A 458,508-nucleotide genomic window follows, 5' to 3' on the forward strand; every position below is an offset into this window, starting at 1 on the left:
TTTGAAAATGAATGTTGACTCATTGTTGATGCCCACACCTGAATGCGAACAGCGAACAGCGAACAGCGAACAGCGAACAGCGAACAGCGAACAGCGAACAGCGAACAGCGAAACAGTGCTGGTTTTTAGCTCGCGCATAGGCCATTTGCGATGGCGACACTAACTCACCTTTTCGCCCTTACGGCGAGTCACTTTTTGTCAGACGCGACAAAAAGTAACCAAAAAACGCTGCGCTCCGATCATCCGGCCCCTGCGCTGCGCTCCGGGGTCCCCTCACTCCGGCCTCGCTCCCGGGAGGACCGCGCTGCAGGCCCCATCCTGGGGCCCAGCGCTTGACGGGCATCCATGCCCGTCACCTCCCTTCGCAAGGCCTGCGTTCGGCCTCCTGAAGTCGCGAAGATCAAGATCAAGATCAAGATCAGAAGTATCAGGCCGTCAGGTCACCACTTGGTAGCAAGGTACATACGCCGCGCCGCCGGGCAACTTCATGCGATGCTGGTCAACGAAGGCTTGCAACAGCCGGCCCAGCGGGTCCAGCACGGCGCTGTCGCCGCGGATCTGGTACGGCCCATGCTCTTCGATCAGGCGGATGCCCTTGTCCTTCACGTTACCCGCTACCACGCCAGAAAACGCCCGGCGCAGGTTGGCAGCCAGCTCATGGGGTGGCAGCTCGCGGCGCAGGTCCAGTTCGGCCATTGCCTGGTGGGTCGGGTCGAACGGGCGCTGGAAACTCTCCTCGATCTTCAGCAGCCAGTTGAAGTGGAAGGCATCGTTGCGCTCGCGGCGGAACTGTTTGACCACCTTGAGCCCTTCGACCATGTGCCGGGCAACTTCTGCCGGGTCATCAATGATGATTTCGTACAACCGGTGCGCCGCCTCGCCCAGCGTGGCGCCCACGAAGGCATGCAACTGTTGCAGGTAAGGCTCGGCGCTGCGCGGGCCGGTGAGCACCACCGGGAACGGCACGTCCTGGTTATCGGGGTGCATGAGGATGCCCAGCAGGTACAGGAACTCCTCGGCTGTGCCGGCGCCGCCGGGGAAGATGATGATGCCGTGACCGACACGCACGAAGGCTTCCAGGCGCTTCTCGATGTCCGGCAGAATCACCAGCTCGTTGACGATCGGGTTGGGCGCCTCGGCGGCGATGATGCCCGGCTCGGTCAGGCCAAGGTAGCGGCTGCCATGCATGCGTTGCTTGGCGTGGGCAATGGTGGCGCCCTTCATCGGGCCCTTCATCACGCCCGGGCCGCAACCGGTGCACACGTCCAGCTTGCGCAGGCCCAGTTCGTGGCCGACCTTCTTGGTGTACTGGTACTCCTCGCTGCTGATCGAGTGACCACCCCAGCACACCACCATCTTCGGCTCCACACCCGGGCGCAGGGTGCGCGCGTTGCGCAGCAAATGGAAAACGTAATCAGTGATGCCCTGGGAGCTTTCCAGGTCGATACGCTGGCTGGCCAGCTCGCTTTCGGTGTAAACGATGTCGCGCAGGGCGCTGAACAGCATTTCACGGGTGCTGGCGATCATTTCGCCATCGACGAAGGCATCGGCCGGGGCATTCAGCAGCTCCAGGCGCACACCACGGTCTTGTTGATGGATTTTGACCTCGAAGTCTTTGTAGGCCTCGAGGATTGTCTTGGCATTGTCGACATGGGCGCCAGTGTTGAGGATGGCCAGGGCGCACTGGCGGAAAAGGGTGTAAAGGCTACCAGTACCGACTTCACTCAGTTGCTGAACTTCACGTTGTGACAGCGTTTCCAGGCTGCCTTTGGGGCTGACGGATGCATTGATGACATTGCGTTGAGGCATCTAAGTCTTTCCTGTGCGGGTAAAACATCCTTCTTTGACAACACCATACCGAGAAATGTGGGCGGCAACGAGGGGGCTGGTGAAAAACCTTGAGACCGGGTTGGCTTCTTCGCGGGCAACCCCGCGATGAAGCCAACCCGGTCCCGATTCAGCCCAACAGCTTTTGCACGCCAAGGGTAATCGCCAATCCACCCCCTACCAGCCACAGGTTCAGAATCGCCCCGGTAGCCAGCGCCTTTGGCCCCGCCTGGCGAATCTGGCTGAAGCGGGTTTCCATACCCAGCGCAGTCATGGCCATGGTCAGGGCAAAAGTGTCGAGGCTATTGACCGCTTGCGTCACGCTACCCGGCAGTACCTGCAGAGAATTCACCAATACCAGGGCGAGGAAGCCAAAGGCGAACCAGGGCATCGTAATGCGCCCATTGCCTTGCGCCTGATCAGCCTTGCGCGAGCGGCTGATCCACAGGCCGACTACCAGCAGTACCGGCACCAGCAGCATCACCCGGGTCATCTTGACGATGGTGGCGATATGGGTGGCTTCAGGGCTGACATTACTGGCTGCGCCCACCACCTGGGCGACTTCGTGGATAGTGCCGCCCAGAAACAGCCCCGCTCCCAGGGTGTCCAGGTGCAGCCAGCCGGCGTTGATGGCCAGCGGGTACAGGAACATCGACAAGGTGCCGAACAGCACCACGCTGCCGACGGCCATGGCGCTCTTGTGCGGGGCACTGCGCAGTGCCGACTCGAAGGCCAGCACGGCGGCGGCACCGCAGATGGCGCTGCCAGCGGCGGTCAGCAGGGCGGTATCGCGGTCCAGCTTGAACAGTTTCATGCCGCACCACAGGCCGATCAACAGGGTGCTGGACACCACCAGCAGCGACACGATAAGGCCCGACCAGCCGACTTCGGCAATTTCCTGCAGGCTGACCCGCAGGCCAAAGAAGGCCACGGCGATGCGCAGCAGGCCGCGGGCCGAAAAGTTGATGCCGGCTGCCCAGCTGGCCGGTACACCATCGCGCAAGGCATTGCCGTAGAGGGCGCCGGCGACGATGCCGACAATCAGCGGGCTGATGCCCAGATTGGCGATGGCGGGCAGTGCGGCCAGCTGAGTGACCGCAAGCGCGAACAGCGCGACGAACAGGATGCCATTGAGCCGCCCTCGGGTAGAGAGGGTAGGCGTAAAAGCGGGGTTGGACGGAACCGTGGCCATGTGTGTCCTCCGGAAAGGTGTTTCGACAAGGCCTACGTTAATCGGGTTATAAGCTTATAAAAAATCGTAATTTAAAATGGCAAATATCCGTTTAGCTGATATTTTTAAATCATGACCCCAGAACAACTGATAACGTTTGCCACCGTTGCCGAGCACGGCAACATCAGCCATGCGGCCCAGGCGCTTCATTTGTCGCAACCGGCGGTGTCCGGCCAGCTCAAGCTGTTGCAGGAGGCTTTTGGCGAGCCGCTGTATCAGCGCGCCGGGCGGGGGGTGCGGTTGACGGCAGCCGGCGAACAGCTGTTGGCCCATGCCGAGCGCCTGCGCGAAACCTTCCGCCAGGCCCAGGCACTGCGCGACGCCATGCGTGGCCTGGAGCGCGGTACCTTGCGCATCGGTGCCAGTACCACGCCTGCCAGTTACCTGCTGCCGTACCTGATCGCCGATTTCCATGCCAGTCACCCGGACGTGCTGGTGACTACATCACACGGCAACACGGCGGAGATCGTCGCTGCGCTGGGCAGTGTCGACATCGCCCTGATCGAAGGGCCGCCTGGGCAGGAGCTGCCGTTGGGCACGCAAGTGACAGCCTGGCGTGAGGACGAGATCGTTGCCATCGTGCCCAGCGGTCATCCGCTGGCTGGCAGTGGTCCGCAGACCTTGGGGGCGCTGGGCACTTACCCGTTGGTGTTGCGCGAGAGCGGCTCGGGTGTGCGGCAGGTCGTCGAGCGCGCGTTTGCCCGTGAGGGTGTGGCGATGCGCGTAGCGCTGGAGATTGCCGGGGTGGAAGGGGTGAAGGAGGCGGTGCGTGCAGGGATGGGGGTTGGCTTTGTGTCGGCAATGTCGATCCGGCATGAGGATGGGGCCCTGCACCGACTGCAAGTTGCCCCTGAGCCGTTGGTCAGGCGGTTTTCCATATTGATGCCACATGCGGCAACGCCCTCAAGGGCGGCAGCGCGGTTTCTCGAGTTGTGTGTCGGCTTGCAGGCGGTGGGGTAACGGCCCCGGCCTGTTTGCGGGTGAACCCGCTCCCACAGGTCGAGAGTGCTGGCAGATCATCCCTCACTTTGATGGGTCCAGCTGAGGTAGGCTGCCTTGAGTGATTGCGGAAGGTTGGGCAGGTTGCGTCCTAAATCCGGCACGGCGCCTGGCTGCCGCGCCCACTCCGTTAGCCATGCGATCACCAAAGGCCTGGTTACGGGGCAGGGCGATATTTGGCGTTCAAGCTCGTCTGCGACCTGGCCGAGTATCGCCATGTCCTCATCCAGTTGGGCAATTTTGTCCACCCTGTATTCACCCCTCATCAAGTCGTTTGCTTTGAAAGATAGCGTTTGCTCGATAGCAGTCAGCAACTGGCCAACCGTCCAAGGTTTTGAGAGGAACGTAGCAGACCCGGGTAAGCGGGAGCCGGCATCACGTTGGCCGGCCGACATCACGATCACGGCGGTGCCCGGCCATCGGTCAATGACCAGGTGCGCGAGGTCCACTCCATCGAGCTGGCCTGGCATCTGGATATCGGTCAACACGAGATCCAGGCGGGCCGTGGTTTCCAGCACCGTTATCGCCTCATCGACGCAGCCGCAGCTGCGCACGTCGAGGTCGAGCGATTCCAGCGCTTCGCAGGCGAGCATTCGAATCAACGCGTCATCCTCTACTACCAATACACTGCGAGCCATAACAAAACCCCGATCATGTAGCCATTCGGCGGGCGGCTATGATCTGTGGTTTCATGCAACTGACGGGTGGCGCTTGGGTTGTTGGCAAACCGAGCGATCTATACTTTCCCATTACCGCCGGGCTTAGATGGTTTTCGTCATTGCCATCGATGCTGGATCGTTGGTAAATGAAGCCACGAAAAGTTTTCGATCCCTGCCTGGCACGTCCGCAGGGGCCATGGTGTCGAACGGCGCGCCCGAAAGTAATCTTCCCAATTGCCAGCTGTGGATGAGAACCCATGCATCAACTGCCTCCCGATGAAATGATCAGGCTTGCACTGCAGAAGTCACATGCCCGTTTACACAAGCAGCATCAGTTGGTGGTGGAGTATGGCGTGTCGTCGCTCAGGTCGACGAGTCTCGATACTTTGCTCACGCAGGCTTGTACCGTTGTGGCCAAAGGCATGCACACGCGTTTTGCCAAGGTGTTGATGCCATTGCCTGGCAGCGATGATTTTTTGCTGACCCACGGTGTCGGTTGGGATCCCTCTGATATCGGCCACGCCAAGGTCGGTGGCGATGTGGCCAGTCCGGCGGGTTATGCCCTCTCTACGTACCGCCCGGTGCTCTCCAACCATCTGGGCCAGGAGCAGCGCTTCCGCACGCCGGATCTGTTGAAAAAGTATGGCATCGAACGCGCCATCAACGTGCCCATCCGGGGGGCGCTACAGCCGTTTGGTGTGCTGGAGGCGGACAGCACCGAGGGTGACGATTTCATCGAAAGCGACCTGGTGTTCCTCGAAGGTATCTCCAACGTCATCTCCATGGCCGTGGAACGCCTGGCAAATGGGGCAGATGAGCAGCTACCGGATCGCTATTCGGAAAGCATGCTCAATGCCAGCCCCGATTGCGTAAAGATCCTCACCACGCATGGCGATATCGAATTCATGAATGATGCCGGAATGTACCTCATGCACATAAGCGAGCTGGCAGAGGTGCGCGGCAAACCCTGGACCCAGCTGTGGCCTGACGACTCCAAACCCGTCGTGCGTGATGCCATGGCGCGGTCCGTGGCCGGTGAATCGGCGAGGTTTGAGGCCTATTGCCCCACGGCCGGCGATGAGCCGAGATGGTGGGATGTAACCATTGCGCCCATTCTGAGTGCCGAGGGCAAGGTGGACAGGCTGATCGCAGTGTCGCGGGACATCACCGAGCGGCACCAGCACGAGGCTCAGTTGCTGTCCCTGATTGCTGTGCAAAACACCAAGCTGAGCGACAGCGATCTCTATCTTGAAGAGATTCACCATCGGGTAAAGAACAGCCTGCACCTGGTGAACACTTTGCTCCAGCTTCAGGCCAACCTGTCGGCGGATGAGGCGGTCAAGGTCCAGCTGCAGACGGCAGCGAGCCGCGTGCTGACGATTGCCAGTGTGCATGAGCGCCTCTATCAGACTGCAGAAACCCAGGGCGTCCTGGCATCGGAGTATCTTGGCGCCTTGTTGAGTGACCTGGGGTCGGCGCTGGCTGAACGTAAGATCGTGCTCAACGCCGATGCTTTCATTCTCCCCCCACAGCGGATGGCGCCGTTGGGCCTGGTCATTTCCGAGCTGATCACCAATGCCCTCAAGTATGGCAAGGGCACGATTGGGGTGAGCGTCCAGAACGCAGGCGACCATGCTGTGATTACAGTAAGGGACGAGGGGGAGGGCTTTCCGGAGTCTTATCCCGAACCAAGCGGAACAGGCTTGGGTATGCGGCTGGTGAAAAGCTATTCAGGGTATGGAGCTGATGCAATCACGCTGGATCGGCTAGCCGAAAACAGTACGATTTGCGTGAAGTTCAAGCTGTAGTGCCCACTGCAATTCGCCCTGTGCCGCGCGTCACTCGTCGCCGTAGTTCATGATCGAGAGCAGGCGTATGGGCACCTGCACCAGTTTCTCCGGGCCGTGCGGGGTTTCGCCGTCGAATGTGAGGCTGTCGCCGGCGTGCATGTGATAGAGCTGGTTGCCATGGCGGTACACCAGCTCGCCCTCCAGCAAGTGGAGGAACTCGGTGCCGGGGTGGGCGAAGGTGGGGAACTCTTCGCTGGCGTCATCCATGCTCACCCTATAGGCCTCGAAGTTTTTCTTCGGCCCCCTGGCGTGATTGAGCAAGTGGTAGGTGTGGCCCTTCTCGGTGCCGCGGCGCACCACTTCCAGACCTTCGCCAGCCTTTACCAGCAGAGCATTGCCGTCGGGCTGGTCATATTGGCTGAACAGCTTGGCCATCGGCATGCCCAGTACGTCGCACAGGCGGCTGAGGGTGTCGAGGCTGGTGGACACCTGGGCGTTTTCGATCTTGCTCAGCATGCCCTGGCTAATGCCGGCAATGCGCGCCACATCGGCGAGCTTGAGGGACTGGGCCTGGCGCTGGCGCTTGATCTGCAGGCCCAGGTACTGCTCCAGACGAAGGCGCGGTTCGGTTTCGGTCGACATCGAAAGTCCTGCACGGTTTCAGTTCAAGAATAAAGTTTTCGCACTGGGAAAGTGCGAAATGCAGCTGCGCTGGCCGCTTCTTTCCTCAGGTGAAAACAAGTTTCCCACAAATAGAACAGAAAATCCTGCCTGGGTTTTGTCTTGCCTGTGCCGGCCTCTTCGCGGGCAAGTCCACTCCCAAGCGGCTTTGCGGCGAATCCTGTGGGAGCGGGCTTGCCCGCGAAGAGGCCCGAACAGACACCCAAGGGCGCACCTTGAACAAACTTGGCAAGCGCATTGCATTCCTGTGAGGAAAGTAAGTTTCCTTTGCGGAATCGTCGCCCTTGCCCAGGAGTGTTCAACCCATGTTGCCAGCAGAAACCCAGCGCACCCTCGACCAGCACGGCATCAAGTACGTGCTGGCGCAGTTCGTCGATATCCATGGCTCGGCGAAGACCAAATCGGTGCCGGTATCGGGCCTGAAGATGGTAGCCGAGGAGGGCGCCGGCTTTGCCGGGTTCGCCATCTGCGGCATGGGCATGGAGCCGCACGGCCCGGACTTCATGGCCCGCGGCGATCTGTCCACACTGGTTCCGGTGCCGTGGCAGCCAGGCTATGGCCGGGTGGTGTGCGTGGGCCATGTCAACGGCCAGCCTTGGCCCTATGACAGCCGCTACGTATTGCAGCAGCAGGTGCAGCGCCTGGCCGAGAAGGGCTGGACCCTGAACACCGGCCTTGAGCCCGAGTTCAGCCTGTTCCGCCGCGACGAAGGCGGCAAGCTGCAACTGGTTGACGCCTCCGACAACCTCGACAAGCCCTGCTACGACTACAAGGGCCTGTCGCGCTCGCGGCTGTTCCTCGAACGCCTGACCGAGGCGCTGCAGCCGGTGGGCTTCGACATCTACCAGATTGACCACGAAGACGCCAATGGCCAGTTCGAGATCAACTACACCTACAGCGACGCCATGGAGTCGGCCGACCGCTTCACCTTCTTCCGCATGGCTGCCGGTGAGATCGCCAACGACCTGGGCATGATCTGCTCGTTCATGCCCAAGCCTGACCCCAAGCGCGCCGGCAACGGCATGCACTTTCACCTGTCGCTGGCCAGCAGCACCCACAAGAACCTGTTCCACGACCCGTCCGACAGCAGCGGCATGGGCCTGTCAAAGCTGGCCTATCACTTTGCTGCAGGGCTCATGGCCCACGGCGCGGCGTTGTGTGCCTTTGCGGCGCCGACGGTCAACTCCTACAAGCGTCTGGTGGTTGGCCGTTCATTGTCGGGCTCGACGTGGGCCCCGGCCTTCGTCGCCTGGGGGGCCAATAACCGTTCGGCAATGGTGCGCATTCCTTATGGTCGCCTGGAGTTCCGCCTGCCGGACGCCGGCTGCAACCCGTATCTGGTCACCGCCGCCATTATCGCCGCCGGCCTCGATGGCATCGACCGCCAGCTGGATCCGGGCGAGATGTGCAATGAAAACCTCTACAACCTGAGCCTTGAAGAAATTGCCGCGCGCGGCATCAAGACCTTGCCGCAATCGCTGAAGGAGGCCGTCGACGCGCTCGAAGCCGACCCGTTGTTCCGCGAGGTGCTGGGCGCCGGGATCGTCGACGAGTTCATCAAGCTCAAGCGCATGGAGTGGGTGGAGTACTGCCGCCACGTCTCCGACTGGGAAATCCAGCGTTACACCGAGTTCTTCTGACCGCCCCAATCCCCTGGGCGGCAGACACGAAAGCGCTCGCCCACTGCCTAGTAAGGAGCATCACCATGTGTGGAATCGTAGGTCTGTACCTGAAAAAGCCCGAGCTGGAAGGCCAGCTAGGCAAGCTGTTCGAACCCATGCTCCAAGCCATGACCGACCGTGGGCCGGACAGCGCCGGCTTTGCCATCTACGGCGATGAAGTGGCCGAAGGCTGGGTCAAGCTGACCCTGCAAGCGACTGACACCAACTACCCCTGGACCACCCTGATGGGCCAGCTGGAAGGGCACCTGGGTTGCTCGCTGGACTGGTACCAGAACGCCAGCGCCGCTGTGCTCAAAGTGCACACAGATGAGGCCGCAGCCCGCAGCGCCTTGGCCGAGCTAGCGCCCGATGTGCGCATCATGAGCGCCGGGCAGAGCATCGAAATCCTCAAGGGCATGGGCCTGCCGGCGGAAATATCCAGTCGCTTCGGCCTGGCCGGCATGAAGGGCAGCCACATCATCGGCCACACCCGCATGGCCACCGAAAGCGCCGTGACCATGGAGGGCAGTCACCCGTTCTCCACCGGCGCCGACCTGTGCCTGGTGCACAACGGCTCGCTCTCCAACCACTTCCGCTTGCGCCAGGTACTCAAGCGCGAAGGCATCAGCTTCGAGACCGATAACGACACCGAAGTGGCCGCCGGCTACCTGACCTGGCGGCTACAGCAGGGCGACAGCCTGGCCCAGGCCCTGGATGGCGCGCTGGAAGACCTGGACGGCTTCTTCACGTTTGCCATCGGCACCCGCAACGGCTTTGCCGTGATCCGTGACCCGATTGCCTGCAAGCCGGCGGTGCTGGCCGAGACCGAAGACTACGTGGCCATGGCCTCGGAATACCAGGCACTGGCCGGCCTGCCCGGCATCGAGCACGCCAAGGTCTGGGAACCGGCGCCGGCCACCCTGTACGTCTGGGAGCGCGAAAGCGCCTGACCTGCCACCGAACCCCTGGAGAACCTTATGAAGACGATCGACCTATCCAGCACTTCGGTGCGTGTGCTCAACCAGTCACTGCACGGCGCGGTGCAGGACCTCGAATGGCAAGTGACCCATCCCGGCGGCAAGCACAACCTGGCGGTGGGCATCAACGCCGCCGTGGCGGTGGATATCGAAGGCCATGCCGGCTACTACTGCGCCGGCATGAACCAGCAGGCCAGCGTGACCGTGCACGGCAACGTGGGTGTCGGCGTGGCCGAGAACATGATGTCCGGCCTGGTGAGGGTCAAGGGCAGTGCCTCGCAGGCCGCAGGCGCCACCGCCCATGGCGGGCTGCTGGTGATCGAAGGTGATGCCGGTGCCCGTTGCGGTATTTCCATGAAAGGCGTGGACATTGTGGTCGGCGGCAGCATTGGCCACATGAGCTGCTTCATGGGCCAGGCCGGACGCCTGGTGGTGTGTGGCGATGCCGGCGACGCGCTGGGCGACTCGCTGTATGAGGTGCGCATCTACGTCAAGGGCTCGGTGCAGTCACTGGGCTCGGACTGCATCGAGAAAGAAATGCGCGCCGAACACCTGCAAGAGCTGCAGGAACTGCTGAACAAGGCTGGCCTGGACCATAAGGCCGCCGATTTCAAACGCTACGGCTCGGCCCGCCAGCTGTACAACTTCAAAGTCGACAACGCCAGCGCGTACTGATCCAGGAGCATTCCCATGAGCGAGCAATTCCCCCCGGTACTGCGTGAGTCGGCCACCTTCGATCGCCTGACCATCCAGGAAATCCAGCGTGCCGCCGAAACCGGCATCTACGACATCCGCGGTGGTGGCACCAAGCGCCGTGTGCCGCACTTCGACGACCTGTTGCTGCTCGGCGCCAGCGTGTCGCGCTATCCCCTGGAAGGCTACCGCGAGAAGTGCGGCACCGACGTGGTGCTGGGCAACCGGTTTGCGAAAAAGCCGATCCACCTGAAAATCCCGGTGACCATCGCCGGCATGAGCTTCGGCGCGTTGTCGGCCAACGCCAAGGAAGCGCTGGGCCGTGGTGCGACCATCGCCGGCACCAGCACCACCACCGGTGACGGCGGCATGACCCCGGAAGAACGTGGCCAGTCGCAGCACCTGGTGTACCAGTACCTGCCTTCGCGCTACGGCATGAACCCCGACGACCTGCGCAAGGCCGACGCCATCGAGATCGTCCTCGGCCAGGGCGCCAAGCCGGGCGGTGGCGGCATGCTGCTGGGCATGAAGGTAACCGAGCGGGTAGCCGGCATGCGCACCTTGCCGATCGGCGTCGACCAGCGCAGTGCCTGCCGCCACCCGGACTGGACCGGCCCGGATGACCTGGCGATCAAGATTGCCGAGATCCGCGAGATCACCGACTGGGAAAAACCCATTTACGTGAAGATCGGTGCCAGCCGCCCTTACTACGACGTCAAGCTGGCGGTAAAGGCTAGTGCAGATGTGATCGTGCTAGACGGCATGCAGGGCGGTACCGCAGCCACTCAGGAAGTGTTCATCGAGCACGTTGGCATCCCGATTCTTCCGGCCATCCCGCAGGCGGTGCAGGCGCTTCAGGAAATGGGCATGCACCGCAAGGTGCAGCTGATCGTCTCTGGCGGTATCCGCAACGGTGCCGACGTAGCCAAGGCCATGGCCCTGGGGGCAGACGCAGTGGCCATCGGCACGGCGGCATTGATTGCACTGGGTGACAACCATCCGCGGCTGGACAGCGAGCTGAAGAAGATTGGCTCGGCTGCGGGCTTCTATGACGACTGGCAGAACGGTCGCGATCCGGCTGGCATCACCACCCAGGACCCAGACCTGGCCGGGCGCCTGAACCCGGAAGAAGCGGGTCGCCGGCTGGCGAACTATCTGCGGGTGCTGGTGCTGGAGGCGCAGACCATGGCGCGGGCGTGTGGCAAGTCGCACCTGCACAACCTTGACCCGGAGGACCTGGTGGCGTTGACCGTGGAAGCGGCCGCGATGGCGCGGGTGCCCTTGGCGGGGACGGCCTGGGTGCCGGGGCAGGCGCAGTACTGATCCACCGTTTTTGGGGCTGCAAAGCAGCCCCAAGGCACCCCAATCGCCCATATCAGCGCCATCGCTGGGAGGCTATGTCGAGGGCGTATCGCCCATTGGGCAGGCACTGGTGCAGCTCAAGGGGGTGGCGTTCACCTTCGTGTACTGCTTCGTGGTGAGGCTGGGCGATAGGGCCGTTACAGGTTGAATCAGTGTCCCATGGCCAACTTGGCACTTGTCTGCCGACGACGGTAGGCACTGTCACGGCTGGCCAGCCACCAGTACAGCGGTGAGGTAATTGCCAGCCCTACCAGCCACGACAGGTCAGCCCCGTTGATGTGCTCGGAAATCGGCCCGACATACAGCGGCGTGTTCATGAAGGGGATCTGCACCACGATACCTACCGCATAGGCTATCAACGCCTGTGGGTTGTAACGCCCGTAGATACCGCCATCGACCTGGAAGATCGACTGGATGTCGTAGTCACCTTTGTGGATGGCATAAAAGTCGATCAGGTTGATCGCCGTCCACGGTACCAGCACCACCAGCAGCACCAGCACCATGTCGACGAAGTGGCCGATGAAGTCTGCCGAGGCGAACACCGCCACCACGCAGCAGGCCGACAGCACGATCAGCGACAGCACCGCACGGCTTTTGGCGGTGGGGATCCAGCGATAGGCGAAGGTTTGCACCAGGGTGATGATCGACAGTACAGCGCCATACAGGTTGAGGGCGTTGTGGCTGATGACGCTGAGCAGGAACAGCACCAGCATGATCGGGCCCAGGGTACCGGTGGCCAGCTTGACCGCATCCATGGTGTCCATCCCGGCCGGAATCGCCAGTACCGCCACGGCGCCGAAGATGAACGACAGGCTCGAACCCAGGGCTGAGCCCAGGTACGTTGTCCAGAACGTCGAGCTGACTTTCACATCTGCCGGCAGATAACGCGAGTAGTCCGACACATAGGGCGCAAAGGCGATCTGCCACAGCGCCGCCAGCGACACGGTGGCCAACCAGCCGGCCAGGTTGAAGCCGCCGCGGGTGAGGAAGTCGTCGCTTTGCACGTGGCTGAAGATGTAGCCGAAGCCGACCACGATACCGATGCCCAGTACCCAGGTGCCAATGCGGTTGAGCACGTGGATGAAGCGATAGCCGATGATGCCGATGATGCCTGAACCCAAGGCACCGATGACGATGCCCACCGGCACCGGTACGGCATCGACCACACCGTGCAGCGATTTGCCGGCGAGCACGATGTTGGAGGCGAAGAAGCCGATGTACATGACGCCGGCGATTACCACCACCAGCAGCGCGCCGAGCGTGCCGAACTGGGCGCGGCTCTGGATCATCTGCGGGATACCCATTTGCGGGCCCTGGGCCGAGTGCAGTGCCATCAGCACCCCCCCGACCAGGTGACCGACCAGGATGGCGACGATGCCCCATATCAGGTTCAGGTGGAACAGCTGCACGCCCAGCGCGCCGGTGACGATGGGCAGCGGGGCGATGTTGCCGCCGAACCACAGTGTGAACAGATCCCTTACCTTTCCATGGCGGTCTTGCGGGGGCACGTAGCCGATTGTGTGTTTTTCTATCAGGGGTGCCGAATTGGCTGCACTGGTCATGACTGACTCCAAGGCAAGGTAGGGCATCGGGAGCTGCCCGGGGGCGTGCCGGCGATGGGCAACGCGTTCTTGTTGGAGGGATGATGCGGGGCGCGGGGATAACGAGAAATTAGTAAATATGTACCCATAAACCTTAAAAAACCTAAGGCTGACAAAAGCTTAAGCGGGGGACGGTAGCAAGGACGGTGCCAGTTGGCGGCAGGGCTTGAAGTAGAGGGGTTGAGCCCTGTTTCGGCAGAACGCGGTGGGCTTTGATGGTGCGTCGTGCGCATTTGCAGGGCAGCTGAATGGTTGCCTGTACTGGCCCTTTCGCGGGGCTAGCCCGCGAAAGGGCCAGTACAGGCAATAGAGCTACATCGGCAACAACCGGTCCTGGATCACTTCCTTCATCACCAGGGTTGAGCTCAGGCGTTTCACATTGGGAATGCTGGTCAGGTGCTCGTCATACAGCTTCTGAAACGCCGGCAGGTCCTTGGCCACCACATGCAGCAGGTAATCCGGGTCGCCGAATAACCGCTGTGCTTCGACAATCTGCGGAATCTCCGAAAGTGCCGCTTCAAAATCCGCCACCGGCTGCCGGGTCACCTCGCGCAGGGTCACGAACACCAACGCGGCAAAATTCAGCCCCAGGGCGCTCGGCGCCAGGCGGGCGTGATAGCCCAGAATCGCCCCGGATTCTTCCAGTGCCTTCAAGCGCCGATGGCAGGGCGACAGGCTGAGCCCTACGCGGTCGGCCAGTTCGGTTACCGATAGCCGACCGTCTTTTTGCAGCTCGGCAAGCATTTTTCTATCAGTTCTGTCCATTGAGAAGGATCTTCCAGTCATTGAGCGATTGCAGGGAATATACGAAAGAAAATCCCCGGGCGGAATCCGTAATCTTTCGACATCCCAAGGCAGTAGATAAGGAAGATTCAAGTGGCTATCAGTGTGCTGACGGCGTTTTGGGCCGTGTCGATGCTGTTCGTGATTACCCCGGGCGCAGATTGGGCTTACGCCATTTCGGCAGGCATGCGTGGGCGCTGGGTAATGCCCGCGGTGGCGGGCATGTTGTCGGGGCATTGCCTGGCGACGCTGGTGGTGGCGGCCGGGGTAGGCAGCCTGCTGGCAGGCCACCCATTGGCACTGACCTTGCTCACCCTGGCGGGGTGCAGCTACCTGCTGTGGCTGGGTGGTAACCTGTTGTTGAGCCCGGCATTGCCGGCAGCCGGGCAGGGCGGTGCGGGGGATTCGGGTTCGCGCTGGGCGTTGAAGGGCTTCTGCGTCAGCGGCCTGAACCCGAAGGTTTTCCTGCTGTTCCTGGCTTTGCTGCCGCAGTTCACCGACCCACAGTCGAACTGGCCAGTGCCGTTGCAGATCTTGCTGCTGGGGCTGGTGCACCTGTGCAGCTCGCTGGTGATCTACTCACTGGTCGGCTATGGCGCCAAAGCCGTGTTGAGTACCCGGCCGGGGGCGGCGAAGCTGGTCGGGCGGGTGTCGGGGGTGGCGATGATTACGGTGGCCCTGGGCTTGATTGCCGGGCAAATCAACTGACACCGTGAGGCAAGGGGGCCAGGACGTTCCCGAGCGTCTGGCACAGCTGTTCTGCCGAGTAAGGCTTGGCCAGAAAGGTAAACCCTTGGTGCCCGCCTTCGGCAATTGCATCGCTGTAGCCCGAAGTAAGGATCACCGGAAGCTGCGGGCGCTGACGGCGCAGCTCCAGGGCAAGTGCCAACCCACCCATGCCGGGCATGACCACATCGGAAAACACCGCATCAAAACCGCCCGCCGGGCCAGTCAACTGCGCCAGCGCCTCTTCCGCCGAGCGTGCACAGCTGACCTGATAACCATGGTCCTCAAGGATCTGCGCGCTGAAGCGGGCCAGGTCGGAATTGTCCTCTACCAGCAGTATCCGTCGCCGCTCGCTCTGTGCTTGCAGCAGGCTGCCGGCCGAGGCGTCTTCCGACGGGGCAGCGGGCGGGTCCTCCTGCGGCAGGTAAAGGGTAAACGTTGTGCCTTGGCCGGGGGCACTGGTCACTGCTACATCCCCCCCGGACTGCTTGGCAAAGCCGAACACCTGCGACAGCCCAAGCCCGGTCCCTTCACCTGCAGCTTTGGTTGTGAAAAACGGGTCGAAGATGCGCTCCAGCAAATCGGCGGCAATACCGGTACCACTGTCGCTCACGGATATCGCCGCGAATGGGCCTGGCAGGGACGGCTGGCCGCGCAAGGCCGGCAGGCGCTGATCGGCCTGCAGGCGCAGTTGCAACACACCTTCGCCGGCCATGGCATCCCGGCCGTTGAGCATGAGGTTGATCACTGCGTTCTCCAGCTGGCTGAGGTCGGCGCGGATGTGGCACGGCGCAGGCGGTAACTGCAGCTCGACCTGGATGCGTGCGCCGGTGGCGGTGTCGAGCATGTCAGCCATCGCTTCCAACCGTGGTCCTGCCTCGAACACGTGTGGGCTGAGGGCCTGTCGGCGGGCGAAGGCCAGGAGCTGACCGGTTAGTTTGGCACCACGGTCGACGGTGTCGGATATGGTCTTGAGGTAACGTTCGCGACGCTTCTCGTCGAGGTTGGGGCGTTGCAGGAAGTGCAGCGAGGAACGGATGATGGTCAGCAGGTTGTTGAAGTCGTGGGCAACGCCACCTGTCAGCTGGCCGATGGCTTCCAGCTTTTGTGCCTGGCGCAGCACGGCTTCGGTGTGCAGCAGCTGGGTCGTGCGTTCTTCCACGCGGTGCTCAAGGTTGGCGTTGAGCGCCTCCAGCGCTGCCATCGCCTCACGCACTTCAGCATTGGCCTGAACCCGCTGGATATGCGCCCAGCAACGTTCGGTAACCTCGCTGATCAGCGCTTGCTCGTAGTCGGTCCATTCCCGGGGAAAACGGTCGTGAATCGCCATCAGCGCGGTCAGCCTGCCAGCCTTGATCAGCGGCATGCAGACAGTAGCGGTGATGCCGATGGCCTGAAATGTCGCCGCTTCGTCAGCGGCCAGTTCGCGAAGGTTGTCATTGATCACCAACGCCAGGCCGCTGCGCAGGCGGCTGACCGCCAGGCGGCCGAAATCATGCAGGTGATATTGGCCCACCAGGCGTGGGGAGCCGGGTGCTACGGCATCGCCGCAGATGGTGAAGCCATTCTCGTCCGGCTCCATTACCGCATAGGCGCAGCTGGACAAGCCAAGGTGCTCGACCAGCATGCGCGTGGTGATGGCCATGATCTGGTCGGGGTCGGTGGCGTCGGCCACGGCGCGCCCGAGGCTGTCGAGAAAGTTGAGGCGCAGGTTGGTGACCACACCGGCGGTGGTTTCGGTAACCGTATCGAGCATGCCAAGCACTTCGCCATCCAGGCCGCGAATCGGGCTGTAGCAGAAGGTGAAATAAGCCTGCTCCGGGCCGCCGTTGCGGTCGATCGTCAGTGGGAAGTCTTCGATGTACACCGCTTCGCCGGACAACGCACAGTCGGCCATTTTGCTGATATCGGCCCAGGCCTCATGCCACACGTCGCGGAAGGGGATACCCAAGGCCGAGGGCTTGCGCCCGAGAATCGGGATGAAAGCATCGTTGTGCAGGGTGATGAGGTCAGGGCCCCAGAGCACCGCCTGCGGAAAACGCGAAGCCAGGCACAGGGCCATGGTGGTCTTCAGGGCGTCAGGCCAATGTTCCAATGCCCCCAGGGGGGTGGCGGCCCAGTTGTGGTTGCGGATGCGTTCGGCCATCAGCCCGCCGCCGTCTAGCCATTTCGCCATTTGTTCTGTCGGTCCTTTAACACAAGGCCTTAGGGTGCACCGAGAATAGACGGTTGGCGAGCATTTTGTGGTGGCCTGTGCCGGCCTCTTCGCGGGTTCACGCGCGAAGAGGCCGGCACAGGCTAGCGCATGAAGTGCACCTTGCCAGTGTCGTCATTGCCCATGTAGATCCCGTAGACCCCGGCCTGCCGTTCAAGGATGTAGCGCTCGAGAATCTGCCGGATAGCCGGATAGTAGATGTCGTCCCACGGAATCTCGTCGGGCTCGAAGAACTTGTATGCCAGGGTCTCCGGCCCGTAGTGCCCGGTTTCTTCGGCGACGACGGCGCGGAAGATGATGTACACCTCGCTGATCCTGGGTACGCTGAAGATGGAGTAGGGCGAGACGATGTCGGCACGCACCCCGCTTTCTTCCCAGACCTCGCGCAGTGCAGCCTGCTCGGTGGTCTCGCCAGCTTCCATGAACCCGGCCGGCAAGGTCCAGGTGCCGGGGCGCGGCGGGATGGCGCGCTGGCACAACAGGTACTTGCCATCGCGCTCGATGATGCAGCCGGCGATGATCTTCGGGTTGATGTAATGGATGTAGCCGCAGCCGGTGCAGTGCAGGCGTTCGTGGGTGTCGCCTGTGGGAACGCCCCGGGCCAGTTCCGTGGTGCAGTGCGGGCAGTAGCGGGGGGCGTTGGGCATGATCAGCGGCCTATGCGAGGTTCCTTCAGGGCCAGGGGCTCGACGATGTCGCGCACCTTGGTGTTGTCATCCTGCTTCTGGCGCAGGTAGTCCAGGGCCACCTTGGCGGCAGCGCGGACGTGGTCGACCGAAGCTTGGTGGGCCACCAGCGGGTCACCACCCTTGATGGCTTCGACGATCTTTTCCATTTCGCGGTTGCTGGCGCCGCGGCGGTTTTCTTGCGACACCGAGGTGGCGCGCAGGTAGCTGATGCGCGCCTGCAACTGGCGCAGTTGCTGGGCCGCCACCTGGTTGCCGGAGCCCTCCAGCAGCACGTCGTAGAAACCTTGTACCGAATCCAGCACCTGTTGCAGCTCGCCTTCTTCCAGCGCTTCGCGGTTCACCTCCAGCGCGCGTTCCAGGGCACGGATGTCCTTGGCCTTGGCGTTGAGGGTGAACAGCTGCACGATCAGGCCTTCGAGCACACAGCGCAGCTCGTAGATGTCGCGGGCGTCTTCCAGGGTGATGATGGCGACACGCGGGCCTTTGGCGTCGGCGAATTCCACCAGGCCTTCGGACTCCAGGTGGCGCAGGGCTTCGCGCACCGAGGTACGGCTGACGCCGAGGCGGTCGCAGAGGTCGCGCTCCACCAGGCGGTCGCCGGGCAGCAGATGGAAGTTCATGATTGCGGCGCGCAGCTTGTCTAGCACGATTTCGCGCAGGGTAACGGGGTTGCGGTTGACCTTGAAGCTGTCGTCGAGTGGCTGGCGTTTCATCAGGAGCGCTCTTTATGAGGCTGTTGCGCCAACATCGCGGAACGCCCCGAACCGAGGCTTTCCATGCAGTGGTTCGAACAGCCCGTTGTTAACGGGTTGACTCCGCATCGGCTTCGGCAAACGCTTCACGGGCCAGGCGGAAACTGTCCACCGCCGCGGGTACGCCGCAATAAATGCCGACCTGGAGCAGAATTTCGCGAATCTGTTCACGGCTCAGGCCATTGCGCAATGCGCCGCGGATGTGCAGCTTGAGCTCGTGGGGCCTGTTGAGCGCGGAAATCATGGCCAAGTTTATCATGCTGCGCTCTTTGAGCGACAAGCCTTCGCGGCCCCAGACGTGGCCCCAGCAGTATTCGGTGACCAGTTCCTGCAATGGCTTGGTGAACTCGTCGGCGTTCTGGATCGAGCGGTTGACGTAGTCCTCGCCCAGCACCTGGGTGCGGATGGCCAGGCCTTTGTCGTACTTCTCGTTACTCATGTGCCGTACTCCGGAAGAAAAAAGGGAACGGGGGCCGCTTTGCGGCCCCGGCGGTCTCAAGGTCAGCCCAGGGGCGGCAGGGCGCCCAGTTTGCCTTTGTGGTACACCATCGGCGTCACCGCCTCGGCCGGCAACACCAGGTTCTTCACTGCACCGACGATGATCGCGTGGTCCCCACCGTCATACTCGCGCCACAGTTCGCACTCGATGATCGCGGTCGCCTTGGCCAGCAGCGGGTTGCCCAGCTCGCTCAAATGCCACTCGACGCCCTTGGCCTTGTCCTTGCCCTTGCCGGCGAAGGCGTAAGCTTCAGCGGTCTGCTCGGCGGACAGCAGGTGAATCGCGAACTGCTTGCTGTCACGCAGGATCGGGTAGGTGTCGGAGGCGTAGTTGGGGCAGAACAGTACCAGCGCCGGGTCGATCGACAATGCGCTGAAGGCGCTGGCGGTGATGCCGACGATGGCGCCGTCGGCGTCCAGGGTGGTCACTACCGTGACGCCGGACGGGAAAGAGCCCATCACGTCTTTGTAGATGCCGGGTTCGATCATCTTGTGTTCCTCCTAGCGCATCACGAACGGGTCGGGCATCGGCGCGGTGGACAGGTTGATCCACACGGTCTTCAGCTCGGTATAGGCCAGCACCGAATCGATGCCGCTCTCACGGCCGTAGCCGCTGTTCTTGAAACCACCAATTGGCGCCATGGCCGACACGGCGCGGTAGGTGTTGACCCAGATGATCCCCGAACGCACGTCGCGGGCCAGGCGATGAGCACGGCCCAGGTCACGGGTCCAGATGCCGGCGGCCAGGCCGAACTGCGAGTCGTTGGCGATTTCCAGGGCCTCCTCCTCGGTCTTGAAGCGGATGACCGCGGCGACAGGGCCGAACACTTCTTCCTGCATGATGGTCATCGAGTTGCTGTCGCACTCGAACAGGGTCGGCTCGTAGAACCAGCCGTCACCCTCGACCTCGGCACGCTTGCCGCCCATGTGCAGCTTGGCACCTTCAGCCTTGGCCGCAGCCACCAGGCCTTCGACGACGGCCAACTGCTGCGCGGTGGCCATAGGGCCCATTTCGCTGGCGTCGTCCTGCGGGTTACCGATGCGGATGCGCTTGGCGCGGGTAATCAGGCGCTCTACGAATTCGTCGAAAATCTCGTCCTGCACCAGCAGGCGCGAACCGGCTACGCAGCTTTGCCCGGAGGCGGCATAGATGCCGGCCACGGCACCGTTGATGGCGCTGTCCAGGTCGGCGTCGGCGAAGATGATGTTCGGCGACTTGCCGCCCAGCTCCAGCGACAGCTTGGCAAAGTTCTCGGCACTGCTGCGCACCACATGGCGGGCTGTAGCGGCGCCGCCGGTGAAGGCGATCTTGCGCACCAGCGGGTGGCGGGTCAGTGCCGCGCCGGTGGTCGGGCCGTAGCCGGTGACCACGTTGACCACACCGGCCGGGAAGCCGGCTTCGAGGGCCAGACGGGCCAGCTCGAGGATGGTCGCCGAGGCATGTTCGGACGGTTTGAGCACGATGGTGTTGCCGGCAGCCAGGGCTGGGGCCAGCTTGATCGCGGTGAGGTACAGCGGGCTGTTCCACGGGATGATCCCGGCAACCACGCCGATGGGCTCGTGCACGGTGTAGGCGAACAGGTCGGGCTTGTCCAGCGGCAGGGTGCCGCCTTCAAGCTTGTCGGCCAGCCCTGCGGTGTAGTGGAAGAACTCTGGCAGATAGCCGACCTGGCCGCGGGTTTCGCGGATCAGCTTGCCGTTGTCACGGCTTTCCAGCTGGGCCAGGTGTTCCTTGTTCTCGCTAATCAGGTCACCCAGGCGACGCAGCAGCTTGCCACGCGCGGTGGCGGTGATGCTGCGCCATTCCTTGCTGTCGAAGGCACGCTGGGCGGCCTGCACGGCCAGCTCGACGTCGGTTTCGTCAGCGTCGGGAAGCTGCGCCCAGGCTTGGGCGGTGGCCGGGTTGAGGCTGTCGAAGGTCTTGCCGCTCTGGGCATCGCGCCATTGGCCGTCGATGCACATCTGGAAACGAACGAGGGTCATGCAACAATCCCCTTGGCGGATTCGGTGAGGGTGCGGGCTTGCGCGAGGAAGTCCAGCAGCATCTTGTTGACTTCACGGGGTGCTTCTACCGGCATCATATGCCGTTGCTCGGCGAGGACCACGCTGTGCGCACCCGGAATGCTGGCGGCAAGCTGGCGGGTCATGGCCGGGGTGGAGCCCGAATCGAGTTCGCCCGTGGCGATCAGCGTCGGCACCTGGATGCTGCCCAGGTCGTCAGCGCGGTACATGTCCTGAGTGGCGAACAACGAATACGTGGTGTGGTAGCCCTGCGGGTCGTTGCTCGCCAGCACTTGGCGAATGGCGGCGACCTGCGCCGGGTTGGCAGCCTTGTATTCACGGCTGAACCAACGATCCAGGGCGGCATCGACGTTGGCGTCGGGGCCCAGCTCCGCTGCCTGGGCAGCGCGGGCGATCACGCCGGCACTTTGCTCGGGGGTGCGGTTGAACACGCTGTTGAGCACGACCAGTGCAGTCAGGCGCTGCGGGTAGTGCAGGGCGAATGCACGGGCAACCAGGCCGCCCATGGAGAAGCCGATCACGGTCGCTTGTTGAATTTGCAGGTGGTCGAGCAGCTCGGCGAGCTGGTCGGCGTAGGCTTGCAGCGGCGTGTCGGCAGCCGGCACGCGGCTTTGACCGTGGCCGAGCATGTCGTAGGCGATGACACGGTAGTCGTTGGCCAGGCCAACGATCTGGCCGCCCCACATTTCCTTGTTCAGGCCCACGCCGTGGATCAGTACCACGGGTTGGCCCTGGCCTACGGACAGGTAGCTGGTGCCGGCAGGTGTACGTTCAGCGACAGGCTGAATCATGGAGGGCGCTCCTTGAAGGTCGGGCGCGGCGGGAAAGCACGCCACGCCCCGGCCCGTCTTGGTTGTTGTTATTGAGCGTTGGCTTTTTCGGCAGCCAGTTCTTCCAGGTCGATGTAGCGGTTGCCGATGCGCGGGTGCAGGCGGCCGCCGTCGGCAGCGCCCAGCACCACAACGATTTCATCGGCGCGCGGGGCGTCTTCGATCTGCATTTCCAGAGTGATGTAGTGCGAACGCAGGCCTTCGTCGTCCTTCTGCATCATCGGGATCTGAATCGAGGTGCCGGGGCCGCCGCGCTTGTTGGTGAAGCTCAGGTAGCTCTTGGCCTGCACCGCTTCGCGGTAGTGGTTGCCGAAGCGCAGGGTGTGGATCACAGCCGAGGCGTGCTCGATTTCGCCGTCGGCGCCGACCACGGCCGCTTTACCGTAGGCTTCGATCTTGTCGGCACCGCCAATGGCAGCGGTCAGGCGCTCGACCATCAGTGCACCCAGCTCCGAGCAGTTGGCGCGGATTTCCGGCTTCAGATCTTCAACAAAACCGCGACCGGCCCATGGGTTCTTGATCACGACGGCCAGGCCGACCATGGTCACTGGTTTGTCGGTGGCCTTGCCGCCTTCGATGCGGGTCTCTTCGGAGTAGGTGACGATCTTGCGGATTTTGAAACTCATGGAGGGCTCCTGGTGAGGGTTATCAGCTCTTGTTGTCTGATGGTATACCATAATATTTGTTGTGCAAGAGGTGTCAGGAAATTTCTCTTGTCGGGGGACGAAAGGTGGCCTGATGCCTTGATTTCGCTGCTGTCTGTACTGGCCCTATCGCCGGCAAGCCAGCTCCCACAGGTACCGCGCTGCATTCAGAGCCTGTAGTGGCAATGTGGGAGCTGGCTTGCCGGCGATAGGGCCAGTAAAGGTGTCAAAAAAAAGCCCGCTCACGCAGGCTGAAGGGGCCCACGTGAGCGGGCGCGTCCCGCAATGATTCAGGCAATGGGAATTCAGGCGAACGCCGGCACCACTTCCTTGATGAACAGTTCCAGCGACTTCTTCTTCTCGGCGTGGGGCAGGCTGTTGTCGCACCAGAAGCTGAACTCGTCGACGCCGAGCTCCTGGTAGTACTTGATGCGCGCGATGATTTCTTCCGGCGTGCCGATCATGGTGTTCTTGCGAATGTTCTCCAGCTGGAACGCCGGCACTTCGGCAAACTTCGATTCCGGGCTCGGCTCCAGGAAGCCGTTGACCGGAACGGTCTTGTTACCGAACCAGGCATCGAAGGTGCGATAGAAGCGCGAGATGGCCTGCGCGCCGACTTTCCAGCCTTCCGGCTCGGCCGGGCTGTGCACGTGGGTGTGGCGCAGCACCATCAGTTGTGGGCGCGGCACGTCCGGGTTGTTGTCCAGAGCGGCCTGGAACTTGTTCTTCAGGTCCAGTACTTCTTCGTCACCCTTCATCAGCGGGGTGACCATGACGTTGCAGCCGTTGGCCACGGCGAAGTTGTGCGAATCCGGGTCGCGGGCGGCGATCCACATCGGCGGCGTCGCGTTGAACGGTTTCGGCACGCTGGTGGAGGTGGGGAACTTGTACACTTCGCCGTCATGGGCGTAGTCGCCTTCCCACAGCTTACGTACGACCGGCACCATCTCGCGCAGCGCCTTGCCGCCGTCGGTGGCTGGCATGCCATTGGCCATGCGGTCGAACTCGAACTGGTAGGCGCCACGGGCCAGGCCCACTTCCATGCGGCCGTTGCTGATCACGTCGAGCAGGGCGCATTCGCCGGCGACGCGGATCGGGTTCCAGAACGGCGCAATGATAGTGCCGGCACCCAGGCGAATCTTGTCGGTGCGCGCGGCCAGGTAGGCCAGCAGCGGCATCGGGCTCGGCGAAATGGTGTATTCCATGGCGTGGTGCTCGCCAATCCACACGGTGCTGAAACCGCCGTTTTCGGCCATCAGGGTCAGTTCGGTCAGGTCTTCGAACAACTGGCGGTGGCTGACCTGTTCATCCCAACGTTCCATGTGTACGAACAACGAAAATTTCATGGGGCTTTCCTCAACGCTTGAAAGGGGCTGGCGCCTGGCAGGGGAGGCGCCAGTGGTCTCGATTCAGAACAGGCTTCAGGCAAAGGCCGGCAGGCTGGCCATCTTGCCGCGGCAGTACACCATCGGCCGGGGCGCTTCTTCGGGCACGATCAGGTTATGCACCTTGCCGACCATGATGGCGTGGTCGCCACCTTCATATTCACGCCACAGTTCGCATTCGATGACGGCGGTGGCGCCGGCCAGGATCGGGTTACCCAGTTCGCTCATGGACCACTCGATGCCGCTGGCCTTGTCCTTGCCCTTCTTGGCGAACGCATAGGCTTCGGCTTGCTGTTCACCCGAGAGCAGGTGAATGGCAAAACGCTTCTGTTTCATCAGCACCGGGTAGGAGTCGGAGGTGTAGTTGGGGCAGAACAGCACCAGCGGCGGGTCCATCGACAGGGAGGAGAAGGCGCTGGCGGTCAGGCCGACAACCGAGCCGTCATCGTCCAGGGTGGTGATGACGGTAACGCCGGACGGGAAGGAGCCCAGGACGTTCTTGTAGACGGTTGCGTCGATCATCGGGAATACCTCTAAAAGGCTGCGGTGGTCCGCGGTTTTTATCGTTGATGTGTCTGATGGTATACCGTAATACCTATTTTGCAAGCGGAATTTTAATGCCCGAGGTTTACACGATGAACGGCTAAAGGCCACGTATACCGTGGCTTAGAGCGGTGACGCGGTTTGTTGGATGGGTTTGCAAAGCAGATCAGTGGACGCTTTTTCGTGCGGATCAGTGTTGTCAAAAGTTTGGAATACCATAATATGGTCCGCAGCTGAGAGGCCGCCTAGATGCGGTTTCCTTACAACGATAAAAACGACCTTTCGAGCTGAATCCTATGTCCCAACCGTCATCGCAACACCCGTTTGTCGAGAATCACACGGTCGATTACGTTCCACCTGCCGAGCGCCACGGGAAGGCGCGCGACCTGTTCACCCTCTGGTTCAGTACCAACATTGCGCCACTGCCAATTGTCACCGGCGCCATGGTGGTCCAGGTGTTCCACCTGAACCTGTTGTGGGGGCTGATCGCCATTGTGCTGGGCCATCTGGTCGGGGGCGTGGTCATCGCCCTTGCCTCTGCGCAGGGACCGCAGCTGGGCATTCCACAGATGGTGCAAAGCCGTGGCCAGTTCGGCCGCTACGGCGCCTTGCTGATCGTGTTCTTCACTGCACTGATCTATGTCGGCTTCTTTATTTCCAACATCGTCCTGGCGGGCAAGACCATTCACGGCATCGCCCCGAGCATGCCGATGCCGGGCGCGATCGTGATCGGTGCCCTGAGCGCCACGGCCATTGGCGTGATCGGCTACCGCTTCATCCATGTCTTGAACCGCATCGGTACCTGGGTGATGGGCTCTGCGCTGCTGGCGGGGTTCATCATGATGTTCGCCCAGGAGCTGCCGGCCGACTTCTTCAGCCGTGGTGCATTCAATCTGTCGGGCTTTATCGCCACCGTGTCACTGGGCACCATCTGGCAGATCAGCTTCTCGCCGTACACGTCCGACTATTCGCGTTATCTGCCACGTGAAGTGGGCATTGCCAAGCCGTTCTGGGCCACTTACTTTGGCGCGACCCTGGGCACCATCCTGTGCTTCAGCTTTGGTGCCGTGGCGGTGCTGTGCGTACCGGAAGGTACTGACGCCATGGACGCAGTGAAGCAGGCTACCGGTTGGCTGGGCCCGATCCTGATGGTGCTGTTCCTGCTCAATATCATCAGCCATAACGCCCTTAACCTGTATGGCGCGGTGCTGTCGATCGTCACTGCTATTCAGACGTTCTTTGCCGAATGGACGCCAAGCATCAAGGTGCGGGTAATCCTGGCCTCGGTGATTCTGCTGGGCTGCGGGATGGTCGCGCTGAACGCCTCGGCGGACTTCATCGGCCACTTCATCGGCCTGATCCTGGCGTTGCTGCTGGTGCTGGTGCCGTGGGCTTCGATCAACCTGATCGACTTCTATCTGATCAAGAAGGGCCAGTACGACATTCCTTCGATCTTCAGCGCTGATGGCGGCATCTATGGTCGCTTCAATCACCACGCGATCATTGCCTATGCCTGCGGCATTCTGGTGCAGTTGCCGTTTGCCAACACCGCCCTGTATGTGGGGCCGTATTCGAACATTGTCGAAGGGGCGGACTTGTCCTGGCTGTTCGGGTTGCTGGTGACGGTGCCGTTGTATTACTGCCTGGCGACGCGGGGGCAGGCGGTCAACAGTGCGCGGGTTATCAGCGTCAACGACTGACAGTTGCAATGGGGGCCGCCTTGCGGCCCATTCGCGGGGCAAGCCCGCTCCCACAGATTCAACCAAAGCAATGGAGTGAACCTGTGGGAGCGGGCTTGCCCCGCGAATGGGCTGCAAAGCAGCCCCGGCTATATCCGATCAAACCTTGAACTGCGCCACCATGCCATTCAGGTCCACCGCCAACCGCGACAAGTCCTGTGCCGCCGCGCTGGTCTGGTTGGCCCCCGCTGAGGTCTGCATCGCCAGATCACGAATGTTCACCAAATTGCGGTCCACTTCGCGCGCCACCTGCGCCTGCTCCTCTGAAGCACTGGCAATCACCAGGTTACGCTGGTTGATCGACGCAATCGCCTCGGCAATCACCTCCAGCGCCTGACCGGCGCCCTGGGCCACTTCCAGCGTGCCCGTCGCACGCCCCTGGCTGCTGTGCATCGCCGTCACGGCCCGCTCGGTACCGTTCTGGATGCCGGCAATCATCTGCTCGATCTCTGCGGTCGACTGCTGGGTGCGGTGGGCGAGGGCGCGGACTTCGTCGGCCACCACGGCAAAGCCACGGCCTGCCTCGCCGGCGCGGGCTGCTTCGATAGCGGCGTTCAGTGCCAGCAGGTTGGTCTGCCCGGCAATCGCGCCGATCACATCCAGCACACGGCTGATCTCATTGGCATTGTTGGCCAGCTGTTCGATCTCGACCGAGGTGCCGGTCACATCGGCCACCAGGTGCTGGATGGACGCCAGTGCCTGGTTGACCCGGTCACGGCCATCGCGGGTGGTCTGGTCGGCACCTTTGGAGGCGTCCGCAGTGCTGACTGCATTGTTCGCCACTTCCTCGACTGCTGCGGTCATCTGGTTGACAGCCGTGGCGGCCTGGTCGATTTCGGCGCTTTGCTGATGCAGGCCGCGGCTGGTGTCTTCGGTGACGGTGTGGAGTTCTTCCGAGGCTGAGGCCAACTGGTCGGACGAGGCGGCGATCTTGCGGATGGTGTCGCGCAGGCTGCCTTGCATGCGGCTCAGGGCGCGCAGCAGCAAGGCGGGCTCGTCGCGGCCGGTGACGCGGATTTCCTGGGTGAGGTCGCCCGTGGCCACACGTTCGGCCACGGCCACTGCATCGGCCAGAGGCACCACGATGCTGCGAGTCAGCACGGTAGCCATCGCGGCCAGGGCAAGCATGATCACAAGCAACGAGAAGATGATGGCGTTAAATGCTTCGTCCGCTACATCGCTGCTGCGCTGCGAGGCATCTTCGGCACCCTTGCTGTTGTAGTCGATCAGCGCCGTCAAGGCCTTCATCATGCTGTCGGCTCGTTGGGTGAGCGGGCCGCTGATCTGCTGCTTTGCCTCGTCCATGCGGCCTGCAGCAATGTCCTGCAGCACTTTCAGCTGCAGTTCGAGGTACTGGTGATACCCGTCGTTGAAGGTGTTGAAAAGGGCACGGTCGTCGGCCGCGATGATGGTGTCGGCGTAGTCCTTCAGGCCACCTTTGAGCTCGGCATTGATGGCTTCGAGCATCTGCAGGTTACGTGTGCGCTCGCCGGGGTTATCGTCCAGCGCGGCCCGCAGGGTAACGGCGCGGGCGCGCCCGAGGTTGCTGCTGATGTCACCCAGCGCTACCACAGCGGGTATCCAGGTGACCCGGATCTCGTCGGTGGCCGTGTCCATCTGGCGGGTTTCGTAAAGTGCGATAAGGCCCATGATCAGGACCAGGACGCCCAGCAGGGCAAACACGCTGGCAGCGCGAATGCCGATTTTCAAATTCCTTAACTGCATGGAATGCTCCTTGACGGTGGCGTGCAGGCGTCAGGAGCTGGCTGCAAAGCCAGGACACCGAGGTGGCGCCAGGCTCTTGATGCACTGCGGGTTAGTAGATTTTTCTCACCCTCTTGCATTGTTTTCTTTGAATGATGCCATATGGCCATCATTGTTGAACAGTCATTCAATGTAACGAAATAATTGACAAAACCGACGTTTTTTGACGGTTTTGTCAGGTTTTCTCGCATCAAACGATGGCAATCATCGGGTCGGCAGCTGCCAACGCCAAGGTGCGGTCAGCTGCCGGCGGGTAGATCCACACCGAGTTGATCTGGCGCTTGAGGTGCTTGCCTTCCTGGCCCTGCAGTTTCAATTCTCGTTCCCAGCCTTCGCTGTACGCCGCCCCCCACTCACCCAGGTCGAGGCAGGTGACGTACTTGGGCTGGCGGTACACCACAGGTGCCAGCCCCAGCAGGTCGGCCATGGCGTTGTTGCCACTGTGGCGACCCATCGGGATGGCGTGCTGGCAGGTCATCAGGGCGTGGTTGCCAGCTTCGTCCACAGCAGCCCAGGCAGTATCGCCGGTCGCATAGATGTGGTCCTGGCCAATGACCTTGAGGTGCCCGTCGACCTTGAGCCTGCCGAAGTTGTCACGCTCGCCGGCAACCTGAGCGGTCAGCGGGCTGGCCTTGACACCGACGGTCCAGATCACGGTGTTGCTGGCGATGTACTCGCCGTTGTCCAGGGTGACGCCACCGGCATCGACAGCCACCACCGAGGTGCCAGTCAGCCACTGGACGCCGGCAACCTGCGAGGCGGCAACAATCGACGGCTTGATGCCTGCACCCAATGCCGCGCCGATGCTGGCGCCACGGTCAACCAGCAGCACCTGCACATCGGCGCCTGCGAGGATGGCGCGCAGCCGGGCGGGCATTTCGGTGGCCGTTTCGATGCCGGTGAAACCACCACCGCAGACCACCACGGTATTGCGGGCAGGTGAAGGGGGCAGGGCAGCCAGGCCCGTCAGATGCTGCTCAAGGCGTACGGCCGACTCCATCTTGTCGATGTCGAAGGTGTACTCGGCCAGCCCCGGGACTGCTGGGCGCGCTACCTGACTGCCAGCGGCGAGGATGAGGCGGTCGTAGCTGATCTGGTGGCGCTGGCCTTGGCTGTCGATGTAGCTCACGGTGCGCGCATCGGCGTCGATGGCTTGGGCGTTACCGGTGATGAAATGCACGCCCACCGCAGTGAACAGCTCACCTACGGGGGCCTTCAACGTGTGTGCGTTGGCCTCGTAAAAGCGCGGGCGAATGTGCAGTTCCGCTTGCGGCGCGAGCACGCTGATGCTCAGGTCGTCGCGCTGGGCTTGGTCGAGTAGCCGGGCGGCGCTCAGGGCGCTCCACACACCGGCAAAGCCGGCACCGATGATCAGGATGTTGGATTTCATGCAGGTGCTCCGCAAAGGTCGGGGATGAAAACGGTGGCTTCGATCGCACGATAGGTGCCGCTCGAATAACTACGACTCTATTGGTCGTAGTTTGTCTCTGCAAGTTTTTTTCATCGTTGCGATGAGGCGAGCCCGAGGACGAACGAACGCAAAGGCCGTACTTGGTGCTGTCTTGGCTGCCGGCGGCAGGGCCGCAAACCTTGCTATCCCCACCCCCATCCGTTATAGATAAAAAAGAAACCATAAAGAAAAGAGGCCATTTCAGCCCCCCATGCACGAGATCACACGTATCTTCCGCCCTTCAGGCCCCCATTTCGCGCCTTGCGCAGATGGATACGGGCCCGCCCCCATGACCCTCTCTCCGCTTTCGAATCTGTACCACGTGTTGTCGATTCCGCCGGTCAACATTCTGCTGACCCAGATGCGCAAACGCCCCGTCCCCCCACCTGCACCGTAGCGCCTGAATTTCACCACCCCCGGTCTTTTGCCGTTTGGGGTTGGGGAGCCTTTGCATTTTTTCAGCGTTCAACTGTTCAGGAATCACTATGACTCTTCGTGTCGCTATCATCGGTGCCGGCCCGTCCGGCCTTGCGCAACTGCGTGCCTTCCAATCCGCCCATGCCCAGGGCGCGCCCATGCCCGAAATCGTGTGCTTCGAAAAACAGGCCGATTGGGGCGGTATGTGGAACTACACCTGGCGCACTGGCCTCGACCAGCATGGCGAGCCGGTGCACGGCAGCATGTACCGCTACCTGTGGTCCAACGGCCCCAAGGAATGCCTGGAGTTCGCCGATTACAGCTTTGATGAGCATTTTGGCCGGCCGATTTCCTCGTACCCGCCGCGCGAGGTGCTGTGGGACTACATTCAGGGCCGCGTAAACAAGGCTGGGGTGCGCGACTACATCCGCTTCAACACGGTGGTCAAGCATGTCAGCTTCGATGAAAGCACCCGCGAGTTCACCGTCAGCGCCCACGACTACGGCGCGGGGCTTGGCATCGAGCAGGTGTTCGATTATGTGGTGGTGGCCAGCGGGCACTTTTCTACCCCGCACGTGCCGGAGTTCGAAGGCTTCGAACGTTTCACCGGGCGTATCCTGCACGCTCACGACTTTCGCGAAGCCATGGAATTCCACGGCCAGGACCTGCTCATTGTCGGCAGCAGCTACTCGGCCGAAGACATCGGCTCGCAGTGCTACAAGTACGGTGCGCGCTCGATCACCACGGCCTACCGTACCCAGCCGATGGGCTACAAATGGCCCAAGGGCTGGGAAGAGCGCCCGCAACTGGTCCGCGTCGAAAACGACCTGGCGTTCTTCGCCGATGGCTCGAACAAGCGCGTAGATGCGATCATCCTGTGCACGGGCTACCAGCATCACTTCCCGTTCCTGCCCGATGAACTCACCCTCAAGACCAACAACCGCCTGTGGCCTGCCGGCTTGTACCAAGGCGTGGTGTGGGAGCAAAACCCGCAACTGCTTTACCTGGGCATGCAGGACCTGTGGTACAGCTTCAACCTGTTCGATGCACAGGCGTGGTTTGCTCGTGACTACATGCTGGGGCGCATCAAGCTGCCGGCCAAGGCGGTCATGCAGGCTGACAGTGCGCGCTGGCGCGAGGATGAGGGGCGGCTGGCAACTACTGCTTCGATGTATGAATTCCAGGGCCGATACATCAAGCACCTGATCGAGCAGACGGATTACCCGCGCTTCGACATCGATGCGGTGAACCGCATCTTCCTGCAATGGAAGACCGACAAGAAGCACGACATCATGGGCTACCGTGACAAATCCTACCGCTCGGTGATCACCGGCACCAAAGCAGTGCCTCACCATACCCGCTGGATGCAGGCCATGGACGACTCGATGCAGGAGTACCTGCGCGAAACGGACGGCAAGCAAGCAGAGGTGAAGGTGCTGCGCAGGTAGCCGCCGAGCCTGACCTTGTGATCAGGATGCGCGGCAAGCGGGGAAGTGTTTTGCCGTGCTGGCACTCCCCGCGTATCATTTGCGACAAAGCTGGTCGGAGATTGATATGTCCCTTTACAGTGCTGGCGTCGAATACGGCATCCATTGCCTGCTGTTTCTGGTAGGCGAGGGCGGTGAGAGCCGTGATTCCAGCGTGCGCGACCTGGCCGAGTTGCAGGGCGTACCGCAGGAATACCTGGCCAAGGTTTTCACCAAGCTGGCACGTGCCGGGTTGGTGGCCGCCACCGAAGGCGTGCGCGGTGGCTTCCGCCTGGCGCGGCCGGCGGCTGAGATCACCGTGCTGGATATCGTCAACGCCATCGACGGGCCGAAGAAGATTTTCGATTGCCGCGAGATCCGCGAACGCTGCACGCTGTTCGAGGGCTCGCCGCCCGCTTGGGCGACGGAAGGCACCTGTGCGATTCATGCCGTGATGCTGGGGGCGCAGAAGCGCATGGAAGAGGCGTTGGCGCAGCAAACTGTTCTGGCATTGGCAATGCGCTTCGGGCGCAAGGCCCCGGCCGAGTTCGGGCAGCAGGTCGATGCCTGGATGGCCGAGCGGCGAGAGAGTAAAGGGGCTGGGGATATTGCAGTGGATCAGCTTTGATTTTGATTCCCACATTGGCGCCGGTGTCGAGGCCGGTGATGGCTTATCACGTCCAGGGCACCGCCGCCAATGTGGCGAAAGTTACACAGGCTCTTGCGCTGCTGGCGCAAAAAAAACGCTGTATGCATCATTGCTGGTCATACGTCTCATTATCGCTAAATGGGTCTGACGGTTATCGGAGTATGCATATTAAGCCGTGGCGGAGCGCCGTTAAATTGTCCGTGATAACCTGATGCCGTAATTTGTACGGGCAAGCTTTGACTTCTGACAGTAATAACCCAATTGCCTTGGGCTTCGTTTGGGTATTTTTTATATCGCATGGATATAAAGCCACATGCGTCCTGCGAGGGATGCAAGCTATCAGCTGTTGGCCGGTGCAAGAAGCTGTATTCTGTATGTGGTATGTACGCGACCTGCCCTTTCCCGTGTTCTTTCAGTAAATTGTACTGTTCGTTTTCTTTTTTACTGAAGACGTGATAAACACGATACTGCGTGTCATTTATCTGGTCCACAACAAAACTGCAGCCGCTGAAATTATCTGTGAATAGAGTGGTTGGCTCCGTGCCTGTGGGGTGAATCGGAATGTCATAATACTTGTTCTGAGGCACCCAGTACGCTGAAATGAGTTTGTTGTTGTCACTGGCTCGTTCAGTGCTCGTGGGTGTGACATTAATAAAATCGTGTAACGTATTGCTCCTTGGGGAATCAACCATAAAACGTCGCGTTTCAAACAATAAAATACCTGGCTCTCGGTCATTTCCCATCCACCTCGGATCTGACGGGAGTCTTGCATCAGCACCGATAGCGATCGGCAAGGCACTATTATCGGCCTCTTCAAAAGTTATAGGGAGTTTAAGTCGGATGGCGCCTTGGCCCACATAATTAGGGTCGTAGGATAACTGTGGCTCGGGGTTGTACCCAGAACGGATGTTTTGATAAAGAGGAATGGTCTTTTCGCCTACGCCTCCCCTTAATTTAAGTACGGTCCAGTTTCCATTACTGTCTTTTACAATATCGGTCGGCAAGTTGGTCACGGATGTGCCGTTTTTATCTGCCGGGATGGGTGAGCCATTTTTCCTGAAACCATTAATCCTTACCCATCTGCCATCGACATAGATATAGTCTTTGTTGGTGGTCAAGTTTCTATAATAACCGCCTTGATAGGTAATGCCTCTGAGCTCCAAATCGTCTGCAACAATTCTGGCTTCATGTGAAAAATTACCGTACAGTGGAGTTAATGGTTTGGATGTTATGATGAAGTCGCGAGATCCCCTGCTGTCGATGGTTGTATTTTCTATTAATTTTTTTTCATTAATTAGATTTCCATATTTAGGTGTTGCAAGGTTGGCCAGATCTCCAAAGCCCTTCATGAGACTGCTAATGTCAATAAGGTTGTCGTGTGTGATGGTGCCTGAATCAGTTACTTTGATAACTTCCTGAATCACAGCGCCAGCCATGGTTAATCCTGCAACTACCGGGCCCACAACAGGAACTCGCATAAGCAGGGTTTGTAAGATAAAGCCGATGGAGGAACCGATGTTATAGGCGATGGTAACACTTTCCCTGTTGGAGGTGAAAGGCAGGGTAATGACCGTTGCAAATACTCCCACAGGGTTTTTTAAAGCTTCGGCGGCTACATAAGCGGCTTTCGCCCAATTGAATGAACTGTACAAGGTGCCAATAAAATTCATTTGACAAACGGTGTTTATTTTGTCGTTGATTTTTTGAAAATCAGCTTCTGTATAGACAGCGTGAAGGGGTATCTCAGGCTTTGCTTGTCGCTTGTATCGGCTGACTGTCAAAGTGCCATTTAGACGTGAAGTTGTCAGGGTGTCCGCTAATGGGTGATAGTAAAGATTGTTTCTCAGGTGCAATGGGATATGTCCTCTGACCTCAACCCAAACACCTTCATCGTTTTTAGGCGGCTCGAAAGCGCTGTATCGATATTCGGCAATACGGAAACCTGCTTCGCTATCTTGTTTTGGGTAATATTTGAGCCACAAGCTAACGACTTTGAAGTCGTGGCCCCATGTGCAGACATTGGATTTGCCCTTGTTGTATTTCGCGGCGATTTTGTGATCACCATTTTCCACAGTTAAGGATGCTTTCCACTTACCCTCGCTGTCCGAGGTGGTTAAAGCAGAGAAATATATCGCTTCTCTCTTCCAACCGTTATGGCATAGCCAAATAAGTGTATTTGCTGGGGCGTTTCCTTTAAGGGTTATGTGTCGTCTGTTTATTTCGCGGTTTTTCAATGGGTGATAAATATGAATGTCAATCGCGTATGGCTTGCTGCATCCATATGGAAGTGTCTCGCCGGCGCTTATTTCCTCCTCAGTATCCTCAGCCTCCTCTTCGATGATGTCGACTTCTTCCTGTTCGACGGTGCCCTCATTCGGTTCTGCGGCCTCATCGTTGCCTTCTAGCGGTAAGTCATCCGAATGCATGATGACGCTTTGTAAAATCATTTCTGTTTCAGGGTCAAGCTGTGCATGCTCGCATATGAGCGTGTGCAACGCGTCGTCCGTCGTTGATGTCGTGTCAACTATAACTTTGAGGTCGTTGAGGGTTTTGCAGAGTGTGTTGAATTTGTCGATAAACTTTTTATTTCCAGTCACGATGAGATTTTTGTCAGGCGATATGCCAACATTTAGGACTGAGATTTTTGCCATTGGTTCATTGGGTAGAGAGATGTGCGTACTTAAGATGGATGGTGCAGAGGCTATAAATAGTTCTTCCAAATCGTTTTTTACGAAGTCATCAAAATGAAATGACTTTCCATTAAAGCTGTGCGTTTTTTTCAGGTCTATTGATTTGGTTTTTTTGTTGGTGTCGTTAAATATTTTTATTTTTCCTATCTTCCAATTTATCTCTTTGATGGTGCCCTGTTCCAAGACAGGGTTGATAGTGTTTTCAGCTTTTATCCATAGCCTCACATGGCTATCTTTTGCGAAATCGCTCAAGTTAAGGCTTTCATTCCCACTATGGGAAGGGTCAAACTGCTGATAAAGTTCCATGGGGTATCCTCAGTTTATGCATTTATCCTGGTAGCTGACGGCCGTATCCATAACGGGGCTGCGCCGGAATTATGCAGGCGGGCCATCGGCGAGACTTATACTGCGTAAGCCATTGCTCATGTATGACGATCTTCCGTTAATACCGCTTTGCGCTTGGTACGTTTGTCCTGCTTTTGACCGGGCGACCAGCGCCCGTGTTGATGGACGTTGTTCTATCTTCCAGCGTGGATTTTTTCTGAGGTCTTCAGGCTTGATTATGCAGGCACACTAATCCTATTGAAACTGGTAAAAATGTCAGGTCATAGGGGCAATTCAACTCTCAGTAAACCACTCGTCGTCCCTCGGGTATTTTGGCTTGTGAAGCCTCAGCAACGCTCTAGCTTGCGGCCACGGCTGTCCAGACACACCTCAAACCAATAGAAGCATGCGCCCATACTGCCGAGTTCTGTATTAAATCCCGCAAATCCAATTACTGCCGTTTGAATGTCAACGGGTGTTGTTTTGATTTCTTCTCTATGGCGGGCAAGGTAGGGCGTAGCAGTTACGCCTCAGCATGGCGGAGGGTGTCCTTATCCCGACAACCCAACCTGCCTGCCTTCCAAACGCTGCTCGCTCTAGGCGGTGAATGCACCCCCCTTTTCAGGCAGAGCCTAGCGGCCCTCATGTCGCCGCCGATAAGCCCCCGGCTGCTGGCCCACCGCCTTGGCAAAGGCCCGGGTAAACGCCGCCACCGATTGGTACCCCACCTGCGCGCCCACCTGTTCGACGGTATTGCCCGCCTGCAACAGCTGGCAGGCAAGGCGCATGCGCAATGCCAGGAGCACCTGCCCAGGTGACTGCCCGGCCAGCTCACTGAAACGCTTGAAGAAAGCCGAACGCGAAAGCCCGGTGCAGGCTGCCATGCGCTCCAGCGTCCAGGCCTGGCCCGGCGCTTCGATCAGCTGTGCCAGCAGCCCGGCAAACGCTGGCTGGCGGGCGAGGGCGACCAGGCCGCCCAGTGACTGCCCGGCAATGACCTGCTGGCGCAGCACGTACAGGAACAACAGGTGGGTCAGGCGCTCCAGCAACGTCTGCGACGGGCCAGCGGCCCGCCGGCATTCTTCCAGAATGAGCTCGAACAGCGCCCGCGCCGCACTGCCGGCGGGGTCTTCGGCGCGCAGCAGGATCCAGTCGGCCAAGCCTTCGACAATCAGTGAAGACAGGCCGGACTGGAAATGGAAGAAGCCACAAACCAGCCCGACGCCGTCGCTGGCTTCGCTATCCAGCGCCTGCATGGCCTGGCGCGGTTGGGCACAGGCGTCGACCGGGTCCTGATCGCTGGACAATCGATAGGCAAGGTCGCGCAACAGGAACACGGCATCTCCCTTTTCCAGGCGCACCGGCTGCGGCTGGCCGTCGATGTGCAGCCAGCAATGGCCCTGCACCACCAAGTGGAAGCTGGCGCGGCCCATGCCCTGGGTGCTGGCGTGCCAGCCACCGCAGTAGCGGCCGACATGAAACAGGCTGGCATCGAGCTCCAGGCCCTCTAATAACCAATCGACAAGGTGGCTGGACGAAATCATCTAATACAAAGACTCAGGAACAAGGAAAGGCGACTGATGAATATGGAGGGTAATTCTTATAACCAACAGACTGTAGTGACACCCATCAAAGGAGACCACTCCATGTCCTCGCGTATTACTTTACACACGCTGCAGAGTGCTCCGGAAGCGGCCCGGCCGTTTCTCGAGAATGCCCAGAAGAATTCGGGCTTCATCCCCAACCTGCTGGGCGTGCTGGCCAACGCCCCGGCGGCGCTGGAAACCTACGTGACCGTTTCGGCACTCAATGGCAAGTCCGAGCTGAGCCTGGCCGAGCGTGAAGTGGTGCAGCTGATTGCCGCCACCCGGCATGGCTGCGACTTCTGTGTGGCCGGCCACACCGCCGTGGCGCTGAACAAGGCCAAGCTGCCGCAGGAAGTAGTCGATGCCCTGCGTGCCCGCGGCGAACTGCCCGATGCCCGTTACGAAACCCTGGCCGCCTTCGCCCGTGAAGTGATCGACACTCGCGGCAACGTCGGCGAAGCCACCTATCAGGCCTTCCGTGAAGCTGGCTTCAGCGAAGGCAACGCGCTGGAAGTGATTTTGGGGGTAAGTCTCGCAACCCTCTGCAACTTTGCTAATGTTTTCGCCCAGACGCCGCTCAACGAAGAGCTTGGCAAGTACCGCTGGCAGCCTTCTGCATAGCCCACGTGTGAGCGCGGACCTGACGCGGTCGTTGTAGGAGCGGCCTTGTGCCGCGAATGGGCCGCAAAGCGGCCCTGGCGTTCAAAAAGGAGCAAGACCATGCAAGATTGTGCATTTCGACACTGGCTGGATGCCAATGCCGAGGCCATCGACCGGGGCCTGTGCGAACCGCAGCAGGTGCTGGCGCAGATCGCCGAATCTCAGCTGCTGCGCGTGGGTGTCGACCCGGCGCTGGGCGGCACGGGCGGGCAGGTGACCAACGCGGTCGAGGCGATTGCCGCTATCGCCAGCCGCTCGTTGGCCGCAGCCTTCGTCTGCTGGGGCCAGCGTGCCTTTATCGAATACCTGTTGCACAGCCCCAACCAGCCCCTGCGCGAGCGCCTGCTGCCGCGCTTGCTGACAGGCGAGCTGGCCGGCGCCACCGGGCTGTCCAACGCCATGAAGTTCCTTTCCGGCATTGAAGCGTTGCAGGTGCGTGGCCGGCCGGCAGCCGATGGCTGGCACTTGGAAGGGCGCCTGCACTGGGTGACCAACCTGCGCAAAAGCGGCTTCGTGGTGGCGGCGGCCATCGAAGATGAAGCCGGCGGCGCGCCGTTCGTACTGGCCATTCCTTCTGACGCCCAGGGCCTGGAACGCTCCGACGACTTGCAACTGATGGGCCTGCAGTCAAGCAACACGGCGGCACTGGCCTTCCACCAGGTGCCGTTGGCGCGTGACTGGCTGCTGCACGAGAATGCGCGCGAGTTCCTGCCACGGGTACGCCCGGCATTCCTGGCGCTGCAGTGCGGCATGGCCATCGGCCTGGCGCGACGGGCGCTGGAAGAGGTTCAGGCGCACCTGCACGGTCGCGCCTCGTTCCTCGACGAAGCCCGGCAGGTGCTCAGCGAGCGCCTGGAAAACACCGTCAGCGAGCTCAAGCAGGGCCTGCTCGAAGGCCGCTTCCAGCAACAGCCGGCGGCCTTGTTCAAGCTGCGCATCACCTTGGCTGAATGTGCCGCCGATGCAGTCCAGCTAGAGTTGCAGGCCAGCGGCGGCAAGGCCTACCTCAGCGAGTATGGAGAAGGCTTCGCCCGCCGCTGGCGCGAGTCGGCATTCGTGCCGATCGTGACGCCGAGCCTGGTGCAATTGCGCGCCGAACTGCAACGCCAGGCGGGCGCGGCATGAGTGAAGTGTTGCTCGAAGCCCGCGGCATCAGCCTGGGCTACCCGCGGGAGGGTGGCTGGCAGCAGGTGCTGGCGCAGTTCGACTTGCAGTTGGCGCCGGGCGAAGTGGTGAGCATTCTTGGCCCCAGTGGTGTCGGTAAATCCAGCCTGCTGCGGGTGCTGGCCGGCCTGCAACAACCCGGGGGCGGCAGCGTGAGCCTGCACGGCCAGCCCCTGCAAGGGCCGCACCCGCGCCTGGCGGTGGCCTTTCAGGACCCGAGCCTGCTGCCCTGGCTGAACCTGGAAAAGAACGTCGCCTTCGGCCTGGACTTTGCCCGCCAGCCCAAGCTGGCCGCTGACGAGCGGCGCGCGCGCATCGACCATGCGATTGCCGCCGTGGGCCTGGCCCACGCCCGTGGCCAGTACCCGGCGCAGTTGTCCGGTGGCATGGCCCAGCGCACCGCACTGGCCCGCTGCCTGGCCCGCCAGCCCGAGGTGCTGCTGCTGGACGAGCCGTTCGGCGCCCTGGATGAAGTGACCCGCGCCGACATGCAGCAACTGCTGCTGCAACTGATCGCCACCCACAACACTGCGGCGGTACTGATCACCCACGATATAGACGAAGCCCTGCTGCTGTCCGACCGGGTCCTGCTACTGGGCAACCACCCAGCGCACATCCTCGGCCAGTGGCACATCGACCTGCCGCAACCGCGCGCCCAACGGGTCGAAGAACTGGGCGCGTTGCGCATCGAAATCCTCAAAACCCTTCGGCGGGCAAGCCGCACAGGCGAACCTACCCCAACCCCGTTGCCCTCGGAGGCTGTCCATGTGCATGGATGACTGCTGTTCCACTTCTTCGCGTCGTGATTTTCTAAAGCTTGGGGCCATGCTCACCGCCGCCGGTGCGCTGCCGTTGCTGTCGAGCTTGCAGGCGCGCGCGGCTGCCGAGCCGGATGCGCCGGTGCGCATCGGTTACCTGCCGATCACCGACGCCACGCCGTTGCTGGTGGCCCATAACAACGGCCTGTTCGAGGCCGAAGGCATCAAGGCCGAGCGCCCGGTGCTGCTGCGCAGCTGGGCACAGGTGATCGAGGCGTTCATCTCTGGTCAGGTCAACGTCATCCACCTGCTGTCGCCGATGACTGTATGGGCGCGCTACGGCAGCAAGGTGCCAGCCAAGGTAGTGGCCTGGAACCATGTGGGCGGCTCAGGCCTGACCGTGGCGCCCGACATAAGCGACATGAAACAGCTCGGTGGCAAGACCGTGGCCATCCCGTTCTGGTACTCGATCCACAATGTGGTGCTGCAACAGATGCTCAACGACAACGGCCTGACGCCGGTGTCGAAGCCGGCCAATGCGCAGCTGGCCGCCACCGAGGTCAACCTGCTGGTGCTGCCGCCATCCGACATGCCGCCAGCACTGGCCAGCAAGCGCATTGCCGGCTACATCGTCGCCGAGCCGTTCAACGCCCTGGCCGAGAACCTCAAGGTTGGCCGTGTGCAGCGCTTTACCGGCGATGTATGGCGCAACCACGCCTGCTGCGTGGTGTTCATGCATGAGCATGACCTGAACAACCGCCCGGAGTGGTCGCAGAAGGTGGTCAATGCCATCGTCAAGGCCCAGCACTGGACCCGCGACCACCGCGCCGAAGCCGCTGCGTTGCTGTCCAAGGCCGGCCCCAACAAGTACACCCCGCACGAGCCCGCGGTGCTGGCCAAAGTGCTGGCGCCGGCCGCCGAGGACCGTGCCGGCTACGTTGCCAGTGGCGCCATTCGCCACCAGCAGTGGGACGAAAAGCGCATCGACTTCCAGCCATACCCGTTCCCCAGTTACACCGAAGAGCTGGTCAAGCGCCTGAAAACCACCCTGATCGAGGGCGACAACGCGTTCCTTGCCGGGCTGGACCCGGTGCAGACCGCCCGCGACCTGGTCGACGATCGTTTCGTGCGTAATGCCATTGCTGCGGTTGGTGGCCCGTCGGTGTTCGGTATTGCCGACAACTTCGAGCGTAGCGAGGAGTTCGCCGTCTGATGCGCACGCATGTCGTACACGCCAGCCTTGGGCTGGCTGGGTTGCTGGCTTTGATGCTGCTGTGGTGGGCCGGTGTTGCCGTGTTTGGCCAGGCCGAAGGGCTGTCGGCGCGCTTTTCGCCGGCGGCAACGTTGGCCAGCCTGGTCGAGCTGTTGGGGCAGGGTGAGGTTTACGGGCACATCTGGGTCAGCCTCAAACGTATTCTGGTCGGGCTGCTGCTGGCGCTACTGATTGGCGTGCCGTTGGGCTTGCTGGTGGGCAGCTATCGGCACCTGGAAGCGGCGACCACGCCGGCGTTTCAGTTTCTGCGCATGATCTCGCCCTTGTCGTGGATGCCGGTGGTGGTGATGCTGATGGGCGTGGGTGACCAGCCGATCTACTTCCTGCTGGCGTTTGCCGCCTTGTGGCCGATCTTGCTGAACACGGCGGCAGGGGTGCGGCAACTGGACCCACGCTGGCTGCAACTGAGCCGCAGCCTGAGCGCCACGCGCTGGGAAACCTTGTGCAAGGTGATCGTGCCGGGGGTGATCGGCCACGTGCTGACCGGCGTGCGCCTGGCCATCGGCATTCTTTGGATTGTGCTGGTGCCGTGCGAAATGCTGGGCGTGAGTGCGGGGCTTGGCTACTTCATTCTCGATACCCGCGACCGGCTGGCGTACTCCGAACTGATGGCGATGGTGCTGCTGATTGGCGTGCTGGGGTTTGTGCTGGATGCCTTGGCGCGTGGGTTGCATCGGCGCTGGGTGCATGGCTGACAGGTGTCATTGTGGGGGATTGCTCAGCCCCTTGGGCTGCGCTGTCCGGCAGAGAACACCGGTCATTGTGGGAGCGGGCTTGTCCCGCGAAGGGGACCGCACGGTGCATGGCACCGGCTTTGCCGGTGTTCGCGGGGCAAGCCCGCTCCCACAGAGACACTGCTGATTCAGTAAATCAGCGGTTTTTCCAAAACGGCAGGTTTACCCGCCAATCGGTCCTTGGGTCAATGCACGGTCTTGCGCTGGTGTACGCACTCCAGCGCCTGGGCGGCCAGTTCATCCAGCCGCTCATCGCGCATCTGCTCCGCTTCGATCATTGCATCCTCTCCCTGCTGATTAAGCAGGTAGGTATGAATCTGCAACACTTCAGCTGCCTGATAAATCGGCGCAATGTCCAGGCGCCCGATCAGCGCACCACTGGCCTGGCCGGTACTGCTCATCAGCACCTGCGGCCCATTGGCGGCCACCACTTGCATGCCCATCGTCTCGAACCACGGCACCTGGCTGGCAAAGGCATTCAGTTCCACACAGGCATGACGTGCCTGCAGGTCGCTCAGCAGGGCACGGGCGATGCCCTGGCGGCGATGGCTGGGGCGCACGGCAAGAAATGCCAATGAACACGCCTGTTCATCGTCCTCGGCCGGCAACGACAGGGCAAAGCCCAGCAGCTGGTCCGGCGCCTCGGCATCCAGGGCAAGGGTCAGCGCCACGGCAAGGCCGCGGGTGCCATCCAGCGCTTGCAGGTATTGGTGCACCTCCATGCCTACGCCGTACTGGTACAGCGGGTACAGCGGGTTATCGGCGGTGATGGCGACACTGCTCAGTTCGCCGACATGGTGGATCACCAGCTCGCGGATCTGGTTCTGGAAGGATTCGGGCGGCACGCTGTCGAGGCGGCTCAGGATGAACATCTTGGGGGTGGGCTCCGGCGGGTGGGAATACAGCCCGGGCCAGGTTGGCGCGGGCTGTACAGTTTAACCGGTTTTGCCGTGTCAGCCTTGTTGCTGTATTGCACCGAGCATCAGGTCGAGGTTTTGCACGGCCGCACCGGAGGCGCCTTTGCCCAGGTTGTCGAACACCGCGGTAAGCAGCACCTGGCCATGCTCGGGGTTGGCATACAGCGCCAGGCGCAGGTCGTTGCTGTCGTTCAATGCTTCGGGGTCAAGGTTGGCGGCTGTGCCTTGCTGATGCAGCGGCATAACCTGGACGTGGCGGGCACCCTGGTAGTGCTGTTCCAGGCAGGCCTGCAGCTGTTCGGCGCTGACCTGGCCGGGCAGCAGGCGCAATTGCAGCGGGATACTCAGCACGATGCCCTGGCGGTAGGCACCGTAGCCGGGCATGAACACCGGCCGCGCCGACAGCCCGGCGTGTTGCTGGATTTCGGGTACGTGCTTGTGTGCCAGCTCCAGCCCATACAGTTGCAGGGCCGGGGCATTGCCGGTACTGGTTTCGTGGCGCTCGACCGCCGCGCGGCCACCGCCGGAGTAGCCAGAAATGGCATGTATGCCCAGTGGGTAGTCGGCTGGCAGCAACCCGGCCTTGACCAGGGGGCGGAGCAGGGTGATGGCGCCAGTGGGGTAGCAGCCCGGGTTGCTGACACGCGTGCTTCGGGCGATGCGCTCGGCTTGCTGCTCGTCGAGTTCCGGCAGGCCATAGACCCAGCCGGGGGTGGTGCGGTGCGCGGAGCTGGCGTCGATCACCCGCACCTTGGGGTTGTGGATCGTCGCCACGGCCTCGCGGGCGGCATCGTCGGGCAGGCACAGCAGGGCGATGTCGGCGCTGTTGATTGCCTCGCGGCGGCGCCGCAGGTCTTTGCGCTCAGCCTCGGGCAGGGTGAGCAGGTGCAGGTCGCTGCGGCCTTGCAGGCGAGCATGGATCTGCAGGCCGGTTGTGCCTTGGTCGCCGTCGATGAAGACAACAGGAGTGTGCATGTTCGGGTCCGGTTGGGTAAGGATGGCCTATGCTCGCCTATGGCTTTGATAATGAAAATTTGAATATGATGACGGTTACATTCAGTTTTTCTGAACACGTCACTCAGGCCGGTACTGACCATGCGCGAAATCAGCCTCGACCGCCTCCGCACCCTGGTGGCCATCGCCGACCTGGGATCTTTTGCCGAGGCCGCCCGCCAGCTCAACCTGGCAGCGCCTACCATCAGCCTGCATGTGGCCGAACTGGAAGCACGTATCGGCGCCCCGTTGCTTGGTCGCGCCCGCGGCCAGGTGCGCCCCACGGCCATTGGTGAAACGCTGCTGGCCCGTGCCCGGCGCCTGCTGGCCGACGCCGACCTGGCGCTGGACGAAGTGCGCCGTCAGGTTGAGGGGCTGACTGGCCGGGTACGCCTTGGCGCGTCTACCGGTGCTATCGCCCACCTACTGCCACAGGCGCTGGAGCACCTGCGTGTGGACCACCCGGGGATCGACGTGCAGGTACAAGTGCTGACATCCCAGGCGTCGCTGGGTCGATTGCGTGAGGGGACGCTGGATATCGGCCTGGTGGCCTTGCCGCAGGTGGCCGGCAAGGGGCTGACTGTTACCCCCTGGCGGCGCGACCCGATCCTGGCCTACGTACCGGCCGACTGGCAGCCGCCGGCGAAGGTCACGCCGGCCTGGCTGGCGCAGCGGTCGTTGATTCTCAACGACAGCAGTACCCAGCTGTCACGGGTTACCGGGGAATGGTTCGCGGCAGCGGGGTTTTACCCCGAGCCGCGGATCGAGCTGAATTACAACGATGCGATCAAAAGCCTGGTCGGCGCCGGGTATGGGGCGACGTTGTTGCCGCAGGAAGGCGAGGCAGGCGAGTTGGACCGGCGGATTGCGCACCGGCCCCTGCGACCAGGGTTGTGGCGGCAATTGGGTATTGCCTGTCGGGAGGGGCAGATGGAACGGGCCACGGGGTATGTGTTGCAAGCATTGGAGCGGTTGCGGCAGTAGGTTTACCGCTGGGCTGAAGCGCTGCGCTGCAGGTGATGGCCAACTATGCTTTTTGCTGCGTCGAGCCGAATACACCTCGACGAACCCCACGGTTTTCCAGGAGAACGTTCCATGAAGCCTATGAAATGCATACCTTTACTGGTGATTGCTTCAGTATTGAGTGTTGCCGCCCATGCTGACCCGGCAAGCAACTGTGCAGCCAAGATCAAGGAACTCGAGGACTTCCACAAAGCGAGTGGCCAGGCGATGCATGGCGGCATGGCCCATGATTTCAAAGTCCACCTGCAAAACGCAAAGGAGGCCCAGAGCAAGGGGGACATGGCTCAGTGTCAGGCGTCGGCGGACCAAGCCAAGACCATCTATAACAAGGCACGTAGCAAGTAAGCCCCTATCGGCCTTTTCGCGGATAGGACCGCGAAAAGGCCGGTGCGTCAGAACCAGCGGTCGTTCTTCCTGCGCCCCCGGGTCAGTGCCGGCAAGATCAGCCCCGCCAGCAAGCCCGCGCCGGCAATGCTGCCGCCATACACCATGTAGCGCATCATCACCTGCTTGTTCTCGTCACCCAGGCGCGCCTGGGTATCGCGCAGGGTCGACTGGCTCTCGTCGAGCTGCTCGTTCAGCGCTTTGTTGCGCGCCTCCAGTTCGTCGATCAGCTTTTTCCGTGAGTCGAGGGTTTCCTGCATGCCCTGTACGCGGCTCTTCCAGCTGTCATCGATGGTTTTCAACTGCCCTGTCAGGTCTGCCACCTGGGCATCGAGCTGCGGCAGGCGCTCGTTCTGGCCCGGCACCGCCTGCAAGTCGTTGCTGAGTATCCATACCACATCGCCATTCTGCCCACGCACCTGGCTGTAATTGCCCTGAGTGCCGAGCAGGGTCAGCGGTTGCCCGGACTTCAGGGTACCGACAATGCGGTGGCCGTCGGTGGGGCCGCTGCGCACATAGGTGCTCAGGCTGTCGCTGACCCAGCGTGCGTCGCTGGCGGGCTCTTCGGCGTGCACCGGCGCGGCAAGGGCCACCAGGGCGGCAATCAGGCCGCCGCGCAGGGCAGGGAGGACGAAAGCGGTTGGGCGGGATTCGGGCATGTTGGGTCTTCGCTGAAACAGGACAAAAGTAGGCCCGGTGACTGGGCCGATGAACCGGTCGGTGAGTTGACCGTCAGCCAATGACCCTTTTTTTGTCAGCAGGTTCACTACCTGATGTCGGAAATATCTGCAGGATGTTGCAGAACTCGCCCTCCCAGCGCTTCGCCGCCGATGACGCAATTGTAATGCGCCGATCACCTTGCCGTTATCTGCCGGCCGTCAATCTCGGCCAGCCGACACCACTATAAAGACGACGTACAAGGAGCATCGGATGACCTGCAGATCACCCCTGAAACTGGCTGCGTGCATGGCGCTCTCCGGCGTCGGCAACCTGGCGATGGCGTCGGACGAACCCGCGCAGGGTTTTGCCGAGGGCAGCACGCTCAGCGTGCTCAACCGCAACTTCTACTTCAACCGCGACAACCGCGATGCCGCAGCCCCCACGCGCAACCCCGGCAAACAACCTGATAACGGCTATTCCGAAGCTTGGGCGCATGCTGTCATTGCCCGTTTCGAGTCAGGTTTCACCCAGGGCACCGTAGGCGTTGGCCTGGATGCGTTCGCCATGCTCGGCCTCAAACTGGACACCGGGGGCGGCCGCAATGGCGGGCGCAGTTCGTTCGATGTTTTGCCGGTAGACCACGACGGTCAGGCCCGTGACGAGTACACCAAATTCGGTGGTGCCGCCAAGGTGCGCCTGTACGACACGGTGCTGAAGGTAGGCGATGTGTTCCCTGCTAACCCGGTGGTGGCCGCTGGCGACTCACGGCTGCTGCCGGAAAGCTTCCGGGGCGTGACCCTGGAGAATACCAGCATCAAGGACCTTGTCCTGCAGGCCGGGCGCCTGCATGCCATGAGCCAGCCGGTGTCCAGTGACCTGCGGGAGAACTTCATGACCTTCTACGGCGGCCCGGTCGATTCGCCATGGATCGCCTACGGCGGCGGTGACTACACGCTGAACGATTATGTCAGTGTCAGCCTGTTCAGCAGCCGGCTCAAGGATGTGTGGAATCAGTATTACGCCGGCACCAGCCTGAGCTGGCCCCTGAGTGACGAGCTGGCGTTGATTGGCGGCTTCAACTATTACAAAGCCGTTGATGAAGGGCAGCAGCGCCTGGGCGCCTTCGACAACAACATCTGGAGCGCCAAACTGGGGGTGCGCTTCGGCGCCCACACCCTGGCGCTGACTCACCAGCGCAACAATGGCGACGATGATTTCGACTACCTGCGCCAATCCGACTCGATCTTCCTCGACAACTCCATCCAGTACAGCGATTTCAACTCGCCCAAGGAACGTTCGTGGATGCTGCGCTATGACCTGAACATGGCCGCCTATGGTATTCCCGGGCTGTCGTTCATGACGCGTTATGGCAAAGGCACCGACGCCGACTATTCCAATGCCAACGCCTTCTACATGCGCCGCGATGCCGACGGCAACCCGCTGACCGACCAGAAGCGCTGGGAGCGTGACATCGAGGTCAAGTACGTGGTGCAGACCGGCGCAGCCAAGGACCTGTCGTTGCGCGTACGCCAGGCTACCACCCGGGCCACGGCGTTCGAGTCGGACCTGGACGAGGTGCGGCTGATCGTGGAGTACCCGTTGTCGGTCCTGTGAATTCACCTGGGTAGCCTTGCTGCTCCTTTGGTTTGGGTGGATGTTTTGGCGCTCCGTGCGGGGCGCTTTTTTTTGCGCTCAAGGGTGCGGCTAGACTCAGGGGTTGATACCCTTCATGGAGCAAGGCCATGACTCCCAAGAACACCCTCTGCCTCTGGTACGACAATGATGCCGAGCAGGCTGCCAACTTCTATGCCAGCATTTTCCCGGACAGCAAGTTGATCGCACTGCACAAGGCCCCGGCAGACTACCCCTCGGGCAAGGAGGGCGATGTCATTACCGTCGAATTCACCGTCATGGGCATACCCTGTGTGGGGCTTAATGGCGGCGCTACGTTCAAGCATTCTGAGGCGTTTTCATTCCAGGTCAGTACCGAAGACCAAGCCGAAACCGACCGTTTGTGGGAGGCGATTATCGCAAACGGTGGCGAGGCCAGCGTTTGTGGCTGGTGCAAGGACAAATGGGGGATTTCCTGGCAGATCACCCCCCGTATCCTGATAGAGGCCATCGGCCACCCTGACCGCGCTGCGGCAAAGCGGGCGTTCGAGGCCATGATGCAGATGGGCAAGATCGATGTGGCCAAGATTGCAGCAGCATTGAAGGGGTGATCCCTCATCTGTTTGCTGCCCTTTGGTTATCGGCTTGGTTGGGCGATCTATCGTTGATCGAGGGGGCCGTTTTTTCTGGATCTAAGTGGCGGCCCCCGAATCAAGCGGTGAAGCGCGAGGCTAGCGTGTCAGGTTTCGGACACCTCGCTCGCTGCTGCTGCCACTTTCACCGAAGCCTTCTTCTCCTGTACCACGATGTAGAACTCCTCACCATGTTTCACAGCCCCGTACAACACCGCCTTTTCGATCAGCTCGTTGCCGCGCAGGTGGCGCAGCATCATCGGGTCTTTGCGCAGGTCGCGGTACAACGCCAGGCACAGCAGCACCATCACCACGACAAAGGGCAAGGCCACGACGATGGTCAGGTTCTGCAGCCCGGTCAGCGCCTCGCCAGGGTCGCTCGGGTCGCCGATCGCCAGCATGATCGCTGCCACCGTTCCGGTGAGCGCGCCCCAGAAAATCACCGTGCGCCGCGAGGGTGCGGTGGTGCCGTGTTCCGACAGCGTGCCCATCACCAGTGACGCCGCATCGGCACCGGAGACAAAGAAGATGCCCACCAGGATCATCACCAGTACCGAGGAGGCCGATGCCAGCGGGTAGCTGTCGAGCAACTGGTACAGCGCGTGGTTGCTGTTGACTGCACCGTTGGCCAGCTGGAAGGCGCCTTCGCGCAGGGCATCGATGGAAGCACCGCCAAAAATGGTGAACCACACCAGGCTGACCAGGCTGGGCACCAGCAGCACGCCGGTGACGAACTGGCGGATGGTACGACCGCGGCTGATGCGGGCGATAAACATGCCTACAAACGGTGTCCAGGAAATCCACCAGGCCCAGTAGAACACGGTCCAGCCGGCCAGCCAGCTGTTCATCTGATCGCCGCCACTGGCGTTGGTGCGGGCCATCATTTCGGGCAGCATCTTGATGTAGATACCGATCGAGGTCGGCAGCAGGTTGAGCATGAGCAGGGTAGGGCCGACCATGAACACGAACGCTGCCAGCACCAGTGCCAGCACCATGTTGGTGTTGGACAGCCACTGGATGCCCTTGCCGACACCGGACACCGCCGAGGTGACGAAGGCAATGGTCAGCAGGGTGATGATGGCGATGTAGAACAGCTTGCCGGGGCTTTCGACCCAGCCGTTGTATTCCAGCCCGCCGGCAATCTGCAGCGCACCCAGGCCCAGCGAGGCCGCCGAGCCGAAAAGCGTGGCGAAGATCGCCATCATGTCGATCAGGCGGCCGAGGGGGCCGTTGGCGTGCTTGCCGATCAACGGCCGGAAGGCCGCGGAAATCAGCTGCGAGCGGCCGCGGCGGTAGGTACCGTAGGCAATCACCAGGCCCACGATGGCGTACATGGCCCAGGGGTGCAGCGTCCAGTGGAACAGGGTGGTGGCCATGGCCACCTGCATCGCCTCGCTGGTCTGCCCGGTGGCCGAGCCGGGGGGCGGCGTCACATAGTGCGACAGCGGCTCGGCAACGCCAAAGAACATCAGGCCGATGCCCATGCCGGCACTGAACATCATTGCCACCCAGGACACCGTGCGGAATTCTGGCTGTTCGCCATCACGACCCAGTGGCACCCGGCCATAACGGCTGGCAGCCAGCCACAGCACGAATACCACGAAAAGTGTGGAGGTGAGCACGAAGAACCAGCCGAAGTTGAGAATGACCCAGGACTGCGCGCTGGAGGCGCTGCTGGCGAGGCTGGCCTGGTTGAGGAAGCCCCAGAGGACGAACGCGACAGCCAGGAGGCTGGTAAAACCAAAGACGATCCAGTCGAGCTTGCCCTCGAAATGCCTGTCCTGGCGGGCTTCTGCGGTTTTCGAGGGGTCCGTCACGCCAAGGTCGAGTGTTTCGGTGATGTGTTCCTTTGCCATGAATGTTGAGGCCCTTTGAGGATTACCTGGACGCGCAGGCTTGTTGTTGTGTGGGCTACCGAGTTCGATGACGGCCTCGGCGGGGAAATTGCCGGCCGATTATCCAGTGCCCGAAACCGCTGTGCCTGTCCCGTAAACGTCCTGGGGCGTCCATTGCGCGACCTGCCAAATACTTTTAGTTCTGGGGGCGATGGCCCTTTCTGCCCCGCGTTCTGGTACCCTGTTGGCATTACCCTGGCCTGCACATCCGAGCACCGTAGAAGCGCTGCTGCCCGTGGGCCAGGCCGCACCAGGAAACGGAGATTCGTCAATGGCCACTGACCGTGTGAGCCTGATTCATTTCGATAAATTGAGCATGAGCCCTGCCGCCGCCGACCGGTTCCAGAAAGCCCTCGACGCGCTGGCAGCGCTCAAGCTGCAGGACCGTTACGTGTACCTCATCGCTCCTTATCTGGGTGATATCGCTGACGCCTCCGACGCCGAGCAACTGGACACCGCCAAGGGCCAGTGCATTCGGGTGATCGATGAACTGCTGGATGCCAGGTCGGTCAGCAAGGCCAAGGCTCAAGAGCTGCGCGAGGTGTTTGACAGTGCCGTCGAACGAGCACGGGCAGACATGGCCGGCTGAGTGGTGGCATGGCCAAAGACATCGATAACCCCTGCGTCTCGTTATGCCAGCTCAACAGCGAGCTGTGCGTGAGCTGTGGTCGCACCCGCGACGAAATTCGCAAATGGCGGGGCATGAAACGCCCGGAAAAGATGGCCACGGTGCAGCGCGCGGCGACGCGGATGAAAGCTATCGCCAAGAAGGCAGCCAAGCGGCAGAATGACTGAACCTGCGTGCCCTGCGCACGGCCTACCCTGATCTGCTTGAAGAGCCTGAAAATGGATGCTCACTCGCTGTTTGCGTTTACCCTGGTCGCCGCCATCGCGATTGCCAGCCCCGGTCCTGCCACCCTGATGGCCATCAACAACAGCCTTGCCCACGGCCAGCGCAGTGCGATCTGGTCGTCGCTGGGCAATGGCTCGGGCCTGTTCTGCCTGTCGGCTGCGGCCATGCTTGGGCTGGGCGCCTTGCTGGCCAGCTCCGAAGTACTGTTCAACGCTGTGAAGATCCTGGGGGCAGGTTACCTGTTCTACCTCGGTGCGCGGCAGTTGCTGAAAAAGAACCCGATGCTGGAGCAGGGCGCTGCTGAGGGGGCTGTCAAGGTACGGCCCACACCGCTGAAGTTGTACAAATCGGCTTTCCTCACAGCAGTGACCAACCCCAAGGCGACCATGTTTTTCACCGCGCTGTTCCCGCAGTTCATCGACCAAGGGGCGGCGTTGTTGCCGCAGTTTCTGACCCTGACCGGGATTTTCGTGAGCTTGTCGCTTGCATCTCTGAGCTTGTATGCCGCACTGGCCGCTCGGGCCAAGGGCGTACTGACCCGGCCGTCGATGTCACGCTGGGTGAGCCGCGTGGTGGGTACCACCTTTATCGGCTTTGGCGCGGCGATTCTGGCAATGCGTCGGCAGGGCGCCTGAGGCGTTGCTCGGCCGGTTCGTTGCTGAGCGATAAAAGGCCGCGGCTCCAAGCGTTCCTGGTCCAGACTGTTTAAAGCACGCGCAGACCAATGCTGCGTTCGAGCACAGGGCGTGGCGGCCTTTGGCCGCTTCGCCGGGTCGCCAGAGGTTCCATGTGCCGAGGGTTGTAGATGATCGAGCGTTGCTTGCGCCAAGCCTTGCTGTTGTTGCCTTGCCTGTTGCTGGCTTTTCCGGGCGCAGCGCAAGAGCCCTGCCGACGGCTGACCGCTACCGGTAACCCTGAGTATCCACCTTACCTATGGCGCGATCCGCAGAACCCTCGGCAACTGATCGGTGCCAACGCCGACCTGCTCAAATACCTGGGCAAGCAGCTGGGGCTGGAAATCGAGGTGGTGTACGGTGGGCCTTGGTCGCGTGCCCAAGAAGAAGTCCGCACAGGCCGGATCGACCTGCTGGCCGGGTATTTCATCACCCACGCCCGGCAGCAACAGATGGACTTTGTCGCCCCGCCATTCCTGCACACCCCGAGCGTAGTCTGGGTACGCCAGGACAATGCCTTTGCCTACCATCAATGGGCAGACCTCAAGGGCCGCAAAGGCGGGACCCTGGTCAACAACAGCCATGGCCAGCAGTTCGATGAATATGCCCAGGCAAACCTCACCCTGGAAGCGGTGCCCGGTGCCCGGCAGGCGTTCGAGAAGCTGATGCACAAGCGCAGTGACTACGTGGTGTACGAGCAGTACCCCGGGATGGCGCTGGCCCGCACGTTGGGTATCACTGATACCGTGCAGGTGTTGCAGCCGCCTGTATCCAGTGAAGGGTTGTACCTGGCTATGTCACATGAATCGCCCTGCAACAAGCCACAGCTGCGTGAGGCGCTGGCGCGGGAGATGGCGAAGGTCGTTGGCGGGGCGCTGCCTGAGCAACTGCTGAAGCAGAACCTGGAGCGGTGGCAGTAACAGCCCTGGTACGTACCTGCAGGGACCGCGCTAGACTCTAGAAATTGAGCAAGGCAGTTGCTCCCACAAAGTCACCGCTAAATCAGCAAATCAGTTAGGTTGCGCTGTCGCGTAGAGAACAAGTGCCATTGTGGGAGCGGGCTTGCCCCGCGAAGCAGGCGACGCGATGGATGGCCCCGGCTGCGCCGGGGTTCGCGGGACAAGCCCGCTCCCACAAAGTCACCGCTAAATCAGCAAATCAGTTAGGTTGCGCTGTCGCGTAGGGAACAAGTGCCATTGTGGGAGCGGGCTTGCCCCGCGAAGCAGGCGACACGATGGATGGCCCCGGCTGCGCCGGGGTTCGCGAGGCAAGCCCACTCCCACAAAGTCACCGCTAAATCAGTAAATCAGTTGGGCTGCGCTGTCGCGCAGGGGGCAAGTGCCATTGTGGGAGCGGGCTTGCCCCGCGAAGCAGGCGACGCGATGCATGGCCCCGGCTGCGCCGGGTTTCGCGGGGCAAGCCCACTCCCACAAAGTCATTGCTAAATCAGTAAATCCGTTGGGCTGCGCTGTCGCGCAGGGAGCAAGTGCCATTGTGGGAGCGGGCTTGCCCCGCGAAGCAGGCGACACGATGCATGGCCCCGGCTGCGCCGGGGTTCGCGGGACAAGCCCGCTCCCACAAAGTCACCGTTAAATCAGCAAATCAGTTAGGTTGCGCTGTCGCGTAGGGAACAAGTGCCATTGTGGGAGCGGGCTTGCCCCGCGAAGCAGGCGACGCGATGGATGGCCCCGGCTGCGCAGGGTTTCGCGAGGCAAGCCCACTCCCACAAAGTCACCGCTAAATCAGTAAATCAGTTGGGCTGCGCTGTCGCGCAGGGAGCAAGTGCCATTGTGGGAGCGGGCTTGCCCCGCGAAGCAGGCGACACGATGCATGGCCCGGCTGCGCTGGGTTTCGCGGGGCAAGCCCACTCCCACAAAGTCACCGCTAAATCAAATCAGAGTTTGTCCGATGGGAGCGGGCGCGCTGGCGAAGAGGCCGGTGCAAGAACCACGTCAATTCAGCGCATATGCAAGATGATCGGGCTGCTGCTGGCCGGGTCGGTATGACCACGCAACTTGCCTACCGCCTGCGCATCCACGGCACCACCCTGGTTGCCCCAGGCCGTACGCACAAAACTCAGCACTTCGGCAATCTCCTGGTCACTCAACTGCTGGCGGAAAGCTGGCATGCGATAGGCATCCGGCACCCCGGCAGCCACCACCCGCTGCGAACCATTGAGGGTGATATTGATCGCTGAGGCGTTCTCCCTGGCCAGTGCCGAGGTGGCCCCTGCCAATGGCGGCATCCACTCGGCTTGGCCTTTGCCGTCCAGGCCGTGGCAAGACGCGCAGCGGGTCACATAGGTGTGCGCCCCCGGGCTGTCGAGCCGTGCCGCTGCCGATTCGACCCGGTACTGCCATGGCGCGCCGTCACGCTGTGGATCGCCGGGCAGTGATTTCAGGTAGTGGGCAATGGCGGCCAGGTCATCGTCATGCATGAATTGCGTGGAGTTGTTGAACGCCTCAGTCATCGAGCCGAACACCACGGCATGCCGGTTGCGCCCGGTTTTCAGGAACTGCGCGATTTCTGCCTCGCTCCAGCGCCCCAGCCCGGTGTTAGGGTCGGCGCGCAGGCTCGGTGCGTACCAGCCGTCGAGCAGGGCGCCGGCCAGGAAGGGTTTGCCGCCTTCATCCAGGGCCTTTTCGTTGAACGCCAGGCCGCGTGGGGTGTGGCAGCTGCCGCAGTGACCTGGGCCCTGGACGATGTAGGCCCCCCGGTTCCACTGCGCATCCTGGCCGGGCTTGTCGGCGTATGGCGAGGTGGCGGCGAACAGGCCATTCCATAAGGCAATGGGCCAGCGCAGGTTCAGCGGCCAGGGAATGTCGCTGGGCAGATTGGCCTGCCGGGCGGGTTGCACGTTGTGCATGAAAAACGCATACAACGCCCTGACATCATCATCGCTGAGCTTGGCGTAGGACGGGTAGGGCATGGCCGGGTACAGCCGCCTGCCACCAGGGGCGACACCCTGGCGTACGGCACGGTCGAAATCGGCCAGGCTGTAGCTGCCGATACCGCTGTCGCGGTCGGGGGTGATGTTGGTGGCGTGGATGGCCCCCAGCGGGGTGGCCATTTCCAGTCCACCCGCGAACGGCTTGCCGTCCGGCAGGCTGTGGCAGGCCACGCAGTCGCCGAGGCGGGCGACGTACTCGCCGCGGCTGATCAGGGCCGGGTCAGCGGCAGTGGCCTGTGCGTCGGCAAACGGCGAGGCCGGCTCGCGGGTCACATACCAGGCCAGCAGGCCTGCCGCGACAAGGCACGGCAGCGCCAGCCAGCCAGCGGTTCTTGCGAAACGATGGGTCATCGGGCTTCCCTTGTGCAGTCAGCTGAAGGTATGGCGGCTCAGTGGCAGGCTACGCACGCGCTGGCCGGTAAGCTGCGCGACCGCGTTGGCCACAGCCGGGGCTACAGCGGGTAGCGGTGGCTCGCCGATACCGCCCATCTTCGCCCCGCTTTCGACAATGCGTACATGCACACGTGCCATCCGTGAGGGCGGCAGGATCGGGTACAGGTCGTAGTTGCGTGCGCGCGGCTTGCCATCCACATAGACCGCTTCTTCCACCAGCGTCTGCGACAGGCCAAGGGCAACTGCGCCGTTGACCTGGTGTTCGATGATCGCCGGGTTGACGATGCTACCCGGGTCGATGGCCTGCCAGATGTCGTGCACCTTGACCTGGCCGTTCTCGATCGACACCTCGGCAATGACTGCCGCTTCCGAGCCAAAGGGTGAGGCCATTGCCACGCCGCGTGCCCGTTTGCTGCCATCCTCGGCAGTGAAGGGCCCACGTTTCCAGCCACCGGACAGCTCGGCGACCGCGTTCAGCAGGGTGGTCAGGCGCGGGTTGTCGCGCAGCAGGTGCAGGCGCAGTTCGAACGGGTCCTTGCCGCCTTTGTCTGCCAGTTCATCGAGGAAGGATTCATAGAAGAAGTCGTTCAACGAGTTACCCACCGAGCGCCAGTAGCCGAGCATGGCCGGGCCTTTGACGTAGATCTGGGCAATGCGCTTGTTGGCGATGGCGTACGACTTGCCTGATAGCCCCTCAAGCGCGGTCGGGTCGATCTTTTCCCCTTGCTTGCCAGCAAGAGCCTCGGTTGGGCCTTCGGTGGCGCTGACCGCTTCGAGGGCCACTGGCATGCCATCGGCATCCAGCCCGGCGCGGAATTTCACCACTGCAACCGGGCGCAGCACATCACGCAGGAATTCCTCTTCGCGGCTCCAGATGAGTTTTACCGGCCGGCCAACCGCTTTGGCCAAGGCAATGGCCTGCGGGTAGGGGTTGGCCGAGTCGTACAGGAAGTGGCGGCCAAAGAAACCGCCCAGCAGCGGCGAGTGCAGGTTGATTTGCGCAGGTTCCAGGCCGGTACGCTTGGCAATGTCATCACGGAACATGTCCGGGGCCTGGTTGGGCAGCCAGACGTCCAGGCTGCCGTCCGGGTTGAAGCGGGCGAGGGCGGACGGTGGCTCGAGCTGGGCATGGTTCAGGTACTGGTTGTGGTAGCTGGCCTCGACCTTGGTCTTGGCATTGCTCAGGGCGCCAGCGATATCGCCTTCGTTTTCTTCGTCCCGCGCCGGGCCCTCGACGTTGGCGAGGTGTTCCCGCCATGCGTCGCTGGAGAAGTCGGCCGGCATCGGTCGCACGTTGCTGTCGGCGGCCGGCTCTTTCCAGTCCACCTGAATCGCCTCTACCGCACGCTTTGCGTGCCACCAACGCTCGGCAACCACGGCCACTGCGCCCGGCAGTTGGTGCACGGAGTGCACGCCTTTCATGGCCTTGACCTGATCTTCGTTGCGCACGCTGCCCACGGTCATGCCCAGACGTGGTGCGTGTTGCACGGCGGCGTGCAGCATGCCGTCGACCTTTATGTCGATGCAGTACTGTGCCTTGCCGGTGGACTTGTCGTAGGCATCCAGGCGGCGAACGGGCTTGCCGATCCAGCGGAACTGGCTGGGGTCACGCAGCTTGACGCTGGCCGGGTCGGGTACCGGCAGGTCCATGGCGCGCCCGGCGAGGTCACCGTAGGGTATCGAACGCCCCGTCGTGGTATGTACCACGTTTCCTGGCGTGGTCGAGAGTTCGTCGACCGACACGCCCAGTTGTTCGGCGCCGGCCTGCAGCAGCATGGCCCGGGCAAGGGCACCCAGGCGGCGCATGGTCGGGTAGCTCATGCGCACCGACATGCTGCCACCGGTGATGCGCATGCCGTTTTCCATCACCACGTAAGCTTCGCCCGGTGGTGCGCTATCGACCACGAAATTGACGGGGTCGACATCCAGCTCTTCACCCACAATTTGCGCCATGGCGGTGAAAGGGCCTTGCCCGCCTTCCATAAAGGGGCTGAGCAGGCGTACCGTGCCGTCTGGGCGAATCTCCAGAAAAGCGGGCACCTGGGTACCGCGTTCCGGGGTGGCTGCAACCGCTGCCTGCACACGGCCCGACCCCATTGGCAGGCCGAAACCCAGCACCAGGGCACCGACAGCCGTGCCGGCAAGAAAGCGCCGGCGCGACAAATTGACTGTCTCGCCCAGTTGCAGCCTGAGCAGTTCGGCAGGGGTCTCTACGGGCGTATTCATCAGGCCTGCTCCCCTTGCGCCAGGTCATGCACGGCAGCGTGAATGGCGTTGTAGGTGCCGCAGCGGCACAGGTTGACCATGGCCGCGTCGATTTGCGCGTCGCTTGGCTTGGGGGTGTGCTTTAACAACGCCGTGGCGGCCATTACCTGGCCGGACTGACAATAGCCGCACTGTGCCACCTGGTGCTCGACCCAGGCCGCAACCACCCGTTTGCCAACGGCATCGGCTTCGATGGCCTCTATGGTGGTGACCTCGCGCCCCACCACACCGGCCACCGGGGTGACGCAAGCGCGTACTACATTGCCGTCCACCAGTACCGAACAGGCGCCGCACTGGGCCAGGCCGCAGCCATACTTGGTGCCGGTCAGCCCCAGATCATCGCGGATCACCCACAGCAAGGGCGTGTCGGCGTCCGCCTCGACCTGGTAGGTCTGCTGGTTAATGCGTAGTTCCATGGTTCACCTGCCAGTCATCGGTTGCTGTTGCCATGTTTTTCTATGCGGGGAATACGTTGTTCCCCAGTGCAGAAAAGCTAGCACAGCGGTGTGACCGCTGGTCTGGTGGTTGGGCCAGGTTCAGAGGATCAGGCAAGCAATCCGGCGGAATACGCAAGCCTGTACTGGCGCCATCGCCGGCAAGCCAGCGCCCACAGGTCGGCGTAAGAGTTGAAAGATATGCAGTCCCTGTGGGCGCTGGCTTGCCGGCGAGGGGCCAGGCAGGCAAACAGGACTTCTGGCGTAAAAACCCGGATAATGCCGGCCAATTTCGTTTTACACGCTTAAATCACGGTAATCCCGCATGGAAATCAAGGTCAATTTTCTCGACAATCTCCGTCTCGAAGCCAAGTTCGATGACTTCACGGTGATCGCCGACCAACCGATCCGCTACAAAGGCGATGGTTCGGCCCCAGGCCCGTTCGACTATTTCCTGGCGTCCTCGGCCTTGTGCGCGGCTTACTTCGTCAAGCTGTACTGCCAGGCCCGCGACATCCCAACCGAAAACATTCGCCTGTCGCAGAACAACATCGTCGATCCGGAAAACCGCTACAACCAGATCTTCAAGATCCAGGTCGAGCTGCCCGAGGACATTTCCGACAAGGACCGCCAAGGCATCCTGCGCTCCATCGACCGCTGCACGGTCAAGAAGGTTGTGCAGACTGGCCCTGAGTTCGTGATCGAAGTGGTCGACAACCTTGATGCCGATGCCCAGGGCCTGTTGATGCCGGTGGCAGACACCAGCACCTACATCCCCGGCAAGGACCTGCCGCTGGAGCAGACCATCGCCAACATGTCGGGCATCCTCGCGGGGCTGGGGATGAAGATCGAGATCGCTTCGTGGCGTAACATTGTGCCCAATGTGTGGTCGCTGCACGTGCGCGATGCGCAGTCGCCGATGTGCTTCACCAACGGCAAGGGCGCCACCAAGGAGGCGGCGCTGGCCTCGGCGCTGGGCGAATTCATCGAGCGCCTGAACTGCAACTTCTTCTACAACGACCAGTTCTGGGGCGAAGAGCTGGCCAACGCGCCGTTCGTGCATTACCCGAACGAGCAGTGGTTCAAGCCTGGCCCGCGCGACGCGCTGCCGGCCGAGATCCTCGACGAGCATTGCCTGGAAATCTACAACCCGGACGGTGAGCTGCGTGGTTCGCACCTGTATGACACCAACTCGGGTAACACCGCCCGGGGCATCTGCTCGCTGCCGTTCGTGCGCCAGTCCGACCAGCAGGTGGTGTACTTCCCGTCCAACCTGATCGAGAACCTGTTCCTCAGCAATGGCATGAGCGCCGGCAATACCCTGGCCGAGGCGCAGGTACAGTGCCTGTCGGAAATCTTCGAGCGTGCGGTGAAGCGCGAAATCCTCGAAGGTGAGCTGTGCCTGCCGGATGTGTCGCAGGACGTGCTGGCCAAGTACCCGGCGATCGTCGCCGGCATCCAGGGCCTTGAAGAGCAGGGCTTCCCGGTGCTGGTCAAGGATGCTTCGCTGGGGGGCGAGTTCCCGGTGATGTGCGTGACGTTGATGAACCCGCGCACCGGCGGCGTATTTGCCTCGTTCGGCGCTCACCCGAGCCTGGAGGTGGCGCTGGAGCGCAGCCTCACCGAATTGCTGCAGGGGCGCAGCTTCGAAGGCCTCAACGACCTGCCGCAGCCGACCTTCGAAAGCCATGCGCTGACCGAGCCGAACAACTTTGTCGAGCACTTCATCGACTCCAGCGGCGTGGTGTCGTGGCGCTTCTTCAGCGCCAAGGCCGACTTCGAATTTGTGGAGTGGGACTTCTCCGGCCACGGCGAGGATTCCAACCAGCAGGAAGCCGCTACCCTGTTCGGTATCCTCGAAGCGCTGGGCAAGGAGGTGTACATGGCGGTGTACGACAACCTCGGTGCCACGGCTTGCCGCATCCTCGTGCCGGGCTACTCGGAAATCTACCCGGTCGAGGACCTTATCTGGGACAACACCAACCGCGCCTTGTCGTTCCGTGCCGACATCCTCAACCTGCACAGCCTCGACAGTCGCTCCCTGAAGTTGTTGCTCAAGCGCCTGGACAACTGCGATGTGGATGACTACACCACCATCACCACGCTGATTGGTGTGGAGTTCGACGAGAACACCGTGTGGGGTCAGTTGACCATTCTCGAGCTGAAACTGCTGATTTGCCTGGCGGTGCAGCGTTTCGAGGATGCCAAGGAGCTGGTCGAGGCGTTCCTGCAGTTCAACGACAACACCGTCGAACGCGGCCTGTTCTACCAGGCGCTGAACGTGGTGCTGGAAGTGCAGCTGGATGACGAACTGCAGCTGGATGACTATGAAGCCAACTTCCGCCGCATGTTCGGGAATGCACGCATGGACGCGGTGCTGGGTTCGGTGAACGGCAGCGTGCGTTTCCACGGCCTGACTCCGACCAGCATGAAGCTCGAAGGCCTCGACCGCCACCTGCGCCTGATCGACAGCTACAAGAAGCTGCATGCGGCCCGGGCCAAATTCGCCTGAGAGCTGCGGTCCCACTCGTTATTTTGTGCTGGCTGTACCGCCCTCATCGCCGGCAAGCCAGCTCCCACAGGTACTGCACCGTTCTTGAGCGTTGTGCTGAACTTGATGGGGCTGGCTAGCCGGCGATTGGGTCAGCAGCTCTCATATAGCACTTTGAACCTGGCGCTATCCCCAAAGCGTCTTTCCGCTTCGCTTGAAAGGCGCGTAATTTTTTCTTCCCCCAATATATGGCGCGTTAACCGCCAGAAGGACCTCGGCCGCGCACAACAAGAAGGCGCAGACCATGAGCACCCCTTTGGACACCAACGCCCTTAAAGCCCGTCAGCAGGCCGCCTGGGCCAGCGGTGACTACGCGGTAATCGGCACCACCCTGCAACTGGTTGGCGAACGCCTGGCCGAGGCCTGCGGCTTGCGCTGGGACGAGCAGGTGCTGGACGTTGCTGCCGGCAACGGCAACGCCACCTTGGCCGCTGCCCGCCGCGGCTGTCGCGTCACCTCCACCGACTATGTGCCCGAATTGCTCAAGCGAGGCGAAGAGCGGGCGCGGGCCGAGCACTTGAATGTGTTGTTCCAGGCGGCCGATGCCGAAGCGTTGCCGTTTGCCGACGGTACCTTCGATGCCGTGCTTTCCACCTTCGGCGTGATGTTCGCCCCTGATCAGGCGCAGGCCGCACGCGAGCTGGTCCGGGTGTGCCGGCCCGGTGGCCGCATCGGCCTGGCCAACTGGACCCCGCAAGGCTTTGTCGGGCTGATGTTCAAAATGCTAAGCCGGCATGTGCCGCCACCCCCCGGTGCCTTGCCGCCTTCGCGCTGGGGCGATGAGGAGCAGTTGCGCGTGATGTTCGAAGGGGCGCTCGGCGAACTGAAAGTCAGTCGTCAGCAGTTCAACTTCCGCTATCGCTCGGCGGCGCATTTCATCGAGGTGTTCCGCACCTGGTATGGGCCGGTACACAAGGCGTTTGCCTCATTGGAGCCAGAGGCGGCCAGTGCGCTGGAGCGGGATCTGACCCAATTGCTGGAGGAGAACAACGTCGCGGGGCCTTCATCGTTGGTGGTGCCGAGTGAATACATTGAGGTGGTGGTCATTCGGGGCTAGCAGGCGCTCCTTCCAATGCCTCCGCGGGTGGGGGGGCTGCACGGACATTGAAAAGCTTGCAGACGAAGTACCAAGCGATCGCGACCGTTAGGTTGTAGGGGAACAACACAGCCCAGAACGGCAGTTGCCAGTTTTTCTTGCCCTGCATTTCACCGGGCTCGCCGGTACGCCAGGGGGCATAGTGGCGCCAGGCTTCAGCCGGGGTCAGGCAGATGGCGTAGAGTGGCTTGTGCCACCAATTGGGCTCGCCGGGAGGAGGAAGCTTGTCCGGACCGTGGTTCATGAAATGGCGGAGGTACTCCCACACTTCGGCGACGTGTCTGACCCCGGGCTCGGTGGGTTCGTTGCTGTCGACCCAGAGGCAGTCTTCTTGGTGGAGGCTGCCATCCGCTCGGCGAGGGGCGAAGGCGAGGGCGTAGCTGGTGCTGAAGGATGAACCGCCAAACTCAACACGCTTGAAAATACCCCCGCCCATATTATCCCAATCAAAAACCAATACCCTGTTCAGTCGTTGATAGTAAAACTTTCGTGTTGATCGGTTGAGGTAGATGTTAGATAAGCCCTTTATGAGAAATATTCGGTAGATGAGGAAGGGGAGGAATATGAACGGGGTGAGTGCGAATCCGATAGTAAGTATTGGGTCAAATGTGTGCGGATTCCAGGCGTCACTTGAAAAGAAAGAGGAAGGGTAGATGCCGATCATTACTATCAGAATCGATGCGCAGTACAATTTTCCCATGAAAACAGAATCTGTTACCCACGGGTTTCTTAAGCATAGGTTGTTTTCACATGCTTTTAAAAGTTGACCGCCAATAGCGGCTTTGTGCCCTGAATCTGACGTTGAATTGAATAACCAGATGGTTGTCATGATCAGCGTTCCAAACGAAAAATCGACAGGGTCTCATTGTCTTCGTCCAACCCCTGATTGGCGCTGTAGGCGAGATGCAGTGAGATATGATTTTGGTTGGCTAGCGTGTTCTCGAAATGCAGAACTCAGCCAGCACCTACAGAGATGCGTGCGCTGCAGGCAGGGCCGGAGGTGGCACTGCTGATGGAGGCATCAGTCATGCGCGCTTCCCTTTGGCCGAATGTGCCGGGCGCTCCTCAAACGCTTCAGGCGGTGGTGACGCGACGCGAACATTGAATAGGCGACAGATGCCGTACCAGCAGATGGCGACGGTGAGGTTGTAGGGGAACAGCACCGCCCAGAACGGCAGTTGCCAGTTCTTTTTGCCCTGCATTTCACCGGGCTCGCCGGTTCGCCAGGGCGCATAGTGTTGCCAGGCTTCTGCCGGGGTCAGGCAGATGGCGTGCAGCGGTTTGTGCCACCAGTTGGGTTCGCCGGGCGGGGGGAGTTTGTCCGGGCCGTGATCCATGAAATGGCGAAGGTATTCCCAGACTTCAGCGACGTGTTTGACACCAGGTGCGGAGGGGGCGTTGCTGTCGACCCACAGGCAGTCTTTTTGGTGGAGGCTGCCATCCGCTCGGCGAGGGGCGAAGGCGAGGGCATAGCTCGTGCTGAATGATGATCCGCCGTATTCGGTGCGTTTGAAAATGCCTCCGCCGGTGTTGGCCCATTCAAAGACGAATAGCTTACTCAACCGCTGATAGTAAATCTTCTGAGTTGATCGGTTGAAACATAAGCTTGATAAGCGCTTTATGAAATATATTCGATAAGCTAAGAAGGGTAGGAAAATGAAAGGTCCAAGCACTGTGAGGGTAATGAAAGTATAGCTAAAGGTGTATGGGTTCCAGGCTTCGCTGGATAGTAGGTAGGGGTAGAAAACTATTAATGATGCGATAATCATTGCGCAATAAATTTTTCCCATAAAAACAGAGTCCGTTACCCATGGATTTCGCAGGCATAAAGTGTTCTCGGATACGCTTGCCAGTTGCCCTTCAATTGCAGGTTTGTGCCCAGAATTTGACGTTGAATTGAATATCCAGATGGTTGCCATGGTCAGCATTCCAGACGGAAAGTTGCGAGGATCTAATTGTCTTCGTCCAACCCTTGATTGGCGCTGTAAGCGAGATGCAGTAAGACATGATTTTGGTTGGTTAGCGTGTTCTCGAAATGCAGAACCAAACCTGCACCTACGAGGTGGCCAGTTGGAGCGATTGGGAATACGTCCATTCCTTGATCGTCACGGAGAGTGCTCAAGCGTCCTGACCACTCGCTTACCCCGAGTACAAAGCCAGGCAGCAGCACCGCGAACTCAACGGTTGGTTGAGGTGTGGCTACTTCGTTATGGGTGATGGCAGTCCAGTTGGGCAGAGACCAGTGATCATTCCGATGCCATTTAGTGTCAACTTTAGGTATGCCGAGTGACAGGGCCTGTTCGGCCGATAGTAGTTTTGGTCCGTAATGCTCGCTGTGCCAAGCTTTGATTTCAGTTTGTAGCGAGGCGTGAGCCGGAAGTTTCTGCTCATAGTCCAATGTAATGCCAGGGCGCCCCTCTCCATCATTGATGCGATTACCGAAGATGCTGCGTGCGGCCCACAGCTCAATTGAGTTGTGAAGATGCTCATGTGCCTTGGCGTGCAGGTACAAGCCTCCTGCAATAATGGCTACGCCTACGAGGACAAGGGCAGCCGCGGCCCATCCGGCAAAAGGTACTAATGTTGTCGCGCCCGCAACAGCGAGCCCGGCTTCAAGAACAACCACGGAACCAACGGCCATGGTTAGACCACCAGCCAACGTGTAATCGGCAGCTGCTTGATTACCGTTCGCTTGCTGGCGCTTTGCCTTGAAGAAATCTGAAAAAAGACTGAATGCTATTGCAGGGTATCCGGCCAAACGCGCGAACAAGTTACTGCTTAAGAACTTCATGATCCCATTGCCAAAGGCCATGCCTGGTGCGGTCGGACTCAATTTCAGCATTACAGCCTTCTGCGTTGCCCGCACGCTGACCATCGTCGCCGCCGCTGCACCGATCACCCCAAAAATCGATGAAGCAAAGCCCAAGGTGTATTCCGGTGCATCGTTCTTTTGCAGGCTGTTATAGGCCGTCTTCAGCGATAAGATGTTGAACCACAGCATCCCCGCGTTCAAACCACCCCCACCGCCCGAGGTGAGCAACCCGAGAAAGTTGGGCTTCACTCGCGCAGTGGTGGTCAGTTCTATCGATATTGTCCGGCTACCCGAGATCCGCAGTTGTTTCATTTCCTCAACCTGCGCCATGCCGCTCTTCAAATACTTCTGTGCCTCCTGGCTGAATGGATTTTCCGTGATGGCCTGTTCGGTGATTCGATAGCGCGCTGCCAACAGCCCCAACGCCTTCTCGGCATTCGCCTCCCGCGCCGCCAACAGCACCTGCTGACGCAGGCCATGACTGGCATCCCAGCGGGTTTGCCCGCGCAGGCGCTTGAGCACTACGGTATTGACCGCCTGGGCGGTAAGGTCGGTGATGTCGGCCATGGCCGGGAAGCGACCCACCAATCCTTCGATCACGTTGTCGCTGGCACCGAACAAAGAGCCGGTCGAATCCGCTTTGTCCTTGAACGGATTGAACGGCGCCAAGGCGGTGTAAAGCGGGCTGTCGTGCTGGTCCAACCATTGCTCCAGGCGTTTGAAGCGTCGGTCATGCTCTTCGGTGCCGGGTGTCGGTTGGCCCATCGGGTGAATCAGCAAAGCCAGCGAGATTTCCAGGCCGCGGGCGGAGGTGCGTTCGTCGCGGTCGTAACACGCCAGGGCGGCGGCCAGGCTGTGGGGGTTGTCGATATGTTGCGATTCGGCAGTGGCCAGCCAGGCGTCATGATCATTGCTGGCTTGCAACGCCAGGTTGCGCAGGGCTGCAATACGCCGTTCGACCTCGTCGCGTTCGGCAAGGAAACGCCGGTATTTGGCGATATCGATGCGCTTTGCCAGGCGCGCGCCGTTGGGGGAGTAATCCTCATGGGTGAGGGCCTGGAAATGTGACTCGGCCGCAGACAGCGCAGGGCCACGCCGCTCCGTGCCCAGCCTGAACGCGGCCAGTTCCGGTGAAGGCGCATCGGCCGGGTACATGCTTTCCAGCGTCTTGTTCAGCAGCATGCCCACCAGGTTGCGATGGTGAAAATCGCGGCTGTGCGCGCTCAGTTGCTCGGCATCCAGGCGGTAGCACGCCGGCACGGGCTCCTGCTCGGGAGGTTGCGCGGGTTTTGTGTGTGCCAGTTGTTCGGCGGGCATCAGGTCGCGCATTTGATGCTGGTAGGCCGAGACCGACAGGCTCAGGTCCAGGGCCATGCCTTCGGCGTCGGCGAGTGCTACTACCACCGGTACCTTCGGTTGGGTCCAGGGGTAGTGACGTGCCACGGCGACCAGGTTGCCGATAGGCAAGGTTGCGGTGATCGGGTCGCTGCTCCAGGTCAGCGGCATGCGCCGTTCGGTTGGCTTGAAGTCTTCGACCCAGGTTTGCAGGGCACTGACCGGCAACACATGGGGCTGGGTGGATGGCGCCTGGCTGCTGGCGATCAGTTCGGCCATGTCCAGCTGGCGCATATGCCGTTTGCGCAGGGCTGATGAACCGGTGATGCGGGCGGTCACGGCGTTGGTCCACAGGTGGGGGCTGTAGCCGATCCACACTTGCCTGGCGGTATCGGGGCAGGTATCGGCCCACACCCAGCCCATGCTCCGGCTGGAGAGATAGCGATCACGCAGGTGGTAGTTTTCCAGCCCTTTGTAACTCAGTTCCTTGTAAAGACCCGCGCCAACGTACTCATGGATGACCAGCTTTTCGCCCTTCGGACCTTTCATGAACACGTAGACATAACCCGGGCGCAAAGCGCGCAGGGTGTAGGCAGAGTGTTGCAGCGGGGGGAAGCTTTGTTCCAAATTGAAACCCGCACTGGCATAGCGGCAGGCGGGTGTGTCGCCGGTGCGTGGCACGATGGCATAGCGCACTGGCAGGATGGGGATGCGTGCAGTACAGGCGGGACCGGAAGTGGCGCTGCTAACGGAAGAATTGCTCATGCGAGTTCCTTGCTCAGAGAGCAGTCTTTTCAGACCAAACGCGTAGAACGGCCTGTTCCAGTGCAAATAACGACTGGAAGAGTTGGCTGAGGCTAATGCTGTAGGAAATATCTTCCTTGTTTCAGGAGATGAAAAAACGATCGGCTTGTTAAGGCTCAGGCGACAGACAATGCCTCGATTTCTGCTTCTTGGTCGAGGCTGAAAGTGTAATATTTTATTTGAATGTTTTTGTGTTCCGCGAGTGTGGTTTTATAAGTGGAAAGTTTGACCTTTTCTGTGGGAGTTGTCTTACATATTAGGCGGTCGTTAAACTTTCAGTTCTTGCACTTGGCCATCACTACTTGGCAAGTTCGAGGTGCGCCCCCCGAGCGGCCGGCATAGCGTATGCAATTGTTCATGGATTTTTGCCGCGCAATGCTCAGGGTATTGCCCCAGGCCAGGCCGCCTTCGCCAGTCGTGGGTACGGCTTTGGCGAAGCAGTTGGAGCCTACTGCAGGCGTGGCGTAGCGCGCCTTGCTGCCTTTGCTGGAGCAACCAGCGGTGAGCGCCAGGCTGAGGGCGAGCAGGGTGGTCAGGGCCCAGGATGCGTTTGGTCTGCTCACGTGTTCCCCTTCTGCGCTTGGCAGCAAATGCCTTGCAGGATATTTCATTGTAGCGAAGCGGTGAACTATCGCGTCGCGAAGGGGCTCCTTTGCTAAGCGCACCTTGCGCTCACCTGATGGCGCAAGCCCATCAGCCCCCTGGGTCACTGAATGAAAAGGAGGCACTGTGACCGCTACTGACCAAACCCTCTACCGCTGTACGCCCAGCCCGCTGCACGCCCTGCTGCTGGCAGGCAGTGTGCCGTTGTTCCTTGGCGCACTGCTGAGCGATATCGCCTACTTCAACAGCTACCAGATCCAGTGGAGCAACTTCGCCGCCTGGCTGATTGCCGGTGCCTTGGTGTTCTGCGGGCTGGCACTGTTGTTCGCGCTGGCAAACCTGGTCCGCGCCGAACGCAAGGGCGGGCGCGCCACGCTGTACTTCGTGCTGCTGCTGGTGACCTGGGTGCTCGGCTTGATCAATGCGTTCGAGCACGCCAAGGACGCCTGGGCGGTGATGCCGTCGGGGCTGGTGTTGTCGGTGATCGTGACCGTGCTCTCGGTAGTGGCTGCCTGGACCGGCTTGAGCAACCTGCGCTCGGGAGGTGCAGCATGAAGCCTTTGCATGCATTGAGCCTGTTGAGCATGGCGGTGTTGCTGAGTGCCTGTGGTGGTGACGGCGAGCGTACCCAGGCCCATGGTCCGGACCCCAAGTTGCCCGAGCCGCAGCGCGGCTTGTTGCCGAGCATGAAGATTGCCCAGCCGGTGGCCTGGGGCGAGCAGAAACCGACCGTGCCGGAGGGTTTCAACGTCACAGCCATTGCCACTGACCTGAAGATTCCGCGGCAGAGCCTGGTGCTGCCCAATGGCGACATCCTGGTGGCCGAGGGCAGGGGCGGCAGCGCGGCCAAGCTCAAGCCCAAGGATGTGATCGCCAGCCAGATCAAGGCCAAGGGCAATACGCAGGTCAAAGGTGGCAACCGCCTGACCCTGTTGCGCGATGCCGACGGCGATGGCACCTATGAGGTGCAGACCGTGTTCGCGGAAAACCTCAACGCACCGTATGGCCTGGCCTTTGCCAACGGCAAGCTGTATGTGGCCAACCAGGATGCGCTGGTGCGTTTCGACTACAAGGATGGCCAGACCCAGGCAGACGGCCCGCCATCCAAGGTCACCGACCTGCCGGCCGAGATCAACCATCACTGGACCAAGGCGCTGACGATCAGCCCTGATGGTCGCTACCTGTATGTGGGGATCGGCTCGAACAGCAACATCACCGAGCGCGGCCTGGAGGTGGAGATCGATCGGGCGATGGTCTGGCAGGTCGATGCCGAAACCGGGGCGCACCGGCCTTACGCCACCGGCTTGCGCAACCCGACGGCATTGACCATTCAGCCGCAGACCGGGCAGTTGTGGACGGTGGTTAACGAGCGCGATGAGCTGGGCCCCGACTTGGTACCGGACTACCTCACTTCGGTGCGCGAAGGTGGCTTCTATGGTTGGCCTTACAGCTACTGGGGGCAGAATGTAGATGATCGGGTGCGGCCGCAAAACCCGGCCAAGGTGGCTGCGGCGATCAAGCCGGACTACAGCCTGGGCTCGCATGTGGCTGCATTGGGTGTCGACTTCTCGATCCCGGCCATGGGCAAGGAGTTTGCCGACGGGGTGTTCGTGGGCGAGCACGGCAGCTGGAACCGGCCCGATCCGGTGGGCTACAAGGTGATATTCGTGCCGTTCAGCAATGGCAGGCCGGCAGGGGCGCCCATCGACTTTGCCACGGGCTTCCGCGGCGAGGATGGCAAGACGCGTGGGCGGCCGGTGGGCGTTACTGTGGACCCGCGTGGGGCGTTGATCATTGCCGATGACCTGGCCAATACGGTATGGCGGGTGACGCGTAACCGTTGAGCAGCGGTGTGACCGGATCCACCCCCGTGGGGTGGGTTCACCCAGGAGCCGGTGAGGTAACTGGCGCCGGCAGGGTGGCGGGCACCGTCTATGCTTGTTGGCGCGTGAACAATTCGCGCCCTTTTTTGCTTGATCACATGGAAGCAGGTCTATGAACCCGATTCGCTCTCTCGCTCGTGCTGTTGCCTTGGCCACGCTGGCATCCGCTGCCAGCTTTACGGCGTACGCTGCCGATATTCCGATTGCCAGTGAGGCACTGGAAAGCCATGTCACCACGCAGGTTACAGCTATCGACCAGGCCAACCGCCAGGTCACGGTGAAAGGCCCTGATAACAAAGCGGATGTGACGTTCCAGCTCACGGATCAGGCCAAGGCCCTGCCTAACCTCAAGGTCGGGGACAAGGTCGATATCTTTGTTACCCGCGCCGTGGCCTATGTGCTCAACACCGATGTGGGTGGGGCGCCGAAGGCCACCGAGGAGTCCGGCACCATTCGCGCCACAGCGCAGAACCCCAACCCGGGTGGCGAGGCATTCCGCCAGGTCCGGGTCACCTCGCAGATCAAGAAGATCGACCTCAAGACGCACGAAGTGAGCCTGCTGCCACCTGAGGGCAAGCTGCAGGTGGTCAAGGTCGAAAACCCGGAATTACAGGCGCGCATGAGTAATCTCGAGGTCGGCCAGACGGTCGATGCGATCTTTACCGAAGTGCTGCGCGTCGAAACGTCGCGCTGACTATTTACCGAGACAGGCTACGGGTTGCCCGTAAATGGATCCGTCGTGATGCCTTGCATGACGGCGGATGCTGTACGAACAGCTGAATCACCCAGTCCGGGCGGGTCTTGCTGGCGTCATTGAGCCAGTTGGCGACTGAGTCCTGGGCGTACTTGTCGGCTTCTGCCAGGCGCGGTACCAGCATTGGCTCGGCCGCTTCAGGCGTCTGCTTGAGTGCGGTGATGTGCTCGCACCAGACCCCACGGGGGCGCAGCACCTCGATGCAGAAGCGCCTTACCAGCGGGTCCGCATCGCCGGCATGCTGGCCGAGCAGGGTGAGCGCAGTCCCCAACTCCTGGACCAGGCGCGGACGCAGGGCGATCCAGGCCCACTCGCGCACGCCAAAATGCTCATCGCGGGCAAACCGCAACTGAACCAGTAGCGCTGGCTCCAGCGCCTGCGTGCGCGACAGATGCACTTGGGCAAAGGCGGCCCAGCTGCGCACGGTATCGGAAACATGCGAGCTGCATTGTTCGAATACGTGCTGGCGGATTGGCGAGGAAGCTTGTTCCAACCAATGCCCCAGCTCAAGGCCAATGGCTGCGATTTTCTTGGAAAGGCCCAGCGTCGCTGCTGCTTCAGCACAGGCGAGCAACTGTTCGACCAGTGTGTCGGGTAGCAGGCTGGCCAATGAGCCGACCAGGGTGGCCTGATTTACTGCCAGGCATTCGGCGAGGTTGCGGGTTGGCAACTGCCCGTGATCAATCAGGTTTTTGCGTTCATCAGTCATCGAATGTGTTCCATCACATCAGGTGTTTGTTTTTTCTTGCTGCTGTGACCCGTGCCCGTATGGCCCCTGGGGTTTCGCGACAGCACAGTATCCTAGCTCATGGGCAAAAAACGGACTCGCATATGCGCCTGGCGAATAAGGTGTGTGCAGGGTTTCGATTTCCATAGATGGAGGGAATTTTCGATCATGGCTTCAATATGTTTCAGCAATGAGGACTGCCATGTTCAGTAAAACCCTGTGCCTACTGCTGCTTCCCTTTGCCTTGGCGTTGCTTGCCGGGGCGGTATTGCCGTTTCAGGCCGCAGGTAATGCTGCCGTGGGCCGTGCCCTGGGGCATTGGTTGTGGGGGGCATTCACATCGTTGACCGTGAGTTCGCTAGTGGTAATCGCCGCGCTGTTGATCCTCAGGGTTCCCGTACCAGAGCTGGGCAAGGCCCTGCAGGGGCCGTGGTGGCTATGGATCGGGGGTGTGCTGGGGGCCATGTATGTGGCGGGCGCTGCGGCGCTTACGCCCAAGCTGGGCGCAGCGGGTTTTTTGGTGCTGGTGGTGGCTGGGCAGATCATCACGGCAGTGCTCGCCGACCACTACGGGGTGATGGGGCTGGGTGGCAAGCCGCTGAGCCTGGCCAGGGTGGCAGGTGTAGTGCTGATCCTGTGTGGCGTGCTGTTGGTTCAAGGCACCTGGGCGACGGCGCCAGCGACCAGTGCAATCACCACGGTAAAGCAGCCAGAAGGCTGATCAGCGTCCCGGCTGGCTGCAGGCCCACACGGTTTCGCGCAGCCAGCGGTGCCCGGGGTCGCTGTCCTTGCGGCTGTGCCAGGCCTGCTGGTAGTCGAACGAGGGAATGGTCAGTGGCGGCGTGAACTGGCGCAGCGTCTTGTGCTGGCGCAACGACCCTACCGCGCGGCTGGCCACTGTGAGGATCAGGTCGGTGCCAGCGAGTACCTCTACTGCCGCGCTCCAGTGTGGCAAGGCCAAGGCGATACGGCGGCGCAGGCCTGATGCTGCCAGAGCGCGCTCTATTTCGTCGAAGGCATCCGGGCGCATGGCCATCAGCACATGCGGGCGTGCCAGCCAGTCTGTCAGGGCCAGGCTGCCGCTGGCGGGCAACACCTGGCGATCGGCAACACTGATGAAATGGTCGGCAAACAGGGGCTGGGCGGTGATGTCCTGGGGCAGCTCCGGGAACAGGCCCAGTGCCAGGTCCAGTTCGCCATCGAGCAGTTGGGCCAGCATGGTTTCACGGCTGGCCTGGCTGATGGCCAGGTCCACCCCAGGTGCGATCTGACGCAGGTGGCGCAATAGGGGTGGCAGGATGATGCGTGAGGAGTAGTCGGACAGTGACAGCCGGAAACGGCGCTGGGCTCTGGCTGGGTCGAACTGGGGGGTGGCCAGCAGGCCGTTGAGATGGGTCAACGCATCCTGCAGCGGTTTTACCAGCGACTGGGCACGGGCGGTGAGGGCCATGCCGCCGCCTTGGCGTACCAGCAAGGGGTCGTCGAAGTGTTTGCGCAGCTGCGCCAACGCGTGGCTGACCGCCGGTTGGCTGCGGTGCAGCCGCAGGGCGGCACGGGTCACGTGCTTTTCGCTGAGCAGGGCATGCAGGGCGAGCAGCAGGTTGAGGTCGATCTTGCGCAGTTCATCCATGGGGTAAATGGCCTTGGTGCATTCCAGGGGTCTTTATTAGCTTAACAAGCCTTGCATATCGCCGGTGTCGCGTTGCGGCCCATCGCGACACAAGGCCACTCTTGCAAGGATTGCGTTAACCGTTAGGGTTATACTCCTCGCCCGTTTTACTGTTATCCGAGTACTCCGATGGGTCTTTGCGCAACTGCCACACCTGAACCGCGTCGCCAGGGCGCGCCTATGATCGCCTTGGCCTTACTGTTGGCTGGCGCCTGGTTCCTCAATTTGAATGCCGGCTTCAAGCAGGTATTGCTCCTGCTGGTCGGCGCAGCGCTCGGCCTGACCTTGTATCACGCCGCCTTCGGCTTCACCTCGGCCTGGCGGGTGTTCATCACCGAGCGTCGCGGAGCAGGCCTGCGGGCACAGATGGTCATGCTGGCCCTGGCCGTGCTGCTGTTCTTTCCCGCATTGTCAGCTGGCAGCCTGCTCGGTAACCCGGTCACCGGCCTGGTGGCCCCGGCGGGTGTTTCGGTAGTGTTCGGGGCGTTCATCTTCGGCATCGGCATGCAACTGGGTGGTGGTTGCGCATCGGGCACATTGTTCACCGTGGGCGGTGGTAACGCGCGCATGCTTGTGACCTTGCTGTTCTTCATCATGGGTTCTGTAACCGCCACCCATCATGCCGACTGGTGGTTTGCCTTGCCGTCTTTCCCGGCAACCTCGCTCGTGCAGGTTTGGGGTATGGGGCCGGCGCTGCTGGTGAGCCTGGCAGTGTTCGGGCTGATTGCCTGGGTCACCGTGCTGCTGGAAAAGCGCCGGCACGGCGCGCTGGAAGCGCCAGTTGCCAGCGAGCACCAGGGCCTGCGGCGCTTCCTGCGTGGCCCCTGGCCGCTGCTGTGGGGCGCCATTGCCCTGGCACTGCTCAACTACGCGACCCTGGCGCTGGCGGGGCGGCCGTGGGGCATTACTTCGGCCTTCGCCTTGTGGGGGGCCAAAACCCTCAACGGCCTGGGCGTGGATGTCGGCAGCTGGGTGTTCTGGCAGGCGCCGGCCAATGCCAAGGCGTTGGCCTCACCGTTGTGGCAAGACATCACCACGGTGATGGACCTGGGCATCGTGCTGGGTGCGCTGCTGGCGGCTGGCCTGGCGGGGCGCTTTGCGCCAAGCCTGAAAATCCCGTTGCCGTCGCTGCTTGCCGCAGTCATCGGCGGCCTGCTGTTGGGCTACGGTTCGCGGCTGGCCTATGGCTGTAATATCGGTGCGTATTTCAGTGGCATAGCCTCGGGCAGCGTGCATGGCTGGCTGTGGCTGGTGGCGGCTTACGCCGGTAATCTGATCGGCGTGCGTCTTCGCCCGTTGTTTTTCGCGGGTGAGCGGCGCCCGGCGGTGCTGACGGGCTGCTGAGGCACTGCGTGAATTGCTGCAAGCGGTGCAGAAATCATCTGCACTTCGCCTGAGTATCCAACGTCTGCTGCCCAGTCGTGTGGCTGGGCAGCGTCACACTGGTCGCGATCGAGGTGCTCGAAAACCACTTTATATTTCGTCGATAACCTATTGATAAATAGCAATTTATCTTTTGGCAAGAGCGTGCTGGATACACTGCTCATAGTAAGTCTGCCTGATCGCGGCAGGCTTGAGCCGCGAGCGGCTGTTGTAGGTCTGCTCGGTAATACCGAAGGCGGTCATGCGCATCCAGGGTTTGGGGAATTTGCGTACCTGCAGCTTCTTGCGCGTGGCATACAGGGTCACCCCGGAAAGCTTGGCCTGCTGGGCGTCGGCGGCGATCTGCGCACCCCAGCCGCAGGTGTGGCGATCGTTCTGGCTCAGCGCCCGGGCCTGGGCGCCAAAAGCCAGCGTGGCCAGCAAGCACCCGGCCATGGTTGCTAGAATTACTCGCATGTTGCTGTCCTAAGCATCTGAAGGAGAACGAAGTTTGCCTTCGCTTTGCGATGCAGGGGGCCAGCAATTTGCCGTCAGATCACCGCCATGCGCAGCGGGCTGGCGGCTGGCGTGCGCAGGCTTGCCCAGGCCAAGCTGGCCGCCCAAATCACCGACACACCATAGTTCAGCCGTTGATACAGGCCGAACAGCTGGCCGTTTTGTGCTGCCTGGCCCATCAGTGCGACGGTAATGATCGCCAGCACCACGCAGGCCAGCGAGCACAGCGCCAGGGCCCGCGAGCCTGCAATACGATTGCCCAGCCACGCCCACAGGGCACTGGCCAGGGTCAGCGAGAGGAACATCAGCAAGCCAAACAGGTTATGCAGTTGCTGCGAGATGGACGGCTGCGCCGGTGCGCAACCCTGGTCACAGGGGAACCAGCCGGTGCCCAGGCTGCCAACACCATGCAGCAACACCAAGGCCGCACTCAACAGTGCCAGTTTCGATCCACGCCAGCGCCGCGCCAGGCCCCAGGCAAACAGCGCGAACAGGGCCGCCAGGGGGAAGTTGTTGGCCAGTGGTGACCAGCTGTGGGTGGGCGCGCCTACGGCGCCGAGCTGGCTCATGGCCTGTTGCAAGTGGTCATAGCCGGGGTAAGCCTGGGCGGTGAGCCACACACCTGCCAGCAACCACAGGGGTATCAGCAGGCCGCTGGCGAGCAACAGACGGTCGAGAGGTTTCATGCTGCATTTTCCTTCCATGGATGAGTGAGCGCAAAGGCGCACAGTACAGGCTTGTGCGGGCTCTGGGCCAGCGCTTGTACCGGTTTTTCCATGGGCGAGGGATGCAAGCAGGAGCAATAAATACCGCACCGGGTGTATGTGATCGTACAACTGCTTGCGCTATGATGAGCGCTGTCTTCCAAGGTGAAATACAGGGCAATGACAGAGCAGCAGGTACAGGCAAGGACCCGGCGCAAGCCGCGTAGTCTGGCCCAGGAACTGGTCACAGTGCTGACCGAACGCATTCGCAGTGGCCAGCTCAAGCGTGGCGACAAGCTGCCGACCGAATCGCAGATCATGGTTGAAGAGGGCGTGAGCCGCACCGTGGTGCGTGAGGCGATCTCGCGGCTGCAGGCGGCCGGGCAGGTCGAGACACGCCATGGGATCGGTACGTTCGTGCTGGACGCGCCCGCTTCGGGGGGCTTTCGCATCGACCCGGCGACTGTGGTCACCCTGCGTGAAGTGCTGGCGGTGCTGGAGTTGCGTATTGCGCTGGAGATCGAATCGGCGGGCCTGGCGGCGCAGCGGCGCAGTGATGAAGAGCTGGCGGGCATGCGCGCGGCGCTGGACGAACTCAACGAAGGGGCGGCCCATGCCAATGATGCGGTTTCGGCGGACTTCCAGTTCCACCTGCGCATTGCCCAGGCCAGCGGCAACCACTACTTTGCCGATATCATCAACCACTTGGGTACCAGCATCATCCCGCGTACCCGGGTGAACTCTGCGCGGTTGGCGCATGATGACCAGGCGCACTACATGAGCCGCTTGATGCATGAGCACGAGGCCATTTATGAAGCAATCGCCCGGCGTGACAGTGAGGGGGCAAAAATGGCCATGCGCATGCACCTGAGCAATAGCCGTGAGCGCTTGCGTCAGGTGCATGAAGAGGCTGAGGCGCAGGGGGTCTGAGACCTTTGGTCGCCGGTACTGGCCTCTTCGCGGGCACGGCCGCTCCCACTGGGATCTGCATATCCTTGAGGGTGTAGCAGGGCGCTAAAGCCCAAAGAAAAGCCCCGCCATATGCGGGGCTTTGTTGTTTCAGGCGTTCGGTCAGATCGCCTGGTCACTCCATTGCCCATTCACCAGGCGGCGCAGCCCCAATGGGTTTCCGTCGCGCAAGGCTTCAGGCAGCAGGGCCTGCGGGTAGTTCTGGTAACACACCGGGCGCAGGAAGCGGTCGATGGCCAAGGTACCCACCGAGGTACCGCGGGCATCCGAGGTCGCAGGGTAAGGCCCACCGTGGACCATGGCATCACTTACTTCGACACCAGTCGGGTAGCCATTGATCAGGATGCGTCCGACTTTCTCCTCCAGCAGCGGCACCAGCCAGGCGTAGGCCTCGAAATCTTCCGCTTCGCCGATCAGGGTAGCGGTCAGCTGGCCACGCAGGCCCAGCAGGGCGTTGCGCAGTTGGTCGTTGTCCTGCACTTCTACGGCCACGGTGGTTGGGCCGAACACTTCCTCCTGCAGCAGCGGATCAGACTCGACCAGCAGGCGGGCATCGGCCTTGAACAGCTGGGCGCGGGCCTGGTTGCCTTCTTGCGGCTGGCCGGCCAGGTGCTCGATACCGGCATGGGCCTGCAGGTGCTCAAGCCCTCCCACGTAGCTGCGCAAGCCCCCTGCGTTGAGCATGGTTTGCCCAGCCTGCTGGTCCAGATGCTGGCCAAGGTCGGCCAGTAGCTGGCTGTACTGTGGCGATTGCAGGCCGATCACCAACCCAGGGTTGGTGCAGAACTGGCCGGCACCCATGCACACCGAGCCTGCCAGTTCGCGGGCGATCGCCTCGCCACGTTTGGCCAGGGCGGCTGGCAGGATGATGACCGGGTTGATGCTGGACATCTCGGCAAACACAGGAATCGGCTGTGGGCGCTCGGCGGCCATGCGGCACAAGGCGTCGCCGCCTTTGAGCGAGCCGGTGAAGCCGACGGCCTGGATGGCCGGGTGCTTGACCAGCCACTCGCCTACACCGCCACCGAATACCATGTTGAACACACCCTTGGGCATGCCGGTGCGCTCGGCGGCGCGCACGATGGCGCACCCGACAAGGTCGGCAGTGGCCATATGGCCGCTGTGCGCCTTGAACACCACCGGGCAACCGGCGGCCAGCGCCGCAGCGGTATCGCCGCCGGCGGTAGAGAAGGCTAGCGGGAAGTTACTGGCACCGAACACGGCGACCGGGCCGACGCCAATGCGCATCTGGCGCAGGTCCACGCGCGGTATCGGCTGGCGCTCTGGCAAGGCCAGGTCGATACGTGCACCGAGGAAATCGCCACGGCGCAATACCTGGGCGAACAGGCGCATCTGGCCACTGGTGCGCCCACGCTCGCCTTGAATACGGGCGGCGGGCAGGGCGGTTTCGCGGCAGACGATGGCGACGAAGGCGTCGTCCAGCTCGTCCAGTTCGGCGGCGATGGCGTCGAGGAATTCGGCGCGGCGGGCCGGGGCCAGTTGGCGGAACTCAGCGAAGGCGGCAGCGGCGGCCTTGGCGGCCTGGTCTACTTCAGCTTCGCTGGCTTGAGCGAAGCTGTAGGGCAGGGCTTCGCCAGTGCTGGCGTCCAGGCTCTGCAGGCGCTGAGTGCCAGCGGCGCTGCGCTGGCCGGCGATGAAGTTGTGGCCGAGGATTTCAGGCATTGGGGTGCTCCTGTTGGCTGACGGGGAATTGGACTGTGGGAGCGGGCGTGCCCGCGAAGCAGGCAACCCGGTGTATGGCACCGGCTTTGCCGGTGTTCGCGGGCATGCCCGCTCCCACAGGGAAGGGGTTGGTTCTATGGTCCAGCAACCCCTGGGGCATCAGGTAATCGGTGCCGGGTTGAACAGGGTGATGTCGTTGTGCAGGCGGTGCTGCTCGGCCCAGGTCTGCTTGCGGCCGCTGGCTACGTCCAGGTAGTAATGGAACAGTTCCCAGCCCAGCTCTTCGATGCTCGAACGCCCTGTGGCGATGCGCCCGGCGTCAATATCGATCAGGTCGGGCCAACGCTGGGCCAGTTCGCTGCGCGTGCACACCTTGACCACTGGTGCCATGGCCAGCCCGTAGGGCGTGCCTCGGCCAGTGGTGAACACATGCAGGTTCATGCCGGCGGCCAGTTGCAGGGTGCCGCAGACAAAGTCGCTGGCCGGGGTGGCGCAGAAAATCAGGCCCTTGCGCGTTACCCGCTCGCCTGGGCCGAGCACGCCCTGAATAGCGCCACTGCCGGACTTGACGATCGACCCCAGCGACTTCTCGACGATATTGGACAGGCCACCTTTTTTGTTGCCCGGCGTCGTGTTGGCGCTGCGGTCGGCGGCGCCTTGTTGCAGGTAGCGGTCGTACCAGTCCATTTCGCGGATCAGGGCGCCGGCGACCTCCTGGTTTTCGGCACGTGAGGTCAGCATGTAGATGGCGTCGCGCACCTCGGTCACTTCGGAGAACAGCACGGTGGCGCCGGCGCGTACCAGCAAGTCGGCGGCGTAGCCCAGCGCGGGGTTGGCGGTGATGCCCGAGAAGGCGTCGCTGCCACCGCACTGCATGCCAAGGATCAACTCGCTGGCCGGTACGGTTTCGCGGCGGCGCTGGTCAAGTTTCTTCAGTCGGGTTTCGGCCAGCGCCATGATCTGCTCGATCATTTCCACAAAGCCCAGGCTGGCGTCCTGCAGGCGGTACAGCCACGGGTCGCTGAGGTGTACCGAAGGGTCGTTTTCGTGCATCACCTGGCCGGCCTGCAGCTTTTCGCAGCCCAGGCTGATGACCAGCGCCTCGCCACCCAGGTTGGGGTTGCGCGCCAGGTTGCGCACGGTGCGGATCGGGATGTAGGCATCGCGCGCGTTGATGGCCACCCCGCAGCCGTAGCTGTGGGTGATGGCTACCACGTCATCGACATTGGGGTACTTGGGCAGCAGTTCACTGCGAATACGCTTGACCGCATGCTCGAGCACGCCGGTCACGCACTGCACGGTGGTGGTGATACCGAGGATGTTGCGGGTGCCGACGGTGCCGTCGGCGTTGCGGTAGCCTTCGAATGTGAAGCCTTCGAGCGGCGGCAGCGGGTGTGGGACGGCATCGCAGCGCGGCAGGCTGTCCAGCTCCGGGGCGGACGGCATGGCCAGTTGGCTTTCCTGCACCCAGCTGCCCTGGTGCAGGTCTTCCAGCGCGTAGCCAATGATTTGCCCATAGCGGCGCACCGGCTCACCTTTGGCGATGGCCACGGTGGCCACCTTGTGGCTTTGTGGCACCCCTTCGACCAGAGTCAGGCCGTCGGCAAAGCGGGCACCTTCGCCCAGGCCGCCGTCGTTGACCACCACCACGACGTTATCGTCGTCGTGCAGGCGGACGTAGCGGGGCGAGTCGGAATGTTCGATCAACTGCATGTTTGGGCCCTACTTGTCAGGTTCTCAGGCTTTTTTGTACATCCGCCCGCACCGGTTGCATCGGTGCGGGCGTGTTCACTCAGTGACGCGAGCTGGCCAGTTCGCCGTTGGCGGCAGGCTCAGCCTGTGGCTTTGGGGCATCGTCGCGCAGCTCGATACGCTTGATCGGGCCGACGATCACCAGGTAGCTGAACACCGCTACCAGGGCGTTGGCGCCCACGTACACCAGTGCCCACTTGAACGAGCCGGTGGCGCTGATGATGTAGCCGATCACGATAGGGGTGGTGATCGAGGCGATGTTGCCGAACGTATTGAACAGGCCACCGGACAGCCCGGCGATCTGCTTCGGCGAGGTATCTGCCACCACCGCCCAGCCCAGCGCGCCAATGCCTTTACCGAAGAACGCCAGGGTCATGAAACCAACCACCATCCACTCGGCATCCACATAGTTGCAGAACACCATGGTGGTCGACAGCAGCAGGCCGCACACGATGGGCAGTTTGCGCGAGAAGGTCAGCGAGTTGCCCCGGCGCAGCAGCCAGTCGGAGATCACGCCCCCCAGCACGCCACCAATGAAACCGCAGACCGCCGGCAGGGAGGCGATGAAGCCGGCCTTGAGGATGGTCATGCCACGTTCCTGCACAAGGTACACGGGGAACCAGGTGAGGAAGAAGTAGGTGATGGCGTTGATGCAGTACTGACCCAGGTACACGCCCAGCAGCATGCGGCTGGTCAGCAGTTGCTTGATGTAGCCCCATTTCGGGCCGGCGTTGCCGCGCTTCTGGTCCATGTCCACCAGGCCACCGTTCTGCTCGATGTGTTCGAGCTCGCTTTGGCTGATGCGTGGGTGCTGGCGCGGGTTGTAGATGGTTTTCAGCCACACCATCGAGAAGATGATGCCCAGCACACCCATGACCACGAACACGTGCTCCCAGCCGAAGCTGAACACGATCCAGCCCATGATCGGGGCGAACAGCGCAGTGGCGAAGTACTGCGCCGAGTTGAAAATGGCTGAGGCAGTGCCGCGCTCCTGCGTCGGGAACCAGGCGGCGACGATGCGCGCGTTGCCCGGGAACGACGGGGCTTCGGCGAAACCGACCAGAAAGCGCAGGGTGAAGAGGGTGACGACAGCCCAGGCAACCGGCAGGCCACCGACAAACCCCTGCAGCAGGGTAAACAGCGACCAGGTGAAGATGCTGAAAGCGTAAACGTTTTTGGAACCGAAGCGATCGAGCAGCCAGCCACCAGGAATCTGGCCAGCCACGTAAGCCCATCCAAAGGCGGAAAAGATATAACCGAGGGTTACGGCGTCAATGCCGAGATCTTTCTGCAGGCTGGAACCTGCGATAGCAATGGTAGCGCGGTCGGCATAGTTGATCGTGGTCACCAGAAACAGCATGAACAGGATCAGGTAGCGCACATGCGTCTTCTTAGTCGCTTGCATGCTGGCAATACTCCCACTAGTTATTTTTGTGCGGGCTCACGAATTGTAACCGGAGCGGGGCTGGCCCACTCCGGGCGCGGCATGTGGCAGGCCGCGGGCAACGCTTACTGCGGGCCCATCTTGTCCATCAGCGCGGCGAGCATCTCGTACTCTTCTGCGGTGAGGTCGGTCAGCGGCGTACGCACCGGGCCAGCGTCGTAACCGGCAATTTTGGCACCGGCCTTGACGATGCTTACGGCGTAGCCGGCCTTGCGGTTGCGGATGTCCAGGTACGGCAGGAAGAAATCGTCGATCAGTTTGGCCACGGCAGCGTGGTCGTCACGGGCGATGGCGTTGTAGAAGTCCATGGCGGTCTTCGGCACGAAGTTGAACACGGCGGAGGAGTACACCGGTACGCCCAGGGCCTTGTAGGCGGCAGCATACACTTCGGCGGTCGGCAGGCCGCCCAGATAGCTGAAACGCTCGCCCAGGCGGCGACGGATCGACACCATCAGCTCGATATCACCCAGGCCATCCTTGTAGCCGATCAGGTTCGGGCAGCGCTCGGCCAGTTTTTCCAGCAGGTCGGCATTCAGGCGGCAGACGTTGCGGTTGTACACCACCACGCCGATCTTCACCGATTTGCACACTGCTTCGACGTGGGCGGCGACGCCGTCCTGGCTGGCTTCGGTCAGGTAGTGCGGCAGCAGCAGCAGGCCTTTGGCACCCAGGCGCTCGGCTTCCTGTGCGTATTCGATGGCCTGGCGGGTGGAGCCGCCCACGCCAGCGAGGATAGGGACAGAAGTGGCGCAGGTGTCGACGGCGGTCTTGATCACCTGGCTGTATTCGCTGGCGGCCAGGGAGAAGAACTCACCGGTACCACCCGCGGCGAACAGGGCGCTGGCGCCATACGGGGCCAGCCATTCCAGGCGCTTGATGTAGCCAGCCTGGTGGAAATCGCCCTGGGCGTTGAAGTCGGTGACCGGGAAAGACAGCAGGCCGTGGGAGAGGATGGATTTAAGTTCTTGTGGATTCATTGTTGTAGGCATCCTGTGGCGCTTGGGTGAAGGTGTTGTTCTGTGCTGGAGGTAGGTTATCGTACAACTTGAGCGATGGCTAGTCCCCTTTGCGAGATTTTTTGCAGTGAGGCAAGGAGGAAGGGGGATTACCTGTACTGGCCTCTTCGCGGGTAAACCCGCTCCCACAGGAACGGCGCCCCCTTTGACCCCTGTGCAGATCCCTGTGGGAGCGGGTTTACCCGCGAAGAGGCCAATGCAGGCGAACCATGGCGCAAGGAAAGACACCGATGGCAGACTATCCGCTATCAGTCATCGTATCTCTTTATGGGGAAGGAAAAAAACGATCGCGGAGACAGGCACAAGGCCGCCGCCCGATTCCACGGGAAGTGTTCTGGGACCAGCAGAGGGTGACCGGGGATACGGGGGCGGCCTTGCGCCGCCCCGCGATCAAAGCAGAGGAAACTGAAGGTCAGGCCGCGTGCTGGCGCTTGATTTGCGCCTTGCGTACCTGGGCACGGCAAGCATCGCCGAAGGCCTGGAACATCTTGATCGAATCCGGGTTCTTCGCAGCTTGCCACTCCGGGTGCCACTGCACAGCGAACAGGAAGGGCGAAATGCTCGGGGCGTGAATGGCCTCGACCAGGCCGTCTTCGGCCAGTGCGATGGCTTCGATGCCGGCGCCGAGCGTGCGCAGCCCTTGGCCATGCAGCGAGTTGACGCGAATTTCGTCGGTACCCAGGGTGTCACGCAGCCAGCTGCCCGGCTTGATCTTCACACCATGTACCTGGGCGTACTGCACTTCAACCGGGTCTTCAGGGTTTTCCCGGTGGTCGTTGAAGCCAGGCTCGGCGTACACCTTCTGGTAGATGTCGCCACCCAGGGCCACGTTGATTTCCTGCATGCCACGGCAGATGCCGAAAATCGGCAGGCCACGCTTGATCGCCGCTTTCACCAGCGGGATGTCGAACAGGTCGCGGTTCTGGTCCTGGCCCTTGCCTGGGGTTTCATTCTCCTGGCCGTAAAGGGCCGGGTCGATGTTGCTGCCAGCGCCGGTCAGGTACACGCCGTCGGCCATGTCCAGGTAGGTGTCGAGGTCTTCAGTGCCGCAGCAGGTGGGCACCAGTACCGGGACGCAATCGGAGAATTCGACCAGCGGGGTGATGTATTTGTGGGTCATGACCTGATAGTCATGGCCTTTGCGCTCTTGGCTGCCCATGGTCATCAGGACGACGGGTTTGCGCAGGGAAGGTTGCTTGTTGCCAATGTTGCTGTTGGACATATGTCACCTTGGGACAGGTTCGGCCTGTCGTTGTTGTGCAGGTGCACGGCGCGGGGCCCTGGGTGCAGCCTGAAGCTCCGAGCACTGCCGGCTCGTCAGAGGCGACGATTCCGGTCGGGGCTTGTAGATAGCTTGCCAGAGCCGTTCGATATGTCAAACGACGGAAGCGGGCTTTAGTGCGGGGAATGCACCGGTTTTTGGGGGCTGAAACCGATGCGGGCCTGTGGCGGCGTGGGTTTGGCGGGGGTGTTGGTCAATAATATTTAACGACGCAGTTGGGTCTTTGCAGCGGTGCAATGAAGGGGGCCTGGAGTTTGTGCTACTGGCCCTATCGCCGGCAAGCCAGCTCCCACAGGTACTGCATCGGCCTTGAAAGCTGCAGATATCCTGGGGGAGCTGGCTTGCCGGCGATAGGGTCAGCACAAGCATCAAACATTTTGCTCAGTGCAGTATCTGCGCCAGGAACGCCTTGGCCCGCTCGGTACGCGGCTGGTTGAAGAACACCTGCGGCGGGCTGTCTTCGATGATGTGCCCACCCTCAAGGAACAGCACCCGCTCGGCTACCTGCCGGGCAAAGCCCATTTCATGGGTGACGCAGAGCATGGTCATGCCCGTGCCGGCCAGTTGTACCAGCACATCCAGCACTTCAGCGACCATTTCCGGGTCCAGCGCCGAGGTGGGCTCGTCAAACAGCATGATCCGCGGCTTCATGCACAGTGCCCTGGCAATCGCGACGCGCTGCTGCTGGCCGCCTGATAGCTGGCTGGGGTACTTGTGCGCCTGGCTCTCGATACCCACCTTGCTCAGGTACATGCGCGCCCGCTCTTCGGCGTCCTTGCGCGACAGCCCGCGCACGCTGGTGGGGGCCAGCAGGCAGTTGTCGAGCACGCTCATGTGCGGGAACAGGTTGAAATGCTGGAACACCATGCCGATGTCGCTGCGCACCTGCGCCGCTTCCCGGGTGGTGGCGGCCAGGTCGATGCCATCCACCTGGATGGTGCCCTGCTGGGCCACTTCCAGGCGGTTGATGCAGCGGATGAGGGTCGACTTGCCCGAGCCGGACGGCCCACACAGCACGATGCGTTCGCCTTCGCGCACCTGCAGGTTGATGTTGTGCAGCACGTGGAACGCGCCGTAGTGCTTGTTCAGGCCTTCGATGCGGATCAGCACCGGGCGTGGGTCGGGCTCGGGGGCAAGGCTTGCAAGGCTCAGGGGGGCGGTCATGTTGTTTTTCTCCCGCGTGGGTTCAGTCGAAACGAGTCGCGCTGTAGGGCGCAGGGTCGGTGAAAGGGGGCTCGCCGGTGATCAGCTCGGCCACCAGCCGGCCGCTGACCGGGCCCAGGGTAAGGCCGTGGTGGGCGTGGCCAAAGTTGAACCACAGCCCGGGGTGGCGCGCTGCGGGGCCGATGACCGGGCGCATGTCGGGCAGGCACGGGCGGCGGCCGAGCCAAGGGGTATCGTCCAGGCGCTCACCCAAAGCCGGGAACAGCTTGCGCGCCAGCGCCTCGCAGCGGCCCAGCTGGATCTGGTTCCCTGGTGCGCTGCTGGCGTCGAATTCGATGCCGGTGGTCAGGCGCACGCCGCGCGCCATCGGTGCCAGCACGTAGCCGCCCTGGGTGTCGCAGATTGAATGCTCAAGCGTTGCGCCGTCACGGGTGCTGTAGTGCATGTGATAGCCCCGCTTGATCGCCAGCGGAATCTGGTAGCCCAGGCCGCTGAACAGCTCGGCCGATTGCGGGCCGAGGCAGGCCACCACCTCGTCGGCGGTAATCGGGCCACGGCGGCTCTCTACCCGCCATTGGCCGTCGGCCTGGCGCAGGCTGCGCGCATCACCGTGCAGGAACTGCCCGCCGCGCTGCAGGAACAGCGCCGCGTAGCCGCGTGTGAGGGCGCCGGGGTTGTTCACGGTCTTGGGGTCGAGCCAGTGGATGCCGCCGACCACGGTGGCATCCAGTTGATGCTCGCGAGCCTGCAACTGCCCGCATTCCAGGATTTCGAATTGCAGGCCATAGCGGCTCAGGCCCTTGGCGTCGGCCTTGGCCTGCTCGAACAGGGCAGGGTCACGGAACACTTCGATCCAGCCTTTGGCCTGCACCAGCCCTTCCAGGCCAGCGGCTTCGATCAATGCGTCGTGTTCTTCGACGCAGCGCTGCACCAGCGGCAGCATATCGGCGGCGGCCCCGGCCAGGCGCGCCGGGGCCGACTGGCGCCAGTAGCGCCATAGCCACGGCGCCGCCTTTGGCAGGTGCGCCAGGCTGTAGCGCACGTCGGGCTGGCGGTTCAGGCCGTAGCGCAGCAAGGCACCCACCTGCCGGGGGAAGGCATAGGGGATGACGCTGGAGCGCTCGATCAGCCCGGCGTTGCCGTGGCTGGTACCGCTGCCGGGTTCGTCGCGGTCGATCAGGACTACCTGGCGCCCGCGGGCCTGCAAGTGCAGGGCGGTGCTGACGCCGACGATGCCGGCGCCGAGGACAAGGGTCTGGCAATGCATGGAGCGTATCCTTCGGTCAGTTCAGGTGGCGGCCCAGTCGGCCTTCCAGGTGTTTCAGCAGGCGCCGCACCAGTTCGACGATCACCAGGTAGAGCACGGCGGCCCATAGGTAGATCTGGAAGTCGAAACTGCGCGAGAAGGCCAGTTTGGTCACGCCCATCAGGTCGTAGATGGTCACCAGCGAGGCAATCGCGCTGGCCTTGATCATCAGGATCAGTTCGTTGCCCAGCGGGCCGATGGCCACCAGCAACGACTGCGGCAGAATCACCTTGAAAAAGGTGGTAGAACGCTTCAGGTTCAGCGCCCGCGCCGCTTCATGCTGCCCCGGCGCGACGGCCATCAGGCTGCCGCGGAAGATCTCCGCCTGGTAGGCGGCGGTGTTCAGGGTGAAGGCCAGCAAGGTGCAGAACCACGCCTCGCGGAAAAACCACCACAGGCCGACGTCCTGCCAGAAGCCCTTGAGCGAACCCAGGCCGTAATACAGCAGAAACAGCTGGGCCAGCAGCGGCGAGCCGCGGAAGAAGTACACATAGCCGGCGGCCATGCGTTGCAGCAGCAGGCTGCGCGACATGCGTGCCAGGGCCAGTAACAGCCCGAGGACGGCGCCCAGGCTGAAGGAAATGGCTACCAGTTTGGCGGTGACCAGCAGGCCATCAAGAAAGCGTGGCCCGTAGCGTTCCAGCAGGTCGGGGTCGAGCACCAGTGCCAACAGTTGTTCGAAGCTCATGCCCGTGCTCCTTGCAGGTGGCGGTTACTGCGCCGTTCGATGAAAGCGAAGACGCGCCCGGAAAGCGCTGCGAACAGCAGGTAACCCAGGCAGGCGACGCCATAGAAGAACATTGGCTCCTTGGTCACGCTGACGGCCAGGTTGGTCTGACGCATCAGGTCGACCAGTGAGATGGTCGACACCAGCGAGGTGTCCTTGAGCAGCGACAGCCAGTTGTTCGACAGGCCGGGCAGGGCGATGCGGGTCAGTTGTGGCAGCAACACCTTGAAAAAAGCGGTGCGCTTGCTCAGGCCCAATGCCGAGCAGGCCTCCAGCTGGCCCTTGGGCAGGGTCTTGAAGGCGGCCAGCCAGATCTCGCTGGAAAACGCGGCGAACACCAGGCTGAAGGCGATCATCGCGGCGAGGAAGGTGTTGATCAGGAATTCACCCTGATAGCCCATGGCCGCGAGGATTTTCTGCGCGGCGATCTGGCAGCCGTAATAGATGATCAGCAGTGTCAGCAGTTCGGGCAGGCCGCGGAACACCGTAGAGAAGGTGGTGGCCCAGGCCCGTGGCAGGCGCTTGCGCGAACGCGCCGCCAGCGCTACCAGCAGGCCCAGCGGCAGACCGATGGGCAGGCAGGCCAGTGCCAGAGAAACAGTCACCAGGGCGCCGGCCAGCAACGCCTGGCCCCAGCCTCCGCTGGCGAAGGACAGCAACGACAATTGATCGAGCATGACGAACACCTTGTGTTGACCTCACCGGCCTCATCGCCGCCAAGCCAGCTTTCACAAGAGACTGCACATCTGTCAGGCCTTGTGCGGTCCTGTGGGAGCTGGCTTGCCGGCGATAGGGCCGGATCAGGCGAGACGGGCTCTAGGATCAGTTGTAGATATCGAAAGCAAAGTACTTGCTGGCGATCTTCTGGTATGTGCCGTTGGCCACGATCTGTTGCAGCGCGGTGTTCAGGCGCTGGCGCAGGGCTTCGTCATCCTTGCGCACGGCAATGGCGGCGTCGGCCTTGGTATCGGCCACGTCGCCGAGGATCTTGCAGCAGTCCCCGCCGTTCTTGTTCATCCACTCGTGCAGCGGGAATTTATCGGCAATCACCCCGTCCAGGCGCCCGGCGGCCAGGTCGGCGTTGGCTTCGTCCATGGTCGGGTACAGCTTCACATCGGCCCCGGCCTTGCCATACACGTCTTCGGCGTAGATAGCCTGGGTGGACGACGACTGAGCCCCGACGGTGTAGCCGACAAAGTCGGTCTGTGCGCTGTCGATCTTGCTGTCCTTGGCTACCGCCACGGTCAGCGGGGTGCGGTAGTAGTGGTCGGTGAAAGCAATTTTCTTGCGCCGCTCTTCGGTGTTGATCATCGATGCGACGATGGCGTCGTACTTGCGCGCCATCAGGGCAGGGATGATGCCTTCCCAGTCCTGGGCCACCAGCGTGCACTCGACTTTCATCTGTTCGCACAGGGCATGGGTGATGTCGATATCGAAGCCATGCAGCTTGTTATCGGCGTCTACATAGTTGAAGGGCGGGTAGGCACCCTCGGTGGCGAAGCGCAGGGTTTCGGCACTGGCGGCGCCCGTCAGCAGCAGGGCACACGCTCCCACCAAGGCCATGGTCTTGTTCATCTCGCACCTCATTGCACTCTTGCTATTGTTGTTTTCCCGTCGGCCACGAGGTGTAGCCGACGAACTCGTTATGTAGAGCGGCAGTCGCTTCCAAGCGTTTTTCAACATCAGGCCCGAGCTTCTTGCAGACCTCGTTGACCATCAGGTGCACCCACGACAACATCGTCGAGGTGGATTCCCAGAACAGATTGAACTCGGTGGGGATGCGGAACACCTCGTCGGCGTTGGCATCAGCCCAGTCGCAGAAGGTGTCGGTCACCAGGGTGACCGTAATGCCTGCCTCACGTGCCTTTTGGCACAGCAGCAGGGCGTGACGGGAGTAACGGCGCGCCTCGAACACCACCAAAGCGCTGTCTTCGGCGCGGCCCAGCAGCACGTCACCGAAGTGCCCGGCACTGAGATCGACCAGTTGCACCCCATCGCGCAGGTACTGCAGCAGGTGGCTCATGCACATGGCGATGCCGCGCTCGGTCTGGAAGCCGGCGATGAACACCCGCGGCTTGCTCGCCAGGCGTTGCGCTACGCTGTGCCAGGTCGGGCTCTGGCGGTACTCGTGGACGCGCATCAAGGCCGCGATTTCCAGCTCCAGGCTGCCGGCGTTGTCACCAGCGTCCTGGTTCTGGCGGTAATCCTGCAATCGGTCGCCCACCAGCCATGGGCCATCGCCCAGGTCGTTCTGCAGGTCTTGCTTAAGTGCCTTGAGGTGGGCATAACCCAGTGAGCGGCAGAAGCGCCCGACACTGGATTCGCTTACCTGCAGCTTGGCGGCGATGCTGGCCGAGGTCTGGAAAGGCAGTTCGTGCAGGTTGGCAAGCATGTAGGTGGCGATCTTGCGACCCGAGGCAGCGGCCCCTTCGAGGCTGTTTTCCAGGCGTTGCTTGATCGGTTGGCTCATGCTGCGGCTCCAGGGGGTAAGGCTTGGGAAGAAAATGAATGTTTTCTGTCATCAAGTCAACATTTGACAGATTGCTGTCACATGCAGGAAAGTTTTTGTCGTTGCAACGCTGTAGCCATTCCAATACCAACAAGGAGCTTCAGATGTCCGCACCTTCCACCAGCACCGTCGTGCGCGTGCCTTTTACCGAGCTCCAGAGCCTGTTGCAGGCCATCTTCCAGCGCCATGGGTGCAGCGAGGCCGTGGCCCGGGTGCTGGCCCACAACTGCGCCAGCGCCCAGCGTGATGGCGCCCATAGCCATGGGGTGTTCCGCATCCCCGGCTATGTTTCGACCCTGACCAGTGGTTGGGTCGATGGCAATGCCACCCCAAAGGTCAGCGACGTGGCCGCCGGCTACGTGCGTGTCGATGCTGCTGGCGGTTTTGCCCAGCCGGCACTGGCGGCAGCCCGTGAGCTACTGGTGGCCAAGGCGCGCAACGCTGGCATTGCGGTGCTGGCGATCCACAATTCGCACCACTTTGCCGCGTTGTGGCCGGATGTAGAACCGTTCGCCGAAGAGGGCCTGGTGGCCCTGAGCGTGGTCAACAGCATGACCTGCGTAGTGCCGCATGGCGCGCGCAAGCCACTGTTTGGTACCAACCCCATCGCTTTTGCAGCGCCTTGTGCCGAACACGACCCTATCGTCTTCGACATGGCCACCAGCGCCATGGCCCACGGCGACGTGCAGATTGCCGCGCGTGCCGGCCAGCAACTGCCCGAAGGCATGGGGGTGGATGCCAATGGCGAACCGACCACCGAGCCCAAGGCGATTCTGGAGGGCGGCGCGTTGCTGCCGTTTGGCGGGCACAAGGGCTCGGCGCTGTCGATGATGGTCGAGTTGCTGGCGGCGGCGCTGACCGGGGGGAATTTCTCCTGGGAATTCGACTGGTCGGAGCACCCGGGGGCGAAAACACCCTGGACCGGGCAACTGATCATCGTCATCGACCCTAGCAAGAGCGAGGGCGAGCGCTTTGCCCAGCGCAGTCGCGAACTGGTGGAGCAGATGCAGGCGGTGGGCCTGACGCGCATGCCGGGTGAGCGGCGCTATCGTGAGCGCGAGGTGGCCGAGGAGGAGGGGGTGGCGGTAACCGAGCAGGAGTTGCAGGGCCTGAAGGCGCTGCTTGCCTGACCCGGCCTATCGCCGGCAAGCCAGCGCCCACCGGTACATCACCCAGCTCAAGGCCTGTGGTGTACCGGTGGGAGCTGGCCTGCCGGCGATGAGGGCATCACTGTCAGCGCCAATCTCCTGCCATGCAATGTTGCATAGACAACCTTGCACAATAGTGGATGTTCCTGAGCACACACTCCGGGTATGCTCAGGTCTGCCTTTTCGAACTGTCCTGATTCAAGGAGCTGCACGCTGTGTTCAAACATGTCGATGCCTATGCCGGCGACCCGATCCTCTCGCTGATGGAAACCTTCAAGGCCGACCCGCGCGCCGACAAGGTCAACCTGAGTATCGGCCTGTACTACGATGAGGCCGGCGTGGTGCCGCAACTGGCGGCTGTGGATGCGGTGGAAAAACGCATTGCTGGCCAGGACCATGAAGCGTCCCTTTACTTGCCAATGGAAGGCCTGGCCAGCTACCGCCAGGCTATTCAGGCGCTGTTGTTCGGTGCCGATCACCCGGCCGTGACCGGCGGTCGCGTGGCCACCGTACAGACTGTGGGTGGCTCCGGCGCCCTGAAAGTCGGTGCCGACTTCCTCAAGCGCTACTTCCCGCAGTCCGAAGTCTGGGTCAGCAACCCGACCTGGGACAACCACCGCGCCATCTTCGAAGGCGCCGGCTTCAAGGTGCACACCTACCCGTACTTCGACCAGGCCTCCCGTGGCGTGGACTTCGACGGCATGCTGGCCACCCTGCAGACCCTGCCGGCCAACAGCGTGGTATTGCTGCACCCTTGCTGCCACAACCCCACCGGTGCCGACCTTACGCAAAACCAGTGGCAACACGTGGTCGAAGTGGTCAAGGCACGCCAGCTGATCCCGTTTCTCGACATTGCCTACCAGGGCTTTGCCGAAGGCCTGGTGGAAGACGCCTACGCCATCCGCGAAATGGCCCGCGCCGGCGTGCCGTGCCTGGTCAGCAACTCGTTCTCGAAAATCTTCTCGCTGTACGGCGAGCGGGTAGGTGGCCTGTCGGTGGTCTGCGACGACGACGCCACGGCCCAAAGCGTGCTTGGGCAGCTCAAGGCAACCGTGCGCCGCAACTACTCCAGCCCGCCCAATTTTGGCGCCCAGCTGGTGGCAGGCGTATTGAGCGATGCAGCGCTCAATGCCCAGTGGGCCGATGAAGTCGAAGTGATGCGCAAGCGTATCCTCGACATGCGTCAGGCGCTGGTCGATGCCTTGGCCGTGTTGCTGCCAGGCCAGGACTTCCAGTTCTTCCTGCGCCAGCGTGGCATGTTCAGCTACACCGGCTTCAGCGTCGAGCAAGTGCGTCGCCTGCGTGACGAGTTCGGCGTGTACCTGATCGACAGCGGCCGTGTGTGCATGTCCGGCTTGCGCCCGGCCAACCTGCAACGGGTTGCCGAAGCGTTCGCTGCTGTTCAGAAGTAATCGCTCAAGGGGCCCTGCGCGGCCCTGCCTGTGGGAGCGGCCTTGCCGCTCCCTCAATTATCTTCTTTACCCACCGGTGTAGCCTGCTTGTAAAGACAAGTGCAACCGCCCCTCGGAAAAGGGCTTCGCAAGTGCAACCTTTCGGTGCACAATCGCGCCCCTCTTTTCCGGTTGAGTTGGGCGAAGGCACTGTTTCGCCATTCTCAGCCTGTTACAGTCTTGCGAGTGGAGCTTCACCCGGAATGAATGAGCAGGCCCCAAGCGTTGAACAACGCTTTGTAGAATCGACCCCCGCCACCCTCGGCAGCTGGGCGCGTCACGACACCACCTGGATGCTGGGCCTGTTCGGCACAGCCATTGGCGCCGGAACCCTGTTCCTGCCGATCAACGCCGGCCTTGGCGGTTTCTGGCCGCTGCTGATCCTGGCTGTACTGGCCTTCCCAATGACCTACTTCGCCCACCGCGGGTTGACCCGCTTCGTGCTCTCCGGGCGCAATGGTGGCGACATCACCGAAGTGGTCAAAGAGCACTTCGGCAGCAACGCCGGTGCCGCGATCACCGTGCTGTACTTCTTCGCGATCTTCCCCATCCTGCTTATCTACAGCGTGGCGCTGACCAACACCGTGTCCAGCTTCATGGAGCACCAGCTGCACATGGCGCCGCCACCGCGGGCCATCCTGTCGTTTGTGCTGATCCTCGGCCTGTTGGCCATCGTGCGCTGTGGCGAGCAGGCCACGGTCAAGGTCATGAGCCTGCTGGTGTACCCGTTCATCGTCGCCCTGGCGCTGCTGGGCCTGTACCTGGTGCCGCACTGGACCGGTGGCATCCTCGACAGCGCCACCCAGGTGCCGCCGGCCTCGGCCTTCCTGCACACCCTGTGGCTGGCCATTCCGGTAATGGTGTTCTCGTTCAACCACTCGCCGATCATTTCGGCCTTCGCGGTCGACCAGAAGCGCCGCTACGGCGAGCATGCCGACGAGCGTAGCGGCCAGATCCTGCGCCGTGCCCACCTGCTGATGGTGGTGATGGTGCTGTTCTTCGTGTTCAGTTGCGTGCTCACCCTGAGCAGCGCCCAGCTGGCCGAAGCCAAGGCACAGAACCTGTCGATTCTGTCGTACCTGGCCAACCACTTCAGCAACCCGACCATCGCGTTCGCTGCGCCGCTGATCGCCTTCGTGGCCATCGCCAAGTCGTTCCTGGGCCATTACATCGGTGCCAGCGAGGGCCTGAAGGGCATTATCACCAAGACCGGCGCGCGGCCGGGCGCCAAGGCACTGGACCGCGTAGTGGCCGCGTTGATGCTGGTGGTGTGCTGGATCGTTGCCACCCTCAACCCGAGCATCCTCGGCATGATCGAATCGCTCGGCGGCCCGATCCTCGCGGTCCTGCTGTTCCTGATGCCGATGTACGCCATCCGCCGTGTACCGTCGATGCGCAAATACAGCGGTGCAGCCTCCAACGTGTTCGTTGTAGTGGTCGGCCTGGTTGCGCTGACCTCGGTGGTATACGGCCTGCTGGGCTGATTCGCTGCTTTAGATGAAGAATGCCCAGGTCGCTTGTCGCAACCTGGGCATTTTTTTGTCCACAAAAATTGTCCGGCAATAGAACAATTTCATCTGCCCCCATAGGCACCCGGCCGCCTTCATGCTTAACTCACTGTCCTTTTCAAACCCAGCATAAGGATTTCGTCATGGCTCAAGTGACTCTCAAAGGCGGCCCGGTTCAAGTCAACGGCGAACTGCCGAAAATCGGCGCCCAGGCTCCGGCATTCTCCCTGGTCGGTGAAGGCCTGGCTGACAAGTCGCTGAAGGACTACGCCGGCAAGCGCAAAGTGCTGAACATCTTCCCGAGCGTCGACACCCCAACCTGCGCCACCTCCGTGCGCAAGTTCAACGCTCAGGCCAATGATGTGGCCAACACCGTGGTGCTGTGCATCTCCGCCGACCTGCCGTTCGCCCAGGCGCGTTTCTGCGGTGCCGAAGGCCTGGGAAATGTTAAGAACCTGTCGACCCTGCGTGGCCGCGAGTTCCTCGAGAACTACGGCGTCGCCATTGCCGACGGCCCGCTGGCCGGCCTGGCTGCCCGCGCCGTGGTGGTGCTGGATGAAAACGACAACGTGCTGCACAGTGAACTGGTTGGCGAAATTGCTGACGAGCCGAACTACGATGCAGCGCTGGCAGTACTGAAGTAAGGGTTGCGGGGCAGGGCGGCTGAGTCCTGTGGTGGCCTCTTCGCGGGTGAACCCGCTCCCACAGGTAAAGCACAGCTTTTGAAATCTGTGCGGTACCTGTGGGAGCGGGTTCACCCGCGAAAGGGCCAGCCCAGGCAACCGAAACCTTTCAGCCCGCCACTCCTCCAAGCAACACCCTGTAACGGCTCGGAACGCTTTCCGGGCCGTTTTCATTTAAAGTTCAGCGTCTTGGCAACGTCAGCCAAAGGTAAACCTCTGGTAAAGGCCCTTTGCTAAAACGATACCATTGCTTATCGTTCATCCTCCCCAAGCCGCCATTCCGAACAAGGTTCGTTCAACCCATGCAAGTGTCCAATTCCCGTTCCCCCCGTCGCTGGCTCGTCGGCCTGCTGATCCTGCTGCTGGTGGCTGCACTGGCCTGGTGGCTGTGGCCTGCAGCAACGCCTGCGCATAAAGAAGCCGGCGGCGGCGGGCGCGGTGGCAAGGGCATGGGCATGATGGGTGGCCGCCCAGGGTTCGGCGGCTCCAGCGAAGCGGTGCCGGTACGCGTCGAACCGGTACGCGTAGGCGACTTCCCCCTGTATTACAAAGCCCTGGGCACCGTCACCGCCACCAATACGGTGAATGTGCGCAGCCGCGTGGCTGGCGAACTGGTGAAGATCCACTTCAAGGAAGGCCAGCAGGTCAAGGCCGGCGACCTGCTCGCCGAAATCGACCCGCGCTCGTACCGCATCGCCCTGCAGCAGGCCGAAGGTACGCTGGCGCAAAACCAGGCGCAGCTGAAAAACGCCCAGGTGGATGTAGCCCGCTACAAAGGCCTGTACGCCGAAGACAGTATTGCCAAGCAAACCCTCGACACCGCCGAAGCGCAGGTGGCGCAGTTCCAGGGGCTGGTCAAGACCAACCAGGCACAGGTCAACGACGCTCGCCTGAACCTCGACTTCACCCAGATCCGTGCCCCGATCAACGGCCGCGTGGGCCTGCGCCAGCTCGACCTGGGCAATCTGGTTGCGGCCAACGACACCACTGCATTGGTGGTGATTACCCAGACCGAGCCGATCAATGTCGCCTTCACCCTGCCGGAGACCGAGCTGAGCACCGTGCTGGAACGCTACCGCAGCGGCGCCAGCCTGCCGGTCGAGGCCTGGGACCGCAGTGACAGCAAGTTGCAGTCCACCGGCGTGCTGGGCAGTATCGACAACCAGATCGACACCACCACCGGTACCCTCAAGTTCAAGGGGCGCTTCGAGAACAAGGACCTGGCCCTGTTCCCCAATCAGTTCGTCAACGTGCGCCTGCTGGCCGATACCCTCAAGCAGGTGGTGTTGGCCCCGGCAGCGGCCATCCAGTTTGGCAATGACGGCACGTTTGCCTATGTGGTCAACGCCGAAAACACTGTGAATGTTCGCAAGCTCAAGGTCGGCGCCAGCGATGGAGAGAACAGCGTCATCCTCGAAGGCCTGAAGGCCGGCGACCGTCTGGTGCTGGAAGGCACCGACCGCCTGCGTGAAGGCACCAAAGTGGAAGTGGTCGAAGACAGCTCGCAAGTGCCGACCACCCCGGGCCAGCATCTCCAAGGGCAGGACACCAAGGGCGCGGCGCACACCGGTGAAGCTCAGCCAGGCAAAGCAGCAGGCAAGGCGGGCGCATGAACCTCTCGCGTCTGTTCATCCTGCGGCCGGTCGCCACCACGCTGAGCATGCTGGCCATTGTCCTGGCCGGCCTGATCGCCTACAAGCTGCTGCCGGTCTCCGCTTTGCCGCAGGTGGATTACCCGACCATCCGCGTCATGACCCTGTACCCCGGCGCCAGTCCGCAGGTCATGACCAGCGCCGTCACCGCACCCCTGGAGCGCCAGTTCGGCCAGATGCCCGGCCTGGAGCAAATGGCTTCGACCAGTTCCGGTGGTGCATCGGTGCTTACCCTGCGCTTCAACCTCGACATGAACATGGACGTTGCCGAGCAACAGGTGCAGGCTGCGATCAACGCTGCCAGCAATCTGCTGCCCAGCGACCTGCCTGCGCCGCCGGTGTACAACAAGGTCAACCCGGCTGACACCCCGGTGCTGACCTTGGCCATTTCGTCCAAGACCATGCCGCTGCCCAAACTCAATGACCTGGTCGATACGCGCGTGGCACAAAAGCTTGCACAGATCAGCGGCGTAGGCATGGTCAGCATTGCCGGCGGCCAGCGTCAGGCGGTACGCATCAAGGTCAACGTCGACGCCCTGGCGGCCAACGGCCTGAACCTGGATGACGTGCGCACGCTGATCGGCGCCTCGAACGTGAACCAGCCCAAGGGCAATTTCGATGGCCCCACCCGGGTGTCGATGCTCGATGCCAATGACCAGCTGCGTTCCCCCGAGGAATACGCCAACCTGATCCTGGCTTACAACAACGGTGCCCCACTGCGTCTGAAGGATGTGGCGGAAATTGTCGATGGCGCCGAAAACGAGCGGCTGGCCGCCTGGGCCAACGAAAACCATGCGGTGCTGCTGAACATCCAGCGCCAGCCTGGCGCCAACGTCATTGAAGTGGTCGACCGTATCAAGGAACTGTTGCCGTCGATCACCGACAACCTGCCGGCCGGCCTTGATGTGTCGGTGCTGACTGACCGCACCCAGACCATCCGCGCCGCGGTCAAGGACGTACAGCATGAACTGCTGATTGCCATTGTCCTGGTGGTGATGGTTACCTTCGTCTTCCTGCGCCGTTTCAGCGCTACCCTTATTCCGTCGATTGCCGTGCCACTGTCACTGATCGGCACCTTCGGCGTGATGTACCTGGCCGGTTTCTCGGTGAACAACCTGACGCTGATGGCCCTGACCATTGCCACCGGCTTTGTGGTCGACGACGCCATTGTCATGCTGGAGAACATCTCCCGGCACATCGAGGAGGGCGAGACGCCCATGCAGGCGGCGCTCAAGGGCGCCCGGCAGATCGGCTTTACCCTGATCTCGCTCACCTTCTCACTGATTGCGGTACTGATCCCGCTGCTGTTCATGGCTGACGTGGTCGGCCGCCTGTTCCGCGAGTTCGCCATCACCCTGGCAGTGGCCATCCTGATTTCCCTGGTGGTGTCGCTGACCCTGACGCCCATGATGTGCGCGCGCTTGCTCAAGCGTGAGCCCAAGGAAGAGGAACAAGGCCGCTTCTACCGCGCCAGCGGCGCCTGGATCGACTGGCTGATCAAACACTACGGCAACGCCCTGCAGTGGGTACTCAAGCACCAGCCGCTGACCTTGTTGGTGGCGGTGGCCAGCCTGGTGCTGACCGTGTTCCTGTACATGGTAGTGCCGAAGGGCTTCTTCCCGGTGCAGGACACCGGCGTGATCCAGGGTATCTCCGAAGCACCGCAGTCTACCTCGTTCGCCGCCATGAGCGAGCGTCAGCAGGCCCTGAGCAAGGTGATCCTGCAGGACCCTGCCGTGCAAAGCCTGTCGTCCTACATCGGCGTCGATGGCGACAACGCCACCCTCAACAGCGGCCGCCTGCTGATCAACCTCAAGCCTCACGGCGAGCGCGACGCCACCGCCAGCGAAGTGATCAGCCGCCTGCAGCCGCAACTTGACCGGCTGGTGGGCATCCGCCTGTTCATGCAGCCGGTGCAGGACCTGAGCATCGAGGACCGGGTCAGCCGAACCCAGTACCAGTTCAGCCTGTCATCGCCGGACGCCGACCTGCTGGCGCAATGGAGCGGCAAGCTGGTGCAGGCGCTGCAGCAACGCGCGGAGCTGGCCGACGTCGCCAGTGACCTCCAGGACAAGGGCCTGCAGGTGTACCTGGTGATTGACCGCGATATGGCCAGCCGCTTGGGCATCAGCGTGTCGCAGATCACCAATGCCCTGTACGACGCCTTCGGCCAGCGGCAGATTTCTACCATCTACACCCAAGCCAGCCAGTACCGCGTGGTGCTGCAGTCGAAGGACGCTTCAGTGATCGGCCCGCAGGCGCTAGAGTCGATCCACGTCAAGGCCACCGATGGCGGCCAGGTGCGGCTGTCGGCGCTGGCGCGCATCGAGCAGCGTCAGGCCCAGCTGGCCATTTCCCACATTGGCCAGTTCCCTGCAGTGACCCTGTCGTTCAACCTGGCCCATGGCGCCTCGCTAGGTGAAGCCGTGCAGGTGATCGAGCAGGTGCAGAAGGACATCGGCATGCCGCTGGGGGTGCAAACCCGCTTCCAGGGGGCTGCGGAGGCCTTCCAGGCGTCGCTGTCAAGCACCTTGCTGCTGATTCTGGCGGCGGTGGTGACCATGTACATCGTGCTGGGCGTGCTGTACGAAAGCTACATCCACCCGGTGACCATCCTCTCGACCCTGCCGTCGGCGGCGGTGGGGGCCTTGCTGGCCTTGCTCATCAGCGGCAACGACCTGGGCATGATCGCCATCATCGGCATCATTCTGCTCATCGGCATCGTCAAGAAGAACGCGATCATGATGATCGACTTTGCCCTTGAGGCCGAGCGCCACCAGGGCATGAGCCCGCGCGATGCGATTTACCAGGCGGCGCTGCTGCGCTTCCGGCCGATCCTGATGACCACCCTGGCCGCGCTGTTCGGTGCGGTGCCGCTGATGCTCGCCACCGGTTCCGGCGCCGAGCTGCGCCAGCCGCTGGGCCTGGTCATGGTCGGCGGGTTGCTGGTCAGCCAGGTGCTGACGCTGTTCACCACCCCGGTCATCTACCTGTATTTCGACCGCCTGGCCCGCCGCTGGCGCCCGGGCACAGACGTGAAGCAGGCCGAGGCATGAACCTGTCCGGTCCTTTCATCCGTCGCCCGGTAGCGACCATGCTGCTGAGCCTGGCGATCATGCTGCTGGGCGGGGTCAGCTTCGGCCTGTTGCCTGTGTCACCGCTGCCGCAGATGGACTTCCCGGTAATCGTGGTGTCGGCCAATTTGTCCGGCGCCAGCCCGGAGGTCATGGCCTCCACCGTGGCCACGCCACTGGAGCGCAAGCTGGGCAGCATCGCCGGCGTGACCACCTTGACCAGCAGCTCCAACCAGGGCTCCACGCGGGTCATCATCGGTTTCGAGATGGGCCGCGACATCGACGGCGCGGCGCGCGAGGTGCAGGCAGCGATCAACGCCACCCGCAACCTGTTGCCCAGCGGCATGCGCAGCATGCCCACCTACAAGAAGATCAACCCGTCGCAAGCACCGATCATGGTGCTGTCGCTGACGTCGGACGTGCTGCAGAAAGGCCAGCTGTACGACCTGGCCGACACCATCCTGTCGCAGAGCCTGGCCCAGGTATCGGGGGTAGGGGAGGTGCAGATCGGCGGCAGTTCGCTGCCGGCGGTGCGCATTGCCGTCGAGCCGCAATTGCTCAACCAGTACGGTGTGTCGCTGGACGATGTGCGCACGGCCGTGGCCAACGCCAACCAGCGTCGGCCCATGGGCTTTGTCGAGGATGCCGAGCGCAACTGGCAGGTGAGGGCCAACGACCAGCTGGAAAGCGCCAAGGATTACGAGCCGGTGGTGATCCGCCAGCAGAACGGCACCATCCTGCGCCTGTCCGACGTGGCGAGCATTACCGATGGCGTGGAGAACCGCTACAACAGCGGTTTCTTCAATGACCAGAGTGCGGTGTTGCTGGTGGTCAACCGCCAGAGCGGCGCCAACATCATCGAGACGGTCGACCAGATCAAGGCGCAGTTGCCCGCCCTGCAGTCGTTGCTGCCGGCCAGTGTGCAACTGAACGTGGCGATGGACCGCTCGCCGGTGATCAAGGCCACCCTGAAGGAAGCCGAACACACCCTGCTGATCGCTGTGGTGCTGGTGATCCTGGTGGTGTACCTGTTCCTCGGCAGCTTGCGCGCCTCACTGATACCCAGCCTGGCAGTGCCCGTATCGCTGGTGGGCACTTTCGCGGTCATGTACCTGTGCGGGTTCTCGCTCAACAACCTGTCGCTGATGGCGTTGATCCTCGCCACTGGCCTGGTGGTGGACGACGCCATCGTGGTGCTGGAGAACATCTCGCGGCACATCGAGGACGGCCAGCCGCCGATGAAGGCGGCCTTCCTGGGGGCCAAGGAAGTGGGCTTCACCTTGCTGTCGATGAACGTGTCGCTGGTGGCGGTGTTCGTCTCCATCCTGTTCATGGGCGGCATCGTGCGCAACCTGTTCCAGGAGTTCTCGATCACACTGGCGGCGGCGATCATCGTGTCGCTGGTGGTATCGCTGACCCTCACGCCAATGCTGTGCGCCCGCTGGCTCAAACCACACCAGGCCGAGCAGACCCGCCTGCAGCGCTGGAGCGACAACGTCCACCAGCGCATGGTCAACGCCTACGACCGGAGCCTGGGTTGGGTCTTGCGCCACAAGCGCCTGACCCTGCTCAGCCTGCTGGCGACCATTGGTATCAACATCGCCCTGTACGTGGTAATACCCAAGACCCTGATGCCACAGCAGGACACCGGCCAGCTGATGGGCTTTATCCGCGGTGACGACGGCCTGTCGTTCACCGTGATGCAGCCGAAGATGGAAATCTACCGCCGCGCCTTGCTGGCTGACCCGGCAGTGCAGAGTGTGGCCGGTTTCATCGGTGGCAACAGCGGTACCAACAATGCCATGGTGTTGGTGCGCCTCAAGCCGATCAGCGAGCGCAAGATCGATGCGCAGAAGGTGATCGAGCGGCTGCGCAAGGAAATGCCCAAAGTGCCCGGTGGTCGGCTGTTCCTGATGGCCGACCAGGACCTGCAGCTGGGTGGCGGCGGGCGTGACCAGACCTCGTCACAGTACCTGTATACCCTGCAAAGCGGCGACCTGGCGGCTTTGCGCCAGTGGTTCCCCAAGGTGGTTGCGGCGCTGCGTGCACTGCCGGAGCTGACCGCCATCGACGCGCGTGACGGCTCCGGTACCCAGCAGGTGACGCTGGTGGTCGACCGTGACCAGGCCAAGCGCCTGGGCATCGACATGGACATGGTGACCACGGTACTGAACAACGCCTACAGCCAGCGGCAGATTTCCACCATCTACGACAGCCTCAACCAGTACCAGGTGGTGCTGGAAATCAACCCGAAATACGCCTGGGACCCGAGCACCCTTGAGCAAGTGCAGGTGATTACTGCGGACGGCGCCCGCGTGCCGCTGTCGACCATCGCCCGTTACGAGAACAGCCTGGCCAATGACCGGGTCAGCCACGAAGGCCAGTTCGCCTCGGAAGACATCGCCTTCGACGTCGCCGAGGGCTACAGCCCCGACCAGGCCATGGCGGCGGTGGAGCGTGCAGTGGCCAAGCTCGGCCTGCCCGAAGAGGTGATCGCCAAGCTTGGTGGTACGGCCGATGCCTTTGCCAAGACCCAGCAGGGCCAGCCCTTCATGATCCTTGGCGCACTGCTGCTGGTGTACCTGGTGCTGGGCATTCTTTATGAAAGCTACATCCACCCGCTGACCATTCTGTCGACACTGCCTTCGGCAGGGGTCGGTGCCTTGCTGACGCTGTATGTCACCGGTGGCGAATTCAGCCTGATCTCGCTGCTGGGGCTGTTCCTGCTGATCGGTGTGGTGAAGAAGAACGCCATCTTGATGATCGATCTGGCCTTGCAGCTGGAGCGTCACCAAGGTCTGTCGCCGGAAGAGTCGATCCGTCGGGCCTGCCTGCTGCGCCTGCGACCGATTCTGATGACCACCCTTGCAGCCATCCTTGGCGCCTTGCCGCTGCTGCTGAGCCATGCGGAAGGCGCGGAAATGCGCCAGCCGCTGGGCCTGACCATTATCGGTGGCCTGGTCTTCAGCCAGGTCCTCACCCTTTATACGACGCCGGTGGTCTACTTGTACCTGGACCGCCTGCGCCACCGTTTCAACCGTTGGCGCGGCGTGCGCACCGACGTCGCCCTGGAAACCCCGCTATGACTTTCGCCCAGACCCCACTTCACCGTGCGCTGCAAGCGTTGACCAAAGGGCGAGGCTCGCGCCTGCTAGGCGCCGGGCTGTGCGTGGCCTTGCTCAGTGCCTGTACCTTGAGCCCGGACTACCACCGCCCCGAGCTGATCAGCACGGCGGCGCAGTTCAAACACGCCGAAGGCTGGACCCAGGCCACGCCGTCCGATGCCATCGCCCGCGGCGCCTGGTGGGAAATCTACGGCGATGCAGGGCTCAATGCGCTGGTTGAAGAGCTTAACCGCAGCAACCAGACCGTGGCGCAATCGGAAGCGCAATACCGCCAGGCCCAGGCGCTGGTGCGCAGCAGCCGTGCAGCGTTGTTCCCAAGCCTGGACCTGAGCGCAAGCAAAAACCGCTCCGCCCAAGGTACCGGCAGCTCCAGTTCCAGCCTTTCCAACAACAGCAGTGGTATTCGCAATACCTACAACGCCCAGCTCGGTGTCAGCTGGGAAATCGACCTGTGGGGCAAGCTGCGCGAAACCATGAATGCCAACGAGGCCAGTGCCGAAGCCAGCTTTGCCGACCTCGCCTCGATCCGCTTGAGCCAGCAATCAGAGCTGGTGCAGAACTACCTGCAATTGCGGGTTATCGATGAGCAGAAACGCTTGCTGGAAGCCACCGTGGCAGCCTATGAGCGCTCGCTTCGAATGACCGAAAACCAGTACCGGGCTGGTGTCTCCGGGCCGGATGCCGTGGCCCAGGCCCGCACCCAGCTCAAAAGCACCCAGGCTGACCTGATCGACCTGATCTGGCAGCGTGCGCAGTTCGAGAACGCCATCGCTGTGCTGCTGGGCAAGACCCCGGCCGACTTCGCTCTGGCCGACAGCAAGGCCATTCCGGCATTGCCGCAAATTCCGGTTTCGCTGCCGTCGCAACTGCTGGAGCGTCGCCCGGACATCGCTGCTGCCGAACGCAACGTAATGGCGGCCAACGCCAATATCGGGGTGTCGCGGGCGGCGTACTTCCCGGACCTCAGCCTGAGCATGAGTGGTGGCTATTCCAGCAGCAGTTTCAGCAACTGGATCGAGTTGCCCAACCGGTACTGGTCGGTAGGCCCGCAGCTGGCGCTGACCCTGTTCGACGCCGGCAAGCGCAGCGCCGAGGTGGACCGCACGGTGGCGGTGTATGACCAGACCGTGGCGCAGTATCGTCAGACGGTGCTGGACGGCTTCAAGGAAGTGGAAAACCTGCTGGTGCAGTTGAAGGTGTACGGCGATGAAGCGGGGGTGCGCCAAGAGGCGCTGGATGCCGCACGCGAGTCGCTGCGCCTGACCGAGAACCAGTACCGCGCCGGGTTGATCGGCTACCTGGACGTAGTCAACGTGCAGACCACGGCACTGAGCAACGAGCGCAGCGTGTTGAACCTGCTGCAAGGGCGCCTGGTGGCCAGTGTGCAATTAGTGGCCGCATTGGGTGGCGGCTGGGATGCCGAGCAGGCGTTCGCCGAGCAGGACTGACCGGCACGTACAGGCCCTTGGAGGAGCGGCCTTGTGTCGGGATCGGGCCGCAAGGCGGCCCCGGCGATCTCTGTGTGCGCACCTGGTTTTGCAACCTCTGTGGTAGCGGGCTTGCCCCGCGAACACCGGCACAGCCGGTGCCATGCACCGCGTAAACCCCTTCGCGGGACAAGCCCGCTCCCACAATGGCCAAGGGCCTTATTGGATCCATTCCCATTCGCAAAAACCCCGTGCGTTTCGCTTAAGCTTGAGTACAATCGTCAGCTTTTGCCGGGCCCCCTGTCCCGTCGCTGGAATTCCCAATGCTGACCGGTAGCTACTCCTCTTCACTGGTGTTGATTTCGCTGTGCGTGGCGATTCTGGCGTCCTATACCGCCCTTGACCTGACTGGCCGCATCGCCACCGCCAAGGGCCGGGCTGCCTACCTTTGGATGGGCGGCGGCGGGCTGGCCATGGGCATCGGCGTGTGGTCGATGCACTTCATTGGCATGCTTGCGTTCAGCCTGCCCATCGATCTGGGTTACGACCTTGCCTTGACCGCGTTCTCGCTGTTGATCGCCGTGCTGTCCTCGGGGTTTGCCTTGTGGCTGGTGAGCCAGCCGAGCCTGCCGGGGCTGCAACTGGGGTTCGGCGCACTGATCATGGGGGCCGGTATCGCTTGCATGCACTACACCGGCATGGCGGCGATGCGCATGCTACCGGGCATCGATTACGACCCCACATTGTTCGGCGCCTCGCTGCTGATTGCCATGGGGGCCTCGGCGGCGGCGCTGTGGATCGCCTTCCGTCTGCGCAGGCATACCCCTTATGTGCGGCAGATCCGTGGTCTGGCGGCGGTGGTGATGGGCATTGCGATCGTGGGCATGCATTACACCGGCATGGCGGCGGCGAATTTCCCCGTAGGCAGCTTCTGTGGTGCGCTGGGCGGCGGGCTGCAGGGCGACGGCCTCGTCTATCTGGTGCTGATCACTACCCTGGCGGTGCTGGCGGTGGCCTTGCTGACCTCGGTGCTGGATGCCCGCCTGGAGGCGCGCACAGCCGAGTTGGCCCGTTCGCTGACACTGGCCAACCAGGAACTGACCCAGCTGGCCCTGCACGATACCCTTACAGATCTGCCCAACCGTACCCTGCTGGCCGACCGCATCGAGCAAGCCATCGCCAAGGTGGCGGAGCAGGGCGGCTGTTTTGCCCTGATGTTCATCGACCTGGACGGTTTCAAGCCGGTCAACGATGCCTTTGGCCACCATATAGGTGACCTGCTGCTCAAGGCCGTAGCGGCACGCCTGCGCGGCCACCTGCACAGCCAGGACACCCTGGCGCGCATCGGCGGGGACGAATTCGTGCTGCTGGTAGAGCTGCACGAGCCTGACGATGCCATGGACGTGGCGGTCAAGCAGGTGAATCTGGTGTCGCGGCCATTTCGCGTGGCCGAGCACGACCTGCAACTGTCGGCGAGCCTGGGCATCGTCCTGTACCCCGGCAATGGCCAGGACCAACACGAACTGTTGCGCAATGCCGATGCCGCCATGTACCACGCCAAAAGCGCCGGCAAGAACGGCTACAGCTTCTTTGACGCGTCGATGAACAGCAATGCACGTCAGCAACTTCAACTGCTGCAGGACCTGCGTCAGGCGCTTGAACAACGCCAGTTCCGGTTGCATTACCAGCCCAAGTTCGACGCCCAGGCCTGCCTGCCGATTGGTGCCGAGGCTTTGTTGCGCTGGGAACACCCGCAGCACGGTCTGTTGCTGCCCGACCGCTTCATCGGCTTGGCAGAAAAGACCGGCCTAATCATCCCGATCGGTGAATGGGTGCTTGACGAAGCCTGCCGGCAGATGCGCCATTGGCTGGACCAGGGGCACGCGGGCTGGCGCATGGCGGTGAACCTGTCGGCCATCCAGTTCTGCCATGCAGGGTTGGTCGAGAGTGTGGCCCGGGCCCTGCGGGAGAACGGCCTGCCGGCCAATTGCCTGACCCTGGAAATTACCGAGACCACCGCCATGCACGATGCCGATGCCAGCCTGACCGTGCTGCAACGCCTGTCTGACATGGGTGTGGACCTGTCCATCGATGATTTTGGCACCGGCTACTCCAGCCTGATGTACCTCAAGCGCCTGCCGGCCAACGAGTTGAAGATCGACCGTGGCTTTGTGCGAGACCTGGAGCAGGACAGTGACGATGCAGCGATTGTCTCGGCAATCGTCGCGTTGGGCCAGGCGCTGGGCCTGCGCATCGTTGCCGAAGGGGTGGAAACCGACAGGCAGCAGGACTTCCTGACCCGTCTGGGTTGTGATTCGCTGCAAGGTTATCTGCTAGGGCAGCCGGTACCGGCCGAGCAGTTCATGGCCAAGTTGCAGGCGTTGCACCAGGACAAGAGCGCCGCAGGTTAGCCAGCGCTGCGCAAGGAGAGGGCGGGTATGAACGCGTCCATTTCCGCTTCGACGGCTTCGATGATGCGCTCCACATCGGCTGCGGCCATGATTGCGGCACACGGGATGCCGGCGATGGCCATCAGGGTTTCGCCGGTGGTGCGGTCGAACAGCCGCGCGACCATGCTGCGGGGCGCATCCATGTTGGCTTCGAAGCCCAATGGATGAAAGTGCCAGCGCATCACCTGGCAGGCGTTGGGGAACGTCATCTTGTTCATGCCAGCCTCCTTGTCCGTGCCTGGACGTGGTGAGCAGCCAGCCACACCCATGTGGCTGCCGGGAATGTAAACATAGCAGTTGCTACGGGTGATTCTCGGCTGCAAACATGACAAATGTAGCAATCCATGACTTGGCTCACATCCGTGGGAGCATGCCCATGAGCCAGCTGCGTTCAGGCAAACGTTTACATCGCGCGATAGCAGCGGTTATCCGCGTCAAGCCGTACGTTTTCACGGGGTATCGGCGAAACACTTTTCGGACGAGCGGCAGGCTCACCCCAGCAGCCCGGCCGCGATGTTGATGGTGAACCCTAGGATCGCCGTATTGAACACGAAACCCACCAGCGAATGTGCCAGCACCACCCTGCGCAGTTGCCTGCCGGCAACGCCTACGTCGGAGGTTTGCACGGCCACGCTGATGGTGAACGAGAAGTAGTGAAAGTCCCAATAATCCGGGTTGCGCTCGCCGTCGGCGAAACGTAACGGTGGTTCATGGTTGCGTCCGGTATAGAACAGGCGGGCGTAATGCAGGCTGAAAATACAGCCGATCAGCAGCCAGGAGCCGGCCACGGTCAGGCCGGTGTAGAGGTAGTGCAGGGCCAGTGCCGTGCCCTGCAAGCCTTTGCTGGACACCAGTTGCAGGGTGACCGCGGCGAGGCTGGCGATGGCAGCGATGCACACCGTGAGCAGCACCATGCCTGCGTTTTCGTCTTCGACACGGGCCACCCTGCGGACTTTTTCCGGGCTGGCGCCCCAGGTGAGGTACAGCACCAGCAGCAGGTACAGCCATACGCCGAGGTTCCAGCCGGCGAGGATGTGCTGGACGGTGTCACCGGCGGGGATCAGCCAGGCGCCGACAAGGCCGACTGCGGCGGCGATGCTCAGGCGGGGGTGGGTTCGGGTCAGGCGGTGAAAAGCCATGGGGCCTCATTTACTGGGGGGGTGGCTACTACTCTAGACCGTTTACGCGCTGTCTCTGCTTCACGCGCCTACAAGGGCACGGTGCACATGCTGATTCTTTGATGTCGCCCGTCGCGCGACATTGCAACTCTCAGTACACTGCATGCTCCAACACCAACATCCGTTGAACTCGAGGTTTTTGCATGACGCTCAGTCCTTTGGCAGGCAAGCCGGCTCCGGCAAGTGTGCTGGTCGATATTCCCCGACTGCTCACCGCCTACTATACCGGCCGCCCCGACGCTGCCGTGGCGGCCCAGCGAGTGGCCTTCGGCACCTCAGGGCACCGGGGCACTTCGCTTGAATTGAGTTTCAACGAATACCACGTGCTGGCCATCACCCAGGCCATCTGCCTGTACCGCCAGGAAAAGGGCATCGATGGGCCGCTGTTCATCGGCGCCGACACCCACGCACTGTCGGCGCCGGCCACTGCCAGCGCGCTGGAAGTGCTGGCAGCCAATGGTGTGCAGGTGATGCTGTCCAAGGACGACGAATACACGCCCACCCCGGCCGTATCCCACGCCATTCTTTGCTACAACCGTGGCCGCCAGCAGGGCCTGGCCGACGGCATCGTCATCACCCCGTCGCACAACCCGCCGCAAAGCGGTGGCTTCAAGTACAACCCGCCCAATGGTGGCCCTGCCGACAGCGACGTGACCAAATGGGTCGAGGCCAAGGCCAACGAGTTGCTGGCAGCGAACCTGGCCGGCGTCAAGCGTATGGACCATGCCCAGGCGCTGAAGGCGCCGACTACCCAGCGCCACGACTACGTGAGCAGCTATGTGGCGGACCTGGAAAATGTGATCGACTTCGACGTCATCCGCAGCGCCAAGCTGCGCCTGGGCGTCGACCCGTTGGGCGGGGCAGGGGTGCGCTACTGGTCGGCCATTGCCGAGCATTACAAGCTGGACCTGGAAGTGGTGAACACCGAAGTGGACCCCACCTTCCGCTTCATGACCGTGGACTGGGACGGCCAGATCCGCATGGACCCTTCCTCGCCGTACGCCATGCAGGGCCTGATCGGCCTGCGCGAGCGCTTCGACGTGGCGTTTGCCTGCGATCCGGACCACGACCGCCACGGCATTGTCACCTCGGACGGCCTGCTGCAGCCCAACAACTACCTGGCCGTGGCCATCGACTACCTGTTCCGCCACCGCCCGCAATGGCGCACCGACGCCGCCGTGGGCAAGACCGTGGTGTCCAGCGGCCTGATCGACCGCGTCACCCAGCGCCTGGGCCGTGAGCTGTACGAAGTGCCGGTGGGCTTCAAGTACTTTGCCCAGGGGTTGTTTGACGGCTCGCTTGGCTTTGGCGGCGAAGAGAGTGCCGGTGCGTCGTTCCTGCGCCGTGATGGTTCGGTCTGGGCGACCGACAAGGACGGGCTGATCCCGGCCTTGCTGGCCGCCGAGATGACCGCCCGCACCGGTCGCAACCCGAGCCAGGCCTATGCCGACCTGACTGACGCGCTGGGCAAGCCGTTCGCCACCCGTGTCGAGGCCAAGGCCGATGCGCGGCAGAAGGCGTTGCTGAGCAAGCTGGCGCCGGAGCAGGTGAAATCGACCGAACTGGCCGGTGAGCCAATCGTGCAGATCCTCAGCCACGCACCAGGCAATGGCCAGGCGATTGGCGGGCTGAAGGTGATGACTGCCAACGGCTGGTTCGCCGCGCGGCCGTCGGGCACCGAGGACATCTACAAGATCTACGCCGAAAGCTTCATCGACGAGGCGCACTTGCAGCGCCTGGTACAAGAAGCGCAGGTGTTGGTGGATGCGGCGATTGCCTGACAGGTAACAAACCGCTTGGTGCTGCGGCGTAACGTAAATTAGAATTAATACTGTTTACGCCGCCGCAGGGCCATTCCATGATTGACGTTGCGCCGCCACCGGAGCCTAGCCTGCCTGCCCTGTACCGGGAGCACCGCAGCTGGCTTGAAACCTGGCTACGCCGGCGCCTGGGCAATGCCTGGGATGCCGCCGACCTCAGCCAGGATACCTTCCTGCGGGTGCTGGCCAGTGCACAGCCACTGGCAGACATTCGTGAGCCACGCGCCTACCTGCTCACGGTGGGCAAGCGGCTGCTGAGCAACTTCCACCAGCGGCGCAGCCTGGAGCGGGCCTACCTTGATGCCTTGGCGCATCTGCCCGAGCAGCACGTGCCCTCGCCCGAGCAGCGCTGGCTGTTACTGGAAACCCTGCAAGCCCTGGATGAGCTGCTTGATGGCCTGAAGGCGCCGGTCCGCAAGGCTTTTCTCTGGAGCCAGCTCGAAGGCCTGGGTTATGCCGAGATCGGCACGCGCCTGGGCGTGTGCGAGCGCTCCGTCAAACGCTACATGGCGCAGGCTTACGAACATTGCCTGCTGGCCGAGTTGCAATGACCACCCACTCCCCCGAAACCCGTGAAGCGGTGCGTGCTGCCGCCCGCTGGCTGGCGTTGCTGGATTCTGGCGACGCCAGCGAGACTGATTTGCTGCGCCTGGCACAGTGGCGGGCCAGCAACAGCCTGCACGAACACGCCTGGCAAAAGGCATCACTGCTGCGCGAGCGTTTTTCCGGGTTGCCCGGGGCGTTGGCCATGGCCACCCTCGACCGCCCGGACGCCGGCCGCCGCGCGCTGCTCAAGCAAGCCCTGGGTGTAGCGGCGCTGCTACCGGCCGCCTGGCTGGCAAGCCGGGAGCTGCCGCTGGAGGCCTGGACGGCCGACATGCGCACAGGGGTAGGGGAGCGCCGGCAGGTGCTGCTGAGCGATGGCACCTTTGTACAGCTGAACACCGACAGTGCGGTGGATATCGACCTGCGCGCGCGCCGGCTGGCGCTGTTGCGCGGCGAAGTGGCGCTCAGGGTACCCGATAGCCTGAGCCTGGCCGTGCAGGTGCCTTACGGGCAGGTTGCACTCAGCGCTGGCGACTTCAATGCAGGTGAAGTGTGCTTGCGCCTGGTCGATGAGGCCTGCCGGGTTTCAGTGGTCAAGGGGCTGGCCAGCCTGCAGCCACTGCGTGGCGCGGCCCAGGTGCTGCAGGCCGGGCAGCAGGCCAGTTTGCAGGTGGCTGGCGTCGGCCCGGTTACCGCCCTGGACGAATGGCTGCTGGGCTGGCGCGAAGGCGTGCTGCGCCTGGATGACCGCCCCTTGGGCGAGCTGTTGCATGAACTGCGACGGTACCGCCCCGGTGTGCTGCGCTGGGCCCCGGAACTGGAACAGCTCAGGGTCACCGGCACTTTCCGCCTTGACGATACTGATCGGGTGCTGGCCTTGCTTGCCGCCAGCCTGCCGTTGCAGGTACAGGCACGCACGCGTTTTTGGGTGAGCCTAGTTGGGCGAGAAAATCGTGCATGAGGCTGTCCCCTTTTTTTCACTCGCCGGTCATTACCGGTAGAAGAAACTAAAGGGGAGCCTTGTTCAATGCCTGCAGTAATGTCTTGCCGCTTGCGCCCACTGGTGCGCGCAGTGCGTCCGTTGTTTGCCATGAGCCTGTTGTTGTCTGCACCCACCTGGGCTGATGAGGCGGAGCGACGTGCCTATCAGGTACCGGCCGCCAGCCTGGGCGCCGCGCTTACCCGGTTTGCCGACCAGGCCGGCGTCAGCCTATCGCTGGACCCGGCACTGGTCCAGGGCCGGCAGAGCAATGGCCTGTCGGGTCGCTACAGTGTCGAAGAAGGGTTCTTGCAGCTGCTGAGTGGCAGCGGCCTGCAATTGCTGCCCGTGGGGGAGGGCGCTTTCACTCTGGTACCGGCACCCCAGGCGGGTGGCGCGCTGGAAATTGCCCCTACCAGCATTGTCGGCGGCCTGGCGGCAGCCGGTGAAGCACAGCCATATGCCGGTGGGCAGGTTGCGCGCCAAGGTGCACAGGGCCTGCTTGGCGCACGCGATTTCATGGAAACCCCGTTCAGCATCACCAGTTACACCCACGAGCTGGTGAAGAACCAGCAAGCGCGCACCTTGGGCGAGCTCATCGCCAGCGACCCCTCGGTGCGGGCCACCAACCCGGCGGGTGGGCGTTTCGAGCAGTTCACCATTCGCGGCTTCAGCCTGTTCAACAGTGACGTGGCGTACAACGGCCTGTACGGCATCTTGCCGACCTACTCGATCGACATGGAAATGGCCGACCGGGTCGACATCATCAAAGGCCCCAGCCAGTTGATCAACGGCATTTCGCCGCGTGGCAGCGTGGGCGGCGGTATCAACGTGCAGCCCAAGCGGGCCGGCGACAAGCCGATCACCGAGTTCACCGGCAGCTACGCGTCGGCTGGTCAGGCAGGCGGCGCGGTGGACGTTGGTCGGCGCTTTGGCGAAGGCCAGCAGTTTGGCGTGCGCTTCAACGGTGTGAAGCAGTCGGGTGATACCGAATGGGACCACCAGCGCGTCGAGCGCGAGATGGCGGTGCTGGGCCTGGATTTTCGTGGCGAGCGCCTGCGGTTGTCGGCAGACCTCGGCCACACCCAGCGTGACACCGATGCGCCGCAAGAGCGTGTGCTGGTCGGTGCCAACGCCAGAGTGCCGGATGCCAACGATGTACGGCGCAACTATGCCCAGGCCTGGAGCAAGGCGCGCACCAACGACACCTTTGGCGCACTGCATGCCGAGTACGACGTCAGCGAGTCGCTGCTGGCGTATGGTGCAGTCGGCGCGCGCAAAAGCAACCATGACTTCCTGCGGCACAACGTGTCCATCACCAACGATGCCGGCGACTTCAGCGTGCAGCCTCGGGATTTTACCCGCGATGAAACGGTGCGCACCGCCATGGCGGGTGTGCGCAACTGGTTCCACACCGGGCCTGTCAGCCACGAGCTGAACCTGGCCGCCACCTACTTCTACATGGACTTCACCAACGGCGGCGCCCGCTATGCTTCGGCGCCCAGTAACCTCTACAACCCGATAGCGACGCCGACACCGGGTACGCCGACGCGCATCGATCCAGAGGTCTACACCGAGAACCGCTTCTCCGGCGTGGCGCTGGCCGACACCCTCGGGTTTTTCGATGACCGCCTGCTGCTGACCCTGGGGGCGCGCTGGCAGCGGGTGCAAGTGGATGACTGGAGCGACGGCGTCAAAGGCGACACCGCCTACGATGAAGAAAAGGTCTCGCCTTCTGGGGGCGTGTTGCTCAAAGTCACCGATCAGCTGTCGCTGTACGCCAACTACATGGAAGGCCTGAGCCAAGGCAAGATCGCACCGTCGACCTCGATCAACGAAGACCAGATCTTCCCGCCTTTCACCAGCCGCCAGGTCGAGGTAGGGGCCAAGTACGACCTGGGCCAGGTCGCCTTTACCGCCAGTGCCTTCCGCATCCGCCAGCCGGCGTACGAAACCAACGCCACTTCGCGGGTGTTCGGCCCCAATGGCAAGCGTGACAACCGCGGTATCGAGTTGAGCGTGTTCGGTGAACCCATGCAAGGGGTGCGGGTGCTGGGCGGGGTGATGTACATCGACAGCGAGCTGACCGATACCGTGGGTGGCGCCGTTGATGGCAACCGCGCGCCGGCCACCCCCGAGTACAACGTCAACCTCGGCGCCGAATGGGATGTGCCGGGGGTGCACGGCCTGACCCTGACGGCGCGGGGCATTCACTCCAGCTCGCAATACCTGGACCAGAACAACAGCAAGCAGATCGATGGCTGGGAGCGTTACGACCTGGGGGCGCGTTATGCCTTCAACGTGGACGCTACCGAGGTTACCTTGCGGGCCAGTGTCGAGAACGTGCTGGATGATCGCTACTGGAGCTCGGCCGGGGCCTCGGATGACAGTGAACCGGGGCTGACCCTTTCCACGCCGCGGACCTACCTGCTATCGGCAACCGTAGGTTTCTAGCTCAAACAGCCGGGGCCGCAAAGCGGCCCCAATGGACTGATCAGCCTACATCGCCCGCCCAAGCTTTTGCGCCTGGCCCTGCAACACGCGCATCAGGTGCATCGCGGCATGCGACGGCGGCTCGAAGCGCGAATAGACAAAGCTGATGTCGAAGTGAATTTCGTCCGCCAGCGGCACCACCGCCAGGCCGCTGTCCTGCGCCACGAATTCGTCGATCACGCTGATGCCCATGCCTTGCTTGACCAGCGCCACCGCCTCGTTGGCATTGGTAAACGACAACAGCGACGGCAACTGCACGCCGTGCCGCTCGATGTGCCCGGCCAGCAGTTTGCCAAAGGGCATGTCGGGCCTGAACAGCAGCAGCGCATGGCCTTCCAGTTGCTGCAAGGTCAGCGAGGTATGCCTGGCCAAAGCGTGATCGGGTGGCATCACCACCACCATACGCCCGCGCATGAAGGCCTGCGAATGCAGGTGATCGTGTACCACGGGCAGGGCGGCAATCGACAGGTCGACCTTTTTCGACAGGATCTGGTTGGGCATCTCGCCCATCAGCGAGGTTTGCCACTCGATGTTCAGCGAAGGTGCCTCCCGTTTGAGTTGGGCCAGGGCAATCGGGATCACCACTGTGGACAGCGAAGCGCTGCACGAGATGCGCAGCTTGCGGTGGCCGCCTGCGCCCAGTGACAGGGCGCATTCGTTAACCTCCAGCGCCGCCTGGTACACCCGCTCGACTTCACGGAACAGCACCTGCGCCTCGGCCGTGGGCACCAGGCGGTTGTTGATGCGCTCGAACAGGCGGTAGGTCAAACGCCCCTCTATGTACTGGATCAGCTTGCTGACAGCTGGCTGCGATACGTACAGCAGCTTGGCCGCCGCGCTGATCGAGCCGGTCAGCATCACCGCACGGAACACTTCCATGTGCCGCAGTTTGAACAGCATGGGGCTCGTGTCTGCGCCTTCGTTGCCAAGCAGCATATGTATTACCTTCGGTTATGGTATTGGCCATCTGGGTATGAGCGTCAAACCCGGCCACGCAGTATCTTGAGCCCAGCCAAATCGCCTTGCGGCGCACAATAACAAGATCTGAAGGCCAGTGCAGTGGCGCTTGCCGGGAGTGTTGCGTGAACATCTTTGATGAACCGAAGATCGATTGCCATAACCATTTGTTTGATCCCGCCCGTTTCCCTTACCACCCCGACGCACCCTATGCGCCCTCCGGGCAGGAAGTCGCCACCCAGGAACAGTTCACCCAGGTGATGGATGCCTACGGCGTGCAACATGCCTTGCTGGTAGGCCCCAACAGTGGCTACCACACCGACAACCGCTGCCTGTTGCATGCCTTGGCCACCGGGCAGGGGCGGTTCAAAGGCGTGGCCGTGGTCGAGGCGGGTATCCACCTCGATGCCCTGGCTGCGCTGCAGGCGCAGGGCGTGGTCGGCATCGCCTTCAACCCCGCGCTTTACGGGGTAGCCAGCCTCAAGGACGTTGACGGGCTGTTCGGCAAGCTTGCCGAGCTCGGTCTGTTCGCCCAGGTGCAGGTATGCGATGACCAGCTGCTTGAACTGCGCCGCCTGCTCGAGGGCTCACGTGCACGCTTGCTGATCGACCACTGCGGTCGGCCGGACGTGGCGGCCGGCGTGCAGCAACCGGGCTTTCAGGCGTTGTTGCAACTGGCTGACAGTGGCCGCGCCAGTGTCAAGCTGTCAGGCATGCAGAAGTTCGCTGCAAGTGAGGCGTTGCTGGAGCAAAGCAGCGCCTACGTGCACGCCCTGCTCGAAGCCTTTGGTGCGGATGCCTGCGTATGGGGCTCGGACTGGCCGTTCATCCGCCAACGCTCGCGGGTGGACTACGGCCCGCTGCTGAAACTGGCCGAGCGCCTGATGCCGGATGCCCGGCTGCGCCGCACGGTGATGTGGGACACCCCCCGACGCTTGTTCGGGTTCGCCTAGAACCTGGTTTTTGCCATTCCAATAACAAGAGAGCAACCGTCATGAACACTGAACAGAACGCCAGCCTTGGGGTGTTTGACACCCCGGCACGCGCGCAGCAACGCACCCGCACCCGCTTCATGATTCTGGCGCTGATTTCGGGCGGCACCATGATCAACTACCTCGACCGCAGCGTGATGGGCATTGCCGCGCCCAGCATCAGTGCCGACCTGGGCCTGAACGCGGCAATGATGGGGGTGATCTTTTCTGCCTTCTCGTGGACCTACGCCGCCGCGCAGATCCCGGGTGGCATCCTCATCGACCGGCTGGGCACCAAGCTCACCTATTGGCTGGCGCTGACGCTGTGGTCGCTGTTCACCGGCCTGCAAGGGCTGGCGCAGGGCTTTATGTCGTTGCTGGGCATGCGCTTTCTGGTGGGCATGACCGAAGCACCGTGCTTCCCTACCAACAGCCGGGTGGTGGCTACCTGGTTCCCGCAGAGTGAGCGGGCCCGGGCGACGGGTATCTACACCTTTGCCGAATACACCGGGCTGGCGTTCCTGACGCCGCTGCTGTTCTGGGTGCTGCACGCCTATGGCTGGCGCTTTCTGCTGCTGGCCGTGGGCCTGGTGGGCATCCTCTATGGCCTGGTGTGGTGGCGCAAGTACCATGAACCACACGAGTCGACCACCGCCAACCAGGCCGAACTTGACTACATCGCCGCCGGTGGCGGGGTGGTCGATGGCGGGCAGAAAGCCACCTCGTTCCGCTGGTCGCAGATCCCGGCGCTGCTCAAGCACCGCAACATGCTGGGCATCTGCCTGGGGCAGTTCGCCTGCAACTCCACCAACGTGTTCTTCCTGACCTGGTTCCCCACCTATCTGGTGACCGAGCGGCACATGCCCTGGCTCAAGGTCGGCTGGGTGGCGGTGCTGCCGTTCATTGCCGCTTCGCTGGGCACACTGGTCGGCGGATGGCTGTCGGACGCCTTGCTACGCCGTGGCTACTCGCTGAACGTAGCGCGCAAGCTGCCAGTCATCGCCGGGTTGCTTACCGCCTCGGTGATCGTGCTGGCCAACTACGTCGAGTCCGACGCGCTGGTCATCACCATCCTGTGCATCGCCTATTTCGCCCAGGGCATGTCGGCGCTGGCCTGGATGATCGTGTCCGATATCGCCCCCAAAGGTTTGCTGGGCCTCAGTGGTGGGCTGTTCAACCTGTTTGCCAACGCGGCGGGCATTGTGACACCCCTGACCATCGGCATCATCGTTTCGCTGACCGGCTCGTTCGTGTGGGCCCTGGCGTTCGTGTCGTCGATCACCGTGCTGGGGGCGCTGTGCTACCTGTTCATGGTCAGCGACCTGCGTCGCTTGCCGGAAATTCCTTCTGAAGAAAATGGAGCTAAACAATGAGCCAGTACCTGCAAGGCCAGACCGCAATCGTGACCGGTGGCATGCGTGGCATCGGCCTGGCGATCGCCCAGCGCCTGCATGCCGCCGGCGCGCAGGTGGTGATATGGGACCTCGCGGTCGATGGCTGGGACAGCGTCGAAAACGGCTTTGAGCCGGTGCTGCGCCAGCCGGTCGATGTGTCGTCGCTGGCCTCGGTGGAGGCGGCTTTCGCCGAGACGCTGGCACGCTTGGGGCAAGTGCAGATCCTGGTCAACAATGCCGGCATCAACGGCCCGGTGGTGGCGTCGTGGGAGTACCCGCCAGAGGCCTGGGACAAGGTCATCGCCATCGACCTGAACGGTGTGTTCTATTGCTGCCGCACCGCCATCCCGCACATGCGTGAGCGCGGTTACGGGCGCATCGTCAACATCGCCTCCATGGCCGGCAAGGATGGCGTGCAGTACATCTCGGCCTATTCGGCCGCCAAAGCCGGTGTCATCGCCTTCACCAAGGCAGCGGCCAAGGAACTGGCCCAGGACGGGGTACTGCTCAACTGCGTGGCACCGGCCATGGTCGAGACGCCGCTGATGGCCGAGATGACGGCGGAACACATCGCCGCGAGCAAGGCCAAGATCCCCATGGGGCGCTTCCTCAAGGCCGAGGAGATCGCCAACATGGTCAGCTGGATTGCCGGGCCCGAGTGCAGCTTTACCACCGGTTTTGTATTCGACCTCAGTGGTGGGAGGGCGACCTATTGACTGGCCTGGGCGTGGCGCACCTGACGGCGCTGGAGCTGGCGCCGGCGCGGCTGGTACGCGAGGCGCGCCACGCCGGATTCAGTGCGGTGGGGCTGCGCCTGCACCCGGTAATGGCGGGTGCGTTGACCTACCCGGTTGCCGCCGGTAGCCAGGCAATGCGTGAGCTGCGGGCGGTGCTGGCAGGGGAAGGCGTACGTGTGAGGGACATCGAGTTCGTGTCGTTGACGGCGCAAACCCGGGTTGCCGATTACCAGGCGCTGTTGGCCGCCGGTGCCGAACTGGGCGCGTTGAGCCTGACAGTGTCCGGCGACGACGAGGATGTTGCGCGGCTGACCGGGAACTTTGCAGCGCTGTGTGAAATGGCGCGGGACCATGGCCTGCGTGTGGACCTTGAGTTCATGCGCTGGCGCCCGGTGGCGACTGTGCAGCAGGCGTGTGCGGTGGTGACGGGGGCGGGGCAGGCCAACAGTGGCGTGCTGGTGGATGCGTTGCACCTGTTCCGCTCCGGTGGCCAGGTGGCCGACATCGCCGCAGTCGACCCGCGTTTGCTGCGTGCGGTGCAACTGTGCGATGCACCGATGCTGGCGCCCGCAGAAGCGCTGATCATCCCCGAGGCGCGCGAAGGCCGTTTGCTGCCGGGCCAAGGGCAACTGCCGCTGGCAGCGTTGCTGGCGGCGTTGCCGGGGGACGTGGACATCAGTGTGGAGGTACCGTGCGCCGGCTTGCCCCCCGAGCATCGGCTGCAAGCGGCAGCACAGGTAACCCACGCCTGGCTGCACGGCAGGCGACAACTGTCACCCGCTGTGCAGGTTGCTGGTCACTCCTGATCCGGTACCACGGCAATCACGTCGATCTCCATCAGCCACTCGGCCTGGGCCAACCCGGCAACCACCAGCCCGGTGGAGATCGGGAATACGCTCTTCAGCCACTTGCCCACTTCCTTGTACACCGGCTCGCGGAAACGTGGGTCGGTGATATAGGTGGTGGTCTTGACGATGTGTGACAGGTCGGAGCCTGCTTCTTCAAGCAATTGCTTGACGTTCTTCATGGCTTGCTCGGTCTGTGCCTGAGGGTTACCCAGGCCCACCAGTTTGCCTTCGAAGTCGGTACCGACCTGACCGCGCACGTAGATGGTATTGCCGGCCCGCACGGCCTGGCACAGGTCGTTGTCCAGGGTCTGGTTGGGGTAAGTTTCCTTGGTGTTGAACATGCGGATGCGAGTATGGGTAGGCATCAGTGGGCTCCGAAGGTGCTGACGTTGCTGATCGTGTTGGCTTGCTGCTCATCCGCCTCGCGCTGTTCGCGGTCGCGGTAGGCCAGGTAGGTGCGTTGCGTGGCAATGTGGCCGGCGACGTGCTTGGCGTCGTGCCACACGCCCCAGATGAACGAAGAGCCACGGCGCGACAACCACGGCAGGCCCAGGAAGTACACACCAGGTTCGCGGCCCACGCCGCGCTGATGCTGGGGCTTGCCGTTGGCATCGAAGGTGTCCACCTGCAGCCAGCTGAAGTCCACGCCGTAACCAGTGGCCCAGATGATGCTGGTAACGCCGGCGTTGGCCAGGTCCAGTTCGCGCAGCGGGTTGCTCATGCAGGCTGGGTCGGCCAGGCGTGTGCGGGCTTCGGGTTCTTCAGGCAGGTCCAGGCCGTTGCTTTCGATGTAGGCATCGGCGGCATCCAGCAGGGCCAGGTAGTTTTCATCGCCGCGGTTGATGTTCTCGACCAGGTTGTCCTGGAAGCGCGCCACGCCGTTTTCGAACGACTGGGTAAGGCCGACCAGGGTCATGCCTTGATGGGCGAGGGCGCGGAAGTCCACGGTGTGGCCGCCGCGGGCGCCGCTGACGGCGATGGTCACGTGCTCGCGACCGGGCTTGGCGATTTCTGCGTCCCACTCACCCAGCACACCCAGCCACCAGCAGAAATCGCGGTTGCGGTAGGCCCGTGGCGGGCGGTCGTGGGCACCGACCGACAGGTACACCTGGCGGCCTGCGCGCATCAGTTCTTCGGCAATCTGCACGCCGGAGGAGCCGGCACCGACCACCAGCACAGCGCCCTCAGGCAACTGCTCGGGGTTGAAGTAGGCGGCGGAGTGGATCTGGTGCAGGTTGCTGTCTTTCGGTGCGATGGCCGGGATCACCGGTTTCTGGAACGGACCCGTGGCGGCGACCACACGGTTGGCGCGAATCACCCCTTCATTGGTTTCGATGGTGAAGCCTGGGCGGTCGCTGTTGCGCACCACGCGCTTCACTTCGATGCCGGTGCGCACTGGCAGGTTGTACTTGCGTACGTACTGCTCGAAGTAGTCGGCCACCTGGTCCTTGCCTGCGAAAGCGTCGGCGTCGAGGTTGAATTCCAGGCCCGGGAAGCGGTCGTGCCAGACCGGGCCGTTGGCCACCAGCGAGTCCCAGCGGCCAGTACGCCAGGCCTCGGCGATGCGGTTGCGCTCCAGCACCAGGTGCGGCACGCCAAGCTTGTTCAGGTGTTCGCTCATGGCCACGCCGGCCTGACCGGCGCCGACGACGAGCGTATCGATTTCGAGGTTGTTCAGTGTCATGTCCGAGCCCTTGTTCAGGCGGTTTTTGTAAGGTCGGTTTGGAGGACCGCCGTTGCCTGGAGCCAGACTAGGGATGCTGCACGAATGGCGAAAATAGTATTTAGCTGGTGCTTGCCGATAAAACGGCGAAGGCCTTGGATTTTGTGGCGTGTAGTGTGTGTTGGCCCAGTGCATGTCCTGGTTTATGGGGGGTGCAGGAATCGAGCGCCGCGCGACCTCAGCCACAGCACAGTTTTTTCCTGCCTAACCCCTCGGAAAATGTTGGTTTCGTGGTCTAGAAGGTTGCGCCCAGAATGCCCTGCATCGCACAGGACAACAGGAGCTATACCATGACCTTCTCCATCATCGGCCGCTGCCAGGAAACCGGCCAGGTCGGCATCGCCATCAGTTCGTCGAGCATCGCTGTGGGCGCCCGTTGCCCCTGGGTACGTGCGGGTGTTGGCGCTGTTTCCACCCAGAACATCACCTTGCCGGCGCTGGGCCCGCAGATTCTCGATGCCCTGGAGCAGGGTCAGTTGCCGCCCGGCGCTGCGCTGGACCGGGTACTGAGCGCCAATGGCTGGAGCGAATACCGCCAGGTCACGGTGATCGACAGCCATGGTCAAGTGGCGCTGTTCACCGGGCGTGAGGCTTTGGGCACGCACCATGCCGTGGCCGGTGAGCAATGCGCGGCGGCGGGTAACCTGTTGTCCTCGACCCAGGTGATTGCAGCGATGGTAGTGGCCTTCGAGCAGGCCGGCGGGCACCTGGCCGACCGCTTGCTGGCTGCCATGCATGCGGCGATGGCCGCTGGTGGCGAAGCCGGCCCGGTGCACTCGGCGGCGTTGAAGGTGGCTGGCGAGCTCACCTGGCCATTGGTGGACCTGCGCGTGGACTGGGCCGATACCGACCCGATCGGTGTGCTCGATGGCCTGTGGCAAGCGTACCGCCCGCAGATGCAGGATTACGTTACCCGTGCGTTGAACCCGACAGCCGCACCCTCCTATGGGGTGCCTGGCGATGAGTGATTTTGCCAGCCGCGCGCTGTTGGCCCGGCTGGTCGGCTTTGCCACGGTCAGCCGCGACTCCAACCTTGAGCTGATCGGCTTTATCCGTGATTACCTGGCCGAGCTGGGGGTGGAAAGCGAACTGTTCCATAACCCCGAGGGCACCAAAGCCAACCTGTTTGCCACCATCGGCCCCCTGAATGCTGGCGGCGTGGTGCTGTCAGGGCACACCGATGTGGTGCCGGTTGACGGCCAGGCCTGGACCGTCGAGCCGTTTGTCCTGAGCGAACGTGGCGGGCGCCTGTATGGCCGCGGTACGGCCGACATGAAAGGCTTCATCGCCTCGGTGCTGGCAGCCGTGCCCGCGTTTCTTGCCCAGCCGTTGCACCTGCCGGTACACCTGGCATTTTCCTATGACGAGGAGGTGGGTTGCCTGGGGGTGCGCTCGATGCTGGCCGCGCTTGAGCAGCGCCCGCACAAGCCACGCCTGTGCCTGATTGGCGAGCCTACCGAGCTGAAGCCGGTGCTGGGGCACAAAGGCAAACTGGCGATGCGCTGCCAGGTGCAAGGTGCGGCCTGCCACTCGGCGTATGCCCCGTATGGGGTGAATGCCATCGAGTTTGCAGCGAAGCTGATCGGCAAGTTGGGTGACATCGGTGAGGCGCTGGCATTGCCCGCGCATCACGACGCGCGCTTCGACCCACCCTTCTCCACGGTGCAGACCGGGGTGATCAAAGGGGGCAGGGCGCTGAATATCGTGCCGGCAGAGTGTGAGTTCGATTTCGAAGTGCGCGCGTTACCGGGGTTCGAGGCGCAAGCAGTGGCTGACCAGTTGCAGACCTATGCAGAGGACGAGCTGCTGCCGCGCATGCGCAAGGTCAATGCGGCCAGTGACATTCGCCTGCAACCGTTGAGCGCGTATCCCGGGCTGGCGACCTCGGCTGATAGCGAAGCGGCACGGTTGGTGGCGTTGCTCAGTGGCTCGGAAGATTTCGGTACCGTGGCGTTTGGCACCGAGGGCGGGTTGTTCGACCAGGCGGGTATCCCCACGGTCGTGTGTGGCCCAGGCAGCATGGACCAAGGTCACAAACCGGACGAATTCGTCAGTGTCGAGCAGTTGCGCGGGTGTGATGCCATGCTGCTGAGGCTGGTGGATTACCTTCGGCAGGCTGCCGTCTGACAGGGTAAGAACGTATGCAGGAGCGGCCCATCGCGACGCAAGGCCGCTCCTGCAGGGATCGGTGTCTGCTTCAGGTTAGAAGCTGGCCTTGACCTGCAGGCCAACCACCAACGCGTTGTCGATCTTCTTCCCCGAGAACGCCCCCGGCTCGATGATGTACTGCACATCCGGGCGCAAGTTCAGCCACGGCGTTGCCTGGTAGCCATAGCTCAGTTCGATCAACTGCTCGGCGCTGTCGATGTCGGGGAACTGCTGGCCCGCGTCAAAGGCGGCATCTTCCAGCACATCGCGGCTACGCGGGTTGGGCACGGCACGGCCGTAACCCAGCGCCACGGTATCCTTCGGGCGGCCTTCGAACGGCTTGTACAGCACCACGCCGGCGCCATACCACTTGGTGAACGGCGAGGCGGCCTTGCTGGATGCCGAGTACTGGCCGAAGGCGTGCAGGCTGCGGCCTGGCGAGCGTTGGTCGTTCCACACCGCCTGGTCGATCAACAGGTAGTGGCCGCCACGGCCGGCTACTTCGTCATCGCTGCCGATGCGTTTCACATCGGAGCTGTCGTAGTAGTAGCCCAGCTTGTATTCGCCGGGCAGTTCACCCTGCAGCTTGTACACCAGCTCCACCGGTACTACGGTGCCGGTGGTGTGCTTGGGGCCCAGATGCCAGGCCCGGCTCGAGTTGCCGTTGCTCTCAGGGTCGACGTTGAACGCCGCCACGCGCAGTTGCCAGGCCGGCGACAGGTCGTATTTCACCCGCACGCCCAGGTGTGCGTTGGGGTAGTTGGTCCAGCCACTGCCGCCGGACATGTTCAGCGGGTGGCCGCAGAAGCCGGCGTTCATGAAGTTGCACAGGATGCCGCTGTCCAGGCCGCCCAGGTCGTTACCCATGGCCATGTAGCCCAGCTTGACGTTGAGCGCCGGGGTGAACAGGGTGCGCTCGTAGCTCAGCTCGGTCAGGCGGGTGTACAGGCCACCGAAGTTTTCCTGGATCGGCAGGCGGTTGCCTACCAGGTCTTCCGAGGCACTGTTACCGCGGCGGTCGTTGATGGTCAGCTGGACCTTGCCACCGTTGTCCAGGCCGTACAGTTTCGACAGGTCGAACTGCACGCCCAGCTTCAGGTTCTGCGAATAGCGCGCCGAGCGGTGCAGGCCGCCGTGGGCGTTGTAGGCGGTTTCGCCACTGTAGTCGCCGGTGAACTTGACGCCGTCGTCTTCAAGCTGGTGACGCAGGCCACCCCAGTCACCGGTCAGGGTGCTGCGGGTCATCAGGTCGCCGTCGGCCAGGGCAGTGGTGCTCGCCAAGGCCAGCAGCAGGGTAGGGGTCATGCGAATTGCGGATGGCATTGCTGTGTCTCGGTTGTTATTCAGGGGCCATTCACAGATGAACCCGCTCCCGCGTGGCCAGTGCTGACCTCGTGGGAGCGGGTTCACCGCGAAGGGGGCGACGCGGGTTTACGGCAAGGCGTAAGAAATCACGTAGTCGCCGCGGTCAGTCGACTGGCGCGCACCGCCAGCAGTGATTACCACATACTGCTTGCCGGTTTTCGGCGAAACGTAGGTCATCGGGCCGCCCTGGCTGCCCACTGGCAGGCGAGCCTTCCAGATTTCGTTACCGTTGCTGCTGTCGTAGGCGCGCAGGTAGAAGTCCTGGGTGCCGGCGATGAACACCAGGCCGCCTTGGGTCGACAAGGTACCGCCCAGGGTTGGCAGGCCGATCTTGATCGGCAGGTGCATGCGGATACCGAGCGGGCCGGTGTCTTCAACGGTGCCAACCGGTACTTGCCAGGCCACCTGGCGGGTCTTCATGTCGATGGCGGTCAGGGTGCCGAACGGTGGTGCCTGGCACGGAATGCCGGCTACCGACAGGAAGCGGTTCTTGTTCACCGCATAGGGGGTGCCCTTGAGCGGTACTGCGCCCATGCCGGTGTTCAGCGCTTCGCCACCGGACGCCGCACCGCCTTTGTTCTGCGACGGAATCATCTGGATCCACAGGCCCAGGCGCATGTCGTTGACGAAGATGAAGCCGTGTACCGGGTCGGTAGAAATGCTGCCCCAGTTCATGCCACCCAGCGAACCCGGGAAGCTCAGCGACAGGTCGGTGCCCGGTGCGGTGTACAGGCCGTCGTAGCGCATTTTCTTGAAGTCGATGCGGCACAGCAGCTGGTCATACGGGGTGGCGCCCCACATGTCCGACTCGGTCAGGGTTTGCGCGCCGATTTGCGGCATGCCCACAGACTTCGGCTGGGTTGGGGAGTAAGGTTCGTTCGGGATGTTGCTTGGCTTGACCGGTACTTCGTCGACCTGGGTCAGCGGCTTGCCGGTGGCGCGATCAAGCACGTAGATCTGCCCGGCCTTGGTGCCGATCACCACCGCAGGTACCGACTGGCCGTCGTCCTTGGTGAAGTCGATCAGGCTTGGCTGCATCGGCAGGTCAAAGTCCCACAGGTCGTTGTGCACGGTCTGGAACACCCATTTCTGGTTGCCGGTGGTGGCGTCCAGGGCCAGCACCGAAGCGCCGTAGGTGTGGTCCAGCTTGCTGCGCTCTACACCGTAGATGTCGGTGGACGACGAACCCATTGGCAGGAACACGGTGTTCATCGCCGGGTCGTAGGACATCGGTGCCCAGCTGTTCGGGGTGCTGCGCACGTAGGTACTGTCGCCCTGCGGTGCCTGGCGGTCTTCCGGGTTGCCCGGGTCGAAGGCCCAGCGCATTTCACCGGTGATCACGTCGAAACCACGGATCACGCCGCCTGGCATGTCGGTCTGGACGTTGTCGGCAACACGGCCGCCGACCACCACGGTGGTACCGGCCATCAGCGGTGCGGAGGACAGTTGGTAATAGGAATCCGGCACATTGCCCAGGCCGGTCATCAGATTGACCTGGCCGTTGTTGCCGAAGCCCTGGCAGAACTCGCCGTTGTCGGCGTCGACGGCAATCAGGCGGCCATCGATGGTGTTGGTCAGCAGGCGACGCTGGCAGTTGGCACCGGCCGGCACGCTCCCGCCGGCGACCGGCGAGCTGTTCGGCTGGGTCGGCTGGGCGATGGCGGCAGTGGCGTCGAAGTAGGCCATGCCACGGCAACGCTGCCACACCTTGGACTGGGCGTTGATTTCGTTCTTCCACAGCTCTTTGCCGGTGTCGGCATCAAGGGCGATCAAGTTGTTGTGCGGGGTGCAGATGAACACCTTGTTGCCGATCTGCAACGGGGTCAGCTGGTCTTCGGCACCGTTGCCATCGCTGATGGCTACGTCACCGGTGTGGTAGGTCCAGGCCACCTTCAGCTTGTTCACGTTGTCGCGGTTGATCTGGTCCAGCGCGGCGAAGCGGCTGCCACCTTCGGTGTTGCCGTAGTGGGCCCAGTCCTTCTGCTCTTTGCCAGCTTCGACCGGGGTCATGCCCGGCCCTTTGCCGGTGGGAGCGACGCTTGGGTGGGCAACGAACATGTTGCCGGCGGCAATCACCAGTGCCACGGCCATCACCCCGGCAATGCCGTAGGCACCACGGCCGGCACTGGCGCCGTTGGCTCGGGCCAGCAGCGGGTAGACCAGTGCCACCACCATGCCGATCGCGGCAAACATGAACAGGCGCGAGAACAGTGGCCAGAACACCAGGCCAGTGTCGATCAGCGCCCAGATCGCGGTACCGATCAGGAACGCCGCGTACAGCCAGGCGCCGGTCTTCTTGCGGCAGGCGATAAGGACACCGGCGATGGCCATGGCCAGTCCGCCGATCAGGAAGTACAACGAACCGCCCAGGCCGGCCAGCTTGATGCCGCCAGCAGCCAGGAGGAGGCCGAGCAGGGCGATGATCACGCCCAGGCCGATCAGGATAATGTTTGTGGCGCCAGAAGCGCGCGGAGTTTCGTTCATGCCAGGGATCTCAGCAGGTGGAATGCGCGCAGTCTAAGCCCTTAGCTTGCTAATTAACAAGTTGGTACATAATTTAATGAGGCTGATTGTCGCAGGGCTGAATGTGCGATGATGTCGTTAAAAGTTTAGATCAGGTGACGAAAAAAGCATTAAACGGGTGCATAAAGCTGGCTATGCAATCTTCATTCATACTTTGGTCGAGTACAAAAGTGGCCAGCCATCATGCGTCTTGACCCGCTCGGCTGTTTGTAAGAACTTGCTGAGATTTGGAAAACAGGCAGCAAATGGACAAATTCCTGGCGATGAAGATGTTCGTGGCCACCGTTGATGCACAGGGCTTTTCTGCCGCTGCGCGCAGGCTTGGGCTGGCCACTTCGTCGGTAACGCGGCTGGTCGACGCCCTGGAAACGGCGCTGGGCGCCACGTTGCTCAACCGCTCGACTCGCCAGGTCAGCCTGACCGAAGCTGGCGCCCGCTACTATGAGCGTGCGCGGGGTATTTTCGAAGCCTTGGACGAGGCCGATGCCAGTGTTGCCGACCGTGGCGAGCAGCCTGTCGGCGTATTGCGCCTGTGCCTGCCGGTGGAGTTCGGCAGGCGGGTGATCGCGCCGCACCTGGGGGCGTTTCTGGCGCGACACCCTGCGCTTGAGCTGGACATCGATCTCAGCGACCGCCTGGATGACCTGCTGGACGGGCGTTACGACTTGTCGATTCGCCTGGGCGACCCCTCGCCCAACGACGAACTGGTCTGTCGCCAGCTCGGGCGCTTCGAGCGTTGGTTGGTGGCCAGCCCGGCTTACCTGGCCGGGCGCGACACCCTGCAGCACCCCCGGCAGCTGCTTGAGCATGCCTGCCTGCGCTTTCGTTACGGGCAAAAAGCGCGGCCCTGGCGCCTGGTGAGAGGTCAGGACAGCCTGGAACTGGACGTTACCGGGCCGTTGCGCAGCGCCAACGCCGACATGTTGCGCGAAACCGCACTGGCGGGCAGTGGCATCGCGCTGCTGGCCGACTGGCTGGTGCGCGAGGATGTGCTGGCCGGGCGCCTGCTGCGGCTGTTCCCTGACTGGCGAGCCAGCCCTGGCACGGCCAATGACAACATCAATGCCCTTTACTTGCCCAACCACCGTGGTTCGCGGCGGGTGAAAGCATTCATCGATTTTTGCGAAAGTTTGTCAGGTCAGCATAACTAGCGTTGCGCGGTGCGCAAAAGCGCGTTGCGCTACAACCGGATTCTCGGCACTGGCATGGCTGGTTAAGGTAGCCGGCATATTCCATCCCTTGTCCAGGAACCTCGCATGAATCCCTCCCTTGCCGCCGGGCAGCCCGCAACCACCGGCCTCAGCCGTGCGCTGGTAGTGCTGCTGGCGTTCTGCTGCGGCGCGATCGTCGCCAACATCTACTACGCCCAGCCCATCGTCGGTTTGATCGCTCCGGACCTGGGGCTGTCCACCGAGCATGCCAGCCTGATCGTTTCACTGACCCAGCTGGGTTATGCCTTGGGCCTGCTGTTGCTGGTCCCGCTGGCTGACCTGCTGGAAAACCGCCGCCTGATGGTCGCCACTGCTGTGCTGGCCTGTGTCAGCCTGCTGCTGGCGGGGACCAGCAGCAGCGGCCAGGGCCTGCTGTTTCTGGGCTATGCCTTGTTGATCGGCTTCAGTTCGGTGGCGGTGCAAATGCTCATTCCGCTGGCGGCGCACCTGGCGCCGGAGCAGCAGCGTGGTCGGGTAGTCGGTAACATCATGGGCGGGTTGTTGCTGGGTATCCTGCTGGCGCGGCCGTTGTCCAGCCTGGTGGCCGACCATTTCGGCTGGCGCGCGGTGTTCATTGGCGCAGCCGGGGTGATGCTGGCGATCATTTTGCTGCTGGCCCTGACCCTGCCGCAGCGGCGACCCGAGCACAAAGCCAGCTATGCCGGATTGATGCTGTCGTTGCTCACATTGTTGCGCCGCTATCCGCTGCTGCGTCAGCGCTCGTTGTACCAGGCACTGATGTTCGCGGCATTCAGCCTTTACTGGACCGCGGTGCCAATGGCGCTGGCGGGTGAGCATGGCCTGTCGCAGACCCAGATTGCCGTGTTCGCCCTCGTGGGCGCGGTGGGTGCCGTTGCCGCCCCCTTGGCTGGCCGCCTGGCAGACGCCGGGCATGCGCGGGCCGGCTCGCTGCTTGCGCTGCTGCTGGCGCCGGCGGCGTTGTTGCTCGGGTTGACGGTGCCGGGCTACAGCGTGATCGGCCTGGGCCTGACTGGCGTGCTGCTGGACTTTGCGGTGCAGATGAACATGGTCATCGGCCAGCGCGAAGTGTATGCACTGGACCCGGCGAGCCGCGGGCGGCTGAATGCGGTGTACATGACCAGCATCTTCGTGGGCGGGGCGCTGGGGTCGGCAGTGGCCAGTGCGCTGTTTTCCCAGTTTGGTTGGCAGGGCATCGCGCTGGTGGGGGCGGGATTGCCGGGTGTGGCATTGATCACCTTTCTGGCCAAGGCGCCCCGGGCATGAACGGTGTGCGGTCCTTGTGGGGGGCAGTCCACTTTGTGGGAGCGGGCTTGTCCCGCGAAGGGGGCCCCGCGGTGCATGGCACCGGCTTTGCCGGTGTTCGCGGGGCAAGCCCGCTCCCACAGCGCGCCTGCAAGATCAATGAGTCATGTTCTGCTCTATGAAAGGGCAGCCGCCATTTTCAGGGGCTATCGAGCAAGCGGCAGCGCCACGCCAATCACGGCAAACAGGCTGCCGCAGCAGCGGTTGAAACCTTTACCCCCCTTGGCCAGCCACGGCCGGATGCGAAACGCCAGGCGCGCCAGCAGGTACTCGACCAGAAACTCGACGCTGGCAAAGGTCGCCGCCATCACCACGAACTGCAGCATCAGCCCGCGCTGCGGGTCGATGAACTGCGGCAGGAAGGCGCCATAGAACAGCAGCACCTTGGGGTTGGCCATGGCCGACAACAAGCCTTGGCGGAACAAACCTGCATTGCCAAGGCGTGCACTGCGGTCGGTCAACTCCAGGTGCAAACCAGGGCTACGCCAGAGCTGGATACCCAGCCAGACCAGGTAGGCGCCGCCCACCCATTTGAGCACGCTCAACACGGCGGCCGACGTCTGCAGCAAGGCGCTCAGGCCAAACATGGCCAAGGCGATCAGCGCGCTGAAACCGAACACGCCGCCAACAATGGTAGACAACGTGCGGCGGGCACCATACAGGGCGCCATGGGTCAGGGCCAGCAGGCTGTTCGGGCCGGGTGTCAGTGACAGGCCGATGCTGGCCAGCAGGTAGATGAGCCAGGTGTCGAGTGCCATGATGCTTGTAACCTTGGTGACTGGGAGGCTGGCAGTCTAAGGCGCACAGCCCCATCAGCAAGGGTATGATCTGGACATTGAATAGTCGTTTCTGGACGCAATGCCATGCTGCCTGATATCCGCCTGCTAATCCTGCCGTTACCGGATTTTGCCCTGCTGCCATTCGGTGGTTTTCTCGACAAATTGCGTTTCAGCGCCGACGACGAAGACTATAGCCAGCAGCGCTATTGCAGCTGGAGCGTGGCAGGGCTCACCCTCGACCCGGTGCCGTCGAGCAGCGGTGCGGTGGTGCAGGTCGAGGCGAGGGCCGACCAGCTCGATCTGGCCAGTTTCGACTATCTGGTGGTGTTCGGCGGGCGCAACGCCATGGCAACGGCTGCATTGGCGCCGCACTACCAAGCCTTGCTAAGGCAAGCCGGCAAAGCCGGGGTCAAGTTGGTGGGGGTCGACAATGGCGCCTTCCTGTTGGCTGCGTGCGGTTTGCTCAGGGGGCACAAGGTGGTCGTGCACTGGCGTCACGAAGCCGAGTTCCGAGCAGCGTTCCCACAGGTGCAGGTGCTGCGCGATCAACTGTATTGCATAGATGCAGGCCGTATCACCTGCGCTGGTGGCACGGCGGCCATTGACCTGGCAGTGGCACTGTTGTCACTGTCCTGTGGGCGAACCCGTGCGCTCAAAGGGCTGGCCGACATGCTGGTGGACGAAACCCGCGACAGCCGCCATGCCTTGCGCTCGCTGGAGCCGGGCGTGGGCCAGGGGCGCCAGGTACAGCGGGCACAAGCCCTGATGCGCCACCATTTGGGCAACCCACTGGCGGTGGAGCAACTGGCCGCTGAACTGGGTATCAGCCGGCGCCAGCTGGACCGGCAGTTCCAGGCCAGCCACGGCATGAGCGCCAAGGCCTGGTGGCTGGAAATGCGCCTGCAGCAGGCGCGCTGGCGCTTGCTCAACTCCAGCCACAGCCTGGCGCAGATTGCCGATGAGGTGGGGCTGGGCGATGCCAGTTACCTGGGTAAATGCGTCCGGCGGCGGTTTGGCTGCACGGCCGTGGCGTTGCGGGCAGCCAATCATCCAGGCTGAAACCCGGCGCAGCATTCACTGCGGTGTGCCGAACAAGCCGGTCCAGTAGATCCCGGCATCGCTTTTCGGGTCCACGGCATAGGCGGCACCCAGCTCACGGAATTCCGGGTTCATCAGCGTGGCGCAATGCCCCGGGCTCTCCAGCCAGCCATCAACCACCTTGTGCGCGGTGTCACGCCCGGCTGCGATATTTTCCCCGACTTGCTGGTAAAGGTAGCCTGCCAGCTCGGCCCGGTCACCGGGCGTGCGGCCATCCTTGTCGATGTGGTCGAAGAAGTTCTGGTTGGCCATGGCCCGCGTGTGGTTGGCAGCCACCCCGGCCAGCACTGTGCTCCAGCTCAACGCGGGGGCTGCGGCGAACGGCTGGCCGCCGCATTGGCGCGGTACCTTGCGCGCCGCGTTGATTTCTTGCAATACCTTCTGCCCCTCGGCCTGCCAGTCGCCCAGGCGGCCACTGAGCAGCGGCCGGGCCAGCACGATGCGCCAGTCGCGGCCCTCCTGGCTGACGCCGATATCGACGAACTGCGGGTCGAGCACCACTTGGCAGAAGCTTTCTTCGATGGCACGCATGGCCGCACGTGCATCGCGTGGCCCCGACAGGCTGATGGCCTGGACATTGACCATGGGGTAGGCGGCGCGGGTCATGGCCTGCTGCAGGTCGCGGGTGCCCTCTGGCGACAACGCCAGGCGGGTGTCGCTGTTGAGCGGGGGCAGCTCCAGCGACGCCTCTCCACCGCAGGGCTGGGCCTTGCTGCGGTAGACATTGATCGACTCGATCAGTTGCGCCTCTTCGCCGGTGACAGCCAGTGCCCCGGTCGACATGACCAAGCCCAGCGACAAGGCGGCAACGGATGACAGGACGCGCATGTGGATCTCCCTATGACTGGCAGCGTCGTGGTATGCGCTGCTCATCCTACACAAGCCTGGGGCTTTTGGCCCTAGCGGGTGTAAAGCAATGACGGCGCCGGCAATCGCTGCTGGCGGCATAAGAGGGAGTAGACCAATGGTCGCCGGAAAAGTGCGATGAGTTGCTAATCATTCGTATCGAGCTAGCGCGTTCGGCTGTGTACGCATCACCGGGCCAACGCCTGGTTCGGCCTGTAGAACAGGAAGTGCGTGGTCTGCGCAGTCTTGCGGTAAGCCTTGGCCCAGTCGGGGTGCACCGTGCGGTCGTGGAAGTACAGCGCACCGCCGGTAGGGTCTTTCAATTGCTGGTTGAGCGCCTTGCGTGCAATTTCTTTGGCCACAGCGTAGCGTTGCGCTTCCTCGACCTGGTCAGGGCGCCCGTCGCACCACCAGGAAAACTGGCAGGCCTTGGTTTCCACGCCCTGCTTGACCACGCCGCAGATGGTATCGGGGAAGCCATCATGGCCCAGGCGATTGATCACAACACTGGCCACGGCTGACATGTCTTGCGCATCGGCGCCCTTGGCTTCCCAGTAGATGGTGCGTGCCAGGCAGGTGAGGCTGTCGTCCAGCGGCGCCTGGCCGGCCGGGTCGACTGCCTGGGCTTCGCTTGAGGTCAGTTTTTCCGTTTTTTTCGGAGGTGGTGCATCGTTGGCCACCTTTTCTTCCAGCACTTCGGCCTTGCCTTCGGCCACTGCGGCCTTTGCCGTGTCGGCCGCATGCAAGGGGCCTGCGATCAGGGCCAAGGTCAAGCCAATCACTATCCAGGTAGCGCGCATGGCAGTGCTTCCGAAAGGGGGGCTGATTGCCAGTCTAGCCAAGCGTAAGCATTAATACCAAAGGCAGGGTGGCCGCGGCAGCTACGGTCTGCAGGGCAATGATGGTGGCCATCAGGGGGGCGTTGCCACCCATCTGCCTGGCCATTACATAGGAGGACGAGGCAGTGGGTAGGGCCTGGAACAGCACTGCCACCACCGCGGCCTGGCCACTCAGGCCCAGCACGCGGCACAGCCCCCAGGTGGTCAAGGGCATGACCAGGAATTTGAACGCCGACGCTGCCATCAGCGGGCGCACCTGCTGGCCCAGGCTGGCCCCACCCAGCGCTGCGCCCACACACAACAGCCCCATCGGTAGCGCCGCCTGGCCCAGCGCCTTGACGGTGGGTTCGATGCCTGGCGGCAAGCCCAGGCCCGTCACCCGCAGCAGCAGGCCGCCGGCACAGCCGACGATCAACGGGTTGGCGAAGATTGCCCGTAGCACCGTGGTCGGTGAACTGTGGCGGGCGCTGAAACGGGCGAACACCAGCACGCAGAGCAGGTTGACCAAGGGCACGATGGCGGCATTGGCCACCGCTGCAAGGGCGATGCCGGCGCTGCCGTAGAGGCCGGCGGCCAGGGTGGCACCGATGTAGTTGTTGAAGCGGATACCGCCCTGGAAGACCGAGGTAAAGTCAGCGCCATCGTGGTTGATCGCGCCTTGGTACATCACCAGCAGCACGGCGCCGGCCAAGGTCGAGAGCATCAGCACACCGACCATGCCCATCACCGGTACGCCGTCGAGGTTGGCGGTGGCCAGGCCGTGCAGGAACAGCGAAGGTAGCAGTACGTAGTAGCTCAGGCGCTCGGCACCGGGCCAGAAACTCTCGGCCAGAAAGCCGCGCAGGCGCAGGAAGGTACCCAGGGTAATCAGCAGGATGATGGGTAGCAGGGTGGTCAGCAGCAAGTGGAGCATGGTCGACATTCCGTGGTCGGGTACGGGCACAGACTACGGGTGCGAAATGGTTTGTAAAAACGTTGTTTTCTGCACTGACTGTTGAGAATAAATGCATGTTTCGCAGGGGGGCGCTTTGCAGCCCCTGCATTCTCAAGCTTCAAGCGCAGTCTTCAACACCGCACTCAAATGCCGCCGTTGGCTTTTCTCATGCTCCAGCAACACCACCCGCCGGGTCAGTTGCGGTTCGCCAAATGGCAGGCAGGTGGCCGGCGGCAGGCGTTTCAGGTCGTCGTCTGCCATGGGGATGATCGCCACGCCCAGGCCCATGACGGCCATGCTTGCCAGCGCTTCCTGGCTGTCCAGTTCCATCTGCTCGCTCACCTGCAAATGCTGACGACGGAGCTCCTGCTCGATCTGCCGCCCGGCCCAGGCACGCTTGTCGAAGCGCAGGAACGGTTGACTGGCGAGCAGCTCCGGTACGCTGTACCCGGCCAATTCGTGGCTGGCGATGGCCCAGAAGCGGTCCTCGAACAGTGGTGTGAAATCCAGGCTCTGTGGGTACGGGCTGACGGGCTCAGTGGTGATGGCCGCGTCCAGTTCACCGTCCTCCACCCGACGTGCCAGCTCCGCCGACATGCCCGAGGCCACGCTGATATGCAGCTGCGGGTAGTGGGCCTTGATCCACACCAGCGCCTTGGGCAGGCGCCGCGCCAGTACGGTGTGGATCGCGCCCAGGCGCAGGCGGCCGCGCAGGCTCGGGCCGCTGGCCAGGGCGTCGGCCAGTTCGTCGTAGGCAGCCAGAATGCTCTCGGCGCGGGCGACTGCCAGTTGGCCTGCTTCGGTCAGCACCACCTGCCTGCGGCTGCGGTCGAACAGGGGGACCTTTAACTCGTCTTCAAGGGTTTTGATGTGCAGGCTCACCGCCGAAGGGGTAAGGCTGAGCAAGTCGGCTGCGCGGGCAAAGGTGCCGTGGCGGGCGATGGTTACCAGGGTGCGCAGGGCTTTGAGAGACATGCGGAAGCGGTCCGGTTACAAGCTGACAGGGCAGTATTGTCAGGCCCGGCCCTGTCGCCGGCAAGCCAGGGCCGCGACAGGCAACCTTGTTCAGCGCGCAATACGCCCATACGCTTGGCTGATCCGGTCGATCACCATGGCCAAGGCGACGATCGCCAGGCCGGCCTCCACACCCTGGCCGACGTTCAGGGTCTGGATTCCCGCCAGCACATCCTCACCCAAACCGCGGGCACCGATCATCGATGCCACCACCACCATCGACAAGGCCATCATTACCGACTGGTTGAGCCCAGCCATGATGCTTGGCAGCGCCAGTGGCAGCGCAATGCGCCGTAACCGCTGCCAGCGGCTGGCCCCCAGGCCGTGCGCGGCCTGCAGCAGCGAAGGGTCGATCTGGCTCAGGCCCAGTTCGGTCAGCCGCACCAGTGGCGGCAGGGCGTAGATCAGCGTGGCGAACACGGCAGGGACCTTGCCCAGGCCGAACAGCATCAGCACCGGGATCAGGTAAACGAAGGCCGGCAGCGTCTGCATCACATCCAGCACGGGTAACAGTAGCCGCCTGGCCAGTGGCCGGGACGCGAGCAGTATGCCCAGCGGCACGCCCACCAGCACGCACAAACCGGTGCTCACCAGTACCAAGGCCAAGGTTTGCAGCAGCTTGTCCCACAGCCCGAGCATGCCAATCAGCGCCAGCAGCGCCACCAGTACCGCGCTGCGCAGCAGGCTGCGGCTGGCGTGCCAGGCAAGCAGGCCAACCAGCAGCAACAACAGCCACCAGGGCAGCAGGCGCAGCAGGTTCTCCAGGCCGACCAGCAGTTGCAGCAGCTGGTCTGAAACCGCGCGCAACTGATCGCCGTAATTGAGTACCAGCCAGTCGACCAGCCTGTTTACGCTTTCAGCGAAAGAAAACTGCAGCGCTTGGGGAAAGCCATTGCTCACAGGCTGCCCTCGACCTTGTCGGCGACGTCTGCGGGCAGCCAGGCTTTCCACACATCGCGATTGTCACGCAGGAAGGCGAGTGCGGCCTCGCGCGGTGGCGTGCGCTTTTCACTCATGACGGCCAGCGCCTTGTTGAGCCGATCGATCGGCAGGTCGACCTGCTCGAACACCGTCACCAGGTCCGGGTAGCCATCACGGAAGGCCTTGGATACGCCGATGGACAGTTTCGCCGGCAGTGAGCGGCTGCCCTTTGGGTTAGGGTTGCCGGCATCTGTCAGGGTGGCCCAGGCCTGGGCATCGAACGGTGGTTCTTGCAAGCGGATGAGTTTGTATCGCCCCATCAGCGGGGTCGGGTTCCAGTAGTAGAACAGCACCGGCTGGCCACGGCGGATGGCGGAGGCGATTTCGGCGTCCATCGCCGCACCGGAGCCACTGCGAAAATTCGTGTACAGCTCATCCAGGCCATACGCCTTGAGTTTCTGGCTGTTGACCGTTTCCGATGTCCAGCCGCTGGGGCTGTTCAAAAAACGGCCCTTGTCGGGTGACTCGGGGTCACGAAATACCTGTGGGTAGCGCTTGAGGTCATCGACGCTGCGCAGTTCGGGCGCCAAAGGCTTCAGCTTGCGAACAGCGTCGCCCTCGATCACGTACGCGGGTACCCACCAGCCTTCTTCTGCATTTTTGACCGTATTGCCCAGTGCGAAAACCTGGCCTTCCTGTTCCGCCTTGACCCACGCAGGGCTGCGCCCGGCCCACTCTTCGGCGATCACCTGGAGGTCGTTGCGGGCCAAGGCCACTTCCATGCTGACGGTGCTGCCGGGCAGGGTGTCGGTGGCGTAGCCATAGCCGCGCTCCGCAATCAGCCGCAGAATTTCGGTGGTGAGGGCGCCGCTTTCCCAGCTTATGGCACCAAAGTGGATGGGGGAGGGTTGCTCTGCCGATACAGCACTGTCGGTGCTGGCCAGGCCTACGGCCAGCAACAAGCCGGCCAGCAGCGTTGAAAACTTGTTCATCCAGACCTCGTCGTTTACCGCGCCTTGGGGGTGGGGCAAGTGTAGACGACGAGGTGTTGGCGCAGGGCAGGGCTGCTTGGGGCGGCCCCGTTTACCTCAAACGCGGAACTGGTCCATCAGCGCCTGCTGCTGGTTGGCGAGGCTGTTCAAGGACTGGCTGACACGCGCCGACTCGTTGGCCTGCCCCGACAGCGATTCGGTGACATCGCGGATCGTTGCCACGTTGCTGTTGATCTCTTCGGCCACCGCGCTTTGCTCCTCGGCGGCCGAGGCTATTTGCAGGTTCATGTCGGTAATGACCGTCACCGCCTGGCCGATACGCTGCAACGCAGTCACGGCTTGGCCAACCTGTTCGACCCCACCCTGGGCCTGACGGTGGCTGTTGTCCATGGCACCGACCACTTCGCGGGTGCCGTCCTGCAAGGCCTCGATCACCTGGCGGGTTTCTTCCACCGACTCCTGGGTGCGTCGGGCCAGGTTGCGTACTTCATCGGCAACCACGGCAAAGCCACGGCCGGCTTCACCCGCGCGGGCGGCCTCGATGGCGGCGTTCAGCGCCAGCAGGTTGGTCTGTTCGGCAATCGAGCGGATCACTTCCAGCACCGAACCGATCTTCTCGCTGTTCTGCGCCAGGCCTTCGACTTCGGCCATGGCGTTGCTCATGTCGGCGGCCAGGGCATCGATGCGTTGGGTGGTGCGGTCGATGACTGCCAGGCCTTCGCGGGTGGCCTGGTCGGCATCGCGGGCGGCCTGGGCGGCCTGGGAAGCGCTGCGTGCCACGTCCTGGGCGGTAGCGCTCATTTCGTGCGAGGCCGTGGCCACCTGGTCAACCTGGCGGTATTGCTGCTCCATGCCGGCGCTGGTTTGCGTGGCAATTGCCGAAGACTGGTCGGCGGTGCCACGGGCAGCCTGCACCGAGCGTTTGACCTCGGCGATGGTTGGCTGCAGCTTGTCGAGGAACCGGTTGAACCAGCCGGCCAGTTCGCCCAGTTCGTCCTGCTTCTGATAAGTCAGGCGGCGGGTCAGGTCGCCTTCGCCGCTGGCAATGTCCTTGAGCATTGCGGCTACGCCGAGGATCGGCCGGGTAACGCCGCGGGCCATCAACCACACCATCAGCAGGCCGGCAATGGCTGCCGCCAGCCCCAGGCCCAGCTCCAGCAGGGTACCGCTGGTGTTGAGCGCGTCCAGTTCCTGCTTCAGTTTTTCGGCAGGCCCGGTCAGTGCGTTTTCCGGCACATCCAGCAGCACGCCCCAGGGTTGCGCGTCGGGGATCGGCCGGAACGCGGCCATCACCTTCAGGCGCTGCTGGTCGTGCAGGATGGTCATCTTGCCATCGGCCAGCTTGCGTACCAGCTCGGCGCCCTTGGCCTTGTCTACCTGGTCGAAGCGCTGGGCCAGCTTGCTGGCATCGGCGCTATAGCCTGCCAGCAGGCCGACCGGGCTGAGGATACCGACCGTGGTGCGGCCCTCGTACAGGCTGCGGCTGGCCTCCTGGCTCAGGGCCTGCAGGCTGTTGAGGTTGATGTCGATGGACAGCGTGGCAAGGGTCTTGCCGTTGACCACCAGCGGGAAGACGATGCTGGTCATCAGCACTTGCTGGCCATTGATGTCATAGAAGTAGGGCTCTACCACGCACACCTTGCCAGTGGTACGCGGGCAGACCCACCAGGTGTTGGCGGGCTGGCCGCTGGGGCCGATCTCGGTGTTGGCCATGTCCTGTTCAGGCAGCGCCATGGCGGTCAGCTGGCCGGGGCGCGGCTGCGACCAGTACAGGGCAAAGCGCCCGGTTTCGTTGCTGCCAAGCTCCGCCTTGCCGGCGAACAGGCTGTCTTTGTTGTCCAGCGCGTTGGGCTCGAACACCAGCGACAGGCCGAGCAGGTCGGGGTTGGCCTGCAGGGCGGTGCGCACTTGGCGTGTCATGTCTTCGCGCAGGTCAAAGGCGTCAAGGTAGCGCTTTTCTGCCTGTTCGCGCAGGAACAGCACCTGGCGGGCGAAGCCGGCGCCGTACTGGTAGGCGTCCATGAACTGACGACGGATGTTCAGCGCCTGCACCTCACCCTGTGACTCGATGCGCGATTGCGCCGCTTCGGTCAGCATCTGCATGCTGCTGGCCTTGACCAGGTCCGAGCTGTGGTCCATGCGATATAACGACAGGCCGACGAGCAAGGTGACGATGCCGGCCAGGCAGAGGCCGGCGAGCAGGGTGATCTTCCACTGGATGGAAAGTTGGCGCAAAGGCATGGGGCGGATCCCTTTTCCGGGCTCTAAGGGTTTTGGCTTTGAGGCTGGGTCAGGCACCCCCAGCGCAACACGTTATCGGCCCACCGCGTTTTTTCTTTATTCAAACATTCAATTTAAATCCAGCCCCGCTGCGTAATGTGCCGCAACATGGCGCTTTTGACATCTGCAGCCTACTGCTTCAGAGTGCGCGCTTTTTTCTGTCGTAATGAGGTAAGCCAACCATGAATGCAGTGATCGCCGCGGTCGGCATCATGCTGATACTCAGCCTGTCCCGCGTGCACGTGGTCATCGCCCTGATCATCGGTGCCCTGGTCGGTGGGCTGGTGGGCGGCCTGGGCATCGAGGGCACGTTAAAGGCGTTCAACGGTGGCTTGGGCGGTGGTGCCACGGTTGCCTTGTCCTACGCTCTGCTGGGCGCTTTTGCCGTGGCCATTGCCAAGTCGGGCCTGGCCCATGCCTTGGCTGACCGTGCACTGGCCATGATCGATCGCCAGGGGCACACCAATGGCGGCAAGGTCAAATGGCTGATGATCGGCCTGATGCTGGTGGTGGCGGTGTCGTCGCAGAACATCCTGCCCATCCACATTGCGTTCATTCCGCTGCTGGTGCCGCCGTTGTTGTATGTACTGACCCGCCTGCGCATCGACCGCCGGCTGATCGCCTGCGTGATCACCTTCGGCCTGATTACCCCGTACATGTTCTTGCCAGTGGGCTTCGGCAACATATTCCTCAATGAAATCCTGCTGGCCAACGTCGCGCGCGCCGGTGTCGACGTGAGCGGTGTCAACGTCACCCACGCCATGGCCATCCCCGCTGCTGGCATGCTGGTCGGCCTGCTCCTGGCGGTGTTTATCAGCTACCGCAAGAAGCGTGACTACGATCTGGCGCGCATTGAGCAGGTGGAGCAGGTGAGCGTGCAGTACAACCCGCTGACACTGCTGGTGGCCGGGCTGGCAATCGCCGCCGCGTTCATCGTCCAGTTGCTGCTGGACTCGATGATCATCGGCGCCATGGTCGGTTTTCTGATTTTCTCGCTGTCAGGCATCGTCAAATGGAAGGACACTGACGGCCTGTTTACCGAAGGCATGAAGATGATGGCCATGATCGGCTTCATCATGATTGCCGCCTCGGGTTTTGCTGACGTCATGAAGGCCACCGGTGAGGTGCAGAGCCTGGTGGAAACCTCCGCCCGGTGGATCGACCACAGCAAGGGCATCGGTGCCCTGATGATGTTGCTGGTCGGGCTGCTGGTGACCATGGGCATCGGCTCGTCGTTCTCCACGGTGCCGATCCTGGCCGCGATCTTTGTGCCGCTGTGCGTGCAACTGGGGTTCGACCCGCTGGCCACCGTGTGCATCGTCGGTACTGCTGGCGCTTTGGGGGACGCAGGCTCGCCGGCCTCTGACTCGACTTTGGGGCCGACCTCGGGCCTGAACGTAGATGGTCAGCACCACCATATCTGGGACACCGTGGTACCGACCTTCATCCACTACAACCTGCCATTGCTGGCGTTTGGGTGGTTGGCAGCGATGACGCTGTAAGGGGAGGGTGTCAGCCCTTGTTGGGCGGCGGTGAGATGCGGTTGAGCACGGTGCTGCCGTCCTTGCTGCGGGTCAGGTAAATCGGCAGCACCTTGGGCAGGTTGTTGACCAGGCGGGCGACCTCGCGGGTGTTGTAGATACCGCTGATGCGGATGCGGCCGGTGCTGGCATCGGCCAGCTGCAGCGGCGCGTCGAGGTAGCGGTTGATCACTGGCAGCGCTTGCTCCAGGCTCAGGTTGTCGAGCACCAGCTTGCCACTGCGCCAGGCAAGGCTGTTGCTGTAGTCATTGCTCTGCTCCAGCTGCGGCTCGAAATCGCCCTTGTGGTAGCTGGCCTGCATCCCCGGGCCCAGGCGGTAGCCACCGGCGTTGCCGTCGCTGGATACCAGTACCGAGCCTTCCACCAGGGTGACCTTGACCTGGTCCTGGTACTTCCACACGTTGAACTGGGTGCCAGTGACGCGGGTCTGGCCATTGCCGGCATGCACGATGAACGGGTGGTTGCTGTCGTGCTGCACCTTGAAGAACGCCTCGCCGCGCTTGAGCGTGACCTGGCGCTGGTCCTTGTAGTTGAGGTAGGTAAGCTCGGTGTGGAGGTTGAGCTGTACCGTGCTGCCGTCGCTCAACTCGATGGTCTGCATGCGGTCGCCGGCTTCGAAGTGCTGGTAGTGGTTGGGCAGCCAGCCTTGTTCCCAGCCCACCCAGCCGGCCAGCGGCAGCACGGCCAGGGCGATGGCGGCAGCAGATGCCAGCGGACGCCAATTGCGCGGGCGTGCGGGTAGACGGGTGGCCGGGTTGAAGTCGACGACGGTGGCGTTGCGTGGCAACAGGTCGGCGGTTTGCCAGATTTCCAGCATTGCCTGGTATTCCTCGGCATGCCGCGGGTCCGCCGCCAGCCAGCGGGCAAACGCCTCGCGCTCGCCCGCCGTGCAGTCTTCAGCGTGCAGGCGCATGCACCAGTGCGCGGCGGCGTCGGTGATGGCATCGTCAGGGCTGGTGTTGAGGCGGTCGTGGTTCATTGCGGCTCCGGATTTTGCATATTCTACCCTTGCTAGAGGGCTCCCGAGAACCAACGTAATGGCGAATGACTATCAGTTGTGACGGTTTTTCATCGGATTTGCAACGGTTTTTCAGCGTTTGAGAACCCTTCGCGTGCCGCCAGGGAGGCGGAAATCCATGGGGCTGCCTTGCAGCCCATCGCGACAAAAGGCCGCTCCCACAAGTAATCGCGCACCTCTTGTGGGGCAACTGTGTTGTACGAAATCACAAAGCTTGCGCAATCACTGTGGGAGCGGGCTTGCCCCGCGAACACGGGCGAAGCCCGTGCCATGCACCGCGTGGCCTGCTTCGCGGGCATGCCCGCTCCCACGGGTAATGCGCAGGCTTCAGAACTGCGCCGGCTCCAGCCCATAAAGGCTGCTGCTGCCCGCCCTGATACTGGCTTCCAGCCCCAGACCACGCGGCAGCACGCGCTGGAAGAAGAACGCCGCACACGCAAGCTTGGCACCATGAAACGCGTCATCCTCGTCACGTTTGGCCAAGGCCACCGCCGCCATCCGCGCCCACATATAGGCATACGCCGTCAGCCCGAACAGTTGCAGGTATTCAACCGCTACCGCGCTGACCAGGTTGGCATCATCGCCTGCTCGCGCCTGCAGCCAGGCGCTGGTGGCCTCCAGTCGCGCCAGGCTCGCTTGCAAAGCCTCGCGGTGCAGCGGTGCATCAACACTGAACGCACGTACTTCGGCGGCAAAGCTGGCCAGCGCCTGGCCACCGTCGCCCAGCACCTTGCGCCCCAGCAGGTCGAGTGCCTGGATACCGTTGGTGCCTTCATAGATTTGCGCAATGCGCACATCACGCACCCGTTGCTCCTGCCCCCATTCGCGGATGTAGCCATGGCCACCGTATACCTGCTGGCCGAGCACGCAGCTTTCCAGGCCGTTGTCGGTGAAGAAGGCCTTGGCCACTGGCGTCAACAGCGCCACCAGGCGCTGGGCGTGCTCACGTTCACCGGCGTCTTCGGCGTAACGCGCCAGGTCCAGTTGCTGGCCGACGTAGGCGGCAAACGCCCGGCCACCTTCGGTGAGGGTGCGCATGGTCAGCAGCATGCGCCGTACATCGCCATGGTGGATGATCGGGTCGGCAGCCTTGTCCTGCGCTTTAGGGCCGGTGGCGGCACGGCTTTGCAGGCGTTCGTTGGCATAACGGGCGGCGCTCTGGTAAGACGCTTCGGCGCAACCGAGGCCCTGGATGCCGATGGACAGGCGCTCGTAGTTCATCATGGTGAACATCGCCGCCAGGCCTTTGTGCGGTTCGCCCACCAGGTAACCCTTGGCATCGTCGAAGTTCATCACGCAGGTGGATGAAGCCTTGATGCCCATCTTGTGCTCGATCGAACCGCAGTGTGCGGCGTTGCGCGCGCCCAGGCTGCCATCGGCCTCGATCAGGTATTTCGGTACAAGGAACAGCGAGATGCCTTTGGCGCCGGCGGGCGCATCCGGCAACTTGGCCAGTACCAGGTGGATGATGTTCTCGGTCAGGTCCTGCTCGCCACCGGTGATGAAAATCTTGTTGCCGCTGATGCGATAGCTGCCGTCGGCCAGGGGTTCGGCCCGGCTGCGGATCAGCCCCAGGTCGGTGCCCGCGTGGGGCTCGGTCAGGCACATGGTGCCGGCCCAGCGGCCTTCGTAAAGTGGCGGCAGGTAAATGGCCTTGAGCGTCTCGCTGGCGTGGGCATCGATGGCCAGGCAGCTACCAGCGCTCAACGCCGAATACAGGCTGAAGCTGCAGTCGGCGGCATAGAGCATTTCTTCGAACAGCACCCCTAGCATTTTCGGCATGCCCATGCCGCCAAATGCCGGGTTGCCGCCCAGGCCGACCCAGCCGCCTTCGCGGTAGGTTTGCCAGGCTTGGCGAAAACCGTCTGGCGTGGTGACCTGGCCGGCGGCGAAGCGCACACCTTGCTCGTCGCCGTTACGGCTGAGCGGGGCGATCAGCTGGCCAGTGACTTTGGCGGCTTCTTCCAGGATCGCATCGGCGGTGTCGGCATCGATGCGCTCGGCCAGGGCGGGCAGGCGGGCCCACAGGGCCGGGGCGTTGAACACGTCATGCAGGACGAAGCGCATGTCGCGCAGCGGGGCGGAGTAAGTAGTCATCAGGGGCTCTTGAAGTGAAGACGATATCTGTGAAAATTGCGCCGTACCCGTGCAGGAGCAGCCTTGTGCTGCGAAAGGGCCGGCATGGCTGAAGGTAGTCTTCGCCGGTGAGGGCCTCTTCGCAGCACAAGGCTGCTCCTGCAGGGAAACGTCGAGGCCGTTACGGCTTCAGAGGGCTTTGGCCCGGTCGCGCAGTACGTACTTCTGGATCTTGCCGGTGGAGGTCTTGGGCAACTCGCCAAACACCACGGTCTTCGGCACCTTGAAACCGGCCAGGTGCTCGCGGCACCAGCCGGTGATGTCGGCTTCGCGGGTGTCCTCCCGGCCTGGCTTCAGGGCAATGAACGCGCATGGGGTTTCTCCCCACTTTTCATCCGGGCGCGCCACCACGGCGGCTTCAAGCACCGCCGGGTGTTTGTACAGGGCGTCCTCGACTTCAATGGTGGAGATGTTCTCGCCACCGGAAATGATGATGTCCTTGAGGCGGTCCTTGATCTCGACATAGCCGTCGGCATGCCACACGGCCAGGTCACCGGTGTGGAACCAGCCGCCACGGAAGGCTTCGGCAGTGGCCTCGGGGTTTTTCAGGTAGCCCTTCATCACGGTGTTGCCGCGCATGAAGATCTCGCCCAGCGTGTTGCCATCGCGTGCCACTGGCTCAAGTGTTTGCGGGTCGGCCACCATCAGCCCGTCCAGGGTCGGGTAGCGCACGCCCTGGCGTGACTTGATCCGCGCACGTTCCTCCAGCGAAAGTTCGTCCCATTCGTCATGCCAGGCGCACACGGTGACTGGGCCGTACACTTCGGTCAGGCCGTAGGTATGGGTGACGTGGATGCCCATCTCTTCCACGGCGCCAATGACCTTGGCCGGTGGCGCGGCGCCGGCGACCATGGCTTGCACCGGGTGCTCGATGGCTGCCTTGGCCGCCTCAGGCATGTTGACCAGGGCGTTGAGCACAATCGGGGCGCCGCACAGGTGGGTGACCCGGTGTTCGCGGATCAGGTTCAGGATCTTTTGCGGGTCGACCCGGCGCAGGAACACGTGGGTGCCGGCCAGGGCGGTGATGGTCCAGGGGTAGCACCAGCCGTTGCAGTGGAACATGGGCAAGGTCCACAGGTACACCGGGCGGTGGCCCATGGCCCAGGTCATCTGGTTGCCCAGCGCGTTCAGGTAGGCGCCGCGGTGGTGGTAGACCACGCCCTTGGGGTTGCCGGTGGTGCCGGAGGTGTAGTTGAGCGAAATGGCCTGCCACTCGTCATCCGGCCATTCCCAGGCGAATTGCGGGTCGCCTTCGGCGAGCAGGGCTTCATAGTCCAGCGCGCTGACCGCACGGCCTTCGCCGTACTCCGGGTCATCCACATCCACCACCAGGGGCGGGTGTTCGAGCAACGCCAGGGCGGCTTCGATCACCGCATGGAACTCGCGGTCGGTAATCAGCACCTTGGCTTCACCATGCTGCAGCATGAAGGCGATGGCCTCGGCGTCCAGGCGCACGTTCAGGGTGTTGAGCACGGCGCCGGTCATGGGCACACCGAAGTGCGCTTCGAGCATCGCCGGGGTGTTGGGCAGCATCACCGCCACCGTGTCGCCACGGCCTATGCCACGGCCCGCAAGGGCGCTGGCCAGGCGCCTGCAGCGTTGGTAGGTTTCTTGCCAGTTGCGGCGGATGGCACCGTGGATCACCGCGGGGTAATTGCCGTACACGGCAGCGGTGCGTTCGATGAAACTGAGCGGGGTGAGGGCGACATGGTTGACGGCAGCGGGCATCAGGCCCTGGGCATAGATCGACATGCGGTAATCCTGTAAGGGAGGCAGGCGCTGCTTGTGCGCTTGGCCCCCCGATGGCTGATTGTTAGCTCTGTTCAGGGTGCAGGGAGGCGGACGGTGGGCCGCTCCTTCTGTCGCAGTTTTACGCGAGTCGCTATGGTAATAGGAATATCGACTATAGCAATATAGTAAAACTACTATAACAACGAACCGCCTACCATGGACCAGACTGCTTACCCCTTGCTTGCCAAGGACCCACAACCCAGCCTTTTGCTGGCAGCCGACGCCAAGCCACTGGCACTCAATGCGGCGCTGCAAGCGTGGGTTGACGAAGGCCCGGCGCTGGCCAGTTGGCTGCCGGCCAACTGTGCCGCCCTGGTGCGTGCGTGCTTGCGCCAGCATCGGGCGATTGCCGACGTCGAGGTGCAAGTGGGGGCGCGCACCGTGCTGTGGTCATTCATTCCGGATGACCAGGGCCAGCAGGTGCTCGGGCGCTGTCGCGACGCCAGCGAAGAGCGCCAAGGCGCACGGGAAGCCAGCCGCGCCCGGCGCTTGTACCGGCTGATCATTGAAAACACCACCGACCTGATCTCCCGGCACAGCCCGGATGGCCGTTTTCTGGATGCCTCGCCGGCAGCGTTTCGCCTGCTCGGCCTGTGGCCCGAGCAATTGCGTGGCATCGCCGTGCATACCCTGTTGCACCCGCGTGAGCGCCGCCAGGTGCTGCGCCAGGCGGCCGCTGCCCTGGACCAGGATGGCTATCACACCATGACCTGCCGGGTGCGCCAGGCCTCTGGCGGCTATCGCTGGTTTGAAATTGCCAGCCGGGCCATCCGCGAAACCTACACCGGCTCGGTGGTGGAGGTGGTCAGTGTGTCCCGCGACATCACCTTGCGCATTGAAGCCCAGGAAAGCCTGGCGCACAGTGCACGGTTGGCGACCCTCGGCGAGCTGGCTTCAGGCATTGCCCACGAGATCAATCAGCCACTGGCTGCGGTGGTCAACTATGCCAACGCCAGTCAACGTTACCTGCAAGGCCTGGAGCGTGATCCACAGGCCCGCGAGCGGGTAGGGCAGGGCCTGCAGCGCATCCGCGAGCAGGCCACCCATGCCGCCGAAGTGATTCGCCGCCTGCGCGCCTTCCTGCGCAAAGGACCACGGCGGCTGCAGGCGGTGGACGTGGCAGAAGTGGCTGGGGAAGCCATGCGGCTGTGTGCGTGGGAAGCCGCGCGTGACCAGGTGCTGGTGGAACTGCGCATGAGCGCGCAACTGCCCTCGGTGTATGCCGACCAGGTGTTGCTGGAGCAAGTGCTGCTCAACCTGTTGCGCAATGCCATCGATGCCAACCGCGAACTGCACGGCGAACAGCCGTCACGTATCCTGCTCGGCGCAGTGCGCGACGGCGACGGTGTGCTGGTCGAAGTGTCGGACCAGGGCGCAGGTGTGGCGCCCGAGCGCCTGGATGACATCTTCACGCCGTTCACTACCAGCAAGGCTGACGGTTTGGGCCTGGGTTTGAGCATGAGCCGCAGCCTGATCGAAGGCTTTGGCGGCAGCCTGTGGGCGCGGGCGGGTGACAATGGTGGTCTGGTACTGTGCTGTCGGCTGGCAGTCAGCAGGGGATAAGGGGAGGCGTGATGCAAGCGAAAGTGTATGTGGTCGATGACGACCAGGGAATGCGCGACTCGACCGTCTGGCTGTTGCAGTCGGTGGGCCTGCAAGCCCTGCCGTTCGCCAGTGGGCAAGCGTTTCTCGATGCCTGTGTCGACGATGGGCCCGCCTGTGTGCTGCTGGATGTGCGTATGCCGGGGCTGGGCGGGTTGGCGGTGCAGCAGGCGATGCGCGAGCGCGGCCTGGCGCTGCCGGTGATCTTCGTCAGCGGCCATGCCGATGTGCCGATTGTGGTGCGGGCATTCAAGGCCGGCGCCTGTGATTTCATCGAAAAGCCCTATAACGACCAGCTGCTGCTCGACAGCGTGCAAGCTGCGCTGGAGCACGCCGGGCGGGCGCGGCAGGGCGACCAGGCGCTGGCCATGGTGCAGGCGCGGATCGACGGCCTGACGCCACGTGAGCGTGACGTGTTCGTGCCGTTGGCCCAGGGCTTGAGCAACCGTGAAATTGCCGAGCGGCTGGGGGTTAGCGTGAAGACCGTGGACCTGTACCGCGGGCGGGTGATGAAGCGCTTGCAGGCGGCCAGCCTGGCGGAGCTGGTTGGCATGGCGGTTGCCTGCGGGGCCGTGGAGGCGCTGGGCCTGCGGGCGCGTTAAGCACTTGTGGGAGCGGCCTTGTGCCGCGATGGGGCGCGAAGCGGCCCCCAGTTTTGTGCCAGGGCAGAGATTTTTGGGGCCGCTTTGCGGCCCATCGCGGCACAAGGCCGCTCCTACAGGGGGCAGTGTGACAGCCCGAAAATATGAAATTTTACATAGCTGGCTAATCAAAGCTTTTACATTCACTGCCTAGGCAGTAATATTTCTACACAATTGTCAGAGCAGCCTCGATGGCCCATTTCTCCCCCGAAAATTTCCAGACCTGCGCCATCGGCATGCTGCTGGGCCGCGCGGCAATCCTGAAGGACCGCATTCTCGACTGGCACCTCGAGTCAGAGGGCGTCACTGCCGCGCAGTTCAAGGTGCTGATCATCGTCACCCAGTACCAGGTGGATACCCCGGCCGAGCTGTGCCGCTACCTGGGCCTGGACAGCGGTTCGATGACCCGCATGCTCGACCGGCTCGAGCAGAAGGAGCTGATTGTGCGCAACCGCTGCGCCGAGGACCGCCGGCTGGTGCGCCTGGCGCTCACCACTGATGGCCAGCGCCTGGCGGACCGCTTGCCAGAAATCGGCGCTGCCGCCATGAACGAATTGTGCGGCGCGCTGGCCCCAGAAGAGCTGAAGAACCTGGAAGGCTTGCTGGCCAAGGTCCTGCTCGCTGCTGGCGACCCGTTGACGATCCGCCGTTTCGGCGAACGTTGAACCCTGTAACGAATTCTCCAAGGTACTGTCATGGCCACTCCCGCAGACACCCCGACTTCCCCCGCAGCGCCCGAGCAGTCGCGCAAGCGCAAGGCCTGGCTGCTGGGCCTGCTGCTCTTGCTGATGCTTGCCGGTGCCGGCACCTGGGCTTGGTACAGCCTGGTCGGGCGCTGGCACGAAAGCACCGACGATGCCTACGTCAACGGCAACGTGGTGGAGATCACCCCGCTGGTCACCGGCACCGTCACCAGCATTGGTGCCGATGACGGCGACCTGGTTCATGCCGGCCAGGTATTGCTGCAATTCGACCCCGCCGACAGCGAGGTGGCCCTGCAGTCTGCCGAAGCCAAGTTGGCACGCAGCGTGCGCCAGGTGCGCGGGCTGTACAGCAATGTCGACTCGCTCAAGGCCCAGCTGGAAACCCGCCAGGCCGAACTGCGCAAAGCCCAGCAGGACTTCAACCGGCGCAAGGTGCTGGCCGACAGCGGTGCAATTGCTGCGGAAGAACTGTCCCATGCTCGCGATGACCTGAGTGTGGCCCTGGCCGCTGTAAACAGCGCACGTCAGCAGCTCAGCACCAGCAGCGCGCTGGTCGACGACACGGTGGTGTCCTCGCACCCGGAGGTCATGGCAGCCGCCGCCGATCTGCGCCAGGCCTACCTCGACCACGCCCGTACCACCTTGGTAGCACCTGTCACTGGCTACGTCGCCAAACGTACCGTGCAGCTGGGCCAGCGCCTGCAGCCTGGCACTGCGACCATGGCGGTAATCCCGCTGGACCAGGTGTGGATCGACGCCAATTTCAAGGAAACCCAGCTGCGTGAGATGCGTATTGGCCAGCCGGTGCAGATCACCGCCGACCTGTACGGCAGCGAGGTCAAGTACAGCGGCACGGTCGATAGCCTTGGCGCCGGTACCGGCAGTGCCTTCGCGCTGCTGCCGGCACAGAACGCCACTGGCAACTGGATCAAGATCGTCCAGCGCGTGCCCGTGCGTATTCACCTGAGCCCCGATCAGCTCAAGGACCACCCACTGCGTATTGGCCTGTCCACCGTGGTGGAAGTCGACTTGCATGACCAGAGCGGGCCGGCCCTGGCCCAGCAGCCCCCACAGCAGGCCAGCTACACCACCCAGGTGTATGACCGTCAGCTGGTCGAGGCTGACAACCTGATCGCCCGGTTGATCCACGAAAACAGCGCACCCGGCAAGACGGCCCAGCGATGAGCAACAACGCCGCTGCCCAGTTCACGCCGCCCAGCCTGCTGTTGACCACCATCGGGTTGTCGCTGGCGACGTTCATGCAGGTGCTCGACACCACCATTGCCAACGTGGCGCTGCCGACCATATCCGGCAACCTGGGGGTGAGTTACGAGCAGGGCACCTGGGTGATTACCTCGTTCGCGGTGAGCAACGCCATCGCCTTGCCATTGACGGGCTGGCTCAGCCGACGGTTTGGCGAGGTGAAACTGTTCATCTGGGCCACGCTGTTGTTCGTGCTGGCCTCGTTCCTGTGCGGTATCGCCCAGTCGATGCCGGAGCTGGTCGGTTTCCGGATATTGCAGGGCGTGGTCGCCGGGCCCCTGTACCCGATGACCCAGACCTTGCTGATTGCCGTCTACCCCCCTGCAAAACGGGGCATGGCCCTGGCACTGCTGGCGATGGTCACGGTGGTGGCGCCGATTGCCGGGCCGATCCTGGGGGGCTGGATCACCGACAGTTACAGCTGGCCGTGGATCTTCTTCATCAACGTGCCCATCGGCCTGTTCGCCGCCGCCGTGGTGCGCCAGCAGATGCGCACCAGGCCGGTGGTCACCAGCCGCCAGCCGATGGACTACATCGGCTTGCTGACGCTGATTATCGGTGTCGGGGCTTTGCAGGTGGTACTCGACAAAGGCAACGACCTGGACTGGTTCGAATCGTCGTTCATCATTATCGGCAGCTTGATTTCGGTGGTGTTCCTCGCAGTCTTCGTGATTTGGGAACTGACCGACCGCCACCCGGTAGTCAACCTGCGCCTGTTCGTGCACCGCAACTTCCGTGTCGGCACCATCGTGCTGGTCGGGGGCTATGCAGGGTTCTTCGGTATCAACCTGATCCTGCCGCAATGGTTGCAGACGCAAATGGGTTATACCGCGACGTGGGCGGGCCTGGCGGTGGCACCGATCGGCTTGCTGCCGGTGATCATGTCGCCGTTCGTGGGCAAATATGCGCACCGCTTCGACCTGCGTGTACTGGCAGGGCTGGCGTTCCTGGCGATCGGCACCAGTTGCTACATGCGTGCCGGGTTCACCAGCGAGGTGGACTTCCAGCATGTGGCCTTGGTGCAGCTGTTCATGGGCATTGGTGTGGCGTTGTTCTTCATGCCGACCTTGAGCATCCTGCTGTCCGACCTGCCGCCGCACCAGATTGCCGATGGTTCGGGGCTGGCGACCTTCCTGCGGACTTTGGGCGGGAGCTTTGCCGCGTCGTTGACGACCTGGATCTGGATTCGCCGGGCGGACCAGCATCACGCTTATCTCAGCGAAAACATCAGCCAGTTCGACCCGGCGACGCGGCATACGCTTGAGCAGTTGGGCGGGGCCAGCCCGCAGAGTTATGCGCAGCTGGAGCAGATACTGAATGGGCAGGCTTACATGATGTCGACGGTGGACTACTTCACCTTGATGACCTGGGTGTTTGCCGGGTTGATCCTGCTGGTGTGGTTCGCCAAACCACCCTTCACTGCCAAGGCCGGGCCGGCATCGGCGGGGCATTAAGGCGACGAGGTGAATGGCTCGGGATGTAGGGTGGGGCGGATATCGAGCGCCGCCACGCCCAATCTCTCAAGTCAGGCACTGGGTGGCCCCTCTATTCACATACTGCTCCGTTTCGCCTATTGTCGATCCTCCCTTCCCCAAGCGATTGGCAAAATCATGGAGAACGTCATCGTCATCACCGGCGGCAGCCGCGGTATCGGTGCCGCCACGGCGCTGTTGGCGGCCCGCCAGGGCTACCGCATCTGCATCAACTACCACGCCGACGACCAGGCCGCCGAAACCCTCCTCGGCCAGGTCCGCGCCCTGGGCGCCGAGGCTATCGCCGTGCGGGCCGACGTCAGCGTCGAGGATGAGATCATCCACCTGTTTCAGCGCGTCGACGAAGAGCTCGGCCCGGTCACCGCACTGGTCAACAACGCCGGCACCATCGGCCAGCAGAGCCGCGTCGAGGCCATGTCCGAGTTCCGCCTGCTGAAGATCATGAAAACCAACGTCGTCGGCCCCATGCTCTGCGCCAAGCACGCTTTGCTGCGCATGGCACACCGGCATGGCGGGCAGGGCGGGGCCATTGTCAACGTGTCATCGATGGCTGCGCGCCTGGGCTCGCCCAACGAATATGTCGACTATGCCGCCTCCAAGGGCGCGCTCGACACCTTCACCATCGGCCTGGCCAAAGAAGTGGCAGGCGAGGGCGTGCGGGTCAATGGCGTACGCCCAGGTTACATCCACACAGGGTTCCATGCCTTGTCCGGCGACCCCGACCGGGTCAGCAAGCTTGAGCCGGGTTTGCCCATGGGGCGCGGCGGACGCCCCGAGGAAGTGGCCGAAGCCATCCTCTGGCTGCTCTCGGACAAAGCCTCCTACTCCACCGGCAGTTTCATCGACCTGAGCGGCGGGCGCTGAACGCGCCCGTCAATCCTCCAGCAGCTCGCGTACCCGCTCGGCGAGTACTTCGAGCTCGAACGGCTTGGTCAGCACCAACGTACCGTGCAACAGCTGGCCGTCGCTGAGCGCGGCGCTCTCATCGTAGCCGGTGATGAACAGCACCTTGAGGTCTGGGTAGCGCTCACGGCAGCGTTCGGCCACCTGGCGGCCATTCAGGCCACCCGGCAGTCCGATATCGCTCAGCAGCAGGTCTGGCCGTTCGCCGCTTTGCAGGTGGGCGAGGGCGGTCGGACCATTCTCGAAGGCGTCCACCAGATAGCCCAGCTCTTCCAGCACTTCGCCGACCACCAAGCGCAAGGCGGTCTGGTCTTCAATCAACAGAATGCGCCGTGCAGCCGCGCTGCTTGCTTGCAAAGGCGGGTGCTGCAGTTTTTCGGCTGGCGCCTGGGGCTGCTCGGGGTGTCGGGGTAGCAGCAGCTCGATGCGGGTGCCCTCGCCAAGCACCGACAGCACGCGTAATTGCCCACCCGACTGACGCACGAAGCCGTAGGTCATGGACAGACCCAGGCCGCTGCCCTGGCCCATCGGCTTGGTGGTGAAGAACGGGTCGACTGCGCGCTCCGCCACTTCAGCCGACATGCCTTTACCGTTGTCGACGATGCTCAGCCGCACATACTCGCCGGCTGGCAGTTGCAAAGCCAGGGCCTGCTCGTCGTCAAGCAGCAGGTTGTCGCCTATGATGTCGATCACCCCACCTGCGGGCATGGCATCGCGAGCGTTGATGCAGATGTTGAGCAGGGCGCTTTCCAGTTGGGGCGGATCAATGAAGGTAGGCCACAGCGGGCTGGCGAAGCGGCTGCTCAGGGTAATGGCCGGGCCGATGGTGCGGCGCAGAAGCTCTTCCATACCGGCCACCAACGTGGTCACCTGCGTGGAGCAGGGTTGCAGGGTCTGCTGGCGAGAGAATGCCAGCAGCCGGTGCACCAGTGAAGACGCCCGCTGCGCCGAGCCGCTGGACAGCTTCAGCAAGGGCTCCAGGGCGTCGAAGCGTGACTGGTCCAGGCGTTGGCGCATCAGCTCCTGGGCGCCAAGGATGCTGCCCAGCAAATTGTTGAAGTCATGGGCGATGCCGCCACTGAGCTGGCCTACGGCTTCCATCTTCTGTGCCTGGCGCAGTGCTTCTTCGGCCTTGGCCAGGCGTTCCTGCTCTTGTACCCGGTCACTGATGTCATAAGCGAACAGAAACGCGCCTAGAATCTCGCCTTTTTGGTCGTGCAACGCGTTGAAGCGCAATTCGTAGTGGCGCAGCATGGGGGGCTTGCCGAAGATGCCGATCTCGATGAACTGCTCGCCTGCCAGGGCGCGCTGCCACATTGGCAGGATAGGCGTCTGGCCAGCGCTTCCATCTTCGAACAACCCGGGCAGGTAGTCGCCGATTTCCGGTGTTCTCCCGTACAGCAGGTGGAAGTCATGCCTGGCCTGGCGGTTGACAGCCAGCCAGCGCAGATTCTTGTCCACCACATGCACATTGACCACGCTGTGATCGACCAATTCGGCAAACAAGCGTCGTTCGGCCAGTGCGGCATTCACCCGCTGTTCCAGCTGTTCGTTAAGGCGCTGCAGGGCCTGCTCTGCACGCCGGCGTTCGGTGACATCCTTGAACAACACCGCTACCTGGCGTTTCTCAGCAGGCTCTATGCGGAAAGTAGTCACTGACAGCACATGGCCGGTGGCGACCAGTTCCTGCTCGAAGTGCAGCGGTTCGCCCGTGCGAAGTACAGCGCCATAGCGGGCCACCCAGTCATCGGCCTCATCGGGCACCATCTCGCGCAGTTTCTGCCCGACCACGTCGGGGATGCCGGCGTGCTTGGCGTAGGCCGCGTTGGCCATGACGTGTATATAGTCACTCAGAGGCCCATGCGGGCCATCGAAGAATTCGATGATGCAGAACCCCTCGTCCATCGTGTCGAACAGAAAGCGGTAGACGCTGTGGTCTTGATCCTGCTGTTGCCGAAGCTGTGCTTCCAGCTGCGCGTTATGCTGACGCAAGGCCTCGATTTCCCGGCGCAGGCCGGACAGGTCGCGGTGGTGCATGGCGACATTCCAGAAAAGTATCAGACAGACTGTACTGTGGCTGGCCCTTGAACGTACAGCTGTTCATCGCGGCGGATGCAGGTTTGCCAGCAGGTTTTCGATTTGCTCGCTGAGCAGCGCCAGGCTGAATGGCTTGCACAGCACGCTAGAGTGCTTTGATGGTTTGACATCTGCCTGGTCTTCGCTGTAGCCGGTGATGTAGAGCACTGGCACCTCCTCGGGAAGCGCTGCGGCCAATTGCCGGCCGTCGATGTCGCCTGGCAGCTCGATATCGGTCACCAGCAGGTCAGGCCGCAAGCCCTCTTGGCAGGCAGCCAGTGCGCTGCGTCCATCGACGAACGTGCGCACATCGTGCCCGAGTTCTTGCAGCACTTCTTCGATCACCAGGCGCAGGTTTACCTGGTCCTCCATGAGCATGATCAGGCGAGGTGTGCATTCCGTTTTGGCAGGCGTGGGTTGATGGCGCTCAGGCGGAGTTACTATTACCGCGCTTTTCCTGGGGAGATAAAGGTCAATACGCGTGCCATGCCCAGGCGCACTATTGATCTGCAACTGCCCGCCGGACTGGCGGATGAAGCCGTAGACGATCGACAACCCAAGGCCTGAGCCCTGACCCAATGGTTTGGTAGTGAAGAATGGCTCCAGCGCGCGTTGAGCCGTGTCGGCGGTCATGCCAATGCCATTATCGCTGATACGAATCTGCAAGTAGTCACCCGCAGGGAGGTCCAGTACCCGGGCCTGTGCCTGATTCAATGGGGTGTTCGCGCAACAGATAGCTAATTCGCCACCCAGCGGCATGGCATCGCGGGCGTTGATGCACAGGTTGAGCAAAGCACTTTCCAGTTGCGGCGGGTCGATCGCTATCAGCCATTGGTTGGCCAGTGTCTGGTCAACGAAGTGGATGTCTTCATGCAGCGAGCGCTTGATCAGATCGTGCATACCGGCCACCAGTTGATGCACATCTGTAGTTTGCGGAATCAGGATTTGCTGGCGTGCGAATGCCAGCAGGCGTTGAACCATAGAGGCAGCACGCTTGGAGTCCTGTCGGGCGATGGCAAGTAGCCGTGTAGCTTCCGGGTAGCGCTGTTGTGCCTGGCGTTCGGTGGCCACTTCCAGGGCGGCGAGGATGCTACCCAGCAGATTGTTGAAATCATGCGCTATCCCCCCGGTCAGCTGGCCGATGGCTTCCATCTTCTGGGATTGGCGCAAAGCGTTTTCGATCTCTCGCAGCCGCTCGTGCTCTGCGACGCGTTCTGTGATGTCGTATGCAAACAGGTAACCCCCCTGGATTTGCTGCTGAGCATCACGCAAGGGGTTGTAGCGGATTTCGTAGTGGCGCAATGCTTGTGAGTTCCCAAGGGCGATTGTCTGGACGAATGCCTCGCCCGCCAGTACGCGTGGCCATAAGGGGTCAAGCTGACGCTTGATGTCCTGCTGGCCTGACAGGAATTGCGGAATGTAGTCGCCGACCTTGGGTACGAAACCGCGCAGGCGCTTGAACGTTTCCTGTGCGGTGCGGTTGATCGCCAGCAGCCTGAAGCTGCGGTCCGCAGCAAACACATTGGCCAGGCTGTGGTCGACCAGCTCGCCAAGCAGCTTGCTGTTGGCTTGCTCCTTGTCGACCCTGTTCGACAGTTCCTGGTTAAGTGCTTGCAGGTTATCGAGGGTTACCTGTTCGGCCGGCACCCCGGTAAAGACTACCGCTACTCGTTTCTGGCTGGCGGGCTCCAGGGGATACACCGACAGCTTTAGCCAGCGGTCGGTCACCGCCAGCCGCGCTTCGAACTGCAGGGGCTGCCCTGAGCGCGCCACTTCGGCAAACCGCGGAAGCCAGGTTCCAATTTCGTCCGGGATCGTTTCACGTGCCGTCTGGCCCAACTGCTTGGGGTGGGCGGTGTGCTGCATAGAGGCGTCGTTGGCAAGGATGTAACGGTAGTCGTACAGCTCTCCGTCACTGTTCTCGAGCATTTCGAGCACGCAGAAACCTTGATGCATGTGGCCAGTCATGACCTCATAACAGGCCGCCTTGAGGCGCAGCTCGGCATTCTGCGTCTCCAGTTCGAGTAGTTTTTGTTGTAGTTGCTCTATGCAAGCTGGGGTGTTGTCTTGGGGCATGCTGGCTATCCTGCCTGCGAGTCCGACAACTATAGCTGGCCTTCGACAGCTTTCCTTCAGAACGAGCGAATGATCCGCCCGAGCGTTTCCATGGCCCGTTCGGCACCGTCATGCCAGGGGCTGCCATAGTTAAGACGGATGCAGTTGCCGAAGCGGCGGGTGGGCGAAAAGATCGGCCCCGGGGCGATGCTGATACCTTGTGCCAGGGCCATGTGGAACAGCTTGAGGGCGTCCATCTGCTCGGGCAGTTCCAGCCACAGGAAGTAGCCTCCTGAGGGCTGGCTGACCCGCGTCTGCGCCGGGAAGTGGCGGGAGATGGCCGCCAGCATGTTGGCCTGCTGGCCTTCCAGGGCGTAGCGCAGTTTGCGCAGGTGGCGGTCGTAGCCGCCGTGCTGCAGGTAGTCGGCTATCGCTGCCTGGGCCGGCATCGAGGCGCACAGCGAGGTCATCAGTTTCAGCCGTTCGATCTTCTGCGCGAAGCGACCGGCCGCCACCCAGCCGATGCGGTAACCGGGGGCCAGGCTTTTGGCGAACGAGCCGCAATGCATCACCAGGCCCTGGGTGTCGAAGGCCTTGGCCGGCTTGGGCGCCTGCTGCGAGTAGTACAGCTCGGCGTAGACGTCGTCTTCGATCAACGGCACCTGGTGCCGCGCCAGCAGTTCCACCAGCGCCTGCTTCTTTGCCTCCGGCATGCTCGCGCCTACCGGGTTCTGGAAGTTGGTCATGCACCAGACGGCTTTTACCGGGTGCTTTTCCAGCGTCTGCGCCAGTGCCCCCAGGTCCATGCCTTCGCGCGGGTGCACGGGGATTTCCACAGCCTTGAGTTTGAGCCGCTCCAGCACTTGCAGGCAGGCATAGAAGGCGGGGGCCTCGATGGCCACTAGGTCGCCCGGCTGGGTAACGGCCTGCAGGCACAGGTTCAAGGCTTCCAGTGCACCGTTGGTGATCAGCAGCTCTTCCATTGGCAGCATCAGCCCACCGACCATGTAGCGCAGGGCAATTTGCCGGCGCAGCTGCGGGTTGCCGGGCGACAGGTCGGTCACCACCATGCGCGGGTCCATGCTGCGGCTGGCGCTGGCCAGTGAGCGCGACAGGCGCTGCAGCGGGAACAGTTCGGGGCTGGGGAAGGCTGAGCCGAACGGTATGGTGTTGGGGTCCTTGATCGAGTCGAGTATCGAGAACACCAGTGCGCTGACGTCAACGTCAGTGGACTCGCTGACCGGCTGCAGCGCTTGCGGCTCGCTGAACTGGCGCGGTGCGTGGGCGTTGACGAAATAGCCTGAGCGCGGCCGGGCACGGATCAGCCCGCGCCGCTCCAGCAGGTAATAAGCCTGGAACACCGTGGACGGGCTGACCCCGTGGGTCTGGCTGGCGTAGCGTACCGAAGGCACGCGTTGGCCCGGGCCCAGTACCCCGGAGCGGATCAGTTCGGCAATGTCGTCGGCAAAGCGTTCGTAGCGTTTCATTCTGGCCTTCTGTCGAAGCCTGGCAGGCAAGGTGGCGTCATTGTAAGGGATCAGCGGTTCATCGGTGCGACGAAGCGGCTTTGCGCCACACTGCGGATGGCGGGGTCGTCGCGCTCGCTGATTTCGAAGCTCAATGTTTGCGAGCTGCTGGCCGGGCGCTCGGCCAGCATCGCCACGGATACCGGCAGCTCGCTCATTTCGCCAGCCGGGATCACCAATGTGGTATTGCCCTGCAAGGTGAAACCGTCAGCGTCCAGCAGGCGCAGCGCATAGTGCTGGGTGCGCTCGGTCTTGTTGATGACCTTGAGCAGGTAGATGTTCTCGATCTGGCCCTGGGCATTTTCACGGAACAGGCCACGGTCCTTGATGACGTCCAGCGAAACCATCGGGCGCATCTGCAAGGCCACCACCAGCGCTGCGATCATCACCGCGAGCGCTGCGACGTAGCCCAGCAGGCGCGGGCGCAGCCAGTGGGTGGTGCCGCCCTGCAGACTGTGTTCGGACTTGTAACCGATCAAGCCGCGGGCGTAACCCATCTTGTCCATCACACCGTCGCAGGCGTCTATGCACGCTGCGCATCCGATGCAGGCCATTTGCAAGCCATCGCGAATATCGATGCCGGTGGGGCACACTTGCACGCACAGCGTGCAGTCGACGCAGTCACCCAGGCCTTGGGCGCCTACGTCACTGCCTTTCTTGCGCGGCCCACGGGCTTCACCACGGCGCGGGTCGTAGGCGACCGCCAGGGTGTCCTTGTCGAACATCACGGCCTGGAAGCGCGCATATGGGCACATGTGCAGGCACACCGCTTCGCGCAGCAGGCCTGCGTTGATGTAGGTCGCTGCGGTAAAGAACAGCACCCAGAACAGTGCCACGCCGCCCAGTTGCAAAGTGAACAGTTCTGCGGCCAATGGGCGGATTGGCGTGAAGTAGCCGACGAAGGTCAGCCCGGTGGCTACACCGATAGCCAGCCACAGGCTGTGCTTCAGCGTGCGGCGCGCCAGTTTGTTCAGGCTCCAGGGCGCGGCGGCAAGCTTTATGCGCTGGTTGCGGTCGCCCTCAGTAACCTTTTCGCACCACATGAACAGCCAGGTCCAGGTGCTCTGCGGGCAGCTGTAGCCGCACCACACGCGGCCGGCATACACCGTGATGGCGAACAGGCCGAAGGCGCAGATAATCAGCAGCGCTGACAACAGGATGAAGTCCTGTGGCCAGAATGTGGCGCCAAAAATGTGGAATTTGCTCTCGGCCAAATCCCACAGGACGGCTTGGCGGCCATTCCAGTTCAGCCAGGCCGTCCCGAAAAACAGCACGAACAGTGCGCCGGCAAAGCCGATGCGCAGGGTGCGGTAAAGCCCGGTGAAGCTGCGGGTGTGGATACCCTTGTCGGCGCTTCGCTGTCGTGAGCTGGCTGGGGCGTCGGCGATCTCTGCAAAAGGGATTCTATTGTTCATGGCTCGGTGCTCATCAGGCCTCGATCAGGCATGAACACTATGGCCCTGAGGCTGTTATCAGCACAGGCTCAGATTTTGCGATAAAAACCGTATCAGATTATCCGGTAGGCCCCGCCAGGCCCTAGATCACAGAGCCTGGCACACTGGTCTTCAGATGCCTGCGGCTATCCACCGCACCTGCCACAGTCAGTGCATCGGCTTCGGATTCGGTAATGGGCACGCGTTGGCCTGCGAGCAGGGCCACTGACATGCGCAGATTTTCGTCGGTGAAGATTTCGACATCAGGGCCATCACCCTCGATACGCACGTTTTCGCCGATCAGCGTGCAGCGGCGACTGGTTTCATCGATTTCAACGGGCATGGTGCAGTCCTCCTCGGGTTGTACAGGGTGGACCGCAATGAGGTGCTGGTTGCTGCATCAACAGGCTGAGCGGCACTTTGCCCTGTGGGCTGAGGTCAACCCTTGCATACGGCAGGCCGGCCTTTTCGCGGGCACGCCCGCGAAAAGGCCGGACCTGGCCATACAATGGTCAGCATGGGGACAACTGTGATGGACGTCATCTGGCAAGCAATCCAGGCCGAGTTCGCCGATGTCACCGATGAGCGCGAAGTGACGCGAATCCTCGTGCGGCTGCTTATGGCGGCAGTGCTTGGCGCTGTGCTGGGATTTGAACGTGAACACAAAGGCAAGTCTGCCGGCGTGCGCACCCACATGCTGGTTTCGCTGGGTGCGGCCCTGTTCGTGCTGGCGCCCAGTATGGCCGGGGCTGATGAGCAGGCGCTGAGCAGGGTGATCCAGGGTATCGTCGCCGGTATCGGTTTTCTGGGTGCGGGTACCATTCTCAAAGGAAACGGCCAGGACACCAGCCATGTGAAAGGCCTGACTACTGCCGCAGGGCTATGGATGACTGCAGCCATTGGTACCGCTGCCGGCATGGGGCGCGAAGCCACGGCGTTGATCAGCACGGTACTGGCCCTGCTGGTATTGGGCACGATGCCCATGCTGGTAGAAAAGGTAGAAGGACAGGGGGAGGAAAAGCAAAAGGAGGAGGAGTAGGGTGGGAAGCACTAAGGGGAGCCGAAGCTCCCCCCAAAGCGTTGCTGCTTGCTCTTTTTATTATTGAGGCTGGCTTTTTGTTGTTTTTGTAAGCCTGCCTTGGTGTTGCGTGCGACCCCCATGCGGGGTCAAGAGCAAACGTATTTTTTTGAGCGCTGACCTGCTTTCATCATGGCTGATCCGAACCTGGCTGTAGCTACCTTGAGGTAGTTTTATTGTTCTGTGCCAGACCGCGGGGCGTACCCCTGAAAAGCGTGTCGACTCCAAAAAGATCTGCTTGCTACGCCTCTGCCGTGTTGTTCTTGTTATGTCAGAGCCGTTACCTGTTGTTTTTATTGGGTGTCACATTTTTTTTGTTCTTGTACGAAAGATATAGCAGGGTGCGTGCCAACTTTTTTAAATCCTTTAAAATCAAGCGGTTGGCTATTTTTGGCAAAATCAGTCTGCCTGAAATTTTGTCGATTTGTTTCCCTGTTACCCGATTTTTTGCTGTGAAACGTGGGGGCGGTAACACTTCACCCACACGTATGTGACACCCGTGTGACTCAATGCGCGCTGCGCGCCCGCGCTACCCGCGACCCATTGCCACGGCCAAGCACACTGCTGATGCGCTGACCGGCGGCGATCAACCGGTCCAGGTCGATACCGGTGGCAATGCCCAACCCCTGGAGCAGGTACACCACATCTTCCGTGGCGATGTTGCCGGTAGCGCCTTTGGCGTACGGGCACCCACCCAGCCCGGCCACCGAGCTGTCGAACACGCTGATACCTTCGAGCAGGCTGGCATAGACGTTGGCCAACGCCTGGCCATAGGTATCATGAAAGTGCCCGGCAAGTTGCTCGCGCGGCACCTGGGCGGATACCACCTCGAACAGGCGGCGGGTATCGCCGGCGGTACCGGTGCCAATGGTGTCGCCCAGCGAGACCTCGTAACAGCCCATGTCATGCAGGGCGCGGGCTACCGGGGCCACCTGTTCGGCGCTGACCTTGCCCTCATAGGGGCAACCGAGTACGCACGACACATAGCCGCGCACGCGCACACCGTGGTTGTGCGCGGCCTCCATGATCGGTTCGAAGCGCTTGAGGCTGTCGCCGATCGAGCAATTGATGTTGCGCTGCGAGAACGCCTCGGAGGCGGCTGCGAACACCGCCACTTCCTTCACCCCGGCCGCCAGGGCGTCCTCGAAGCCGCGCAGGTTTGGCGCCAGTGCCGCATAGGTAACGCCGGGGCGTTGCTCAATACCGGCGAACACCTCGGCAGAGCCGGCCATCTGTGGCACCCACCTGGGCGAGACGAAACTGCCCACCTCGATATAGGCCAGGCCCGCCTCGGTGAGGTCGTCCACCAGGCGCACCTTGTCGGCAACGCTGATGGGCTGGGCTTCGTTCTGCAAACCGTCGCGGGGGCCTACTTCGACCAGACGGACTTCTTTGGGCAAGGGCATGGCGGGTTTCCTGTGGTGTTCAGCGGTTGTCTTTGTTGTTCAGGGTGGCGGCCAGGGCTTGCTCACAGCGCTCCTGGGCGGTGTCCAGCTCCAGTTGCATCTGGTGAATGTCGAGCATCTGCTGTTCCAGCTGTGCGCGCCGTTCGGCGATTTTCGCCAGCATGCTGTTGAGCTGCTTGAGGTTGCCGCTGGTGGGGTCGTACAGTTCGATCAGCTCGCGGCACTCGGCCAGCGAAAAGCCGATGCGCTTGCCGCGCAGGATGAGCTTCAGGCTGACCTTGTCGCGGGCCGTGTAGATACGTTCCAGGCCTCGGCGCTCGGGGCTCAGCAGGCCCTGCTCCTCGTAGAAGCGGATGGCGCGGGTGGTGATGTCCAGCTCGCGGGACAGGTCGGAGATGCTGTAGGTCTGGGTGCTCATGCTGGGGCTCGGCGTGGGGTATGCGTTTATCCTGACTGCAGGTTTACGTATACGTCAAGCAAGGGCTGAAAATGTGTGTGGCCTGCACCGGCCGCTTCGCGGGCTTGCCCGCTCCCACAGGGATTGCGTCAGGCTCGCAAGCGGCGCACTTCTGTGGGAGCGGGCAAGCCCGCGAAGAGGCCGCTGCAGGTAACCCCATTTCATTCCGGCTGCACCGACCGACGATATCCATTGGGCGTCTGCCCACTCAAGCGCTTGAACCAGCGGGCAAAGTATGTCGGGTCGGTGAACCCCAGGCTGTCCGACAGCTGCCCGATACTCATCCGCGTGTAAATCAGGTTGCGACGCGCCTCCAGCAACAAACGCTGGTGCAGCACCTGCAGCGCAGTCTGCCCACTCAGCGCCCGGCACAACTGGTTCAGTTGCAGGCTCGGAATATTCAGTCGCGCGGCGAAGTCCTCCATCGACAGGTGCTCGCGGTAATGCGCCTCCACCAGTCGCAAGTACTGCCCCAGCAACTGGCGGTCACGCTCATCCCGATTGCGGGGCGCCTGCCCAGGTTGCGGGCGGCGGCTGATCCACACCATCAACGTGGTTACCAGCGCCTCCAGCAAGGCTGCCCGTGCCGGGGCATTGCCCTGGTACTCCTGCTGCAAGGTGCCGATCAGGCTGCGCAGGTGCACGCGGTCCTGGCCGAGCGGGTAACACCCAGGTTTTGCCAGCACCGTCAGCGGCATGCCCAGGCGTTGTTCCAGGTTTGCCACCAGTGCGGTGCCAAAGGTCAGCACATACCCCTGGATATCGGCACTGAAGCGAAAGCCATGCACGGTCATTGGCGGCACCACCTGGATCGCTGGCTCACCGATGGCGCTGCGCACGCCTTCGATCTCCACCAGGGCCTGACCGCGCTGTACGTACAGCAGCTGGAACAGCTCGGCATGCTGGTGCGGCTTGATCTCCCAGTGGTGCAGGCGGCTACGCGCCGGGATCGACTCGCAGTGCAGCAAGTCGGTGCCGGGCCAGGCCTGGTTTTCGCCATAGAGCTTGAACAAGGGGACGCCGGGGAGGATGGATTTCATGCAGGCTGGCCTGTCCGTTAATCGAACGATTTTTGTAAAAGTGCAGGTTATTCATGGAATAGCACAGTTAGTTGGCAGTTTTTGCCAGTAAAAATGCAAAGGCAAACCCTAACAGCAGATGCCGCCCCACTGCCAGTCCAGGGCCGGCATCGTCCGAAAAGAGACAACAACAATGAAAACTCAGGTTGCAATTATTGGTGCAGGTCCGTCTGGCCTGCTGCTGGGCCAACTGCTGCACAAGGCCGGTATCGATAACGTCATCGTCGAACGCCAGACGCCCGAGTACGTCCTTGGCCGCATCCGCGCCGGTGTGCTGGAGCAAGGCACTGTCGACCTGCTGCGCGAAGCCGGTGTGGCCGAACGCATGGACCGTGAAGGCCTGGTGCACGAAGGGGTCGAGCTATTGGTTGGCGGGCGCCGTCAACGCCTGGACCTCAAGGCCTTGACCGGTGGCAAGACGGTGATGGTGTATGGCCAGACCGAAGTCACCCGTGACCTGATGCAGGCCCGCGAAGCCAGCGGCGCGCCGATCATCTATGCTGCCAGCAATGTCCAGCCGCATGAGTTGAAGGGCGAGAAGCCGTATCTGACCTACGAAAAAGATGGCCGCGTGCACCGGGTGGACTGCGACTATATCGCCGGCTGTGACGGCTTCCATGGTGTCTCCCGGCAAAGCATCCCCGAGGGCGTGCTGAAGCAATACGAACGCGTTTACCCATTTGGCTGGCTGGGCCTGCTGTCGGACACACCGCCGGTCAATCACGAGTTGATCTATGCCCACCATGCGCGTGGCTTCGCGTTGTGCAGCCAACGCTCGCAAACACGCAGCCGCTACTACCTGCAGGTACCTTTGCAGGACCGTGTCGAGGCGTGGTCTGACGAGCGTTTCTGGGACGAACTGAAAGCCCGCCTGCCCGCTGACGTAGCGGCGGATCTGGTGACCGGCCCAGCCCTGGAAAAAAGTATTGCGCCGCTGCGCAGCCTGGTGGTCGAACCCATGCAGTACGGCCACCTGTTCCTGGTGGGAGACGCTGCGCACATCGTCCCACCCACCGGTGCCAAAGGCCTGAACCTGGCAGCTTCGGACGTCAACTACCTCTACCGCATTCTGGTCAAGGTGTACCGCGAAGGGCGTATCGACCTGCTTCAACAGTATTCGCCGCTGGCCTTGCGCCGGGTGTGGAAGGGCGAGCGTTTCAGCTGGTTCATGACCCAGCTGCTGCATGACTTCGGCAACCAAAAGGATGCCTGGGACCAAAAGATGCAGGAGGCTGACCGCGAGTACTTCCTGAACTCCGCGGCGGGCTTGCTGAACATTGCCGAGAACTATGTGGGGCTGCCGTACGAAGAAGTCGTCTGAGTTTCTGTGCTGCCTGTCCTGGCCCCATCGCCGGCAAGCCAGCTCCCACAGGTACTGCACATGACTTGAATACGATGCGGCCAATGTGGGAGCTGGCTTGCCGGCGATCACGGGCGACGCCCGTGCCATGCAAACCTTGCCTACTGGGCCAGCAGCGCCTCCATCTCCCGATACCCTCGCTGGCGCGCATGCTCCAGCGCGGTGACCCCCTCCTGGTCGGCAATCTGCCGGTCCGCACCTGCCGCCAGCAGCCGGCGCACAATCTCCACATGCCGCGGTCCGCCATCCCCCAGAATCACTGCCTCCATGAGCGCGGTCCAGTGCAGCCGGTTCAAGTGGTTCACGTCCACCCCGGCATCGATCAGCATCTGCACTGTTTCTACATGCCCACGCTCGGCCGCCGGTATCAACGCAGTTCCCCCGTATCGGTTGGTGCTCTTGAGGTCGGCACCGTGGCTCAGGGTCAGCCGCAGTATATCGTTCAGGCCCCGGGCGCCAGCATACAGATAAGGGCTGTCAGCAATATTGTCCTCGGCGTTCACATCGGCACCGGCCTGGATCAGCGCTTGCGCCGCCGCCACCTGGTTGGCGTGGGTGGCCACCAGCAGGGCAGTGCGCCCTTGCTCATCACGGCTTTCCAGTTGGGCACCTTGCGCCAGCAACTGTTGCAGGGTGTGCACGTCGTTGTGGCGGGCGGCGGTGTGCAGGCGGTAGTCCATGGTGGTGTTCTCGGCGTGGGCGGCAAGGCTGGTGAACAGGGCAAACAGCATGGCTGCGACGGGTCTACGCATGGGGTGTGCTCCGGATTGGCCTGCCTGCATCCTAGAAAAATCGCACCAAGTCTTGAAGTTAAGTTTGCGCATGACCGACAGTGGTCTGCTGAATAGACAAGGCAGGAAGCAAAACGATGAAGTTCTTCGCACCGGTGATGAGCGCGCTGTGCCTGGCGGTCGCCAGTGGGTGGGCCAGTGCCGATCACGTGTTGCCCGCGCCACCCGAACGGGCCTCCGGCTACCGCACTGGCCTGCAGCCGGTGCACGCCAACCGGCATATGGCCGCCGCCGCCAACCCGCTGGCCAGTGAAGCGGGGCGGGCGATGTTGCGTGCCGGTGGCAGTGCCATTGACGCCGCCATCGCCATGCAGATGGTGCTGACCTTGGTCGAGCCGCAATCCAGTGGCATTGGGGGTGGGGCCTTTATCCTCTACTGGGACGGGAAGCGCGTGCAGGCTTTCGACGGCCGCGAGGCAGCCCCGTCGCAGGTAACGGAAAAGCTGTTCTTGCAAGCCGATGGTTCACCGATGCCCTTCAGGTCGGCACAGATCGGCGGGCGTTCAGTGGGGGTGCCCGGGGTTTTGCGCGCGCTGAAGCTGGCTCACGAGCAGCACGGCAAGCTGCCTTGGCAGCAACTCTTTGCCCCGGCCATTGCGTTGGCACGTAGCGGTTTCCCGGTATCCGAGCGCCTTCACACCCTGGTGGCCGGTGACCCGTATATTGCCCGTTCACCGACCATGGCTCGCTACTTCCTGGATAAAAAAGGCAAGCCGCTGCCAGTGGGTACAACGTTGCGCAACCCCGAACTTGCGCAAACGCTCGAGCAAATTGCCGCGCACGGTCCCCAGGCGTTCTACACCGGTGAAATCGCCGCGGCCATCGTGGCCAAGGTGCGCAGCCATGCCAATGCCGGTTATTTGTCGTTGCAAGACCTCGAGCGGTACGGTGCCAAGGAGCGCGAGCCGGTGTGTGGCCCTTACAAGGCCTGGCGCATCTGCGGCATGCCGCCGCCGTCGTCGGGCGGGGTGACGGTGTTGCAGACGCTGGGCATGCTTGAAGCCGTGCAGCGCACCACGCCACAACGCGATCTGGCGGCGTTGCGGCCGCTGGCGAACGCGTCCCCGGCAGGCCTGGAGGCATCGCCGCTGGCCGTGCACCTGATCGCCGAAGCCGAGCGCCTGGCCTATGCCGACCGCGCTCAGTACCTGGCCGACAGCGATTATGTGCCGGTCCCGGTCAAGGCCCTGACCGACGCCACCTACCTGGCCCGCCGGGCATCACAGATTGGGGCATACAGCATGAAGCGCGCTCGCCCGGGCCAACCGCCAGGCGCCGACCTGGCCCTGGCGCCTGATCGCTCGCCTTTGCGCATTTCCACCTCGCACCTCAGCGCAGTGGATGACAGCGGCCAGGCACTGGCCATGACCACCTCGGTGGAGGCCGCGTTCGGTTCGCACCTGATGGTCAAGGGCTTCCTGCTCAACAACCACCTGACGGACTTCTCGTTCATCCCTCAGGAGCACGGCAAGCCTGTGGCCAACCGGGTGCAGCCGGGCAAGCGGCCGCTGTCGGCGATGGCGCCCACGCTGGTGTTTTCGCGGGCCTCTGGCGAGCTTGTGGCCAGCCTTGGTTCGCCAGGGGGCTCGCAGATCATTGGCTACGTGAACAAGGCGCTGATCGGCTTGCTGGATTGGCAGCTCGACCCGCAGCAGGCGGCCGGCTTGCCCAACTTCGGCAGCCGCAATGCCGGCACCGAAGTGGAAGCGGGGCTCGCCAGCCCATCGCTGATCCGCCAATTGGCAGCCTGGGGCCATGAGGTCACGCCGATGACCATGACCAGTGGCATGCAGATCATCCAGCGCAGCGGCGATGGCTGGTCCGGTGGCGCCGACCCTCGGCGTGAAGGTGTGGCCCTTGGCGACTAGCCGTGATAGAACGCAGTCTTGCCATTCAGCAGTTGAATACCAACATGTCTATCAGCGTGAAATCGAATAGAGCCCTGTTCGACCTCGACCTGCTACGCGCCATCGTGGTGGTGGCCGATTGCGGCAGCTTCACCACGGCGGCGGCGCGCCTGCACTCGACCCAGTCGACCATCAGCCAAAAGGTGCGCCGCCTGGAGGACATGGTCGGCCATCGCCTGTTGGTGCGGGGTAACCGCGATGTGCTACCGACCGACGCCGGGCAGACCTTGCTCGGCTACGCCCGGCACATGCTGGCGCTGAATGACCAGATGCTCGAAGCCCTGGCCGGGGCGATGGTGGGCACCACCGTACGCCTGGGCGTGCCCGAGGACTTCGTTGGCGGGCGCACCACCAATGCGCTGTCGGCGTTCAGCCGGCTGCACCCGCAAGTGAAACTGGAAGTGACCAGCGGCCTGTGCCGCGACCTCAGCCAGGCCTACGACAACGGTGAACTGGACCTGGTGCTGCTCAAGCAGCGGCGCAACACCCGGGAGGGCGTGGCTTGCTGGCCCGAGCGCCTGCAATGGATCGACAGTGCGCGCACCCCCGCCTTTGAGCTGGACCCGATCCCGCTGGTGACCTTCCCGCCGCGCGGCCTGTACCGCGAAGACATGATCAACGCGATCGAAAGCATGGGCCGGCGCTGGCGCATCAGTTTCACCAGTTCCAGCCTCAGCGGTATCCAGGCGGCAGTTGCCGATGGCATGGGCATCAGCCTGCTGCCACCAAGGGCGGCTACGGGCGAGCACCGTGTGCTGGGGGCAGGGCAGGGGCTACCGGAGGTCGACAGCTATGAAATCGTCATCGTCCACCGGCCGACGGCGGATGTGATGGTCAAGGCGTTGGCCGAGGTCATGACACAACTGCTGGCGGGCGGTGGGATCTGAGCCGGCCTGACGAACTGACGCGGTCTTTGTGGGGCGCCCCGGCAGGGCCGCTCCCACAGAAGATCGAGTCGGCCGACGGTTGATGGGTCAGGCGCAGGCCGCAGCGAGGCGTGGCGACAGATGAATGCCGGCGATCATGCAGCGCACTGAGCCGCCGGCCATCTCAATGGTCGGCACGTCCAGCGGCACCAGCCGCGCCGAGCGCTCGATGCGCTGGCGTTGCTCACCGGTCAGGCTGTCGAAGGCCTTGCGTGACAGTGCCAGGATTCGCCCGTCACGCCCGGACAGCTCGATGGCATTGCCGGCAAACTGGCTGATCTGCTGGTTACTCAGGTCAATCACGTCGCGGCCCGATTCGATCAGCCGCATGCGCACTTCCTCGGCCCGCGCCTTGTTGGTGAACGTGCCAAAACCCACCAGTGCAAATTCGGTCGCCACGCACATCAGTACGTTGGTGTGGTAGATCGGCGTGCCTTGCTCGTCGGCCGTGTCGAACACCATCGGCTCGAAGTTGAAGTGCGTGCTGAAGCGCTCGAGGGCGATCGGGTCGGCGCGGTTGGAACGTGCGGTGTAAGCCACCCGCGACAGGTGGTCGAAGACCATGGCGCCGGTCCCTTCAAGAAACAGTTCGTCTTGCTCCAGCCCTGAATAATCGATGACATCTTGCACGCGGTACTCATGTTTGAGCATCTCGATCACATCCGCGCGCCGCTCGCGGCGGCGGTTGCGCGAATACATCGAGTAGATTGCGATGTGTCCACCGGGGTGGGTAGAGAACCAGTTATTGGGGAACACCGAGTCCGGGGTGTTGTGTTCGCCGAAATCATCGAACAGGTGTACCCGCACGCCTTCGGCCTCAAGGCGACCGGCGGCCTGCGTGACTTCTTCGCGGGCAACCTCGGCGAGCGCCTGTGCGGCGAGGCCGGGGCTGCTGCGCTGGAACGAGTTGTCGGCTGCGGTTTCCGGGTTGGGGGTGAACGCATGTGGCCTGACCATGACCACTGCTGCAGGTGCTTGAATCGAACGCGTTGGAAATGCCATGAGAAATACCGGGTTGAGTGCAGGGTTAGGCAACGCGTCGGATACGGCTTTTGGCAGCACGGCCGCGGGTGTGGCTGAACAGGTCTTTCGGGTCATCTTCCACCCATGGCACCAGGTCGATCTTCGTGCCCATGCCGCGCTTTTCGGCCTGCTGTAGTACGTAACGTAGTACGGTGTAATCCTCCAGGGCGAAGCCCACCGAGTCGAATACGGTGACCTGGCGGTCGCTCTGGCGCCCCTCGGTCTCGCCGCGCAGCACACGCCACAGGTCAACCACCGGGAAGTCAGCGGGCAGCTGCTGAATGTCACCTTCGATACGGGTTTGCGGCTCGTACTCGACGAACACCCGGGCGTTGCGCAGCACATCGGCGTGCAGTTCGGTCTTGCCCGGGCAGTCGCCCCCCACGGCATTCAGGTGCATGCCAGGTTCGAGCATGTCGGGGGTGATGATGGTGGCGTAGGCCTTGTCGGCAGTGACCGTGGTGATGATGTCCACGCCTTTTACCGCTTCGGCCACCGAGCCGGCCCGGCGAATGGTGAGGCCGCTGTATTCCTTGAGGTTGGCAATCAGCTTGGCGGTGGCCAGCGGGTCGGTGTCATAGGCGACGATTTCTTCGATGCCCAAGTGCTTGTGGAACGCCAGCGCCTGGAATTCGCTTTGCGCGCCGTTGCCGATCAGCGCCATCTTGCGCGAGTTCGGTCGGGCCAGTGCCTGGGCTGCCATCAGCGAGGTGGCCGCAGTGCGCAGGGCGGTGGCAATGGTCAGTTCGGACAGCAGCACCGGGTAGCCGGTGTCGACATCGGCCAGTACGCCGAAGGCCATCACGGTATGCAGGTCACGTGCAGTGTTGGCCGGGTGCCCGTTGACGTATTTGAAGGCGTAGCGGCTGTTGTCGGCGACCGGCATCAGCTCGATCACACCCACTTCCGAGTGGCTGGCAACCCGTGCGGATTTATCAAACTCCTGCCAGCGTTTGAAGTCTTCACGCATGGCCGCAGCCAGTTCACCTATGAACGGCGCTACGCCGATGTCGTGCACCAAGTCCGACATGGTTGGAACATCAATGAAATACGTCATGCTCTTGCACCTTGTTATTGTGCGCTGCGCCCTGGATATTGCAGGGTGAGCGCTTAGGATTATCGAAGTGTCGCCGGCTCGAACATTTTGATGAAAGGTGGCGTCAACAGGAAGAATGCAGGTTGCCAGTTTCGCCAACTTTCTAGACAATCTGCCACCCCAAAGTAGCAATCTGATTATTTGGCAGGCATATGGACACTATCGATCGGGAACTGATTGCGCTGTTGCGGGACAATGCACGCACTCCCGTGCTGACCTTGGCAAAAAAACTCAAGGTGGCCAGGGCAACGGTGCAAAACCGCATCACCCGGCTCGAAGAGCAGGGCGTGATCATTGGCTACACGGTACGTTTGCGCTCCGATGCGCTGGACCAGGGCGTGCGGGCAATTACCAGCATAGGCATCAGCGGCCACCACGCTGCAGAGGTCAAGCACGCGCTGCGTGGGCACCCCAACGTGGTCGCCATCCACACCACCAATGGCCGTTGGGACCTGATGGCAGAGCTGCGCGCAGACACCCTTGAAGCGTTCGACCGGGCGCTGAATACCATTCGCTCCATTCCGCACATCGAGAATACCGAGACCAGCATCCTGCTCTCCACCTACAAGATGTGACCGCGGGGTCAGGCCTTTTGACAGGCGCATTGCGCAAACTGTCACCCAGGCTTTCCACAGTGCAAAAAATCCCTTTGGCTGTGCGCATTCTGTAGCGTTCCGCTTGGCCCGGGCCACTGGCAGAATGAAACTGTTTTCGTGCAACGGTACAAGGCGCACCAACCAGGGTGCGTTTCAAGCAATAAAAAAGCCCGCAGCTAAGTTGCACCGGGCGTGAGTGTCCGTTTTCGTTATTACCTGCGCTTTTATCATTTTCAATGACAGGGAACCTGCACCTTGGTGCCACTTACATGGTGCGGCGCGGGGCGCTGAAGTTTTACCAAAAAAGAATAAGAGGTCGACTATGCATCAAACGTGCAATGCGCAAAGCGCTGCTCCGCAAGAGGGCCGAGTGCTCAAGCGACGGCTGGAAAACCGACACATACAGCTTATTTCGATCAGTGGTGCCATTGGTACCGGGTTGTTTATGGGCTCGGGCAAGATCATTGCGCTGTCTGGCACTTCGATCATCCTCGTCTACGCCATCATCGGCTTTTTTGTGTTCTGCATCATGCGCGCCATGGGCGAGATGCTGCTGGCCAACCTGCAGATGGAATCGTTCGCTGACCTGGTGCACAACTACCTGGGGCCGCGGGCCGGTTACATTCTCAGCTGGTCGTACTGGCTCAGCTGGGTGGTGGCGGCGGTGGGCGACGTGGTGGTGGTCGCAGGGTTCGTGCAGTACTGGTACCCCGATGTGCCTACCTGGCTACCGGCTTTCGGCACCATGTTCCTGTTGCTGGGCCTGAACATGCTGGCGGTGAAGGCCTTTGGTGAAGTGGAGTTCTGGTTCGGCCTGATCAAGATCGTCGCCATCGTGCTGCTGGTGGTAACCGGCCTGGTGATGGTCGCCACCTCCTATACCTCGCCGGGCGGGGTGACGGCATCGTTCAGCCACCTGGTGGCCCCCGGCGTGGTCATGCCGCATGGCATCCTTGGCTTCCTCGCCGGGTTCCAGATCGCCATTTTCTCCTTCGTCGGCACCGAGCTGATCGGCACCGCAGCGGCAGAGGCCAAAGACCCCGAAAAGACCCTGCCCAAGGCGATCAACACCATCCCCGTGCGTATCCTGCTTTTCTACATCTGTTCGCTGGTGTGCATCATCAGTGTGGTGTCCTGGGCCAATGTGCCAGCCAACCGCAGCCCCTTCGTTGAATTGTTCCTGCTTGGCGGGTTGCCCGCTGCTGCTGGCATCATCAACTTCGTAGTGCTGACCTCCGCGGCATCGTCGGCCAACAGTGGCGTTTACTCGGGCTCGCGCATGCTCTATGGCCTGTCGCATCAACAACAGGCCCCGAAGGCGTTCGGGCGCCTGTCCGGGTCGGGTACGCCAGTGCGGGCGCTGGTATTCTCCGGGGTGTGCATGGCGATTGCGTTGACGCTGCTGTTCGTGATCCCGGAAGTGATGACCGTGTTCACCCTGGTGTCGACCATTTCTGCGGTAATGATCATCGTTACCTGGTCGCTGATCCTGCTGTCCTACTTTGCTTACCGCCGACAGAACCCGCAGGCCCATGAGCAGTCCAGGTTCAAGCTGCCGGGCGGCAAGGTCACCGCCGCGCTGGCGCAGCTATTCCTGATTTTCGTGCTGTGCCTGCTGGTGCTGGAACCGGACACCCGCACGGCGTTGTACGTGATGCCGCTGTGGTATGCGGGCCTGTTGCTGGCCTATCGGCGCAGGACCAAGGCCTCTGCCCAACCGCAGAGCGCTACTGCTGATTCGTTGATTTAGCGGGTGCTCTGTGGGAGCGGGCTGGCCCCGCGAACACCGGCAAAGCCGGTGCCAGGCACCGCAGGGTTGCCTTCGCGGGACAAGCCCGCTCCCACAGCAGTCCAAAAGGGCTGGCGATCTGCTACAGCGGCCAGGACAGGTAGATCCAGCATTCTTCAGGGCTGGCGTTCAGCAACCGCCCGCAACGTACGCAACGTTACCACCGGCGCATCCACCACAAACCGGTTGGCCAGCCAGCCGGGCACATCGCCGGCAGGGTCGGCCTGCAACTGGTAGGTCACCTCCGTCTCGCGCTCGCCCAGGGGTTTCATGCGCCACTCACCGCGCAGATGCTGCACCCGGATCAGGCCGTCAACCTTGGGAATCCTGTCAGGCTCGGCGCTCAGGCGCCGCAGCAGGGTGCCGTCGTCCAGGCGTTCGCTGGTGACTTTCAGCACAATGTCCCGCGGCATCGTCGGCCACGGCAGGTTGGTGGTCAGGTACACCCAGGTATTGGCGCCATCCACTTCCAGCAAACGCATCTGGTCACAGGCGTATAGCCATTTGCAGGCTACCCGCAGGTTCTCTTGCAGGTCGGTGAGGGTGCGCACGCTGGCTTTCATGGTACTTACACCACGAAATTGCTGGTAGGGCGTGTCATGCGCGCTGCTCAGGTACACGCGAATGCCTTCGCGGTCATAGGCCAGGTTCCACTCATCGGCGGCCGGGGCAGGGGTACACAGCAGCAGGGCAGTGAGCAGCAGGCAGCGGTTCATGGCCGGTACCGCGCGGGGGATGGGTGTTTGAGTATGCGCGGCAAACAGAAAGCCCGCCAGGTTGGCGGGCTTGCGGGCATCAGCCTGGGCTTAGCGCTTAGGGTTCAGCGTCAGGTGCACGTGACGGTTAACGTCCTTGTACAGCAGGTAGCTGAAGTTGCCAGGGCCGCCGGCGTAGCAGGCTTGCGGGCAGAAGGCGCGCAGCCACATGAAGTCGCCGGCTTCCACTTCAACCCAGTCCTGGTTCAGGCGGTACACCGCCTTGCCTTCCAGCACGTACAGGCCATGTTCCATCACGTGGGTTTCAGCGAACGGAATAACGCCGCCCGGCTGGAAGGTGACGATGTTCACGTGCATGTCGTGGCGCATGTCGGCCATGTCGACAAAACGGGTGGTTTTCCAGCGGCCTTCGGTGCCCGGCATCTCGATGACGGTGGCGTTGTCGCGGTGGGTGACGAACGATTCCGGTACGTCCAGGCCCTCGACTTTCTGGTAATGCTTGCGCAGCCAGTGGAAGGTGACGTTGGACTTGCTGTTGTTGCGCAGGCTCCACTCGGCGCCTGGCGCCAGGAAGGCATAGCCGCCGGGTACCAGGGTGTGGTGCTTGCCTTCCACGGTGATGTCCAGTTCGCCTTCGACGATGAACACCACGGCTTCGGCGTTAGCGTCCAGCTCGGGGCGCTCGCTGCCGCCTTCCGGGGCCAGCTCGACGATGTACTGCGAGAAGGTTTCGGCAAAACCGGTCAGCGGGCGGGCGATGACCCACATGCGCATCTTGTCCCAGAACGGCAGGTGGCTGGTGACGATGTCACGCATCACGCCCTTGGGGATGACGGCATAGGCTTCGGTGAACATGGCACGGTCAGTCAGCAGCTCGGTTTGAGCCGGGTGCCCACCGTGGGGGGCGAAGTACGAATGGTTCGACATGGACAATCTCGACTTGTTGTTCTCTCCCCATGCCGTGAACCGCACCGGCCGGTGCGGCGCAGGGGATGTGGCCACAGAATAGGGTCGAGCGCGTGCCATCCACAAATTAAATGTTGGAATACCCGGTATTTGATCGCTGAATGTCGACCTGGCGCCCGGCGTGGGCTTCCGGCAGTCGATCGCCTTGACCGAACAATTTTTGGCGCAAGGTCCCTTCGGTGTAACTCGAAGGGTAGCGGCCGCGGCGTTGCAGCTCGGGCACCAGCAACTCGACCACGTTGGCCAGGTCATCCGGCTGCACGGCGTAGGTCAGGTTGAAACCGTCGATGCCGGTCTGGTCCAGCCAGCTTTCCAGCTGGTCGGCCACCTCGCTGGCAGAACCTGCCAGTACCGGGCCGCGACCACCCAGGCCAACGAACTCGGCAGCCTCGCGCACGGTCCAGCGGCGGTTCGGGTCAGCGGCGGTAAACGCGGCCAGGGCAGCGCGGCCGGCGTCATTTTCGACGTATTCGATCGGCGCATCAGGGTCGAGGCCGGCAAAGTCGATGCCGGTCCAGCCCGACAGCAGCGCCAAGGCCGCGTCCAGGTCGACATAGCGACGGTATTCGGCGAACCGCGCCTCGGCTTCTTCCCGGGTAGGGGCGACAATCAGCAATGCCTGGGCATAGATCAGCACTTCATCACGACCTCGACCGGCGGCTTCGCTGGCCTGGCGAATGCCATCGGCGTAGCGGCGCAACACTGTAGGGGTTGGGCCGCTGATGAACACGCATTCGGCGTGGCGCGCGGCAAACTGCTGGCCGCGTGCCGAAGCGCCGGCCTGGAACAGTACCGGCGTGCGTTGCGGTGACGGCTGACACAGGTGCATGCCGGGCACCTGGAAGTGCTCGCCCACGTGGTTGATCGGGTGTACCCGGGTTGGCTCGATGTAGCGCCCGCTGTCGCGCTCCAGCAGCACCGCGTCATCGTCCCAGCTCTTTTCCCACAGCTTGTAGAGCACCTGCAGGTACTCCTCGGCCAGGTCGTAGCGCTGATCGTGGCCCAGCTGGCGCGCCAGGCCGAGGTTGCGTGCAGCGCTGTCGAGGTAGCCGGTGACGATGTTCCAGCCGGCCCGGCCGTTACTCAGGTGGTCAAGTGTGGACATGCGCCGGGCGAACGGGTAGGGGTGCTCGTAGGTGAGCGAGAAGGTCACGCCAAACCCCAGGTGCTCGGTGACCCCGGCCATGGCCGGCACCAGCAGCAGCGGGTCGTTGACCGGCACTTGCACGCCACCGCGCAGGGCGGCCTCAGGGCCGCCTTGGTACACGTCGTAAATACCCAGCACATCGGCAATGAACAGGGCGTCGAACAGGCCGCGCTCCAACAGGCGGGCCAGGTCGGTCCAGTAGCTCAGGCGGTTGAAGGCGACGCTGGTGTTGCGTGGGTGGCGCCACAGGCCGGGGGACTGGTGGCTGGCGGCGTTCATGCTGAACGCATTGAAGCGGATCGGGCGGGGCATGTCAGTTGCGCTCCACTCAAGGCAATACGGAAGCCGGGTAGACCGCGTCGGCCACCTGCAGCTTGTGTGGAATCAGGCCCAGGCCCTGGAAGGTGTCAGCGAGTTTCTGTTGCTCGGCGACGATCTGCGGGGTGATGGCCACGGCGTTGTAGTTACGGCGCTCGCTGGCCACTTCAAGCACGTTGGCGTTGATGCCCAGTTGCGGGGCCAGCAGTGCGGCAACCTCTGCGGGTTTGGCGTTGGCCCACTGGCTGACTTTGCCCAGTTCGGTAAAGAAGGTTTTCAGCAGCGCACGGTGCTGGTCGGCGTAGCTGGCGGTGGACAGGTAGAAGGTGCGGTTGTTGGACAGGCCGCTGCCGTCACGCAGGTTCTTCAGGCCTGGCTGGCTTTCTGCAGCGGCGAGGAACGGGTCCCACAGGGTCACGGCCTGCACGCTTCCCGACTGCAAGGCGGCCACGGCATCGGCGGCATTGTTGACGTAGGCGGGGGTGATGTCCTGGTAACTCAGGCCAGCCTGTTGCAGGGCGACAGCCAGCAGGTACTGGGCATTCCAGCCACGGCCGGTGGCCACGCGTTTGCCTTTCAGGTCCTGCACGCCAGTCAGGTGGTCCTGCTCGCGTACCACCAGGCCGATGCCGCGTGGGTAGGGCTGTTCGGCGGCCAGGTACACCACCGGTTTGCCGGCGGCCTGGGCGAACACCGACGGTGCGTCGGCGGCGTGGCCGAGGTCGATGGCGCCCGTGCTCAGGGCCTCGAGCAGCTGTGGGCCGGCGGCAAACTCGTGCCAGCTCACCTTCACGCCTTGCGGGGCCAGGGCCTTTTCCAGGGCGCCGCTGCCTTTGAGAATGTTGATGCTGTTGAACTTTTGGTAACCGATGCGAAGGGTCTTGGCGTCGTCGGCCAGGGCTTCGGACCACGGCAGCAGGGCACTGGCGACACTGGCCAGCAGGCCGCCAATCAACAGGCGGCGCAGGGGGGAAAAGGCACGGATTGGCATGGGGATGCTCCTTCAGACCGGGTGGTAAACGATGGGCCCAGCCTAAGGAGATGGCGTTTGGCTTTCAATTTTTATATTCCGTTTCGTTAGATTGTTTTGTTATTTTTATATCCTTTTGTTTTGTAACGATTTGCATGCTTTCGACATTTTTTTCACATTCGCTTGCTAGCATCCCCGGCATTCCGAGGAGCCCTACATGCCGCAATTCCTGCGCCAACGCAGCGCCCGCATCGCCCTGACTGCCACTACCGGTTTGCTCGCCGCCACCTTGGGTTTTTTCGCCTGGCAGAGTTTCTACCCGGTCCAGGCTGCCGCTGGTTGGGATGTCCAGGTGCTGCATCGTGATGTGGCCAAGGCCGCATCGTTGTTGCCGCAAGCGGATGGCAGCCTGCTGGTCAGCCGCGAACTGGATGATGGCCGAGGCAGCATCCTCAAGATCACCGCGACAGGCGACCGCGTAGTGGTTATCGACAGCCTGTCGAAGCCCGACGGCATGGTCGCGGCACAAGGCGGTTGGGTGTTCAGCCAGGAAGGCGGTCAGGCGCCGGTGAGCCTGGCCCGCGATGGTCAGGTTACCCACCTGTTCGACGGTGAAAGCGTGCAGGGGCTGTGGAACGACGGCGACCACCTGTATGCCATCGAAGACCGCAAGGGCAATGGCCGCTTGATGCGTTATGACTGGGCCAGCGGCCAGCTTGAAGTGCTGCGTTCCGGCCTGACCGAAACCGAAGGCCTTGCCCGCTGTAACGACGGCCGCTTGCTGTACACCGAAAAAGCCAATGGCAAGGTTCGCGCCCTGTCCGACGATGGCCAGGACCCGGTAGTGGCCGAGGGGTTGCGCAACCCTACCTTCCTGTTCTGTGACCCGCGTGGCCTGTGGGTCAGCGAAGACAACACACACCGCGCACGCTTGTTGCTCATCGACGCTGACGGCGTCCAGCACACCATGCTGACCTTCCTCAAGGCGCCGCAGTCGATCGTGGCGGACGGCAAGGGCGGCTACCTGTTGGCCGAAGGCGGGCGTAACCGCGTGCTGCACCTGACGCCGCCACCGACGCACGACACCGCCCAGCGCGACTGAGCCGGCGCTAGCTGGGCAGGCGCCGCACGCGCCCTGGCAGCAGGCCCAGCACCAGCATGCAACCAAGCAGAATTACCAGGCCTCCCGCTGCCTGCAACAGGCTCAGGGCTTCATTGAGGAACACCGCGCCGACCAGCACTGCCACCAGGGTGACCACGAACTCCACGCTGATGGCGCGGGTGGCACCGATACGTGCCACCAGGCCAAAGTACAGTACGTAGGTGGTCGCGCTCATCACTGCGCCGCTAATCAACAGGTAAAGCCAGTCGCTTGCCTGTGGCACACTGGGCACGGGAACTACCAGCAACAGCGGCAGGGTCATCAACCCGCCAGCCAGGAACGCGCCGCCGGTGACCGTCCACGGGTCCTGGCCGCGCAGGTGCAGGCTGGCGTAATTGCTGCCGTAGGCGGCGCTGATGGCGCCCAGCAGCGACGCTATGCAGCCGTGGATGAAGTCGTCATCAATCGGCCGGGCCGGAAAACCGACCAGGATGGCGATGCCGGCAATGCCCAGCAGCAGCCCGGCCAGGCCTTGCAGGGTGATTTTCTCCAGGCCCCAGACCCGCCCGATCAGCATCGAGAACAGCGGAATGGTGGCGACAAAAATAGCTGCCATCGCGGTGCCGATGCGTGGGGTGGCGTACGACATGCCGATCAGTTGCCCGGCCACCGTGGTCGCCCCCACCACCAGCAAGGGTACCAGCAGCGGGCGCAGGCGCATTGGGCGGCCTAGCAGGGCTGCCAGGAGCGCCAGGGTGCCGCTGGCAATCAGTGCCCGCAGGCTGACCGCACCCACCCAGCCAAAGGCATGCACCACCTTGAGCAACACCAGGAACGAAAAGCCCCAGGCTATGGCCAGGAACAGGTAGGCGGCGAGATCGCGTGGTTGCATGAGGCAGGGTCCATCCATGGCAGGGGCAGGCAGGCTAGCGGGTTGCAGGGCGCAATATCAAGGCCGGCCAGCCCCGATGCATTATGGCTACTCGACCAACAGCGTGCTTCCCTGCATGGCCGCGCTCACGGATAATCCCCGCTATTCCAATAAGTAGCCTGTGAGTGGGTATGAGTGATTCCGTAGTGAGCCTTGGCCAGCCTGAAACCGGGGGGGCGCGCAAAACGCGCAAGAACAACCCCGAGAAAACGCGCGAGGACATCCTCCAGGCGGCCATCAACGAGTTTGTCCAGCAAGGGCTGGCCGGCGCACGCGTCGACGCCATCGCCGAGCGTACCGCTACCTCCAAGCGCATGATCTACTACTACTTCGGCAGCAAGGAGCAGCTGTACTGCGAGTGCCTGGTGAAGCTGTACGGCGATATCCGCAAGACCGAGCAGAGCCTGGACCTGGAGTCGTTGCCGGCTGAGCAGGCGATCCGCCGGCTGGTGGAGTTCACCTTCGATCACCATGACCGCAACGTCGATTTCGTGCGGATCATCTGCACCGAAAACATCCATTACGGCGAGTACGTCAAGCAGTCGCCGGCGATCCGTGAAATGAGCAGCCTGGTGCTCGAGGCCCTGGGCAACACACTGCACCGTGGCGTGCAGGAAGGTGTGTTCCGCACCGGCATCGAGGTTATCGACCTGCACATGCTGATGAGCTCGTTCTGTTTCTACCGGGTGTCCAACCGCCACACCTTTGGCGAGATCTTCCAGATTGACCTGTCTGATGACCAGGTCAAGCTGCGCCACAAAGCCATGATTTGTGACGCAGTATTGCGCTATATCCGCGCCTGAACGCCGTTTACTCGCCCAGCCGTTGCTCGCGCGACGGCGGGTAGCCGAAATATGCCGCATAGCACTTGCTGAAGTGCGACACGGAAACAAACCCGCAGGCCACTGCAACGTCCATCACCGACAGGTCCGAATACTGCAGCAGCCGGCGGCTTTTGGTGATGCGCAACTCCATGTAGTAGCGCCGTGGCGAGGTGCCCAACTGAGCCTGGAACAGGCGGTCGATCTGCCGGCGCGAGCGCCCGCTGTAGGCGGCCAGCTGATCCAGGCTGAGGGTTTCTTCCAGGTTGTTTTCCATCAGCTCGACGATGGTGCGCAGGTGCAGGCTCATGGATTTCTTCGCCCCCGGGCCAACCTGGCGGTAGCGAGCCCCGGAGAACGACAGGATTTCCTCCACGCCTTCGGCCAGCCCGTCACCATACAGCCGGCGCACCAGGCCCAGCATCAGCTCCATGGCGCCATTGGGGCTGGCGGCGCTGAGGCGGTCGCGGTCGAGGGTGAAACTGGCCGGCGTGATGCGTGTTTGCGGGCTGCGCTCCGACAGGCTGGCGCGCTGCTCGGGGTGGATACTGCAGCCATAGTCGTCCAGCACCCCGGCGCGGCCAAGAAACCAGGCGCCGTTCCACAGGCCGCCCAGGGCCATGCCGTGGGCGGCGCAGTCGTCCAGCAGGCGGTCGAGTTCAGGGTACTTCAGAGGCGTGCGCAAGCCGCCACAGATCACCAGCAGGTCCAGCGCCTTCAGCGCCCCGGCGGACAGCTCGGTGGCGACCAGCTCCAACCCCAGGTCGCTGGTTACCCGGTCGCCCTCCATCGACAGTGGGGTGAATTGAAAACTGTCGGCGCGTAGCAGGTTAGCCGTGACCAGCACGTCCATGGCAACGGTGAAGCTGGCCATCGAGAAGTGTTCGAGCAGGACGAAGTCGACCCGGTAAGGCGCCTGGGCATTGGCGCTGCTGGTTTTGAGCCGCAGCATGTTGCTGGTGCTGGTCTTCTTGCTGAACTGTCGTGGCGTGGGCACTCTGGACTCCGCTTCCTGGCTGGTCCCAGAGTGTGGCCGGTGGCCGGGGGAAAGACAATGTCCCGGGTGGGCGTGTCGTATTTCAGGTCGTGTTCAGGCAACCTGTCTGCCTTGGCCCATTGCTGCCATGCTGCCCACTGCCACTGAGGACGCCCTAGATGAAGTACGCCATTGCCCTGTTGTTCAGCCTGCTTCCACTGCTGGCCAATGCCCTGGAGCCGGGCGAGAAGCTGGCCCCATGGACGCTGCTCGACCAGCATGATCAAGCCTACAGCCTCGATAACAGCACGCACATTCTGCTGGTGGCCCGCGACATGGACGGTGCCAAGTTGGTCAAGGCGGCGCTGGCCCAGCAGCCCAAGGGCTACCTCGAGGCGCGCGATGCCGTATTTGTTGCCGATATCCAGCGCATGCCGGCGCTGATCAGCAAGCTGTTCGCCATCCCCGCCATGCGCGATTACACCTACCGGGTGCTGCTCGACCGGGACGGGCGCGTGGCCAGCCGTTATTCCGGGCAGGATGGCCAGGTGCAGTGGTTGCAACTGCAGCAGGGCGTGCTGGTGAGCCAGCAGTCTTTTGCCGATGCCGCAGCGTTGAAGGCGGCGCTGGAGAAGGCTGCGCAGCATTGAGGCCATTCACCTCGTAAATCTATAGGCTATCGTGGTCATTGTGGGACCGCGAAAACGGGCGAAGCCCGTGCCATCCACTGTGCAGCCTGCTTCGCAGGAAGCGCTCGCGCCCACAGAGCCCGTGATCAAATCAATCTGAACCCTCAGCGCGACTAGCAACCCAACGCATTACATGCCAAACGGGAGAGTGGTTATGGAAACAGGAACGATCTGGATCATCATCGCAGCCTTGGTCATCCTGCTGGAAATCTGGGCCATCTGGCACATCATCGGCAGTGATCGGCGCGCCGAGCGCAAGATGCTGTGGGTCGTATTCGTGGTCTACGCACCCTTCCCTGGGTTGTTGTTCTGGGCCTGGCGTGGGCCGCGGGCGGTGAAGGGCAGGGCAGTGCTGCAGGAAAAATGACCGCGCCAGCGTCAGGCGCAGGGCGCGCCCTGCGCCCTTGACCTCAAGTTAACTCAAGGTCCGATACTGCTCCGCTCTTTCAACCGAGTGAGGCCCTGTCATGACCCAAACAACCGCATTCCAGCTTGGCAACCCTGAGGGCCTGTACGACCCCAGTGGCAATGCCTATTCCCATGTCGCCGAAGTGCGCGCTGGCAGCCGCCTGCTGTTCATCGCCGGCCAGGGCGGGGAGGACAGCAACGGCCGGTTATCGCCATTGTTTGCCGAACAGGCCCGTCAGGCGCTGGCGAACGTTGAGCTGGCCTTGGCGTCCAGAGGCGCCAGCCTGGCCCAGGTATTCAACCTGACCCTGCTCATTGTCGAGCACTCCGAAGCGCGCTTGCGCCAATGGGTGGCCGAAGCCGACAGGGCCTGGGGCCCACACATGAAACCGACCTGCACACTGATCCCGGTACCGCGCCTGGCGCTGGATGGCATGTTGGTGGAAATCGAAGCTGTGGCAGCGCTTTAGCGCCGGATGCTGTGGTCAGGACATTGAGGCGCTAGAAGAAACTGCGCTGCGCCTTGAGCGTGACCACGCTGTCGCAATAGGTATTGATGCCCGAATACGCATCGCAACTGCCGCCACTGAGGCTGGAGTTGCTGTAGATCAGGTTAAGGTCGATACCAAGCCAGGGCCGCGACAGCTCAAGCGACCAGTCAGAAAAGCCATTTACCTGGCTGCCGTCGCCAATGGTGAACGGCGTGCCCAGGCGATGATGGGCGAGCTTGACGGTGAGGTCGACATCGAACAGCGGCAGTTGGCCAAAGTCGGCGAACAAGGTCCCGGTGCGGTTGCCGGGGTTGTCGCGCAACGCGCCGCCGAAGCGGTTGCCCAGCACCGAGATGCCGCCGTACAGGGCATAACTGTCGGGGCCTGCGATTGTCGGCTGGCTGTAATGGATCAACCCCACTTCATAACCCAGGCTGCTGTCGAAATGGTGCTTGTAGCCCAGGTAGCTGTCCAGGCGCAGGGTCGAGTTGGGGGTAACACCCATGCTGGGGGCGTACTGGCCCAGGTACCAGCCGCTGGCATGGTTGAAGTCGAGCCCACCGTGGAATGCACCGACGGCACTGGGTGAGATAAGGCCTTGGGCCATGCTGCGCGAGGGTGTGGTGCCGAGGGTGAAGTCGAAGTCGCCCAGTTCGCGTTTTATCTGCTGGGCCAGCAGCACTGGGCTGAATAGCAATGCAGCACTCAGCAACAGAAAGGGCCTGGTCATGGTCTCCGTCCTGGAAGGCTTGCGGTTGAGCGGTAGAGCATACCTGCGCAGGTTCAAGGAGGGAACCGTAGCGTGGCCGACTCAGCCTTTGGTCGAACGGTCTGCATCGGCAACTTCGGTCACCACTGGCAGGTTGCCGGCACGCTGGACCACCCGCCGTTGCTGCTCGTAATCGTCCAGGGACAGACCTCGGCGCTGCAACGCTTCCAGTTGCAGTTGGCGGGTTTCTTCGGCGCTGTACGCGCGCAGCTCAGGGTGGTTGGCACAGCCAGCCAGTACAGCCATGCAGGTTGTGGCCAGGATAGCGAGGAAGAAGCGGGCCTTGGTAGTCATCGAGCAGCTCCGGGATGCAGGGGATTCGCCAGGTTCGAATCGATGGAGCCAGGTTAGTGAGGTGGGCCGCTCAGTAGAAATCGCCTTGTTCGATAGTCATTATTGACGCAAGCATCAGTGCCAAAACCGGGACCCGAGCGTGCAAGCGCTGGGCGCCTTCCCGCCGCTGCTCGCTACCCTGGGCCAGGACCCCGAATCCAGAATGTGGAAGAGGCCTATTGCCCCAGCATCTGGCGTACCAGCCATTGCCCTGCCGGCCCCAGCGCCCGCCGGCTCGACCAGGCTACATCCATGTCCACCCGGCGCGGGTAACCCGCTATCTGCAACTCCACCAGCTCGTTGCCAAACCGTGTCACCAGCGCTCTGGGCAGTTCGGCCCAGCCGAATCCGCGCACGGCAAACTCCAGCAGAGTGAGGTAATCCGGTGCCGACCAGGCCTGGCCGCGGCCTTGGTGCAGGCTGGGGGCATAGGTCTTGATGTACAGCTGCCGTGCGTTTTCAAGGTGTTGCGCTTGCACCGTTTCCAGGCCCGCCAGCGGGTGGCCGCTGGCCACATACACACCGAACTCCGCCTGCTCGGGCAAGCGCGCTACGGCAACGTCGGCGGGGTAGCTGGGCTGCGTCGCAAGGATGCCGACCTGGGCCAGGCCCTGCTGGATCATTTCGATCACATCGGCGTCTTCGGCCGGGCCGCAGCGCAGTTCTGTGTACGGGTAGTGCTGGGCGAAGCGTGCCATCACCGCACCCTGGAAGGTGACGCTATAGCTGTCCGACATCACCACCGAGACCAGCGCCTCGACGTTCTGCGCCAGCCTGACCGCCAGGGCATCAAGCTGGGCGCTGGCGTCCAGGATCGCTTCGACATGGCTCAGCACCTGCCGGCCCGCTTCGTTCAGCGTGGGGTGGCGGCCGCCACGGTCGAACAGGGGGCAGCCTACGTCAGCCTCGAAATTGGCGATGGCGATGCTGACGGTGGATTGGCTTTTGCGCAATTTGCGCGCTGCAGCAGAGAACGAACCCAGCGATGCGGCTTCGACAAAGGCGACCAGAGCTTCGGGCGAGTAGCGCATGGTATTGATAAAACCGATGGTAGCTATGTCGCGAGTATCAGTTATATCAAAGAACATGGGAACCACGAATCACGCAATGGATGGAATTTGCAATGAAAACGGTCTCCTTTACCGAACGCCTGGTGCACGCCGTGGGCTACGAAGCATTCGCGGTGCTGCTGTGTGCACCGCTGTTGTCCTGGGTGATGGGCAAATCGCTGGCGACTGCGGGTGCCTTGGCGGTAACCCTGTCGGTTATCGCCATGCTCTGGAACATGGTCTACAACGCGCTGATCGACCGCTGGGTGCAGACCGAACGCATCAACTGGAAGGCCAGTGGGCGCTTCGTGCACGGCCTGGGCTTCGAGGCTGGGCTGGTGGTGTGGTGCCTGCCGGTGGCGGCATGGATGCTGGATATCTCGCTGCTGCAGGCGTTGATGGTAGAGCTGGGCTTTTTCGTGATTATTCTGCCCTACACCGTGCTGTACAACTGGGCGTTCGATAAAGCCCGGCACCTGCTGATGCAGCGCCGCCTCGCGCGTTCCCTGTAGGAGCGGCTTTTAGCCGCGAACACCGGCATAGCCGGTGCCAACCACCGCGGTGCTTGCTTCGCGGGTAAACCCGCTCCCACAGGGACCGTGAGTCATCCAACAAAAACGGGGCATGCCATTGCTGGCATGCCCCGTTCTTATACAGCTGATACAGCTCAGGCGACCTTGACGATCCAGCCTGCCGGCGCTTCAACATCGCCGCTCTGGATGCCGGTCAGCTCGTTGTAGAGCTTCTGGGTAACCGGGCCGACTTTTTCCAGGTCGTGGAACACGTGCAGCTTGCCGTTGTACTCGATACCGCCGATCGGGGTAATCACCGCAGCGGTACCGCAAGCGCCGGCTTCGATGAAGCGGTCCAGCTTGCTGATTTCGACGTCGCCTTCAATCACGGTCAGGCCCAGACGCGATTGCGCCAGTTCCATCAGCGACAGGCGGGTGATGCCTGGCAGTACCGAGGCCGATTTCGGGGTAACGAACTCGTTGTTGGCGGTAATGCCGAAGAAGTTGGCCGAACCCACTTCCTCGATCTTGGTATGGGTCAACGGATCGAGGTAGATGGCGTCGGCGAAGTTGGCCTTCTTGGCCTCAGCGCCCGGCTGCAGGCTGGCAGCGTAGTTGCCACCGACCTTGGCGGCGCCGGTGCCTTGTGGGGCGGCGCGGTCAAAGCTGGAAATCTGGAAGTTGTGCGGCTTCATGCCGCCCTTGAAGTACGAGCCAACCGGAATGGCGAAGACCGAGAAGATGAACTCGGGGGCGGTGCGCACGCCAATGTTGTCACCGGTGCCGATCACGAACGGGCGCAGGTACAGGGCGCCTTTGCCGTGCGGTGGTACGAACTTTTCGTTGGCCTTGACCACTTGCTTGCACGCTTCGATGAACACATCGGTCGGCACATGGGGCATCAGCAGGCGGGCGCAGCTGCGCTGCATGCGGGCGGCGTTCTGGTCCGGGCGGAACAGGTTGATCGAGCCGTCCTTGCAACGGTAGGCCTTCAGGCCTTCGAAGCATTGCTGGCCGTAGTGCAGGGCCGTGGAGCCTTCACTGATGTGCAGCACGTTGTCGTCGGTCAGGGTGCCTTTGTCCCACTCGCCATTGCGCCATACGGACAGGTAGCGTTTGTCGGTTTTGATGTAGTCGAAACCCAGCTTGTCCCAGTTAATGCTTTCGTTGCTCATGACACCCTCATTGTCTTGCAAGTGCCCGATCGCTCGGGCTGCTGTTATATGCGCACCACGTCACCATAATACATCCGTCGCGGATCGGGAACGGCCAGTCACGAATTGATAGCCTGCGATGCTTTTTTTTCGGTTCCTACAACCGCAGGTACTCATCCAGTACCAGGTTTTCCAGCAAAACCGCATCATGGGACGCCACCATCAGCGCCCCGCGAAACTGCCCGAGCATGCGCTCCAGGGCTGCCAGTGACGGCAAGTCCAGGTGGTTGCCGGGCTCGTCCAGCAACAGCAGGTCGAGTGGCCGCTCGCGGTACAGCACGGCAGCAAGTGCTGCCTTCATCCGCTCGCCGCCGCTGAGCAGGCTGCTGGGCAACTCGACGCGGGCCGCATCCAGGCCCAGTTGTGCCAGGCGGCTGCGCAACTCGCCCTGGGCCAGCACCGGGTTGGCCCTGCGCAGGTGTTCGAGCACGCTGCTGTGGCCTGCCAAGGTACTGCAGTGCTGGTCGAGCAGGGCGGTTTCGCCACGGCGGCGCAAAGTGTGTGGTGATGCCGGTAATTGCCCGTTCAGCAGCCTTAGCAGCGTGGACTTGCCACTGCCGTTGGCGCCGACCAGGCCCATCCGCTGGCCCAGGCACAAGCGCAGGTCAAGCGGTTTGCGGGTGCCATGGGGCAAGCGAAGTGCCTGCAACGCCAACACTTCGCGGCCCGCATGACGCTGGGGCGTGGGAGCATGCAAGGTAATCGCAGTGGCTTGCTCGACCTCGCGGGCGGCGTCATGCACTTTGCCCAGCAATGCTTGCCGCGCGTCGCGATGGTCGCGGTGCTGCTTGCCCGCCGTGGCCTGGCTGCGCTCCTGCTGGCGGTCGACCAGGATCTTGGCCTGGTTGGCATGCCTGGCTTGACGCCCGGCCCGGGCCTGATGGCGTTCCAGGTCTTCGCGCTGGCGCTGCAGTTCACGGGCTTGGCGTTGTTGCTGCTGCTTGAGCCGGGCAAGTTGCTGCTGGGCCTGCGCCACCTGGCTGGCTTTTTGTGCTGCATAGAAGCCGTAGTTGCCGCCATAGGCCTGTAACCCCAGGCTCGACAGTTCGACAATGCGCGCCATGTGCGCCAGCAGGCTGCGGTCGTGGCTGATCACCAGCAAACCTCGGTCCCAGGCCTCGATCATGCTCAGCAATTGGGCACGGGCGTCGCTGTCCAGGTGGTTGCTCGGTTCGTCGAGTATCAGGTAGTCGGCACCGCTGAGCCATGCGCCTGCCAGCGCCACGCGCATAGCCTGGCCGCCGCTCAGGCTGCGTGCGGGCTGGCGCCAGTCAAGGTGACTCAGGCCGTTGCGTTGCAGGTGCATCTGCAGTTGCTCGCGGATATCCCAGCGCTCGCCGACGGTGTCGAAATCCTGGGGGTTGATGCTGCCTTGCTCGATGCGCTCCAACGCCGCTATCACCGACCCCACCTGGGCCAGGTCGGCAAGCGTGGTGCTGCGCTCGATTACCTGCTGATTCAGCAGGTGGACAGGCCCAAGGCGCCGGCACTGGCCGCTGCTCGGTGCACGCTGGCCGGCAAGAACCTGCCCTAGCAGGCTCTTGCCCACGCCATTGCGCCCGACCAGGCCGGTACGCCGTTGGTCGAAGGTTTCGTTGAGATCGGTAAACAGTAGCCGGCCATCAGGCAAGGCCAAAGAGACGCTGTCCAGCGTCAGGATCGACGTGTTCGTCATGCACAACTCCACAAATGCCGCGACATCTCCGGAGCAAACCGGAGGCTGAAGACTGGCCGTCGAATGGACGGCGGCATTAATGGCGCATTGGACGAATACCTCGTACTGGGGGAGTGCGTAGCCTAACGGCCCGTTGGGGGCGGGTAAAGTACCGCCCGCCGTGTATGGGTTTCCTGCACTGGCGATGCGCCGCGCGAGCGGCGCCCGATCTTGTCTGGCCCTGGGCTCAGCGCCCCGTCAAGCGCTTGGCCCAGTCGCCTCCGTGGCTCTGTTTGCAGGCCTCTTCGCTGTCAAACCGTACATGCCAGGCCGGGTGATCCAGTTGTATGCCGGCGTGGTCCAACGCCTGACGGGTCAGCGCCAGCATGCGTGCCTTTGCTTCACCCGCCACTGCAGCGACTTTCTCGGCCTCTTGTTCAAACACCCAAGTAATACGCAGGCTGGCCGGAAAGTTCTCAGGGTCCAGGCGATGGGTGAGCCAGGTGAACCCGACGATTTCTGCCTTGGCGGTTTCACAGGCGTCCGTCAGGCACGCTACCAGCTCCCGCTCCAGGCGGGCCATTTCGCGTTTGCCCAGCGCCTTCACAGGTTGGCCTCGTCATCGATCTGCTGGCAGAAGCGCAGGCGGTTGCCGAACGGGTCGCACACCTGCATCTGCAGGCCCCAGTCCAGGCGCTCGGCTTCGGGCCGGGCGTAACCGTACTGTTTGCCTTGCAGTTCATGCTCCAGCGCCCGCAGGTCGTCGAGGCGGGCAAACACTGTAGAGCCGGGGCAGGCATCGCCATGGTGCTCGGTAAGCTGCAGGATCAGGCCATCGCGGTGAATCTGCATGTACAACGGCAGGTTCGGGCTGAAGCGGTGCTCCCAGTCCAGGCTGAAACCGAGGAAATCCATGTAGAACTCCCTGGCCTTGTCGACCGAGAATATGCGCAGTACCGGGATGGCGGGGGCGAGGAGCATGGGGCGTCCTTGACAGTGGGCAAAGTCGCCACTGTACCGCAGTGCCGCCAAGAGTTGTCGGCAAGCCCCGCAGCAATGGTTGACCACCCGCCAGCCACTGCGTAGCCTTGCCACTTCGAGGTTCTTCGGCCAGGCCGAAGCTAAGACGGGAACGCGGTACAAGCCGCGGCTGCCCCCGCAACTGTAAGCACTGACAACGGATCGACACAGCCACTGCGCCAATGCGCGGGAAGGCGTCATCCCGCCAGCCCGCCGTTCAACTGAACGGGGAGCTGGAACGGTGCAAGCCAGGAGACCTGCCTCGCAACGTTTTCGACTTTCAACCGGGCGGGGTGATCCGGTGGCGAACAAGCCCGGCCGGCCTGGTCCGCGGCTGTCGTCCTGCATGCCCGCGCCATTCTGCCAAGGGCAATGCGACATGAAAACACTGGCCAAACTCCCCGTTACCATCGTCACCGGCTTCCTCGGCTCGGGCAAGACCACCTTGCTGCGCCACATGCTCGACAACGCCCAGGGCCGTCGCATTGCGGTCATCGTCAACGAATTCGGCGAACTGGGTATCGACGGCGAAATCCTCAAGCAGTGCAGCATCGGCTGCACCGAAGAAGAAGCCAGCGGCCGCGTCTATGAACTGGCCAACGGCTGCCTGTGCTGCACCGTGCAGGAAGAGTTCTTCCCGGTCATGCGCGAGCTGGTGGCACGCCGTGGCGACCTGGACCACATCCTGATCGAAACCAGTGGCCTGGCCCTGCCCAAACCGCTGGTGCAAGCCTTTCAGTGGCCGGAAATCCGCAACGCCTGCACCGTCGACGCGGTCATCACCGTGGTCGATAGCCCGGCCGTGGCTGCCGGCACTTTCGCCGCCTACCCGGACCAGGTCGATGCCCAGCGCAAGCTCGACCCTAACCTGGACCACGAATCGCCGCTGCACGAACTGTTCGCCGATCAGCTGGCTAGCGCCGACCTGGTGGTATTGAACAAGGCCGACCTGATCGACGCCGAAGGCCTGGCCAAGGTGCGCGCCGAAGTGGCCGAAGAACTGCCGCCGGCAGTCAAGGTGGTAGAGGCCAGCAGTGGCAAGCTGCCGCTGGAGGTGCTGCTGGGTGTGGGCGCCGAGTCCGAGGCGCACATCGATGGCCGCCGTACCCACCACGATTCGCACCACGATGGCGACGATCATGACGACCACGACCACGACGCCTTCGACTCCATTTCCATCGACCTGCCGGAGGCTGACGAAAGCCTGTTGCTCGACGCCTTGACCCAGCTGGTGGTGGAGTTCGGCATCCTGCGCGCCAAGGGCTTCGCTGCCATCCCGGGCAAACCGATGCGCCTGCTGGTGCAAGGCGTGGGGACCCGTTTCGACAAACACTTCGACCGCGCCTGGCGTGCCGACGAGCCGCGCATCACCCGCCTGGTGTTGATCGGCCAGGAACTCGACGCTGCCCAGCTGGAAGCGCGCCTGCGCCAGGCCTTGGGCGCCTGACCCGTGCACCTGCTGCGGACCCAGCCCGGCGGCTTCGTGCCGGACGACAGTATTGCCGACCTTGGCCAGACACCCGCCGAACTGGTGATTCTCTGCAGCGGCGATTCGCACCTGGCGTTGCTCGCCGATACGGCCGAGCAACTGCCTGAGGATTTCCCCAGCCTGCGCCTGGCCAACCCGATGCAGGTGCAGAACCACGCTTCGGTCGACCTGTATGTCGACCAGGTGCTGCGCCACGCCAAGGTCATCCTGGTGTCGCTGCACGGCGGCGTCGGTTACTGGCGCTATGGCGTCGAGCAACTGGTCGAGCTGGCTGCCCGGGGCGTGCAGCTGATTCTGGTACCAGGCGATGACCGACCGGACCCGGAACTGACCCGCCTTGGCACCGTCAGTGGCGAGCAGGCCGAGCGCCTCTGGTACTACTTGCGCCAAGGCGGCAAGGCCAATGCCATCAACCTGTACAACTGCCTGGCCAACCAGTGGCTGGGCCGCGATTATGCCTGGGACGAGCCGCAACCCTTGCCGCGCACCGCTGTGTATCACCCGGCCAAGGGCAGTGTGGCACTGGAAGACTGGTACCCGCACTGGCACCCGGATTGCCCGGTGGCGCCGCTGCTGTTCTACCGCTCCCATTTGCAGGCGGCCAACACCGCGTTCATCGACGTGTTCTGCCAGCGCCTGCAAGCCGCTGGCTTGAACCCGTTGCCGATTGCCGTGGCCAGCCTAAAGGAAAGCGCCTGCCTGGAGCAGGTCGAAGCCTGGCTGGACGAAGTCGGTGCCGAAGTGCTGGTCAATACCACCGGTTTTGCCCTGTCCAGCCCCGAACGGCCCAACCTGCGCCCGTTCCGCCGTGACATTCCGGTGCTGCAGGCCATCTGCGCGCAGGACAACCAGCCCGGCTGGGAAGCCAGCGAACAGGGGCTGGGTGCGCGCGACCTGGCCATGCACATCGCCTTGCCCGAACTGGACGGGCGCATCATTACCCGCCCGGTCAGTTTCAAGGACATGGCCTGGCGCAGCGAGCGCAGCCAGTCCGACGTGGTGTGCTACCGCGCCCACCCCGAGCGTATGGACTTTGTCGCCGAGCTGGCCCGGCGCTGGGTCGAGCTGGCGCGCCTGCCCAATGCCGAGAAGCGCGTGGCCCTGGTGATGGCCAACTACCCGACCCGGGATGGCCGCATCGGTAACGGCGTCGGCCTGGATACGCCCGCTGCTGCACTCAACATTCTCAAAGCGCTGCAGGCCGAAGGCTATCCGCTGGCCGATTTGCCGGGCAGCGGCACGCAACTGATCCACCAGCTGCTCGGCGGCGTGACCAACGACCTTGACCACCTGGACGAGCGCCCCTGCGCCCAGAGCCTGAGCCTGGCCGACTACCAGGCCGCCTTCGAGCACTTGCCCGAGGCCAATCGCCAGGCAGTGCTGGAGCGCTGGGGGCCGCCCGAGCAGGACCCGATGTACCGCAGCGGCCGGCTGATGGTGGCCGGCTTGCGCTTTGGGCTGACCTTCGTCGGCATCCAGCCCGCCCGGGGCTACCAGGTAGACCCCAGCGCGGTGTATCACGACCCCGACCTGGTGCCGCCGCACGGCTACCTGGCGTTCCACTTCTGGCTGCGCCACGCGTTCGCCGCCGACGCGGTGATCCATGTCGGCAAGCACGGCAACCTCGAATGGCTGCCCGGCAAAGGCGTCGGCTTGTCGGCGCAGTGCTGGCCGGACGCGCTGCTTGGCCCGCTGCCGAACATCTACCCGTTCATTGTCAACGACCCGGGCGAGGGCGCCCAGGCCAAGCGCCGTACCCAGGCGGTGATCATCGACCACTTGATGCCGCCGCTGACCCGTGCCGAAACCTACGGCCCGTTGCGCCACCTGGAGCAACTGGCCGACGAGTTCTACGAAGCGCAGCTACTCGATCCGCGGCGTGCCCGCGAGTTGCAGCGCGACATCCTCGAACTGGTCAAGGTCAACCACATCGACCGCGAGCTGCAGTTGGAAGGGCAGCTGGATGATGCCGCCGTCTGGCTGCCGCGCCTGGACACTTACCTGTGCGACCTGAAGGAATCGCAGATTCGCGATGGCCTGCATGTGTTTGGCCAGTCACCAGAGGGGCGGCTGCGGCTGGATACGCTGCTGGCCCTGCTGCGGGTTGAGCGCGGCGACGGTCGTGGTGGTAATGCCAGCCTGCTGCGCGCCTTGGCCAAGGCCTTGGTGCCAGGCTTTGACCCGCTCGATTGTGAGCTTGGGCTGCCCTGGCAGGGCGAACGCCCTGAGCAGCTTCTGGCCATGAGCAGTGAACCCTGGCGCACCTGTGGCGATACCCGCGAGCGCCTGGAGCTTTTGGCGCAGCAGGTGATCGAGCAAGCGCTGGGCGGCACCCTGCAGTTGCCTGAACCGAGCGAATGGCAGCCGGTGCGTGACGTGGTGCACGCCTTGCGCGAAGCGGTGGCGCCCAGCCTGGATGCCTGCGGCGCCGCTGAAATAAACGGCCTGCTGGCGGCGCTGGCCGGGCGATTCGTGCCTGCCGGCCCCAGCGGTGCGCCCAGCCGTGGCCGCCTCGACGTGCTGCCCACCGGCCGCAACTTCTATACCGTGGACGTGCGCAACCTGCCCACCACCACGGCCTGGCGCCTGGGTTTCGCCTCGGCCAGCCTGATCCTTGAACGCCACCTGCAGGACCACGGCGATCACCTGCGCCAGCTTGGCCTCTCGGTGTGGGGTACGGCCACCATGCGCACTGGCGGCGACGACATCGCCCAGGCCATGGCGCTGATGGGCGTGCGGCCGGTATGGGCCACAGGCAGCCAGCGCGTTGACGATTTTGAAATACTGCCGCTGAGCCTGCTCGACCGCCCGCGGGTGGATGTGACCTTGCGCGTTTCCGGCTTTTTCCGCGACGCCTTCGGCAACCTTATCCGCCTGTTCGATGCCGCCGTGCAGGCGGTGGCCGCGCTGGACGAGCCTGACGACCTCAACCCCTTGGCCGCCCGGGTACGCAGCGAGCGTGCCGCGCTGCTGGCGCAAGGGCTGGACGCCGAGCAGGCCGCGCGGCAGGCGGGCTGGCGGGTGTTCAGCGCCAAACCTGGTGCGTATGGCGCCGGGGTGCAGAACGCCATCGACGGGCGCCTGTGGCACAGCCGCGACGACCTGGCGGAGGTCTACCTCAACCACGGCGGCTACGCCTACGGCGGCAGCGACGACGGCACCCCGGCCCGCGCCCAGTTCGCCCAGCGCCTGGCCAAGGTGCAGGCGGTGCTGCAGAACCAGGACAACCACGAGCACGACCTGCTCGACTCAAACGACTACTACCAGTTCCAGGGCGGCATGCTGGCAGCGTCGGAAACCTTGTCCGGGGCGCCGGTGGCCAGCTACCACGGCGACCACAGCCAGGCAGACCGTCCCCGCATCCGTACCCTGAAGGAAGAGCTGAACCGGGTAATACGCGCCCGCGCGCTCAACCCCAAGTGGATCGACGGGGTCAAGCGCCACGGCTACAAGGGGGCCTTCGAGATGGCGGCGACGGTCGACAACCTGTTCGCCTTCGATGCCACAACGCACCTGATCGACGACCATCATTACCAGGGGCTGGCCGATGCGTACGTGCTCGACCCGGCGACCCGTGATTTTATGCGCGAGCACAACCCCGAGGCCCTGCGCGACCTTACCGAGCGCCTGCTGGAGGCCCAGCAGCGCGGGCTGTGGCAGGCGCCGGGCGAGTACCGCGAGGCCCTTGAGGAACAACTGCTCGACGGCGAGGAACAGGCTTGAAATGAGTGAACCCGTGCAATTTCCGCTGGCCGCCGTGGTCGGTGCCGACGACCTGAAGCTGGCGCTGTGCCTGACCGCCATCGACCCGAAAATCGGCGGCGTGCTGATCGAAGGGCCGCGTGGCATGGCCAAGAGCACGCTGGCCCGTGGCCTGGCCGACCTGCTCGGCGAGGGCCCGTTTGTCACCCTGCCACTGGGCGCCAGTGAAGAACGTCTGGTCGGGACCCTCGACCTGGATGCCGCGCTGGGGCAGGGCCGGGCGCAGTTTTCCCCGGGCGTGCTGGCTCAGGCCGACGGTGGCGTGCTGTATGTCGATGAGGTCAACCTGCTGCCCGACACACTGGTTGACCTGTTGCTCGATGTGGCTGCCAGTGGCACCAACCGTATCGAGCGCGACGGTATCTCGCACCGGCACAGCGCCCGCTTCGTGCTGATCGGTACCATGAACCCGGAAGAGGGCGAGCTACGCCCGCAGTTGCTCGACCGTTTTGGCCTGAACGTGGTACTGGAGGGCCTGCCTGAGCCGGAGGCCCGTCAGCAGATCATTCGGCGGCGCCTGGCTTTCGACAGTGACCCGCAGGCTTTCTGCACGCAATGGGCTGCGGCCCAGGCGCAGTTACGCGAGCGCTGCCAGGCGGCGCGCCATGCCCTGGCCGGTATTGCCCTGGATGACCAGGCGCTGGCCTGGATTACCGAGCGTTGCTACGCCGCCGGCGTCGACGGGTTGCGCGCCGACCTGGTGTGGTTGCGTGCGGCACGCGCCCACTGCGCCTGGCGCGGCGGTGCGGCCATCGAAGCAGTGGATGTCGAAGCGGTGGCCGAGTTCGCCTTGCGCCATCGCCGCCGCGTTACGCCCCAGGCCAACCCGCCGTCGGCGCCGCAGCCGCCTGACCAGCAGCCAGGCCAGCAAAGCGCTGGCAACGCGGGTGAACAGGGCGGGCAGGGCGACTGGGGGGCATTGCCGGCGCAACCTGTGGCCAGCGGCGCACGTCGCGAGGTGCCGAACTGGGCAAAAAAGCCCTGAGCATCCCCCAGTCACCTGCAAAAGGGGCGGATGCCAAAGCGGGCGCAGGCAAGCAGAACGGCGCCAGCCGTGGCCGCCCGCGCAGTGCAGCAAGCGGCCGGGTGGCCTGGCTGCCGACCTTGCTCAAAGGGCGGCCACGGCTACGCCAGGACCTGTGCTGGCAACAACGCCAGGCTAAACCGGCAGAGTTGTGGCTGGTGATCGTCGACGCGTCGGCCTCGACCCGCCGCCATCAGGCGTTGGCACACACCAAAGGGCTGCTGGCGGCACTGTTCGACCAGGCCTACCGCCAGCGCGCCCGCCTGGCCTTGCTGACCGCCAGCGGGCGCACACCGCAGTGGCAGCGCCACGGCCTGAAGGCCTCGGCAGCCTTGCAGCCATGGCTGCAGGCTTTGGGCGCCGGTGGCGGCACGCCGCTGATCGCTGCGCTGGAACAGGCCCGGCATTGGCTACAGGCGCGCCAGCGCGCCCATCCGGATGAAGCAGTACGCTGCCTGGTGTTTACCGATGGCCGCCTTCAGCACTGGAACGCCGTACAACCCATGCCCTGTACAACGTTGGTGGTGGACATGGAGTTGGCGCCGGTGCGTGTTGGGCGTGCGCAACAGCTGGCCGAACAACTGCAGGCCGATTATCAGCACTTGCAACAGTTCAAAGTCGTGGACTGAACAGCAGGGTTGCGACACTGTGTCGCAACTGTGAAAGTTGCCAGAACAGCAACTTTGTATTTGACCAAGTGCGTGGCGCTGCACGCACTTGGTTTGCCGGGCACTATTACTTTGGCATCGACCACGGTTGCAGGTCGTAACCTTTTTCGCACAGTTCGGCGCGCACTTCTTCGATCAGGCTGGCCCACTGGGCAGGGTCGGAGTAGATACGCGACGACACTTGCTTGCTGCCAATGCGGGTGCTGGTCCGGTCGATCACTGCCAGGCTCAGCTCACCAGTACCATTGGGTGCATCCCAGGCTACGCACTGGAAAGGTTCGAAGGCGTGGTCGGCAATCAGCAGTGCTTCGTTGACACGGAGCGGGGCATTCATGGTTCGGTCTCTCTATGGTCCCAAACATCGAAGTGAGTCCGCGTTGCTTCAAGGTCGCCTCAAGGGTTGCGAATTGCAGCGCGGGGTTATGTGTACTGATGCTCGTCCTCTGGGGGCAAGTCACACATTAGGTGTAAAATTTTTTGTCAGGCTTGAATCCGTTATTGCCTGCGCCGCCATGGGATGTCGTTAAAGTGCGAAAATTCCCGTGGGACATTGTAAAAAAATGCGTCAACAGACAGACGGTAGTGGGCACTGTCAACTTCGTTGCTACTGTTAAGCGAGCGCCACAACTTGCTGTTTTACTTCATAAAACCAAAAACTGGCGCCAAGGATCGGTTATGCAACAGCTTGCCGCTCAACGTCGTTTGCTCATCGTCGACCCGTGCGACGACTGCCACCAGCTGTTGCCTGGGCTGCGTAACGCAGGCTGGGATGTGGACAGTTGCATGCTCGCTGCCGCGCTGGACCATCCTTGTGATGTAGGGTTATTGCGATTGCAGGCTTCGCACCTGCGGCACCCGGACGCGGTCAAGGACATGATCAAGCGCAGTAACACCGAGTGGATCGCGGTGCTCAGTGCCGAACAATTACGCATGCCGGCCGTCGGCGATTTTGTTTGCGAATGGTTTTTCGACTTTCATACCTTGCCATTCGATGAGTCCCGGGTTCAGGTCACCCTGGGCAGGGCATTCGGCATGGCGCGGCTACGTGGCAAAGGGGCTGCCAGGGTGGACGAGGCGACCCACGAACTGCTCGGCGAAAGCCGGCCGATCCGCGAGTTGCGCAAGCTGTTGGGCAAGCTGGCGCCCACCGAGTCGCCCGTGCTTATCCGTGGTGAAAGCGGCACGGGCAAGGAACTGGTGGCGCGCACCCTGCATCGGCAGTCGCAGCGCAGCGACCAACCGTTCGTCGCCATCAACTGCGGGGCAATCCCCGAGCACCTCATCCAGTCAGAATTGTTCGGTCATGAGAAGGGCGCTTTCACGGGTGCCCATCAGCGCAAGACCGGGCGCATTGAAGCAGCCCACGGTGGCACGTTGTTCCTGGATGAGATTGGTGACTTGCCGCTGGAGTTGCAGGCCAATCTGCTGCGTTTTCTGCAAGAAAAGCACATCGAGCGGGTGGGCGGCAGCCAGCCGATTCCGGTGGATGCACGGGTCTTGGCCGCCACCCACGTAGACCTTGAAAGAGCCATCGAGCAGGGGCGTTTTCGCGAAGACCTGTATTACCGCTTGAACGTGCTGCAGGTGGTGACGGCGCCGCTGCGTGACCGGCATGGTGACTTGTCGATGCTAGCCAGCCATTTTGCCCATTTCTACAGCCTGGAAACCGGGCGCCGGCCGCGTTCATTCAGCGACCATGCCCTGGCGGCCATGGGCCGGCATGACTGGCCGGGCAATGTACGCGAGTTGGCCAACCGGGTGCGACGCGGCCTGGTCCTGGCCGAAGGCCGGCAGATCGAGGCGCAGGACCTGGGCCTGCAGACGTTGGACCAAGGGCAGCAGCCGCTGGGCACGCTAGAGGAATACAAGCAGCGCGCCGAGCGCCAGGCCTTGTGCGATGTGCTTAACCGGCACAGCGATAACATGAGCGTAGCGGCCAAGGTGCTGGGGATCTCCCGGCCGACCTTTTACCGCCTGCTGCACAAGCATCAGATACGCTGAATGAGCCACGAAACAATGGTCTGCCACACACCGCTGTGGGAGCGGACTTGCCCCGCGAACACCGGCAACGCCGGTGCCATGAACCGCGTCGCTGGCTTCGCGGGACAAGCCCACACTGACCACTGCCTGAAAATCAGTGTGGCGCGCGCACGATGGTCTTCAGCAGGTCTTCCGGGCTGATGTGCCCCACTACCTGAGCCACCGCACTGCCCGGGGTTGGCAGGTCGATGATGTGGCTTTTCATCTTGCCGACCACATGCATTTCGCACGGTTTGCAGTCGAACTTCAGGGTCAGCACTTCGTCACCCTGAATCAGCTGCATCGGCGCTACCTTGGTGCGCACACCGGTCACGCCCTTGGCCTGCTTGGGGCACAGGTTGAAGGAGAAGCGCAGGCAGTGCTTGGTGATCATCACCGGCACTTCACCGTGTTCTTCGTGGGCCTCGTAGGCAGCGTCGATCAGCTGCACGCCGTGGCGGTGGTAGAAGTCGCGCGCCTTCTGGTTGTACACGTTGGCCAGGAACGACAGGTGCGACTCGGGGTACACCGGTGGCGGCGAGGTCTCGGCCTTGCGCCCGCCACGCGGGTGCGCCTTGATACGCGCTTCGGTCAGCGCCTCGATGGCTTCACGGCGCAGGGCCTTGAGCTGCGAGTTGGGGATGAAGTAGGCCTGCGGCGCGTCCAGCTCGATGCTGCTGGCGTGGTACATCGTGGTCCCCAGCTGGCCGAGCAGGTCGTGCAACTGGTCCAGTGCCTGCTGCGGCTTGTTGGCCGTGCCGAACGGCCCGTCCAGGGCCACCTGCACGCTGACGCCTTCCTCGCTGCTGAGGGTGAGCATCAAGCGCTGCTCGCGCAGCACAGCATGCCATTGCACGCTAACCCGGCGCTCGGAAGAGGTGCGTTGCAGGGCCTGCTGCCAGTTGTGGTCAAGGTTGCGCGACAGCGGGTGGTTGGGCCGCAGCTTGTGCAGGCCTTCGGGCATTTCGTTTGGCTCAACGCGGTAGCGGTAGCGCTTTTGGCCGTCTTCCTCGAATTCGCCACGTGGTTCAGCGATGTTGGCGCGGAAACCCACCACTTCACGTTTGACCAGCACGTTCAGGCCGTCGCCGTTGGTCAGTGGCACCTCGGTGACCACTTGCATGTCACGCTTGCCGACCTTTTCCACCACACCCACCGGCAGGCCGGTGAAGGTGGGGGAGTCGAAGGCGCCGATATCCACTTTGCGGTCGGTCACGAAATAGTCGGTGCTGCCGCGGTGGAAGGTCTTGTCCGGGTCGGGCACGAAGAAGTGCTCGGTCCGGCCGCTGGACGCACGGGCATATTCCGGGCGGCCTTCGAGAATGGCGTCGAGCTCTTTGCGGTAGTGGGCGGTGATGTTCTTCACATAGCCCATGTCCTTGTAGCGGCCCTCGATCTTGAACGAGCGCACGCCGGCATCTACCAGGTCGGCCAGGTTGGCGGTCTGGTTGTTGTCCTTCATTGACAGCAGGTGCTTCTCGAACGCAACCACGCGACCCTGGTCATCCTTCAGGGTGTAGGGGAGGCGGCAGGCTTGCGAACAGTCGCCACGGTTGGCGCTTCGGCCAGTCTGCGCGTGGGAGATGTTGCACTGGCCGGAGAATGCCACGCACAGCGCACCGTGGATGAAGAACTCGATGGCAGCGTCGGTTTCGGCGGCGATGGCGCGGATTTGCTGCAGGTTCAGCTCACGGGCCAGTACCAGCTGGGAGAAACCGGCCTGGTCGAGGAACTTGGCCCGTTCCAGGGTGCGGATGTCGGTCTGGGTGCTGGCGTGCAGCTCGATCGGCGGGATGTCCAGCTCCATTACACCCAAGTCCTGCACGATCAGCGCGTCGACGCCGGCGTCGTACAGCTGATGGATCAGCTTGCGCGCAGGTTCCAGCTCGTTGTCGTGGAGGATGGTGTTGATGGTGGTGAACACGCGCGCATGGTAGCGACGGGCGAACTCGACCAGTTCGGCGATCTCGCTGACCTCGTTGCAGGCGTTATGGCGCGCGCCAAAGCTTGGGCCGCCGATGTAGATGGCGTCAGCGCCGTGCAGGATCGCTTCACGGGCGATGGCCACATCACGGGCAGGGCTGAGCAGTTCCAGGTGATTCTTTGGAAGGGACATATCGTTATATTTTCGGGCTGCCACGGTTTAGGCGGGCATTGTAGCGGTGAAACGGGCTGACGGCATCATCGGGGTGCCGGGAGGTGTAGTGCTGTTACCGGCCCCAACGCCGGCAAGCCAGCGCCCACAGGAGTTGCATAGGGCTTGAGGCCGATGCGGTCGAGGTGGGCGCTGGCTTGCCGGCGATAGGGCCCTTGCAGGTAGCTCAGCGCTTGGCAGCCATCGCCGTGACTTCTACGCGCATGCCGTCAAATGCCAGCGACGCCACACCCACGGCCGCACGTACCGGCCATGGCTTGCTGAAGAAGCGCTGGTACACCTCGTTGAACGCGGCACGGTCGGCCATGTCGGTCAGGTAGATGGTCAGGTGCAGCACGCGGTCCATGCCGCTGCCAGCCTTTTCCAGCGCCACTTTCAACGCCTGCAAGGTGCATTCGCTTTGCTCGACGATGCCGCCCAGCTCCAGGCTGCCGTCGGCGTGGGTCGGGATCTGGGTGGTGACCAGTACGCCGTTGAATTCGGCGACGTCGGACGAAATCGACTCGGCGTCCGGGTCCGGGGTGTAGATGATGTCTGCATGTGCCATGGTGTGTTTTGCCTTGCTACGGAAGGAAAACGGCAAGCCTACGCGAGCAGGCGCACCCGGTCGAGGGCACCCCGGTGTTTGAAATGCGCGACGTTCGCCGTCAGAATCGCGCCCATTGCAAAGCCAGGGGCACACTTTGAACGAACAGACTTTGTCCAGGCGCCTGGAGCGCGTGGCCGCACATGTGCCGCAGGGCGCGCGCCTGGCCGATATCGGCTCGGACCACGGTTACCTGCCGGTGGCATTGATGCTGCGCGGCGTACTCGAGGCCGCTGTAGCGGGTGAGGTGGCGCAGACGCCGTTCGCCTCGGCCCAACGCAACGTGCGCAGAAACGGCCTGCAAGACCGGGTCACCGTGCGCCTGGCGGATGGGCTGGCAGCGGTCGAGCCGCAAGACCGCATCTCGGTGGTCAGCATCTGCGGCATGGGCGGCGACACCATGTGCGAGATCCTCGAGGCCGGCAAGCAGCGCCTTGGTGGCATCACGCGGCTGGTACTGCAGCCCAATGGCGGTGAGCGTGAGCTGCGCCAGTGGCTGGCGGATAACGGTTACCACATCGTCAACGAAGAGCTGCTGCGGGAAAACCGCTTCGATTACGAGATCATCGTCGCCGAGCCGGGCAGGGTGGAATATAGCCCTGAGCACCTGTACTTCGGCCCAGTGTTGATGCAGGAGAAAAGCGAGGCGTTTCTGGTCAAGTGGCGGCGCATGCTGCGGCAAAAGCAGCAGACCCTGGCCAATTTCCAGCGGGCTCGCGATGCGGTGCCTCAGGCGAAAATCGACGACTTCAATCAGCAGGTGGGCTGGATCACCCAGGTCCTGGCCTGACTCACTGCTGCGAGCAGTTGCCCATTTCGCGGTAGTCGATTTCGCGCTTCTGGCCCTGGTGGTCGACATACACCATGTGCGCAGTGCCGACCTGGCAGTCGGCGGCGTTACTGGCGGGGGTGATGGAGATGACCTTGGCCACGTCCAGCGGCATGCCGTACTCATACGTGCTGCTGGCTGCCTTTGTACTGCCTGCATCAGCAAGGGCACCAAACGAGGCGAAGGCAGCAGCAACAGCAAGGACAGCGATCGAACGTTTCATGACAGGTTCCTTTTCTTGAATGTATGACTAATGATGTATTCATTGGTCATTCACAATAAATGGGCTGTTCCGTGATAGATTCCTGCCTTTAACGCAAGAATAAGACTGAACAAGGAGCACACTTTCATGGACATGCTGCATGCCATGCGTACCTTCGCCAGGGTGGTGGAATGTGGCAGCTTCGCTGCAGCCGCCAATGCGTTGGATATTTCAGCAGCGCAGGTTTCGCGTATCGTCGCCGAGCTGGAAAACCAGCTGCAGACCCGCCTGTTGCACCGCACCACCCGGCGGCTGCGCATGAGCGAGGCGGGCGAGCGGTTTCTGGAGCGCGCGCGGCAAATCATGCTGCTGACCGAAGAGGCGGTGGGTGAGGCCCGCGGTGCGCACCTCACGCCTCGCGGCCATTTGCGTTTGCATTGCCCGCACGGCCTGGGGCTGCTGCTGATGCCGCTGGTGGCCGGCTACAACGCACTGTGCCCGGAGGTGGTGATCGAGCTGACGCTGTCGCAGCGCAACCCTGACCCGCTGGCCGAAGGGCATGACGTGGTCATCACCGTGGACGGCGCGCTGCCGGACTCACAGCTGATTGCCGTCCCGCTCGGCAATATTTTCAGTATTCCCTGCGCAGCACCCAGCTATCTGGAGCGGCATGGGGTGCCTGAGCGCCCCGAGGACCTGCATGGGCACCGCTGCCTGCGCATGGCGTATCCCATGTATGAAGGTGACTGGGTATTCCCCCAGGGTGTGGACCAGTGTGTGATCACACCGAGTGACAACTTCTCCACCAACGTTGCCGATGCCATGCTGGTGGCCAGTGAATTGGGCATGGGCATTGGCCTGCTACCGTTCTATACGGCCAGCCAGGCGATCGAGCAAGGGCGGTTGTGCAGGCTGCTGGCGCCGTACCGCCTGCGCGAGAGCGCGCTGTATGCGATGTACCCGTCACGGCATTATCTGGATGCCAAGGTGCGGACCTGGATCGATTACCTCAAGGAGCAGTTGCCAGCGTTGTTCGAGGGGCATGCGCAGGTGGTGGATGATTCGCGGTACTGGCGTTGAAACGCAGATCCGCTTACTTGTGGGAGCGGCCTTGTGCCGCGATTGGGCCGCAAGGCCGCTCCCACAGATGGGGACCGCCGTACTACAGGGGGTAGTGCTTCAGCTCGCGTGCAATCAGCATGCGCTGGATCTCGCTCGACCCCTCATAGATCTGGGTAATCCGCGCATCGCGGTAATAGCGTTCCACCGGGTAATCTTCCAGGTAGCCATACCCGCCATGCACCTGGATCGCCATCGAACACACCCGCTCGGCCATTTCCGACGCGAACAGCTTGGCCTGTGATGCCTCCGACAGGCACGGTTTGCCGGCGCTGCGCAGGCGGGCGGCATGCAGGATCAGCAAACGTGCGGCGTTTACCTGTACCTGCATGTCGGCCAGCAGGTTGGCGATGCTTTGGTGTTCGTTGATCGGTTTGCCAAATTGCACCCGGTCGCGCGAGTAGACCAGCGCCGCCTCGAAGGCTGCACGGGCAATGCCTAACGCCTGGGCGGCGATGCCGATACGGCCGCCTTCAAGGTTGGACAGGGCGATGGCCAGGCCCTTGCCACGCTCGCCAAGGATGTTGGCTGCGGGGATGCGGCAATTGTCGAAGGTGACCGCGCAGGTGTCGGAGGCGCGGATGCCCATCTTGTGCTCGCTGCGGTCGACCTTGAAGCCCGGGTTGTCGGTGGGCACCAGGAACGCCGAGAGGCCCTTCTTGCCCAGCTCCGGGTCGGTCACCGCGAAGACGATGGCCAAGCCGGCGCGGCGTGCATTGCTGACGAATTGTTTGGCACCATTGATTACCCACTCGCCATCGACCCGTTCGGCGCGGGTGCGCAGGTTGTGCGCCTCGGAGCCGGCCTGGGGCTCTGTCAGGCAGAAGCAGCCAATCACCTCGCCGCTGGCCAGGCGTGGCAGCCATTGCTGTTGTTGCTCGGCAGTACCGTAGGCCAGCAGAGGGCCGCAGCCTACCGAGTTGTGAATGCTCATCATCGCCCCGGTGGCGCCGCAGCCTGCGGCGATTTCTTCCACGGCCAGGGCGTAGGCGACGTAGTCGGTGTAGCTGCCGCCGAAGTCCTCTGGTACCACCATGCCCAGCAGGCCCAGGTCGCCCATCTTGCGCACCACGCCGTCATCGATCCAGCCGGCCTTTTCCCAGGCCTGGGCGTGTGGGGCGATCTCGCCGCGGGCAAAATCCCGGGCCATGTCGCGGATCATGATCTGTTCTTCGCTCAGTTCAAGGTCTTGCATCTGTGTACTCCCGGGCTCACAGGCCTTCGAAGAATTGGTCCACCCGCTGCTGCTGCAGCGCGGCCAGGGTCGGCGGGTTCCAGCGAGGCTGTTTGTCCTTGTCGATGATCAGGGCGCGCACGCCTTCGATGATGTCGCCATGCTGGAACCACTGGCGGTCCAGGTGCAGCTCCATGGCAAAGCAGTCTTCCAGCCCTAGCTGGCGACCGCGGCGCAACATCTCCAGAGTAACCGCCATGGCCAGCGGTGAGCGGCTTTCCAGCTGGTCGGCGGCGGCCACGGCCCAGGCATGGCTGTCGCCGATGCTGACCGCACGCAGTTGCTCGACGATGGCTTGCAGGGTGGGCAGGGAGAAGAAGTGATCGATGACCGGACGCAGTTTTTCCAGGGGGGCATCACTCAAAACCTGGGTGCCGAGCCTGGCCAGCAGGTTCTGCAGGTCCTTGAGCGGGTTGTCGCCAAAGCTCAGTTGCTCCAGGCCCTGGTCGAGGGCGGCAAGCTGGTCACTGGCCAGGTACCAGTCGGCCAAGCCGCAGTAAAGGGCGTCGGCCGCCTGGATCTGGGTGCCGCTGACGCCCAGGTAAATCCCCAGCTCGCCGGGGATGCGCGACAGGAAGTAGCTGCCGCCGACATCGGGGAAGTAGCCGATGCCCACTTCGGGCATGCCCAGCCGGCTGCGCTCGGTGACCACGCGCAGGTCGCAGCCCTGGGCCAGGCCCATGCCGCCGCCGAGGGTGAAGCCGTCCATCAGTACCAACACGGGCTTGCGGTAGCGGTGGATGAGCAGGTCGAGGGCGTATTCCTCGACAAAGAAGGTTTCATGCAGCGTGTCGCCCGCTTTGAAACTGTCGTGCAGCGAGCGGATGTCACCACCGGCACAGAAGCCTTTGGGCCCCTCGCCGCGCAGCACCACGGCGCGCACGTGCGGGTCTTCGGCCCACTGATCCAGGTGCTGGCGCAGGCTACGAACCATGTCCAGGGTGAGGGCATTCAAGCCGGCGGGGCGGTTCAGGGTCAGGTGGCCAACCTGGTTGCGGACTTCGGCCAGTACAGGCTCGGTTGCCAAGGTTTGAGCGTGCGCAGTCATTGCGTTCTCCCTGCTTTGTTATTGATTTTCCAAGTGAAGTCTGGAGTTCGCTGGAGGATCGCAGGATCCTGTCATGCGAATTTGCCCTGCACAATCGACAATTATGCAGGGGTATCGTGCATTTTTGCCGTGGGTGAGTCCTCTAGCAGGGCAGTTCATTAACCTTACCGTAATGAACACACCGGCAGCTTGATTGATCCGCCGGGCAGCACAGCCCTAAGGTGATGTCCACGACAGCGAACCTGTGGAGTCACCATGACAATAACTCAGAATCCACCGCCGCAATGGTCGCGGCGGCGCGCCGAAAAGCAGCGCCGCCTCGATCGGGTCCGCCACCTTGCCGACGGCGTGGTGCTGCCCACCGAACGTATCGTCGAAGCCCTCGAACTGTTGCTGGCCCCCGGCGACCGGGTGGTGCTGGAAGGCAACAACCAGAAGCAGGCCGACTTCCTGTCGCGCTCGCTGGCCAAAGTCGACCCCGGGCGCCTGCACGACCTGCACATGATCATGCCCAGCGTCAGCCGCGCCGAGCACCTTGACCTGTTCGAACGCGGCATTGCCCGCAAGCTCGACTTTTCCTTCGCCGGCCCGCAGAGCCTGCGCATCGGCCAGTTGCTGGAAGATGGCCTGCTCGAAGTCGGTGCCATCCACACCTATATCGAACTGTACTCGCGGCTGCTGGTCGACCTGATCCCCAATGTCACCCTGGTGGCCGGTTTCATGGCCGACCGTGACGGCAACCTGTACACCGGCCCCAGCACCGAAGATACCCCCGCACTGGTAGAGCCTGCTGCCTTCAGCGACGGCATCGTCATCGCTCAGGTCAACCAGCTGGTGGACCGCGTCGATGACCTGCCACGGGTCGACATACCGGCGTCCTGGGTCGACTTTGTGGTGGTGGCCGACCAGCCTTTCTACATCGAGCCGCTGTTTACCCGAGACCCGCGCCACATCAAGCCGGTGCATGTGCTCATGGCGATGATGGCCATACGCGGCATCTACGAAAAACACCAGGTGCAGTCGCTGAACCACGGCATCGGCTTCAATACCGCCGCCATCGAGCTGATCTTGCCCACCTACGGCGAGTCTCTGGGCCTGAAGGGCAAGATCTGCCGCAACTGGACGCTCAACCCTCACCCGACCCTGATCCCGGCCATCGAGACCGGCTGGGTGCAAAGCGTGCACTGCTTCGGCACCGAGCTGGGCATGGAGGACTACATAGCCCAGCGCCCGGACGTGTTCTTCACCGGCCGCGATGGTTCGCTGCGCTCCAACCGCATGATGTGCCAGCTGGCGGGGCAATACGCTGTCGACCTGTTTATTGGCGCCACTTTGCAAGTGGATGGCGATGGCCATTCCTCGACCGTGACCCGCGGCCGCCTGGCCGGTTTTGGCGGTGCGCCGAATATGGGCCACGACCCGCGTGGCCGGCGCCACGCGACCCCGGCCTGGCTCGACATGACCGTGCCGGAAACCCTGCTGGAGCGCGGCCGCAAGCTGGTGGTGCAAATGGTCGAAACCTACCAGGAAGGTGGCAAGCCCACCTTCGTGGAAACCCTCGATGCCGTGGAAGTCGCCAAGAAGGCCGGCATGCCGTTGGCGCCGGTGATGATCTACGGCGATGACGTCACCCACCTGCTGACCGAGGAGGGCATTGCCTACCTGTACAAGGCCCGCAGCCTGGAAGAACGCCAGCAGATGATCGCCGCGGTGGCAGGGGTTACCGCCATCGGCCTGCGCCACGATCCGAAAGACACCCTGCGCATGCGCCAGCAAGGCCTGATCGCCTTGCCCGAAGACTTGGGCATTCGCCGCACCGACGCCAGCCGCGAGCTGCTGGCCGCACGCAGCATTGCCGAGCTGGTCGAGTGGTCCGGCGGCCTCTACAACCCGCCTGCACGGTTCAGGAGCTGGTGATGAAAGCACTCATTCTCGCACTCCCCCAGGTTCCTGTGGGAGCGGGTTCACCGGCGAAGAGGCCAGCCCAGGCAACCGAAATTCCCCTGGCCGACCACCTCGCCGACCTGGCCGTTGAAGCCCTGATCGACGAAGCCGACCTGTCCCCCAAACCCGGGCTGGTCGACCGCCGCAGCAACGGCGCCCACAAAGACATGACCCTGACCTTGATGCACGCTTCGGCCCTGGCCTTGTGGCCATGCCTGCGCAACATGGCCGAAGCCGCCCAGTCCATCGGCCAGGTTGGTCAACCTCTGCGCGCCGCACTGGGCCAGCTCGGCCGCGAAGGCGAGGCCGCGATGCTTGCCGCCACCCACGGGGTAAACACCCACCGCGGCGCCATCTGGGCACTGGGCCTGCTGGTGGCGTCCACGGCCCTCGATACCCAGGCAGACGCCTGCACGCTGGCCGCCCGTGCCGGGCGCATCGCGCTGTTCGACGACCCGGCCATGCCGCGCCAGGACAGCCACGGCTCGCAGGTACGCCACCGCTACGGCACCGGCGGTGCCCGCGAACAGGCACAGCAAGGCTTCCCCGCCGTGGTCGGGTACGGCCTGCCACAACTGCAACGTAGCCGCGCTGCCGGGGCCAGCGAGTCGCATGCCCGGCTTGATGCGTTACTGGCAATCATGGCCGTGCTCAGCGACACCTGTGTGCTCTGGCGCAGCGGCCCGGCCGGGCTGGCTGCCGTCCAGCAAGGTGCCCGCGCCGTACTTGCCGAGGGCGGCAGCGCCACCTTGGCAGGGCGCCGGCACCTGCGCGGGCTGGACCAGCAACTGCTGCACCTGAACGCCTCACCGGGCGGCGCCGCCGATTTGCTGGCCGCCTGCCTGTTCCTCGACAAAGCCGGGAGCCTGTGAAATGGAAACCCTGAACTTTCAATTCCCCGCCGCCGAACCTGGCCGTGGCCGCACGCTGGTGGGCTGCGTCAGCTCCGGCGACCTCGAGGTGCTGATCGAGCCCGGCACTGCCGGCAGCCTGCACATCCAGGTGATGACCTCGGTCAACGGCAGCGGCGCCCGCTGGGCGCAACTGCTCCAGCGCCTGTTCGAGGGCCGTACCTGGCCGGCCGTGAACATCGACATCCACGATTTCGGCGCCACGCCAGGCGTGGTGCGCTTGCGCCTTGAGCAAGGCTTCGAGGAGATTGCCCATGACTGACACCGAACGTTTGCTGCGCAGCCGCAGCTTTGTCGAACTGGGCGCCCGACAGCGCGCCCGCGCCGTGCTCGACCCGGGCAGCTTCCGTGAACTGCTGGGCCCGTTCGATCGGCTGATGTCGCCGTGGCTGCCGCGACAGGGCATCGTGCCTCAGGCCGATGATGGCGTGGTTATCGCCAAAGGCCGGCTGAACGGGCGCCATGCCGTAGTCGCTGCCATTGAAGGTGGCTTCCAGGGGGGCAGCATGGGCGAGGTGGGTGGTGCAAAAATCGCCGGCGCCTTGGAGCTGGCCATCGAAGACACTCGCAACGGTACTCCCACCTGCGCTGTGTTGCTGCTGGAAACCGGTGGCGTTCGCCTGCAAGAGGCCAACCTGGGCCTGGCGGCGATTGCCGAGATCCAGGCGGCGATTGTCGAGCTGCGGGCCTTGCAGCCGGTGATCGGCCTGATTGCAGGTTCGGTAGGTTGCTTTGGCGGCATGTCCATCGCCGCAGGCCTGTGCAGCCACCTGCTGGTGACCCGCGAAGCGCGCCTGGGCCTCAACGGCCCGCAGGTGATCGAGCAGGAAGCCGGCATCGGCGAATACGATGCCAAGGACCGCCCCTTCATCTGGAGCCTGACGGGTGGCGAGCAACGCTACGCCAGCGGGTTGGTGGACGGCTATGTGGCCGATGATATCGATGCACTGCGCGATCGCTTGTTGCAACTGCTCGACGCACCCTCCAAAGACCGCGTCAGCCAGCACGCCTGGTTCCTCGACCGGCTGGCCCGGCTGGGCGAAAACTGCCCACAATTGGATGCCGCCGCCGTGCGCGCCCTTTATCAAGGAGAAGCCCAATGAACCGTGCCTTGAACTGGCTGCCGGGCCTGGCCGGCGGGCAAGCCTTGCCGGGCTACCCCGCGTCGCTGCGGGTGATCGACGGCGAACTGGACAACCGCCTGGCGCGCTTCATCGCCGTGGTACCCGATGCCGACAACCCATTCCCCCGTGCCCGCTCGGGCGAGGTCGGCCTGCTGGAAGGTTGGGGCCTGGCCAAGGCGGTGAGCGAGGCGGTGGAAGCTGACCGCGATGGCCAGAAGCGGGCCATTGTCGCGGTGGTCGACGTGCCCAGCCAGGCCTACGGCCGCCGCGAGGAGGCGTTGGGCATTCACCAGGCACTGGCCGGTGCCGTGCAGGCCTACGCCCAGGCGCGGTTGGCCGGGCACCCGGTAATCGGTCTGCTGGTCGGCAAGGCCATGTCCGGTGCCTTTCTTGCCCACGGTTACCAGGCCCAGCGCCTGATCGCCCTGGACGATGCCGGGGTCATGGTGCATGCCATGGGCAAGGCGGCTGCGGCGCGGATTACCCTGCGAAGCGTCGAGCAACTTGAGGCTCTGGCCGCCGAAGTGCCCCCCATGGCCTACGACCTGGCCAGCTACGCCTCGCTGGGCCTGCTGTGGCGCCGCCTGACAGTGGACAACGCCGAGGCACCGAGCCGCGCCGACATTGCCCAGGTGCGTGCCTGCCTGGCAGAAGCGGTGCACGATATTGGCAGCTCGACCGACCTGTCGTCACGGCTGGCGGGGGAAAACCGCAGCGCTTCGCGCCTGGTACGCGAACAGCTGCGCCGCCAGTGGCAGGGCGCTTGAGATGAGCGCGCCAAGGCCGCACGACCTGCTGTGGGGGATGCCCGTGTCGGGCTTGCCCGCCGATGCGCCGCAGTGGGCGCAGGACGTGCTGGCAAGCGGCCGGCCGGTGGTAGTGCGCCGCGCCACCTGTGAGGATGGCTGGGTGGCGGTTGGGGTGCGTGGTGTGGGCCGGGCACAGCGGTTGGGTGTGTTGATGCGCCTGGCCGATATCCAGCGTCGGCAAGGCCCCGAAGTGCTGCGTGTGAACGTACAAAGCCCATGGCCTGCGCTACAGGCACTGGCCTCGGTCGCCCCGGTATTGCAGGCCAGCGGCCTGGAATGGGGGCCGACGGGCGGGGTGGGGTATCAGATTGCGACCGGCGTTGAAGTGGTACACGCCGACAGTGACCTGGACCTGCTGCTGCGTACCCCGCAACCACTGGCCCGCGCTCAGGCGCGGGAGCTGCAGGATATCCTCGACTGCGCGCCGTGCCGTATCGATGTGCAACTGGAAACCCCGGCAGGCGCCATTGCCTTGCGCGAATGGGCCGGTTTTGCCCGCCGCGTGCTGCTCAAGTCGCCGCATGGCCCGCGCTTGGTCAGCGAGCCTTGGGCAGTGATGGAGCGTGCCGCATGAGCAGCCTGTTCGCCTTCCCTGGCCAGGGGGCTCAGCAGGTGGGGATGCTGCAGCATCTGCCAGAGGGCGCCGGGCAGCTGCTGGAGGAGGCCAGCGATACCCTGGGCGAAGCTGCGCAGGCGCTGGACAGCCCGCAAGCGCTGCAGTCTACCCGGGCGGTTCAGCTGTGCCTGCTGCTGAGTGGCGTGGCCTGGGCACGTTGGCTGATGCAGCGCAGCCCTGCGCCGGATTATGTGGCGGGCTTGTCGATTGGCGCTTATCCCGCAGCTGTCACGGCGGGCGCCCTGGGTTTTGCCGATGCCGTGCGCCTGGTCGCCCTGCGTGGCCGGTTGATGCAGTGTGCCTATCCGCAAGGCTACGGCATGACTGCACTCTATGGCATGGACTTGGCCACTGTCGAGCGTTTGCTGGTGGATGCCGGCGGTGAGGTGCATGTCGCAAACCTCAACAGTGAAAACCAGATTGTCATCGCCGGTAGCGATTCGGCGATGGCTGCGGTCGCAGCCCGTGCGCGTCGTCTTGGCCAAGGCGTCGCCCGGCGCCTTGCGGTCAGCGTGCCTTCGCATTGCCCGTTGCTTGATGGCCCGGCAGCGGAACTGGCCAGTGCCTTCGCCTCGGTCGAGTTGCACCGCCCACGCATCACCTACCTCAGCGGCAGCAGCGCGCGCCCGGTGTTCGACCCGCAGCGCCTGCGCGATGACCTGGCGGGCAACATGGCAAGGGTGGTCGACTGGCGTGCCACGTTGCGCAACGCCTTTGAGCGTGGCGTGCGACTGCACCTGGAAATACCGCCCGGCAGCGTGCTCAGCGGGCTGGCCCGGGCCGTGTTCGAACAGGGCAGGGTAGTGGCCGTGGAAGGCACCCGTTGGGACACCGTGGATGCGCTGCTGCGCCAGGAGGTGGCTGACCGGCGATGATGGCTGGCTAACGCAATCCCTGTGGGAGCGGCCTTGCGTCGCGATTGGGCCGCAGAGCGGCCCCGGCAATTCTGAAGTGAAGCGAAGATCCTTGGGGGCGCTGCGCACCCCTGTCGCGACACAAGGCCGCTCCCACAAAGACCGCGAACGTCGCATAAGTGTGTGTTTACGAAGAACAACAACAAGCAACTTCGACACAACCTGAGGACAACAACAATGATCATCTATGGTGTGGCTCTGCTGGCGGTCTGCACGCTTGCTGGCGTTATCGTCGGCGACTTCCTGGGCGTGCTGCTGGGCGTCAAATCCAATGTGGGCGGGGTGGGCATCGCCATGATCCTGCTGATCTGCGCACGGCTGTACATGCACCGCAATGGCGGCATGAGCAAGGAATGCGAGTTCGGTGTCGGCTTCTGGGGTGCCATGTACATCCCGGTAGTGGTGGCCATGGCGGCCCAGCAGAACGTGGTCACCGCCCTGCACGGCGGGCCGGTGGCGCTGCTGGCGGCAGTGGGCGCGGTGCTGGTGTGCGGCGCGACTATTGCCCTGATCAGCCGCAGCCACCGCGGTGAGCCTTTGCCCGCGCTCGAGCCCGCCCCTGAAAACCACGCGCGGGTTACTCCTGCAGGAGGTCGTTGAACATGTGGCCGATTATTGAAAATGCCCTGGAACACAACGGCCTGGTCACCGCCTTTGCTGCGGTGGGCGCAATCATGTGGTTGTCGGTTGTGCTGTCGAAATACCTCACCTTCGGCCGGGTGCACGGCTCGGCTATCGCCATCGTCATCGGCCTGGTGCTGGCCTGGGTCGGTGGCACCGTGACGGGCGGGCAAAAAGGCCTGGCCGACATGGCGCTGTTCTCCGGCATCGGCCTGATGGGCGGGGCGATGCTGCGTGACTTCGCCATTGTTGCGACGGCCTTCGAGGTGCAGGCCACCGAAGCGCGCAAAGCCGGGATGATTGGCTTGGTGGCGCTGCTGCTGGGCACGGTGCTGCCATTCATTGTTGGCGCGGCAGTCGCCTACGCCTTCGGCTACCGCGATGCAGTGAGCATGACCACCATCGGCGCAGGTGCCGTGACCTATATCGTCGGCCCGGTGACCGGGGCGGCGCTGGGTGCCAGCTCGGACGTGATGGCTTTGTCGATTGCCACCGGGCTGATCAAGGCGATCCTGGTGATGGTGTTCACCCCGGTGTCGGCGCGCCTGCTGGCGCTCGACAACCCGCGCTCGGCGATGGTGTTCGGCGGGTTGGCCGGAACGGTGTCGGGGGTGACGGCCGGGCTGGCGGCGACGGACCGGCGGCTGGTGCCGTATGGCGCATTGACCGCCACCTTCCATACCGGGTTGGGGTGCCTGATGGGGCCGTCGATTCTGTATTTCTGCGTACGTGGTCTGGTCGGCTGACGTCGTACCCTCCTTTCTGTGGGAGCGGGCGTGCCCGCAAAGCAGGCGACTCGGTGCATGGCACCGGCTTCGCCGGTGTTCGTGGCCACGGCCGCTCCCACAGTGATTGCATCGCCTTCAAGTCATGCAATCCGTTGCCCCCAAATCGGGGAAAACCGCCGGGGGATCCTCCCCAATCTGTTTCGATTGATCGTGCAAACCACTGATAAATAATAAAAATATCCTTCTGGCATACACCTTGCTCCACCCCTCCACAGAGTTCCCGTGCCCCGGAGGTGTAGCATGTCGACGCCACGCAAAGGCCCCCTTCTGTCATCACTCGTTCTGGCCCTGTTAGGCTGGGAAGCGACCAGCGAGGCGGCCGTACAGTGCCAGCGCACCTTGGTCGCCAACGTGGTGGCACTGGACCAGCCACTGATGTTCAACCGCCTTGGCGCACAAAACGCCAACGGCATGATGTTCGCCCTGCGCGAAGATGTGGTGGACGACAAACAGGTCCCCCTCAGCAAGGGTGGCGCCGCAGTGCCGGGCAAGGTCACCCTGCGCCCCGACAAGCGCCCGCGGCCGATTGTGCTGCGGGTAGCAGCCGGTGACTGCCTCACCGTCAACCTGACCAACCTGCTGGCTTACCAGGCCAACCCCAACAAGCACGGCATCGAGGCCGAAGAGCCCGAGGGTGAGGAGGAGGGGCCGGAGGTTGAAAACCAAGGCGGTGAAGGCGTTGTAGCCGACGAACAGGTCGCCGAGCGCATGGTCGGCTTCCAGGTCAACGGCATGCAGGCGGTCAACAGTATCGCCGACATCTCCGCCTATACCGGGCGCAACGGCAATTTCTTCACCAGCCCCGGCAGCACCCGCAGCTATACCTTGTATGCCGAGCGCGAAGGGGCATTTGCCGCCACCAGCAAGGCCGCCACGTTCGGCGGCGAAGGCACGGCAGGCAATGTTGCCAATGGCCTGTTCGGTCAGGTGGTGGTGGTACCCAAGTTGGGCCGCACCTACCGCAACACCCTCACCGAAGAAGAAATGCGCCTGGCCACGACCGGCCGCACTGCCACCGGCCAGCCAGTGATCGACTATGAAGCCCGCTACCCCCAGGCAGAGCCTTGGATCACCGAGGGCAAGGCTGGCAAACCGATCATTGCCATGGTTAATGGCAACGAGATCATCAACAGCGAAACCGATGCCATCGTCATGGGCCCCAACCCTGACGGCAGCTTCCCCAAGTCGACCTACCCACTGGAAAGCATCGGCAAGCGCAACCCGGCGTTGCCCAACCGGCTGGAGGCGTTCCGTGATTTCGCCTCGCAGTTCGCCGACGAGGTCGCCGGTACCCAGGCGTTCCCCGGCTACTGGGCTGACCCGGTAATGGGCCATGTGCTGGAGCCGACACGCGATTCATTCATGATCAACTACGGTTCCGGTGGCATGGGTGCCGAAGTGGTTGCCAACCGCCTGGGGGTAGGCCCGATGCACGACTGCCTGTCGTGCGCTTACGAAGAGTTCTTCCTGAGCGCTCACACCGTCGGTGACATCGGCACCCTGGTGGATGTGCCGGCCAACGTCGGCCTGGAGCACATCCGCCCGGGTGAAGTCCCCCCGGCCAGCGCTGTCGGGGTCAAGGCCAGCATGGCCCTTTATCCCTCAGAGCCGGCCAACGTGCACCATAGCTATATCGGTGACTTCACCAAGTTCCGCAACACCCACAACGGCCACGAACAGCACATCTTCCACTTGCATGGCCACCAGTGGCTATTCAACCCCAATGACGACAATTCCGACTATATCGATGCCCAGGGTATCGGCGCTGGCGTCGGCTACACCTACGAAATCGCCAATGGCGGATCGGGGAACCGCAACCGGGTGGCCGGTGATGCCATCTACCATTGCCACTTCTACCCGCACTTCGCCCAAGGCATGTGGGCCATGTGGCGCGTACACGACGTGTTCGAAGAAGGCACCCGCCTTGAGGTGAGCGGGCAGGGCGAGAACGGCTTCCACAGCACGCCGTTCGCCCTGCGCAGCGGCAAGCCGGCCGTGGGGGCCCGTGCGCTGCCAGACGGCGAGATCATCGCCGGCACGCCGATTCCGGCCATCGTACCGTTGCCCGGCAAGGCCATGGCACCGATGCCCGGCAAGGTCGTGGTCGTGCCGAAGCTCTCTGAAGCGCTGGTTGCCGCCACCGAGGATGACGACACCGAAGAAGAGGGCGATGACGACCACGCCAGCCAGGGGGCTGTACGCAAGGCCGTGGGCTCGCTGGCGCTGGTCGACCGCACCGAGGCCAACCGCAACGCCGACGGCACCCTGAAAAACCCAGGCTACCCGTTCTGGATCGGCGGCATTGAAAGCAGCGTCGGCAACCGCCCGCCGACCCCGCCGCTGGACATGCTCGACCCAGCCCTGGCCCGGCAGTTGAAAGACAGCGGCAAAGCCCTGTGGGCCAACCTGGATGCGAACCAGGTCGATGGCTGGAACGGCGGCCTTGGCCGCCATGCACTGGACGGTGTATCCGCCGGTGGCGAAGCGCAAACCACCACCACCAAGCTGGACTTCACCAAGGTCGTGCACAAGGCCAAAGCCATCTATCTGCCAGAAGAGGGCACCGATGTCGAACAGGCGGCCATGCAATTCCACGCCATGGCCGAGCACCCCAGCTATGCCCTGATCCCTGGTAGCCAGCCGGTGCCCAAGGCGTTTCGCACCAATGGCGCCTTGCCGACTGCCGGCGCGCCGTTCTACGAACCGTGCATGGATGACCGCGGCAAGCGCCTCACTCAATCCTCCGGTGCGGGTGAGTTCGTTAGCGGCGAGAGCCTGACCGGCGTCAACTTCCGTGGCGCTTCCGCCTTTACCGCCGACCGTCCACGTATCTACAAAGGTGCCAACATCCAGTTCGATGCGGTGTACAACAAGGTCGGCTACCACTTCCCGCAGGCTCGCATCATCGCTCTGTGGGAAGACGCCTGGCCAGTGATCACCAAGCAGCGCCCGCCAGAGCCACTGGTGATGCGCATGAACACCTTCGACTGCACCATGTACCAGCACACCAACCTGATCCCGAACATCTACGAGATGGACGACTACCAGGTGCGCACCCCGACCGATGTGATCGGCCAGCACATCCACTTGCCGAAGTGGGACCTGACCGCTGCCGACGGCTCGGCCAATGGCTGGAACTATGAAGACGGCATTCTTTCGCCCGGCAGCGTGGTCGAGCGGGTGCAGGCTATTCGTGCATACAACGGCTGCACCGAGGGCGATAGCCGCGACGATACCGCTGCCTGTCCGAAAGCCAGACAGCATCCGTACTTCGGCCGCTTCGGCCGGGCTGACTGGCTGGGCGCACGCACGGCCATGCAGCGCTGGTTCGCAGACCCGCTGGTGAACGTGCATAACATCGACCGTGGCCTGGGCACCATCTTCACACACGACCACCTTGGCCCATCGACGCACCAGCAACTGGGCCTGTATGCCACCGTGCTGGCCGAACCGGCCGGGTCCACCTGGTATCACGCCGAAACCGGCGAGCAGCTGTACAACCCGGCCACCCGCCAGGACGGAGGCCCGACGTCATGGCAGGCGGTAATCCAGACTGGCGACCACGATGGCGATGGCAAGAACGACAGCTACCGAGAGTTCTTCCTGGAATACAGCGACTTCCAGCATGCCTATGAAGCCGGGGTTTACGTAGGCGCAGGGCCGGACGGCGTGCCCAGTGCCCAGTCGTACCCGGCCACCGCCGACAGCTTCCGCTACGCAATCAACCCGCCAGTGCGCGGCAAGGCATCGAACCTGCTGGAGGCCATTGTCGAGGAACGTGGCGGTATCAACCCTGGCTGCCCAAGCCGGCCATGTCCGCAGGCGATCTCGGTGGATGACCCTGGCATGTTCGTCGTCAACTATCGCAACGAGCCGCTGGCCCTGCGCGTGTTCGACCCGAACAAGGTTGGCCCGGACGGCAAGCGTGGCATGCAGGCCGACGGCCTGGCCGGCGACCTCAGCTATGCCATGCAAACCCGCACCGACCGCGCCATCCCGGCGATGAACCTGTCACCCTCGGCGATAACTTCGGCCGTGGGTCCTACCGGCGGCACCACGCTGTTCCCGCCGCACATCAACAAGGCTGGCGCCGAGCCGGGCGACCCATTCACCCCGCTGCTGCGCACCTACTCCGGTGACAACGTGCGCCTGCGGATGCACGCCGGTGGCCATGAGGAGGAGCACAACGTCACCCTGCATGGCGTGAAGTGGCTGCAGAACGGCACAGGTTTCGGTAATAGCTCAAACTCGGGCTGGAAGTCGTCGCAGATGATTGGTATCTCCGAGCAGATGGGCTTTATGGCACCGGTGTCGATGATCTCCAGTTCCGCCGCCACCAACGGCGACTATCTGTACTCGCTGGACGCCGCCCTGGAAGGCTACTGGAACGGTATCTGGGGCATCATGCGCAACTACACCGCGCAGCGTCCCGACCTGTTCCCGCTGCCCAACAACCCGCAACCGGTGGCCATGCGCAACACCGTGAACTTTGACGGCATCTGCCCGAAAACCACGGCCAACCCCAACGGCATCGGCACCCGCACCACGGTCAAGCGCAACTACGAGATCGTTGCGGCGCTGGCCAATGACATTCTCGAAAACCGTAATGGCGTCAGCATCAATGACGTGGAGGGTATCGGCCAACATGTCGGTGGCGCGCTCAAGGCCAACGGCGGCACCTTGGTGTTCAATAGCCGTAGAACCGCCATCCCGCTGGTGAGTGGTATAGACCCCGAAGATGGGGAGCCCTTCACCATCGGTGGTCACAGTGCACCGCTGCATGACCCGACCGCGATCCTGTACGTGCGCAAGGCTGACCTCGACGCCACCACCGGCAAGCTCAAGGCGGGTGTGCCGGTAGAGCCTCTGGTGCTGCGCGCCAACGCCGGCGACTGCATCAGCATCACCCTGGAGAACCGCCTGCCGCTGGTGATGCCAGACCTGCCGAGCACGGCAGTGATGCACAACGTGGTCAAGCGTGACCGCTTCGACAGCGAAGGTGCCACAGCCTTTGCCAACAACCTGATGCGGCCGTCGAGCCACGTGGGCCTGCATGCGCAGTTGCTGGCTTACGACATCACCAAGTCCGACGGCGCCAACATAGGCCTGAACCCGGTGCAGACCGTACCGCCACGTGCTGGCACCAGTGGCGCCTACCCGACCAAGGTGTACCAGTACTACGCCGGCCACCTGGAGCGTGAAGGCAAACCCGTGTCGCAGCTAGGCCGCACAGTGGACAACATCAACACGACTGCCATCGAGTTCGGCGGCCTCAACCTGACCCCGTCAGACTTCATCAAACAGCCGCAGAAAGGCCTGGTGGGTGCCATGAGCATTCTGCCGCAAACCGCCACCTGGACCGAGGACGCCGCTTCACGTGCCCAGGCCACGGTGAAGGTCAGCGGCCAGCCGGACTACCGCGACTTCGTCACCGTGTGGCAGCGCGCACTGAACATGCGCTGGGCCGATGGTCGTCCGGTAGAAGGCATCAATACCGAAGGCAACGGTGCTGCCGGTGACCCGCAAGACAACGGCAACATGGCGGTCAACTACAAGACCGAACCCTTGTGGCTGCGCTTCGGCATGGCGCCCGATTCGCCGTTCGGCCGTGCCAATGGCCTGGGTTTTGGTGATGTACCCAACGCCCATATGGCCTACGCCAACGCCCTGGTGGGTGGCGACCCGCAGACCCCGGTGCTGTACGCCAAGCCTGGGCAACCGGTGCGCAACCATATCGTGATGCCCAGTGGCGGCAGCCGCGGCATGGTCTACCAGCTGGACGGGCACCTGTGGCCATTGCACAACTACCAGGCCGAGAAAAGTGACCTGGACGGCTACCCGATGAGCCTGCCAGGCATTGGTTCGGTGCGTTTCGGCTACAACCCGATGGCCATGTACATCGGCGCCCAGGAGAGCGTACTGCCGGCGGCGCACTTCAGCTTCATGCTGCCCAGTGCCGGCGGTGCCAACGCGGTGGCGGGTGACTACCTGTTCCGCGACTACGCCGCCTACGGCAACCTGTCCGGGTTGTGGGGGATTTTGCGGGTGACCAACGAAGCGCCGCCGGCAACGGCCCCGGCGCAGTGACAGAAGGGGAGCGCGAGCATGAACAAAAAGACTCGCCCTGCTTACTTGGGGGTATTGCTGGGAGTGGCGCTGATCGGCCTGGGCGTGGCGTATGAAAAGCTCTGGTGCGATCCGCGCGAGCTGTTGCAGGAACCTGCCGACCCGCAGGCCCTGCACCGGCTCAGCCGGGACGGCGTGACCGTGGAGTTCGAGGCCCGGCCGCTGGCCGGGGGCGAGTTGAAGGAAGGCGCCTTCGCCAACATCCGCTTCAAGGTCAGCGACCAGACCAGCGGCCAGCCGCTGTCGGGCATGGCGCCGGGGGCGTGGATCGACCCGGCGCAGTCGGCCCCGACAGGCGACCGCAGCCAAAGCTGCAAGGCGCGGGTCGCGCTGTTTCTCAAGAGCAGCATCGGCGCCCGACCGCTGCTCGACCTGAACAGCTACTTCCTGTTGATGCTGAACAACGACGCCAGCCTGACGGTGATCGATCCGACCGTTTCGGTGGGCGGCGTGACCAGCACCATGGCCCGCATCGACCTGCCCGGGCGGCCAATGGACTGGGTGGCCACTGCCGACGACAAGCAAGTGTTCGTGTCGATCCCCGAGCGCGGCAAGGTGGCGGTCATCGATACCGAAACCTTCACCCGCGTGGCCGACCTGGACGCCGGCGAGCAGCCGCTGCGCGTGGCGTTGCAACCCGACCAGCACCGGCTGTGGGTCGGCAACAACAGCAGTGACCCGGCCAAAGGTGGGGTGACGGTCATCGACGTGCCGGGGCGCACGCCTCTTAAAAGCTTCAACACCGGCACCGGGCATCACGAAATTGCCTTCAGCGCCGACTCGCGCTTTGCCTACGTCAGCAACCGCGACAGCGGTACCCTCAGCGTCATCGATATCCCGCAAATGCGCCTTGCCAAAACCATCAAGGTTGGCCCGCACCCGCTGTCGGTCAGCTACTCGGCGCTGTCCCAGGCCGTTTACGTGGTCGATGGCGAGGAAGGCAGCGTGCGGGTGTTCGATGCGCGCAGCCACCAGCTGCGCCACACGGTCAAGGCCGAGCAGGGCCTGGGGCCGATGCGTTTCAGCAGCGATGGCCGTTACGGTGTGGTGCTCAACACGCTTGAGAACCAGGCCCTGGTGATCGATGCCAGTACCGACAAGCTGATCCATCAGATTCCGGTGGCGGCCGAACCCTACCAACTGACCTTCACCAAGGCCTATGCCTATGTGCGCGGCCTGGCGTCCCCGAAAGTGACCATGATCAACCTGTCCAGCCTGGGCGAAGGGCGCTCGCCGATCGTTCAGGGCTTCGAGGCCGGCCCTGCAGCGCCGCGCCAGGCGGGTGACCTGCCATTGGCCCAGGGGTTGTCGGTGTCACGTGATGACAACTCGGTGTTCGTGGTCAACCCGGTGGACAACACCACCTACTTTTACGCCGAGGGCATGAATGCGCCGATGTCCGGTTACAACAACCGTGGTCATCAGGCCCGCGCCGCCATCGTCATCGACCGCAGCCTGCGCGAGGTGGCACCCGGGGTGTACGGCTCAACGGTAAAACTGCCCGCTGCCGGCAAATTTGACGTGGCTTTTCTGCTCAACCAGCCGCAGATCATCCACTGCTTCAGCGCCGATGTCGCCGAAGCGCCCAATGCCGGCAAGCGCAAGGGCGCGCACGCAGAGTTCATCGGCCTGGACCAACCGCTGCCGCAGCACAGCGCCATTACCGCTCGGGTACGCATCGTCGGTGATGACGGCCAACCGCGGCTGGGCCTCACTGACCTGAGCCTGCGCTACTTCCTGGCGCCGTCGTCCATGCCACGCAACCTGCCGTTGCTGGAGGTGGGGCAGGGTGTCTATCAGGCGGCCCTGACACTGCCCGAAGCCGGCGCCTGGTACCTGCATGTGCAGTCGCCATCGTTGGGACGCAAGTTTGCCGAAGAGAATTACACCAGCCTGCGCGTCCTGCCGGCCGCAGCGACCAACGCTTCCCGGACTGACATGAGGAGTGTGCGATGAACGCCAAGCATTCTTTCCAACTGCTGGCCCTGAGCCTGGCCCTTGCCAGCAACCTGGCCATGGCCCACGCCGGGCACGATCACAAAGGCCACGCCGAGCCGCCACCGGCGGCTCGCCAGGAAAAGACCAGTGTGCGCTTTGCCGACGTTTCCCTGCTGAACCAGGATGGCATGCCGGTACGCCTGGAGCAGGACCTGGTCAGTGACCACCTGGTGGTCATGGGCTTTATCTATACCAGCTGCACCACGGTGTGCCCGGTGGTGTCGTCGATCATGGGCAAGGTCCAGCAACAGCTGGGTGGCCGGGTAGGTGAGGAGATCAGCATGGTCTCGATCAGCGTCGACCCGCAGCGTGACGATGCCAAGCGCCTGCAGGATTACGCCAAGGCCTTCCAGAAGGGGCCGGGCTGGAGCTGGCTGACCGGCACCCCCTACGCCATCACCGAAACCCTCAAGGGCCTGGGCAGCTTCAGCGCCGACCTCAGCCAGCACCCGCCGCTGATCCTGGTGGGTGACGGGCGAAGCGGGCACTGGACGCGCTACTACGGCTTCACCGACCCAACGGTACTGATCGAAGAAATAAACCGTCTCAGCGCCCGTCGGGCGCACGCCAAAAGCACGGCCATTGCCGACCACCATGAGGTGCAACCATGAGCTCTGTAACCTCCCGCGGCGGCATGCGCGGTTTCGACTGGCTGGTGCTGGGCGGCTGCCTGTGGATTCTCGCTTCGGTGGCGTTCGCCCACGAAGGCCACGTGGAGCAGGCCCCCGAGCCGCAACCAGCCCCCCAGGCGATGACCAGTGGCGGCGGCACCCGCGATGCCCAGACCTGGTTCACCGATACCGTATTGAAGGACCAGAACGGCCGCGAGCTGCGTTTCTACAGTGATGTGCTCAAAGACAAGGTGGTGATGCTCAACGTGATCTTCACCCACTGCACCGACGCCTGCCCGTTGATCACCCGCAAGCTGCGCGAAGTGCGCCAGGCCATGGGGCCGCAACTGGCCAGCCAGGTGACCTTCGTGTCGATCAGCAGCGACCCGCTCAACGATACCCCGCAAGCACTCAAGGCGTTTGCCGAGAAACAGGGGGTGGATGGGCCGAACTGGTTGTTCCTGACCGGCGACAAAGCCAATGTCGACCTGGTGCTCGGCCGCATCGGCCAGTTCCTGCCCAGCCCAGAGCAGCATTCCACGCAGCTGATTGCCGGTGATGTGGCGGGCAAACGCTGGAGCAAGATCCGCCCGGATGCACCACCGGCAGCGATTGCCCAGCGCATGCAGTTACTGACCCAGCCTCTGGCAGGGCGGTGATTGCCATGCGCGCCTGGGCTCGCCGTGCCGGCCTCTTCGCGGGGCAAGCCCGCTCCCACAGTTTTTTCATAGACCTCAGGCGTGTACTGATCCTGTGGGAGCGGGCTTGCCCCGCGAAGAGGCCGGCATGAACACTGCAAAATTTATGGTGTTGCTCGTCAGTGTCAGCCTCTGCAGTTCAGCCCTGGCCTTTGATCTCACTGCCAACGAACAAGCCGGCAAACGCCTCTACCGCGAAGGGGTCTCCAGCAGCGATGCACAATTGCAGGCCCGGGTCGGCGCCAGCGACATCAGTGTGCCCGCCAGCGTGCTGCCCTGCGCCAGCTGCCACGGCAACGACGGCCGTGGCCGCGCCGAAGGCGGCGTGCGCCCACCCAACCTGGACTGGCAACGCCTGGCACAAGGCCAGGGCGCACGCGAAGCCAACGGCCGCAGCTACCCGGCTTATACCGACCGCAGCCTGGCCAGGGCCATCCAGCAGGGTGTAGACCCGGCTGGCAACCGCCTGGACCCGGCCATGCCACGCTTCGAACTGACCATGGCCGACCAGCGCAACCTTACCGCCTACCTCAAGCGCCTGGCCGAGGAGCGCGACCCCGGCATAGAGGAGGGCGTACTGCGCCTGGGCACCTTGCTGCCTGCCTCCGGGCCGCTGGCCGAGGTCGGGCTGGTGGTACGCGCGGTGCTGGAAGACGGGCTGGCGCAACTCAATCAGCAAGGCGGCATTCACGGGCGGCGTCTGCAACTGGTCGTGCTGGACCCGGGTGAAGACCCGGCCAGCGCCGAGCAAGCCTTGCAGCAGTTGCTGGAGCGCGAGCGCGTGTTCGCCCTGATTTCTCCCTTGGCACCGATGCTCGACCTGCGTTTGGCCTCCTTGCTGGCACCGCAGAATGTGCCCCTGATCGGCAGCACCCCGCGCAGTGGTGGCAGCGCACAGATATTCGACCCACTGCCTGGCCTGCCTACGCAACTGCTGAGCCTGGCTGGCCACGCCCGAGCAGCCTTGGGCCTGGCACCGGGCGATTTGCGCGTGGTGTACGCCGGCAACGAGCAGGCAGCCGCGGCCGAGCAGGTACGCGAGCGGCTGTTGCAGCAAGGCTGGGCGCCCCCCACCATTGAGGCCTTCGATGGCAAGGCCGTGGAGGGGCAGGGAATTGTATTCCTGGGCCGTGCCCAGGCATTTGCCGAACTGGCGACGGCATTGCAGGCAGCAGGCCGCAAGCCGTACCTGTTCGCCGCGTCCAGCCAAGTGGCCAGCGCCGTGGCGCGCTTGCCCGAACAATGGTCGCAACGGGTGTTTCTGGCCTATCCCTATGTACCCGAAGACTGGACCGAGCAAGGCCTGGCTACCCTCGCCGGGCTACAGCAGCGCCAAGGTCTGGACCCACGCCAGGCGTCGTTGCAGGTCAATACCCTGTGCGCGTTGCGCCTGCTGAGCGAAGCGCTCAAGCAGATCGGCCGTGATGCCAGTCGCGAGCAACTGATTGGCGCACTGGAAGGCCTGCACGATGTGTCTACCGGCCTGACCCCGGCGCTGGGCTTTGGCCCCGGTCGCCGCCAGGGCATGGCCGGTGCCCATGTGGTGGCGGTGGCCCTGCCCGGGCCGCACTTCACCGCAGTCACCCCGTACCGGCCGGTGCCGGACAGCCCTTGAGCGGAGGTTGCCATGCGTAGTGTGCTGCTGTGCCTGTTGCTGGTAATGGCCGGGCCGAGCTGGGCCGATGTACCGGCGGCTCGGGTCAATGGCGTGGAGATCGGGTTGACGCGCCTGGAACGCTATTTCAGTGAGTACCTGGACGCCCAGGGCCGCGCGGTGACAAGCATCCGCAACCCGGGCCTGTACAAGCGCCTGCGCGATCAGGCCCTGGACGAACTGATCGACAAGGAGCTGCTGTGGCAGGAGGCGCGGCGCCAAGGCATCGTCATCAGCGACGAGCAGGTGTCGGCGCATGTCGGCGAGGTAGAAGCCGCGTTCGGCAGCCCGGCCATTTTCGAACGGCGTCTGGCGCAGGCGGGCTTCGATAGGGCACAGTACAGTGAATACACCCGGCGAGACATGGCGGCCCGGCAGGTGTATGCCCAGCTCAGCGCAGTCGAAGCACCGAGCCAGGCTGAAGTGCAGGCGTTCTATGATGCCAACCAGGAAAGACTGCAAGGAGCGCAGAACCAAAATGATAAGCCTTCAGTCATACGTGAACAGGGCCTGGCCTTGGCCAGGGCTGCGCTTGTCGATCAGCGGCAGGCGCAAGCGCGCCAGTCTGTGCGCCAACGTTTGCGTGCTTCGGCTACAGTTGAGATCGCGGACTGAGGCCCCTTATAGCGTTTCCCCCAATGCTGGGGATTTACGGTTTGGCAATGTGCCATCATTTTCCCCGCTTGTGGGGAACTGGGCGGGTGCGGCTACCTGCTGCGTATCAGATGCTGGCCAGCACCCTCAGCGAATCAATGAGTTACAACGGCGCAACATGACTTTTCACGCCTGGCACGAAGCCTGCTCAAGCCTTTACAAGGGCGCACTTCGCAGACCGGGTAACCGGGCAGTTCTTGGGAGTCGACCTTGGTGAACAGAGTATTGGTAGTCGATGACGAACAGACTCTTGCGCAGAACCTGCAAGCGTACCTGCAGGCGCAAGGCCTGGAAGTTCATGTTGCCCACGACGGTGCCAGTGGTATCGAGCAGGCTGAACGCCTGGTCCCACAAGTCATCGTGCTGGATTACCGCTTGCCCGACATGGAAGGTTTTCAGGTTCTGGAGGCTGTACGCAAGAACAGGCAGTGCCACTTCATGCTGATTACCGCCCACCCCACCGTCGAGGTGCGTGAGCGAGCCGCCGAGCTGGGTGTGAGCCATGTCCTGTTCAAGCCGTTTCCACTGGTGGAACTGGCCCGTGCGATCTTCGACCTGATGGGCATCGAGCGCCGGCGCAGGGCCACGGACAACCCGGCTGACGGGTTCGTCGAACGACGCCAGAACAGGAACGAATCGTTCCCCCTGCAGTTGTACGATGGAAGCTGGGTGTTGGCTGAGCGCCGGTGTAATGGCGGCAAGCCCCCGAGGCCCGACGACGATCAACTGCTCACAGGGGAATAGCGGCGCCCGCATCCCTGGCTGAGCCAGCCTGCGACGCGCCCCCTGAGCGGAGTCGCAGGCCATGCCAGAAGCATTCGATGCAACAGTCTCAGCCTACCCCCGCGACCTGCTGGCCCAGGCCCGCCTGCAAGCCAGCGACGAGCGCTTGCTCAGCTGCCTCGAGCGCCTTGCCTGCGACAGCCCCGACACCTTCATCCAGCGCCTGGGCCTGACCCTGCACTACCCGGTACTGGCCAGCCACACCTTGCTGGCCAGCAGCCCGCGCTTTGACAAGGTCAGCCTCGCCGCGTGCCTGAAGCGCGAATTCGTGTTGATCGAGCAGGGCGGCCAGCTGTTGGGCGTTTTCGCCGACCCCTTCGACCCCGCCCGCCTGGCCTGGATCGACGATGTGCTGCAAGGTGCGCCGTTATACTTGGCGCACCCCGCCGAACTGGCCACGTTCCTGGCCCGCCATGAAGAAAGCTTCCACGCCGTGGACGCCCTTGACCATGACGCCGAGGCCAGCAGCGAAGGCGACCCGCTGCAGCGCCTGTCGCTGGCCAGCATCAGCGAAGACCAGAGCCGCGTGGTCAAGCTGGTCAACGCCACCCTGTACGACGCCCTCAAGCTGCACGCCAGCGACATCCACCTGGGCATGACCGGCCAGGGCCTGACCATCAAGTACCGCATCGACGGTGTGCTAAACGGCGCTGGCAAAGCCAGTGGCAGTGCCTTTGCCGACCAGGTCATCTCGCGCATCAAGGTCATGGCCGAACTGGACATCGGCGAAAAACGCGTGCCCCAGGACGGCCGCTTCAAGGTTGCCGTGGGCGACCGGCAGATCGACTTCCGTGTATCGATCATGCCTAGCATCTTTGGTGAAGATGCCGTACTGCGGGTGCTCGACAAGCAGGACTTGTCCGACCGGGTCAGTGGCGTGCAGTTGCAAGCCCTGGGCTTTGCCGACGAAACCCTGCGCGCCCTGCGCCGGCTGGCCGCTGAACCTTACGGCATGATCCTGGTGACCGGCCCCACCGGCAGCGGCAAGACCACCACCCTGTACGCCATGATCAGCGAGATCAACCATGGCGTAGACAAGATCATCACCATCGAAGACCCGGTCGAGTACCAGCTGCCCGGCGTGTTGCAGATCCCGGTCAACGAGAAGAAGGGCCTGACCTTCGCCCGCGGCTTGCGCTCGATCTTGCGTCACGACCCGGACAAGATCCTGGTCGGTGAGATCCGCGACCCGGACACCGCGCAAATTGCTGTGCAGTCGGCGCTGACCGGCCACCTGGTGTTCACTACCATCCACGCCAACAACGTGTTCGACGTGATTGGCCGCTTCAGCCAGATGCAGGTCGACCCCTACAGCTTCGTCTCCGCATTGAACGCAGTGTTGGCCCAGCGCCTGATCCGCCTGGCTTGCCCGCATTGCTCCAGCCCCTGCGAAGTGGATGACGACACCCTGTATGGCTCGGGCCTGAGCCGTGAAGGCGTGGCCGGCTGGAGGTTCGTTCGCGTGCAGGGTTGCGGCCAGTGCCGTGGCAGTGGCTTTCGCGGCCGCAGCGCGATCGCGGAACTGCTGCACCTGGATGACGACTTGCGGCAAATGATTGTCGAGCGCCGCCCCCTGTCGCAAATCAAGACACTCGCCTGCCAGCGCGGCCTGCGCCTGCTGCGGGCCTCGGCCCTGGACCTGGTCCGCGACGGCCGCACCACCCTTGAGGAGATCAACCGTGTCACATTCATCTGATCGTTTCTGCGCTGTTTTGGGCGCCGAGGGTGTCGGCTTGGGTTGCTGGCACAAACACCAACACCAGTGGCTGGGCACCCGCGGGTTCAGTTGCGATGGCGCCCAGCCCGCCTGGGAACCCGCCGTCGACGCGCTGGCCGGTCTGTTGGCCGAGCACGCCGTACGTGGCGCCCAGTTGCGGGTGCTGCTGTCGGCCCGCTACAGCCGCTTCTGCCTGGTGCCATGGAGTGATGCCATCGGCCACCCGCGCGAGCTGGACGCCTACGCCCGGGCCTGCTTCGAAAACCTCTACGGCCAGCCGCTGGACGACTGGCGCATCGTGCTGTCGCCCGAGCCTGCCGGCGCCGCCCGCATCGCTACAGCGCTGCCCGACGCACTGCTGCAACGGTTGCAGGCGCTGGGCCGGGAAAGCCGCCTGAGCCTGCGCTCGGTGCAACCGTACCTGATGGCCGCCTACAACCGCTGCTCGCCACAGCTGCAGCAGGGCGACTTCCTGTTCGTGCTGGCCGAGCCGCGCCGCAGCGTGCTGTTGCTGGCTGCCGGCGGCGCCTGGCAGCAAGTGCTGACGCAAGGTTGCGCCGACAGCGACCAGGCCCTGCAAGCACTGATCGAGCGCACCTGCGAGCTGTATGGCGAGCACCTGCCACGGGTGTACCTGCATGCCCCGGGCCGGGGCGACGTGCCGCAACTGGCGGCGGTGCAGCTGTGCCAGCCGGCCAGCGAAGCCGACCCCCTGTGCGCCATGTGGCGGGCGGTGGCCTGACATGCGCCGCCTTGAACTGGACTTCCAGCCCCGGCGCAGCGGCCCGCTGGCCTGGTCGCTGCTGGCCCTGGGCTGCGCCATGGTCGCCGGCCTGGTGCTGCTGCAACAGCAATTGCAGGCCGAGCAGGCAGACCTTGAGGCCAGCGTGCACAGCCTGGAGCTGCAACTGGGCCGCCGCCCGGCTACCACTGCCCCGCTAAGTACCGCTGCCAGCCGTGAGCAGACCGAGCGATTGGCACAGATGCGCAGTGTGTCGCAACAACTGCAACGCCCATGGCAGCAGCTGTTCGCCATGCTCGAAGCCTTGCCGCAAGACGATGTCGCGCTGCTTGGCCTGACCCCGGACGCGCGTAAAGGCCAGGTTCGCATCGCCGCTGAAGCACGCAACCTCGAGGCGATGCTGCAGTACCACCAGCGGCTGGAAGCCAGCGACGAGCTCAGCGATGTATCGCTGCTGAACCACGAGGTGTTGGCCGCGCAGCCTGAGCACCCGGTGCGCTTCACCCTCACTGCGACCTGGGAGACCGGCCATGCCCGCCCTTGAATCACTGAACAGCCTTATCCTTCAGGAACGCCTCCACCGCATCGGCCCGGTTGGCCTGGCTGCCGCCGCCGTGGGCCTGCTGGTGGTGGGCGTGGTGTGCGCCGGGGTGCTGCCGCAGTGGCAAAGCGTGCGCGAACTGCGCGCCACCGAAGCGGACGCCAGCGTCCAGGTCGAGCGGGTCAAGCGTGGCGAGGTGAAGATCGCCGTCAAGCCCGAGCAGCAAGCCCTCGACAGCCTTCGCCAGCAACTGCCGGGGCAGCCCCAGGCCAGCGAGCTGATCGAGCGCCTGTACCACCTGGCCAGCGCCGAGCACATCAGCCTGGCGCGCGGTGAGTACGCCCTGGGCATTGATCCCAAGACCCAGCTGGCGCGCTACCAGATCGTGCTGCCGGTGCGCGGCAGCTACCCGCAGATTCGCGGCTTTCTCAAAAGCCTGCTGAAGCAGCTGCCGACCGTGGTGCTGGAAGACCTTGAGCTGCAACGCAAACGCATCGGCGACAGCGAGCTGAATGCCCGCCTGCGCATGACCCTTTACCTGTCGAGGTCATGATGAACACACAACGTGCAGTGATCTGGGCCAGCTTTCTTGGCGTGAGCGCAGCCATCGCCTGGGCACCCGGGCACTGGTTCGGCCAGGAAGACAGCGTTGCGACCTTCGCGGGCAAGTCGGATCGCCGCGCCGCCGCTCCCACAGGCGTTGTGGGCAACGCCGAACCTGTGGCAGCGGCTTTAGCCGCGAAAGGGCCGGAACAGGCCTCCAGAGATCTGTTCCCAACCCAGCAATGGAGCAAACCCCAAGCCCTGGCCACCGTCACCGAACAACCCGTGGCTGTCGCGCCCATCGTGGCCGCAGCGCCGACCGCGCCGGCGCTACCGTTCCAGTTCATCGGCCGCATGGGTAACAACGACGATCTGCAGATCTTTCTGCAGAGCGGCGAAAAACTCTACGTCGTGCGCCAGGGCGACGTCATCGAAGACACCTATCGCCTCGATCGGGTATCGGCCAGTGAGCTGAACCTGGTCTACCTGCCTTTGCACCAGTCACAGACCTTGTCTGTCGGGAGCGCACCATGAAGTCGTCAAAGCTGTGCAAGCCTGCTCCGTTCCTGCTTTTGGCGTTGTGCGTGGCCATTGCCGGCTGCGGCTCCAGCGCGGTACGCAATGACAGCGACCAGTTGATGAAGGAGGGCCAGTACGAAGCTGGCATTGCCCGGCTGGAAGAGGCCCTGCGCGATGACCCGCGTGACACCGAGCTGAACATCGCCCTGGCCCACAGCCGCCAGGCCGCCGTGGAGGCACTGCTGACCCAGGCCGATGCCGACCGCATCCGCCATGACTTTGCCAACGCCCGCATGGGCTATGGCCGGGTGCTGACCCTGGAGCCGAACAACCGCCGTGCCCAGGAAGGTACGCGCCAGCTGGAGCTGATCCGAACCCTGGACGAGCGCGTGGCCCTGGGCCAGGCAGCATTGCGCCAGGGCGACCTGTTCGGCGCCGAGCGCTACATGCGCGAAGTGCTGCGCCTGGACCCGCAAAACCAGAAGGGCATTGCCCTGCGCAGCGACATCGAGAACGTCCAGGCGCGCACCGCGCAGCCCTTTCCGCAGCTGCGCAGCAAGCTGGATCGGCCGGTTACCCTGGAATTTCGCGATGCCAACCTGAAGACCATTTTCGAAGTGCTGTCCCAGGTTGCCGGCATCAATTTCATCTTCGACAAAGACCTGCGCCCGGACATGAAGGCCACCATCTTCGTGCGTGAAGTGCGTATCGAGGACGCGGTGGCGCTGCTGCTGGAGCAAAACCAGTTGCGCCAGAAGATCGTCAATGACAACACCCTGATGGTCTACCCCGACTCGCCGCAGAAGACCAAGGACTACCAGGAACTGGTCATGCGCACCTTCTACCTCACCAGCATCGACGCCAACACCGCGCTGAACATGGTCAAGACCATGCTCAAGACCCGCGACGTGTTCGTGGACGAGCGCCTCAACACCCTGACCATGCGCGACACCCCCGATGCCGTGCGCATGGCCGAGAAGCTGCTGCAGTCGCAGGACCAGTCCAACCCCGAGGTGGTACTGGAGGTGGAGGTGATGGAAGTGGCTACCTCGCGCATCCTCGACCTTGGCCTGCAGTGGCCCAACACCTTCGGCGTGCTGACGTCCGACGGCAAGTCGGTGAGCGTGCTCGACCAGCTGCGCGGCATCGATTCCAGCCGCATCAGCATCTCGCCGGCCCCACAGGCCAAGATCAACGCCCAGGACAAGGACATCAATACCCTGGCCAGCCCGGTGATCCGCGTCAGCAACCGTGAGCAGGCACGCATTCACATCGGCCAGCGCGTGCCGATCATCAGCGCCACGTCGGTGCCGTCCACCCAGGGCCCGGTGATTACCGAAAGTGTCACCTACCTGGACGTGGGCCTGAAGCTTGAAGTGCAGCCCACCGTGCACCTGAACAACGAAGTGGCGATCAAGGTGGCCCTGGAAGTCAGCAACGCCACCCCGCTGGAGGCTACCCGCCAGGGCACCATCCCGGTCCAGGTCGATACCCGCAACGCCCAGACCACCCTGCGCCTGCACGATGGCGAAACCCAGGTATTGGCGGGCCTCGTGCGCAACGACCACAACGCCAGCGGCAACAAGATCCCGGGGCTGGGAGATATCCCCGGCCTGGGCCGGCTGTTCGGCAGCAACAAGGACGACATGAGCAAGTCTGAGCTGGTGCTGGCGATCACCCCGCGCATCGTGCGCAACCTGCCGTACCAGAGCCCGTCGGACATGGAGTTTTCCACCGGTACCGAGTCGGCCATGCAGGTGCGCCAGATGGCACCGCTACCGCCGATGGAGGTGCCCGGCAATGCGCCGGCCACCGACGCGCCCGTGGTCGACAGCCAGATGGCGGTCGCCCCGGTCAACGGCAGCCCACGGCCATGAAAGCGCGCCGCCACCTGCAGGGTTTCAGCCTGATCGAAGTGGTGCTGACCCTGGCACTGCTCGGGCTGCTGGCCAGCATGGCCGCGCCGTTGACCGAAACCGTGGTCCGCCGTGGCAAGGAGCAGCAACTGCGCGAGGCGCTGTACCAGATACGCGATGCCATCGATGCCTACAAGCGGGCGTTCGATGCTGGCTACATCGAAAAGCGCCTGGACGCCAGTGGCTATCCGCCGAACCTGCAGGTACTGGTGGACGGTGTGCGCGATGTGCGCAGTGCCAAGGGCGCCAAGTTCTACTTTCTGCGGCGCATCCCGCATGACCCGCTGCTGGCGGCCAAGGATGAAGACCAAGGCGGCTGGGGTCTGCGCGCCTACGACAGCAGCCCCGACAGCCCGCGTGAAGGCGAAGACGTGTTTGACGTGTATTCCAGGGCCCGCGGCAAAGGCCTCAACAACATTCCCTACGGGCAATGGTGACAGCCATGAAACGCAGCAAAGGCTTCACCCTGATCGAACTGCTGGTGGTCATGGCGATCATCGCCACGCTGCTGACCATTGCCATGCCGCGCTACTTCAACAGCCTGGAAAGCTCCCGCGAAGCCACCCTGCGCCAAAGCCTGGCGGTGCTGCGCGAGTCACTTGACCACTACTACGGCGACACCGGCCACTACCCAGACTCGCTGGAGCAGTTGGTGGAGCAACGTTACCTGCGCAACACCCCGGTCGACCCGATCACCGAGCGCAGCGATGCCTGGCAACTGGTGCCACCGCCCGAAGGCGTGGCCGGCGGCGTGGCGGATATCAAGAGCGGTGCCACAGGGAGGGCGCGTGATGGCAGCCTCTTCGCTGAATGGTAAGGCCGATCGCGGCTTCACCTACCTGGGTGTGCTGCTACTGATTGCGGTCAGCAGCGTGGCCCTGGCCGCCACTGGCACGATCTGGGCCAGCGCCGCCCAGCGTGATCGCGAGCGCCAGCTGCTGTGGGTGGGCAGCCAGTACGCCCAGGCCTTGCGCAGCTACTACCGTGCCTCGCCGGGCCTGGCCCAGTACCCGCAGGCGCTGGCCGACCTGCTGCAGGACAACCGCTTTCCGCAGGCCCAGCGGCACATTCGTCGGCTGTACCCCGACCCCATTACCAACAGCGACGAGTGGGGCCTGCTGCGCTCGATCGACGGCCGCATCACCGGGGTGCACAGCCGCTCGGACGCTACCCCGTTCAAGCGCAGTGGCTTCAGCGCCGAATGGAGTGGTTTTGAAGGGCTGGAGCACTACAGCGACTGGCAGTTCGTTGCCGAGCAGGCGTTTACCGACAGTGCAGGCGGCGTGCAGACCCATGCAGGCCCGGGAGATACGCCATGAGCCGCCTGGCTGCGTTATGCCTGAGCCTGCTGCTGATGGCGGGGCTGGCCACCTCGGCCAAGGCGGGTGTTGAAGACGAGATGCAGGGTTTTATCGTCGACAACACCATCTCGCACATCGGCCACGACTTTTACTACTACTTCGCCGACCGCCTGCGTGCCACCAGCCGCCTGGACTTCAACCTGGTGGTACGCGAACGCCCGGATGCCCGCTGGGGCAGCCTGGTCACCGTGGAGTTCGAGCGTGAGGTGATGTACCGCCGCTTTCTGCCACCGAACACCACCGAGCTCAAAGACGAGGCCGTGGCAGCCGCCGACCTGGTCAAGCAGCAAATCATTCAACGCAAGCTGCAACGCCTGCTACAGGACACCACCGACTTGGAGAGGGACGAGCTATGAACCACCGCATTCCACGTTGCATTGCCGCCTGCCTGCTGGCCAGCGCTTGCGCTGCCCAGGCCACCGAGCTGGTGTACACCCCGGTCAACCCGGCCTTTGGCGGCAACCCGTTGAACGGCACCTGGCTGCTGAACAACGCCCAGGCGCAGAACGACTACGACGACCCCGACCTCAAGGACCGTGCCTCGGCCTTTACCGGCACCACGGCCCTGGAGCGCTTCAGCAACCAGCTGGAGTCGCGGATGTTGTCGCAGTTGCTGGACAACATCAGTAACGGCAGCACCGGCAGCATGGCGACCGACGCGTTTCTCATCGACGTCATCGACGATTCCGGGGCCTTGAGCATCAAGGTCACCGATCGTGCCACAGGCGAGATTTCGATCATTGAGGTCAGCGGCCTGAACCCCTGAGAGGGAAGGGCTTTTATGTTGGGGAGAGAACACCATGAAACGTCTGCTGAGCACGCTGCTGATCCTCACCGCCCTGGGCCTGCAAAGTGGTTGCAGCCTGCGCGAACCCATGTCGGCCGAACAGGACTCGGAAACCCCGACCCTGACCCCACGCGCCTCGACTTACTACGACCTGATCAACATGCCACGGCCCAAAGGCCGGCTGATGGCAGTGGTGTATGGCTTCCGTGACCAGACCGGGCAGTACAAACCCACCCCGGCCAGTTCGTTCTCCACCAGTGTCACCCAGGGTGCAGCCAGCATGCTGATGGATGCCCTGAGCGCCAGCGGCTGGTTCGTGGTGCTGGAGCGTGAAGGGCTGCAGAACCTGCTGACCGAGCGCAAGATCATCCGTGCTTCGCAGAAAAAGCCGGATGTAGCGGAAAACATCATGGGCGAACTGCCACCGCTGCAGGCCGCCAACCTGATGCTGGAGGGCGGCATCATCGCCTACGACACCAACGTGCGCAGCGGCGGCGAAGGCGCCCGCTACCTGGGGATAGACATTTCCCGCGAGTACCGGGTGGACCAGGTGACCGTGAACCTGCGCGCGGTGGATGTGCGCACCGGGCAGGTGCTGGCCAACGTGATGACCAGCAAGACCATCTATTCGGTCGGCCGCAGCGCCGGGGTGTTCAAGTTCATCGAGTTCAAGAAGCTGCTGGAAGCTGAGGTGGGCTATACCACCAACGAACCGGCACAGCTGTGCGTGCTGTCGGCGATTGAATCGGCGGTGGGGCACTTGCTGGCGCAAGGGATTGAATGGCGGCTGTGGCAGGTGGCGGGGGATGCGGGGCAGGGCAACGCTACGGTGGACAAGTTTCTGAGCCAGAATCAGCAGCCTTGACTGGCCTGACAGCCCCTGCGGCTCCTGATAGAACTGCCAGTAGGCATCACTTTTTTCCTGTGAGCAAATAGCACCAACGCCTGTGACCTATCTGAATGTGCAGGCTGAGACTATTTGGAAAAGGTGCTTGGTGATGCTGACTCGAATGTGGCTGCTGTTTTTAATCATTGGTAGTTTGGTCGGTTGCGGGGCGCACACGCCCTTTGTGCAGGCTCCCCGCCCAGTCGCACAGACCCAGTTATTGATAAGTGAAACAGCCAAGTCTCAGCAGTTGACCGCGCTGAACAAGCGCGGGGAGCAGGTAATCGCGCAACTCAAGGTTTGGTATGACTCCGTTACCGAAGACTGCGGCGGCCCTGATAAACCGAGTTACCTGTGCAGCGGTATCGAAATGCGTGCCACGGGCTTCAGCCCAGACTTTCTACCTTGGGACCCGAGCCAGAAGCACCTGGACAAAGGCGCCATCGCGTTTTCCTGGGCGCGCCGCGATACAAACTTTGGCAGGGCGGCGGAACGCTTCAATGGTTTTTTGTTTCCGCCACTGCAGGCCATCCCGCACAACAAGATTCGCGATCTTGAGGTGTTGTGCACGTTCCCAATAGATGGCGGAACGGACAACCGCGATACGGCGAACGGGTGCGGACCGCAAGACGGGTTTGAAGCCACCACCGATGCGTGCCAGAAAGTCGGTGTAACGGATGCCGATGCGTGGCTGGCAACGTACAGCGACGATGACATTGTGAAGTCCAGAGTCTGCGGATGGGACCTGCGCGAAGCCCCCGCTAACATGAAGGCGCAGTGGTTCGAGATGCCGATAAAAGTCAGGGCGGGGTTGAGCGCAGACGCATGGATGGGCTACAACGAGATTTTGCTCCCCGTATGGAAAGTTGGCGTGGGCGCAGACTTGCCTTTGTATGCATTTTTCTATGTGGAGGGGCAAACGCAAGCGGGATTGCTGGCGCAATTTGACCAGGCCCGTTATCACGCAGCTTATGGCCAGGCGGTTCCTGTCATCCGAATCAAGCTTCCTACGGCAAAGGACCAGGTCATGCAGTTTACCTACGATGAGGAAGACCAGGCGGTGGGAAGACCCATCGTCACCTCTGACGTTGATTTTGAATCCGAGCAGATCGGTGAGCGAAAAGAATTCAAAGTTGACGGATCGACATTCATATTGCATGGCACGGGGGAAGTCAGCGATGACTCGCACGGGGGCGGTGGAAGCTCGATAAGCGCAAAACATCTCAAGTTTGAAGGTTCAACCGAGATTTTACTGCCTGGTAACGGGCGTCGCCGCGTCAGTTACGACTGGGGCTGCAGTGATGTATGCACAAGAGATCTCTCGTTTACCGACAACCACAGGCTGCTGAATGACCGTGAAGGTATGCATTATGGATCGGATGAACTTACGGTCGACGGCCCTGAAATCCTGCACCTTTATATGAGTGAAGATGGCGAGAACCCGAGAATGGTCATAGACAACCTGAAAGTCACGCAGGCGCAAGCGCGATAACAGCCTTTATGTTGGTCGCACCGTGGGAAAAACCGCGAAGCGGCCGGTGCGGCCAACAGAAGTGTTACTACACATGCCCTAAGCTTGAAACCCTTCCCTGACCCCGGTAGTCTTTGCCCGCTGCTGTCAATCCAGCAGCCGGGTTTGGTAGCCCGCGATCAATCAAGGCGCACAAGCGCCCGCTCTGCGATACAGTTGGCGCTTTTTTGTGCCCGGCTGTTTCGTTTTATGGCGGCTGTGCGTAGGGCGCCTTCGTGCGCGCCGGTTTCCTTGATTCCCGGTCTACCAACCTGCGTACAGCCGTCACCCTTTCGTTTGGTAGCGATTTGTGGCGGCTCCAGTGAATCAAGGAGCGACACAATGACAAAAGGCTTACCTGATCCCCCCGCCCGCGCCACCACGGCGTCTTCCAGCTTCTCAACTTGCGAATGCAGCCATCCGCCGCTGTTTGCCGTGCGTTCTGGGGTGGACTACGAAGATGCGCTAGTGCACCTGTCCACGCTGCTGAAAGGGGCGTTTGCGACAAACCTCAAGGCGTTGGAATTGGCCAAGGGGACCTGTCGTGATCTGCTGTTGAGCAACGACCATGGGCTGGATTCGGCCAAGGCGGTGGTGGAGGCGCTGCTGGATGGGGTAGAGGGGCAACAGTTGACCGTGAAGGGGTTGAGGGCAAGCCCACTTTAAGCGGTAAAGCGCCGATCTTAAGATCACGCGGTCTCTGAGCGGCCTCGTGTCGCGAACGGGCTGCAGAGCAGCCCCGGCGATATGTGCATCATGGCAGACATTCCGGGGCTGCTTTGCAGCCCGATTGCGACACAAGGGCACCCCCCCTCAACCCATCAACCAGATGACGCCCAGCTTTTTCTCCCGCACACTGCGGAAAATTCCCAAGCCCGTACCCCGCCACCTTGCAGGGCACAGCCGGAGAAGAAAATGGCGCGACAACTAATAACAAACGCCCACGACCCGCTGCATGAATCCCGCCAGGCCCGGCTGAAGCTGGCCAGCGAAGGCGAGCTGCCGCTGGGCATGCTGCGCGACGAGATCGACGCGTCGTGGCGCCGCAGCCTGGGCCATGGCCTGGATTGCCTGCAGGGTGAACAGGTCGGCCTGGGCTTGGCGCAGGGCCACGACCTGCGCATGCTGCTGGAGCGCAACCGCTTGCTGGTCGACGCCGTTACCCCGGAACTGGACTACCTGGTCGCGCGTCAGGGCAAGGCCGGTATCGTCATCCTCGGCGACGCCCAGGCCAATGTGCTGGCCATCGAAGGGCAGAAGCATGTGCTGCAACGCGAGGGCCTGCGCGACTTGCACCCGGGCAGTTGCTGGAGCGAGTCGCTGCGCGGCACCAATGCCATCGGCACGGCTGTTGTAGAAGGCCGCCCGACGCTGATCAACTGCGGCGAACACTACCTTGACCGCCTCAGCCCGTTTTCCTGCACCTCGGTCCCCCTGCGTGACCCGCGTGGTGAGGTGATCGGCGTGCTCGACATCACGCGCGAAGGGGTAATGGCGCAACCGCAGGACAGCCTGTCGACACTGATGCTGGCCGCCGGCAATATCGAGAGCCGCCTGTTCGGTTTGTGCCACCCAGAGCAACTGGTGCTGGCCTTCCACAACCGCCCGCAATACCTCAACAGTGCCTGGCATGGCCTGCTGGCACTGAGCCTTGATGGCGAGGTGCTTGCTGCCAACGACAGTGCCTGCCAATTGTTGCAGGTGCCGCGCCCCGAGCTGATTGGCCGGCGCAGTACGGATCTGCTCGGCGAACGCTCACCCGCGTTTATTGCGCGCCTGTGGCAGGGCGGGGTGAGCAGTGTGCAAACGGCCAAGGGCGAGTTCTACTTCCGTGCCCTGCAGTTGCCGCGCCATGGCCGGGTCAATGGCAGCACGCCGGCCAGCAAGCCGACGCTGGGCAAGCAGTCGCCGGCACTCGACGCCCTGGCCGGTGGTGACCCACGGTTGGCGCGCAACCTGCGCATGGCTCGCCAGGGGCTGGGCAATGGCCTGCCGGTGTTGCTGCTGGGCGAGACCGGTACCGGCAAGGAAGTGGTCGCCCGGGCCCTGCACCAGGCCAGCCCGCGCGCTGACAAACCGTTTGTGGCCGTGAATTGCGCCGCCATCCCCGAAGGGTTGATCGAGTCCGAGCTGTTCGGCTACCGCGAGGGCGCCTTCACAGGCTCCCGGCGGGGCGGCATGGTCGGGCGGTTGATGCAGGCTCATGGTGGCACGCTGTTCCTTGACGAAATCGGCGACATGCCGCTGGCCTTGCAGGCGCGCCTGCTGCGGGTATTGCAGGAACGCCGGGTGGCGCCGCTGGGGGCCGGCGACGAGCAGGACATTGATGTGGCGCTGATCTGCGCCACCCACCGCGACCTCAAACGCCTGGTACAGGAGCAGCACTTCCGCGAAGACCTGTACTACCGGGTCAACGGCGTATCACTGCGCTTGCCGGCGCTGCGCGAGCGTGATGACCTGGCGCAGATCATCCAGGGCCTGCTGGACAAGGCCGATGCCCGTGGCGTAACCCTGGACCCGGCACTGGCCGCGTTGCTCGAAGGCTTCGACTGGCCGGGTAACATTCGCCAGCTGGAAATGGTAGTGCGCACGGCGCTGGCCATGCGCGAGGACGGCGAGCAGGTGCTGACCCTGGACCACCTCACCGATTGCCTGCTGGACGAACTGGCCAGCGGCACGGCGCCCTCCGGCAGCCTGAAGGACAACGAACTGGAATTGATTCGCGGCGCCTTGGCGCGCCACCAGGGGAACGTTTCTGCCGCGGCCGAGGCACTGGGGATCAGCCGGGCGACGCTGTACCGCAAGCTCAAACAGTTGCGCGGCTGACCATGGGCCCCTTGTTCGCAAGGCTGGTGGACTCCAGTGACCCTGCACTCATGCGCCAGGCGTTGGCCTGGCTGTATGGTTTCGTGCGCCCGCATCAACGTGCCATCGGCCTGTTGCTCGGCTTGTCGCTGGGCGCCTCGCTGCTGGCGCTGGCGCAGCCCTGGCTGGTCAAGACGCTGATTGACGAGGGGCTGCTGGCCAAGGATTACCAGACCCTCTGGCACATGGCGGCGATCATGATCGGCGCGGGGCTGTTGGGCACGGTGCTGGCCGGGGTCAACCGCTACCTGCACACGCGGCTGTCCGGGCGCATCCTGTTTGCCCTGCGTGATGACCTGTACCGGCACCTGCAGCAGTTGTCGCCGACGTTCTATGGGCGGCGGCGCATGGGCGACATTCTTTCGCGGCTGGATGGCGATGTGGCAGAGATCCAGCGCTTTGCCGTGGATTCGCTGTTCTCGGCTGTATCCGCCGTCATTGGCCTGGTGGGCGCGGTGGCGTTGATGCTGATGCTGTCATGGCAGCTGTCGCTGTTGCTGGCGCTGCTGGTGCCTATCGAGGTGCTGTGGCTGCGCTGGATGCGGCGCAAGGTTGAGCGCGAGGTGCGCAGCCTGCGCGAGCGTTCGGCGGATGTGTCGTCGTTTTTGGTCGAGACCTTGCCGGCGATGAAGTTCATCCAGGCGGCCGGCCAGCAAAGCCGCGAGGCAGGGCGCCTGGACGCACTTGGCCAGGGCTACATGCGTCAGCTGCTGAAAGTGCAGGTGACCGAATTCTTCACCCAGGCCATCCCCGGCACGCTTACCTCCTGGTGCCGCGCTTGCGCGTTTCTGGTTGGCGGCTGGTGGGTGATTCAGGGGACCTGGCAATTGGGCGCGCTGATCGCATTTTCCACCTACATGGGCATGGCAGTCGGCCCGGTGCAGAGCCTGCTTGGCCTGTACGTGGCGGTGCAGCGCATGGCGGTGAGCCTGGGGCGGGTGATGGAGCTCAAGCGCGAGGCCGTGGCCGTGCGCCCGGCCGCCCACCCGCAGCCCATGCCCGACGGGCCTGGCGAATTGCGCCTGGAGGCGCTGAGCTTTGCCCATGAAGGGCGCCAGGGCGCCGTGCTGAGCAATGTGCAGGTGTGCGTGCCGGGCGGGCTCAAGGTGGCCATCAGGGGGGCTTCGGGGGTGGGTAAGTCGACCCTGATCGACCTGCTGCAACGTTTTTATGACCCGGACGCCGGGCGTATCCTGCTGGATGGCATCGACTTGCGCGACCTGGACCTGGCTGCGCTGCGTCGACGCATCGCGGTGGTCAGCCAGGACATCGTGCTGTTCCGTGGCACCCTGGCGCAAAACCTGGCCTACGGTGTGCCCGAAGCCAGCCGTGCAGAACTGGAGCGCGTAGTGCGCCTGGCGCGACTGGATAGCCTGGTCGAAAGCCTGCCGTTGGGCCTGGACGGCCTGTTGGGCGAGCGTGGCCAGCAGTTGTCTGGTGGGCAAAAGCAACGCATTGCCATTGCCCGCGCAGTGCTGCAGGCCCCGGCGATTCTGGTGCTGGACGAGGCCACCTCGGCGGTGGACGAAGCCACCGAGCGCGAGGTGATCGCGGCCATTGACCAATTGTTCGCCGGCCGCACCCGGATCCTGATCAGCCACCGTGCGTCGACACTGGCCGATGCCGACCTGCACTTGCAACTGCATGATGGCCAGCTACAGGCGCTGGCGCAGGAGGCGGTCAAACATGGCCACTGACGTGCGCGTTGGCATCATCGACAGTGGCTGCTCGCCGGAGCAGGCCAGCGGTTTGCTTGGCTCCCGGCGTTTCTGGCTGGAAGACGGCCAGCTGCGTGAAGGCGAGAGGCTGCCCGACCTGCTAGGGCATGGCAGTGCAGTACTTGCAGGCCTGCGACGCGAAGCTGGCCCCGTGCCGTTGCTGGTGGCGCAGGTGTTCAGCGATCAGGCCAGCACCAGTGCCTTGCAGGTGGCGGCCGCACTGCTGTGGCTGGTGGAGTCGGGGGCAACGCTGGTCAACCTCAGCCTCGGCTTGCAGCAGGACCGGCCTGTACTGCACCAGGCTTGCGCTGAGGCCTTGGCTGCGGGTGTGCTGTTGTGTGCATCCAGCCCGGCACAGGGTGGGCCGGTGTACCCGGCCAGCTACCCCGGGGTGCTCCGGGTTACCGGTGATGCCCGTTGCGCGCCCGGCCAGTGGTCCTGGCTTGGCACCCGGCAGGCGGACTTTGGCGGTTACGTCGGGGCTGGTAGCAGGGCAGGCGCGAGTTTGGGCTGTGCAGCCTTGAGCGGCAGGATCGCGGCGCTGATGCGTGAGGAGCCGGGTATGAACTGTCAGCGGGTGCACGACTGGTTGCGCAGCAATGCCGCATTCACCGGCCCGGAGCGACGAGGTGCCAGCCATGACTGAATCGCGCATTGTGGTACTGGGCGCCGGCCCTGCGGGGGCCGCCACGGCCATCGGCTTGCGGCGCCTGGGCTATGCGGTCACTGTGGTGTCGCAGTGGCGCCGGTTCGCCGCGGTCGAAGGTGTTTCTGTGCGGGTATTGGAGGGCTTGCGCCACGCAGGCCTGGGCGGCGCCTTGAGCCAGGCAGCCATGCCGGCCACCCGGCAGGTGCACTGGAACGGCCAGCACCTGCAAATGAACCAGGAATTTTTGCTGGATCGGCAACGGTTTGACCGGGCGCTGCGCGACGACCTTCAGCGTGCCGGTGTAAGCGTGGTTGAGGGGCGGGTGCGCGAGGTCACGCATGAGGGCAATCATCAAGTCCGTCTGGATGATGGGCAAGTCCTGATCGCTGATTTTCTCGTCGAGGCTCGAGGGCGTCAGGCACCGCTGGCTGCGGACCGCCTGCGCGGGCCGGAAACGGTCAGCCTGCTCAACGTCTGGCAGGGTAGCCCTGGGGCGCCTGCGTCGGCAGTGGAAAGCCTGGAGGATGGCTGGGCCTGGATGGCCCGCCTGGAAGATGGCCGCTGCTACTGGCAAGCGACCCTGGACGCCGGTGGGCTGCCGGGCAAGCTCGGATTGGCAGATTACTGCGCGGCGCGGCGTGCCAGCAGCACGCTGGTGGCCGAGCTGTTCGATGAGAGGGCGCGGGTGCCAGTACAGGTGCATGCGCGCAGCAGTACGGCGATTTTGGCGGGCGAATGTGTCGGGCAGGACTGGATACGGGTGGGTGATGCGGCGATGGCGGTTGACCCGCTGTCGGGCAATGGGATCTTCCAGTCGCTGTCTTCGGCATTACAAGCACCGGTGGTAATCAATACGTTGCTGCGCAGGCCTGAACGGGCCGAGTTGGCGTGCCAGTTTCACCAGCAGCGGGTCGAGCAGCTGTTCTTGCGCTTTGCCCGTATCGGGCGGGATTTCTACGGGCAGGAGCAGGAGCGGGCGGGGCACTCGTTCTGGGCCAGGCGCCAAAGCTGGCCGGATGCGCAGCCACTGCATCAGGCGGCTGACCGGCAGGCCGTACGGGTTGAGCGGCGGCCGGTGCTGCGGGACGGTCTGGTGGAGGCGGCCGAGGTGGTGGTAACGCCGGATCAGCCGTTGGGGGTGTGGCATTTGCAGGGCGTGGAGTTGGCGCCTGTACTGCGGGAAATACGTAGTGGCCGGCCTGTTGAGGCCGTGTTGTCGGGGCTTGCGGGTGAACAGCAGAGGATGGTGCGGCGGTGGCTGATGGAGCAGGGCTTGGCTTGAGATTGCCGGGGCTGCAAAGCAGCCCCAGAATCTTGAATCAGAAGAAGGTCCCGACCACCAGTTGCATATAGGTCCCGGTGTCCGTCCCACCCAGCTGCGTACCGCCATTGGCCGCACTGCGCTCAGGCTTGTAGAACCCCACCAGCGGGCTGATCAGCAGATGGTCGTTGACCATCCATTCGACATACAGGTCCAGCTCCCGTCCGCCGAGGTTGCCCTGGTCGGTGTCCAGCGTATCGAAGTCGAAGTACAGCGCGCCGACGGTCAGGTTGTCCCGTGGCTTGCCTTTCAGCGCCACGTGGTGCACCTGGCTGTTCTTGTTGAACGGCCCGGCATAGTTGGCTGCCACCTCACCCTGGAACCAGGTGCCATAGCCCCGGCTCAGGCCGTAGAACAGTGGGTCGAAGCCTTCCGAGAAGCGGCTGTAGCGGTAGGTGGCGGTGGGGGTCCATGGTAGCTCGGAGAAGGTCCAGTTGCCCTCCAGGTACCAGGCATTCTCGCGCCCGCCGGTCTTGTCCTGGGTGACGTATTCGCCCGCCAGCTCCAGGTCTTTCACGCCTAGGTTGCCCCGCCCGCGCAGGCTGGCGGTGTCCATGCCGTCGCGGTGTTGCAGGCCCATGATCTGTGCGTAACGCTGGTCCACGTCCAGGCCGCGGATCCAGCTCAAACCCACCGTGCCGGCATCGGTGACGTGTTCCAGGTTGGCTACCGCAAGGGAGGTGTCGGCCTGGTAATGGTTATCGGACTTCAGCCACATCAGGTCGCCGCGCCAACCCTGTTTGCCGCCCAGGCGCAGCACGGCGGTGCGGTCGAAGGCTTTGCGTGCGGCCAGGTAGTAGGCACCACCGCGGTCGAAGTTGGCGCCCAGGTCGGCCTTGCCCAGGTTCACCGGGTCGCCCTGGATCAGGAAGCCGTCACCCAGCGTCACCACCTGGCGGCCGCCGGAGATGTCTACCCCGTCCTCGCCCAGGGCCGGGAACAGGTTGGCCGAGCGCCAGCCCAGGTACAGGTCTTCGATGGCGGTGCGGCGCTCATCGCCCAAGGTCAGGCCGGCGGCGTCGCCATCGCCCCAGGTGGCGGAACTTAGCAGGTTGAAGGCGCCGTAGAGGGTGCCGCTATCGGCCAAAGCCTGGCTGGCGCTGAGGCCGTACTTGACGTAACCCTCCTGCCAGGCGGTGCTGCCTGGTTGGCGGTTGCCGGCCTGATTGAAGCTTTCGTCGCTGTGGAAGGCGCCGAACAGGGCTTCGAGGTCGGCGTTGAGGGTGGTGCCGTTCTGGTTGTACAGCGCGTGGGCCTGGCTGGCGGGTGCGGCGAGCAGCAGGGCCAACGTGCAGGCGAGTGAGTGCCTCATGGGGTGCTCCATGTTTTTTGTTGTTGTTTTGGGTTGCCTGGGGTGGCCTCTTCGCAGCACAAGGCTGCGCCTACAGGGACCGGGTGCGCTTGTAGGCGCAGCCTTGTGCTGCGAAGAGGCCGGTACAGGTAGAAGATCAGAGCTTGATCAACACCGACTTCAGCTCGGTGTAGTGCTCGATGGCCGCTGCGCCCATCTCACGACCCACGCCAGACATCTTGTAGCCACCAAACGGCAGCGCCGGGTCCAGCGCGCTGTGGCAGTTGACCCACACTGACCCCGACTTGATACGCGGGATCATGCGGTGCACAGCAGCCAGGTCGTTGGACCAGATGCTCGCACCCAGGCCGTAGGGGTTGTCGTTGGCCATGCCGATCACTTGGTCGATATCGTCGAATGGCATCGCTACCAGCACAGGCCCGAAGATTTCTTCCTGCACCAGGCGGTGGCGCTGGTCGACATCGACGATCACTGTTGGTTTGACGAAGTAGCCCGGCCCAAAGCCTTCGCCGCCACAGGCAATGGTCGCACCCAGCTCGCGACCAAGTTCGATATAGCCGGTGACGCGGTCCTGTTGCTTGGCCGAAATCAACGGCCCCATCTGCACGGCCGGGTCCAGCCCGTTGCCCAGCTTCATGCCGTTGGCGATGCCGGCGATGTCGGCCACCACGTTGTCAAAGTGCTTGCGGTGCACGTACAGCCGCGAACCCGCGCAGCACACCTGGCCCTGGTTGAAGAAGATCGCCGTGGCAGCGCCGGCAGCGGCTTCCTGCAGGTTGGCGTCCGGCATCACGATGGTCGGCGACTTGCCGCCCAGCTCCAGGGTGACGCGGGTCATGTTGTCCATGGCCGCCTTGCCGATCAGCTTGCCGACCTCGGTAGAGCCGGTGAAGGTCAGCTTGTCTACGCCGGGATGGCGGCTGAGGGCTGCGCCGGCATTCAGGCCGGTGCCGGTTACCACGTTGAATACGCCTGCCGGGTAGCCGGCTTCGTCTACCAGTTCCGCCAGCTTCAGCACACTCAGTGGGGTTTCGTCTGCGGGTTTTAGCACGAGGGTACAGCCGGTGGCCAGGGCCGGACCAAGCTTCCAGCAGGCCAGCAGCAGCGGGAAGTTCCAGGCGACGATGGCACCGACCACGCCGACCGCCTCACGGCGCACGAAGCCGTGGAACTGGTCGTTAGGCATCAGCGGCATGGAGGCTTCGACGGTGCTACCCTCGATCTTGGTAGCCCAGCCGGCCATGTAGCGCAGAAAGTCGATGGCCAGTTGCACGTCCATCACCTGCGCTACCGCGGCGCTCTTGCCGTTGTTCAGGCATTCCAGTTCGGCCAGCTGGCGAGCGTCGCGCTCCATCAGGTCGGCCAGGCGCCACAGCAGGTTCTGACGCTCGCGTGGGCGCAGGCGGCTCCACGGCGAATCGTCGAAGGCCTGGCGTGCCGCGCGCACGGCGCGGTCGACATCCTCGGCGTCGGCGGCGGGCACTTCACCCAGCACTTCGCCGGTGGCCGGGTTGCGGAACGACAGGGTGCGACCGCTGGCGGCATCCTGCCAGTCGGCGCCAATGCGCATCTTCAGTTTGCGTTCGAGAAAGGCGCGGGTGGCGGGCAGGATGGGCAGTTCACAAAGCATGGGGCTGTGCCTCTTGTCATTGGGTGTGAAGGGCACTGGCGCAATGGGCGTGCCAAGGTGGGCAGATGCCAGCAAGGCATTGAGTTGACTGGGTTTTGCCGTGATGCAAGGTTCGGATTACAGGCGTGCGCTGTTGCACATTGAGACGGTGTGAGACCGTGGTGAAACAATGGTTTCAAGGGCCAATCGCCGGCAAGCCAGCGCCTGCAGGTACAGCGCAGGTCTTCAAGGCAATGGTTAACCTGTGGGAGCGGGCATGCCCGCGAAGGCCTGCATGGCAGGCCCCTGTCTCAGGATGAAACACCCTGTCGCGAAATGGCACGCTGCAATTGGCCATCCTTGCTGCTGGCCAACCCCAGCAAACTGCCTAAGGGGTTGAAAGGTCACGCGTTTACTGCAACTGGCACAGTTCCTGTATCACCTCTGTCACATGCACACCTGCTGTACCAAAGCGTGCGAAAAACGATAAGAACAACAACCGTGGAGGTCTGACCTTGAAGACGACTCGACTCCGGCGGCATGCGGGCAAACTGGCGCTGGTCGCCGCCGCGCTGCTGAGCACCCAGGCCATGGCGGCCGAGCAGGGCCCGAGCCTGTTGCAGAACAAGTGCATGGGGTGCCATATCCCCGAAGGCAACGATACCTACAGCCGTATCAGCCACCAGCGTAAAACGCCAGAAGGCTGGCTGATGAGCATCGCCCGCATGCAGGTGATGCACGGCCTGCAGATCAGCGACGACGACCGTCGCATGCTGGTCAAGTACCTGGCCGACAAGCAGGGCCTGGCGCCCAGCGAAACCGATGGCGTGCGCTACGCCATGGAGCGCCGGCTGAACACGGTCGAGCATTTCGACACCCAGCTCAGCGAAACCTGTGGCCGTTGCCACTCTGGGGCTCGCGTCGCCTTGCAGCGCCGCCCGGCCAAGGAGTGGGAGCACCTGGTCAACTTCCACCTTGGCCAGTGGCCGTCCCTCGAATACCAGGCCCAGGCGCGGGACCGCGACTGGCTGCCGATTGCCCTGCAACAGGTGGTGCCGGAACTTGCCAAGCGCTACCCGCTGGACAACCCGGCCTGGGCTGAATGGCAGCAGGCAAAACCGAAGGCCGACGTGCTGCCGGGGCAGTGGGCGTTCAGCGGCCATATGCTGGCCAAGGGCGATGTGCGCGGTGTGATGAGCGTTTCGGCCGGGGAGGGCGACACCTTCAAGGTCGAGGTCAAAGGCGCCTATGCCGACGGTACACCTTTCAACGGTAGCGGCTCGGCGATCCTGTACAACGGCTATGAATGGCGCGGCAACGTCAAGGTTGGCGACACCCAGCTGCACCAGGTATTCGCGGCGCTGGATGGCGAAATGAAAGGCCGCATGTTCGAGGCCGAACACGACGAGCGTGGCCTGGACTTCACGGCTGCCAAGGAAGGCAAGGCGCGGCTGCTGGCGGTGCAACCGGCCTTCATAAAGGCGGGTGGCGAAAGCGAGATCACCCTGGTGGGCAGCGGCCTGGAGGGCAAGCCTGACCTGGGTGCCGGGGTGGAAGTGACCGAAGTACTGGAGCAGACCCCGACCCTGGTACGGGTCAAGGCCCGCGCCGCAGCCGACGCCAGGCCTGGCCAGCGCGAGGTTGCGGTGGGGGCGCTCAAGGGCGTGAGCCTGGCGGTGTACGACAAGGTCGAGGAAGTGAAAGTCGTGCCGGCGTTCTCCATTGCCCGCATCGGTGAAAACGGCGCTTCGGTGCCCAAGGTGCAGGGCCGCTTCGAGGCCGAAGCCTGGGGCAAGGACGCCAGTGGCCAGCCGCTGCGCATCGGCTATCTGCCGGCCACCTGGAAGGTCGAGCCATTCAATGAACGTGCGGTCGAGGACGAAGACGTCAAGTTCGCCGGGCAGATGCAGGCCGATGGCGTGTTCGTGCCAGGCGGCGCCGGCCCTAACCCAGAGCGCAAGATGATGACCAACAACGCGGGCAACCTGAAGGTCATCGCCACGCTGGCCGACGGTGGCCAGACGGGCGAAGGGCACATGATCGTCACCGTTCAGCGCTGGAACAACCCACCGCTGCCGTAACGGCAGGGTGCAACGGTTTTCCAACGGATCGATTACCGGGAGGTCGCCATGGGCGCACTACTGAACCTGGTCGAACGCAACCTGCATGAAGTGCAGGTAGATGCCGACCGCATGCTGTTCCACATCCCCAGCAGTTCGCTGTTCACCGCCGACGCGGTGACCGGGGGCATCATCGACACCTTGCGCCAGCAAGGCTGTTCGGCCGAGGAGCTGATGCAGCGCCTGGGCCAGCAGTTTGCCGGCAACGATATCCAGGACACCCTGCGCGAGCTGATCGCCCTGGAGCTGGTCAGCGACGGCTCGCCGCTGACCGCGGAAATCGGCGTCAAGCGGGTCGAGCGCACCGCGCTGAATACTGTGGTGCTCAACGTCAACACTGGCTGCAACCTCAGCTGCACCTATTGCTACAAGGAAGACCTGGACAAGCCATCTGCCGGCAAGAAGATGAGCACCGCCACCGCCGAAGCTTCGGTGGAAATGCTGCTCAAGGAATCGCCTGACGAGGAGCGCTACAGCGTGGTGTTCTTCGGTGGCGAGCCCTTGTCCAACCGGCCACTGATCGAACACATGGTGGGCTACTGCGAGCGGCGTTTCGCCGAGGCGGGCAAGCAGGTGGAATTCATCATGACCACCAATGCCACGTTGCTGACCGAAGAGATCGTCGATTGGCTCAATGCCCATCGGTTCGGCCTGTCGATCAGCATCGACGGCCCCAAGACCGTGCACGACCGCAACCGCATCACGGTGGGCGGGCAGGGCACCTATGACGTCGTGCGGCGCAAGGCCGACATGCTGCTGTCGCGTTACAACAGTCGGCCGGTGGGGGCGCGGGTGACCTTGACCCGCGGCATCACCGATATCGAGACGATCTGGAACCATCTGTTCAACGAAATGGGCTTTGCCGAAGTCGGCTTTGCCCCGGTCACTTCCGGCGACATGGCGGACTTCAACCTCACCGGCGAAGAACTGGTTGAGGTCTTCGCCAACATGAAGGCGCTGGGGCGCCGCTACCTGGACGCCGCGCTGGAACACCGCAATATCGGTTTTTCCAACCTGCACCAGCTGATCACCGACATCCACGAGGGCCACAAGAAGGCCCTGCCATGCGGTGCCGGACTGAAAATGCTGGCAGTGGACCATGAAGGCGAGCTGAACCTGTGCCACCGCTTCACCGGTTCCAGCCTGCCGACCTTCGGCAACGTGCACCAGGGCGTCAAGCAAGTGGAGCTGAACGACTTCCTGTCGCAGCGTCTGGACCGCAACAACACCGGCTGCGAAAGCTGCCGCATTCGCAACCTGTGCTCCGGCGGCTGCTACCACGAAAGCTACGCCCGCTACGGCGACCCGCAGCACCCGACTTACCACTACTGCGAACTGATGCGCGACTGGGTCGACTTCGGCATCGAAGTCTACAGCCGCATCATGGCCGCCAACCCGGCCTTCATCGACCGCTACATCACCCCGCGGAAGGCGCACTGACATGAAGCACTTGAAGCCCCTGAACAACAAGGCGCGCATCCTTGAACAGGCCGCTGCCGAAGACCGCATCGAAGAAGTCATGGCCATGAGTGCGGTGGCCGGCTGCACGGCCACCACCGACCCGGGTTGGGAAGTGGATGCCTTTGGTGGCGTGAGCTCGCTGTGCCAGCCGATGGAGGCCGACCTGTATGGTTGCTCCGACCCTTGCTGGTGGCCGGCCCAGGTGCCGGACATGATGAGCACCTACCAGGACTGGAACGCCCAGGCGACCAACTCGGCGGAAGACTGGCGCAACCTCGGCACTGTGTTCCCGAAAGACAAGTGACCGGCCCAACAAGAATGACAAGGGGAAACCGCATGAAAGCTGGACGCTGCGCGCAACTCGCGCTCACCCTCGCCGCCACGGCCTGCGCCGGGCTGGCTCAGGCTGACGACACCGGGCCTGCGCTGAAGGCTGGCCACGAATACATGATCGTGACCAACTACCCGAACAACCTGCATGTGGTCGATGTGGCCAGTGACACGGTGTACAAAAGCTGCCAGATGCCCGACAAGTTCGGCCCTGGCACCGCGATGATGGCGCCGGACAACCGAACCGCCTACGTGCTCAACAACCATTACGGCGACATCTACGGCATCGACCTGGACACCTGCAAGAATACCTTCCGGGCCAACCTGTCCAGCGTGGCGGGAGAAGTGGGCCGGTCGATGTACTCGTTTGCCATCAGCCCCGATGGCAAGGAGGTGTACGCCACGGTCAACCCGACCCAGATGCTGAATGACCACTACGTGGTCAAGCCGCCGCGGCTGGAGGTGTTCAGCACCACTGATGGGCTGCAGGCCAAGCCGGTGCGCACCTTCCCGATGCCGCGCCAGGTGTACCTGATGCGTGCCGCCGATGATGGCAGCCTGTTTGTCGCAGGGCCGGACATCTACAAGATGGATGTGAAAACCGGCAAGTACACGGTGGCCTTGCCGCTGCGCAACTGGAACCGCAAAGGCTACAGCGCCCCGGACGTGCTGTACTTCTGGCCGCACCAGAGCCCGCGTCACGAGTTCACCATGCTGTACACCATTGCCAGGTTCAAGGACGACAAACAGGACCCGGCCACGGCCGAGCCGCTGTATGGCTACCTGAGTGTCGACCTGAAGACCGGCAAGAGCCACACCCAGGAATTTGCCGACCTGACCGAGCTGTACTTCACCGGCCTGCGTTCGCCCAAGGACCCGAACCAGATCTACGGCGTGCTCAACCGCCTGGCCAAGTACGACATCAAGCAGCGCAAGCTGATCAAGGCGGCTAACCTTGAGCACACTTACTACTGCGTCACCTTCGACAAGAAGGGCGACAAGCTGTACCTGGGCGGCACCTTCAATGACCTGGCGGTGTTCAACCCGGATACGCTGGAAAAGGTGAAGAACATCAAATTGCCGGGTGGCGACATGTCCACCACTACGCCACAGGTGTTCATCCGCTAGAGCCAGGGTGGATTTACTGGCCGCTTCGCAGCACAAGGCTGCTCCTACAGGACACCGCGTTCCCGTGTAGGAGCAGCCTTGTGCTGTGAAGAGGCCGGCCCAGCCCCCACAAAAACAACAAGAGAGTGCCCATGCCCCAGCCAAGCTACTCCCAGGGCAATCCAGACAAAGCCCTGCTTACCCAATGCATTGGCGATGCCTTCGACGCCACCGTCGCCCGCTTTCCCGACCGCGAGGCGCTGGTGGTGCGCCACCAGGCCCTGCGCTACACCTGGCAGCAACTGGCCGAGGCCGTCGACCAGCACGCCCGCGCGCTGATGGCACTGGGCGTGCAACCCGGTGACCGGCTGGGTATCTGGGCACCCAACTGCGCCGAGTGGTGCATCACCCAGTTCGCCAGCGCCAAGGTCGGCGCGATCCTGGTCAACATCAACCCGGCCTATCGCTCCAGCGAACTGGACTACGCCCTCGGCCAGGCCGGCTGCCGCTGGGTGATCTGTGCCGACGCGTTCAAGACTTCCGATTACCATGCGATGCTGCAGGGCCTGGTCCCTGGCCTGGCCAGCAGCCAACCGGGCGCGCTGACCTGCGAGCGCTTCCCCGAGTTACGCGGCGTGGTCAGCCTGGCTGCCTCGCCACCACCGGGCTTTCTGGCTTGGCACGCCTTGCAGGCGCGTGCCGAGTCCGTCAGCTGCCAGGCCTTGGTCGAACGCCAGGCGCAGCTGCGCTGCGACGACCCGATCAACATCCAGTACACCTCCGGCACAACCGGTTTTCCCAAGGGCGCCACCCTCAGCCACAGCAATATCCTCAACAACGGCTACATGGTTGGTGAAAGCCTGGGCCTGACCGAGCACGACAGGCTGGTGGTGCCGGTGCCGCTGTATCACTGTTTCGGCATGGTCATGGCCAACCTTGGCTGCATGACCCACGGCAGCACCCTGATCTACCCCAGCGATGCCTTCGACCCGCTGGCCACGCTGCGTGCGGTGGCCGAGGAAAAGGCTACCGCGTTGTATGGCGTGCCGACCATGTTCATTGCCGAGCTGGACCACCCGCAACGCAGGGAGTTCGACCTGTCGAGCCTGCGCACCGGGATCATGGCCGGCGCCACCTGCCCGATCGAGGTGATGCGCCGGGTGATCGGCGAAATGCACATGGCCGAGGTGCAGATTGCTTATGGCATGACCGAGACCAGCCCGGTGTCGCTGCAGACCGGGCCCGACGATGACCTGGAACGCCGGGTGACCAGTGTCGGCCGTACGCAGCCACGGCTGGAGAACAAAGTGCTGGACGCCGACGGCAATACCGTACCGCGTGGGGAGATAGGCGAACTGTGCACCCGCGGCTACAGCGTAATGCTTGGCTACTGGAACAACCCCAAGGCCACGGCCGAGAGCATCGATGAAGACGGCTGGATGCACACCGGCGACCTGGCGGTAATGGATGAACAGGGCTATGTGCGTATCGTGGGGCGCAGCAAGGACATGATCATTCGCGGCGGTGAGAACATCTACCCGCGCGAGCTGGAGGAGTTCTTCTTCACCCACCCGGCGGTGGCGGATGTGCAAGTGATTGGCGTGCCGTGCAGCAAGTACGGCGAAGAGATCGTGGCCTGGGTGCGCCTGCACCCGGGGCATACCGCCAGTGAAGACGCGCTGCGTGAGTGGGCGAGGGCGCGGATTGCGCACTTCAAGGTGCCTCGGTACTTCCGCTTTGTCGACGAGTTCCCGATGACGGTGACCGGCAAGGTGCAGAAGTTCAGGATGCGCGAGATCAGTGTCGCGGAGTTGTCCTCCCGATAACCATCACCCCTCAGCTACGCGGACCTTTGTAGGAGCGGCCTTGTGCCGCGAAAGGGCCGCACAGCGGCCCCAGCAATTTATGCATCACAGCTGAAATCCCGGGGCCGCTTCGCAGCCCTTTCGCGGCACAAGGCCGCTCAATGACCGCGCCATGTGCTTAGCCTTGCAATAGTTCCGGGCTGTTGAAGTTGCTCAACCGGCGATCATCATCGGCACACTCCAACCCCTGCACCGCCTCGCGCAGCAAGGCCTTCTGCAAACTCCGCTCTCCCGTCGCCCAGGCCTGCTCCAGCATTTGCAGTATTCGCCGTGGCAGCACGCTGAACATCGGCTGCCAATACCCGCCCTGGCGCACCATTGCCGCACTGTCACTGGCCACCGCCAGCCTTAGCAGGTCCTCGATCAGTTCGCGGTCAACCCGCGGTGCATCGCAGGCCAGCAGCACCACCCACTCATGCCGAGCCACCTTGAGCCCGGCAATCACCCCTGCCAGCGGCCCAGGGAAGTCGGCTTCTGCATCGCCCACCAACTGGTCTGCATATGCCCGGTAAGCTGGCTGGTTGCGGTTACAGGAAATTACCAGGTCGTCGCTCAGCGGCCGCACCACACGATGAACGTGCGCAATCAGTGGTTCGCCTTGCCAGTAGACCAGGCCCTTGTCACGCCCGCCCATGCGCTGTCCGCGGCCGCCGGCGAGGATCAGGGCTGAACTGGGGGGCAAGGGGTTGGTCATGATTTCAACTCTAGGCAATGGGAGAAAGCAACCCTCCCACGGCCTGCAACAGTTGTCCAGAACGCCTTCGCCCGGGTTGAACCGACCTGACATTTTTGCCAGTTGTGCCGATCAGGATCTCGTCCTTCAATAAGGCTGCAAGCCTGGTATCGCGATGGTGCCGAGAATTTTAATGAGGAGAGACACTTGAACAAATCGCAACTGGTAGCAGACGTGGCGCAACGCGCCGACTTGAACAAGGCAACCGCACAAAAAGTGGTTGACGCGTTTATCGATGCAGTCAAGGTATCACTCAGTGAGGGCAATGAGGTGGCCTTGGTGGGCTTTGGGACCTTTAAAACCGAGCAAACAAAAGCGCGAGCCGGGCGTAATCCGCAAACTGGCAAGCCGATGCAGATTGCTGCAGCGACCAAGGCCAAGTTCGTCCCCGGCAAAAGCTTGAAGGATACCGTCAATTTCAGCGAGTAACCCGATCAGAAGGCCAAGCCGCGCAAGTGAGGGAAAGGGGGCGGGGCCCCCTTGCTCATGGCATTCAATGCCCGCTGGGCAGAGTCTCGCTAGCGGGTTCGGCTTTTCCCCTGCCCGCAAGGCGCATCACCACCACGAAAAACACCGGCACAAACACCACCGCCAACGTGGCGCTGAGCATGCCGCCGATCACCCCGGTGCCGATGGCCTGCTGGCTGGCCGAGCTGGCGCCGCTGGCGATGGCCAGGGGTACCACGCCGAGGATGAACGCCAGCGAGGTCATCACGATCGGCCGCAGGCGCAGGCGGGCGGCCTGCACGGCGGCGTCTGCGGCGTCCATGCCCTGGTCGACCAGGTGCTTGGCGAACTCGATGATCAAGATGGCGTTCTTTGCCGACAGGCCGATCAGGGTAATCAGGCCAACCTTGAAGAACACGTCGTTGGGCATGCCGCGCAGGGTCACGGCCAGCACTGCACCGAGCATGCCGAGCGGTACCACCAGCAGCACGGCAGTCGGGATCGACCAGCTTTCGTACAGCGCTGCCAGGCACAGGAACACGATCAGTAACGACAATGCCATCAGCATCGGTGCCTGGCTGCCGGACAAGCGCTCTTGCAGCGACAGGCCGGTCCACTCCAGGCCGGCGCCGGGCGGCAGCTGAGCCACCAGGCGTTCGATTTCGGCCATGGCTTCGCCCGAACTGTGGCCGGCTGCCGGCTCACCGGAGATCGACACCGCCGGGTAGCCGTTGTAACGGGTCAACTGCACGGGGCCGCTGACCCACCTGGCCTGCACGAATGCGCCCAGTGGCACCATCTTGCCGCTGTTGTTGCGCACGTGGATTTTCAGCAAGTCTTCGACCTGGCTGCGCTGGTCGCCCTCGGCCTGCACCACCACCCGCTGCATGCGGCCTTGGTTGGGGAAGTCGTTGACGTAGCTGGAGCCCACCGCCACGTCCAGCACCGAGCCGATATCGGCAAACGACACCCCCAGGGCATTGGCCTGGCGGCGGTCGATTTCCAGCTGCACTTGCGGGCTTTCGGCCAGCGACGCTTCGCGCACGTTGGTCAGTACCTTGCTGTTGCCCGCATTGGCCAGCAGCGTGTCGCGGGCAGCCATCAGCGCAGCGTGGCCCATACCGCCACGGTCCTGCAGGCGGAACTCGAAGCCGGTCGACTCGCCCAGGCCGTCGATAGGCGGCGGCAGGACCGAAAACGCCACGGCGTCCTTGAGCTGGGAGAAGGCCGCGCTGGCACGGTCGGCAATCGACTGGGCGCTGTCGTCGGCACCGCGCTCGGACCAGTCTTTGAGGGTTGTGAAGGTCAGTGCCGCGTTTTGCCCGCTACCGGAGAAGCTGAAGCCGAGGATCACGGTGGTGTTGCCTACGCCGGGTTCTTCGGCGTTGTGTGCCTCGATTTGCGCAGCCACCTGTTCAGTGCGCATGCGGCTGGCCCCTGGTGGCAGCTGGATGTCGGTGATGGTGTAGCCCTGGTCTTCGGTGGGCAAGAACGCCGTGGGCAACTGGCTGAAGCCATAGCCCAGCACCGCCAGTAGTACCGCGTACAGCAGCAGGTAGCGGCCGCTGCGCTTGAGCGCCTGTACCACCCAGCGCTGATAGCCGTTGCTCAGGTTTTCAAAACGGCGGTTGAACCAGCCGAAGAAGCCCTTGCGTTCATGGTGCTCACCCTTGGCCACCGGTTTAAGCAGCGTGGCGCACAATGCCGGGGTGAGGCTGAGGGCCAGGAATGCCGAGAACAGGATCGATACCGCCATCGACAGCGAGAACTGCTGGTAGATCACCCCCACCGAGCCTTGCATGAAGGCCATTGGCAGGAACACCGCCACCAGCACCAGGGTGATGCCGACGATCGCTCCGCTGATCTGGCCCATGGCCTTGCGGGTGGCTTCTTTGGGCGGCAGGCCTTCCTCGGCCATGATGCGCTCGACGTTTTCCACCACCACGATGGCATCGTCGACCAGAATGCCGATGGCCAGCACCATGCCGAACAGGGTCAGCACGTTGACCGAGAAGCCCATGGCCAGCATGACCGCGAAGGTGCCCATCAGCGCCACCGGCACCACCAGGGTGGGGATCAGGGTGTAGCGCAGGTTCTGCAGGAACAGGAACATCACCGCGAACACCAGCAACATGGCTTCGAACAGGGTGGTAATGACCTGCTCGATCGACACCTTGACGAACGGCGAGGTGTCATAAGGGATGTCGTACTTGACGCCTTCCGGGAAGTAACGCGCCAGGTCCTGCATTTTCGCCCGCACCAGGGTGGCGGTTTCCATGGCGTTGGCACCCGGCGACAGCTGCACGCTGAACGCAGTGGCCGGCTTGCCGTTCAGCCGTGTGCCGTACTGGTATTCCTGAGCGCCGATCTCGACCCGGGCGACATCACCGACGGTGACCGTGGAGCCATCCAAGTTGGCGCGCAGGACAATGGCGGCAAATTCTTCGGGGGTGCTCAGCTGGCCCTTGACCACCACGTTGGCGGTGATTTCCTGGGTGTCGCGGCTGGGCAGGTCGCCGATACTGCCAGGCGCCACCTGGGCGTTCTGCGCCGCGATGGCCTCGGCCACGTCGTTGGGCGTGAGGTTGAAGCCGATCAGCTTGCCGGGGTCGATCCAGATGCGCATGGCGCGCTCCGAGCCGTACAGCTGGGCTTTGCCCACGCCCTTGAGGCGGCGGATTTCGTCCATCACGTTGCGCGCCAGAATATCCGACAGTGCGGTCTCGTCGAGCTTGCCGTCTTCGGAGGTGAGGGTGCCCAGCAGCAGGAAACCGGTGGACACTTTTTCCACCTGCAGGCCCTGTTGGGTGACCGGCCGCGGCAGGCGCGACTCGACCACCTTCAGGCGGTTCTGCACGTCGACCTGGGCCAGGTCCGGGTGGGTACCCGGGGCGAAGGTGGCGGTGATGGTGGCGCTGCCCAGGCTGCTCTGCGATTCGAAGTACAGCAGGTTGTCGGCGCCGTTGAGTTCCTGCTCGATCAGGCTCACCACGCTTTCGTCCATGGTCGCCGCAGAAGCGCCCGGGTACACGGCGTAGATTTCCACCTGCGGCGGCGCCACGTTGGGGTACTGGGCCACGGGCAGCTGCGGAATGGCCAGCGCCCCGGCCAGCAGAATGAACAGCGCGACCACCCAGGCGAATACCGGGCGGTCGATGAAGAATTGCGGCATGAATCAGGCCCTCACTGGCCGGTATGCTGAGCGATGGGTGCTACGCCGGGGGTTGTTTCAACCTGCACGTGGTCACCGGCCTTGACATGCTGCAGGCCCTCGACCACCACCCGCTCGCCAGCGGCCAGGCCCTCGCTGACAATCCAGCGGTCGCCTTGGGCGCTGCCGAGCACTACCTGGCGGTCGCTGACCCGGGCCTGCTGGTCGACCACCAGCACTTTGGGGACACCGGCGCTGTCGCGCAGGATGGCGCGCTGCGGCACGCTCAGGCCCTTGGGTTGCACCGCCTGTTCCAGGCGCACGCGCACGTAGCTGCCGGGCAACAGGTCGAGGTCCGGGTTGGGGAACTCGCTGCGCAGGGTGATCTGGTTGGTCGTGGGATCGACGCTGATGTCGGAGAACAGCAGCTTGCCTGGCAGCGGATAGGCGCTGCCGTCGTCCTGGATCAGCGTGGCGCGGGCCTGGCCGTCGCCCACCTGCTGCAATTCGCCTGCGCGCAAGGCGCGGCGCAGGGCATTGAGCTCGCGGGTAGACTGGGTGACGTCGGCGTGGATCGGGTCCAACTGCTGGATGGTCGCCAGCGGGGTGGTCTCGTTCTGGCCGACCAGTGCGCCTTCCGTGACCTGGGCACGGCCGATGCGGCCAGAAATGGGCGCTGTCACGGTGGCGTAGCCAAGGTCCAGGCGGGCACGCTCCAGAGCCGCCTTGGCGGCGGCCACTTCGGCGTCGGCTTGCAGGAAGCTGGCCTGGGCGTTGTCGTATTCCTGGCGGCTGACGGCCTTGTCGTCGACCAGCTCGCGGTAGCGCTGCTCCTGCAGACGTGCCTGGTACAGGGTGGCCTTGGCCTTGGCCAGGGTGGCGCGGGCGCTGTCATGGTCGGCCTTGAACGGCGCCGGGTCGATCAGGAACAGCACATCGCCCTGCTTGACGTCACTGCCTTCACGATACACCCGCTTGAGTACCACACCCGCGACACGCGCGCGCACTTCGGCGGTGCGCGGCGCCAGGATGCGGCCGCTGAGTTCGCTGCTGATGGCCAGTGGCTGCAGTTGCAGGGTTTCTACCCGCACTTGCGGGGTGGGGGCTTGCTCGTCTTGCTCGGCGCTGTCGCCACAGCCGGCCAGGGACAGGCTCAGAAACGCCATGAGCGCCACAGGGCGCAGGCGTGGGGGGAGGGTAGTAGGCATACGGATCTTCCGATGATGACCGGGGCAATGGTACGGCAGGTGTAGCCCGTGCGGCTGTTAATACCTGTAGGGCGAGTGTGAAAAAGTGTGAAGAACAATCCTTTCGAGCGGTTGGGTTCTATATTCTGCGCATACCTGTACTGGCCTCTTCGCGGGCTTGCCCGCTCCCACAGGTATTGCACAGGTTTCAGACGCTGTGCGGCCCCTGTGGGAGCGGGCAAGCCCGCGAAGAGACCAGTGAGGTCTACCACAACCTAGATCCCAAGCACCTATGCCGAATATTTTCCTGGTCGAAGACGACAGCGCCCTGTCCGAGCTGATCGCCAGCTACCTGCAACGCAACGACTTCCATGTCCAGGTGATCGCCCGGGGCGACCATGTGCTGGACGAATATCGTCGGCAAAAGCCCGACCTGGTCATCCTCGACCTGATGCTGCCGGGTATCGATGGTTTGCAACTGTGCCGCCTGCTGCGCCAGGAGTCGCAGAACCTGCCGATCCTGATGCTCACCGCCCGCGACGACAGCCATGATCAGGTACTGGGCCTGGAAATGGGCGCCGACGACTATGTGACCAAACCCTGCGAGCCGCGCGTGCTGCTGGCCCGCGTGCGCACGCTGCTGCGGCGCAGCAGCGTCAACGAGCCGCGGCTGGATAACGACCTGATCCTGATTGGAGGCCTGCGCATCGACCTGGCCGAGCGCACGGTCAGCTGGCGCGGCGAAGAGGTGGAGTTGTCCAGCGGCGAATACAACCTGCTGGTGGTACTGGCGCGCAATGCCGGAGAAGTGCTGAATCGCGACCGCATCTTGCAGCAGCTGCGCGGTATCGAGTTCAACGGCACTGACCGTTCGGTAGACGTGGCCATTTCCAAGCTGCGGCGCAAGTTTGACGATAACGCCGGCGAAGCGCGCAAGATCAAGACTGTGTGGGGCAAGGGCTACCTGTTCAGCCGCGTCGAGTGGGAGTGCTGACCGGCCATGCTCAAGATCCTGGTGCGGTTGTACCTGGTGATCATTGTCGCCTACGCCGGTGCGCTGCTGCTCATTCCTGACACCATCGTCGGCCTGTTCCAGGAGCGCTTCATGGCCTACAACCTGGACCAGGCCAAAGGCGTGCAATCGTTGATCGTGCGCCAGTTCCACCAGGCCCCGCGCGAGCAGTGGCCGGCCGTGGAGCAGGACTTGGCCCGTGCGTTCGCCCCGCTGGAAGTGAAGCTGCTGCGCATGGACCAGGCCGAACTGAGCGCGGATGAGCAGGCGCGCCTGGAGCATGGCCAGTACGCCGTGCGCATTGCCGAGTGGGGCTACTACGAAACGGTGCTGGCACCGCTGGACAAGCAGTGGCTGGTGCGCCTGCATGCACCGCCAGACCCGCTGGACATCAATGTGTTGTCGTGGGGCGTGACCGTGCTGATCGGTGCGGCCATGCTGGGCTGCCTGCTGTTATGGGTGTGGCCGCACTGGCGCGACCTTGAGCGCCTGAAGGAAACCGCCCGGCGCCTGGGCCAGGGGCAGATGGCCGAGCGCACACACATTTCGCCGCATTCCAACATTGGTGAGTTGGCCGGGGTGTTCGACACCATGGCCAGTGACCTGGAGCGCCATGTCAACCAGCAGCGCGAGTTGCTCAATGCGGTGTCCCATGAGCTGCGCACGCCGCTGACCCGCCTGGACTTCGGCCTGGTGCTGCTGTTCGACGAAGTGCCGCCGGCCAGCCGCAAGCGCCTGCTGGAACTGGTGGGGCATGTGCGTGAGCTGGATGAGCTGGTGCTGGAGCTGCTGTCCTACAGCCGCCTGTATAACGCCGACCAGGCCCGCGAGCGGGTCGAAGTGTCGTTGCTGGAACTGGTCGACAGCGTACTCGGCGGTTTTGCCGAAGAGCTTGATGGCCGAGGTATCCAGTGGGAAGTACGGGCCGAGGGCAATTTGCCCCGGTTTGTGCTGGACCCACGGCTGACGGCGCGGGCGGTGCAGAACCTGGTGCGCAATGCCATGCGCTATTGCGACGAAAGCCTGTTGTTGCGCTTGCGGCTGGAGGACGATGGCGCCTGTTTGCTCACGGTTGAAGATGACGGGATCGGCATACCGGTGGAGGAGCGGGAGCGGATTTTCCAGCCGTTCTACCGGCTGGACCGCAGCCGCGACCGCAACACCGGCGGGTTTGGCCTGGGGCTGGCGATCAGCCGGCGAGCGATCGAAGGCCAGGGCGGCACCTTGACGGTGGCGCAGTCGGCGCTGGGCGGGGCGCAGTTCAGGATTCGCTTGCCTGCGGGGTGATGGGTGGCTGTACCGGCCTCTTCGCGGGTAAACCCGCTCCCACAGGTACGCCACAGCGTTCAAAATCTGTGCGGTCCCTGTGGGAGCCGGTTCACCCGCGAAGAGGCCGGGCCTGCTAGCCCTGTTCCGCCAACTGTGTAGTCCACAGCACGACCCGGTCTTTGCCGCTGTGCTTGGCTTCATACAACGCCTGGTCGGCGCGGACCAGCGCTGTGGTCAGGCTGTCGCTCCGGTCCACCCGGGCCAGGCCTATGCTGATGGTTACCGGATGCTCGCCCCTGTCCTCGCGCACCCGTTGGCACAGCGCCGCCACCTGCTGCTCGGCACCCTGCTGGTCCAGCCCTTGCAGGAAGATCGCGAACTCTTCACCGCCCAGTCGGGCAAATGCATGACCGGCCATGCTCGCCTTGATATGCAGGGCCACGCGCTTGAGTACCTCGTCGCCGACGTCATGACCGAAGAGGTCATTGACCCGCTTGAAGTTGTCGATATCGATCATCGCCAGGTATTGCCCGGACGAGGCCATGCGCAGCTGACGGTCGGCCTGGGCCATGAACGACCGGCGGTTGGGAATGTCGGTCAGGGCGTCTATGTAGGCCTGCTCCAGCAGCACCTTGGACAGGTAGAAGTTGTGCAGCTTGGCTTGGCGGATTTGCAGGTAGCTGTAGCTGACCAGGCCGCTGAGAAACACTGCGTAGCTGATCAACATGGCGCCTTCGACCGCGTCCGGCTCCATGCGGGTGTGGTAGAACGGGCTGAGCATCACCCAGGTGATGGCCATGGCGCAGAAAAATGACCAGCGCCGCACCGGCAGCACCGACATGGCATACAACACGGTGGAGACCCCGAGGATCAGCCACACCGGGCGCAGGGCCACCGGGAGGCCTTCGATCACCAGGCGCATGCCCAGGGTGATGACGGTGATGAACAGCAGGTTAAGTACATCAAAGTGGTGGCTGCGGTGTGTGAAACGCAGCACCACGGTCAGGCTGCCGAGCAAGGCAATGAACACGCATGACAGCCAGGTGAAACCTTGGCCACCGAGGAAGCTGACGATAAGGTCGAAGACCAGCCAGATCAGGAGACTGATGCAGAACACCAACAGGCAGAACGGGCGCATGGACTCGAATTCGTGCTGGCGGAACTCGGCGCGCAGGGCGGCGGGGGCGACCTGTTTGCGTACGTGTTCCTCGATGGTCTTGAGCATGGAGGAGCTCCTGGGGGTACTGCTTTGCCAGGGCTGGCCCTGGCGACTCAATTCTGTGGCAAAACACCCCGGGCCCAGGGCCGGTAGCGCAAGTCAAACACCGCCTCGAGATGGCACCCGCCAACCAGCGTCGGCTCGGCAGGCTCAGCCCTGAATGCCTGACCTGGCACACTCACCTGGCGAAACGCCTCGCGCACTACACCTATTCGGCACGGCAAGGCCTGTTCGTAACCCTGGCGCACCAACGGCGGTAATCGCCCGGTGCCGGCGCCATCCTGCCACCACACAGTCAAGCCCAGGCCTGCCAGTTGATCCAGCCAGGCGCCATTGACCCGGGGCGACAGCTTGCCTGCGCTGAAGGCACTGATGTGCAGAGGCTTGTCCAGTTGGCGGTTGAAGGCCTGTAACTGGCTGTACAGCGCTTCGCGACGCGCGGGGTCGCGAAAATGCTGGTCGTCCAGTTCCATGGGCAGGTACCAGCCCTCCACCGGCAATTGCCAGGCCTGACGCAGTTGCTGGTACTGGCTGAGTGAGCGCCCCAGCTGCGCTTTCCAATAGCTGTTCAGGCCCTCGCCGTCCAGCTCGTCCAGGCGTTTGTAGTAGGCGGGGTCCATGTAGAGGCCCAGCACCAATCGCAAGCCTTGTGCACGGGCGCTGCGCAGGCTGCTGGCCAGCCAGCCTTGGGCGCCGCCGAAGTCGCTGTCGCCATAGGCGCTCCATTGCACGATCAGGGTGTTGCCGCCCTGGGCCACGGTGGCATGCCACAGTTGTTGCCACTGGGCGGGGGTGACAGTGGCATCGCGGTTGAGCGGTTGGTAGAACAGGCGCTGGTCGGCGGTGGCAGGCAGGCACACGGCAAACAGGCAGATGGCGAGGAGCGTACGCATCAGAAGGTCATCTCCGCACCGACCAGCACGCCGTTGGCGCGCTGGTAAAGGTTGCCGCCCAGCGACTGCTGGTACTCGGCACGCACTTTCAGTGAGCCACGGTAGGCGTTATAGCGATCGTCATCAAACCACCATTGCCAGCGCACGCCAACCCCGGCCCGGGCGTCCTGACGCCAGTCGTTGCTCGGATCCTGGCTGGAAAACTCGACAAAGCCATAGGGCATGAGGGTTTGCGGGGAGCTGCCGGGTAGCTTCCAGGCGTGGCCTTGCTGGTAGCGTGACAGCCAGGCGTGGTCCCCGGCGCGGGTCCACCAGGCCGCGTCGAGGTAGAGGAAGCGCTCGTTCCAGTCGTCTTCATCCACACGCCAGTCATTGCGCCAGTTGCCCTGGTCGAGGAACGAGGCGGTGGCGCGTAGCAGAAGGTCGTTGCTCGATTCGGCATTGTGGCGCAGATCGCCCCAGTTGCCGCCGACCTTGGCCGGGCTCAGCAACTGGCCAAGGCTCAGGCCGCGGTAGTGCGCTTCGTCGATCTGCCGCTGGTGGTACAGCTCGGCGTACAGGTTGAGGTTGGCCTGGCCGAGCGGCTTGTAACGCAGGCCGACCCCGGTACCCATGCTTTGCGCATAGTCGGTGCGGCTCTGGCCACCGAACAGTACCCGGCCATACACCGACAGCGTGCTGCCGTTGCGGCTGGGTTCTTCGCCCAGGGCATGGTCCCACATGGCTAACTGCACGTTCTGCGATTGGGCACGGCGTGAGCTGCCGCTGCGCTGGCCGTTGTCGAGAAACTTGTCGTTGGTCGAGGTGCCTGCGGGTGACCAGGTGCTGGCCAGGGTGATGGTGTCACGCCGTGACAGGCTTTCGTGGGCACGGCGCTGGCGGTATTTGCGGGCTTCCAGGCTGCCGTATTCATCGTCACCGGCGACCAGGTTCTGCTCCACATCGAGGATGCGGCGCAGTTCGCGGCGGGCTGAGGCGCTGTCTTCAGCTTCGTCGTAGCGCAAGGCCAGGGTTTCGCCGAGGCGATAATCCTCGGGGAAGTCGTGGGTGGCACGCGTCAGGTAGGGGATCGACTGGCGGCGCTGGGCCTTGTCTGTCGAGCCGGCCAGGCGCATGCCGTAGTCGGCGCGGTAACGCGGCTGATCGGGGGCCAGGCGCACGGCTTCGGCGAGCCAGGCCATGCTCTGGGCGCTGTCGCCGGCCAGTTGCGCGGTGCTGGCCGCGGCGTAGTAGTGGTCGGCTCGTGGGCTGCTTGCCAGTGCCTGGCGCTGAAACCCCAAGGCAGCCTGGTAATCGCCTTGGCGCTGGGCAATGGCTGCGCCCAGTGCCCAGTCATCGGCGCTGTGGTGTGCGGCAGCGTCCCAATAGCGGCGGGCCGCGTCAGCGTCGCCTGCGTCTAGCGCGCCACCGGCGGCCGTGAGGCGGGCGTTGTCGGTCCAGGCGCTGTCCGGCAGGCTGCGCCAGATAGGCAGCGCGGCTTCGGAATCGCCGGCCGCTTCAAGTGCATAGGCCAACGCCAGGCGGTTGCCGGCGTCGCCCAGGCGTTCGGCGGCCTGGTAGTAGACCACCGCTTCACCGGGTTGGTCGGGCATGGCGCAGCGGCCCAGGGCGCGGTACTGGCCGGGCTCGCGGGGGGTGGCCGGCACCGCCTGGCGAACGGCGTCGCACTGGCCGGCCTCGGCCAGACGGCCGAGCAACTGGGCACGGGTACTGGCATCGACCCGGGGGATTAGGCCGAGCATGCGGTGGCTGTCCAGCGGCCCATCGTTGCGGGCAAACAGGTTGCCCAAGCGCTGCAACAGCGATGGGCTGAGGCGGCCCTGACGGCGATCGTAGGCCTGTTCCAGCAGTTGCCGGGCGTGTCCGGCCTGGCCCTGTTCCACCAGCAGAAACGTAGCTTGCTCCAGTGCGGCCAGGTCGCCACTTTGCCGGTAGCGGTTTTCCCATTCGCTGGCTGTGCGCGGTTGTGGGGGTTGCGGCGGGTCGCCATACAGGCGTTGCTTGAGCACGGCGTAGGCGCGTGTGTCGGTGGTGGGTGTGCAGCCTTTGAACTGTTCGCGGGCCAGGTTCGGGTCATGGCGTGACAGCCAGTCGACGGTGTCCAGGCAGGGGCGCTGCAGGTCGTTGCTCAGGCGGCGCACCAGTGCCGCATCATCACCTTCGCGGGCCAGCTCCCACAGCTGTTGACGCTGGTCGGGCTGATTCAGCTGATCGGGCGACAGCGACTGCAACCAGCGCTGGGCTTGCTGGTTGTGACCCACGGCGATAGCGCGGTTGGCCATGGCCAGGCGCGCCTGATCCGCCGCTTGAGGGGAGGGCGCGCTGGCCAGCAGCTGGTTCAGCCCTTTTTCGTTCACCTGCTGGACATAGGCATTGGCCAGGCGTTGCCAGTCTTCGGCGGGCAACTGGCCCTTGTCGGCGAGCGGCTGCAGTTGCTCGATGGTTTCCTGCCAGTTGCGTAGTTGTTCGGCGAAGTTGGCCCGAGCCAGGCGCAATACCTGGCCGTCACCCCTGGGGGGCAACTGGCTGAGCCAGTCCAGCGCCTTGCCCGCACCGCCGAATTTGGCCAGGCTCAGGCTGTAGGCCTGCCACAGGCGCACGCGCTGATTACCCTCACTGGCCGCCAGCCATTGTTCCACCTGGCTGGCGGGCGGTGGGTCCTGTTCGATCCAGGTCAGGCGCAGTTCCAGCAGGGCGTCCGCGTATTCGGGGCTGCCGCCCAGCTGTTCGGCCTGCGCTTGGGCTTCCTTGTAGCGGCGTTGATGGGCCAGGGCCTCTACCAGCAGTGCGCGGGCCTCGTCGTTGTTGGGCACTCGCCCCAGCACGTGGCGGGTCAGGCGCTCCACCTCGGCCCAGTTGTCTTTCCTGGCTTCGCGATAGCTGCGGTCCATGAACGGGAAACTGGTGAACCGCTGGAAGTCGGTCATCGGCGTCGAAGCCGCAACAGGCAGGGCGGCGGCGCACAGCAACAGGCCAGTAAAGGTGAGGGAAACGCGCGGCTTCATGCCACCTCCCGGGTCAGATCAATGGCGGCCTGTTGTTCACTGGCCTGTTCGATCAGGGCCTGTTCCAGCACCTGCTCAGTGATGATGCCGCGGGCAATCAGGTGCTCGCCGAGGCTTTGGTGTTCGGGGTCAAAGTCGATCAAAGCCTGGTTGAACAGGGTCACAGGGACCATGCCGCGCACCTGCAGCAGCGCGCCGAGCATGACCTGGTGATGGCTAACCCGTTCCAGCAGCGCCTCATTGTCCTGGTGGCGTTCAAGCACGGCCAGCATGGCGCGGGTTTCTGGCTTCTGCCAGGGACTGGGGTAGTGATAGCGCAGGCCCAGTGTCACACGGCCCTGAGGCGCCAGGCGTGCTGTGACCGGGCGTTTAAGGTGGCGGCTGATCACCCCCAGCGAGACTTGGCTGACAGGGCTCTCGCTGGCCAGGATCAGCGTGTCACCGTCTTCGTCTACCGGCAGCACCGCATAGTGGGTGGCCAGCTTGCGCGGCAGTTTGGCGATCAATTGCGGGTCGAGCTTGAACGGGTTCAAGGGCGCCCAGGGCAAGTCCAGCTGCTCGGCCAGGGTGGCCACCAGTTGCTCGCTGGTTACCCAGCCACGCAGCAGCAGTTCGCGTCCCAGGCGCCGGCGTACCGGGCTGGTGAGTGCCTGTTGCAGCTGTTCGTCATTGATCAGCCCCTTGGCCACCAGACGCTGGCCCAGCGGCGTGCGGGCAGGGGCGGCGATGGCGGGAAATTCATGGGTGGTCTTGTCCCAGGCCACGCGGCGCGAGTCACCCATTTCCATCACCTGGCGCAGGGCCCGCAGGTTGGCGAAGAAGTTGACGAAGTTGCTCCACATCATCCGCGGTGCCGACAGCAAACCTTCGCCGATGCCGTAGAAACGGGTGACGAACCAGCCCCGCTGGAACAGGCGGTTCAACAGCAGCAGCCCGTTCAGCCACAGCAAGGTGGACAGCAGCCAGCTGTCGCTGAGGATTGACATGAAGCGCCATGCATCCGGCGCAATCACCGTCACCAGCCACATGGCCAGCAACACCAGCAACAACAAGTTGACCAAAAAGCTCAGCAGATAGGCGAACAGCCCACGGCGGTCGCGCCAGAGGAAGTAGTTGAGCGCCCCTGTGCGGCTCCAGCCGAGGTTGCTGGTGCCTTGGAACACGATACCCACGATCCAGCGCGACTTCTGCCGGATGGCATGCTGCCAGTCACGCGGGAAGTGCTCGCGCACGCAGATCACCTGCGAAAACGCCCGGCTCATGCCCGGACGCCATTCCTGCTGCAGGGTCAGTGCCGGGTCGGTGATGGAATAGCGGGCAAAAATGCACTTCATGCCCTTTTGCTTCAGCCGAAAGCCAATGTCGTAGTCTTCAGTAAGGCTCTGGACGTCGAAGGCAATGCCGTCGCCGTCCTCCAGCAGCGCGCCGATGGCCCGGCGGCTGAAGCAGGTGCCGACGCCGGCGCTGGGCACCTGACCGGGGTCAGTGCTTCGCGGACGATGACGTCCTTGCCGTGGTTTTCGGCAAATTCGTCGACATAGTGGCCGGCGGTAAAGCCTTTCCATTCCGGTGCGTAGGGATAGACCGGGATCTGGATCATGTCTTTGTTCGGCAGCAGGTAGTTGAACAGCCGCAGCTCCATGGGCGAGATCACGTCTTCGGCGTCATGCAGGATGAAACCGGCAAACTCGATGCCAGCGTCCTGCTGGAAGCGCAGCAAGGCGTCGATGATGTTGTTCAGGCAGTCAGCCTTGCTGGTGGGGCCAGGGCGAGCGCACACCACTTTGTGCACGTTGGGGTAATGCAGGCACACCGCGTCCACATCGGCCTGGGTTTGTGGGTCGTTGGGGTAGGTGCCGACGAAGATCTGGTAGTTCTCGTAGTCGATGGTCGAGGCTGCCAGGCGAGCCATTTCACCCACTACGCCGACTTCGTTCCAGGCCGGGACCATGATGGCCAAAGGTTTTTCCGGGACTTCGAACAAGCGCTTCTCGTCGGCCCTTTGATGCTTGTCGTAGATGCGAAAACGCCGTATCAACTTGCGCCCCCAGTAGCACAGGTCGATGAACAGGTCGTCCAGGCCGAGCAGGAACATCAACGAGGCAAGCATGATCGCCAGGATCTTCAGACCGAATAGCACATAGGTGAGAAAATCGATGAATGCCAGGCTCATGGGGCAGTCACCGGCACGGCAGAGTGGGCCATCGTCCTTATCCTCGCTCGGTTCCCTCGACGAAGTTGTACAAAATGACGCTATTTGTACGGGGTAAATACAAGCAGCCGAACGCGCTGTTGTCCAAATTTCGGGCTTTTTCTTGTGGGCCACATCTTGTAGTTTTACAGGTCGTTTACCCAGGGAGCTGAACATGCAAGGCAAGGCCCGCAAGATCGTCCAGGCCATTCTTTACGAAGCCATCGCCGTCGCCTGCGTGGCGCCTGCGCTGGAGCTGGCGTTTGGCGCCGGCATGGCGCAGTCGGCGGTACTGTCGGTGCTGATGTCAGGCATCGCGATGAGCTGGAACATGGGCTACAACTGGGTATTCGAACGCTGGGAAGCGCGCCAGCGCCAGCGTGAGCGCACCTTCATGCGGCGCTTGCTGCACGCCTTGGGCTTCGAGGGCGGGTTGGTGGTGATCCTGCTGCCACTGGTGGCGTACTGGCTGGATGTGAGCCTGTGGGCGGCGCTGCTGACCAACCTGGCGCTGTTCGTGTTCTTCTTCGTTTATGCCTTTGCCTTCCAGTGGGGCTTCGACAAGGTGTTCGATGTGCCGCTTTCGGCGCAGCAGGCCAAGTGTTGACTTTGTGCCGCACTACCGGCTAAGTTCCTACCCCATGAATACCTTCCCGCATGTGAACGCCATTATTATTACCGCCATTATCAGCTTGGCGGGCTAGCGCGTACGTGCACCTGACCCGCCCTGGAGGCGGGTTTTTTCTCTCTGACTCCTGGGCAACGTGAAAACAGCCAAGGAGTCATTGATGACCAGTTTCAGCGTCCCTCGTACTACCGTCACCCCCCAGCAACTGCTGTCGGAGCAGGTGCGGCGCATTCTGGCCGCGCCGGTGTACGACCTGGCCATCGAAACGCCCCTGCAAGCGGCGCCTGCGCTATCTGCCAGCCTGGGTAACCAAGTGTTGCTCAAGCGCGAAGACCTGCAGCCTACCTTCTCGTTCAAGATCCGCGGCGCCTATACCCGCCTGTCGCGCCTCAGTGCTGTGCAGCGTGAGCGTGGGGTAATCACCGCCTCGGCGGGCAACCATGCCCAGGGCGTGGCCCTGGCAGCGTCGCACCTTGGCATGAAGGCGACCATCGTCATGCCGACCACCACGCCGTCACTGAAGGTGGAAGGGGTGCGTTCGCGCGGCGGGCATGTGGTGCTGCACGGTGAGAGCTTCCCACACGCTTTGGCCCACGCGCTGAAGCTGGCCGATAGCGAAGGCGCTACTTTTGTGCCGCCCTTCGATGACCCGGACGTGATCGCCGGGCAAGGCACCGTGGCCATGGAAATCCTGCGTCAGCACCCGGGCGCGCTGGACGCCATTTTTGTACCGGTGGGCGGTGGTGGGCTGATCGCTGGTATCGCCGCCTACGTGAAGTACCTGCGCCCAGAGGTGAAGGTGATCGGCGTCGAGCCGGAGGACTCCAACTGCCTGCAGGCCGCCCTGGCCGCCGGGGAACGGGTGATCCTGCCGCAGGTCGGCACCTTTGCCGACGGTGTAGCGGTGGCGCAGATCGGCGCCCACTGCTTCGAGCTGTGCCGGCATTTTGTCGACGAAGTGGTAACCGTCAGCAGTGACGAGCTGTGCGCGGCAATCAAGGACATCTACGACGATACCCGCTCTATCACTGAGCCGTCCGGTGCCCTGGCCGTGGCCGGGATCAAGAAGTACGTGGCACGTGATGGAGTGCAGGGGCAGACACTGGTGGCCATTGACTCCGGGGCGAATGTGAATTTCGACCGCCTGCGCCACGTGGCCGAACGGGCTGAATTGGGCGAGCAGCGCGAGGCGATCATTGCGGTCACCATCCCTGAGCAGCCAGGCAGCTTCCGCGCCTTCTGCCAGGCACTGGGCAAGCGGCAAATCACCGAATTCAACTACCGCTATTACCCCGGCAAGGAAGCGCGGCTGTTCGTCGGGGTACAGACCCACCCTGTGCACGACCCGCGTGACCAGCTGCTGGCCAACCTGCGCGAGCAGGGTTACAGCGTGCTGGACCTGACCGACAACGAGCTGGCCAAACTGCATGTGCGTCATACCGTGGGTGGCCACGCAGCGCCAGGTGCTGATGAGCGGGTGCTGCGCTTCGAGTTTCCCGAGCGGCCAGGGGCGCTGCTGGGCTTTCTGGAACGGCTGGGCAAGCGCTGGAACATCAGCCTGTTCCATTACCGCAACCACGGGGCGGCGGAGGCCCGGGTATTTGCTGCGCTGGAGGTGCCGGGCGATGAGTTGGCGGGCTTGCCGTTGGCGCTGAATGAGATGGGGTATCGGTATTGGGATGAGACTGACAACCCGGCGTACAAGCTGTTCCTGGGCTGACGGCTGACCCACACCACTATCGGGGGCCGCTGGGCGGCCCCATCGGGTTTGCTGATTCACCGTGGGGGAACAATCACCGGGCCAAGGTGGTCTGCTGTGAAGGCTGCAGCGGGACCCGGCGCCATTAAGCCGTTACTGTCCGGGCACTGTGTAGCCGCTCGCAACCGCGACACAGGGACGTGGCGGCCGATTAGGTTCAGTTAGGTAAAGTTGGGTAAATGCGGCCACGGCCTATACACGGACCAGTATTGTGGTTTGTACTGTCCAGTTAAAGATGACATTGATGAACACACTTCCGTCGCAGCCAAGTGCTGAACGCGGGGCGTTCTCCAGTTTTGAGGCGTGTCGCAACTCCCGGCAGGGCCCCGTGGTGATCCTTGCCTCCGGCGCTTCTGCCAAGCATTTTCCGCTGGGCGAATTCGCACATCTGCCCATCATTGCCATGAACGGTTCAGTTTCGATGACCGCCGAGCACGGTATCCGGCCTTTTTTCTATGTATGTACCGACAAAAGCTTCCCCAAGCAACAGCCGGGCTTGTTCGCCACGGCGTTGCGTGACAGCGAGCGCCTGGCGCTCTGGCCCGAGCAGTATGCCGGGGCCGATGTGCCCGCCGACACCGAGTGTTACGCCTTGCGCAAAGCCGACACGCCGGGCCTGCTGGACGGTTTGCGTGGCCATGGTGACAGCTGCGTTTGCAACCGCGCACTGTGGAGCAAACGCAGCCGCTCGATTGCCTTCAGCAAAGACCTGGGCCAGGGTTTTTTCGATGCCCGCACAGTGGCGTATGTGGCGTTGCAGCTGGCTTATCACCTTGGCTTTGAAGAAGTGTTGCTGGTCGGGGTAGATCTCGATCAGCGCGTTGGGCGCTTCTACGAGAACGGCCAGGGGCAGTGTTCGCCGTGCGGGCTCGACCAGCATTGGGAGAGCCGTATCCTGCCGTCGTTGGCGCTGATGGCAAGGGAAGTGCTCAACGAGCATTTCCATGTCTACAACCTGTCGGCGAGGTCGCGCATTCCTGCCGACCTGATCCCCAAGGTCAACCTCAGCCAGGCGCGGCACATTGCCGGCTGTGCAATTACCTGAGCAAGAAAGCGGGTGCATGAGGAACTGTGGATGCGTACAGTAGGTTGATCGCCATCTGCGGAGCCCGCTATGTCCAGCGCTTTCACGTTCATGCAATCGCCCGTCGGCACCCTGACCCTGGTGGCCCGCGGCGAGTGCCTGGCAGCCGTACTGTGGGAAGAGGAACGGGAAAACCGCGTGCGGCTCGGTGCCTTGCACCGTGACGACCAGTGCCCGGTGCTACGGGACACCGCGCGGCAGCTTGGCGAGTATTTTACCGGCAAGCGCCAGCGCTTCGAGCTGGCGCTGGATTTTGCCGGTACCGAGTTTCAGCGCCAGGTGTGGGCCGCGCTGCTGGCAATACCCTTTGGTGAAATCCGCAGCTACGGCGACATCGCCCGGCAGATCGGCAACCCCAGCGCGGTGCGAGCGGTAGGCGCTGCCAACGGCCGCAACCCGATCTCGATCATCGCCCCGTGCCACCGTGTGATCGGTGCCTCGGGCAGCCTGACAGGCTTTGCCGGTGGCCTGGCGGCCAAGCAGTATCTGCTGGCGCTGGAAGGTCGGCAAAGCCTGGCATTGGACTTGTAGGCGTCACCTGAACCAACTGGCGAGCAGGCAAACCAATATCGCAAGCACCGAGCCTGCCATCAGGGTGTACTGCCGATGGGCCCGGCGGGCATGGGCTTTTACCGTACGCAGGTACTCGCCGGGAGTGGGTGCATCGGGCCGATGGCGCAAACCCTCGGCCACGTCGGCAAGCTGGCCCCGGATCAGCAAACCGACCAGATAGTAGGTGCAGGCGTAACTCAGCAACGCCAGAAACAGGTAAATCATGGCGCGTGCAGGTGCAAAGGCAGGGCCATTGCGCTGGCATTGCCAGTGTCCAGCATGATCAGCCCCTCACTGTGATCATCCAGGCTGGCCAGCAAGCGCCCCTGGCTGTCCCACGCTGCCGACCCGCCGGCACCGATGAAGGTATCGGCCGGCCCCACGCAGTTGGCCATCAACACCGGCATTGACAGTTCACGTGCCACCTCGGGGTAATGCGCGTAGCCCTCGCGGATGCCCTTGGCGGTTTTCGCCACACTGACCAGATACAGGTCGGCGCCGTGCTCGCGGGCGGCGGCCGCATGCGCCATGAACATCGATTCGTAGCAGATCGCCGGTGCCACCCGATGGTTGCCTGCCTGCAGCAGCAGTGCCTGATCGCCTGGGGTGAAGTAGGGCAGCTCGTCATCATGCAGGCGCCGTTTGGCATAGGCCTGGCGCGGTGCCCCGGGGCTGAAGATCGGCATGCCGATGCGAATGCCGTCGGGTGTCGGCAACGGCAGGCCTACGGCAACGGTGAGACCCAAGCGGTCACTGGCTGCCTGCAGCGGGCCCAGCCGTTCAGAGCTGACCGGCAAGGCGGCCTGGCGCGCACGGCTTGGCTCATAGCCGGTCAGCGACAGTTCGGGGAAAACCACCAGCTCGGCGCCAAAGGCCGCAGCTTGCTCGATGCAGGCCAGATGACGCTGGAGGTTGCCTGGCAAATCGCCCTTGAGCGACGCCAGTTGCACGGCGCACAGTTTCATGAAAAACCCTTCCCTGGTTCAGGTTGAAGGGTCGAGCATACTATTGGCATCAATGGCTGTGCCAGTGAAGGGTTATTCAGGTTGCCGAGCACGTCGGCGTGCGCGGCTGGCGCGCCGTGTGCCATGCTATCCAGTGAAGCGCCATGGGCCCGGCACACACCGGGGGCAGCCTGCATTTTACGCCCGCCATGGCAGCGCCTGCAGAGGGAGATTGCAATGGGACGGTTTCGGCGGTTACTCGCCAATATCCGGGGACGTGACTTGGCAGTGGGTGATATCCATGGCCACTTCCAGCGCCTGGAGCAGTGCCTGGATGCGGTGGGTTTTGATCCGGCCATAGACCGCCTGTTCAGTGTGGGTGACCTGGTCGACCGTGGGCCGCACAGCGAGGCCGCGCTGGAGTGGCTCGCGCGACCCTGGTTCCATGCGGTGCAAGGTAACCATGAGGCGCTGGCAATTACCCGCGTGCGAGGGGGGCGGCTTGACCTGGAGATGTACCGCGCAGCGGGTGGAAGCTGGTTCCTGGACCTGCCGCGCAAGGCGCAATTGCGTTTCGTGGAACGCTTCGAGCAATTGCCGATTGCCATCGAAGTGGAAAGCGCGGCCGGCCTGGTCGGGCTGCTGCATGCAGACAGCCCGTTTGCAGATTGGGCAGCGCTACGTTCCTGTCTGCAGCTGGATGACGACCCTGAAGTACGCCAGGTATGCCAGTGGTCGCGGCGGCGCCTGAAACAAGGTGATACGCAGCAGGTGCAGGGCCTGCGTGCATTGCTGGTCGGCCACACACCGGTGCTGGAGGCAAAGCTGCTGGGCAATGTCTGGCACCTGGATACAGGGGGGTGGGCTAGCGGCCATTTCACCTTGATGGACATGCGTACCCTGCAACTGGTCAGCCCTGCGCCAGATGCATCAACAGCGCGGCGGCCAGGATCACCAGCATGATCCCTGAGGCCCGCTCAAGCCACGGCAGGCTGCGAGCGAAATGCCGCAGTACTCGTTGGTTGCCGATGGCCACGGCGACCAGCAGGTCCCAGAGCAGGACGATGCTGAACATCCACAGCGCGTAGGCCGATTTCCAGCCGGCGCTGGCGCTGGCGACCATGCTGGCGAGGCTGGCATAGAACAGCGCGTTCTTGGGGTTGAGGATACCGGACAACAAGCCCATGCCCAGATTGCGCCACCAGCCTTGAACCCTCGGGTTGCCTGCGACTGCGCCCAGGCGGGTTTGCCCGGCGTGGCGCAGGAACAGAATGCCGATGTAAAGCAGGTAGCTGGCGCCGGCCAGTTGCAGTGCAGTGAACAGCAGGCTGCCTTCCTGCAGCACAGACAGGCCGGTGAAGGCCATGGCGATGAACGCGCCATTGGCCAGGGCAATGCCCAGGCAGGCGCCGCTGGCGATGCGCCAGCCGCTGTTGATCGAACTGCGTGCGACCAGGAAGAAGTCCGGGCCGGGTGAGAGCAGGGCGAGGAAGTGGGCGAGGGCAATGATCAGGAACGGTTGCATGGGCGGCGCGGCTCTGCGGGAAAAACCGCAGTCTGCTGCCGGGCCTGCCCCAGCGTATTGAACAATATTGCAAACAAAGCGGGGCACTGTCCCTGTGCAGGAGCGCACAGGCCTCTAATCGCCCCGATACTGCCCCGGCGTCACACCCACATGGGCTTTGAATACCCGTTGGAAATGGCTTTGATCGGCAAACCCGAGGCGGTAGGCCACCTCCGCCAACGCCAGCCCTTCGCCCAGCAACTGCCGCCCGCGATTGACCCGGGCATTGAGCAGATAGGCATGCGGCGTCAACCCTGTGGCCGTGCGGAATGCGCGGATCAACTGGTAGCGCCCAAGGCCGGCCTCGCGGGCCAGCACCTCCAGGCTCAGTTGCGCGGGGTCCTGGCCTTCGAGGCGTGCGATCAAACCGCTCAACGCAGTTGCCCCCAAGGCGGGGGCTGCTGCCAGCGGGGCTTGGGCGGAAAAGTCCAGGTCACCCACAAAGGCAATCAGCGCCGCATCCTTCTCACTGTTGCTGGCGCTGGAGAACAGCAACCTGTTCAGCTCGCAGAACTGCCCATACACCGCTGCCACCCGGCAGATACGCGCCGGCTCACCGGGCCCGGCGCCGCCCAGCCCCGACTCCAGCCGCACCTGGGTCAGCCAGTCGGCATCCACATGCAGCATCTGGTAGCTCCAGGCTTGCCCGGGTTTGGGGTTGCAGGCATGTACGCGGTGGGCTGGCACCAATACCAGCGTGCCGGGTGTCAGCCGTTCCTGCCCATGTGCGGCGCCGCTGAAATGGCTGTGGCCAGCATCCACCGCACCGATGGAGAACGTCGGGTGGCTGTGGGCCTTGTAACAGGCGCGGCTATGACAGGCGCGGCGGCTTTCCACATGCGGGAGTGCCGGGTCGCGCCACAGCTCGGCGTGGGAGCGGGGCATCACAAGGTCCTCTATTTCGCCCGCAGCGTAACAGGTGCCGCGTACCCATACAGTTTTTATCGCTGGCTGTAACTTGACCGCAAGGCCCGGCACAACGCCAGCCGCTAGGGCCTGCGCACGGCCTGCGTGGCCGGAGGTGGTCGCATCATCGCCTTCAGCGGCATGATCGCCTTGGCGGCCATGGGCCTGGCCGTGGTGCTGCACACCAGTGAATACCTGTTTCTGGCCATCAAGGTAGTGGGTGCGGCGTACCTGTTCTACATCGCCTGGCAACTGTGGCGCGCACCGGTAGGCGAGGCCGTGGTGGCAGCCGATCACCCGCGTGGCACCTGGCGCCTGACGCGGCAGGAGTTTTGGGTGGCAGCTGGCAAGCCTAATGATGTCCAATATAGACACTAGTGACAGGCACCTGTCGAACCACAGCTGACATAACTTTCGTTGCTAAATCGGGCAACTCACCAGGTCTAAGCCCCTTAGAGCCAACAATCCTTGCGTTCCCACCTTGCCATTGCAACATTCCGCCGTGTTGCCAATCAACGTATGATTTCGCCTACACCGCCGCTTGCGTTCTGTTTGCTGGGCACCGGCGTAGTCTCAATCAGGTTGAACAAAGGGCATTTGGCTGAACACGAAGTACCCTTTGTTTGGGGTATTCAAAGTATCGCTCGAATGTTAATGTCGCGCGCAACCGGCTCATCACCCTACGCATCCTGCGTCTGCATCAAGGAGAGCTACTTGTTCAAATCGCTGCGATTGACCAACTTCAAGGCCTGGAAAGACACAGGGGAAATCAGTCTGGCGCCTGTGACCATGTTGTTGGGCACCAACTCCTCTGGCAAGTCTTCATTGTTGCAAAGCCTGTTGTTGCTCAAGCAAACCGTCCGCTCTCCTGATCGCACCATTCACTTGAATCTGGGCGGCGATGAGGTCAACGATCTTTTCAGCTTCGGTGATTTCGATAGCGTTCTGAGGCAAGGTGTCGACTCACCCAGACAGTTTTCGATTGGCTTCGACTTTAAACGCTTCGATGACTCCCGGGTGAAGGCCGGCTCTCTGGAAACGTTCTATGGAAAGACTTCAACTGGCAGTGTTGCGGTCCAACAGATGAAGCTGAACACCGACGCCCGCGAATTTCGTGCGGTGCGTAGGGACCGTGGTGCTTTCTCGATATTTGTCGATGATGAAGCTCAGCCCCGTTTCAAGGGGCGAAATTATGCGCCTGAACGGTCTATCTCTTTTTCTGCCGATGCCATTGCCGAACTCGATCAGGATGGAGCCTTGGCCGAGGACCTTAGCCTGTCCATTCGCCGCGAACTGGAAGGTATCAGCGATAGCGCCTCGTCAGTAGGCTCTGCTCACAAGGCTGCTGGGAAATTAAGCTAGGCTACCGTAATCCTAATGGTCGGTATAGATTCTGGCGGCCTTACATTTCCCAAAAGGGGATGCGTTGTACCAGGCCGCGTTCGTCATAACAGCAATTCACGCTTCTGATCTCTCTAGAAGATCTGCAATGACACTGTTAGCTATATCAGCGTCCTACACCAACAGACCTCACTATTGATTTATATTTTTCACAACTTATTAGATCTTGATCATATACCCTGCAGCCGCCGCCGCCCACTCCACCAACACTAGAGGGGGAGCCTTTGCTCTTCATCTCGTATTCCGGGTTTGGATCTGCGGGATACGATCCATCCCAAAAAGCCCATTGCATATCAACTATACTTGCTGTCTTGCAATTAAAGCTGGCGTTCTTATTGCACTCTTCAAATACTGCGGTTAATGCCCTTTCTGCAGAGATGGCTCCACATACCATAGCATTTGCTTGTCGCTCAGGATTTTGATTGAAGCTGCCAACAGTCGCTGTCCAGCCGACGTTACACTCCTTGATCACATAGCTAAGGGTGACAATAGAGCCATTGGTGCGGGAGAAATAACCCGGTGTAATGATCAGCGGGTCTTGGCCGTTCTCGTAGTGTAGGAATTGCCGCCCGCAAGCCGCGCCTTGATGGCATATATTAACTATTGAGAGGTGTGAGGCAGGTGCTTTGGTGTTTTTTTTGTGAGATACGGCATTGCCTGCTTCAGAAGAGGCTACCGCAGGCATCTCAAGGCTGATGCTCGGATCGCTGGGCTTCAACCCTCCTTCGAGTGCAGCCTGTAGGACGATCCGGCATTTGGGATTGCTTTTACACTCTTCCAAATTAAGAAGTGAGCGAGTTGGCTTGTTAATTGCCGCGCCGATTGCGTTTAGGCTGACCTCAGGAAATGCCCAACGCCCGTCCTTGTATTCGGCCCACTCGTCAGTGTCGTAATCGCTGCTGCCTCTCGACTTCATTTGCAATCTTCCGACGCCATCTATTTTTCCGTTTTTACACTTTCCTGACCAAGAGGCGCCATCGAAGTCCTCACCTTCATTAAGAACGATGGCACAGCCCTCTTTAGTTTTCAGCAGGGTGTCTGCCTGAGCGAACTGCGTAGCGGTCAGAAACAAAAGAACGAGTGCTATTCTCATCTGTGGCTCCTGTTTTAACACATTCAAAGACAATAGGGCGCTCGACTACCTCAGTGTAGTTGACTGCAATGGATAAGAATTTTTAGTTTCACGTGCGGGGATGAGGCTTGAGCTGGAGGGCTCTGAGGCTCAAGTCGCGGCTAGAGAAGATTTGTCCTACTTGTGCCGGTGTTGACCGGCACAAGTGGAGAAAAACCAAGCAAAGCTCCAAAAGGCCATGCAACTGGCGAGACAGATGCGGCGCTAAGAGGTGTTATGCCCGCCGTGTGGCGAGTAGAACAGAGGCAGCGCCCGACAGTAGTACTGCGCAGATGCGGTTGAAGAGATGCTTCCCTTTGGGGTCATTGAACCAGCGTCGCAAGTGCAGTCCGATCAATGCATAGCCTGCAAGTGCGATCACCTCGAGTACCAGGAACAGAGCACCCAGTATCGCGAACTGCGGCGCGACATCGCGCGCTGGGTCTATGAATTGCGGGAGGAATGCTGTGAATATCAATATTGCTTTTGGGTTTCCTGCTGCAATAAGAAATTCTTGCTTCGCTAGACTCGCAACATTCCTTGGCTTTGCACTGTTGAATTCCTGCTTTTGGGTCTTAGCTGTCCAGAGTTTAAATGCCAAGTAGAATAGGTAAGCGGCGCCAAGAATCTTTATTGCCTGAAATACGAGTTCGGACGTTTCAAGTACCGCCGATAATCCCGCTGCCGCGAGCGCTATCATTGCGGCAAAAGCAATGAGCCTTCCGGCACCTGCAAGGCATGAAGTCCAGAAGCCATAATGTGTGGCGTTATTAACTGAAAGCAGGTTGTTTGGGCCGGGAGCCATGTTAAGTGCAAAGCAAGCCGGTATGAAGATGAGTAGTGTAGAGATGTTCATAGATCTGCTTTATTTTTGTGAGGGTGGATGTAGACATCATTGATGATGTCGTTTGTTTTTTCAATCCCCTGGCGGCTGAGCACTGGCTAGCTGCATCATCACGGTATGATCATGTCTTCGTTGGTATCCCCAAGGCCATCCTGATCTTCACCGCCTTCCTGCCGCAATTCGTCTCGGTCGGCAGCACCACGCCGGTAAGCGAGCAGTTCCTGTGCTGGGGCTGTTGTTCCTGCTGCTGGAATGGGCGGCCATTGCCATCTACGCAGGCCTTGGCGCCTACATGCAGCGCTGGTTCAGCCAGCCCGGCCCGCGCCGTTTGTTCAACCGGGTCAGCGCCTCCCTGCTGGGCTGCGCCGGCCTCGGCTTGCTGGCGGCGCGCCGCTGAACAAGAATGAGGACTGGTACTGAGTTAAATTAAAACATCAACCTTGGGTGTACTCAAGAATTTCTAATGGCATTTCGTGTCTCAGTCATGCTGACACCATCAGGGTAAAAAGTGACAGGCTTAAAGTTCTCGTGGGTGAAGACATTGATGAATCCTTCAAATGACTCTTTCGCACTGCGAGGGATTTTTGTCCTTGCCGCTACCACTTCCCCTCTATAGGATATAGCCGGCTGCCCGGTTAGATTGGCCCACTCTTGCGCAGCAGGTATTTTATTCAAAATGGAGGTGTTAGCTCCTCTGCACGATAAAAGGTGAGTGGGGTGAGTGTTGATTGGTACATTGCTGCGTTTCAATTCTCGGTATAATTTTTCAGCGGAATAGTAAGGGCCATATTTTTTGCCCAATTTCCCGGCGCCGTTTCCATGCGCCACAACAGTAATGATAGAGCCGGTTGGGACTTTGTCCGAATCGACCTTGTAAACCCTCAGTCCTTTAATTAATTGTATCCGGCCTTTAAATACAAGCGGAGGGCTAATCGGCACGCCTGAGCCGCGACCTGATGGATCAGTTCTATTCACAGGATCACCGACGGCAAACATGTAGGAGTTTAAACCCCCAATACCAAAAGGACTTTCTACATCGGAACTTTCGAAACGCCCCAGTCGTGGGCTATAGGATCGGTAGCCGTTGCCAAGAAAATAGCGTCCGTCAATATTTTCAGGGTGCTCACCTTTGAATGCAATCATGGAGTGTTGGCTGTCGGTACAGTAGCCATATGCAGAATATGTGGTCTCTATTAGGTCCCTACTTACCGTTCCATGGTGGTCACCTTTCAGTAGCGAAAAAGATCTCAGGGCATTATGTGTTCTAACGATTGCGAGCGGCTGAGATAAATGTCTAATTGCTTTAATGGCTGAAGTCTCGAACAGGATCATGTCAAGTGAATTGCCTTGATAAAACCGTAAGGTGATTTCTTCTGGGCGATCAGGTGGTTTTTTTATGTTTGGCATAATCGTCTGCTTATATAATGTGTTCAGTGCGGGCAGGATTAGTCATCAGTGGATCTCACTAGAAGCAACGCACTTCTAAAATGCACTGCCCATCAGTGTGAAACGTAATTTCAGAACTGCCAGCGCACCCCTAGGTTGACGCCGCTGGCTTCCTGCTGGCGGCTGTCCAGGTTGGCGGTGTACTGCACGCCGCCATGCAGGCTCAGCGCTTCGCTGACCTGCGCCACCACGCCGCTTTCCAGTTGCACCGAGGTATAGCGGTAGTCGGTCTTGATCTTGTCGACATCATCGAAGGTCAGGGTGTCGCGGCCACCGTCGCCGTGCCACAGGTTGACCTGCGCATAGGGTTGCAACAGGCGCCCGCTGCTCCCCGTGAACGCACCTTCCAGGCGCACACCCAAGCGGCCGGTCAGCTCTACCTGGGCGTCATGGCTGATGCGCGAGACACTATCGCTTGCGCTGTCGAGCGAAACTTTTTGTGCAATCAGCTGGGCTTGTGGCTCCAGCGTCCAGCGTTCGGACAGGGCGATGGGGTAGCCGGATTCGAGCGACGCCGCCCAGGCATGGCCGTCGATGTCCAGCTTATCGCCGCGCTGCGAGCGGGCCCGCCCATCGAGACGGGTGTACTGCAACACTGCATCCAGGTACGCGCCTTGCGGCCCGACCAACGCCCAGTAAGTGCCAACACTGTCGCCATCAAGTTTCAGGTCGCCAACGCTGCGGTCTTGCTCGGCCAGGGCGAAACCTTTGACGTCGGCATCCAGGCGGCTGTGGCTGACGTAAAAGCCGACATGGTGGCGATAACCGCCATCGCCCGTCTTGGCATACAAGTCCTGGCCCACCTTGAAACCGTACAGGTCGCCATCCAGGCTCGGGCTGACCGTACCGCTCCATTGCTGGCGAAGCGTGCCGCCGTAGGCTTGTCCCCAACTGGCAGGCAGGGCGCCTTCGCCTTTGAGCAACTGTTGGTCGCCCTGGCGTTGATGGAAGGTGCCCAAGGCCTGGCGCGCGATGATCGCAGCGCCTCTTGGGGCGGCAGCGTAAACCGGGACTTCCGGGCGATACAGCGGCAGGCTTTCGCCTTGCACGGGGGCGGGCAGGTCGACCTGGCCAGGTGCCGGAGCGGCAACAGGTGGTGTCTGGGCCGGTGCCATTACCGGCGGCTTGCCCGGCTGTGACGGTTGTGTGGGTTGTTCGGGCTCAGGTACCGGTGCTGGAGCGGGTGGCGCGACTAGCGTCGAGCGCAGGTACCAGCTGTTTTCGCTGCCAGCGGTTACACCGCCCTTGAACAACCGGTAGTCATAGGCACCTACCGATAGCGTTTGCGTCTGCACGAATGCAGTGGCAGAGCTGGTGGCGCCGTCACGGGCTTCGACGAGCTGGATGCCGTTTTGTGCGGTTGTTGCACCCGCGCCATTGAGGTTGTTGACGAACAATCGCGTAGAGCCGCTGATGGCGCCGCGGCTGACCACCAGGCGGTCGGAGGCAGCGCCATCGCCTGCCAGTACGCTATTGAGGCGCAGTGTGCCGTTGTTACCGGTGTAATCGCCCTGAACAGTCAGGCGGCCCTGAGCGTCGTTGCCACGACTCAGGTCGAGGGTGCCGGCGTTGACTAACGATACCTTGCTGTCACTCTGGATGCTGACGATGCTGCCCTGGCGGCTGATCAGCGAGCTGCTTGCATCGATCAGAAGGGTGCCTGTCCCAGTGGCGGGGATCACGCGTGGCTGATCGCTGCCGAGGTCTCCCAGCGTGAGGGTGTCGTTGAGGGTGAGCTGGCTGCCTTGCTGGAGGTTGATGGACTCCCAGTTGATGTACGACGCACCTTGGCCCACCTGACTCTGCTCGAACGTCAGTGTGTCCGTGCCGGTACCGCCGTCCAGAATAACGGCAGAGTTACCGAGGTCGAGGGCGCGGACGATGGCGGTGTCATCGTCATTCTCCATAATGACCCGCTTACCGATCTGGCCGCCCGTCCAGGTAAATTCATCCTTGCCGTTGCCAGTGCGTATTTCGCCTTTGAGCGTGCCGCCGCTGATGGTTATCTTGTCAACGCCGCTACTGGTACTGATATCACCGCCGACGGTGCCGCCTGTCATGATGATCGTGTCGTTGCCAAGCCCACTGACAACGTTGCCAACAACAACGGTTTCGACCCCGAGCCCCTGGGAAATTTCGAGGAAGTTGTCAGCGAGCTTGAGATCGATTCGGCCAATGCTGCCGCCTTTGAACCATGCGGTGTCACCGTCTTCAAAAGCGCCCGTGATGATGCCGCCGGTCATGGTGAACGTGTCCATGTCACCGCCCTGGTTCAACGACCCTAGCGTGCCGCCAGACATCGTGAAGGTGTCCTCGCCATTGCCTTGTTGCAATGACTGCACCGTCCCGCCGCTGAGGGTGAACTCATCAGCGGCATCGGTTTGCACGACGGCGCCGAGGGTCTCACCGGGTGTAACCGTCAGGGATTGGGAATGAGCCAGCAATGGCAGTGCCAGCAGGGGTAAGGGCAGCAGCAAGCGGGGGCATCGCATAGGCAGGTCTCCGGGTCCATTGAAGGGTCCACTACCTGAAGCGACGCCAACGGGGTGGCTTCGGCCCTGCCGGAGTTGTATGTAATGTTTGGCGAGGGGACAACTGGCAAAAATGTCAGGTGGCCCGCTGCCATCAATCGCGATAGAACGTTTGCACCAGGTGGTAGCCGAACTTGCTCTTGATCGGCCCGTGCACTACACGCAAAGGCTTCTTGAAAATCACCTGGTCGATGGCGCCGACCATCTGGCCCGGGCGGACTTCGCCCAGGTCGCCGCCGCGCTTGCCAGAAGGGCAGACCGAAAACTTTTTGGCCAGCACGTCGAAAGCCTCGCCGTTGGCGATGCGCTGTTTAAGCTTCTCGGCTTCGTCAGCGGTTTTGACCAGGATGTGGCGGGCTTGGGCTTTCATGGGGTACCTGTGCTTCGGGGCGAAAAAAGGGGCGCATTATGCCTGATAGACTCGCCTTGCAGGAGCGGCACAAGGCCGCTCCTGCAGGGGCCGCGGTAGTTATTCGACTTTAGCCTTTTGCACGTCCTGCGACGCCGACCAGATGCGGTAGCGCACCTCGACATCCTTGGGCACATACACCACCACCGGCAGCTTGCTGTTGTAGCGCAGCAGGAAGCCGTCACCGATCACTGGCACGAAGGCCTCGGTCTTCTTGCCATCCGGGCAGGCCATCAGGGTGCTGGCCGGGCCGCTGACTTTGTCCAGGCGGTAGTAGTTGTAGCCCCAGCCTTCCAGGGTGCGTTCTTCAAGGCTACCCCCCAAGTGCTGGCGATTGCAGTCGACTTGCAACGTTTTGCCGGCGAGGATCTCCAGTTTGTAGGCCGATTCATCGGCCTGTGCCGGCAGGTGGATGACCTGCCGGGTAAAGCCTTTTTCCGCCTCGGGGTAAGGCGCGACGTCCTTCAGGCTTGCCGCCATCGCAGGCGTGGCGGCAGCCAGGGTGAGGGCCAGAATTGCGGTCATCGGGGTAGGGCGCATAGGGCCTCCTTGCAGGTAAACGAATGCGAACCCGCCGCCAGGCCCTGGCCGCCCGTCACTGGGCCAACCAGCCACCGTCGACGTTCCAGGCGGCGCCGCGAACCTGGCTTGCGGCCTCGCTGCACAGGAATAGTACCAGTTCACCCAGGTGCTCGGGGGTGACAAACGCCAGCGACGGTTGCTTTTCGGCCAGCAGATCATGCTGTGCTTGCAGCGGATCGCCACCGTTGGCAGCACGATCGTCGATCTGCTTTTGCACAAGCGGGGTCAGTACCCAGCCGGGGCAGATGGCGTTGCAGGTGACATTGCTGGTGGCGGTTTCCAGGCCCACCACCTTGGTCAAGCCGACCACACCATGCTTGGCTGCCACATAGGCCGCCTTGCCGGTCGAGCCGACCAGGCCATGCACCGAGGCAATGTTGATGATGCGCCCCCAGTTGCGCGTGCGCATGCCCGGCAGGGCCAGGCGCGTGCCATGGAACACAGCTGACAGGTTCAGGGCAATGATCTTGTCCCAGCTTTCCAGCGGAAACTGCTCCACCGGCGCGACATGCTGGATGCCGGCGTTGTTGACCAGGATGTCGACGCCGCTGAATTCGCGCTCGGCCAAGGCGAACAACGCTTCAATCTGGGCCACGTCCGACAGATCGGCCGGATGGTGAACCACCTTCACTCCATGGCGGGCGATTTCGGCTATGGCCGGTGCCGGGTCGCCAAAGCCGTTGAGCACGATATTGGCGCCAGCGCGTGCCAGCACCTGGGCGATACCCAAGCCGATGCCGCTGGTGGAACCGGTAACGAGTGCAGTCTTGCCTGTCAGGGTCATGCAAAGCTCCTTATCAAGTAAAGGCCGGGCGTGAAGACTCATTTTCTGGGGTCGAACGCTTCGCGCAAGGCATCGCCGATAAACACCAGCAACGACAAGATCACCGCCAGCGCAAAAAACGCCGTAAAGCCCAGCCACGGCGCTTCCAGATGTTGCTTGCCCTGGGTCACCAGCTCACCCAGCGAGGCACTCCCGGCCGGCATGCCGAAGCCGAGAAAGTCCAGCGCAGTCAGGGTGGTGATTGCCCCGGTCAGCATGAACGGTACATAGGTCAGCGTGGCGTTCATGGCATTGGGCAAGATATGCCGCAGCATCACCTGGCTGTCCGCCAACCCCAGCGCGCGAGCGGCTTTCACGTACTCCAGGTTGCGCCCACGCAGGAACTCTGCGCGCACCACATCGACCAGGGTCAGCCAGGAAAACAGTGCCATGATCCCCAGCAGCCACCAGAAATCCGGCTCGACAAAGCCGCTGAGGATGATCAGCAGGTAGAGCACAGGCAACCCCGACCACACCTCCAGCAGGCGTTGGCCAATCAGGTCGACCCAACCGCCGTGGTAGCCCTGCACCGCGCCGGCCACTACACCGATGAACACGCTGACCACAGTCAGGGCGAAGGCGAACAGCAGCGATACCCGCGTGCCATACAACACCCGAGCCAGCACGTCGCGGCCCTGGTCGTCGGTGCCTAGCCAGTTGCTCGTGCTGGGCGGGCTGGGGGTGGGTACCAGCAGGTCGTAGTTGGGCGTATCGGCGCTGAACGGGATGGGCGCGAACAGCATCCAGCCGCCCTGGTCTGCGATCAATTGCCGTACATAGGCACTGCGATAGTCGGGCTGAAATGGCAGCTGGCCGCCGAATTCCTGCTCGCTGTAGCGCTTGAGCGCCGGCACATACAGCTCGCCCTTGTAACTTAGAAGCAGCGGCTTGTCGTTGGCCACCAGCTCAGCGCCAAGGCACAGCAGCAGCAGGCCGGCGAACAGCCACAGCGAGACCCAGCCCAGGCGGTTGCGGCGAAAGCGTTGCAGGCGGCGGCGCGAGACGGGGGACAGCATCAGTGCGCCCTCGTGTCGAAGTCGATACGCGGATCGAGCAGGGTGTACGACAGGTCACCGATCAGGCGGATCAACAGGCCTGCCAGGGTGAAGATGAACAGGGTGCCGAACACCACTGGGTAATCTCGCGACACGGCGGCCTCGTAGCTCAGGCGGCCGAGGCCATCGAGGGAGAAGATCACCTCGATCAGTAACGAACCGGCGAAAAACACCGTGATCAGTGCCTGCGGCAACCCGGCCACCACCAGCAGCATGGCATTGCGCAGCACATGGCCGTACAGCACCCGGCGCTCACTCAGGCCCTTGGCCCGGGCGGTGACCACGTATTGGCGGGAAATCTCGTCGAGGAAGGCGTTCTTGGTCAGCAACGTAAGGGTTGCGAAACCGCCGATCACCAAGGCCCCGACCGGCAGCACCAGGTGCCAGAAGTAGTCGGCGACCTTGCCCAGCAGGCTGAGCTCGGCGAAGTTTTCCGAGACCAGCCCGCGTACCGGGAACCAGTTGAGCGAGGTGCCACCGGCGAACAGCACGATCAGCAGCAGCGCGAACAGGAACGAGGGCAGTGCGTAGCCGACCACAATCAGCGCGCTGCTCCAGGCATCGAAGCGGCTGCCGTGGCGTACCGCCTTGCGGATGCCCAGCGGGATCGACACCAGGTAGGTGATCAGCGTGGCCCACAAGCCCAGCGACAGGGTCACCGGTAACTTGTCCAGGATCAGGTCGGTGACTTTGGCCCCGCGGAAGAAGCTGCTGCCAAAGTCCAGCCGGGCATACTGGCCGAGCATCAACCACAGCCGTTCGGGGGCCGACTTGTCAAAGCCGTACTGGCGCTTGATTTCTTCGATCAGTTTCGGGTCCAGGCCGCGGGTGGCACGCGACTCGCCATGTACCACCTCGGCGCGTGCGCCGGGTGCACCGCCGCCCAGGCCTTGCAGACGCGCCACGGCCTGCTCCACCGGGCCACCCGGCGCGGCCTGGACGATGGCGAAGTTGACCAGCAGGATTGCCAGTAGCGTCGGGAGGATCAGCAGCAGACGGCGCAGAATGTAGGCGGTCATGGTGATAGCTTCCGGCGTTCGGCCATTTGCGCGTTGGTCAACGGGGTGGGGCTTACCTCCCACCAGGTGTCCAGGCCTTCGTCATAGGTGGCCTGGACCTTGGGCAGGCCAAAGCGGTTCCACCAGGCGGTGGAGCTGCCCGGCGGGTAGTAGTTGGGGATCCAGTAGTAGTTCCATTGCAGCACACGGTCCAGGGCATGGGCGTGGTGCAGCATGTCGGCCTGTGTGCCGGCGCGCACCAGACCGTCGATCAGGTGGTCCACGGCCGGGTCCTGCAGCACCATCAGGTTGTTCGAGCCGGGGTCGTGCGCGGCTGCCGAGCCAAAGTAGTTGTACAGCTCGGCACCGGGCGACAGGCTGACCGGGTAGCCGGTGACGATCATGTCGTAGTCCCGTGCCATCAGGCGGTTGACGTACTGGGCCGAATCGACATTGCGGATGTTCAGGGTGACGCCGATCTGTGCCAGGTTACGCTTCCATGGCAGCAGCAGGCGCTCCATGCCTGACTGGCCGTTGAGGAAGGTGAATGCCAGCGGTGTGCCCTGGCTGTTCACCAGGCGGTCACCTTCGGGGTGCCAGCCGGCTTGTTCAAGCAGGTCCAGGGCCTGCAACTGCTGCTTGCGGACAATCCCCGAACCATCGGTTACCGGAGCGGTGAACACAGTGGTGAAGACTTCGTCCGGTATTTTGCCGCGCAACGGATCGAGCAGCTTCAGTTCGTCGGCATCCGGCAGCTTGCGAGCCGCCCGCGGTGTGTTGGAGAACACGCTTTGCTGGCGGATGTACAGGTTGCGCATCATCTGCCGGTTGCTCCACTCGTAGTCCCACAGCATGCCCAGCGCCTGGCGCACGCGGCGGTCCTTGAACTGCGGCTGGTCGAGGTTGAATACGAAACCCTGGGCAACCTGCGGTTTGGCCGGGCCCAGGTGCGCGCGTTGCAAGCGGCCATCGTCCAGTTGTGCGCCGTTGTAGCCCAGGGTGTAGGCGGTGGCGGAAAACTCGCGGTTATAGTCGTAGCCACCGCCTTTGAGCACCTGCCGCGCCACCTCGGTGTCACCGAAGTACTCGATGCGCAGCTGGTCAAAATTGTAGCGGCCCCGGCTGGCCGGCCGGTTGCGTGCCCACCAGGTCGGGTCTCGTTCGAAGGTGATGCTGCGGCCGTTGTCGATGCGCCCGATGCGGTATGGCCCGCTGCCAACTGGCTTGTCGAAACCCGCACCATTGGCGAAATCGCGCTGCTGCCAGTCATGTTCGGGTAGCACTGGCAAGCTGGCGAGGTCCAGCGCCAGGGTCCGGCCGTGGTCGGGCTTGAAGTCGAAGCGCACGTGCTGCGGGCCTTCCACGGTTACGCCGGTGACATCGGCGAACTGCGTGCGGTACTTGAGGCTGCCCTTGCTCATCAACAGCTCGAAGGTGAAACGTACGTCCTCGGCGCGCACCGGCTTGCCATCGGCGAAGGTGGCAAGCGGGTCTATCTCGAAACGCAGCCAGGCATCCGCCGGGCCACGCTCCATGCTGCGGGCGATCAGGCCATAGACGGTATAGGGTTCATCGAACGAGCGTACGGCCAGTGGCGCGTACAGCAGGCCGTCGACCTCGCTGACGCCGATGCCTTTGTCGATGTACGGCAAAATATGGTCGAACTGGCCGATCTCGATGGCCGAGCGGCGCAGGATGCCGCCCTTGGGGGCGTCGGGGTTTACGTAGTCGAAATGCTGGAAGTTGGGGGCGTAGCGGGGGGCTTCGTCGTAGACGGTGAGGGCGTGGCTGGGAGCGGCATGGACGGTAAAGCCCATGCACGAAAACACAAGCCCCCACAATACTTGTGGGAGCGGGTTTACCCGCGAATGCGTCGGAGCAGGCAACGAGGTTGTCTGGTCTGGCCTCTTCGCGGGTAAACCCGCTCCCACAGGGGGTCTGATCACCGGGAGGGAGAATCAGTCCTGGCGGCTGGTCACTTCCAGCAGGTGGTAGCCGAACTGGGTCTTCACCGGGCCTTGCACGGTGTTGACCGGGGCGCTGAACACCACGGTGTCGAACTCCTTGACCATCTGGCCTGGGCCGAACGAGCCCAGGTCACCGCCCTGACGGCTGGACGGGCAGGTCGAGTTGGCTTTGGCGATTTCAGCGAAGTCGGCGCCTGCTTCGATCTGGGTTTTCAGTTCGTTGCATTTCTCTTCGCTGCTGACCAGGATGTGGCGGGCGGTTGCACGGGCCATGGGTACTGCTCCTTGGGGTAAAAACGCAAGCCTAGCGCACTTGCTTGGGGTATGTCTCGCCAGGCTCGCAACCTTCGGCTCACAGTTTTAGTGCAGCCTCACGCAACAAGGTTTCGGTCGAGGCCCAGCCCAGGCAGCCGTCGGTGATCGAAACGCCGTACTTCAGTGCACCCTTGCCAAGCGCCTGGCAGCCGTCGAACAGGTGCCCCTCGATCATCACGCCAACGATCGAGCGATCGCCTGCCAGGCGTTGCTCCAGCACATCGTTGAACACCGCCGGCTGACGAGCCGGGTCCTTGCCGCTGTTGGCGTGGCTGCAATCGACCATGATGCGCGCCTGAACGCCAACCTTGGCCAATGCCTGACGGGCCATGGCGATGCTGTTGGCATCGTAGTTGGGGCCTTTGTGGCCACCGCGCAGTACCAAGTGCGTGTCCGGGTTGCCCAGGGTTTCGATGATTGCCGGGTGGCCCTGCGCATCCATGCCGAAGTGGCGGTGCGGGTGGGCTGCGCTGCGCATGGCGTCGGTGGCGATGGAAATGCCGCCGTCGGTGCCGTTCTTGAACCCGACCGGCAGTTCCAGGCCACTGACCATTTCGCGGTGAATTTGCGATTCGGTAGTGCGTGCGCCAATTGCGGCCCAGGCCAGCAGGTCGTCGAAGTAGCCGGCGGCCATCGGTTGCAGCAGCTCGGTGGCCACCGGCAGGCCACGTTCGATCATGCTCAGCATCAGCCCGCGGGACAAGGCAATACCCGAGTGCATGTCGTCGCTGCCATCCAGGTGCGGGTCGTAGGCCAGGCCTTTCCAGCCGACGGTAGTACGCGGTTTTTCGACGTAGGCGCGCATCACCAGCAGCAGCTTGTCACCGACTTCGCGGCTGAGGGCGGCCAGGCGGTCGGCGTATTCCAGCGCCGAGCGTGGGTCGTGGATCGAGCACGGGCCGACGATTACCAGCAGGCGCTCGTCGCGGCCTTCGAGGATGTTGCGGATGGCCTGGCGGTGGGCCTGGACTTGCTGGGCCAGTTCACTGGACAGCGGCATCTGTTGCTTGAGCAGGTGCGGGCTGGGCAGGCGCTTGCTGACCGTGGTGTTGGCTGCTTGCGGCTGAGTCAGGGGCAGGGCGAGGTTGGAAGCTTGCATGGCGTTTTTCCCTGGGCGGACGGCGGGTTCAGGCCCGCGCGGTCGGCCCTATCGAGGTGTTCGACAGATCGTTGAATTCGTATTGGCTGCTGCATTGCCACCTGTTGAGGACCGATCGGAGGCGGCAGGCTGGCCCGAACGGGATTGGCTAAATCGCCAGGCATAGGTGTTTGCGTCGTAATAAGTGGCGTAGTTCATGAATCTGTCCTCAATGTGAATCGGTGTTGTTCAAAGGCCTGAAAAGCAAAACCCCCGGTCGGGGAGCCGACCGGGGGTTTGAGTATTCTCATGTTCGGCGGCCCCTCGAAGGTGGGCGCCGTGTGGGTATCGGCGCCTAGTGGCTAAACCAATACCCGAAGTAATAGCTGGCAGGTGCCACGCAGCCGGCAACGGCCAGCACAGGGCGCAGTTTGCGACCGGTGTGGTTGGCGTGGTTGCGGGTGTGTGTTGGCATGTTGCTCTCCAGTGAATGAGCCCGAGCTTACTTCAGTTGCACCGGGCCATTCAATGGATAAATGCGATGAGCTCGATCATTTGTTTTTGTACTGGATGGTTCAATGGCCGTAGCGCCCGATCAGGCTCTGCGCCCCTAATGCGTGGCCTTGCAGCAACTGCAACAGACCGCTGCGGTCCAGTCCCTCGGGAAGCGTGCCCAAGGGCAGGTCTGTGGCAATGAGCGTCAGTGCGTAATGGTGCGGGTTGTCGCCAGCGGGTGGGCAGGGGCCTCGGTAGCTGAGGGTGCCCCGCGAGTTGCGCCCCACAGTCACGTATTGCCCACTGAGCCCGGCCATGCCTTCCTTGAGCCCATCGTGCTCCGGGTCAATGTTGTACGCGACCCAATGCACCACGCCGATACCCTTGCCGCCGTCCGGGTCGAACATGATCAGCGCGAGCGACTGGGTACCTGCGGGCAGGTTGTTCCAACTCAGTTGCGGGGTGCGCTCCTCGCCTGCGCCGCAGGCCGGGTCCTGCCCGACCTGCTGCAGGGCGATCACGCCACCATCAGTGAATGACGAGGAACTGATCGACAGCGCCCCTTGGTTGCTACTGCTTGCCAAGGCTGTGCAGGGCAGCAGGGCGGCGAGCAGCCAGGGTTTGACGTTCATGGCGAATCCTTGGCAGGGCTTTGGGCGCAGTGTAGCCGAGGCGTGCCTCAGTGGCTGTCCTGGTCCTCGGCGGTGCCGCCGGTGTGCCCGGCGCCAGAGCCTGTCGCCTCGCCCGTGCTGTTCGAACCGCCGCTGGCCCCGTCGGCGGCATCGCTGTTGCTGCCGGTGTCGCTGCTGTCGTTGTCCTGGCCACTGCCGGGGCTGTTGACGCTGCTGTCGTCACCGGCGGTCTTGCCGCCAGACTGGTCGGTTTGCGGACGGCTGTCGGTGTTGGTGTCGGTGGCAGCAAAGGTGGTGCCGGTGAGGCTGGCCAGCGCGAGCGCCAGGCACAGGGAGAGAGAGCGAATGCGGATCATGGAGGGTCTCCTTGGCGGATGATCTGTCATTCGTTTGGCTGCGCGTCAGGGCAGGTGTGCCTTCCGGGCGACGAGTGGTCACTCTGTGGGAGCGGGCTTGCCCGGCGAACACCGGCAAAGCCGGTGCCATACACAGCATTGCCTGCTTCGCGGGACAAGCCCCACACCAGCCACTGTTCTCTGCGTGACAGCACAACCTATAAGGGATGAGTGGCCTCCCACAAGGAGTCGGCAACGGATTCAGACAGGCTCTGAGCGTTGCGCCGGGCTTTCCACGGGATCCAGCGGCGGATGCTCCTGCGCCGCATGCATCAGGTCTTCGGTTACCCGCAGCTCGGCGCCGGTTGGCGAGAAGGTGGTCGAAGCGGTGAACGGTGCCGGGTGCTCTGCGGCCGGGCGCTTGCCGCGTCGCCACATGAAAAAGCACACCATGGCCAGGTTGACCACGGCAAAGGCCCAGAACAACCCGGCCTCGCCAAACTCGGTCATCATGGGCGAAATGGCCACCGGCGCCATGGCCGAACCCAGTGAGTTGATCAACAACAAGCCTTGAATCATCGGTACCAGCGCGTCGGAAGGCGCGCGGTCGGCCGCATGGCTGACCGCCACCGGGTACAGCGTGAACACACCACCACCCAGCAGGAACAGCATGGCCGGCAGCAGGAACGAGTCCGACGGCAGGAATACTGTGACCAGCGACAACACCACGCACAGTGCAGCCAGGGCAATCAGCACATCCTGGCGATCCTTGCGGTCGGACCAGCGGCCCACCGGGTATTGCAGCAGCATGGCGCCGAGGATCACCCAGGCCATCATGTTGCCGACCTCGCCCACGGCCAGGCCGATGCGCTGCAGGTACAGCGGCAGCAGGGCATAAATGCCGGCAATCGCCACCCCCGAACCAAAGCAGCCAACCAGGCCAGACGGTGCCACACCCAACAATTGGCGGGGTTTGAGGGGTTCGACCTGGTCCAGCAGTGGCGATACCCGCGGGAGGATCACGATGGGCAGTACCGACAGGGCAGCCAGTACCCCAGCCAGCATGAAGGGTGCGGTGTCGCCAAGCTGGGTGATTTCGCCAAGGCCTGCCTGGGCAATCACCCCGGCGCCGTAGAAGGCGATCATGTACAGCGCCAGCAGGCGGCCGCGGATTTTTGCATCGCCGGCCAGCAGCAGCCAGCTTTCGATCACCAGGAACACGCCGACTGCCGCCCACCCGTTGATCAGGCGCAGCACCGACCACCAGGTGACGTCGTAGAACAGCCCCTGCAGCAGGATGGTCGCGCCGATCAGCGAAGCGAAGCTTGTGTAGGCGCGGATATGGCCGATGCGCAAGATCAGCCGGTCGTTGAAGATGGCGCCCAGGGTCAGGCCGAGGAAGTAGGTGGACGAGACGACGCCGATGGTGGTGGCCGACTCACCGGCAGCGCCCAGGCGCAGGGTAGTCAGGGAAGACATGAAGCCGTTGCCCAAGGCAATGATGAACAGCCCGAGCAGGGGCGCCAGCGCCATGGCCAGCAAACGCGGAGACATACAAACCTCTAGTTGGATGAGCGGAATGAGCGCCTTCTCGGACGCGCACACCGGCTCGACCCGATAAGGGGCGAGTGGCGACACGGATGCGACCTGGGCAAGACTCAACCGCTGGACCCTTTGGGAATGGGCCGGGCGGGGAGGGTTGAGCCTATTTCACATGTGCGTTCATGTGTTCAGGCACGGACTCTGTCATTGCTGCGGGTTGCCACCGTTCAAGGCGACGGGCGAAAAGGAAGCGGGATTCTACGGGCTTGGAGGCTTTTGCCCAAGGGGCACGGGTATGCGACGAGACGCCGCAGTCCAAGGGCGACATGAACGTGTCTTGGGCAGACATCTTGGCGCCGCTGTGCGGCCCCGGCCATCTCACGGACTGCTGCATAATGCTGAACCCACCCCAAGGAAGGCCCATCATGTTCGCGTCGCTGTTCGCAGTCCTGGCCCCGGTCTTCATCGTCGCCGGCATCGGCTTTGCCTGGGCCCGCAAGGGCCTGGACTACCCCACCGATTTCATCGCCCGGGTCGTGATGACTGTCGGTACCCCGTCGCTGGTGCTGTCCACCCTCAGTCGCACCGAGCTGAACCCTGACGCCTTCACCAGCATGGCCTTGGCTTGCCTGCTGTGCACCCTGGGCATGGCCTTGGTCGCCTTGCTGGTGTGTCGTGCTTCGGGCATGCATTGGCGGGTACTGCTGCCGGCGTTCATGTTTCCTAATACGGGCAATATGGGCCTGCCGATCAGCTTGTATGCCTTCGGTGAGCACGGCCTGGCACTGGCCGTGGCGTTTTTCCTGACCTTGTCGATCGTGCAGTTCACCATCGGCATGGCCATCTCTGGCACAGCGGCTTCGCTCAAGGCGCTGCTGCGCAACCCTATTGTCATCAGCCTGGCCGGCGCCATGCCCATCATCTTTCTCGATTTCGAGCTACCGCGCTGGCTGGCAAACACTGCAGATTTGCTCGGCGGCATGACCATTCCGCTGATGTTGCTGACCCTGGGGGTGTCGCTGGCCAGCATTCGCCTGCGTCACGTGGGCAGCGGCCTGTTGCTGGGCGGCTTGCGCATTGGCCTGGGGGCTGCGATGGGCTGGGCAGTGGGGGCGGCGCTAGGCATGGACAACCTTGAGCACGCGGTACTGGTGGTACAGTCGGCGATGCCGGTTGCTGTGTTCAACTACCTGATGGCGGTGCGGGCCAATCGTGAGCCGGAGCAGGTGGCGAACCTGGTGATGTGTTCGACGGTGCTTTCGTTTGTCTGGTTGCCGGTGGTGCTGGCCTGGTGGATGTAAGCCTGTTCTGGCCTCTTCGCGGGGCAAGCCCGCTCACACAGGTCCAGCGCAGCCTTTGAAAGCTGTGCAGTCTCTGTGGGAGCGGGCTTGCCCCGCGAAGAGGCCGGCCGCGAACACATCAATCCTGGCTACGGGTATCGATACTGACCACTACCGACATCCCCGGCCGCAGGTGCCTGGCTTCCGGCTGGTCGGCATCCACGGTAATGCGCACCGGAATACGCTGGGCAATCTTGACGAAGTTGCCGGTGGCATTGTCCGCTTGCAGCAAGGCGAACTCCGAGCCGGTTGCTGGCGAGATCTGCTGTACATGCCCCTGTAGCTTCAGGTGGTTGAGCGCATCCACGGTGAAGCTCACCGGTTGGCCGATGCGTACATTGGCCATCTGGGTTTCCTTCATGTTGGCAATCACCCACAGGGTGTCGGGTACCAGGGCCATCAACTGCGCGCCGGAATTCACATAAGCCCCCAGGCGCGTGCCGATCTGCCCCAGCTGGCCGTCGCGCGGGGCGGTGACCCGGGTGTTGTCGAGGTCGATGCGCGCCAGCTCCACCGCCGCCTTGGCATTCTCTACCGAAGCTTGTAACGCGGCCCGGTTGACCACCACCGTTTCCCGGTCTTGGCGAGCGATTTCCAGCGCCGCCTTGGCCTGGGCCAGGCTGGCGACGGCAGCGGCTTCGCTGGCACGGGCCAGGTCCAGGTCACGGCGCGACACAGAGCCGTCATTGACCAGCGCCTGGTTGCGGCCAAGGTCGGCTTTGGCCTTGGCTGCCTGGGCCGCCGCATCGCCGATGGCCGCCTGACGCTGGGCGATGGTGGCTTCGGCGCTGTTACGCTGCTGCAGGTTGTTGGCCAGGGCCGCCTGCTGTTGCTGCAGTTGGGCGATGGCCTGGGCCAGGCGCTGCGTGTAGATGCGGTCGTCCAGTTGCACCAGCAAGTCACCGGTCTTGACGAACTGAAAGTCGTGCACCGGCACGTCGACGATGTAACCACTGAGCTGGGGGCCAATGATGGTCACCTGGCCACGCACCAAGGCATTTTCGGTACTTTCGATGGCGCTGCCGAACGGCGGCAGGCGCCAGGCATACAGCACCAGCAGGATGCCGGCCAAGGCCACGCAGGCGAAGCTGATCGTCGACAGGATGCGCACCCGCCGCGAACGCGTCGGGCTGGTGGGCTCGCTGGGCGGTGTGGTGCCTTCCGGGGTTTCGGCGATGGCGTTGGTGGTCGTGGTGCGGGTGTCGTCGGTCATCGGGTGGGCGCGCCGGGGGTGGAGTCGGTGGAAGTGGTCTGGCGCCTTGCGTACCAGAGCCAGGTGCTGCGGATGCAGATCCAGACCATGGTCAGGATAGCGATGCTGCCGATCAGCACGAACACATCGTTATAGGCCATGACATTCGCCTCGCGGGTGGCGGCATTGGCCAGCACACGCATGCCAGCTTCGTTGCGCATGGCCGGGTCGGCGAGCAAGCCGCCGTAGCCGGCGCCACCGCTTTGAACGCGGCTGGTCACCAACGGTTCAAGGTAGCTGAGGCGGTCCATCAGGTGGCTTGAATGAAACTTTTCGCGCCAGGTCTGGAAGGTGCCCAGCAGTGCCGCGCCAATCAGGCCGCCGAGGTTGTTGCAGATGCCAAACAGCACCGAAAAGCTCACCAGATTGCGCGGGTTGGCGCGCACATGGCTGATGCCCAGTGCCATCGAAGGGCCGAGGAAAAAGGTGCTGCCGAACGCCAGCAGGAACTGGCTGAAGTACATTTGTGCCGGGCGGGTGAGGTTGCTGGAGCTGCTGTCCATGAACGCGCCTGTGGCCATGGCCAGTAGCGAGACGAACAGCGGGATCACCAAGTGGTTGGGGTTGATGGTCAGGGCACTGCTGGCCAGGCCAGCCACCGCACCCAGCAGCATGATCCAGTACAGCGTGCGCATCTGCTCGCTGCCCATGTTGAGTACCTGCAGGAAACCGACCGCACCGGTGGACTGTTCGGACGTGACCATGCGGATCAGTACCACACACAGGGCCAGGCGAATGATTGCACCGCTGCCCAGCCAGTGGGTCATCAGCAACGGGTTGCGGCGGTTGTGCTCGATGGCCAGGCCTGTGAAGATCAGCGCGATCGATGCCGCCAGTGCCACGCCGATCCACGGCGCCTCCAGCCACCAGTCTATGCGCCCCAGCGACAGCGCCGCGCAGAGCAGGGCGGTGCCGCTGGCCATCAGTGTAAAGGTGAGAAAATCCAGTGGTTCGAACGTCTTGAAGCGGTCACCGGGCGGCAGCTTGAGCATCAGTACGCACCCCAGCGCAGTCAGTGCCAGGCCCAGTTCGAACAGGTACAGGCCACGCCATTCGGCGATCTGCAGCAAGTCTTCGGAAAAAATCCGCGCCAGCGGCAGCGCCAGCTGCGAGGCGCCCAGGCCCAGTACCATGGCCTTCAGCCGCCATTTGGCGGGGAACGCCTGAATCATGTAGTACAGCCCCAGCGAGCTGAGCGCTGCGCCGACCATGCCGTGGGCCGCACGCACGGCAATGGCCGAGTTGAGATCGTTGACCAGCAGGTGGGCGAAAGTGACCAAGGCATACAGCACCAGGAACACTTCGGTGAACGCGCGCAGGCCGAACTGCTGGCGGAATTTCACCAACAGCAGGTTCATGGACACGTTGGTCATGACGTAGGCGGCCGGTAGCCAGGCCATTTCTGCCGTGGTCGCACCCAGGGCGCCCTGCAGGAACACCAGGTTGGCGGTGACCAGCGCGTTGCCCAGGCCACCGGTAATTGCCACCAGCAGGCCAACCACGCCGTAGGCCAGGCGCTTGGCTGGCGAATGCAGAGGCGTGGAGGGCGAGCCCGGCAGGCTGGGTTTTTCGTGGGGGAGCCACTGGCGAGGGGCGTATTTGTCCATGGGACAGACTGTACTTGAGCGGCGGTTGGTGCTGCTAGGTGCATCCTTTGGTTTTTGTGATGGCGATGCGCAGGTGCTACAAGGCTTTGGCCAAGAACGCCGCTGTGCGGCTGTCGGCACACGCGGCCACAACCTTGGGCGGCCCGCTGATCACTACCTTGCCCCCGGCGTCTCCGGCCCCTGGCCCGATGTCGATCACCCAGTCGCTCTGCGCCACCACGCGCATGTCATGTTCGACCACCACCACGCTGTGCCCGGCTTCGACCAGGCGGTTCAACTGCACCAGCAGCCGGTCGATGTCTTGCGGGTGCAAGCCATTGGTGGGCTCATCCAGCACGTACAGGGTTGCCCCACGGGCCGTGCGCTGCAGTTCGGTGGCCAGCTTGATGCGCTGCGCTTCGCCACCGGACAGTTCGGTGGCCGGTTGGCCCAGGCGCAGGTAGCCCAAGCCGATATCCTGAAGCACTTGCAAGCACCGGCGCGCCGGGGGCTGTTCGGCAAATACCTGCAGGGCCTGGTCGACCGTCAGTTGCAGCACTTGGGCGATGTTCATGCCTTGCCAGCTCACCGCCAGGGTTTCGGGGTTGTAGCGGGCGCCATGACAGGTGGGGCAAGGTGCGTAGACACTGGGCATGAACAGCAGCTCGACGCTGACGAAACCTTCGCCCTCGCAGTTGGCGCAACGGCCCTTGGCAACATTGAAGGAAAAGCGCCCGGCGTCGAAGCCCTTGGCCTTGGCCTGGTCTGTGGCTGCGAACAGCTTGCGCACATGGTCGAACAGGCCCGTGTAGGTAGCCAGGTTGGAGCGTGGCGTGCGGCCGATCGGTTTCTGGTCGACCTGCACCAGGCGCTTGATGCTGCCAAGGCCCGCACTCACATGGCCGCTGCTGGCCCGTTCAGGTGCGTCTTCCAGGCTTTGCTCTTCGGCTTCGCTGCGCTGCTCGGCATGGCCCAGGTGCGCGCCCACCAGTTCCAGCAGGGCCTGGCTGACCAGGCTGGACTTGCCCGAGCCGGAGATACCGGTGACGGCGGTAAAGCAGCCAAGCGGAAATGCCGCGCTGAGGTTATTCAGGTTGTTGCGGGTGATGCCTTCAAGCTTCAGCCAGTCGCTGGCCGGTCGGGGTTCACGCATGGTGTGGGTCGGGGCACTGAACAGGTAGGCGCGCGTGCGTGACGGCTCGATCTCGGCCAGGCCTGCGGGTGGCCCGCTGTAGAGGATGGTGCCGCCATGCTCGCCGGCAGCTGGCCCGACATCCACCAGCCAGTCGGCGCGGCGCATGGTGTCCAGGTCGTGCTCCACCACATACACCGAGTTGCCCGCGTGCTTCAGGCGCTGCAGGGCTTCGAACAGCGCTTCGCTGTCGGCAGGGTGCAAGCCGGCCGAAGGCTCGTCGAGTACGTAGATCACGCCGAACAGCTGCGAATTCAGCTGGGTGGCCAGGCGCAGGCGTTGCAGTTCACCAGAAGACAGGGTCGGGGTGCTGCGCTCCAGGGCCAGGTAGCCGAGGCCAAGGTCGAGCAGGGTATCGATGCGTTCGAGCAACTCGTTTGCGATGCGTTGGGCTGCCAGGCGCTTTTCCAGGGTCAGCTCGTCTTGCTGGTGTGTCAGGTAGCCCGCTGCTGCCACCTTGCGAAATACCTCGGCCAGCGCTTGCAATGACAGGTGCGACAGCTCGGCGATATCCAGCCCGGCAAAGGTCACGCCCAGCGCTTCGCGTTTCAGGCGTTTGCCCTGGCACAGCGGGCAGGGGCTGGGGCGCATGTATTGAGCCACGCGCTTGCGCATCTGTGCGCTTTGCGAGTGCATGAAGGTATGCAGCACGTACCGTCGGGCGCCCATGAACGTGCCCTGGTAGCTGGGCTCCTGTTTGCGCTTTAGCGCTTCACGGGTTTGCGCCGGGGTCAGGCCGGCATAAACGGGGGCGGTGGGCGTGTCCTCGGTGAACAGGATCCAGTCGCGCTGCGCCTGCGGCAGGTCGCGCCAGGGAATGTCAACGTCATAACCCAACGTCACCAGGATGTCGCGCTGGTTCTGGCCTTGCCAGGCCATGGGCCACGCCGCCACCGCACGCTCGCGGATGGTCAGCGACGGGTCGGGCACCATGGTTGCTTCGGTCACCTCGTAGACCCGGCCCAAGCCATGGCACTCTGGGCAGGCGCCCTGGGGCGTATTCGGCGAAAAGTCCTCGGCGTACAGCATCGCTTGCCCGTCCGGGTAGTGGCCGGCGCGCGAGTACAGCATACGGATCGAGCTGGACAAGGTGGTTACGCTGCCCACCGAGGAACGTGCGCTTGGCGTGCCGCGTTGCTGCTGCAGGGCTACCGCCGGCGGCAGGCCGTCGATGGCATCGACGTCGGGCACGCCAACCTGATCGATAAGGCGCCGGGCATAGGGCGCCACCGACTCGAAGTAGCGGCGCTGGGCTTCGGCATAAAGCGTGGAAAAGGCCAGCGAGGACTTGCCCGAGCCGGAGACGCCAGTGAATACCACCAAGGCATCGCGTGGAACATCCACATCGATGTTCTTCAGGTTGTGCTCGCGGGCACCGCGTACGCGGACGAAGCCGCTGGGGGAGGTTGGGCGTGAAGGCATGACGCAGTCCTTGGCTGTGGCTGAGCAGTGAGCCCCAAGGTAACAGCAATTTCGACCCTTTCGGTTCCACGGTGTGAAACCAGATTCGATTGTGCTTCATCCCGCCTCGCGCTTATCTGTCAGCCAAGCACGACCTGCCTTAGCCGTCGTGACCTCAAGGCAAACAACAAGAACGGGAAACCACCCGCGCGAGGAGACTCTACATGTCCCGACATCAGCACATCCTGGCCTGGCTTGACGACGTGGCCAGCGACCTGCACACGATCCGTCACGATATCCACGCCCACCCGGAACTGGGTTTTGAAGAGAGCCGCACCTCGGCGCTGGTCGCCCGTCTGCTGGCGCAGTGGGGCTATGAAGTGCACACCGGCATCGGCAAGACCGGTGTGGTCGGTGTGCTGCGCAATGGCAGCAGCCCACGCCGGCTGGGCTTGCGCGCCGACATGGACGCGCTGCCCATACACGAAGCAACGGGCGCGGCCTACAGCAGCCAGCACCAAGGTTGCATGCACGCCTGTGGCCATGACGGGCACACCACCATGCTGCTGGGGGCGGCGCGCTACCTGGCGGCAACCCGGCAGTTCGACGGCACGCTGACGCTGATCTTCCAGCCGGCCGAGGAGGGCCAGGGCGGTGCCGAGGCGATGCTGGCGGACGGCCTGCTGGAACGCTTCCCCTGCGATGCGCTGTTCGGCATGCACAACATGCCCGGGCTGCCGGCCGGGCATCTTGGTTTTCGCGAGGGGCCGATGATGGCCTCGCAAGACCTGCTCACGGTGACCCTCGACGGGGTGGGCGGCCATGGCTCGATGCCGCACCTGACCGTAGACCCGCTGGTGGCAGCGGCCAGTGTGGTAATGGCGCTGCAAACCGTGGTGGCGCGCAACATCGATGCGCAGGAGGCTGCGGTGGTCACCGTCGGTGCCTTGCAGGCCGGCGAAGCGGCCAACGTGATTCCCCAACAGGCGCTGCTACGCCTTAGCCTGCGTGCGCTGAACGCCGAGGTGCGGGCGCAGACCCTGGAGCGGGTGCGGGCGATCATCGTCAGTCAGGCCGAAAGCTTTGGCTGCCGTGCCAGCATCGAACACCGCCCGGCCTACCCGGTGCTGGTCAACCATGCCGCAGAAAATGCCTTTGCCACGCAGGTGGGGGTGGAGTTGCTCGGTGCCGAGGCGGTGGATGGCAACACCCGCAAGCTCATGGGCAGCGAGGACTTCGCCTGGATGCTGCAGCGCTGCCCAGGTGCCTACCTGTTCATCGGCAATGGTGTATCGCGGCCGATGGTGCACAACCCGGCCTACGACTTCAACGACGAGATCCTGCTGACCGGTGCCGCCTACTGGGGCGCGCTGGCAGAGCGATGGCTCGCGCCCGCCTGACTGCCTTTTGACGACTGCCGCTGGAACCCGGGCGCGATCGCGCCTGGGCGATCACCCAATCATTGTGTGGAGTGTTTCCTATGCAGACTTCGAGCACTGGCGTGTCGCGTACCCGGCAAGTGGTGGCCGCCGTTATCGGCAACGCCCTGGAGTGGTACGACTTTATCGTGTACGGCTTTCTGGCCAGCATCATTGCCCGGCAGTTTTTCCCGTCCGACGACGAGTACGCCTCGCTGCTGATGGCCCTGGCCACCTTTGGCGTGGGCTTTTTCATGCGCCCGGTGGGCGGCGTGTTGCTGGGCATGTATTCCGATCGCAAGGGCCGCAAGGCGGCCATGCAGATGATCATCCGCCTGATGACCGTGTCGATTGCCATGATCGCCTTTGCCCCCGACTACCTGGCCATCGGCATGGCCGCGCCGCTGCTGATCGTGGTGGCGCGCATGCTGCAAGGGTTTGCCACCGGTGGCGAGTACGCCAGTGCCACGGCGTTTCTGGTGGAAAGCGCGCCGGCCCACCGCAAGGGCCTGTATGGCTCGTGGCAATTGGTAGGGCAGTGCCTGGCGGTGTTTTCCGGGGCGGCGATGGTGGCCCTGGTGACGCACTGGTGTTCGCCTGAGGCGCTGGACAGCTGGGGCTGGCGGATCCCGTTCGTGCTCGGCCTGCTGATCGGCCCGGTGGGGCTGTGGATTCGCAAGCATATGGAAGAGCCCGAGGAGTTCGTCGAGGCGCGCCGCCAGGCCAAGGGCCAGTCGCCCAGCCTGTGGCAAGTACTGCGTGAGCATCGGCGCAGCCTGCTGGTATCGATGGGCCTGGCCTGTGGCGCTACGGTGTCGTTCTACGTGGTGCTGGTGAACATGCCGACCTTCGCCCACAAGAACCTCGGGCTGCCACTGGACCAGGTGCTTTTGGTGCAGATGCTGGCCGTGGGGCTGATGACCGTGGTCATTCCGCTGTCCGGCGCGTTGTCTGACCGCCTGGGGCGCCGCCCGGTGCTGATGGTCTTTACCCTGGCGTTCTTCATAATGGTCTACCCGCTGTATGTGTGGGTGGCTGCCGCGCCATCCGTGGAGCGGCTGCTGGTGATGCAGCTGCTGTTGTGCACCGCCATCGGCGGCTTCTTTGGCCCGGCGCCGACCGCCCTGGCCGAGCAGTTCCCGGTCGAGGTGCGCTCCACCGGGGTATCGGTGGCCTATAACGTGGCGGTGATGGTGTTCGGTGGCTTTGCCCCGTTGATCGTCACCTGGCTTACCAAGGTACTCGGTACCCCGGTCGCACCGTCGTTCTACGTGCTGTTCGCCTGCCTGCTGACGCTGTTGGGTACCTATTGCCTGAAAGAAGCACCCCGGGCAGGCAAGCCCGCCACTTTCAACCTTGGAGTAAAACCGTGAAGCCGTTAGCCATCGACCCCATCGTTGCCCTCGATGCCGAAGCCTTGTCCCAGGCCATCCATGCCCGCCAGGTATCGTGCCGGGAGGTGATGCAGGCTTATCTCGCGCACATCGAGCGCTGCAACCCGCAGGTTAACGCACTGGTGTCGCTGCGCCCGGCCGAGGCAGTGTTGGCTGAGGCCGATGAACGTGACCGCGAGCTGAAGCGGGGCCATTCCCGCGGCTGGATGCACGGCATGCCACAAGCGATCAAGGACCTGGCTGCCACTGCCGGGCTGCGCACCACCCTGGGTTCGCCCTTATTCGCCGAACAGATACCTGAGCATGACGCCATCAGTGTGGCGCGGGTGCGGGCGAGCGGGGCGCTGATCGTTGGCAAAAGCAACGTGCCAGAGTTCGGTCTCGGTTCGCAAACCTATAACACCCTGTTCGGTACCACCACCAATGCCTACGACCCGCAGCGGGTGGCCGGCGGCAGCAGTGGCGGGGCGGCAGCGGCGCTGGCCATGCGCCTGCTGCCGGTGGCTGACGGCAGCGACATGATGGGCTCGCTGCGCAACCCGGCGGCGTTCAACAATGTGTTCGGCCTGCGCCCTTCGCAGGGCCGTGTGCCCCATGGTCCGGCACCCGAACTGTTCGTGCAGCAGCTGGCTACCGAAGGGCCGATGGGGCGCAGCGTGGTGGATGTGGCGCGGCTGTTGTCGACCCAGGCAGGCGTTGATGCACGGGTGCCGCTGTCGCTGAGCGAGGGCCGCCGCGATTTCGCTGCAGGGCTGCAGCGCGATTTTCGGGGTGTGCGGGTTGGCTGGCTGGGTGACTACAACGGCTACCTGCCGATGGATGACGGGGTGATGGGCCTGTGTGAAGCAGCCTTGGCCGATTTCGCCGAACTGGGTTGCCGGGTGGAGGCTTGCCAACCGGCATTCGACCCGGCGCGCTTGTGGCAATGCTGGCTCACCCACCGCCACTTCCTGGTGCACGGCAACCTTGGCGCGGCCTATGCCGACCCAGCCAGGCGCGCCTTGCTCAAGCCCGAAGCACAGTGGGAGGTAGAGGGCGCCTTGCAACTGAGCGCGGCCTCGCTGTACCAGGCGTCGCTGGACCGCAGTGACTGGTACCGCGCCTTGGCACACCTGTTCGAACGTTACGACTACCTGCTGTTGCCGTCCGCCCAGGTGTTCCCTTTCGATGCAAAACTGGCGTGGCCGACGGCCGTTGGGGGCCGGGCGATGGACACCTACCATCGCTGGATGGAGGTGGTGATCGGGCCGACCCTGGCCGGTTTACCCAGCATCAGCGTACCGGTCGGTTTCAACAGCGACGGTTTGCCCATGGGCCTGCAAATCATAGGCCCGGCCCAGGCCGACCATGCGGTGTTGCAACTGGCGTACGCCCATGAACAGCTGACCCGGTGGGTTGAGCGGCGCCCGCCACCGTGCCTGCTGGCCTGATGAAAGCACTGGGCAGGCGCGGTTCTTGCTGGCTATGCTGACCATCCAGCTACAGGGAGGTCATACCCATGGGCATTACGGCAGACAGTGGCGGTGTGCGTTCGGTGGAGCGCGCACTGGCCATTGTCGACCTGCTGGGCGAGCATCAGGCACTGGGCCTGGAAGAATTGCATTACCTCACCGGCCTGCCCAAGGCCACGGCCTCGCGCATGCTCGCCACCTTGCAGGAGCAGGGCTGGGTCTACCGTGGCCTCAGCGACCGGCGTTATCGCCTGTGCGCACGGCGGCTGTTCGGTGACCGGCAGATGCGCTTCAAGCGGCGGCTGGTGGAAAGTGCTGCACCGCTGCTGCTGGACCTGAGCGAGCGCACCGGGCTGGTGGTGGACCTGTCGTGTTTCGACGGCGAGCGGCTGGAGGTGATGGAAAGCGCCATCCCTCAGGTATTGCGCAAGCGGTACCCGCATACCTGCCAGATCGTCGGGCACCATGCCAGCCTGTTTCACTCGGCGATGGGGCGGGCGTGCCTGGGTGAGCTGGCGGTCGATGAAGTGCAACGCCTGGCGGCCCATGAGCGGCTGCGCGATGACACGGTGCTGCGCAACATCGAAGAAGACGCGCACAAGGGCTTTGGCCAGCGCACCGAAGGGTACTGGGAGTACCCGGTGCGTTTGCCGTTCCTGATCCGCGCCATTGCGCTGCCGGTGCACGCCGAAGGGCGCCTGGCCGGGAGCATTGCCTTGCACTGGCCGCTGGATCAGGCACCGGTGGAACGAGTAATGAATTTGCACCTGAGCAGCCTGGCGACCACGGTAGACGATGTGCAGCGGGCCTTGGCGGGCTAGTGCTGACCTGTGCTGCGAAGAGGCCAGTGCAGGCCACAGCAAAAGCCGGCAGATGTCACTGGCCCTCCCGAAACCCGCTAGGGCTCACCCCCGCATGCTTGCGAAAGAACCGGCTGAAATACCCTACATCGGCAAACCCCAGCTCATGGGCGATCTCTTTCACGCTCAGGCTTGAATGCCCCAGCATGCGCTTGGCTTCCAGTACCAGCCGGGCATTGATCACGTTCATGGGCGTCATGCCCAGGTGCTCCTGACACAACCGCCCCAGTGTCGCCAAGGTCATGCCGAGCTCGGCAGCGTAGTCCGCCAGTGGCCAGTGCGCGCGGTAGTGCATGTCCACCAATTCACGCAAAGCGGTCAGCTGCTGGCTGCGCCTTGACACTGGGCGCTGGCCACCGTGGGGCACGTGCGGTTCATGGCGCAGTACCTGGATCAGCAGCGTCAGCAGCAGGGCCATGCTGCAGGCCACATGCTCACGGGCGCGGTTGTGGTACTCCTCGCGCAAGGCCATGCACAGCGGCAGCAACGGGTCTTCGTCGGCTGCCCACGAAGGCAGTGCGATCACCTGGGGTTTGCGCACCTGCGCCAGCAGGTTGGGTGCCAGCACCTGGGCAATGCTTTCCAGTGGGTGCTGGGCGGCGGTGATCACCAGGCCCTCGACCTGGCCGGCCCAATGAAAACCATGCACCACTTGCGCCGGTACATACACCACGCAGGGTGCCTGCACCTGGAGCCGGTCACTGTCGAACAGCACCTCACCGCCGCCGCTCTGCAGGTACAGCAGTTGCAGCAAGCCTTCATGACGGTGCGCGGCAATTTCCCAGTTATGTGCGCCAGAGCGTTGGGAGATCTGTTCCACATGCAGGGCTTCGTGCCACACCGGTCGGGCGGTTTCACCATACAGGGCGTAGTTGGGGATCTTGTTCATGTTGTTGTAATTGTTCTGTTCGGTACCTGGTTACTGTGCCACAGCTGCCTGCAGGCTTCAGGCGGCAGGACGAATTTTGTCGGGAATGTGGGGCTGGTTGCAGGTTTTGTCCATTCTGCCGGTGTGCCTGCCGGCCCTAGGCTGTGGCCCAGATGAAGCGACACTCTGGAGAGCAGCATGCACAACAACAAGATCCCCTCTCAATGGCTGGGCCTGGATTCGGCCGTATGCGTGGTAACCGGTGCCGCCGGTGGTATTGGCGCGGCGCTGGCCGGCGCCCTGGTCGCACAGCAGGCCCATGTGGTGCTGCTGGACCGTGACCTGGACAAATGCCGTGAACTGGCCGCCACCTTGGGCGAACACAGTGTCGGAGAGGTCAGCGCCTTGGGCTGCGACATCGCCGACCCGGCCAGCGTGGAGCAGGCCGCAGCCCAGGTCCAGGCGCTGCACGGGCGCTGCGATGTACTGGTCAACAATGCCAGCGTGCTGCGCCCCGGCGCGCTGGACGTGCTGAGCCTGGAGCAATGGAACCAGGTGCTGGCGGTCAACCTCACGGGCTACCTGGTGTGTGCCCAGGCCTTCGGCCGTTCGATGCTGGCCCGTGGCCGAGGCCGTATGGTGCACGTGGCCTCGATCGCCGCGCATTACCCGCAACCCAATAGCGGTGCCTACAGTGCGGCCAAGGCCGGGGTCAGCATGCTGTCGCGCCAGATTGCCGTGGAATGGGGGCCACGAGGTGTGCGCAGCAACGCAGTCTGCCCAGGGTTGATCCGCACTCCCTTGTCTGCCGCGTTTTATGCCGACCCGCAAATCGAACGCCAGCGCAGCGCCATGACGGCCAACCAGCGTATTGGTGAACCACAGGATATCGCTGACGCTGTGCTGTTCATGGCCAGCCAGCGCGCCGACTACATCAATGGTGCAGAGCTGACCGTGGATGGGGGGCTCGAGAGCATGCCCATGGCGCTGATCCCGCGGCCAGGCTTTGAGGGGGTACGCGCATGACCACACGTAACTGCGATGTGCTGGTGGTCGGGGCGGGTGCGGGTGGCCTGGCGACCGCCATTACTGCAAAGAAGCAGGGCCTTGACGTGATCGTCATCGAAAAGGACGACTGCTTTGGCGGTACTACGGCGTTTTCCGGCGGTGTGTTGTGGGTGCCTGGCAACCGGCACGCTGGCAACGACAGCCCCGAGGCGGCCATGACCTACCTGCGCAACGAAACCGGGGCCTGCTTTGACGCGGCCGGGGTCGAGGCGTTCTTGCGCTACGGGCCGCAGATGGTGGACTTTTTCGAGCGGGAAACCGCCGTGAAGTTCGTGCCCACGCTGTACCCCGACTATCACCCACAAGTCGAAGGGGGCGTCGATGTGGGCCGTTCGATACTGGCCGCACCTTACGACATCCGCGGCCTGGGGCCGGACATGGCACGCCTGCGCCCGCCGCTGAAGACCATCACCTTCATCGGCATGATGTTCAACTCGTCGAATGCCGACCTCAAACACTTCTTCAACGTCACCCGCTCGTTGACCTCGTTCGTGTACGTGGCCAGGCGCCTGCTCACCCACCTGAAGGAGCTGGCCCTGTATCGCCGCGGTACTCAGGTGACCAGCGGCAATGCCTTGGCGGCGCGCCTGGTGCGCTCGGCGCTGGACCTTGGCATCCCGATTCTCACCGGCACCCCGGCGCGGCAGCTGCTGCGCGACGGTGGGCGGGTGGTGGGGGTACTGGCCGGGCAAGGCGACAGCGAACTGCGTATTCAGGCACGCCGCGGGGTGGTGCTGGCCTGTGGCGGGTTCTCCCATGACTTGCAGCGGTTGCGCCAGGCCTACCCGCATGTGCGCCGTGGCGGTGAGCATTTTTCCCCGGTGCCAGCGGGTAATACCGGCGATGGTGCCCGCATGGCGGAGGCGTTGGGTGCCAAGGTCGATATACGCCTGCAAGCGCCAGCTGCCTGGATGCCGGTGTCGAAGGTGCCGGTGGGTGGCGGGCGATACATCGCCTTTCCGCATCTGCTGGACCGCTACAAGCCGGGCGTGATCGGTGTATTGCGCTCTGGCCGGCGTTTCACCAACGAGTCCAACTCCTACCACGACGTGGGCGCAGCGCTGATCGAAGCCTGCGCCGGCCAGGCAGAAACCGCCATGTGGCTGGTGTGCGACCGCCGTACGCTGGCCAAGTACGGCCTGGGCTTTGCCAAACCTGCACCAATGCCACTGGGGCCATTGCTGCGTAACGGTTACCTGCTCAAGGGCAAGACCTTGGCCGAGCTGGCAGGCAAGGCCGGCATCGATGCGCAAGGGCTGGAGCGGACCGTGCGCGATTACAACCTAGGCGCAGTGCAGGGCGAGGACCGCCAATACGGCCGCGGCAGTAACAGCTTCAACCGCTACCTGGCCGACCCTCAGCAACAGCCCAATCCGTGCGTGGCGCCGGTGGGCGAGGGGCCTTACTTTGCCGTGAAGGTCATCATGGGCGATCTGGGCACCTTCGACGGGCTGCGCACCAGCGTGGTCGGCGAAGTGCTGGCCGCCGACGGGCAAGCCATCGAAGGGCTGTATGCGGTGGGTAATGACCGCGCCAGCATCATGGGCGGCAACTACCCCGGTGCCGGCATTACCTTGGGGCCGATCATGACCTTTGGCTACATCACCGGGCGCCACCTGGCAGGTGTCGAGCAGGGGCTGGCGGCAGCGAGCAAAGCGCGGGAGGTAGCGTGATGGACAAGGCTGTGGTCGATCACCGCATCTACACCATTCGCCCGCGCTGCATGGCGGCCTTTATCGAAGCCTTCGACCAGTTGGCGATGCCGATCTTGCTGCGCCACCTCGGCGCACCGCTGGCGTTCTACACCAGCAGCATCGGGCCGCTGAACCAGGTGGTGCACCTGTGGGGTTATGACAGCCTCGATGACTTTGAAAAGCGCAGCGCGGCGCGGGATGCCGACCCGGATTTTGCCGCTTATCTGCATGCCACCCGTGACCTGGTAGTGGCGCAGGAAACCCGGATCCTAAGGCCTGTCTCTCTACATAGTCTCGACAGGCAGTGATGTTGGCTGTGCCGGCGATTGGGCCGCAACGCGGCCCCGAAACACCGTCATAAAAACAACAACAGGTGATACCCATGAACAACACACTCGACGTGCGCCAACTGATCGACCAGCAACCCATCGGCCGTTACCAGAAATGGGTGGTGTTCCTCGGCTTTCTGATCATCGCCCTGGACGGCCTGGATGTGGCCATCATCGGCTTCATTGCCCCCCAACTGAAAAGCGACTGGGGCCTGGGCGCGCAAAGCCTGGGCCCGGTTTTGAGCGCAGCGCTGATCGGCCTGGCCCTTGGCGCTTTGATCGCCGGCCCCTTGGCTGACCGCTACGGACGCAAGGCAGTATTGCTGTACAGCGTGCTGCTGTTCGGCATCTGGACCCTGGCCTCGGCTTTTTCCCCGAACCTGGAAACCTTGGTCGTGCTGCGCTTTCTTACTGGCCTGGGCCTGGGGGCTGCAATGCCCAATGCCAGCACCCTGGTCAGCGAGTACGCCCCGGCGCGCAGCCGCTCGCTGCTGATCACACTGGCGTTCTGCGGGTTCTCCCTGGGGGCAGCGATGGGTGGTTTCGTCAGCGCCTGGATGATACCCAACCTGGGTTGGCGCAGTGTGCTGGTGCTGGGCGGGGTGTTGCCGCTGCTGGTCTTGCCGCTGCTGTACTGGCGCCTGCCAGAGTCGGTCACCTTCCTGGTCAGCAAGGGCGCAGATCGCCAGCGCATTCTGGCCATTGTCCGCCGCCTGGCCCCCGACCATGTCAACGCCGACAGTACGTTCGTCATGCCCGCCAAGCGCCAGGGCACTGACGGTGCGATTGGCACCATCCTCTCGCAGCGCTATCGTTTTGGTACCTGCATGCTCTGGGCTGGCTACGTGCTGGCGCTGTTCCTGGTCTACCTGTTCAGCGGCTGGCTGCCGACGCTGGTGAAGGAGGGCGGTGGTTTTTCGGTGTCCGAAGCAGCCATTGTCACGGCCTGCTTCCAGATTGGGGGGCCGGCAGGGGCGATTTCAGTAGGCTGGGCCATGGACCGCTGTAACCCTCAGCGCGTATTGATGCTGACTTTTCTGTTCAGTGGTGCGGTGATTTTCACGATTGGCCAGGTGGTGGGGGATTTCGCCTGGCTGTGCGCCATTGCCTGCGCCGTGGGCTTTGGGCTGAATGGCGCAAGCGTTGGCATGAATGCATTGGCCGCAGCTTTTTACCCCACTGAGGCACGGGCAACCGGGGCCAGCTGGATGAGCGGCATTGGGCGCATTGGTGCCGTGCTCAGCGCCTTCGCCGGAGCTCAGATGCTGGCATTGGGCTGGAGCTTTGCGCAAGTGTTTGCATCATTGCTGATCCCTGCCGGGCTGGCGGCATTGGCGGTATGGCTGCAGGGGCGCAATGCTGCGCTACGGTTTAACGCTCAAGGCTGTACATCCGGCACTCCGCCAGCAGCGCCAGCAGGTTCGGCTCCCGCTCCCTAGCCTTCAGGAACACCACGCCTATATGTTGCTGCAAGCGGTATTGCGGCTTCAAGGCAATCAGCCTGACGCGGTTTTCGTACACCGCCGCAATGCGCCCGGGCAGCAGGGCAAAGCCCACGCCCGAGCTGACCATGCTCAGCAGGGTGAAGATGTCGTTCACCTGCATGGCCACCTTGGGCTCGAAGCCGGCCTGCTGGAACACCCGCGCGCCATCGCGGTGGGTGGCGAAGCCCTGGGTCAGGGTGATGAAGGTGGAGTCGGCGAGGTCGGCCAGGTCCACCTCGGCCTGCCCGGCGAAAGGCGAGTCGGTGGGCACAGCAAGGAAGATATCATCGGAGAACAGCGGCAGTTGCTCGCATGCCGGGTCGCTGATGCTGTCGTCGAGCGACACAAGGATGGCTTCCAGCTCGTGGTTTTTCAGGCGCTGCAGCAGGTCGACGTTGGAGCCCAGGGTAAGGTCGATGTTCAGCTCGCTGCGGCGCAGTTTCAGCCCCATGACCAGTTTGGGCACGGTCTTCACCGTCAGCGAGTAGAGTGCGCCCAGGCGGAAACGCTCGGCGTAGAAGCCGGCGGCTTCACGGGTCTGGCGGACCATCTGCTCGGCGTCCAGGATCAATTGCCGGGCTTTCTTTTCCAGCACGTAGGCGCTTTCCAGCGGGATCAGCTGGCGGCCTTCGTGCTTGAACAACGGGCAGCGCAAGGCGCTTTCCAGTGAGTGGATGGCCCGGTGCACGCTCACGGCGCTGGTGGACAACTCAACCGCCGCGCGGCCGAGGTTGCCCGTGCGCATGAAGGCAAGAAAGGTTTCCAGCTTTTTGAGGGTCAGTTCTTCGTCGATGAGCATGGGGGCCTGGGTGAGTATGGCGATAGAGTTATGGGGTGTTTGAGATCGAGCGCCGCCCGCGCGGCGCATCGCGAGCTGGGCTCGCGCCTACGTTTGTTCCGGGCCAATTAATCCTGTGGGATTTGCGCGCGAACGCGTTGGTGCATGGCTCGATATCGTGTCGTACGAACAGGGCGGTCGCGCGCGTTGGCGCAGGTGTTACTGGCCCGAAACAAACGTAGGCGCGAGCGCAGCTCGCGATGCGCCGCGCGGGCGGCGCTCGATCTCAAACACACCCCACACCTCAAGCCATACGCTCGATCAACGCCCACAACGCCGGGTCATTGAAATCATTCACGATCAGCCTGGCACCCGCCTCCAGCAACCGCTGCGGCGTCTGTGTCGTCGCTACGCCCACGGTAAATATCCCCGCGCCACTGGCGGCCGCAACCCCCGGCAATGAATCCTCGAAGGCCAGCGCCTGGCCGGCCTCGGCGCCCAGTTGCTGCAGGCCGGTGAGGTAGGGCAGCGGGTCTGGCTTGGGCCGCGCCAGCTCCTCGGCTACCAGCACATGCTCGAAATGCTGGCCAAGGCCCATGGCATTCAGCATGTGTTCGGCGTTCAGCCGCGGTGCATTGGTCACCACGCACATGCCGATGTCATGGGCCTTGGCATGCGCAAGCAGGCGCAAAAGGCCTGGCATCGGGTCAAGACATGGCGACAAGTCGCGAAACAGCGCCTCCTTGCGATCGGCCAGTGCCCGGCACTGTTCGACGCTCGCGCCGCTGAACAGCTCGGCGAACAACTCGCCGTTGGCGCGGCCACTGACCTGGGCATCGAACTGCGCCTGGCTCAGTTCGCGGCCGTCATGCTCACGCAGCAGTTGGCGAAAGGCCTGCAGGTGCAGGGTATCGGTGTCGGTGAGGGTTCCGTCGAGGTCGAACAGCAGGGCGGTGAGCATGGGGTATCCAGATCAAGAAAACACAAGCCTTGGGATCATAACCAATGCTGGCGACAAAGGGGGCTGTTCAGCGTGCTCCGAAAAGAGTACAAATGTGCTCCATGGACACTCTTACCCCCAAACGCCGCGCCATTTTCGAATTCATCCGCGAGCGCATTGCCGAGCACAGCCAGCCACCGAGCCTGGCCGATATCGCCACGCGCTTCGGTTTTGCCTCGCGCAGCGTCGCGCGCAAGCACATTACCGCCCTGTGCCAGGCCGGTTACATTGATGTCACGCCCAACCAGGCTCGGGGCATTCGCCTGGCCGAACCGCTGCGCCGGCCGGAAATCCTGGAAGTGCCGGTACTGGGCCAAGTGGCGGCAGGTGCCCCCATTGGCCCGGACCTGGATATCCACGAACAGCTCCTGCTCGACCCCAGCCTGTTCCGTCGCACCCCTGACTACCTGCTTAAAGTGCGTGGCGATTCGATGATCGACGACGGCATCTTCGACGGTGATCTGGTCGGCATCCTTCAACAGGCCGACGCCCGCGATGGCCAGATCGTGGTGGCGCGCCTGGACGGCGAAGTCACCATCAAGCGCCTGCAACGCCTGGGCAGCGGGTACCGGCTGTTGCCACGCAACCCGGCCTATGCACCCATCGATGTGAAACCCGACCAGGCGTTTTTCATCGAAGGCGTGTTCTGCGGCTTGCTGAGGCGTGACTGATGGGCGCGGTGGTCGACCTCGACAGGCTGCTCGACCAGCGCCGTGTCTGGCGCGGGCGGCAGGCCCAGGCACGGCCACTGGGGTTGCAGCCGACCGGTCATGCTGCCCTCGACGCGCGCCTGCCTGAAGGTGGCTGGCCGGCGGCGGCACTCAGCGAGTTGCTGCTGGCCAACCCCGGTTGCGGCGAGTTGCAACTGCTATGGCCCACACTGGCGCGGCTTAGCGCCGAAGGCAGCCGGGTGGTGCTGGTGGCGCCGCCCTTCATTCCTTACGCACCGGCCTGGCAGGCAGCGGGGGTGGACCTGCGCTGGCTGGTGCAGGTGGACGCCGCCCCCGCCGATGCCCTGTGGGCCGCCGAACAGTGCCTGCGCTCGGGCAGTTGCGCGGCGGTGCTGTGCTGGCCTGAACGTGCCGATGACCGTGCCTTGCGGCGTTTGCAGGTGGCCGCAGAAACCGGCCAGGCGCTGGCATTCGCCTGCCGGCCGCATCAGGCAGCACACAACCCCTCGCCAGCAGCACTGCGCGTTGCCGTCGACACCCGTCCGGCACAGTGGCGTGTGCTGAAAAGCCGGGGCGGCATGCCACCGGCGCTGCCCATCGCCTGCCCTGGGCGGGGCTGATGCCCCATGCTTTGGGCCTGCATCCTGCTCCCGCAGCTGGCGCTGGATACCGTCCTGCGGGAGCGTGACGACCCCGACACACCCTTGGTGCTGGTTGGCGGGCCTAGCCAACGTCGGGTATTGCAAGCGGTCAGCCCGGCAGCGGCTGCACTCGGGTTGCGGGCAGGGCAGACCCTTACGGCGGCACGTGCCCTGGCAGAGGGTTTTACTTGCGTCGAAGCCGACCCCAGGCGCATCGAGCAGGTTCAGCAATTGCTGGCAGCCTGGGCCTATCGCTTCAGTGCCCAGGTCAGCCTGCATTACCCGCGGGCTTTGCTCCTGGAAGTGGGGTCCAGCCTGCAACTGTTCGGCCCCTGGCCGTTGTTCGAGGCACGCCTGCGCCAGGAGCTGGCAGATTTGGGGCTGCGTCAACGCATCGTCCTGGCCAGTAACCCGGTAGCGGCGCGCATGCTTGCCAATGGTCATGATGGCTTGGCCTTGAGCGACGCCGACGCCACCCGTGCGGCACTGCTGGGCATGCCCATCACCCGTATCGGCCTGCCGGCAGATGCCGCCGAGGCGTTTGCCCGCATGGGCCTGCGGCAGTTGGGCCAGGTACTGGCCTTGCCGCGCGATACAGTGGCCCGGCGCTTTTCGGCCCAGGTGCAGTTGCACCTCGACCAGTTGCTTGGCCTGCGCAATGCGGGGCTGGACTTCTACCAGCCACCGGACCGCTTCGAAACCCGGCTGGAGCTGAACTTCGACGTTGAGTCGCACCAGGCGTTGTTGTTTCCGCTGCGGCGTATGCTCAACGACCTTGCCGCTTTCCTCGCCGGGCGCGACTGTGGCGTGCAGCGTTTTTGCCTGCACCTGGAACATGCCGAAGGGCCTGATACCCTGCTGCAGGTAGGCCTGCTGGCGGCCGAACGCGATGCCGCCATGCTTTTTGAACTGGCCCGTGGGCGCCTGGAGCCGCTGCGCATTCCCGCCCCTGTACGCAACCTGCGGCTGGTTGCCGAAGACCTGCCGCCCTTTGTACCGCAGCATCAGGCGTTGTTCGACCCACGCGCGCAGCAGGCACAACCCTGGGAACAATTGCGCGAGCGGCTGCGCGCTCGCCTGGGGGATGAGGCCGTCAAGGGGCTGAGCGCGGCAGCCGATCACCGCCCCGAGTGCGCCTGGCAGCTGACCGAGCAAGGCGCCCAAGGCAGTATGACGGTGGCTCCGGGCAGTCGCCCGGGCTGGCTGCTGCCAGCCCCGATGGCGCTGGACGCCAGCAGCTACCAGGTACAGGGCCAGGCCGAACGCATCGAGTCGGGCTGGTGGGATGGCGGCGACGTGCGCCGGGACTACTACCGCATCGAAACCCGTGACGGCCTGCGCGGCTGGGCCTACCGCGACCTCGGCCAGGCCGGCCCGCTGTGGCTGCAGGGCTGGTTCGCATGAGCACGCCGGGTTATGCCGAGTTGCATTGCTTGTCCAACTTCAGCTTCCAGCGCGGGGCGTCGAGCGCTGACGAGCTGTTCAGGCGTGCACGCGAACAAGGCTACCAGGCCCTGGCGGTCACTGACGAGTGCACCCTGGCCGGCATCGTCCGGGCCTGGCAGGCCGCCAAGGCCCATCAGCTGCGGCTGATCGTAGGCAGTGAGGTGCGGCTGCAAGAAGGCCCCAAGCTGGTGCTGCTGGTCGAGAACCTGGCCGGTTACCAGAGCTTGTGCGCGTTGATCACCCGGGCCCGGCGGCGGGCGCAAAAGGGCGAGTACCAGCTGTTTCGCGACGACCTGCAGCAGCACCATCAAGGCTTGCTGGCGCTATGGGTGGCCGATGACTGCGCCGATATGGCCACCGGGGAGTGGTTACGCAGTGTGTTCAGCGAGCGCTTGTGGCTGGCGGTGCACCTGCATCGAGGCAGTGACGATACCCAGCGTCTGCAGCACTTGCGTGGCCTGGCCGCTGAACTGGGTATCCGCGCCGTGGCCTGTGGCGATGTGCACATGCATGTGCGCGGTCGGCGTGCCTTGCAGGATTGCATGACTGCCATCCGCCAGCATTGCCAGGTAGCCGAGGCCGGGCGTTTTCTGTTTGCCAATGGCGAGCGGCACCTGCGCAGCCAGGCACAGCTGGGCGAACTCTATCCTGCCGACCTGCTGGCCGAGACCCTGGCCATTGCCGGGCGCTGCCAGTTTGACCTGAGCCAGCTGCAATACCAGTACCCGCGCGAACTGGTGCCCCAGGGCCATACCCCGGCAGGCTGGTTGCGTGAACTGTGCGAACAGGGGTTGCCGTTACGCTGGCCAGACGGGCCGGGTGACAAGGTACGCGAAGTGCTGGCCACGGAGTTGGCGCTGATCGAGGAACTCGGTTACGAAAGCTACTTTCTGACCGTGCATGACATTGTCGCCTTCGCCCGCAGCCAAGGCATTCTGTGTCAGGGCCGCGGCTCGGCGGCCAATTCGGTGGTGTGTTTCGTGCTGGGCATTACCGAGCTCGATCCCCTGCAGCATCGCCTGCTGTTCGAGCGCTTCCTGTCGCGTGAACGTAACGAGCCGCCGGATATTGACGTGGACTTCGAGCACGATCGGCGCGAAGAAGTGATCCAGTATGTGTTTCGACGCTATGGCCGGCATCGTGCGGCGCTGACGGCGGTGGTCAACACCTACCACGCCGCCGGGGCTGTGCGCGATGTGGCGCGGGTATTGGGTTTGCCGGTGGACCAGGTGGATGCCTTGGCAAAATGCTGTGGTCGCTGGAGCGACCGTATTCCCGATGACCAGCGCTTGGCCGAAGCCGGCTTTGAGGCCAGCAGCCCTTCACTGCGGCGGGTACTGGTGCTGGCGGGCGAGCTGATCGGTTTCCCCCGGCACCTGTCGCAGCACCCGGGCGGCTTTGTCATTTCCCAGCAACCGCTCGACCAGCTGGTGCCGGTGGAGAATGCCGCGATGGCGGAGCGCACGGTCATCCAGTGGGACAAGGACGACCTGGACATGGTCGGCCTGCTCAAGGTCGATGTGCTGGCGCTGGGCATGCTCAGTGCCTTGCGCCGCTGCTTCGACTTGCTGCAGCGCCATCGGGGCCAGCACCTGACCCTTGCCACCATCCCCAGCGAAGACCCAGCCACCTACGCGATGATCAGCCGTGCCGAGACCATGGGGGTGTTCCAGATCGAGTCGCGTGCGCAAATGGCCATGCTGCCTCGGCTGCAGCCCAAGACCTTCTATGACCTGGTCATCGAAGTGGCTATTGTGCGCCCTGGGCCGATCCAGGGTGACATGGTGCACCCGTACCTGCGCCGGCGGCTGAAGCAGGAGCCCGTCACTTATCCCTCACCGCAGCTCAAGGAAGTCTTTGAGCGGACCTTGGGCGTGCCGCTGTTCCAGGAGCAGGTAATGGAGCTGGCCATGGTTGCCGCCGACTACACACCGGGCGAGGCCGACCAGCTTCGGCGCAGCATGGCGGCCTGGAAACGCCACGGGGGCCTGGACCCGCACCGCGAGCGGCTGGTGCGAGGCATGCTGCGCAATGGTTACGAACTGGCGTTTGCCGAACGCATTTTCGAGCAGATCAAGGGGTTTGGCAGCTATGGCTTCCCGGAGTCGCACGCGGCCAGCTTTGCCTTGCTGTGTTATGCCAGCAGTTGGCTGAAGTGCCATGAACCGGCGATCTTCACCTGCGCGCTGGTCAACAGCTGGCCCATGGGCTTCTATAGCCCTGACCAGTTGCTGCAAGAGGCCCGGCGCCAGGGTATCGAGGTGCGGCCGGTAGATGTCTGCCACAGCGAATGGGACTGTACCCTCGAGCCTGATGCTCAAGGCACATTGGCCATTCGCATGGGTTTGCGCCTGGTGCGCGGGTTGGCTGAGGCCGATGCCAGGCGGCTGGAGCAGGCGAGGGCTCAACGGCCATGGCGCGATGTCGAGGACCTGTGCCTGCGTGCCGGGCTCGACGCACGGGCCCGAGCCCGGCTGGCCGATGGCGGGGCGCTGCGAGCCTTGGCCAGCGATCGTCACCAGGCACGCTGGCAGGTGGCGGCGGTGCAGCCGCAGCTGCCGCTGTTCACTGATGTGCAAGCGGTGCCTGAAACGCCAGTGGACTTGCCTGTGCCCACCGTAGGCGAAGACCTGATGGCCGATTACCAGGCGCTGGGCACAACGCTGGGGCCGCATCCGCTGGCACTGTTGCGCTCACGCCTGAGGGCGCTGGGGTGTCGCAGCTCCAGCGAGCTGCAGGGTGTCGAGCATGGCGACAACATTGCCGTGGCCGGGTTGGTGGTGGGGCGGCAACGGCCCCAGACAGCCAGCGGAGTGACCTTCGTCACCCTGGAAGACGAGCACGGGATGGTCAACGTGGTGGTGTGGCGGGACATTGCCGAACGGCAGCGGCGGGCGCTGGTGGGGGCGCAGCTGCTCAAGGTGAGTGGGCGGCTGGAGCAGGAGAACGGCGTGCGGCACCTGATAGCACGGCGGCTGGAGGATGTGACCCCGTTGCTGCAAGGGCTGGATGTGCGCAGCCGGGATTTCCACTAACCCCCGGCCCTACCAAAAGCCGTGATGCTCGCGTATTCCTTGTGGGAGCGGGTTCACCCGCGAACACGGGCGAAGCCCGTGCCATCCACCGTGTTGCCTTCTTCGCGGGTAAACCCGCTCCCACAGGGGCCGCTCACGCTTTCAGATTGGCAAGATAAAGACGATTCACCGCTCGCCAGTTACACCATCGCCAACCGCTGCTTGCGCGTCGGTGCCGGGAACGCCCGGTCGATTGCCCGAAGGTCTTCGCTGTTCAAGGTCAGCGCACCTGCGGCTGCATTCAGCCGCACATGCTCGGGCGCCACGGCCTTGGGGATGGCGATCACTCCGTCATTACGGGTCACCCAGGCCAGGCTGACCTGGGCTGGCGTGGCGCCATGGCGCTCGGCGATTTCTGCCAGCACCGGGTGCTGCAGCAAGCGCCCGGCCTGGGCCAGCGGGCAGTAGGCCATGGTCGGCAACGCGCGCTTTTCGCACCACGGCAGCAAGTCGAACTCGATGCCACGCTGAGCCGGGTTGTACAGCACCTGGTTGGTGGCGCAGTCAGGGTTGTGCAGTTCGCGCAGGTCGTCGAGGTCGAAGTTGGACACGCCCCAGCGCTTGATCTTGCCTTGTTCGCGCAAATGCTCGAAGGCTTCGACGGTTTCTTCCAGCGGGTGCTGGCCACGCCAGTGCAGCAGGTACAGGTCGATGCAGTCGGTACCCAGGCGTGTGAGGCTGCGCTCGCAGGCGGCCGCCATACTGCGTCGGCCGGCATTGTGCGGGTACACCTTGCTGACCAGAAACACTTGGTCGCGGCGCCCGGCAATGGCTTGGCCAACCACGTCTTCCGCCCCACCTTCGGCGTACATCTCAGCGGTGTCGATCAGGCTCAGGCCCAACTCAATGCCCTGTTGCAACGCCGCCACCTCGGCGGCTTTGCGGCCAGGGTCCTCGCCCATGTACCAAGTGCCCTGGCCGATGGCCGGAACGCTCGAACCTGCCAGTTTCACGTAACGCATGTCACCTCCCGGATGCGGGTATTGGAAAGCACAACCTCAAGCAGCGCTTGCGCTGCAGTGGAAAGCTTGTGTTCGCTGAGGGCAATTACGCCGATGCGCCGCTCGACCGTGGGCTCCACCAGGGTGACGCAGCGGGCGCCGAGTTCCTGCATCTGGTTGATGCACAGCGCCGGTACGGCACTGACCCCCAGGCCGCTGGCGACCATCCGGCCGATGGTTGCCAGTTGGTGGCTCTCGAAAGCCACGGCCAGTTTGCCGTGGTGGGCGGCCACATTCTGCTCCATCAGCAGGCGCACCGCCGAAGGGCGTTGCAGCGCCACGAAGTCCTCGGCCATCAGCTGTGCCCAACTGACCTGTGGCAGCAGCGCCAAAGGCGAGTCTGCGGGTACCACCGCGACAAAGCGGTCCAGGTACAACGGGTGGAAGTTCAGCCCGTCGATGTTGTCCGGCTCGAAGCCGATGCCCAATTCGACGCGGCGATGGCGTACCAGTTCCAGCACCTGTTCGTTGATCACGTCATGCACCGTGACATTGACCTTGGGGTAGCACTGGCGAAATACCTTGAGCGAGTGGGGCAGCAGGTTGCCGGCAAAGGCCGGCATGGCCGCCACTGACACACGGCCCAGTTGCAAGGTGAAGCGTTGGCGCAGCATCTCTTCCGTGTCGTCCCAGTCTGCCAGCAGGCGCCGCGCCAGCGGCAGCAACACTTCGCCCTCGGCGGTCAGGCTGACGCTGCGCGTGGTGCGGCTGAGCAGGGCGCCGCCGAGGTTCTCTTCCAGGGCCTTGATGGTCAGGCTCAGGGCGGGTTGCGAGATATGCAGGTGTTCCCCGGCCTGGGCAAAGCTCTGGTACTTGGCCACGGCGACAAAGGCACGCAGTTGCTTGACGTTCATGACAGGCCTATTGTCTGTTTTGTAAAAGTTATCAATCGATGACGAAAACAAAATTAACAAATCAGTCGCGTGCGGTGAAGATGTCTGCACACGCTCACCGACAGCCTCGTCGGTTCTACAACTACAAAAGGCGGATCAGCATGGCCGGACTGGACAAGCGCGTTGCAACCTATGAACAGGCCCTTGAAGGCCTGACCGACAACATGACAGTACTGGCCGGTGGTTTTGGCCTGTGCGGCATCCCGGAAAACCTCATCAGCGAAATCAAGCGACGCGGCGTCAAAGGCTTGACCGTGGTGTCGAACAACTGCGGCGTTGACGGCTTTGGCCTGGGCGTGTTGCTGGAAGATCGGCAGATTCGCAAGATGATTGCCTCCTATGTGGGCGAGAACGCCGAATTCGAACGCCAGCTGCTCAGTGGTGAGCTGGACGTGGAGCTGACCCCGCAGGGCACCCTGGCTGAGAAGATGCGTGCCGGCGGCGCCGGGATCCCGGCGTTCTACACCGCCACCGGCTACGGCACCCCGGTTGCAGAGGGCAAGGAAGTGCGCGAGTTCAAGGGCCGCAAGTACATCCTCGAAGAAGCCATTACCGGTGACTTCGCCATCGTCAAGGGCTGGAAGGCTGACCACTACGGCAATGTGGTGTACCGCAATACTGCGCAAAACTTCAATCCGCTGGCGGCCACCGCCGGCAAGATCACTGTGGTCGAAGTGGAAGAGATCGTCGAACCCGGCGTGCTGTTGCCCAGCGAAATTCACACCCCGGGCATCTATGTGGACCGTGTCATCGTCGGCACCTTCGAAAAACGCATCGAAAAGCGCACCGTCAAGGCCTGAGCGCCATCCACCAGAACAACAAAGAGACCCTGACCATGGCACTGACCCGCGAACAGATGGCGCAACGCGTCGCACGTGAACTGAAGGACGGCTACTACGTCAACCTGGGCATTGGCATTCCTACCCTGGTAGCGAACTACGTACCCGCCGATATGGATGTGATGCTGCAATCAGAAAACGGCCTGCTCGGCATGGGCGAATTCCCGACCGAAAGCACCCTTGATGCCGACATGATCAACGCCGGCAAGCAAACCGTCACCGCCCGCCGCGGCGCCTCGATCTTCGATTCGGCACAGTCGTTCGCCATGATCCGGGGTGGCCACGTCGACCTCACCGTGCTGGGTGCCTTCGAGGTCGACGTGCAAGGCAACATCGCCTCGTGGATGATCCCGGGCAAGCTGGTGAAGGGCATGGGCGGTGCAATGGACCTGGTGGCTGGCGCCGAGAACATCATCGTCACCATGACCCATGCATCCAAGGACGGTGAGTCCAAACTGCTGCCACACTGCAGCCTGCCGCTGACCGGCGCCGGCTGCATCCGCAAGGTGCTGACCGACCTGGCCTACCTGGAAATCGAAGACGGCGCCTTCATCCTGCGCGAAACCGCGCCGGGGGTAAGCGTTGAAGAGATCATCGCGAAAACCGCCGGCAAGTTGATCGTGCCGGATGACGTGAAGGAAATGACCTTCTGATTCAACGGGCTTCATACATTCCCCTGCAGGAGCAGCTTTGGGCTGCGAAGGGGCCAGTGCAGGCATTCATATAATGTTTGTCTGTACTGGCCGCTTCGCAGCACAAGGCTGCTCCTACAGGGGTTTTGTGTTTTGGCTGATTTATCCGATAAAACCAATAAAAGGAATTCAACTGTGGCCGCTGAAATCCAAGACAGCCGTTCTGCGCGCTTTGCCTTGCGCTGCTCCAACTGGGCCGAACGCTGGTTCCCCGATTCCTGGGTGTTCGCCGCCCTGGCGGTGCTGCTGGTGTGTATCGGTGCCCTGGCCATGGGCGCCAAACCGACCGACACTGCCAAGGCCTTTGGTGACGGTTTCTGGAGCCTGATCCCGTTTACCATGCAGATGGCCTTCGTGGTCATTGGCGGTTATGTCGTGGCCAGCTCGCCTCCGGCCGCGCGGCTGATTGATCGCCTGGCGCGTATCCCCGGCAATGGTCGCTCGGCAGTGTGCTGGGTAGCCCTGATTTCGATGCTGGCCTCCTTGCTCAACTGGGGCCTGTCGCTGGTGTTCGGGGGCCTGCTGGTACGCGCCCTGGCGCGGCGCACCGAACTCAAGATGGACTACCGCGCCGCTGGCGCGGCCGCCTACCTGGGCCTGGGTGCAGTGTGGGCGCTGGGCTTGTCATCGTCGGCAGCGCAACTGCAGGCCAACCCGGCCAGCCTGCCTCCGTCCATCCTGTCGATTACCGGGGTAATCCCGTTCACTGAAACCATCTTCCTCTGGCAGTCCGGCGTGATGCTGTTGGCGTTGGTGCTGGTCTCGCTGGTAATCGCCTATGCCACGGCCCCTGGCCCGAACAGCGCGCGCAGTGCCGAAGACTGTGGCGTCGACCCCAGCTTCACAGCGCCACCTGCACCGCAGCGCACGCGCCCGGGTGAGTGGCTGGAGCACAGCCCGATCCTGATCTTGCTGCTGGTGGCCCTGGCCGCTGGTTGGCTCTACCAGGAGTTCGCCACCAAGCCGGCGATTACCGCGATCTCCGGGCTGAACACCTACAACCTGTTGTTCATCATGCTCGGCGCCTTGCTGCACTGGCGCCCACGCAGCTTTCTGGACGCTGTGGCGCGCGCCGTACCGACCACCACGGGTGTGCTGATCCAGTTCCCGTTGTACGGGTCCATCGCTGCCATTCTCACCCAGGTGAAGGGCGTCGATGAACAGACGCTGGCCCACCATATTTCGCTGTTTTTCACCCAGATTGCCACCCACGACACCTATGCCGTGCTGATGGGGGTGTACTCGGCCGTTTTGGGCTTCTTCATCCCTTCGGGCGGTGGCAAGTGGATCATCGAAGCACCGTACGTGATGCTGGTGGCCAACGACCTGCAGTACCACCTGGGCTGGGCGGTGCAGATCTATAACGCTGCCGAAGCCTTGCCGAACCTGATCAACCCGTTCTACATGCTGCCGCTGCTGGGCGTACTGGGGCTCAAGGCGCGCGACCTGATCGGCTTCTCGTTCGTGCAGTTGCTGGTGCATGTGCCGTTGGTGCTGGTGTTGCTGTGGGCGCTGGGTACGACGCTGCAATACGTACCGCCTGTGATGCCATGAAGGCAGGGCCGCTGTGCGGCCCATCGCCGGCAAGCCAGCTCCCACAGGCCCGGCTGACGCTGTATGTGTGGAACCTGGCTTGCCCGCGATGGGCTGCAAAGCAGCCCCAGCATTTCGCCGGCAGTCCACGTATCATGGTCAGGCTGACTCAGCCTGGGAAACCCGCGTCACATGTCTATCCGATTGAAACTGCTGCGTAAGAAACTGGGAATGACCCTGGAAATGCTGGCCGAAAAGACCGGCATGACCAAAAGCTATCTGTCCAAGGTCGAGCGCGGCCTGAATACACCCTCGATTGCTGCCGCGCTAAAGCTGGCCCGGGCGTTGAACGTGAATGTCGAAGAGTTGTTCGCCGAAGAGCAGGCTGGCCCGAGCCGCTACAGCCTGGTGCGCCACGGCGAACGCCAGGCCCTGGTAGGCGACGGGCAAGGGCCTGGCTATGCAGCCCTGACCAGCCAGGTCGGGCAGCGCAGCCTGTTGCCGTTCCTGATCCAGCCGCCGTCCGAGTTCAGCGACCCCACGTTCAAGGAACACCAAGGCGAGGAATTCCTGTTCGTGCACGCCGGCCAGGTGGAGGTGGATTTCATGAACGAACGGGTGCTGCTGGAGCAGGGTGATGCCTTGCATTTCAACGCCCAGACACCGCATCGACTGCGCTCGGTAGGTGCCCAGCCGGCGCAATTGCTGGTCGTGGTTCACCACGCAGACGAATAAAACCACGGGGCAGGGCACGCCCTACCTGTGTTCTCATCCGTGAAACGCAGCCGCCATCGCATCAGCCCGCCTTTGCATCTTTTGCATGTCGGTATTTTGACGAATACCGCCATCGCCCATTGAATTTTATTATGGTGTCGGATCATTGACGTAGTGTCATTGTGCCCATAAGCTCAAGTCAACAGCGAAACAACTCCCGCCATACTGTGCAAATAACTAATTGATTTTCCTCATTTCAGGAGGGGCGTATGCGCACGACTCTGATTATCAAATCGATGTTCTTGCTGGTGTTGCTGAGTGGCGCTGCGCGTGCGGCAGATTCGTATGTAAACCAAAACAGTATCATCCCTGTTTCAACCGCCGGCTGGTTGTTGGCCTTCGCTGTTGTCGGCTTTGTACTGGTCGCCAACAGAAGAAAAATCTGAGCCTGACCCGCTCCCTGTCAAAGCGAGCGCAGGTTGTTGCAAGCCGGGGGCTGGCTTGTGAATTTCCCAACCGTTGCTATATTCCCAGTAGCCCTTCAAAGGCCTTGGTTGCAGGGCACTGCAGCCCACATGTACGGCGTCAAGGTTGGGGCCTCCAGGAAGGTCGAGGCCATCGCGGTGGGTTCAAGCCGCGAAGCGGAGCGAGAGTTGGTGTGCTGTTCTCATTCAGTGCTCTTTTTCGGGCCATTTGGCCGGAGGGACCCTCATGATGCGTTCATTGATAGCCGCATTCTGCGTGCTGGCCGTGTGGTCCAGTGCTGGCAACGCCGATCAGAGTGGTACGGCTTACCTGCTCAGCCCTGGTGATGTGGTAATGGTTTCGGTGTGGCAGGAAGACAGCCTGCGTCAAGAAGCCACCGTACTCCCCGATGGCAGCATCACCTTCCCCTTGGCCGGGCGCATCAATGTTGCCGGCCTGGATGTAACGGCAGTTGAAAAGCAAGTGGCTGCCAAACTCGACAAATTCCTCCCCGACCCAAACGTCAGCGTTGTCGTCAAGAGCATCGCCGGCAACCTGGTCTATGTACAAGGCAAAGTGATCAAGCCGGGCCCCGTGCAAATGGCGGGCCCTACCGCAGTGCTTCAGGCGCTGAGCATGTCGGGCGGGCTGGACAAGTTTGCTGACGAAAGCGATATCAAGGTGGTCCGCGGTACTGGCGCTTCCCAAAAGATCCTGCCCGTGCGATATAAGGACCTGGTGTCTGGGCGGGACATGTCCACCAACATCCAACTTCAGGCTGGCGACACGCTGGTCGTTCCTTGATCTTGCCTTTAATAAGAACACTTAATGCCTCTTCTCAGAACAACAAGCATTGCAACGGCAATCATTGTCTTGCCGTTTACGGACGTGGTACTGGCGGCAAATTGGCAGTCTACGGTGGTGGTACCGACATCCGTTGAATATGACAGCAACCCTTTGTTGCTGACATCGGGGGAAAAGGGTGTAACGCGCACGATCATCGCGCCGGATTACACCCTGATCGGTACCTTCGATCAGGATGAACTGAGGTTGGGGCTGGGCATGCATGTGTTGCGCTCGTCCGACACGGATGTGGTAGATGACCGTGAGGACCCCGATATCAGCCTGGGCTGGCAGCGCACCACCGAGCGTGGGCGTTTCGGGCTGGTGGCACGTTACAACGAAAGCTCGACGCTGTCGGGGACGGTGCTGGATACCGGGGTCATCACCACTGACGGTACGCAAAAGCTCTACACCCTGACCGGCAACTGGAGCCAGGCGGTGACCGAGCGTAGCACCCTGAGCAACGAAACCACGTACAACCGTGCCCGTTATGACATCAGCTCGCTGACGGGCTACGACGAACTGGCAAACGTATTCACCTGGACCTACGCCTGGAGCGAACGGGCCGATGTGTATTCCCGTTTCGGTGCCCGCCGCTATGAGCCCGAGCAGGACCTTACCGCGACCGCCTCCAACAGCTACACCCCGGCAGTCGGTATCAAGTACCAGCTTGCCGAAGGCCTGAGTGCCGATGCCCACATTGGCGTCAACCAGGTGTCTGGCGACGGCGGCGGCCGACGCGGGGAGGGTGGGGTGGCATTGCTGTACACCGGCACGCGCGCCGACGCCAGCCTGACCGCCGAGCGCAGCACGGTGGCCAGTGCCGAAGGCGGTTTCGCCGAGCTGGACCAGGTGCGTGGCGTGTGGAGTTATGCCGTTACCGAACTGGCGCGGGTGGGCGCTGACGCGGCCTGGCAAGACAGCAAAGGGCAGAGCCCTAACACACTGCAGACTTACAGCGTTTGGGCCAGCCGCCAGTTTTCACCGTACTGGGACTTGCGCCTGTCGCTCATGTACAAGGAACGGCAACAGGACCGAGCGCCCGATGCAACCGCGACGATCGTTGGTTTGACGTTGACGTACAGGTACCCCGACATCTGAACTTCAGGCAGGTGGCCCAATGAAGTCTGACTACGAACTCTCCATCAGAGATTACATCGCCATTATCAAGGACAGGGCCCTGGTGTTAGGGGTGAGTGCCGTAGTCATACTTGCCGCGACCGTGGCTGTCGCGTTGATGGTGCCGCCGATTTACCAGTCGACCGGCACCATTCTCGTGGAATCGCAACAGATTTCCCCTGAGCTGGTATCGACCAACACCACCAGCTTTGCCGATGAGCGCATCGAGGTGATTCGCCAGCGGGTGATGACGCGCGAGAACCTGCTGCGCATCATCGACAAGTACAACCTGTTCGCCGACAAGCGCTTGAGCGAGTCCGACAAGATCGACCAGATGCGCAATGCCATCGTGGTCGAAACCCTCACCACGTTCGTGCGCGGGCGGGGCGAGGCGACGGTTGCGTTCAATGTGTCCTTCGAACACAAGCAGGCGCAAGTCGCCAAGGAAGTGGCCGACGAACTGGTCACGCTGTTCCTCAACGAAAACCTCAAGCAGCGCACCGAGCGGGCCAACGAAACCACCGAGTTTCTTACCCAGGAGGCTAACAAGCTGGGCGCGGAACTGGCCAGCCTGGAAAACCAGCTGGCCGACTTCAAGCAGGCCCACGCCAATGCCTTGCCAGAGCACCAGACCCTGCGCATGAACATGCTCTCGCGTTCGGAGCTGGAGTTCCGCGAAGTTGACCGTGACTACAAGGCCGCCCAGGAAGAACTGCGCTACCTGGAGCTGGAACTGTCTGCGGCCAATGCTGGCCTTGCTACCAAGGTTACCGAGGGCAGCAAGCCAGCCAGTGCTGACCAGGCTCAGGACCTGCCGAGCCTTAAAGCCGAGTACGCCCGGTTGCTGACCCGCTACAAGGATGCCCACCCGGATGTGGTGGCGATCAAGCGCAAGATCCAGGCGTTGGAAGCCAGTGGTGGGCGTACGGCCACGACGTCCACGGTCAGCCTCGACGTGGCGCGCGTCCGGGCCAAGATGAGCGCGGCCCAGGAACGTATCAGCTCGCTGGCCGATCAGAAGCGCGAGCTGACCCGAAAGATGGAAGGCTACGAGGCCGAGATCCTCGAGGCGCCGCAAGTCGAGCGTGGCTTGGTGACGTTGATGCGTGACCACGATAACGCGCGCAAGAAATACGAAGAAATCCGCGCCAAGGAAATGGGCGCTAAAATTACCGAAAGCCTGGAGCAGGAGAACAAGGCCGAGCGCTTTGTACTGCTGGAGCCACCGCTGATGCCTGAAAAACCGATCAAGCCTAACCGCAAGAAGATCGCGGCGCTGGGCCTGGTGCTGGCACCGGCAGGCGGTGGTGCCTTGGTGATGCTGCTGGAAATGCTCAACCAGCGCGTGCGCGGTGTCGGTGCGCTGGAAAACCTGCTGGGCAAACGGGTACTGGTGGCAGTGCCCTACATCGATACCAGAGCGGACGTGGCCAGGCGCAAACGCTGGCGGAACTGGCTGATCCTGGCGGCACTGGCGTTGGTAGCTATCATGGTAGTGCTGGTGCACGTCTTCTACATGCCACTGGATGTGCTGTTGTTCAAGGTCATATCTCGGTTTGCATAGGGAAAGCAGTGATGGACAGGACCAAGCCGGCTGTTGGCAACAATATTCACCAGGTTACCCCGGGTACCCCTCAGGCTTTATCACCTCCCCCCGGCACGGCTCTGGCGGAGGTGCCTGGGCAGTTCGACTATGTGAATACCAAAGTCGTGCCGCTGCGGGCTGACCACCTGGAGCGCCACCGCATCGTGGCGTACAACAAGAACTCCAACATGAACGGGCCCATCGACCTGCTGCGTACGCAGGTGCTCAGGGCCATGGAGGAGAATGGCTGGCGGACCCTGGCCATCACCTCGCCAACGCCTGAGGCCGGCAAGACCGTGCTGGCGATCAACTTGGCCATGAGTATCGCTCACCACACCACCAAAACTGCCTTGCTGGTGGATTTCGACCTGCGCCGGCCCAAGGTCGGCAGCTGTCTGGGCCTGCCCATGGAGCAGGCGCTGAACGAGTTCCTGACGGACAAGGCCGAGCTGCAGGAGTGCCTGGTCAACCCGACTTTGCCACGCTTCGTGGTGCTGCCGACGCGGGTGCCGGTGCCGATGTCGACCGAGATGCTGTCGTCGCCCAAGGTGAACAACCTGATCAGCGATTTGCGCAACCGCTACGAGTCGCGCATCTGCATTTTCGATTTGCCGCCGTTGCTCAGCTCTGACGATGCGATCACCGTGATACCCAAGTTTGATTGTGTGCTGCTGGTGGTGGCCAACGGGATGAACAACAAGAAGGAAATCGAGGACTGCCTGCATCACCTGGCCACGGTGAACCTGATCGGGACGGTACTGAACAAGGCTGACGAGCAGCCGCGAACCTATTATTAAAGTTCGAAATTTTGGGGCTGCAAAGCAGCCCCCAAAGATCTCAGCCCTGATGCAGGCTCCAGGGATACTGCAACTCCCACTGCCACGCATGCCGCACAATCTGCTCCAGCGAAGCAAACTCCGGCCGCCAGCCCAGCACCTGCAGCGCCTTGCTTGCATCCGCCACCAGCCGTGGCGGGTCGCCGGCACGGCGCGGCGCGTCAAGGGCATTGATGTGCCGCCCGGTCACCGCCCGGGCTGTATCGATCACCTGCTGCACCGAAAAGCCCAGGCCATTTCCCAGGTTGAAAGCAGTGCGCTCGCCACCCGCCAGTAAATAGTCCACCGCCAACGCATGCGCCGATGCCAGATCGGCCACATGCACGTAGTCGCGGATACAGGTGCCATCCGGGGTATCGTAATCCCGGCCAAATACCGTTACCGCCTCACGCCGGCCAGAGGCGGCCTGCAGGATCAGCGGGATCAGGTGGGTTTCCGGCTCGTGGCGTTCACCCAGCTGGCCATCCGGGTCAGCACCGGCGGCATTGAAGTAACGCAGGCATACCGACTTCAAGCCATACGCCCGGTCGAAGTCCTCGAGAATCTGCTCGACCATCCATTTGCTCAGCCCGTAGGGGTTGATCGGCCCTTTGACGTGCGCTTCATCAATCGGCACGTACTGCGGGTTGCCGTAAACGGCGGCACTGGAAGAAAACACCAGATGCCTGATACCCGCATTCACCATGGCCTGCAGCAAGGCCAGGGTGGCTGCAACGTTGTTCTGGTAGTACTTGCCGGGTGCGCTGACCGACTCGCCCACCTGGATGAACGAGGCGAAGTGGAACACGGCGTCGAAATGACAAACGCCGAACAGCACGTCCAGGGCCGCTTCGTCGGCGATATCGAGCTTGGCCCACTGGATGCCGGGGCCAGGCCAAACCAGGTCCGCCACCACTACCTCATGGCCGGCACCGAGCAGGTGCTTGACCATGTGCGAGCCAATGTAGCCCGCGCCACCCACTACCAGAAATTTCATCCGCACCTCCTGGAATCTGCTGTTTACAGACGCAGTGAACCGTCCCTGAAACGTGCAGGTGGGATGATCAGCTACAGGTGACCTGAGCGTAGATGGCCCTATGCCCTATTTCAAGAACAGCCAGTTGGACATGTAGTTGCTGTCGAAGGTAATGCTGTAATGCCCATCCTTGTACGCCACCGGCAGTGTCTTCAGCTGCGCCTGTGCATCGCGGGCGAACAGTTTGAGGCCGGCAGGTGCCTTGATGATCACGCTGCCTTCAAGCGGTTCGACGTTGAACGGCGTCTTGTCATCGGCCTTGGGCATGGCACGTGTCCCCAGTGACAGCAGCAGCTCACGCGACTGGCCCAAGGGCTTGCCGTCCAGGCTCTGTACCGCGACGCTGGCGTAAGGCGTTTTTGTCTGTAGCTGAACGGCCCCCAGGCTGATCGAGCGGCCACCCAGCCAGCCGGTGGCGGCCTGGGTCAGTGGCGTATCGATAGTGTAGATGCCTTGTTGCCAGTTGCGCTTGAGCTCGCCGGTGTCGGTGACTGATTCAGTGGCATCGGCGGCCAGTAGCGATTGCCCCGGGTCCTGAAGCACTTGCGCGCCAGAGGGGATGGCGGCAGGTTTCAGCCACGGCAGTTCTGGTGTTGGCGGCAGGGCAATCTGCAGTTGGCCCTTTTCCATGGCTGTGCGCAACAGTACCGAACTGCGCGGGGTGATCTCCTGGTTGTAGAGGGTGGCGGGCGTTGGTGCGAATACGTAGCGGGTAGTTGCCGGCTTGACGTCCCCACGGCGGTAGAGCAGGGCGGCAGCGGGCAGGGTGGCGATCATCGCCGGGTCGTTGTACGCGTGCCAGTTGTCCGCCGTGCGCCAGCCCGGGTTGAACCCTTGCTGGCTGTACGCGTACTGCATCATGGCGTCCCAGCCTTGATGGCTGGCGGTGCCGGCTACATACAGCGGCAAAGAATGGCGGTCGGGCAGCGGGAACGGTTCGGCGTTCCACTCGGTGACCGTTAGCGGTTTGCCGACCACCTGGGCGGCGGCGATCCAGTCGATCATGCCGTCGCTGGTCAACGGGTTCTTCTCCAGCTGGCCAATGGCGCCGTAGCTGTGGGCATCGACGACATCGCCTGCGATCAGCGCCGGCAGTGCACTCAGGCCATTGCCGCCCCAGGTGCTGGTGGTGGCGATCGGCACTTTCACGCCCAGGCCGCGCAGGTGGGCGATCATGTCGGCGTTGAAGCGCTGCTCCAGGTCGTTCAGGAACAGCTTCGACGGGCCGTGCTCCCAGGCGCGCCAGGTAAGGTCGGCGGGAAGGTCATGCTGCCTGGCGAACGCTTTGGCTGCGGCCATGTAGCGTTCGCTGTGGCGCGGTACATCCTTGTTCGGCATCAGTGCGTTACCGTAGTGCTGGGTGAGATCGTTTTCGTTGGTGATCAGCACGGCGGCGATGGCGGGGTCGTCTTTGTAAGCCAGGCCGGTGTATTCATTCACATGGGTCAGGTACTGCTCGGCGAACCGCTTCATCGCTTTCTGGATACTGTCGTTCACGTAGGCGTAACCCTTCAGGTCGACGCGACCTTCCTTCTCGGGCAGCTCACCGAAGTCATCAATGTTGTCGTTGGCGGTAAACGCACGTTGCACGTGCATGTCCAGCCAGATGTAGATGCCTTCGTCCTTGAGTGCCTTGATCCACAGGTCGAGCTTGCGCAGCGACTCGGCGCTAAGTTGCTGGGTATCGCGCACCAGGGTGCCGTCGCCAAACACGTTCGGGCTCACCCACGGCGAATCGTGGTGGTGCAGGCGCACCAGGTTGAAGCCTAATGCCGACAGGCGCTTGGCCTGTTGGCGAATTTCGTCGTCGGGGCTCTTGAACAGCGAGTAGGCAGACAGGTTGGTACCCCAGAAGCGCACCGGGGTGTTGTCTTCAAACATCAACTGTTCGCCGACTGCCTTGACGAAGCCGCGCTTGCCGGCGGGCTTTTCTGCCGCATTGAGGAACGACAGGTCCACTGGCGAGGTGCGCCAGTCCAGCTGGTCATCGGGCCAGGTGGCGGGGTCGGCCAGGCCGAAACGCTCGGTGGGCGTAGGACCCAGTTCGATGTCGCCGGTAACGTTGAGCACCGCCTTGAGCTGCTGGCGGCCGGCGCTTATCGGGTCTTTGTAGAGAAACGCACGCAGCTCGGACGGGTTGCCGCGCTCGAAATAGACCTTGGCCAGTGGCGGATCGAAGCGCATCTCCACACGCCGGCCCTGGTCGGCCTTGCCCCACGACCAGCCGCGGTTGTCGGGCAGCAGTTGCGGGGCGCCCATGTCGCCCGCAATCTGCGCCGGGTCGAACTGGAACACCATGCCGCCGCCCATCACCCCGGCCTGGCGGCTGTGGGCGTTGAGGTCGAATGCCCAGCTCAGGGTTTGTGCCTGTTCCTTGCGGATATCCGCCTTCAGGTCAAAGTCCAGCTCCTTGTTCTTGCCCAACAGTGTGTACTGGTAGGGGCCATTGACCTTGAAGTCGGTGTAAAAGCCGGTCCAGCTCCAGTTGGCCGCCCAGAAGTCGAACTTGGCTTTCATCACCGGGCCGCCGCCGCGTGTCACGGTAGGCAAGCCATTTTGCTCATCGACACTGACCTGCCAGTCTGACCCCCAGCCGGTCAACGGCAGCAGGGCCAGGCCGGAAATGGCCGTAAGGCGCACGAAATGACGCAGGGTGAGCACGTTCATTGACATTACCTGGGTTGTAGGTCGGGTTCGGCCAGTTCCATGACCGGGCTGCTGTTCAGCCGGCGGACCATCTGGATGTAGGCCACGCCCAGCCCTGCGATTGACCAGTACACCACCGGGATGAAGGTGATGCTGCTGACGGTGAAGATGATCACCAGAATGCCGATCAGCGTTGCCAGCAGCACCCGCCCCAGCTGTCGTCGTTCGTCATCCTTGTCGGGAAAACTGAGCATGGCCCTGCGGATGCCCCTCAACACCACGGCAAAGAAGGCGACGAACAGACCGAGCCCGACCAGCCCGACCCGCAGCGCCAGGTTGATGTAGGTGTTGACGATGTCGATGATGCCTTCGCCCTGGATCATCGACTGCATTTCCGGGGTGTTGCGGAAGTCGAACGAGCCGAACAGCGGGTTGCGCTGGATGACGATCCAGGAGTTGTCCATCAGCCGCTCGCGGTAAGTGATGTTCTCTTTTTCGATGTTGCCGATGTAAGGCAGCAGGTCCAGCACCTTGTCGCCGCCCGGCACGACGGTCAGCAAGGGCAGCGCCAGCATGCCAGCCGCGCCGAGCAGCGCCAGGCGCCTGACCGCGCCTTTGCCCATGGCAATGAACACCACCACGATGACCACGACTCCGATCCACGGCCCACGTGACAACGGCGCGAACAGCCCGGCGGCCAGCAGCAGGGCGCCCATGGCCTTGTGCAGCGGGCGTTGCACATAACCCTGCACGAACAGGAACAGGCCGATGGCCACGCTCATCACATAACCCAGGGCAATCGCCTGGCCGGTGGTGACGCTGGCCCGCAGCGCGCCGCCGCGGCTGAGGTAACCGGACATGCTCCATGGCACGCCCATGGCGTCGATCAGGGCGCTGTACAGCAGCCAGTGGCGCACATATTCGGCCACGGCGATCAGCGCCATGACGAAAGCGGTTAGCACGAAGGCCAACAGGGTGTCCTTGAAGTCGCTGATCTGGCGCAGCCCACGGCTGGCCACGTAATACGGCAGGAATACGTCGACGTACAGGTACAGCGCCTGGCGCAGGGTGTCGGTGAGGGTGGTTTCGCGAAGGTACAGCACGCTCATCAACACCAGGCCGGCGGCCAGCAGCCTGTCGGCCCAGGTGCGGCCGAACCGCAACGTGTCAGCTTGCCGCCGCAGTTGCAGCGCGGCCGGCAGCAGCACGCAGAGGGTGAGCAGGCGGATATGGTTCAGGTCAACCAGATAGTTGACCACGCCGAACCCGGGCACCTGCACCGATGCCGGCGGAATCAGGAACAGCAGCATGTAGAACAGCGCCATGGGGTTGTGCTCACGGCGCCCGGCGAGCAACAGGATGACCGCGCCCGCCCCCAGATACAGCCAGAAGCTGTGGGAGACAAAGGCCAGCACCGTCAGCACAAACCAAAGATTGCGCCTGCGCTTGTAATCGCTGAGCGCAATGAGGTCGGTGGCAGGCCGCCGCGCCATCAGGAAGACCACGCTCGCCAAAAACAGGATGACGATCAACGCACGAAAATGTTCAGGCATCGGCTATGTACACCTTTCCCTTGGTGGGCAACGGCTAGCATCGTGGCTAATTGAAACTATAGTGACTTTTAGCCAATCAGTCAGAGATTGAAGTCATGCCGTCGATTGATGTGTCAGCCGCTGCGAGCCTGCGCAACCGGGCCCTGAGGGCCGGGTCGTGGAACCTGGTCTCGCAGGTGGCTTCTCAGGTGATGCGCCTGGGCGGCAATCTGATCATGGCCCGCTTGCTGCTGCCGGAAATGTTCGGGGTGATGGTCATCGCCACCACCGTTTCGGTACTCCTGCATCTGCTTTCCGATGTCGGCCTGCGCCAGAACATCATCCAGAGTCACCGTGGTGACGACCCGGATTTTCTCAACACCGCCTGGACCGTGCAGATCATTCGCGGCTTCCTGTTGTTTGCCCTGACCCTGCTGCTGGCCCTGGGCGCCTGGTTGGCCCAACTGGCGGAACTGTGGCCGGCGGACTCTACCTACGCCGCCCCGGTACTGCCGATGGTGCTGGCGGTAACCGGGCTGTCGGCGGCCATCTGGGGTTTCCAGTCCACCAAGATAGATGTGGCTGTAAGAACTTTCCAACAGAAGCGCGTGGTGCTGGTCGACCTGGCCTCGCAGGTGGCCGGCCTGGTGGTGATGCTGGTGCTGGGCTTGCTGACCCATTCGATCTGGGCACTGGTGATCTCCGGCCTGGTGTCGGCCGTAGCCTGGACTGTGCTGGGGCATACCGCCCTGGAGGGGCCGAACAATCACCTGCGCTGGGACCGTACGGCGCTGACTGAGTTGATCGTGTTTGGCCGCTGGATCCTGTTGTCGTCGATGGTCGGCGTGCTGGCCATGTACGGCGACCGCATCTGGTTTGGCGCCAGCATGTCGGCGGCGCAACTGGGGGTGTATTCGATTGCCGTGCTGATCCTTGGCGCGGTGCAGACCGCGCTGATGAAAATTGTCGGGGCGGTGGCGCTGCCCGCTTTCAGTGAAGCAGCCCGGGCCGACGACAAGGAACGCCTGACAGCGCTTTATCACCGCTTTCGCCTGCTGGTCGACCTGCTGGTGCTGTTCATCTGTGGTGGTTTCCTGACCGCCAGCCCGCTGCTGATTGGCTGGATGTACGACGATCGCTACCGTGAAGCTGGCCCTATGCTGGCAATTCTTTCGCTGTCGTTCATCGTAATGCGCTATACATTGGCTCATCAGGTGTGGATTGCCCTTGGCCTGACCAAGTACCAGGCCATGGACAACATCATCCGCCTGGTCTCGCTGTGGGGGCTGCTACCGCTATTGCTGGCGATTGGTGGTGTGGAGTGGGCGATCTGGGGGGTTGCCCTGCATGCCGTGCCGACACTGGTGCTGGTCGTGTATGTGAACTGCAAACTGGGTATGTTCAGCCTCAAGCGTGAGCTGGTGGTGCTGCCGATGCTGCTGGTCGGGGCGCTGTGCGGAGCGTTGCTCACGGCCTTTTTCAACTGGCTTTGAAGCAGCGTGCTGGGTGCAACTTTCATGGGTACGGGTCACGGGATCATGGGGAAGCTCACTTTTTGTACTGCGCAGTTGGGCCGTAGAGGCTTTCTCCAGAGTTGTGTCTTGCTCGGTGTGGGTGGCGCGGTGTTTGGCGTCTCGGCGTCCGTTGCAGGCAAACCTGTCGAGCAGCCTGGGTTCGTGGTGATCAACGGTTGGGTATTGCCTTCCCGTTATTTCCGGAACGAGCCAGCATGATCAAGGACTTTCAGCAGCAGAAGGCGCTGCGCGACGACTACGATTTTTGCATCATCGGTGCCGGCCCGGCGGGTATCACGTTGGGCTTGCGCCTGGCCGCCGCCGGCTGGAACGTATTGCTCGCCGAAGGCGGGGGGCGCGAGTATGCGCCGCACTCGCAAGGGTTGTACGCGTGCGCATCTACGGGCCTGGAGCTGTATGCCGAGGAGACCCGCCTGCGTTATCTGGGGGGCACCTCCAACCACTGGGCTGGCCGTTGCCGGCCATTCACCCCGTCGGACTTTACCGTCGGCCCGCCAGGTGACTTGCCGGGTTGGCCTATTCCTTATTCGGAGATCGAGGGCTACCTGCCGGCAGCCATGGACATCGTCGACCTGCCACCCGGCGCGGATTTTCGTGCGATGAACACCGGCCTGGATGGCGGTGACTTCGAGGCGGACCGCTTTCTGCTCAGCACGCCCACACGCTTTGCGCAAAAGTACGCCACGGCACTGGAGCAGACCAAAGGCCTGGACGTTTTCATCAACTGCAACTGCGTAGACCTGGAATTCGACAAAGGCTCTGGCCATCTGACTGCGGTGGTGCTATCCGACTACGAGCGCAATCGTCAGCGCCTGGTGGCCAGAAACTTCATTCTGGCCACCGGTGCCATCGAAAATGCCCGGCAGTTGCTCAACAGCCACACGCTGGTGGCGGCAGGCGTGGTGAACAAGGAAGGGCTGGTTGGCGGGTGTTTCATGGAGCACCTCAACATCGACCTGGGCACGTTCATCCTGAAGTCCGGGCAGGACCCGGAGCCGCGCCAGTACTACACCACCGATGCCTTTGTCGACGAGTACAAGGCCGGTAAAGGCAATGTCACTGCCGCGTTGCTGGCCGATGTGCAGACGTATGGCCGCACTGCCGAGGTCAAGCATTTTCTGGAGAACCTGGCCTGTGACATGGGGGTTGCCGGCAAGATCGCCTTCGTCGCCAAGTTCAGCTGCCCCGGCGACGGTGTGATCAGCACCATGATCGAGCAGTTCCCCAACCTGCACAGTCGCATCTCGCTGCTTGACGAGCAGGACGCACTGGGGGTGGCCAAGGTCAATGTCAACTGGGCGCTGAGCGCCGATGACCGACACACCATCAAGTGCATTGGCAGCGAACTGGCCAAGCAGTTCGCCGACATGGACCTGGGCTTCGTCAAGCTTAACGACTTTGTCTACGACACTTCGATACCACTGAAGATGGCACCGCACGCCCACCACATGGGCACCACACGCATGGCTGCCTCGCCGCAGTTCGGCGTTGTGGATGCCAATTGCAAGGTGTTCGGTACCGAGAATCTTTATGTCGCCGGCAGCAGTATCTTTGCCAAAGGTGGCGCCTCAAACCCGACCATGCCCCTGTTGCAGTTTGCCGTGCGGCTGGCCGACCACCTCGATACCAAGATGAGAGCGGCCAGCGGCGCCGCTGCGTGAAGCAGGTTGTACACGGGTTGAGTGCGCTGCGGTCAGCACCTAGAAGAACGAGACCGGAACGCCTCAGGACACTCCAGATTGTTCAGATCGCGAGGCCAGGCAGTATGAAGGGATGGATACGCAAGGCAGTGGCGCACTACGCCCATGCAACCGGGCGCGGGGGCAAGTTCTACAGGAGGTTCTGCAACCCTTCTGGTCTTGAATGGGGGGCCTATCTCGCCCGATGGGGTAACTTTCACTCAGTTGGCAGCAATTTCTTCGTCAATACAGGCTGTAAATTCCTTGACCCTTCGCTGGTACGTATCGGTAACAGCGTTGGCCTGTCCGACTGTACGTTGATCGGTCATGACGGGGTGGTTTTGCTGATCGAACATCGCTTTGGCAAGCACCTGGATTCGGTCGGTTTCATTGATATCAAGGACAACTGTTTCATCGGCCATGGTGCGATCATCATGCCCCGCGTGACCATCGGCCCGGAATCGATCGTGGCTGCCGGCGCGGTGGTGACCAAGGACGTGCCGCCAGGCACCGTATTTGGTGGCAACCCGGCCCAGTTCATCTGCACCACCGAGCAGCTGATCAAACGGGTCGAGGCGCGTTGCGAAAGCTACCCGTGGATCGAACTGGTAAAACAGCGCAACGGCGCTTACGACCCGGAAGTTGAACCGCTGTTGATGGCGCAAAGGCGGCAATACTTCTTTGGGGACGGCAACAATGGCTAGCAAACCAGTGGATGTCATGGTGGTCAACTTCAATACCGCCGGGCTGCTGCAGCCGATGTTCGATGCGCTGCGCCGGGCCGACAGCGAGCGGCTGGCCAGTTACCTGGTAGTAGACAACGCATCGCGCGATGACTCGGTGCAGCGCATGGGCCAGGTGTGCCCCGAGGCACTGCTGCTGAGCAACAAGCAGAACGTGGGCTTCGGCCGGGCCAATAACCAGTTGCTGGCGCACCTGAAGGGCAAGTACGCCTTGCTGCTCAATACCGATGCCTTCGTTGCCGCCGACTCCCTGCAAAAAACCCTCGACTACATGGACGCCCACCCGGAGTGCGGCGTGCTAGGGGTGCGCCTGGAAGGCCGTGACGGCGATCTGCAGCCCAGCTGCCGCTACTTCCCTACGCCGCTCAACGTGTTTGTCGGGCGTACCGGGCTGGGGCGGTTCTTCCCGGGGCTGAAGATGGTCGATGAAATGACCTGGGACCACGCCTCGGTGCGCGAGTGTGACTGGTTACCGGGTTGCTTCTATCTGGTGCGCCGCGAAGTGCTGGACAAGGTGGGCCTGTTCGACCCGCGTTATTTTCTTTATTACGAAGAGGTGGACCACTGCAAGCGGGTGAAGGCAGCCGGCTGGAAAGTCGTGTTCTACCCGCATACCACCGTGGTGCACATCGGGGGTGAAAGCTCCAAGTCGGTGGCAGAGCTGGAGGCGGCCAGCCGGCAGATCTCGTCCTACCAGATCGAAAGCGAGCTGTTGTATTTCCGCAAGCATCACGGGGTGGCGGGCCTTGCCCTGCACATGGCGCTGGTCACCCTGGGTGACCTGGTGCTGGCACTCAAGGCGCTGTTGAAGCGACGCGGCTGGGGCGCGATTCACGCCTGCTGGCGTCATTGCCGGGCGACCTGGTCACTGTTGTTCAAGACCCGGTACGCCAGCCAACCGACAAGGTAGGTAAAGCCATGTTCGAGAATATTCGTGCCGACCTGCGCGCCCATGGCGGGGATTGGGGGGCGCAGGGCTTCTGGGTACTGCTGGTGTATCGCTTCGGCCGCTGGCGCTACACCGTGCGCCCGGCACTGCTGCGCAAACTCTTCTCGTTGATCTACAAGGTGCTGTTCAAGTTCGTGCAGATCATCACCGGTGTCGAACTGCCGTGCGAAGTGGTGATTGGCCGCAACTTCGTCATCGACCATTTTGGCGGCATCGTCATCAGTGGTTATGCCCGGTTTGGCGATGACTGCCGTATCCGCAACGGCGTGGTAGTGGGCTTGAAGAATGTCGACGAACCGATTGCCCCGGTGTTTGGCAACAACGTCGATATTGGTACCGGGGCCAAGGTGCTGGGCAGCATTCGTATTGGCAACAACGTGATCATTGGCGCCAATGCCGTGGTGCTGGCCGATGTGCCGGACAATTGCCTGGCGGTAGGGGTGCCGGCCACCATCAAGGCCAGGCAGCCAGTTGCCACGGCGCCCGTCGAGTGACGCCCATGGCGGCTGCAATCGGTGTGGTGGTCATCGGCCGCAACGAGGGCCCGCGCCTGGAGCGCTGCCTGCGCTCGCTGGTAAACGGTGCTGGGAAGGTCATGTATGTCGACTCGGGCTCCACCGACAGTTCGCTGCAGCTGGCCCGCAGCCTGGGTGTGGAGGTATTGGCGCTGGACATGGCCATCCCGTTCACCGCCGCCCGCGCGCGCAATGAAGGTTTCAGCGCCTTGCAGCGGCTGCTGCCGTCGATGCAACTGGTGCAGTTTGTTGATGGCGATTGCGAGGTGGATGCCCACTGGCTGGCCACGGCGCAGCTGTTTCTCGACCAGCATCCCGAGGTGGCGGTGGTGTGCGGTCGCCGGCGGGAGCGCTTCCCGGAACGCTCGGTGTACAACCTGCTGTGCGACCTCGAGTGGGACACCCCCATCGGTGAGGCCAAGGCGTGCGGTGGTGATGCGCTGATGCGGGCAGACGCGTTTGCTGCTGTCGGGGGCTTTCGCGCCGAGCTGATCGCCGGTGAGGAGCCTGAGCTGTGCGTGCGTTTGCGGGCCAAGGGCTGGAAAGTCTGGCGCCTGGCCGCCGAGATGACCTTGCACGACGCCGCCATGACCCGTTTCAGCCAGTGGTGGCGGCGCAGCCTGCGTGCTGGCCATGCCTATGCCGAAGGGGCCTACCTGCATGGTCAGCCGCCCGAGCAACACTGGTTGCGCGAGTCGCGGCGGGCCTGGTTATGGGGCCTGGGCGTACCCTTGGTAATCGTGCTGGCCTGCCTGCTGCTGGGTGGCTGGGGCCTGCTTTTGCTGTTGATCTACCCGCTGCAGGCCGTGCGCCTGGCGCGCCGTGGTAGTAAGTCGGCGCGCGAAAACTGGCTCCAGGCAGTGTTCCTGGTGCTGGGCAAGTTCCCGGAAATGCTCGGACAGGTGAAGTTCTTGCGCCACCGCTTCGCGGCCGGCAAATCGGCTTTGATCGAGTACAAGTGAGAGATGACCATGATGCTCGGCACCCTCGTGAAAAGCGTGTTTACCTTGCAACCGGGCTACTCGTTGCGGGCGTTGAACAACAAGTACAAGTTGATGCTGCAGATTGCCAGGCAATGGCCTGAGCTGCATGGCTTCATGCAGCGCATGACGGCGGCGTTGGGTGAGCAAGGTGTACAGCGCTTGGGCGTGGACTGCATCGGTGTGGTGCAGTGGCCTTACCTCAGCAAATCCTGGGAAGCCCCGCAGCGCCTGGCGGTGATCGCTTCGCACTTTGAAGTAATGGCCGGTCAGTTTCCGACGCTGTTACTGCTGGGGCGGGACGAAAGCCTGACGCTGTGCGAGCTGTCCAGCCATTCGCCAGGCTGCAGCCTGGTGCTGGACCGGCCGATCTGGTTCAAGCGAGAAGGCGAGTTGGTGCTGAACCTGTTTCAGGGCGACCTGCGGGTGGCTTCACTGGCGTTCACCCTGTGCCGCAGCCACGGTGAGCTGTACCTGTTCATCGGGGCCGTGCAGGGTATCCACAAGGGCATCGACAGTGAAACCTCGCTGACCATCTATCGTGACCTGACCAAGGACTTCGAGGGCCTGCGCCCGCGCAGCCTGGTACTCGAAGCGCTGAAGTGCCTGGCCCGGGCGTTGGGTGTCGCGCACCTGTATGCCGTCAGCGATGCCTGCCGGCACCACCGGCACGCTTATTTTGGCAGCGACAAAGGCCAGGACCTTGCGGCCAACTATGACGTCATCTGGCAGGAACACGGCGCCAGCGCCTCGAACCAGGCGGACTTCTTCACCGTACCGCTGGCCCCGGCGCAGCGGGCAGAAAGCGACATTCCAGCAAAGAAGCGGGCGATGTACCGCCGCCGTCAGGCGATGCTCGACGATGTTTTCTCACGCTTGCAGGCAGCATTGCCGAGCAGCAGTCACAACCTTGGACTACAAGGAAAACAGGGGGATGCATTTGCTGTGAGTGCATCGGCAGTGGACAAACCGCCCGTAGTCGACAGCCTGAAGTGAGGGTTGGCAGGGAAGGTAGGTCATCAAGCGGGTTTGGATCTGGATTCGTATGCGCATCGCTTACTTCATCAATCAGTACCCGAAGGTCAGCCACAGTTTCATCCGCCGCGAGATACTGGCGCTGGAGCGCCAGGGCGTAGAGGTACAACGCTTTGCCTTGCGGGGGTGGGATGCCGAATTGCAGGATGCCGAGGACACGGCCGAGCGGGCCAGGACCCGTTATGTGTTGCAAGGCGGCATAAAAGGGTTGCTGACGCCTGCGTTGCAGGTGCTGCGCGCGCAACCGCGGCGCTTTTTCCAGGCCTTGAGGCTGGCCATGCGCCTTGGCCGGCGTGCTGACCGCCCGTGGCCGTACCACCTGGTGTACCTGGCTGAGGCCTGCCAGCTGTTGCAGTGGCTGCAGGCCGATGAGGCCAGGCACGTGCATGCCCATTTTGGCACCAACTCTACCGAGGTGGTCATGCTGGCCCACCTGCTGGGCGGTCCCGCCTACAGCTTTACCGTGCACGGGCCGGAGGAGTTCGACAAGCCGCAGTTCTTGCACATGGGCGAGAAGGTGCGGCGTGCTGCTTTTGTGGCAGCGGTAAGTTCCTACGGGCGCAGCCAGCTGTTTCGCTGGGTGGCGCACGAGCACTGGGCCAAAGTGAAAGTGGTGCATTGTGGCCTGGAGCGAGGTTTCCATGAGGTGGCGCCGGTCAACGTGCCGGCGGTGCCGCAGCTGGTGTGCGTCGGCCGGCTCTGTGAACAGAAAGGCCAGCTGTTGCTGCTTGAGGCGGCGCGTCAGCTTGCGCAGCAGTCGATTGCCTTCGAACTGGTCCTGGCGGGTGACGGCGAGATGCGCGAGCAAATCGAGGCTCTGATTACCCGTCATGGCTTGCAGCAGCACGTGCGCATCACCGGCTGGATCAGCAGCGCACAGGTGCGCGAGGAAATCCTTGCCGCACGTGCGCTGGTATTGCCCAGCTTCGCCGAGGGCCTGCCGGTGGTGATCATGGAGGCCATGGCCTTGCGCCGACCCGTATTGACCACCTATGTGGCGGGTATCCCGGAGCTGGTGCGCCCCGGCGAAAACGGCTGGCTGTTCCCCGCTGGCGCCGTGGAGGAACTGGCCCAGGCCATGGCCGAGTGCCTTGCGCAACCCGCCGAAGCGCTGCAGCGCATGGGCGAGGCGGCTTACCAGCGCGTGCTGCAACGGCATGATATCGACACCGAGGCGGCCAAGCTGGCCGGCTATTTCAAGGCATCCGCATGATGAGTGTATTGAGTTGGTTACTGGGCCTGCTGGCGGTGATCGCCTTTGTGCCTGTGTCTGTGTTTTTCTTGCAGATGCTGCTGGCTTGCCTGCCGCCGCGCACGCGGCCCTTGGGCGTCAGCGTGCGTCCGCGGGTGGCAGTGTTGGTACCGGCCCATGATGAGGCTGCGATCATTCGTGCAACGCTGGCGAGCGTAACCCCGCAGTTGCTGCCAGGCGACCGCTTGCTGGTGGTGGCCGACAACTGCACGGACGACACGGCGCGGCTGGCCCGTGAGGCCGGCGCCGAGGTGGTGGAGCGCTTTGATACGTTGCGACGTGGCAAAGGCTACGCACTGGACTTCGGCGTACGCCACCTGGCCGAACAGCCGCCCGAGGTGGTAATTGTGGTGGACGCCGACTGCCAGGTAGGCGAGGGGGCGATTGACTGCCTGGCGCGTCGTTATCACCAGGCCCAACGCCCGGTGCAGGCGCTTTACCTGATGCGCGCACCCGCCGGTAGCGGGCTGAAGGTACAGGTGGCCGAGTTTGCCTGGCGGGTCAAGAACCTGGTACGGCCGCGTGGCTGGGCCCGGCTGGGGCTACCGTGCCAATTGATGGGGGCAGGCATGGCATTCGGTTGGCACGACCTGGCCCTCATCAACCTGGCCAATGGGCACTTGGTGGAGGATGTAAAGCTGGGCCTGGACCTGTGCCAGCAGGGCAAGCCGCCGGTGTTCTGCCCCGAGGCGTTGGTCACCAGCCAGTTCCCTGCAAGCCAGCAAGGCATGAACAGCCAGCGCACCCGCTGGGAGCATGGCCACCTGGGCTTGATGCTGGCGGATGCGCCCAAGCGTGCGCTGGCCGCCATCCGCCAGCGCAACGGTAGCCTGCTGGCCATGACCCTGGACCTGCTGGTGCCACCGCTGGCGCTACTGGTGCTGGCGTTGCTGGGGCTCAACCTGGTGACCTGGCTGGCCTACCTGCTGTCAGGCCATGCGGCGCCTGCGTGGATCGCACTGGCTGCGCTGGTCATGCTCGGCCTTGCCGTTGTGCTGGCGTGGGCACGCTTCTGCCGTGAGCTGATCCCGTTTTCCGTGCTGCTGTACGCGCCTTTTTACGCCGCAAGGAAAATCCCCCTGTACCTGGGGTTCCTGATCAAGCGCCAGGTCGAATGGGTGCGCTCCAAACGGGATGATGACTGATGGCTCAGTGGCAATGGCAGAAACGCTGGCGGGGTATTATCGACACGCTGGAGGTGGTGCCTGACAGCGCTGCAGCGCAACGCCTGCTCGACAGGCTTGCCACCCCGGACTCTGCAACCGTACTGGGCTTCGTCAATGCCCACGCAATGAACCTGGTGGTGCGCGACGGCGCGTATTGCCAGGCGTTGTCGGCGGCCGATGTGCTGTTGCGCGACGGCTCTGGCATGGCGATCCTTTATCGCCGGTTGGGCCTGGAGCCTGGGCTCAACATGAATGGCACCGACTTCATTCCCAGCCTCATGGAGGCATACCGCGGACGACGGGTAGCATTCTGGGGCACGCAGCAACCGTACCTGAACCAGGCTGTGCAACGCAGCGAAGCTTTGTTTGGCGTGGTGCCGGTATCGGTCCACGATGGCTTTGCCAGCATCGACACCTACCTGCAACTGGCCCGTGAACGCAAACCGGAGCTCATCGTGCTGGGGATGGGCATGCCCAAACAGGAAGCGGTGGCGGCCAGGTTGGCAGCTGTCGGCGGGCCATGCCTGATTGTGTGCGGCGGGGCGATTCTGGATTTCCTGGGTGGCAAGGTCAGCCGGGCACCGCAGTGGCTGCGGCATTTGGGGGGCGAGTGGGCCTACCGGCTGTTACGCGAGCCGAAGCGCCTGTTCATGCGTTATGTGGTGGGTAACCCATTGTTCTTGCTGCGCACCCTGCTGTGCCGCAAGCCAGCCGATTCGGCCAGTGGAACCCTATGAATCGGCCAAAATCCGCGCTGATGGCGGGTGGCTGCTACAGTGAGATCAGTGGCTTGGGGGCTGCACGATCCTGCTTCACTGGCGTTGAATAAGCTGTTTTCAAGGCTTGATGTTTGATGGACGGCACTTGCTACGCTCAAATAGATGAGGTCTGAAATGGTTTTCGAACCCAGAAGCAGTCGTTCCTTACTCCAGAGAAGAAGCAGCGTCAGTAACGCCATTCAGGCGGGGCTTGATGGTATTGCAGTCACCGGTATTGCCTGGTACCTCATCTATGACCAGTTTGGTTACATTACCTCCGATTATGTAATCATGCTGCTGTTGCTGATTGGCGCACTGGCGGTCATCTACGACCATTATGCAATCTACCGTACCAACGTTGGCCTTTCGATCAAGGCGTTCCGCCTGTTCAAGGCGTGGTCGGCGACGTTCTGTTTTCTTGTGGTCATGGCGTTTTTGACCAAACAGAGTGAAACCTACTCCCGGTTGTTGGTCGTGCAGTTGTTTATCATTGGTTATATTGCCCAGTTGTTCTTGCATTTTGCGGTTCGTGAACTGCAAAAACGCTTTACCGCGCATGCGCGCCTGGACAACGCCCTGATTATCGGCAACGGCGATCTGGCCAATTTTCTTTACCAGAAGATCAGCAACAACCCCTGGTTTGGCGAACGGGTGCTGGGGTGTGTGCTGACTGACAAAGCCGGCGAACAGGGGCAGGAAAGTGCCGAGGGCAAGCAACGCCTGCCCGTGCTTGGGCACATTGCAGAGCTGGATGAAATCGTTGCCCGGCATGGCATTCGCACCGTCTACCTGGTTACCCCGCTGGGGGGCTCAGAGGTCATCAACGATGTGTACTTCAAGTTGCTCGACAAATGCATCGCTGTGAACTGGGTACCGGATATCTTTTCGTTGCGCCTTATCAATCACAGCGTGCGGGAAATTGCCGGCATTCCTGTGCTGACCCTTTCTGAAACGCCGTTGACGGGCATGAGCCTGTTCCTGAAAAATATCGAGGACCGCGTGTTGGCGGCATTGATACTGTTGTGTGCATCGCCTGTATTGCTGGGCGTTGCGCTGGCCATCAAACTCACCAGTCGCGGGCCGGTATTCTTCCGCCAGGAACGCACGGGCTGGACGGGCGAGTCGTTCCGTATCTGGAAGTTCAGAAGCATGCACGTTCACCAGCCGGACAATGGCGTGGTTAAACAGGCGCAGAAGAATGACCCGCGGCTGACTAAAATTGGCGCCTTCATCCGCCGTACCAGCCTTGATGAACTGCCACAGTTGTTCAACGTGCTGACCGGGGAAATGTCGCTGGTTGGGCCACGGCCACATGCGTTGCAACATGACACGTTGTATTCCCAGGACATCGTCGATTACTTTGCCCGCCACAACATCAAGCCGGGCATGACCGGCCTGGCGCAAGTGCGCGGTTTCAGGGGGGAGACCAAGGACATTGAGCAGATGATCCAGCGGGTGGACTCGGACATCGAGTACATCAACAACTGGTCGCTGTGGCTGGATTTTGTGATTCTGGTACGCACGTTGAATGCGTTTACCGGTAAGCAGGCATATTAATTAAAGTGCAATCCCGGCAGCAGTGTTGTGGGCGCGGGCTTGTACCGGCAATAGCAGGCACGCGGTGCATGGCACGGGCTTGGCCGGTGTTCGCGGGGCAAGCCCGCTCCCACAGAGCCTCTATTCCTTGTTCAGCGGATGCAACTCCCTGAACCCTCGCGCCTCCTCCACCAGCCAGTCATGCACCGCCCGCGCGCCCGGCTGGTTCAACCCGCCTGGCGGGTAATGCACCACGTAGCGTTTGTGGTTGGCGATCGGCACGCCAAACGGCACGATCAGCGCGCCGCGCTCCAGTTCGTCATTGAGCAGTGTGCGCCGGGCGATCGCTACACCAATACCGGCAATTGCCGCCTCGATGGTGAGGTGGTTGCGGTTGAAGGTATGTCCACGCCGCACATCCAGGCCGGCGGCGCCAATCCCGTCCAGGTAGAACTCCCACTCCGCATACTCCGAGCTGCCCCGCCAGGCGGTAATGTCGTGCAGCAGCGGGTAGTGCACCAGGTCCGCCGGCCCATGCAGGGGGGGGCGCCCGCGCAGCAGGGTGGGTGAGCACACCGGGAAAATCTGTTCGTCCAGCAGCGGTGTCGAGAGCATGCCCGGGTAGCTGCCATCATTCAGGTCGATAGCCAGGTCGAAATCGCCTGGTGTCAATGCCTGGGCGCTGTCTTCGGCCACCAGGCGCAGCTCGATGTCCGGATACCGCTGCTGAAAGCGTGGCAGGCGCGGGGTAAGCCATTTGGCCAGAAATGACGGAATCGAGCGCACGCGCAAGGTGCCGCGTATTTCACCGGCGTCCAGGCGCAGCAGTTCAGCCTCGATACTGCCGTAAGCCTCGGCCACCGTCTGGGCCAGGCGTTGCCCTTCGGCACTCAGTTCCACGCCGCGCGCGCGGCGCAGAAACAGCCGGTAACCCAGGCGTTCTTCCAGCTGGCGCATCTGCTGGCTGACCGCGCCAGGGGTGATGTGCAGCTCTTCGGCGCAGCGGGTAAAGGACAGGTGCCGGGCTGCACAGGCGAATACATGCAGCCAGACAAACACCTGGCCATTGAGTTGTCGTCGCATCGTTTAGCACCACTAAAGGCTTGCTTAGAAAGATTCGTTGGTCATCCGTGAGCCAGCGCGTCAGTATCGCGCAAAATCGCAATACCGCTCAATTTCATTCACTAAACCGTGCTGTGGATTCAAATCAGGGTACGGTCAGGCATTAGCATGGCTATCAGTGTTTTCGACCTTTTCAAAATCGGCATCGGGCCGTCCAGTTCCCACACCGTCGGCCCGATGCGGGCAGCGGCGACGTTTGCCCAGGCCCTGCGTGAGCAGGGGCTGCTGGCACAGGTGTCGCGCGTCGAAGTGCGGTTGTATGGCTCGCTGTCGGCCACCGGGGTTGGCCACGCTACCGATCGCGCCTGCCTGCTTGGGCTGATGGGCCAGTGGCCGGACCGCATAGACCCGGCCACCATCGAGTCGCGCGTTGGTCAGGTGTTGCAGGAGCATTGCCTGATGTTGGATGGCAGCCACCCGGTGGCTTTCGAGTATGGCCGCGACCTGCTGCTGCTCGACGAGAGCCTGCCTTACCACCCCAATGCCATGAGCCTGGAAGCACTGGACGGGGAGAGCAGCCTGCTGCTGCAGACCTACTATTCGGTAGGTGGCGGCTTCATTGTTGAACAGGGCGAACTGGATGCCCCGGCAGGCGAAACCCATACTGTTGTGCTGCCTTATGAGTTCGACAGTGCTGCCCAGTTGCTGGCCTTGTGCAAAGCCCACGGCTTGAGCGTGGCGCAGCTGATGATGGCCAACGAATGTGCCTGGCGCCCGGAGGCGCAAGTACGTGAAGGCCTGCTGCGCATCTGGGCGGCCATGCAAGAGTGCGTTGACAACGGGCTGCGCAACGAAGGCATCCTGCCTGGCGGGCTGCACGTCAAGCGCCGCGCCGCGCGGCTGCACCGCAGCCTGCAGGAACTGGGCAAGCCCAACGTGATTGGTTCGACGCTCAGCGCCATGGAGTGGGTGAACCTGTTCGCCCTGGCGGTGAATGAAGAGAATGCCGCCGGCGGTCGCATGGTCACCGCGCCCACCAACGGCGCGGCCGGTATCATCCCGGCGGTGTTGCACTATTACATGAAATTCAACCCGGTCGCCTGCGATGCGGATGTAGTGGACTTCCTGCTGGCGGCAGCGGCCGTGGGCATACTGTGCAAGAAAAACGCGTCGATTTCCGGTGCCGAGGTCGGCTGCCAGGGTGAGGTGGGCTCGGCGTGTTCGATGGCCGCTGCCGGCCTTGCACAGGTGTTGAGTGCCACGCCGCCGCAGCTGGAAAACGCGGCCGAGATTGCCCTGGAACACAACCTGGGGCTCACGTGCGACCCGGTTGGCGGCCTGGTGCAGGTGCCGTGCATCGAGCGCAATGCGATTGCTGCGGTGAAGGCGATCAACGCGGTGCAGATGGCGTTGCGCGGCGATGGCGAGCACTTTATTTCGCTCGACCGGGTCATCCGCACCATGCGTGATACCGGGGCGGACATGCATGCCAACTACAAGGAGACCTCGCGCGGCGGCCTGGCAGTGGCCTTTGTCGAGTGCTAGGAAAACTCACCGGCCGATGCGGTCTTTTGTGGGAGCGGCCTTGCGTCGCGAAAGGGCCGCAAAGCGGCCCCAGCACTTTGTATATCAGGGCTTGAATCCTGTGGCTGCCTCGCAGCCCTTTCGCGACGCGAGGCCGCTCCCACAAGTATTGTGTGCGGGCGGCCCTTAGCGGGCTTTCTGCCTGGCTTCAATGAAGCTCGCCCGCATGTCCTTGGCCCAGCCATCGAGTACCGGCTTGACGTCATTCAAGGTCAGCTCTGGGTATCGTTTTCCAGTTCCTGACCCGCGCCTTTGCGTACCACCTGGGCCAGCACTTTCTGGCTGGCACCGTCCAGGAACGCCGCCTCCACGCCGACATCCACGTCCTGGTCACGTCCACCCATGGCGGTGTTCACACCTGCCGAAATGAGCGCAATGGGGATCACTTCATAGGGCTTGAGGCCTTCATTGCTGGTGGACACCGCCGTGATTGCCGGGCGCACCACGATCACACCCGGGCCGGGCCCCTTGGCCAAGGGCATCACGCTACCGAGTTCACGGCGCAGCGCTTCATTGAAGTAGCGGGTGATTTCCTGCAGCGTCTGCTGCGAGATAACCGCTGTCGGCTGCGGCTTGGGGTAGAACTGGCTGGGCTCGATGAACACCTGGCTGTACTGGTTGATATTGACCTTGGGGTCGATCCAGCGCATCACCGGGTCACCCGACGGGCTCTTGGCTTCTTGCAACCGGCTGTAGTCCTTGAGGAAGCCGGAATAATCCTTGGGGTCCACGCGATTGCTGGAGCAGGCGGCCACGGCAAGCAGTGCGGCGCACAACAGGGTAATGCGAGGCAGTGATTTCATGATGAAGGCGCATCCATGAGAGGTCGGCCAGAACAACGCTAGCAGGTGCGCGACAGTTGGCCAGTGGGCGAGTTCAATCCCCTGTGGAAAGCGGAAAAAGTGGCGGCGCCCCTTCTCTCGGGCACCGCGTCCTTTGCAGCGCACTCAACCCAGCGCTTCGCGCAACCGGTACCACAGCATGCCCAGTGCCAGTAGCGGCGAGCGCAGCGCCTTGCCGCCAGGGAACGTCAGGTGGGGCACGGCGCTGAACACATCCAGGCCCTGGCTGTGGCCGAGGGCGATGCTTTCGGCCAGCAGTTTTGCCGTCCAGTGCGTCACGTTCAGCCCGTGCCCGGAATAACCCTGGGCGTAATACACGTTAGGGTGCTGGCTCAGGCGCCCGACCTGGGGGAAGCGGTTGGCGGTGATGCCGATCATGCCGCCCCACTGGTAGTCAATGCGCACGTTGGCCAGTTGCGGGAACACCTTCAGCACTTTGGGCCGCATGTAGGCGGCGATGTCTTTGGGGTCGCGGCCGGAGTAGTGGCAGGCCCCGCCGAACAGCAGGCGGCGGTCTGCCGTGAGGCGGTAGTAGTCCAGGCCGACCTTCTGGTCGCACAGCGCCATGTTCTGCGGGATCAGTGTGGTCGCCAGCGGTTCGGGCAACGGTTCGGTGGCCACCACGTAACTGCCGGCTGGCAGCACCTTGCCGCTCAGCCGCGGCTCCAGTTCATCGAGGTGAGCGTTGCAGCCCAGCACCAGGCTGCTTGCCCGCACCTTGCCACGGGCCGTGTGCAAGGTCACGCGCGGGCCGTGCTCGATACGCAGCACGGGGCTTTGCTCGAAAATGCGCACGCCCAGGCTATGGGCGGCACGGGCTTCGCCCTGGACCAGGTCGAGCGGGTGCAGGTGGCCCGAACCCATGTCGACCAGGCCGCCGGCGTACTGGTCGCTGGCGACAATTTCATGCAACTGCCCAGGGCTTACAAGGCGGGTTTCAGGGCGATAGCCAAGCGCTGCCAGGTCATCCTGCTCGTCCTTGAAGGCAGCGAACTGCTCAGGCGTGTTGGCCAGTTCGCAGAAACCCCAGCGCAGGTCGCAGGCAATGCCGTACTGGGCGATGCGGCTGGCCACCAGCGCCACCGAATCGATGCCGGCCTGCTTGAGGTAGCGCACCCCATCCTGACCGACATGCCGGGTGAAACCGCTGACGTCATGGCCGATGCCGCGAATCAGCTGGCCGCCATTGCGCCCGCTGGCGCCCCAGCCAATGCGCCGGCCTTCCAGCAGCACCACCGACAAGCCACGTTCAGCCAGTTCCAGGGCGGTGTTGACGCCGGTCAGCCCGCCGCCGACCACGCACACATCAGCCGTCAGTTCGCCGTCCAGGGTTGGGTAGGGCGCCGCGTTGCGTGCCGTGGCAGCGTAGTACGAAGCAGTGTGTTGGGAATCGAAAGACATGGGCGTTCTCGGCTCAGCGGTTGGACTTGATCTTGCTCCAGGAGCGGGTCATGACGCGCATGATCTTCGGGCTCGGGGTGCTGGAGATGTAGAGCTTGTCCAGCACGTCCTGGGGAGGATAGATCTCAGGGTTGTGCACCAGCGATGCATCCATGTAGGCCTTGGCGTCGGGGTTGGCGTTGGCATAACCGACCGTGGCACTGACGTTGGCGATCACTTTCGGGTCGAGCAGGTAATTGATGAAGGCCAGCGCCTGCTCGGGGTTGCTGGCGTCCTTGGGAATGGCCAGCAGGTCGAACCACAGGTTGCTGCCTTCCTTGGGGATGCTGTAGGCGACTTTTACGCCGTTCTTCGCCTCCACGGCGCGGTTGGCGGCCTGGAACACGTCACCGGAATAGCCGAACGCCACGCAGACATCGCCATTGGCCAGGTCGGACACGTATTTGGATGAATGGAAGTAAGTGATGTAGGGCCGCAGTTCGAGCAAGCGTGCTTCAGCCTTGGCGTAGTCGGCCGGTTTTTCGCTGCGCGGGTCAAGGCCCAGGTAGTTGAGCATCGCCGGGAACAGTTCGTCGGGCGAATCCATGAAGGCCACGCCGCATTGCTTGAGCTTTTTCAGGTTTTCGGGCTCGAACAGCACCGCCCACGAGTCGATATGGTCGATGCCCAAGGCTGCCTTGACCTTGTCGACGTTGTAGCCGATGCCGTTGGTGCCCCACAGGTAGGGCACAGCGTACTGGTTGCCGGGGTCGTTCTGTTCAAGCTGCTTGAGCAGCTTGGGGTCCAGGTGTTGCCAGTTCGGCAGCTTGCTGCGGTCCAGCGGCAGGAAGGCGCCGGCCTGGGCCTGGCGGGCGAGGAAGTGGTTGGACGGCACCACCACGTCGTAACCGGTGCGCCCGGCCAGCAGCTTGCCTTCGAGGGTTTCGTTGGAGTCAAACACGTCATAAACCACCTTGATCCCGCTGCTGGCCTGGAAGTCAGCCAGGGTGGTGTCACCGATGTAGTCGGTCCAGTTGTACACACTGACCGAGGGGGTGGCCTGGGTGGTGGTGGCGAACAGCAGGGCGAACGCAGCGGGGATCAGGGCTTGCAAATGACGCATGGGGACACCTCGTTGGTCTTGTTCTTTGAGTTTGGTGTACTGGGGGCGCACAGCGCCCCGGGTGGGTCAGACGCTCATCATCAGGAACTCACGCTCCCAGGAGCTGATGACCCGCTTGTAGTTCTCATGCTCGGCACGTTTGACCGCCACATAGCCCTGGACGAACTGCTTGCCCAGGTACTGCTGCACGGTTTCGCAGTCTTCCATGTGCTGCAGGGCGTCTTCGATGGTGATCGGCAGGCGCAGGTTGCGCCGTTCGTAGGCGCGGCCCTGCACAGGTGCGCTTGGATCGAGCTGTTCGACCATGCCCAGATAGCCGCACAGCAGGCTTGCAGCGATGGCCAGGTAAGGGTTGGCATCGGCGCCCGGCAGGCGGTTTTCCACGCGCATTGCCTCTGGGCTGGAGGTGGGTACGCGCAGCCCGGCGGTACGGTTTTCTTCACCCCATTCGACGTTGACCGGCGCCGAGGTGTCCGGCAAGAAGCGACGGAACGAGTTGACGTTGGGCGCGAACATCGGCAACAGCTTGGGGATGTACTTTTGCAAACCGCCGATGTGGTGCAGGAACAGCTGGCTCATGCTGCCGTCATCATTGGCAAAGATTGGCTTGCCGGTGGCGATGTCGACCACGCTCTGGTGCAAGTGCATGGCACTGCCAGGCTCGTCCGTGATCGGTTTGGCCATGAAAGTGGCGGCCACGTTGTGCTTGAGCGCCGCTTCGCGCATGGTGCGCTTGAACACGGTGATCTGGTCGGCCAGGTCCAGCGCGTCGCCGTGGCGGAAGTTGATTTCCATCTGCGCCGGGCCGTCTTCGTGGATCAGCGTATCCAGGTCCAGGCCCTGGATCTCGCACCAGTCGTAGACGTCCTCGAACAGCGGGTCGAATTCGTTGGCGGCATCGATCGAGAACGACTGGCGACCGCTTTCGGCACGACCAGAACGCCCCAGCGGCACCTGCAATGGCAAGTCCGGGTCTTCACAGCGCTTGGTGAGGTAGAACTCCATCTCGGGCGCGACGATCGGCTGCCAGCCCTTGTCGGCGTAGAGCTTGAGCACTTTCTTCAGCACGTTGCGCGGCGACAGTTCGATGGGGTTGCCTTGCTTGTCGAAGGTGTCGTGGATCACGATCGCGGTTGGCTCGATCGCCCACGGGATCTGGTACACGGCGCAGGGGTCGGGCCGGCAGACCATGTCGATGTCGGCGGCATCGAGCAGGTTGTAGTAGATGTCATCGTCAACGTAGTCGCCGGTGACCGTCTGCAGCAGCACGCTTTCGGGCAGGCGCATGCCACGCTCGTGGAGGAACTTGGCGGTGGGCGCGATCTTGCCGCGGGCGATGCCGGTCAGGTCGCTGATCACGCATTCGACTTCGGTGATGCGGTGTTCTTTCAGCCAGGTGTACAGCTGATCGAAGGGGGCGTTCATACAGACCTCTTGGTTGGGTTTTAGTGTGGGAGCGACGCTTTTGACGAAAGCCGCAGTATGGCTTTGCAAGGTGTGCACTTCCCAGGTGACGCACTGGAGACTATCTTGGTCGCAGCCCCCGGGGCCGATCTATCCATTTTCTTCGGCAAGCAATGCACCAAAAGAGTGCAACTAGGATCTCGCGTGACAACGCCCAATGTGCTGCAAGTTCAGGCCTTTCATACCACCGATGTCTCTGAGCAAGTGCGCGCGACCCCCGGCTGGCAGCAGCAATACCGGCAGATGTCGCCGGGCAATTTCAGCGGAGAGTTGCGCTGGCTGGGGATGGATGGCGTGGAGGTATACGAGGAGCGTCTGAATACCCGGGTGGAGCAGTTTTTCCGCGCACCGAGCGGTTCACTGGCGTTTTGCTTTGACCGCAGCGAAAACAGCCTGTACGTGCTGAACGAACAAAGCCGCAATATCTGGATAACCCCGGAGAACTATCAGGAAGTGGCAGTGGTGTTCGACCAGGCCTTCCTCGCCCGCCATGGGCTGGACCCGCAACGCCTCGAAGGGTTGTTCATGGTGCCGTTGGGCAGTGGGCAGAACGCGTTGTTTGGCAGTTGGCTAAGCGCCACGCTGACCCGCCTCGGGCAGGCTGACTGCCCAGTGCAGGGGCAGGCACTGGCGGAACAACTGCTGGAGGATTGCCTGTTCATCCTTGATAACGCCAGCCAGCGACTTCAGGGCGTAGCCTTGGGGCGCCGCGACGAAGAGCGGGCGATCATGCGGCGGGTCAGCGAGTGGGCGGCTGACTGCCCCGAGGAGACGTTGAACCTGGTGGAGCTGGCGGATGTTGCAGGGGTATCGCTGCGCCAGCTGCAGCAAGCGTTCAAGGCATTTACCGGCATGCCGCCAGCGCAGTGGCTGCGCTTGCGCCGGCTGAACGGCGCACGGCGCGATTTGTTACGCGATGGCAGGGCGACCGTGGCCGAGGTCGCGATGCGCTGGTCATTCTGGCATTTGGGAAGGTTTTCAGAGAGTTACCGTCAATTGTTCAAGGAGTTTCCGAGCGAGACCTTGCGGCGGGGCAGGGGTTAAGGTGTGACCTTCGAATCAATACTATTTTTTTGTTTGATTTCATTTAGTTACCGAAACTTCATCAAGTAACTTCCTGATCTGGATTCTGGTGCAGCAGGCGACACTGAACTCAGCATCCCACGCCGAAAGTTGCTATCGTGCCGCCCTGATCCAACCCGAGGTGCCGATGTTCTACCTGCCTTTGCCCAGTGACCAGGCCGACCGCCTCGCCAGCGAGCCCAACACCGACTTCTTCACTATTGCCAGCGTCCTGGACGCTGCCGGTGTGCTGTTCGTGCAAAACCTGCCTCGCCAGCCGGCTACCGCCTCGGCCGATGCGCAAGAACGCCGCTTCGCCGAAATCGTGCGCATCGCCAACCAGGTCGAAAGCGCCGCACCGGGGCGCTTCCAAAGCCAGGTAGCGCAACATTTTGATCGCGAAGCCTTTGCGATGGGCCTGGGCATGCTGGGCGAAAATGGCATCGCGCTGCTGTCCGCCGAGGTGAAGTACACCGCAGATGAACTGCTGGATACCGAAGGCCAGTGGAATTTCCAGTTTGCCGACACCTACCGCCAGCGGGCCACACCGCTGCATCCGGTGTACCTGCCGTCCCTGGCCAGCGACCTGATGCTCAGCGACCAGCAGAACCGCCTGTTGCGCGAGTTTCTTGGTGGTATCGATGAGTCAGTGGCGGTGCAGGGCTTCGCTGGCACTGGCAAGACCTTCCTGATTCAACAGTTTGCCCGCCTGCTGGAACCACAGCGCACGTTGCTGCTGGCCTTGACCGAAGGCCAGTTGCGCGCCCTGCAGGCGCGGGTAAAGGACGCCGCCGCCTACACCGCGCTGACCTTCGGCCAGCTGGCAGACGAGCTCCTCAACAGCGACCTCACCAGCAATGGCTGGCGCCTGCGTGACCCTTATCGCACCAAACTGTCATGGCGCCCGCAGGACGCGCAGGTGGTGCGCTGGTTGGCCATCCCTGACATCGGTCCGCTCACCGCGCGCGATGTGGTTGCCTTGTGCGTCCGGGCCGTGCGCACCTTCTGCCACAGTGCCGACACCCAGCTTCAGCTGCACCACTTGCCCTGGGCCGGGCCTGGCACTTCACCGCTGGATCAGGAGGTGCTGTTGGAAAAAGCCCGCCTGTACTGGCAAGAGCTGATTCGCCCGTCCGCGCGGGACGTCCAGTTGCCGGTGCGCGACTACCACCGGGTCAAGCTGCTGTCGTTGACCGGTTATGTGATCGATAGCCGCTACACCCACGTGATCGTCGATGAGGCCCACGAGCTGTCGGCACCGATGCTTGCCGTGCTCGATCGCAGCCCGCAGTCGATCATTACCCTGGGCGACGAGTTGCAGAACCTCAACGGCCTCAGCCCGCACCATGGCAGTTTCATCCGCCAACGCTGCATCGACCATTCGTTACGTGCCGGGCCGGCGATGGACAATGTGCTCAACCCGCTGATCCAGGCGCACCCGGCGGCCATCCAGGGGGCCTTCAGTGGCAGCGCCGAGCATTACACCCGGGTCAGTTTCTTCGATCAGGTGACGGTGCCGGAGCAGCCTACGGCGCTGATCGTCGATGACGAATGGGGCCTGTTTGGCTGGTTTCAGCGCCTGACGCACCAGGGGGTGCCGTTCGTATTGCTGAAAAGCGCGCGCAAGGACTTCGAACTGTTCGTCGAGGACTGCATCGAGCTGTACCGCTACGACACTCGGCCGCGTCACCCGATGTTGTTCCGCTATGCCAGCTGGCAGGCCCTGGAGCAGGACAAGGGCGATGACAAGGCGTTCATTGCCGTGGCCAACATGCTGCGCAAAGGCTATACACCCGAGCACTTTGCCAAAGCCAAGAGCCGTTACCGCTGGGACAAGGCGCCCAAGTTGTTCCTGGCGCGGGTACGGGATGTGAAAAACATGGAGTTCGCCCGGGTAATGGTGTCGCCGGAGCTGATGGTGGCGCCGCAGGTGGCGGGCAACCGCAATGAGCGGGCGCGGATGCTGGCGGGGCTGTATACCGCCTGTTCGCGGGCGCGGCATGAACTGATCGTGCCGGGGGGGATGCTGGACTGGGTCAAGGACCAGGTCCGCGATTGAAGCCGTTCCCGCAGGAGCACGCAATTTCCTGTAGGAGCGGCCTTGTGTCGCGAAAGGGCTGCAACGCAGCCCCAGCATTGCCGATCAGTTACGGTCTAGCCACACTGTCTGGGCATTGGTGAACTCGCGCACACCGAAGTGCGACAGCTCACGCCCGAACCCGCTTTTCTTCACGCCACCAAACGCCACACGGGGGTCGGAAGCGCAGTAGCCGTTGATGAACACGCCACCGGTATCCAGTGCCGCAGTCATGCGCTCGGCCAGTGCATAGTCGGCGGTATAGATGGTCGCGGCCAGGCCAAACTCGCTGTCGTTGGCCAACTCTACGGCATGGTCGGCATCACGTGCAGTGATGATGGCGGCTACCGGCCCGAACAGCTCTTGCTTGAATGCGGTCATTTGCGGGGTGACGTTGGCGAACACGGTCGGCGCGTAGAAGTTGGCTGCACCTTCGACCTTGTGACCGCCCAGCAGCAGGGTAGCGCCTTCGGCGAGGGTCGCCTGAACCTGGCCATCCAGCTCGTCGCGCAGGTCGTAACGGGCCATCGGGCCGATATAGGTGCTGTCATCCAGTGGGTTGCCGACTTTCAGCTCGCGAGTAGCCTCAACGAACTTGCGGGTAAACGCCTCGGCGATGCTGTCTTCCACGATCAGGCGCTTGGCCGCAGCGCAAACCTGGCCGGTGTTCTGGTAACGGCCAATGACCGCAGCCTTGACGGCGGCATCCAGGTCGGCGTCGGCCAGCACGATGAACGGGTCGGAGCCACCGAGCTCCAGTACACACTTCTTCAGCGCGGCACCGGCCTGGGCACCAATCGCCATGCCGGCACGCACGCTGCCGGTCAGGGTCACGGCGGCGATACGCGCATCATTGATGGCGCGGGTGACGCCGTCCGGGGTCACGTTCAGCACTTCGAACACGCCCGCCGGCAGGCCGGCATCCTTGAACAGCTCGCCCAGCAGGTACGCGCTGCCCATCACGTTCGGCGCATGCTTGAGCACGTAGGTGTTACCTGCCAGGATCGCCGGCACGGCGCCGCGCAGCACCTGCCAGACAGGGAAGTTCCACGGCATCACAGCCAGGATCGGGCCGAGTGGGCGGTATTCGATTCGGGCTTTTTCAACCTGGGTCGGTTCCGGCGCAAGCATGGCCGGGCCGTGTTCGGCGTACCAGCGGCACAGGCCCACGCACTTGCTGACCTCGCCACGGGCCTGGGCAATCGGCTTGCCGATTTCGCGGCTGATCATCTGGGCAAAGGCTTCGGCCTTGGCTTCGAGGGTGCTGGCCAGCGCCAGCAGGTACTCGCTGCGCTGACCCAGCGACACGTGGCGCCACTGGCGGTAACCAACCTTGGCACGTTGCAGCGCCGCTTCCAGTGCGGCGTCGGTGTCGAACGGGTAGGCGCCGATCTGCTCGCCGGTGTACGGATCGAGGGAGATGGCGTGGGTCAGGCTGCTGATCGCGCTCATGGCGGACACTCTCGTTGTTGTTAATCAGTGACGCCAGACTAGTGGGCTATGGCTTTAATGAAAACTGAATAATAATGAGCGAAACATTCACGTTTGGAGAAAGGCTGTGGACCTGGTGCAACTGGAGATCTTCAAGGCCGTGGCAGAACAGGGCAGCATCAGTGCCGCCGCGCAGCACATTCATCGGGTGCCGTCCAACCTGACCACGCGCATCAAGCAACTGGAAGAAGACTTGGGCGTGGAACTGTTCATTCGCGAGAAGAGCCGCCTGCGCCTCTCGCCTGCGGGCTGGAATTTTCTCGAATACACCCGGCGCATCCTCGACCTGGTGCACGAGGCGCGGCTGACCGTGGCCGGCGAAGACCCGCAGGGCACCTTCGCGCTTGGTTCGCTGGAAAGCACGGCAGCGGTGCGCATTCCGGCTTTGCTGGCGGCATACAACCAGCGCTACCCCAAGGTCGACCTGGACCTGTCCACCGGGCCTTCGGGGACCATGCTCGAAGGCGTGCTGTCTGGCCGCCTGGTGGCGGCTTTCGTCGACGGCCCGGTGCTGCACCCGACACTGGAAGGCATACCGGTGTTCGAGGAAGAGATGATGGTCATTGCACCGCTCAACCACGCGCCCGTCACCCGCGCCCAGGATGTGAACGGTGAAAGCATCTACGCCTTCCGCGCCAACTGTTCGTATCGCCATCACTTTGAAAACTGGTTCGTCAAGGACCAGGCAGTGCCAGGAAAGATCCACGAGATGGAGTCTTATCACGGCATGTTGGCCTGCGTGAGCGCTGGCGCCGGCCTGGCCATGATGCCGCGCAGCATGCTGGACAATATGCCCGGCTGCAGCACGGTCAGCGCCTGGCCGATGTCGGAGGATTTCCGCTACCTGAAAACCTGGCTGGTGTGGCGACGTGGCACCGTATCGCGCAGCCTGAGCATGTTCGTGAAGCTACTTGAAGAAGGTCGCTCAAATCATTGATAGATAAATAATAAATAACAAGAATTGACGATTGATTGCCACCTGTTGCTGTGACGGCTACGCATCAGCCAGAACACCCGTACCCCACGAGGATCAGATACTAGGTAAGCCATCCTCTGAAGGAGGGTCGTACCATGCGAAACCACCACTATGCGCTCGGCGCGGCGTTGCTGATTACCCTGGCCATGCCATGGACCTTGGCTGCCGCCGCCGACCTCAATGCACCCATCGACATGCAGGCCGTGCAGTTGCAACCGCAGGAACAGAACGGCGTGCGCTACGTGCAAGGCGGAATTGGCCAGGACGAAGCCAATGCGCTGCGCAAGACCACCGGTTATGACCTGCATGTAGAGCTTTCGACTGGGCCGCAAGGCAAGTTCCAGAGCGGTGCCACAGTCGACATCCAGAATGCACAAGGCCAGCCCGTACTCAGCGTCATGGATGCCGGGCCGTTGCTGTATGTGCAGTTGCCAGCCGGCAAATACAAGGTCACTGGCACCGCCCAGGGTGCGACGACGCAGCAATGGGTGACGGTGAACGGCAAGGCCCCCACCACCGTGAACCTGAACTGGCGCTGATGGGAGAAGGGGCGGGAGTACAGATGTGCTCCCGCCATAGCGCAGCCTGAATACATGAAGAAACACGGTGCTCGGCAAGGCACATCTTGACGAAGTCATTACGCCATTAGTGGCAATTCACTTTCAACTTTCTGATTATTTGGACAATAATCACAAAACTATTACTTCGTGTGACCGTCTGGATGCGCCGGTCACCTCATAAAGATCGAGGGGCAAAAGCCCCCGCTTGCCGTGTAGACCATCAGGAGAGTCGTTGATGAAAACCCGTCTTGCAGCTTCGCTGGCTGCTGCAGTGCTGGCCTTTGCAGGGGCCAACCTGGCCCAGGCCGCACAGGTGTCCGGTGCCGTGGGCGCCACTAGCCAAGGTGACATGACCTACCGTATCGGCCTGTCATTCGACTGGGACAAGAAATGGCTGGAAAGCAGTACCGGCTATGTGAGTGGTTACTGGGATGCCGCCTACACCTACTGGGAGGGTGGTGACGCCAGCGGTGCGCACTCGCTGTCCTTCAGCCCAGTGTTCACCTATGAATTCAGCGGTTTTACCTACACGCCGTACATCGAGGCCGGTATTGGCCTGGCGGCATTTTCCAAGACCGATGTGGGTGACCAGCGCATGGGGTCGGCGTTCAACTTCGAAGACCGCATCGGTTTCGGCCTGAAGCTGCCTGGGGAGCAGAAGGTCGGGATCCGCGCGATGCATTATTCCAATGCGGGGATCAAGCAGCCTAACGACGGGATTGAGTCCTACTCGCTGTTCTACAGCAAAGGTTTCTGAAGCAGGGGGCTGCAACGCAGCCCCAGCCATTCAGAATGTGTAGGAGACCCCAGCCTGCACCGTCCGAGGTGCTCCCGGGTAGGCGTAGGTGTTGAATGCACCTTCGTCATATTCCTTGTTGAACACGTTTTTCACGTCCAGGTTCAGGCGTACGTGCTCATTGAGCTGGTAGAAGCCCAGCAGGTCAACCACGGTGTACTGGCCCATATTGTAGGTGACCGCCTCGGTCTGACCATTACGGTCATCCACGTACTTCACGCCGATCCCCAGGCCCAGACCTTTGGCCAAGCCGTCCTGGAATTCATAGGTGTTGAGCAGGCTGAAACTGTTACGTGGAATGTTTGCCAGGCGGGTGCCGGTGGGCAAGCGGTTGTCCTTGGTAACTTCGGCGTCGACATAGGCGTAGCCGCCGATCACCCGCCACTGCGGCGTGATGTTGCCCGCGATGTTGATGTCCAGGCCGCGGCTGCGCACCTGGCCGGCGGCCACGCTGTAGTTGGGGTCTGCCGGGTCGCGCGTCAGCACGTTTTCCTTGACGATGTGGTAAATCGCCGCGTCGACGCTCAGCTGGCGATCGAGCGCTTCCCATTTCACGCCCAGTTCGTAGGATTTGCCTTTCTCGGGGTCGAAACCGCGCCCCGTCGCACCTGCAGGCGCACCGCTGTTGGGTTTGAACGAACGTGCGGTGTTGGCATAGACCGCCACGGTGTCGGTCAGCTCATAGAGCAGGCCGAAACGTGGAGTGACGCCGTTCTCGCCCTTGTTGAAGTCACCCGCTGCGCTGAGTTTGTTGACGTAGTCGTGCTCAAAGCGCTCGAAACGCACACCTGCCAAGGCCTTGAGCCGCTCTGTAAGGGCTACCTGGTCCTGAACGAAGAGTGCCCAGGTCTTGAGGTTTTCCTTGTCGTGGGTGGTGGTACGGGTCAGGGCCGGACGTGCCTGGCCCAGCACCGGGTCGAAGATATCGATCGGGTAGGCGGTGGCGCCTGCAGCGGAGCGCTGGATAATCGAGTTGTAGTCGTAGTCTTCGTACTCGATACCGGTCAGCAGCGTGTGGGCGAAGCCGCCGGTGTCGAAGTGGCCGGTAAGGTTGAGCTGGTAATCGCGGTCGGTCCACTCCAGCTTACGGTAGTTGAAGTTGCGCCCAAGGGTGCGGCCGTCGGGCTGCAAGCCATTAGCCTCCACGGCATTGCCTTTGAGCGAGCCGTCCAGCCACTGCATGCCGCCGCCCAGGGTCCAGTTGTCGTTGAGCAGGTGCTCGAAGCGTAGCTGGGCCATGTTGTTGTCGTTGTGCAGCAGGTTGTCGCTGCCTTTTTCCCAGATGTTGGTGTCGCGCGAGGCTGTGCCGAGCTGGCCGGGCAGCCGTGTCAGGCCGCGGTCCAGCGGGTGGTTGTTACGCATGAAGTCGCCTTCGAAGATGAGCTTCGTGGCGTCATTGACCTGCCAGCTGATGACCGGTGCGACATCATACCGTTCGCTTTCTACATCATCGCGGAAGCTGTCGCCTCCTTCACCCAGCATGTTCAGGCGGTAAGCCAGCGAGCCGTCCTGGTTCAAAGGCCCGGTCGCATCCAGGGTTGCCCGGTGCATGCCCTGGTCATCGAACTGACTGCCCAGAGTGACCCTGGATTCCGGCAGTGGCTGTTTGCTGACCACGTTGAACGTGCCGCCGGGGTCGCCGCGGCCATACAGGCTGGTGGCCGGGCCACGGATCACTTCCAGCCGCTCGACGGTATTGGCGTCCGGGGCGTTGGGGTAGCCGCGGTTGATCGGGAAGCCATTGCGATAGAACTCGCCGGTAGTGAAGCCACGCACGGTAAAGGTAGTCAGGCCCTGGCCGCCGAAGTTGTTGGCGCGGCCGACACCGCCGGCGTAGTCCAGGCCGTCCTGCAGGCGCGTGGCGCCGGTGTCTTGCAGCACATCCTTGGGCACCACGCTGACCGATTGCGGCGTTTCGTGCAGCGCTGTGTCGGTGCGGGTGGCACTGGCTGAGCGGCTGGCTTTGTAGCCTTGGACCGGACCATCGGCGCGTTCGCTGTCGGCGGTGCCGGTGATGCTGAGGGCCTGGAGTTCGATCTGGGCGGGGGCGCCGAGCGTTTCAGGCTCGGCAAACGCCAGTGGGGAGACAGCATGGAGCACACAAAGCGAAACGAATGTGCGACGCATCGACGATACGATCCTGGAATAGGGCGCTGAAGGGAGGGTGGGCAAGCGCCGAGAAACTACTACGAATCATTATCAAATGCATTCTTTTTAAGTGGCACTGGTGTGCCAGATACCAACACGTGAAATCTGTGCCGGTCTCTTCGCGGGTCAAAGCGCGAAGAGACCGGTCAGGGCATATCAGCACTCAGCGAACGGCCTTGATCGCCAACACATTGCACAGCGGGTGTTCCAGCACATGGGCCGTGGTTCCGCCCAGGTAGGTCTGCATGGCGTCATGCCGGTGGCTGCCCATCACGATCACATCCGCCCGGCTGTGGCTGACAAACTGGGCAATGGCCCTGATCGCTGCGCCTTCCAGGAAGTGCCGCCGTTCCAGCGGGATCTGGTGATGGTCGCCCAGGCGGTTGAACGCAGCCCGCTGCGCAGTCCGCACGCTGCCATCGAAGCCGGGCATGGTCACGGTGCCGGCACCGAAGTCGGCGATATGGGTTTTGGCTGCATCGCACACATGCAGCAGGTGCAGCTCGGCGTTGCACTGCAGGGCCAAGGCGCGTGCGCAGTGAATCACCTGCTCATCCAGGTGCTCGCCAGCACCGTGGCTGTTGAGGTCCACGGCCGCAGCAATTTGCCGGGGCAGGGGCAGGCGGATGTCGCTGACCAGGTGCACGGCAACCGGGCTGTCCTTGAGCAACTGCCAATCCAGTGGCGTGACCAGCAGGCGTTTGAGCACCGGTTCGTGCTGCACATCCTTGACCAGCAGGTCACAGCCTTGCCGTTCGACCCGCTCCAGCACACTGCCCAGGGGGTCGCGGGTCAACAACAGTTCGGTTGAAACGTCCAGGCCCGCATTGCCCAACTGATCGGCCTCATCTGCCAGCCACTGGCGGTTGTCACTGAGCAGCCGCTCACGCTCGCGGCCATCGCCCATCAAGCCAAAGGTGTCGACATCGTCGACGAATACGTTGATATCCAGCAGTGCACCGCTGGACTCCGCCAGCGCCGCTGCGCGTTGCAGCGCTGGCGTATGGCGCATCTGCGGGCCGAGCATGACAAACAAGCGCTTGAATTGGCTCATCTCACACCTCCACGTGTGGCAGCCCCCCCGGTTAGCTGGTTCTGTTGAGTCTAGACCCGTGTGCACCTGATAGAACCATGCCCGTTTTTCACCAGGCGCATGCCCGGGTGTGGCTGGCGCCGCGTGTCGGGTATGATGCGCGCCCTATCATTGTCACGAGGCCTGTCCCATGTCCCTGAGTGCTGAACAGATCGGCGAATATCGCGCCTTCGCCGAGCAGTTGGCCGATGCTGCCGCAGTGGCGATCAAGCCGTACTTCCGCGCCAGCCTGGATGTCGAGGACAAGGGCGGGCGCCTTTACGACCCTGTCACGGTGGCTGACAAGGCGGCCGAGGACGCCATGCGCGAGCGGATTCAGGCACGCTACCCTGACCACGGTATTCTGGGTGAAGAGGCAGGCGTGGCCATTGGCAGCAGCCCGTTGACCTGGGTGCTCGACCCGATCGACGGTACCCGTGCCTTCATCACCGGCCTGCCGTTGTGGGGCACGTTGATTGCCCTGAACGATGGCACGCGCCCGGTGGTAGGCGTGATGAATCAGCCATTCACTGGCGAACGTTTTGTCGGCACCCCGGAGGGTGCGTGGTGCAGCGGTACGCCACTGAAAACCCGTGCCTGTGCCGACCTGGCTTCAGCCACGCTGATGTGCACCACACCGGACATGTTCGATACCGCCGAGCGTAAAGCTGCGTTCGAGGCCGTTGCTGGCAAGGCGCGCTTGATGCGCTACGGCGGCGATTGCTATGCCTACTGCATGCTGGCATCGGGGTTTGTAGATGTGATTGTCGAGGCGAGCCTGCAGCCGTATGACGTACAGGCGCTGATGCCGATCATCGAAGGGGCGGGCGGGGTGATCACGGCCTGGGATGGCAGCAGCGCACAGAATGGCGGGTGCGTAGTGGCCTGTGGTGACCCGGCGCTGCATGCGCAGATGGTAGAGATGTTGCGCCACGCCATGTGAGCCACCTATCCCCGATCACTGCACTTTTTACGATTTCCGGGTTCTATGCTTGGCCAGGCTGCACTGACCCCCGGTGCGGCCGCCGAATATCGACCCGGTGCCGATGGTTGCAAGCTACCCGAATTTCCTCCCACGCCTGCTGCTGGCAGGCGCCCTCACATGCCTGTGCGCCTGCACCCAGGAGCAAGGCCGCGATATTGTCAGCCAGTTCGGCAACGGCAAGCCCAGTGAACTGTTCCAGACCAGCGTCGACCGCCTGGCCTCGCTGTCGATGCGCGACAACCTGCAAAGCCTGTACCTGCTGATGAACAAGCTGTACCTGCGCAACCCCAACCAGTGGAAGATGTCGGGCTACGTGGATGCCGCCACCGCTGAGCGGCAGATCCGTATGGCCATCGAACAACGCCAGCCACTGCCGCAACTGGGCAACCGCCGTGACCTGGCTGCGTTGAGCTACGCCCTGAGCCCGGAGTTTCGCGGAGATCGGGTGGGTGCTTTCATCTACGCCATCGGCAGCATGTTGATCACCGCGCACGGCGGGCGCACCGAGTTCTACATGACCGATACACTCGATCCGCTGTTCATCAACAACGCGGCGCGCAACATCGAAAAGGCCACCTGGATGCTTAGCCAACGGCAGGACGCCAATGGTGTGTTGCTGCTGTTTTCCAACGAGATTTCGGAAGAGGGCAGTAACCTGAGTTTTGCCGTGGAGTTCGGCAAGATCGTTGCGCGGCTGGACCTGTTAGCCGAGTTGCTGGATGAGCGCTATCGCCGGATTGGTTTGAATTACGCCCAAAGCCTGCTGCTGATGAACTTTTTGCCGGTGCAGTGAACCGCAGCCGTTGCGCAGGCCCTTGCAGGAGCGGCCTTGTGTCGCGAAAGGGGCGCGCAACGGCCCCAGGATTTCGGCTACCAAAGGCCATTGGACGGTTCAGAGCAGCGCTTGTATCGCCTGCCTGTAACGCTGCCCGGCCAGGCTCATGCTGTTGTTATGGGTGGCGCCCGGCACCAGCAGCAATGTTTTGGGCTGCCGGGCTGCGTCGAACAGCTGCTGGCTGAAGCGCGGGGGTACAAAACGGTCATCCGTGCCATGCACCAGCAGCACTGGCAGGCCGATGTTGCCGATCTTGTCCAGCGAGTCGAACTTCTGCGACATCAACCAGCGTACCGGCAGGGAGGTATCGGCCACCGCTGCCGCGACATCGCCCAAGGAGGTGAAGGTCGACTCAAGGATCAATCCGCGTGCCGGCGCCCCGACACCGTCTTTTTGCGCCTCACGTGCCAATTCACTGGCCAGTTCCACCGCTACCGCACCGCCCAGCGAGTGACCGAAGATCAGGCGCTTGCCAGCATCGGGCTGTAACTGGACAAAGCGCTCCCAGGCAACCCGGGCATCTTCGTACACCGTGGCCTCGGATGGCAGATCGCCCCGGCTTTGACCAAAGCCACGATAATCCACGGCCAGCACCGAGTAGCCCATGGCATGCAGTTGCTCGATGCGGAACAATTGGCCGGTCAGGTTCCAGCGCACGCCGTGCAGGTACAGAACCGCCGGGGCATTGGCGCGTTTGGCCGGCCACCACCAGGCATGCAGGCTCTGGTTATCCTTGAAGCTGCGCGGGCGTAGGTCGAGTTCCTGCACGTCGCTGGGTAAACCGCGAAACCAGCTGGCCTGGCCAGGCTCTATGCGAAACACCAGTTCACGCTCCTTGTGCTGCAGCATGGCGCAGCCAGAGGGTAGGCCTATGACCAGCAAGGTGGCGCACAGCCAGGTGAGCCAGCGGCGGCGCAGGTGGGTAAGGAAGAGGGTAGGCATGTGCGATTTCTAGCAGAAGCACTGCGCCGGATGTTGAAAAAGTGACCGAATGGCAGGGTGGTTTGGTTGCAAGCTGTTTCTGGATGAAATGAAATATGACCGGCCTCGCGCGGGTTTACTCCCGAAGCGGCCGTGACAGGAACACTCTGTTCGGTAAACGAACGCCAGCTGCATCTGGCTTGTCCGCTATCCGCCCATCCAATCCCATCGCCGCATTGCCCAACCCCCGCCTTTTTGCTGTAGTGTGCCCATCCACCGGTTGTCGCCTGCCCCCGCAACCCGCAACCGGCCCGATAGAATGACCGTGACGACCGCAACCACCGCCCACAACGCCGTAGGAAGCGGCGACCAGAAGAATAACGATACCGAGTGCCTTGCCTATGGAAAGCCGCCTGCTGAGCGAGCGCAGTAGCGTGTTTCACCACGCCGACCCTTATGCTGTGTCCGATTATGTGAACCAGCATGTAGGCCAGCATTGCATCGGTCTGTCCCGTACCACCCATCCCCAGGCCAGCCTCAGCCATCGCAAGTTCGCCGAACTCGACCTGTGCCGCATCAGCTACGGGGGCAGCGTTCGCGTGACTTCGCCAGCGCTGGAAACCATTTATCACCTGCAAGTGTTGCTCAACGGCAACTGCCTGTGGCGTGGGCACAAGCGCGAGCAGCATCTGGTGCCGGGCGAGCTGCTGCTGATCAACCCGGATGACCCGGTTGACCTGACCTACTCGGAAGACTGCGAGAAGTTCATCCTTAAAGTGCCAACCCGGCTGCTGGATTCAATCTGCGACGAACAGCGTTGGCAGCGGCCCGATGGCGGCGTGCGGTTCTTGCGCAACCATTATCGGCTGGATGAACTGGACGGCTTCGTCAACCTGCTGGCCATGGTTTGCCATGAAGCAGAAGTGAGCGATTCGCTGCCCAGGGTGCAGGGGCACTACAGCCAGATTGTCGCCAGCAAGTTGTTGACCCTGATGAGCACCAATATCCGCCGCGAATGCCTGAGCGCACCGCAGGCGGGCCTTGAGCGCATTCTTGATTACATCGAGCGCAACCTGAAACTGGAGCTGTCGGCTGAAGTGCTGGCAGAGCAGGCCTGCATGAGTGTGCGTTCGCTGTATGCGTTGTTCGACCAGCACCTGGGCACCACACCCAAGCATTACGTGCGCCAGCGCAAACTGGAACGGGTGCATGCGTGCCTGAGCGACCCGACTTGCGGTGTGCGCAGTGTGACCGAGCTTGCCCTGGATTACGGCTTCCTTCACCTAGGCCGGTTTTCCGAAGTGTATCGGCAGCAATTTGGCGAGCTGCCTTCGCAGACGTTCAAGTGCCGGGGTGAGGCGCGCTAGCAAGGCCACCTGATAGTTCTGCCAGTTGTTGGCATTTCATGCACAGCCCACCATTTGCCTTATTTCGGGTAAAGGGTGGGAACCATGTCGACATCGCAGATTTCATCTTGTGCACTCCAGTACACCGTTTATGGGCGTGATGGGGGCGAGCAAAGCGCATCCCTGCTGCGCTACAGCGGTCAGAGAAAAGAGTCGGCCACAGGGCACTACTTGCTGGGGAATGGATACCGTGCGTTCAATCCGGTTTTGATGAGATTCCATAGCCCTGACAGCATGAGCCCTATGGGTGCTGGAGGATTAAATTGTTACGCCTACTGCAGTGGGGATCCCGTGAACAATACTGACCCCAGCGGTCATTTGAAACTTCCAAGAGTAAAACTCTCAAGCATCCGCCCTAAGGCGGCGAGTATCAAAAGTGGGTATAGCATCAATCCTGATTTCAAAGGACTCCCGTCTGCCCCAGATGTAGTAAACCAGCGCGTTATAGACGCGGTTGATGCCTTGGGTCATGGTTATGGCAATCAAATAGAACCCATCATGAACTCAGCGCTATGGTCTGATGGGCAGAAATTGCTGGTGGAGGGCAGCGCCGTAACGCTGTCTGATCGTATCGGGAAAACCGCGATGCGGATTGATGAACTGCCAAGAGCCTGGAGCTTCGTGCGCAGATGGCTTGAAGCGCAGCAGCGCCAGAGCCTGGAAGCACTTACGGTTCTTGAACCGCTCCTTCGTAGTATGAAAGGCGCTAAGGACATCCCTCGATTAGACAGTTGGCTCCATAGCCCCAAAGGGTGGGCTCAAAAAGTAAGAGATCCCGACAAAGCTGGATAGCACTCTGCACAATCCGGATAGTTCCCCGCCAGTCGTCTCCCTAACCTGACCAGGTCTTAACAATAACAATGGAGACCCTGGCCATGTCCCTGGGATTCGACTACCTTAATGCCATGCTCGAGGACGACCGTGAAAAGGGCATCTACCGCTGCAAGCGCGAGATGTTCACTGACCCACGCCTGTTCGACCTGGAAATGAAACACATCTTCGAGGGCAACTGGATTTATCTGGCCCACGAAAGCCAGATCCCCGAGAAGAACGACTTCCTCACCCTGACCATGGGGCGCCAGCCGATTTTCATCGCGCGCAACAAGGACGGTGAGCTCAATGCCTTCCTCAACGCCTGCAGCCACCGCGGCGCCATGCTGTGCCGGCACAAGCGCGGTAACCGCTCCAGCTACACCTGCCCGTTCCACGGCTGGACGTTCAACAACAGCGGCAAACTGCTGAAGGTGAAAGACCCGAGCAACGCCGGCTACCCCGACAGCTTCAACTGCGACGGCTCCCACGACCTGACCAAGGTGGCGCGCTTCGAGTCATACCGGGGCTTTTTGTTCGGCAGCCTGAATGCCGATGTGAAACCGCTGGTGGAGCACCTGGGCGAATCGGCCAAGATCATCGACATGATCGTTGACCAGTCGCCGGAAGGCCTGGAAGTGCTGCGCGGTGCCAGCTCGTACATCTACGAAGGCAACTGGAAACTCACTGCCGAGAACGGCGCCGACGGCTACCACGTCAGCTCCGTGCACTGGAACTACGCCGCTACCCAGAACCAGCGCAAGCAGCGCGAGGCGGGCGACGAGATCAAGACCATGAGCGCCGGTGCCTGGGCCAAGCAGGGCGGCGGCTTCTACTCCTTCGACCACGGCCACCTGCTGCTGTGGACCCGCTGGGCCAACCCGGAAGACCGCCCAGCCTATGAGCGCCGTGACCAACTGGCCGCTGACTTCGGCCAGGCACGTGCCGACTGGATGATCGAGAACTCGCGCAACCTGTGCCTGTACCCGAACGTGTACCTGATGGACCAGTTCAGCTCGCAGATCCGCGTTGCCCGGCCGATTTCGGTGAACAAGACCGAAATCACCATCTACTGCATCGCGCCCAAAGGCGAGAGCGCCGATGCCCGCGCCAAGCGCATCCGCCAGTACGAAGACTTCTTCAATGTCAGCGGCATGGCCACCCCCGACGACCTGGAAGAGTTCCGCTCCTGCCAGACCGGCTACGGCGGTGGTACCGGCTGGAACGACATGTCCCGTGGTGCAGCCCACTGGGTGGACGGCGCCGATGAAGCGGCCAGGGAAATCGACCTCAAGCCGCTGTTGTCCGGCGTGCGCACCGAAGACGAAGGCCTGTTCGTGCTGCAGCACAAGTACTGGCAGGACACCATGATCCAGGCCCTGAAGGACGACCAGCAACTGATCCCCGTGGAGGCCGTGCAATGAGCCTTTATGAGACTGTGCGCGACTTCCTCTACCGCGAAGCGCGCTACCTGGACGACGCCCAGTGGGACCAGTGGCTGGAGCTGTACGCCAGCGACGCCAGCTTCTGGATGCCGAGTTGGGACGATGACGACACCCTCACCGAAGACCCACAAAGCGAAATCTCGCTGATCTGGTACGGCAACCGTGGCGGCCTGGAAGACCGTGTGTTCCGCATCAAGACCGAGCGCTCCAGTGCGACCGTGCCCGACACCCGCACTTCGCACAACATCAGCAACATCGAGATCGTCGAGCAGGGCGAGGGCAGCTGCCAGGTGCGTTTCAACTGGCACACCCTGAGCTTCCGCTACAAGACCACGGACAGCTACTTCGGCACCAGTTTCTACACCCTCGACCTGCGCGGCGAACAGCCGTTGATCAAGGCCAAGAAGGTGGTGCTGAAGAACGATTACGTGCGCCAGGTCCTCGACATCTACCACATCTGATACAGGGTTTTGCGAGCACTGCCCGGTGCGTCATGCGACGCGCCGTGGGCTGGCTCGCCTGCGAGGTGCAACATGAGCTACCAGATCGCATTGAATTTCGAAGACGGCGTAACCCGTTTCATCGAGGCTACTGGCCATGAAACCGTGGCTGACGCTGCCTACCGCCAGGGCATCAACATCCCGCTGGATTGCCGCGACGGCGCCTGCGGTACCTGCAAGTGCAAGGCCGAATCCGGCCGCTACGACCTGGGCGACAACTTCATCGAAGATGCCCTGAGCGAAGACGAAATTGCCGAAGGCTACGTACTGACGTGCCAGATGCGCGCCGAAAGTGACTGCGTTATCCGCATCCCGGCCTCGTCGCAGCTGTGCAAGACCGAGCAGGCCAGCTTCGAGGCTGCCATCAGCGACGTGCGCCAGCTGTCGGCCAGCACAATTGCCCTGTCGATCAAGGGTGACGCGCTAAGCCGCCTGGCCTTCCTGCCGGGGCAGTACGTCAACCTCAAGGTGCCGGGCAGCGAGCAGAGCCGCGCCTATTCGTTCAGTTCATTGCAAAAGGGCGGCGAAGTCAGCTTCCTGATCCGCAATGTACCGGGCGGGTTGATGAGCAGCTTCCTGACCAGCCTGGCCAAAACCGGCGACAGCATGAGCCTGACCGGGCCGCTGGGCAGCTTCTACCTGCGCCCGATCCTGCGCCCGCTGTTGCTGTTGGCCGGCGGTACCGGCCTGGCACCGTTCACCGCCATGCTGGAGAAGATCGCCGAGCAGGGCAGTGAACACCCGCTGCACCTGATCTATGGCGTAACCAACGACTTTGACCTGGTCGAACTCGACCGCCTGCAAGCGCTGGCGGCACGCATCCCCAACTTCACCTACAGCGCCTGCGTGGCCAATCCGGACAGCCAGTACCCGCAAAAGGGCTACGTGACCCAGCACATCGAGCCCCGCCACCTCAACGACGGCGACGTGGATGTGTACCTGTGCGGGCCGCCGCCGATGGTCGAGGCGGTCAGCCAGTACGTGCGCGAGCAGGGCATTACCCCGGCCAACTTCTACTACGAGAAGTTCGCGGCGGCGGCCTGACAGATCGCCGGGGCCGCGCTGCGGCCCTCCCAATTGCCATTAACCGGGTCATGCAGGAAAAACATATGAACAACAGATTCCAAGGCAAGGTCGCCCTGGTCACCGGTGCCGCCCAAGGCATCGGCCGGGGCGTGTGCTGGCGGCTCAAGGCCGAAGGCGCGCAAGTGGTGGCGGTAGACCGTTCCGAACTGGTCCACGAGCTGGCTGGCGAGGGCGTGCTCACCCTCACTGCCGACCTGGAACAACACACCGACTGCGCCCGGGTCATGGCCAGCGCGGTGGAAACCTTTGGCCGCATCGACATCCTGGTCAACAACGTCGGCGGCACCATCTGGGCCAAGCCTTTCGAGCACTACGAGGTCGAGCAGATCGAGGCCGAAGTGCGCCGTTCGCTGTTCCCCACCTTGTGGTGCTGCCATGCCGCGCTGCCCTACATGCTTGAACGCGGCAGCGGCGCCATCGTCAACGTTTCGTCCATCGCTACCCGTGGTGTCAACCGTGTGCCCTATGGCGCGGCCAAAGGCGGCGTCAATGCACTGACCGCGTGCCTGGCCTTTGAAACTGCTGGCCGTGGCATTCGTGTCAACGCCACCGCACCCGGCGGCACCGAAGCACCGCCGCGGCGGGTACCGCGCAACAGTGCAGAGCAGAGCGAGCAGGAAAAACACTGGTACCAGCAGATCGTCGACCAGACCCTCGACAGCAGCCTGATGCACCGTTACGGCAGCATCGACGAGCAAGTGGGCGCGATCCTGTTTCTGGCGTCGGACGAAGCCTCGTACATCACCGGCGTGACCCTGCCGGTAGGGGGCGGCGACCTCGGCTAAGCAGCAACCTCAAGGCAACAGCTTTCCTCCACAACAAAAACAAGAGCGACAGATGCCATGCGAACCCTTGACGTACACCCGATCATCGACAACGCGCGTTTCACCCCATTTCACTGGATGGTCATGGCCTGGTGCGGCCTGCTGCTGATTTTCGACGGCTATGACTTGTTCATCTACGGCGTGGTACTGCCGGTGATCATGAAAGAGTGGGGCCTGACCCCGTTGCAGGCTGGTGCGCTGGGCAGCTACGCGCTGTTCGGCATGATGTTCGGCGCCCTGGCTTTCGGCAGCCTGGCCGACCGCATCGGGCGCAAGAAGGGCATTGCCATCTGTTTCGCCTTGTTCTCGGGGGCAACCATCCTCAATGGCTTCGCCAGCAGCCCGAGCGAGTTTGGCATCTACCGCTTCATTGCCGGCTTGGGCTGTGGCGGCCTGATGCCCAACGCCGTGGCATTGATGAACGAGTACGCACCCAAACGGCTGCGCAGCACGCTGGTGGCAATCATGTTCAGTGGCTATTCGCTGGGCGGCATGCTTTCGGCGGGCGTGGGCATCTTCATGTTGCCGCGCTTCGGTTGGGAGTCGATGTTCTTCGCGGCTGCAGTACCCCTGTTGCTGTTGCCGGTGATCCTCTACTACCTGCCGGAATCCATCGGCTTCCTGGTGCGCCAGGGCCGCAACGATGAAGCGCGCAAGCTGCTCAAGCGGTTGGACCCAGGGTGCGATGTGCAGGCTGATGACGTATTGGAGGCGGCTGACCGCAAAGGCAGCGGGGCCTCGGTACTGGCGCTGTTCCGCAACGGCCTGGCCGTGCGCACCCTGGCGTTGTGGCTGGCGTTCTTCTGCTGCCTGTTGATGGTTTACGCACTCAGCTCCTGGTTGCCGAAACTGATGGCCAACGCTGGCTACAGCCTGGGTTCCAGCCTGTCGTTCCTGCTGGCGTTGAACTTCGGCGGCATGGCCGGGGCAATTCTCGGCGGCTGGCTGGGCGACCGCTACAACCTGGTCAAGGTCAAGGTGGCGTTCTTCATTGCCGCCGCACTGTCGATCAGCCTGCTGGGTGTCAACAGCCCGATGCCGGTGTTGTACCTGCTGATCTTCATTGCCGGCGCCACCACCATTGGAACGCAGATCCTGCTGTATGCCGGTGCCGCGCAAATGTATGGGCTGTCGGTGCGTTCCACGGGGCTTGGCTGGGCCTCGGGTATCGGCCGCAATGGCGCCATCGTCGGCCCCTTGCTGGGCGGTGCACTGATGGGCATCAACCTGCCCCTGCAACTCAACTTCATCGCCTTCGCCATCCCTGGCGCCATTGCCGCGCTGGCCATGGCCGTGCACCTGGCCAGCGGCCGTCGGCAAGCCCAGGCCGTGGTGGCGCAGGCATGACCCGAAAATAACAAGATGAGGTAACCCAAAATGACCGTGAAAATTGCCCACACTGCCGAAGTGCAGCGGTTCTTCGAGGAGGCCGCGGGCATTGGCAACGATGAAGGCAGCCCACGCCTGAAACGTATCGTGCAACGCGTGCTGCAAGACACCGCACGGTTGATCGAAGACCTGGAAGTCAGCGAAGACGAGTTCTGGCATGCCGTCGACTACCTCAACCGCCTGGGCGGGCGCGGCGAGGCCGGGCTGCTGGTGGCGGGCCTGGGCATCGAGCACTTTCTCGACTTGTTGCAGGATGCCAAGGACGAACAGGCAGGGTTTACCGGCGGTACACCCCGCACCATCGAAGGCCCGCTGTATGTCGCAGGCGCGCCCATCGCTCACGGTGAAGTGCGCATGGACGACGGCAGTGAAGACGGCGTGGCCACGGTGATGTATCTGCAAGGCCAGGTATTCGACCCCCAAGGGCAACCGCTGGCGGGTGCCACCGTTGACCTGTGGCATGCCAATACCCGTGGCACCTATTCGTTCTTCGACCAGAGCCAGTCCGCCTACAACCTGCGCCGTCGCATTGTCACAGACGCAGAAGGGCGTTACCGCGCTCGCTCCATCGTGCCGTCGGGTTACGGATGCGACCCGCAGGGGCCAACCCAGGAATGCCTGGACCTGCTGGGCCGCCATGGCCAGCGCCCGGCGCACGTGCATTTCTTTATCTCGGCAGCTGGGCATCGCCACCTGACCACGCAGATCAACCTCTCCGGGGACAAATACCTGTGGGATGACTTTGCCTATGCCACGCGGGATGGGCTGGTGGGGGAGGTGGTGTTCGTCGATGGCCCGGCGGGGCGGCATGCGCAGCTGAAGTTCGACTTCCAGTTGCAGCAGGCCCAGGGCAGTGCGGATGAGCAGCGCAGCAGCCGGCCGCGGGCTTTGCAAGAGGCCTGATACACCGAGTTGGCTTCTTCGCGGGCTTGCCCGCTCGCACAGGGGGCGCGGGAACCCGGGGCAGTGCACTGGACCTGTGGGAGCGGGCAAGCCCGCGAAGAAGCCAACACCAGAACAAGAGCCAGCCACAAAGGCCGGCCACTGCCTTGCGAGATGCGCCATGAAAACCCTGATCAAGGACAGTTCGCTGTCCGCCATCGTCGCGGGCTGCATCGCCACGATGATCTCTTACGCCGGCCCGCTGGTGATCATTTTCCACGCCGCCGAAGCTGCCGGGCTGTCCCACAAGCAGTTGTCATCCTGGGTCTGGGCCGTGTCCATGGGCAGTGCTGTGCTCGGTGCGCTGCTCAGCCTGCGCTACCGCGTGCCGGTAGTGATCGCCTGGTCGATCCCGGGCTCAGCGCTGCTGGTCACCGCGTTGCCGCAACTCGGCCTGGAACAGGCCGTAGGTGCCTACCTGGTGGCCAACCTGGTGCTGCTGCTGATCGGCCTCAGCGGTACCTTCGATCGCATCATCGCGCGCCTGCCGGGGTCCATCGCGGCGGGTATGCAGGCCGGCATCCTGTTCAGTTTCGGTATCGAAGTGTTCCGCGCCTTGCCCGTGCAGCCGTTGCTGGTAATGGCGATGTTCGTCACTTATGTGCTGATGCGCCGGCTACAGCCCCGTTATGCGGTGGCTGCGGTGCTGTGCGTGGGCACCCTGGTGACGGTGGCCAGCGGTGCGTTTCGCAGCGAGGCGCTGGTGCTGGAGCTGGCTTCACCGCAGTGGATAACACCGCAGTTCAGCCTGCCGGCGGTGTTCAGCCTGGCGTTGCCGATGGTGCTGGTGGCGCTGACCGGGCAGTTCATGCCGGGCATGGCGGTGCTGCGCAATGCGGGATACCCCACACCGGCCAGCCCGTTGATCAGTGCCAGTGCCCTGGCCGGTATCGTGCTGGCGCCATTCGGCTGCCACGGGCTGAACCTGGCGGCGGTTACCGCCAGCCTGTGCACAGGCCATGAAGCCCATGAAAACCCACGGCGGCGCTATGTGGCGGCGGTGGCTGGCAGCACCCTGTACCTGCTGCTGGGCATCGCCGGCGCCACGTTGATGTCGCTGTTCACAGCCTTTCCCTCGGCGCTGATCGCTGCGCTGGCCGGGCTGGCCCTGTATGGCGCCATCAGCGAAGCCCTGGCCCGCAGCCTGGCAGAGCCGGCCGAGCGGGATGCGGGATTGTTCACTTTCCTGGTCACGGCTTCGGGGGTGGCATTCCTTGGCCTGTCGGCGGCGTTCTGGGGGCTGCTGTTTGGCCTGCTGGCCCATGCACTGCTCAGGCTGCGCCAGCCACGTGCACGGGAGGTGCTGCGCCGTACCCCATGAGCTGCCGTGTTCCCAACGCTTTATCCATAAAAACAAGATCAAGAGAGCTTCGGAATGAATCACACCCCTTGCGTTGCCCTGGGCCTGACTTTGCTCAGCCAACCATTGCTGGCTGCCGACGGCGGTTTCTTCGAAGATTCGAAGGCTACCCTGAGTGCCCGCAACTACTACTTCAGCCGCGATTTCTCCGATATTGTCGGGGCCAACAAGCAGTCCAAGGCCGAGGAGTGGGCCCAGGGCTTCATCCTCGACTTCAAAAGCGGCTACACACCGGGTACGGTCGGCTTTGGCGTCGATGCACTGGGCCTGCTGGGCATCAAGCTGGACAGCAGCCCGGACCGCGCCAACACCGGCCTGCTGCCGGTGCATGGCGACGGCCGTGCTGCCGACGAGTACAGCCGCCTGGCGCCCACCTTCAAGGCCCGCCTGTCGAAGACCGAACTGCGCGTGGGCGAACTGCAACCCAACCTTCCGGTACTGACCTTCAGCGACATCCGCCTGCTGCCGCCGACCTATCAGGGCGCCAGCTTGAGTTCGTCGGACATCGACGGGCTGACCGTGCAGGCCGGGCACCTGAAAAGCACCCACCTGCGCAACGAAGGTGGCGACGGCAAGATGAACGCGATGCTTGGCCATGTGCCGATGCGTCAGGCCCAGAGCGATGCCTTCAACTATGTGGGCGGGGATTATGCGTTCAATGCCAACCAGAGCAGCGTCAGCCTGTGGTACGGGCAATTGGAGGACATCTACGAACAGGGATTTGTCGGCCTCAAGCACAGCAAGCCTGTGGGCGACTGGGTGCTCAGTGCCAATCTGGGCTACTTCACCGCGCGTGAGGATGGCGATGCCTTGCTGGGCAACATCGACAACCAGGCGTTCTTCTCGATGTTCACCGCCCGACATGGTGGGCACAGTTTCCATGCAGGCTACCAGGGCATCTATGGCGACAGCGCGTTCCCACGGGTGTTCGCCAACATTTCGCCGCTGGGTAACGAGGTGCCGACCTATGAATTCGCTTACACCGACGAGCGTTCGTACCAAGTGCGTTACGACTACAACTTCGCCGCCATGGGGGTGCCGGGGCTGACAGCGACCGTACGCTACATCACCGGTAACAATGTTGATACCGGGCTGGGCTATGAAGGCCGTGATCGTGAGCGCGATCTGGATATCGGTTATGCAGTGCAGAGCGGGATGCTGAAGGGGCTGGGGATTCGGGTGCGCAATGCCATGGCACGCTCCAACTACCGCAGTGATATCGATGAAAATCGTTTGACGCTGGTGTACACCTGGCAGCTGTTCTGACAGGCGTACACAAAATGTCGAGCATTTCGCAGATCGCTATAGGAGCGGCCTTGTGTCGCGATGGCTGCACAGCAGCCCCATAACCCTTGTGGTTCGAGACAGCCGGGGCTGCTGCGCAGCCCATCGCGACACAGGGCCGCCCCTACACGGGAATTGCGTATCGGCATAGGTTGAGGGTAGCTTTCAGAAACCACTTTTCAGGGATGCTACCCTTGGACTCCATCACCCAAGCTGTACTCGGCGCGGCGCTGCAAGGTACCCTCCTGGGGCGCATCCAGGGCCGTCGCTCGCTGCTGTATGGCGCAGCACTGGGTACGCTGCCGGACCTGGATGTGATCATCCGCTACGCCGACCCGGTGTCGCAGATGACTTACCATCGCGGCTTCTCGCACTCGTTGTTCGTGCTCACCGGGCTGGCCCTGCTGCTGGCCTGGTTAGTCAACAAATGCTGGCCCGGCAAGGGGTACACGTTACCCAGGCTGTTCCTCGCCTTCTGGCTGGTACTTGTCACCCACCCGTTGCTGGATGCCTTCACGGTATATGGCACGCAACTGTTCTGGCCACTGCAGCCTATCCCCCAAAGCTGGGCCGCTGTGTTCATCATCGATCCAGTCTATACCTTGCCGCTGCTGGCGGCGGTCATCTACGCAAGCTTCAAGGGCGTTACCGGCAGGGCTACACGCTTGCTGACCCTGTCACTGGTGTTCAGTACCGCCTACCTGGGCTTCGGCCTTGCCGGGCGCATGGCAGCCGAGCAACGCTTCCAAGCGGCACTGGACCAGCAAGGTATCGTCGTGAGCGAGGTACGCGCCGTGCCCATCGCATTCAACAGCCTGGTCTGGCGCGTAATGGCCAAGACCCAGGATGGCGATTACTACGAAGGCATCAACAGCAGCTTCGACCGGCAAGCGCCAGAAATGCAGCGCTTGCCGCACAATCTGGAACTGGCAAAAGCGCTGGCAGGCGACCCTTTGCATCAACGCTTGCGCTGGTTCACCGGCGACTGGCTGCGGTACGACCAGATAGGCAATGCGTTGGTGGTCACCGACCTGCGCATGGGCATCCCGGGCAACTACACCTTCCGTTTCAACATGGCCCACCGCGACAACCAGGGCAACTGGATTGCCGATGTGCCTTCGGTGTGGGAGGGTGCCGGGCCTGGGTCAATGTTCAACAGCCACGACCTGGCGCTGATCTGGCGTCGTATCGTCGACCAGCAGCCGCCTTTGCCGCTGGAGGCCTGGACCGACCGGTACCTGGGGGCAGGCGCGGTCGAACGCGGGCGCTGAGGCATGCGTTCGGCCGGGCTGGACCTGGTCAAATGGACAGCGATGCTGACCATGGTCACCGACCACCTGCGCTTCATATGGCCTGAGGCCGATGGCTTGTTCGTGATTGGCCGGCTGGCGTTTCCGCTGTTTTGCCTGGCCATTGCGGTGAATGTGGGGCGTGCCAGGGCAAAGGTGCTCCATACCCGCGCCAACCTACGCTACCTGTCGCTGATGCTGCTGTTCGCGGTGCTCTCGGAGCCCGCCTATCGCTGGCTGGACAGTGGTTCACAGACGTTCAGTGTAATGCCGACACTGGTACTGGGGTTGCTGGTTGCCTGGGGTGTGCAGTACCCACTGTGGCCGGCGCGCGTACTTGGCCTTGCGGGCCTGCTGGCAGGGTGGTTGTTCAGCGAGCAATTGATGTACGGGCTGCCGGGGGTGTTGCTACCTGGCGCCTGGCTGATGGCACGCAGGCAGGGTGGGGTAGCCTGGTTGCTGCCTTGCCTGATGGCCATTGGCGGCAACCTGACCAACACCTGGTTGCGCGAGCATCTTCTGGCGCCCATTACCCTGCTGACGCTGGCTGCCGCTGCGCTGGCAGTTCCTGTCGGGTGGCTGTTGTTGCGTCATGATGCCTGGCGGATACCTGCCGTAGGGCGTTGGGGCTACCTGTTCTATCCCGTGCACCTGCTGGTGATCAAAAGCTTGTCTTGAGGCTTAGCGTTCCTGGCGGATAACACCTGCGCTGTACCTGGGGCGCGGCCGCTCGCCAAGCGCTGCAGCGTCGCCGCTTGCAATTCCCAGATCCATACCCATCTAAACCGGCCGCACCACACTCAGGAACCTGTCATGGAACCCAACCGCTTCGGCGATATTGCCGCCTTCGTCAGCGCCGCGAAGGCCGGCAGCTTCACTGCCGCCGCTGCCAGCCTGGGCCTGACCCGGTCAGCGGTAGGCAAGAGCATTGCTCGCCTGGAGGCCCGCATGGCGGTGCGTTTGCTCAATCGCACCACGCGCAAGCTGAGCCTGACCGACGAGGGCCTGGTGGCATTCGAACGCTGGCGGCAGATACTGGATGACCTGGACGAGGTGGAAAGCGCCATGGCCCAGCGCCGCGGTAAGCCTACAGGCACCTTGCGCCTGACTGCGCCGCTGTCGCTCGGCCAGCGCCATGTGCTGCCGGTGCTGGACCAGTACCTCAAGCAATGGCCGGAACTGCGCGCAGACATCCGCTTCACAGACCGCTTCGTCGACCTGGTCGAGGAGGGCGTAGACGTTGCGGTGCGCATTGGCGCACCCAAGGAAGACTCGCAGCTGTTGACCCGCACGGTGGCCTGGCAGCAGTTCGTCACCTGCGCTTCGCCCGCGTACCTGGAAGCGCGAGGCGTTCCCTTGGTGCCTGCCGACCTTTATGGCCACGACAAGATCGCCTTCCTCGCGGGCGAGAAAGCCATGCCTTGGCGCTTTGACACTGAAGCAGGCCTGCACCTGTGCGAAGACCCTGGGCGGTTGAACATCGACAGCTCGGAGGCTATGCTCGACGGCGCCCGGGCCGGCTTCGGGCTGATTCACCTGCCCACCTACATCACCGGTGACGACCTGCGCGCCGGCACCCTGGCCGAAGTCCTGCACGCCTACCGGCCACCGGCGGACCCGATTCGTATCGTGTACCCGAGCAAGCGCCACCTGTCCCCTCGGGTACGCGGTTTCATTGACTTGTTGGTCGCCAGCTGGGAATCGGGCGGGCCCTGGGAGCACTGACCTGGTGTAGTGTGCGTGTGTTTTCAGCGACTATTTTTGCGTACTGATAAAAGTGTGAGTGGCCAGTTGGCTTCAGATCGCCCAAGATGGAGCGTGAAGATGCCAGTCGATCGACTGGCGGCTCAACCATCCCGGTAAACGCACCAGCCAGCATTCGAGGGTTTAGAGTATGTCCAACAGACAAAACGGAACGGTCAAGTGGTTCAACGATGAGAAGGGGTTCGGCTTCATCACTCCCGAGGGCGGTGGCGACGACCTTTTCGTCCACTTCAAAGCCATTGAATCGGACGGCTTCAAGTCGCTGAAAGAGGGCCAGAAGGTGTCTTTTGTTGCCGAGAAGGGACAGAAGGGCATGCAGGCTGCGCAAGTGCGCGCCGAGTAAGTTGCCCGAGTGTCCGGTACGCCCAGGCGTGCCCGGCCGCAGGAAGACGGAGCCCGTGGAGGGCTCCGTTTTTCGTATTATCGGTAAGCGCAACCTTCGCCAGCGCCCATGGCCTGGTGCAGAAACGGATAATCTGTATAGCCTTCGGGCCCATTGGCATAGTCGAACTGTGCCCGATGTTCGTTGAGAGGCGCTTGCGCCCGCAGCCGCTCTACCAGGTCCGGGTTGGCAATGTAGCTGCGCCCGAACGCTACGGCATCGATCAAACCACGCCCAATCAAGTCTTCGCCTTTCTCGGCGGTGTAGGCACCCGCAGCAATGATAACGCCCGGATAGGCAGCGCGGATCGCCTGGCGGAACTCGTCACGCAGCGGCTTGCCACCGGCCCAGTCCGGCTCGGAGAGGTGCAGGTAGGCGAGGTTGCGCTTGGCCAGTTCCCGGATCAGGTATAGCCCTGCGGCCTCTTGGTCTTCGCCATTGTCCACGCCATTGAACCCGCCCAGCGGGAACACGCGGATACCCACGCGCTCGGCGCTCCAGTTGGCAATCGCCGCGTCCACCGCTTCAAGCACGATGCGCGCCCTGTTTTCGATGCTACCGCCGTAGCGGTCCTCGCGCTGGTTGGCGCTCGGGGTAAGGAACTGGTGTAGCAAGTAGCCGTGGGCAGCGTGCAGTTCGATGAAGTCGAAGCCGGCTTCGCGGGCGTTGACCGCTGCCTGGCCGAAATCGGCCACGATGCCAGCGATTTCGTTCTCGCTCAGTGCACGCGGTGCGGAGGTTTCAACGCGTACCAGGTTGCCTTGCTCGTCGCGCAGGGTGGTGCGGGCGTCGGCCGGTAGCGCCGAGGGTGCGACAGGCGCTTCGCCACCGGGTTGCAACGAGGTATGCGATACCCGGCCGGTGTGCCACACCTGCACGGCGCTGTGCCCGCCTTCGGCGTGAATGCCTGCGTTGATGTGCCTCCAGGCGGCGATCTGCTCGGCACTGTGAATGCCGGGCGAGCCGGAATAGCCTTTGGCCTGGAAAGAGATCTGGGTGGCTTCGGTGATGATCAGCCCGGCGCTGGCACGCTGGCGATAATACTCAGCCATCATGGTGGTTGGCACATCACCCGGCTCAAGGCTGCGCAAACGGGTGAGGGGTGCCATGAACACACGATTGGCCAAGGTGAGCGGGCCGACTTGCAGGGGTTGGAAGAGTCTCATTGCAGCTCCAGAGGTGAAAACCAATGGTGCGCACGATACCGGGATGATTGGGGAAAGGGGGGACCGGAAGCCCGGCGCAGGGCTCCCCAATGGTGTTGTCAGTACCGGCCTCTTCGCGGGTACAAGCGGGCGATCAGCTACGGGCCAGCCGCCCGCTTACATAGTGCGCCACATCATTGAACCCCGGCGTGGACGCATGCCCCGGCGTCACCAGCGAATCGATGAACGCTTCGTCCTCTGCCGTGATCTTCACCGCCAACGCACCACCATAGGTATCCCACTGCTCCTCGGTACGCGGCCCGACAATCGCCGAGCTCACCGATTGGTTGTTCAGCACCCAGGCGATGGCAAATTCGACAATCCCCACGCCCTTGGCCGCTACATAAGCCTGAAGCTGCCGAGCGATGGCCAGCGACTCCTGGCGCCACTCCACCTCCATGATGCGTTTGTCCTGGCGGCCGGCGCGGCTGCCGGCATCGGGCACAGCACCCGGTGCATACTTGCCACTGAGTACGCCCCGGGCCAAGGGGCTGAATGGTACAACGCCCAGCCCGTGGGCGGCGGCTGCAGCCAGCTGCTCTGGCTCGGCCTGGCGGTTGACGATGTTGTACAGCGGCTGGCTTACCACGGGCTTCGGCACACCCAGTCGCTCGGCAATGTGGCAGACCTCGGCAATGCGCCAGCCACGGAAGTTGGACACCCCCCAGTAGCGGATCTTGCCTTGGCGCAGCAGGTCGCCCATCGCCTGTACGGTCTCTTCCAGTGGCACCTTGTGGTCTTCGCGGTGCAGGTAGTAGATGTCCAGATAGTCCATGCCCATGCGCGTCAGCGTGGCTTCCAGCGCGTTGAAGATGTGCTTGCGTGACAGGCCGCTGCGGTTTGGCAGGCCCTCGGCCGGGCCGAAACCGACCTTGCTGGCGACGATCCAGTCATGGCGATGGCGCGCCACTGCTTCACCGACGATCTCTTCCGAACGCCCGGCGTTGTACACGTCGGCGGTGTCGATGAAGTTGATGCCCTGGCCCCAGGCCTTGTCGATGATGCGCAGGGCGTCTTCGGTGCTGGTCTGCTCGCCGAACATCATGCTGCCCAGGGTAAGGGCGGAAACCTGCAGGCCACTGTGGCCGAGGGGGCGGTAGATCATGCGCGTGAGTCCTTTTGCAGTCGGCTGATCCCGCTGTTTTACACACATCCGCCGGGCATTGAAAGGCAGCCTTCAGCCGATCAGCGCTAACGCCTCCTGCAGGCTCAACGGGCGCTTCAGGCGCTGCGAAAGCGTCGCCATGGCATCGGAATACCCTTGGGCGATAACCGCCTCGACCCTGTCATCCACACACTGCAAGGCAATGAAATCGCCTTGTTCCGGCCCACCGACGAACTCGATCCGGTTCCACTCCCGCGCATGGCCGAGCACTTCATAGGTACGACCGTGCTGGTAGGTCCAGAAGAAGGGTACATCGGCGTAGCGGCGCTGCTCGCCGAGCATGTTTGCGGCGGCGATCACCCCGTGTTGCTGGGCCAGGCGCCAGTGTTCGATGCGCACCGGGCGCCCCGAGAGCGGGAACGTGGCGATGTCACCGGCGGCCCACAAACCGTCGGCGGCGCGCAGTTCGGCATCGACCCGCAACGACTTGTCCTCGCTCAGCGGCACGCCCTGAAGGAAGGCGGTGGCCGGTTGCACGCCGGTGCCAAGCAATACCACTGGCGTTTGCAAGCGTTCACCGTTGGCCAACAGCACCGCCTCGATTTTGTCCCGGCCTTCGAACCGCTGGACCTGCGTGGGGCCATGGAAGGTGACGCCTCTGCGCTCATGCAGTTCGCGGATGCTGCGCCCGATGCGATCGCCTAGCTGCTTGGCAAGCGGGACCTCGTGGCGAGTCACTACATGCACCTGCACGCCGTACTCGTGCAGGGCCGAGGCCGCCTCCAGGCCGATGAAGCCATCCCCTACGATCACCGCCGGCTGGCCGGGCTCAGCTGCATCGAGCACCTGTGCGGCATCCTCCCGCGAGCGCAAGGTAAACACGCCCGGCAAGTCGACGCCGGGGATGTCGGGGCGCAGTGCCTTGCCGCCGCTGGCCAGCAGGCAGGCGTCGTAAGTGATTTGCTGGCCGTCGGCCATCATCAGTTGGCGTTTCTGGCTGTTCAAGCTGCGCACCTTACCGTGCTTACGCTCCAGCTGGCCCTTGCGCAGGGCGTCGGCTTCGAGCAACGCTGGCACTTCATCGGGCGCCATCTGCCCGGCAATCACGAATTTGCTCAGCGCGGTACGGTCGTAGGCCGGCTGGCGTTCCTGATCGATCCACAGCAACCGGCCAGCGAAGCCATGGGCCAGCAGAGTGGCAACTGCGGCGCTGCCGGCGGCACCGGCACCTATCACAACGAAGCAGCGGGCGTCGCTGTGCCTGGGTGGGTCGATGACGGGCAGCGGTTGGTCATCGACCCAGACTGCATCGTCCTTCACCCAAGCCTTGTAGCGGCGCAGGTCAGCCAGCGCAGGGGGTTCGCAGACCACCCCGTCATCGACGGCGAATGCAGCCTTGTGCCAAGGGCAGACCAGCAGGCCGCCGCAGACCACGCCTTCGTCCAGCGGGGCACCTGCGTGGGGGCAGTTGCCCTGGTAGGCATGAACCTGATTGCCCTGGCGGATGAGGATGAGCTCTTCATTGCCAGCCTGGACGCGCAGGGGGCGGTGTTCGTCGAGTTGGGCCAGGCTGGCCACGGCGTGCTGGGTCATGGGGTTCTCCAAAGGGGCCTTTGGAACCATTTGACGCTTGGGGTGGGGAGGGGATGCGTTGATCTGACGACCGGCAGAGCCGGGCTTGGGGCGCTACGCGCCCCATCGCCGGCAAGGCCAGCTTCCACAAGAAGACAGTTGCTCCCACAAGTTGACGCCAAATCACTACGTTGTTCTATGAGAACAGGTTCAACTGGCCCGTGCAGAACTCAGCGCACCTGCCCGTGTGACACGCAGGGCCACCAGGCTACCCAGCACGATCAGCGCTGCCAGCGAGTACAGTGCGGCGTCGGTGGAGCCGGTCTGATCCTTGATAAACCCCACCAGGTACGGGCTGAGGAAGCCTGCCATCTGGCCCACGGAGTTGATGATCGCCAGGCCAGCGACTGCTGTGCCGGCGCTGAGCAGCGTGGTGGGCATGGGCCAGAACATCGGCAGGCCGGTCAGCGCGCCCATGGTGGCGATGGACAGGCCTAGAATGGCAATGGCCGGGTTGCCGGCGAAGTTCACCGCAATCAGCAGGCCAACGGCACCCATCAGCATCGGCACCACCAGGTGCCAACGCCGCTCGTTGCGCAGGTCCGCCGAGCGGCCGCAAAGGATCATGAACACACCGGCCAACAAGTACGGGATCGCGCTGAGCCAGCCGATCAGCAGCGGGTTGTCGAAGCCCATGCTCTTGATGATCGACGGCAGCCAGAAGTTGATCGCGTAGACACCACTCTGGATACAAAAGTAGATAAACCCAAAGGTCCAGATCAGTGGGTGGGTCAGCACCGCGAGCACACCCTCGCCGGTGGTGGCGGGCTTGCTTGCTGCGTCGGCCTCCAGGTCGGTGGCGATCATCTGGCGTTCGGCCGGGCTTAGCCAGGCAGCTTTCTGGTAGCTATCGCTGAGCAGGAACACGGCCAGCACCCCGAGGGCAACAGTGGGCAGGCCCTGGATCAGGAACATCCATTGCCAGCCGGCCAAGCCATGCTGGCCGGCGGCGAAGTGCTGGAGGATCCAGCCGGAAAACGGCCCGCCGAGCAGGCCCGACACCGGGATCGCCGACATGAACAGGGCCATGATGCGTCCGCGACGGGCGGCCGGGAACCAGCGCGAAAGGTACAGCACCACGCCCGGGAAGAAGCCTGCTTCGGCAGCGCCGGTCAGTAGCCGCAGGGCGTAGAATTCGGTCGGGGTAGTGACGAACAGCAGGCAGGTGGACAGGCTGCCCCAGGCAATCATCATCAGCGCAATCCAGCGCCGCGGGCCAAAGCGGTTGAGTGCCAGGTTGCTTGGCAGGCCGCAGAGCACATAACCAATGAAGAAGATGCCGGCGCCAAGGCCGTACACTGTTTCGCTGAATTTCAGGGCGTCGAGCATTTGCAGCTTGGCAAAGCCGACGTTGACGCGGTCCAGGTAGTTGAACAGGTAGCAGATGAAAATGAACGGAATCAGCCGCAGGGTGATGCGCCGGTACAGCGCGTTGCGGGTGATGTCCGTGCCTTGGTCAGGGGCTGGGCTGTGTGCCATGATCGGGTTCTCTGTTGTTATGGTTTTTGCCGCGTCGCCTGTTCCGGCGCTCGCTCTGACGAGTCTCGGGGACTGCGGCTAGCCTGTCTTTGTGCTTTTGCACAGTGCCTGGTTCAGGCTGCTGTGCCCGAGCCCAAAAGCCTAACCCCTAAAGGACCACGCAATGTTCGAACTCGACCATGACCTGGCGCAGGATATCGTTGACCGGGCGATGGCCATCTTGCCGTGCAACGTCAATGTCATGGACAGCCAGGGCTTGATCCTGGGCAGCGGCGAACCGGAGCGCATCAACACCCGCCACGAAGGGGCGCAACTGGTTTTGGCCAACGGCCGAATTGTCGAGCTGGATACCGACGCTGCCAAATGCCTGAAGGGCGTGCAGCCCGGGGTGAACTTGCCACTGATGCTCGATGGCCGGCTGATGGGCGTACTGGGCCTGACCGGTGACCCGCAGCAGGTGCGCACCTATGGGGAGCTGGTACGCATGACCGCCGAGATGCTGTTGGCCCAGCGCCACTTACAGGCTGACCAGCAATGGCGACGGCAGCGCTGCGATGATCTGCTGGCGTTGTTGCTGGGTGGTAGCGGTGATTCACCTCGGCTGCTCGACGAAGCCCGGCAGTTGGGCCTGAAGCCTCAACTGCCACGGGTGCCGGGCCTGTTCGAGCTGGCCTCGGGGCCCCCTGCCGAGGCGTTGTCGGCGTGGCTGATGAGCCGGTACCCGGACAGCTGGTGTGTCAGCCCGGCGCGCCAGTCATTGCTATGGTGCCGGCCAGCCGGTGTGGCACTGGATGAATCGCGCCTGCTGGAGCGCCTGCAACGCCATGGCTGGGACGTGGAGCGGCTGGCCTTGGGCAGTGCCGCGCAAAGCCTGGAGCAGCTGCGCCGGGGCTACCGCCGGGTACGTGACTTGCTGGCCTATGGCCGCGAGGTATTGCCCACCGAGCGCTTGCTCAGCCTGCAGCGCTACAGGCTGCCGGCGCTGTTGTGGCGCCACCGCAACGATGACGCGCTGGATGAGCTGCTGGAGCCGCTGCAGCGCATTCGCGCCAGGGACAACAGCGGGCAGTTGCTCACCACCCTGCGTGCCTGGTGTGCCCACGACGGTCAGAGCCAGGCCTGTGCCGATGCCCTGGGTATCCACCGCAACAGCCTGCGCTACCGCCTGGAGCGGATTGCCGAGCTGGGCGAGGTCGACCCGCTACGCATGGAAGGGATGCTTAGTTTGTATCTGGGGTTGCAGCTGTTGCCAGCAGATTGACGCGATTCACGTAGGCGCAGCCTTGTGCTGCGAAAGGGCCGCTCAGGGCGAAAAACCGCTCCGACCATGCGGGCCTCTTCGCAGCACAAGGCTGCGCCTACAAGGCCGGAAAGCAGTTACGAAGGCATCCGCCCAAACAACCCGTCCGGCGTTTTGTGCATTTGACCGAGGCCCCTTTGCCGAACAGCTGTCAGCATGCCGCTCATCAGGACAGGAGAATCCCCATGAAGATCGTCATCGCCCCCGACTCGTTCAAGGACAGCCTCGACGCTGCCGGTGTCGCCCGCGCCATCGCCGCAGGCCTGCGTGCAGCATGGCCGGGCGCTGAACTGGTTGAGTGCCCGATGGCCGACGGCGGCGAGGGCACCATGGAGGCAATCCTGGCCGCCAGCCACGGCGAACTGCGCCGCCAGGCCGTGCGCGGGCCACTGGGGCAAACCGTGGAGGCCGGCTGGGGATGGTTGCCAGAAAGCCGCACGGCAATCATTGAAATGGCCCAGGCCAGTGGCCTGCAACTGGTACCAACCGGCCAGCGCGATGCTTGCCGCAGCAGCACCTGGGGCACCGGCGAGCTGATTGCCGCAGCCCTTGCCGCCGGTGCGCAACGGGTAGTGCTGGCCATCGGCGGCAGTGCCACCAACGATGCCGGCAGCGGTATGTTGCGTGCACTCGGCCTGCGCCTGCTGGACGCGGATGGGCAAGCGCTGGAAGAGGGCGGCCTGGCCCTGGCCAAGCTGGCCCGCATCGACGCCAGCGACCTCGACCCACGGCTCGCCGAAGTGCAATTTGAAGTGGCGGCCGACGTCGACAACCCGCTGTGCGGCGTCAACGGCGCTTCGGCGATCTTCGGCCCGCAGAAGGGGGCCAACCCGCAGCAGGTGCAGGCGCTGGACCAGGCGCTGGGCCATTTTGCCGACCATTGCGCACAGCTACTGGGTGAGGACGTGCGCGATTACCCAGGGTGTGGCGCCGCCGGTGGCATGGGCTTCGCGGCGCGGGCCTTCATGGGCGCACAGTTCCGCCCTGGGGTGGAGGTAGTGGCCGAGCTGGCCGGCCTCGATGCATTGGTGCAGGGGGCAGATCTGGTGGTGACTGGTGAAGGCCGTTTCGATGCCCAGACATTGCGAGGCAAGACACCGATGGGGGTGGCCCGGGTAGCCAAGCGTCATGGCGTGCCGGTGGTGGTGCTGGCCGGTACCTTGGGTGAGGGTTATCAGCAGTTGTATGCCCATGGGGTCGATGCTGCATTTGCGTTGGCCAGCGGGCCGATGAGCCTGGAGCAGGCGTGTGCCGATGCTGCGCAGCTGCTGCAGGCGCGGGCTTGTGACATTGGTCGGCTGTGGCACGTTGCAAAGCGAACATGAACATCGTGTAGGAGCGACACTAGGCCGCTCCTGCAAATGCTTCACTCCTGCGTCTCGAACATGGCAATGAAGTTGGCCAGTGCTGGCGAAGCGTTCTGGGCGTTCCATTTCATGTACAGGCCGATCCCGGGGGCGGGTTGCTCATCGATAGGGCGGATCGGGCAAAACTGCACGCGTTCGCGCGGGGTTGAGCCAACGAACGAGGCCGGTACAAGGGCCACGCCAAAACCGCATGCCACCAGGCCCAGCAGTGTATGGATCTGCGCCGCCTCCTGCACGACCTTGGGATGAAAACCCGCCGCCTCGCACAGCGCGATCAACTGCGCGTGATAGCCACCGCCCAAGGCTTGCGGGGTGAATACGAAATCCTCATCGGCAAACTCGCGCAGGTCGACTTCCCCCTGTTGCGCCTTGGCGTGGCTGGCGGGCATGGCCATGACGATCTGCTCATCAAGCAACAACCGTGCTTCAAGGGTGCCAGCCGGCAGCGGCAGCCTGCGCATGAAGCCGATATCCGCCTCACCGGCCAGCAAAGCCTTGGCCTGCGATGCGGATGGCATCTCGCGAATGGTCAACTGCACGTTCGGGTAAGTCTCGCGAAAACGGCGCAAGCTGCCAAGTAGCGAGTCGTAATAGGCGATGGAAATGGCCGTGATGGTCAGCTTGCCGCTGACCCCTGCAGATACATTACGGGCGTACTCGATCCCCTTTTCCAGCTCAGCCAGCGTGCGGTAAGACGCGTCGAGAAACGCTGCACCCGCGGCGGTCAGGCGCACCCCGCGCTTGTTACGCAGCAGCAGGCTGAAACCCAGTTTTTCTTCAAGGCGGTTGATGGCCTGGCTCAGCGGCGGTTGCGCCATGTGCAGGCGCTCGGCGGCCTTGTGAAAGTGCAATTCTTCGGCCACAGCGATGAACTGCCTGAGCAAACGTGTTTCGATCATTCAGCATTCCTGCAGCATGGCCAGTTGGCGGTGATATCCAGGAGATATCAAACGTGCATGCTTTTAATATTAAGTCATAGATTTGATTGTTGATATCGTAAAAAGGAGAATTGAAGGTAGTCTGAAATGCCCGTCACAAAGCCTTTCCATAACAAAGTTGCGGTCATCACCGGTGCCGCACAAGGCCTTGGCCTTGCCTATGCCATGGCGTTGGCCGAGCGCGGCGCGCGTGTAGTCATCAGCGATTTGGGCACCGACAGATCCGGGCAAGGCCAGGACGCCTCGGCGCTCGAACATGCACTGACGGCCATGCGAGGCAAAGGTTTTGCTGTGGTTGGACACGCCGGCCAACTGGAGAACGAGGGCACCTGCAAGCAACTGATCGAGCTGGCTATCGAGCATTTCGGTGCGCTGGATATCCTCATTCACAATGCCGGCTGGGTCGACTACCAGCGTATCGAGGATCAGGAAGCCGCCTTTCTGCAACGAGCGCTGGGCATCAATGTGCAGGCGCCCGTGTGGCTGGCCAAGCATGCCTGGCCGCACCTCAAGCGCTCCGCAGCGCCGCGGGTAGTGCTGACGACCTCGGACCGGGCCATGTACCAGCGCTATGCGCAGCCTGGCCTGGTGGCCTATGCCGCCGGCAAGATGGCCCAGGTCGGCATCATGAACGCCCTGAGCATGGAGGGCCAGGAGCACGGCATCCTGGTCAATGCCATTTCACCGGTCGCGAAAACCCGCATGTGGGGCATCAGCCAACCGCCAGAAGAACTGAAACCCGAGTGGGTCACGCCCGGCGTGCTGTACCTGGCCAGTGCGCTGTGCCATGACACCGGCTACATCTTGCGCGCCAGCAACGGCCAGTTCACCGCCACCCGCTTCAACGAAAACAGCGGCGTCAGCTACCCCCGGGACCTGGGCCGTGTGCAGGCCGCTGACCTCGCGCAAGTGGCCGAACGCTGGAACCGCATCAAGGAATGCAACTACGTGCCGGTCAAAGTCGCCAACACGTGCGCGGACCTGGGCGAAAGCCTGGTCTGGGATGAGCGCACCGGCGCGTTGTACTTCGTCGATATTTCTGGCGGGCGCATCAACTGCCTGACAGCCGATGGCGACGTCCACACCCTTTACGCGTCAGCCGCGCGCATTGGCGCGCTGGCGTTGACCGACCGGGGTAACCTGATTTTTACCGAAGACGCCAGTGTGGCTATCTTCGACGTGCCGGCGCGCAAGGTGAGCCAGCATTCGGCATCAGTCCATCCGCGCTCGACCTACCGTTTCAACGACGGTGCTTGCGACCCGCAAGGCCGCTTCGTAACTGGCCTGATGGACGAAGTACCCAGCGGCAATACCGGGGCACTGTTCCGCTTCGACGGGCAGTTGAGCGACCAGGTGATCCATGACGACATGGCGTTGCCCACTGGCCTGGCCTGGTCGCAGGACGGCCATACGGTGTACTTCGTCGATTCGGCGGCGCGTGCCATCTACCGCGCCGAGTACCTCGTCGAAGGCCGGCTTGGCGCGGTCACGCTGTTTGCCGAAACCCCGGCCGAACTGGGGCGGCCGGATGGTCTGGCCCTGGACCGCGAAGGCGGGCTGTGGGTGTGCCAGTACCATGGCAGCTGCCTGCTGCGTTATGACCGCCACGGCCACCTGACCGACCAGGTGTTGATGCCGGTGCCATGCCCCACCAGTTGCTGCTTTGGCGGGCCCGGTTTGAACACCTTGTACATCAGTACCGCGCGATTCGACATGAACCCCGAAGAACTGCACCATTATCCCGATGCGGGCGACCTGTATGCCATTCGCCCGGAAACTGGCGGCGTTGCCCGGCACAGCTTCAAGGAATAAGCCGTGGCGTCTGGCTGGCCGGTAAAACGGCCAATTCGCCAAAGCGCTGGGCCGAGTCGATATAGCGCAAGGCCGACTTGGCGTCTTTCCAACCCACATAGCTCATCAGCGACTTCAGTTCCCAGCCATTGGCGGTTGCCCAGGTGGCGAAGCCACGCCGTAACGAGTGGCCGGTATACAATGCCGCCGGAACCCCGGCACGCTCCAGCATGCGCCGCAGCAGGCCGACCAGGCTGTTGCTGTTGAGCGCGCTGTCACCGAGGTTGCCCCAGCGGTCGAGCTTGCGGAACACCGGCCCATGGGCAATGCCGGCGACCTCCAGCCATTGCAGGTAGGCCGTGACCGGGCACAAGGCTTTCAGGGCAGGGGTGCGATGTTGCACGCCCAGGGCTTCTCGGTCGCCCTTGCTGCGCGGCAGGAACAACGTGATACCGACACCGGCTTCAGCCTGGATATGCTCGATGCGCAGGCGCGCCAGTTCATCACCGCGAAAGCCACGCCAGAAACCCAGCAACAGCAGCGCACTGTCACGGCGGGCCCGGCGCAGGGCGGCCAGGTCGTGATGTTCACGTGCCTGGCGGGCCTCCTCTTCGAAACAGGTCACCGCAGTTTGCAGGTGCTGCAACAACAGCGGGGCTGCCTGCTTGGGCGGCGTCGGGTGCAGGGTGCGGATACCGCGGAGCACCTGGCGCACCAGCGGCGCCTTGGTCGGGTCGGGGAAGCCTTGGGCGACGTGCCATTGGCTGAGCGCAGCCAGGCGCTGGCGCAGGGTGCTGACAGCATGCTGGTCGGCGTGGTCGACCAGGTAGCGGGCAATACTCTCGGCGGTGGCCGGCAGAAAACCGCCCCAGTGGGATTCAAAGTGTTCGATGGCAGCCTGGTAGCTGCGCCGGGTGTTGTCACGGGTGGCGGCGCGAAGGTAGCGCTCGATATCGGTCATGGTGCGGGTGTCGGTGGGTGATGGGTACACGATAAACCGAATCAAGGGATATTGCATGCCAGCGCGGTTTCTGTAGGCGCAACGCGTCAGCTGGGGTCAGTGGGGCAACCATAGTCGGCCTGGCCAGCACCGCGGGTCAGCGCCGGTGTGCGCATTACACGCATGCTTTCTCCTCGACGCCATTGAAAGGCGGATATTCGTGCAACTGCGCCGGCGACAGTGGCCGACTGAAGTGGTAACCCTGGGCGATATCACAACCGGCGAGCTTGAGGCACACCACCTGTTCGCGGGTTTCTACGCCTTCGGCGACCACTTCCAGGCCCAGGCGCTTGGCCAGGATGATGGTGGAGGACACGATCGGGCTGTCATCAGGGCTGTTGGACAGTGGCGCGATCAGCGATCGATCGATCTTCAGCTTGCTCAATGGCAGCGAATGCAGATGGGCGAAGCCGGCGTAGCCGCGGCCGAAGTCATCCAGGCTGATGCCCAGGCCCGCGCCGCGCAGTCTGTGAAGGTGCGCCACGGCCGTACCTTCGGGGTCGAGGATGGTGGTTTCGGTAATTTCCAGCTCCAGCCGCTGCGGGGCAATGGCATACCGTTGCAGTTCGCTCAGCAGCCGCGAAGCGAAATCGCCTTGGCGCAGTTGCAGGGCAGATACATTGACGGCCAGTCGTGTTCCCCGGCCTTGGGCGTCCCAGCCCGCCAAAGCCTCACAGGCCAGGCGCAACACCTCCCAGCCCAGCTCGACAATAAAGCCGCTGCGCTCTGCCAGGTCGATGAAGCGGTCCGGGTACAGCAGGCCAAATTCGGGGTGGTCCCAACGCACCAGCGCTTCATAGCCCAGTACCTGTTGGGTGTCGAGGCGGATTTGCGGCTGGTAGTGCAGCACGAATCGGCGCTCGGCCAAGGCGCTGCCGAACGCCTGTTCGAGGGTGAAGGCCTGGATGTCGGCCAGGTTCAGCGAGGCGTCGAAGAAGCGGTACTGGGCCCGACCGGCCTGTTTGGCTGAATACATCGCGGCGTCGGCACTGCGGATCAAGCTGTCGATGTCCTGGCCATCGCGCGGGCAGATGCTCACGCCCACGCTTGGGCTGGTGTTGACCTCCTGGCCGTCAAGGGCATAGGTGGCCGACAACCGCTGGACCAGCTCACGGACCCAGGCATTGATCTGGTCTTCGCTGCGTTCGCCCGCCAGCAACACCACAAATTCGTCGCCGCCAAAGCGCGAAGCCTCGTCGCCGGGCTCCAGCAAACGCTGGATGCGCCCGGCCACGGCCTGTAGCAGGAGGTCGCCGATCTTGTGCCCGAGCGAATCGTTGATCGACTTGAAGCGGTCCATGTCGATGAACAGGATCGCCATCAACTGGCGCTTGCCACGCTGGCGGGTCAGCGCCTGGCCGGCCACCTCGACGAACTGGCGGCGGTTGTGCAGCCCGCTGAGGTGGTCGGTGGCGGCGGCATGGCTGCTGCGCCGGTGTTCGTCCTCAAGACGGCCGATAAGTTGCTGGTTTACCTGCTGGGCATGCTCCAGTGCGCTGAAGGCCTCCTGGCGCTTGCGCAAAAGGCGCAAGGTCCATAGCAGGCTGGCGATGATCATCAGCGTCATGCTCAGGTTCAACCAGAATTGTCGGGAATAGGCCAGGGCCGAAGGTGCGAGGATGTCCTCCTGGCGCTGGCTGACCACTACGCTGAACCCGCGCTCTGGCACATGTCGGTAGAGGCTCTGGTACGCACCGCCGGCCGCGTATTGGGTGAGCAGGCCAGTGTTGCTACCGGTATCTGGCAGTTCTGGCAGCAACACATCGCCGGCGCCCACCACGCCGCTGGTGTCTATGCGCAGCCGCTCCAGGCCGTCATCCTGCAGCAGGCGCACCAGCCCGCTGCTCCCCAGATCGATATGCTGAAACAGCACCGCCAGGTAGCCGATGTCCAGTTGTACAACCAGGATGTTTTCGATTTCGCGGCCAGGCAGGTCGGTCAACGGCAGCAGAAAGGGCAGCCGCCAGTCGGGCAGGGCGGCCTGCTGGCCCGGCGGCTGCACGTTGGGTAGAAAGGGCTTGAATCCATAACGGGCTACGTGCCTTTGCAGCTGGCGTAACCAATCCTCGGGCAGCGCGGTGGCTTCGTCGGTATGGCTGGCTGACAACAGCCGGCCTTGCCGGTCGTAAAGGCTCATGCGCTTGAACACCGGGTCTTCGGCCAGTATCCGCGCCAGGCTGAAATTGCCCTGGCGCAGCACTTTCATGTCGTCCTGGGTGACCCGGCCAACGGCCTGGGCGCGGTCGACCAACTGGCGCAGGCTTTCGCCCACGATACTGGCCAGGTTCAAGTGCTCGGCGGCCTTGGCCGACAACGCGTCCTGGCGGGCAGCGGCTTTCTGCGTCATGTGCAGCCCCCACAGAAAGGCGAGGGTGGCGGCACACAGCATCAAGATCAGCAGTCGCAGGAGGCTGGCGGAGGAAAGCGAACGGCGTATCACTGCTGATAGTTCCCGACCCTGGGTGATGCTCCAAAAATACGACAAGGAGGTGACAGGTTGATGACTAATGGCTAATTGCCTTTAAGGGTTTCCTGTATGTGCCAGGGGCGCCTGCAGGCGTGCGGTTTCTTCCTCGATGTAGCTCATCAGTGCGCTGATTTCGGCATCGCCCAGGCGCATGTTGGGCATGGCCAGCCGGTTGTACTGCTCGTACAGCAGCATGGCCAAGGGGTCTTTCTCTGCGAGCATCTGGTCGGGCGCCTTCAACCAGCGGGTCAGCCAGCTGGCGTCACGCTGTCGGGTCACCCCCAGCAGGTCCGGGCCAATACCGGGCTGCCCTGGCTCGGTGTTACCCAGGGTGTGGCAGGAGGAGCAGCGGGTGCGGAAGATTTGCTCACCACTGCTGGGTGGCCGTATCTCGGGGGCCTGGGCGTAGTCATTGCTCATGGCGCTGGCCTGCTTCCAGTTGTGCAGGCTGTTGCCCAGCCGGTCCGCGAGAATGTACGGGCTTTCGAAGGGCGAGGCTTTCATCCAGCGGCCGGTGGCCTGGTTGCCGATGATAAGGCTCAGGTTGTGGTCTCTGGAACGGCCGTTTTCCAGGCCTTCGATCCACAGCCCCAGGCTACGGCGCAATTGCTCGATGTCGTCGGGCTCGCCGGTGAGCAGCGTCCAGCCAGGGCCGATGCCGAATTTTTCGGCGTAGCGCTTGAGGGTAGCTGGGGTGTCGTTGTAGGGGTCGATGCTGATGGAATAGAAGTAAATGTCCTTGCCGACCCGGTCACCCAGAATCTTCTGCACCTGGCGCAAGCGCGCGGTTTCCACCGGGCAGGAGTCGGAGCAGCCGGTGAAGATGAAGTTGATGGCGACTACCTTGTCCTTGATCAGGTCGTCGAAGAAATGCACCTTCTCGCCGTCCTGGGTAAGCAGCGGGATATTCGGGAAGTAGCCGGCGCCCCAAGGGCTTGCGGTTTCTTCGGCCAACGGTTGTTGCGGCTGCAGTGGCCATAACGGAATGCTGGCGGCGAATACCGCGAGCACCAGCAGGAAACGCCATGAGCCGGGCATGATGCGATCCTCGTTGTTGGGTAAAAAGGGCCGCACAGCGACCCCTGCATTGCACTCACTGGTATTTGACTGGCGCTGTCACCGTTTGCCCCAGCGTCGATTTCACGGTAACTGTCGCGGGTGTGGCCGGGCCAAAGCCGGTAGTGGTCACAGACACCCGCCAGCGGGCGCCCGTAGTCGCGGCCGTCAGCGTGGCGTTGCCCAGGCTTACCGGGCCGCCGGTGGTTGCCGCAGTCACACTGATGCTGTTGCCCGTGGCGACCGTGGTCGTCCCCTGCACATCCCAGGTGAAGCGGTTGCCACTGCGCACCTGCACCGTGGCACTGCTGACCTGGATCTGGTCGACCGCCGCCGCCGCAGTCACAGCGATGCTGACTGTGGCCGGGGTCAACGACTCGGCCCCCTTTGCATCGCGCGCCGTGTAGTTGAAGCTGGCAGTGAACGGTGTGGCGAACGTGGCAGGTGGGGTGTAATTCACCAGGGTGCCGTCGGTGCTGACGGTACCCTGACCGGAGTCCGGCTGGGTGAGACCGGTCACGGTCAGCGGTACGTTGCCGTCCGGGTCGGAGTCGTTGGCGAGCACGTTCAGGGTGATAGGTTTGCCAGCGGTAGTCGCTGCACTGTCATTGGCTGCGACGGGGGGCTTGTTGGCCGGGTCATCGGTGTCGTCATGGCCTTTGGTACGGAAGGTCGGCAGGCCGACCGAAGCCATGTATTGCACGCCATCCCAGCCTGGCAGCGGGGTTGGCATCACCTGGAACTGCCCCGGGTGCTCAATGTCCCAGCGCAGCAGCATGGACGAGTCCTCATGCTGGGTGTTGTGGCAGTGCTCCATGTAGGTGCCGGCGAACTCGCGGAAGCGGATGGCCATTTCCACCTCTCCCGAAGAATCGGCTTCTGGCCCGATCCGGTACACGTCTTTGCGCGCCCATTTTTCCCATTCCGGTGGCGCCTTGCCGTCGCGGCTAAGAATCACGCCTTCCTCGAAATGCACGTGCACCGGGTGGCTCCAGCCATTGCCGCCGTTGACGATTTTCCACACCTCCAGGGTGCCGTCGCCGCTGAACCCACCGTCGGTGGACTGGTTGGCCAGTTGCGGTGCCGCACTGATGCGTCGTGGGTCCATGCTGTAACCAAAGCCGCCATCGGTCTTGATGGTCCACGGGCTGGTGTCGGTACCGTCGGAGCGGCCAAAGATGAACGCGCGGTGGCGGGCATCCTTGAGTCTGGCCTGGTCGGTCGCGGCGTTGCGGTCAATGGGCAGTGGCAGCATTTTCAGGCCTGCGGCCTTGCCTGGCTTGGCGGGCTCGTAGGCCACCGGGTCCATGCTCAGGTCCTGGCCGGTGTAGGGCTGCACCAGCAGTTGCAGAAACTTGCCGACTGCTGGGTCGCCTTTGTCCCACTGCGGGCCTTTGTTGGTCTGCTTGATCACGGCTTTGTACTTTTCCGACAGCACGTCGGCCAGCGAAATCGTACCTTCCGGGCCCTTGCCGGTGCGATGCTCTTCCAGGTTGACGAAGTACAGCTTGTCGCCTGCCTTGATGCCATTCTTGGCAAAGTTGATGATGATGTCGTAGCGCTCGGCGATGCCTTGCAGCGGCAGGATGCCATGGTTGTCCTGCAGGTTGCCGTCGCCGTTCAGGTCCATGGTCCCGTCGAAGGGCACGGCGTGTTCCATGATGTTGCCGTCGTTGGCGATCATGTGGAACGGCACCCGGGCATACGACAGGTTGGAGCCGGAGGGGCCTTTGAACTCCCCACTGGTACCGGCAATTTCCCGCACCACGGCAAACTTGAAATAGCGCGACACCGAGCCGTTGAGGATGCGGAAGCGGTAGCTGCGCGCCCGCACCTTGAGCCTGGGCTGGTACTGCCAGTTGACCAGAATCTGGTCACCGAGGAAGCCATCGGTGTTGAACGGGTTGAACCACAGCTGGCCGTTGGCATCCCAGGCCTTGTCGGCAATCACCAGGTTGACGTCGTAGTCACGGTTACCCCATGGCATGCCGGAGCCACTGGGGAAGCGCAGGTTGACGCCATCCTGCAGCGCCTCGTTACCGCGGTCCAGGGCGCTGTAGTAGTTCATCATCACGGCGTTGCCCTTGTAGACGTTCTGTGCCGTGAAATCCATCATGTGGTCGTGGAACCAGTGGGTGCTCATGGTTTCACGCCAGTCGCCGCGAATCTTGATGCTGCCGTTCTGGCAGGCTTTCAGGCCCGGCGTGCCGTCGTTGACGAACAGGGTTTCGCCCGGTGAGCAGGGGAAGGCTGCCCGCGGATCCTGGGCACGGGTGTTGATGGTGTCGTAGCCGGCCAGTTGCACTGGCCAGCGGTAGTCGTAGTACTGCCCCGGGAAGAAGTAGGCGTTGGCGAAGCCATCGCTCTCTGCCGGGGAGTGGCCATTGTGCTCGTGCGTCGAGATGGTGTGCAGGCCAAAGCCACCGTTGGCCGAGGGGTCGATGGGCAAGGCGTTGTAATGGCGCATCAGGATCGGCTGGCCGTAACGTACCATCAGCAGTTTGGGCGGGAAGGTGCCGTCGAATGTCCACAGTGATTTGTGGTTCTGCAAGGGCATATTCGGGTGAAAGCGCGTGTCAATGCCCTTGGTGGTGCCCAGCGTAGTGGGGATGTCGGAGGTCTGGTAGTACAGGCCGCCGGGTGCAAACTCGCCAGACGCATAGTTATGCAGCTGTTTGCGATCACGCAGACCGAGGTTGATACGCGCCCCGGCCTGGGCGGTCTTGAACGCCGCCTGCGGGTAGAACTCGTTCCAACGCTGGTGCGACCAGGCTTTTCCTGGTGGCCGGCCTTCAGCAGGCGAGCCGACCGGCTGGCGGTTGAGGAACATTTCGATCTGCGCCTTCCAGGGGTTGCGGTCCAGCACATTGGCGTACTGGCTCGGGTACGGATACAGGCCGGGCTGCTTGAGGAACGCTTCCAGGGCCGTACCACTTGGCCCGCTGCGCGCGACGACGCTGGGGTCCTGCGCCGGGGCCGCGCCGAGGGTGGGGACGGGAAAGGTCAGCTCCGGCGCCGGCGTGGTCGGGTCGAGCTTCTCTGGCCCGAATTCTTCGAACAGCAACAATTGCTGGGTGAAGGGTTGGGCTCCGAACAGTGGGCTGGGTTTGCCGTTGGTGGGGTACCTGTCCGAGGTTTGCAGTGCAGGCGGCAGCACGTTGTCTATCCGCACTGTATCGCGGTCGCCGTGCGCGCCATCGACCAGCTCCAGCGCGCCTTCGTTGGCTTCGGGCAAGATACTGAGGTTGAGCAAGGCCGGAGTCGGGTCAGCCGGTTGCTCGGTGTAGGCCGATGGATCGGTCGGCGGCGGCTGACTGTTGTCGTCAAGGGGCGAGGCCATGACCGTGATCAGCCCGAGGCTGACCATCAGCGCAGTGACTGAAGAAAGCTGGAATGCGTACCTAACAGGTTGGATCACGGCATGTGTTCTCATTGCCTTGTGCCTCGCTCGCGGCTGCATGGCTCTAAGCCATCAATGGCGTTTTGCCCGATAAAAGGCCCTGAGCAACGGCTGTGCCAACAACTGTTTCAGTAATGCTTTGTTAAACAAATCCTTGTGGCACCTGAGGTGCGCTAAATGACGGGGCGTCAAGAATGGGTATAAGTCCCCACTAGCGGGGACCCAATGCCCACTGGATGGGTGGTTTGGGGCGTGACACACCCGGCGCGCTGCGGTATATGTGTGGGCTACCAAGGGGAGCCCGGCAAAGGGCTGAGAAACCGCTGAACGCTGCAGCGCGGTGACCCTTCGAACCTGATCCGGATCATGCCGGCGAAGGGATGGGGCTTGTAACCTGCCTTTTTGCCGGCCTCACTGCGAGGCCCGTCCATGTCAACTGCCAAGGTCTCGCTGTCACCTTCATCAAGGACAGCATCATGACCGAACGTTTCAGCCAGTCCCTGCGCCGCCAGAGCGAGCCAACCTGGTCGGCGGCCGTTGGCCACCGTTTCGTGACCCAATTGTGCGACGGCAGCCTGCCGGACCCGATCATGGTCGACTATCTGGTGCAGGACCATCGCTTTCTCGACAGCTTCCTGACCCTGCTGGGCGCAGCCATCGCCACCGCCGATACATTCGAGGCGCGCCTGCGCTTCGGCCGCTTTGCCGGGATGATTTCCAGCGATGAAAACACCTACTTCCTGCGGGCCTTCGAGGCGCTGGATGTAAGCCCGGCGCAACGTAGTGAGCCGGCCGATACGGCGCCCACCGCAGGGTTCAAGGCCATCATGCGCGAAGCGGCAGCCACCCGCTCCTATGCAGCAGCGCTGGCGGTACTCAACGTTGCCGAAGGCCTGTACCTGGACTGGGCGCTGAAAGCGCCGAAACCCATGCCGCAGAACTTCGTCCATGCCGAATGGATCACCCTGCACGATAACCCGGCATTCCAGGCCTTCGTTGCCTTCCTGCAGGCCGAACTGGACCGTGTCGGCCCGCAGCACGCCGCACTGGCCAGTGACTTCTACCAGCGCACGGTTGCGTTGGAACTGGCCTTCTTCGATGCCATCTACCCGCAGAGCAAATGAGCATGGATATCTTCGATCGCCTCAAGGCCGCAGCCACGCAACAGTGGCGCCGTTACGTAGACCATGATTTCGTGCGGCAGATGGGAGAGGGCACGCTGAGCGAGGCCGCGTTCCGGACGTACCTGGTGCAGGATTACCTGTTCCTGATCCAGTTCGCCCGCGCCTGGGCACTGGCGGCCTACAAGAGCCGCCGGCCGGACGACATCCGCGCCGCGCAGGCCGGGTTGGCGGCAATTCTGGATGAAACCGAACTGCATGTGCGCCTGTGCGCCCGCTGGGGGCTGACCCAAGCCGACATTGAGGCCGCGCCAGAACACCAGGCCACGGTGGCATACACCCGCTACGTGCTGGACTGCGGCGCTGCCGGCGACCTGCTGGAGCTGCACGTGGCACTGGCACCTTGCGTGATTGGCTATGCCGAAATAGGCCGGACCCTGGCCGAGCAGATTGGTGATTTGAGCAACCACCCGTACCGCGAGTGGATTGGCGAGTATGCCGGGGAAGGCTACCAGGGGGTGGCGGCGGCAGCGCGCAAACACCTGGATGAGCTGGCGGCGCGGAGCATGACCGAGCAGCGGTTTGCCGAGTTGGTGGGAATTTTTGGCCAGGCGTCCAGCCTGGAGGCGGACTTCTGGCAGATGGGGCTGGACGGGGTGGCGTAGCCCCCCGGGGCCGCTTTGCGCCCCATCGCCGGCAAGCCGGGCTCCCACAGAGACCGCGCAATGCTCGAAGGGTTGTACCGTACCTGTGGAAGCCTGGCTTGCCGGCGATGGGCTGCGCAGCAGCCCAAAAGTGCTTGGTCGACTGGGTGAATCCTACCCAGCCCAAGCCCGCTTTGGTGCATGAATGCCTCAAAATAAGTCGTCCGGCACACTTTCACAGCGCATAAAAGCGACTTTACTGTTCACAGTGCACATTGATGTCTGGGCTGCTTGCCCGATTTGATCACGGGTATCGGGGCTCGAAAAAGCGGCCCGCATATTGCTCTTCCAGCTCCCAACTACTACCCGGAGCCCCGTGCAATGAGCTCACCCAGCGAATTCCCCCTCAGCGAAGCCCCGCAGTCTGCCCGCAAAGGCCTGCTGCCGATTGCCATGGTCCTGTTCAGCTTTACCTTTTTCACCGGCACGATGTTCGCCGGCGGCAAGCTGGGCATGGCCTTCAATTTTGTCGACATGTTGTGGGTAGCCGCCCTCGGCAACAGCCTGCTGGCCTTGTATGCCGCTGCGTTGGCATTCATCGCCTCGCGCAGCGGGCTGAACACCGTGTTGATGGGGCGTTTCTGTTTTGGCGAAGCTGGCAGTCGGCTTTCGGACTTTCTGCTGGGTTTCGCTGAACTTGGCTGGTACGCCTGGGGCACAGCCACCGTGGCGATCGTGCTGGTCAAACTGTTGGGGCTGGCGGAAGGTTTCAGCGTACCGTTGATGGTGCTGTTTGGCCTGGGCTTCAGCATTACTGCCATCATCGGCTTCAAGGGGCTGGACGTGCTGTCGCGAGTATCGGTGCCATTGATGTTCGTGCTGCTGCTGGTGTCGATGTACATTGCCACCCGCGATGTTGGCGGCTTTGCCGGCCTGGCCGCAGTGGTGCCGCACGAAACCATGACCTTTTCGGCAGCGGTGACCATGGTCTTCGGCACCTTCGCCAGTGGTGCCACCCAGGCCACCAACTGGACACGGCTGTCGCGCAGCGGCCGGGTGGCGGTGACCGCCAGCGTGGTGGCATTTCTCCTTGGCAACGGCCTGATGGTGGTGGCCGGTGCCTGGTGCGCGATGGTTTACCAACAGGCCGATATCGTCGAGGTAATGATGCTGCAGGGTTTGTCGTTCGCAGCGGTGGTGATGCTATGCCTGAACCTGTGGACCATCCAGGGGCCGACCATCTACAACGTGTCCGCGGCCGCCTGCCATTTGTTGCGCAGCGAGCGCCGGCGCACGGCAACGCTGGTGGCGGCGGGGGTTGGCATTGTGCTGGCGATGGGTGGCATGTACGAAATGCTGATCCCGTTCCTGGTGCTGCTGGGCTCGATCATTCCACCGGTGGGCGGGGTGATCATGGCTGATTTCTGGTATCGCCACCGCGGCAAGTACCCGGCACTGGGCATGGCAAGCCTGCCACGTTACAACCTCACCGGGCTGTTTGCCTATGCCGTGGGCGCGGTACTGGCGTACGCCTCGCCGTGGGTCGCTCCACTGGTGGGTATCGGCGCCTCGGCCCTGTGCTACATCGTCATCCTCGAACTTGGCGCACGCCGCCGGGCTCCGGGTCAGGCGGGTGTCGAGCCGTGAGCCTGGCGCTGGACGAGATTCTGCATTTGCCCGGCCTGCACGATATGCGCGTGCTGGCCGGGGCGCGCAACCTGCAACGGCGGGTACGCTGGCCCTATGTGGCGGAAAACGAAGGTATCGCCGAATGGGTAATGGGCGGTGAGCTGGTGTTCGTCACTGGCATCAACCACCCGCGCGGCGAGGCCAACCTCCTCAGCCTGGTGGAAGATGGTGCCGCAGTGGGCATCGCCGGCATGGTCATCCTCACTGGCGGCAGCTTTATCCAGTGCGTCCCTGCGGCTGTCATCGCGCGTGCCGAACAACTTGGCCTGCCGCTGATCGAGCAGCCTTATGCGCTGAAGATGGTCGTGGTCACCCACCTGATCGGCACGGCCTTGGTGCAGATGAGCCAGGTACGTCGCTCGCGTCACGATATCCTCGGCCAGCTGCTGACTGGCGACTACCCGAGCCTGGCCATTGCCCGGCAACGGGCAACGCATCTGCAACTGACACTGGATGAGCCGCGGCGCTTGCTGGCTTTGCGCCTGGCGGGCGTGGATGGTTTGTTCGAGCGCCACGGGCTGAGCCACGGCGAGCGGACCTGGCAAGCTACCCGCCAGGCATTGGAAGATCAGCTGCAAGCCTGGTGCCGCCAACGGGCAGGGAGCGTGATGGCACAGCTGCCGGGTGATCTGTTCGTGGTACTGCTGGCCGATGCGCACGACTTGCCCGAGACCTTGGCTGGGCTTTATCGGCAGTTGCAGGCAGTGAGGGGTGAACTGAGCCTGCACATGGGCTTGTCGAGCCTCGCCGACGACTGTGCGCACTACCGTCAGGCCCTCAATGAGGCGCGCCAGGCCTTGGACGTAGCGCAGCACTTGCGCCCGGCCAACGGCTATTGCAACTTCAGCGAACTGGGGGTGCTGCGCCTGCTGCAAGGCATCGTCGACCGCTCGCTGATCGACGACTTCGTCAGCCGTACGCTCGGCCCGTTGATCGCCCCTGGGCGCAAGCAGGCCAACGCCCTGGTGCACACCCTCGACGCCTTGCTCATGGAGAACGGCAACGGGCTCAAGGCCGCGCAGCGCCTGGGGCTGCACCGCAACACCATTAATCAGCGCATCCAGCGCATCGAACAACTGAGCGGGCAGTCCATCGACGACCCGCTTTTTCGCATGAATGCTTCGGTCGCCATGCTGGTATGGCGCATGAGCGAAGCCCACGGCAAGGAGTAACAGCATGAACATCCTCAACGCACGCCTGCGCGGCAAGCCTGGCCTGTTCCGCATCGAACTGAATGGTGAGCGCATTGCCGCCATCACGCCCCAGGGCGGGGTGCAAGCACCTGGCGCTGGCGATGACCTGGACGCTGGGCAAAATCTGGTGGTGGCGCCTTTTGTCGAGCCGCACATCCACCTGGACGCGACCCTAACGGCCGGCGAACCCAGGTGGAACATGAGCGGCACCCTGTTCGAAGGCATCGAGTGCTGGGCCGAGCGCAAGGAGCTCACCACCCACGATGACATCAAGACCCGTGCGAAAAAAACCATCGGCATGCTGGTGGACCACGGTATCCAGCATGTGCGCACCCATGTCGATGTCACCGACTTGCAACTTACCGCACTCAAGGCCATGGTCGAGGTGCGTGACGAAGTACGCGAGCTGGTCGACTTGCAGATTGTCGCCTTCCCGCAGGAAGGCATCGAGTCCTACGCCAACGGCCGGGCGCTGATGACCGAAGCAGTGGCGATTGGCGCCGATGTGGTCGGCGGCATTCCCCATTTCGAGAACACCCGCGACCAGGGCGTGTCGTCGGTGAAGTTTTTGATGGACCTGGCCGAGCGCACCGGTTGCCTGGTGGACGTGCACTGCGATGAGACCGACGACCCGCAGTCACGCTTCCTCGAAGTGCTGGCCGAAGAGGCCCGGGTGCGCGGCATGGGGGCCCGGGTGACGGCCAGCCATACCGTGGCCATGGGCTCGTATGACAATGCCTACTGCTACAAGCTGTTCCGCCTGCTCAAGTTGTCGGGTATCAACTTCGTGTCGTGCCCGACCGAAAGCATTCACCTGCAGGGACGCTTTGACAACTACCCCAAGCGCCGGGGTGTCACCCGTGTTGCCGAACTTGACCGTGCCGGCATGAACGTGTGCTTTGGCCAGGACTCCATCGTCGACCCGTGGTACCCGCTGGGCAACGGCAACATCCTGCGCATTCTTGAGGCCGGCCTGCACATCTGCCACATGCTTGGTTACGAAGACCTTCAGCGTTGCCTTGACCTGATCACCGATAACAGCGCCCGCACCTTGAACCTGGGCGAGCGCTACGGCATCGAAGTGGGGCGGCCGGCGAACCTGCTGCTGCTGTCGGCGCCTGACGACTACGAAATGGTGCGCACCCAGGGACATGCCCTGGTGTCGGTACGCAATGGCAAGGTGCTGATGCAGCGTACGCCGGCCCAGGTGCAGCGTCTGCTCTGACTTCGCTGTCGCCTCAGGTGCCCAATGCAGCGAGGGCGCAGCTTGCGACTTGCGTGTCCTGCACTGCCACGCCGGTCAGGTCTGCCAGGGTGATCTGGCCGTCGTGCTCGCGCCCCTTGGCACGCCCGGCCAGCAGTGCCCCCAGTTCGATCAGCTGGTTCGCCTTTATCCGGCCACTGTCGAGCGCGTGGGCCACTTCGCCGTACTGGCTGCACTGGGCGACCGAGTCGACGATGATACGGTCCGCCCTGGCCACCAGTGCCGGGTCCAGTTCCTGCTTGCCAGGTGCATCGGCGCCGATGGCAGTGATATGCGTGCCCGGCTGGACCCACTCGCTGTGTAACAGCGGCTGGCGGGAAGGGGTGGTGCAGACAATCAGGTTTGCAGCGCCCGCAACTTCTGCCGCATCCTGCGTGTTGCGAACCTCGAAGCCCAGTTCACGGGCAAATGTCGCATAGGCCGCAAGCCCGCTTTCATGACGGCCCCAGACAACGACCTGGCGGCAATCGGTAACGGCGCGCAGCTGTTCAAGCTGCATCTGCGCCTGCATGCCGGTACCGAGGATGCCAATGGCCTTGACCTGGTCCGGCGCCAGCAGCCTGGCAGCAATACGCCCGGCCAGGGCGGTGCGCATGCCGGTCAGCCAGCCTTGGTCCTGCAGCAGCGCCAGCGGTTGCCCAGTGAGCGCAGACAGCACCAGCATCAGGCCATCATTGCTCGGCAGGCCTTTGGCAGGGTTGTCATAAAAACCGGTTGAAAGCTTGACCGTGAAGGTCGGGCTGCCCTCGATATAGGCCGATTTCACACAGCAGTCACCGTTCGCCCCTGTAAATGCAAAGGCCTGCACGGGCGGCACCTGTACCGCGCCTTCGGAGTAGGCGATAAAGCCTTCCTCCAGCCTGCTTACCGCCAGCGCCGGGTTGAAGCTGGCGACGATCTGCGCCTTGCTGAAAACCTTCATCGAACGGCCTCCAGGAACTTTTCCAGCAGGATGTTACGGCCGCACAGGATCACGGCGACACGCTTGCCCTGGTAGCGCTCGGCGAGCTTTTGCATGCCGGCAACCGCGACAGCTGCAGCACCTTCGATGATCCAGCGTTCACTGCTGGCGATATCGCGCATGGCGGCGCGGATTTCGTCCTCGCTGACCAGCACGGTATCGGTGACCAGCGCCTGGCACAGCGGCAAGGTGATGGCGCCCGGCTCGACGCCGCCAGCCGTGCCGTCCGACAGCGTTTCCAGGGCGTCGACCTCGACAATTTCACCGGCCTTGATGGACTGCGCCAGGGCAGGGTCATTGGCCGGCCAGCAGCCAATGATCTCGGTGCCCGGGTTGAGCTTGCGCAGGGCGGCACCTATGCCGGCAATCATCCCGCCACCGCCTACGGCGACGAACACTGCGTCCAGGTCTGGTGCCTGCTCGAACAATTCCATGCCGATGGTGCCTTGACCGGCAATGACTTGCAGGTCGTTGTAGGGCGACACGAACGGTACACCCTGAGCCTTGGCTTGCCTGGCGGCTTCCAGCTCTGCACCCAGTGGGTCCGTAGGCAGGCAAAGCACTTCGGCGCCTAGGGTGCGCATCGCCTCGATTTTGTATGGCGAAGCCGAAGTGGCGGTGTACACAGTCACTGGCACACCTGCCGTTTTGCCGGCTAGTGCGAGCGCCTGCCCATGGTTGCCGGACGAGGCAGCGATAACCCCATGCTTGCGCACATCAACCGGCAGCAGGCGGATCTTGTTGCTGGCGCCGCGGAACTTGAACGAGCCGGTGTGTTGCAGGTGCTCGCATTTGAGCAGGACTTCGCAGCCGGTCAGTGCCGACAACCGCGCGCTGTGACTGAGGGGTGTGATGCTGACGGCGGGGCGCAGTGCGCTGTGGGCTTCCTCAATGGACGTGTACAGTGCATCGAGGTCAACGGCATTGGCGGCAGTCGGTGAAGCAGTAGAGGCTGGCATGCTGCGCTCCTTATGGAATATATGTCCACGGTAGAATAATTATCCACGATAGACAAGTCCCTGAGCGCAGCCACTTGCAGCTTCTTGCCGGTGGCAGCGCGCCGCTAGGTCTTGAGTTCTTTCAGGTACTTGTAAACGGTGGCCCGGCCCATGCTCAGCACGTTGGCCACATAGTCAGCCCCACTTCGCCCCTCGAATGCGCCTTCGGCATGCAGCGCCTGCACCAGGCTGCGCTTGTCTTTCATCTGCAGTGTCTGTAGCGAAAGGTTGCGCGCTTGTAGCCACGCATGCAGGAAGGTGTTGATACGTTCCTGCCAGTCGTTGCGGAACAACGCGTCAGGTTGCGGTACCAGCCGGCTCATCTGGAAGAACGCATCGAGCGCTACGCGGGCTTGCTCCAATACCGACACGTTCAGATTGATGCACATCAGGTGCTGGGCTTCGCCTTGTGCGTTGCGTAGCACGGTGCTGATGGAGCGGACCTTCTGGCCGTTCCAGTTCAGCTTCTCGTAGGGGCCCAGGTTGGCGCCCTCGAGCAAATCGCCCAGTTCGTGATCAATCGCCGAATCATCGCCCAGCTTGCGTTGGGAGAAGTTGTTGGCGATGTGCACGACGGTCTGGCTGCGCAGCTCATGGACGATGACTTCAGCGTGCGGATACAGCAGCAGGGCGATGCTGTCGGCGATTGCTTTGTAGTTTTCCAGGGTCATTTTTTGTCGGTGATCAGTGCTGGACGCCCATGGTGGCGGCAAAGCGTAACCGGCACAAGGTGGCGCTCTTGCAGCGTGCGTACGTTGACAAAGCCCTCGAAACTGAAAGCCTGAAAGCAGTTGGCATAAACTTTCAATAAAAACAAGAGCTTGGAATTTTGGCGCTTAACGTTTCACAGATTCAGTTTTCATCCAGAAGGGGGGTAGGCCGCCAGGAAGGTCTCAGACACTAAATTTCTGAAGTTGCGCCTTGATAGTGCATAGCGGTGATGCAATTTTTCCATATGTTCTCTGCGACTGGGAATGCGAGAAGGGAGCTTGGAGCAGTGACTGACATAGCAACGATGCTGCGTTTGATTGGGTGGCAAGCGGGAGTAACTGAATGCTGTATTGAAAACGGCAGGCTGACGTGCCTGCCGTTGGCGTGATCGACCTCGTTACCGAGACATTCAGGCTACTCGGCCGCCGAGGGTCTCAGCGACCCAGTCTGCAATGTATTGGCCGGCATTCATGCTGTTATCGAAGCTCGCGTGCTGCACGCCGCCTTCGCGCTCCGTGAAGATTTTCAGCTCACGCTTGGGACTGTTTACCAGCTGCTCATAAGTACGGTGCGCCCACTTGAGCGGAATCTGTGAGTCCTTCTCGCCGTGGGTGACCAGGAAAGGCACCTTGATTCGGTCCAGCACGCCATCGAGATGGACGTTCTCGGCGATGATCATGAATTCGTCCATGTCCTTGGCGCCCCAGACCCAACGCACATGCGCCCAATAATGCGGCACAGGGAAGTCGCCCTCTTTTTCCAGGCGACGCTTCTGCACGTCGCGCCAGTCGTGGTTGGCGCCCCACGACACACCACAGGCGAAACGTGGCTCGAAAGCGACGGCGCGCGGGCAGTAGTACCCGCCCAACGAAACGCCTTAGATGCCGATACGATTGGCATCGACATCCGCGCGGGTTTCCAGCCAGTCCACCACGCTTGAGCACGATCCGCAGGTTCTGACACGTATGACGCATGCCGAATATGTGCGACTGGGTGGGGCCGAAAGCGTTGAACAGATCATGTGGCTGGCGATGCGAGGTGCCGCTGAGGGGCCCCTTCGTAAAGTGCATCAGAACTACTATCTCGCAACGACCACGGCCATGACCGCGGTGCTCTATGAAACGCTGGAACCTTCAGCTAAAGACAACTAGGAGCTATCACATGAATCCACAGGTCGTTGGCATGGAAGAGATTGGTGGCACCTATGTGTTTGATCTTCGGGTCAGCAACAAGGCGCTCAAGTTGAATCGCTTCTTTTGGAAAATGATCGGCACAGAGTGGCGAGCGCGTTATCTGCAGGACGCCGAGAGCCTGATGACTGAGGCCGGTCTCGACGCGTGTGAGAAAGACTTGGTACGCCGTCGTGACTGGCTGGGGTTGGTCCAGTATGGTGCAAACTTTTTCGTCGTCGAAAAGTTCGCCCGGGTTGCCAAGATGAGCAATATGCAGGTTTACGCGATCATGCGTGGCGAGTCCTATGAGGACTTTCTCAACACCCGTCGCGTTCCCGATATGCGCTGATCCCGGTATCGGACTGACCGCGAAACAGGAAAGCGAACACTCCGCTGATTATTGAGATGCCCGCGGCTTCGAAAGGCGAAGACGCACCATGGGCGCTGCCTGGCAAATGAGATGCTTATTGCCCTCTGATTGGGAAACCGAAAATGAAGCAAAGTCTGTATTTGTTATCCGGGCTGTTGTGTGACGAGGTTGTCTGGCGTGCCCAGATCGACGCGCTGCAAGAGCGGGCGGATGTACATGCCCTCGACTTCAAGGGTTACCACAGTATTACGGCGATGGCGCAGCGGGTACTGAATGACGCGCCGGACAGGTTCGCGCTGGCTGGCCATTCCATGGGCGCGCGGGTAGCGCTGGAGGTCCATCGGTTGGCGCCGCATCGGGTCGACCGCCTGGCGTTGCTCGATACGGGGACTCACCCGGCCCGCGAGGGGGGAAGCGAAGTCACGGCAGGTGCTGATTGACCTGGCTCGCGAGCATGGCATGGCGGCAGTGGCGCAACGCTGGCTCGCGCCGATGCTGCACCCGGCGCATGTCGATGACCCGGGCATCATGAGCCCATTGCTGGCGATGGTCGAACGCATGAGTTTCGATACGCTGTCAGGCCAGATCAAGGCGTTGCTGGAGCGACCGGATGCTGGCGAGCATTTGCGCACGATTCAATGTCCAGTGTTGATCGGGGTGGGTCGAGAGGATGCCTGGAGTTCGCTTGCGCAGCATCAGGTGATGGCCCAGCAAGTACCTCATGCGCGGTTGGTGATTTTTGAACGCTGCGGCCACATGGCCCCTTTTGAGGCACCGGAGGCTGTCAATGCGGCCTTGCGGGTTTGGCTACAAGACTAGCTTCAAGACTAGCTTCGAAGTGCTTCGGGGCAGGTTACTGTCCGAACGAACGATATTGTTTAGGGCGATATCGCCCTTGAGAGAGTTGGGATGAACGAAGCCGAATTGATGAATGAGATGCGGATTGAGCATGCCTGCACTCGCCTGATCAAACGTTTTGCATTACTTAACGATGCGGGGGACTACGAGAACCTGGCTTATGCATCGGCAGCGCAAGGGGAGGCCCCAATGGCATCCCCGCCCCATCTGATTGGCACCTTCAGGGATAAACTGCGTCTGGTCAAAGGCCATTGGCTGTTCAGTGAGCGCCTCGGTCAGGTAGACCTGGAGATCGCCGGGTAGCTGTGTAAACCCATCACGTATTTCCCATTTGGAGCGCACTACCGGTTTTCCTGACAAGCCTTCACAAAGGCGCCCTCTGCTAAGCCGGTGTAGGCTCATGGCAGAGGGCGCTATGGGTCAACGGTCGAGCACCAGGCAGGCGCTGCGCGAGCGAGAGCAGCAGGGCGTGAACTGATCGTTGCGTGCGCGCTCTTGTGCAGTCAGGAAACTCTCCAGGTGTTCCGGCTCGCCATCTGTCACGCCGGTGAAACAGGTGCCGCAGATACCCTGCTCACAGGCAAGGGGCACGCACACTCCGGCGTCCTCCAGCACTTCAGAGACGCTGCGATCAGCTGGCACCTGCAGAGTCATGCCGCTGCGGGCCAAACGTACTGCGGCGCGTTGTGCATCATTTGTTCTTGCGAGCGGGCGCAATTGTCGGTTGTGCGTTCTGCCTCGAGCAGCCGGTCGATGACGCGCCGCGACTGCACGCAACATTTGGTTGAGGGCGCCACACCGCCAGAACCCCATATTTTGCCTATCACATGCGATAAGCCGTGATTATTCCACCTGAGGAAATGTTTGCAGGCGTGGTCTGTTATCGCCATAATTGGTACGTAATTACATGTTACATAACACAGTACAAAATCGTAGGAGCAAGCATGGCCCGGGGCGGTATCAACAAGGTGGTAGTGCAGCAGGCGCGTCAGGCGCTGATTGCCCGGGGGGAGAACCCCAGCATCGATGCCATACGTATCGAGCTGGGCAATACCGGCTCCAAAACCACAATTCACCGTTACCTGAAGGAGTTGAACGGCCAGCAGCCGGTGGCTTCTGAAGGTGGCGTGGCGCTCAGTGATGTGTTGAGCCGCCTGGTCGGGCAATTGGCAACGCAGTTACAGGACGAGGCCGACCTGAAGATCGAGCAGGCCGAGAGCACGTTCACGCAACAGCGGGAAAAACTTGAGGCGCAGCTTGAAATTGCCCAGCAAGCCCTGGCTGCAGCGCATCAGCAACACAAGATCGATGCAGCGGCCTTGGCCGCCGAGACAGAAAAACTGCTGTCCACACAAAGCACGCTGCAGGCCGAACAGCTACGCAGTGCCAGCCTCAACCAGTCGCTGGGTGAATTGCAGGTGCGCCTGGCTGACAAGGACGAACAGGTCAAGTCGCTGGAAGACAAGCACCGCCATGCCCGTGATGCGCTGGAACACTATCGCAATGCCAGCCGTGAACAGCGCGAGCAGGAACAGCGCCGCCACGAAGCGCAGTTGCAGCAGATGCAGGTGGAGGTGCGGCAGCTGCAACAGGGCATGATCGTCAAACAGGACGAACTCACCCGCCTGCACCGGGACAACGAGCGGTTGCTGGGTGAGCACCGCCAGGCTGCCAGTGAGTGCCGGGCGCAGGAAGAGTTGCTGGAACAACGCGATGCGCAGATTCAGGGCTTGCGCACGATTCTGGCCCAGGCCCAGGGCGCCAGTGAGGAAATGCGCCGGCAGCTGGATGTGCAAGCGCAGAGCCTGGAGCACAGGCGCGATGTGTGCGCTGAACAGGCGCGGCAGTTGCAGCGGTATGAGGAGCAGCTGAAGGAGCGTGATCAGGCGCTGGCGCACTGTCGCGCGCAACTGGCTCCCGCCGCAGATTAATCAAACTTTCTGTGGCTGGCGCGTTCTTCCTTTGACACTCACGGGAGAAAACGCCATGCAGCCATCTGAGCCAGAACGCAAAGAAGGGCCTCACTCGACGGAGCAGGCCGACAAACCGGACGATCTTGGTTTCGACCCTGATTCCCCGGATCTTGACGACCCGCAGGTGGATCCGCAAGGGCCGGCCAAGGCGCCTGGAGACATCGAAAAGAACACGTGAGGGTGTTGGCCCGCCCACTCAAACAGAGCCCCTGCTAGCTCAATGAGCTAGCAGGGGCTCCATGAGAGCGGCCTTTTGGCCCGACGGCCGGTATTCAGGATTCGGCTTGTCGCGCGGCTTCGACACCCGCTGCCGACAGCTTGATCGGGTAGTGCACGCTGACCTGCTGGTCACTGCCCACGACCACGCTGCCGTCGTGAATCAAGCCGGCCTCCTGCAGCGTCTTCAGTACGTCAGCCACCGCCTTCTCACCGCGGTAGTTGTCCAGCACTTCCTTGCCCAGCCCTTGCGGATGCGAATGCAGCAGGCGGGTAAGGACTTCTGTTTTCAGTGCATCGTTGCTCATGGAGGGCCTCACTTGGCGTGCTTGGCCTGAAGCGCCTTGGCATGCTCCAGGTGCTGTTCGAGTTTTGGCAGGGTTTCGCTGGCGAAGGCCTTCAGCTCGGCCTTGTCGGACGATGCAGCCTCTTTCTTGAACAGTTCGACCGCTTTTTCGTGAGCATCAACCTGGTTGTTGATGTACGACTTGTCGAATGATTCATCACGCCATTCCAGGATCATCTTCTTGACCTTGTCGGTCATGGCCGCGTCATCCGGAACGGAAATATCCAACTTGCGGGCGATGTCGCCGAGCTTCTGGTTCGCCTGGGTGTGGTCAGTGACCATTTGCTGGGCGAATGTCTTTATCTCGTCATTCTGGCTTTTTTCCTTAGCCAGGTTGCCGGTGACCACTTCGGCGATGCCGGCCTCGGTGGCCGCATCGACGAAGTCATCGGAGCTCGCCGCCAGTGCGTGCGCCGATGCCAGGCCCAACACCATGGAGAAACCAACGCGCTTGATGAAGAGATTGCTCATGCTTCACTCCTTAAACCGTGGGGCGACCTCAGTGTCGCGTACGGTTGAGGGTGAGAGTGAGGCAAAGGTTTAATTTTTTTCGCCACCGGTTTCGACCGCACCACGCGCCAACGCAGGGAAAACCGGCGAACACGGTATGGCCGTGCGCTCTGCACCCCAACGGTCAATGGGTCATGCAAAGACGCATGGCACAGCGCCCCTTCAGGCCCTGAGCGTGCTCACTGGCCAGCATACGCAGGAGTCGTTCGCCCAGCCGCTCCTCATCGATCACCTCAAACCCGAACCGTGCATAAAACGGCGCATTCCAGGGCACATCGACAAAGGTGGTCAACGTCAGCTCGCGGACATCTGCGCAACGCGCTACATCGATGATCTGCTGCAGCAATCGGCTACCGACGCCTTGCCCTTGGGCATCCTGACGCACCGATATCTCATGAAGGTGCAATGCCTGGCCCGCACGCCGCACGCACGCAAACCCTACAATCTGCCCGATCGGGTTTTCAGCAACCCAGCTACCACCGCCCGCGGCGAAAGCCCTGTGCGCAGCACAGTCCATCACATCGGCTTGGGCCAGCCAGGCCAGCGCCGGCCAGCCAGCAAAAGCCTGGGCTGCCGAACGCTCCACGTCCGGCAGGTATTGGATATCGTGCTCAAGGGTAGGGCGGATAAGCATGAAGCACTCCTGTCGTGCTAGTCGGCCGCCAACACGTGCGGCTGTAATTGCCAGCGCACCGAGCTGACGCCTTTTTCCAGGCTGACCCGGCTGACCAGCCGCTCCAGTTGAGCCGGTGCCTGTGCGGTACCCAGCAGCTCGGCGCGCACTTCCAGGCGTGCAGGGCTGTCCAGGTCTGCGCTTTGCAGCGACTGTAACCGCAGCTGCGGATCACCCAGGCTATGCAGCATCAGGCTGCGCACCTGGATTTCGTCCTCGGCGCGGCAGACGATGCGCACCTCGAAGTGTTGCTCCACCTCGCTGGCAGGCACTACGTCTTGACGGTCCAGGCGCTGGGCGATGTCCCGCAAGAGGATATTGGCGCACAGCACCACCAGGCTGCCCAGTGCCGCCTCCAGCACCAGCCCAAGGCTGCACAGCACACCGACCGCAGCCGTGCACCACAAGGTAGCCGCCGTGTTCAGGCCGCGCACGTTAAAGCCATCGCGCATGATCACGCCACCACCGAGAAAGCCGATGCCCGACACTACATAGGCGGCAACGCGCGAGGCATCGGCAGGCGCCATGCCTGGCACTGCCTGGGTCATCAGCACGAACAGACAGGCACCGGTACTCACCAGCGCATTGGTGCGCAGCCCGGTCAGGCGTTGACGCAATTGCCGTTCGGCACCGATCAGTGCCCCCAGCAGCAGGGCAATGCTGACGCGCAGCAAAAAAACTTTCCAATCCATAGCAAACCTCTTCCGCGGGCAAACACCCGCATGAACGCCATCTGTTGGCGTGGTTGAAAAACCAGAAAAATGCGCAGGACCACGAGGAGAGGAGGAGAAGCGGGGTTAAAGGAAACCACCGTCTTGCCAGGGCGGCCAGACAGTGCAGGACACTGCCGGGCTAGCGCACCACGTGGGCCTGTCGCAAGCGACTGGGGCTACTGTCCAAGGCAGGTCTCCTGTTGAGCAAAGCAAAATTGCGCTGCGGACCATACGCCGCGTGGCAGAGCAGGTCAAGGGCGAAAACATGACAATGGCTTCATGGGTGAATGGTTTGCAACGGTCATCCCTGCATGGAAAAAAACCTGGGTTGACGGTACCCTTGCGCCTCCCGTTGCCATCACCCGGACTGTTTCATGCTGTTCAATCTCGCCGTATTGTTCGGCACCTTGGTGGCCATGGAGGGCGTTGGCACGCTGGCTCACAAGTACATCATGCATGGCTGGGGCTGGTGGCTGCACCGCTCGCACCATGAGCCACACTTGGGCATGCTCGAGACCAACGACCTGTACCTGCTGGCGTTGGGGCTCATCGCCACGGGGTTGGTCGCCTTGGGCAAGGCTGGTTATGCACCCTTGCAATGGGTTGGCGGCGGCGTGGCAGGGTACGGCATGTTGTATGTCCTGGCCCATGACGGGTTCTTTCACCGGCATTGGCCGCGCAAACCACGGCCGGTCAACCGCTACCTCAAGCGACTGTATCGTGCGCACCGTTTGCACCATGCAGTGAAAGGGCGCACCGGGAGTGTGTCGTTCGGTTTTTTTTATGCGCCGCCTTTGAAAGTGCTGAAGCAGCAATTGCGCAGCAAGCGCAGCCAGCAGTGACAACCTGGATTTGCCTCTTGTGGGAGCGGGCGTGTCTTGCGAACACCGGCAAAGCCGGTGCCATACACCGCGTTGCCTGCTTCGCGGGACAAGCCCGCTCCCATACCAGTCACTGCTTCAATTCACTGTTTCCCCTTTGGGCGCTGCCGCCACGTGCCCGCGGCTGACCCACCAGCCAAAACCTGCCGCCGTGAAGAACATGATCAGGCTGTACAGCGCCGCGGGCACCGCCATGGTTGCGTTGTTCAGCAATGAAGGGCTGAGCGCCAAGGCAATCGCCAGCGTGCCGTTGTGAATGCCGATTTCCATGCCAATGGCAATTGCCTGCCGCTTGGGAATGTTCAACAGGCGCGGCACCCAGTAGCCCACGGCCAGGCTAAGCAGGTTGAACAGCAGGGCAGCCAGGCCCACCACCGGCGCGTACTCGACCACGGTCTGCCAGTCCTTGGCCAGCGCCAGGACAATGGTAAAGGCCAGGAACAGCGCCGCCACCAGTTTCATCGGTTTCTGCATGCGTGCGGCAAAACCAGGGGCGTAACGGCGGATCAGCATACCCAGTGCGACCGGCAACAGGACAATGGCAAATACCTGCAAGACCTTGGCAAATTGCAGTGGAATGGCCTGGTCCGAGGCCATGAACCAGCTCAGCGACAGGTTCACCAGCAACGGCATGGTCAGAATCGCGATTAGCGAGTTCACCGCCGTGAGCGTGATGTTCAGCGCCACATCGCCATGGGCCAGGTGGCTGAACAGGTTGGCCGTGGTGCCGCCCGGCGAAGCTGCCAGCAGCATCAGCCCCACCGCCAGGGCCGACTCCAGGCCAAAGCCATTGGCGATCAGGAAGCACACCAGTGGCAACAGCAAGATCTGGCAGGCCAGGCCTACCACCACCGGTTTGGGGTATTTCACCACGCGCGCGAAATCGGCCAGGGTCAGCGACAGCCCAAGGCCGAGCATGATGATGCCCAACGCGAGCGGCAGGAAGGCGGTTAACAGGGGCGAGGCGGTCATGAGCGGTCTCTCGGGCGAAGGATCTCGAGGAGTGTAGGCTGGCGTTGATTGATAGCTAATTGCAAAGGGCCAGCTCTTGGTAACCGTTTGTTACCAACCGCAGCGATCAGCGAGGCTCCATGCCGCATTGCAGCGGGCCTGCAGGCGCAGTAGCATTCCGCTTTTGTCCGAGGATTAGCCTGTCATGCCGTTCCAGAAAGGGCTGCTTGCCACCCCGGTGCCGGCCCATGCCCGTCACCTGTTTTTCACCCTGCAGTCGCCCGAGGCGTTGCCTGCCGCTCTGGATGCCTTGCTGCAACAGGTCGATGGCGACCAACTGATCCTGGGGGTCGGCGCCCCGCTGGCCAAGGCCCTGGGCCGTGCAGTGCCAGGCCTGCGTGCTTTTCCGGTGCTGGACGCTGCTGTGGAGAACCCGAGCACCCAACATGCCCTGTGGCTGTGGCTGCGTGGTAACGAGCGCGGCGACCTGCTGCTGCGGGCCCAGGCCCTGGAACATCTATTGGCCCCGGCCCTGCGCCTGGCCGACAGTGTCGATGGCTTCCTGCACCGCGGCGGCCATGACCTGACAGGCTACGAAGACGGCACCGAGAACCCGGTGGACGAAGACGCCGTACAGGCGGCCATTGCTGCCGATGGTTCCAGCTTTGCCGCGTTCCAGCTGTGGAAACACGACCTGGAGTACTTCAAGTCGCTGCCCCAGGCTGACCAGGACAACATCATGGGCCGCCGGCTGAGCGATAACGAAGAGCTGGACGATGCCCCCGAGTCCGCACACGTCAAGCGCACCGCCCAGGAAAGCTTTGCGCCGGAGGCGTTCATGGTCCGTCGCTCGGTAGCCTGGGCTGACCCGCGTGGCGCCGGCTTGGCCTTCGTTGCCCTGGGCCACAGCTTCGATGCGTTCGAAGTGCAGTTGCGGCGCATGAGCGGCCTGGAGGACGGTATCATCGACGGTCTGTACCGTTTCAGCCGGCCACTGACGGGCGGCTATTACTGGTGCCCGCCCATGGGCGAGACGGGTGTGGACCTGAGCCAGCTGCTACGAGCCTGATCACTTAACATCCAGATACAGAAACACCTGCCGGCCCGGTATGGAGCGGCTAGCCTTGAAAGTTTCCGCTTCATGACGGGAGCTTTCCATGTACGCACGTCGTGACGTCCTACGCGCAGGTGCCACGCTGGGGTTGCTGGCCGCCGCCAGCCCCTGGCTGCACGCCGCCGCCCCGGCGGGCTTGCTGACGCGCAAAATACCGTCCACCGGTGAAGCGTTGCCGGTGATTGGTGCCGGTACCTCCGGCAGTTTCGAAGTAGAAACCGGCTCGGCCCAGTATCAGCAATTGAAAGCGGTACTCAAGGCGTTTTTCGAAGGGGGCGGCCGGGTAATCGACACCTCGCCCAACTATGGCGGTGCCGACAGCATTCTTGGCCAGTTGCTGGAAGAGGGCGGCTGGCACCGGCAGTGCTTTATTGCCACCAAGATCGCCGCCAACAGCCGGGCCGACGCCGAAGCGCAATGGGCCGGCAGCCTGAGGAGCCTGCGTACCGACAAAGTCGATCTGCTGCAAATCCACAACCTGCGTGACTGGCAGACCCAACTGCCCTATGCGCGCGAACTGAAGCAGCAAGGCCTGACCCGTTATGTCGGCATCACTCATTATCTGAATAGTGGCCAGGACGACGTTGCCCGAATCGTGCGCAGCGAGCCGCTGGACTTCATCCAGATCAACTACTCCGTCAATGCCCCCGACGCCGCCCGCGAACTGCTGCCGCTGTGCCAGGACAGGGGCGTTGCGGTGCTGATCAACCGTGCCTTCGACGATGGCCGCCTGTTTGCCAAGGTCAAGGACCAGGCCTTGCCGGGCTGGGCCAGCGAAGCGGGCATCGGCAGTTGGGCGCAGTTGTTTCTCAAATTCGCCATCAGCCACCCGGCAGTGACCACGGTTATCCCCGCCACCGGCCGGCCTGATCGCCAGCTCGATCAGCTCAAGGCCGGGCATGAACCCATGCTCACCCAGGCGCAGCAACAGGCGCTGATCCAGCAGTTTGCCTGACATCATGCAAGCCTGGCGGCGGCGCCTTGTCCAAGGGCTGAACATGCAGCCCGGCGAGGGGCCGGCGGTAATCGCCGGCTTGCTGCTGTTCTACCTGCTGTTCACCGGTTACTTCATGCTGCGCCCGGTGCGCGAAACCATGGGTGTTGCGGGCGGCGTGGACAACCTGCAATGGCTGTTCACCGGCACCTTCATCGCCACCTTGGCGTGCCTGCCGCTGTTCGGCTGGCTGGCATCAAGGGTGCAACGCCGGCATATCCTGCCTTGGACCTACGGTTTCTTTGCCAGCAACCTGTTGATGTTCGCGGCACTGTTTGCCGGTAATTCGGACAATCTTTGGACAGCCAGGGCCTTTTACGTCTGGTTATCGGTGTTCAATTTGCTGACCATCTCGCTGGCCTGGAGCGTGCTCGCTGACCTGTTTTCCACCGCACAAGGCAAGCGGCTGTTCGGCCTGCTGGCAGCCGGGGCCAGCTTGGGCGGGCTAAGCGGCCCCATTCTCGGCACCTTGCTTGTCGCACCGTTGGGCCATTGCGGGCTGCTGATACTGACGGCAGCGCTTTTGCTAGGCAGTATGGGTGCGGCCCTGTTCCTGCAACGCTGGCGAGTGCGCCACCCACTACCGCAACAGGTCGAGTCCCCGGGCTCGCGCCCCTTGGGTGGCAACCCGTTTACCGGCGCTACCGCCGTGCTGCGTTCGCCCTATCTGCTAGGCATTGCTCTGTTCGTGGTGTTGCTGGCCAGCGTCAGCACCTTCCTGTACTTCGAGCAGGCGCGCATCGTCAGCGAAACCTTCACCGACCGTACCCGGCAAACCCAGGTATTCGGCCTGATCGACACCGTGGTGCAGGCCCTGGCAATCCTCACCCAGGTATTGCTGACCGGGCGCCTGGCCCGGCGCTTGGGCGTCGGGGTGTTGCTGGTAGCTGTACCGCTGGTGATGGCAGCAGGGTTCCTGTGGCTGGCACTGGCACCGGTGTTCGCGGTATTCGTGGTGGTAATGGTAGTGCGCCGCGCCGGCGAATACGCGTTGGTGCGGCCAGGGCGGGAGATGCTGTTCACCGTGCTGTCCGCCGAGGACAAGTACAAAGCCAAGAATTTTATCGATACCGTGATCTACCGTGGCGGCGATGCCCTGAGCGGCTGGCTCAAGCGCGCGCTGGACGTGATGGGCGAGCACCCACAGCTGGCGATGCTGATCGGCGCAATCATTGCCTTGGGCTGGGCCGTGACGGGGGGCTGGCTGGGTCGGCAGCAGGCCCGCATGGATAACCCGCCGCACGACTGACAGGGGCGCCAAATATGGCATTGTCGCTTATTTAACGCCACCGGTCCGAACCCTTCGCAATAAAACGAATCCCCGCATATCGCCGAACTCCGAACTTGTGTACGGCAGCCTGCCGTGCATTTCGAAGTCATACGAGGTTTGAAGACCATGGCCACTAAAGACAACAGCCGTACCGGCAATCAAACAGGCAGCCAGGGCGGTAACAAAAACCCAGGCAACTTCGCCAACGACCGCGAAAAAGCGTCCGAAGCCGGGCGCAAAGGCGGCCAGTCCTCGGGCAGCCACACGCCCAGCGATCGCGAGTCGGGCCGCAAGGGCGGCCGTTCGTAAATGACCGACTTGCAGTGCCGGGACTGCCTGGCACTGCAATCAACCAGAGGGGGAGGCCCCATGCGACTGACTCCACTCATCATCCTGATGGGCTCGCTGACGATGCTCGGCGGCTGTTTCGACCGCGACAACGATCACCCTGGCAAGGATGGCGACCTCAGCAAGCCATCGCTGCAGATGCAACAACCCGACAGTAAACCGGCCCCGCAGCCCGCGCCCGACCCTGAGCCGATGCCTGGTCAGAAACCGAGCCAGTAAGGCGCAATAAGGAGCACGGCATGAGGGTGATGAACCGCGACAACGCTTTAGCTTCGTCAATGATCGCTGGGCGGTCCAGCCTGCAACAGCGCTATGAGGCAATGCTGGCCGGCGAAGATGACGCCAGCGCCCTGTGGCTCGACGAGCAACTTGCACGTGCTGAACGCTTGCCGGATGACCTGCCAGACTCACCTTCGGATTTGCCTGCCTGGAGCGCCAGGTGTGCTGCCGATGTCGCCGCCGGCTACGCCGACTACCTGGAACAACGCCGGCAAGGCGCTCCACGCCGTTTCTTTGTCAATCGCGCTCACGCGCTGTGGTTTCTGCAGCAGGTCGCCCCGACCAAAGCGGTGGACGGTGCCTGGCTGCACGGCACGCTGTGCCACTGGCGCGACCCACGTTTTCACGGGTTGATCCGAACTTACCTGGAAGAGCTCGGCAACGGCGACCCGCGTAGCAACCATGTGTTGATCTATCAGCGCCTGCTGGGCCGCCTCGGGTGTGTCGAGGCAATGCCGCTTGACGAATCACGCTACTTACAGGGTTGCCTGCAACTGGCCTTGGGGCACTGTTGCGACACCCACCTGCCTGAGGTCATTGGTTACAACCTCGGCTATGAACAACCGCCGCTGCACTTGCTGATTACCACCAGCGAACTGGCAGAACTGGGCATCGACGGCCACTACTTCCAGTTGCATGTGACGATTGACAATGCTGCCAGTGGCCACGCTCAACTATCGCTGCAGGCGCTGCGCCAGCTCTGCCCTCAGCACGACCAAAAGTCGTTCTACGCGAGGGTTCGCAACGGTTATCGCCTGAACGAGCTAGGTACTGCTGCGGCTGAGCTTATCCGCCAGTTCGACCTGCAGGATGAATTGTTCGCCGCCTTGGAGCGCAAACGGGTTTATGGCCAATTCATGCATGCCGACCGTTGCCGCCTTGAACAGCGCACCGTCAACCAATGGCTGGCCACCCCTGGCGCCATGCCCGCGTTCGTTGCCGCGCTACAGGCCCAAGGCTGGATTCAGCGAGGCCAAGACCCGGCCCAGAGCCGCTGGTGGAAGCTGATCGAAGGGCCTGCAGCGGCAATGTTCGGCGTATTCAACAGTTATGAGAAACAACTGTGGCACGACTGGATTGCCGACACCTGGCGCCCCCCGATCCGCCGTGTAGCACCCGGTAGCTGGGGCCTGCCCGAATCCCCGGACGAAGCACACAGCGAAATGTCGGGTGACCGACCCGCAACGTTGATCGAGCGCATGGCCGGCAACCGCCACGCCACACCCGAGGGCCTGGCGGCGACCCGGGCATACATTCGCACCACCGGGCTGCTTCAGGAGGAACCCCGCTGATGAGGCTGACCGCCAGACAGTTCGAAGCCGATCAGGCATTGCTGCAGCTGGGCCAGCGGCTACGCGCCGACGGCTACCGATTTACCAGTGTGACACCTGCGACTCACACCCGCGTCAACGCCCGTGAGGGTTCCGGGCAGGCCAGCAACCTGCGCGACGTGTTCGGCTGGAGTCGGCCCTTCGCCCCGGGCCTGCTGTCAACGGATGAATTGCTGTTGCTCGAACGCGCCCAGGTGCTGGTCCCGAAGGGCGACTTACTCGGCAGCTCAGTGCGCTGGTCCAGCCTGGACGACCTGCTGCTGGTGCATTCGGCGTTCCCCACCGATGGCAGCGATGCGGTGTTCTTCGGCCCGGACAGCTACCGTTTTGCCCAGGTCATTCACGAGCACCTGCAGCATAACCCCATGCCGGTGGAGCACGCAGTCGATATCGGCTGTGGCAGCGGGGTGGGGGCGTTGCTGATCGCGCGTGCGGCCCAGCATGCCCAGGTCAGCGCCGTCGACATCAACCCCTTGGCGTTGCGCTACGCTACGATCAACGCGGCGCTGGCGGGGGTGAGCAATGTGTCCGTAGTGGCCAGCGACCTGCTGGACGCCCTTACCGGTACGTTCGACCTGATTGTCGCCAACCCGCCGTACATGCTCGACCGTAGCGCCCGCACCTACCGCCACGGCGGCGGCGCCTTGGGCGCCGAACTGTCGCTGCGCATCGTTGAACAAGGATGCGAACGCCTGAGCCGCCACGGTACCTTGCTGCTCTACACCGGCGTAGCCATTGTCGATGGCCGCGATGCGTTGCTCGAAGCCATCCGCCTGCGCCTCGCAGGGCCACAATGGGCCTGGGTGTACCGGGAGATCGACCCTGACGTGTTTGGCGAGCAACTGGCCGAGCCGGGCTATGAGCAAGTCGAACGGATCGCCGCCGTGGCGCTCACCGTAACCCGTCATCGCTGAAGCAATATGGCCCGGGCCTGCACATTCGGCATCGAGGAAGAATACCTGCTGGTAAGGCTGGGCTCGGGACAGGTCCCGGCAGCACCATCGTCTGCGGTAATCGGGCGTTGCCGCGAAGCGCTGGGCCAATATTTTGTGCAGGAAATGTTCCGCAGCCAGATTGAGTTGGCCTCGCCGGTGTTCACCCACCTTCATGAAGCCCATGAGTTCTTCCAACTGCGGCGGCAGCGGCTGAGTCTTGCGCTGGCAGAGGAGGGGATGGGGTTGTACGGCGCGGCGAGCCACCCAAGCACCGCCTGGCTGCGGCAGAAGGCCGCTGCCCCGGCACATTACCAGCAACTGTTCGATGACTACCGGCATGTAGCCCAGCGAAGCCTGCTCAATGGGCTGCACGTGCACGTTGGCGTTCCGCCAGGTTGTGACCGCATGCAACTGATCAACCGCTTGCTGGTCTGGCTGCCGTTATTACTGGTGCTGAGCACCTCATCGCCTATGTGGGCGGGTCAGCAGACCGGCTACATGAGCTATCGCCGAGTGATTTGCGGGGAATGGCCGCACATGGGTTTGCCCGAAGCCTTGCCGGACTGGGCTGCCTATGAACGCTACCGCGCCTTGTTGCAGCGGACCGGTGCATTGGCTGTGGATGGCGACTTCTGGTGGGCCATTCGGCCTTCGCGGCGCTTCCCGACGGTGGAGTTGCGTATCTGCGATGGTTGCCCGCGACTGGAAGATACCCTGTGTATCGCCGCGCTGTTTCGCCATTTGGTAGAGCACAAGGTTACCGGTCGCCATGACCTGTTGCCCTGCAACCGTGAGCTTCGCTGGATCGCTCAGGAGAACTACTGGCGCGCCATGCGCTATGGGCGTCATGCACGGTTCATTGGTATGCACGAACAACAGCCAGTCACGGCTGAGGGCTGGCTTGGTCAGTTGCAGGCGCTGGTGCCGGTCGACAGCGTGGATGCCGAGCGTGCTTGCCAGCATGCACGGCACCTGCTGCGCGAGGGCACTCATGCCGACCAGCAGTTGCACTGCCTGACACAGGCTATCGCGAGCGGGGTCGGCAAGGCACAGGCGCTGCAAGCGGTGGTGGCCGCCGGGACTTGCAATTAGCCGGCGTTGGCCGACAATGGCCGCGCCCCTTGCAGCCACGCGGAAACACCTGCTCCATGATGCTGATCAAGCAATTCCCTGACATTTCCCTGGATGACACGCTGTTCGTCTTTGCCCTCGAGGCCGAGGCGGGAGAAGTCTTCACCGAGGTGAACACCGTGTTCACCGGCATTGGCAAAGTCAATGCGGCGATTGCACTGACCAAGGCGATTGCAACCCGCAGGCCCAGACTTGTCGTCAACCTTGGATCGGCTGGCAGCCAGCGCCACGGCAAAGGCCAGGTGGTGTGCTGCAACCGTTTCGTACAACGTGACATGGACGTCACACCGCTGGGCTTTGCCCGATACGAGACACCCTTGTCGGATATCCCGGTAGTCCTGGAGCATGGCGCAGCAATCCCCGGGCTACCGTTGGAAACCTGTGGCAGCGGTGACAGTTTCGAGATCAACCATGGCGACGCGCCTTATGACGTGGTCGACATGGAAGCCTATGTGCTGGCGTTGATCGCACGCGGTGAAGGCATTCCGTTTGTGTGCCTGAAATACATTTCCGATGATGCCGGCAGCGATGCAGCAGGGGATTGGGCGGTGCAGGTTCACCTGGCGGCCGAGGCGTTCAAGCGGGTGCTGTTCAGCCAGGTGTGACCAAGCCTCATCACACCTGCGCCTGCAAACCCGCCAGATAGTCACCAAACCCTTCCCGGGCGCGGCTGTCGAGGCGGCTGCTGGTGGCCACGCTGTGCCTGGCGGTCCAGACAATCTGCGCGCCGCTGGCCTGAAGGTCGCTGACCAGCTGCACATCTTCATGCGCCGCGAGGGGCTGGAAGCCACCCACGCGTTGATAGGCAGCGGCGCACACACCCAGGTTCGCGCCGTGCACATGGCGATGGCCTTCGCGCGCTTCATAGCGGCTCTGGTACAGCTTGCGCAGGGCAGCTTTCTGCCAGGGCTGCCAACACTCGACATGCACGGTACCGCACACCACCTCGGCGCTGCAGGCCAGCTGCGACACCAGCCAGTGCGACGGCACCTGGCTATCGGCGTCGGTGCACGCCAGCCACTGCGCACCACGCTCGACCATGTGCGCTGCGCCCACCCGGCGCGCCATGCCGACATTACCGGCATCCACCTCCAAAACCCGCACACCGAAGCGCCGCGCCACCGCGGCACTACCGTCGCTGCAACGGTCCAGCACCACCAACACGTCTACCCGGTGCCCCGCCTGTTGCGCTTGCATGGCAGCGACCAACACCGCCCGCAGGCAGCGCCCGAGGCGGCGGGCTTCGTTGTGCGCCGGAATGACCACGGCAATCATGGGCAGGTCTCGTCCAGGTCAACCACGCTGGGCTGGCAGGACCAGTATTCCAGTACGAAGTCTGCCTCTTCATGCCGGAACTGGTGATGCAGAGGCAGGTGCTGGGCCAGCATGCGATGCACTTCCCGTCCATCCTGTGGGCAACCCACGATGGGGTGTTTCCAGTGACAGGCGAGCAGGGCGCCGTCGTAGGTCAGGCTGGCCACCGATTGCTCGATGACCTGCAGCCAGTCTGTAGGATCAAGGTAGTAACCGACTTCGCTGAGCACGATCAGGTCGAAGCGCCCGCCCGGCCAGTCCGCTGGTAGCCGGGCCATTTCCACCGAGGCGTTGGGCACATCGACGAGGCGTTCGCGGGCCAGGCCTACGGCCGTTGGATCAAGGTCCTGGCACAGCAAGTCGGCGCAGCGATCGGCCAGCAACGCACTGAGCTCACCATTGGCACAGGCTGGCTCGAATACGCGCTGATAGCACTGGCGGGGCAGGCTGGCCATTACCAGCTCGCGTTTGCGCTTCTCGTACCAGCGGGTGCGAAAAGCCCAAGGGTCTTCATTGGTGGCGTACAGCTCGGCGAAATATTGCGGATCCAGGCTCATGACAGCTCCATTCACAGGAACACCAGTTCGAAAGGTTGCAGCAGACATTCCATCAAGCGGGGTGGCAGCACCGGCGGCTGCTCGGCGTCCGGCTCCAGCTGGCTGACGTGGGCGGCCAAGGCCTTGCGCTTGCGGGCCAGGCGGCTTTCATCGAGCTGCAGGCGGTGCGCACGCGGCCATGGCAGGCGCGGGTCATCGGGCTCAGCCCAGTGCCACGCCCACACCGGCACCTCTGCCAATTGCACCCCGCGGGCGGCCGCCGCGTGTGCCGCAGCTCGGCCTACGGCCTCGTGATCGCAGTGCCCATCATTACGCCAGGTGGCCATCAACAGGTCATCTGGCCGCAGCAACTGGGTGAGGTGACTGACCAGGAATGCCTCTTCGCGCGGTAACTGGCCGTCCTTCAGGTGCAGCCTGCGCCAGTCCAGATGGGTAAGGTCCAGGTCCAGCTGCAGCAGGGCCTGGCGGCTCTCTTGCGGCCGCTGTCGACGCAAACGGTGCTCGGTCCAGTGGCTGGAGCCGGGGTGGCTGCCTTCACCGTCGGTGGCGGAAATCAGCACCAGTTCATCCTCGCGTCCCTTGAAACCCGCCAGCAGACCACCTGCCATGAGGATTTCGTCATCCGGATGCGGCGCGATCAACACCAGCCGGCGCCCAGGTGGGCACAGCTGCATTGGATCGAGCCATGTAGCGCGTGCAAGATGCGCACCTTGCTGCCAGGCTGCCCAAGGCGTTCCGTTGGCGGACTGAATAAGGTTCTGGCTCATAGCTGCCACACCCCGGCCGGTAGTTGGGTGAGCTGATGGCCCAGCACCGCCAGATCGCGCTCGGCATGGCTCTGGCGCATGAATACCGGTAGGTCAGCGCTCAGCCGGGCAAAATGGCTGCTGCGGCAGAATGGCGTGGCTCCCAGCGCTCGCCCAACGTGGCTGATCACGCGTTCCACGGCGTGTTCCACCTGGGCACGCGTGCGGCGCACTTCGAAGCTGGCATCTGCGCCAGGTTGCCGGTCGATCCAGGCAGCACATTCGCGCAGCGCCGCGCGGGCACCGTACAACGCAGCATCCACTGCCCCCAGGTGCGCATCGGCATGGGGGTCGGGGCGGGGCTTGCGGCAATGTTCGCGCAGGTAGTCTGCCAGTGCCTCGGCCGCGCCGTACCAGCAGGCAGCGATGCCCGCACCGCCATGCCAAAAGCCAGGGCGTGCCAGGTATTGGCCCGGCGTGCCGATGAGCGTGCCGGGGGTGTCGTTGAATGTCACCTCGACGCTGGCAGTTGTGGCCATGCCGACTGCTTGCCAATGTTCGATGCACAGCCCCTGGTTCGGCTGTGAAAGCTCGATCGCCACCAGTTGCGGCTGGTCCGCCTCATCCCAGGCAGTGATCAGCGCCCGGTCGATCTGCAAGGCCCCTGAACACCAGGCCTTGCGGCCTTGCAGGCGCACCTGGTCACCTTCGCGCGCCGTCACCTGCGCACGTGCATCGGGCGGCTCAGCGGCCCACACGCCCCAGATGCCGTCTACGGCGTGGTGGGCGGCGCCGCATTCAGCAAGGATGGCCAGGGCATCGGTGTGGCCTTCATAGAGCTTGGCCAGCGCCAGGTCGCAACCGGCCACACGGGCCAGGGTCTGCCAGCGGCGCAGTGTGTTGCCTTGGCCCGGCAATGGCAACAGGTCGAGATGGTCGGCGTGCAGCGCCTGGATCAGCTGCGGCAGTTGCGTATCGAGGTTAAGGGGTTGCTGGCGCTCGCCAAAGGTACGTAACAGGCGGTCGAGGGTGGTCAGGTTGAAGTCCTGAACGATGCTCATCATTGTGTCTCCAGGTTCATGTCCAATCGCCGTTGCCCCATCATTTCAGCCCCAGTTGCTTGCGCATGTGTGCGGTGATGGACTGGCGTACCTTGCCCATCTCCGCCCATGGGTCATCAATTTCTGCCAGCCGCTCGTGCAGGTTGGCGATGTTCCATTGGTTGGCAGCCTTGATGTGCGCCAGTTCCTCGCGCCAGATCGGTACCGACACAGGTAACCCCTCACGGGCACGCAAGGAGTAGGCACAGGCTGTGGTGGCGCCCTTGCCGTTGCGCAGGTAGTCGATGAAGATCCGCCCCACGCGGTTTTTCGGCCCCGACACTGCACTGAGGCGATCCGGGAACAGCTTGGCCAGGTAATCGACGATGGCGTGGCTAAAGTCCTTGACCTCGTCCCAGCCCGACCGCCGGGTCAAGGGCACGACCAGGTGAATACCCTTGCCGCCACTGGTTTTCAGGAACACCTTCAGGCCCAGTTCGTCGAGCAGGGTGAGGGTGAGCTGGGTGGCCTCCAGCATGGCCTTCCAGGGCAGCGCGGGGTCGGGGTCCAGGTCAAGTACGAAGCGGTCCGGTTTGTCGAAGTCCTTGTCCGTGGCGTTCCAGGTGTGCAGTTCGAGCATGTTCATCTGCACAGCACCTAGCAGGGTGTCCGGGCGGTTGATGACCATCGCCGCCTGGCCGGCCTCGGCCTTTTCATAGCTGATGACGTTAGGTATGTGCAGCTGGCCTGCGTTTTTCTGGAAGAACAGCTCCCCGGCCAGGCCGTCCGGGGCGCGCACCAGCGCCACCGGGCGTTGCTTGAGCTGGGGCAGGATCCACTGGCTGACGCTGGCGTAGTACTCGGCGACCTCGCGCTTGGTCACGCCGGTGGTGGCGTCGATCACCCGGTCGGGGTGGGTCAGGCGCAGTTCACCCAGGTTTTCAGGCGCCTTCGCCTGCTTGTTGCGTTTGGGCACGGTCTGGGTAGGCATGGCGCGCTCCAGGTCGATGGCGGTGGCCGCCTTGTCATCGCGCAGGCCATGGAACACCGAGTGGCGCACGATGCCGTCTCGGGTCATCTGGGCATAGGCGACTTCGGCCAACAATTGCGGTTGCAGCCAGTGCACACCCCGCGCTTCGGCACTGGTAGGCGGCTTGGCCAACGCTGGCTTGGCGATTTGCAGGGGTTTGAGCCGAGCATGGATGCTGGCCAGGGTCGCCGTGCTGAAGCCGGTGCCAACCTTGCCGGCGTAGCGCAACTGACCGCTGTCGTCGTCATGCAGGGCCAGCAACAGGGCCCCGAAGCCGCTGCGGCTACCTTTGGGGTCGGTATAACCGACGACCACGAACTCCTGGCGTTGCTTGCACTTGAGCTTGACCCAGTCCGGGCTGCGACGGCCGCTGTACGGGCTGTCGGCACGCTTGCCGATCAAACCCTCCAGCTCAAGCCGGCAGGCGCTGTCGAGCAAAGATTGCACGGGCTCGTCGAAGTCGGCAGAGAACTTGAGTACACCGGACTCATCGCGCTCAAGCAGTTGGCGCAAGGTGTCGCGCCGGCCCTGCAGCGCTACCTGGCGCAGGTCCTGGCCACCGAGGAACGGAAGGTCGAACAGGTAGTAGGTAATGGCTTCATCGTGCTCGGTGTCGAAGGCGTTCTGCAACGCCTGGAAATCGGCTGCGCCATTTTCGTCAGCCACCACCATTTCACCATCGAGCCAGGCTGCATCGAGGCCCAGCTCGCGCAGTGCGGCGATCTGGCGGGGCATCTTGCTGCTCCAGTCATGGCCGTTGCGGGTGAACAGGCGGATGTCATCACCCTCGATACGGGCCAGAATCCGGTAACCGTCGAATTTGACCTCGTAGCGCCAGTCCCCGCTGGGGGGCGAGTCGACCAAGGTTGCCAACTGCGGACTCAGCTGTGCAGGCAGGGGCACCTTCGGGCCTTTGACGGTGCGCTTGCGGCTGGCGCGCGGTGCGGCGGCTTTTTTCGCAGCGGCTTTGCGCGGTACCAGGGTGCGGTCGCTAAGCACGCTATCGGGCTGAGCCTGCACGACGCTGTAGTCGGCCTCGCTGCGAGCCTGGTCGTCGTGTGATTTCACCAGCATCCATTGCTCTTTCTTGCCATCCAGGCGGGTGCGAAACAGGTTCCACACACCGCTGAGCTTTTCGCCTTGCAGGCGGAAACGCAGCTTGCCTTTGGCGTAGGCTTCATGCGCATCGCCTTCGGGCTCCCATACACCGCGATCCCAGACAATCACATCACCTGCACCATAGTGGCCTTCGGGGATATGCCCCTCGAAGTCGGCGTAATCCAGCGGGTGGTCCTCGACGTGCACGGCCAGGCGGCGCACTTTGGGGTCGAGCGACGGGCCTTTGGGGATCGCCCAGCTTTTCAGGGTGCCATCCAGCTCCAGGCGGAAGTCGTAGTGCAGGTGGCTGGCGTCATGTTTCTGGATGCAGAACTGCAGCGCCTGCACCCGCTTGCCACGGCTGCGCTTGCCGCTGGGCTCGGGCGTGGCATTGAAGTCGCGCTTGCGCGCATATTCCTGCAGGGGCTTGGCCATGGCGGTTTCCGGGCAGTTCGCAGTCTCTAAGGTGGGAGGCGCCGCGTAGGGTGGTAGTTCAAAAAACTCTGAATCTTCCACACGCAGGTGCAGTCGACTTAATGAAGCCACCTGACGGAGAACGCACATGGCACGCACAGATGAACCAAAGCCGTATACCCCTCCAGAGATCGACGACACCGAAGACCGCATGGGCAGCGTCCGTGAGCTGGACTTTGATGACCGCCTTGATGAACGTGAGGGGCGTGTGGGCGATGAGCGACCGGCCGATGAAGTCGCCCGGGAGTTTCCGCCTCGGCGCGTGGCCGAAAGCGGCATGACCGGCGGCGAGGCCCTGAGCGACAGCTTGCATGAGGACAATGTTACCTATGACGACTTGAGCCCGGACACGTTGCTGGATGAAACCGGTGCCCGTGACCCGCACGAACCGGGTGGTGGTGGCGGCCCGGCAGACCAGAGCCTGCGGCACGTGGACGCCGACGAGATCGGCGGTGGCATAGGCCTGGATGAGGCCGAACTGGCCCGATCAGCGCCGCTGGATGGTAAACCGTGGACTGATGACGTGATCGAAGACGAGGAGGGCAAGCCGTGAAAGAACCCCGCTGTACCTGCGCGCACTGTGCCTGCACCTTGGATACGCCGGTATGTGAGCTGTTCTAACTGGCGATTGCTCAGTCCTTCGGGCTTAGGCTGTGGGAGCGGGCTTGTCCCGCGAATTGGGGGCATGCGATGCCTGGCACCGGCTGTGCTGGTGTTCGCGGGACGAGCCCGCTCCCACAGAGCCCCTTTCTGTGGAAGCGGCGGTAGGCGTGGCGGGTTAGTGGGTTTGCCAGATGCCGTTGTTTCGTTCGCAATCGGTGCGGGCCTGGCCGAGGCTGGGGGTGTCGTAATAATAGGTGATCACCCGCGCATCTTTGGGCAACGCTGGTTTGTCCCCTCCTACGGATTTGGGGTTGGCCAGCGCTTCCTGAGTCAAAGGCGCGATGCAGCTGCCCACGCTGCCATCCGCACAGCGCGCTACCTTGCTCTTTTCGCTGTTGAGCATGTCCTTGCTCTCGTTGCTACACGACCAGTTGATCGCTTCGGCGGGCAGGTTGCTGTAGCTGTAGCAGGTGTGCCGCTCCACGGGTGTTACTGCATCGCTGGATGAGCGGGTCAGTACGTTGCAGCCCTCGGCCACGGCCTGGCCGCAGACCAGGCTGACGACCATCAGCGTCAAGATCCGTACACGCATTTGCCACCTCCAGGGCCAGCGGCCCTCGTCAGGTCTGGGCGGGCTTGTCGCCTTGGCGCATGGCCTTGGCGCGTTTTTCCAGGACCAGGTAGGTAACCACTGCCAGTAGCAGTGGAATCAGGTAGTACAGTGTGCGATACCCGAGCAAGGCAGCCACAAGCGTGCCTTGGGCCATCTGCCCGTGCAGCAAGGCCAGAAACACTGCCTCAAGTACGCCCAGCCCCGCAGGGATATGCGCAACCACGCCAGCCACGCAACTGATCAGCAGGATGCCGAGAATGGACGGGTAAAAAGCCTCGCCCGGCAGCAACCAGAAGATCAGCAGCGCCATCAGCGCCCAGTTGCTGGCACCCAGCGCAACCTGGCACAGTGCCAAACGCAGCGACGGTAGCGTCACTTCGTGGTTGCGCCAGGACCACGTGCGCTTGGTTGCAAAACCACAGGCCAGCAGGTACCCACCCGCGATCGCCAACAGCAGCAAGCCGATCAGGCGCAGACCTGTAGCGCCCACCGCCCAGCTGCTGGGCAGCTCCACGAAGCCGAGGGCGAATACGGTGCCGGCCAGCAGCATGTAGCCCATCCAGTTGGTCAACAGGCCCAAGGTGAGGATGCGCGTAATGGTCGGGGTATCCAGGCCCAGGCGGCCATATAACCGGTAGCGCAATGCAACGCCGCCTACCCAGGTAGTGAAGTTGAGATTGAAGGCGTAGCACACGAAGGCGACTGGCAGCACCTGCCGGGCGGGCAACTGGTGGCCGGTGTAGGCCCGTGCCAGCAGGTCGTAACTGGCAAATGTCAGGTAGCTGCACAGCGCCAGCGCAAGGCCGATGGCCAGGGTGCCGGGCTTGTAGGCCAGCAACGACTGGCGCACTTCGTTCCAGTCCAGATTGCGTGCCAGCATAAACAGCAGAACAGGTATGAGAATGAGGAACGCCAGCGTGAACAGGCGTTTCACCCAGGTTTGCCAGCCTTTGCGCGCCATCAGGTATTGCCCTCGTGCAGGTTACCCTGAGCCTCGACTTCCGGCTGCACCGAGCGCAAACGCTGGCGGTGTGCCGGGAACCAGCCAGCAATGCGCGGAAAATGGCGGATCACGTGGAAGCACACGAAGATCAGCGGTGCCCGCCACCAGTAACCGCGAATCATGCGCTCCAGGGTGACCGGCTTGCATTGCTCGCTGGCCAGGGCCTGTAGATGCTGGTTCAGTTGCTGGTTGAAGGCTCGATCACGGATGAAAAGATTGGCCTCCAGGTTGAATGACAGGCTCAACGGATCAAGGTTGCTGGAGCCAACGGTGGACCACTCATCGTCAACCAGTGCAACCTTGCCGTGCAGAGGCCGCTGGCAGTATTCGTGGATGGCCACGCCGTCGCGCAGCAGATAGTTGTACAGCAGCCTCGAAAGTGCACGGACCCAGCGCATGTCAGGCTGGCCCTGCAGAATCAAGCGCACATCCACGCCACGCCGGGCGGCGTTGCGCAGCTCCCGCATCAATCGATAACCCGGGAAGAAATACGCGTTGGCAACCACGATGCGCTGCTTTGCACCACGAAAAGCCTGCAGGTAGTGGGTTTCGATATCGGTACTGCGCAGCCCGTTGTCGCGTTCGACCAGCACGGCGCTGCTGGCCCCGGCCGGCTCGGTTACCGGGCGTACCGCGCTGGGTGGCTGCAGCACCGGCGACATCAGGCGCTTGCTGGCAGCATGCACCTGCGCTACCACCGGGCCGGTGACCTCCACCGCATAATCCTGCTTGGCCATGGCACCAAAGTCGCCAAGATGATCGGCGCTGTAGTTGATACCGCCGATAAATGCCCGCTCACCGTCGACTACCACGATCTTGCGGTGCAGGCGCCGGAACAGGTTGGTGCGCATGCCCACCAGCCGGGGCTGTGGGTCGAATGCGTGAAAGCTCACGCCGGCATCGGTCATGGCCGCAATGAATTCGGTGGGCAGGTCGGCAGTGCCGTAGCCATCCACCGCTACCTCCACCCGCACACCGCGCTGGGCAGCGTCGATCAGCACCTGTTGTAACTGCTGGCCGACCTTGTCGTCGAAGATGATGAAGGTTTCCAGCAGAATTTCTTCCCGCGCCTGGGCCATGGCCTCGAAGACGCGGGGGTAGTATTGCTCGCCATTGATCAGCAACTGCACGCTGTTGCCGTCCACCCAAGGTCGATTCACAGGTTGATCTCCGCAGCCAATGGGGCGTGGTCGGACAGGTGCGACCACGGGTATGTCGAGAGCACTTGGGCAGTGCCGGGCATGGCGTTGCGCAAATAGATGCGGTCCAGCCGCAACAACGGCAGGCGTGCGGGGAAACTGCGCGCCGGGGTGCCGAAGTGCTCGCCGAAAGCCTCTATCAGGTGTTCGCACAGCACGGCATCTGCTTTCAGGCGCCAGTCGTTGAAATCGCCGGCGATAATGACCGGCGCTTCAGGCGGCAGACTGGCCAGCAGGTCGAGCATCAGCTTCACCTGGCGCTGCCGGTGGGCTTCGCGCAGGCCCAGGTGCACGCACACCGCATGCACCTGGTCGTGGCCTGGCACGTCCAGCTGGCAGTGCAGCAGGCCGCGCTGCTCATTGCCCTGTACTGACACATCGAGGTTGTTGAAGTGAGTAATGGGGAATTTCGACAGCAGCGCGTTACCGTGATCGCCATGCGGGTATACGGCATTGCGCCCGTAGGCGAACTGCGGCCACATGCTGTCGGCAAGAAACTCGTACTGCGGCATTTCTGGCCAGGCCGCATGGCGCAGGGCATGCTGCTGATGGCTGCCGTGCACCTCCTGGAGAAACACCAGGTCGGCGCCCGTGGCACGCACGGCCTCGCGCAATTCCGGCAGGATGAAGCGCCGATTGAAGAAGGTGAAGCCCTTGTGCACGTTCAGTGTCAGCACATTGAGCCGGCGTACCGCAGTGACCTTGTCGATGATGCTGCGTGGGGCGGGCAGGGTCTTGTTCACAAGGCCACCTCCGGCAGGACGCCAGGCTCGGTCATGAGCTCATGGTCCAGCGACAGCTTCTGCAGCAGGCGTCGCGCATCGTAGGGGGCGTGAACCTTCTGGTCGTTGTCGAAATAGCAGTAGACATCGCGGGTCGCCCGACGCGGCGGCGAGCCCTGGACGACCAATTGCGCATCCTCAGCCTGGCTACCCTGGCTCCAGCGCTGGATGCGCTGCTTCCAGCGCCTCAGTGCGTTGGCCGTATACCCACTGCTGTAGAGCTCGACATCGCCATGCAGGCGCATGTACACAAAGTCGGCGGTAACGTCTTCCACATACGGCCATTTGCCGGCGCTGTCGGCAACTACCAAAGCGACCCGGTGCTTGCGCAACAGCTTGATGAAGGTCTCACAGAGGAAACTCTCGTTACGGATCTCCACGGCATGACGCAACCGTGCATTGCCGTGTATGCCCAAGCTGCCGTTGCCCTGCAAGCGTGCCGCGCAGTGTTTGGCACATTCACGAGCCGCTTTATGGTTACGCGGCAGCAGTTCGAGAAACCGGGCAAAACGCTCTTCATCGAACTTCATGTTCGGTGGAAATTGCCACAGGATCGGGCCAAGCTTCTTGCCCAGCAACAGTGGGCCTGAGGCGAAAAAGTTCGCCACCGGTTCTTCGATGTCCCTAAGCCGCCGTACGTGCGTGATATACCGCGGCCCCTTCACCGCGAACACGAAGTCGTCCGGCGTCTCGTCACGCCAGCCCTGGTAACGTTCAGGCGTTTGCAGGCTGTAGAACGAGCCATTGATTTCGATGCTGTTCACCGCCCGCGAAGCGAAGGCCAGTTCGTCGTCCTGCCTCAGCCCCTTGGGGTAAAAGTCCTTGCGCCAGGGGCCATAGCGCCACCCGGAGATACCGATGCGGATATCGCTCACGCTGCCGTCCTCATTGCCGGTTCTATTTCGGTCGCTCCAAAGTGCGACCGATAAAGACAGGCCAGGGTTCAGCACGTTTGACCAACGGGAAAGGCTCATACCAGGTTGAACTTTGCGGCGCTTGGCGTTTCCACCGGATACCCGCTTCGTGGAAGGGTGTCAGGATAAAATCGAGGCAAGCATGGCCAGACATATCATCCATTTCACCGGGCCGATCAACTCGTCGACCTGTGGCAACCTGATCAACACCTGTTCGCGGGCGCTGCAACAGGGCGCCGGTATCCTGCAACTGAACATCGCTACCATGGGCGGCGAGTGCAGTTATGGCTTCACCCTGTACAACTTCCTGCGGGCGTTACCGGTCGAGGTGCATACCCACAACCTGGGCACGGTGGAGTCCATGGGCAATATCCTGTTCCTGGCAGGGGAACGGCGCACGGCGTGCAGTTTCAGCAAGTTCCTGTTCCACCCGTTTCACTGGACCTTGCACGGTTCGGTGGATCATTCGCGCATGGCTGAGTACGCCATGAGCCTGGATTATGATTTGAAGTTGTATGCGCAGATTGTCGCCGAACGAACCCAGGGGGCAACGGAGGTACTGGACGTGCCGCGGTACCTGATGGCCTATCCGCGGATTCTGGGGCCACGTGAGGCGCTGGATAACGGGATGATTCATGCCATCGACGAAATGCCAATCGAGGCGCAGTCGGTTCAGTGGAGTGTGCATGCCTAGGCTGTGGCTGTGCGTGCCTCTTCACAGTTGCGCGAAGGCACGCACCGAGTAACCGGGCTTACCGAACTGACGCGGCGGTGGCTCTGTCACAGGCCAGCAGCGAGCGGATCAGCAACTTGATCTCACCCTTGAGCCCAGGCGCCTGGTCCAGATGGGCAAAGCGGCAGTCGGTAATTTCATGCTGCGCCTTGGGCTGCGGCGCGTCGGCAAACTCTGCTTCGAACACGTAATGCATACGCGCGGGGGCCTCGTGACGCATCAGCAAGGTCAGTGACGCTGCCTGCAGCCCGGTTTCTTCCAGCAACTCACGCTCTGCAGCTTGCGCTGGCGTCTCGCCAGGCTCGATCTTGCCGCCGGGGAGGGTCCAGGCACCGTTGGATTTTCGCACCCATAACCATTTTTGTGTTTGCTTGCCGTGCCGGCAGATGATGGTGGCGCGATCCTTGTTCAGCTTCATTCATGCTCCTTGGTGATGCGCTTATTGCATGAAGATATGGCCGTTGGCGGCAATAAACGTTGCGTTTAACCCGACGAACGGTCAAAGCACGTAACGTGCCACCAGGGCTTTCGCCCGTCACGCAAACATTTTGCCGACGCAAGATTTGTGCCGCTGGTCAGTTGCCAGCAAAAGCATTGAGCAGAGCCGGGCAACAGTGGCTCGGAAACTAGGCATGGCACAGATTCGTGTCACCAGCCTATCCATCGCAAGGAGAACCCACATGGCGCAGGATCAAGAGCGGACAAGCCAGCGCGGCGGCACCAAGGAAACCAACCCGGGCAATTTCGCCAATGACCGGGAGCGTGCTTCGCGCGCGGGCCACAAGGGGGGGCAGGCATCTGGCGGCAATTTCGCCAACGACCGACAGCGTGCATCGGAAGCTGGCCGCAAAGGTGGCCAGAACAGCCACGGCGGGGGGCGCAACCCGTGAGGGGAACCGCTCGCTGAATGCTCAGGAACACATGTGGTGCCCGGCAGCGATTTCGGGTTTGCGGATCCGGAATCGCGCCATGACTTCGTCAGGAGAAACGAGCATGCGCGCATTGACCTATCACGGCGCAGGGGATGTCCGCGTCGACACCGTTGCAGAGCCCGGTCTGCAGGAAGACGACGATATCCTGCTGCGGGTAACGGCCACAGCCATTTGCGGCTCCGACCTGCACCTGTACCGGGGCAAGATCCCCATGGTCGAGCAAGGCGATATTCTTGGCCACGAATTCATGGGCATCGTCGAAGAGGTGGGCAGCGCGGTAACCGCGGTGCGCCCGGGTGACCGGGTAGTGATCCCGTTTGTCATCGCCTGCGGTGACTGCTTTTTTTGCCAACACGACTTGTTTGCCGCCTGCGAAACGACCAACACGGGGCGAGGCGCACTGCTGAACAAGAAGACCATACCGTCTGGCGCGGCGCTGTTCGGCTACAGCCACCTGTATGGCGGCATACCTGGCGGGCAGGCCGATTATGTGCGGGTGCCCAAGGGCAATGTAGGGCCGTTCAAGGTACCGGGGCACCTGGCTGACGATCAGGTATTGTTTCTCTCGGACATTCTCCCTACAGCCTGGCAGGCAGTGCTCAATGCCGAAGTTGGCCAGGGTTCGTCACTGGCAATCTATGGCGCCGGCCCGGTCGGGCTGCTGTCTGCTGCTTGCGCACGCATGCTGGGGGTGGAGCAGATCTTCATGGTCGATGAATGTGCCTACCGGCTGGATTATGCTCATCAGGCCTACGGAGTGATTCCTGTCAATTTTGCCTATGATGATGACCCAGCCGATAGCATCGTGCGCCATACCGCCGGCATGCGTGGTGTGGATGCGGTAATCGATGCGGTGGGTTTCGAAGCCAAGGGCAGCACAACGGAAACGGTGCTCACCGCGCTTAAGCTCGAAGGCAGTAGCGGCAAGGCCCTGCGCCAGAGTATCGCGGCCGTGCGCAGGGGTGGGGTGGTCAGTGTGCCGGGGGTATATGCGGGGTTTATCCATGGTTTTCTGTTTGGCGACGCCTTCGACAAGGGCCTGACCTTTCGCATGGGGCAGACCCATGTGCAACGCTACCTGCCTGAGTTGCTGGCGCATATCGAAGCAGGCCGGCTGGACCCGCAGGCCATCGTCACCCACCGCATGGCGCTGGAAGATGCCCCGCGTGCCTACGAACTGTTCAATGGACAGCAGGATCAGTGTCGCAAGGTGATTCTGGTGCCCGGTGCGGCCCCGGACCCACGCGGTCAGGGTGCCGCAGTGCGCTGAAACGGCCGCTTGTGCCGAATGTTCGACAAAATTTTGAATCTTCTGGCCATGGCCCGATCAATCAGGGTGTCATCCATGGAGAAGAGGAGGCCCCTGCGATGCCTAGCCCACAGCTGTACATCATCGATTACCAACTGCATGGCCAACCGCGCAGTTTCATCATTCGCCTGGAACGCCTGGACAATGCCGAGGCCTGGCATTGGGCAAGTTGCGATGCGGGTATCGGCATTATTCCCAAGTTCGGGCGTGAGAAGATCAAGAAGATCAGCCGGCCGATGGCCGAGCGTTACGGGATTACCGGCGTAAGCTGGCGGATTTCGGGGAGCAAGCCGAGCCAGTCGGTGGGAGACCCGGCGGCGATGATGTAATACCACCTCAGCCTGACACCTAACCATGCTGCAACGGGGTCCCCGGCTGCAGCATGGTGCCTGGATAAACCCTTTGTCAGGCGCCGGACTCGGGGTCACTGGCCGGGACGCCGGGGCGATTTTCCTCGTCGTCAGTCACATTGGGGTCGGCATCCGGGTCATCCGCTTGGTCGTTGCGGCGATCCGGCTCAAGCTCCGGCCAGTCATCCTGCACATTGCCACCACCCATCCGCAGTAAGTAATCCATCGCGCCATCCTCGTCTGTGATCCTCATGGTTAGGAGCGAAAGACCTGTCTTAAAAGTCATCTGGATAGCGGCAGTCGCTGACCAACGGTGGCACCGTGTTGGGACACTTGTGCGGGCCCTTTCGAGGTTTACCCGCGAAGGGGCCCGCAAGGTGAACACATCACGCCGGCTGTTTCAACACCAGGGTCAGAATGTCATAGCTGGCCACCAGCTCACCCAGCTGGTTGGTTACCTCCACATCCCACGCCACCACCCCTTGCGGCTGGCCCAGCGGGCTGGTTTTGCCCTGGTCGATCTTGCGCTTGCAGGTCAGCCGTGCCTGGATGGTATCGCCAATGCCCACCGGGTTGATGAAGCGCAGCGTATCCAGGCCATAGTTGGCCAACACCGGCCCGGCACCGGGCGACACGAACAGCCCGGCCGCCGCCGAGAGGACGAAGTAGCCGTGGGCGATACGTTTACCGAACTGCGATTCTTTGGCCGCGATTTCGTCGAAGTGCATGTAGAAATGGTCCCCCGACAGGCAGCCGAAGTTGACCAGGTCGGCTTCGGTCACGGTGCGGCGGTGGGTGAGCAACGACTCGCCGATGCGCAACTGCTCGAAGTATCGGCGGAACGGGTGCACTTCGGTCTCGATCACTTCGCCACCGCGCACGTATTCGCCGGTGACCGCCGTGAGCATGCTCGGCGAACCTTGTACTGCGGCGCGTTGCAGGTAGTGCTTGACCGCGCGCAAGCCACCCAGTTCTTCACCGCCGCCGGCCCGGCCCGGCCCGCCGTGCTTGAGTTGTGGCAACGGCGAGCCGTGGCCGGTGGATTCCTTGGCGGCCTCGCTGTCGAGCACCAGCAGGCGGCCATGCCAGGCAGCCGCCACCGGTATGGCCTTGGCCGCAATACTGCGGTCGGCGGTGACCAAGGTCGCCACCAGGCTGCCTTTGCCTCGGGCGGCCAGCATCAAGGCTTCGTCAAGGTCGTGGTAGGCCATCAGTGTGCTGACCGGGCCGAACGCTTCGATGTCGTGGGCGCCGCCGTCGGCGTGCGGGTCGCGGGCCTGTAGCAGGGTCGGGGCAAAGAATGCGCCCTCGGCCACGCCATCGCCACGCGGGGCGAAGCCGTCGCTGGCGCCGAACAGCTGGTCACAGCTTTGCAGCAGGCTGCGCACCCGCTCGGTCACGTCGTGCTGCTGGTCGTGGGAAGCCAGAGCCCCCATGCGTACGCCCTCCAGCGACGGGTCACCCACAACCACCTTGCTCAGCCGCTCGCGCAAGCGCGTGGCAACCGCATCAATGTGCTTGGCCGGCACGATGGCGCGGCGGATGGCGGTGCACTTCTGCCCGGCCTTGGTGGTCATTTCACGCACCACCTCCTTGATGTACAGGTCAAACTCTTCGCTGTCCGGGGTCACATCCGGGCCAAGAATGGCGCAGTTCAGCGAGTCGGCTTCGGCGGTGAACGGTACCGAATTGCGCACCAGGTTCGGCGTGACGCGCAATTTTGCGGCGGTATCGGCTGACCCGGTGAAGGTCACCACGTCCTGGCCTTGAAGGCGGTCGAGCAGGTCGCCGGTGCTGCCAATCACCAGTTGCAAGCTGCCCTCCGGCAGCAGGCCGGAGGCGTTCATCAGGCGGACGACGGCTTCGGTCAGGTAGCTGGTGGAAGTCGCCGGTTTGACGATGCACGGCATGCCCGCCAGGAACGTCGGGGCGAACTTCTCCAGCATGCCCCAGATAGGGAAGTTGAAGGCGTTGATGTGCACCGCCACGCCTGCGCGCGGCACCAGGATGTGGCTGCCGGCGAAATGACCTTGCTTGCCCAGCGCGATGGCCGGGCCCTCGTGCACCAGGTTGCCCGACGGCAGCTCGCGGCTGCCGATGCCGGCATAGGAGAACAATGTGGCGTTGCCGCCTTCGATATCGATCCAGCTGTCGGCGCGGGTGGCGCCGCTATGGTGCGACAGGGCGTAAAGCTGTTCCTTGCGCTCGGCCAGGTACAGGGCCAGCGCTTTCAGGCGTGCAGCACGCTGCTGGAAGTCCATGGCCATGAGGCTGGCCAGGCCACGCGCACGGGCGAAGTCCACGGCTTCGGCGAAGTCCGGGCGCTCTTCGTGGCTGTAGGCAAGTACGTGGCCATCAAGGGCGCTGCGCAGGGCTTGCGCGCCGTGCTGGCCGAGCCAGCGGCCGGCGATGAAGCTTTGCAGGGTAGGGGCGGCAGACATGCTGTTCTCCATACTGTTCGAATGTAGTGGGCGCTGTTACCACAGCGCCAGGGTGTAGCCGATGATCAGGCGGTTTTCGTCCACGGCGTTGGTCAGGCCATTGCCGGACCGGAAGGTGACGTTGCGCCAGCGCAGGCTGACGTCCTTGAACGGGCCGCTCTGGATGACGTAGGTGATGTCGGTGTCGCGTTCACGCTCGCGGCCATTGCTGACAGTGGCGGTTTCGGCGTGGCGGCCGTCGGTGTAGCGCGTCATGAAACTCAGGCCGGGGATGCCCATCGCTACAAAGTCGTAGTCATAGCGCACTTGCCAGGAGTCCAGCCCGGCGCGGGTGAAGGTGTTGTAGGTCACCAGGTTGACGGTAAACGGGTCGCCGCCGTTGACGAACGGGAAGGCACTGTCGCCGGATATCTGTTGCCAGGTCGCCGTGAACTTGTGCGCCCGCACGCCGAGGGTGAACATGGCGTTGAAGTTGCGGTTGTCGATGTTGCCAGCACGTTCGGCGCCGTCGTTGCGGCTGTCGAAGTAGCGCAGGTCGCTGCGCAGGCTCACGCCTTCGCTCAAGGGGCGGGTGTCGATCAGGCCGACGAACTGCTGGCGGTAGATGTCCTCGAGCTTGGCGTAGTAGTAGCTGACGCTGGTTTGCGGGGTGATGGCGTAGCTGCCACCGCCAAAGTCCAGGTGGTCACTGCTGGCAGCGCCATAACCGATGTCGTCGCGGCCCGAGGAGTCGCGCAGGTTGGCCTTGGTCAGGCGGCCGGCGTTGACGGTAAGGCCATCGAGATCCTGGCTGGTCAGCAGGCCGCCCTGGAAGGTGGACGCCAGCAGGCGGGTGTCGTTGTATACCACCACCGGCAGGATCGGTTGCAGCGTGCCCAGGCGCAGGGTGCTTTTGGACACGCGGATTTTGCCGGTCAGGCCCAGTTCGCTGTAATCATCAACCGGTTCGTGGCTGTTCGGGCCGAAGGGCAGCAGCCCGGTATTGCGGCGGTCGCGGCTGGAGTCGAGCTTGATACCCAGCTGGCCCATGGCGTCAACGCCAAAGCCGACCGGGCCCTCGGTGAAGCCGGACTCCAGCTTGGCGGTAAAGCCCTGGCCCCATTCTTCTGCCTTGGCCTGTGGTGCGTTGCTTTGGCGGAAGTCGCGGTTGATGTAATGGTTGCGCAGCTCCAGGCGTGCGTGGCTGTCGCCGATAAAGTCTGCCAGCGCCGGCAATGGCAAGGCGAGCGTGGCCAGCCAGGCAGCTGACATGATGTGCGTGCGGTTCATTGTTGTTGTTTTACCCGACATGGTGGTTCTTCCTTGATGTCAGTGCTTGCTGGCGCCAGCGGCGCCGATACCGGTCATGGAGCGGATGAACTGGGCCAGGTAGCGGCCACGCTCCTCACTGGCACGTTCGGAGCTGTCGGTGACCGAGAACGCCCAGGCACTCAGGAACGCCAGGCTCATGGAGAACAAGGCCGGGTTGCTGTAAGGGAACAGCGCTTTATCGTGATGCAGCACGTTGACCCACACTGCCGGGCCCAGTACCACCAGCAGCACTGCCGAGGCCAGGCCGGCCATGCTGCCGCACACTGCGCCGCGGGTGGTCAGGCCTTTCCAGAACATCGAAAGCAGCAGCACCGGGAAGTTGACGGAGGCAGCCACCGCCAGCACCAGGCCGGAGAGGAAGGCGATGTTCTGCGACTCGAACATCAGGCCGAGCATGACCGCCAGCAGGCCGATCAGCAGGGTGGCGACACGCGATACGCGCATTTCCTCCTGCTCGGTGGCCTTGCCTTGGCGGATCACGCAGGCATACAGGTCGTGGGATACCGCCGATGCGCCGGACAGCGCAAGGCCGGCGACCACGGCAAGGATGGTGGCGAAGGCCACAGCAGAGATGAAGCCAAGGAACAAATTGCCACCGACAGCCTGGGCCAGGTGCACGGCGATCATGTTGCCGCCGCCAATGATTGCACCGGTGGCGTCGCGGTAGGACGGCTCGGTGCCGACCATGACGATGGCGCCAAAGCCGATGACGATCAGCAGCAGGTAGAAGTAACCGATGAAACCGGTGGCATAGAACACGCTCTTGCGTGCTTCCTTGGCATCACTGACGGTGAAGAAGCGCATCAGGATATGCGGCAGGCCGGCGGTGCCGAACATCATGCCCAAGCCCAGGGAAATGGCATCCACCGGATTGGACAGCAGGCCACCCGGGGCCATGATCGCCTGGCCCTTGGCATGCACGGCCACCGCGCTGGCGAACATGGCTTCGGTGCTGAAGCCGAAGTGCTTGAGCACCATGAACGCCATGAAGCTGGTGCCCGACAGCAGCATCACTGCCTTGATAATCTGCACCCAGGTGGTAGCGAGCATGCCGCCGAACGTTACATAAGCGACCATCAGCACACCGACCAGCATCACCGCATACAGGTAGCTGATGCCGAACAGCAGCTCGATCAGCTTGCCGGCGCCGACCATCTGTGCCACCAGGTACATCAGTGCCACGACCAGCGTGCCGAACGCCGAGGTCAGGCGTACCGGGGTTTGTGCCAGGCGGTAGCTGACCACGTCGGCAAAGGTGTACTTGCCCAGGTTGCGCAGCCGTTCGGCGATCAGGAACAGAATGATCGGCCAGCCGGCCAGCACGCCCAGGGCGTACAACAGGCCGTCATAGCCGTTCAGGAACATCATCGCGGAGATGCCCAGGAAGGAGGCGGCGCTGATCATGTCGCCTGCGATCGCCAGGCCGTTCTGCATGCCGGTCAGGCCCCCGCCGGCGGTATAGAAGTCGCTGGCCGAGCGGGTGCGCAAAGCCGCCCAGCGGGTGATCAGCAAGGTGAAGCAGACGAACACCATGAACATCGAAATGGCTGTCCAGTTCATTGTGCGCACTCCTGCTTGACCTTTTCATTGAGCGGGTCGAGCACATTGTTGGCGCGGTGCACATAGATGCCGGTCAGGGCAAAGGACAGCAGCACCATCAGCACACCCACCAGCATGCCGACGGTGGTCACACCGCCGCTGAGCGACTGGCCAAGGGTGCTGGGCGAAAACGCCACCAGCAGGACGAAGCCGTAGTAGATCACCAGCATGGCCAGGGTCAGGCTGCCGTTGAGGCGGCGTTTGCGCTGCACCAGGTGCTGGAAGTCGGGGTGGTTGGCGATGCTTTCTATGCGTTCGGGTGTCATGGCAAGCGATCTCTTGGTTTTGTAATTGTTTTGTTGAGGTCACGCGGGGGTTGCGGTATTGCAAAAGGGCCTCTTCGCGGGCATGCCCGCTCCCACAGGGAGGGTGTTGCCCTCAGCCCTTGTGCGGTGCTGGTGGGAGCGGGCGCGCCCGCGAAGCAGGCGGCGCGGTCTTAAAGCTGGTCGAAGTCGAGCACCACCTTGTCGCTCACCGGGTAGGTCTGGCACGACAGCACGTACCCGGCTGCCACTTCGTAGTCTTCCAGGGCATGGTTGCTGTCCATTTCCACTTCCCCCTCGACCACCCGGCATTTGCAGGTCGAGCACACGCCGGCCTTGCACGAGTAGGGCAGCTCGGCGCCGATGGCATTGCCGGCGTCCAGCACGTTCTGGGTGTTGCGTGGCAAGTCGAAGGTAAGGGCGCGGCCGTCGCTGATCACGGTGATGTGGCTGAGCGCCGAATCCACCTGGCGCGCTGCTTCACGGGCCTCGCGACGGGTCTCGTTACCGGCGGCGGCGAACAGCTCGAAATGAATGCGCTCTTTGTCCAGGCCATTGGCCTGCAGGCTGTCACGTACGGTTTCGGTCATTGCCTGAGGCCCGCAGATGAAAGCCGCGTCCAGGCCTGGAACGTCCAGCCAGCGGGAGAACAGTTGGCCGCACTTGTCGGCGTCAATGCGGCCGTTGTACAGGTCAACATCCTGTTGCTCGCGGCTGAACACAAAAATCAGGTTCAGGCGGTCGAGGTACCGATTTTTCAGGTCTTCGAGCTTGTCGCGGAACAGCGCGCCAGAGCTGGAACGGTTGCCGTACAGCAAGGTGAAGCGGCTGTGCGGCTCACTGTCGAGGGTGGTGCCGATGATCGACAGGATCGGAGTAATGCCACTGCCGGCCGCGACGGCCAGGTAATTGCCCTGACGGGCAGGGTCCAGCGGCACGAAGAAGCTGCCCGATGGCGGCATCACGTCCAGTTGCTGGCCGGCCTTGAGCACTTCATTGGCAAACGCCGAGAAACGCCCACCTGGCACGCGCTTGACAGCCACGCGCAGCTCGCCGTCCTGCACGGCGCTGCAAATAGAGTAAGAGCGGCGGACCTCTTCGTTGTCCAGTTGAGTACGCATGACCAGGTACTGGCCCTGGGTGAAACGGAACTGTGCCTGCAGGTGCTCGGGCACGTCGAAGGCAATCGAAACCGCATCACGGGTTTCGTTGCGCACTTGCTTGATGGTCAGGCTGTGAAACTGGCTCATGGCGTTCTCCACGGCTCAAATGCATTTGAAGTAATCGAACGGCTCCAGGCACTCGCGGCAGCGGTACAGCGCCTTGCAAGCGGTAGAGCCGAACTGGCTGAGCATTTCGGTGCGGTTACTGCCGCACTGCGGGCAGCACACCTGGGGGGCTTCACCGAGCAGGCTGCGCTTGCTGGCGCTGCCCTGCGGCGGGGCGATGCCGTAGGTGCGCAGGCGCTCGCGGCCCAGCTCGCTGATCCAGTCGGTGCTCCAGGCCGGGGTCAGCCGGCGCTCAAGGTCCGGCGCGGGGAAACCCGCCTGCTCCAGCGCCTGGCGGATATCGCCTTCGATCACCTCGGTCGCCGGGCAGCCGGAGTAGGTCGGTGTCACCACCAGGTGCAGATGGCCGGCGCGCCAGTCGAGGTCGCGAACGATGCCCAGGTCGACCACACTCACCACGGGCACTTCCGGGTCCATGACCTGGCCCAGCACCTCCCAGGCCCGGGCCAGGTCCTCGCCGCGTGGCGCCCGCGCGCCACGGTCGCCGGCAATCAGCTCACCAGGTTGCATCGGGGTAAGCCCTTGGCAGGAACTGCATTTCGGCCAGTAGCAGGCCCAGGTGCTCGGTGTGCAGGCCTTTGCGGCTGTCCAGGTAGAAGTGACTGGCAGCCTTGGGCAGCGGCAGCTCGACCGACGCGAAGGTCTCGCTCACCTGTTTCAGCCAGGCAGCACCAGCGGTGTCGGGGTCGGCAGCGATACCTGCCTGGGCCAACTGCACCTCGTTATCGCTGGCGGCCGTCAGTTCGACGGTAAAGCGCCACAGTGCAGGAATGGCGGCAAGCATGCGCTGACGGCTCTCTTCTGTGCCGCCACCCAGGCGCTGTACCCACTCGCTGGAGCGGCGCAGGTGGTAGGTGACTTCCTTGAGTGCCTTGGCGGCGATACCGGCGATACGCTCATCGCTTGAGCCGGCCAGACCCTGTAACACGGCAAAGTGCCAGGCGTCGTAGAGGAATTGCTTGGTCATGGTCACGGCAAAGTCGCCGTTGGGTTGCTCGACCAGCAGCAGGTTGCGATAGGCCCGCTCGTCTCGGCGGAAGGCCAGGGCATCGGCGTCGCGGCCGTCGTCCAGCAGCTCGGCTGCGTATTCCAGCCAGTTGCGCGCCTGGCCGACCAGGTCCAGGCCAACGTTCATCAGGGCCAGTTCTTCTTCGATGGCCGGGGCGTGACCACACCATTCACAGAGGCGCTGGCCTTGTACCAGGGCGCTGTCGCCAAGCAGCAGCAGGTAGGGGATAAGGGCTTCGTTGTGCATGGCCAACCTCACATGTGTCCGACTTCATCGGGCAGCTCGTAGAAGCTGGCATGGCGGTAGACCTTGTCGTCCGAAGGGGCGAACAGCGGGTCTTTCTCGTCAGGGGAGGAGGCGGTGATCAGCGCCGAAGGCACCACCCACAGGCTGACGCCCTCGCTGCGTCGGGTGTACAGCTCGCGGGCATTTTCGATGGCCATGGCGGCGTCGGCGGCATGCACGCTGCCGACATGCTTGTGGTTAAGGCCGTGCTTGCTGCGCACGAACACTTCGTAGAGGGTCCAGACAGACATTTTCGATCTCCGCATCAATCGCCGCTCAGGCGGCGTTCTTGTTCTGTTGCTTGCGCGCGTAGGCCACGGCGGCCTCGCGGACCCAGGCGCCGCCCTCGATGGCCTGGCGGCGGGTGGCGACACGTTCCTGGTTGCACGGGCCGTTGCCCTTGATCACTTCGTAAAATTCGTCCCACTGAATTTCGCCGAAGTCGTAGTGACCGCGCTCGGCGTTCCACTTCAGTTCAGGGTCGGGGGCCGTGCAGCCGAGCAGTTCGAGCTGCGGCACGGTCTGGTCAATGAAACGCTGGCGCAGTTCATCGTTGGTCTGGCGCTTGATCTTCCAGGCCATGGACTGAGCGCTGTTTGGAGAATGTTCGTCGCTGGGGCCGAACATCATCAGCGATGGCCACCACAGGCGATTGATTGCGTCCTGGACCATGTCGCGCTGTGCCTGGGTGCCGTGACGCATCATGGTCAGGAGCATTTCGTAGCCCTGGCGCTGATGGAAGCTCTCTTCCTTGCAGATACGGATCATCGCGCGGGAGTAGGGGCCATAGGAGGTGCGCTGCAGTACCACCTGGTTGACGATTGCAGCGCCATCGACCAGCCAGCCCACTGCGCCCATGTCGGCCCAGCTGAGGGTGGGGTAGTTGAAGATGCTCGAGTACTTGGCCTTGCCGCTGTGCAGCTTGGCGATTTCTTCGTCGCGATCGGCGCCCAGGGTCTCCATGGCGCTGTACAGGTACAGGCCGTGGCCGGCTTCGTCCTGGATCTTGGCCATCAGTTGCAGCTTGCGCTTGAGGCTAGGCGCACGGGTGACCCAGTTGCCTTCGGGCAACATGCCGACGATTTCCGAATGGGCATGCTGGGAGATCTGCCGGATCAGGGTCTGGCGGTAGGCCTCTGGCATCCAGTTCTTGGCTTCGATCTTGATTTCGGCGTCGATCTTTTCCTGGAAGTTGCGTTCCGCGGCGGACATTTCTTCCAGCGATTTGACGCGCTTGACTCCGGTTTCCACTAGCTGTGCGTACATGTGCGGCGACTCCTGCTAAGGCATGAGTCATTTGTAAGCGATACAAAACATAACGTCAAACAGTTTTATATGTATCAAATAAGATTTGTGTATCGCTTTGGGGTCCCATCGCGGGTAAACCCGCTCCCACAGGGGCGCGCGGTACCTGTGAGCGCGAATAACACGCAAAAAAAACCCCGGACAGTGCCGGGGCTGCACAGGCAGATGAATGACTCAGCTGGCCAACCGTTTGTCATACACGTGGCAAGCCTTGCCCTCGGAGCGTTTGAGCGTGCCGCAAGGCTGCAGGTGCACCTGGGTGCTGATGCCGATGTAGGTCTTGATCTGTTTGCTCAACTCCCCGGTCACCCGCTTGCGCTGGCCTTCATCGAGGTGCTGGCACTCCGCACGCAATTCAACATGCACTTCGACACTGTCCAGGTTGCCATTGCGATACAGGTGAATCTCATACAGCTCGGAAAGCTGTTTTATTTTCAATACCTGTTCTTCGATCTGGGTCGGGAACACGTTGACGCCGCGAATGATCAGCATGTCGTCGCTGCGCCCGGTGATCTTGCCTATCCGCCGCATGGGCCTGGCTGTGCCGGGCAAAAGGCGGGTAAGGTCGCGGGTGCGGTAACGGATCATCGGCAGCGCCTCTTTGCTTAGCGAGGTGAACACCAGTTCGCCCAGTTGGCCGTCCGGCAACACCTCACCGGTGACCGGGTCGATGATCTCGGGATAGAAGTGGTCTTCCCAGATGGTCGGGCCGTCTTTGGTCTCGATACATTCCATCGCCACCCCGGGCCCCATGATTTCCGACAGGCCATAGATGTCGAGGGCATTGATGCCCAAACGCTGCTCGATCGAACGGCGCAGCTCGTCTGTCCACGGCTCGGCACCGAAAATACCCAGGCGCAGCTTGAGGTCATGGGGGTCGATGCCCTGGCGCTCGATCTCGTCGGCCAGGTTGAGCATATAGGACGGCGTCACCATGATGATGTCGGGCTGAAAGTCGCGGATCAGCTGCACCTGCTTCTCGGTCTGACCACCCGACATCGGGATTACCGTACAGCCCAGGCGCTCGGCGCCGTAATGCGCACCCAGCCCGCCGGTGAACAGGCCGTAGCCGTAGGAAACATGCACCTTGTCACCTTTGCGCCCACCCGCAGCGCGGATCGAGCGGGCGACCACATTGGCCCAGGTATGAATGTCGTTCTGCGTATAACCGACCACCGTAGGCTTGCCGGTGGTACCGCTGGAAGCATGCAGGCGTACCACTTCCTCCTGGGGTACGGCAAACATGCCGTAGGGGTAGCTGTCGCGCAGATCGTTCTTGCCGGTGAAGGGGAACTTCGCCAGGTCGGCCAGGCACTTGAGGTCATCGGGGTGGGTGCCGCATTCGGCAAAGCGCTGGCGGTACAACGGTACATTGTCGTAGGCGTGCTTCAGGCTCCAGCGCAGGCGCTCCAGCTGGTGCTGGCGCAGGGCATCGACGCTGGCGGTTTCCATCGGGTCCAACAAGGCACGGTCGGCATCATGGTACATGTTCATGGCTTCACTCGAATTGTTCTTGTACGCCGTGCGGGGCCGGTTACGGGCCGCGCGGTGAGTGTCATGAGCGCAGCATATACGGCTGCGTTCGGTTCGGTAACAGGCTGAAGGTGTGACCCGCTCAGAGGCGTTCTATGACCATGGCGATGCCCTGGCCAACGCCAATGCACATGGTGCACAGGGCATAGCGGCCGGCAGTTTCCTCCAGTTCGTGCAGCGCGGTGGTTACCAGGCGTGCACCGCTCATGCCGAGCGGATGGCCCAGCGCAATGGCTCCGCCGTTGCGGTTGACCCGGGGGTCGTCGTCGGCCAGGCCTAGCTCGCGTAGCACCGCCAAGCCTTGGGCGGCGAAGGCTTCGTTTAGCTCGATGACGTCCACGTCGGCCAGTGACAATCCCGTGAGCTCAAGTACCTTTCGGGTTGCCGGCACCGGGCCGATGCCCATCAGCCGTGGCTCAACCCCGGCCACGGCCATGCCGACGATACGGCCGCGGGGCTTCAGGCCATGGCGGCGGGCAGCGGTGCTGCTGGCCAGCAACAGGGCGCAAGCGCCGTCGTTGACACCGGAGGCATTGCCGGCGGTGACGCTACCTCCTTCACGGAACGGGGTGCCGAGACGGGCGAGTTGTTCCAGCGTGGTGTCGCCGCGCGGATGCTCATCGTGCTCGACCACTTTGGCCGGGCCTTTGCGCTGGGGGATTTCGACCGGCACGATTTCTTGCGCAAGGCGGCCGCGGGCCTGAGCAGCGGCCGCCTTGTGCTGGCTGCGCAGCGCGAAGGCATCTTGGTCGGCGCGGGAGATAGCAAACTGTTCAGCGACGTTTTCAGCGGTTTCCGGCATCGAATCGGTGCCGTAGGCAGCCTTCATCAGCGGATTGACGAAGCGCCAACCGATGGTGGTGTCGAACAACTCGGCTGCGCGGCCGAAGGCCTGCTCCGACTTGCCCATGACGAAGGGCGCGCGCGACATCGACTCCACGCCGCCAGCCAGCATCAGCCCGGCTTCGCCGCAACGCAGGGCGCGGGCAGCATTGCCGATGGCGTCCAGGCCGGAGCCGCACAGGCGGTTGATCGTGGTACCCGGTATTTCGGGGGGCAGCCCGGCCAACAGGGTGGCCATGTGGGCCACGTTGCGATTGTCTTCGCCGGCCTGGTTGGCACAGCCGAAGATCACGTCGTCGACCGCTTTCCAGTCCAGCTCGGGGTGGCGCTGGATCAAGGCCTTCAGCGGAATGGCGGCGAGGTCATCGGCACGTACGCCGCTCAAAGCCCCGGCATAGCGCCCTATGGGGGTGCGCACGGCGTCGATGATCAGGGCGTCGGCGAGGGTGTGTTCAGTCATCTTGCGTCTCCTGCGCCAGCACGGTGCCGCGCACTTTGTAGGATTTGCCATGGAACATCGCCACCAGCTCACCGCGCTGGTTGTGGATGCGCACGTCGTACAGGCCGGTGCGGCCTTTGCGGCTGACCTCGCTGGCGTCGGCGGTGAGCACGTCATCGCGCAGCGCCGGTGCCAGATAGTCGATGCTGCAACCCAGTGCCACGGTGGCCTGGTCGTAGCTGTTACAGGCGAAGGCAAACGCCGAGTCGGCCAGGGCGAAGAGGAAACCGCCATGGCAGGTGCCGTGGCCCTGGATCATGTCGGCGCGTACCGGCATGCGCAGGCTTGCCCGGCCCGGGCCGGCATCCAGCAGGCTGATGCCCAGGCCCTGGGTGGCCAGATCTCGGGCATACATGGCGTCGGCACAGGCTTGTGCCAGTTCGAGTTCAGTCATGCAGGGTGCCTCCTTTGGCCTCGCAACGGCGTAACAGCAGAGAAGGGCGGTAGCGGCTCTCGCCGTAGCTGCGCTGCAGGTTGTCGAGCACGCGCAAGGTGTGGGCGATGCCGATGTGCGCAGCCCAGGCCAGCGGGCCACAGGGGTAATTGACACCGGCGCGCATCGCCAGGTCGATGTCAGCGGCGCTGCCGACGCCCTGTAACACGGCATCGGCAGCTTCGTTGGCGAGCATTGCCACTGTGCGCAGCACCACCAGGCCGGGCAGGTCGGCGACAGCAGTAACCTTGAGGCCGGCCCGCTGCAGCAGGGCCACAGCCTGGTCACGAGCGCTTGCGATGGTATCGGCCGACCAGCTGATGGCAATACGTGAGGCGGTGCTGTAGTCCAGCGCAAGATCAAGCAGCACCAGGTTGCGCAGGCCATCTTCACGGGCGCGCTGGCTGGCGAGGCGGCCATCGGACAGTGCCAGGGTGGCATCACCGACCTGGATCACGCCGCTGCCAGCACGCTGGGTGATGGCAATGCCGTTATCGCGCAGGCGTTCAGCCAGTGGCTGCAGCACCCCCAGATGCCCCTCGACAACACAGGCATCAACACTGGCGGGGCTGTGCAGTTCGGCCGGCACTGGGCGCTGCGCGCCTTCAGCGTAGCTATAGAAGCCTTGGCCTGTCTTGCGGCCGAGGCGACCGGCATCCACTAGCTCTTTTTGCACCAGTGAAGGCTGGAAGCGGAAGTCCCCATAAAATGCGTCGAACACCGAGCAGGTCACGGCGTAGTTGACGTCGTGGCCGATCAGGTCGGTAAGCTCGAACGCACCCATACGGAAACCACCGGCATCACGCAGCAGCGCATCAAGGCTGGCGCAATCGGCCGCTCCTTCCTGTAACAGGCGCAGGCTTTCGGCATAGAAAGGCCGCGCCACACGGTTGACGATAAAGCCCGGTGTCGAGCGCGTGTGCACCGGCTGTTTGCCCCAGGCTTGGGCGGTGTCGTAGATGCACGCGGCCACGGCCGGTTCAGTTGCCAGGCCCGACACCACCTCGACCAGCGCCATCAGCGGTGCGGGGTTGAAGAAGTGCATCCCCACCACCTGCTGCGGGCGTTCAAGGCCGGCAGCAAGGCTGGTGATGGACAGCGATGAAGTGTTGCTGGCAATAATGCAATCTGCTGTGCACAGGGCTTCTAACTGATTGAACAGCGCCTGCTTGACCTGCAGGTTCTCGACGATGGCTTCGATCACCAAGCCGGCATCGGCCAGCGCGTCGAGCGTGTCGACCGGGCACAGGCGGATGCTGATCATTTCACGCTCGACAGCCTGCAATTTGCCTTTTTCCACGAGCCGGGCGAGCTGGCGATCAATACCGGCCACTGCTTGGGCAGCGGCCCCTGGGCGGTTGTCGTAAAGCTTTACCGGGTGGCCGGCCTGAGCCGCCACCTGGGCGATGCCGGCCCCCATGGCACCGGCACCGATCACCGCTACGGGCACATTGCTTGCGAGTGCGCCCATGTTCAGCGCCCCTTGAATGCGGGAGTACGCTTGTTGATGAAGGCGCTGACGCCTTCACGGTAGTCCTCGCTACGCCCGGCCAGGCGTTGCAGGTCGCGCTCAAGCTCCAGTTGTTCATTGAAGCCGTTGTCGAAACTGGCATTGAGGCTGCGCTTGATCAACGCCAGGCCGTAGGTAGGCTGGGTGGCGAGCTGGCGGGCCAGTGTGAGGGCTTCGTCACGCAGTGCAGCATCGTCAACCACGCGATGGATCAGCCCCCATTGCTGTGCCTGTTCGGCGCCAAGGCGTTCGCCCAGCATGGCCAAGGCTTTGGCCCGTGCCATGCCGACCAGGCGCGGCAGCAGCCAGGTCCCGCCAGAGTCTGGCACCAGGCCAATTTTGCAAAATGCCTGGATGAAGCTTGCCGAGCGGGCGGCCAGTACCAGGTCGCAGGCCAGCGGAATATTCGCGCCGGCCCCGGCGGCAACACCGTTTACCGCACAGATTACCGGCAGTGGCAGGTCGCGCAGGGTGCGTACCAGCGGGTTGTAGTACGTGTCGATTGAAGCGCCCAGGTCTGGCATTTCAGCGCCTGGAGCAACGTTACGGTCGGACAGGTCCTGGCCTGCGCAGAAGCCGCGGCCTTCAGCCGTCAGCAACAGCACCCGCGCATCGCTGCTCTGGCGCACTTGCTTGAGTGCTTCGCGTACTTCCAGGTGCATGGCGGTGTTGAAGCTGTTCAGCTGCTCGGGGCGGTTCAAGGAGAGGAGGGCGACGCCGTCCTCAATGGAAAACAGGATGTGCTGGAAAGTCATGACAGACTCGCTCCGTCAGTCGAGGGAAAGGTGATCAGCGGCCTTGGAAACGGGCCTGGCGCTTTTCCTGGAAGGCCCGGATACCTTCGTCGCGGTCGGCGGTGCCGGCCAGCAGGGTGAATGCATGGCGTTCGAAGCGCAGGCCACTGGCCAGGTCTGTATCGCCGGCCTTCAGCAGCGCCTCTTTTGCCAGGCGCACGGCCAGCGGCGCCTTGGCGGCGATGCTGCGGGCCACATGCAGGGCGCGTTCTACGGTGAATTCGGGCTGGGTCACTTCACTGACCAGGCCTGCCTGCTGGGCGTGACGGGCGCTAATGGCTTCGCCGGTCAGCACCATCTGCATGGCCAATGGCTTGCCAACGGCGCGCAACAGGCGCTGGGTGCCGCCAGCGCCGGGGATGATGCCGAGGTTGATCTCCGGCTGGCCGAAACGGGCGTCGGTACCGGCGATGACGATGTCAGCGCACATCACCAGCTCGCAACCACCGCCCAAGGCATAGCCATTGACTGCCGCAATCAGCGGCTTGGCAAAGCCGGCGATGCGCTGCCAGTGGGCTACCCGAGGATCGTTGAGGATGCCGACCAGGTCGCGCTCGGCCATTTCGCGGATGTCAGCGCCTGCGGCGAATGCCTTGCGGTTGCCAGTGACCACCACCGCAGCGGTCTGATCATCTTGGGCGGCTGTATCCAGTGCAGTGGCCAGCTCTGCCAGTAGCTCGGTACACAGGGCGTTGAGAGCCTCTGGCCGTTGCAAGGTGATGAGCTGAACGCCGTTTTCCGGCGCCTGCACATTGAGATATCGCGGCATGTCGGGGTCCTCTGGCTGCACGCACGGCACATCGTGGGGCCGGCATTTCTTGGAATTGTTTGCAGGGTCGTGATGCTGGGTCACGAACAGGTGAGCCCAGTATATGCATTATGCGATACACGAAATCAACATAAAAAATGCAATGTCGTATCCCTTTAATGAGATCTTTAACTATTTCAATCGTTAAAATTAAGGACTTTTAAACCGTATAATGTCGATTTTTTACTGATTTTCGAGTGTTTTCGCCTGTCGATCCAAGCAGATATAAAGTGATACAGCGATGGCGTTTGACGAGAAATTTCCTTGTGATAAAAGATCAGGTCCCATTTCAAATCATTTCTGGAGTTCGCATGCCTTGCTATCGACTGGACGGCCTGACGCCCGTGGTTCACCCGACCGCCTACGTGCATCCCAGTGCAGTACTGATCGGCGATGTCATCGTCGGCCCTCGTTGCTACATAGGCCCCTTGGCATCGCTCAGGGGCGACTTCGGCCGCATCGTGCTAGAGGAGGGCGCCAACCTTCAGGACACCTGCGTGATGCATGGCTTCCCGGGTGGTGACACCGTAGTAGAGCGCAACGGGCACATCGGCCATGGCGCCGTGCTGCACGGATGCCGCGTGGGCGAAGACGCCTTGATCGGCATGAACGCAGTGGTCATGGATGGCGCCCACGTAGCGCCAGGCTGCATCGTTGCGGCCACCGCTTTCGTCAAGGCCGGCTTCGAATGTGCGGCTCAGAGCCTGGTGATGGGTTCGCCAGCGCTGGTAAAGCGCCCGTTGACCGATCAGGAGCTGGCCTGGAAGCAGGCCGGCACTGCGCAGTACCAGGAACTGACGCAGCGCTGCATGACCAGCATGGTCGAATGCCCGCCGCTGGCCGAGGCAGAAGTGGGGCGCCCGCGTATGGAAGACACCGGCTTCAGGCCCAAAGGCCAGGCAAGCGCATGAGCCTGGCAGCCACCCGCATTGGCCAGGCGGCCCGCCGCACAGGTATAGTCGGTGCTTTATCCGCGCACAGTTCGCCCATGAGCAATCTTGCCCCACTGAACCATTTGATCACCCGCTTTCAGGAGCAGACGCCAATCCGCGCCAGCTCGCTGATCATCACGCTGTACGGCGATGCCATCGAGCCTCACGGCGGGACCGTCTGGCTGGGTAGCCTGATCAACCTGCTGGAGCCGATAGGTATCAACGAGCGGTTGATCCGCACGTCGATCTTTCGCCTGACCAAGGAAGGCTGGCTGACCGCCGAAAAAGTCGGCCGGCGCAGCTATTACAGCCTCACCGGCACGGGCCGGCGCCGTTTCGAAAAAGCCTTCAAGCGCGTTTACAGTGCGAGCCTGCCCGCCTGGGACGGCGCCTGGACGCTGGTGTTGCTGTCGCAGCTGGAGGCCAGCAAGCGCAAGGCCGTGCGCGAAGAACTGGAGTGGCAAGGCTACGGCGCCATCGCCCCGAACGTACTCGGCTGCCCGCGCGCTGATCGTGCCGACCTGGCGACCACCTTGCGCGAGCTGGACGCCACTGACGACAGCATCGTCTTCGAAACCCACACCCAGGAAGTACTGGCCTCCAAGGCCATGCGCGCCCAGGTGCGGGAGAGCTGGCGGATCCAGGAACTGGGCGAGCACTACAGCGAATTCATCCGCTTGTTCCGGCCGCTGTGGCAGGCGCTCAAGGAGCAGAAAGAGCTCGATGCCCAGGACTGCTTCCTGGCACGGACCTTGTTGATCCACGAGTACCGCCGGCTGCTGCTGCGTGACCCGCAGTTGCCGGATGAGCTGCTGCCTGGGGACTGGGAAGGCAGGGCTGCTCGCCAGTTGTGCCGTAACCTCTATCGGCTGGTGTGGGACAAGGCCGAAGCGTGGCTGGGGACCGCGCTGGAGACGGCGGATGGGCCGCTGCCGGATGTCAACGAGAGCTTCTACAAGCGGTTTGGTGGTTTGGGCTGAAGCCGGCGATATTCCCTTTCAAGGCTTGCTGGGTGGTTGCGGATGTTCTGGCTTGGCAGGGTCGGCGTACCACTGCTCCCTTGGCACCCACTTGGCCTGCAGCGGGTCGCCGAGGTAGTGGGGCGACATAATCTGCACGCCGTACTCGTTGAAAACGTCCTGGATATTGGCGTGCAGCAGGCTGAGGAGGAGGGCGCGTGGCCTGGGCAGCGACGGAATGGCCTGGGCCACCAGGCGGTACTCCGGATAAAAATCCGACAGCGCCGTCTGGAACACCTGGGGTTCGGGTTTTGCCAGTACGCCATCGGTACGCCGGGCCGCCTCCAGCAACATGGCTTCGACCTGCCGCCACGGCGTGTCGTAGCCGATGGTCACCACCGTATCGACCACATAGCCTGGCCCCTCGACGATGCGTGAGTAGTTTTTCGTCACGGTGCCCGTGATCATGGAATTGGGCAGCGTGAGCACCTCGCCAAGGCCGGTGCGGATGGTGGTGGTGAATATGCCCACCTCGGTCACCGTGCCTTCGTAGTCGCCCACGCGCACGAACTCACCGGCGCGCAGCGTCCTTGTATAGGTGAGAATCAGCCCGGCCGCAGCCTGGCCGACGACACTGGTGGCCCCGAGCGAGATCATCAGCCCGAGCAGTACCGACAGGCCCTTGAACGCATCGGTACCTGAGCCAGGCAGGTACGGGTAGGCCATCACCAGGGCGAACAGCCAGATCGCCAATGACGTCAGCCGCATGGTGGGCTGCAGGGTTTCTTCGGTAAGCCACTTCAACGTGCCCGGCCGTGCCATGCGCCGCAGCACCCGCTTGGAAAACGCGCTGATACCGCGGGCAATGAAGAAAATCGACAGGGCAACGGCAAGCCCAGGGATGGCGTGTAGGATACCGCTGACCAGGTAGCCGAGCAGCGCCATCAGGTAGACATTCAGGCTTTCACCCCACGCCCGGGTATAGGGGAACTGCGACAGTACGAAGCCCAGCCATTGGTAGCAGAGCAATAGCAGCACCAGCCAGTACACCAGCCACAGCGAACGATCGGCCAGGTAGTAGAGGTTCTGCAGGTCGAACAGGGGTGTTTGACCCACCCTGAAACGCTCGGAGTGCTTGCCCATCAGTCTGGGCAACAGCCCCAAAAGCTTGCGCCGCACACCTCGCGCGCCCTTGGCCAGAAGCATGAACAGCAAGGTGGCCGCCGCCGAATAGCCGACAGCATTGAGCAGAAAGCGCACGCTGCGCGCCTGGCGTGTTTCCTCGACCACCAGGCGCAGGTTCTCTGCGGCCAGCTCGGCGGCTTCGCGCGCGGTGATATCGTTGGCGGCGGCGTCCTGCGGTGTGACGATGAACGCGCGGCGATCGCCCAGCAGTACCAGGTAACTGTTCAGGATAGAGTCGATTCTAATGCCCTGGTCATCTTCATCCTGCAACGCCTCTTCAATGGCCGACTTGGCCCGAAGGGCTCGAACCTGTGGTGTTTCACCCAGCAAGGTGGCACGAAAGACAAATACCGTGCGGTTGATGATTTGCAGCGCTGCAGGTTCAGGCGTTGCAGCACCGGCTGGCGTCGCTGAAGGCTCCAGGCCCTCTGCATGTAGGAGGGTTGAGCACAGCATCTGTAGCGCCAGAGCCAGCCAACACGCTTGCCTGCATCCACGCATGATCCTCATGCTTCGCTCCCCTGCGACCCGAGGTTGGGCTGCTTCCAGCATAGTCGGGTTTCTGGCCTGCCCAGCATCGCGTCCACGGGTAACCAGGCCGTAAATACCCAAATATAAGGTTAACCATAACGATCTTTATGACACTTAAGGCTTATGGTGGTGCGTGTTATCTTGATCGTGAAAACCTTTAAAGCGTGCTATGGTTTACCTTATACAACTTAATATTAGTGCTGGTTGACTTTATGGATGACTTTTTTCCCGTCGCCTGCGCCGATACCCTTAATAAAATAGGGCTTCTGGTCAAGGCAAAGCGTTTGTCGCTCGGTTTACGCCAAACAGACCTCACGGTAGCAATCGGCGTCTCCGCGCATAACCTTCGCAAGATCGAAGGCGGCTCCGCGCGCGTGGACCTGCGTTCGTTCATGCTGGTGTTATGGCGCCTGGGTATCAGCGACACAGTCTTCGCCTCGCTGGAAGGCATTGAAAAAACCTCCCAGATCACCCGTTTCAGTGATGACGACGATGCCCACCAGCGCCTCGCATCCCGCCGCGTGCGGCTGGCAAAACCCAAGCCTGAGGAATTCTGATGTCCCGTGCCTACATCTATATGGAGCACCCCGACACAGCTGAGGTCATCACCCTTGGCCGGCTGACCCTAAAAGGCAAGGTCGGTGAGTTCCTCTATGCGCCTGACCATGTGGCGCGAGGTGGCTGGGTACCCGACCCGATCAATTACCCCCTGCGTGCCGAGCCCTATACAGGGATCGCCAAGAACCGCGGCATACCCGGCTTCATCAATGACGCCATGCCTGATGGCTGGGGTGAGCGGCTGCTGCATCGGGCGTACGGCCAGGAACTGGGCACGCTCGATTTCTTGCTTAAGTCACCGAACAACGACCGCGTCGGCAACCTGATGGCCGGCGGCGCAACCACGCCCGCACCTGGCCTGGGCGATGGTGCGGTACCCACCTTGAAAGGCCTGGCGAAATTCGTCGCCGCGTGCGAAGCGGTGTACGACGGCCAGCTCGACGCCGAGTCGGTGGCAACCCTCAACGTACGCCAGCAGCGTTCCGCCCTGGGCGGCGCGCGCCCAAAACGTACGCTGCAGGACAACGGTATGCTGATTCTGGCCAAGCCCCGTGATCGCTTCGATCACTACGACCTGCCCTCGATCGAATATGCCTGCATGACCTTTGCAGCAGGGCAAGGCTTGAACGTCGCAAAAACCGCGTTGCATGCCGAAAACCCTTCAACCTTGCTGATCGAGCGCTTCGACCGCACGCCGATTGCACAGGGCGCCCGGCGCATTCCCATGCTCAGCGCATTGACCCTGCTGGACTCGGAATGGAACGGCGCACACCACCGGGATTGGCGCTACGCCGCAGTAGCCGATGAAATGCGCCGGCGGGGTGTGCCCGACGCTGATCTGCAGGAGCTGTTCAAGCGCATGTGCTACAACGCCCTGGTGGGGAACTCTGACGACCATCCACGCAACCATGCGGTGATCTGGGTGGCCGGCGGGTGGCGTCTGTCACCGATGTACGACGTACTGCCGATGCTCGAAGAAGGGCCGGCCCAGACCTTGGCCATGGCTGTTGGCCGTGAAGGCCGCCAGATCAGCCGCGCAAACCTGCTCAGTCACCACGCTCACTTTGCCTTGACGCGGGAGCAGGCCGAGCAGCTACTGGAAGAAGTGGCGGGGTGGGAGCAGGCGTTGAAGGCGCATTACCAGCAGTTGCTTGCGGGGGAAGATTTGCGCATGGCGTGTGAGGCGGCGAGTGCGGTGCGGATGCTCAGCTGAGCGAGCGTCTTTCGCTTTTAAATGACATGCATTCCCATTTATACTTGCATCTCATTTCCTCTCTGTTCAACGCTATCGTGCAGGCAGATCCTCCAAAGCCATCATTGCTCGCCACCCTGATCCGTCATTACGACGACTTGGTCGACCATGTGCGCCGGCGCTTCGGTGAACGGGTCTTCGCGCGTGAAGTCGTTCATGACCTTTGCGTGCAGTTGCTGGAGGATGACGAGCGAGAAGGGGTGCGGCAGCCCTTGGCGCTGTTACGCAAGATCGCCCATGACAATGCGGTTTCGCATTGTCGTCGCGAGCGCCGGCGGGGCAACGTGATCATCACACTGGCCGAGCTCCCTGAAGTAGCCTGCAGTGCAGCACCACAGGAGCGCCAGGTCGATGCCGCGAAGACACTGGACAAGCTGGTTGCCGCCATTTCCCGATTGCCTCCTCGCTGCCAGGCAGTATTCATCATGCACAAGTTGCACCAGATACCGCAGGCCGAGGTCGCAGAGCGCCTGGGCATTTCCCTGAAAACGGTAGAAAAGCATTTGCGCCTTGGTATGATCGCTTGCCGTGAATATCTGCAAAGCGAGGGGGCACCGTGAGCCGTCTACGCGATAAAGACGATGCCGCAGTCGATGATGCGCTGGCCACGTGTCGCGAGGACTTGAAGCTGCGTTTCCCTCTACCCAGCCCGCCACCTGCCAGAAAGCCTCGCAAAAGCACCAAGGCAGTCTCGTTGCTGGTGTTGGCCCTGGTGGCAGGTGCTGTGTGGCAGAACCCTGCGTACCGCAACGAGCACTATGTCACCCAGGTGGGGCAACGCCAGTCGGTGCAGTTGGCCGATGGCAGCCAGATCAAGCTGGACGGTGGCAGCGAGGTGCGCGTGAGCTGGCATTTGCGTAGTCGGAACATTGAGTTGGTACGGGGCCAGGCACTGTTCGCCGTTTCGCCCATGCTGTATCGGCCGTTTCTGGTCGATGCAGGCACTGCCGCTATACGTGTGGTCGGCACCCGATTCAACGTCAATAGATACTCGGATGATGTCCGGGTGACTGTTGCCCAAGGCCAGGTGGAAGTCAAAGGGCGCGCCTTGGACCGTACCTCGCAGCTGCTGGCCGGGCAGCAGTTGCTCGTCCACAGCGGCATCCCCGCTGACGTGGTCAAGAGCAGTGTCGAAGACGCGATTGCATGGCAGCAAAGCCGATGGGTGTTCGAAGGCACACCACTGGTTGAGGTCGTTGCCGCACTGCAACGTTACTACGCCCAGCCGGTCGAGCTGGTGGGGCCTGAAGTAGGGCGCTTGCCGGTTTCAGGTGTTTTCAACAGCGACCAAGCCGAAACCTTGCTGGCGCTGCTGCCTGAAATTCTTCCGGTAAAGGTCACCAGGGAAGGCGCAAACCTGCGCATTCACCCCAAAGGGGCAAAAAATAATTCGCCAACGAGGTAGGGTTGCGACCGCTGGGAGGCGGCTATCACTTTGTACCCATCTCTTGGAGAATAAAAGTGAGTCAGCTCTTCCTGCGTGCACCTTGGCACGTATCGGTCTTGACCAGCACCCTGATGGCCAGCCAATGGTCGCACGCACAAGCGTTGGTGGTGGTTGAATTCAATGTTCCCGCATCAACACTGGAGCGCTCATTGAATGCCGTGGCTCGCCAGGCGGGCGCCCAGGTGCTGTTTTCCAGTGAACTGACTGCGGGGAAGCAGGCGCCGGCGCTGCAAGGGCGTTACACACTGGAGCAGGCGCTGGAGCATGTGCTTGAGCACAGCGGGCTGGTCGGCAAGGCGCGTGACGAGCGTACCTTCATTGTTGTGCCGCCAAACGATGCCATGATGGGCAGGGGGCTGGCTTCAACCAGCAGTACGGTGGAGCTGGCCAACGTGGAGATCACGTCCTCTCGGCTTTCCAGCAACGTGGTAGCGCAGGCTCGCCAGGTAAATGTCATCGAGCGAGAGCAACTGAAGCAACTGCGCCAAGGCTCTGATGGTTTGGCGACGTTACTGGCCAAGAGCATCCCGGGGATGGCCGATTCAAGCCGAACCATCACCGATTATGGGCAAACCCTGCGTGGACGTACGATGCTGGTCCTGGTCGATGGCGTGCCCCTGAACACCAACCGTGACTCCTCGCGTAACCTGGCCAACATCGACCCGGCATTGATCGAGCGCATCGAGGTGATTCGCGGCAGCAGTGCTATCTACGGCGCCGGTGCAACGGGCGGGATCATCTCTATCACCACGCGGCCAGCCGGCGGTGAAGCAATGGCCGAAACTACGTTGACCGGCGTGTCGCCCTTGAGCCAGATGGACAGCGATGGCC

Annotated in this window: 403 protein-coding genes, 9 pseudogenes and 2 riboswitches (1 of these 414 only partly in view); of the genes and pseudogenes, 222 read left to right on the forward strand and 190 right to left on the reverse strand. The window is 62.9% G+C overall.

Annotated elements, in window-relative coordinates:
• Nucleotides 1-435: 435 nt before the first annotated feature.
• Together ppnN and LU684_RS00010 are read right to left on the reverse strand one after the other, a co-directional pair.
• Nucleotides 436-1,809 (reverse strand): nucleotide 5'-monophosphate nucleosidase PpnN, encoded by a 1,374-nt coding sequence (gene ppnN / locus LU684_RS00005; RefSeq protein WP_016487537.1) that lies wholly within the window; start codon nt 1,807-1,809, stop codon nt 436-438.
• Between the two features lie 148 nt (nt 1,810-1,957).
• Nucleotides 1,958-3,019 carry a YeiH family protein gene (locus LU684_RS00010; RefSeq protein WP_016487536.1) on the reverse strand — a complete coding sequence of 354 codons (1,062 nt, stop codon included), beginning with the start codon at nt 3,017-3,019 and terminating at the stop codon, nt 1,958-1,960.
• Nucleotides 3,020-3,130: 111 nt separating this feature from the next.
• On the opposite strand from LU684_RS00010, the gene LU684_RS00015 reads away from it, so the two are divergent.
• Nucleotides 3,131-4,018: a LysR substrate-binding domain-containing protein gene (locus LU684_RS00015; protein ID WP_016487535.1), complete on the forward strand. Its 888-nt coding sequence runs from the start codon at nt 3,131-3,133 to the stop codon at nt 4,016-4,018.
• Between the two features lie 56 nt (nt 4,019-4,074).
• Here LU684_RS00015 and LU684_RS00020 read toward each other — a convergent pair whose 3' ends face one another.
• Nucleotides 4,075-4,695: a response regulator gene (locus LU684_RS00020; protein WP_232893981.1), complete on the reverse strand. Its 621-nt coding sequence runs from the start codon at nt 4,693-4,695 to the stop codon at nt 4,075-4,077.
• A gap of 278 nt (nt 4,696-4,973) precedes the next feature.
• On the opposite strand from LU684_RS00020, the gene LU684_RS00025 reads away from it, so the two are divergent.
• Nucleotides 4,974-6,524, forward strand: a complete 1,551-nt coding sequence (locus tag LU684_RS00025; protein ID WP_016487533.1) for a PAS domain-containing protein — start codon at nt 4,974-4,976, stop codon at nt 6,522-6,524.
• A gap of 30 nt (nt 6,525-6,554) precedes the next feature.
• On the opposite strand, the gene LU684_RS00030 is transcribed toward LU684_RS00025, so the two are convergent.
• A complete protein-coding gene (locus LU684_RS00030) occupies nt 6,555-7,148 on the reverse strand; it encodes a helix-turn-helix domain-containing protein (protein WP_016487532.1) in 594 nt (197 codons plus the stop codon).
• A 344-nt stretch (nt 7,149-7,492) separates the two neighbouring features.
• Here LU684_RS00030 and glnT point away from each other — a divergent pair, with 344 nt between their 5' ends.
• The 4 genes from glnT to LU684_RS00050 all read left to right on the forward strand — a co-directional run bounded on the left by glnT (nt 7,493) and on the right by LU684_RS00050 (nt 11,841).
• Nucleotides 7,493-8,827, forward strand: a complete 1,335-nt coding sequence (gene glnT / locus LU684_RS00035; protein ID WP_016487531.1) for a type III glutamate--ammonia ligase — start codon at nt 7,493-7,495, stop codon at nt 8,825-8,827.
• A gap of 65 nt (nt 8,828-8,892) precedes the next feature.
• Nucleotides 8,893-9,798: a class II glutamine amidotransferase gene (locus tag LU684_RS00040; RefSeq protein WP_232893982.1), complete on the forward strand. Its 906-nt coding sequence runs from the start codon at nt 8,893-8,895 to the stop codon at nt 9,796-9,798.
• A gap of 27 nt (nt 9,799-9,825) precedes the next feature.
• Nucleotides 9,826-10,500 carry a protein glxC gene (locus tag LU684_RS00045; RefSeq protein ID WP_016487529.1) on the forward strand — a complete coding sequence of 225 codons (675 nt, stop codon included), beginning with the start codon at nt 9,826-9,828 and terminating at the stop codon, nt 10,498-10,500.
• 15 nt (nt 10,501-10,515) lie between these two features.
• Entirely contained in the window at nt 10,516-11,841 is a 1,326-nt protein-coding gene (locus LU684_RS00050) for an FMN-binding glutamate synthase family protein (RefSeq protein ID WP_232893983.1), read from the forward strand.
• Between the two features lie 188 nt (nt 11,842-12,029).
• Here LU684_RS00050 and LU684_RS00055 read toward each other — a convergent pair whose 3' ends face one another.
• Together LU684_RS00055 and LU684_RS00060 are read right to left on the reverse strand one after the other, a co-directional pair.
• On the reverse strand, nt 12,030-13,442 hold the full coding sequence (locus tag LU684_RS00055; protein ID WP_016487527.1) for a purine-cytosine permease family protein: 1,413 nt from the start codon (nt 13,440-13,442) through the stop codon (nt 12,030-12,032).
• 351 nt (nt 13,443-13,793) lie between these two features.
• Nucleotides 13,794-14,246 carry an Lrp/AsnC family transcriptional regulator gene (locus tag LU684_RS00060; RefSeq protein ID WP_016487526.1) on the reverse strand — a complete coding sequence of 151 codons (453 nt, stop codon included), beginning with the start codon at nt 14,244-14,246 and terminating at the stop codon, nt 13,794-13,796.
• A 111-nt stretch (nt 14,247-14,357) separates the two neighbouring features.
• On the opposite strand from LU684_RS00060, the gene LU684_RS00065 reads away from it, so the two are divergent.
• On the forward strand, nt 14,358-14,972 hold the full coding sequence (locus LU684_RS00065) for a LysE family translocator (RefSeq protein ID WP_016487525.1): 615 nt from the start codon (nt 14,358-14,360) through the stop codon (nt 14,970-14,972).
• Here the strand turns inward: LU684_RS00065 and LU684_RS00070 are convergent.
• The 10 genes from LU684_RS00070 to LU684_RS00115 form a co-directional block, all read right to left on the reverse strand.
• Nucleotides 14,965-17,166, reverse strand: a complete 2,202-nt coding sequence (locus LU684_RS00070) for a GAF domain-containing hybrid sensor histidine kinase/response regulator (protein WP_095115119.1) — start codon at nt 17,164-17,166, stop codon at nt 14,965-14,967. The genes LU684_RS00065 and LU684_RS00070 overlap by 8 nt on opposite strands.
• Before the next feature lie 122 nt (nt 17,167-17,288).
• Nucleotides 17,289-17,852, reverse strand: coding sequence for an NUDIX hydrolase (locus tag LU684_RS00075; protein WP_016487523.1), 564 nt, complete (start codon nt 17,850-17,852; stop codon nt 17,289-17,291).
• Between the two features lie 2 nt (nt 17,853-17,854).
• A complete protein-coding gene (locus tag LU684_RS00080; RefSeq protein WP_016487522.1) occupies nt 17,855-18,607 on the reverse strand; it encodes a GntR family transcriptional regulator in 753 nt (250 codons plus the stop codon).
• 88 nt (nt 18,608-18,695) lie between these two features.
• Complete coding sequence (locus LU684_RS00085) at nt 18,696-19,085, reverse strand: carboxymuconolactone decarboxylase family protein (RefSeq protein ID WP_023047056.1); 390 nt, start codon at nt 19,083-19,085, stop codon at nt 18,696-18,698.
• A 62-nt stretch (nt 19,086-19,147) separates the two neighbouring features.
• Nucleotides 19,148-19,633 carry a flavin reductase family protein gene (locus tag LU684_RS00090; protein ID WP_232893984.1) on the reverse strand — a complete coding sequence of 162 codons (486 nt, stop codon included), beginning with the start codon at nt 19,631-19,633 and terminating at the stop codon, nt 19,148-19,150.
• 12 nt (nt 19,634-19,645) lie between these two features.
• A complete protein-coding gene (locus LU684_RS00095) occupies nt 19,646-21,127 on the reverse strand; it encodes an aldehyde dehydrogenase (protein WP_016487519.1) in 1,482 nt (493 codons plus the stop codon).
• Nucleotides 21,124-21,957 carry an alpha/beta fold hydrolase gene (locus LU684_RS00100; RefSeq protein WP_016487518.1) on the reverse strand — a complete coding sequence of 278 codons (834 nt, stop codon included), beginning with the start codon at nt 21,955-21,957 and terminating at the stop codon, nt 21,124-21,126. Before LU684_RS00100 ends, LU684_RS00095 begins: the two co-directional genes overlap by 4 nt.
• A 68-nt stretch (nt 21,958-22,025) precedes the next feature.
• Nucleotides 22,026-22,622: an amino acid synthesis family protein gene (locus LU684_RS00105; RefSeq protein WP_232893985.1), complete on the reverse strand. Its 597-nt coding sequence runs from the start codon at nt 22,620-22,622 to the stop codon at nt 22,026-22,028.
• A gap of 323 nt (nt 22,623-22,945) precedes the next feature.
• The gene (locus LU684_RS00110) at nt 22,946-23,986 is read right to left on the reverse strand and encodes an LLM class flavin-dependent oxidoreductase (RefSeq protein ID WP_016487517.1); all 1,041 of its coding nucleotides are present in this window, start codon (nt 23,984-23,986) and stop codon (nt 22,946-22,948) included.
• A gap of 75 nt (nt 23,987-24,061) precedes the next feature.
• Complete coding sequence (locus LU684_RS00115) at nt 24,062-24,547, reverse strand: flavin reductase family protein (protein ID WP_023047057.1); 486 nt, start codon at nt 24,545-24,547, stop codon at nt 24,062-24,064.
• 317 nt (nt 24,548-24,864) lie between these two features.
• On the opposite strand from LU684_RS00115, the gene LU684_RS00120 reads away from it, so the two are divergent.
• Entirely contained in the window at nt 24,865-26,268 is a 1,404-nt protein-coding gene (locus LU684_RS00120) for a purine-cytosine permease family protein (RefSeq protein WP_096426188.1), read from the forward strand.
• 138 nt (nt 26,269-26,406) lie between these two features.
• On the opposite strand, the gene LU684_RS00125 is transcribed toward LU684_RS00120, so the two are convergent.
• Nucleotides 26,407-28,032, reverse strand: coding sequence for a methyl-accepting chemotaxis protein (locus LU684_RS00125; protein ID WP_023047059.1), 1,626 nt, complete (start codon nt 28,030-28,032; stop codon nt 26,407-26,409).
• Between the two features lie 229 nt (nt 28,033-28,261).
• Complete coding sequence (locus LU684_RS00130; RefSeq protein WP_232893986.1) at nt 28,262-29,461, reverse strand: NAD(P)/FAD-dependent oxidoreductase; 1,200 nt, start codon at nt 29,459-29,461, stop codon at nt 28,262-28,264.
• A 545-nt stretch (nt 29,462-30,006) separates the two neighbouring features.
• On the opposite strand from LU684_RS00130, the gene LU684_RS00135 reads away from it, so the two are divergent.
• Both LU684_RS00135 and LU684_RS00140 read left to right on the forward strand, forming a co-directional pair.
• A complete protein-coding gene (locus LU684_RS00135; protein WP_060518311.1) occupies nt 30,007-31,386 on the forward strand; it encodes an NAD(P)-binding domain-containing protein in 1,380 nt (459 codons plus the stop codon).
• Between the two features lie 106 nt (nt 31,387-31,492).
• A complete protein-coding gene (locus LU684_RS00140) occupies nt 31,493-32,032 on the forward strand; it encodes an RrF2 family transcriptional regulator (protein ID WP_016487511.1) in 540 nt (179 codons plus the stop codon).
• Nucleotides 32,033-32,187: 155 nt separating this feature from the next.
• Here the strand turns inward: LU684_RS00140 and LU684_RS00145 are convergent, their stop codons facing one another.
• The gene (locus LU684_RS00145; RefSeq protein ID WP_102667845.1) at nt 32,188-35,049 is read right to left on the reverse strand and encodes a hypothetical protein; all 2,862 of its coding nucleotides are present in this window, start codon (nt 35,047-35,049) and stop codon (nt 32,188-32,190) included.
• Between the two features lie 650 nt (nt 35,050-35,699).
• Nucleotides 35,700-36,611, reverse strand: coding sequence for an AraC family transcriptional regulator (locus LU684_RS00150; RefSeq protein ID WP_016487508.1), 912 nt, complete (start codon nt 36,609-36,611; stop codon nt 35,700-35,702).
• 102 nt (nt 36,612-36,713) lie between these two features.
• Between LU684_RS00150 and LU684_RS00155 the strand changes: the two genes are divergently transcribed.
• The 5 genes from LU684_RS00155 to LU684_RS00175 all read left to right on the forward strand — a co-directional run bounded on the left by LU684_RS00155 (nt 36,714) and on the right by LU684_RS00175 (nt 41,203).
• Nucleotides 36,714-37,274, forward strand: coding sequence for a carboxymuconolactone decarboxylase family protein (locus LU684_RS00155; protein WP_024717863.1), 561 nt, complete (start codon nt 36,714-36,716; stop codon nt 37,272-37,274).
• 99 nt (nt 37,275-37,373) lie between these two features.
• Nucleotides 37,374-38,438, forward strand: coding sequence for an acyl-CoA dehydrogenase family protein (locus LU684_RS00160; protein ID WP_016487506.1), 1,065 nt, complete (start codon nt 37,374-37,376; stop codon nt 38,436-38,438).
• Nucleotides 38,435-39,256 carry an ABC transporter ATP-binding protein gene (locus LU684_RS00165; protein WP_016487505.1) on the forward strand — a complete coding sequence of 274 codons (822 nt, stop codon included), beginning with the start codon at nt 38,435-38,437 and terminating at the stop codon, nt 39,254-39,256. Before LU684_RS00160 ends, LU684_RS00165 begins: the two co-directional genes overlap by 4 nt.
• Nucleotides 39,243-40,448 carry an ABC transporter substrate-binding protein gene (locus tag LU684_RS00170; protein ID WP_016487504.1) on the forward strand — a complete coding sequence of 402 codons (1,206 nt, stop codon included), beginning with the start codon at nt 39,243-39,245 and terminating at the stop codon, nt 40,446-40,448. The genes LU684_RS00165 and LU684_RS00170 overlap by 14 nt, the downstream gene beginning before the upstream one ends.
• Nucleotides 40,448-41,203, forward strand: coding sequence for an ABC transporter permease (locus tag LU684_RS00175; RefSeq protein WP_016487503.1), 756 nt, complete (start codon nt 40,448-40,450; stop codon nt 41,201-41,203). Before LU684_RS00170 ends, LU684_RS00175 begins: the two co-directional genes overlap by 1 nt.
• A gap of 224 nt (nt 41,204-41,427) precedes the next feature.
• On the opposite strand, the gene LU684_RS00180 is transcribed toward LU684_RS00175, so the two are convergent.
• Both LU684_RS00180 and argC read right to left on the reverse strand, forming a co-directional pair.
• Nucleotides 41,428-42,114 carry a GNAT family N-acetyltransferase gene (locus LU684_RS00180; protein WP_016487502.1) on the reverse strand — a complete coding sequence of 229 codons (687 nt, stop codon included), beginning with the start codon at nt 42,112-42,114 and terminating at the stop codon, nt 41,428-41,430.
• 81 nt (nt 42,115-42,195) lie between these two features.
• Nucleotides 42,196-43,134, reverse strand: a complete 939-nt coding sequence (gene argC, locus LU684_RS00185) for an N-acetyl-gamma-glutamyl-phosphate reductase (RefSeq protein WP_016487501.1) — start codon at nt 43,132-43,134, stop codon at nt 42,196-42,198.
• Between the two features lie 120 nt (nt 43,135-43,254).
• Here argC and LU684_RS00190 point away from each other — a divergent pair, with 120 nt between their 5' ends.
• Together LU684_RS00190 and LU684_RS00195 are read left to right on the forward strand one after the other, a co-directional pair.
• Entirely contained in the window at nt 43,255-44,136 is an 882-nt protein-coding gene (locus tag LU684_RS00190; RefSeq protein ID WP_232893987.1) for a LysR family transcriptional regulator, read from the forward strand.
• Nucleotides 44,137-44,247: 111 nt separating this feature from the next.
• The gene (locus LU684_RS00195) at nt 44,248-44,520 is read left to right on the forward strand and encodes a hypothetical protein (RefSeq protein WP_016487499.1); all 273 of its coding nucleotides are present in this window, start codon (nt 44,248-44,250) and stop codon (nt 44,518-44,520) included.
• 47 nt (nt 44,521-44,567) lie between these two features.
• Here the strand turns inward: LU684_RS00195 and LU684_RS00200 are convergent, their stop codons facing one another.
• Nucleotides 44,568-45,218 (reverse strand): TIGR04211 family SH3 domain-containing protein, encoded by a 651-nt coding sequence (locus tag LU684_RS00200; RefSeq protein WP_016487498.1) that lies wholly within the window; start codon nt 45,216-45,218, stop codon nt 44,568-44,570.
• Between the two features lie 271 nt (nt 45,219-45,489).
• Here LU684_RS00200 and LU684_RS00205 point away from each other — a divergent pair, with 271 nt between their 5' ends.
• Entirely contained in the window at nt 45,490-46,833 is a 1,344-nt protein-coding gene (locus tag LU684_RS00205) for an OprD family porin (RefSeq protein ID WP_016487497.1), read from the forward strand.
• Nucleotides 46,834-46,961: 128 nt separating this feature from the next.
• A complete protein-coding gene (locus tag LU684_RS00210; protein ID WP_232893988.1) occupies nt 46,962-47,441 on the forward strand; it encodes a VOC family protein in 480 nt (159 codons plus the stop codon).
• A 128-nt stretch (nt 47,442-47,569) separates the two neighbouring features.
• Here LU684_RS00210 and LU684_RS00215 read toward each other — a convergent pair whose 3' ends face one another.
• Complete coding sequence (locus tag LU684_RS00215; RefSeq protein ID WP_060518305.1) at nt 47,570-49,318, reverse strand: BCCT family transporter; 1,749 nt, start codon at nt 49,316-49,318, stop codon at nt 47,570-47,572.
• 310 nt (nt 49,319-49,628) lie between these two features.
• Here LU684_RS00215 and LU684_RS00220 point away from each other — a divergent pair, with 310 nt between their 5' ends.
• From LU684_RS00220 to LU684_RS00235, 4 genes are all read left to right on the forward strand, one after another.
• Nucleotides 49,629-49,946 (forward strand): hypothetical protein, encoded by a 318-nt coding sequence (locus LU684_RS00220; protein WP_016487494.1) that lies wholly within the window; start codon nt 49,629-49,631, stop codon nt 49,944-49,946.
• Nucleotides 49,947-49,954: 8 nt separating this feature from the next.
• Nucleotides 49,955-50,152, forward strand: coding sequence for a DUF1289 domain-containing protein (locus LU684_RS00225; protein ID WP_016487493.1), 198 nt, complete (start codon nt 49,955-49,957; stop codon nt 50,150-50,152).
• Between the two features lie 51 nt (nt 50,153-50,203).
• Nucleotides 50,204-50,845: a LysE family translocator gene (locus LU684_RS00230; protein WP_016487492.1), complete on the forward strand. Its 642-nt coding sequence runs from the start codon at nt 50,204-50,206 to the stop codon at nt 50,843-50,845.
• 170 nt (nt 50,846-51,015) lie between these two features.
• On the forward strand, nt 51,016-51,804 hold the full coding sequence (locus LU684_RS00235; protein ID WP_023048921.1) for a substrate-binding periplasmic protein: 789 nt from the start codon (nt 51,016-51,018) through the stop codon (nt 51,802-51,804).
• Between the two features lie 1,037 nt (nt 51,805-52,841).
• Here the strand turns inward: LU684_RS00235 and LU684_RS00240 are convergent.
• The 3 genes from LU684_RS00240 to LU684_RS00250 are packed head-to-tail and all read right to left on the reverse strand — an operon-like array spanning nt 52,842 to nt 56,908.
• Complete coding sequence (locus LU684_RS00240) at nt 52,842-54,185, reverse strand: c-type cytochrome (RefSeq protein ID WP_070086986.1); 1,344 nt, start codon at nt 54,183-54,185, stop codon at nt 52,842-52,844.
• A gap of 18 nt (nt 54,186-54,203) precedes the next feature.
• Entirely contained in the window at nt 54,204-56,453 is a 2,250-nt protein-coding gene (locus tag LU684_RS00245) for a xanthine dehydrogenase family protein molybdopterin-binding subunit (protein WP_232893989.1), read from the reverse strand.
• Complete coding sequence (locus tag LU684_RS00250; protein WP_016487486.1) at nt 56,453-56,908, reverse strand: (2Fe-2S)-binding protein; 456 nt, start codon at nt 56,906-56,908, stop codon at nt 56,453-56,455. Before LU684_RS00250 ends, LU684_RS00245 begins: the two co-directional genes overlap by 1 nt.
• Before the next feature lie 343 nt (nt 56,909-57,251).
• Between LU684_RS00250 and LU684_RS00255 the strand changes: the two genes are divergently transcribed.
• Complete coding sequence (locus LU684_RS00255) at nt 57,252-59,438, forward strand: OsmC domain/YcaO domain-containing protein (protein ID WP_232893990.1); 2,187 nt, start codon at nt 57,252-57,254, stop codon at nt 59,436-59,438.
• A gap of 283 nt (nt 59,439-59,721) precedes the next feature.
• Entirely contained in the window at nt 59,722-60,534 is an 813-nt protein-coding gene (locus LU684_RS00260) for a class I SAM-dependent methyltransferase (protein ID WP_232893991.1), read from the forward strand.
• Here the strand turns inward: LU684_RS00260 and LU684_RS00265 are convergent.
• From LU684_RS00265 to LU684_RS00280, 4 genes are all read right to left on the reverse strand, one after another.
• A complete protein-coding gene (locus LU684_RS00265; RefSeq protein WP_095115137.1) occupies nt 60,521-61,402 on the reverse strand; it encodes a DUF6708 domain-containing protein in 882 nt (293 codons plus the stop codon). The genes LU684_RS00260 and LU684_RS00265 overlap by 14 nt on opposite strands.
• A gap of 196 nt (nt 61,403-61,598) precedes the next feature.
• Complete coding sequence (locus LU684_RS00270) at nt 61,599-62,492, reverse strand: DUF6708 domain-containing protein (protein ID WP_232893992.1); 894 nt, start codon at nt 62,490-62,492, stop codon at nt 61,599-61,601.
• Nucleotides 62,493-62,524: 32 nt separating this feature from the next.
• Nucleotides 62,525-65,485, reverse strand: a complete 2,961-nt coding sequence (locus LU684_RS00275; protein WP_232893993.1) for a T6SS effector BTH_I2691 family protein — start codon at nt 65,483-65,485, stop codon at nt 62,525-62,527.
• Between the two features lie 314 nt (nt 65,486-65,799).
• On the reverse strand, nt 65,800-66,087 hold the full coding sequence (locus LU684_RS00280; RefSeq protein ID WP_080642783.1) for a DUF4189 domain-containing protein: 288 nt from the start codon (nt 66,085-66,087) through the stop codon (nt 65,800-65,802).
• 166 nt (nt 66,088-66,253) lie between these two features.
• Between LU684_RS00280 and LU684_RS00285 the strand changes: the two genes are divergently transcribed.
• The 3 genes from LU684_RS00285 to LU684_RS00295 all read left to right on the forward strand — a co-directional run bounded on the left by LU684_RS00285 (nt 66,254) and on the right by LU684_RS00295 (nt 68,704).
• A complete protein-coding gene (locus LU684_RS00285; RefSeq protein WP_016487479.1) occupies nt 66,254-66,682 on the forward strand; it encodes a DUF2231 domain-containing protein in 429 nt (142 codons plus the stop codon).
• Entirely contained in the window at nt 66,679-67,971 is a 1,293-nt protein-coding gene (locus tag LU684_RS00290) for a PQQ-dependent sugar dehydrogenase (RefSeq protein ID WP_016487478.1), read from the forward strand. Before LU684_RS00285 ends, LU684_RS00290 begins: the two co-directional genes overlap by 4 nt.
• Nucleotides 67,972-68,122: 151 nt before the next feature.
• Complete coding sequence (locus LU684_RS00295; protein WP_102689901.1) at nt 68,123-68,704, forward strand: hypothetical protein; 582 nt, start codon at nt 68,123-68,125, stop codon at nt 68,702-68,704.
• Between the two features lie 4 nt (nt 68,705-68,708).
• Here LU684_RS00295 and LU684_RS00300 read toward each other — a convergent pair whose 3' ends face one another.
• Nucleotides 68,709-69,473, reverse strand: a complete 765-nt coding sequence (locus LU684_RS00300; RefSeq protein ID WP_232893994.1) for a hypothetical protein — start codon at nt 69,471-69,473, stop codon at nt 68,709-68,711.
• 220 nt (nt 69,474-69,693) lie between these two features.
• On the opposite strand from LU684_RS00300, the gene LU684_RS00305 reads away from it, so the two are divergent.
• Nucleotides 69,694-70,212, forward strand: a complete 519-nt coding sequence (locus tag LU684_RS00305) for a DMT family transporter (RefSeq protein ID WP_060518284.1) — start codon at nt 69,694-69,696, stop codon at nt 70,210-70,212.
• Here LU684_RS00305 and LU684_RS00310 read toward each other — a convergent pair whose 3' ends face one another.
• On the reverse strand, nt 70,213-71,121 hold the full coding sequence (locus tag LU684_RS00310; RefSeq protein ID WP_016487474.1) for a LysR family transcriptional regulator: 909 nt from the start codon (nt 71,119-71,121) through the stop codon (nt 70,213-70,215).
• A gap of 168 nt (nt 71,122-71,289) precedes the next feature.
• Between LU684_RS00310 and LU684_RS00315 the strand changes: the two genes are divergently transcribed.
• Nucleotides 71,290-72,504 carry a YeeE/YedE family protein gene (locus LU684_RS00315; protein ID WP_024717475.1) on the forward strand — a complete coding sequence of 405 codons (1,215 nt, stop codon included), beginning with the start codon at nt 71,290-71,292 and terminating at the stop codon, nt 72,502-72,504.
• Between the two features lie 165 nt (nt 72,505-72,669).
• Here the strand turns inward: LU684_RS00315 and LU684_RS00320 are convergent, their stop codons facing one another.
• Both LU684_RS00320 and LU684_RS00325 read right to left on the reverse strand, forming a co-directional pair.
• Entirely contained in the window at nt 72,670-72,999 is a 330-nt protein-coding gene (locus tag LU684_RS00320; protein WP_102689898.1) for a hypothetical protein, read from the reverse strand.
• 74 nt (nt 73,000-73,073) lie between these two features.
• Nucleotides 73,074-73,724: a DUF998 domain-containing protein gene (locus LU684_RS00325; RefSeq protein WP_102689897.1), complete on the reverse strand. Its 651-nt coding sequence runs from the start codon at nt 73,722-73,724 to the stop codon at nt 73,074-73,076.
• Between the two features lie 198 nt (nt 73,725-73,922).
• On the opposite strand from LU684_RS00325, the gene LU684_RS00330 reads away from it, so the two are divergent.
• On the forward strand, nt 73,923-74,672 hold the full coding sequence (locus LU684_RS00330; RefSeq protein WP_016487470.1) for a FadR/GntR family transcriptional regulator: 750 nt from the start codon (nt 73,923-73,925) through the stop codon (nt 74,670-74,672).
• A gap of 141 nt (nt 74,673-74,813) precedes the next feature.
• Here the strand turns inward: LU684_RS00330 and LU684_RS00335 are convergent, their stop codons facing one another.
• The 11 genes from LU684_RS00335 to LU684_RS00385 all read right to left on the reverse strand — a co-directional run bounded on the left by LU684_RS00335 (nt 74,814) and on the right by LU684_RS00385 (nt 87,555).
• Nucleotides 74,814-76,394: an aldehyde dehydrogenase (NADP(+)) gene (locus LU684_RS00335; protein WP_070086701.1), complete on the reverse strand. Its 1,581-nt coding sequence runs from the start codon at nt 76,392-76,394 to the stop codon at nt 74,814-74,816.
• A 159-nt stretch (nt 76,395-76,553) separates the two neighbouring features.
• A complete protein-coding gene (gene garD / locus LU684_RS00340; RefSeq protein ID WP_232893995.1) occupies nt 76,554-78,107 on the reverse strand; it encodes a galactarate dehydratase in 1,554 nt (517 codons plus the stop codon).
• A gap of 79 nt (nt 78,108-78,186) precedes the next feature.
• Nucleotides 78,187-79,551: an MFS transporter gene (locus tag LU684_RS00345; protein ID WP_016487467.1), complete on the reverse strand. Its 1,365-nt coding sequence runs from the start codon at nt 79,549-79,551 to the stop codon at nt 78,187-78,189.
• Between the two features lie 104 nt (nt 79,552-79,655).
• Nucleotides 79,656-80,567 carry a 5-dehydro-4-deoxyglucarate dehydratase gene (gene kdgD, locus LU684_RS00350; RefSeq protein ID WP_016487466.1) on the reverse strand — a complete coding sequence of 304 codons (912 nt, stop codon included), beginning with the start codon at nt 80,565-80,567 and terminating at the stop codon, nt 79,656-79,658.
• 451 nt (nt 80,568-81,018) lie between these two features.
• Nucleotides 81,019-81,828, reverse strand: coding sequence for a gamma-glutamyl-gamma-aminobutyrate hydrolase family protein (locus LU684_RS00355; protein ID WP_016487465.1), 810 nt, complete (start codon nt 81,826-81,828; stop codon nt 81,019-81,021).
• Nucleotides 81,829-82,269: 441 nt separating this feature from the next.
• On the reverse strand, nt 82,270-83,052 hold the full coding sequence (locus LU684_RS00360) for an amino acid ABC transporter ATP-binding protein (RefSeq protein ID WP_016487464.1): 783 nt from the start codon (nt 83,050-83,052) through the stop codon (nt 82,270-82,272).
• A 22-nt stretch (nt 83,053-83,074) separates the two neighbouring features.
• On the reverse strand, nt 83,075-84,319 hold the full coding sequence (locus LU684_RS00365; protein ID WP_016487463.1) for an NAD(P)/FAD-dependent oxidoreductase: 1,245 nt from the start codon (nt 84,317-84,319) through the stop codon (nt 83,075-83,077).
• 16 nt (nt 84,320-84,335) lie between these two features.
• Nucleotides 84,336-85,046: an ABC transporter permease gene (locus LU684_RS00370; RefSeq protein WP_016487462.1), complete on the reverse strand. Its 711-nt coding sequence runs from the start codon at nt 85,044-85,046 to the stop codon at nt 84,336-84,338.
• Nucleotides 85,043-85,762 (reverse strand): ABC transporter permease, encoded by a 720-nt coding sequence (locus tag LU684_RS00375; protein WP_016487461.1) that lies wholly within the window; start codon nt 85,760-85,762, stop codon nt 85,043-85,045. Before LU684_RS00375 ends, LU684_RS00370 begins: the two co-directional genes overlap by 4 nt.
• Nucleotides 85,763-85,907: 145 nt before the next feature.
• A complete protein-coding gene (locus LU684_RS00380) occupies nt 85,908-86,660 on the reverse strand; it encodes a transporter substrate-binding domain-containing protein (RefSeq protein WP_016487460.1) in 753 nt (250 codons plus the stop codon).
• 22 nt (nt 86,661-86,682) lie between these two features.
• Complete coding sequence (locus LU684_RS00385; protein ID WP_016487459.1) at nt 86,683-87,555, reverse strand: MurR/RpiR family transcriptional regulator; 873 nt, start codon at nt 87,553-87,555, stop codon at nt 86,683-86,685.
• 143 nt (nt 87,556-87,698) lie between these two features.
• On the opposite strand from LU684_RS00385, the gene LU684_RS00390 reads away from it, so the two are divergent.
• The 9 genes from LU684_RS00390 (at nt 87,699) to LU684_RS00430 (ending at nt 104,073) form a co-directional block, all read left to right on the forward strand.
• Nucleotides 87,699-88,724 carry an Ldh family oxidoreductase gene (locus LU684_RS00390; RefSeq protein ID WP_016487458.1) on the forward strand — a complete coding sequence of 342 codons (1,026 nt, stop codon included), beginning with the start codon at nt 87,699-87,701 and terminating at the stop codon, nt 88,722-88,724.
• 233 nt (nt 88,725-88,957) lie between these two features.
• Nucleotides 88,958-90,154 (forward strand): amino acid aminotransferase, encoded by a 1,197-nt coding sequence (locus tag LU684_RS00395; protein WP_016487457.1) that lies wholly within the window; start codon nt 88,958-88,960, stop codon nt 90,152-90,154.
• A gap of 242 nt (nt 90,155-90,396) precedes the next feature.
• Entirely contained in the window at nt 90,397-91,677 is a 1,281-nt protein-coding gene (locus tag LU684_RS00400) for a serine/threonine transporter (RefSeq protein ID WP_016487456.1), read from the forward strand.
• Nucleotides 91,678-91,844: 167 nt separating this feature from the next.
• The gene (gene tpx / locus LU684_RS00405; RefSeq protein WP_232893996.1) at nt 91,845-92,345 is read left to right on the forward strand and encodes a thiol peroxidase; all 501 of its coding nucleotides are present in this window, start codon (nt 91,845-91,847) and stop codon (nt 92,343-92,345) included.
• Nucleotides 92,346-92,686: 341 nt separating this feature from the next.
• On the forward strand, nt 92,687-93,997 hold the full coding sequence (locus LU684_RS00410) for an MdtA/MuxA family multidrug efflux RND transporter periplasmic adaptor subunit (RefSeq protein WP_023047931.1): 1,311 nt from the start codon (nt 92,687-92,689) through the stop codon (nt 93,995-93,997).
• Nucleotides 93,994-97,092: an MdtB/MuxB family multidrug efflux RND transporter permease subunit gene (locus LU684_RS00415; protein WP_016487452.1), complete on the forward strand. Its 3,099-nt coding sequence runs from the start codon at nt 93,994-93,996 to the stop codon at nt 97,090-97,092. The genes LU684_RS00410 and LU684_RS00415 overlap by 4 nt, the downstream gene beginning before the upstream one ends.
• Nucleotides 97,089-100,196: an efflux RND transporter permease subunit gene (locus tag LU684_RS00420; protein ID WP_023047930.1), complete on the forward strand. Its 3,108-nt coding sequence runs from the start codon at nt 97,089-97,091 to the stop codon at nt 100,194-100,196. The genes LU684_RS00415 and LU684_RS00420 overlap by 4 nt, the downstream gene beginning before the upstream one ends.
• Entirely contained in the window at nt 100,193-101,683 is a 1,491-nt protein-coding gene (locus tag LU684_RS00425) for an efflux transporter outer membrane subunit (protein ID WP_232893997.1), read from the forward strand. Before LU684_RS00420 ends, LU684_RS00425 begins: the two co-directional genes overlap by 4 nt.
• A gap of 302 nt (nt 101,684-101,985) precedes the next feature.
• Nucleotides 101,986-104,073 carry a putative bifunctional diguanylate cyclase/phosphodiesterase gene (locus LU684_RS00430; protein WP_232893998.1) on the forward strand — a complete coding sequence of 696 codons (2,088 nt, stop codon included), beginning with the start codon at nt 101,986-101,988 and terminating at the stop codon, nt 104,071-104,073.
• Here the strand turns inward: LU684_RS00430 and LU684_RS00435 are convergent.
• Together LU684_RS00435 and LU684_RS00440 are read right to left on the reverse strand one after the other, a co-directional pair.
• Complete coding sequence (locus LU684_RS00435; RefSeq protein ID WP_016487448.1) at nt 104,070-104,330, reverse strand: DUF1652 domain-containing protein; 261 nt, start codon at nt 104,328-104,330, stop codon at nt 104,070-104,072. The two genes, LU684_RS00430 and LU684_RS00435, sit on opposite strands and share 4 nt — an antisense overlap.
• A gap of 273 nt (nt 104,331-104,603) precedes the next feature.
• Nucleotides 104,604-105,251: a DUF1345 domain-containing protein gene (locus LU684_RS00440; protein WP_016487447.1), complete on the reverse strand. Its 648-nt coding sequence runs from the start codon at nt 105,249-105,251 to the stop codon at nt 104,604-104,606.
• A gap of 182 nt (nt 105,252-105,433) precedes the next feature.
• On the opposite strand from LU684_RS00440, the gene pgm reads away from it, so the two are divergent.
• The 4 genes from pgm (at nt 105,434) to LU684_RS00460 (ending at nt 111,089) form a co-directional block, all read left to right on the forward strand.
• Entirely contained in the window at nt 105,434-107,071 is a 1,638-nt protein-coding gene (gene pgm, locus LU684_RS00445) for a phosphoglucomutase (alpha-D-glucose-1,6-bisphosphate-dependent) (RefSeq protein WP_232893999.1), read from the forward strand.
• Nucleotides 107,072-107,148: 77 nt separating this feature from the next.
• Entirely contained in the window at nt 107,149-107,661 is a 513-nt protein-coding gene (locus LU684_RS00450; RefSeq protein ID WP_016487445.1) for a sigma-70 family RNA polymerase sigma factor, read from the forward strand.
• The gene (locus tag LU684_RS00455) at nt 107,658-108,617 is read left to right on the forward strand and encodes a FecR domain-containing protein (RefSeq protein ID WP_232894000.1); all 960 of its coding nucleotides are present in this window, start codon (nt 107,658-107,660) and stop codon (nt 108,615-108,617) included. The genes LU684_RS00450 and LU684_RS00455 overlap by 4 nt, the downstream gene beginning before the upstream one ends.
• A gap of 66 nt (nt 108,618-108,683) precedes the next feature.
• Nucleotides 108,684-111,089, forward strand: coding sequence for a TonB-dependent receptor (locus LU684_RS00460; RefSeq protein ID WP_232894001.1), 2,406 nt, complete (start codon nt 108,684-108,686; stop codon nt 111,087-111,089).
• A gap of 45 nt (nt 111,090-111,134) precedes the next feature.
• Here LU684_RS00460 and LU684_RS00465 read toward each other — a convergent pair whose 3' ends face one another.
• A complete protein-coding gene (locus LU684_RS00465; protein ID WP_102688773.1) occupies nt 111,135-112,064 on the reverse strand; it encodes a LysR family transcriptional regulator in 930 nt (309 codons plus the stop codon).
• 146 nt (nt 112,065-112,210) lie between these two features.
• Between LU684_RS00465 and LU684_RS00470 the strand changes: the two genes are divergently transcribed.
• From LU684_RS00470 to LU684_RS00485, 4 genes are read left to right on the forward strand one after another with little or no spacing between them, the layout of a single operon-like run.
• Entirely contained in the window at nt 112,211-113,038 is an 828-nt protein-coding gene (locus LU684_RS00470) for an amidohydrolase family protein (protein ID WP_023049345.1), read from the forward strand.
• 41 nt (nt 113,039-113,079) lie between these two features.
• Complete coding sequence (locus tag LU684_RS00475) at nt 113,080-114,429, forward strand: MFS transporter (protein ID WP_016487440.1); 1,350 nt, start codon at nt 113,080-113,082, stop codon at nt 114,427-114,429.
• Complete coding sequence (locus tag LU684_RS00480; RefSeq protein WP_016487439.1) at nt 114,426-115,166, forward strand: SDR family NAD(P)-dependent oxidoreductase; 741 nt, start codon at nt 114,426-114,428, stop codon at nt 115,164-115,166. Before LU684_RS00475 ends, LU684_RS00480 begins: the two co-directional genes overlap by 4 nt.
• The gene (locus LU684_RS00485; RefSeq protein ID WP_095115157.1) at nt 115,163-115,993 is read left to right on the forward strand and encodes a sugar phosphate isomerase/epimerase family protein; all 831 of its coding nucleotides are present in this window, start codon (nt 115,163-115,165) and stop codon (nt 115,991-115,993) included. The genes LU684_RS00480 and LU684_RS00485 overlap by 4 nt, the downstream gene beginning before the upstream one ends.
• On the opposite strand, the gene LU684_RS00490 is transcribed toward LU684_RS00485, so the two are convergent.
• Both LU684_RS00490 and LU684_RS00495 read right to left on the reverse strand, forming a co-directional pair.
• Nucleotides 115,984-116,400, reverse strand: a complete 417-nt coding sequence (locus LU684_RS00490; protein ID WP_232894002.1) for a RidA family protein — start codon at nt 116,398-116,400, stop codon at nt 115,984-115,986. The genes LU684_RS00485 and LU684_RS00490 overlap by 10 nt on opposite strands.
• Nucleotides 116,400-117,719, reverse strand: coding sequence for a flavin-containing monooxygenase (locus LU684_RS00495; protein ID WP_016487437.1), 1,320 nt, complete (start codon nt 117,717-117,719; stop codon nt 116,400-116,402). Before LU684_RS00495 ends, LU684_RS00490 begins: the two co-directional genes overlap by 1 nt.
• A gap of 329 nt (nt 117,720-118,048) precedes the next feature.
• On the opposite strand from LU684_RS00495, the gene LU684_RS00500 reads away from it, so the two are divergent.
• Together LU684_RS00500 and argE are read left to right on the forward strand one after the other, a co-directional pair.
• On the forward strand, nt 118,049-118,726 hold the full coding sequence (locus tag LU684_RS00500) for a DUF1028 domain-containing protein (RefSeq protein WP_232894003.1): 678 nt from the start codon (nt 118,049-118,051) through the stop codon (nt 118,724-118,726).
• The gene (gene argE, locus LU684_RS00505) at nt 118,719-119,885 is read left to right on the forward strand and encodes an acetylornithine deacetylase (RefSeq protein WP_232894004.1); all 1,167 of its coding nucleotides are present in this window, start codon (nt 118,719-118,721) and stop codon (nt 119,883-119,885) included. The genes LU684_RS00500 and argE overlap by 8 nt, the downstream gene beginning before the upstream one ends.
• Nucleotides 119,886-119,960: 75 nt before the next feature.
• Here the strand turns inward: argE and LU684_RS00510 are convergent, their stop codons facing one another.
• Both LU684_RS00510 and LU684_RS00515 read right to left on the reverse strand, forming a co-directional pair.
• Nucleotides 119,961-121,229 (reverse strand): carbohydrate porin, encoded by a 1,269-nt coding sequence (locus LU684_RS00510; protein WP_060518258.1) that lies wholly within the window; start codon nt 121,227-121,229, stop codon nt 119,961-119,963.
• A gap of 108 nt (nt 121,230-121,337) precedes the next feature.
• Nucleotides 121,338-123,755: a glucose/quinate/shikimate family membrane-bound PQQ-dependent dehydrogenase gene (locus LU684_RS00515; RefSeq protein ID WP_016487433.1), complete on the reverse strand. Its 2,418-nt coding sequence runs from the start codon at nt 123,753-123,755 to the stop codon at nt 121,338-121,340.
• 284 nt (nt 123,756-124,039) lie between these two features.
• On the opposite strand from LU684_RS00515, the gene LU684_RS00520 reads away from it, so the two are divergent.
• Nucleotides 124,040-124,945, forward strand: coding sequence for a LysR family transcriptional regulator (locus LU684_RS00520; protein WP_016487432.1), 906 nt, complete (start codon nt 124,040-124,042; stop codon nt 124,943-124,945).
• Nucleotides 124,946-125,050: 105 nt separating this feature from the next.
• Nucleotides 125,051-126,250, forward strand: coding sequence for an MFS transporter (locus LU684_RS00525; protein WP_070086538.1), 1,200 nt, complete (start codon nt 125,051-125,053; stop codon nt 126,248-126,250).
• Nucleotides 126,251-126,435: 185 nt separating this feature from the next.
• Here the strand turns inward: LU684_RS00525 and LU684_RS00530 are convergent, their stop codons facing one another.
• Nucleotides 126,436-127,047, reverse strand: coding sequence for a LysE family translocator (locus tag LU684_RS00530; protein ID WP_232894005.1), 612 nt, complete (start codon nt 127,045-127,047; stop codon nt 126,436-126,438).
• 105 nt (nt 127,048-127,152) lie between these two features.
• On the opposite strand from LU684_RS00530, the gene LU684_RS00535 reads away from it, so the two are divergent.
• Nucleotides 127,153-128,127 carry a GlxA family transcriptional regulator gene (locus tag LU684_RS00535; RefSeq protein ID WP_096426168.1) on the forward strand — a complete coding sequence of 325 codons (975 nt, stop codon included), beginning with the start codon at nt 127,153-127,155 and terminating at the stop codon, nt 128,125-128,127.
• A gap of 15 nt (nt 128,128-128,142) precedes the next feature.
• Here LU684_RS00535 and LU684_RS00540 read toward each other — a convergent pair whose 3' ends face one another.
• The 8 genes and pseudogenes from LU684_RS00540 to LU684_RS30630 all read right to left on the reverse strand — a co-directional run.
• Nucleotides 128,143-128,994 (reverse strand): CAP domain-containing protein, encoded by an 852-nt coding sequence (locus LU684_RS00540; RefSeq protein ID WP_060518254.1) that lies wholly within the window; start codon nt 128,992-128,994, stop codon nt 128,143-128,145.
• A gap of 206 nt (nt 128,995-129,200) precedes the next feature.
• Nucleotides 129,201-129,812, reverse strand: coding sequence for a cell wall hydrolase (locus LU684_RS00545; protein WP_016487427.1), 612 nt, complete (start codon nt 129,810-129,812; stop codon nt 129,201-129,203).
• Nucleotides 129,813-129,846: 34 nt separating this feature from the next.
• A complete protein-coding gene (locus tag LU684_RS00550; protein ID WP_096426167.1) occupies nt 129,847-130,764 on the reverse strand; it encodes an AEC family transporter in 918 nt (305 codons plus the stop codon).
• A 132-nt stretch (nt 130,765-130,896) separates the two neighbouring features.
• A complete protein-coding gene (locus LU684_RS00555) occupies nt 130,897-131,760 on the reverse strand; it encodes a LysR family transcriptional regulator (RefSeq protein WP_232894006.1) in 864 nt (287 codons plus the stop codon).
• A 90-nt stretch (nt 131,761-131,850) separates the two neighbouring features.
• Nucleotides 131,851-132,699, reverse strand: coding sequence for an ABC transporter permease (locus tag LU684_RS00560; protein WP_023048698.1), 849 nt, complete (start codon nt 132,697-132,699; stop codon nt 131,851-131,853).
• Entirely contained in the window at nt 132,696-133,712 is a 1,017-nt protein-coding gene (locus LU684_RS00565; RefSeq protein ID WP_016487423.1) for an ABC transporter substrate-binding protein, read from the reverse strand. The genes LU684_RS00560 and LU684_RS00565 overlap by 4 nt, the downstream gene beginning before the upstream one ends.
• 96 nt (nt 133,713-133,808) lie before the next feature.
• Nucleotides 133,809-134,564, reverse strand: coding sequence for a methyl-accepting chemotaxis protein (locus tag LU684_RS30625; RefSeq protein WP_371919265.1), 756 nt, complete (start codon nt 134,562-134,564; stop codon nt 133,809-133,811).
• A 102-nt stretch (nt 134,565-134,666) separates the two neighbouring features.
• Nucleotides 134,667-135,953: pseudogene (locus LU684_RS30630) on the reverse strand (PDC sensor domain-containing protein); the annotation flags it as partial.
• Between the two features lie 221 nt (nt 135,954-136,174).
• Here LU684_RS30630 and LU684_RS00575 point away from each other — a divergent pair.
• Nucleotides 136,175-137,494, forward strand: coding sequence for a Na+/H+ antiporter family protein (locus tag LU684_RS00575; protein ID WP_016487421.1), 1,320 nt, complete (start codon nt 136,175-136,177; stop codon nt 137,492-137,494).
• 10 nt (nt 137,495-137,504) lie between these two features.
• On the opposite strand, the gene LU684_RS00580 is transcribed toward LU684_RS00575, so the two are convergent.
• The 3 genes from LU684_RS00580 to LU684_RS00590 form a co-directional block, all read right to left on the reverse strand.
• Nucleotides 137,505-138,512, reverse strand: coding sequence for a FecR family protein (locus tag LU684_RS00580; RefSeq protein WP_016487420.1), 1,008 nt, complete (start codon nt 138,510-138,512; stop codon nt 137,505-137,507).
• A gap of 366 nt (nt 138,513-138,878) precedes the next feature.
• Nucleotides 138,879-140,648 (reverse strand): acyl-CoA dehydrogenase C-terminal domain-containing protein, encoded by a 1,770-nt coding sequence (locus LU684_RS00585; RefSeq protein ID WP_232894007.1) that lies wholly within the window; start codon nt 140,646-140,648, stop codon nt 138,879-138,881.
• 168 nt (nt 140,649-140,816) lie between these two features.
• A complete protein-coding gene (locus tag LU684_RS00590) occupies nt 140,817-142,439 on the reverse strand; it encodes an acyl-CoA synthetase (RefSeq protein WP_016487418.1) in 1,623 nt (540 codons plus the stop codon).
• A 195-nt stretch (nt 142,440-142,634) separates the two neighbouring features.
• Here LU684_RS00590 and LU684_RS00595 point away from each other — a divergent pair, with 195 nt between their 5' ends.
• The 6 genes from LU684_RS00595 to LU684_RS00620 all read left to right on the forward strand — a co-directional run bounded on the left by LU684_RS00595 (nt 142,635) and on the right by LU684_RS00620 (nt 149,045).
• A complete protein-coding gene (locus LU684_RS00595) occupies nt 142,635-144,041 on the forward strand; it encodes a sensor histidine kinase (protein WP_060518241.1) in 1,407 nt (468 codons plus the stop codon).
• Between the two features lie 11 nt (nt 144,042-144,052).
• Nucleotides 144,053-144,682 (forward strand): response regulator transcription factor, encoded by a 630-nt coding sequence (locus LU684_RS00600; protein ID WP_016487416.1) that lies wholly within the window; start codon nt 144,053-144,055, stop codon nt 144,680-144,682.
• A gap of 230 nt (nt 144,683-144,912) precedes the next feature.
• Nucleotides 144,913-145,386, forward strand: a complete 474-nt coding sequence (locus LU684_RS00605) for a MarR family winged helix-turn-helix transcriptional regulator (RefSeq protein WP_016487415.1) — start codon at nt 144,913-144,915, stop codon at nt 145,384-145,386.
• Nucleotides 145,387-145,416: 30 nt separating this feature from the next.
• Nucleotides 145,417-146,610 carry an HlyD family secretion protein gene (locus LU684_RS00610; protein WP_016487414.1) on the forward strand — a complete coding sequence of 398 codons (1,194 nt, stop codon included), beginning with the start codon at nt 145,417-145,419 and terminating at the stop codon, nt 146,608-146,610.
• Complete coding sequence (locus tag LU684_RS00615; RefSeq protein WP_016487413.1) at nt 146,607-148,142, forward strand: DHA2 family efflux MFS transporter permease subunit; 1,536 nt, start codon at nt 146,607-146,609, stop codon at nt 148,140-148,142. Before LU684_RS00610 ends, LU684_RS00615 begins: the two co-directional genes overlap by 4 nt.
• Before the next feature lie 156 nt (nt 148,143-148,298).
• Nucleotides 148,299-149,045: an SDR family oxidoreductase gene (locus LU684_RS00620; protein WP_016487412.1), complete on the forward strand. Its 747-nt coding sequence runs from the start codon at nt 148,299-148,301 to the stop codon at nt 149,043-149,045.
• Nucleotides 149,046-149,054: 9 nt separating this feature from the next.
• Here LU684_RS00620 and LU684_RS00625 read toward each other — a convergent pair whose 3' ends face one another.
• From LU684_RS00625 to LU684_RS00645, 5 genes are all read right to left on the reverse strand, one after another.
• Nucleotides 149,055-151,121 (reverse strand): hybrid sensor histidine kinase/response regulator, encoded by a 2,067-nt coding sequence (locus LU684_RS00625; protein ID WP_232894008.1) that lies wholly within the window; start codon nt 151,119-151,121, stop codon nt 149,055-149,057.
• A gap of 63 nt (nt 151,122-151,184) precedes the next feature.
• Nucleotides 151,185-153,236, reverse strand: coding sequence for a PAS domain-containing protein (locus LU684_RS00630; RefSeq protein ID WP_332880183.1), 2,052 nt, complete (start codon nt 153,234-153,236; stop codon nt 151,185-151,187).
• Between the two features lie 56 nt (nt 153,237-153,292).
• Nucleotides 153,293-154,702 (reverse strand): GntR family transcriptional regulator MpaR, encoded by a 1,410-nt coding sequence (gene mapR / locus LU684_RS00635; protein ID WP_016487409.1) that lies wholly within the window; start codon nt 154,700-154,702, stop codon nt 153,293-153,295.
• A 50-nt stretch (nt 154,703-154,752) separates the two neighbouring features.
• Nucleotides 154,753-156,156 carry a cytochrome c oxidase accessory protein CcoG gene (gene ccoG, locus LU684_RS00640; protein ID WP_232894009.1) on the reverse strand — a complete coding sequence of 468 codons (1,404 nt, stop codon included), beginning with the start codon at nt 156,154-156,156 and terminating at the stop codon, nt 154,753-154,755.
• 121 nt (nt 156,157-156,277) lie between these two features.
• Entirely contained in the window at nt 156,278-156,517 is a 240-nt protein-coding gene (locus LU684_RS00645) for a DUF3203 family protein (RefSeq protein ID WP_023046994.1), read from the reverse strand.
• A gap of 189 nt (nt 156,518-156,706) precedes the next feature.
• On the opposite strand from LU684_RS00645, the gene LU684_RS00650 reads away from it, so the two are divergent.
• The gene (locus tag LU684_RS00650; protein ID WP_016487406.1) at nt 156,707-157,213 is read left to right on the forward strand and encodes an MgtC/SapB family protein; all 507 of its coding nucleotides are present in this window, start codon (nt 156,707-156,709) and stop codon (nt 157,211-157,213) included.
• Nucleotides 157,214-157,758: 545 nt separating this feature from the next.
• Here the strand turns inward: LU684_RS00650 and LU684_RS00655 are convergent.
• The 3 genes from LU684_RS00655 to LU684_RS00665 form a co-directional block, all read right to left on the reverse strand.
• Nucleotides 157,759-158,658, reverse strand: coding sequence for a hydroxymethylglutaryl-CoA lyase (locus LU684_RS00655; RefSeq protein ID WP_232894010.1), 900 nt, complete (start codon nt 158,656-158,658; stop codon nt 157,759-157,761).
• Between the two features lie 19 nt (nt 158,659-158,677).
• Nucleotides 158,678-159,076 carry a MerR family transcriptional regulator gene (locus tag LU684_RS00660; RefSeq protein WP_016487404.1) on the reverse strand — a complete coding sequence of 133 codons (399 nt, stop codon included), beginning with the start codon at nt 159,074-159,076 and terminating at the stop codon, nt 158,678-158,680.
• Between the two features lie 200 nt (nt 159,077-159,276).
• Entirely contained in the window at nt 159,277-160,155 is an 879-nt protein-coding gene (locus tag LU684_RS00665; RefSeq protein WP_145914095.1) for a helix-turn-helix domain-containing protein, read from the reverse strand.
• 172 nt (nt 160,156-160,327) lie between these two features.
• On the opposite strand from LU684_RS00665, the gene pobA reads away from it, so the two are divergent.
• Nucleotides 160,328-161,515, forward strand: a complete 1,188-nt coding sequence (gene pobA, locus LU684_RS00670; protein ID WP_096426156.1) for a 4-hydroxybenzoate 3-monooxygenase — start codon at nt 160,328-160,330, stop codon at nt 161,513-161,515.
• Between the two features lie 140 nt (nt 161,516-161,655).
• Here pobA and LU684_RS00675 read toward each other — a convergent pair whose 3' ends face one another.
• Entirely contained in the window at nt 161,656-162,306 is a 651-nt protein-coding gene (locus LU684_RS00675) for an ankyrin repeat domain-containing protein (RefSeq protein ID WP_024717558.1), read from the reverse strand.
• Nucleotides 162,307-162,422: 116 nt separating this feature from the next.
• On the opposite strand from LU684_RS00675, the gene ggt reads away from it, so the two are divergent.
• The gene (gene ggt / locus LU684_RS00680) at nt 162,423-164,213 is read left to right on the forward strand and encodes a gamma-glutamyltransferase (RefSeq protein ID WP_232894011.1); all 1,791 of its coding nucleotides are present in this window, start codon (nt 162,423-162,425) and stop codon (nt 164,211-164,213) included.
• Nucleotides 164,214-164,257: 44 nt separating this feature from the next.
• Nucleotides 164,258-165,139 carry a LysR substrate-binding domain-containing protein gene (locus LU684_RS00685; protein ID WP_016487399.1) on the forward strand — a complete coding sequence of 294 codons (882 nt, stop codon included), beginning with the start codon at nt 164,258-164,260 and terminating at the stop codon, nt 165,137-165,139.
• Between the two features lie 87 nt (nt 165,140-165,226).
• Here LU684_RS00685 and ctlX read toward each other — a convergent pair whose 3' ends face one another.
• Both ctlX and LU684_RS00695 read right to left on the reverse strand, forming a co-directional pair.
• Nucleotides 165,227-166,180, reverse strand: coding sequence for a citrulline utilization hydrolase CtlX (gene ctlX, locus LU684_RS00690; RefSeq protein ID WP_060518226.1), 954 nt, complete (start codon nt 166,178-166,180; stop codon nt 165,227-165,229).
• 25 nt (nt 166,181-166,205) lie between these two features.
• A complete protein-coding gene (locus tag LU684_RS00695) occupies nt 166,206-167,258 on the reverse strand; it encodes an ornithine cyclodeaminase (RefSeq protein WP_016487397.1) in 1,053 nt (350 codons plus the stop codon).
• A gap of 191 nt (nt 167,259-167,449) precedes the next feature.
• On the opposite strand from LU684_RS00695, the gene LU684_RS00700 reads away from it, so the two are divergent.
• Both LU684_RS00700 and LU684_RS00705 read left to right on the forward strand, forming a co-directional pair.
• Nucleotides 167,450-167,872 carry an Lrp/AsnC family transcriptional regulator gene (locus LU684_RS00700; RefSeq protein ID WP_016499380.1) on the forward strand — a complete coding sequence of 141 codons (423 nt, stop codon included), beginning with the start codon at nt 167,450-167,452 and terminating at the stop codon, nt 167,870-167,872.
• 343 nt (nt 167,873-168,215) lie between these two features.
• Complete coding sequence (locus tag LU684_RS00705) at nt 168,216-169,643, forward strand: amino acid permease (RefSeq protein WP_024717557.1); 1,428 nt, start codon at nt 168,216-168,218, stop codon at nt 169,641-169,643.
• Between the two features lie 155 nt (nt 169,644-169,798).
• Here the strand turns inward: LU684_RS00705 and LU684_RS00710 are convergent, their stop codons facing one another.
• The 4 genes from LU684_RS00710 to LU684_RS00725 all read right to left on the reverse strand — a co-directional run bounded on the left by LU684_RS00710 (nt 169,799) and on the right by LU684_RS00725 (nt 173,820).
• Complete coding sequence (locus LU684_RS00710) at nt 169,799-170,398, reverse strand: START domain-containing protein (protein ID WP_016487395.1); 600 nt, start codon at nt 170,396-170,398, stop codon at nt 169,799-169,801.
• A 90-nt stretch (nt 170,399-170,488) separates the two neighbouring features.
• Nucleotides 170,489-171,325 carry a bifunctional allantoicase/(S)-ureidoglycine aminohydrolase gene (locus LU684_RS00715; protein WP_060518220.1) on the reverse strand — a complete coding sequence of 279 codons (837 nt, stop codon included), beginning with the start codon at nt 171,323-171,325 and terminating at the stop codon, nt 170,489-170,491.
• 106 nt (nt 171,326-171,431) lie between these two features.
• On the reverse strand, nt 171,432-172,823 hold the full coding sequence (locus LU684_RS00720; RefSeq protein ID WP_232894012.1) for an LLM class flavin-dependent oxidoreductase: 1,392 nt from the start codon (nt 172,821-172,823) through the stop codon (nt 171,432-171,434).
• Nucleotides 172,824-172,839: 16 nt separating this feature from the next.
• A complete protein-coding gene (locus LU684_RS00725) occupies nt 172,840-173,820 on the reverse strand; it encodes an aliphatic sulfonate ABC transporter substrate-binding protein (protein WP_016487392.1) in 981 nt (326 codons plus the stop codon).
• A 196-nt stretch (nt 173,821-174,016) separates the two neighbouring features.
• On the opposite strand from LU684_RS00725, the gene LU684_RS00730 reads away from it, so the two are divergent.
• Nucleotides 174,017-174,901, forward strand: coding sequence for a hypothetical protein (locus LU684_RS00730; protein WP_016487391.1), 885 nt, complete (start codon nt 174,017-174,019; stop codon nt 174,899-174,901).
• Nucleotides 174,902-174,908: 7 nt separating this feature from the next.
• Here LU684_RS00730 and LU684_RS00735 read toward each other — a convergent pair whose 3' ends face one another.
• Nucleotides 174,909-175,793, reverse strand: a complete 885-nt coding sequence (locus tag LU684_RS00735) for a DMT family transporter (protein ID WP_096426152.1) — start codon at nt 175,791-175,793, stop codon at nt 174,909-174,911.
• Between the two features lie 170 nt (nt 175,794-175,963).
• Between LU684_RS00735 and LU684_RS00740 the strand changes: the two genes are divergently transcribed.
• A complete protein-coding gene (locus tag LU684_RS00740) occupies nt 175,964-176,635 on the forward strand; it encodes a TetR/AcrR family transcriptional regulator (protein WP_016487389.1) in 672 nt (223 codons plus the stop codon).
• 7 nt (nt 176,636-176,642) lie between these two features.
• Here LU684_RS00740 and LU684_RS00745 read toward each other — a convergent pair whose 3' ends face one another.
• Nucleotides 176,643-177,650, reverse strand: coding sequence for a GlxA family transcriptional regulator (locus LU684_RS00745; protein WP_016487388.1), 1,008 nt, complete (start codon nt 177,648-177,650; stop codon nt 176,643-176,645).
• A gap of 158 nt (nt 177,651-177,808) precedes the next feature.
• On the opposite strand from LU684_RS00745, the gene LU684_RS00750 reads away from it, so the two are divergent.
• From LU684_RS00750 to LU684_RS00760, 3 genes are all read left to right on the forward strand, one after another.
• Nucleotides 177,809-178,279, forward strand: coding sequence for a hypothetical protein (locus tag LU684_RS00750; protein ID WP_016487387.1), 471 nt, complete (start codon nt 177,809-177,811; stop codon nt 178,277-178,279).
• Nucleotides 178,280-178,472: 193 nt separating this feature from the next.
• Nucleotides 178,473-178,685, forward strand: coding sequence for a PLDc N-terminal domain-containing protein (locus LU684_RS00755; protein WP_016487386.1), 213 nt, complete (start codon nt 178,473-178,475; stop codon nt 178,683-178,685).
• Between the two features lie 100 nt (nt 178,686-178,785).
• Complete coding sequence (locus LU684_RS00760; RefSeq protein ID WP_232894013.1) at nt 178,786-179,196, forward strand: RidA family protein; 411 nt, start codon at nt 178,786-178,788, stop codon at nt 179,194-179,196.
• 31 nt (nt 179,197-179,227) lie between these two features.
• On the opposite strand, the gene LU684_RS00765 is transcribed toward LU684_RS00760, so the two are convergent.
• From LU684_RS00765 to LU684_RS00775, 3 genes are all read right to left on the reverse strand, one after another.
• Nucleotides 179,228-179,947, reverse strand: coding sequence for a TorF family putative porin (locus tag LU684_RS00765; RefSeq protein WP_016487384.1), 720 nt, complete (start codon nt 179,945-179,947; stop codon nt 179,228-179,230).
• A gap of 81 nt (nt 179,948-180,028) precedes the next feature.
• Nucleotides 180,029-180,280, reverse strand: coding sequence for a hypothetical protein (locus LU684_RS00770; RefSeq protein ID WP_232894014.1), 252 nt, complete (start codon nt 180,278-180,280; stop codon nt 180,029-180,031).
• A gap of 215 nt (nt 180,281-180,495) precedes the next feature.
• Entirely contained in the window at nt 180,496-181,350 is an 855-nt protein-coding gene (locus tag LU684_RS00775; protein ID WP_024717555.1) for a LysR family transcriptional regulator, read from the reverse strand.
• Between the two features lie 92 nt (nt 181,351-181,442).
• Here LU684_RS00775 and LU684_RS00780 point away from each other — a divergent pair, with 92 nt between their 5' ends.
• On the forward strand, nt 181,443-181,880 hold the full coding sequence (locus tag LU684_RS00780) for a multidrug/biocide efflux PACE transporter (protein WP_232894015.1): 438 nt from the start codon (nt 181,443-181,445) through the stop codon (nt 181,878-181,880).
• A 155-nt stretch (nt 181,881-182,035) separates the two neighbouring features.
• Here the strand turns inward: LU684_RS00780 and LU684_RS00785 are convergent, their stop codons facing one another.
• From LU684_RS00785 to LU684_RS00800, 4 genes are all read right to left on the reverse strand, one after another.
• The gene (locus LU684_RS00785; RefSeq protein ID WP_016487380.1) at nt 182,036-183,055 is read right to left on the reverse strand and encodes a branched-chain amino acid aminotransferase; all 1,020 of its coding nucleotides are present in this window, start codon (nt 183,053-183,055) and stop codon (nt 182,036-182,038) included.
• Nucleotides 183,056-183,191: 136 nt separating this feature from the next.
• Nucleotides 183,192-184,769, reverse strand: a complete 1,578-nt coding sequence (locus LU684_RS00790; RefSeq protein WP_232894016.1) for an ATP-binding cassette domain-containing protein — start codon at nt 184,767-184,769, stop codon at nt 183,192-183,194.
• A 226-nt stretch (nt 184,770-184,995) separates the two neighbouring features.
• The gene (locus LU684_RS00795) at nt 184,996-185,355 is read right to left on the reverse strand and encodes a hypothetical protein (RefSeq protein ID WP_023048339.1); all 360 of its coding nucleotides are present in this window, start codon (nt 185,353-185,355) and stop codon (nt 184,996-184,998) included.
• Entirely contained in the window at nt 185,352-185,729 is a 378-nt protein-coding gene (locus LU684_RS00800) for a glyoxalase superfamily protein (protein WP_232894017.1), read from the reverse strand. The genes LU684_RS00795 and LU684_RS00800 overlap by 4 nt, the downstream gene beginning before the upstream one ends.
• Nucleotides 185,730-185,830: 101 nt before the next feature.
• A riboswitch (cobalamin riboswitch) is annotated at nt 185,831-186,047 on the forward strand.
• A gap of 100 nt (nt 186,048-186,147) precedes the next feature.
• Here LU684_RS00800 and cobW point away from each other — a divergent pair.
• From cobW to LU684_RS00820, 4 genes are all read left to right on the forward strand, one after another.
• Entirely contained in the window at nt 186,148-187,215 is a 1,068-nt protein-coding gene (gene cobW / locus LU684_RS00805; RefSeq protein WP_016487376.1) for a cobalamin biosynthesis protein CobW, read from the forward strand.
• A gap of 3 nt (nt 187,216-187,218) precedes the next feature.
• Nucleotides 187,219-190,980: a cobaltochelatase subunit CobN gene (gene cobN / locus LU684_RS00810; RefSeq protein ID WP_232894018.1), complete on the forward strand. Its 3,762-nt coding sequence runs from the start codon at nt 187,219-187,221 to the stop codon at nt 190,978-190,980.
• A 1-nt stretch (nt 190,981) separates the two neighbouring features.
• Nucleotides 190,982-192,004, forward strand: a complete 1,023-nt coding sequence (locus LU684_RS00815) for an ATP-binding protein (RefSeq protein ID WP_016487374.1) — start codon at nt 190,982-190,984, stop codon at nt 192,002-192,004.
• 101 nt (nt 192,005-192,105) lie between these two features.
• A complete protein-coding gene (locus tag LU684_RS00820) occupies nt 192,106-192,672 on the forward strand; it encodes a vWA domain-containing protein (RefSeq protein ID WP_016487373.1) in 567 nt (188 codons plus the stop codon).
• A gap of 106 nt (nt 192,673-192,778) precedes the next feature.
• On the opposite strand, the gene LU684_RS00825 is transcribed toward LU684_RS00820, so the two are convergent.
• Nucleotides 192,779-193,045 (reverse strand): hypothetical protein, encoded by a 267-nt coding sequence (locus tag LU684_RS00825; protein ID WP_013972506.1) that lies wholly within the window; start codon nt 193,043-193,045, stop codon nt 192,779-192,781.
• A 341-nt stretch (nt 193,046-193,386) separates the two neighbouring features.
• Here LU684_RS00825 and LU684_RS00830 point away from each other — a divergent pair, with 341 nt between their 5' ends.
• Nucleotides 193,387-194,712, forward strand: coding sequence for a sigma-54 dependent transcriptional regulator (locus LU684_RS00830; RefSeq protein WP_016487372.1), 1,326 nt, complete (start codon nt 193,387-193,389; stop codon nt 194,710-194,712).
• Nucleotides 194,713-194,845: 133 nt separating this feature from the next.
• Here LU684_RS00830 and LU684_RS00835 read toward each other — a convergent pair whose 3' ends face one another.
• Both LU684_RS00835 and LU684_RS00840 read right to left on the reverse strand, forming a co-directional pair.
• Complete coding sequence (locus LU684_RS00835) at nt 194,846-196,846, reverse strand: peptidase U32 family protein (RefSeq protein WP_060518152.1); 2,001 nt, start codon at nt 196,844-196,846, stop codon at nt 194,846-194,848.
• A 205-nt stretch (nt 196,847-197,051) separates the two neighbouring features.
• A complete protein-coding gene (locus LU684_RS00840) occupies nt 197,052-197,432 on the reverse strand; it encodes a RidA family protein (protein ID WP_016487370.1) in 381 nt (126 codons plus the stop codon).
• Nucleotides 197,433-197,568: 136 nt separating this feature from the next.
• Between LU684_RS00840 and LU684_RS00845 the strand changes: the two genes are divergently transcribed.
• Complete coding sequence (locus LU684_RS00845; RefSeq protein WP_102688791.1) at nt 197,569-198,261, forward strand: tRNA (adenine(22)-N(1))-methyltransferase; 693 nt, start codon at nt 197,569-197,571, stop codon at nt 198,259-198,261.
• A 1-nt stretch (nt 198,262) separates the two neighbouring features.
• On the opposite strand, the gene LU684_RS00850 is transcribed toward LU684_RS00845, so the two are convergent.
• Nucleotides 198,263-198,523 carry a DUF2790 domain-containing protein gene (locus LU684_RS00850; RefSeq protein ID WP_016487368.1) on the reverse strand — a complete coding sequence of 87 codons (261 nt, stop codon included), beginning with the start codon at nt 198,521-198,523 and terminating at the stop codon, nt 198,263-198,265.
• Between the two features lie 126 nt (nt 198,524-198,649).
• Between LU684_RS00850 and LU684_RS00855 the strand changes: the two genes are divergently transcribed.
• A complete protein-coding gene (locus LU684_RS00855) occupies nt 198,650-199,582 on the forward strand; it encodes a LysR family transcriptional regulator (protein WP_023048678.1) in 933 nt (310 codons plus the stop codon).
• Between the two features lie 82 nt (nt 199,583-199,664).
• On the opposite strand, the gene LU684_RS00860 is transcribed toward LU684_RS00855, so the two are convergent.
• Both LU684_RS00860 and LU684_RS00865 read right to left on the reverse strand, forming a co-directional pair.
• On the reverse strand, nt 199,665-200,816 hold the full coding sequence (locus LU684_RS00860) for an acyl-CoA dehydrogenase family protein (RefSeq protein WP_016487366.1): 1,152 nt from the start codon (nt 200,814-200,816) through the stop codon (nt 199,665-199,667).
• 16 nt (nt 200,817-200,832) lie between these two features.
• The gene (locus LU684_RS00865) at nt 200,833-201,903 is read right to left on the reverse strand and encodes an enoyl-CoA hydratase/isomerase family protein (protein ID WP_102688792.1); all 1,071 of its coding nucleotides are present in this window, start codon (nt 201,901-201,903) and stop codon (nt 200,833-200,835) included.
• Between the two features lie 255 nt (nt 201,904-202,158).
• On the opposite strand from LU684_RS00865, the gene mdcA reads away from it, so the two are divergent.
• From mdcA to qhpG, 34 genes are all read left to right on the forward strand, one after another.
• Nucleotides 202,159-203,820, forward strand: coding sequence for a malonate decarboxylase subunit alpha (gene mdcA, locus LU684_RS00870; RefSeq protein WP_016487364.1), 1,662 nt, complete (start codon nt 202,159-202,161; stop codon nt 203,818-203,820).
• The gene (locus LU684_RS00875) at nt 203,820-204,719 is read left to right on the forward strand and encodes a triphosphoribosyl-dephospho-CoA synthase (RefSeq protein ID WP_060518145.1); all 900 of its coding nucleotides are present in this window, start codon (nt 203,820-203,822) and stop codon (nt 204,717-204,719) included. The genes mdcA and LU684_RS00875 overlap by 1 nt, the downstream gene beginning before the upstream one ends.
• A 1-nt stretch (nt 204,720) precedes the next feature.
• Nucleotides 204,721-205,020 carry a malonate decarboxylase subunit delta gene (locus LU684_RS00880; RefSeq protein ID WP_016487362.1) on the forward strand — a complete coding sequence of 100 codons (300 nt, stop codon included), beginning with the start codon at nt 204,721-204,723 and terminating at the stop codon, nt 205,018-205,020.
• A complete protein-coding gene (locus tag LU684_RS00885; RefSeq protein ID WP_145914107.1) occupies nt 205,013-205,861 on the forward strand; it encodes a biotin-independent malonate decarboxylase subunit beta in 849 nt (282 codons plus the stop codon). Before LU684_RS00880 ends, LU684_RS00885 begins: the two co-directional genes overlap by 8 nt.
• Entirely contained in the window at nt 205,858-206,649 is a 792-nt protein-coding gene (gene mdcE / locus LU684_RS00890) for a biotin-independent malonate decarboxylase subunit gamma (protein WP_060518141.1), read from the forward strand. Before LU684_RS00885 ends, mdcE begins: the two co-directional genes overlap by 4 nt.
• A gap of 1 nt (nt 206,650) precedes the next feature.
• Nucleotides 206,651-207,265 carry a malonate decarboxylase holo-ACP synthase gene (locus LU684_RS00895; RefSeq protein ID WP_024717553.1) on the forward strand — a complete coding sequence of 205 codons (615 nt, stop codon included), beginning with the start codon at nt 206,651-206,653 and terminating at the stop codon, nt 207,263-207,265.
• Complete coding sequence (gene mdcH / locus LU684_RS00900; RefSeq protein WP_232894019.1) at nt 207,262-208,182, forward strand: malonate decarboxylase subunit epsilon; 921 nt, start codon at nt 207,262-207,264, stop codon at nt 208,180-208,182. The genes LU684_RS00895 and mdcH overlap by 4 nt, the downstream gene beginning before the upstream one ends.
• A gap of 216 nt (nt 208,183-208,398) precedes the next feature.
• The gene (madL, locus tag LU684_RS00905; RefSeq protein ID WP_232894020.1) at nt 208,399-208,821 is read left to right on the forward strand and encodes a malonate transporter subunit MadL; all 423 of its coding nucleotides are present in this window, start codon (nt 208,399-208,401) and stop codon (nt 208,819-208,821) included.
• A gap of 2 nt (nt 208,822-208,823) precedes the next feature.
• Nucleotides 208,824-209,588, forward strand: a complete 765-nt coding sequence (gene madM / locus LU684_RS00910; RefSeq protein ID WP_016487356.1) for a malonate transporter subunit MadM — start codon at nt 208,824-208,826, stop codon at nt 209,586-209,588.
• A gap of 282 nt (nt 209,589-209,870) precedes the next feature.
• A complete protein-coding gene (gene mnxG / locus LU684_RS00915; RefSeq protein WP_232894021.1) occupies nt 209,871-215,717 on the forward strand; it encodes a manganese-oxidizing multicopper oxidase MnxG in 5,847 nt (1,948 codons plus the stop codon).
• 18 nt (nt 215,718-215,735) lie between these two features.
• Nucleotides 215,736-217,712: a cytochrome D1 domain-containing protein gene (locus tag LU684_RS00920; protein ID WP_016487354.1), complete on the forward strand. Its 1,977-nt coding sequence runs from the start codon at nt 215,736-215,738 to the stop codon at nt 217,710-217,712.
• Nucleotides 217,709-218,365, forward strand: a complete 657-nt coding sequence (locus tag LU684_RS00925; RefSeq protein WP_095115257.1) for an SCO family protein — start codon at nt 217,709-217,711, stop codon at nt 218,363-218,365. The genes LU684_RS00920 and LU684_RS00925 overlap by 4 nt, the downstream gene beginning before the upstream one ends.
• Nucleotides 218,362-219,024, forward strand: a complete 663-nt coding sequence (locus LU684_RS00930; RefSeq protein ID WP_060518133.1) for an SCO family protein — start codon at nt 218,362-218,364, stop codon at nt 219,022-219,024. Before LU684_RS00925 ends, LU684_RS00930 begins: the two co-directional genes overlap by 4 nt.
• A gap of 127 nt (nt 219,025-219,151) precedes the next feature.
• Complete coding sequence (locus tag LU684_RS00935; protein WP_095115259.1) at nt 219,152-220,678, forward strand: ABC transporter substrate-binding protein; 1,527 nt, start codon at nt 219,152-219,154, stop codon at nt 220,676-220,678.
• Nucleotides 220,679-220,690: 12 nt separating this feature from the next.
• Nucleotides 220,691-221,332, forward strand: a complete 642-nt coding sequence (locus LU684_RS00940; protein ID WP_232894022.1) for a SurA N-terminal domain-containing protein — start codon at nt 220,691-220,693, stop codon at nt 221,330-221,332.
• Between the two features lie 249 nt (nt 221,333-221,581).
• A complete protein-coding gene (locus LU684_RS00945; protein ID WP_016487349.1) occupies nt 221,582-222,115 on the forward strand; it encodes a response regulator in 534 nt (177 codons plus the stop codon).
• A gap of 61 nt (nt 222,116-222,176) precedes the next feature.
• Nucleotides 222,177-223,850, forward strand: coding sequence for a GspE/PulE family protein (locus LU684_RS00950; RefSeq protein WP_060517950.1), 1,674 nt, complete (start codon nt 222,177-222,179; stop codon nt 223,848-223,850).
• Nucleotides 223,834-224,613 (forward strand): hypothetical protein, encoded by a 780-nt coding sequence (locus LU684_RS00955; protein ID WP_070086652.1) that lies wholly within the window; start codon nt 223,834-223,836, stop codon nt 224,611-224,613. Before LU684_RS00950 ends, LU684_RS00955 begins: the two co-directional genes overlap by 17 nt.
• A 1-nt stretch (nt 224,614) precedes the next feature.
• Complete coding sequence (locus tag LU684_RS00960) at nt 224,615-225,157, forward strand: hypothetical protein (protein ID WP_060517948.1); 543 nt, start codon at nt 224,615-224,617, stop codon at nt 225,155-225,157.
• Nucleotides 225,144-225,707: a type 4a pilus biogenesis protein PilO gene (pilO, locus tag LU684_RS00965; RefSeq protein ID WP_016487346.1), complete on the forward strand. Its 564-nt coding sequence runs from the start codon at nt 225,144-225,146 to the stop codon at nt 225,705-225,707. The genes LU684_RS00960 and pilO overlap by 14 nt, the downstream gene beginning before the upstream one ends.
• Nucleotides 225,707-226,231: a hypothetical protein gene (locus LU684_RS00970; RefSeq protein ID WP_023049216.1), complete on the forward strand. Its 525-nt coding sequence runs from the start codon at nt 225,707-225,709 to the stop codon at nt 226,229-226,231. Before pilO ends, LU684_RS00970 begins: the two co-directional genes overlap by 1 nt.
• Nucleotides 226,228-228,093 carry a secretin N-terminal domain-containing protein gene (locus LU684_RS00975; protein ID WP_023049215.1) on the forward strand — a complete coding sequence of 622 codons (1,866 nt, stop codon included), beginning with the start codon at nt 226,228-226,230 and terminating at the stop codon, nt 228,091-228,093. The genes LU684_RS00970 and LU684_RS00975 overlap by 4 nt, the downstream gene beginning before the upstream one ends.
• On the forward strand, nt 228,090-228,569 hold the full coding sequence (locus LU684_RS00980; RefSeq protein ID WP_016487343.1) for a type II secretion system protein: 480 nt from the start codon (nt 228,090-228,092) through the stop codon (nt 228,567-228,569). Before LU684_RS00975 ends, LU684_RS00980 begins: the two co-directional genes overlap by 4 nt.
• A gap of 5 nt (nt 228,570-228,574) precedes the next feature.
• Nucleotides 228,575-228,949 carry a type II secretion system protein gene (locus LU684_RS00985; protein ID WP_043197484.1) on the forward strand — a complete coding sequence of 125 codons (375 nt, stop codon included), beginning with the start codon at nt 228,575-228,577 and terminating at the stop codon, nt 228,947-228,949.
• Nucleotides 228,924-229,451, forward strand: coding sequence for a type II secretion system protein (locus LU684_RS00990; protein WP_060517942.1), 528 nt, complete (start codon nt 228,924-228,926; stop codon nt 229,449-229,451). Before LU684_RS00985 ends, LU684_RS00990 begins: the two co-directional genes overlap by 26 nt.
• Nucleotides 229,448-229,849, forward strand: a complete 402-nt coding sequence (gene csgE / locus LU684_RS00995) for a curli production assembly/transport protein CsgE (protein ID WP_016487340.1) — start codon at nt 229,448-229,450, stop codon at nt 229,847-229,849. Before LU684_RS00990 ends, csgE begins: the two co-directional genes overlap by 4 nt.
• Nucleotides 229,846-230,259 carry a curli assembly protein CsgF gene (locus LU684_RS01000; RefSeq protein WP_016487339.1) on the forward strand — a complete coding sequence of 138 codons (414 nt, stop codon included), beginning with the start codon at nt 229,846-229,848 and terminating at the stop codon, nt 230,257-230,259. The genes csgE and LU684_RS01000 overlap by 4 nt, the downstream gene beginning before the upstream one ends.
• Nucleotides 230,260-230,293: 34 nt before the next feature.
• The gene (locus LU684_RS01005; RefSeq protein ID WP_232894023.1) at nt 230,294-231,145 is read left to right on the forward strand and encodes a CsgG/HfaB family protein; all 852 of its coding nucleotides are present in this window, start codon (nt 230,294-230,296) and stop codon (nt 231,143-231,145) included.
• A gap of 133 nt (nt 231,146-231,278) precedes the next feature.
• The gene (locus LU684_RS01010) at nt 231,279-232,658 is read left to right on the forward strand and encodes a hypothetical protein (protein ID WP_232894024.1); all 1,380 of its coding nucleotides are present in this window, start codon (nt 231,279-231,281) and stop codon (nt 232,656-232,658) included.
• 444 nt (nt 232,659-233,102) lie between these two features.
• On the forward strand, nt 233,103-233,342 hold the full coding sequence (locus LU684_RS01015; protein WP_024717550.1) for a hypothetical protein: 240 nt from the start codon (nt 233,103-233,105) through the stop codon (nt 233,340-233,342).
• A 249-nt stretch (nt 233,343-233,591) separates the two neighbouring features.
• A complete protein-coding gene (locus LU684_RS01020; protein WP_232894025.1) occupies nt 233,592-235,502 on the forward strand; it encodes a sigma-54-dependent Fis family transcriptional regulator in 1,911 nt (636 codons plus the stop codon).
• Nucleotides 235,503-235,504: 2 nt separating this feature from the next.
• Nucleotides 235,505-237,238 carry an ABC transporter ATP-binding protein gene (locus tag LU684_RS01025; RefSeq protein ID WP_095115273.1) on the forward strand — a complete coding sequence of 578 codons (1,734 nt, stop codon included), beginning with the start codon at nt 235,505-235,507 and terminating at the stop codon, nt 237,236-237,238.
• Nucleotides 237,228-237,905: a subtilisin-like serine protease QhpE gene (gene qhpE / locus LU684_RS01030; RefSeq protein ID WP_023047185.1), complete on the forward strand. Its 678-nt coding sequence runs from the start codon at nt 237,228-237,230 to the stop codon at nt 237,903-237,905. The genes LU684_RS01025 and qhpE overlap by 11 nt, the downstream gene beginning before the upstream one ends.
• On the forward strand, nt 237,898-239,190 hold the full coding sequence (gene qhpG, locus LU684_RS01035; RefSeq protein ID WP_096426133.1) for a flavin-dependent monooxygenase QhpG: 1,293 nt from the start codon (nt 237,898-237,900) through the stop codon (nt 239,188-239,190). Before qhpE ends, qhpG begins: the two co-directional genes overlap by 8 nt.
• A 37-nt stretch (nt 239,191-239,227) precedes the next feature.
• Here qhpG and LU684_RS01040 read toward each other — a convergent pair whose 3' ends face one another.
• On the reverse strand, nt 239,228-240,541 hold the full coding sequence (locus LU684_RS01040; protein WP_016487331.1) for a hypothetical protein: 1,314 nt from the start codon (nt 240,539-240,541) through the stop codon (nt 239,228-239,230).
• A 136-nt stretch (nt 240,542-240,677) separates the two neighbouring features.
• Complete coding sequence (locus LU684_RS01045; RefSeq protein WP_070086655.1) at nt 240,678-242,171, reverse strand: aldehyde dehydrogenase family protein; 1,494 nt, start codon at nt 242,169-242,171, stop codon at nt 240,678-240,680.
• 494 nt (nt 242,172-242,665) lie between these two features.
• Between LU684_RS01045 and peaA the strand changes: the two genes are divergently transcribed.
• The 5 genes from peaA (at nt 242,666) to LU684_RS01070 (ending at nt 248,994) form a co-directional block, all read left to right on the forward strand.
• Nucleotides 242,666-244,231: a quinohemoprotein amine dehydrogenase subunit alpha gene (peaA, locus tag LU684_RS01050; protein ID WP_232894026.1), complete on the forward strand. Its 1,566-nt coding sequence runs from the start codon at nt 242,666-242,668 to the stop codon at nt 244,229-244,231.
• Nucleotides 244,232-244,279: 48 nt separating this feature from the next.
• Nucleotides 244,280-245,710 carry a quinohemoprotein amine dehydrogenase maturation protein gene (peaB, locus tag LU684_RS01055; protein WP_191086644.1) on the forward strand — a complete coding sequence of 477 codons (1,431 nt, stop codon included), beginning with the start codon at nt 244,280-244,282 and terminating at the stop codon, nt 245,708-245,710.
• 1 nt (nt 245,711) lies between these two features.
• Nucleotides 245,712-246,035 (forward strand): quinohemoprotein amine dehydrogenase subunit gamma, encoded by a 324-nt coding sequence (gene qhpC / locus LU684_RS01060; protein WP_016487327.1) that lies wholly within the window; start codon nt 245,712-245,714, stop codon nt 246,033-246,035.
• A 32-nt stretch (nt 246,036-246,067) separates the two neighbouring features.
• Nucleotides 246,068-247,189, forward strand: coding sequence for a quinohemoprotein amine dehydrogenase subunit beta (gene peaD / locus LU684_RS01065; protein ID WP_102688807.1), 1,122 nt, complete (start codon nt 246,068-246,070; stop codon nt 247,187-247,189).
• Between the two features lie 131 nt (nt 247,190-247,320).
• Entirely contained in the window at nt 247,321-248,994 is a 1,674-nt protein-coding gene (locus LU684_RS01070; RefSeq protein ID WP_095115283.1) for a fatty acid CoA ligase family protein, read from the forward strand.
• Nucleotides 248,995-249,151: 157 nt separating this feature from the next.
• Here the strand turns inward: LU684_RS01070 and mobA are convergent, their stop codons facing one another.
• Nucleotides 249,152-249,727, reverse strand: a complete 576-nt coding sequence (gene mobA, locus LU684_RS01075) for a molybdenum cofactor guanylyltransferase MobA (RefSeq protein ID WP_232894027.1) — start codon at nt 249,725-249,727, stop codon at nt 249,152-249,154.
• A gap of 186 nt (nt 249,728-249,913) precedes the next feature.
• Here mobA and LU684_RS01080 point away from each other — a divergent pair, with 186 nt between their 5' ends.
• Entirely contained in the window at nt 249,914-250,195 is a 282-nt protein-coding gene (locus LU684_RS01080) for an HU family DNA-binding protein (protein WP_060517921.1), read from the forward strand.
• 64 nt (nt 250,196-250,259) lie between these two features.
• Here the strand turns inward: LU684_RS01080 and LU684_RS01085 are convergent, their stop codons facing one another.
• Together LU684_RS01085 and LU684_RS01090 are read right to left on the reverse strand one after the other, a co-directional pair.
• The gene (locus LU684_RS01085; RefSeq protein WP_232894028.1) at nt 250,260-253,385 is read right to left on the reverse strand and encodes an efflux RND transporter permease subunit; all 3,126 of its coding nucleotides are present in this window, start codon (nt 253,383-253,385) and stop codon (nt 250,260-250,262) included.
• A gap of 11 nt (nt 253,386-253,396) precedes the next feature.
• Nucleotides 253,397-254,572: an efflux RND transporter periplasmic adaptor subunit gene (locus LU684_RS01090; RefSeq protein WP_070086657.1), complete on the reverse strand. Its 1,176-nt coding sequence runs from the start codon at nt 254,570-254,572 to the stop codon at nt 253,397-253,399.
• Nucleotides 254,573-254,843: 271 nt separating this feature from the next.
• Here LU684_RS01090 and LU684_RS01095 point away from each other — a divergent pair, with 271 nt between their 5' ends.
• Together LU684_RS01095 and LU684_RS01100 are read left to right on the forward strand one after the other, a co-directional pair.
• Complete coding sequence (locus LU684_RS01095) at nt 254,844-255,545, forward strand: response regulator transcription factor (protein ID WP_016487321.1); 702 nt, start codon at nt 254,844-254,846, stop codon at nt 255,543-255,545.
• Between the two features lie 6 nt (nt 255,546-255,551).
• Nucleotides 255,552-256,850 carry an ATP-binding protein gene (locus LU684_RS01100; protein ID WP_023047176.1) on the forward strand — a complete coding sequence of 433 codons (1,299 nt, stop codon included), beginning with the start codon at nt 255,552-255,554 and terminating at the stop codon, nt 256,848-256,850.
• Nucleotides 256,851-256,965: 115 nt separating this feature from the next.
• On the opposite strand, the gene LU684_RS01105 is transcribed toward LU684_RS01100, so the two are convergent.
• The 4 genes and pseudogenes from LU684_RS01105 to nfrB form a co-directional block, all read right to left on the reverse strand.
• The gene (locus LU684_RS01105) at nt 256,966-258,057 is read right to left on the reverse strand and encodes a GGDEF domain-containing protein (protein ID WP_232894029.1); all 1,092 of its coding nucleotides are present in this window, start codon (nt 258,055-258,057) and stop codon (nt 256,966-256,968) included.
• Nucleotides 258,058-258,104: 47 nt separating this feature from the next.
• Complete coding sequence (locus LU684_RS01110) at nt 258,105-258,944, reverse strand: DUF4434 family protein (protein ID WP_016487318.1); 840 nt, start codon at nt 258,942-258,944, stop codon at nt 258,105-258,107.
• Nucleotides 258,944-261,949, reverse strand: coding sequence for a phage receptor (locus LU684_RS01115; RefSeq protein WP_232894030.1), 3,006 nt, complete (start codon nt 261,947-261,949; stop codon nt 258,944-258,946). The genes LU684_RS01110 and LU684_RS01115 overlap by 1 nt, the downstream gene beginning before the upstream one ends.
• A pseudogene (gene nfrB, locus LU684_RS01120) lies at nt 261,946-264,122 on the reverse strand (cyclic di-3',5'-guanylate-activated glycosyltransferase NfrB). Before nfrB ends, LU684_RS01115 begins: the two are co-directional and overlap by 4 nt.
• A gap of 193 nt (nt 264,123-264,315) precedes the next feature.
• Here nfrB and LU684_RS01125 point away from each other — a divergent pair.
• From LU684_RS01125 to LU684_RS01140, 4 genes are all read left to right on the forward strand, one after another.
• A complete protein-coding gene (locus LU684_RS01125) occupies nt 264,316-264,747 on the forward strand; it encodes a PACE efflux transporter (RefSeq protein ID WP_016487315.1) in 432 nt (143 codons plus the stop codon).
• A gap of 181 nt (nt 264,748-264,928) precedes the next feature.
• Nucleotides 264,929-266,488: a threonine ammonia-lyase, biosynthetic gene (ilvA, locus tag LU684_RS01130; protein ID WP_023049006.1), complete on the forward strand. Its 1,560-nt coding sequence runs from the start codon at nt 264,929-264,931 to the stop codon at nt 266,486-266,488.
• A 283-nt stretch (nt 266,489-266,771) separates the two neighbouring features.
• The gene (locus LU684_RS01135; protein WP_096426123.1) at nt 266,772-267,572 is read left to right on the forward strand and encodes a lipopolysaccharide biosynthesis protein; all 801 of its coding nucleotides are present in this window, start codon (nt 266,772-266,774) and stop codon (nt 267,570-267,572) included.
• Between the two features lie 69 nt (nt 267,573-267,641).
• Complete coding sequence (locus LU684_RS01140; protein WP_232894031.1) at nt 267,642-268,142, forward strand: methylated-DNA--[protein]-cysteine S-methyltransferase; 501 nt, start codon at nt 267,642-267,644, stop codon at nt 268,140-268,142.
• 3 nt (nt 268,143-268,145) lie between these two features.
• On the opposite strand, the gene LU684_RS01145 is transcribed toward LU684_RS01140, so the two are convergent.
• The gene (locus LU684_RS01145) at nt 268,146-268,388 is read right to left on the reverse strand and encodes a hypothetical protein (RefSeq protein WP_016487311.1); all 243 of its coding nucleotides are present in this window, start codon (nt 268,386-268,388) and stop codon (nt 268,146-268,148) included.
• Nucleotides 268,385-269,128, reverse strand: a complete 744-nt coding sequence (locus LU684_RS01150) for a carbon-nitrogen hydrolase family protein (protein WP_023049004.1) — start codon at nt 269,126-269,128, stop codon at nt 268,385-268,387. Before LU684_RS01150 ends, LU684_RS01145 begins: the two co-directional genes overlap by 4 nt.
• Nucleotides 269,129-269,344: 216 nt before the next feature.
• On the opposite strand from LU684_RS01150, the gene LU684_RS01155 reads away from it, so the two are divergent.
• Nucleotides 269,345-270,070 (forward strand): metallophosphoesterase, encoded by a 726-nt coding sequence (locus LU684_RS01155; RefSeq protein WP_024717549.1) that lies wholly within the window; start codon nt 269,345-269,347, stop codon nt 270,068-270,070.
• On the opposite strand, the gene LU684_RS01160 is transcribed toward LU684_RS01155, so the two are convergent.
• Nucleotides 270,018-270,632 (reverse strand): LysE family translocator, encoded by a 615-nt coding sequence (locus LU684_RS01160; protein WP_023049002.1) that lies wholly within the window; start codon nt 270,630-270,632, stop codon nt 270,018-270,020. The genes LU684_RS01155 and LU684_RS01160 overlap by 53 nt on opposite strands.
• 114 nt (nt 270,633-270,746) lie before the next feature.
• Nucleotides 270,747-271,556: a helix-turn-helix transcriptional regulator gene (locus tag LU684_RS01165; RefSeq protein WP_232894032.1), complete on the reverse strand. Its 810-nt coding sequence runs from the start codon at nt 271,554-271,556 to the stop codon at nt 270,747-270,749.
• A gap of 111 nt (nt 271,557-271,667) precedes the next feature.
• Between LU684_RS01165 and LU684_RS01170 the strand changes: the two are divergent.
• Together LU684_RS01170 and LU684_RS01175 are read left to right on the forward strand one after the other, a co-directional pair.
• Nucleotides 271,668-271,940: pseudogene (locus LU684_RS01170) on the forward strand (LysE family translocator); the annotation flags it as partial.
• Between the two features lie 351 nt (nt 271,941-272,291).
• Nucleotides 272,292-272,939 carry an AAA family ATPase gene (locus tag LU684_RS01175; RefSeq protein WP_224372331.1) on the forward strand — a complete coding sequence of 216 codons (648 nt, stop codon included), beginning with the start codon at nt 272,292-272,294 and terminating at the stop codon, nt 272,937-272,939.
• 145 nt (nt 272,940-273,084) lie between these two features.
• On the opposite strand, the gene LU684_RS01180 is transcribed toward LU684_RS01175, so the two are convergent.
• Both LU684_RS01180 and LU684_RS01185 read right to left on the reverse strand, forming a co-directional pair.
• Entirely contained in the window at nt 273,085-274,071 is a 987-nt protein-coding gene (locus LU684_RS01180) for a hypothetical protein (protein WP_191086634.1), read from the reverse strand.
• Between the two features lie 253 nt (nt 274,072-274,324).
• Complete coding sequence (locus LU684_RS01185; RefSeq protein ID WP_102688819.1) at nt 274,325-274,945, reverse strand: LysE family translocator; 621 nt, start codon at nt 274,943-274,945, stop codon at nt 274,325-274,327.
• Between the two features lie 122 nt (nt 274,946-275,067).
• Here LU684_RS01185 and LU684_RS01190 point away from each other — a divergent pair.
• Nucleotides 275,068-275,330 (forward strand): annotated as a pseudogene (locus tag LU684_RS01190) (LysE family translocator); the annotation flags it as partial.
• A 53-nt stretch (nt 275,331-275,383) separates the two neighbouring features.
• Here LU684_RS01190 and LU684_RS01195 read toward each other — a convergent pair.
• The 13 genes from LU684_RS01195 to LU684_RS01255 form a co-directional block, all read right to left on the reverse strand.
• The gene (locus LU684_RS01195; RefSeq protein WP_102688820.1) at nt 275,384-276,340 is read right to left on the reverse strand and encodes an RHS repeat-associated core domain-containing protein; all 957 of its coding nucleotides are present in this window, start codon (nt 276,338-276,340) and stop codon (nt 275,384-275,386) included.
• 110 nt (nt 276,341-276,450) lie between these two features.
• Nucleotides 276,451-278,871: an autotransporter family protein gene (locus LU684_RS01200; protein ID WP_232894033.1), complete on the reverse strand. Its 2,421-nt coding sequence runs from the start codon at nt 278,869-278,871 to the stop codon at nt 276,451-276,453.
• Nucleotides 278,872-279,004: 133 nt separating this feature from the next.
• Nucleotides 279,005-279,280 carry a peptidylprolyl isomerase gene (locus tag LU684_RS01205; RefSeq protein ID WP_016487304.1) on the reverse strand — a complete coding sequence of 92 codons (276 nt, stop codon included), beginning with the start codon at nt 279,278-279,280 and terminating at the stop codon, nt 279,005-279,007.
• Nucleotides 279,281-279,379: 99 nt separating this feature from the next.
• Nucleotides 279,380-279,859 (reverse strand): serine protease inhibitor ecotin, encoded by a 480-nt coding sequence (eco, locus tag LU684_RS01210; protein ID WP_023049333.1) that lies wholly within the window; start codon nt 279,857-279,859, stop codon nt 279,380-279,382.
• A gap of 55 nt (nt 279,860-279,914) precedes the next feature.
• On the reverse strand, nt 279,915-280,685 hold the full coding sequence (gene hbdH, locus LU684_RS01215) for a 3-hydroxybutyrate dehydrogenase (RefSeq protein ID WP_023049332.1): 771 nt from the start codon (nt 280,683-280,685) through the stop codon (nt 279,915-279,917).
• Between the two features lie 38 nt (nt 280,686-280,723).
• Entirely contained in the window at nt 280,724-281,740 is a 1,017-nt protein-coding gene (locus tag LU684_RS01220; protein WP_232894034.1) for an ABC transporter permease, read from the reverse strand.
• On the reverse strand, nt 281,740-282,798 hold the full coding sequence (locus LU684_RS01225) for a microcin C ABC transporter permease YejB (RefSeq protein WP_016487300.1): 1,059 nt from the start codon (nt 282,796-282,798) through the stop codon (nt 281,740-281,742). Before LU684_RS01225 ends, LU684_RS01220 begins: the two co-directional genes overlap by 1 nt.
• Nucleotides 282,795-284,594 (reverse strand): extracellular solute-binding protein, encoded by a 1,800-nt coding sequence (locus tag LU684_RS01230; protein WP_232894035.1) that lies wholly within the window; start codon nt 284,592-284,594, stop codon nt 282,795-282,797. Before LU684_RS01230 ends, LU684_RS01225 begins: the two co-directional genes overlap by 4 nt.
• A 141-nt stretch (nt 284,595-284,735) precedes the next feature.
• Nucleotides 284,736-285,017 (reverse strand): peptidylprolyl isomerase, encoded by a 282-nt coding sequence (locus LU684_RS01235; protein ID WP_023048866.1) that lies wholly within the window; start codon nt 285,015-285,017, stop codon nt 284,736-284,738.
• Nucleotides 285,018-285,096: 79 nt separating this feature from the next.
• Nucleotides 285,097-286,158: a 3-deoxy-7-phosphoheptulonate synthase gene (locus LU684_RS01240; protein ID WP_016487297.1), complete on the reverse strand. Its 1,062-nt coding sequence runs from the start codon at nt 286,156-286,158 to the stop codon at nt 285,097-285,099.
• Nucleotides 286,159-286,712: 554 nt separating this feature from the next.
• Nucleotides 286,713-287,264, reverse strand: a complete 552-nt coding sequence (locus LU684_RS01245; protein ID WP_023048864.1) for a YbhB/YbcL family Raf kinase inhibitor-like protein — start codon at nt 287,262-287,264, stop codon at nt 286,713-286,715.
• A gap of 47 nt (nt 287,265-287,311) precedes the next feature.
• Complete coding sequence (locus LU684_RS01250) at nt 287,312-287,620, reverse strand: hypothetical protein (RefSeq protein ID WP_016487294.1); 309 nt, start codon at nt 287,618-287,620, stop codon at nt 287,312-287,314.
• Between the two features lie 240 nt (nt 287,621-287,860).
• Nucleotides 287,861-289,153, reverse strand: coding sequence for an MFS transporter (locus LU684_RS01255; protein WP_016487293.1), 1,293 nt, complete (start codon nt 289,151-289,153; stop codon nt 287,861-287,863).
• A 413-nt stretch (nt 289,154-289,566) separates the two neighbouring features.
• Here LU684_RS01255 and LU684_RS01260 point away from each other — a divergent pair, with 413 nt between their 5' ends.
• Nucleotides 289,567-290,442, forward strand: a complete 876-nt coding sequence (locus LU684_RS01260) for an AEC family transporter (RefSeq protein WP_070086555.1) — start codon at nt 289,567-289,569, stop codon at nt 290,440-290,442.
• A 118-nt stretch (nt 290,443-290,560) separates the two neighbouring features.
• Here LU684_RS01260 and LU684_RS01265 read toward each other — a convergent pair whose 3' ends face one another.
• The 3 genes from LU684_RS01265 to LU684_RS01275 all read right to left on the reverse strand — a co-directional run bounded on the left by LU684_RS01265 (nt 290,561) and on the right by LU684_RS01275 (nt 295,933).
• Complete coding sequence (locus LU684_RS01265) at nt 290,561-291,694, reverse strand: HlyD family secretion protein (RefSeq protein ID WP_016487290.1); 1,134 nt, start codon at nt 291,692-291,694, stop codon at nt 290,561-290,563.
• The gene (locus LU684_RS01270) at nt 291,691-293,340 is read right to left on the reverse strand and encodes an MFS transporter (protein ID WP_102688829.1); all 1,650 of its coding nucleotides are present in this window, start codon (nt 293,338-293,340) and stop codon (nt 291,691-291,693) included. Before LU684_RS01270 ends, LU684_RS01265 begins: the two co-directional genes overlap by 4 nt.
• Before the next feature lie 76 nt (nt 293,341-293,416).
• Nucleotides 293,417-295,933, reverse strand: a complete 2,517-nt coding sequence (locus LU684_RS01275) for an excinuclease ABC subunit UvrA (RefSeq protein WP_232894036.1) — start codon at nt 295,931-295,933, stop codon at nt 293,417-293,419.
• 203 nt (nt 295,934-296,136) lie between these two features.
• On the opposite strand from LU684_RS01275, the gene LU684_RS01280 reads away from it, so the two are divergent.
• From LU684_RS01280 to LU684_RS01295, 4 genes are all read left to right on the forward strand, one after another.
• Nucleotides 296,137-297,312: a M20 aminoacylase family protein gene (locus tag LU684_RS01280; protein ID WP_016487287.1), complete on the forward strand. Its 1,176-nt coding sequence runs from the start codon at nt 296,137-296,139 to the stop codon at nt 297,310-297,312.
• An 80-nt stretch (nt 297,313-297,392) separates the two neighbouring features.
• On the forward strand, nt 297,393-298,703 hold the full coding sequence (locus LU684_RS01285) for a citrate-proton symporter (RefSeq protein WP_102688832.1): 1,311 nt from the start codon (nt 297,393-297,395) through the stop codon (nt 298,701-298,703).
• Nucleotides 298,700-300,154 carry an amidase gene (locus LU684_RS01290; RefSeq protein ID WP_102688833.1) on the forward strand — a complete coding sequence of 485 codons (1,455 nt, stop codon included), beginning with the start codon at nt 298,700-298,702 and terminating at the stop codon, nt 300,152-300,154. The genes LU684_RS01285 and LU684_RS01290 overlap by 4 nt, the downstream gene beginning before the upstream one ends.
• 68 nt (nt 300,155-300,222) lie before the next feature.
• Entirely contained in the window at nt 300,223-300,996 is a 774-nt protein-coding gene (locus LU684_RS01295) for an IclR family transcriptional regulator (RefSeq protein ID WP_016487284.1), read from the forward strand.
• Between the two features lie 55 nt (nt 300,997-301,051).
• Here LU684_RS01295 and LU684_RS01300 read toward each other — a convergent pair whose 3' ends face one another.
• Nucleotides 301,052-301,924: a helix-turn-helix domain-containing protein gene (locus LU684_RS01300; RefSeq protein WP_145914136.1), complete on the reverse strand. Its 873-nt coding sequence runs from the start codon at nt 301,922-301,924 to the stop codon at nt 301,052-301,054.
• Between the two features lie 177 nt (nt 301,925-302,101).
• Here LU684_RS01300 and LU684_RS01305 point away from each other — a divergent pair, with 177 nt between their 5' ends.
• The 4 genes from LU684_RS01305 (at nt 302,102) to LU684_RS01320 (ending at nt 306,433) form a co-directional block, all read left to right on the forward strand.
• Nucleotides 302,102-302,929 (forward strand): SDR family NAD(P)-dependent oxidoreductase, encoded by an 828-nt coding sequence (locus LU684_RS01305; protein WP_232894037.1) that lies wholly within the window; start codon nt 302,102-302,104, stop codon nt 302,927-302,929.
• Nucleotides 302,926-304,644, forward strand: a complete 1,719-nt coding sequence (locus LU684_RS01310) for an FAD-dependent oxidoreductase (RefSeq protein ID WP_232894038.1) — start codon at nt 302,926-302,928, stop codon at nt 304,642-304,644. Before LU684_RS01305 ends, LU684_RS01310 begins: the two co-directional genes overlap by 4 nt.
• On the forward strand, nt 304,644-304,973 hold the full coding sequence (locus LU684_RS01315; protein WP_095115324.1) for an NIPSNAP family protein: 330 nt from the start codon (nt 304,644-304,646) through the stop codon (nt 304,971-304,973). The genes LU684_RS01310 and LU684_RS01315 overlap by 1 nt, the downstream gene beginning before the upstream one ends.
• 74 nt (nt 304,974-305,047) lie before the next feature.
• Nucleotides 305,048-306,433, forward strand: coding sequence for an MFS transporter (locus LU684_RS01320; RefSeq protein WP_016487279.1), 1,386 nt, complete (start codon nt 305,048-305,050; stop codon nt 306,431-306,433).
• On the opposite strand, the gene LU684_RS01325 is transcribed toward LU684_RS01320, so the two are convergent.
• Together LU684_RS01325 and LU684_RS01330 are read right to left on the reverse strand one after the other, a co-directional pair.
• Entirely contained in the window at nt 306,366-307,277 is a 912-nt protein-coding gene (locus LU684_RS01325; RefSeq protein WP_016487278.1) for a LysR family transcriptional regulator, read from the reverse strand. The two genes, LU684_RS01320 and LU684_RS01325, sit on opposite strands and share 68 nt — an antisense overlap.
• Nucleotides 307,278-307,560: 283 nt before the next feature.
• The gene (locus tag LU684_RS01330; protein WP_232894039.1) at nt 307,561-308,217 is read right to left on the reverse strand and encodes an HAD family hydrolase; all 657 of its coding nucleotides are present in this window, start codon (nt 308,215-308,217) and stop codon (nt 307,561-307,563) included.
• Between the two features lie 92 nt (nt 308,218-308,309).
• Between LU684_RS01330 and lexA the strand changes: the two genes are divergently transcribed.
• From lexA to LU684_RS01350, 4 genes are read left to right on the forward strand one after another with little or no spacing between them, the layout of a single operon-like run.
• Nucleotides 308,310-308,927: a transcriptional repressor LexA gene (gene lexA, locus LU684_RS01335; protein WP_016487276.1), complete on the forward strand. Its 618-nt coding sequence runs from the start codon at nt 308,310-308,312 to the stop codon at nt 308,925-308,927.
• On the forward strand, nt 308,927-309,547 hold the full coding sequence (imuA, locus tag LU684_RS01340) for a translesion DNA synthesis-associated protein ImuA (RefSeq protein ID WP_016487275.1): 621 nt from the start codon (nt 308,927-308,929) through the stop codon (nt 309,545-309,547). Before lexA ends, imuA begins: the two co-directional genes overlap by 1 nt.
• Nucleotides 309,548-309,553: 6 nt before the next feature.
• Entirely contained in the window at nt 309,554-310,972 is a 1,419-nt protein-coding gene (locus LU684_RS01345) for a Y-family DNA polymerase (protein WP_070086426.1), read from the forward strand.
• On the forward strand, nt 310,969-314,049 hold the full coding sequence (locus LU684_RS01350) for an error-prone DNA polymerase (protein ID WP_070086427.1): 3,081 nt from the start codon (nt 310,969-310,971) through the stop codon (nt 314,047-314,049). Before LU684_RS01345 ends, LU684_RS01350 begins: the two co-directional genes overlap by 4 nt.
• Before the next feature lie 179 nt (nt 314,050-314,228).
• On the opposite strand, the gene LU684_RS01355 is transcribed toward LU684_RS01350, so the two are convergent.
• Nucleotides 314,229-315,050 carry an aldo/keto reductase gene (locus tag LU684_RS01355; RefSeq protein ID WP_016487272.1) on the reverse strand — a complete coding sequence of 274 codons (822 nt, stop codon included), beginning with the start codon at nt 315,048-315,050 and terminating at the stop codon, nt 314,229-314,231.
• Nucleotides 315,038-315,943 (reverse strand): LysR family transcriptional regulator, encoded by a 906-nt coding sequence (locus tag LU684_RS01360; RefSeq protein WP_060517876.1) that lies wholly within the window; start codon nt 315,941-315,943, stop codon nt 315,038-315,040. Before LU684_RS01360 ends, LU684_RS01355 begins: the two co-directional genes overlap by 13 nt.
• Before the next feature lie 140 nt (nt 315,944-316,083).
• Here LU684_RS01360 and LU684_RS01365 point away from each other — a divergent pair, with 140 nt between their 5' ends.
• The 9 genes from LU684_RS01365 (at nt 316,084) to LU684_RS01405 (ending at nt 324,569) form a co-directional block, all read left to right on the forward strand.
• The gene (locus LU684_RS01365; RefSeq protein WP_016487270.1) at nt 316,084-316,782 is read left to right on the forward strand and encodes a CoA transferase subunit A; all 699 of its coding nucleotides are present in this window, start codon (nt 316,084-316,086) and stop codon (nt 316,780-316,782) included.
• Between the two features lie 35 nt (nt 316,783-316,817).
• Nucleotides 316,818-317,474, forward strand: a complete 657-nt coding sequence (locus LU684_RS01370; protein ID WP_016487269.1) for a CoA transferase subunit B — start codon at nt 316,818-316,820, stop codon at nt 317,472-317,474.
• 174 nt (nt 317,475-317,648) lie between these two features.
• On the forward strand, nt 317,649-319,067 hold the full coding sequence (locus tag LU684_RS01375; RefSeq protein ID WP_016487268.1) for a short-chain fatty acid transporter: 1,419 nt from the start codon (nt 317,649-317,651) through the stop codon (nt 319,065-319,067).
• Nucleotides 319,068-319,238: 171 nt separating this feature from the next.
• Nucleotides 319,239-319,781 (forward strand): helix-turn-helix domain-containing protein, encoded by a 543-nt coding sequence (locus tag LU684_RS01380; protein WP_016487267.1) that lies wholly within the window; start codon nt 319,239-319,241, stop codon nt 319,779-319,781.
• 248 nt (nt 319,782-320,029) lie between these two features.
• Nucleotides 320,030-320,206 (forward strand): EPS-associated small membrane protein EppA, encoded by a 177-nt coding sequence (gene eppA, locus LU684_RS01385; protein ID WP_016487266.1) that lies wholly within the window; start codon nt 320,030-320,032, stop codon nt 320,204-320,206.
• A gap of 265 nt (nt 320,207-320,471) precedes the next feature.
• Nucleotides 320,472-321,029, forward strand: a complete 558-nt coding sequence (locus LU684_RS01390; protein ID WP_016487265.1) for a polysaccharide biosynthesis/export family protein — start codon at nt 320,472-320,474, stop codon at nt 321,027-321,029.
• 24 nt (nt 321,030-321,053) lie between these two features.
• Nucleotides 321,054-322,169, forward strand: a complete 1,116-nt coding sequence (locus tag LU684_RS01395) for a hypothetical protein (protein ID WP_016487264.1) — start codon at nt 321,054-321,056, stop codon at nt 322,167-322,169.
• Nucleotides 322,170-322,188: 19 nt separating this feature from the next.
• Entirely contained in the window at nt 322,189-323,751 is a 1,563-nt protein-coding gene (locus LU684_RS01400; protein ID WP_016487263.1) for a GumC family protein, read from the forward strand.
• Between the two features lie 11 nt (nt 323,752-323,762).
• Entirely contained in the window at nt 323,763-324,569 is an 807-nt protein-coding gene (locus tag LU684_RS01405; protein WP_016487262.1) for a CpsD/CapB family tyrosine-protein kinase, read from the forward strand.
• Nucleotides 324,570-324,609: 40 nt separating this feature from the next.
• Here the strand turns inward: LU684_RS01405 and galE are convergent, their stop codons facing one another.
• The 3 genes from galE to LU684_RS01420 form a co-directional block, all read right to left on the reverse strand.
• Nucleotides 324,610-325,584: a UDP-glucose 4-epimerase GalE gene (galE, locus tag LU684_RS01410; RefSeq protein ID WP_016487261.1), complete on the reverse strand. Its 975-nt coding sequence runs from the start codon at nt 325,582-325,584 to the stop codon at nt 324,610-324,612.
• Between the two features lie 105 nt (nt 325,585-325,689).
• Nucleotides 325,690-328,290, reverse strand: coding sequence for a cellulase family glycosylhydrolase (locus tag LU684_RS01415; RefSeq protein WP_232894040.1), 2,601 nt, complete (start codon nt 328,288-328,290; stop codon nt 325,690-325,692).
• A 5-nt stretch (nt 328,291-328,295) separates the two neighbouring features.
• A complete protein-coding gene (locus tag LU684_RS01420; protein ID WP_016487259.1) occupies nt 328,296-329,822 on the reverse strand; it encodes an O-antigen ligase family protein in 1,527 nt (508 codons plus the stop codon).
• Nucleotides 329,823-329,917: 95 nt separating this feature from the next.
• Between LU684_RS01420 and LU684_RS01425 the strand changes: the two genes are divergently transcribed.
• The 11 genes from LU684_RS01425 to LU684_RS01475 all read left to right on the forward strand — a co-directional run bounded on the left by LU684_RS01425 (nt 329,918) and on the right by LU684_RS01475 (nt 341,970).
• The gene (locus LU684_RS01425; protein ID WP_016487258.1) at nt 329,918-331,294 is read left to right on the forward strand and encodes an oligosaccharide flippase family protein; all 1,377 of its coding nucleotides are present in this window, start codon (nt 329,918-329,920) and stop codon (nt 331,292-331,294) included.
• A 236-nt stretch (nt 331,295-331,530) separates the two neighbouring features.
• Nucleotides 331,531-332,997 (forward strand): GMC oxidoreductase, encoded by a 1,467-nt coding sequence (locus LU684_RS01430; RefSeq protein ID WP_096426106.1) that lies wholly within the window; start codon nt 331,531-331,533, stop codon nt 332,995-332,997.
• A gap of 104 nt (nt 332,998-333,101) precedes the next feature.
• Nucleotides 333,102-333,719 carry an acyltransferase gene (locus tag LU684_RS01435; RefSeq protein WP_016487256.1) on the forward strand — a complete coding sequence of 206 codons (618 nt, stop codon included), beginning with the start codon at nt 333,102-333,104 and terminating at the stop codon, nt 333,717-333,719.
• Entirely contained in the window at nt 333,712-334,668 is a 957-nt protein-coding gene (locus LU684_RS01440) for a glycosyltransferase family 2 protein (protein ID WP_232894041.1), read from the forward strand. The genes LU684_RS01435 and LU684_RS01440 overlap by 8 nt, the downstream gene beginning before the upstream one ends.
• An 8-nt stretch (nt 334,669-334,676) precedes the next feature.
• Nucleotides 334,677-335,201: a serine O-acetyltransferase gene (locus LU684_RS01445; protein WP_016487254.1), complete on the forward strand. Its 525-nt coding sequence runs from the start codon at nt 334,677-334,679 to the stop codon at nt 335,199-335,201.
• A 5-nt stretch (nt 335,202-335,206) separates the two neighbouring features.
• Entirely contained in the window at nt 335,207-336,184 is a 978-nt protein-coding gene (locus LU684_RS01450; RefSeq protein WP_016487253.1) for a glycosyltransferase family 2 protein, read from the forward strand.
• Between the two features lie 9 nt (nt 336,185-336,193).
• Nucleotides 336,194-337,198: a VirK/YbjX family protein gene (locus tag LU684_RS01455; protein ID WP_024717499.1), complete on the forward strand. Its 1,005-nt coding sequence runs from the start codon at nt 336,194-336,196 to the stop codon at nt 337,196-337,198.
• Between the two features lie 49 nt (nt 337,199-337,247).
• Nucleotides 337,248-338,450 (forward strand): glycosyltransferase, encoded by a 1,203-nt coding sequence (locus tag LU684_RS01460; RefSeq protein ID WP_016487251.1) that lies wholly within the window; start codon nt 337,248-337,250, stop codon nt 338,448-338,450.
• Complete coding sequence (locus LU684_RS01465; RefSeq protein ID WP_096426103.1) at nt 338,447-339,634, forward strand: glycosyltransferase family 2 protein; 1,188 nt, start codon at nt 338,447-338,449, stop codon at nt 339,632-339,634. Before LU684_RS01460 ends, LU684_RS01465 begins: the two co-directional genes overlap by 4 nt.
• Entirely contained in the window at nt 339,634-340,392 is a 759-nt protein-coding gene (locus tag LU684_RS01470; protein WP_232894042.1) for a WecB/TagA/CpsF family glycosyltransferase, read from the forward strand. Before LU684_RS01465 ends, LU684_RS01470 begins: the two co-directional genes overlap by 1 nt.
• A gap of 156 nt (nt 340,393-340,548) precedes the next feature.
• Nucleotides 340,549-341,970 carry an undecaprenyl-phosphate glucose phosphotransferase gene (locus LU684_RS01475; RefSeq protein WP_016487248.1) on the forward strand — a complete coding sequence of 474 codons (1,422 nt, stop codon included), beginning with the start codon at nt 340,549-340,551 and terminating at the stop codon, nt 341,968-341,970.
• 120 nt (nt 341,971-342,090) lie between these two features.
• Here the strand turns inward: LU684_RS01475 and LU684_RS01480 are convergent, their stop codons facing one another.
• Entirely contained in the window at nt 342,091-343,032 is a 942-nt protein-coding gene (locus LU684_RS01480; protein ID WP_016487247.1) for a LysR substrate-binding domain-containing protein, read from the reverse strand.
• A gap of 147 nt (nt 343,033-343,179) precedes the next feature.
• Between LU684_RS01480 and LU684_RS01485 the strand changes: the two genes are divergently transcribed.
• Nucleotides 343,180-344,556, forward strand: a complete 1,377-nt coding sequence (locus tag LU684_RS01485) for an L-serine ammonia-lyase (RefSeq protein ID WP_016487246.1) — start codon at nt 343,180-343,182, stop codon at nt 344,554-344,556.
• A 165-nt stretch (nt 344,557-344,721) separates the two neighbouring features.
• On the opposite strand, the pseudogene LU684_RS01490 reads toward LU684_RS01485, so the two are convergent.
• From LU684_RS01490 to LU684_RS01505, 4 genes and pseudogenes are all read right to left on the reverse strand, one after another.
• Nucleotides 344,722-345,398 (reverse strand): annotated as a pseudogene (locus LU684_RS01490) (DUF3313 domain-containing protein).
• A 144-nt stretch (nt 345,399-345,542) separates the two neighbouring features.
• Complete coding sequence (locus LU684_RS01495) at nt 345,543-346,838, reverse strand: NAD(P)/FAD-dependent oxidoreductase (protein WP_016487244.1); 1,296 nt, start codon at nt 346,836-346,838, stop codon at nt 345,543-345,545.
• A 13-nt stretch (nt 346,839-346,851) separates the two neighbouring features.
• Entirely contained in the window at nt 346,852-347,940 is a 1,089-nt protein-coding gene (locus LU684_RS01500; RefSeq protein ID WP_016487243.1) for a polyamine ABC transporter substrate-binding protein, read from the reverse strand.
• 66 nt (nt 347,941-348,006) lie between these two features.
• Entirely contained in the window at nt 348,007-349,365 is a 1,359-nt protein-coding gene (locus LU684_RS01505; RefSeq protein ID WP_023048145.1) for a glutamine synthetase family protein, read from the reverse strand.
• A gap of 183 nt (nt 349,366-349,548) precedes the next feature.
• Between LU684_RS01505 and LU684_RS01510 the strand changes: the two genes are divergently transcribed.
• Nucleotides 349,549-350,448 (forward strand): helix-turn-helix domain-containing protein, encoded by a 900-nt coding sequence (locus LU684_RS01510; RefSeq protein WP_232894043.1) that lies wholly within the window; start codon nt 349,549-349,551, stop codon nt 350,446-350,448.
• A 166-nt stretch (nt 350,449-350,614) separates the two neighbouring features.
• Entirely contained in the window at nt 350,615-352,525 is a 1,911-nt protein-coding gene (locus LU684_RS01515; RefSeq protein WP_232894044.1) for an AAA family ATPase, read from the forward strand.
• An 84-nt stretch (nt 352,526-352,609) separates the two neighbouring features.
• On the opposite strand, the gene LU684_RS01520 is transcribed toward LU684_RS01515, so the two are convergent.
• Nucleotides 352,610-353,995, reverse strand: a complete 1,386-nt coding sequence (locus LU684_RS01520; protein WP_060517858.1) for an aldehyde dehydrogenase family protein — start codon at nt 353,993-353,995, stop codon at nt 352,610-352,612.
• Nucleotides 353,996-354,101: 106 nt separating this feature from the next.
• Between LU684_RS01520 and ptrR the strand changes: the two genes are divergently transcribed.
• The 3 genes from ptrR to LU684_RS01535 all read left to right on the forward strand — a co-directional run bounded on the left by ptrR (nt 354,102) and on the right by LU684_RS01535 (nt 356,327).
• Nucleotides 354,102-354,971 carry a putrescine utilization regulator PtrR gene (gene ptrR, locus LU684_RS01525; RefSeq protein WP_102690097.1) on the forward strand — a complete coding sequence of 290 codons (870 nt, stop codon included), beginning with the start codon at nt 354,102-354,104 and terminating at the stop codon, nt 354,969-354,971.
• A 134-nt stretch (nt 354,972-355,105) separates the two neighbouring features.
• Nucleotides 355,106-355,549: a hypothetical protein gene (locus LU684_RS01530; protein WP_016487237.1), complete on the forward strand. Its 444-nt coding sequence runs from the start codon at nt 355,106-355,108 to the stop codon at nt 355,547-355,549.
• Nucleotides 355,550-355,805: 256 nt separating this feature from the next.
• On the forward strand, nt 355,806-356,327 hold the full coding sequence (locus LU684_RS01535; RefSeq protein WP_016487236.1) for an acyloxyacyl hydrolase: 522 nt from the start codon (nt 355,806-355,808) through the stop codon (nt 356,325-356,327).
• Nucleotides 356,328-356,357: 30 nt separating this feature from the next.
• Here the strand turns inward: LU684_RS01535 and LU684_RS01540 are convergent, their stop codons facing one another.
• Entirely contained in the window at nt 356,358-358,493 is a 2,136-nt protein-coding gene (locus LU684_RS01540) for a TonB-dependent siderophore receptor (protein ID WP_016487235.1), read from the reverse strand.
• Between the two features lie 184 nt (nt 358,494-358,677).
• Nucleotides 358,678-359,568 (reverse strand): universal stress protein, encoded by an 891-nt coding sequence (locus LU684_RS01545; RefSeq protein WP_095115349.1) that lies wholly within the window; start codon nt 359,566-359,568, stop codon nt 358,678-358,680.
• A gap of 169 nt (nt 359,569-359,737) precedes the next feature.
• Here LU684_RS01545 and hisN point away from each other — a divergent pair, with 169 nt between their 5' ends.
• Both hisN and LU684_RS01555 read left to right on the forward strand, forming a co-directional pair.
• Nucleotides 359,738-360,529: a histidinol-phosphatase gene (gene hisN, locus LU684_RS01550; protein ID WP_016487233.1), complete on the forward strand. Its 792-nt coding sequence runs from the start codon at nt 359,738-359,740 to the stop codon at nt 360,527-360,529.
• Nucleotides 360,530-360,632: 103 nt separating this feature from the next.
• Complete coding sequence (locus tag LU684_RS01555) at nt 360,633-361,364, forward strand: hypothetical protein (RefSeq protein ID WP_024717498.1); 732 nt, start codon at nt 360,633-360,635, stop codon at nt 361,362-361,364.
• Nucleotides 361,365-361,463: 99 nt separating this feature from the next.
• On the opposite strand, the gene LU684_RS01560 is transcribed toward LU684_RS01555, so the two are convergent.
• Entirely contained in the window at nt 361,464-362,348 is an 885-nt protein-coding gene (locus tag LU684_RS01560) for an alpha/beta hydrolase (protein ID WP_232894045.1), read from the reverse strand.
• 380 nt (nt 362,349-362,728) lie between these two features.
• Here LU684_RS01560 and benR point away from each other — a divergent pair, with 380 nt between their 5' ends.
• The 14 genes from benR (at nt 362,729) to LU684_RS01630 (ending at nt 376,769) form a co-directional block, all read left to right on the forward strand.
• Nucleotides 362,729-363,694, forward strand: coding sequence for a benABC operon transcriptional activator BenR (gene benR, locus LU684_RS01565; RefSeq protein ID WP_023048142.1), 966 nt, complete (start codon nt 362,729-362,731; stop codon nt 363,692-363,694).
• Nucleotides 363,695-363,778: 84 nt separating this feature from the next.
• Nucleotides 363,779-364,525: an RHS repeat-associated core domain-containing protein gene (locus LU684_RS30635; RefSeq protein ID WP_442964189.1), complete on the forward strand. Its 747-nt coding sequence runs from the start codon at nt 363,779-363,781 to the stop codon at nt 364,523-364,525.
• A gap of 83 nt (nt 364,526-364,608) precedes the next feature.
• Nucleotides 364,609-365,967, forward strand: coding sequence for a benzoate 1,2-dioxygenase large subunit (gene benA, locus LU684_RS01575; RefSeq protein ID WP_016487229.1), 1,359 nt, complete (start codon nt 364,609-364,611; stop codon nt 365,965-365,967).
• Nucleotides 365,964-366,449: a benzoate 1,2-dioxygenase small subunit gene (gene benB / locus LU684_RS01580; RefSeq protein WP_016487228.1), complete on the forward strand. Its 486-nt coding sequence runs from the start codon at nt 365,964-365,966 to the stop codon at nt 366,447-366,449. The genes benA and benB overlap by 4 nt, the downstream gene beginning before the upstream one ends.
• Before the next feature lie 72 nt (nt 366,450-366,521).
• A complete protein-coding gene (benC, locus tag LU684_RS01585) occupies nt 366,522-367,532 on the forward strand; it encodes a benzoate 1,2-dioxygenase electron transfer component BenC (protein WP_060517846.1) in 1,011 nt (336 codons plus the stop codon).
• Nucleotides 367,533-367,597: 65 nt separating this feature from the next.
• A complete protein-coding gene (locus tag LU684_RS01590) occupies nt 367,598-368,359 on the forward strand; it encodes a 1,6-dihydroxycyclohexa-2,4-diene-1-carboxylate dehydrogenase (RefSeq protein WP_016487226.1) in 762 nt (253 codons plus the stop codon).
• Nucleotides 368,360-368,416: 57 nt separating this feature from the next.
• Nucleotides 368,417-369,745 (forward strand): MFS transporter, encoded by a 1,329-nt coding sequence (locus LU684_RS01595; protein WP_016487225.1) that lies wholly within the window; start codon nt 368,417-368,419, stop codon nt 369,743-369,745.
• Nucleotides 369,746-369,775: 30 nt separating this feature from the next.
• Nucleotides 369,776-370,690 carry a catechol 1,2-dioxygenase gene (gene catA, locus LU684_RS01600; RefSeq protein WP_232894046.1) on the forward strand — a complete coding sequence of 305 codons (915 nt, stop codon included), beginning with the start codon at nt 369,776-369,778 and terminating at the stop codon, nt 370,688-370,690.
• A 160-nt stretch (nt 370,691-370,850) separates the two neighbouring features.
• Nucleotides 370,851-372,050, forward strand: coding sequence for a benzoate/H(+) symporter BenE family transporter (locus LU684_RS01605; RefSeq protein ID WP_016487223.1), 1,200 nt, complete (start codon nt 370,851-370,853; stop codon nt 372,048-372,050).
• 54 nt (nt 372,051-372,104) lie between these two features.
• Nucleotides 372,105-373,355 (forward strand): OprD family porin, encoded by a 1,251-nt coding sequence (locus LU684_RS01610; RefSeq protein WP_070086429.1) that lies wholly within the window; start codon nt 372,105-372,107, stop codon nt 373,353-373,355.
• Nucleotides 373,356-373,567: 212 nt separating this feature from the next.
• A complete protein-coding gene (locus LU684_RS01615; RefSeq protein ID WP_232894047.1) occupies nt 373,568-374,644 on the forward strand; it encodes a metal-dependent hydrolase in 1,077 nt (358 codons plus the stop codon).
• Between the two features lie 3 nt (nt 374,645-374,647).
• Nucleotides 374,648-375,340, forward strand: a complete 693-nt coding sequence (locus LU684_RS01620) for a TraX family protein (protein ID WP_145914152.1) — start codon at nt 374,648-374,650, stop codon at nt 375,338-375,340.
• 135 nt (nt 375,341-375,475) lie between these two features.
• Nucleotides 375,476-376,387 carry a LysR family transcriptional regulator gene (locus LU684_RS01625; protein WP_016487220.1) on the forward strand — a complete coding sequence of 304 codons (912 nt, stop codon included), beginning with the start codon at nt 375,476-375,478 and terminating at the stop codon, nt 376,385-376,387.
• Nucleotides 376,388-376,556: 169 nt separating this feature from the next.
• The gene (locus tag LU684_RS01630; RefSeq protein ID WP_102690174.1) at nt 376,557-376,769 is read left to right on the forward strand and encodes a cold-shock protein; all 213 of its coding nucleotides are present in this window, start codon (nt 376,557-376,559) and stop codon (nt 376,767-376,769) included.
• A gap of 77 nt (nt 376,770-376,846) precedes the next feature.
• Here the strand turns inward: LU684_RS01630 and LU684_RS01635 are convergent, their stop codons facing one another.
• The 4 genes from LU684_RS01635 to LU684_RS01650 form a co-directional block, all read right to left on the reverse strand.
• Nucleotides 376,847-377,974 carry an alkene reductase gene (locus LU684_RS01635; protein WP_060517837.1) on the reverse strand — a complete coding sequence of 376 codons (1,128 nt, stop codon included), beginning with the start codon at nt 377,972-377,974 and terminating at the stop codon, nt 376,847-376,849.
• A gap of 133 nt (nt 377,975-378,107) precedes the next feature.
• Nucleotides 378,108-379,118 (reverse strand): aldo/keto reductase, encoded by a 1,011-nt coding sequence (locus LU684_RS01640; RefSeq protein ID WP_016487217.1) that lies wholly within the window; start codon nt 379,116-379,118, stop codon nt 378,108-378,110.
• Nucleotides 379,119-379,190: 72 nt separating this feature from the next.
• Entirely contained in the window at nt 379,191-380,711 is a 1,521-nt protein-coding gene (locus LU684_RS01645; RefSeq protein ID WP_060517829.1) for an FAD-dependent oxidoreductase, read from the reverse strand.
• 189 nt (nt 380,712-380,900) lie between these two features.
• The gene (locus LU684_RS01650; RefSeq protein ID WP_016487216.1) at nt 380,901-382,229 is read right to left on the reverse strand and encodes an MFS transporter; all 1,329 of its coding nucleotides are present in this window, start codon (nt 382,227-382,229) and stop codon (nt 380,901-380,903) included.
• A 163-nt stretch (nt 382,230-382,392) separates the two neighbouring features.
• Here LU684_RS01650 and LU684_RS01655 point away from each other — a divergent pair, with 163 nt between their 5' ends.
• Both LU684_RS01655 and LU684_RS01660 read left to right on the forward strand, forming a co-directional pair.
• Nucleotides 382,393-383,490 (forward strand): sugar diacid recognition domain-containing protein, encoded by a 1,098-nt coding sequence (locus tag LU684_RS01655; protein ID WP_016487215.1) that lies wholly within the window; start codon nt 382,393-382,395, stop codon nt 383,488-383,490.
• A 224-nt stretch (nt 383,491-383,714) separates the two neighbouring features.
• Nucleotides 383,715-384,854, forward strand: coding sequence for a glycerate kinase (locus LU684_RS01660; protein WP_102689421.1), 1,140 nt, complete (start codon nt 383,715-383,717; stop codon nt 384,852-384,854).
• Nucleotides 384,855-384,895: 41 nt separating this feature from the next.
• On the opposite strand, the gene LU684_RS01665 is transcribed toward LU684_RS01660, so the two are convergent.
• Entirely contained in the window at nt 384,896-385,795 is a 900-nt protein-coding gene (locus tag LU684_RS01665) for a LysR family transcriptional regulator (RefSeq protein WP_016487213.1), read from the reverse strand.
• A gap of 204 nt (nt 385,796-385,999) precedes the next feature.
• Here LU684_RS01665 and LU684_RS01670 point away from each other — a divergent pair.
• Together LU684_RS01670 and LU684_RS01675 are read left to right on the forward strand one after the other, a co-directional pair.
• Nucleotides 386,000-386,491 (forward strand): annotated as a pseudogene (locus LU684_RS01670) (SDR family NAD(P)-dependent oxidoreductase); the annotation flags it as partial.
• Nucleotides 386,492-386,536: 45 nt separating this feature from the next.
• Nucleotides 386,537-387,646, forward strand: coding sequence for an SMP-30/gluconolactonase/LRE family protein (locus LU684_RS01675; RefSeq protein ID WP_224372564.1), 1,110 nt, complete (start codon nt 386,537-386,539; stop codon nt 387,644-387,646).
• Here the strand turns inward: LU684_RS01675 and LU684_RS01680 are convergent.
• The 4 genes from LU684_RS01680 to LU684_RS01695 form a co-directional block, all read right to left on the reverse strand.
• Entirely contained in the window at nt 387,636-388,643 is a 1,008-nt protein-coding gene (locus tag LU684_RS01680) for a site-specific integrase (protein WP_080683618.1), read from the reverse strand. The two genes, LU684_RS01675 and LU684_RS01680, sit on opposite strands and share 11 nt — an antisense overlap.
• A gap of 97 nt (nt 388,644-388,740) precedes the next feature.
• A complete protein-coding gene (locus tag LU684_RS01685) occupies nt 388,741-391,065 on the reverse strand; it encodes a putative bifunctional diguanylate cyclase/phosphodiesterase (RefSeq protein ID WP_232894048.1) in 2,325 nt (774 codons plus the stop codon).
• An 81-nt stretch (nt 391,066-391,146) separates the two neighbouring features.
• Nucleotides 391,147-392,130, reverse strand: coding sequence for an SCO family protein (locus LU684_RS01690; RefSeq protein WP_210667969.1), 984 nt, complete (start codon nt 392,128-392,130; stop codon nt 391,147-391,149).
• A 55-nt stretch (nt 392,131-392,185) separates the two neighbouring features.
• Nucleotides 392,186-395,581, reverse strand: a complete 3,396-nt coding sequence (locus LU684_RS01695; RefSeq protein ID WP_232894049.1) for an Ig-like domain-containing protein — start codon at nt 395,579-395,581, stop codon at nt 392,186-392,188.
• Nucleotides 395,582-395,831: 250 nt separating this feature from the next.
• Nucleotides 395,832-395,946: riboswitch (TPP riboswitch) on the forward strand.
• 78 nt (nt 395,947-396,024) lie between these two features.
• Between LU684_RS01695 and LU684_RS01700 the strand changes: the two genes are divergently transcribed.
• The 5 genes from LU684_RS01700 to codA all read left to right on the forward strand — a co-directional run bounded on the left by LU684_RS01700 (nt 396,025) and on the right by codA (nt 401,420).
• Nucleotides 396,025-396,672, forward strand: a complete 648-nt coding sequence (locus LU684_RS01700; protein WP_016487207.1) for a TenA family protein — start codon at nt 396,025-396,027, stop codon at nt 396,670-396,672.
• Nucleotides 396,669-397,334 carry a thiaminase II gene (gene tenA, locus LU684_RS01705; protein WP_033731393.1) on the forward strand — a complete coding sequence of 222 codons (666 nt, stop codon included), beginning with the start codon at nt 396,669-396,671 and terminating at the stop codon, nt 397,332-397,334. Before LU684_RS01700 ends, tenA begins: the two co-directional genes overlap by 4 nt.
• A gap of 360 nt (nt 397,335-397,694) precedes the next feature.
• Nucleotides 397,695-398,960, forward strand: coding sequence for a cytosine permease (codB, locus tag LU684_RS01710; protein ID WP_023047406.1), 1,266 nt, complete (start codon nt 397,695-397,697; stop codon nt 398,958-398,960).
• The gene (locus LU684_RS01715) at nt 398,957-400,174 is read left to right on the forward strand and encodes a PucR family transcriptional regulator (protein WP_232894050.1); all 1,218 of its coding nucleotides are present in this window, start codon (nt 398,957-398,959) and stop codon (nt 400,172-400,174) included. Before codB ends, LU684_RS01715 begins: the two co-directional genes overlap by 4 nt.
• A gap of 4 nt (nt 400,175-400,178) precedes the next feature.
• Complete coding sequence (codA, locus tag LU684_RS01720) at nt 400,179-401,420, forward strand: cytosine deaminase (protein ID WP_232894051.1); 1,242 nt, start codon at nt 400,179-400,181, stop codon at nt 401,418-401,420.
• 13 nt (nt 401,421-401,433) lie between these two features.
• On the opposite strand, the gene LU684_RS01725 is transcribed toward codA, so the two are convergent.
• The 4 genes and pseudogenes from LU684_RS01725 to LU684_RS01740 all read right to left on the reverse strand — a co-directional run.
• On the reverse strand, nt 401,434-402,381 hold the full coding sequence (locus LU684_RS01725; RefSeq protein ID WP_232894052.1) for an ornithine cyclodeaminase family protein: 948 nt from the start codon (nt 402,379-402,381) through the stop codon (nt 401,434-401,436).
• Nucleotides 402,378-403,379: a threonine/serine dehydratase gene (locus LU684_RS01730; RefSeq protein ID WP_232894053.1), complete on the reverse strand. Its 1,002-nt coding sequence runs from the start codon at nt 403,377-403,379 to the stop codon at nt 402,378-402,380. The genes LU684_RS01725 and LU684_RS01730 overlap by 4 nt, the downstream gene beginning before the upstream one ends.
• Nucleotides 403,380-403,483: 104 nt before the next feature.
• Nucleotides 403,484-404,089: a helix-turn-helix transcriptional regulator gene (locus LU684_RS01735; protein WP_023047400.1), complete on the reverse strand. Its 606-nt coding sequence runs from the start codon at nt 404,087-404,089 to the stop codon at nt 403,484-403,486.
• 449 nt (nt 404,090-404,538) lie between these two features.
• Nucleotides 404,539-405,069: pseudogene (locus LU684_RS01740) on the reverse strand (alpha/beta hydrolase family protein); the annotation flags it as partial.
• Nucleotides 405,070-405,094: 25 nt separating this feature from the next.
• Here LU684_RS01740 and LU684_RS01745 point away from each other — a divergent pair.
• The 5 genes from LU684_RS01745 to LU684_RS01765 all read left to right on the forward strand — a co-directional run bounded on the left by LU684_RS01745 (nt 405,095) and on the right by LU684_RS01765 (nt 406,832).
• Complete coding sequence (locus tag LU684_RS01745) at nt 405,095-405,280, forward strand: hypothetical protein (RefSeq protein WP_016487198.1); 186 nt, start codon at nt 405,095-405,097, stop codon at nt 405,278-405,280.
• Between the two features lie 10 nt (nt 405,281-405,290).
• Entirely contained in the window at nt 405,291-405,650 is a 360-nt protein-coding gene (locus LU684_RS01750) for a protocatechuate 3,4-dioxygenase subunit alpha (protein ID WP_023047397.1), read from the forward strand.
• Nucleotides 405,651-405,793: 143 nt separating this feature from the next.
• Nucleotides 405,794-406,111, forward strand: a complete 318-nt coding sequence (locus LU684_RS01755; protein ID WP_197708363.1) for an alpha/beta fold hydrolase — start codon at nt 405,794-405,796, stop codon at nt 406,109-406,111.
• A 19-nt stretch (nt 406,112-406,130) separates the two neighbouring features.
• Nucleotides 406,131-406,490, forward strand: coding sequence for an alpha/beta fold hydrolase (locus LU684_RS01760; protein ID WP_197708362.1), 360 nt, complete (start codon nt 406,131-406,133; stop codon nt 406,488-406,490).
• Nucleotides 406,491-406,580: 90 nt separating this feature from the next.
• Nucleotides 406,581-406,832, forward strand: coding sequence for a hypothetical protein (locus LU684_RS01765; RefSeq protein WP_016487196.1), 252 nt, complete (start codon nt 406,581-406,583; stop codon nt 406,830-406,832).
• Between the two features lie 117 nt (nt 406,833-406,949).
• Here LU684_RS01765 and LU684_RS01770 read toward each other — a convergent pair.
• Nucleotides 406,950-407,204, reverse strand: a pseudogene (locus LU684_RS01770) (2Fe-2S iron-sulfur cluster-binding protein); the annotation flags it as partial.
• Between the two features lie 269 nt (nt 407,205-407,473).
• Between LU684_RS01770 and LU684_RS01775 the strand changes: the two are divergent.
• Nucleotides 407,474-408,460 (forward strand): DNA-binding protein, encoded by a 987-nt coding sequence (locus tag LU684_RS01775; protein ID WP_016487194.1) that lies wholly within the window; start codon nt 407,474-407,476, stop codon nt 408,458-408,460.
• A 55-nt stretch (nt 408,461-408,515) separates the two neighbouring features.
• On the forward strand, nt 408,516-408,680 hold the full coding sequence (locus LU684_RS01780) for a DUF6021 family protein (RefSeq protein ID WP_016487193.1): 165 nt from the start codon (nt 408,516-408,518) through the stop codon (nt 408,678-408,680).
• A 94-nt stretch (nt 408,681-408,774) separates the two neighbouring features.
• Here the strand turns inward: LU684_RS01780 and LU684_RS01785 are convergent, their stop codons facing one another.
• From LU684_RS01785 to LU684_RS01800, 4 genes are all read right to left on the reverse strand, one after another.
• Nucleotides 408,775-409,026 (reverse strand): hypothetical protein, encoded by a 252-nt coding sequence (locus tag LU684_RS01785; protein WP_023047394.1) that lies wholly within the window; start codon nt 409,024-409,026, stop codon nt 408,775-408,777.
• 8 nt (nt 409,027-409,034) lie between these two features.
• Complete coding sequence (locus LU684_RS01790; RefSeq protein WP_023047393.1) at nt 409,035-409,535, reverse strand: DUF4142 domain-containing protein; 501 nt, start codon at nt 409,533-409,535, stop codon at nt 409,035-409,037.
• Between the two features lie 163 nt (nt 409,536-409,698).
• A complete protein-coding gene (locus tag LU684_RS01795) occupies nt 409,699-410,208 on the reverse strand; it encodes a GNAT family N-acetyltransferase (RefSeq protein ID WP_023047392.1) in 510 nt (169 codons plus the stop codon).
• Between the two features lie 17 nt (nt 410,209-410,225).
• On the reverse strand, nt 410,226-410,939 hold the full coding sequence (locus LU684_RS01800) for an MgtC/SapB family protein (protein ID WP_023047391.1): 714 nt from the start codon (nt 410,937-410,939) through the stop codon (nt 410,226-410,228).
• 395 nt (nt 410,940-411,334) lie between these two features.
• Between LU684_RS01800 and LU684_RS01805 the strand changes: the two genes are divergently transcribed.
• The gene (locus tag LU684_RS01805) at nt 411,335-411,802 is read left to right on the forward strand and encodes a sterol desaturase family protein (protein WP_023047390.1); all 468 of its coding nucleotides are present in this window, start codon (nt 411,335-411,337) and stop codon (nt 411,800-411,802) included.
• Between the two features lie 117 nt (nt 411,803-411,919).
• Here LU684_RS01805 and LU684_RS01810 read toward each other — a convergent pair whose 3' ends face one another.
• Nucleotides 411,920-412,813, reverse strand: coding sequence for a bile acid:sodium symporter family protein (locus tag LU684_RS01810; protein WP_016487187.1), 894 nt, complete (start codon nt 412,811-412,813; stop codon nt 411,920-411,922).
• Nucleotides 412,814-412,997: 184 nt separating this feature from the next.
• Here LU684_RS01810 and LU684_RS01815 point away from each other — a divergent pair, with 184 nt between their 5' ends.
• From LU684_RS01815 to LU684_RS01855, 9 genes are all read left to right on the forward strand, one after another.
• Nucleotides 412,998-413,861: a Dyp-type peroxidase gene (locus tag LU684_RS01815; RefSeq protein WP_016487186.1), complete on the forward strand. Its 864-nt coding sequence runs from the start codon at nt 412,998-413,000 to the stop codon at nt 413,859-413,861.
• 88 nt (nt 413,862-413,949) lie between these two features.
• Entirely contained in the window at nt 413,950-414,861 is a 912-nt protein-coding gene (locus tag LU684_RS01820) for an aldo/keto reductase (protein WP_232894054.1), read from the forward strand.
• Between the two features lie 4 nt (nt 414,862-414,865).
• Nucleotides 414,866-416,149, forward strand: coding sequence for an NTP/NDP exchange transporter (locus LU684_RS01825; protein ID WP_232894055.1), 1,284 nt, complete (start codon nt 414,866-414,868; stop codon nt 416,147-416,149).
• Between the two features lie 147 nt (nt 416,150-416,296).
• Nucleotides 416,297-416,479, forward strand: a complete 183-nt coding sequence (locus tag LU684_RS01830) for a general stress protein (protein ID WP_016487183.1) — start codon at nt 416,297-416,299, stop codon at nt 416,477-416,479.
• Between the two features lie 60 nt (nt 416,480-416,539).
• Nucleotides 416,540-416,737, forward strand: a complete 198-nt coding sequence (locus tag LU684_RS01835) for a hypothetical protein (RefSeq protein WP_016487182.1) — start codon at nt 416,540-416,542, stop codon at nt 416,735-416,737.
• A 20-nt stretch (nt 416,738-416,757) separates the two neighbouring features.
• On the forward strand, nt 416,758-418,089 hold the full coding sequence (locus LU684_RS01840; protein WP_232894056.1) for an iron-containing redox enzyme family protein: 1,332 nt from the start codon (nt 416,758-416,760) through the stop codon (nt 418,087-418,089).
• On the forward strand, nt 418,089-419,042 hold the full coding sequence (locus LU684_RS01845) for a methyltransferase (RefSeq protein ID WP_016487180.1): 954 nt from the start codon (nt 418,089-418,091) through the stop codon (nt 419,040-419,042). The genes LU684_RS01840 and LU684_RS01845 overlap by 1 nt, the downstream gene beginning before the upstream one ends.
• Nucleotides 419,043-419,048: 6 nt before the next feature.
• Nucleotides 419,049-420,155 (forward strand): carboxylate-amine ligase, encoded by a 1,107-nt coding sequence (locus tag LU684_RS01850; RefSeq protein WP_060517796.1) that lies wholly within the window; start codon nt 419,049-419,051, stop codon nt 420,153-420,155.
• Between the two features lie 56 nt (nt 420,156-420,211).
• Nucleotides 420,212-420,799, forward strand: coding sequence for a phosphorylase family protein (locus LU684_RS01855; RefSeq protein ID WP_016487178.1), 588 nt, complete (start codon nt 420,212-420,214; stop codon nt 420,797-420,799).
• Nucleotides 420,800-420,809: 10 nt separating this feature from the next.
• Here LU684_RS01855 and LU684_RS01860 read toward each other — a convergent pair whose 3' ends face one another.
• Genes LU684_RS01860 through ligD form a run of 5 tightly spaced genes read right to left on the reverse strand, consistent with a single transcriptional unit; the run spans nt 420,810 to nt 426,414 of the window.
• Nucleotides 420,810-421,469: a glycosyltransferase gene (locus LU684_RS01860; RefSeq protein WP_232894057.1), complete on the reverse strand. Its 660-nt coding sequence runs from the start codon at nt 421,467-421,469 to the stop codon at nt 420,810-420,812.
• Nucleotides 421,466-422,065: a class I SAM-dependent methyltransferase gene (locus tag LU684_RS01865; protein ID WP_016487176.1), complete on the reverse strand. Its 600-nt coding sequence runs from the start codon at nt 422,063-422,065 to the stop codon at nt 421,466-421,468. Before LU684_RS01865 ends, LU684_RS01860 begins: the two co-directional genes overlap by 4 nt.
• Before the next feature lie 11 nt (nt 422,066-422,076).
• A complete protein-coding gene (locus LU684_RS01870) occupies nt 422,077-422,832 on the reverse strand; it encodes a PIG-L deacetylase family protein (RefSeq protein ID WP_016487175.1) in 756 nt (251 codons plus the stop codon).
• Nucleotides 422,829-423,872 (reverse strand): acyl-CoA dehydrogenase family protein, encoded by a 1,044-nt coding sequence (locus LU684_RS01875; protein ID WP_232894058.1) that lies wholly within the window; start codon nt 423,870-423,872, stop codon nt 422,829-422,831. The genes LU684_RS01870 and LU684_RS01875 overlap by 4 nt, the downstream gene beginning before the upstream one ends.
• Before the next feature lie 40 nt (nt 423,873-423,912).
• Nucleotides 423,913-426,414, reverse strand: a complete 2,502-nt coding sequence (ligD, locus tag LU684_RS01880) for a DNA ligase D (RefSeq protein ID WP_232894059.1) — start codon at nt 426,412-426,414, stop codon at nt 423,913-423,915.
• 127 nt (nt 426,415-426,541) lie between these two features.
• Here ligD and LU684_RS01885 point away from each other — a divergent pair, with 127 nt between their 5' ends.
• A complete protein-coding gene (locus tag LU684_RS01885; protein WP_232894060.1) occupies nt 426,542-427,006 on the forward strand; it encodes a phosphotransferase system, HPr-related protein in 465 nt (154 codons plus the stop codon).
• 225 nt (nt 427,007-427,231) lie between these two features.
• Here LU684_RS01885 and LU684_RS01890 read toward each other — a convergent pair whose 3' ends face one another.
• The 5 genes from LU684_RS01890 to LU684_RS01910 are packed head-to-tail and all read right to left on the reverse strand — an operon-like array spanning nt 427,232 to nt 431,528.
• Nucleotides 427,232-427,648: a hypothetical protein gene (locus tag LU684_RS01890; RefSeq protein ID WP_023048029.1), complete on the reverse strand. Its 417-nt coding sequence runs from the start codon at nt 427,646-427,648 to the stop codon at nt 427,232-427,234.
• Nucleotides 427,649-427,676: 28 nt separating this feature from the next.
• Nucleotides 427,677-428,630: a lysylphosphatidylglycerol synthase domain-containing protein gene (locus LU684_RS01895; RefSeq protein WP_023048028.1), complete on the reverse strand. Its 954-nt coding sequence runs from the start codon at nt 428,628-428,630 to the stop codon at nt 427,677-427,679.
• Nucleotides 428,630-429,832 carry a cardiolipin synthase ClsB gene (gene clsB / locus LU684_RS01900; protein WP_060517786.1) on the reverse strand — a complete coding sequence of 401 codons (1,203 nt, stop codon included), beginning with the start codon at nt 429,830-429,832 and terminating at the stop codon, nt 428,630-428,632. Before clsB ends, LU684_RS01895 begins: the two co-directional genes overlap by 1 nt.
• Entirely contained in the window at nt 429,829-430,614 is a 786-nt protein-coding gene (locus LU684_RS01905; RefSeq protein WP_016487168.1) for an endonuclease/exonuclease/phosphatase family protein, read from the reverse strand. The genes clsB and LU684_RS01905 overlap by 4 nt, the downstream gene beginning before the upstream one ends.
• Entirely contained in the window at nt 430,611-431,528 is a 918-nt protein-coding gene (locus LU684_RS01910) for a DUF72 domain-containing protein (RefSeq protein WP_016487167.1), read from the reverse strand. The genes LU684_RS01905 and LU684_RS01910 overlap by 4 nt, the downstream gene beginning before the upstream one ends.
• 169 nt (nt 431,529-431,697) lie before the next feature.
• Here LU684_RS01910 and LU684_RS01915 point away from each other — a divergent pair, with 169 nt between their 5' ends.
• Nucleotides 431,698-432,261, forward strand: a complete 564-nt coding sequence (locus LU684_RS01915; protein WP_256219675.1) for an ATP-dependent Clp protease proteolytic subunit — start codon at nt 431,698-431,700, stop codon at nt 432,259-432,261.
• Nucleotides 432,262-432,319: 58 nt separating this feature from the next.
• Here LU684_RS01915 and LU684_RS01920 read toward each other — a convergent pair whose 3' ends face one another.
• Entirely contained in the window at nt 432,320-432,718 is a 399-nt protein-coding gene (locus tag LU684_RS01920) for an NUDIX hydrolase (protein WP_016487165.1), read from the reverse strand.
• A 262-nt stretch (nt 432,719-432,980) separates the two neighbouring features.
• On the opposite strand from LU684_RS01920, the gene LU684_RS01925 reads away from it, so the two are divergent.
• The 3 genes from LU684_RS01925 to LU684_RS01935 all read left to right on the forward strand — a co-directional run bounded on the left by LU684_RS01925 (nt 432,981) and on the right by LU684_RS01935 (nt 434,870).
• Nucleotides 432,981-433,190, forward strand: coding sequence for a general stress protein (locus tag LU684_RS01925; protein WP_016487164.1), 210 nt, complete (start codon nt 432,981-432,983; stop codon nt 433,188-433,190).
• Between the two features lie 103 nt (nt 433,191-433,293).
• A complete protein-coding gene (locus LU684_RS01930) occupies nt 433,294-434,502 on the forward strand; it encodes a zinc-dependent alcohol dehydrogenase (RefSeq protein WP_070086399.1) in 1,209 nt (402 codons plus the stop codon).
• A 98-nt stretch (nt 434,503-434,600) separates the two neighbouring features.
• Nucleotides 434,601-434,870: a DUF6555 family protein gene (locus tag LU684_RS01935; RefSeq protein WP_023048027.1), complete on the forward strand. Its 270-nt coding sequence runs from the start codon at nt 434,601-434,603 to the stop codon at nt 434,868-434,870.
• Between the two features lie 76 nt (nt 434,871-434,946).
• On the opposite strand, the gene LU684_RS01940 is transcribed toward LU684_RS01935, so the two are convergent.
• The 16 genes and pseudogenes from LU684_RS01940 to paaF all read right to left on the reverse strand — a co-directional run bounded on the left by LU684_RS01940 (nt 434,947) and on the right by paaF (nt 450,774).
• Nucleotides 434,947-435,117, reverse strand: a complete 171-nt coding sequence (locus LU684_RS01940; protein WP_156343157.1) for a hypothetical protein — start codon at nt 435,115-435,117, stop codon at nt 434,947-434,949.
• Between the two features lie 160 nt (nt 435,118-435,277).
• Nucleotides 435,278-437,332, reverse strand: coding sequence for a phenylacetic acid degradation bifunctional protein PaaZ (gene paaZ, locus LU684_RS01945; protein ID WP_232894061.1), 2,055 nt, complete (start codon nt 437,330-437,332; stop codon nt 435,278-435,280).
• Nucleotides 437,333-437,368: 36 nt separating this feature from the next.
• Nucleotides 437,369-438,601, reverse strand: coding sequence for an OprD family porin (locus LU684_RS01950; RefSeq protein WP_232894137.1), 1,233 nt, complete (start codon nt 438,599-438,601; stop codon nt 437,369-437,371).
• Nucleotides 438,602-438,640: 39 nt separating this feature from the next.
• Nucleotides 438,641-440,209: pseudogene (locus LU684_RS01955) on the reverse strand (cation acetate symporter); the annotation flags it as partial.
• A complete protein-coding gene (locus LU684_RS01960) occupies nt 440,200-440,508 on the reverse strand; it encodes a DUF485 domain-containing protein (protein ID WP_016487157.1) in 309 nt (102 codons plus the stop codon). The gene LU684_RS01960 and the pseudogene LU684_RS01955, both read right to left, overlap by 10 nt.
• 170 nt (nt 440,509-440,678) lie before the next feature.
• Nucleotides 440,679-441,755 (reverse strand): 1,2-phenylacetyl-CoA epoxidase subunit PaaE, encoded by a 1,077-nt coding sequence (gene paaE, locus LU684_RS01965; protein ID WP_060517776.1) that lies wholly within the window; start codon nt 441,753-441,755, stop codon nt 440,679-440,681.
• A 15-nt stretch (nt 441,756-441,770) separates the two neighbouring features.
• Nucleotides 441,771-442,304, reverse strand: a complete 534-nt coding sequence (gene paaD, locus LU684_RS01970) for a 1,2-phenylacetyl-CoA epoxidase subunit PaaD (protein ID WP_016487155.1) — start codon at nt 442,302-442,304, stop codon at nt 441,771-441,773.
• Nucleotides 442,291-443,049, reverse strand: a complete 759-nt coding sequence (paaC, locus tag LU684_RS01975) for a 1,2-phenylacetyl-CoA epoxidase subunit PaaC (RefSeq protein WP_102689398.1) — start codon at nt 443,047-443,049, stop codon at nt 442,291-442,293. The genes paaD and paaC overlap by 14 nt, the downstream gene beginning before the upstream one ends.
• Before the next feature lie 8 nt (nt 443,050-443,057).
• Nucleotides 443,058-443,339, reverse strand: a complete 282-nt coding sequence (gene paaB, locus LU684_RS01980) for a 1,2-phenylacetyl-CoA epoxidase subunit PaaB (RefSeq protein WP_004374528.1) — start codon at nt 443,337-443,339, stop codon at nt 443,058-443,060.
• A 25-nt stretch (nt 443,340-443,364) separates the two neighbouring features.
• Nucleotides 443,365-444,354, reverse strand: a complete 990-nt coding sequence (gene paaA, locus LU684_RS01985; RefSeq protein WP_023048138.1) for a 1,2-phenylacetyl-CoA epoxidase subunit PaaA — start codon at nt 444,352-444,354, stop codon at nt 443,365-443,367.
• Between the two features lie 213 nt (nt 444,355-444,567).
• A complete protein-coding gene (paaK, locus tag LU684_RS01990; protein WP_232894062.1) occupies nt 444,568-445,887 on the reverse strand; it encodes a phenylacetate--CoA ligase PaaK in 1,320 nt (439 codons plus the stop codon).
• Between the two features lie 121 nt (nt 445,888-446,008).
• Entirely contained in the window at nt 446,009-447,229 is a 1,221-nt protein-coding gene (gene pcaF, locus LU684_RS01995) for a 3-oxoadipyl-CoA thiolase (RefSeq protein ID WP_232894063.1), read from the reverse strand.
• Nucleotides 447,222-447,662: a hydroxyphenylacetyl-CoA thioesterase PaaI gene (gene paaI, locus LU684_RS02000; RefSeq protein WP_060517770.1), complete on the reverse strand. Its 441-nt coding sequence runs from the start codon at nt 447,660-447,662 to the stop codon at nt 447,222-447,224. The genes pcaF and paaI overlap by 8 nt, the downstream gene beginning before the upstream one ends.
• The gene (gene paaH / locus LU684_RS02005) at nt 447,655-449,172 is read right to left on the reverse strand and encodes a 3-hydroxyacyl-CoA dehydrogenase PaaH (RefSeq protein WP_060517769.1); all 1,518 of its coding nucleotides are present in this window, start codon (nt 449,170-449,172) and stop codon (nt 447,655-447,657) included. Before paaH ends, paaI begins: the two co-directional genes overlap by 8 nt.
• A 2-nt stretch (nt 449,173-449,174) precedes the next feature.
• On the reverse strand, nt 449,175-449,966 hold the full coding sequence (paaG, locus tag LU684_RS02010) for a 2-(1,2-epoxy-1,2-dihydrophenyl)acetyl-CoA isomerase PaaG (RefSeq protein WP_232894064.1): 792 nt from the start codon (nt 449,964-449,966) through the stop codon (nt 449,175-449,177).
• 34 nt (nt 449,967-450,000) lie between these two features.
• The gene (gene paaF, locus LU684_RS02015; protein ID WP_016487147.1) at nt 450,001-450,774 is read right to left on the reverse strand and encodes a 2,3-dehydroadipyl-CoA hydratase PaaF; all 774 of its coding nucleotides are present in this window, start codon (nt 450,772-450,774) and stop codon (nt 450,001-450,003) included.
• 350 nt (nt 450,775-451,124) lie between these two features.
• Here paaF and paaY point away from each other — a divergent pair, with 350 nt between their 5' ends.
• On the forward strand, nt 451,125-451,724 hold the full coding sequence (gene paaY, locus LU684_RS02020; protein ID WP_016487145.1) for a phenylacetic acid degradation protein PaaY: 600 nt from the start codon (nt 451,125-451,127) through the stop codon (nt 451,722-451,724).
• Between the two features lie 77 nt (nt 451,725-451,801).
• On the forward strand, nt 451,802-452,725 hold the full coding sequence (paaX, locus tag LU684_RS02025) for a phenylacetic acid degradation operon negative regulatory protein PaaX (RefSeq protein WP_186506764.1): 924 nt from the start codon (nt 451,802-451,804) through the stop codon (nt 452,723-452,725).
• 18 nt (nt 452,726-452,743) lie between these two features.
• Here paaX and LU684_RS02030 read toward each other — a convergent pair whose 3' ends face one another.
• On the reverse strand, nt 452,744-454,345 hold the full coding sequence (locus tag LU684_RS02030; protein ID WP_016487143.1) for a mechanosensitive ion channel family protein: 1,602 nt from the start codon (nt 454,343-454,345) through the stop codon (nt 452,744-452,746).
• A 287-nt stretch (nt 454,346-454,632) separates the two neighbouring features.
• Between LU684_RS02030 and LU684_RS02035 the strand changes: the two genes are divergently transcribed.
• The 5 genes from LU684_RS02035 to LU684_RS02055 all read left to right on the forward strand — a co-directional run.
• Nucleotides 454,633-454,977 carry a helix-turn-helix domain-containing protein gene (locus tag LU684_RS02035; protein WP_016487142.1) on the forward strand — a complete coding sequence of 115 codons (345 nt, stop codon included), beginning with the start codon at nt 454,633-454,635 and terminating at the stop codon, nt 454,975-454,977.
• The gene (locus LU684_RS02040) at nt 454,977-456,191 is read left to right on the forward strand and encodes a type II toxin-antitoxin system HipA family toxin (RefSeq protein ID WP_197888097.1); all 1,215 of its coding nucleotides are present in this window, start codon (nt 454,977-454,979) and stop codon (nt 456,189-456,191) included. Before LU684_RS02035 ends, LU684_RS02040 begins: the two co-directional genes overlap by 1 nt.
• Nucleotides 456,192-456,268: 77 nt before the next feature.
• Complete coding sequence (locus LU684_RS02045) at nt 456,269-456,790, forward strand: RNA polymerase sigma factor (RefSeq protein WP_096426959.1); 522 nt, start codon at nt 456,269-456,271, stop codon at nt 456,788-456,790.
• Nucleotides 456,787-457,635 (forward strand): FecR family protein, encoded by an 849-nt coding sequence (locus LU684_RS02050; RefSeq protein ID WP_060517762.1) that lies wholly within the window; start codon nt 456,787-456,789, stop codon nt 457,633-457,635. The genes LU684_RS02045 and LU684_RS02050 overlap by 4 nt, the downstream gene beginning before the upstream one ends.
• A gap of 113 nt (nt 457,636-457,748) precedes the next feature.
• Nucleotides 457,749-458,508: the beginning of a TonB-dependent siderophore receptor gene (locus LU684_RS02055; protein WP_232894138.1), read on the forward strand. Its footprint extends 1,631 nt past the window's final position; only the first 760 of its 2,391 coding nucleotides appear in the window; its start codon is at nt 457,749-457,751; the stop codon falls past the right edge of the window.

It is taken from the genome of Pseudomonas sp. NMI542_15 (assembly GCF_021283425.1).
GTDB lineage: Bacteria > Pseudomonadota > Gammaproteobacteria > Pseudomonadales > Pseudomonadaceae > Aquipseudomonas > Aquipseudomonas fortuita.

Bases quoted from the DNA above. Each gene is read 5' to 3' on its own strand.
- ppnN (WP_016487537.1), bottom strand. From the start codon at position 1,809: ATGCCTCAACGCAATGTCATCAATGCATCCGTCAGCCCCAAAGGCAGC.
- LU684_RS00010 (WP_016487536.1), bottom strand. From the start codon at position 3,019: ATGGCCACGGTTCCGTCCAACCCCGCTTTTACGCCTACCCTCTCTACC.
- LU684_RS00015 (WP_016487535.1), top strand. From the start codon at position 3,131: ATGACCCCAGAACAACTGATAACGTTTGCCACCGTTGCCGAGCACGGC.
- LU684_RS00020 (WP_232893981.1), bottom strand. From the start codon at position 4,695: ATGGCTCGCAGTGTATTGGTAGTAGAGGATGACGCGTTGATTCGAATG.
- LU684_RS00025 (WP_016487533.1), top strand. From the start codon at position 4,974: ATGCATCAACTGCCTCCCGATGAAATGATCAGGCTTGCACTGCAGAAG.
- LU684_RS00030 (WP_016487532.1), bottom strand. From the start codon at position 7,148: ATGTCGACCGAAACCGAACCGCGCCTTCGTCTGGAGCAGTACCTGGGC.
- glnT (WP_016487531.1), top strand. From the start codon at position 7,493: ATGTTGCCAGCAGAAACCCAGCGCACCCTCGACCAGCACGGCATCAAG.
- LU684_RS00040 (WP_232893982.1), top strand. From the start codon at position 8,893: ATGTGTGGAATCGTAGGTCTGTACCTGAAAAAGCCCGAGCTGGAAGGC.
- LU684_RS00045 (WP_016487529.1), top strand. From the start codon at position 9,826: ATGAAGACGATCGACCTATCCAGCACTTCGGTGCGTGTGCTCAACCAG.
- LU684_RS00050 (WP_232893983.1), top strand. From the start codon at position 10,516: ATGAGCGAGCAATTCCCCCCGGTACTGCGTGAGTCGGCCACCTTCGAT.
- LU684_RS00055 (WP_016487527.1), bottom strand. From the start codon at position 13,442: ATGACCAGTGCAGCCAATTCGGCACCCCTGATAGAAAAACACACAATC.
- LU684_RS00060 (WP_016487526.1), bottom strand. From the start codon at position 14,246: ATGGACAGAACTGATAGAAAAATGCTTGCCGAGCTGCAAAAAGACGGT.
- LU684_RS00070 (WP_095115119.1), bottom strand. From the start codon at position 17,166: ATGGCGAAATGGCTAGACGGCGGCGGGCTGATGGCCGAACGCATCCGC.
- LU684_RS00075 (WP_016487523.1), bottom strand. From the start codon at position 17,852: ATGCCCAACGCCCCCCGCTACTGCCCGCACTGCACCACGGAACTGGCC.
- LU684_RS00080 (WP_016487522.1), bottom strand. From the start codon at position 18,607: ATGAAACGCCAGCCACTCGACGACAGCTTCAAGGTCAACCGCAACCCC.
- LU684_RS00085 (WP_023047056.1), bottom strand. From the start codon at position 19,085: ATGAGTAACGAGAAGTACGACAAAGGCCTGGCCATCCGCACCCAGGTG.
- LU684_RS00090 (WP_232893984.1), bottom strand. From the start codon at position 19,633: ATGATCGAACCCGGCATCTACAAAGACGTGATGGGCTCTTTCCCGTCC.
- LU684_RS00095 (WP_016487519.1), bottom strand. From the start codon at position 21,127: ATGACCCTCGTTCGTTTCCAGATGTGCATCGACGGCCAATGGCGCGAT.
- LU684_RS00100 (WP_016487518.1), bottom strand. From the start codon at position 21,957: ATGATTCAGCCTGTCGCTGAACGTACACCTGCCGGCACCAGCTACCTG.
- LU684_RS00105 (WP_232893985.1), bottom strand. From the start codon at position 22,622: ATGAGTTTCAAAATCCGCAAGATCGTCACCTACTCCGAAGAGACCCGC.
- LU684_RS00110 (WP_016487517.1), bottom strand. From the start codon at position 23,986: ATGAAATTTTCGTTGTTCGTACACATGGAACGTTGGGATGAACAGGTC.
- LU684_RS00115 (WP_023047057.1), bottom strand. From the start codon at position 24,547: ATGATCGACGCAACCGTCTACAAGAACGTCCTGGGCTCCTTCCCGTCC.
- LU684_RS00120 (WP_096426188.1), top strand. From the start codon at position 24,865: ATGTCCCAACCGTCATCGCAACACCCGTTTGTCGAGAATCACACGGTC.
- LU684_RS00125 (WP_023047059.1), bottom strand. From the start codon at position 28,032: ATGCAGTTAAGGAATTTGAAAATCGGCATTCGCGCTGCCAGCGTGTTT.
- LU684_RS00130 (WP_232893986.1), bottom strand. From the start codon at position 29,461: ATGAAATCCAACATCCTGATCATCGGTGCCGGCTTTGCCGGTGTGTGG.
- LU684_RS00135 (WP_060518311.1), top strand. From the start codon at position 30,007: ATGACTCTTCGTGTCGCTATCATCGGTGCCGGCCCGTCCGGCCTTGCG.
- LU684_RS00140 (WP_016487511.1), top strand. From the start codon at position 31,493: ATGTCCCTTTACAGTGCTGGCGTCGAATACGGCATCCATTGCCTGCTG.
- LU684_RS00145 (WP_102667845.1), bottom strand. From the start codon at position 35,049: ATGGAACTTTATCAGCAGTTTGACCCTTCCCATAGTGGGAATGAAAGC.
- LU684_RS00150 (WP_016487508.1), bottom strand. From the start codon at position 36,611: ATGATTTCGTCCAGCCACCTTGTCGATTGGTTATTAGAGGGCCTGGAG.
- LU684_RS00155 (WP_024717863.1), top strand. From the start codon at position 36,714: ATGTCCTCGCGTATTACTTTACACACGCTGCAGAGTGCTCCGGAAGCG.
- LU684_RS00160 (WP_016487506.1), top strand. From the start codon at position 37,374: ATGCAAGATTGTGCATTTCGACACTGGCTGGATGCCAATGCCGAGGCC.
- LU684_RS00165 (WP_016487505.1), top strand. From the start codon at position 38,435: ATGAGTGAAGTGTTGCTCGAAGCCCGCGGCATCAGCCTGGGCTACCCG.
- LU684_RS00170 (WP_016487504.1), top strand. From the start codon at position 39,243: ATGTGCATGGATGACTGCTGTTCCACTTCTTCGCGTCGTGATTTTCTA.
- LU684_RS00175 (WP_016487503.1), top strand. From the start codon at position 40,448: ATGCGCACGCATGTCGTACACGCCAGCCTTGGGCTGGCTGGGTTGCTG.
- LU684_RS00180 (WP_016487502.1), bottom strand. From the start codon at position 42,114: ATGTTCATCCTGAGCCGCCTCGACAGCGTGCCGCCCGAATCCTTCCAG.
- argC (WP_016487501.1), bottom strand. From the start codon at position 43,134: ATGCACACTCCTGTTGTCTTCATCGACGGCGACCAAGGCACAACCGGC.
- LU684_RS00190 (WP_232893987.1), top strand. From the start codon at position 43,255: ATGCGCGAAATCAGCCTCGACCGCCTCCGCACCCTGGTGGCCATCGCC.
- LU684_RS00195 (WP_016487499.1), top strand. From the start codon at position 44,248: ATGAAGCCTATGAAATGCATACCTTTACTGGTGATTGCTTCAGTATTG.
- LU684_RS00200 (WP_016487498.1), bottom strand. From the start codon at position 45,218: ATGCCCGAATCCCGCCCAACCGCTTTCGTCCTCCCTGCCCTGCGCGGC.
- LU684_RS00205 (WP_016487497.1), top strand. From the start codon at position 45,490: ATGACCTGCAGATCACCCCTGAAACTGGCTGCGTGCATGGCGCTCTCC.
- LU684_RS00210 (WP_232893988.1), top strand. From the start codon at position 46,962: ATGACTCCCAAGAACACCCTCTGCCTCTGGTACGACAATGATGCCGAG.
- LU684_RS00215 (WP_060518305.1), bottom strand. From the start codon at position 49,318: ATGGCAAAGGAACACATCACCGAAACACTCGACCTTGGCGTGACGGAC.
- LU684_RS00220 (WP_016487494.1), top strand. From the start codon at position 49,629: ATGGCCACTGACCGTGTGAGCCTGATTCATTTCGATAAATTGAGCATG.
- LU684_RS00225 (WP_016487493.1), top strand. From the start codon at position 49,955: ATGGCCAAAGACATCGATAACCCCTGCGTCTCGTTATGCCAGCTCAAC.
- LU684_RS00230 (WP_016487492.1), top strand. From the start codon at position 50,204: ATGGATGCTCACTCGCTGTTTGCGTTTACCCTGGTCGCCGCCATCGCG.
- LU684_RS00235 (WP_023048921.1), top strand. From the start codon at position 51,016: ATGATCGAGCGTTGCTTGCGCCAAGCCTTGCTGTTGTTGCCTTGCCTG.
- LU684_RS00240 (WP_070086986.1), bottom strand. From the start codon at position 54,185: ATGACCCATCGTTTCGCAAGAACCGCTGGCTGGCTGGCGCTGCCGTGC.
- LU684_RS00245 (WP_232893989.1), bottom strand. From the start codon at position 56,453: ATGAATACGCCCGTAGAGACCCCTGCCGAACTGCTCAGGCTGCAACTG.
- LU684_RS00250 (WP_016487486.1), bottom strand. From the start codon at position 56,908: ATGGAACTACGCATTAACCAGCAGACCTACCAGGTCGAGGCGGACGCC.
- LU684_RS00255 (WP_232893990.1), top strand. From the start codon at position 57,252: ATGGAAATCAAGGTCAATTTTCTCGACAATCTCCGTCTCGAAGCCAAG.
- LU684_RS00260 (WP_232893991.1), top strand. From the start codon at position 59,722: ATGAGCACCCCTTTGGACACCAACGCCCTTAAAGCCCGTCAGCAGGCC.
- LU684_RS00265 (WP_095115137.1), bottom strand. From the start codon at position 61,402: ATGACAACCATCTGGTTATTCAATTCAACGTCAGATTCAGGGCACAAA.
- LU684_RS00270 (WP_232893992.1), bottom strand. From the start codon at position 62,492: ATGGCAACCATCTGGATATTCAATTCAACGTCAAATTCTGGGCACAAA.
- LU684_RS00275 (WP_232893993.1), bottom strand. From the start codon at position 65,485: ATGAGCAATTCTTCCGTTAGCAGCGCCACTTCCGGTCCCGCCTGTACT.
- LU684_RS00290 (WP_016487478.1), top strand. From the start codon at position 66,679: ATGAAGCCTTTGCATGCATTGAGCCTGTTGAGCATGGCGGTGTTGCTG.
- LU684_RS00295 (WP_102689901.1), top strand. From the start codon at position 68,123: ATGAACCCGATTCGCTCTCTCGCTCGTGCTGTTGCCTTGGCCACGCTG.
- LU684_RS00300 (WP_232893994.1), bottom strand. From the start codon at position 69,473: ATGACTGATGAACGCAAAAACCTGATTGATCACGGGCAGTTGCCAACC.
- LU684_RS00305 (WP_060518284.1), top strand. From the start codon at position 69,694: ATGTTCAGTAAAACCCTGTGCCTACTGCTGCTTCCCTTTGCCTTGGCG.
- LU684_RS00310 (WP_016487474.1), bottom strand. From the start codon at position 71,121: ATGGATGAACTGCGCAAGATCGACCTCAACCTGCTGCTCGCCCTGCAT.
- LU684_RS00315 (WP_024717475.1), top strand. From the start codon at position 71,290: ATGGGTCTTTGCGCAACTGCCACACCTGAACCGCGTCGCCAGGGCGCG.
- LU684_RS00320 (WP_102689898.1), bottom strand. From the start codon at position 72,999: ATGCGAGTAATTCTAGCAACCATGGCCGGGTGCTTGCTGGCCACGCTG.
- LU684_RS00325 (WP_102689897.1), bottom strand. From the start codon at position 73,724: ATGAAACCTCTCGACCGTCTGTTGCTCGCCAGCGGCCTGCTGATACCC.
- LU684_RS00330 (WP_016487470.1), top strand. From the start codon at position 73,923: ATGACAGAGCAGCAGGTACAGGCAAGGACCCGGCGCAAGCCGCGTAGT.
- LU684_RS00335 (WP_070086701.1), bottom strand. From the start codon at position 76,394: ATGCCTGAAATCCTCGGCCACAACTTCATCGCCGGCCAGCGCAGCGCC.
- garD (WP_232893995.1), bottom strand. From the start codon at position 78,107: ATGCAGTTGATCGAACATTCCGACTCGCCCCGCTACGTCCGCCTGCAC.
- LU684_RS00345 (WP_016487467.1), bottom strand. From the start codon at position 79,551: ATGCAAGCGACTAAGAAGACGCATGTGCGCTACCTGATCCTGTTCATG.
- kdgD (WP_016487466.1), bottom strand. From the start codon at position 80,567: ATGAATCCACAAGAACTTAAATCCATCCTCTCCCACGGCCTGCTGTCT.
- LU684_RS00355 (WP_016487465.1), bottom strand. From the start codon at position 81,828: ATGTCCAACAGCAACATTGGCAACAAGCAACCTTCCCTGCGCAAACCC.
- LU684_RS00360 (WP_016487464.1), bottom strand. From the start codon at position 83,052: ATGACCGCCCCCCTGAGCCTTGCAAGCCTTGCCCCCGAGCCCGACCCA.
- LU684_RS00365 (WP_016487463.1), bottom strand. From the start codon at position 84,319: ATGCATTGCCAGACCCTTGTCCTCGGCGCCGGCATCGTCGGCGTCAGC.
- LU684_RS00370 (WP_016487462.1), bottom strand. From the start codon at position 85,046: ATGAGCTTCGAACAACTGTTGGCACTGGTGCTCGACCCCGACCTGCTG.
- LU684_RS00375 (WP_016487461.1), bottom strand. From the start codon at position 85,762: ATGCTCGATCAATTGTCGTTGCTGTCCTTCGCCAGCGGAGGCTGGGGC.
- LU684_RS00380 (WP_016487460.1), bottom strand. From the start codon at position 86,660: ATGAACAAGACCATGGCCTTGGTGGGAGCGTGTGCCCTGCTGCTGACG.
- LU684_RS00385 (WP_016487459.1), bottom strand. From the start codon at position 87,555: ATGAGCCAACCGATCAAGCAACGCCTGGAAAACAGCCTCGAAGGGGCC.
- LU684_RS00390 (WP_016487458.1), top strand. From the start codon at position 87,699: ATGTCCGCACCTTCCACCAGCACCGTCGTGCGCGTGCCTTTTACCGAG.
- LU684_RS00400 (WP_016487456.1), top strand. From the start codon at position 90,397: ATGAATGAGCAGGCCCCAAGCGTTGAACAACGCTTTGTAGAATCGACC.
- tpx (WP_232893996.1), top strand. From the start codon at position 91,845: ATGGCTCAAGTGACTCTCAAAGGCGGCCCGGTTCAAGTCAACGGCGAA.
- LU684_RS00410 (WP_023047931.1), top strand. From the start codon at position 92,687: ATGCAAGTGTCCAATTCCCGTTCCCCCCGTCGCTGGCTCGTCGGCCTG.
- LU684_RS00415 (WP_016487452.1), top strand. From the start codon at position 93,994: ATGAACCTCTCGCGTCTGTTCATCCTGCGGCCGGTCGCCACCACGCTG.
- LU684_RS00420 (WP_023047930.1), top strand. From the start codon at position 97,089: ATGAACCTGTCCGGTCCTTTCATCCGTCGCCCGGTAGCGACCATGCTG.
- LU684_RS00425 (WP_232893997.1), top strand. From the start codon at position 100,193: ATGACTTTCGCCCAGACCCCACTTCACCGTGCGCTGCAAGCGTTGACC.
- LU684_RS00430 (WP_232893998.1), top strand. From the start codon at position 101,986: ATGCTGACCGGTAGCTACTCCTCTTCACTGGTGTTGATTTCGCTGTGC.
- LU684_RS00435 (WP_016487448.1), bottom strand. From the start codon at position 104,330: ATGAACAAGATGACGTTCCCCAACGCCTGCCAGGTGATGCGCTGGCAC.
- LU684_RS00440 (WP_016487447.1), bottom strand. From the start codon at position 105,251: ATGGCTTTTCACCGCCTGACCCGAACCCACCCCCGCCTGAGCATCGCC.
- pgm (WP_232893999.1), top strand. From the start codon at position 105,434: ATGACGCTCAGTCCTTTGGCAGGCAAGCCGGCTCCGGCAAGTGTGCTG.
- LU684_RS00450 (WP_016487445.1), top strand. From the start codon at position 107,149: ATGATTGACGTTGCGCCGCCACCGGAGCCTAGCCTGCCTGCCCTGTAC.
- LU684_RS00455 (WP_232894000.1), top strand. From the start codon at position 107,658: ATGACCACCCACTCCCCCGAAACCCGTGAAGCGGTGCGTGCTGCCGCC.
- LU684_RS00460 (WP_232894001.1), top strand. From the start codon at position 108,684: ATGCCTGCAGTAATGTCTTGCCGCTTGCGCCCACTGGTGCGCGCAGTG.
- LU684_RS00465 (WP_102688773.1), bottom strand. From the start codon at position 112,064: ATGCTGCTTGGCAACGAAGGCGCAGACACGAGCCCCATGCTGTTCAAA.
- LU684_RS00475 (WP_016487440.1), top strand. From the start codon at position 113,080: ATGAACACTGAACAGAACGCCAGCCTTGGGGTGTTTGACACCCCGGCA.
- LU684_RS00480 (WP_016487439.1), top strand. From the start codon at position 114,426: ATGAGCCAGTACCTGCAAGGCCAGACCGCAATCGTGACCGGTGGCATG.
- LU684_RS00490 (WP_232894002.1), bottom strand. From the start codon at position 116,400: ATGCCTACCCATACTCGCATCCGCATGTTCAACACCAAGGAAACTTAC.
- LU684_RS00495 (WP_016487437.1), bottom strand. From the start codon at position 117,719: ATGACACTGAACAACCTCGAAATCGATACGCTCGTCGTCGGCGCCGGT.
- LU684_RS00500 (WP_232894003.1), top strand. From the start codon at position 118,049: ATGACCTTCTCCATCATCGGCCGCTGCCAGGAAACCGGCCAGGTCGGC.
- argE (WP_232894004.1), top strand. From the start codon at position 118,719: ATGAGTGATTTTGCCAGCCGCGCGCTGTTGGCCCGGCTGGTCGGCTTT.
- LU684_RS00510 (WP_060518258.1), bottom strand. From the start codon at position 121,229: ATGCCATCCGCAATTCGCATGACCCCTACCCTGCTGCTGGCCTTGGCG.
- LU684_RS00515 (WP_016487433.1), bottom strand. From the start codon at position 123,755: ATGAACGAAACTCCGCGCGCTTCTGGCGCCACAAACATTATCCTGATC.
- LU684_RS00520 (WP_016487432.1), top strand. From the start codon at position 124,040: ATGGACAAATTCCTGGCGATGAAGATGTTCGTGGCCACCGTTGATGCA.
- LU684_RS00525 (WP_070086538.1), top strand. From the start codon at position 125,051: ATGAATCCCTCCCTTGCCGCCGGGCAGCCCGCAACCACCGGCCTCAGC.
- LU684_RS00530 (WP_232894005.1), bottom strand. From the start codon at position 127,047: ATGGCACTCGACACCTGGCTCATCTACCTGCTGGCCAGCATCGGCCTG.
- LU684_RS00535 (WP_096426168.1), top strand. From the start codon at position 127,153: ATGCTGCCTGATATCCGCCTGCTAATCCTGCCGTTACCGGATTTTGCC.
- LU684_RS00540 (WP_060518254.1), bottom strand. From the start codon at position 128,994: ATGCGCGTCCTGTCATCCGTTGCCGCCTTGTCGCTGGGCTTGGTCATG.
- LU684_RS00545 (WP_016487427.1), bottom strand. From the start codon at position 129,812: ATGCGCGCTACCTGGATAGTGATTGGCTTGACCTTGGCCCTGATCGCA.
- LU684_RS00550 (WP_096426167.1), bottom strand. From the start codon at position 130,764: ATGCTCCACTTGCTGCTGACCACCCTGCTACCCATCATCCTGCTGATT.
- LU684_RS00555 (WP_232894006.1), bottom strand. From the start codon at position 131,760: ATGTCTCTCAAAGCCCTGCGCACCCTGGTAACCATCGCCCGCCACGGC.
- LU684_RS00565 (WP_016487423.1), bottom strand. From the start codon at position 133,712: ATGAACAAGTTTTCAACGCTGCTGGCCGGCTTGTTGCTGGCCGTAGGC.
- LU684_RS30625 (WP_371919265.1), bottom strand. From the start codon at position 134,564: ATGGAGCAGCAATACCGCCAGGTTGACCAGGTGGCCACGGCCTCGCAC.
- LU684_RS00575 (WP_016487421.1), top strand. From the start codon at position 136,175: ATGAATGCAGTGATCGCCGCGGTCGGCATCATGCTGATACTCAGCCTG.
- LU684_RS00580 (WP_016487420.1), bottom strand. From the start codon at position 138,512: ATGAACCACGACCGCCTCAACACCAGCCCTGACGATGCCATCACCGAC.
- LU684_RS00585 (WP_232894007.1), bottom strand. From the start codon at position 140,648: ATGACTACTTACTCCGCCCCGCTGCGCGACATGCGCTTCGTCCTGCAT.
- LU684_RS00590 (WP_016487418.1), bottom strand. From the start codon at position 142,439: ATGTCGATCTATGCCCAGGGCCTGATGCCCGCTGCCGTCAACCATGTC.
- LU684_RS00595 (WP_060518241.1), top strand. From the start codon at position 142,635: ATGGACCAGACTGCTTACCCCTTGCTTGCCAAGGACCCACAACCCAGC.
- LU684_RS00600 (WP_016487416.1), top strand. From the start codon at position 144,053: ATGCAAGCGAAAGTGTATGTGGTCGATGACGACCAGGGAATGCGCGAC.
- LU684_RS00605 (WP_016487415.1), top strand. From the start codon at position 144,913: ATGGCCCATTTCTCCCCCGAAAATTTCCAGACCTGCGCCATCGGCATG.
- LU684_RS00610 (WP_016487414.1), top strand. From the start codon at position 145,417: ATGGCCACTCCCGCAGACACCCCGACTTCCCCCGCAGCGCCCGAGCAG.
- LU684_RS00615 (WP_016487413.1), top strand. From the start codon at position 146,607: ATGAGCAACAACGCCGCTGCCCAGTTCACGCCGCCCAGCCTGCTGTTG.
- LU684_RS00620 (WP_016487412.1), top strand. From the start codon at position 148,299: ATGGAGAACGTCATCGTCATCACCGGCGGCAGCCGCGGTATCGGTGCC.
- LU684_RS00625 (WP_232894008.1), bottom strand. From the start codon at position 151,121: ATGCACCACCGCGACCTGTCCGGCCTGCGCCGGGAAATCGAGGCCTTG.
- LU684_RS00630 (WP_332880183.1), bottom strand. From the start codon at position 153,236: ATGCCCCAAGACAACACCCCAGCTTGCATAGAGCAACTACAACAAAAA.
- mapR (WP_016487409.1), bottom strand. From the start codon at position 154,702: ATGAAACGCTACGAACGCTTTGCCGACGACATTGCCGAACTGATCCGC.
- ccoG (WP_232894009.1), bottom strand. From the start codon at position 156,156: ATGAACAATAGAATCCCTTTTGCAGAGATCGCCGACGCCCCAGCCAGC.
- LU684_RS00645 (WP_023046994.1), bottom strand. From the start codon at position 156,517: ATGCCCGTTGAAATCGATGAAACCAGTCGCCGCTGCACGCTGATCGGC.
- LU684_RS00650 (WP_016487406.1), top strand. From the start codon at position 156,707: ATGGACGTCATCTGGCAAGCAATCCAGGCCGAGTTCGCCGATGTCACC.
- LU684_RS00655 (WP_232894010.1), bottom strand. From the start codon at position 158,658: ATGCCCTTGCCCAAAGAAGTCCGTCTGGTCGAAGTAGGCCCCCGCGAC.
- LU684_RS00660 (WP_016487404.1), bottom strand. From the start codon at position 159,076: ATGAGCACCCAGACCTACAGCATCTCCGACCTGTCCCGCGAGCTGGAC.
- LU684_RS00665 (WP_145914095.1), bottom strand. From the start codon at position 160,155: ATGAAATCCATCCTCCCCGGCGTCCCCTTGTTCAAGCTCTATGGCGAA.
- pobA (WP_096426156.1), top strand. From the start codon at position 160,328: ATGAAAACTCAGGTTGCAATTATTGGTGCAGGTCCGTCTGGCCTGCTG.
- LU684_RS00675 (WP_024717558.1), bottom strand. From the start codon at position 162,306: ATGCGTAGACCCGTCGCAGCCATGCTGTTTGCCCTGTTCACCAGCCTT.
- ggt (WP_232894011.1), top strand. From the start codon at position 162,423: ATGAAGTTCTTCGCACCGGTGATGAGCGCGCTGTGCCTGGCGGTCGCC.
- LU684_RS00685 (WP_016487399.1), top strand. From the start codon at position 164,258: ATGTCTATCAGCGTGAAATCGAATAGAGCCCTGTTCGACCTCGACCTG.
- ctlX (WP_060518226.1), bottom strand. From the start codon at position 166,180: ATGGCATTTCCAACGCGTTCGATTCAAGCACCTGCAGCAGTGGTCATG.
- LU684_RS00695 (WP_016487397.1), bottom strand. From the start codon at position 167,258: ATGACGTATTTCATTGATGTTCCAACCATGTCGGACTTGGTGCACGAC.
- LU684_RS00700 (WP_016499380.1), top strand. From the start codon at position 167,450: ATGGACACTATCGATCGGGAACTGATTGCGCTGTTGCGGGACAATGCA.
- LU684_RS00705 (WP_024717557.1), top strand. From the start codon at position 168,216: ATGCATCAAACGTGCAATGCGCAAAGCGCTGCTCCGCAAGAGGGCCGA.
- LU684_RS00710 (WP_016487395.1), bottom strand. From the start codon at position 170,398: ATGAACCGCTGCCTGCTGCTCACTGCCCTGCTGCTGTGTACCCCTGCC.
- LU684_RS00715 (WP_060518220.1), bottom strand. From the start codon at position 171,325: ATGTCGAACCATTCGTACTTCGCCCCCCACGGTGGGCACCCGGCTCAA.
- LU684_RS00720 (WP_232894012.1), bottom strand. From the start codon at position 172,823: ATGCCCCGCCCGATCCGCTTCAATGCGTTCAGCATGAACGCCGCCAGC.
- LU684_RS00725 (WP_016487392.1), bottom strand. From the start codon at position 173,820: ATGCCAATCCGTGCCTTTTCCCCCCTGCGCCGCCTGTTGATTGGCGGC.
- LU684_RS00730 (WP_016487391.1), top strand. From the start codon at position 174,017: ATGCCGCAATTCCTGCGCCAACGCAGCGCCCGCATCGCCCTGACTGCC.
- LU684_RS00735 (WP_096426152.1), bottom strand. From the start codon at position 175,793: ATGCAACCACGCGATCTCGCCGCCTACCTGTTCCTGGCCATAGCCTGG.
- LU684_RS00740 (WP_016487389.1), top strand. From the start codon at position 175,964: ATGAGTGATTCCGTAGTGAGCCTTGGCCAGCCTGAAACCGGGGGGGCG.
- LU684_RS00750 (WP_016487387.1), top strand. From the start codon at position 177,809: ATGAAGTACGCCATTGCCCTGTTGTTCAGCCTGCTTCCACTGCTGGCC.
- LU684_RS00755 (WP_016487386.1), top strand. From the start codon at position 178,473: ATGGAAACAGGAACGATCTGGATCATCATCGCAGCCTTGGTCATCCTG.
- LU684_RS00760 (WP_232894013.1), top strand. From the start codon at position 178,786: ATGACCCAAACAACCGCATTCCAGCTTGGCAACCCTGAGGGCCTGTAC.
- LU684_RS00765 (WP_016487384.1), bottom strand. From the start codon at position 179,947: ATGACCAGGCCCTTTCTGTTGCTGAGTGCTGCATTGCTATTCAGCCCA.
- LU684_RS00770 (WP_232894014.1), bottom strand. From the start codon at position 180,280: ATGACTACCAAGGCCCGCTTCTTCCTCGCTATCCTGGCCACAACCTGC.
- LU684_RS00775 (WP_024717555.1), bottom strand. From the start codon at position 181,350: ATGCGCTACTCGCCCGAAGCTCTGGTCGCCTTTGTCGAAGCCGCATCG.
- LU684_RS00780 (WP_232894015.1), top strand. From the start codon at position 181,443: ATGAAAACGGTCTCCTTTACCGAACGCCTGGTGCACGCCGTGGGCTAC.
- LU684_RS00785 (WP_016487380.1), bottom strand. From the start codon at position 183,055: ATGAGCAACGAAAGCATTAACTGGGACAAGCTGGGTTTCGACTACATC.
- LU684_RS00790 (WP_232894016.1), bottom strand. From the start codon at position 184,769: ATGACGAACACGTCGATCCTGACGCTGGACAGCGTCTCTTTGGCCTTG.
- LU684_RS00800 (WP_232894017.1), bottom strand. From the start codon at position 185,729: ATGCTCCTCGCCCCCGCCATCCCGGTACTGCGCATATTCTCGGTCGAC.
- cobW (WP_016487376.1), top strand. From the start codon at position 186,148: ATGAAAACACTGGCCAAACTCCCCGTTACCATCGTCACCGGCTTCCTC.
- LU684_RS00815 (WP_016487374.1), top strand. From the start codon at position 190,982: ATGAGTGAACCCGTGCAATTTCCGCTGGCCGCCGTGGTCGGTGCCGAC.
- LU684_RS00825 (WP_013972506.1), bottom strand. From the start codon at position 193,045: ATGAATGCCCCGCTCCGTGTCAACGAAGCACTGCTGATTGCCGACCAC.
- LU684_RS00830 (WP_016487372.1), top strand. From the start codon at position 193,387: ATGCAACAGCTTGCCGCTCAACGTCGTTTGCTCATCGTCGACCCGTGC.
- LU684_RS00835 (WP_060518152.1), bottom strand. From the start codon at position 196,846: ATGTCCCTTCCAAAGAATCACCTGGAACTGCTCAGCCCTGCCCGTGAT.
- LU684_RS00840 (WP_016487370.1), bottom strand. From the start codon at position 197,432: ATGGCACATGCAGACATCATCTACACCCCGGACCCGGACGCCGAGTCG.
- LU684_RS00850 (WP_016487368.1), bottom strand. From the start codon at position 198,523: ATGAAACGTTCGATCGCTGTCCTTGCTGTTGCTGCTGCCTTCGCCTCG.
- LU684_RS00855 (WP_023048678.1), top strand. From the start codon at position 198,650: ATGGACATGCTGCATGCCATGCGTACCTTCGCCAGGGTGGTGGAATGT.
- LU684_RS00860 (WP_016487366.1), bottom strand. From the start codon at position 200,816: ATGCAAGACCTTGAACTGAGCGAAGAACAGATCATGATCCGCGACATG.
- LU684_RS00865 (WP_102688792.1), bottom strand. From the start codon at position 201,903: ATGACTGCGCACGCTCAAACCTTGGCAACCGAGCCTGTACTGGCCGAA.
- mdcA (WP_016487364.1), top strand. From the start codon at position 202,159: ATGACAATAACTCAGAATCCACCGCCGCAATGGTCGCGGCGGCGCGCC.
- LU684_RS00875 (WP_060518145.1), top strand. From the start codon at position 203,820: ATGAAAGCACTCATTCTCGCACTCCCCCAGGTTCCTGTGGGAGCGGGT.
- LU684_RS00880 (WP_016487362.1), top strand. From the start codon at position 204,721: ATGGAAACCCTGAACTTTCAATTCCCCGCCGCCGAACCTGGCCGTGGC.
- LU684_RS00885 (WP_145914107.1), top strand. From the start codon at position 205,013: ATGACTGACACCGAACGTTTGCTGCGCAGCCGCAGCTTTGTCGAACTG.
- mdcE (WP_060518141.1), top strand. From the start codon at position 205,858: ATGAACCGTGCCTTGAACTGGCTGCCGGGCCTGGCCGGCGGGCAAGCC.
- LU684_RS00895 (WP_024717553.1), top strand. From the start codon at position 206,651: ATGAGCGCGCCAAGGCCGCACGACCTGCTGTGGGGGATGCCCGTGTCG.
- mdcH (WP_232894019.1), top strand. From the start codon at position 207,262: ATGAGCAGCCTGTTCGCCTTCCCTGGCCAGGGGGCTCAGCAGGTGGGG.
- madL (WP_232894020.1), top strand. From the start codon at position 208,399: ATGATCATCTATGGTGTGGCTCTGCTGGCGGTCTGCACGCTTGCTGGC.
- madM (WP_016487356.1), top strand. From the start codon at position 208,824: ATGTGGCCGATTATTGAAAATGCCCTGGAACACAACGGCCTGGTCACC.
- mnxG (WP_232894021.1), top strand. From the start codon at position 209,871: ATGTCGACGCCACGCAAAGGCCCCCTTCTGTCATCACTCGTTCTGGCC.
- LU684_RS00920 (WP_016487354.1), top strand. From the start codon at position 215,736: ATGAACAAAAAGACTCGCCCTGCTTACTTGGGGGTATTGCTGGGAGTG.
- LU684_RS00925 (WP_095115257.1), top strand. From the start codon at position 217,709: ATGAACGCCAAGCATTCTTTCCAACTGCTGGCCCTGAGCCTGGCCCTT.
- LU684_RS00930 (WP_060518133.1), top strand. From the start codon at position 218,362: ATGAGCTCTGTAACCTCCCGCGGCGGCATGCGCGGTTTCGACTGGCTG.
- LU684_RS00935 (WP_095115259.1), top strand. From the start codon at position 219,152: ATGAACACTGCAAAATTTATGGTGTTGCTCGTCAGTGTCAGCCTCTGC.
- LU684_RS00940 (WP_232894022.1), top strand. From the start codon at position 220,691: ATGCGTAGTGTGCTGCTGTGCCTGTTGCTGGTAATGGCCGGGCCGAGC.
- LU684_RS00950 (WP_060517950.1), top strand. From the start codon at position 222,177: ATGCCAGAAGCATTCGATGCAACAGTCTCAGCCTACCCCCGCGACCTG.
- LU684_RS00960 (WP_060517948.1), top strand. From the start codon at position 224,615: ATGCGCCGCCTTGAACTGGACTTCCAGCCCCGGCGCAGCGGCCCGCTG.
- pilO (WP_016487346.1), top strand. From the start codon at position 225,144: ATGCCCGCCCTTGAATCACTGAACAGCCTTATCCTTCAGGAACGCCTC.
- LU684_RS00970 (WP_023049216.1), top strand. From the start codon at position 225,707: ATGAACACACAACGTGCAGTGATCTGGGCCAGCTTTCTTGGCGTGAGC.
- LU684_RS00975 (WP_023049215.1), top strand. From the start codon at position 226,228: ATGAAGTCGTCAAAGCTGTGCAAGCCTGCTCCGTTCCTGCTTTTGGCG.
- LU684_RS00980 (WP_016487343.1), top strand. From the start codon at position 228,090: ATGAAAGCGCGCCGCCACCTGCAGGGTTTCAGCCTGATCGAAGTGGTG.
- LU684_RS00985 (WP_043197484.1), top strand. From the start codon at position 228,575: ATGAAACGCAGCAAAGGCTTCACCCTGATCGAACTGCTGGTGGTCATG.
- LU684_RS00990 (WP_060517942.1), top strand. From the start codon at position 228,924: ATGGCAGCCTCTTCGCTGAATGGTAAGGCCGATCGCGGCTTCACCTAC.
- csgE (WP_016487340.1), top strand. From the start codon at position 229,448: ATGAGCCGCCTGGCTGCGTTATGCCTGAGCCTGCTGCTGATGGCGGGG.
- LU684_RS01000 (WP_016487339.1), top strand. From the start codon at position 229,846: ATGAACCACCGCATTCCACGTTGCATTGCCGCCTGCCTGCTGGCCAGC.
- LU684_RS01005 (WP_232894023.1), top strand. From the start codon at position 230,294: ATGAAACGTCTGCTGAGCACGCTGCTGATCCTCACCGCCCTGGGCCTG.
- LU684_RS01010 (WP_232894024.1), top strand. From the start codon at position 231,279: ATGCTGACTCGAATGTGGCTGCTGTTTTTAATCATTGGTAGTTTGGTC.
- LU684_RS01020 (WP_232894025.1), top strand. From the start codon at position 233,592: ATGGCGCGACAACTAATAACAAACGCCCACGACCCGCTGCATGAATCC.
- LU684_RS01025 (WP_095115273.1), top strand. From the start codon at position 235,505: ATGGGCCCCTTGTTCGCAAGGCTGGTGGACTCCAGTGACCCTGCACTC.
- qhpE (WP_023047185.1), top strand. From the start codon at position 237,228: ATGGCCACTGACGTGCGCGTTGGCATCATCGACAGTGGCTGCTCGCCG.
- qhpG (WP_096426133.1), top strand. From the start codon at position 237,898: ATGACTGAATCGCGCATTGTGGTACTGGGCGCCGGCCCTGCGGGGGCC.
- LU684_RS01040 (WP_016487331.1), bottom strand. From the start codon at position 240,541: ATGAGGCACTCACTCGCCTGCACGTTGGCCCTGCTGCTCGCCGCACCC.
- LU684_RS01045 (WP_070086655.1), bottom strand. From the start codon at position 242,171: ATGCTTTGTGAACTGCCCATCCTGCCCGCCACCCGCGCCTTTCTCGAA.
- peaB (WP_191086644.1), top strand. From the start codon at position 244,280: ATGGGCGCACTACTGAACCTGGTCGAACGCAACCTGCATGAAGTGCAG.
- qhpC (WP_016487327.1), top strand. From the start codon at position 245,712: ATGAAGCACTTGAAGCCCCTGAACAACAAGGCGCGCATCCTTGAACAG.
- peaD (WP_102688807.1), top strand. From the start codon at position 246,068: ATGAAAGCTGGACGCTGCGCGCAACTCGCGCTCACCCTCGCCGCCACG.
- LU684_RS01070 (WP_095115283.1), top strand. From the start codon at position 247,321: ATGCCCCAGCCAAGCTACTCCCAGGGCAATCCAGACAAAGCCCTGCTT.
- mobA (WP_232894027.1), bottom strand. From the start codon at position 249,727: ATGACCAACCCCTTGCCCCCCAGTTCAGCCCTGATCCTCGCCGGCGGC.
- LU684_RS01085 (WP_232894028.1), bottom strand. From the start codon at position 253,385: ATGCCGCAATTCTTCATCGACCGCCCGGTATTCGCCTGGGTGGTCGCG.
- LU684_RS01090 (WP_070086657.1), bottom strand. From the start codon at position 254,572: ATGCCTACTACCCTCCCCCCACGCCTGCGCCCTGTGGCGCTCATGGCG.
- LU684_RS01095 (WP_016487321.1), top strand. From the start codon at position 254,844: ATGCCGAATATTTTCCTGGTCGAAGACGACAGCGCCCTGTCCGAGCTG.
- LU684_RS01100 (WP_023047176.1), top strand. From the start codon at position 255,552: ATGCTCAAGATCCTGGTGCGGTTGTACCTGGTGATCATTGTCGCCTAC.
- LU684_RS01105 (WP_232894029.1), bottom strand. From the start codon at position 258,057: ATGCTCAAGACCATCGAGGAACACGTACGCAAACAGGTCGCCCCCGCC.
- LU684_RS01110 (WP_016487318.1), bottom strand. From the start codon at position 258,944: ATGCGTACGCTCCTCGCCATCTGCCTGTTTGCCGTGTGCCTGCCTGCC.
- LU684_RS01115 (WP_232894030.1), bottom strand. From the start codon at position 261,949: ATGAAGCCGCGCGTTTCCCTCACCTTTACTGGCCTGTTGCTGTGCGCC.
- LU684_RS01125 (WP_016487315.1), top strand. From the start codon at position 264,316: ATGCAAGGCAAGGCCCGCAAGATCGTCCAGGCCATTCTTTACGAAGCC.
- ilvA (WP_023049006.1), top strand. From the start codon at position 264,929: ATGACCAGTTTCAGCGTCCCTCGTACTACCGTCACCCCCCAGCAACTG.
- LU684_RS01135 (WP_096426123.1), top strand. From the start codon at position 266,772: ATGAACACACTTCCGTCGCAGCCAAGTGCTGAACGCGGGGCGTTCTCC.
- LU684_RS01140 (WP_232894031.1), top strand. From the start codon at position 267,642: ATGTCCAGCGCTTTCACGTTCATGCAATCGCCCGTCGGCACCCTGACC.
- LU684_RS01145 (WP_016487311.1), bottom strand. From the start codon at position 268,388: ATGATTTACCTGTTTCTGGCGTTGCTGAGTTACGCCTGCACCTACTAT.
- LU684_RS01150 (WP_023049004.1), bottom strand. From the start codon at position 269,128: ATGAAACTGTGCGCCGTGCAACTGGCGTCGCTCAAGGGCGATTTGCCA.
- LU684_RS01155 (WP_024717549.1), top strand. From the start codon at position 269,345: ATGGGACGGTTTCGGCGGTTACTCGCCAATATCCGGGGACGTGACTTG.
- LU684_RS01160 (WP_023049002.1), bottom strand. From the start codon at position 270,632: ATGCAACCGTTCCTGATCATTGCCCTCGCCCACTTCCTCGCCCTGCTC.
- LU684_RS01165 (WP_232894032.1), bottom strand. From the start codon at position 271,556: ATGCCCCGCTCCCACGCCGAGCTGTGGCGCGACCCGGCACTCCCGCAT.
- LU684_RS01180 (WP_191086634.1), bottom strand. From the start codon at position 274,071: ATGAGAATAGCACTCGTTCTTTTGTTTCTGACCGCTACGCAGTTCGCT.
- LU684_RS01185 (WP_102688819.1), bottom strand. From the start codon at position 274,945: ATGAACATCTCTACACTACTCATCTTCATACCGGCTTGCTTTGCACTT.
- LU684_RS01195 (WP_102688820.1), bottom strand. From the start codon at position 276,340: ATGCCAAACATAAAAAAACCACCTGATCGCCCAGAAGAAATCACCTTA.
- LU684_RS01200 (WP_232894033.1), bottom strand. From the start codon at position 278,871: ATGCGATGCCCCCGCTTGCTGCTGCCCTTACCCCTGCTGGCACTGCCA.
- LU684_RS01205 (WP_016487304.1), bottom strand. From the start codon at position 279,280: ATGAAAGCCCAAGCCCGCCACATCCTGGTCAAAACCGCTGACGAAGCC.
- eco (WP_023049333.1), bottom strand. From the start codon at position 279,859: ATGCGCCCTACCCCGATGACCGCAATTCTGGCCCTCACCCTGGCTGCC.
- hbdH (WP_023049332.1), bottom strand. From the start codon at position 280,685: ATGACCCTGACAGGCAAGACTGCACTCGTTACCGGTTCCACCAGCGGC.
- LU684_RS01220 (WP_232894034.1), bottom strand. From the start codon at position 281,740: ATGCTGTCCCCCGTCTCGCGCCGCCGCCTGCAACGCTTTCGCCGCAAC.
- LU684_RS01225 (WP_016487300.1), bottom strand. From the start codon at position 282,798: ATGACCGCCTACATTCTGCGCCGTCTGCTGCTGATCCTCCCGACGCTA.
- LU684_RS01230 (WP_232894035.1), bottom strand. From the start codon at position 284,594: ATGGGCTTTACCGTCCATGCCGCTCCCAGCCACGCCCTCACCGTCTAC.
- LU684_RS01235 (WP_023048866.1), bottom strand. From the start codon at position 285,017: ATGGCCCGTGCAACCGCCCGCCACATCCTGGTCAGCAGCGAAGAGAAA.
- LU684_RS01240 (WP_016487297.1), bottom strand. From the start codon at position 286,158: ATGCAAGCTTCCAACCTCGCCCTGCCCCTGACTCAGCCGCAAGCAGCC.
- LU684_RS01245 (WP_023048864.1), bottom strand. From the start codon at position 287,264: ATGAACGTCAAACCCTGGCTGCTCGCCGCCCTGCTGCCCTGCACAGCC.
- LU684_RS01250 (WP_016487294.1), bottom strand. From the start codon at position 287,620: ATGATCCGCATTCGCTCTCTCTCCCTGTGCCTGGCGCTCGCGCTGGCC.
- LU684_RS01255 (WP_016487293.1), bottom strand. From the start codon at position 289,153: ATGTCTCCGCGTTTGCTGGCCATGGCGCTGGCGCCCCTGCTCGGGCTG.
- LU684_RS01260 (WP_070086555.1), top strand. From the start codon at position 289,567: ATGTTCGCGTCGCTGTTCGCAGTCCTGGCCCCGGTCTTCATCGTCGCC.
- LU684_RS01265 (WP_016487290.1), bottom strand. From the start codon at position 291,694: ATGACCGACGACACCCGCACCACGACCACCAACGCCATCGCCGAAACC.
- LU684_RS01270 (WP_102688829.1), bottom strand. From the start codon at position 293,340: ATGGACAAATACGCCCCTCGCCAGTGGCTCCCCCACGAAAAACCCAGC.
- LU684_RS01275 (WP_232894036.1), bottom strand. From the start codon at position 295,933: ATGCCTTCACGCCCAACCTCCCCCAGCGGCTTCGTCCGCGTACGCGGT.
- LU684_RS01280 (WP_016487287.1), top strand. From the start codon at position 296,137: ATGTCCCGACATCAGCACATCCTGGCCTGGCTTGACGACGTGGCCAGC.
- LU684_RS01285 (WP_102688832.1), top strand. From the start codon at position 297,393: ATGCAGACTTCGAGCACTGGCGTGTCGCGTACCCGGCAAGTGGTGGCC.
- LU684_RS01295 (WP_016487284.1), top strand. From the start codon at position 300,223: ATGGGCATTACGGCAGACAGTGGCGGTGTGCGTTCGGTGGAGCGCGCA.
- LU684_RS01300 (WP_145914136.1), bottom strand. From the start codon at position 301,924: ATGAACAAGATCCCCAACTACGCCCTGTATGGTGAAACCGCCCGACCG.
- LU684_RS01305 (WP_232894037.1), top strand. From the start codon at position 302,102: ATGCACAACAACAAGATCCCCTCTCAATGGCTGGGCCTGGATTCGGCC.
- LU684_RS01310 (WP_232894038.1), top strand. From the start codon at position 302,926: ATGACCACACGTAACTGCGATGTGCTGGTGGTCGGGGCGGGTGCGGGT.
- LU684_RS01315 (WP_095115324.1), top strand. From the start codon at position 304,644: ATGGACAAGGCTGTGGTCGATCACCGCATCTACACCATTCGCCCGCGC.
- LU684_RS01320 (WP_016487279.1), top strand. From the start codon at position 305,048: ATGAACAACACACTCGACGTGCGCCAACTGATCGACCAGCAACCCATC.
- LU684_RS01325 (WP_016487278.1), bottom strand. From the start codon at position 307,277: ATGCTCATCGACGAAGAACTGACCCTCAAAAAGCTGGAAACCTTTCTT.
- LU684_RS01330 (WP_232894039.1), bottom strand. From the start codon at position 308,217: ATGCTCACCGCCCTGCTGTTCGACCTCGACGGAACCCTCACCGACACC.
- lexA (WP_016487276.1), top strand. From the start codon at position 308,310: ATGTGCTCCATGGACACTCTTACCCCCAAACGCCGCGCCATTTTCGAA.
- imuA (WP_016487275.1), top strand. From the start codon at position 308,927: ATGGGCGCGGTGGTCGACCTCGACAGGCTGCTCGACCAGCGCCGTGTC.
- LU684_RS01345 (WP_070086426.1), top strand. From the start codon at position 309,554: ATGCTTTGGGCCTGCATCCTGCTCCCGCAGCTGGCGCTGGATACCGTC.
- LU684_RS01350 (WP_070086427.1), top strand. From the start codon at position 310,969: ATGAGCACGCCGGGTTATGCCGAGTTGCATTGCTTGTCCAACTTCAGC.
- LU684_RS01355 (WP_016487272.1), bottom strand. From the start codon at position 315,050: ATGCGTTACGTGAAACTGGCAGGTTCGAGCGTTCCGGCCATCGGCCAG.
- LU684_RS01360 (WP_060517876.1), bottom strand. From the start codon at position 315,943: ATGAACGTCAAGCAACTGCGTGCCTTTGTCGCCGTGGCCAAGTACCAG.
- LU684_RS01365 (WP_016487270.1), top strand. From the start codon at position 316,084: ATGGCCGGACTGGACAAGCGCGTTGCAACCTATGAACAGGCCCTTGAA.
- LU684_RS01370 (WP_016487269.1), top strand. From the start codon at position 316,818: ATGGCACTGACCCGCGAACAGATGGCGCAACGCGTCGCACGTGAACTG.
- LU684_RS01380 (WP_016487267.1), top strand. From the start codon at position 319,239: ATGTCTATCCGATTGAAACTGCTGCGTAAGAAACTGGGAATGACCCTG.
- eppA (WP_016487266.1), top strand. From the start codon at position 320,030: ATGCGCACGACTCTGATTATCAAATCGATGTTCTTGCTGGTGTTGCTG.
- LU684_RS01390 (WP_016487265.1), top strand. From the start codon at position 320,472: ATGATGCGTTCATTGATAGCCGCATTCTGCGTGCTGGCCGTGTGGTCC.
- LU684_RS01395 (WP_016487264.1), top strand. From the start codon at position 321,054: ATGCCTCTTCTCAGAACAACAAGCATTGCAACGGCAATCATTGTCTTG.
- LU684_RS01400 (WP_016487263.1), top strand. From the start codon at position 322,189: ATGAAGTCTGACTACGAACTCTCCATCAGAGATTACATCGCCATTATC.
- LU684_RS01405 (WP_016487262.1), top strand. From the start codon at position 323,763: ATGGACAGGACCAAGCCGGCTGTTGGCAACAATATTCACCAGGTTACC.
- galE (WP_016487261.1), bottom strand. From the start codon at position 325,584: ATGAAATTTCTGGTAGTGGGTGGCGCGGGCTACATTGGCTCGCACATG.
- LU684_RS01415 (WP_232894040.1), bottom strand. From the start codon at position 328,290: ATGAACGTGCTCACCCTGCGTCATTTCGTGCGCCTTACGGCCATTTCC.
- LU684_RS01420 (WP_016487259.1), bottom strand. From the start codon at position 329,822: ATGCCTGAACATTTTCGTGCGTTGATCGTCATCCTGTTTTTGGCGAGC.
- LU684_RS01425 (WP_016487258.1), top strand. From the start codon at position 329,918: ATGCCGTCGATTGATGTGTCAGCCGCTGCGAGCCTGCGCAACCGGGCC.
- LU684_RS01430 (WP_096426106.1), top strand. From the start codon at position 331,531: ATGATCAAGGACTTTCAGCAGCAGAAGGCGCTGCGCGACGACTACGAT.
- LU684_RS01435 (WP_016487256.1), top strand. From the start codon at position 333,102: ATGAAGGGATGGATACGCAAGGCAGTGGCGCACTACGCCCATGCAACC.
- LU684_RS01440 (WP_232894041.1), top strand. From the start codon at position 333,712: ATGGCTAGCAAACCAGTGGATGTCATGGTGGTCAACTTCAATACCGCC.
- LU684_RS01445 (WP_016487254.1), top strand. From the start codon at position 334,677: ATGTTCGAGAATATTCGTGCCGACCTGCGCGCCCATGGCGGGGATTGG.
- LU684_RS01450 (WP_016487253.1), top strand. From the start codon at position 335,207: ATGGCGGCTGCAATCGGTGTGGTGGTCATCGGCCGCAACGAGGGCCCG.
- LU684_RS01455 (WP_024717499.1), top strand. From the start codon at position 336,194: ATGATGCTCGGCACCCTCGTGAAAAGCGTGTTTACCTTGCAACCGGGC.
- LU684_RS01460 (WP_016487251.1), top strand. From the start codon at position 337,248: ATGCGCATCGCTTACTTCATCAATCAGTACCCGAAGGTCAGCCACAGT.
- LU684_RS01465 (WP_096426103.1), top strand. From the start codon at position 338,447: ATGATGAGTGTATTGAGTTGGTTACTGGGCCTGCTGGCGGTGATCGCC.
- LU684_RS01470 (WP_232894042.1), top strand. From the start codon at position 339,634: ATGGCTCAGTGGCAATGGCAGAAACGCTGGCGGGGTATTATCGACACG.
- LU684_RS01475 (WP_016487248.1), top strand. From the start codon at position 340,549: ATGGTTTTCGAACCCAGAAGCAGTCGTTCCTTACTCCAGAGAAGAAGC.
- LU684_RS01480 (WP_016487247.1), bottom strand. From the start codon at position 343,032: ATGCGACGACAACTCAATGGCCAGGTGTTTGTCTGGCTGCATGTATTC.
- LU684_RS01485 (WP_016487246.1), top strand. From the start codon at position 343,180: ATGGCTATCAGTGTTTTCGACCTTTTCAAAATCGGCATCGGGCCGTCC.
- LU684_RS01495 (WP_016487244.1), bottom strand. From the start codon at position 346,838: ATGTCTTTCGATTCCCAACACACTGCTTCGTACTACGCTGCCACGGCA.
- LU684_RS01500 (WP_016487243.1), bottom strand. From the start codon at position 347,940: ATGCGTCATTTGCAAGCCCTGATCCCCGCTGCGTTCGCCCTGCTGTTC.
- LU684_RS01505 (WP_023048145.1), bottom strand. From the start codon at position 349,365: ATGAACGCCCCCTTCGATCAGCTGTACACCTGGCTGAAAGAACACCGC.
- LU684_RS01515 (WP_232894044.1), top strand. From the start codon at position 350,615: ATGTTCTACCTGCCTTTGCCCAGTGACCAGGCCGACCGCCTCGCCAGC.
- LU684_RS01520 (WP_060517858.1), bottom strand. From the start codon at position 353,995: ATGAGCGCGATCAGCAGCCTGACCCACGCCATCTCCCTCGATCCGTAC.
- LU684_RS01530 (WP_016487237.1), top strand. From the start codon at position 355,106: ATGCGAAACCACCACTATGCGCTCGGCGCGGCGTTGCTGATTACCCTG.
- LU684_RS01535 (WP_016487236.1), top strand. From the start codon at position 355,806: ATGAAAACCCGTCTTGCAGCTTCGCTGGCTGCTGCAGTGCTGGCCTTT.
- LU684_RS01540 (WP_016487235.1), bottom strand. From the start codon at position 358,493: ATGCGTCGCACATTCGTTTCGCTTTGTGTGCTCCATGCTGTCTCCCCA.
- LU684_RS01545 (WP_095115349.1), bottom strand. From the start codon at position 359,568: ATGAGCCAATTCAAGCGCTTGTTTGTCATGCTCGGCCCGCAGATGCGC.
- hisN (WP_016487233.1), top strand. From the start codon at position 359,738: ATGTCCCTGAGTGCTGAACAGATCGGCGAATATCGCGCCTTCGCCGAG.
- LU684_RS01555 (WP_024717498.1), top strand. From the start codon at position 360,633: ATGGTTGCAAGCTACCCGAATTTCCTCCCACGCCTGCTGCTGGCAGGC.
- LU684_RS01560 (WP_232894045.1), bottom strand. From the start codon at position 362,348: ATGCCTACCCTCTTCCTTACCCACCTGCGCCGCCGCTGGCTCACCTGG.
- benR (WP_023048142.1), top strand. From the start codon at position 362,729: ATGGAAAGCCGCCTGCTGAGCGAGCGCAGTAGCGTGTTTCACCACGCC.
- LU684_RS30635 (WP_442964189.1), top strand. From the start codon at position 363,779: ATGTCGACATCGCAGATTTCATCTTGTGCACTCCAGTACACCGTTTAT.
- benA (WP_016487229.1), top strand. From the start codon at position 364,609: ATGTCCCTGGGATTCGACTACCTTAATGCCATGCTCGAGGACGACCGT.
- benB (WP_016487228.1), top strand. From the start codon at position 365,964: ATGAGCCTTTATGAGACTGTGCGCGACTTCCTCTACCGCGAAGCGCGC.
- benC (WP_060517846.1), top strand. From the start codon at position 366,522: ATGAGCTACCAGATCGCATTGAATTTCGAAGACGGCGTAACCCGTTTC.
- LU684_RS01590 (WP_016487226.1), top strand. From the start codon at position 367,598: ATGAACAACAGATTCCAAGGCAAGGTCGCCCTGGTCACCGGTGCCGCC.
- LU684_RS01595 (WP_016487225.1), top strand. From the start codon at position 368,417: ATGCGAACCCTTGACGTACACCCGATCATCGACAACGCGCGTTTCACC.
- catA (WP_232894046.1), top strand. From the start codon at position 369,776: ATGACCGTGAAAATTGCCCACACTGCCGAAGTGCAGCGGTTCTTCGAG.
- LU684_RS01605 (WP_016487223.1), top strand. From the start codon at position 370,851: ATGAAAACCCTGATCAAGGACAGTTCGCTGTCCGCCATCGTCGCGGGC.
- LU684_RS01610 (WP_070086429.1), top strand. From the start codon at position 372,105: ATGAATCACACCCCTTGCGTTGCCCTGGGCCTGACTTTGCTCAGCCAA.
- LU684_RS01620 (WP_145914152.1), top strand. From the start codon at position 374,648: ATGCGTTCGGCCGGGCTGGACCTGGTCAAATGGACAGCGATGCTGACC.
- LU684_RS01625 (WP_016487220.1), top strand. From the start codon at position 375,476: ATGGAACCCAACCGCTTCGGCGATATTGCCGCCTTCGTCAGCGCCGCG.
- LU684_RS01630 (WP_102690174.1), top strand. From the start codon at position 376,557: ATGTCCAACAGACAAAACGGAACGGTCAAGTGGTTCAACGATGAGAAG.
- LU684_RS01635 (WP_060517837.1), bottom strand. From the start codon at position 377,974: ATGAGACTCTTCCAACCCCTGCAAGTCGGCCCGCTCACCTTGGCCAAT.
- LU684_RS01640 (WP_016487217.1), bottom strand. From the start codon at position 379,118: ATGATCTACCGCCCCCTCGGCCACAGTGGCCTGCAGGTTTCCGCCCTT.
- LU684_RS01645 (WP_060517829.1), bottom strand. From the start codon at position 380,711: ATGACCCAGCACGCCGTGGCCAGCCTGGCCCAACTCGACGAACACCGC.
- LU684_RS01650 (WP_016487216.1), bottom strand. From the start codon at position 382,229: ATGGCACACAGCCCAGCCCCTGACCAAGGCACGGACATCACCCGCAAC.
- LU684_RS01655 (WP_016487215.1), top strand. From the start codon at position 382,393: ATGTTCGAACTCGACCATGACCTGGCGCAGGATATCGTTGACCGGGCG.
- LU684_RS01660 (WP_102689421.1), top strand. From the start codon at position 383,715: ATGAAGATCGTCATCGCCCCCGACTCGTTCAAGGACAGCCTCGACGCT.
- LU684_RS01665 (WP_016487213.1), bottom strand. From the start codon at position 385,795: ATGATCGAAACACGTTTGCTCAGGCAGTTCATCGCTGTGGCCGAAGAA.
- LU684_RS01675 (WP_224372564.1), top strand. From the start codon at position 386,537: ATGTGGGGCATCAGCCAACCGCCAGAAGAACTGAAACCCGAGTGGGTC.
- LU684_RS01680 (WP_080683618.1), bottom strand. From the start codon at position 388,643: ATGCAATATCCCTTGATTCGGTTTATCGTGTACCCATCACCCACCGAC.
- LU684_RS01690 (WP_210667969.1), bottom strand. From the start codon at position 392,130: ATGCCCGGCTCATGGCGTTTCCTGCTGGTGCTCGCGGTATTCGCCGCC.
- LU684_RS01695 (WP_232894049.1), bottom strand. From the start codon at position 395,581: ATGAGAACACATGCCGTGATCCAACCTGTTAGGTACGCATTCCAGCTT.
- LU684_RS01700 (WP_016487207.1), top strand. From the start codon at position 396,025: ATGACCGAACGTTTCAGCCAGTCCCTGCGCCGCCAGAGCGAGCCAACC.
- tenA (WP_033731393.1), top strand. From the start codon at position 396,669: ATGAGCATGGATATCTTCGATCGCCTCAAGGCCGCAGCCACGCAACAG.
- codB (WP_023047406.1), top strand. From the start codon at position 397,695: ATGAGCTCACCCAGCGAATTCCCCCTCAGCGAAGCCCCGCAGTCTGCC.
- codA (WP_232894051.1), top strand. From the start codon at position 400,179: ATGAACATCCTCAACGCACGCCTGCGCGGCAAGCCTGGCCTGTTCCGC.
- LU684_RS01725 (WP_232894052.1), bottom strand. From the start codon at position 402,381: ATGAAGGTTTTCAGCAAGGCGCAGATCGTCGCCAGCTTCAACCCGGCG.
- LU684_RS01730 (WP_232894053.1), bottom strand. From the start codon at position 403,379: ATGCCAGCCTCTACTGCTTCACCGACTGCCGCCAATGCCGTTGACCTC.
- LU684_RS01735 (WP_023047400.1), bottom strand. From the start codon at position 404,089: ATGACCCTGGAAAACTACAAAGCAATCGCCGACAGCATCGCCCTGCTG.
- LU684_RS01745 (WP_016487198.1), top strand. From the start codon at position 405,095: ATGACGCATGCCGAATATGTGCGACTGGGTGGGGCCGAAAGCGTTGAA.
- LU684_RS01750 (WP_023047397.1), top strand. From the start codon at position 405,291: ATGAATCCACAGGTCGTTGGCATGGAAGAGATTGGTGGCACCTATGTG.
- LU684_RS01755 (WP_197708363.1), top strand. From the start codon at position 405,794: ATGAAGCAAAGTCTGTATTTGTTATCCGGGCTGTTGTGTGACGAGGTT.
- LU684_RS01760 (WP_197708362.1), top strand. From the start codon at position 406,131: ATGGCGGCAGTGGCGCAACGCTGGCTCGCGCCGATGCTGCACCCGGCG.
- LU684_RS01765 (WP_016487196.1), top strand. From the start codon at position 406,581: ATGAACGAAGCCGAATTGATGAATGAGATGCGGATTGAGCATGCCTGC.
- LU684_RS01775 (WP_016487194.1), top strand. From the start codon at position 407,474: ATGGCCCGGGGCGGTATCAACAAGGTGGTAGTGCAGCAGGCGCGTCAG.
- LU684_RS01780 (WP_016487193.1), top strand. From the start codon at position 408,516: ATGCAGCCATCTGAGCCAGAACGCAAAGAAGGGCCTCACTCGACGGAG.
- LU684_RS01785 (WP_023047394.1), bottom strand. From the start codon at position 409,026: ATGAGCAACGATGCACTGAAAACAGAAGTCCTTACCCGCCTGCTGCAT.
- LU684_RS01790 (WP_023047393.1), bottom strand. From the start codon at position 409,535: ATGAGCAATCTCTTCATCAAGCGCGTTGGTTTCTCCATGGTGTTGGGC.
- LU684_RS01795 (WP_023047392.1), bottom strand. From the start codon at position 410,208: ATGCTTATCCGCCCTACCCTTGAGCACGATATCCAATACCTGCCGGAC.
- LU684_RS01800 (WP_023047391.1), bottom strand. From the start codon at position 410,939: ATGGATTGGAAAGTTTTTTTGCTGCGCGTCAGCATTGCCCTGCTGCTG.
- LU684_RS01805 (WP_023047390.1), top strand. From the start codon at position 411,335: ATGCTGTTCAATCTCGCCGTATTGTTCGGCACCTTGGTGGCCATGGAG.
- LU684_RS01810 (WP_016487187.1), bottom strand. From the start codon at position 412,813: ATGACCGCCTCGCCCCTGTTAACCGCCTTCCTGCCGCTCGCGTTGGGC.
- LU684_RS01815 (WP_016487186.1), top strand. From the start codon at position 412,998: ATGCCGTTCCAGAAAGGGCTGCTTGCCACCCCGGTGCCGGCCCATGCC.
- LU684_RS01820 (WP_232894054.1), top strand. From the start codon at position 413,950: ATGTACGCACGTCGTGACGTCCTACGCGCAGGTGCCACGCTGGGGTTG.
- LU684_RS01825 (WP_232894055.1), top strand. From the start codon at position 414,866: ATGCAAGCCTGGCGGCGGCGCCTTGTCCAAGGGCTGAACATGCAGCCC.
- LU684_RS01830 (WP_016487183.1), top strand. From the start codon at position 416,297: ATGGCCACTAAAGACAACAGCCGTACCGGCAATCAAACAGGCAGCCAG.
- LU684_RS01835 (WP_016487182.1), top strand. From the start codon at position 416,540: ATGCGACTGACTCCACTCATCATCCTGATGGGCTCGCTGACGATGCTC.
- LU684_RS01840 (WP_232894056.1), top strand. From the start codon at position 416,758: ATGAGGGTGATGAACCGCGACAACGCTTTAGCTTCGTCAATGATCGCT.
- LU684_RS01845 (WP_016487180.1), top strand. From the start codon at position 418,089: ATGAGGCTGACCGCCAGACAGTTCGAAGCCGATCAGGCATTGCTGCAG.
- LU684_RS01850 (WP_060517796.1), top strand. From the start codon at position 419,049: ATGGCCCGGGCCTGCACATTCGGCATCGAGGAAGAATACCTGCTGGTA.
- LU684_RS01855 (WP_016487178.1), top strand. From the start codon at position 420,212: ATGATGCTGATCAAGCAATTCCCTGACATTTCCCTGGATGACACGCTG.
- LU684_RS01860 (WP_232894057.1), bottom strand. From the start codon at position 421,469: ATGATTGCCGTGGTCATTCCGGCGCACAACGAAGCCCGCCGCCTCGGG.
- LU684_RS01865 (WP_016487176.1), bottom strand. From the start codon at position 422,065: ATGAGCCTGGATCCGCAATATTTCGCCGAGCTGTACGCCACCAATGAA.
- LU684_RS01870 (WP_016487175.1), bottom strand. From the start codon at position 422,832: ATGAGCCAGAACCTTATTCAGTCCGCCAACGGAACGCCTTGGGCAGCC.
- LU684_RS01875 (WP_232894058.1), bottom strand. From the start codon at position 423,872: ATGAGCATCGTTCAGGACTTCAACCTGACCACCCTCGACCGCCTGTTA.
- ligD (WP_232894059.1), bottom strand. From the start codon at position 426,414: ATGGCCAAGCCCCTGCAGGAATATGCGCGCAAGCGCGACTTCAATGCC.
- LU684_RS01885 (WP_232894060.1), top strand. From the start codon at position 426,542: ATGGCACGCACAGATGAACCAAAGCCGTATACCCCTCCAGAGATCGAC.
- LU684_RS01890 (WP_023048029.1), bottom strand. From the start codon at position 427,648: ATGCGTGTACGGATCTTGACGCTGATGGTCGTCAGCCTGGTCTGCGGC.
- LU684_RS01895 (WP_023048028.1), bottom strand. From the start codon at position 428,630: ATGGCGCGCAAAGGCTGGCAAACCTGGGTGAAACGCCTGTTCACGCTG.
- LU684_RS01920 (WP_016487165.1), bottom strand. From the start codon at position 432,718: ATGAAGCTGAACAAGGATCGCGCCACCATCATCTGCCGGCACGGCAAG.
- LU684_RS01925 (WP_016487164.1), top strand. From the start codon at position 432,981: ATGGCGCAGGATCAAGAGCGGACAAGCCAGCGCGGCGGCACCAAGGAA.
- LU684_RS01930 (WP_070086399.1), top strand. From the start codon at position 433,294: ATGCGCGCATTGACCTATCACGGCGCAGGGGATGTCCGCGTCGACACC.
- LU684_RS01935 (WP_023048027.1), top strand. From the start codon at position 434,601: ATGCCTAGCCCACAGCTGTACATCATCGATTACCAACTGCATGGCCAA.
- LU684_RS01940 (WP_156343157.1), bottom strand. From the start codon at position 435,117: ATGGATTACTTACTGCGGATGGGTGGTGGCAATGTGCAGGATGACTGG.
- paaZ (WP_232894061.1), bottom strand. From the start codon at position 437,332: ATGTCTGCCGCCCCTACCCTGCAAAGCTTCATCGCCGGCCGCTGGCTC.
- LU684_RS01950 (WP_232894137.1), bottom strand. From the start codon at position 438,601: ATGAACCGCACGCACATCATGTCAGCTGCCTGGCTGGCCACGCTCGCC.
- LU684_RS01960 (WP_016487157.1), bottom strand. From the start codon at position 440,508: ATGACACCCGAACGCATAGAAAGCATCGCCAACCACCCCGACTTCCAG.
- paaE (WP_060517776.1), bottom strand. From the start codon at position 441,755: ATGAGCCAGTTTCACAGCCTGACCATCAAGCAAGTGCGCAACGAAACC.
- paaD (WP_016487155.1), bottom strand. From the start codon at position 442,304: ATGCAACCTGGTGAGCTGATTGCCGGCGACCGTGGCGCGCGGGCGCCA.
- paaC (WP_102689398.1), bottom strand. From the start codon at position 443,049: ATGCACAACGAAGCCCTTATCCCCTACCTGCTGCTGCTTGGCGACAGC.
- paaB (WP_004374528.1), bottom strand. From the start codon at position 443,339: ATGTCTGTCTGGACCCTCTACGAAGTGTTCGTGCGCAGCAAGCACGGC.
- paaA (WP_023048138.1), bottom strand. From the start codon at position 444,354: ATGTACGCACAGCTAGTGGAAACCGGAGTCAAGCGCGTCAAATCGCTG.
- paaK (WP_232894062.1), bottom strand. From the start codon at position 445,887: ATGAACATGTACCATGATGCCGACCGTGCCTTGTTGGACCCGATGGAA.
- pcaF (WP_232894063.1), bottom strand. From the start codon at position 447,229: ATGACTGAACACACCCTCGCCGACGCCCTGATCATCGACGCCGTGCGC.
- paaI (WP_060517770.1), bottom strand. From the start codon at position 447,662: ATGACTGAACTCGAACTGGCACAAGCCTGTGCCGACGCCATGTATGCC.
- paaH (WP_060517769.1), bottom strand. From the start codon at position 449,172: ATGGGCGCACTCGCAAGCAATGTGCCCGTAGCGGTGATCGGTGCCGGT.
- paaG (WP_232894064.1), bottom strand. From the start codon at position 449,966: ATGACTTTCCAGCACATCCTGTTTTCCATTGAGGACGGCGTCGCCCTC.
- paaF (WP_016487147.1), bottom strand. From the start codon at position 450,774: ATGCCGCGATATCTCAATGTGCAGGCGCCGGAAAACGGCGTTCAGCTC.
- paaY (WP_016487145.1), top strand. From the start codon at position 451,125: ATGCCTTGCTATCGACTGGACGGCCTGACGCCCGTGGTTCACCCGACC.
- paaX (WP_186506764.1), top strand. From the start codon at position 451,802: ATGAGCAATCTTGCCCCACTGAACCATTTGATCACCCGCTTTCAGGAG.
- LU684_RS02030 (WP_016487143.1), bottom strand. From the start codon at position 454,345: ATGCTGTGCTCAACCCTCCTACATGCAGAGGGCCTGGAGCCTTCAGCG.
- LU684_RS02035 (WP_016487142.1), top strand. From the start codon at position 454,633: ATGGATGACTTTTTTCCCGTCGCCTGCGCCGATACCCTTAATAAAATA.
- LU684_RS02040 (WP_197888097.1), top strand. From the start codon at position 454,977: ATGTCCCGTGCCTACATCTATATGGAGCACCCCGACACAGCTGAGGTC.